Here is a 450414-nt window from a genome sequence, read left to right as displayed (position 1 = left end):
CGCGTCGGGGACTCGGCGACGCACCCGCCCGCCCGCCGAGTCTCGATAGTCCCAGTCCTCGAGCATGACGATCAGCTCGACCGAGTCCGGGTCTTCGTCATCGATCAGCTCGCGAAGCAGCACCTCGTGGCGTCGGACGATCTCGCGCGACTCCTCCGGGGTATCCGCATACTGCTTCGATCCGGGCAGGCTGTGCAGGCGCAGATGCCTGCTGCGATATCGCTCCTCCCAGGGCTTCCAGTCGCCGGCGGCGAGCGGGGCGCAGCCCGACCATGCCTGCTCCCAGCGAGCCGCCAGAAGCAGCGCATCGACGTCGGGACTCGTGCGGAACTCTCCGCCCTGACGCCGGACCCGACGCAGCGTCGAGTGCACGAGCCAGCGCCCGTTCACCCACCACAGCGGGGCCATCTCTCTCCTTTCGGTGCGGCCTGCGGGCCCGGCATGAACCGGACCCGCAGACGGCAGGCGACGTCAGTCGCCCTTCACGTTGACGATCTGCCGCAGCGTGTGGACGATCCGCACCAGGTCGGCGGCATCCGCCATGACCTGATCGATGTCCTTGTACGCGGCCGGGATCTCGTCGAGGAAGGCGTCCGTGTCGCGGAACTCGATGCCCTCCATCGCCTCACGCAGCTGCTCGTGCGTGAAGGTGCGGCGGGCGGCGCTGCGCGAGTAGTTCCGCCCCGCGCCGTGCGGCGACGACTGCAGCGCCACCGGGTTGCCGAGTCCCTCCACGACGTACGACGCGGTTCCCATCGAGCCGGGGATCAGCCCCATCTCGCCGGCCCGCGCCGAGATGGCGCCCTTGCGGGAGAGCCAGACGTCCTTACCGAAGTGGTTCTCGAGCTGCGTGAAGTTGTGGTGGCAGTTCACCCGCTCGAGCTCGACGACCGGCTCGCCCATCCACTCGCTGAGCTGGCGCACGACCCGATCCATCATCTCCTCCCGGTTGAGCAGCGCGAAGTGCTGCGCCCAGCGCAGCTCCTCGATGTAGCGGTGGAAAGCGGATGTGCCCTCGACCAGGTAGGCGAGGTCCGGATCCGGCAGCGTGATCCACCAGCGCTCCATCTCGGCCTTGGCGACCGCGATGTGGTGCTGGGCGATCTTGTTGCCGACGCCCCGGCTGCCCGAGTGCAGGAACAGCCACACGGCATCCGCCTCGTCGAGGCTGACCTCGATGAAGTGGTTGCCGCTGCCGAGCGTGCCCAGCTGCAGCCTCCAGTTGCCCGCGTAGCCGGACGGGTCGAACCCGGCGCGCTCGGCCTTCGCCTCGAGCTCGGCGATGCGCGGCTCGGCGGTCGCCACGACCTTGCGGTTGTAGGCGCCGGCGGAGGTCGGCACGGCCCGCTCGATCTGCTCACGCAGCTGCTTGAGCGGAGTGTCGGCCGCGACGCGATCGATATCGGCCTTCGTGAACGTCGTCTTCACGGCGATCATGCCGCAGCCGATGTCGACGCCCACCGCGGCCGGCATCACGGCGCGCAGGGTCGGGATGACCGACCCGACGGTGGCGCCGAGGCCGAGGTGCGCATCCGGCATCAGGGCCAGGTGCGGGTAGATGAACGGCATGGTCGCGGTGGTGCGAGCCTGGTCCTCGGTCTTCTGCTCGAGGATGCTCGCCCAGCTGAACAGCCGCTTCCTGATCTTTCTCATCGTCCTTTCGATTCTCTTCAGAGGGTGGTGCGGATGTGCGCTCGGGGCGGGCGCATCCGCCGACTCTGCAGCGTCGGACGAAGGCAGTCGTGGAATGCACGACGGAAGGCCCCGAGCCTCGGACAGGCGCGGGGCGTCGGGATCGACGTCGCGTGCCTACGCGAGGGGCTGGAGGTGGCGCTGCTCGCGCTTCACGTAGCTGTTGCTCGTGGGCATGCGGCACTCCTCTCCAGGTATCGGGGTGCGAGCCGTCTCTCGGCTCAGCCTTGCGACCATAGCGGCGGAGGCGAGCGGATGTCCACTCCCGCAGGCCCGACATTGACGGCGGCGAGACCGGGTGAGAGCGTCAGGGCACGCGCTCAGCGAGGAGGCGACCATGCCGAACCCCATCGTGCACGCCGAGATCATCGGACGAGATCCGGGACGACTGCGCCGCTTCTACGGCGAGCTGTTCGGCTGGGATGCGCCACCCGGCTCCCCCGTGGCGGCCGCGATCTCCGATGGCGACTCCTACGCCCTCAACGCTACGCCGGCCACGGCGACGCCGGTTCCGATCGGGATCGGCGGGGGTGGCGAGCATCCGGCCCAGGTGATCTTCTACGTCGGCGTGGAGGACGTCGCCGCCGTCCTCGCCCGGGCGGTCGAGCTCGGCGGCGCCGTGCACGTGCCGCCGCGCGCCCGCCCCGACGGCGCCCTGCTCGTCGCGCAGTTCCACGACCCGGAGGGGAATCTCGTCGGCCTCGCCGGCCCCGCGGGTTAGAGTGAGCCACGCTCAGGTGAGCGGTGGATCGGAGAAGCCATGTCGCGTCGGGTCGCCATCGGGATCGCGGGCGCAGTCGCCGTCGTCGCGCTGCTCACCGGATGCGTCGGCGCCGACGCGGAGAGGGACGACGCGGGGTCGCCGTCGCCCTCGATCTCAGCGACACCCGCGGAGATGCCGACGCTCGCGAGTGACCCGTCCGCGACTGGATCCGCCGACGGCGCGCCGTCGGGCCAGGGGACGGTCCCGCCGGCGCCGAACGCCGACTCCACCGGCGCCGCCGGCGTCGTTCCCGGCGAGCGGATCGGATCGTATGCGGTGCGGATCCCGGTCGACGGCGGTTCGCGCGAGTACGCCACCGGCGCGGTCTCGTACGCTCCCGACGGCACTCCGGCGGCATACCGCGCCGCCAGCGGCGACCTGATCGACTACGTCGCGGAGCGCTTCGGATTCCCTGACTTCGCGTACCTCAACATGATCAACCAGGTGCGTCGCGGCGGGTATCCGTGGCCGCTCTACGCCGGCGACACCCTCAATCTCTCCGCGTACCACGTCACCTCGGTCGGCGACATCCTCGGCCAGGTCAAGAACGAGGCCCCGCCGTCGCCGATGCCGGCGCAGCGCTGAGGTCGCGCCGGGTCGCGGTCAGGCGCCGACGTAGCGCGCCAGGTGTTCGCCGGTGAGTGTCGAGCGCTGCGCGACGAGGTCGGCGGGCGTTCCCTCGAAGACGATGCGGCCGCCGTCGTGGCCGGCGCCCGGGCCGAGGTCGATGACCCAGTCGGCGTGGGCCATGACGGCCTGGTGGTGCTCGATCACAATGACCGTCTTGCCCGAGTCGACGAGGCGGTCGAGCAGGCCGAGCAGCTGCTCGACGTCGGCGAGGTGCAGACCCGTGGTCGGCTCGTCGAGCACGTAGACGCTGCCCTTCTCGCCCATGTGCACCGCGAGCTTGAGCCGCTGACGCTCGCCGCCGGAGAGTGTCGTGAGCGGCTGCCCGAGCGTGAGGTAGCCAAGACCGACGTCGGCGAGGCGGTCGAGGATCGCGTGCGCGGCCGGGATTCGCGACTCGCCCTCGGCGAAGAACTCGAGCGCCTCGGCCACGGGCATCGCCAGCACCTCGCTGATGTCGCGCCCGCCGAGCTTGTATTCGAGCACCGCCTGCGAGAAGCGCTTGCCGCCGCACTCCTCGCACACGGTCGAGACCGTCGCCATGACGCCGAGGTCGGTGAAGATGAGACCGGCGCCGTTGCAGACCGGGCAGGCGCCCTCGGAGTTGGCGCTGAACAGCGCCGGCTTGACGCCGTTGACCTTCGCGAAGGCCTTGCGGATGGGCTCGAGCATGCCGGTGTAGGTCGCCGGGTTGCTGCGGCGGGAACCACGGATGCCGGTCTGATCGATCGTGACGACGCCCTCGCGCGGCGAGACCGAGCCGTGGATGAGCGAGCTCTTGCCCGAGCCGGCCACGCCGGTCACGACCGTGAGCACGCCGAGCGGCACGTCGACATCCACGCCCTGGAGGTTGTGCGAGGTCGCGCCGCGCACCTCGAGCGCGCCGGTCGACGGGCGCAGCGACGACTTGAGCGACGCGCGGTCGTCGAGGTGACGGCCGGTGAGGGTGTCGCTCTTGCGCAGCGCCTCGACGGTGCCCTCGAAGACGATCTCGCCGCCCGCCGTGCCCGCGCGCGGGCCCAGGTCGACCACATGGTCGGCGATCGCGATCGCCTCGGGCTTGTGCTCGACGACGAGCACCGTGTTGCCCTTGTCGCGCAGCTGCAGCAGCAGGCGGTTCATGCTCTGGATGTCGTGCGGGTGCAACCCGATGGTGGGCTCGTCGAAGACGTAGGTGATGTCGGTGAGCGACGAGCCGAGGTGGCGGATCATCTTCGTGCGCTGCGCCTCGCCGCCGGAGAGCGTGCCAGCCGGGCGCTCGAGCGAGAGGTAGCCGAGGCCGATCTCGACGAAGGAGTCGAGGATCTGCCGCAGCCCCGCGAGCAGCGGCGTGACCGAGGGCTCGTCCAGATCGCGCACCCACGCAGCGAGGTCGCTGATCTGCATGCGGCACGCATCCGCGATGCTGATGCCGGCGATCTTCGACGAGCGCGCTCCCTCGCTCAGTCGCGTGCCATCGCACTCGGGGCAGACCGCGAAGGTCGCGACGCGCTCGACGAAGGCGCGGATGTGCGGCTGCAGCGCGTCGACGTCCTTCGACAGGAACGACTTCTGCACCTTCGGCACGAGCCCGTCGTAGGTCATGTTGACGCTGTCGAGCTTGACCTTGCGGGTGGCGCCGTAGAGGAACTCCCGACGCTGCTTGGCGGTGAAGTCCTTCACCGGCACGTCCATCGGCACGACCGCGCCGAAGATCTTCACGTACCAGCCGTCGCCGGTGTAGCCGGGCACGAGGATGGCGCCCTCCTTGAGCGACTTCGACTCGTCGACCAGCTGGCTCAGGTCGATGTCGCTGACGTTGCCCATGCCCTCGCAGCGCGCGCACTGCCCGCCCGTGATGCTGAACTCGCGCCGCTCTTTCACGGTCTGCCCGTTCTTCTCCAGGGCGACGGCGCCGGCGCCCGAGATCGAGGCGACGTTGAACGAGAACGCCTGCGATGAGCCGATGTGCGGCTCGCCCAGGCGGCTGAAGAGGATGCGCAGCATCGCGTTCGCGTCGGTCGCCGTGCCGACGGTCGAGCGCACGTTGGCGCCCATGCGCTCCTGGTCGACGATGATCGCCGTGGTGAGACCCTCGAGCAGGTCGACGTCGGGGCGGTCGAGCTGCGGCATGAATCCCTGCACGAAGGCGCTGTAGGTCTCGTTGATCATGCGCTGCGACTCGGCGGCGATCGTGCCGAAGACGAGCGAGCTCTTGCCCGAGCCGGAGACGCCGGTGAACACGGTCAGCCGCCGCTTCGGCAGGTCGACGCTGACGTCTTTGAGGTTGTTCTCGCGGGCGCCCTGCACCCGGATCAGGTCGTGACGGTCGGCGGCGTGGCTGGCGTCGGCCATGGCGGTCTCCTCGCTCGGCGGGGCGGCGTCCCCGTGGCACCGATCGTAGGGGCGGCCGCCGACGCGGGGCTTCTCGGATCGTGCCCGATCCGGCGGACCGACTGCGCCCGGCACGGATCGACTCAGCCCAGCTCCTCCCCGTCCCCGTCCCCGTCGGAGGCGTGCGCCTGATCCATCCACCACTCGGTGAAGGATGCGGCCCGCCCGCCGTCGGCGAAGCGGATGACCCAGAGGTTGCTGTAGGTGGTCGCGAGCTCGGCGTAGCAGGTCTCCCCCTGCACGAACGCCGTCGCGGTGCCGGCGTCGACGCCGACGACGTGCCACGAGAAGGTCCAGTCGCCGGGTGCGTCGGCGCGCTCGACCCAGCGCCGCACGATCTCGTCGCGACCCCGCCACGGCGGGGTCCACGGTTCCGTGAAGTACTCCGCGTCGTCGGTGAACAGCGTGCCGATATCGTCGCCGTCGTTGCTGCGCCAGGCCGTCTCGTAGCCGCGCATCCACGTCTCGATGTCCATGTCCGGCACGGTACGCCGCGCCCCGGACACCGCGACGGACGCGGCCGGGTTCAGCTCACGGCGTCGAGCGCGGCCGCGAGGTCGGCGATGAGGTCGTCGGGATCCTCGAGGCCGATCGAGAAGCGCAGGTGCCCGAGCCGGCGGAAGGGCTCGGGGTAGACGGCGACGCGGGCGCCCTCGGTTCCGACGTGCACGATCAGCGACTCGTCGTGACCGAGCGACACCGCCGAGGTGACCAGGCGCAGCGCCGCGACGAAGCGGTTCTGCAGCTCGGGCGGGCCGTCGAGCGCGAAGGCGATCATCGCGCCGAAGCCGCGGCCGTCGAACTGGCGCGCGGCGATCTCGTGCTGCGGATGCGACGCGAGCCCCGGGTAGGCGACGTACGCGACACGCGGATCGGCCTCGAGGAACTCGGCCACACGCTGGGCCGAATCGAGATGCTGCCGCAGACGCAGCGGCAGAGTCACCGACCCGCGGGTGATCAGCCAGGCGTTGAACGGCGAGATGACGCCGCCGACGTCGACCATCGCCTCCTGCTTGATGCGCTGGATGAGCTCACGCGACCCGACGACGGCGCCGCCCATCGCATCCCCGTGGCCGTTGATGTACTTCGTCAGCGAGTGCACGACGAGGTCGGCGCCGAGCTCCACGGGCCGCAGCAGCGGCGGCGGCGTGAAGGTGGAGTCGACCGAGAGCAGCGCGCCGACCGCGTGCGCGATCTCGGCGATCGCGGCGATGTCGGTGACCCGGGTCGTCGGGTTCGCGATGGCCTCCACGTGCACGAGGCGCGTGTCGGGGCGCACGGCCGCACGCACCGCATCCAGGTCGCTCGTGTCGACGAAGGTCGCCTCGATGCCGTACTTCACCGGCAGCAGCTCGGTGAAAAGCTTGAACGTCGCCTCGTAGGTCACGTCGGCGATCACGACGTGGTCGCCCGACTTGAGGAAGGTGAAGAACACCGCGTGCAGCGCCGCGACGCCCGAGGCGAGCGCGACCGCATCCTCGGCGCGCTCGAGCGCCGCGAGCCGCTGCTGCAGCCCGAGCTGGTTGACGCCCGAGTTGCGCGTATAGAGCGGCACATCGGTACCCGACCAGCTCAACTGCGAGGGGTCGCCGGGCAGTCCGTAGGAGTTCGCCATCGCGATGGGGGTGCGGATGGGATGCCCGGCTCCGTCGACGAGGTTGCCGGCGTGCACCGCCTGGCTCAGCAGCGACAGCGTGGCGGGGTCGTGTCGATCGGGGCGGGTCATGCGCCTCACGCTACGGGGCGGCGCCGACGTGGTCGCCGACCGGGCGCCGCGGGCTCGTCACACGGCGCAACATCCACGTCATCGCGCGCCACGACGCCCCGGATACGCCGAACGGCGCCCATCCCGCAGGAGAGACGCCGTCCGATCGGTCCGCCGCAGCGGGCCGCAGATCAGGCCTTGGGGGCCGGACGCGAGGCGAAGGTCTCGAAGGCCACGCGCGGCTCGTCACGCGCCGGGATGGCGGTGAGGTCGCGGCCGAAGAGGAACTGCACGATCCAGTTGCCGAAGACGCGGAACTTGCGCTCCCACATCGGCATCGCGAGACCGTGGTAGCCGCGGTGCATGATCCAGGCCGGGAAGCCGGTGATGCCGAGCTTGCCCTTCTGGAACGCGCCGATGCCGAGGCCGAGACCGGCGACGGCGCCCGCGGGCTTGTGGAAGTAGTCCTTCGGAGCCTCGTCGCGCAGCACGGCGACCAGGTTCTTCGCGAGGCGCTTTCCCTGACGCACGGCGTGCTGGGCGTTCGGCACGCACGACTTGTCGGGCAGCGGGCTGCCGCCGGAGATGTCGGGCACGGCCGCCGCGTCGCCGGCGCCCCAGAGGCCCTCGACGACGTTGCCGTCGGCGTCGACACCGCGCAGGTCGGCCTTCACGGTCAGGCGACCGCGGGGCTCGAGCGGCAGGTCGGTGCCCTTGAGCGCCGGGTTGGCCATGACGCCCGCGGTCCAGATGATCAGGTCCGACTCGAACGACTCGCCCGTGGAGAGCTCGATCTTGCCGTCGACCGCGCTCTGCAGCTGCGTGTCGAGGTGGATCTCGGCGCCGCGCTCGGCGAGGTTCTTGATGACCCACTGGCTGGTGGGCAGCGAGACCTCGGGCATGATGCGGCCCATCGCCTCGATGAGGTGGAACTTGGTGTCCTCGAAGCTCAGCGACGAGTACTGGCCGACGAGGGCGCTGACGAAGCTGCGCAGCTCGGCGAAGATCTCGATGCCGGCGAAGCCGCCGCCGACGACGACGACGGTCAGCAGGCGGTCGCGCTCGGGACCCGCGGGCAGGTTGGACGCCTTGTCGACGTTCGCGATGATGCGGTCACGGATCGAGGTGGCCTCTTCGATCGTCTTGAGGCCGATGGCCTCATCGGCGACGCCCGGGATCGGGAAGGTGCGCGAGACGGCGCCGGCGGTGACGACGATCTGGTCGTACTCCTCCTGCCACGGCTCGCCGTCCTCCGGCGTGATGGTCGCGGTGCGGCTGGCGTGGTCGATGCCGGTCACCTTCGCGGTGATGACCCGCGTGTTCTTGAGGTGCTTGCGCAGCGGCACGATGGCGTGGCGCGGCTCGACGGATCCGGCGGCGACCTCAGGGAGGAAGGGCTGGTAGGTCATGTAGGGCAGGGGGTCGACGACCGTGACGGTCGCCTCACCGCGGCGCAGGTGCTTCTGCAGCTTGAAGGCGGTGTAGAACCCGGCGTAGCCGCCGCCGACGATCAGGATCTTGGGCACGAGGGTGGTCTCCTTATGGACAGTGCGCGCCTTAAGGCTATCGCGTTCGGCGGCTGCTCCTGACCGCGCGCACGCCACCCGCGATGAGAGTCACCCAGACCGCGACGAGACCCGCGAGCACAGCCGCGGGGAGCCCCCATCCGCTGAGCTTGCGCGGGTCGGGCAGCAGCGTTCCGACAGGGTTCCAGGGCACGGTCGGCACCGGCACGGCCGCGGGCGGGTTGCGATCGGCGCGCGCCGCAGGAGCGACCGCCCCGCCGTCGGCGCGGCGGTAGACGCGCACCCAGTCGGCCAGGTCGCCCATCGGGTTCTTCGTGACCGCGGCGACCTTGCCGCTGACGGCGACCGAGGCATCCACCAGGCCGTAGCCGTAGAGGAAGTCGATACCCGGGGTTCCCGCGTCGTGCGCGGTCTTGACGACCCGCTCGATCACGTTGGCGACGTCGAGGTCGGGGTGCGCGGCCTTCACCAGCGCGACGATGCCGGCGACGATCGGCGAGGCGCCGCTCGTGCCGCTCCAGATCGCGCGGCCGCCGCCCGGCGTCGCGCCGACGAGCTCCTCGCTGGGGGCGCTGACGCCGATCGTGATGCCCTGGGTCGAGGCGTCGAAGCTCGACTTGCCGCTGCGGTCGACTCCCCCGACCACGAGCACGCCCGGCATGGTCGCGGGCGCACCGACGGAGGTGATGCCCGAGCCGCGGTTGCCGGCCGCCGCGACGATGACGACGTCGTGCTCCATCGCGTAGAGGAAGGCCTTGTCCCAGCTCTCCGGCCAGTCGGGGGTGTTGCGGCTGAACGACATGTTGATCACGGTCGCGCCGTTGTCGACCGCCCAGGTCACGGCATCCGCGATCTGCTGATCGGAGTTGCGGGCTTGCGAGCCGAAGCCGATCGAGATGGCCAGGATCGACGCCTCCGGCGCGGCGCCGATGATGCCGCTGTCGGGGCCGTCGCCGCGGCCGGCCGCGAGCGAGGCGACCATCGTGCCGTGCTCGTTGTCGTCGCCCGCGGGCGGCTGGCCGGTCGGGCCACCGAAGCCGGAGAAGTCCTTGCCGCCGACCACGGCGCCGGCGAGGTCGGGATGCGTCGGGTCGACGCCGGAGTCGATCACCGCGATGGTCTGGCCCTTGCCCTTGGTGGTGTTCCAGGCCTGGGTGATGCCGTAGTCGTTCAGCCAGTACTCGCGGCTGCGGATGTCATCGGCCTGGGCCGCCACGGCGGGCACGAGGGCGGCGCCGAGCCCGAGGGCGAGCACCACGAGTGCGGAGGCGGCGCGTCGCAGGTGACGCGCGGGAGCCCCGGCGACGCTCAGGCGTCGGAACCGGGGACGGTGCTGGTGTCGGGAACGCATCGGCAGACCTCCGGGCTCCAGTCTGCCCGCTCGAGCGCGCGGTCGCCGATCTTATTCACACCAGGGCCCGCGGCCAGGGCGTGGGCGACGAGCGCGTGCAGGCATTTCACGCGGGTGGGCATGCCGCCGGCGGAGATGCCGTCGATCTCGTCGACGTGGGCGACGCTCTCGCGATCGGCGAGGTAGGCCTCATGCGCGGCGAGGTAGGAGGCCGCTTCGTCGGCGTCATCCAGCAGGGCGGCCAGCTCGACCATCACCCCGGTCGCCTCGAGGGTCGACACCGAGGAGTTCGCCGCCGGGTGGCACAGGTAGTAGAAGGTCGGGAACGGCGTGCCGTCGTCGAGGCGCGGCGCTGTCGCGACGACGGTCGGGTTGCCGCACACGCAGCGGGCGGCGATGCCGACCACGCCGCGCGCGGGCCGGCCGAGCTGACGGGTGACCGCGGCGATGTCGGCGTCGGTCGGGGCGGGGTAGGGCGGAGTGGTCACTGCTGGTTCTTCGTCGGGTCGTCGATCGCGGGGCTGCCGAGCTTGCTCGCCGGGGCCTGGGTGGTGCCGGCCGTGTACAGCGAGCTGAGCAGGCTCGACACCCAGTCGATCTGGGTGGTCTGGATCTCGTCGCTGATCGGCTGCGAGTCGGTCGCCGCGGGGGCGTCCGTCGTGCCGGTGACGAGGTAGGTCACGTCGCCGGGGATCACGTAGTAGAGCCGGCCGCGCGCCTGCGCCTCGATGTAGGCGGGGTCGCTCCAGCGGTCCACCTCGCCGTTCAGGTCATCGACCTGGGTCTGCGCGTCGTCCACCTGCTTCTGCAGGGCGGCGATCTGGGTGCGCTGCTCGACGAAGGTCTTGAGCCCGGGCGCGAGCACCACGAGCGCGGCGACGATGAGCAGCAGAACGGAGAGGGCGAAGCCGGAGAGGCGGAAGCTGCGCAGCCAGGCCGCCGCGCGGGTCTCCCCCTCCATGGCGACGGGCACGCGGATGATGCGCGGTCGTCGAGTCACGACGACGATCGTAAGCGCAGAGACGGCGAGAGCACGGAGCCCGGCCCGCGGGGGCCGAGATCCGTGCTCTCGATCGTGCTGAAGTGCTTACGCGGTGAAGCGCGGGAAGGCGCTGCGACCGGCGTAGACCGCGGCCTCGCCCAGCTCCTCCTCGATGCGCAGCAGCTGGTTGTACTTCGCGACGCGCTCGCTGCGAGCGGGGGCGCCGGTCTTGATCTGGCCCGCGTCGGTGGCGACGGCGAGGTCGGCGATCGTCGTGTCCTCGGTCTCGCCCGAGCGGTGCGAGAGCACGGCGGTATAGCCGTGGCGCTGGGCCAGCGACACCGCATCCAGGGTCTCGGTCAGGGTGCCGATCTGGTTGACCTTGACGAGGATGCTGTTCGCGACCTTCTTGTCGAGGCCGGTCTGCAGGCGGGTCGGGTTGGTGACGAAGAGGTCGTCGCCGACGAGCTGCACCTTCGAGCCGAGCTGCTCGGTGAGGGTGACGTAGGCGTCCCAGTCGTCCTCGGCGAGCGCGTCCTCGATGGTGATGAGCGGGTAGTCGTTCACGAGGCCCTCGTAGACGGCGATCATGTCCGACGCGCTGAGCTGCTTGCCCTCGTAGCTGTAGACGCCGTTCTCGAAGAACTCGGTCGAGGCGACATCCATGCCGAGCGCGATGTCGTGACCGACCTTGTAGCCGGCCTTCTCGATCGAGGCGACGATGAAGTCGAGCGCCTCGCGCGAGGTCGACAGGTCGGGGGCGAAGCCGCCCTCGTCGCCGAGGCCGGTCGCGAGACCCTTGGCCTTCAGCTCGCCCTTGAGAGCGTGGTAGACCTCGGCGCCCCAGCGCAGGGCCTCCTTGAAGGTCGGCGCGCCGATCGGCAGGATCATGAACTCCTGCGCGTCGATGCCGTTGTCGGCGTGGGCGCCGCCGTTGATGATGTTCATCATCGGCACGGGCAGGGTGTGGGCGTTGGGTCCGCCGAGGTAGCGGAACAGCGGCAGGTCGGCCGACTCGGCGGCGGCCTTCGCGACGGCGAGCGAGACGCCGAGGATGGCGTTGGCGCCGAGCTTCGACTTGTTGTCGGTGCCGTCGGCGGCGATCAGCTCGGCGTCGACGAGACGCTGGTCGTCGGCCTCGAAGCCCTCGATGGCCGGGCCGAGCTCGTCGATGACCGCATCCACGGCCTTCTCGACGCCCTTGCCGAGGTAGCGGCTCTTGTCGCCGTCACGCAGCTCGTAGGCCTCGAAGGCTCCGGTGGAGGCGCCGGAGGGGACGGCGGCGCGAGAGACGGTGCCGTCTTCGAGCAGCACCTCGACCTCGACGGTGGGGTTGCCGCGCGAGTCGAGGATCTCGCGGGCGTTGACGGCCTCGATAGCAGACACGATGAACACTCCTGGGGGTTCAAGTGGGTGGAACTAGATGGTGGTGGTTTCAGCCTAGCGACGCCGGGTGACGCGCAGACCAACGGGCGGGACCTCAGTCGAGCGGACGGAGACCCAGGTTGTCGGGGCCGGTCGCCGCATCCACGAAGGCGAAGCGGGTGAAGCCGTCGGCCTTGAGGGCGCCGAGCAGGTTCGCGACGTTCTTGGTGCGGCGCACGAGGCGGACGCGGGCGTGGGTCTCGATCACGGCGGCTTTGAGCGCGACGAGCGCGGCGGGGTCGAGGTCGGCGTCGTGCACGAGCGCCACTCCCCCGTCGGCGTCGTCGGCGGCCGGCTCGACCAGGTCGACGAGGCGCTCGAAGCCGAGGGAGAAGCCGGCGGCGGGCACGTCGCTGCCGAGGAAGCGCCCGATCATGCCGTCGTAACGCCCGCCACCGCCGAGCGAGTAGCTCACCGAGGGGTGCGCGACCTCGAAGATCGGGCCGGTGTAGTAGCCCATGCCGCGCACGAGGAAGGGGTCGAAGGTCAGCGGGATGTCGGGCTGGGCGGGGATGTCCCGCGCCGTGTCGGGGTCGACCTCCCCCGTCTGAGCACGACGGGCGGCCGTGGCGGCCGCGCGGGCGGCGGCGACCGCGGCTCCGATGCCGGCGAGTTCGGCGACGACCGTGTCGTCGGCGCCCGCGGGCAGGAACTTGCGGATGGCCTTCTCGCCGAAGGGCAGGAACTCCATCGTGCGCGGCGTGCGGAAGTAGCCCTGCAGGGCCTCGACGGCGCTCGGGGTGACGCCCTTGCTCGTCAGCTCGGCGATCACACCGTCCTGCCCGACCTTGTCGAGCTTGTCGATCGTGATGAGCACCGAGTCGTGCTCCTCGGGCGTGAAGCCGAAGCCGGTCAGCATGCCGACGAGCAGGCGGCGGTCGTTGATGCGGATGCTCGCACCCTCGAGTCCGAGCGCATCGAGCGTCGACAGGGTCGCCGTGATGAGCTCGGCCTCGGCCAGTGTCGACGCCTCGCCGAGGATGTCGATGTCGCACTGCACGAACTGGCGGTAGCGGCCCTTCTGCGGGCGCTCGGCGCGCCAGACCGGGGCGATCTGGATCGCGCGGAACACAGCCGGCAGCTCGGCGCGGTGGCTCGCGTAGAAGCGGGCGAGCGGCACGGTCAGGTCGAAGCGGAGTCCGAGGTCGGCCAGTTCGAGCGGCGAGGTCGCCGCCTGCAGCTCCTCGGTCGTGACGCCGCGGCGCAGCACCGCGAAGCTCAGCTTCTCGTTGTCGCCGCCGAGCCCCGAATTGAGACGCGCCCAGTCCTCGACGACCGGCGTCTCGATCTCGTCGAAGCCGTGCGAGCGGTAGCTGCCGCGGATGACGCCGAGCACGCGCTCACGACGCGCCTTGTCGGCGGGGAGGAAGTCGCGCATCCCGCGCGGCGGATTCACCTGACTGGCCACGGGCATCCATTATCCCGGGTCAGACGGGCGCGATCGGCATCCCCGTCCCGGAATCCGCCGACTCCGCGGGCGCATCCGGAGCACGCGGCGGCTCGGGCCGGATGAGCGCGACGCCGCCGAGGATCAGCACGGCGCCGACGATCTGGATCGCGCCGAGCGACTCGCCCAGCACGATCCAGCTGATGACGACTCCGGCGATCACCTCGATCAGGCCGAAGAACGACGCCTGACGCGAACCGAGGCGCGCCGCGGCGACGATGCCCGTGAAGTAGGCCAGCGCGGTGGAGATGAGGGCGACCGCGGCGACGAGCACGAACCACGGCACCTCGGCGCCGAGGAATCGCACCTCGACCGCGGGGCTGGCCCAGGGCAGCACGTGCAGAGCCGCGGCGAGGCCGAGGATGAGTGCGCCGATGGACAGCGTCGTCGCGGCGAAGGCGAGTGCCGGCACGCCGTCGTCGGCGACCGCGCCGAGCACGAAGTAGAGCGCGAGGCCGACCGCGGCGATGCCGGCGTAGAGGATGCCGATCGGGTCGAGCCGCACCGAGCCGTCGATGCCGATCACGAGCGCCAGGCCGACGAGCGCGAGCGCGGCGCCGAGCAGCACCCCGAGCCCGGGGCGCCGTCGGGTGCGCGCCCACATGAAGAGCAGGAGCCCGATCGGCGCCAGATACTCGATGAGCAGGGCGAGGCCGACGGGGATGCGCTGGATCGCCTGGAAGTAGCAGAGCTGTGTGCCGGCGACGGCGAAGACGCCGTAGAGCAGCACGCGCACGCGCGCAGCCCAGATCAGCCGCACCCCGGCTCCGATGCCCGGCCCGCGGTGCAGCGCGACGAAGGCCGGGATCAGCAGCGCGATCGCCGCCCCGAGGATGCGCAGGAACACGACGGCCGTCGGCGTCCAGCCCGCCTCGATCAGCGGCTTCGCGATCGTGCCGCTCGTACCGAAGGTCAGCGCCGAGACGAGGGCGATGCCGAGCGCGACCGGGCCGCCGCGGCGCGGGAGCGCGGCAGCGCCGGTCGCGGCAGGACCGTTCGCGGCCGCGCCTCCCGCGCTCGAGCTCATCCGGCGAGCGCCAGCGGGCGGGTCGGCGGGTTGCGGCCGCTCGTCTCGTCGTGATCGAGGTGCTCACTGCCGCGCTCGGCCGACGGGGCGCCGTAGGCGGCTTCGAACGCGGCGAGGTCGAAGTCCTCGACGCTGGTCTCCTCTTCGGCGACCCCGTCCTCAACCGGCGCCGGGTCCGGCTCCGCCAGCATCCCGTTCTCGATCGGCTCGAAGCCGCCCTCGTCGGCCGCGATCTGCGCGGCCGCGACGATCGCGATCGCGGCGGTCGTGGCGGCGACGGGCTCCAGCACGGCCGGCAGCGGGATCGTGCCGGTGGTGAGCGGCACGCGCGAGACCGGCGCGACCGCATCCGGGTCGACCGGGAGGGTGACGACGGCCGGCGTCTCCTCGGGGCGGATCATGGCGACCCCGCCGAGCACGAGCGCGACGCCGATCATCTGCACCGGGGCGAGCGACTGGCCGAGGAAGATCCAGCTCAGGGTGACCGCGAAGACCACCTCGAGCAGACCGAGGAACGAGGCCGTGCGCGCGCCGAGACGCGAGCTGCCGATGATGCCGGCGACGTAGGCGTAGGCGGTGGCGAGGATCGCGATCGCCAGCACCGGCAGGAACCACGGCAGGTGACTGCCGAGCATCGTCACGTCGACCTTCGGCGCCGACCAGGGCAGCAGTCCGACGAACGCCGCGGCTCCGGTGACGAGACCGCCGATGAGGATGGTCGACGCGGCGAAGGCCACCGGCGGCACCCCGTCATCGGCGACCGCGCCCAGCACGTAGTAGATGGCCACGCCGATCGCGGCGGTGAGCGAGTAGAGCAGGCCGATCGGGTCGACGCCGCCGGATCCGCCGACGCCGATCACGAGCACGAGGCCGAGCACGGCGACACCCGAGCCGACGAGCACCATGGTCACGGGGCGACGGCGCGTGCGGGCCCACATGAACAGCAGCAGCCCGATCGGCGCGAGGTACTGGATGAGCAGCGCGAGCCCGACCGGGATGCGCTGGATCGCCGCGAAGTAGCAGAGCTGCGTGCCCGAGACCGCCAGCACCGCGTACAGCACGACACGCAGCCGCGCGCGGAACAGCGCCCGCAGCGCCCCCGGCGCGCGCAGCGCCAGGGCACCCGGGATCGCGAGCACGGCGGCGGCGATCAGCAGGCGGAACGTCGCGACCGCGGCCGGACTCCAGCCGGCATCGAGCAGCGGCGACGCGAGGGTGCCGATGGTCGAGAACGCCAGGGATGCCGAGACGGCGACAGCGAGGCCCATGGAGCTGCGGGCGCGGACAGCGGACACGATTCCTCCGAATCGACGGGAGTGGACGAGTGACGAGCAAAGATCAGACTGTAATGATCATCCGCGCGTTATGATCCTGACGATAAATGGCCGCCTCGTCAGGAGTCAAGATGCGTTTCACCGATGACACCGAAGATTCCCTCGCCTTCGTCGTCGCGCTCGTGAACACGGCCTCCGGAGCCTCAGCCTCGGGCGACGACGAGCTCTCGACGGTGGAGCAGCTGGAGTGGCTTCTCGACGAGCACGGCTACACCGGACGCCGCGACGGCGACGACGCCGAATTGGCGGCGGTGCAGAAGGCGCGCACGCTGCTGCGCCGCTTCTGGAGCCTGAATGCCGACAAGGCCGCGGCCCTCGTGAACGACATCCTCACCCGCCGCCGGGCAGTCGTTCAGCTCGCCCGCCACGACAATCTCGACTGGCACCTGCACGCCAGCGACCAGGAGGACGCCCTCGGCGAGCGCATCCAGGTGGATGCGGCCATGGCCTTCGTCGACGTGATCCGCGGCAGCGCCATGGACCAGCTGCGGCGCTGCGAGGCCGACGACTGCGAGGGCGTGTTCATCGACTTCTCGCGCAACGGCTCGAAGCGCTTCTGCAGCCTGCGCTGCGGCAACCGGATGAACGTCGCCGCCTACCGCGAACGGCAGAGCGAGCAGACCTCGGAATGAGCGCGCCGCCCGTCTAGGCTTCGGGTCATGACGACGGGGGCGACCGCAGGCGCGTCAGAAGCTGGATCGTCGGCGGCGAGCGCGGCAGCGACCGCGGAACCCGGCATCGTCGTCGATCGGGTCGCCCGACGCTTCGGCGCGGTGCAGGCTGTCGTCGACGCCTCCATGGTCGCGCCGATGGGCCAGGTCACCGGGCTGATCGGGCCGAACGGCTCGGGCAAGACGACCCTCATGCTCATGCTCGCCTCGCTGCTCGCGCCCGATCAGGGCAGCATCCGCGTCGCCGGCCACGACCCGGTCGCCGACCCGGCGAGCGCCCGGCGACTGCTCGGCTGGATGCCCGACCAGCTCGGCTCATGGGGCTCGCTCAGCGCGCGCACGACTCTGGTGCAGACCGGGCGGCTCTACGGCATGGACCGACTGGCCGCCGCTCACCGGGCGGCCGAGCTCATCCACCTCGTCGACCTCGGCGAACTCGCCGATCGGCCGAGCCGCGTGCTCTCGCGCGGACAGAAGCAGCGGCTGAGCCTCGCCCGCGCGCTCGTGCACGACCCCGCCGTGCTGCTGCTCGACGAGCCCGCCTCGGGCCTCGACCCGGCCGCGCGCGTCGCCCTGCGCCGCACGATGCGCCGGCTCGCCGGCGAGGGTCGGGCCGTGCTGGTCTCGAGCCACGTGCTCGCCGAGCTCGACGAGATGGCCGACAGCGCCGTCTACCTCGACCGCGGCGTGACCGCCGACGCGGCCCGCATCGCGGCGACCCGCATCTCGGAGCGGGCGTGGCGCATCCGCTCGACCGACCGGAGCCGGCTGCGCGACGCGCTGTTCCGCGCGGGGGTGCCCTGGGAGCGCATCGACGCCGACGCCGGCGGGCTGCTCGTGCCGATCGCGGGCGAGGATGCGGCGGCGGCCCTGCTGACCAGGCTCGTCGGCGGGGGGCTCGCCATCTCGGCGTTCGCCCCGGCCGTCGGCGAGCTCGAGCACACCTTCCTCGACCTGAGCGGCGAGCGGGCGGCCGGCGCCCCGACGCCGCCGATTACGACGAACCCGTCGCCGTACGGGACTTCTGCTCCGCCGCCCGCGCAGCAGCCCGCGTCGGCGCAGCCGCCGCCGTCGCCGTATCCACCCCACCCCGCCCCCCCGCAGCCCGGAAGCCCGCAGTGATCCCGTTCCTCACCGGCGTGCGCGTGATCGCCGGGATCGAGCTGCGTCAGCGGGTGCGCGGCGTCGCCTGGTACGTGCTCGTCGGCATCTTCGGCCTCGTGGTGCTGATCGTCACCGCGCTGCTCATCTGGGGCTTCCGTTCACTGAGCGGCGGCTACGACTCCGACCCGGCCGGCAACGCGATCTTCTCGACGATCGTCTATCTCGTGCTGCTGCTGGGCACGCTCGTCGCTCCCGCTTTCAGCGGCAATGCGATCAACGGCGACCGCGAGTCGGGCACGCTCGCGACCACACAGGTGACCCTCGTCAGCACGACGCAGCTGGTCATCGGCAAGTTCGTGGCCGCATGGATCAGCTCGCTCGCCTTTCTGGCGATCGCGGCGCCGTTCCTGGTCGTCAGTCTCGTCATCGGGGGCACGACCGTCGGCATGGTGCTCGTGTCGCTGCTCGTGCTCGCGCTCGAGCTCGCCGTGATCTCGGCGATCGGCGTGGGGCTCAGCGGACTGCTGCGACGCCCCCTGTTCTCGGTCGCCGTCACCTACCTCGTCGTCGCGGCGCTGAGCGTCGGCACGCTCATCTCCTTCGGCCTCGGCACGCTCGTCGCGCAGGAGCGCTACGAGTACCGGTCGGCCAGCTACGCCTACGACGACAGCACCGGCAACTCGGAGTGCATCGTCTCCGACACGACGAGCGAGGGCACACGGCCCCGCCCCGACTACGTGTGGTGGCTGCTCGCGGCCAACCCGTACGTCGTGATGGCGGATGCCGTGCCCACCCGGTACGGACGCGGCGACGCACCGAACGACCTGTTCGGCTGGATCAAGCTCGGCGTGCGCAGCCTGCAGCAGCCCCCGGACGCCTCGCTCGTCGACGACCCCTGCAACTACCGCTCCGACCGATCGCCCTCGCCGCACGAGATCATCGACCGCAGCGTGCCGAGCTGGTTCGTCGGACTCGCCATCCACCTCGCGCTCGCAGCGCTCGCGCTGGCCGGTGCGATCCGCGCGACGCGGGCGCCGGCGCGCCGCCTCGCCGCGGGCTCGCGCATCGCCTGACCCCGCGATTCCGTCTCCGCGAAAGTACGCGGATTGCGGTCCGCGAGCGGCGTGTCGCACCGCAGAGCACGTACTCTCGCGGAGACCCGGAGCGGGTCAGGCGAGGGCGCGCTGGGCGGCGAAGAGCGACGCCTGGATCTCGTCGATCGAGCGGGTCTCGTCGGCCGCGATCCACTGGGCGAAGGAGACGCGGAACACCGAGATCGCGGCGTCGGCGGCGAGCTCGGCGGTCGGGTCGCCGACGCCGCGGTCACGTAGCGCCGCGGTCAGCGCGCGCGCGAGCACGCCCATCTTGAGCGACTCGCGCTCGCGCAGACCGGTGTCGGAGTCGATCGCCGCCTGACGCCGACGCGACCACGGGCGGCGCTCGTCGGTGAAGAACGAGCCGGACGCGGCGACGGCGGCTTCGGCCAGGTCGCGCGGAGAGGCGCCCTCGGGACCGCCGACCACCCCGGCGACGAAGGCGTCGACGAGCAGGTCCTGCCCGTCGAAGATCACCTCGCGCTTGTCGGAGAAGTGACGGTAGAAGGTGCGCTCGGTGAGCTCGGCGCGACGGGCGATCTCGGCGACGGTGGTGGCCTCGAAGCCGTTCTCGATGAAGAGCTCCAGCGCGGCGAGCTGGAGTCGCTCGCGTGCCCCCGGTTCCCAGCGTCCCATGCGCCGATCCTACGTCATGTCACACACTGACATCACTCGTGCTACCATGATGTCACAACCTGACATCAACCCCCGCCGACCGCGACGGGGCGAAGGAGGAACCATGAAGGTCTTCGTCACCGGAGCATCCGGCTGGATCGGATCCGCCGTGACCGACGAGCTCGTCGCGAACGGTCACGAGGTCGTCGGCCTCGTGCGCTCCGACGCCGCCGCCGAGCGCGTGCGCACCGCCGGAGCCGAGCCGCTGCTCGGCGGACTCGACGACCTCGACTCGCTGCGCCGCGGCGCCGAGCAAGCCGAGGCGGTCGTGCACCTCGCCAACAAGCACGACTGGTCGAACCCGGCTGAGTCGAACCGCGCCGAGCGCGTCGCCGTCGAGACCCTCGTCGACGTGCTGGCCGGCAGCGACCGCCGCTTCGCGCTCGCCTCGGGCACCGCGTTCTGGCCCGGCAAGGTCGTCACCGAGAACGACGCCGTGCCGTTCTCCGGCCCCGAAGCCCCGCGCGGAGGGACCGAGGCGCTCGCCCTCGACGCCGTCGACCGCGGCGTGCACAGCATCGCGCTGCGCTTCGCCCCGACCGTGCACGGCGAGGGCGGAGAGCACGGCTTCATCCCGCAGATCGTCGCGGCCGCCCGGCGCAACGGCGTCGCCGGCTACGTGGGCGACGGATCGGCGCGCTGGTCAGCGGTGCACCGTCGTGACGCCGCCACGGCCGTGCGCCTCGCGCTCGGCGCCGCGCCCGCCGGCTTCCGCGCGCACGTCGTCGGCGAGCAGGAGGTCGCGACCCGCGACATCGCCGCGGCCATCGCCGAGTCGCTCGGTCTGCCCACGGCCTCCGTCGACCCGGACGACGCCGCCGAGCACTTCGGCTTCATCGGCGCCTTCTGGGCGATCGACATGCCGGCGTCGAACGCGATCACGCGCGAGACCCTCGGCTGGACGCCGACGAGCCCGACGCTGATCGAGGACATCGCCGCCGGGCACTACCTGCACGAGGCCTGAGCCTCACGAACCGCCCGGACCGAAGGCCGGCATCCGCTTCATTCGAGGGATGTCGGCCTTCAGCTCGTGAGCAACGCATCGCTCAGTGCGCGGCGGCCGCTTTCGAAACGCCGGATCCCGAGGCGGCGTCGCGACCTGCGCGCGCGGCACGATGCGCCTCGATCCGCGCGCGGAACTGGTCGAGAGCGGCCGCGAAGTTCTCGTTGACCCGCTCGGTGTCGCCGGTCAGCACCGCATCGAGCTGCATGCCGTAGACGAGCGCCACCATCACGCCGGCCTCGCGCCGCGCATCCTCGTCGCTCAGTCCGAGCGTCACGAGCGATTCGGTCGCCGCTGCGCGGTACGACTCGTTGGCGGCGCGGATGATCGGGATCGAGTCGGGGTCGAGCGCCTCGATCATGGCCGCCTCGATCTCGAGTCGACGCAGCTGACGGTTGCGTTCGCTCTGCGACTGCCGCCAGTACGAGGCGAAGCCCTCGAGGTAGCTCTCGAGCGAGGCGGTCGCCGGCGGATGCGCGTCCAGCAGCTCCTGCTGGCGCCCGGTGATCGCGCGCACGATCTCCTGCACCAGCTCGGCGCGGGTGCCGAAGTGGTACACGAGCGAGTAGGTGCTCACCCCCAGGGCGTCCGCGAGCGTGCGGAAGGTCATGCCGGCGAGAGAGCTGCCGAGCAGATACTCGATGATCTGCCCCAGCAGCTCCTGCTTGCGATTCGGGTCGGGTCGTCTCGGCATCGGCGTCTCCCTCGCGTGCTCAGACAGGCTCAGCCTATTGCCAGAACGAGCGTTTTGATTACGACCGTTATGCGAATACACTGACGGCGGTCGTCGTGCGTCCCCACGGCAGAGCCCGGACCGGTCCCGGCCGGGCCATCTCCCCACGCCGTGCGCGTACACGACCATCGCGGCACGCGCAGGGGCGCGTCCGCGGGAGCATCGGAGTCGTCGAGGGCCCCGATGTCTGTGTCACGGCGCTGCCGGGTTCCCTATTTCGGGTGGGTACCCGGCCACTGTGAGCGGCGCACCGGGGGTGTGCCGTGCTGAGGCGCAGGGTCCGCCACGCTTCGCGCTGGCGGACCGTCCCGGCCGTGCGCGCTGCGCTGCGTTGCGGCCGTGTCCTCGCCGTCTCGGCCGACTGCCGCGTTTACACCGAGGATGTCGGGGGTTCGCCGCCGGCTTCGACCGCGCGGATGTCGGCCTTGAGTCGGCGGATCGCGCCGCGCAGGGCGCGCTCGGCATCCAGCCCGCTCCCCCGCGCCACCGTCACGAGCTCGAGCAGGCGACGCCCGAGCTCCTCCTCGTCGGCGGGCGCATCGGCGGCGAGCGCCGTCGGCACCTCGACCACGTGTCCGACCTTGTCGGCGCGGCCGAGCAGCTTCTCGGCCAGAGCGAGCGAGGGCATCGCATCGGGAACGCCGTCGAGCACGCTCGTGCGCTCCGGCTTCTCCTGCGCCTTCCACGCATCCCAGTTGCTCGCGACCGCGTCGGCCGTGTCGGCGACGACCTCGCCGTCGCCGAAGACGTGCGGATGCCGGCCGACCATCTTCGCGGTCATGTGCGCCGCGACGTCCTCGATCGTGAAGCGACCTTCCTCCGCCGCGATGTCCGCGTGGAAGACGACCTGGTAGAGCACATCGCCGAGCTCTTCGACCATCTCGGCGTCGTCGCCCGACTCGATCGCCTCGACCAGCTCGGCGCTCTCCTCGACGAGGTAGCGCACCAGGCTCGCATGGGTCTGGTCGCGATCCCAGGCGCATCCGCCCGGCGCCCGCAGCCGCTCGAGCACGGCGATCAGCTCATCGAGACGAGGATGCGCGGTCACGGCCGCCACGAGCTCCGACATGCCTCCATCCTGCCGCGTGGTGGATGCGCGCGTCCGCCGTGGTCATCGCGCCGGCGCGGCGACTGCCACGATGAGCGCATGACACGACGACTCATCTCCAGCGGCTCCGACTTCGAGGCGCAGATCGGCTACTCGCGTGCGGTCGTCGACGGCGACTGGGTGTTCGTCTCGGGCACGACCGGGTACGACTACTCCACCGGTGCGATCTCGAGCGACCTCGGCGAGCAGACGGCGCAGACGCTGCGCAACATCGGCGCCGCGCTGACCGAGGCCGGTGCGTCCTTCGCCGACGTCGTGCGGGTGCACTACCTGCTGACCGACGGCTCGCGCTTCAGCGAGTGCTGGCCCGCCCTGCGCGAGGTGTTCGGCGAGGTGCGACCGGCCGCGACGATGATGCAGGTTCCGCTCATGGAGCCGGAGATGCTCATCGAGATCGAGGTCACCGCGCGCATCCGCTCGTAGCGGCGATCCAGCCGAGACAGCGGTCAGGCGGGCTGCTCGGCCTCGCCGGCGCCGGCTCCGGGTGCGCCCGCCGCGGGCGCTTCGCGCTGCGCGACCGGCGTGCGCGGCATCGCGACCGCGGCGGCGAGCGCCAGCAGTGCGACCACGACGACCGCGACGAACACCGCCGACGATCCGGCGACGACCGACGACGCCACCTGCTCGCCGCCGGCGCCCGTGCGGATGAGCGCGTTCGCGATCGCACCGAACACGGCGACGCCGACAGCGCTGCCGACGCTGCGCGCGAACATGTTGAGTCCGGTGACGACGCCGCGCTCGCCCCAGCTCGCCGTCGACTGCGCCGCGAGCAGCGAGGGCGTCGCGATGAGCCCGCAGCCGAGTCCGGTGACGAAGGCGGTGATCGCGACCGTGACGACACTCGGGGTGCCGGCGGTCGCGACGAGCGCGAGCGTGCCGATCATCAGGAACACCATGCCGGTGAGCACCGTGCGCTTGAACCCGAAGCGCAGATAGAGCCGACCCGACAGCGTCGCCGCGATGGGCCAGCCGAGCGTGAGCGCGGCGAGCGCGAGCCCGGCCAGCAGCGGCGCGGTGCCGATCGAGCCCTCGAGATACGTCGGCACGTACGAGGTGAGCCCGAGCACGACGGCGCCGATCGCGAGCGAGATCAGGTTGGTCGTGACGAGCAGCCGACTGCGCAGCATCCGCAGCGGCAGGATCGGCTCGGCTGCGCGGCTCTCGACGATCAGCGCCGCGACGAGCAGCAGCGCCCCGACGCCGAAGACGACGAAGCTGGGTGTCGATGCCCAGGCCCACGCCTGTCCGCCCTCGAGCACCCCGAGGATCAGCAGTGCGAGCGCTCCGGTCAGCAGCGCGGCGCCGAGGTAGTCGATGCGGTGCTTCCGCTTCTCGACGCTCTCGTGGAAGTTGCGCAGCAGCAGCGCGGCCGCGATCAGGCAGAGCGGCACGTTGATGAAGAAGATCCAGCGCCACGCATCCAGCTGGGCGAAGACGCCGCCGAGCGTCGGCCCGACGACCGACGAGATCGCCCAGACGCTGGCCATGTAGCCCTGCGTCTTCGCGCGCTCGGCGAGCGTGTAGATGTCGCCCGCGATCGTCATCGCGAGCGGCTGGATGGCGCCGGCACCGAGGCCCTGCACGGCGCGGAAGGCGATGAGCGAGGGCATGTCCCAGGCGACCCCGCAGAGGATCGACCCGAGCAGGAACAGCGCGATGCCCGCGAGCATGACCGGCTTGCGGCCGAGGGTGTCGGCGAGCTTCGAGTAGACCGGCACAGCCACGGCCTGCGCGAGCAGGTAGATCGAGAACAGCCACGGGAACTGCGCGAAGCCGCCGAGCTCGCGCGTGATCGTCGGCACCGCGGTTGCGAGGATCGTCGAGTCGATCGCGATGAGGCCCGTCGAGAGCATGAGCGCCAGCAGGATGGGCCCGCGCTCCGAGCGGAGGCCGACGCCGGCGACCGGGGCGGCGCCGCTCACAGCCGCGCTCCCGGGTTCGAGATGCCGGCGAGCGGGCTCGGGGTGCGTGTCGGAGACGCGAATGCGGGGGCGGCGAGGGTGCGGGTCATCACCGTGATGCAATGCGGAGCCCGCCTCCGGCATTCCCCGGCGACCTCGCATCCGACCCTCCGCCGGTTCTCTCGGCCGCGACCCGGCAAGATGAACCCGATGGATGCCGTCTTCGCCGCCCGGCTCGCGCTGCTGCTGCTCGTGACCGCCGTGCTGATCTGGCGCGGCGTGCTCAAGGACCGCGAGCAGTACGCGCGCTTCCGCCGCCTCACCTCGACGTGGGCGCGGCAGCGCGTCTACCGACGTTGGCTGATCGAGGGCTTCACCGTCTTCGCGGGGCTGACCGTCGTCATCCTGCTCGCCGTCGCCGGCGACGTCGGGCGGATGCTCGCCGAGCTGCGCGCCTGGGGTCCGTTCGGGCTGCTGCTGCCGGGGCTCGACGGCGGTCGCGGCACGACGATCGGGATCGCGCTCGGGGTGCTGTTCCTGGTCGCGCTCGCGCTGCCCGCGATCCTGCTGAGAGGGAAGGTCGATGAGATCCCCGCGGTCGGCGACGTGCGCGCGCTGCTGCCGCGCAACCGGCGAGAACTCGCGTACGGCGCGGGGATGTCACTCAACGCGGGCGTGATGGAGGAGCTGCTGTTCCGCCTGGCTGTGCCGACGCTGATCTTCAGCGTGCTCGGCGCGATCCCCGCTATCGGTGCGGCCGCTGCGCCCCTCGCCGCCCTGCTCGCGATCCTGCTGTTCGGCTCGCTGCACGCCTATCAGGGCTGGCGCGGAATGCTGACCGCGACGGTGCTCGGGCTGATCTTCTTCGCGCTGTATGTCGCGACCGGCATGATCTGGGTGCCGATCGCCGTGCACGCCCTGTTCGACCTGCGCTCGATGGTGCTGCTGCCGATCGCGCTGGCCGGGGCCTGGCGCGAGCGCGCGTAGTTAGACGCTCAGCCCGTCAGGGCTCGAGCGGATGCGCCGGCTCGCGCACGATGCGCACGCCTGTCTCGCGGTATCCGCCGCGGGCGAAGGTGCGACGCATGGGCGTGTTGTCGGCATCCGTGAGGGCCGTGATCTCCGGCTCGTCCGCCCGGGCGTGCACACGCGTGATCTCGTCGAGCAAGTCGAGACCGTAGCCGCGACCGCGAGCTTCGGGCACGACGCCGAGGTAGCTGACGCTCGCGGAGTAGGCGGAGCGCGAGGGGATGATCACGCCGATCACGTCGTCGATGGAGCCTTCGTCGACGGAGCCGGCTCCGCCGACCCCGCGGTCGAACGCGAGGCGCCAGTCACCACGCCGACCGGGCAGCCCGGCATAGAAGGCGAACTCGTCGCGGGCGTGCTGCTCGGCTCCGACCGCGGCGATCTCGCGGTGCGTCGTGGCGTCGAGCGAGCCGCGCGCGACCCGGGTCAGTGTCGCGATGAAGGCCTCATCGGATGCCGGGCGGAATCCGACCCGCGTCGGCGCCGCCGGCACCGGGTCGCCCCGCCGCCAGAGCAGCTTCACGCGCTCGAGCCGTTGGCCGAGCCCGGCCCGCTCGGCCACTCGCTCCCGCCAGCCGACGGCCGCGGCGAGGTCGGAGCGATCGCGCCAGTCGGCCAGTGCCTCGATATCGAAGCCCGGCATCCGCTCGACGCCCGAGGCGCGGAGCGCCGCATGACCGGCCTCGAGCAGTGCGAGTCCGACCTCCTCGGCATCGACGACGGCGTCGGGTGCCACCCACAGCTCGTCGAGGGCGACCGGATGCTGCTCCCCCGGCGGACCCCACCACAGCGCCCGGCCCACGATGCGCCCATCGAGCTCGGCGATCCAGATCGTGTCGAGGCGGAGTCCCCCGGTATCCAGGTCGCCCCGCAGACGGTCGGCGTCGATGAAACGGGTGCCGTCCGCCGGCTCCAGTGCAAGCAGCCGGGGAACGTCCTCGGCTGTCGCGCTGCGCAGTCGCGGGGTCAGGACTTCGGCCACCAGGCGGGCTGGATGACGTCGAGGATGCCGATGAACACGTCGGGGTCGCGCGGCTCGGGCAGGTCGAGCCAGACCGCGATCGCGCCGACGGCGCCGTCGGCGTGGTGACGGTCGACGCTGGCCTGCACGTAGACGCTGTCGGCGCCCGCGGGTACGGGGGCATCGGGGACGCGCCCCTGCTCGCGCAGCAGGTCGATCGAGGTGAGGAAGTGGTCGCCGAGCATCCGGTGCAGGCTGCCGCCGCCGCTGTCGGGGCCGAGTCCGCGGCGGTAGACGGCGGCGTGGTGGTCGATGTGCTCGATCACGGCGCGCGACACGGCGACGATGGCCTCGACCGGCGCCGCGGCGGTATCGGTGAGGGTGCGCTCGCGGGCCTCGTCGATCTCGGCGCCCAGCGCATCCAGCAGCAGGTCGACCGGCGACGCGGCGTGCTGGTAGAAGGTCGTGCGGTGCACCCCCGCGGCCGCGGCGATGTCGGTGGCGGTGACCTCGGCGATCGACCGTTCGGCGGCGAGCTCGAGCACGGCGGCGCGGAGGGCGGCGCGGCTGCGGCGTTGACGTGCATCCATCATGCCGAACGTTAGTGGACGAGCGTCGTTTTAGACCCTTTGTCCGAACATCTCGACTGGGCGCGTCGCGATGGCCGCGCCGGCCGGGCGGCGAGCGGATGCGGTGAGCCGCGGTTCGAGTCAACACGAACATCCATGCGTAAGCATACACTGCGGAACGGGTGTAGTTTTTCCTGCGGCGACAGACCCGCCGCCGTCACGAAAGCCGACGCCTCCCGGCCACCGCCCTGCTCGCGTCAGCGCATCCCAGGAGGTTCAGCACCATGGCCCAGTACGACGTCTCCGGACGCTCCGCTCTCGTCACCGGAGGCGGATCCGGCATCGGCCGCGCCGTCGCGCACACCCTCGCTGCGAGCGGCGCCAGCGTGCTCGTCGCCGACCTGCGCGCCGAATCGGCCGAGGCCGTCGTCGCCGAGATCGCGGCCGCCGGCGGCACCGCCCAGGCCTTCGTCGGCGACATCTCCGACCCGGCCGTCGCCGAGAAGTCGGTCGCCGCGGCCGCCGCGCTCGCCCCCTTCGGCATCGCCGTCAACAACGCCGGCATCGGCGGCGCCGCGGCTCCGGTCGGCGAGTACCCGATCGACAGCTGGCAGAAGGTCGTCGCGGTCAACCTCAACGCGGTCTTCTACGGCCTGCGCTTCCAGATTCCCGAGCTCGTCAAGAACGGCGGCGGCTCGATCATCAACATGGCCTCGGTGCTCGGCTCGGTCGGCATCCCGATGTCGTCGGCCTACGTCACGACCAAGCACGGCGTGATCGGACTCACCAAGAACGCCGCACTCGAGTACGGCGCCGCCAAGGTGCGCGTCAACGCGGTCGGCCCCGGCTTCATCCACACCCCGCTCGTGGACGCCAACCTCACCGCCGAGGCGCAGAAGGCGCTCGCCGACCAGCACGCCCTCGGCCGCCTCGGTCAGCCCGACGAGGTCGCGTCGCTCGTCGCGTTCCTCGCTTCCGACGCCGCCTCGTTCATCACGGGCAGCTACCACCTCGTCGATGGCGGCTACGCCGCGCACTGACGTTCGACGTCGCCACTCGGGCCCGGTCCGCGCACGCGGATCGGGCCCGAGTCGTCTCCGGACGGCGCCGCCGGCTCCCGCCGCGCGCGCGACGTCAGGTCGTGGGGATCGTCGTCAGGGCGAACAGCAGGATGAAGATCGTCCAGAGCACGCCCGAGATGATCGAGATCGCCCGCAGCATTCCACGGCTCGACTCGGGGGCGATCAGGCGCCGGCCCTTGCCGTCGCTGAGCACATCCCACGACAGCAGGATGAGGTCCATGATCGCCCAGACGCCGATGCCGCCGGCGGTGATCAGCTTGAGCACGCCCGAGACAGGGCGGCCGACGTAGAAGCGGTCGGCGCCGACCACGCCCAGCAGCCAGGAGAGCAGCCAGACGGCGAAGTAGGAGCGGGGCTCACCGGACGGATCGGCGGCGCTCGCGCCGTGCGCGGCACCCGGGTTCGTCGGCGCGGCCGGCGCGTTCGTGAAGCGGTGGACGGTGGCGTCGCCTCCGTCGAACTCGTTCGCGGCATTCGCGGGCGCCGGGCCCTGCGGCGGCATCGGGGTCGAGAACGACTGGGGAGCGAAGCTCTGAGACATCGGGGCCTGCGAGATCGGCGCCGACGACGGGGGCGCCGAGGGGCCGGCGAGGGGTCCGTTGACGAAGGTCGCGGGATGCTGGGTCGCCGTGTTCATCGGAGCGGCGGCTCCGGGGGCGACGGGCTGCGGCGGCGCGAAGCCGGCCGGCGGCGGCACCGGAGCTCCCGGCGTTCCGAGCAGCGGAGCCGGGACGACCGGCGGCATCGAGGCGGCATCGGGCACTGGGTTCCACCCCGCGCCCGGCGTCGCACCAGCGGGGCCGGAGCCGCCGCCGACGGGGGCATTCGCACCGGATCCGCCGGTTCCGCCGGATCCCGGGTTGCTCGCGCCGAGGCCGTCGACGCTCGGGCTGTTCGTTCCATGCCCGGTGATGCCCGCATCCGGGCCGCCCGACGGCGCACCCGTGCCGAAGCCGCCCGTCGCCGGACCGCCCGTTCCCGTGCCGGATCCCCCAGCGGTTCCGGGATCCGCACTCGCCGACCCCGCTCCGCCGAAGCCGGACGCTCCCGGATGCTGCGCGGGCGCCCCGAACGATCCGGGCGCCGACCCGGTGCCGGGGTTCGACGAGAACGAGCCCGATCCCAGCGAGCCCGGCTGGTGCGACCCGGGGCCGTTCGAGGGCCCGCCGCCGGAGTTCGACGAGAAGGAGCCCGACTGCAGCGATCCGGGCTGGTGCGAACCGGGCTGCAGCGATCCCGGGGCGAAGGATCCGACCGAGGCCGGACCGGCGGGCTGGCTCGGGGCGGACGGCGCTCCGGGCGTGCTCGCCGCGCCGTGCAGCACGGCGCCGGGCGCCGCTCCCCCGGGCTGCGCCGGGAAGGCGGGATGACCGCCGAGGTTGGTCGCGGCGGTGCCGAAGGCGGCGCGGCGGTGCGCTTCGCGCTGCTCGGCCACGAACTCGAGGGCCTGCTCGGCGCTGGGACGCTTGCTCGGGTCCACCGAGAGCATCGGGGTGAGCAGCTGCACCTGCTGGGCGTCGAGGCCGGTGAGGTACGGCGGATCGGTCGTCAGGGTGCGGTGCAGCGCGGCGCCGAGCTCGCGGGCGCTGACCTTGGGCACGCGCCACGGCGAGCGTCCGATGCCGGCGAAGGTCAGGGTGCAGGCCGCGGCGAAGAGATCGGCGGCGTAGTGCAGATCCGCTCCGTCGATGCGGCCGTCGACCTGCTCGGGCGAGCAGTAGCCGGGCGTGCCGCCGCCCACATCCCCCGGATCGGAGACGGCGACGAAGGAGGCGATGCCGAAGTCGACGAGCACCGAGCGGCCGGGCTGACGCATGACGTTGGCGGGCTTGACGTCGAGGTGCACGAGGCCGACCTGGTGGGTGGCGTCGAGGGCCGAGAGCAGGTCGTGGGCGAGCGTCCACCACTCGTCACGGGTCAGTGGGCCGCCCTTGCGCACCTCGTCGCGCAGGTCCTGTCCGCGCACGAGCTCGGTCGCGATCCAGAGCAGAGCGGTGTCGTCGTCGTTCTCCTCGATGCCGCTGTCGAGCACCTTGACGACGTAGGGGCTGTCGATGCCCTTCATGACCTTGAACTCGTGGGCGAGGTCGAGAACCATGTCGGGGTCCTGCTGCATGACCTTCATCGCCGCTTCGACACGCGTGCCGTCGACGCGCAGCCGGCTCGCCTCGACGACGTAGCCGAAGGCCCCCTCGCCGAGCTTCTGCCCGAGTCGCCAGCCGGCGATGCGGGCGGGCATCGCGGGGCGGGGGCGGGACGGCATGTGCGGGGCTCCTCGGCGGTGTCGTCGCGGATCCGCGCCGGCGGGCGCGGGTGGCGGGCGTCGTGGTGGTGCGGCTGCGGTCGGCGTTCGCGGGGCGCGACGCGGGCAGACTGAGGGAAGTTTAGCGGTGCGGGTGGATGCGGTGGCAGGTCGGGCGCATCGGGTCATTCACTCGGTGGACAGCCCCGCAGCCGGCGATCAGGACTCCGCGGTGGCGGCCTTCGCATCCAGCTCGACCGCCGCATCCGCCTCACCATCTGCTTCGGCCGCACGACGCGAGCGCCGGTCGAGCACCCAGGCGCGGATGCCGGCGACGATCGAGATGGCGATCACGACGCCCGCGACCGCGTAGGCGATCGGGCGCACGGTCGGGTTGACGGCGGCGAAGTAGCCGATGACGGTGATGAGCACGCCCCAGCTGAGCGCGCCGACGATGTTCGCGGTGAGGAAGCGCCAGTACTTCATGCCGCTGATGCCGGCGATCGGCGGGATGAAGACGCGACCCCACGGGATGTAGCGGCTGATGACGACCGACCACCATCCGAAGAGCTCGTAGAAGCGCTCGGCGCGGCGGATGCCGCCCTTCACCCATCGCCCGTTTCGCTTGGTCAGGTACGGACGCCCGAACCGCCGTCCGAGCCAGAACCCGACCTGGTCGCCGAGCACGGCGGCGATGCCGACGCCGGGGGCGAGGATCCAGATCGACAGGTCGTCGTGCGTACCGGTGAGGATGCCGGCGCCGAACAGCAGCGAGTCCCCCGTGATGAACGGGATGAACACGCCCACGAACAGCGCGGTGCCCGCAAACACGAGCCCCCACACCACGAGGTAGAACACGATCGGCCCCACGTCGCCGAGCAGATTCGCGAGGTCGTGGGCCATGTGCTCCAGGCTACCGCCGCGAACTTAGGGTGCGCTTACCTGATGCTCGTCGACCGCACGCTATACATGACCCATGCCATTGCCGCGTGACGAGCAGGACCGGCTCCGCGCGGACCTATTCGCCGCCTGCACCGCGTTCGTCGAGCGCCGAGGCGGCTTCGTCAGCCGGGACGAGCTCGTCAACTTCGAGCTGCGCGGCCAGCGCATCGGCTTGATCGACCGGAATCGCGGAATCCGGAACCCGGCCGAACTCGACGAGACACTCTCGATCGTGAGTTCTCCCGAGGGCCCTTACTCCGACGAAGTCGCCCTCGACGGGGTACTCCACTACGACTTCGCGCCGGGCCCGCTCCGAGCCGGCGATAACCGCAAGATGCTTGCCGCGTTCGAGGCTCGCACGCCGCTCATCCTCTTCCAGAAGCCCATGCCGAATGTGTACTTGCCGACACTCCCGGTGTACGTGATCAACATCGTTGAGGAACGCCGGAAGTTCATCATCGCGACCTCGGGAGAAGTCCGGAGCCGAGGCGAACTACTCCAAGCGGACGACTTCGAACGTCGGTACCGCGAACAGCTCGTCAGACAGCGGGTTCACCAGCCTGCATTCCGAGCTCGCGTCCTGGTCGCGTACCAGCGCTCCTGTGCGGTCTGCCGGCTCAACCATCCGGAGCTTCTCGATGCCGCCCATATCGTCCCCGATGCTCATGAGCAGGGAATCGCGTCGGTGACCAATGGGCTCGCTCTCTGCAAGATCCACCATTCGGCGTACGACCAGAACTTGATCGGCGTCGATGCCGATTACACGATGCACGTCAACCAGGCCCTGCTTGAGGAACGCGACGGGCCGATGCTGCTGCACGGATTCCAAGAGCTGGACAGAAGTGAGATCCAAGTCCCGCGACAGCGCGGGCTGAGACCGAGTCGCGACGGGCTTGCCTTCCGCTTCGAGCAGTTCCTCTCGGCCTAGCAATTAGCTGTCTCACCCAGCCGCACGTGCGCCTGGAGATCCGAGCACGGCATTTCCTGTCGGTCGGTGCTGACATCGTTGAGGCATGACGGAGACGACGACACGCGAGGCCGCACTCGACGCGCTGCGGGAGCTGGTGCAGCGGGATGACGCCGACTTCCACGAAGGGCAGTTCGAGGCGATCTCGGCGCTCGTCGATGATCGGCGGCGGGCGCTCGTCGTGCAGCGCACCGGGTGGGGCAAGTCGGCCGTGTACTTCGTGTCGACGCTGCTGCTGCGACGGCGCGGGGCCGGGCCGACCATCCTCGTCTCCCCTCTTCTGGCGCTGATGCGCGACCAGGTCGCGGCGGCGGCTCGGGCGGGGGTGCGGGCCGCATCCATCGACTCCAGCAATCAGCACGAGTGGGACGACGTGCGCGCGCGGCTCGCGGCCGACGACATCGACGTGCTGCTGGTGTCGCCCGAGCGGCTCAACAACCCGCAGTTCCGCGAAGAGCAGCTGCCGCAGCTGATCGAGCGCACCGGACTGCTCGTGATCGACGAAGCGCACTGCATCTCCGACTGGGGGCACGACTTCCGGCCCGACTACCGCCGGCTGCGCGAGCTGATCGCCGAGCTGCCCGCATCCATCCCCGTGCTCGCGACCACCGCGACCGCGAACTCGCGCGTCGTCACCGACGTCGTCGAGCAGCTGGGCGGGACGGATGACGTGCTCACCATCCGCGGACCGCTCGCGCGCCGCTCGCTGCGGCTCGGCGTGCTCGAGCTGCCCGACCAGGCCACCCGGCTCGGCTGGCTGCTCGAGCACCTCGGCGACCTGCCCGGCTCGGGCATCATCTACACGCTCACCGTCTCCGCCGCCGAAGACACCGCGCGGCTGCTGCGCCAGGCCGGGCACGAGGTGCTCGCCTACACCGGGCAGACCGAGACCGCCGAGCGGCAGCAGGCCGAAGCCGCGCTCAAGGGCAACCAGGTGAAGGCGCTCGTCGCCACCAGCGCGCTCGGCATGGGCTTCGACAAGCCCGACCTCGGTTTCGTGCTGCACCTCGGCGCGCCCAGCTCGCCCGTCGCCTACTACCAGCAGGTCGGACGCGCCGGCCGCGCCACCGACTCCGCCGACGTGCTGCTGCTGCCGGGCAGCGAAGACCGCGCGATCTGGGAGTACTTCGCCACCACGAGCATGCCCACCCGCGAGCGCGCCGAAGCCGTGCTCGCCGAACTTCGCCCCGACGAGCCGACCTCCACGCCCGCGCTCGAGGCGCTCGTCGACGTGAAGCGCAGCCGACTCGAACTGCTGCTCAAGGTGCTCGACGTGGATGGCGCCGTGCGGCGCGTGCGCGGCGGATGGGTGTCGACCGGCTCGCCGTGGGTCTACGACGAGGAGCGCTACCGGCGCATCGCCGAAGCCCGGCAGGCCGAGCAGAACAGCATGCTGACCTACGAGTCGCGGGGCGTGAGCGAGCAGATCCGCTGCCGCATGGAGTTCCTGCAGAACGCCCTCGACGACGACAGCGCGACGCCCTGCGGACGCTGCGACCTCTGCGCCGGTGCCTGGTACCCGGCCGAGGTCGCCGGCGACGGACGATCGACCGCCGACGCCGCGCTGCGCCGCGCCGGCGTCGCGCTCGAACCGCGCAAGCAGTGGCCCGTCGGCGCGAGCGAACGCGGCATCCCCGTGCGCGGCAACATCGCCCCGGCGGAGCGCCCCGAAGAAGGACGCGCGGTCGCCCGGCTCACCGACCTCGGCTGGGGCGGTCCGCTGCGCGAGCTCTTCGCGCCCGGACACGAGGATGCGCCGGTGCCGCCCGCCCTGCTCGACGCTGCGGTGTCAGTGCTCGCGGAGTGGGGATGGGCCACCCGCCCGGTCGGGATCGTCACGATGCCGAGCCGCTCGCGTCCGCAACTCATCCGCTCGCTGGCGGAAGGACTGTCGCGCGTCGGACGGCTTCCGATCCTGGGCGAGCTCGACGCCCTGCCCGACGCGCCGCCGAGCGGCGCCGGCGGGGCCAGCGCGTTCCGACTCGCCGGCGTGTGGTCGTCTTTCCAGATCGGGCCGGCGCTCAGCGAGCAGCTCGAGGCGCATCCGGGGCCGGTGCTGCTCGTCGACGACGTCGCCGACTCGCGCTGGACGTTCACCGTCGCCGCGCGACTGCTGCGGCAGGCCGGCGCCGGGGCGGTGCTGCCGTTCGCGCTCGCGCTGCGCGGCTGAGCGAGCGGGTGCGAGAGCGACCGACTACCCGGCTGACGGCTATCGCGCGATCCGCTACGCGTCGTCTCCCGACTTCGGCGGGAAGATCGCGCCGAGCAGCGAGCCGACCCAGGTGACGAGGTCGCCATCCACCGTGTCCGCCGGCATCGGCACCGAGACCGCGTGCTGCGCCGCGAAGAGGCGGGCGCCCGGGTACATGCGCTGCAGGCGCACCTGCAGCGAGTCGGGCAGATCGGCGGGCGCGATGCGCAGGTTGCCGCCCATCGCGACGACATCCGACAGTCCGGCCTTCTGGGCGGCGCGGCGCAGGCGCGACACCGCGACGAGCGTCTGCACGACCGCGGGCGGCTCGCCGTAGCGGTCGGTCAGCTCCTCGACGACCGTGTCGAGCGCGTCATCCGGTGAGGCCGGCGCCGACGCGGTCGACAGCTTCTGGTACGCCTCGAGGCGCAGGCGCTCGCTCTCGACGTAGGTCTCGGGGATGTGCGCATCCACCGGCAGCTCGAGGCGCAGCTCGGTCTGGCCCTCGGCGACGTCGCCGCGGAAGGTCGACACCGCCTCGCCGATCATGCGCAGATACAGGTCGAAGCCGACGCCCGCGATGTGACCCGACTGCTCGCCGCCGAGCAGGTTGCCGGCGCCGCGCATCTCGAGGTCCTTGAGGGCGATCTGCATGCCGCCGCCGAGCTCGTTGTTCGCGGCGATCGTCTCGAGGCGATCCTGCGCGGTCTCGCTGAGCGGCTTCGTCTCGTCGTAGAGGAAGTAGGCGTAGGCGCGCTCGCGACCGCGGCCGACGCGACCGCGGATCTGGTGCAGCTGCGACAGGCCGTACTTGTCGGCCTTGTCGATGATCAGGGTGTTCGCGTTGGCGATGTCGATGCCGGTCTCGATGATCGTCGTCGTGACGAGCACGTCGTACTTGCGCTCCCAGAAGTCGACGATGACCTGCTCGAGCTGGCTCTCGCTCATCTGCCCGTGGGCGACGCCGATGCGCGCCTCGGGCACGAGCTCGGCGATCTTCGCCGCCTGCCCGGTGATCGACTTCACGCGGTTGTGAACGTAGAAGACCTGGCCCTCGCGCAGCATCTCGCGGCGGATCGCGGCCGCGACCTGCTTGTCGCTGTAGGCGCCGACGTAGGTGAGGATCGGGTGCCGGTCCTCCGGCGGCGTCGCGAGTGTCGACATCTCGCGGATGCCGGTGACCGCCATCTCGAGCGTGCGCGGGATGGGCGTGGCGCTCATCGCGAGGATGTCGACGTTCGTCTTGAGCTTCTTCAGCGCATCCTTGTGCTCGACGCCGAAGCGCTGCTCCTCGTCGATGATGACGAGCCCGACATCCTTGAACTTGACGCTGTCGCTGAGGATGCGGTGGGTTCCGATGACGATGTCGACCTCGCCGGTCAGCAGGCCGTCGATCGTCTCCTTCGTCTCCTTGTCGCTCTGAAAGCGGCTCAGCGCGCGCAGGTGCACGGGGAAGCCGGCGAAGCGCTCGGCGAAGGTCTCCATGTGCTGGCGCACGAGCAGCGTGGTCGGCACGAGCATCGCGACCTGCTTGCCGTCTTGCACGGCCTTGAACGCGGCTCGGATCGCGATCTCGGTCTTGCCGTAGCCGACGTCGCCCGAGATGAGGCGGTCCATCGGGATCTCACGGCGCATGTCGGCCTTGACCTCGTCGATCACGGTCAGCTGATCGGGCGTCTCCATGTAGGGGAACGCCTCCTCCAGCTCGTGCTGCCACGGGGTGTCGGGGCCGAAGGCGTGACCCTTGGATGCCATGCGGGCGCTGTAGAGCTTGACCAGCTCGACGGCGATGTCGCGCACCGCCTTGCGCGCCTTGCCCTTGGCGGCGGCCCAGTCGGATCCGCCCATCTTGCTCAGCGCGGGCGCCTCGCCGCCGACGTAGCGGGTGAGCTGGTCGAGCTGATCGGTGGGCACGCTGAGTCGGTCGCCGGGATGGCCGCGCTTCGACGGCGCGTACTCGATCACCAGGTACTCGCGCTTGACCTTCGCGTTGGTGACGCTCGTGCCGAGCGGACCGCGCGGGGTGCGCACGCCGCTCGCGACCTCGCGCTGGATGAGCTCGACGAATCGGCCGATGCCGTGGGTCTCGTGCACGACGTAGTCGCCGGGCTTGAGCTGCAGCGGGTCGACGACGGCCTTGCGGCGGGCGGCGAGCTTGCGCGGGCGGCCGGAGTCGATTCCGACGGCGCGACCGTAGAACTCGGCCTCGCCGATCACCGCGAACTTGGCGTCGGGCAGCTGGAAGCCCGACTCGACCGAGCCGCGCACGAGCTGCGCGACGCCGGCCTCGATCTCCGGGTCGACGGCGTCGAGGATGCGCGCGGCAGCGCCCGTCTCGCCGAGCACGTCGGCGGCGCGCTCGAGCAGGCCCTGCCCGCCCGCGACGACCACGACACGCCAGCCGTCGCGCAGCAGGCCGGCGACGTGGTCGACGGCGCCGGTCGCCTGTCCGGCGAAGCTCGGCACCGCATCCGCCGCGATGCGCACCACGTCGTCGTCGTTCGCATCGAAGGGACTGATCGTCAGCCACTGGCGGCCGGCGCCGGCGGCTTCGCGCAGGCCCTTCACGCTGAGGAAGCTGCCCGCGGCGAGGTCGTCGCGGAAGGCGCGACCGAGGTCGATCGGGGCGTCGGCACCCGCAGTCGCGGCGCTCCACGCGGCGTCGAGGAACTCGCGGTCGGTGTCGACGAGGTCCTTCGCGCGGCTCGCGATGCGCTCGGGCGAGAGCACGGCGACCGTCGCCTCCGCCGGCAGGTAGTCGGTGAGCGGCAGCAGCTTCGGCAGCAGCACCGGCGCGAGCGCCTCCATGCCCTCGGCGGGGATGCCCTCCCCCAGCTTCGACAGGATCGGCGCGAGGGTCGGGAACTCGTGCTCGAGCTCGCGCGCCCGCTGACGCACGTCCTGCGTGAGCAGCAGCTCGCGGCCGGCGCCGAGCTCGACGCGCTCGACCTTCTCGGCGAGCGAGCGCTGGTCGGCGACCGAGAACCGGCGCAGCTGCTCGACCTCGTCGCCGAAGAACTCCGCGCGCAGCGGGTGGTCGGCATCCGGCGGGAAGACGTCGAGGATGCCGCCGCGCACCGCGAACTCGCCGCGACGGGTGACCATGTCGACCCGGCTGTAGGCGAGCTCGACGAGCTGCGCCGAGAGCCGGTTGAGCTCGAAGCCGCGGGCACCGGGCTCGAGCACGATCGGCTCGAGCACGTCGAGGCCCGGGGCGAGCGGCTGCAGCGCGGCGCGCACGCTCGCGACGAGGATCAGGTGCTGCGAGCGATCCCAGCGGTGGATGCGGCGCAGCGACGCGAGACGGGTCCCGACAGTCTCGGCGCTCGGGCTGAGGCGCTCGTGCGGCAGCGTCTCCCAGGCCGGGAACGGCAGGATCTCGGCGTCGGGCAGGTAGCTGGCGAGCGCGGCACGCAGCTGCTCGGACTCGCGGCTCGTCGCCGTGATCGCGAGGAGCGCTCGGCCCTGCCCCGCAGCACCCGACTTGCCGCCGGCCTCCGCCGCCAGCTGGTCGAGGATGCCGCCGAGCACCGGAGCTCGCAGCCCGTCGACGAGCGAGAGATCCGCATCCGAAACCGGATACGCCGAACCACGGGCGCGCTGAAGCGCCGGAATCACACCGTGCAGACCCACTCGTTCGAGTTTAGGCGGCACCGCCGACACGCGCCGACGCCAGTGAGCCCGCGCTCAGGCGCGCGGCGCGTGCCAGCGCTGCTGCGCGGCGAGGAGGCCGTCATCGACGAGCTGCTCGGTCGCATCCACCGCGTCCGTCAGCAGCGACGGCAGGGATGCGCGCTCGGTCGACGCGAAGGGCTTCAGCACGAAGTCGGCGGAGTCCTGGCGGCCGGGCGGGCGGCCGATGCCGATGCGCACGCGCAGGAACTCCGGGGTGCCGAGCGCGCTGATGATGTCGCGCAGGCCGTTGTGCCCGCCGTGACCGCCGCCCTGCTTGAGGCGCACGGTGTCGAACGGCAGATCGAGCTCGTCGTGCAGCACGACGACGCGCTCGGCGGGCAGCGAATAGAACTTCGCCAGCTGCGAGACCGGCCCGCCCGAGTTGTTCATGAAGCTCAGCGGCTTGGCCACGATGAGCTTGGCCGCGCCGGGACGGATCCATCCCTCGGCGACGACGCTGTTGGTCTTGTGGCGCGAGAACCTCGCGCCGATGCGGTCGGCGAGGTCGTCGACCGCCATCTGCCCCACATTGTGACGCGTGGCCGCGTAGGCGGGCCCGGGGTTGCCGAGCCCGACCACGAGCCACGCGTCACTCATGCGGAACTGTTTCGCGATTCGCGAGAACGAGAAGAGGCGCGAGCCTCTTACTCGGCGTCGCCCTCGGCGGCCTCGGCGGCGTCGCCCTCAGCGACCTCGCCCTCAGCGGCGTCGCCCTCAGCGGCCTCGCCCTCCTCGGGCAGGTCGACGACGGCCGGGGTGGTGATGTTGACCACGAGCACCTCGGGGTCGGTGAGCAGCGTGGCGCCCTTCGGCAGCTCGACGTCCTTCGCGAGGATCTGCGTGCCCTCCTCGAGGCCCTCGGCACTGACGTGCAGGTTCTCGGGGATGTGCGTGGCCTCGACCTCGACCGACAGCGTGGTCGCGTCGAGCGCGATGATCGTGCCGGGGGCCGACTCGCCGTCGACGTGCACGGGCACATCCACGGTGACCTTCTCGCCACGGCGCACGACGATGAGGTCGATGTGCTCGACGAGCTGGCGCACCGGGTCCTTCTGCACGTCCTTGACGAGGGCGAGCTGGCTCTCGCCGTTGATGTCGAGGTCGAGGATGGCGTTCGCCTTGCGCAGGATCAGCGCCGTCTCGTGACCGGGCAGGTTGATGTGGCGCGGCTCGGTGCCGTGGCCGTAGATCACGGCGGGGATCTTGTGGGCGGCGCGGATGCGGCGGGCAGCGCCCTTGCCGAACTCGGTGCGCTCTTCGGCGACCAGCTTGTTGTCGTCAGCCATGGCTGTTGTTCTCCTTGCCGGGCTCTCGCCCGAATCGTGTGCGGTTTCAACTCGAACGCAGGACAGCGTGAGGAAGAACACAGCGGGTCGCGCCCGGGGCCTTGCTCACCGCGTCGATCACGGATGCGGGCAGATGCGCGCATCCCTCGCCGAGGTCTCGCAGGAGTCTAGCCGGGGGTAGGCGCCGAGCGCGAACCGGCAGCGCAGATGCCACCGCGAGCGTCAGCGCCCGCGCGGGGCTCCGTTGCCGCCGTCCCAGGATCCGGGCGCGTTCGGCGGCGAGTACAGAACCGCTCCGTCGCGCGACGCGCCCTCGCCCGGCAGGATGATCGCGGTCGGCGCATCCCCGTCGACGGACGGCCGAGCGGCCACGAAGCTGCTGCGGCGCGCACCGACCCGACCGGCCAGCCGCCCGGCGATGCCGGCGCCGATCAGCACGCAGCCGAGGATGAGGAACGAGCCCGACCAGGCGAAGGTCTGCACGCCGCTGAGCGCATCGCGCAGTCCCCGCTGCGCGGCGATCGGAGCGACGGCGCTCGCCGGCACGAAGAGGTAGAAGATGCTCGCCACGATCAGCACGAATCCGCCGAGCAGAGCGGCGAGCGAGCTCCACCGCACCGCCAGCACGAAGATCAGGAAGAGCACGGCGCCGAGCAGCAGCAGGGCGATCCCCCACGGGCTCGGGCCGCGCAGCGCCTCGGTGGTCTGCACGTAGTTCGCGAAGCCTCCCGCCGCGATCAGGCCGGCGGCCGGCAGCGCGACGAACAGGGCGACGAGCAGCCCGACGATCCGGGCGACCGCGGGCGAGGCGACGGTGCCGCGCCGGCGACGCACAGCGACGACACCGAGCAGGATGTTGGCGAGGCCGATCACGAGCACGAGCCCGGTCGGCAGGGCGAGATAGAGGCCGGTTCCGAGGTCGGGCAGCACGTCGTAGATCCAGCCGACCGCGACCTGCACCGGACTCGCGGGACCGTCGATGCCGCCGAACCGCGCGGGCAGCACGACCGCCGCGAGGCCGACGACCGTCTGCACCGCGCCGACGACGATCACCCCGAGCGACGACCATCCGGCGGTCGCGGAGGCGACGAGGTGCAGCAGCGCCCCGACCGCGACGAGCGTGAGCGCGATCGCGAGCACGCCGACCGACTGCGCGTTGCCGAGCCCGCCGAACGACGAGACGAGCGTGCGGTACACGACCCCGCCCTGACTCAGCGCGAGGGCGCCGCCGCCGAGCGAGGCGACGACGGCGATGAGCAGCGACAGCGATCGGGCCATGATCAGCAACCTCTCCAGCGGTGGACGAGCATGCGCCTACTGTGCCGCATGTGCCCCATTCGGGGGTGGAATCTGTCACGATGAATCAGAACCGCGCAGTTCTGAAACTGATCCTGGCTTTTCGGACAGGTTTTTGAAACTATGATCGCGCGGTGTCGAGGGCGAGACCGCGCGAGAGTCGACCCCCCGATCCCGCTCGCCGCCCCGTCGCCGCATCGCACTCGACGACGAGGGAGATCGCAGTGAGACGCACCAACAACCGGAGAGGACCGGGCGCTCGAGCGCTCGGCGCACTCGTGACCGCCGGCATCGCCATCGGACTGGCCGGGCTTCCGGCCATCGCCGCCGACGCCGCCCCGCCCAAGACCTGGAGCGGCATCACCCCGCCGCTCAGCACGCCGTGGACCGACAAGGTGTCGCCCACGAACGCGCTGCCCGACTACCCGCGACCGCAGCTCGCGCGCCCCACGGCCGCGAACCCGGAGTGGGTCAACCTCAACGGCCTGTGGCAGTACGCCGGAACCGACGGCTACAGCGCCCCGCCCATCGGCAAGGACCTGACCGGGCAGATCCTCGTGCCGTACCCGACCGAGTCGGCGCTCTCGGGCGTGCAGAAGCACTCCGAGTTCATGTTCTACCGCCGCACCGTCGAGGTTCCGAATAACCTCACCAGCGGCGGCAAGCACGTCAACATCAACTTCGGCGCCGTCAACTACGACGCCACCGTCTACGTCAACGGCCGCCAGGTCGGTCGCCACCTCGGCGGCTACGACGCCTTCAGCATCGACATCACCAGCGCGCTGAAGAAGTCGGGACCGCAGGAGATCGTGGTCGCCGTCCACTCCCCTGTCGACGCGGCCAACATCCCCGTCGGCAAGCAGCGCAACGAGCCCGGCGGCATCTTCTACACCGCCGCATCCGGCATCTGGCAGACCGTCTGGCTCGAATCGGTCCAGCCGGCCAGCATCGCCAGCTTCACCGCCACCCCCGACGTCGACACCGCGTCGTTCGCCATCTCGGCGGGCTTCAACGGCGACGCCGCCGGCGGCACGCTGAAGGTGGATGTGCTCGCCGACGGCAAGAAGGTCGCCAGCGCGACCGGCGCCGCGGGCGGAGCCATGACGATCTCGGTGCCCAAGCCGCGCCTCTGGTCGCCGGAGGACCCGTTCCTCTACACCTTCCAGGCGAAGCTCACCGTGAACGGCAAGACCGACAAGGTCGAGAGCTACGCGGGCCTGCGCGAGATCGCGGTCGAGAACGTCAACGGCAAGCAGCGCATCACCCTCAACCACAAGGCGACGTTCCTGCTGTCGACGCTCGACCAGGGCTACTGGCCCGACGGCATCTACACGGCGCCGACCGATGACGCGCTGAAGTTCGACATCCAGAAGACCAAGGACCTCGGCTTCAACACGATCCGCAAGCACATCAAGGTCGAGCCGGCCCGCTGGTACTACTGGGCCGACAAGCTCGGGCTCATGGTCTGGCAGGACTCGCCGGCGCTGCCGACGGGACGCAACGCGAACCTCAGCGACGGCGACAAGGCGAACTTCCGTGCCGAGACCTCGCGCATGGTGAGCCAGCTCTCGAACGTCACCTCGATCATCGGCTGGATTCCCTTCAACGAGGGATGGGGCCAGTGGAGCGTGCAGGCGGCCTCGGAGGTCGGCGCGCAGGTGAAGGCGCAGGATCCGTCGCGACTGGTCAACGACCGCTCCGGCTCGAACTGCTGCGACACCCCCGGTGACCCGGGCACGGGTGACGTCATCGACTGGCACCAGTACCAGGGACCTGCCCTGCCGGCGCCGGATGCGACACGTGCGTCCATCGACGGCGAGCACGGCGGTCTGACGCTGACCATCGAGGGCCACACCTGGCCGGGCGCGCCGATCAACCCCTACGGCTCGGTGAAGGACAAGAAGGAGCTCAACGACAAGTACGTCGCCAACACGAAGGTGCTGCGCGACCAGGGAGCCCCCTACGGTCTGTCAGGCGCCGTCTACACCCAGATCACGGATGTCGAGGGCGAGCAGAACGGCTTCTTCACCTACGACCGCAAGGTCGAGAAGGTCAACGAGCAGCGCGTTCGCGAGATCAACCAGGCCGTGATCGCAGCGGGCGACAAGACCCCGCCCGCTCCCCCGGCCGGCACGCCCGGACTCGCCGGCGTCGGCGCCTGGGGCTTCGACGAGGCCTCCGGCACGACCGCGGAGGACGCCGTCGGCAAGAACCCGCTGACGATCCACGGCGACGCGGCGCGGGTTCCGGCTCGTGACGGCGCCGAGGGCAGCGCCCTGCAGCTCGACGGATCGACCCAGTGGGCCGACACCGCCAAGACCGTGCTGAAGACGACCGATCGCAACTACTCCGTCTCGGCGTGGGTCAAGTTCGACCAGGTCGGCGATGCCTTCCAGACGGTCGTGAGCGAAGACGGCGACAACGTCAGCTCGTTCTTCCTGCAGTACTCCGGTGCTGACAAGAAGCTCGCGTTCTCGTTCGTGGGCGCCCGCGCGCTGGCGAACGACGTCACCGTCGAGCCGAACCGCTGGTACCACCTGGTCGGCGTGCGCGACATCACCACCTCGAGCCTGACGATCTACGTCGACGGCGCGAAGGCCGGTTCGGTGTCGGTGCTCGGCAACGGCGAGACCGCGACCGGCGGCCTCCAGATCGGTCGCGGCAAGTACGACGGCAAGCCCGTCGACTTCCTCGACGGCGCCGTGGACGGCGTGCGGGTCTTCGACCGCACGCTGTCGGCGGACGAGGTGGCGCAGCTCGCGAAGGGCTGACTCAGCTGGGATGCGCGGGGCTCTTCGGGTGGCCCCGCGCATCCCGAGCACCGCGGCGGGGCCGCGACCGAGTTCCTCCGGTCGCGGCCCCGCCGTTCTGTGCGCGCCGGCGTGCGGCGCCGGTGGATCAGTAGAACTCGTGCGTGTTGACGACGTTGAGCAGGGGCTCGCCGTCGAGCAGGCGGCGGGCGTTCTCGGCGAAGAGCTCGGTGATCAGGCGAGGCTCGTTCTCGTTGATCGCGGCGGTGTGCGGGGCGATCACGACGTTCTCGAGATCCCAGAGGGGGCTGGATGCGGGCAGCGGCTCGATCGCGGTCACATCCAGCACCGCGGCGCCGACGTTGCCGCCCTCGCCCAGGTGATCGATGAGCGCCGGCTCGTCGACCGTCGTGCCGCGGCCGACGTTGACGACGATCAGACCCGGCCTCGCGGCGTCGAGCGCGGCGCGGCTCAGCATCCCCGACGTCTGCTCGGTGCCGGGCAGGGCGAGCACGACGGCATCCACCTCGGCGAGCACCGCGGCCAGGTTCTCGACCGGCTCGATGCGGCTCACACCGGGCGCGTCGACCTCTCGGCGGTGCACGCCGATCACGGTCATGCCGAGGCCCGCGAGCAGCTCGGCCGTGCGGCGTCCGATCGAGCCGAGGCCGACGACCGCGACCGTCGTCTCGGAGTTCAGGCGCATCGCCTCGCGGCCGGTCCACTCGTGGCGGCTCTGCGCGGCGCGCAGCCGACCGAGCTGCTTCGTGCCGGCCAGCACGCCGAACAGCGCGAACTCGGCGAGCGGCTGCGCGTGCACGCCGGCCGAGGTCGTGAAGGTCAGCCGCTCGAGCGTCGCCTCATCGAGCTTCGCCGCCTTGATCTGCGCGCCGCCGCCCGCCGGGATCGTGTGCACCCAGCGCAGGCCCGGGTTGCGCTCGATCGCCGCGTTCAGGGCCGTGCCCGACTGGTCGGGCACGCCGAAGAACGCCTCCCCCGAGTCGAGGTAGTCGTCGTACTCCTTCTCCTGCGCGGCGTCGCGGTCGAGGCGCACCATCCAGTCGGCCGTCGCCGGCGCCATCAGCTCGGGACGGTGCACGATCTCGAGACGCGGCTCGAGACGACGCAGCAGGGCGACGTTCTCGTCGCTGAGCGGGGTGGCGATGACGACGCGGAGGCTCTGGGTCACGCCCTCGATCCTGTCAGGTCGCTCCGGGCATCCACCGGCGGCGGAAGGGAGGCCGTCAGCGATAACCTGAGAGCAACCCCCTCGTCGAACACAGGAGAAGCACGTGTCGGACAGCCCCCAGGCCAACATCGGAGTCGTCGGGATGGCGGTGATGGGATCGAACCTCGCCCGCAACCTGGCCAGCCGCGAGGGCAACACCGTCGCGATCTTCAACCGCTCGTACGAGAAGACGCAGACCGTGCTCGACGAGCACCCCGAGGCCGGCTTCGTTCCCGCCTCCAACTACGAGGAGTTCGCCGCGTCGCTGCAGAAGCCGCGCGCCGCGATCATCATGGTGCAGGCCGGTCGCGGCACCGACGCCGTGATCGACGAGCTCGTCAAGGTCTTCGAGCCGGGCGACATCATCGTCGACGGCGGCAATGCGCTCTTCACCGACACCATCCGTCGTGAGAAGGCCGTGCGCGAGACCGGCATCAACTTCGTCGGCGCCGGCATCTCCGGCGGCGAGGAGGGCGCCCTCAACGGCCCCTCGATCATGCCCGGCGGTTCGGACGAGTCGTGGGTCACCCTCGGCCCGATCCTCGAGTCGATCGCCGCGGTCGCCGAGGGCGAGCCCTGCGTCACCCACGTCGGCCACGACGGCGCCGGCCACTTCGTCAAGATGATCCACAACGGCATCGAGTACGTCGACATGCAGCTCATCGGCGAGGCCTACGACCTCATCCGCCGCGGCACCGGCAAGAGCCCGGCCGAGATCGCCGACATCTTCGCCGAGTGGAACACGGGCGAGCTCGAGTCGTACCTCATCGAGATCACCGCCGAGGTGCTGCGCCAGAACGACGCCGAGACCGGCAAGCCCCTCGTCGACGTCATCCTCGACGCCGCCGGAGCCAAGGGCACCGGCGCCTGGACCGTGCAGACCGCACTCGATCTGGGCATCCCCGTCTCGGGCATCGCCGAGGCCGTGTTCGCCCGCTCGCTGTCGTCGAAGCCCGCGCAGCGCGCCGGTGCGTCGTCGCTGCCGGGTCCGTCGACGACCGTGTCGGTGGATGACGAGGCCGCCTTCATCGAGGATGTGCGCCGCGCGCTCTACGCCTCGAAGATCATCGCCTACAGCCAGGGCTTCGACGCGATCGTCGCCGGCGCCGAGCAGTACGGCTGGGACATCAAGAAGGGCGACATCGCGAAGATCTGGCGTGCGGGCTGCATCATCCGCGCGCAGTTCCTCAACCGCATCTCGGACGCCTACGAGGAGGACTCCTCGCTCGTCGCGCTCGTGCTCGCGCCGTACTTCCGCGACGCGGTCGAGGGCGCCCAGGAGGCCTGGCGTCGCGTCGTCGTGCACGCCGTGCAGGCGGGCATCCCGACGCCGGCGTTCTCGTCGTCGCTCGCCTACTACGACGGCATCCGCGCCGACCGACTGCCGGCCGCGCTGATCCAGGGCCAGCGCGACTTCTTCGGTGCGCACACCTACAAGCGCATCGACAAGGACGGCACCTTCCACACGCTGTGGTCGGGCGACCGCAGCGAGATCTCGGCGGTCGACACGCACTGATCGCTCGCGCACCCGCGCACTGAAGGCCGCGGCATCCTCGGGGATGCCGCGGCCTTTCGCGTCTCGCCACCGCGTATTCCGCGTGGCGGATTCCCCGAGTTGCCCACTTCCGCGGTGTGCCGCCTGTGACACACCGCGGAAGTGGGCAACTCGAACACCCCCGGACCCCCGCACACCCGCACACGCGTGGCGAGAATCAGAACGGTACGGATCAGGCGCGGAGGCGGAAGCGCTCGGGGGCGGGGATGCCGCGCGTCAGGTCGGCGAGCACCCGGCCGATCGCGGGCGTGAACTTGAAGCCGTGCCCCGAGAACCCGGCGCCGAGCGTGACGGCGCCGCGGCGGTCGAGCACGAAGTCCTCGCTGGGCGTGGTCGTGTAGGTGCAGCTGATCGCGACGAGGTCGTCGGGGTCGGCGCCCGGGATCCACTCGCTGACGTAGCGACGCAGCGCATCCAGCTGCACCGGCTCGGCGAGGAAGTCGCGGCGGTCGGGATCGACCACGGCGCCGACGCCGTGCCAGCCGACCTTGATGCCCTCGCCCGGCGTCTGCATGCCGTAGATCGGCGAGCACCAGAAGGCGTCGCGCTCGCCCGGCTGCGGCTGCTGCATGAAGCTCGGCCAGACGGCATCGGCGAAGTCGGCGCGCACGGCGAAGTGGGCGGGCTGCTCCTGCGTGACGCGCAGTCGCGGCAGGGCGTCGGCCAGTGCGGCGGGCACGATCTTCGTCGTCCAGGCGCCGGCGGTGACGACGACCTGCTCGGGGCGGAGGGTCTCGGCGTCGGTGTGGATGACCGGGGCTCCGGTCGTGTCGAGCTCGAGCGCCCGCACCGGGGTGTCGTAGCGGAACTCGGCGCCGAGCGCCTCGGCCTGCTCGCGCAGCACGCGCAGGGCTTCGGCCGCACGCACGCGCCCGGCGTCGAGGGTGTGCAGCACGGGGCTCGTGAAGCGCAGTCCGCGCCAGCGCGCCGCAGCCTCGTCGGGCGCGAGGATCTCGCTGCGCACGCCGTTGGCGTGCTGCACGTCGCGCAGCTCGATCAGCTCGGCCTCGGCGACGCCGTGCTGCACGACGCCGACCCAGTCGATCAGCTGCGTGCCCGACTGCTGCTCGAGCTCGGTCCAGAGGGCGCGGGTCTCGGTGAGCAGGGCCTGGTAGTCGGCCTGCGGGTAGGCGGCGCTGATGTTGCGGGTCGCGCCGTGGGAGGCGCCGAGGGTGTGGCCGACGGGGTGCTGCTCGAGCACGATCAGCGAGCGGCCGGACCTGGCGAGGTTCCACGCGGTCGCGGACCCCATCGCCCCGGCACCGATCACGACGACATCCACCTGGCTCACGCTGGCGCGCTCCTTCCGCATGCGCTCGGGTCGCGCATCCCGTTCAACCGTAGAGGTGGATGCGCTGGTGATTCTTCGCGCCGCCGTCGTGCCGGGGCGCGGGTGGCCGCGGATGCTCGCCCGAGGCGGCGCGGGTCAGGCGGCGGCGAGGTGCGGCCGGGCGCCCGCATCGGCCGACGACCACAGGGTGGTCGGGAAGCGGTCGCGCAGCGCCGGGATCACCTCGGTCGCAAAGCGCTCGAGGATCTCGAGCTGCTGCGGGAACACGACCGTGGTCGGGATGCTGACCGACTGCAGGTCGTGCCGGTACAGCTCGTGGAAGCGCGCGATCTTGTCGACGACCTGCTGCGGGCTGCCGACGAGCGCGGGACCCTCGGCGATCGCGTGGTCGATGTCGCGGAACGGCGTCGTGTTGCCGGGCACGTTGGTCGCGGCGACGATCGCCTCGTAGACCGGTCCGTAGAGGTCGCGCGCCTGCTGGGTCGTGTCGGCGATGAACAGCGCACCGGCCCCGGCCCCGACGTAGGCGCCGGCCGGATCGTGCCCGTGGCGCGCGAGCTCGCTGCGGTAGTGCTCGATCAGCACGGCGTAGTTGCGCAGCGGCTGGATCGCGTTGGCGCTGAACAGCGGGTCGCCGTGCTTCGCGGCGAGGGCGGCCGAGAACAGGGTCGTCGCCGAGCCGTGCCAGATGCGCGGGGCGCCGGCGTAGGGGCGCGGCAGCGTGGTGACGTCACGCAGCTCGCGCACGAACTCGCCGGCGGGGATCGTCACGTCCTCCTCGCTCCAGAGCCGCTTCAGCACGGCGTACTTCTCGGCGAGCAGCTCCCACTGGTCGTCGATCTCGAGCCCGAACAGCGGGAACTGCTTCAGCTCGTTGCCCTTGCCGATCGTCAGCTCGAGGCGGCCGCGGCTGAGCTGGTCGATGGTGGCGTAGTCCTCGGCGACGCGCACCGGATCGAGCACCGGCAGCACGGTCACGCCGGTCTGCAGCCGGATGGTCGAGGTGGAGGCGGCGAGCGCGCCGAGCAGCACGGTCGGCGAGGAGGAGAGGAAGGGCCCGGCGTGCCGTTCCCCCACGGCGAAGGAGTCGAAGCCGAGCCGCTCGGCCGCGACGGCGACCTGCAGCGTCTCGTCGAGCCGGTCGGCGGGCGTCGACTGACGGCCCGTGATCGGGTCGGGGCGGTAGGGGACGATGTCGAGAACCTGGAAGCGCATGTCAGCCCCGCTCGGTCGGGGTCTTCTCGCCGGCTTCGACGCCGACGGGGATGCGATTGCCGGCGGGCGGCAGCGGACAGGTCGCGAAGTCGGTGTAGGCGCAGGGCAGGTTGACGGCGCGGTTGAAGTCGAGCAGCACGCGGCCTTCGGCGTCGGGCGCGGCGACCGTCAGCGCGCGGTTGGCGTCGTAGGTGGTGATGCCGCTCGTCGCATCCGTGAAGAGCACGAGCAGGGCGCCGGGCGCCTTGCCGTCGAAGGCGATGAGCCGGAAGGTCTCGCCCTGCAGCTCGAACTCGATCTCGCCGGGCGCGGCGTAGACGTGCTCGAGGCCCTCGACGGCGGCGCCGACCGTGACCTCGCGCGGGGCGTCATAGGCGACGAAGCGTCCGGCGGCGAGCCAGCGCGGGTTCGGCGGGTAGACGGGCGTGCCGGTGTGGTTCACGCGCAGCGGATACGCGGGGTCGCGCGGGCGCACGATGTCACTGCCGCCGCGGCGAGCGACCTCGATGACGATGTCGCCGTGCACGAGGTCGATGCCGGTGCGCTCGGCGAGCGGGCCGAGCTCGACGCGACCGCTGACGGTGGCGCCGTTGCGCTGCAGCGTCTCGCCGTCGGCGAGCTCGATCACGGGGCCGGCATCGGAGGTGCTCCAGAGTCCGGGGACGCCGTCGATGCCCTGCGGTTCGGCGCTGAGCCAATGCAGGCCCGTCACGGCGAGGAAGCCGTGCTCGCTCGCGCGCTGGGCCTCGTGAGCGGCGTGCCAGTCGGCCCATTCGCGGGCGAAGCCGGCGCGGTCGATCGCGCGCCGGTCGAAGGCGGCGGAGGTCGGCGTGGCAGGTGCGGCGCTGGCGGGCGCGGCGCTGGCGGGCGCGGCGCTGGCAGGTGCGGCGCTGGCGGGTGCGGCGCTGGCGGGCTCGGTGATGGTCATGCGGTGGCTCCGATCTCGTCGGTCAGGCGGTGGGGTGCCGGCAGCCCGAGGTTCTCGCGCAGGGTCGCGCCCTCGGGGTACTCGGTGCGGTAGACGCCGCGCTCCTGCAGCTCGGGGATGACGGCGTCGGTGAACTCGTCGAGTCCGTGCGGGGTGAGGTGCCCGACCACGACGAAGCCGTCGCTGGCGCGGTTCTGCACGTAGCGGTCGATCTCGCTCGCGATGTGCGCGGCGGTGCCGACGAAGCCGTGGCGGTTGGCGACGGCGATGACGAGCTGGCGGATGCTGAGGTTCTCGGCCTCGGCCTTGGCACGCCAGGCGCTGATCTTGGCCTGGTTCTCTTCGAAGGCGCGCGCCCATCCGCGGGTGATCTGCTCGCCGGGATCGGGGTCGACCTCGGGCAGCGGTCCGTCGGCGTCGTAGGCGCTGAGGTCGCGGTTCCAGACCTGCTCGAGGAAGGTGATCGCGGTCGGCTTGCTGATCTGCTGCAGCGAGATCTCGCAGGCCTTCTCCTCGGCATCCGCCGCGCTGTCGCCGAGCACGAACGACACGGCGGGCAGGATGAGCAGCGACCCCTCGCTGCGTCCGCGCCCGGCGAGGCGGCCCTTCACGTCGGAGTAGAACCGCCGCCCGTCGTCGAACTCGGCGTGCCGGGAGAAGATCACCTCGGCGTGCTCGGCGGCGAAGTCGCGGCCGTCGGGCGAGTCGCCGGCCTGCACGATGACCGGACGCCCTTGCGGGCTGCGCGGCACCGTCGGCCGCGCGTCGACGTCGAAGTGCTTGCCGCGGTGCCGCACGTCGTGCACGGCTCCCGCGCGCAGGAACTCGCCGGCCGCGGCGTCGCCGAGCACGGCGTCGTCATCCCAGCTGTCCCAGAGCTTCTTGGCGAGCGCGACGAACTCGCTCGCCCGCTCGTAGCGCTCGGGGTGCGGCAGGAAGCCGCCGCGGCGGAAGTTGCCGCCGTGGAAGGCGTCGGAGCTCGTGACGACGTTCCAGCCCGCGCGACCTCCGGAGAGGTGGTCGAGCGTCGCGAGCTGACGGGCGAGCTCGGCCGGCTCGTTGAAGGTCGAGCTGAGCGTGCCGACGACTCCGATGTGCCGGGTCACGGCCGCGACGGCGGCGAGGATGCCGAGCGTGTTCGGCCGGCCCACGACGTCGAGGTCGTGGATCTCGCCGCGGTGCTCGCGCAGCCGCAGGCCCTCGGCGAGGAACAGGTAGTCGAAGAACCCGCGCTCGGCGGTGCGGGCGAAGTGCTCGAACGACGAGAACTCGACCTGGCTCTGCGCGGTCGGGTCGCTCCACACGGTCGTCGAGTTGACGCCCGGGAAGTGGGCGGCGAGGTGCACCTGGCGGCGTTCGGCGGTCATGCGGAGAGCTCCTGGGTGCTGGTTGCGGGCGTGCTGGTGGCGAGTGCGCTGGGCGCGGGGGCGTCAGCCGTCTGGCCGACCGCATAACGGCTGTCGGGGCGCGGCAGGCCGAGCCGCCCGCGCAGGGTCGTGCTGTCGGGCCGGTCGAGCACGCCGGCGTCGCGCAGCAACGGCACGAGGTCGTCGGAGATGCGGTCGAGGTCGGCGGGCAGCCGGGCCGGCCGCAGGCGCACGCCGTCGTAGCCGAGCCGCTGCCAGGCGAGCAGCTGCTCGGCGAGGCTCTCGGCGGTTCCGGCGTGGATGAGCGCATCGGAGGCGAAGGCGGTGCCGTCGAGCTGCTCCAGCTCGGTCAGGGCGGCGCGGGCGGCGTCGACGCTGTCGTCGAGCAGCACCACCGCATCCGCCCACACCTCGAGCGGACGGGCGAGGTGGATGCGGTCGACGCGGCCGACCGCCCGCTCGGCCTCACGCACCTCGCCGAGGATGCGCACGGCATCCGCCTCGTCGTGCGGCGTGACGTAGACCACGTCGGCGCCGCCCGCGGCGAGCTCGTAGGGGATGCGGGCGTGCGCGAGCACGGTGACGAGCGGCTGCCCCTGCGGAGAGCGCGGCACGATCGACGCGCTCTCGACGCTGAAATGCTCACCCTCGAAGCCGATGCGGTGCACCCGGTCGCGGTCGATGAAGCGGCCGGTGGCGACGTCGCGGATGATCGCGTCGTCCTGCCAGCTGTCCCAGAGCTGCCGGCCGGCCTCGATCACCTCGGCCGCCTCGCCGAAGAGCTCGAGCAGCAACGGGTTCGTCGGGTCCTGGAAGCGGGCGACGTCGGGCGCGGGGATCTCGCGCCGGCCGAACTGGCGCGCCTCGCGCGGGTCGGCCGACACCTTGGGCCGCCAGCCGGCACGCCCTCGGCTGGCGTAGTCGAGGGTCTGCACGGCGGTGGCGAGGTGGAAGGGCTCGCTGTGGGTCGTGCTCAGCGTCGGCACGAGGCCGATCGACCGGGTCAACGGCGCGAGGAAGGAGGCGATGATGCCCGCGTCGAGTCGGCCGCGCACCTGATCGCGTCGGTCGTCGGGCGTGAACGGCGCCGCGGTCTGCTGCGCGAAGGCATCCTCGATCGTCAGCAGGTCGAGCCCGGCGTCGTCGGCGCGGCGGGCGAGGCGGGTCCAGTAGGCGGCGGTGAACAGCTCGCCGGCGGCCAGGCCGGCCGTGCGCCAGGCCTGCGGATGCCAGCCGGCGCCGTCGAGGGCGACGCCCAGGTGCAGTGGTCGGGGCATGTGTCGTCCTCGTGCTCTCGTGATTCGGCGGTCGGGCCTCTCACCCTGTCCCCGTCGCCGCGGCGCACCAAGCGGCCGCCGTAACAGTCGGTCAGAGAGCGTCAAACGACGACGCCGAACGTCACACGGCGTCGAACGGCGTCGAACGCGGTCACCCGTTCTGGGGCGCGGCGCGGTGCGGAACTACCGTGCCGCCATGACCACCGACCGGCCCTCCCTCCAGGCCCTGCACTTCCTCACCCCCGGCAACTTCGACGACGACCGGCCGCGTGAGGGATTGGAGGCGACGCTGCGCCTGTTCGAGTTCGGGGAGAGCCTCGGGCTCGACGGCGCGTGGATCCGGCAGCGTCACCTCGAGCACGGGGTCTCGAGCGCGGCCGTCTTCGTGGCCGCCGCGGGGCAGCGCACGCGCCGCATCCAGCTCGGCACCGCCGTCATCCCGCTCGGCTACGAGACCCCGTTCCGGCTGGCCGAGGATCTCGCGGTCGCCGACGTGCTCTCGGGCGGCCGCCTGCAGATCGGGGTGAGCGCGGGTCTGCCGCCGCACGCCGAGCTGATCGGCGACGAGGTCTTCGAGGGCGACTGGCGCAACTGGGACTTCTCCCACGGGCGGGCCGAGCGACTCATCCACCACCTCTCCGGCGCGTTCTTCGGCGACGCCGACACCGTGATCCACTCCCCCGGCAACGTGCAGCGGCCGCGCGTGCAGCCCTTCAGCCCGGGCCTCGCCGACCGCGTCTGGTACGGCGGCGGGTCGCTCGCGTCGATCGAGTGGGCGGCGCGCGCCGGGCGCAGCATCCTCATCGGCAACGTCATCAGCGGCGAGGGCACCGACGACTTCACCTCGGCCCAGACGACGCTGCTCGGCCGGTATCGCTCGGCGCTCGCCGTCGCCGTGGACGAGGGCGTGGTGGATGCGGCGACGGCCGCGTCGCGTCGCGTCGCGCTGGGGCGGGTGATCGTGCCGATCGACGGCGCCGACCGTGCGGCGCGCGAGCGCTACCGCGCCTACGCGCACGCCCGACTGCCGCGACTGGGCCGCGGGCACGGACCGAAGAACACGCTCTTCGCGCCCGACCTCGTCGGCTCGGCCGAGGAGATCGTGGCCCGGCTGCTCGCCGATCCGCTGCTCGCGCAGGTCGACGAGCTGCGGCTCGAGCTGCCCTACGAGTTCTCGCCGGGCGACTACGAGCAGATCCTCGCCGACGTCGTCGGCCTGGTCGCGCCGCGGCTCGGCTGGAACTCGCGCGTCGCCGCCGCCGACCCCTCGTTCGACGCCCGCGTCGTCGCGGCGAACTGAGCGACGGCGAGGGGGACGATCGTGACGCGCTATCTGCTGCGCCGGCTGCTGCAGGCGGTCGGGGTGCTCTGGGCCGCCTACACGGCGACCTTCCTGATCCTGTGGGCGCTGCCGGGCGACCCGGTGCGCATCCTCGCCGGGCCCGACGCGACCGATCTCAGCGACGCCCAGCTGGATGCGCTGCGGCACGAGCTCGGCCTCGACCGGCCGCTCTGGCTGCAGTACGTCGACGGCATCGGCCAGGTGCTGCGCGGCGATCTCGGCCGCTCGATCGGCTCGGGGCGGCCCGTCGCCGACCTCATCGCCGCGGCGCTGCCGTCGACGCTGCAGATCACCGCGCTCGGCATCGTGCTCGCGATCCTCGGCGGCACCGGCGTCGCGATCGCCGCGACCCTGACCCGCAGCAGGGTGCTCGCACGGGTGCTGCTGGCGCTGCCGCCGGTCGGCGTCGCGGTGCCCGGCTTCTGGTTCGGGCTGCTGCTCATCCAGTGGTTCTCGTTTCAGCTGCGCTGGCTGCCGGCGCTCGGCGACAAGACCTGGACGGCCGCGATCCTGCCGTCGATCGCGCTCGCCCTGCCGACCGGGGCCGCGATCGCGCAGCTGCTGTCGAAGAGCCTCGCGACGACACTGCGCGAGCCCTACGTGGATGCGGTGTGGGCGAAGGGCGCCGGGCGCGGCCGGGTGCACTTCGCGCACGCGCTCCGCAACGCCGCCCTGCCGGCGCTGACCTACACGGGCGTGATCGTGGGCGGACTGCTCTCGGGCACGGTCGTGACCGAGACGGTCTTCTCGCGGCCCGGGATCGGCCGGCTCACCGCGACCGCGGTGACGGCGCAGGACATCCCGATCGTGCAAGGCGTGGTGCTGTTCGCGGCGCTCGTCTTCGTGGTCGTCAGCCTCGTCGTCGATCTGCTGTACCCGCTGCTCGACCCGCGCATCCGTCTCGCTGGGCCCCGTGCGCGCGCGCGGGCCCGCGAAGCCTTCGCCGGTGCGGTCGACGCAGATGCTCCCGCCTCCGCCGCTGGGCTCTCGCCGACTCCGACATCCGCCACCGCGGCCGAGACGACGCCCGCGCACGCCGCGCATCCCCGCACCGAACTCGAGACGACGGGAGCCCGCTCGTGAGCACGCCCACCCTCGACCGCTCCGCCCGGACGGCGACGCCCGGCGACACCTTCGCCACCACCGCCGCCGACCGCTTCGCCGATGCCGAGGCGTCCCGCCGCGGTTCCGCCGGCCTCGGCGATCGTGCCCGGCGCCTGCTGCGCGCCCTGCCGCTCGATGCGATCCTCGCCGCCGTCTGGCTGCTGCTCGTGGTCGTCGGGGCCGTGCTGCCGCAGCTGATCGCCGCCGGAGATCCGCTCGCCGGGGTTCCGCGCGAGAAGCTGCAGGGCCCCAGCGCGGCGCACCTCTTCGGCACCGATCAGCTCGGCCGCGACCTGTTCACCCGGGTCGTGCACGGCACCGGGCTCACCCTGCGCTCGGCGGTGCTCGCGATCGGCATCGGGCTGGCGTCGGGCGCCGTGCTCGGACTCGTAGCCGGCTACGTCGGCCGCTGGGTCGACGACGTCGTCATGCGGGTGACGGATGTGCTGCTCGCGATCCCGAGCCTGCTGCTGTCGCTCGCGCTCATCACGGCCCTCGGCTTCGGCACCACGAACGTCGCGATCGCGGTCGGCCTGGCGAGCGCCGCCGGCATCGCCCGGGTGCTGCGGGCCGAGGTGGTGAAGGTGCGCACTTCGACCTACGTCGAGGCGGCGGTCGTCGCCGGCAACCATCCGCTGCGCGTGCTGCTGCGGCACGTGCTGCCGAACTCGACCGGGCCGGTCATCGCGCTCGCGACGCTCGAGCTCGGCACGGCCGTGCTGGCGATCTCGTCGCTGAGCTTCCTCGGCTACGGCGCGGTTCCGCCCACGCCGGAGTGGGGCTCGCTCGTGTCGACCGGGCGCGACTACCTGCAGGGCGCCTGGTGGCTGACGACGCTGCCCGGGCTCGTGATCGCACTGACCGTGCTGGCAGCCAACCGGCTCGCCCGCGCGGTCGACGCCGAAGGACGGAGGACGCGATGAGCGTCACGACGCAGAACACCACCGGAGGCTCGAGCGTCTCGGATGCGGCCGTCGATCAGGCGGATGCCGAGACCGGTGCCGAGTCGGACGCCGCGGCGAGCGCCGCTGCGCCGCTGCTCGAGGTCGACCGCCTCGCCGTGCACTACCGCGGACGTGACGGCGGCGTGATCGAGGCGGTGCGCGAGGTCTCTCTGCGCATCGCTACGGGCGAGACCCTCGCGGTCGTCGGCGAGAGCGGATCTGGCAAGTCGACGACCGCGCAGGCGATCGTGCAGCTGCTCGCTCCCGGCGCCCGCATCGCCGCCGGATCCCTGCGCTTCCGCGGCGAGGACCTCGCGACGGCCTCGCGCCGCCGGCTGCGGCAGCTGCGCGGCGCCGGCATCGGCTTCGTGCCGCAGGACCCGACCGTGTCGCTCGACCCGGTCAAGCGGATCGGCGCGCAGGTCGCCGAGACCCTGCTCATCCACGGTCTCGCCGACCGCCGCAGCGCCCCCGCCCGCGCGGTCGAGGCGCTCGGCCGCGCCGGTCTGCCCGACCCCGAGCTGCAGGCGACCCGCTACCCGCACGAGCTCTCGGGCGGCATGCGCCAGCGCGTGCTCATCGCGATCGCGATCGCCGCCGAGCCGCCGCTCATGGTCGCCGACGAGCCCACGAGCGCCCTCGACGTCACGGTGCAGCGTCAGATCCTCGACCAGCTCGACCGGCTGCGGGCCGAGGGCACCGCGCTGCTGCTGATCACCCACGACCTGGGCGTCGCGGCGGATCGGGCCGACCGCATCCTCGTGCTCTCGGAGGGGCGCGTCGTCGAAGAGGGCTCGCCCGCGCAGATCCTCGGCTCCCCGCGCCACGAGTACACCCGCCGCCTCATCGCCGCCGCACCGAGCATCGCCGCGCAGCGCGGCAGCGGCCTCGAACGGCACCGGCTGCCGGCGCCGACGCTCGCCGCGCTGACCGCGGGCAGGGTCGGCGATCCCTTCGTCGAGCGCACGGTCGCGCAAGCGAGCGCGCGCCCCGGCGAGCCGCGCCACGAGGCCGCCCCCGGTGCGGATGCCGCAGCCGGCAGCGACGACATCCTGCGCCTCGAGGGCGTCACCAAGGCGTTCCCGCTGCCGCGTTCGCTCGGCGGCGGCGAGCAGCTCGCGGTCGACGACGTCACCCTCGCGGTGCCGCGCGGCGGCACCCTCGCGATCGTCGGCGAGAGCGGGTCGGGCAAATCCACGACCGCGCGCATCGCCCTCCGGCTCGAGCAGACGGATGCCGGGCGGCTGCTGCTCGACGGCGTCGACGTGAGCGCCGTGCAGGGCGCCGAGCTGCGCCGGCTGCGCCGGCGCGTGCAGCTCGTGCACCAGAACCCCTACGCCGCACTCAACCCGCGCTGGAGCGTCGAGACGATCGTGACCGATCCGCTCGCCGCCCACGGTCTCGGCACCCGCCGTCAGCGCCGCGACCGGGCGGCGGCGCTGCTCGACGCCGTCGCCCTGCCGAGCCGCGCGCTCACCCGGCGAGCCTCCGAGCTGTCGGGCGGGCAGCGCCAGCGCGTCGCGATCGCCCGCGCCCTCGCGCTCGGCCCCGAGCTGCTCGTGCTCGACGAACCCGTCTCGGCGCTCGACGTGTCGATCCAGGCGCAGGTGCTCGCCCTGCTCGCCGACCTGCAGGCCGAGCTCGGCATCAGCTACCTGTTCATCTCGCACGATCTCGCCGTCGTGCGGCAGATCGCCGACACGGTCGCCGTGCTGCAGCGCGGGCGCCTCGTCGAGCAGGGCGATGTCGACACCGTCTTCAGCTCGCCCGCGGCCGAGTACACGCGCGAGCTGCTCGCCGCGATCCCGGGCACTCGTCTGCACCGCACCCGACCTCCCGGCAGCGTCGCCGACGACTCCAGCCCTTCCGGCACCAGTCCTTCCGGCACGAGCCACTCCGGCACAACCCCCGCCGACGCCACCCCGGCGTCCGTCACCCCAGGAGCATCCCGATGACCGCAGCCCGACCCCCGCGCCCCGCGCGCGGCCGCCTCCGACTCCCCCGCCTGGCCGGGGCCCTCGCCGTCACGGCCGCCGTCAGCCTCGCGCTCAGCGCCTGCGCCGGCGGCGCTGCCGCCGGCGGCGGCACCGGCGACGCGACGAAGCCGGTCGACGGCGGCGACCTCAGCTTCGCGATCGCCAACGACCCGATCTCGCTCAACCCCTCCGGCACCGGATCGGGCAACGACACCCTGTACGTCACCCGTCAGCTCTTCGACTCGCTGCTGTACCAGAGCCCGAAGGACGGCTCGCTGAAGCCCTGGCTCGCCTCGAGCTGGGAGGCGAATGACGACGCGACCCGCTACACCTTCCACCTGCGCGACGATGTGACCTTCAGCGACGGCACGGCCCTGACGTCGGCCGAGGTCAAGGGCACCTTCGACGACATCGTCGCCGCCGGGGCCAAGAGCACCGTGGTCAGCGCGTTCCTCGGCTACAGCGGCACCGAGACGCCGGACGAGCACACGGCCGTCGTCACCTTCTCGACGCCGAACGCCGCCTTCCCCAACTCGACCTCGCAGGTCGGCCTCGGCATCGTCTCCGCCGCCGGGCTGAAGATCCCCTACTCCGACCGCGCCACCGGCGACGGTCTCTACGGCAGTGGCCCCTTCGTGCTGAAGAAGTACACGAAGGATGTCGAGACCGTGCTCGAGAAGCGCGACGACTATGCGTGGGGCCCCGCATCGCTCAACAAGGGCGAGGCCGCGCACCTCGACAGCGTCACCTTCCAGGTCGTGCCCGAGGCGAGCGTGCGCACGGGCAGCCTCAGCTCGGATCAGGTGGATGTCATCGGCGGCGTGCAGCCGAACGACGTGCAGGTGCTGAAGACCTCCGACCTGCCGGTCGTCTCGCGCGCCAACCCCGGCGTCGCCTTCGGACTCGGCTTCAACGAGCAGAGCCCGAAGCTCGGCGATGTGCGGGTGCGCGAGGCCGTCGCGCGCGCCGTCGACAGCGTCGAGGTGCGCGACACCGCCCTCAACGACCTCTTCGCGGTCGGCACGAGCGCGCTCGCGAAGACGACGCCCGGCTACAAGGACGAGAGCGGCCGCTTCACGCACGATGCCAAGAAGGCGGCGAAGCTGCTCGACGAGGCCGGCTGGAAGCTCGGCTCCGACGGCGTGCGTGAGAAGGACGGCGAGCCGCTCGAGCTGAAGCTCATCTGGATCTCGAACTTCGGACCCAACCAGACCTCGCTCGAGCTCATCCAGCAGCAGCTCAAGAAGGTCGGCGTGAAGCTGACCCTCGACGGCGGCGCCGTGGTGCCCGACTTCCTCGCAAAGCAGCAGTCAGGCGACTTCGACATCACCTGGGGCAACCAGTCGCGCGCCGACGGCGACATCCTGCGCACCGCGTTCTCGAGCGCCGGCACGAACTACTACCGCATCGACGACGCCGAGCTCGAGACGCTGCTGCAGCAGCAGCTGGCGACCGGCGACGCGGATGCGCGTGACAAGATCCTGGGGCAGGTGCAGGACCAGCTGGCGACGCAGTACTACCACGTGCCGATCCACGAACTGACGAGCATCCTCGGCACCCAGCAGAGCGTGCACGGGGTGAGCTTCGGCGCGGATTCGCGACTGGATCTGCTCACGGCAGCCTGGAAGGACGGCGAGTAGATGACGGCGACCTCGGCCTCGGCAGCGTCCCCGACAGCAGCGTCGGAGTCGGCGCCTGAGGAGTCGGCGCCTGAGGAGTCGGCAGCCTCGGCGCCGACGCCCGTCACCGCTCCCGCGGTGCTCTCCGAGGCCGCGATCGCGCTGCTCGAGCGCGAGGCGCTCGACATCACCCGGCAGCTCGTGCGCATCGACTCGAGCAACACGGGCGAGCCCGACATCGGCGACGGCGAGACCCGGGCGGCGCTGCTCATCCGCGAGCTGCTGGCCGAGGTCGGCATCGCGGGCGAGTTCGCCGAGTCGCGCCCCGGGCGCGGCAACCTGGTCGCCCGCATCCCCGGCACCGATCCCGCCGCACCGGCTCTGCTCGTGCACGGACACCTGGATGTCGTGCCGGCCGACGCGGACGACTGGACGCATCCGCCCTTCGCCGCCGAGATCGCCGACGGGCTGCTCTATGGTCGCGGCGTCGTCGACATGAAGAGCTACCTCGGCATCGCCGTCGCCGTGGCCCGCTCCTTCGCCCGCGAGGGCGTGCGCCCGCGACGCGACCTCGTGCTGGCGTTCTTCGCCGACGAGGAGGCGGGCGGCGTCTGGGGCGCGCGCTGGGTCGTGGCCGAGCATCCCGAGTGGCTCGCGGGGGCGACCGAGGCGCTCGGCGAGGTCGGCGGCTTCTCGCTGCCGCTCGCCCCGCCGACGGCCGACGCGGACGGCACGCCCGGCGCCCACCGCGCCTACCTCGTATCGACCGCGGAGAAAGGCGTCAGCTCGATCTCGCTGGCCGCGCGCGGGCCGGCCGGACACGGCTCGCGCCCCAGCGCCGACAACGCCGTCACGCGCCTGGCCCGAGCCGTCGCCCGCATCGCCGACCACCGTTTCCCCGTGGTGCGCACGCCGTCGGTCGAGGCGCTGCTGACGACCATCGGCGCGGCGCTCGACGACGACCTGACCGCCCTGGACGACGACGCACTCGAGACCCGGCTCGCCGAGCTCGGGCTGCTCGGCACGGTCGTCGCACCCTCGCTGCGGCACACCGCGTCGCCGACGATCCTGCAGGCCGGCTACAAGAGCAACGTCATCCCGGGCGAGGCGACCGCGCGCATCGACTGTCGGATCCTGCCCGGGCACGAGGAGGCCTTCTTCGCCGAGCTCGACCGCCTCGCCGGGCCCGGCGTCGAGATCGACAAGGCCAGTTGGATCCCGCCGATCGACTCCCCCGCCGACAGCCCGCTGCTGGCCGTGCTGCAGCGGTCGATCCGCGCCGAGGACCCGGACGGCACGGTCGTGCCGTACCTGATGCCCGCCTCCACCGACAACAAGCACGTGGCCGCGCTCGGCATCCGCGGCTACGGCTTCACGCCGCTGCGGGTGCCCGCCGACGTGGATGTGCTAGGCCTCTTCCACGCGGCCGACGAGCGGGTGCCGGTCGACGCGATCGCGTTCGGGGCGCGGGTCGTCGCCGATGTGCTGAGCCGCGCATGAGCGGGGCGGCTGCGGCCGCCGACGACGTGACGACGCACCCCTCGGCGCAGGTCGTGCTCGTCATCGCGCTCGGCGCCGGACTCGCGACACTCATCGACTCAGCCGTCGTCAACTACACGGCGCCCGCGGTGACGCGCGAGCTCGGCGCCGACACGGCCGCGATCCAGTGGTTCCTGGCCTCCTACTCGCTGACCTTCGGGCTCGGGCTCGTGCCCGCGGGGCGGCTCGGGGATGCGCTGGGGCGCCGTGGTCCGCTCGTCGTCGGCCTGGCGCTGTTCCTGCTCGGCGCGCTCGCCTCCGCTCTCGCCCCCATCGTCGCGGCGGCGGTCGGCGGACGGGTCGTGCAGGGTCTGGGCGCCGGCCTGATCAGCGCGCAGGTGCTGGGGCTCATCCAGGACGGCTTCCACGGCCCCGCCCGGGTGCGCGCCTTCGCGGCTTACACGGCGGCCGGGGCGACGGCGGCCGTGCTCGGCCCGGCGGTCGCCGCCGGACTGCTGACGCTGCTGCCGGAGTGGCTGGGATGGCGCGCGGTGCTCGGCATCAGCGCGCCGTTCTCGCTCGCGACGCTCATCGTGGCGCTGCGGAGGCTACCGGTCCCGTCACGCTCGCCGCGGCCGCACGACCGGGCCCGATCCGGGCACCGCGGCCGTCTCTCGCTCGACCTCCCGGGCGTCGCCCTGCTCGGCACGCTCGTGCTGCTCGCGACCCTGCCGGTGATCGACCCGGGCGTCGCCAGCTCGGGCGTGCCCGCCGTGGTCGCCGGCGGCGTGCTGATCATCGCCGCGCTCGTGCTGTGGGAGACGCGGGAGGCGCGGCGGCGTCGGGTGCCGCTGTTCGCCCCGGCGCTCATCCGCTCGGCCGGCTTCGTGAGCGGCAACGCCGTCGCCGCGCTCTGGTTCGGATCGGTGCTCGCGCACTCCTCGGCCATCACCCTGTTCCTGCTGCAGGGGGCGGCGCTCGGCGCGCCGCTGACCGCGTTGCTGCTCGTGCCGGCGTCGCTCGTGCGCATCGCCGCCTCGCTGCTCAGCGCCCGCACGCACGCCCGCGTCGGCGGCTCGATCGTCGCGCTGGGCCTCGGGCTGCAGATCGTCGCGAGCATCGGCATCCTGATCGTGCTCGGGGTCGACGCTCCCCTGCTGAGCCTGCTCGTCGTGATCGTCGTCGCCGAGGCCGTGAGCGGTGTCGCGACCGGTCTGCTCGAACCGCCGCTGCGCGCGATCACGCTCGGCTTCGCGCCCGCCGCGCTGCACGGCTCGGCGGCCTCGTTCCTGCAGCTGACGCAGCGCCTCTCGGCGACCTTCTGCGTCGCCCTGGTCAGCGGGCTGCTGCTCGCCGGGTCGGACGGAGCGGGCGTCACGACGGTCTCGCGCGCGGGGCTGGCGGCAGCGCTCGCGGTCTGCACGGGGCTGCTCGGCGGTGCGCTCGCGATCGCGCTGCTGCCGGTGCTGCGGCGCGGCACGGTCGCCGCACCGGCCTCCTCGGCAGCCGACGTGGACTCAGCTGCGGGCCTGGCGGCGGATCGGGCGACGGGTCAGGCGGCCGAGACCGACGAGGCTCCCGCGAGCGGATATCCGAAGGCGTAGATCTCGATGAACCGACCGGGTGCGACCTCGATCGGACCCTCGCGCTCGCTCAGCCGCGTGAAGCCGAGTTTGGCGTAGAGGGCGTGAGCGCCGAGCATCTCGGGCCCGCTGTTCATGACGACCTGGCTGACGCCGCGCTCGCGGCCGAGGCGCAGCACGTGACGCGTGAGCGCCGCGCCGACGCCGAGACCGCGGGCGTCCGGGTCGACGGCGAGCAGGCGGAAGTCGAGCTCGCCGGGCCGGGCGACGGCGGAGATGGTCTGGCCCTCGCGCGGAGTCCAGACGGTGCCGACCAGCGCGCCGTCCGCGCGGCGCTCGGCGACCCAGACCTCGTCGCGGGATGCTCGACCGGCGACATCGATGAGCGAGGCGAGGTAGTCGGCGGGAAGGTCGGGGTAGTCGCTCGTGTAGGCGGCGGCGGTGAGCCGGCCAACGGTCTCGAGCTCGTCGTGGTGCACGAGGCGGATCAGCAGCGCGTCCGCGTCGGCGCCGAATCCGAAACGGTAGACGTGGATGCCGCCGATGCCCGGCTCGTCGTGCTCCCGCTCGGTCGCGCGCTGGAACCCGGCACGGCGGTACAGCCGCTGGGCGCGCTCGTTGCGGGCGCCGGTGTCGAGCACGAGGGAGCCGACGCCCCACCCGCGAGCCGTCTCGAGCGAGGCCGCGACGAGCGCATCCGAGACTCCGATCGCCCGCGTCTCGGGGTCGACCACGATGAGGCGCAGCTCGGCCTCATCGGATCCCTCCGCGGCGAGGCGGGCGTAGGGCGTGCCGGCGCGCAGGACGCTCGCGGTGCCGACCAGTCGATCGTCGCCGTCGACCGCGACGAGCAGGGCGCCGTCGCGGGCGCGACCCGCGGCATCCCGCTCGAGCGCGAGCCGGGACTCGCTGCGTGGCAGATGGCCGTAGGGGCCGGCCAGGAAGCCGCGGACCGTCAGCTCGCCGACCTCGTCGAACTCCTCGGGGCGTGCTTCGCGGATCTCGACGCTCACGCGGCGACCTCGGCGCCTCGGACGGCGGCGGCGCCGTCACCCGTCGATGCCGTGCCGGTGGACGCCGTGCCCGACGCCGCCCAGGCGTCGGCGAGCAGCTCATAGGAGCGCAGCCGGTCGGCGTGATCGTGCACCGCGGTCGTGATCAGCAGCTCGTCGGCGCCGGTCGCGCGGCGCAGGGTCTCGAGGCGCTCGACGACGGTCTCCGGCGAGCCGACGAACTGGGTGTCGAGGCGGTCTTGCACGACGGTCAGCTGCTCGGGGGTCAGCGGGTTCGCGGCGGCGTCGGCGGGGGTGGGGAACGGAATCGCTCCACGCGATTCCCGGATGCTCAGCACCCAGGCACCGTATCCCGCCGCGAGCTCGCGCGCTTGCGCGTCGGTGTCGGCGACGACGACGTCGGCCGAGACGATCACGTGCGGGCGGTCGCGCTCGGCGTTCGGCACGAAGGCGGCGCGGTACTCGGCGACGGCGTCGAGCACGAAGGACGGGAGCACGTGGTAGTTGCTGCCGAAGGGCAGGCCGAGCTGTCCGGCGAGGCGGGCGCTCGGACCGGCGCTCGAACCGTGGATCCAGACCTCGACGTCCGTCCCGGCCGCGGGTGCGGCCTCGAACGGCAGCCCCTCGGGCGAGACGTAGTCGCCGGCGAGGAAGGCGCGGATGTCGGCGACGTCCTGCTCGAAGGAGTCGGCATCCCCCGGCGTGCGGCCGAGCAGCCCCGACTGCAGGCGGAAGCGCTCGCCCGCGACGAAGCGATGCGGCGGCGGGATGACGAGACCGTCGACGACACGGTTGTCGCGCGGCCCCGCGACGGCGCCCGGGTCGGGGCCGACGATCTCGGGGCCGGTGTCACCGGGCTTCCGGCGCGGGGCGCCGGAGCGGCCGATGCCGAGGTCGACGCGACCGGGGTGCAGCGCGGCGACGGTGCCGATCGACTCGGCGACCTGAAGTGGGGTCGAGTTGCCGATGATCGTCGCGGCCGTGCCGAGCCGGATCGTCGACGTCTGCGCGGCGATCGCGGCGAGCAGCACGTGCGGCGCCGAGCCCGCGATGCCCGGGTTGCCGTGATGCTCGGCCAACCAGTGCCGCGCGAAGCCCCAGCTCTCGGCGTGCCGCGCGAGGTCGATCGTCTCGAGCAGCCCGTCGCGGGCGGTGCGACCCGATCCGAAGGGGGCGAGGTCGAGGACTGAGAGGGGGACGCGCGGGCTCATGGTTCTCCGATCACGGGACGTGCTGGTCGAGCGGGGATGCTGCGGCGCTCCGGCGCTGCGGCGCCGGGAACGCCGAGACGACCCCGGCGAGAGGAATGGGTCTCGCCGGGGTCGCCGCGGGGTCAGGACTTGGGCAGTCCGGGAGGGTTGATCTCCGACTTCTGGATGCCCTCGCTCTCGAGGCCCCACTCCTTCAGGAGCTTGTCGTAGGTGCCGTCGTCGATGAGCTTGTTGAGCACGATGTTGACGGGCTCGATCAGGCCGTTGCCCTTCTTGGTGCCGGCCGCGATCTGCGCCGTCAGCGGCCATCCGCCCGAGAGGGTGCCGACGAGCTTGGTGTCGCCGGTCTCCTTCGCCGACCAGGCGGCGGTCGCGTTCGGCCCGAGCGTCGCATCCGCACGGCCCGACTGGATGGCGAGCACGCCCGCGGCGTTGTCGTCGTAGTAGACGAGCTCGGCCGGCTTCTCGCCGGCCTCCTCGAGCTCCTTGTTCCAGGCGAGCAGCACCGACTCCTGGTTGGTTCCGGAGCCGACGATGATCTTCAGTCCCGAGATGTCGGCGGACGATTTGATCGAGGTGATCTTGCTGTCCTTCTTCACGTAGAAGCCGAGCAGGTCGTTGCGGTAGCTCGCGAAGTCGTAGAGCTCCTTGCGCTCCTCGGTCACCGTCACGTTCGAGGTGATGAGGTCGTACTTGCCCGACTGGATGCCGAGAGGCCAGTCGGCCCAGGCGACGACCTTCGGGTTGTACTCGAGGCCGAGTCCGTCGGCGATGAGCTTGCCGAAGTTCGGCTCGGTGCCCGCGGGCTCCTTCGCGCCCTCAGGCTGGTACCCGAGCGGCGGCAGGTAGACGCTCGTGGCGACCGTCAACTTGCCGGGCTCGACGGGCGTGAAGCCGCTGGCCTTGAGCGCGGCGATCGCCTCGGGCACCTCGCCGTGCGTCACGACCGGCAGGATCTTCTCGGCCGAGGCGTTCTTGGTCTTGTCGGTGGATGCGGCATCCGCGCCCTTGGGCTGGTTCAGCACGACGCCGGCGATCACGCCGCCGACGATGGCGACGACCGCCACGCCCGCGACGATCACCCCCACCTGCTTCTTGCTCACTGCCATGTTCTGCCTCTTTCGGTCTCGGTCTGCGCCCCGGAGGGCGAGTGCTGTGTCGGGTCGTGCTGTGTCGGGTCGTGCGGTGTCGGGCCGTCGCGGTGACGGCCCTGACGGGTCTCACTCAGGCGAGAACCTTCGCCAGGAACTCCTGGGTGCGCGGGTGATGCGGATTCACGAGCACCTCGCTCGGCGGCCCCTGCTCGAGCAGCTCGCCCTCGTCGAGGAAGACGACGCGGTCGGCGACCTCGCGGGCGAAGCCGATCTCGTGGGTGACGATCACGAGGGTGCGGCCCGAGTCGGCCAGGTCGCGGATGACGCCGAGCACCTCGCCGACGAGCTCGGGGTCGAGCGCGCTGGTCGGCTCATCGAAGAGCAGCACCTGCGGGTCGAGGGCGAGCGCGCGGGCGATCGCGACGCGCTGCTGCTGGCCGCCGGAGAGCTGGCGCGGGTAGCGGCCGCCCTTGTCGCCGAGGCCGACGCGCTCGAGCAGCGCCTTGGCCTGCTCGCGAGCTTCGGCCTTCGTCGCGCGGCGCAGCGCGACGGGGGCCTCGGTGATGTTCTCGAGCGCGGTCAGGTGCGGGAACAGGTTGAAGTTCTGGAAGACCACGCCGACGCCGGTGCGGCGCTTCAGCACCTCGCTCTCGCGCAGCTCGTGCAGGCGGCCGCCGCGGCGGGCGTAGCCGATGAACTCGCCGTCGACCGTGACCGAGCCGCGATCGATCGTCTCGAGGTGGTTGATCGTGCGCAACAGGGTCGACTTGCCCGAGCCGGAGGGCCCGAGGATCGCGACGATCTCGCCGGGCTCGATGTCGAGGCTCACGCCGCGCAGCACCGGCACGCCGGCGTAGCTCTTCCAGACGTCGTGGATCTCGACGCGACCCGGCCGGTCGGCGGGCGATGCCACATCCGCCTGCTCGGTGGCATCCGGGCGCTCCAGGGTGATGCTCATCGTGCTCTCCTGTCGGTCGATCGAGTGAGTTCGGGGATCGCGGTCGGGTCGCCGTCGCCGAGGCGCGCCCACTGGATCCGCGCCCAGTGGCGTGCCCGCTGCAGCGGCGTCGGCGGCAGCACGCGCACGCTGCCCTTGGCGTAGTGCCGCTCGAGGTAGTACTGGCCGATGCTCAGCAGGGTGACGACGATCGTGTACCAGACGACGGCGACGATGAGCAGCGGGATGACGCGGCTGTTGCGGTTGTAGATGACCTGCACGGCGTAGAACAGCTCGGGCAGCGCGATCACGAAGACGACCGAGGCGCCCTTGACGAGGCTGATGACCTCGTTCGCCGCGTTGGGGACGATCGAGCGAGCGGCCTGCGGCAGCACGATGCGGAAGAAGCGCACCCGCCGCGGGAGCCCGAGCGCGCCGGCGGCCTCGAGCTGGCCGGAGTCGACCGAGAGCAGTCCGCCGCGGATGATCTCGGCCGAGTAGGCGGCCTGGTGCAGACCGAGGCCGAGGAAGGCGGCTGCCATCTGGCTGATCAGGGTGACGGTGTCGACCCGGACGATCCAGAAGTCGTAGGTGAACGGGGTGCCGAGTCCGATCTGCGGGAAGAGGTAGCCGAGGTTGTACCAGACGACCAGCTGCACCACGAGCGGAACCGAGCGGAAGAACCAGATGTAGGCCCACGAGGCCGAGCTGAGGATCCACGACTTCGACAGCCGCCCGGCGGCGAGCAGGATGCCGAGGCCGAAGCCGATCACGGTCGCCCCGACGGTGAGCTGAAGGGTCAGCACGAGACCGTTCACGACCGTCTCCGAGAAGAAGTACTGGCCGAAGGTGCCCCAGTCGTACTTGTCGTTCGTGAACAGCGTCCAGATCAGCTGCGCGACGACGAACAGGACGACGGCGCCGAAGACCCAGCGGAACCAGTGCCGGGTCGGCACGACCTTGACGGCGCTGAGGTCGACCCGGTTGCGGTTCGCGGCGGGCGCGGTGGATGCCGTGGATGCGGTCGCGCCCGGGTCGGCGCCCGCGCCGCCGTCGGCGGGCCGGGTGGCGGTGTCGTCGGCGACGCTCATGCGCGGGTCTCCAGATTCTTCTCGAAGGAGTGGATGCCGACGGTCTCGGGGTCGGCATCCACGTCGAACAGCGGGGTGTAGCCGAGGCCCAGGTAGAGGCGCACGGCCTCGGGCTGGCGCGGGCCGGTGCTGAGCACGACGCGGCGGTGGCCGCGGCGCTCGGCCTCGGCCTCGAGTTCGCGCATGACGACGCGGGCGAGGCCGCGACCGCGGTGGTCGGCGTGGGTCCAGATGCGCTTGAGCTCGACCGTCTCGGCGTCGAGGCGCTTGAAGGCGCCGGCCGAGATGGCGGTGCCGCCGGCGTCGGAGTCCCCGTCGAGCAGCAGCAGGAAGGTGCCGTGCGGAGCGCTGAACTCGCTCGCCGGGTAGCGGTTGATCTCGGTCGACGCCGGCTGGTTGTCGGGGAAGTAGCCGCGGTAGCGGGTGTCGTACTCGCGCTCGAGGTCGGCGAGCACCGGCTGCGAGCGCGGGTCGTCGGGCGTCGTGTGCACGAGCAAGGCCGACGTCTCGGATGCGGTGATCGACATCGTTTCTCCCAGCGGCTCGGGTGTCGGTGCGACGCCCGGGGCGGGCGCCGTGAGCCGAAACTAGGAGCCGCGTCGAGCACCGTCCAGCGGGCCCGTCGCGGGCCGTCGTGAGGCGTCACACGACCGTCTCAGGGCGTCACATCCGGTCGCGGGATGTCATGCGGCGTCACGCGGAGACGGATGGGGTCACGAACTCCAGCGCGCGGAATGCCGGCCCAGCGGCCCCGCCTCGACCGGCCAGTCGAAGGTCACGCCGTCGATCTCGAGCGGCGGCGCCACGCGGCGGGCGGGACCCCAGCCGGTCGCGACGGAGGTGTTCGGCAGATCGGCGGAGGCGACACCGGATGCGGCGCTCGATGCGGATGCGGCGCTCGATGCGGATGCCGACGCGGACGCGGATGCCGACACGGACGCTGATTCCGACGCGGGAGCAGCAGTCCGCATCCTCTCGAGTTCGTGAGCGGTGCGCGCGAGCGAGAGACGACGCAGGGAGCCCGCGTTCGACGGCTCGCTCGCGTGCCGGCCCTCGGATGCGCGCGCCCGATCGGCGAGACCGGCGAGCGCGGCCGCGGCGGCGAGGTAGCCGGTCGCGAAGTCGAGCGCCTGCACCGGCAGCGGCACCGGACGCTCGGCGTCGGCGTCGCGCATCCCGGTGTCGGCGATGCCGGTCGACAGCTGCACGAGGCTGTCGAAGCCGCGCCGCCCGGCCCACGGACCGGTGAAGCCGTAGGCGTCGAGCTGCACCTCGACGAGCCCGGGCCGGAGACGGTGCCGGGTCACGAGATCGAGTCCGAGACCGTCGAGGGCGCCGGGCCGAAGCCCGTGCACGAGCACGTCGGCGCCGGCGAGCAGCTCGCGCAGCCGGGCGGCGCCGGTCGGCGTGCGCGCGTCGAGCCGGGCCGTGCGCTTGCCCGACATGACGATCGGCAGCACACCCGGCTCATCCCAGTCGGGCGGATCGAGACGCAGAACCTCGGCGCCGAGGCCCGCGAGCAGCTGCGTCGCCGTGGGACCTGCCAGCACGCGCGTGAGGTCGAGCACGCGCAGTCCGGCGAGCGGGCGTGCGGGGGTCGGCACCCAGCGCGATGCGGTCGACGACGGCGGGCTCGATCCGGGCGGCGGTGCGTCGAGGCGCGCGACGAGCGGCTCCCCCGCGACCGCGATCCCCTGCGGATGGGCGGCCCACTCCGCCGCGGTGCGCAGCTCGGCGGCGGCGCCGCCCTCGGCGACGACGGCCGACTCGGTCGCGCCGGCATCCCTCGCCGCGACCCGGCGCTCGACCTCGGCGCGCAGCGCGGACTCGACGGCGCCCTCGCCGTCGCGATCAGCCGCGGGCTCGCCGAGCCCGAGCGCCCGCAGCGCCGCGGCCCGGTGATGCGGCGCATTCGTGTGCAGCCGCAGCCAGCCGTCGCGGGCACGGTAGTCGCCGGCGAGCGCATCCCAGGCGGGAGGCGGCGTCCAGCCTTCGGGCACGATCGCACTGCGGAACCAGGCCTCGGCGAGCTCGCGGCGCACGGTGACGCGCGGCTCGACGTGCCCCAGCGCCACGAGCAGCTCGGCGACGGCAGCTCCCGAGGCCCCGACGGAGCGCGCGGCGAGCTCCGTCACCGGGTAGGCGGAGGCGAGCCCGACCGAGCCGGTGACCTCGGGCGTCGCGACCGACAGCCCCAGCGCGTTCACCGCATCCATGTCGCGAAGCTAGCCCTCTGCGCCCGTCGCAGGGAAGCTCAGCGCACGCACCGCGCCCCGGCCGATGCCGAGATCCGGGCACATCTTCAGGCCCCCGGATGCGACGATAGAGCCGTGTCGAGTGACGAGTTCCACCCGGAGCTGGCCGAGTACGTGCCGAACGACCGCCCCCTGCGCGGGCCGCGCTACGGGCGCACGCTGCGCATCGTGGTGATCGTCGCCGTGCTCGCGCTCATCGTGCCCGGGGCCGCCGGCACGATCCTGACGCAGGCTCGCACGGCCGAGTTCACCTGCGCGAGCATCGTCGAGCGCGCCGCCGGCGAGTACACCGGCGTCGTGAAGTTCGAACTCGGATCCGAGGGCCCCGGCTGGTACTGCTATGCCGAGGGCTTCGACGGCCGCCAGGGGCTCTACGCGGCGCTCGGCCTCATCCCCTACGCCCGCACGCGCTAGACGCCGAAGCCGGCTGCCGCGCACGCCGACGCACGCCGGTTCGCGAGGTCGGCGGCGTTCAGGTCGCCTCGGCCAGGGCCGTCGCCTGCCGCACCAGCGACGCGCGGAGCGCCGCGTGATCGGCGCGGGCGACGCCAGTCGCCGCGGCGAGCTGCGGCAGCGTCCACGATCCGTTCACGAGCACGAGGATGCTCAGCAGCAGCCGTGCGGCCCGCTCGCGGTCGAGGTCGGGCAGGGCCGAGAGGATGCCGTCGATGCGATCGGCGCAGATCGCGACCCGCTCGTCGTCGGGCACCAGAGGCGCCTCGAGCCCTTCCCAGGCGAGCAGACGCGGGAGGTGCGGAGCCGCGACGTAGCAGTCGACGAGTTCGCCGGCGAAGCGGCCGATAGCCTCCGCGCCGCGCCCCTCGATGCGCGCCTCGTGAACCCAGTCGCCGAGGCTGTCGAGCAGCGCCGCGCGGAACAGGCCCGCCTTGCCGCCGAAGTACGGATAGATGCGTTCCTTGTTGACGCCCGCCTCGGTCGAGATCCGGTCGATCCGGGCGCCGGCGAAGCCATGGGCGCTGAACTCGACGACGGCGGCGGCGAGCAGCGCGCGTCGCGTCTTCTCGGTGTCCCAGGCCACGTGCCGACTCTAGCTCGAACTCCAACCGAACGTTTGCAATTGACCCTGCTCGGCTCTAGCGTCGTCTCCAACTGAACGTTTGGAGTTCTCGTGAAGATCCTGCTGCTCGGCGCCCGGGGCGCTGTCGGCCACCGCATCCGCTCGCTGCTCGCCGAGCGCGGTCACACCGTCATCGCCGTCGGCCGCGCCGCGCCCGAGGCGGGCACGGCGCTCGACGCGGTCCGCGAGATCGACGCCTATCGCGAGCTCGCCGCCGGCTGCGAAGCCGTCGTGAATGCCGCGGGACTCGAGGATGTCCGCCTCGCCGACATCGACTCGGCGTACCTGGACATCTCTGCGTCGGCGACGCACCTGAACGAGGTGCTCGCGGTCGGCGGTGCGCATCCGCGCGTGATCGGCGTCGGGCTCGCACCCGGACTCAGCACTCTGCTCGCCGCCTCGGTCGGGCGCTCGCCCGGCGACGAGATCGACGTCGGCGTCGTGCTCGGCTCCGGCGAGACGCACGGCGCCGCAGCGGTCGAATGGACGATCGGACTGCTCGGCCAGGACTGGACCGACGCCGCCGGCGACCGGCACCGCGGCCTCGCCGAGCCCCGCATCCTCGTCGACGCCGACGGACGCCGGCGGCGGATGCTGCGCGCCGACTTCCCCGACGATCTGCTGCTCGACGACGACGGCGCGCGCACCCGCACCCACCTGGCCGTCAGCTCGCGGCTCGAGACCCGCGCTCTCGGCTGGCTCAGCGCCCATCCTCGATTCGGCGGCCTCGTGCGTCACGTGCCGCCTTCGGGCAGCGATCGCTGGCAGCTGATCGCCCGCAATCGGCGCACCGGGATGACGTCGACGGCGAGTGGCCGGTCGCAGTCGGCTGCGACGGCACTGCTCACCGCCTTGACCCTCGACCGGCTGGATCGGGCGCCGGCCGGCGGCGTCTCGGCGCAGAGGCTGCTCGATCTCGAGCTGGTGCGCGAAGCCGGGATCGACGTGCGCGAGTCGATTCAGACCGCGTAGGGGTTGCGGGGTCGACGCCCGCGGCCGCCGCCTGCGCCACCGCCCCCGGATCGTCCGCCCCCGGATCCGCCGCGGCGGCGGGGCGGCCTCGGCGGCAGCGGGTCTCCGGGCGACCAGCGACGACGCAGTGCGTTGCGGTGACGGACTCCGGCGATGTGCCCCGCCGTGATGCCGACGACACCTGCGGCCGCGCCTCCCAGCGCGATCCCCAGCAGCAGGCGCGCGACACCGACATGCTCCGCCCCCGCGCCGACACGGTCGAGCTCGATCAGAGCGCTGACCGAGGGGATGGCGACGATCGCGGCGGCCGCGACGAGACCCATCCCGAGCAGCAGGCTCGTCGAGAAGGCGCCGAGATCAGCGGCGAGCTCGCCCGGCCGGACTCGCGCCGTCGCATCGCGGGCGACACGGGTGAGGTCGACACGACGGAGGATGCGACGCACCAGCCAGGCGACGAGAGCGACCGCCTCGACGGCCGCCGCCACGACCGCGATCGCGCCGGCCGCCGTCACGACCACATCGATGAACGACTCGATCGGCGCGTTCCAGGCGCGCTGGCTGCACGTGCGGCACGGCTGTCGCAGGTAGACCCCGGCGAGGAACAGCATCCCCGCCACCGCGAAGGTGATCGCACCGACGCGGTTCACCCGGGCGAGCACGGCACCCAGCCGACGATGCCTCGCGGAATCCAGTCGCGTCGCCCGCTGCGGCCCGCCCGCGAGCGTCGCCGCCCGCGCGACCGTGCGCTCGCGCGCCATCCGCTCGGCCGCCTCGACCGCGTCGAGGTGCTCGCGAGTCCAGCCCGGCTCGAGTCGAGCTCGCAGCGCACGCCAGGCACGCAGTCCCTCGCCGCGGAACGGCCGGGCGCCGAGGAACGTGACGACCGCGCCGCCGATCATGACGAGCAGGACGACCCCGACGACCTCGGGATCGTCGTCCGGATCGATGAGGAAGACGATCACCGTCACGAGGATCATGAGCGCGAACAGGCCGAACATGAGCCAGATGAAGCCGATCAGCCCGTCGAAGGCCTTCGACTTCCCCAGCCGCGTGCGCTCGCGCCGGGGAGACAGCAGGCCGGGCCGGGCGTCACGGCGACGGATCTCAGCGCGCGCGAGCAGCATCGCCTCGACGGGACCGGCCACCAGCCGCAGCAGCATCCCGGCCAGGAAGATCGGGACGCTGACGACGACGCCGCCGCCCAGCACCTGCAGCGCGAAGCGGGCGACCGGAACGGAGGGCGCGGCCTCGGACACGATGAGGCCGAACGCGACCGAGGCGAGGAAGCCGAGCACGGCGCCGTAGATGAGCGCGAGGCCCGCGTCCCAGAGCACCAGCGCGAGCAGGCGGGCTCCGCGGGGCTCGTTCTCCGCGAAGCGAAGCGATCCGTCGTCCACGACATCAGCCGCCGGGGTCGGCGTCGACGAGCTCACGCGACGGATCCCGACACGCGCTCGTCAGGCACCGGGGTGAGACGGCCGGTGCGGTTCAGGCGGCGCCGTCGAACATGCTCGTGACCGAGCCGTCGTCGAAGACCTCGTGGATCGCGCGGGCGATCAGCGGGGCGATCGGCAGCACCTCGAGGCGGTCCCAGCGCTTCTCCTCGGGCACCGGCAGGGTGCCGGTCACGACGACGGAATCGATGAAGTCGCTCTGCAGGATCTCGACGGCCGGGTCGCTGAACACGGCGTGCGTCGCCGCGACGACGACGCCGAGCGCGCCCTGCGCCTTGAGCGCCTCGGCGGCCTTGACGATCGTGCGGCCGGTGTCGATCAGATCGTCGACGAGCAGGCAGACGCGGCCCTCGACCTGACCGACGATCTCGTGCACCGTCACCTGGTTGGCGACCTTCGGGTCGCGGCGCTTGTGGATGATCGCGAGCGGCACGCCGAGCTTGTCGCTCCAGATGTCGGCGACGCGCACGCGGCCCATGTCGGGGCTGACGACCGTGAGGGTCGAGGGGTCGAGCTTCGCCTGGAAGTGCTCGAGCAGCACCGGCATCGCGAAGAGGTGGTCGACGGGGCCGTCGAAGAAGCCCTGGATCTGCGCGGCGTGCAGGTCGACGCTCATGATGCGGTCGGCGCCGGCGGCCTTGAACAGGTCGGCGACCAGGCGGGCCGAGATCGGCTCGCGGCCGCGGCCCTTCTTGTCCTGGCGCGAGTAGGGATAGAAGGGGGCGACGACCGTGATGCGCTTGGCGCTCGCGCGCTTCGCCGCATCCACCATGATCAGCTGCTCCATGAGCCACTCGTTGATCGGGCTCGTGTGCGACTGGATGACGAACATGTCCGCACCGCGCACGCTCTCGTCGAAGCGCGAGTAGATCTCGCCGTTGGCGAAGGTGCGCGAGTCGGTCTCGACCAGCTCCGATCCGAGCTCGTCGGCGATGTCCTTCGCCAGCTGCGGATGAGCACGCCCCGTGACGAGGACGAGCTTCTTCTCACCGGTGATCTTGATCGCGGCCACGATCTCGCTTCCTGCCCTCAGGCGGTCGGCTCGTCGGGCGTCTGACCGTCGGATTCCGCTGCGGCCTGCGCCGACGCGGACCCCGGTCGCTTCTGCTCGACCCAGCCCTCGATGTTGCGTTGCGGAGCGACGGTGAGGGCCAGCGATCCCGCGGGGACGTCCTTGCGGACCACGGCGCCGGCTCCCGTGTACGCGCCGTCCCCGATCCTAACGGGGGCGACGAGCACCGTGTGCGAGGCGATCCTCACGTTCCGGCCGATCGTCGTGCGGTGCTTGTTCACGCCGTCGTAGTTCGAGGTGATCGTGCCGGCGCCGAGGTTCGACTCCTCGCCGACCTCCGTGTCGCCGACGTAGCTGAGGTGCGGCACCTTCGTGCCCCGGCCGATCTGCGCGTTCTTCGTCTCGACGAAGGCGCCGATCTTGCCGCCGCCGCCGAGCTCGGTGTTGGGTCGGATGTAGGAGAACGGCCCGACGGTGGAGAACGCCTTGAACACGGCGAGCTCGGCCTGGCTGCGCACGACGGAGGCGCCCTCGCCGACCTCGGTGTCGATGAGCGTCGTGTCGGGGCCGATCACGGCATCCCGGTCGATCGTGGTGGCGCCGAGCAGGCGGCTGCCGGGCAGGATCTCGGTGTCTTCGCCGATCGTGACGGCCAGGTCGATCCAGGTGGTCGCCGGGTCGGTGATCGTGACGCCGGCGAGCTGCCAGCCGCGCACGATCATCGCGTTGAGGCGGCGGGCCTGCTCGGCGAGCTGGGCGCGATCGTTGACGCCGCCGACGATCCAGGGCTCGGCGACCGGCACGGCCGCGATCGGCTGACCGGCGGCGCGCAGCAGGCCGACGACCTCGGTGAGGTACTTCTCCCCCGCCGCGTTCTCGGTCGTGAGCGTCGGCAGGTGGGTGCGCAGCGCGGCGGCGCTGAAGACGTAGCTGCCGGAGTTGATCTCGGCGATCGCGCGCTCGGCGTCGCTCGCATCCTTGTGCTCGACGATGCGGTCGACGCCGCCGTCGGCGTCGCGCACGATGCGGCCGTAGCCGGTGGCGTCGTCGAGCACGGCGCTGAGCAGGGTGGCCTCGGCGCCGGCGCCGCGGTGCGCGGCGACGAGGCCGGCGAGGGTCGCCGCGTCGAGCAGGGGCACGTCGCCGGAGACGACGACGACGTCGCCCTCGAAGTCTGCGGGCAGCGCCGCGACGGCCTGCTCGACCGCACGGCCGGTTCCGGGCACCTCGTCCTGGTCGACGACGATCGCGTCGGGGCTGAGCTCCGCGATCGCGGCGGCGACCGCATCGCGCTGGTGCCGCACGACGGTGAGGACGTGCGCCGGGTCGAGCTCGCGCGCCGTGGCGAGCACGTGGCCGATCATCGGCACGCCGGCGATGGGATGCAGCACCTTCGCCTTCTTCGACCGCATCCGGGTGCCAGCCCCGGCTGCGAGGACGACGACGGCCAGACGCGAATCGCTCATGGCTCCATTGTGGTGGATGCGCTGCGACGCCCGCGCTGCGATCCGTGCGCCGCACGGCGATCCGCGCGCCGCACTGCGCCCCCGACTCGGGCGAGCCTCAGACGAGGGTGAGGTGCGGGCTGCGCTCCCGCTCGAGCAGCCGCCCGAGGAAGCGCGCGATGCTGCGCGGCCCCGAGACCGGCGCGCTCGCCTCGACGATCGGGTTGTAGTTCGTGTTGGTGTTGATGTCGTAGGTGACGCTTCGGCCGTCGACGGTCTCGATGAACTCGATCCCCGCGATGTCGACGCCGGCCGAGCGCAGCAGCTGGCCGTAGGCGACGATCAGCGGGTGCTCGGCGGTGACCTCCCCGCGCACCTGGAACGGCTCCGCCGCGCCGGGCACGACCTCGCACGCATCCGCCGGGCACAGCTCGAAGCTGCCGGCGCTGGTGTCGACGCGCACCGCGTAGACGAACTCGCCGCCGACGAACTCGGCACGGGTGATGAAGGGCTCGCGGGCGACGAGCAGCTCCTGCACGAGGGTGATGCCGTCGACCGGCTCCTCGAACTCGGAGCCCGCGACGTAGGCCGCGAAGTCGTCATGGCTGTCGAAGCGGCGCACGCCGAGCCCCTTGCCGCCCTGGTTGTGCTTGACGATGAACGGCGCCGGGAAGTCACGCGCCGCGGCGGGGAGCCCCTCGCGGCCGAAGACGGCGATCGTGCGCGGCACATCGAAGCCGGCACGGCGCAGCAGCGCGTGCTGGCGCACCTTGCTCACCTCGAGCTCGATCACGTTCGAGCCGCCGATGACCGTGCGGCCCCAGCCCTCGAGCCAGCCGAGCACGGCGCGCGTGTAGTCCTTCGAGTGCGTGTTGCCGCGGGTGTGTGCCGAGGCGCTCATGCGCGACCACCAGACGCCCGGCGCCGGCTCGGCATCCAGGTCGATGGTGCCGGCGGTGAGCAGCACCTCCTCGACGGGGACGCCCTCCGCGTCGAAGGCCGCCAGGAAGGGCGGGAACCACTCCGGGTTCTCGTGGATCACATGCACGCGGGGTTCGGTCGTCACGCCGCCAGGGTAGGTGGGGCGCGCGGTGGCCCGCCGGGTCGCGACGTCGTGTTGCCTCGCATGACGCGGCGACCAGGCCGCCTGGCGACCCGCGACGCCGACGATCAGCTCAGCAGCTCGCGCAGCTTCTCGAGGTCGGCCCGCACGGCCGCGACATCCGCCTCGAACTGCTCGTCGCTCTGCCCCTCGCGACGCAGCACCGTGAAGACGATCTCGCTGCCCGAGCCCTCGTCGTCCGCGATCACCCGCAGCGGGTTGAGGTTCTCGGTGCCGTCGGGGAAGACGACGACGTGATCGAGCACGCCGGGTTCCTCGGAGACGAAGCGCACCTCGATCGTCCCCATCGGGGAGTCGGCGACCCAGCGCTCGCCCTCGCGCCGGATCCCCGTCGCCAGCCCGGCCGCCCAGCGCGGCAGCTTCGCCGGGTCCCCGGCGAACGCCGACACCTCGTCGGCGGGACGGTCGATGCGGACACTGACGCGGCGGTCGGCGGTTTCGCTCATGCGGGCATCCTGACGTGCGCCCCCGACATGCCGGTGAACGCGCGGGTGATCGTCGGCGATCAGGCGCCAGGGACGATGACCGCGCGGCCGCGCACCTGGCCGGCGTGCAGGCGGTCGTAGGCCTCGGTCGCGTTCTCGAGCGAGAACTCCTCGACGTGGATCGAGATCGCACCGCGCTTGGCCAGCTCGACGACCTCCATGAGCTCAGTGCGCGAGCCCCAGTTGATCGCCCGGCCCGTGACGTCGAGCGGAACGGTCGTCTGGCCGATCGGCACCGCACCGGTCGCGACGCCGACCACGACGACGTGCCCGGCCGTGCGGATCATGCCCGCGGCGAGGTCGGCGGTGGGCTGGATGCCGACGAAGTCGAACACGACATCCGCGCCGTGGCCGCCGGTCAGCTCCTTGACGGCGGGGATCGCGTCGGGGTTCGAGAGGAAGGCATGGTCGGCGCCGACCTCGCGCGCGAAGTCGAGGCGGTCGTCGGCGACGTCGAGCACGACGACGGCCGACTGGGTCAGGGCCTTGAGCAGCTGGATGGCGACATGGCCGAGTCCGCCCGAGCCGATCACGACGGCGGTGGTGCCGGGCACGAGCGTCGGCAGCGCCGACTTGACGGCCCGGTACGGGGTGAGACCCGCGTCCGTCAGCGACACGTTCTTCACCGGGTCGAGGTCGCCCAGCGGCACGAGGTGGCGCGCGTCGTCGACGATCATGTACTCGGCCATGCCGCCGTCGCTGAAGATGCCGGGCGCGCGCATCCCCTTCTCGCAGTTGTTCTCCTGACCCTGCGCGCACTGGTAGCAGCGGCCGCAGCCCCACGGTCCGTAGACGAGCACCGACTCGCCGACCTCGACGTCGTGCACACCCTCGCCGATCTGCTCGACGACGCCGGCGACCTCGTGGCCGAGGGTGAGCGGCAGGGGCTTGAAGTAGTAGTCCTCGGCCGAGGCGCCCATGATGAACTCGTCGGAGTGGCAGGCGCCGGCGGCGGTCACCCGCAGCAGGATCTCGCTCGGCCCCGGCGTGGGCTTCTCGATCTCGACGAGCTCGGGGCGGGATCCGATGGTGCGGTACTGCAGGGCCTTCACGGCGGACTTCTTCCTCCGGGCGCTCCGCCCGGGTGTCGGGTTCGGGCGCCCGTGGGCGTCCGAACCGACTGTACGCCTATTCGACAGGCGTCGAGTACGGTCGTGCCGGCCCGACGTTCGACACCCGGCGCCCGGCGCCCGCTCAGTCGGCCGCGCGCAGCGAGTCCGGCCCGAGCTCGGCGATCGTCGCGTGCCCGGCGAGGCCGAGCGTGATGTCGAGCTCGGCGAGCAGGTTGCGCACGACCTCGGCGACGCCGCGCTCCCCCGCGACAGCGAGACCGTAGGCGTAGGGCCGCCCGATCGCGACGGCGGTCGCGCCGAGCGCGAGGGCGATCGCGACATCCGAGCCCTGCCGCACGCCCGAGTCGACGACGATCGGAATGCGCCCCGCGACGCGCGCCGCGACATCGGGCAGCACGGCGAGCGTCGGAACCGACTGATCGACCTGGCGGCCGCCGTGGTTCGAGACCCAGATGCCGTCGAGCCCGGCATCCACCGCCCGCTCCGCGTCGTCGGGATGCACGACCCCCTTGAGCAGGATCGGCAGGCTCGTCCAGTCGCGGGCCTTCGCGAGCGCGGCCCAGGTGAGTGCCGGGGTCGAGAACACGTCGAGGAAGGTCTCGACGGCGGCGCGCGGCAGCGGCGAGCGCAGGCTGTCGCGCAGTCCGGCGCCCGTCAGCGGGGCTCCCTTGCGCGCGATCGAGACGCCGGCGGCGACGGTCTTCGGGGTGACGCGAACGCGCGACGCGGCATCGCCGGCGTCCGCACCGGCCGGGGTCGCCGATCCCGCGCCTGCCGCGCCGACTCGCTCCCGCACGAGCTGCTGGAAGACCGGGTCGCTCGTGTACTGGGCGATGCCGAGTCCGCGGGTGAACGGCAGGAAGCCGAGGTCGAGATCGCGCGTGCGCCAGCCGAGCAGGTGCGTGTCGAGCGTGATGACGATCGCCTCAGCGCCGGCCGCCTCGGCGCGGCGCAGCAGCGAGGCGTTGAGCTCATCCGAGGCCGACCAGTACAGCTGGAACAGCCGGGCCCCGGCCGGCGCCGCCGCGACGACCTCCTCCATGGCGACCGAGGCCTGGTTCGAGAGCACGTACGGGATGCCGGTGGATGCGGCCGCCCGAGCGACGGCCCGGTCGGCATCGCGATGCGCGAGCTCCATCACCCCCAGCGGCGCGAGCAGTAGCGGCGTCGGCCGCCGCGCCCCGAGGAAGTCGATCGACAGGTCGCGCGTGCTCACGTCGCGCAGCGGACGCGGCCAGAGCTGCCAGCGGCCGAACGCGGCGCGATTCGCCGCCATCGTGCGCTCGGCGCCGGCGCCGCCCGCGAGGTAGGCGAAGGCCTCGGCGGTGAGGCGTCGGCGCGCCGCCCGTTCCAGGGCATCCGCGTCCACCGGCACGGCCGGGCGCGATCCGCTGATGCCGGCCCGGAAGATCGCGGACTGCGCCCGGCGCCCGATGCCGCGCGCGGCAGCCGGATCGTCGGGAGCGCCGCTGCGCGATGCTCCGATTCTCGGTGCCATAACTGCCTCCTGCCGCGAGACGAGCCGACCGGCGGCGTCATAGGGCGGTTGCCCGACGCTACGCCGCCCGCCCGTGTGACGACCTTGATCGTCCGCCGGGAGTCAGGCAGTATCCGCCCCTCGCCCGTGAAGTCTCTCGACGAACTCAGGAGGGACGCGGTAACTCAACACCCGCGACCCGTTTCGGTAGTGGACGTCGAGCGGGTAGAGCGCCGTCGCCGGCAACGAGAACTCACCCACCATCTCGTCGCGGATTCGGTCCGTCGGTCGCGTGAATCCACGCAGGGTGCGATCGGGAGAGAACTCCGCGATCGAGTACACATCGTCGCGCGACACCGTCCCCCCGAGCTCAGCCGCGCGACGGATGACGCGTTCGAGCACGTGATGGTCCCGATGAAGTCTGTCCAGGAGCGAGTCGATCGCCTCTCGGGGCCAGACGTGGGGCATGAGTGGGTGCCCCGCGGCGGCGAAGTCGTCGAGGGGACGACCCTCGAGGTGCTCACGGAGCATGGAGTCGCCAACAGGCGACGGCTCGGCTGGTGTGCGGTCATATCTGAGACGCACCGCCCGTCCGTTTCGATAAACCGTGATCGTCGAGAGAAGAGAGCGCTTGGCTCGCTGTGCCGCCCGGCGTTGTCGTTCCGGATCTTCCGCGAGCACGATCTGCTCGATTGCTTCGGGAATCGGGAACGATAGGGCAAACGCGTCAGGATCATCGATCGGACGGATCACCCAATCGCCTCCCGTTGGGCTCCTGCGCCCGAACCGGATCGACACTGCGAAGTCGTCGCCGAAGAGCTTCGCATGCTCATCGAAGCGATCGATGTCTTCCGGCTTCAGGGCCAGCACGAACGGCGCGTCGACGAACCCGAGCAGGAGATCGTTCTTGCCAGTCTTCCCGCGCAGAACGTTCTCGGCGCAATCACGAGCCCACCGACCAACCGAGTACCTCGAGATGGACTGCATCGCTTCGGCCCCGGGCGCAAGGTCTTGATCATCTTCGTACTCGACCGAATCGGTCGATCGAAGCGACTCGCGGAGAGCGCGGCGCACGGTCGCGACGTTGCCTTCTTCGCCGAGGTTCAGGCGAAGCGCAGCGGACGCGGCATCGAGAAGCGACTTGGCGAGCCCGGACCACACAGAGCTGGAGAGATCGATCAGTGAGATCTGGTGCGCAACCGCGAAGCTCTGGGCGTCTTTCGTGAACCCGCCTGTCGAGAACACCGAGTACCGGTACTGCACCTGACGGAGAGTCCGCGAAGTGGCGATGCTCGAATGCGTGAACTCGTTGACGTCGTGGACCACTCCGTGCGCATTGCGCACAACACCGATCGGGGTCGGTCTGGCCACGCATTTCGCTTCGACGAAGAGGCGGATGGGCAACGAGAACGGCACCGCTATGTCGAGGTCTCCCAAAGCCTCCGCCTGGTGCTCCGCACCTCGGCCGCGGACACACAATCCGTTGCTCCGAGACACCAGGGACGCAGGGTCGTCCGCTTCCGAGACGAGGCGATAGCCACTCGATTCGAGAAGGTACCCGAGCACCTCCTCGAGCAGATAGCCAGCGAGCTGCTCCTTCTTCACGAGACCTCCCCGTCAGCGTCGGTGACTTGACACCATCATCTCGACTCGCGCCGAAATCGCGCAGAGAGCCCGTGAGCAGTTCGCTTCACGCCTCGGCCGCAGCGTGAAGCGCGCAGTCTGTCGAAGCTCTCAGACCGGGAGCTCGCCGTTCCGGGCACTCCCCCGGATGCGCGCTCGACACTGCCGACATGGACGCCCTCGACCCCGCCATCCTCGACCCGGCCGCCGCCCTGATCATCCTCGCGATCGTGCTCGCGCTGGGCGCGGTCGCCTGGTGTGTGCGACTCGCCCTCGTCGCGCTCGCCGAGCTGGACGAGCGGATGGAGTTCAGTGAAGACGACGAACTGGGGTGGCGCTGAGCAGACCCGGTCCGCCGTCTTGCATGATGGGAAAGTGAGCAGAGATCCGGACGCCGGCGACGGCGTGGAGACGTCGACCGAACCGGATCAGTCCGAGGTGCCGACGCAGGTGCGCATCCCGGGCATCGCCGAGCCGGAGCCCGCAAGGCCGAAGCCCGAATCCGAACCCGCTGGGCCGCAGGGCGCCCCGCCTCAGCAGATCACGCCGCCGCTGCCGGTGGGGTATCCCCCTGGCGCGTCGACCTCCATACCGCCACCGCAGGGATACGCGCCGCCTTCCCCGGGGTACGGCTATCCGGCGCCGGCACCCCAGGGGTACGCACCACCGCAGGGATACGCGCCACCCCAGGAGTTCGCACCGCCCCAGGGGTACGCACCGCCGCAGAACTATGCCCCGCCGCAGTCACCCCCGGTCGCGCCGCCTCCGGCCGCCCCGCTGCCCGCCTATGTCCCTCCCCAGCCGACACCGCCGGCATCCGCTGCCGCCCAGCCGGGAGCGGGCTCCTGGCCGGCGCCGTTCGCCGGTCAGAACGGACCGCCGCCCCTCAACCCGCTGCAGTGGGAGCCGTTCGATGCGACCGAGCGGTGGCTGTTCAGCCCGGGCGCCCGCTTCGTCGTCGTCGCCGACAGCCGCTGGATCCACGCCACGGTCTGCGCGATCGCGCGGAACCTGGGCGCCCATTTCAACTTCGGCTCTGACCGGTACAAGCCCCGCAGCATCCAGAAGGTCAGCATCAAGCTGGGTTCGGTGTTCGGCAACGTGCTCGATCCGACCGGCGGATTCCTGGCGGGCAACGGGGCGGTCACCGTCGGCTGGAATCTGACGCCGAACGGCTACACGGCGGTGCGCGCGAGCCTGCTCACGGGCGACTTCGGCTCAGGGAACAGATACGCGATGGGGTTCCTGCCCGACTTCGCGCTCGCGCTGTACCAGGCGTTCTACGACGCGCGCGTGCTGGTGTGGGCGGGCGAGCTGAGCGCACAGTGGGACAACGATCTCGCGCTGTGGCGCACAGCTCCGGGCTCGCCGACGCCGTATCCGCCGCAGGACACGACGGATGCGGGACGCTGGGCCGCCACGGAGGCGGGCTGGCAGAAGCCGGTCATCTGATCATCCGCGCTCCGGGTCCCCGGCGCTGCGCTCGGCGCCCGGATGCCGGCCCGACAGGGGGACGGACCGGTAACAGCCGGAACCGGCGGCGTCGCAGCCTAGGCGGATCCACCGCCCGCGTCCGCGTCGTCGCGGACCGCCACCCAGAGTCCCGTCGTCGGCGGGAACCACGCGCCGTCCGGCTCGTCGGCCGACCAGCCCGCCGCATCCAGATGCTCTCGATAGCCGGGCTGCGTCGTCGCCTCGCGGTGGATGACGCGCAGCCCCGCCCGCTCGAGCAGGTCTGCGTAGCCGTCGAGGGTCGCGAGCTGGAAGCGCTCGAGCGCCTCGCGGGGAAGCGAGGCCGCACCCCAGGTGAGGGTGCAGAGCGCTTCGGAGACGGCGTGCCGCGTTCCCGCCCAGACGCCCGGACGCATCCGCCCGAGTCGCGTCTCGGCGAACGACGAGAGCGCCAGGTACTGCTCGACGAGGGTGTCGTCGCGTCCGCGCAGCTCGGCCGGCTCGCCGGGCCGTTCGGGCATGACCCCGTCACGGATGATGACGACGCCGCCGGGCGCGAGCGTCGCCCGCGCCTGCGCGAGCGCGCGCTCGTGCGCCGCCCACGGCTCCGCCGCGTAGGAGTAGACCTCGTGCAGCACAGCACTGAACACGATGGTGGATGCGGGCCGCGCCGTCAGCGGCTCGCGATCGTCGCCGAGCTCGCGCTGCTCGACCGCGAAGCGCCCGTCTTCGCGCAGGCGCGCGAGCGACTCCTCGGCGAGGTCGAGCGCGGTGACGTCGACGCCGGGCAGCGTGGCGAGCATCCCCGCCAGCTCTCCCCCGCCGGCTCCGGCGTCGATCACGTGCCCCGGTCGCACATGCTCGAGCACGCGCGCCTTGTCGCCGAGCGCCGCCGCCATGCGGGCGAAGTACCGCGGCTCGAGCGCCGGATGCGGTGTCGTCATCGTGCTGCTTTCTGGAGACGGCAGGCGTGCGCGTCCACGATCCCACAGCGCTGCGTCATGAAGGATCTCGCCGTTATGAGGACGGGATCCAGCCGAGATCCTGCCGTGATCCGCGTCCGTCAACCGATCGCTAACGTGACGCCATGAGAGCCGCTCGTGTCCCTGCCGCGCTCGGCCTGCTCGGGGTCGCGGCCGCCGCGCTCAGCGGCTGCAGCCTGGAGGAATCGCTCGCCTACCACGTCGACGGCGACACGATCGACATCGCGTTCTGCGAGGAGTTCTCCGCCGACTCGGTCACGATCGAGTTCGGGGATTACCGCCGCATCCTGACGACCACCGCGACCCGGGTCTACTCGGGCCCCAGCGCGATGTTCGGCAGGGGCGTGCCGATCTCGACGTCGATGCAGGGCTGGTCGCTCGCACCCGACGGCGATCCCGTGCCGCAGCACTGGGATCGCATCGACTTCTCGTTCTACGAGCACAGCCCCACCGCCTCCCTCATCCCGGACGACGGCGTCAGCGCCGATGTGTCGACGCCGGCCGGCAGTGAGTACGTCTCCGGCGAGTACCTCTTTCACGACGAGGTGCGGTCGACCGCGTGGGCGTGGCGTCGAGGGCGGGGAATCAAGCTACCCGACTGCACGCTCGACCTCGGCTGACCGAATCCGCCGGCGCGCTCACTCGACAGAACATCAGCCGGCGGCGCGCTTCACGAGGTCGAGCAGGCGCTTCTCGTCGGCGGTCGACAGATTCTGGATCGCGTAGGAGCTCGGCCACATGTCCCCGTCGCGCACGCGGGTCGCGTCGTCGAATCCGAAGATGGACGATGCCGTCTTGTACTTCGACGCGGCCATGAAGAAGCAGAGCACCGTGCCGTCGAGGTAGTACGCCGGCTGGCCGTAGCGGAGCTTCGGCTGCAGCTGCGGCACCTGTTCCAGGATCGCCTCGTGGATGCGCAGGGCGATGGCCTGCTCCTCGTCGGTCATCACGTCGATGATCTTGCGTACCTCGGCGTCGCCGTTCTCGCGCTTCTTCAGCTCGGCGGCACGGGTCTTCATCGCCTTGCGCTCGTCGGCGGAGAAGGTCTCGGTCTGATCCGGCATGGTCTTCCCTTCGCGTGGTGGACAACGCACTCAGGGTAGGCAGGCACCGTCGACGAGCGCTTCTCGGATCCTGCTCGACTCGCTCCGCCGCCAGGATTCGAACCTGAACCTCACGGCTCCAAAGGCCGTCGTGCTGCCGTTACACCACGGCGGAACGCGCCGCGTGCGGCGCAGGACGAGTCTGCCAGAGGATGCGGCGCCGTCAGCCGACGGGGCGCAGGCCGTCCATCGCGAGACCGATGAGGCGGTCGCGCTGGGCGTCGTCGTCGACGACCACGCCGGCGACGCCGGAGATGAGACGCACGACATCCGAGATGCTGACGTCGCCGCGCACCGCGCCGGCGGTCTGCGCGCGCTGGAGCACGGGCTCACCCGAGCCGTACATGACGCTGCGGCACTGAGCGAAGACGGTCGACTCGCGATTGTTGAGGCCCTCGAGGAGAGCGCGCTTCGTGCCGACGTACTCGAGGAAGCGCTCGAGCCAGGCGCCGAGCGCCTTGTCGGAGGGCAGGGTCTCGGTCGCCTGAGCAGCGAGCACCAGCGACTGCACCTCTTCGACGTAGACGGCCTCGATCAGCTCGTCGCGGGTCGGGAAGTTGCGGTACAGCGTGCCGATGCCGACTCCCGCGCTGCGGGCGATCTCCTCGAGCGAGGCGCCGGATCCGTCGCGGGCGAAGATGTCGCGCGCCGCGGCGACGAGCGCGTCGTAGTTGCGGGCGGCATCCGCGCGCTTCGGGCGCTGCACGACGCTGGAGAGCTGGGCGAGCAGCTCGGCGGCGGCCGTCGAGGCGGCAGCGGCCGGGGCGGTCGAACCAGCGGCGGGTGCGGTGCCGGATGCGGCGGTCGCGACGGCAGCCGAGGCCGTGCTCGCAGACGTGCTCACGGAAGAACTCCAATCGAGGCTTGCGAAGCGGAGGCACCCTCCGCTAATGTCATCTAAGCGGAGGCTCCCTCCGATCGGAGCCAGCCTCCAGTCTACGCCGCCTCGTCGCCGAAAGCACGCCGCCCGGCCCGCACCGCCCGACGCGCCTCTCCGACCCCGGCACCTCACGACAGAACCGTCAGAACCACCGGAACCATCAGAAGGAAGAAGGCCTCGTGCCTCGTTCACCGTTCACCGTGTTCCTCGCGCTCGCCCTCGGCGTCGCGAGCCTCAGCTCACTGCAGTCCCTCGTCATCCCCGTGCTGCCCGAGATGCAGCGCGACCTCGCCACGACCCCGGCCGGCGTCAACTGGACGCTCACCGCCTGGCTCATCGCCGCCGCCGTGGCCACTCCCCTGATCGGGCGCGTCGGCGACCTGTTCGGCCGCCGTCGCACCCTGCTCGCCGTCGTCGCGATCGTCGCGGCCGGCGACCTGATCGCCTTCGCCTCGCCCGACCTCAGCGTGCTGCTCATCGGCCGCGTGCTGCAGGGCGTCGGCGCCTCGCTGTTCCCGCTCGCCTTCGGACTGCTGCGCGAGACCTTCCCGCGCGAGCGCATCGCCTCGGCCATCGGCGCCATGTCGGCGGTCATCGCGATCGGGTCCGGACTCGGCACCGTCATCGCGGGTCCCCTCGCGGAAGCGCTCACCTGGCGCGGGCTGTTCCTGCTGCCCCTCGCGCTCGTCGTGGCCAGCGGCATCCTCGCCATGCTCGTGATCCCGCGCTCGACCGAGCGCGAGCACGGCCGCATCAACGTGCCCGCCGGCATCCTGCTCTCGGGCTGGCTCGTCGCCCTGCTCCTGCCGCTGAGCAACGGCGCCGCCTGGGGCTGGACCTCACCGCTCGTGCTCGGCCTCTTCGCCCTCGCCGTCGTGCTGATGGCGGCCTGGGTCGCCGTCGAGCTGCGCTCGGTCGAGCCCCTGGTCGACCTGCGGCTCATGCGGGCCCCGGCGATCTGGAGCACCAACCTCGCCAGCCTGCTGCTCGGCGGCGCGATGTTCGCCGTGTTCGCCTTCTTCGCTCGCTTCGTGCAGACGCCGACCTCGACCGGATACGGCCTCGGCGCCTCCATCGCCCAGTCGGGCCTGCTCATGCTGCCGATGCTCGTCACCATGGCGGCCGCGGGCTTCCTCAGCGGGCCGATCGGCAAGGTCGTGAGCTTCCGGGTGCAGTTCGGCGGCGGCGCCGCCCTGCTCGCGCTGTCGGCGATCGGGATGGCGCTGCTGCACTCGCAGCCGTGGCTCGTCGCGACGGAGGCGGGTCTCTTCGGCCTCGGTCTCGGCATCTCCTACGCGGCCATGACCAGCCTCATCGTGCAGAGCGTGCCGTCGACCCAGACCGGCATCGCGACCGGCGTCAACGCGAACCTGCGCACGATCGGCGGAGCGATCGCGAGCTCGGTCGTGACCGTGATCGTGTTCGCGAACACGGATGCGACAGGCCTGCCTCTCGAGGCCGGCTACACCGAGGCGTTCCTGACGGCGGCAGCCCTCGCGGGCGTCGCGGCCGGAATCGCCTTCGCCGTGCGAGCGCGCCGCGTGCGCCGGGCGAGCGAGCGCGAGCTCGCCGTGCTGACCTCGCCGCTCACGCTCGAGACGGAGGCCGAGGCGGCCTGATGATGCGAAGGGAGTCGGTCGTCGGAGAGCGACGACCGGCTCCCGGCGCAGGGTGCCATGATGGGCGGATGCTCGCCTCCGACGAAGTCGATCGCATCGTCGATGCGTGGTCACGCGAGCGCGGCGATCTCGACTTCACTCCCCTGCAGGTGCTCTCGCGCGTCTCGCGCCTCGCCAAGCACCTCGACCGCGAGCGCAAGGCGGCCTTCGCCGCGAGCGACCTCGAGCCGTGGGAGTTCGACGTGCTGTCGGCGCTGCGGCGGGCCGGCGAGCCGTACCAGCTGAGCCCGAAGGCGCTGCTGCAGCAGACCCTCGTCTCGAGCGGCACCATGACGAACCGCATCGACCGGCTCGTCGCGCGCACGGTCGTCGAGCGCCGCACCGATCCGCACGACGGCCGCGGCATCCTCGTGGTCATGACCGCACTGGGGCGCGAGCGCGTCGACCGGGCGATCAGCCTGCTGCTGGATGCCGAGCGCGAGCTGCTGTCGGGACTGAGCGCCGCCGATCAGGAGCGGCTGTCGGGCCTGCTGCGCAAGCTGAGCCTCGACTTCGACGCCGAGGGCTAGTTCCGATCGGGCGAGTCGGGCTCCGGCGAGTCGGGCTCGGGCGAGTCGGGCTCCGGCGAGGGAGTCCCCGACGAGTCGGGCTCCGGCGCCGCGGCCCGTGCGGATGCTGACGTCGACGCTCCCAGAGGGCTGTACCGCCGCCGCGCCGCCCCGACGACGATCGCCGATGCGGGGGCCGTGAGGATCCAGAAGTACATCGCCCAGCTCGCCGAGACGAAGGCGATCGCGATCGAGAGGCCGAAGATCACCGGCATCGCGAGCAGGTTGGCGATCACGTAGCGGTACACGCCCGCATCAACCGAGTCCGACATCAGTCCGCGGCGGCGAGCGTGCACCCAGATCCAGGCCTGCGCGAGGTTGAGGGCGGCGACGGTGGCCGCGTAGAGCACCACGACCGGTGTCACCGCGCCGTAGTCGGAGAGCGCGCTGGTCGGGAACGGCAGGAAGGCGACGAGGGCGAGAAGCGTGAAGTTCGCGACGAGCAGACCGGAGTCCCAGCGCTCGATCACGCGGAACTTGCGGTGGTGGTTGACCCAGTTGATCGCGATGACGACGAAGCTCAGCAGGTAGCCGAAGAACTGCGGCCACAGCTCGACGAGGGCGCTCGTGACGCGCGCGGCATCGGGGTGCTCGCCGAGGTCGGCGGGCAGGCGGATGTCGAGCACGAGCAGCGTCATCGCGATCGCGAACACCGCATCGCTGAAGAACTGGATGCGGTCGGTGCCGTCGCCCATCTGGAACAGGCGGGCCGAACGGTCGCGAACATCGCTCATGGCGTCGACCCTAGTGAGCCGGATGCGCCGGTGGTGAGCTCGCTCGGATCTACCAGTCGTCGGCTCCGTCGAGCGTCGTGGGTGTCGGGTGGAAGCCGAGACGGTCGCGGGCGGCGCTGAGGTCGAAGGTGCGCTCGAGCCCGATGAGCTTGACCGTGTGCCGCGTGATGAGCGGGCGCCGTCGGGCGGCGCGGGCCGCGAACTCGAGGGTTCCGACGGCGCGGGCGGCCGCATCCACGTCGACGTCGACGACGCGCACGTCGAGTCCGCGGCGCGACAGCAGCTCGGTGGCGACGCCGCCGAGCTCGACCGGGGTCGCGTCGCCGATGTTGTAGGTGCCGCGCGGCGTCTCGGGCCGCAGGGCGCGTTCGACGGCGTGCACGACATTGCCGATCGAGGTGAGACGGTGACGCACGCGCCCGCCGCCGGGCAGCGGCAGCCGGGCACCGCGCGCTGCACGCGCGCCGCGGCTGAGCACGCCGATCAGCGGCGAGCCGGGCCCGTAGATCAGGTGGGGTCGCAGCAGCACGGCGTCCGCGCCGGCGAGCTCACGCTCGGCCGCCAGCTTGGATGCGGAGTAGCCGCTGAGGAAGCGGCGCGCGGGCGGCGTCGACTCGGGCAGGTCGACGCTCGGCACCATGAGGTCGTAGACCGCCGTGCTCGAGAGGTGCACGACGCGCGAGCCGACGAAGCTGCGCACGACGTTGCGGGTGCCGAACTGGTTGACCCGCATGGACTCCTCGCGGGAGGCGCCCGGGTCGACGAGGGCGGCGGCGTGCACGACCGCGTCGAAGTCCTGGTCGCTGACCATCTGGCCGGCCGTGATATCCCACACGCGGTAGCGCCCGCGGGGATGCGTCCAGCGCCGCGGCGTGCGCCCGAAGCCGACGACCTCGTCGCCGCGATCGGCGAGCGCCGTCGCGATCGCACCGCCGACGAAGCCGCTCGCTCCGGTGACCGCGATCCTCATCCCCTCGATGCTCTCACGCGCGCGCCGTGAAGTCCGACGCCGACGTCACCGCCCGCCCCGGTCGGCATCGGAGGCTCGAGCAGGGGATGACGTCCGACGGGATGCGGTCGGGAAGCAGCTCAGTTCGCGCGAGCGGCGAGCCGGTAGACGAGCGCGCCTTGCACCGCCACGAGGAGGGCGAGCGCGAAGACCCCGAGCCCGGCGGAGATCGCGCCGCCCGAGCCGCTGACGAGGCCGAACAGGATCCCGAGCCCGGCGCCCGCGACACCGAGCACGAAGGCGAGGATCGTGAACAGGGTGAGTGGTCCGGTCTGCGCACGGACTCCGGCGCCGCCGCGGCCTACCCGGAAGGCGATGACGGCGATGAGCACCGCGACGAGCGCCGCCACGATGGCCGATCCGGCGGGGCCGACGAGCGACCCGTCGTCACCGCTCCGGGACAGCGAGTACACCGCGAGGACGAGCAGGGCCGCGGCGAGCACCAGGGCGAACACGCCGAAGACCCGGGAGCGACGTGCGCTCACCGGGCCCTCGGCTCTGTCGAGATCGGTCACGTGGCCGCGAGCTTGGGCCAGGTGCTGATGCCGGCGCCGGTCGAGGCGATGGTCGACTTCGCGCTGCCCGCGGCGACGTACAGGATGGCGACGCCGCCACCGGCCGCGACGAGGAACGCGACGATGCCGAGCACGATCAGCACCGGGGCTGCCGGGAGGCCGATGATGGTCCCGGCCGCGGTCGCGGCGCCCGCGAGGGCCGAGAGCAGCGCGATGATCGCAGCCACGATCGCCACCCAGAAGGCGATGATCGCGTTCGCCATGCCCGTCATCGCCCCGGCCACGTTCTCGGCGTAGTCGGAGAGGATCGATGTGTTGGCGCGGCGCTGGGGCTCGAGGATCTGCTTGTACTGATCCGCCGCGCGGCCGGTCCACTCGTCGTCGACGGCCAGGTTGAAGTCCTGGATCGTGTCGTTGATGCGCGAGACGCGGGTGCCCATCTGCTTCCAGCCGTCTGCGGCGCCGTTGAGCTTGAACGGATCGCCGACGTAGCTGAGCTTGTCGGTGAACCAGTCCCAGAACTCGGCCAGCTTGGCGAGCATCTGGTTCCAGCCCTCCTTCACGCGGTCGATGATGTAGCTCATCACTGCGGGAACGATCTTGAGCATCGCGTTGACGATCGCGGTGATGCGATCGATGATCTGCTGCACCCGGCGCAGCATCTGGATGATCCGCTCGATCACCTGGTTGATCGGATTCACTTCTCGTAGCCTTTCGCTCGCCGGCTCAGTGGTCGTTCGGCTGCCACAGCGCGTACAGCGCCGCGCGGGTGACGTCTTCGTTGTTCTCGAAATCGGCGCGGACGGCGCGCAGCTGCGTCGCGATGCCCCCGACCGCCTCCGTGCCCTGGTCGAGCAGGCGCATTACCGTGGTGTGCACCTCGAGATAGGTGTCGGCGACGTCCATCGCGGCGAACGAGAACGCTCCGCGGTTGACCTCGATGCCCTGGAGCGAGCGGTGTGCGGCGGTGAGGGTCTCACCTGCCGCGTTCCAGACGGTGGCGTCGTTCGACAGCGCGTCGAACTGCACCTTGAGTTCCGGATGTGCGAACGGCATCTCTTACTCCTGTCCTCGCACGTAGCGCGCGAAAGCCTCGGGGTCGTCGGCGAACTTCTGGTACTTCTCGAGCGGGGTGCCGGTGAACGACCCGGCTCCGCTCGACGCCGCATCGGCGTGCGCCTGGGCGAGGGCGGCGGTGAGCTCACGCGAGATCTGCGCGCCCGACGAGCGGCTCAGCCAGTCCTCGTCGAGCTGGAGGGAGCGGACATCGCCACCGGCGGTGACCTCGACCGAGACGTTCCGGGTCTCCGTCGACGCGGCACCGGTGCGTGCGCCGCGCTGGGAGACGATGTCGAACGTCGAGTCCAGGTTGGCCTCGACGTCTTCGAGGAAGCCCAGCAGGTTCTCGAGGATGCGCTCCGTCTCGCGCGCGCTGTCGAGGTCGCCGTCGAGCGAGGCCTTGACCTGGCTCGCGAGAGTGTCGTCGAGCGGCGGGATGGGGGTGTTGCGCCGCTCTTCGTCGAGCGCGCTGTCGAGATTGCTCGCCCAGCCCTCGACGCGGGCGAGACCGAAGGCCTGCAGGGTCTGCACGACGCCCTCCGCCAGCTCACCGGGTTCGTAGGCCGAGTTCCAGCCGTCGCCGATCGTCACGACATAGGCACCGTCGGTGTCGATGTTGACGCCGATGCTGCCCGACTCGTCACTGACGGCCTCGGGAAGAGGCCGTGACGCCGCATCCTCGTAGGCCTGGCCGGTGCGCGAGACCTCGTCTCGCAGCTCGTAGATGCGCTCAGTGTCGTCTGACAACCGGATCCCCATTCGTGGTCAGTGCGCGGGCTCGAGGCCCGCTCGCATACCCGATCACCTTATCGAGAATCCGTCACTCGGAAAGGGGGTGCTCGCCGAAGTTCGGGTTAACCCGCCGACTTCGCGCGGAGCGGCGCGTCGGCGGCCGATGACCCGCTGGTCGCCTCTGCCGCGGCTGCCGTCAGCCCTCGAGCTGCTCGCTCAGCTCGAGCCAGCGCTCCTCGAGCTCGGCGGCTTCCGACTCGAGGGTCGCGAGCTGCGCCTGCAGCGTGCCGAGTCCTTCGTAGTCGCTCTGGTCGTGCTCGGCGAAGGCGGTGTGCTGGGCGCGCACGAGCTCGTCGACCTTCGCCAGCCGGCGCGTGATCGCCGAGAGCTCCTTCTCGGCGGCGCGGCGCTCGGCACCGGCGAGTGCGGTCGCGGCGACGGCTCCGGCGACGCCGCCCGACGACGGCGAGCCCGGCCCGGAGCCTGCGCCGGTCGCGCCAGAACCCGATCCCGAACTCGATCCGCTCTGCTGGTCGCGGCGGATCTTGAGGTACTCCTCGACGCCGCCCGGCAGGTGCCGCAGGCGTGCGTCGAGCACGGCGAACTGCTGGTCGGTGACGCGCTCGAGCAGGTAGCGGTCGTGCGAGACGACGAGCAGGGTGCCCGGCCAGGAGTCGAGCAGATCCTCCATCGCGGCGAGCATGTCGGTGTCGAGGTCGTTGGTGGGCTCGTCGAGGATGAGCACGTTCGGCTCGTCGAGCAGCACGAGCAGCAGCTGCAGGCGGCGCTTCTGGCCGCCGCTGAGGTCGCGCACGGGTGTCGACAGCTGGGCCGTCGGGAAGCCGAGCCGCTCGAGCAGCTGGCCGGGCGACAGATCCTGGTCGCCGACGCGATACGCCGTGCGATAGCGGCCGATGACCTCGCGCACCTTGTCGCCGCTGATCGCCTCGAGCTCGGCGAGGCGCTGGTCGAGCACGCCGATCTTGACCGTCTTGCCGAATTTCACGCGACCGCTGGTCGGCTGCACGGCACCCGAGACGAGTCCGAGCAGGGTCGACTTGCCGGCGCCGTTGACGCCGAGGATGCCGGTGCGCTCGCCCGGGGCGATGCGCCACTCGATGTCGCGCAGGATGACGCGCTCACCGCCGACGGCGCCGGCCGCCGCGCCGGCGCCGACGGGCACCGGGTAGGTGACGCCGGCATCCAGCAGGTCGACGACGTCCTTGCCCAGTCGGGAGACCGCCATGCGCTGCAGCGACACCGCGTCGCGCACGGGAGGCTCGTTCTCGATGAGCTCGTTGGCCGCGTCGATGCGGAACTTCGGCTTGCTCGTGCGGGCGGGCGCGCCGCGGCGCAGCCAGGCGAGCTCTTTGCGCATGAGGTTCTGGCGCTTCGACTCGATCGCGGCGGCCTGCCGGTCGCGCTCGACGCGCTGCAGCACGTAGGCCGCGTAGCCGCCCTCGAAGGGCTCGATGATGCGGTCGTGCACCTCCCAGGTGCTCGACGACACCTCGTCGAGGAACCACCGGTCGTGGGTGACGACGACGAGGCCGCCCGAGTTGGGCGACCAGCGGCGCTTGAGGTGCTCGGCCAGCCAGGCCACGCCCTCGACGTCGAGGTGGTTGGTGGGCTCGTCGAGCAGCACCAGGTCCCAGTCGCGGCTGAGCAGCGCGGCGAGGGAGACGCGGCGGCGCTGTCCGCCCGAGAGCGAGCCGATCGTGGCATCGAAGTCGAGGTCGCCGAGGAGTCCGGCGAGCACGTCGCGGATGCGCGCATCCCCCGCCCACTCGTGCTCGGCGCGGTCGCCGACGACGGCCTCGCGGATCGTCTGCTGGCTCGGCAGCTCGTCGCTCTGGTCGAGCATGCCGAGGGTGGTGCCGCGTCGCATCGTGACCTGGCCGGAGTCGGGCTCCTGACGCCCGGCGAGGATGCGCAGCAGGCTCGACTTGCCGTCGCCGTTGCGGCCGACGACGCCGATGCGGTCGCCTTCGCCGATGCCGACGGTGACGTCGTCGAAGATCACGCGGGTCGGGTATTCGAGGCGGATGCGCTCAGCGCCGAGGAGATGTGCCATGTCCTCCCCAGGGTAGGGCCGCGGCGGCAGTCGTGCCGCCGCCGCGGCCCGGGCGCGGGGTGGCGGATGCGGCGGCCTCCGCTTCGCGGTCGCGTCGAGCAGGCAGCCGTCAGCCGTCAGCCGTGCACTGCGCGACTGCTCGATCAGAACGGTGCGACGTCGCACTCCCGTTCGTGTCGGTGCGAAGAGACTCCGGAGGCGTCGGGCACCCCTGACATGTCGACTGAAACGTCGAGCGGATCGGGTGGATCGTCGAGATCAGGCGGTCGAATCCGGGAGAGGTGGCGAATCGGGTGCCCGAGCGGCACGAAGGCGACCGCCGGTGCAGGAGCGTCTTCGCGGTAGGTGCGACCGGTCGGGGAGGTCCATTCGAGGATCCCACCGGGGTGTTGTCTCACTCGCCAGGCGGTGAACTGCTTCATCGAGTGATGCCGCTGGCACAGATGGGCGAGGTTGGTCAGCGCGGTGGGGCCGCCGAGGGCGTGGTCGATGGTGTGGTCGAGTTCGCAGCGGATCGCCGCCATCCGGCATCCCGGGAAGCGGCAGTGCAGGTCACGGGCGCGCAGGTGACGGCGCTGCTCGAGCGAGGGCCGGTACCGGTCGACCGCGACCGTCGTGCCATCGACCGGGTCCGTCCGGATGCGCGTCCACGACGGGGCGTCGCCCGCGAGGTAGCGGGCCGTGCCCGCATCGATGGGCGAACGCCCGATCAGGTCGGCGGGGTTCTCGTCGTCGCCGAGGAGCGTCAGCGCGGACACAGTGACCTGCACCTGGGCGCGAATCGCCCCCAGCACGCCAGGCGCATCCCCATTCGTGGTCGGGTCGAGTGCCGGGGAGCCGGCGAGGAGCAGGTCCGCGAAGACGTCAGCGCGGATCTGATCGACCGTCCGCCGATCCGCTTCCCCGGCGACGGCCGAGGAAGTGTCCTGGACCGTATGCGCCATGCGGGTCAGGCGGTCGAGGATGCCGTCGCCGATCACCGTCGGAACGGTCGCGATCACGTCGCACATCCCATCCCTGCCCGGGATCAGACGAACCGCCCGCCCACGGGCGGCGTCCTCGTGGCGTTCGGTGAAGGTGCGCTCGGTGAGCTTCTCCGCGTAGAGCTCCAACCCCGCCCGCACCCGGTTCGGCGTATCCAGGAGGCTGCGTTCGATCGCCTCCCGCTCGAACTCACCCCGACGCTCCACCGGAACCACCCGGCCCGCATCGACGATCACGGACACGTGCCCGCGGGTGATGAACCCGTGCTCCCACGCCGAGAGCGCCGCGGGATAGAACTCGACGATCTCCCGCGCCTCGCCGATGCGGCGCTGGATGGTGCGGTCCGGGGAGCGGAACACTCCGCCGATCTCGGCCGCGATCGACCGGAGCGCCATGTCGTGGGCGCGCACATTCGCGGGTGCTCCGTCCGCTTCGGCTTCGGCGAGCTGCCCGGCGCGGGCGAGCATCCGCACCTCCGCCACCTGCCCCGCCGTCAGGGCCGCGAGCGCGACCTCCGCCTCGCCGACCAACCCGGTCAGCGTCACTGCACCGCCGACGCCACCATCAGCGGCCGGCGCATCGCCGTCGCTTCCCGGTGTCGTCGTGGGCTTCTCCATAACTGCACAGTGACATCCACCACCGACATCCGACGGACCCCCCGCGATACAGAACGGCAGATCAGATGCACATTCCACCGACACTCGCGAAGGCCCGAGATCGAGCCGCCGCCACGCCGACGGCGCCGACAGCGCCGACAGCGCCGATCCAGCGAGAACACGAGACGGGCGGCAGGCGACTCGAAGCCGCTCACCGCCCGTCAGATCACTCTCGGATCACGTCACGCCCGGATCAGATCACCCCGAGCGCGAGCATCGCGTCGGCGACGCGGGTGAAGCCGGCGATGTTCGCGCCGGCCACGTAGTCGCCGGGCGTGCCGTACTCGTCGGCCGTCTCGAGGCAGCGGTCGTGGATCGAGCGCATGATCTCGGCGAGGCGCTGCTCGGTGTGCTCGAAGGTCCACGAGTCGCGCGAGGCGTTCTGCTGCATCTCGAGGGCACTCGTGGCGACCCCGCCCGCGTTGACGGCCTTGCCGGGCGCGAAGGTCACGCCGGCGGCGGTCAGAGCGCGCACGGCCTCGGGGGTCGTGGGCATGTTGGCGCCCTCGGCGACCACCTGCACTCCCCCGCGGATGAGCGCGGCGGCCCCGTCGGCATCCAGCTCGTTCTGGGTGGCGCACGGCAGCGCGATGTCGGCGCGCACGTCCCAGATGGATCCGCCGGTCACGTAGTCGACGCCGCGCGTTGTCGCGTAGGCGCTGAGACGGGCGCGATCGACCTCCTTCACCTGCTTCAGCAGGTCGAGGTCGATCCCGCTCTCGTCGACGACGCAGCCGCCCGAGTCGCTGACGGCGACGACCGTTCCGCCGAGCTGGTGCACCTTCTCGACCGCGTAGATCGCGACGTTGCCCGAGCCGGAGACGACGACGCGCTTGCCGTCGAGCGACTCGCCGCGCGACCGCAGGATCTCGTCGACGAAGAAGACCGTGCCGTAGCCGGTCGCCTCCGTGCGCACGAGCGACCCGCCCCAGGTGACGCCCTTGCCGGTCAGCACGCCCGCCTCCCAGCGGTTGGTGATGCGCTTGTACTGCCCGAAGAGGTAGCCGATCTCACGTCCGCCGACGCCGATGTCGCCGGCCGGAACGTCGGTGTGCTCGCCGATGTGCCGGTGCAGCTCGGTCATGAACGACTGGCAGAACCGCATGATCTCGGCATCCGAGCGGCCCTTGGGGTCGAAGTCGGAGCCGCCCTTGCCGCCGCCGATCGGCAGCCCGGTCAGCGAGTTCTTGAAGATCTGCTCGAAGCCGAGGAACTTCACGATGCCGAGGTAGACGCTCGGGTGCAGCCGCAGGCCGCCCTTGTACGGCCCGAGCGCCGAATTGAACTCGACGCGGAAGCCGCGGTTGAGCTGCACGCGCCCGGCATCGTCGACCCACGGCACCCGGAAGATGATCTGCCGCTCGGGCTCGCACAGACGCCGGATGATCTCGGCGTCGGCGTAGCGGGGGTGCTTCGCCACGACCGGTCCGAGACTCTCGAGCACCTCCCTGACGGCCTGGTGGAACTCGAGCTCACCGGGGTTGCGGCGGACGACCTCGTCGAGAACGGGACTCAGTCGTTCGTGAAGAGCGGGCACGTGGATCTCCCTTCGTCCCGGGTGTCGATGGAGTGTTGACATCCGGGAGGCACTGCTGTTGTGTTTTAGGTAAGCCTCACCTAACCACAAGGATCGCTGCTCGCTCATGCTCGACGACCCCCTCGTCCCCCTGTACACCGCGACCCGCGTGCTCTTCGTCGGCGACAGCGCCGACCTGCCGGCGCTGCGACGCATCCTCGCCGACCTGCCCGGCGACGCCTACGGCCAGGTGTTCATCGAGATCGCGTCGCGCATCCAGATCGAGCCGCTGCTGGTGCCCGACGCCGTGACCGTCAGCTGGCTGCGCCGCGACCTGCGCAGCAGCCGCATCGACGGGCTCGCCCCGCGCGGGGCCCTCGCCGCCCGCGCCCTCACCGCCTGGGCGAGCGAGTGGATGCCCGACGACGTCGACAGCGACGGCGCCGACTTCACGCTCTGGGTCGGCTGCGCCACGAGCCCGCGCGTGGATGCCGCCTTCCGCCGCCTGCACGCGAGCCTGCACGAGCGCGACGCGCACTGATCCGATCCGATCCGCCCCGCCCCGCCCCGCCGCCCGGCCTCCTGCCACCCCGGACGACACCCGACCCGACATCCGGAAAGGCACCATGAACCCCCGCACCACCTCCTCGAACCCGCGACTCGCGGAGCGCCGCCTGTCAACCGCCGTGCTCGTGATCGGCTCCGGCGGCTCGGGACTGCGCGCCGCGATCGAGCTGGCCGAGGCCGGCACGGATGTGCTCGTGCTCGGCAAGCGCCCCAAGAACGACGCGCACACCTCGCTCGCCGCCGGCGGCATCAACGCCGCACTGGGCACGATGGATGCCGAGGACAGCTGGCAGCAGCACGCCGCGGACACGCTCACCGAGAGCTACCTGCTCGCCGATCCGCGCGTGGTGCAGACCGTGACCGAGGGGGCAGCGCACGGCATCGACGACCTGGAGCGCTACGGCATGCCCTTCGCCCGCGAGGACGACGGCCGCATCTCGCAGCGCTTCTTCGGCGCGCACCGCTGGCGCCGCACCGCCTTCGCCGGCGACTACACGGGGCTCGAGATCCAGCGCACCCTCGTGAACCGCGCCGCGCAGCTGCAGATCCCGATCCTCGACAGCGTCTACGTCACGCGCCTCCTCGTGAACGACGAGGGAGCCGTGTTCGGGGCCTACGGCTTCGACCAGGTCGACGGCACCCGGCTGCTCATCCACGCCGACGCCGTGATCCTGGCGGCCGGCGGCCACAACCGTATCTGGCGTCGCACCTCGTCGCGCCGCGACGAGAACACCGGCGACTCGTTCCGACTCGCGGCGCTCGCGGGCGCCCGGCTGCGCGATCCGGAGCTGGTGCAGTTCCACCCGAGCGGCATCCTCGAGCCCGAGAGCGCCGCCGGCACGCTCATCTCCGAGGCGGCGCGGGGCGAGGGCGGCATCCTCACGAACGCCCTCGGCGAGCGCTTCATGCCGCGCTACGACCCCGAGCGTCTCGAGCTGAGCACCCGCGACCGGGTCGCGCTCGCCGCGTACACCGAGATCGCCGAGGGCCGCGGCACCGCGAACGGCGGGGTCTGGCTGGATGTCTCACATCTACCGCGCGAGACGATCATGCGCCGCCTGCCGCGGGTCTACCAGACGATGCTCGAGCTGCAGATGCTCGACATCACGCAGAGCCCCATCGAGATCGCGCCGACCGCGCACTACTCGATGGGCGGCGTCTGGGTCGATCATGCCGACCACCAGACCGACGTTCCCGGGCTCTACGCGATCGGCGAGGCGTCGAGCGGACTGCACGGCGCGAACCGGCTCGGCGGCAACTCGCTCATCGAGCTGCTCGTCTACGGCCGCATCGTCGGGCAGGCGGCCGCCGCGCACTCGGCGGGTCTCGCGTCGCAGAAGCGCAGCGCCGATGCGGTCGCCGAGGCCCGCGGCGAGGTGGATGCGCTGCTCGCCGCCGACGGCGAGCAGAACGTGCGCGCCCTGCAGCGGTCCGTGCGCGACACGATGACCGAGCACGCCGGCGTCGTGCGCGACGAGGCCGGGCTCACGACGGGCCTGGAGAAGATCGACGAGATCGAGGCGCGCATCCCCGACCTGGGCGTGCACCCCGACATCGCCGGGTTCCAGGATCTGGCGCACGCCTTCGACCTGAAGGCCTCCGTGCTCGCCGCCCGCGCGACCCTCGCGACCGCCCGCGAGCGCCGCGAGACCCGCGGCTGCCACAACCGCAGCGACTTCCCCCAGCTCGACCCCGCTCTGCAGGTCAACTTCGTCTGGTCTCTCGACGGCACGATCGAGCGTGAGGCCACCGCACCCATCCCCGCCGAGATCGGCGCGCTCATGACCGAGGTCTCCACGGTCGGAAAGCTCGTCGAGTGACGTGACGGGATGCGCGCGTCGGCACCGGACGGCCGGCGCGCACGAGCGGGGAGCGCGACTGCGGAGGTCGCGCTCCCCGCTTCTTCGTCCCCGCGGCGTCCCGGCGCCGACGACGTCGGCGATCGCACCGCGTCGCGCGACAGGTGCACCACTGTTACGCCGGGTGTCTCGCCGGTTGGCTCCGGGCCCGAAGTCTTGTCACAGTAGGCGCTCCGGCGTCCCCGAGGCCCGGAACCACAGCACCCACCCGCGACGTCGCGCTGGCGTCGTCCGACGGCGCCGCCCCGTCCTGCACAGCAACTCGAGGCCCCACATGTCTGCACCCACCCTGCCCGACCGCCCGAAGCGGAAGACCGGACTCGTCGTCGGCGTCATCGTCGCGATCGTCGCCGTGATCGCGATCGTCGCCGGCATCGTCGTCGCCACGAACGCGAACTCCGGTTCGAAGGATGCCGCCGCCGGCTCGGGCGAGTACGCGGGCAAGACCGTGAACATCGGCGTCGCCGACGCCTCGCAGGCCTACTGGAAGACTTACATCGCCCTCGCGAAGAAGGAGCTCGGCGTCGACGTCAAGCTCACCAACTTCAGCGACTACAGCCAGCCCAACCCGGCGCTGAGCCAGAAGCAGGTCGACCTCAATCAGTTCCAGCACATCCAGTACCTGGCGAACTACAACGTCACCAACGACGACGACCTGCAGCCGATCGGCGCCACGGCCGTGTACCCGCTGCCGCTCTACTCGACGAAGTTCAGCGACGTGAAGGACGTCACCAAGGGCGCGAAGGTCGCGATCCCGAACGACGCCATCAACCAGGCCCGCGGCCTGCTGGTGCTGCAGGACGCCGGGCTGCTGAAGCTCAAGAACGGCGGCAGCGCCTTCTCGTCGACCAAGGACATCGAGTCGGCCGACGTCGAGGTCACCCCGCTCGACGCCTCGCAGACCGCCGGCGCCCTGCAGAGCGGCTCGGTCGACGCCGCGATCGTCAACAAGAACTACGCCACCGACGCGGGTCTCAAGACCGAGAACGCGATCTACCAGGACGACCCCTCGAGCGAGGCGGCCGCGCCGTACGTCAACATCTTCGCCGCGCGCAAGGGCGACGTGAAGAACGACCTCTACCTCAAGCTCGCCGCGCTCTACCACGACAAGACCGTCGAGAAGGGCGTGCAGGAGGCCAACGGCGGCACCGCCGTCTTCCGTGAGACCTCGGCCGCCGACCTGCAGAAGAGCCTCGCCAAGGTCGAGCAGGACGCGCGCGACGCGTCGAGCAAGTAAGACCGGTACGCGAGACTGATCATCGACCGCGTGACGGATGCCGTCGTCCCCGTGAACGGGACGGCGGCATCCGCCGTGTTCGTGACGACGCCCGCCGCGACGACGCCCACCGCGACGTCGCCCCGGGCGACGTCCCCCCTCCCTGCACACCCCGAACACCCCCGGAGCAGCCGATGAGCGCCTTCGTGCGACTCGAGAACGTCAGCCGCCACTACGACACCCCCTCGGGCCGCGTGACTGCGGTCGACGACGTCAGCCTCGAGGTCGAGGAGGGCGAGATCCTCGGCGTGATCGGCTACTCGGGCGCCGGCAAGTCGACGCTCGTGCGGCTCATCAACGCCCTCGAGCTGCCCAGCTCGGGCCGGGTGATCGTCGGCGACGACGAGCTGACCGCTCTGCCGGAGCGGGAGCTGCGCCGGGTGCGCGGCCAGATCGGCATGATCTTCCAGCAGTTCAACCTGTTCCACTCGCGCACCGTGGCGGGCAACGTCGCCTATCCGCTGCGCGTGGCGGGCGTCGGCGCCGCCGAGCGCGACCGCCGCGTCGCCGAGCTGCTCGACTTCGTCGGCCTGCTCGACAAGGCGCACGCCCACCCCGAGCAGCTCTCGGGCGGGCAGAAGCAGCGCGTCGGCATCGCCCGCGCGCTCGCGACGCAGCCGCGACTGCTGCTCGCCGACGAGGCCACGAGCGCTCTCGATCCCGAGACCACGGCGGATGTGCTGGCGCTGCTCAAGCGCGTCAACCAGGAGTTCGGCCTCACCATCGTCGTCATCACTCACGAGATGGAGGCGATCCGCGCGATCGCCGACCGCGTCGCCGTCATGGACTCCGGCCGCGTGGTCGAGCACGGCGACGTCTACGACGTCTTCGCGAACCCGTCGACCGCCGCCGCGTCGCGCTTCGTGCGCACCGTGCTGCACGACCGCCCCTCGGCCTCGACCCTCGAGCGGCTGCGCGCCGCGCATCCCGGCCGGCTGGTCACGATCCCCGTGCAGGACCGCCCCGCCTTCACCACGCTCGTCGCCCGCACCTTCGAGCAGCACCGCGTCGGCGACACGATCGTGTTCGGCGGCATCAGCGAGCTGCAGAACCGCGCCATCGGCGCCCTCACCTACGAGCTCACCGGAGCCGAGTCCGACATCGACGCCGCCCTCGCCGCCCTGGCCGCCGACGGCGTCGTCACGATCACCGAGGACGCCGCCTGATGGATGCCTTCATCGCCAACATCGACGTCTTCTGGAAGGCGATCGGCGAGACCCTCTTCATCGTCTTCGTCTCGCTCGTCGCGAGCGGCATCCTCGGCATCGTGCTCGGGGTCGCGCTGACGGTCACCCGACCCGGCCACCTGCTGGCGAACCGCGTCGTCTTCACGATCATCAACGTCGTCGTCAACATCGTGCGCCCGATCCCGTTCGTGATCTTCATCGCGGCGATCGGCCCGCTGACGATCGGCGTGGTCGGCACGACGATCGGGCCTCAGGCGGCCGCCTTCGCGCTGTCGCTGGCCGCCGCCTTCGCCGTCGCCCGCATCGTGGAGCAGAACCTCGTCGCCGTCGATCACGGCGTGCTCGAGGCGGCACGCTCGATGGGCGCGCACCCGCTGCGCATCATCGTGACCGTGCTGATCCCCGAGGGCCTGGGGCCGCTCATCCTCGGCTTCTCGTTCATCTTCGTCGGCCTCGTCGACATGTCGGCGCAGGCCGGCCTGATCGGCGGCGGCGGCCTCGGCGACTTCGCGATCACGTACGGCTCGCAGCGCTACAACTGGCCGATCGTCTACATCACCGTCGCGGTGATCATCGTGCTCGTGCAGGTCGGCCAGTTCGCCGGCAACGCGCTGGCGCGCAAGGCGCTGCGGCGCTAATAGGTGGCGGCCCGGCCCTACCGCGCCGCCCAGGGCGCGAGTCGATCACGCCGTCGGGTCGCGTAAATGCGGCGTCGCGCGAGTGCGGGTGCGCGCGGGCGCGGGAGAGACGGGGCGGGTCAGGTGATCTGGCGCAGCACCGCCTCCTCGTCGGAGCGGGTGAGACCGGAGCGACGCGGACGATCGACCCCGCGGAGGCGCTCGTCGGCGAGGACGTCGGCCACGGTGTCGTCGATCGGCCGCGTCACGCCGCCCGCCGCCCGGAACGCCCGGGAGCTGCGCTGCGCGAAGCCGACCGCGGCGGCGGGCAGCCACAGCGGGAGCGAGCGAGGCCCCGCCCAGTAGTTCACGTCCTCAGCCAGCAGCGTCTCGTCATCGGCCTCGACGAGCCCCGCTTCCGATCCCGCCGCCTCGGCGGCGCACCGCAGGAGATCCCCCAATGGAACCGGGTCGCCGACGGCGTTCACGATGCCGCTGTGCTCTGACGGCGCGGCCCTGCCGATCCATCGGGCGAGATCGTCCACATCGATGACCTGCGCGAAGCGGCCATCGGTCGTCGGCGCGAGCGCGGGCCCGCTCTCTAGCCGGCTGAATCGTGCCGGCCAGTAGCCGAAGCGGTCGCTCGGGTCGCCGACGCCGACGATGAGTCCGGGACGCACGATCGAGAGTCGATCGCCGAGACGCTCAGCGCTGCGGCGCTCGGCCATCACCTTCGCGTCGGCGTACCGGGTCAGGTCGACAGGCTCCACGAGCGTCGCGGACTCGTCGGCTCCGGGCTCGTCGTCGCGGGCGTACACCGACACGGTGGAGACGAGAGTCCAGTGGGCCGCCCGATCAGCCAGGGCCGCGAGGGCCGGCTCGACCAGGTCCGGTGCCGACGAGAGCTCGATGACCTCATCCCAGTCCGCCCCGAGATCCCCGTCCGCCCCGACGGCGTCGTAGACAGCAGGCTCGCGACGATCGGCGGCGACGAGCCGCGCCCCCGACGGCGCGTCACCCGACTCGCCGCGCGCGAGGCAGGTGACCTCCGCACCGGACTCGAGCAGGCGCGCGACGATCGCGCGGCCGAGCCATCCCGTTCCACCCAGCACGAGCGCTCGCATCCTCATCCCCGTCCGTGCGGCCTACTCGGAGAGGATGCGGGCGCCGTGCACCGGGCCCGAGGCGCGCACGACGTTGAGCCGGGCCGCGCTCAGCGCGACCTGCAGCTCGAGCGCGGAGTCGCGATCGGCGGCGAGGAAGGCCACCGTCGGACCGGATCCGGAGACGATGCCCGCGAGCGCGCCGTTGCTCTCCCCCAGCTCGAGCACGCGGCCGAGCGAGGGCTCGAGGTGCAGCGCGGCGGCCTGCAGGTCGTTGTGCAGCACCTCGGCGAGCATGTGCGGGTCGCCGGCGCGCAGCGCCTGCAGCACGTCGGAGTCGACGCTGGGGCGCGGGTCGGCGGGGCGGATCTCGCCGGCGTGCTGCTCGCGGTGGCGGTCGAGCTCGGCGTAGACGGCCGGCGTCGAGAGACCGAAGTCGGCGAGGGCGAGCACCCACTCGTAGCCGCCCTTCGCGAGGGCGGGCGAGAGCTCATCCCCGCGGCCGGTGCCGATCGCGGTGCCGCCGGTGAGCGCGAAGGGGACGTCGGCGCCGAGCTGGCGTGCCAGCGCGAACAGGTCGTCGCGCGAGATCTCGGTGCCCCAGAGGGCGTCGCAGGCGATCAGCGTCGCGGCGGCGTCGGCGGAGCCGCCGCCCATCCCGCCCGTCACCGGCACGTGCTTGTCGATGTCGATCGCGACGCCGCCGGTGTAGCCGGTGTGCTCGGCCAGCAGCTTCGCGGCCTTCACGGCGATGTTGCTCTCGTCGATGGGAACCCGCCCCAGCTCGACGGTGCCGCTCACGCTGACGCGGAAGTCGTCAGCATGGCGCACCCGCACCTCGTCGCTCAGCGAGAGGGCCTGATAGGCGATCGCGACGTCGTGGTAGCCGTCGTCCTGGATCGCGCCGACACGCAGGAAGACGTTGACCTTTCCCGGCGCCTTGGCCCGTACCACGGGCGACGAGGTCGGGCTCATGCGACAACACTACTTAAGCCCGAGGGCGACTCAGACCATGCGGTCTACGGGCGTTATCCGCCGTCGGAGACCTGCGCGGGAGCAAGGATGCGGCGGCTCAGGCCGGCGTCAGCAGGTGCGACAGCGGGCTCGCCGTGAGGATCGCGAAGACGACGACGTTGATCACGACGCTGACCCAGAACATCGTGCGGAACGCCGCCTTGCGGGTCTTGTGGCGGAACAGCTGCTGCGCGATCACCGCGCCCGGCCAGCCGCCGACGAGCCCGAGCAGGATGAGCGTCGACTCGCGCACCCGCCAGCGGCCCCGCACGGCGCTGATCTTGTCGACCGCGTAGATCACGAAGCAGCCGATGCTCGCGGCGATGTAGAGCGACGGCACCCACGGCGGCAGCCCGAACACGACGCTGACCACGAACACCAGCACGACGAAGGCGACGACGGAGAGGATGGCGAGCACGCCCGCGAAGTCGATGCGCAACCGCAGGCGCTCGCGCGGACCGGAGTGCTCGACGACGCCGCTGTGGCCGCCGGACGCCAGCGGACGCGCCCCGTCGGCGAAGCGCACGAAGGCGGCCCGGCTGCGTCCGTCGGGCATCGGCTCGACGACGAAGCTCAGTTCGTCACCGAGCGCCGGGCGGTGCTCGTCGGCCGGGAACGCCGAGATGTGCACGAAGATGTCGCGACCGGATGCGCGGCTGATGAAGCCGAAGCCGCGGGCGTCATCCCAGGTCGAGAGGCGCCCGGTGACGCGGACCTGCGGAGTTGCCATCGGGTCGATCGTAACCCGCGGCAGGAGACCGACCTGACGGGCGGCTCAGCCTGCGGCGGGGTGGATCAGTCGTCGGACGAGGCGGCGGCGCGGGCGATGCTCAGGAAGTCGGCGACGGTCAGCGCCTCGCCGCGGGCCGTCGGGTCGACGCCGGCCGATTCGAGGACGCCGGTCGCCGCAGCCGAGCTGCCGAGCACCTCGGAGAGCGACTGGCGCAGCATCTTACGGCGCTGGCCGAAGGCCGCATCCACCAGCGCGAAGGTGCGCACGCGCTCCTCCTCGGTGCCGGGCGCCTCACCCACCTCGAAGCCGACGAGGATCGAGTCGACGTTCGGCACCGGCCAGAACACCTGCCGGCTCACCTGCCCCGCCGTGAACCAGCGTCCGTACCAGGCCGCCTTGACCGAGGGCGAGCCGTAGACCTTCGAGCCGGGCTTCGCGGCGAGCCGCTCCCCCACCTCCGACTGCACCATGACGAGTCCGCCACGCAGTGACGGGAAGTGCTCGAGCAGGTGCAGCAGCACTGGCACCGACACGTTGTAGGGCAGATTCGCGACCAGTCGCGCCGGGTCGGCGGGCAGCGTGGTCACGCGCAGCGCATCCTGGGTGACGACGGTCAGGTCGGCGTCGGGAGCGAGCTGCTGGACGGTCAGCGGCAGCTGCGCGGCGAGGCGCTTGTCGATCTCGACGGCGGTGAGCGGCGCGCCGGTCTCGAGGATGCCGAGCGTCAGCGAGCCGAGCCCCGGCCCGACCTCGAGCACCTGCTCGCCGGCCTCGATGCCGGCGGCGCGCACGATGCGGCGCACCGTGTTCGCGTCGTGCACGAAGTTCTGGCCGAGCTTCTTGGTCGGCTGGATGTCGAGCAGCTCGGCGAGGTCGCGGATCTCGGCCGGGCCCAGCAGCTGCACGGCGGCGGTCACGGTCCGGCCGTCCCCTCGGGGTGGGCATCGAACGGTCCGGGCGGGGTCACGACGGGCATGTCGTCCCAGTGGCCGTAGACCAGCTCGGTGTTCGACGAGATCTGCGCCGCCAGCATCGAGGCGTCGGTGCCGAGCTCGGCCGCCATGAAGCGCAGCGTGTGCGGGATCAGGTAGCTGCTGTTCGGTCGGCCGCGGAACGGCGTCGGCGTCAGGTACGGCGCATCCGTCTCGATGAGGATGCGGCTGCGCGGGATCACGGCGAGCGCGTCGCGCAGGTTCTGCGCGTTCTTGAACGTGACGGTGCCGGCGAAGGAGAGATACCAGCCGCGGTCGGCGACGAGCTTCGCGAACTCGGCGTCGCCGCTGAAGCAGTGGAACACCGTGCGCTCGGGGGCGCCGACCCGGTCGAGCGTCTCGACGACCTCGGCGTGGGCGTCGCGGTCGTGGATCTGCAGTGCCAGGTCGTGCTGCTTGGCGAGGGCGATGTGCGCCTCGAAGCTGCGCCGCTGCGCCTCCTGCCCGACCGACGACGGGGTGCGGAAGAAGTCGAGACCGGTCTCGCCGATCGCCCGCACGCGTGGCTGGCCCGCGAGCTCGGCGATGCCGTCGAGGTGCTCGTCGAGCTGCCCTGCCTCGGCCAGCTCGGCGGCGTCGTTCGGGTGCAGCGCGACGGCCGCGAGCACGCGCGGCTCGCGCGCGGCGACCTCCGCGCTCCAGCGCGAGCTCGCCAGGTCGGTGCCGACCTGCACGACGCCGCGCACGCCCACACTCGAGGCGCGATCGAGCTGCTCGAGATAGCCCAGGCCGCCGTCGTCGCCGACCCGCTCGGGGTCGAACGACGGCTCGAGGTGCGTGTGGTTGTCGTAGACCGGCACCACAAGCGCCTCGGGAAGCGGCGGGTAGTCGCTCATGCCGCGGGCGCTCCTCGCGCGGGGCCGCCCGGCGCCGAGGCCGCCTCGACCTCGATGCGCGGGAACAGCGGCGACTCCAGCGGAGTCACCTGCCCGCTGCCGCGCCAGTTCACCGCGTCGCGCACATCCGCATCCTGCACTGCGCCCTCGCCGCCGAGCGTCGCCCACAGCTTCGCGCTCGCCTTCGGCGTGAAGGGCGAGAGCAGCACCGCGAGCGCGCCGACGCCGCGCGCCGAGGTCGCGAGCACCGCATCCAGCCGGCCGGCGTTCGCCTCGTCCTTCGCGAGAGCCCACGGCTCCTGCTCGGTGATGTAGCCGTTGAGCTCGTCGACGAGCTCCCAGATCGCGGCCAGCGCCTCGCCGAGCGCGAGCCGGTCGATCGCCGCGTCGGCGCCCGCGTTGGCGCGCTCGATCGTCGCGAGGATGCCGCGGTCGGCATCCGTCAGCTCGACCGCGTGGATCGCCGGGATGGCGCCGTCGCGGTAGCGGGTGATCATCGCGGTGACGCGGGAGGCCAGGTTGCCGAAGCCGTTCGCGAGCTCGGCCTGGTAGCGGGCCGACAGGTCCTCCCAGCTGAAGGAGCCGTCCTGACCGAAGGTGATCGCGCGCAGGAAGTAGTAGCGGAACGCGTCCGATCCGAAGGTGTCGGTGATCTGGTGCGGCGCGATGCCGGTCAGCTTCGACTTCGACATCTTCTCGCCGCCCACGAGCAGCCAGCCGTGGCCGAAGACGCGCTTCGGCACGGGCAGCCCGGCGGCCATGAGCATGGCCGGCCAGATGACCGCGTGGAAGCGGGCGATGTCCTTGCCGACGAGCTGCACGGCAGGCCAGCGACGCTGGAACTCCGCGTCTTCGGCGCTGCCGGGCTCGGCGCCGTAGCCGATCGCCGAGATGTAGTTGAGCAGCGCATCCACCCACACGTAGATGACGTGCGACTCGTCCCACGGAACCCGGATGCCCCAGTCGAAGCTCGACCGCGAGATGCTCAGGTCGCTCAGGCCCTGGCGCACGAACGACACGATCTCGTTGCGCACGCTCTCGGGCTGGATGAAGTCGGCCTGCTCGTAGAGCGCCAGCAGGCGGTCCTGGAAGGCGCTCATGCGGAAGAAGTAGTTCTTCTCCTTGAGGATCTCGACCGGACGCGAGTGGATGGCGCAGACCAGTTGCCCGGCGAACTCGCCCTCGGTCGCCTCGACCAGCTCGTCCTTCTGCTTGTACTCCTCGCAGCCGACGCAGTAGTAGCCCTCGTACTCGCCCGCGTAGATGTGGCCGTCGTCGTAGAGCTTCTGGATGAAGCGGGTCACCGCGACCTCGTGACGCTCGTCGGTGGTGCGGATGAAGTCGTCGTTGGCGATGTCGACCGTCTCGAGCAGCGGCGTCCACGCCGACTCGACGAGCTTGTCGGTCCACTCCTTCGGCGTGACGCCGTTGGCGCGGGCGGTGCGCAGGATCTTCTCGCCGTGCTCGTCGGTGCCGGTCAGCAGCCAGGTGTCGTCGCCGCCCTGGCGGTGCCATCGAGCGAGGGCGTCGGCGCTGACCTCGGTGTACGCGTGGCCGATGTGCGGCACGTCGTTGACGTAGAAGATCGGCGTCGCGATGTAGAACGGGTCGCGAGCAGGCATGCGGGCCAGTCTAGTGAGCGGGTCGTCGCGTTACCGACGGCGGTGGATGCGGCATCCGCGGCTCAGATGTCGGTCTGGGCGATGCGCAGCACGACCTTGCCGAGGCCGTGCCGGGTGGCCACATCGGCATAGGCCTCGCGCACCAGGTCGAGGGGGTAGCGGCGCCGGATCGGCACGATCAGCTCGCCCGCGGCGATGCGCTCGCCGAGCTCGTGCAGCACCGGACCGACGTCTTTCACGATCGACATGCCGTCGCCGTGCACCCCGGTGCGCTCGACGTTCGCGAAGTCGATGATCGTGTCGATCCGCTCGGGCGCGACCCCCAGGGCGAGCGCGATGTCGATGTTGCCCGAGCCGTAGCAGTCGATGTAGGCGTCGACCCCGTCGGGGGCGAGCGCACGGATGTCCTGCTCCTGCCGCTCGCCGTACTGCACCGGCTCGACGCCGATCTCGCGCAGCGGGTCGAAGTTGGCCTCGCTCGCGGTTCCGATCACCCGGGCGCCTGTCGCCCGCGCGAGCTGCGCCGCCAGGTGGCCCACGCCGCCGGCCGCACCGGCGACGACCACCGTGTCGCCCGACCGCACCCCGACGGAGCGCTGCGTCGCGACCGCTGTGGTGCCGATCACGTAGAGCGCGCCCGCCACATCCCAGTCGAGTCCGGCCGGCTTCGCGACGACGTGGTCGGCCGCGATCACGACCTGCTCGGCGTGCGAGCTGCGCTCGTCGCTGAAGCCGATCACGTGGTCGCCGACGGCGACTCCGGTGACACCGGGGCCGACGATCTCGACGACGCCGGCGAAGTCGCTGCCCTGCCCCGAGGGGAACTCGGTCGGCCAGGTCTTCGCGAAGACCCCCTCGCGGATGTTGATCTCGCCCGGGTTGATGCCGGCGCTGACGACGCTGACGCTCACCTCGCCCGGCCCGGGTGCGCGATCGGCGACCTCACGCACCTCGAGCACCTCGGTGCCGCCGTAGCGATCGAATCGGACTGCCTTCATCGTCGTCCTCCGCATCCGCGCGAGTGTCGCGCTCGGTCGGGATCGACTCTTCCCCGGCCGGCGCGTCCGCGCTCGCCGGACCGGCGCACCCTCAGCCGACTCGGAGCGACGGGGACGGTCGAGGTTCGGTCGGGGCCCGGGCGTCTCAGCGCCGGCGCAGCGCCGCCTCGTAGAGATCGCGGCGCGAGAGGCCCGTCGCGGCGGCGACCTGCGCGGCCGCGTCCTTGAGTCGGATGCCGTCGGCGGCCAGGGCGACCACCTCATCCACCGCGCTCTCCGGGTCGACGGCGACGGGATCCGCTCCCCCGACCACGACGACGATCTCGCCGCGCGCCCCCTCGGCGAAGCGCTCGGCCAGCTCGGCGAGGGTTCCGCGGGCGATCTCCTCGTGCAGCTTCGTCAGCTCGCGGCAGACCGCGGCCGGGCGCTCGGCGCCGAAGGCGGTGGCGAGGTCGGCGAGCGAGGCGCCGAGGCGGTGCGGCGACTCGAAGAAGACGAGCGTGCGCTGCTCGCCCGCGAGCGGCGTCAGTGCGGCCACGCGGCCCTTGCGCGGCAGGAAGCCCTCGAAGGCGAAGCGATCGGTCGGCAGCCCGCTCAGCGCGAGCGCCGTCAGCACCGCCGAAGGCCCCGGCAGCGCCGTCACGGTCACGTCGGCGGCGATCGCGGCCGTCACGATCGCGAAGCCGGGGTCGCTGATCGCCGGCATGCCCGCATCCGTCAGCACCAGCAGGTCGCTCTCGCGGGCGTGCTCGACGAGCTCGGCCGAGCGTTCGACCTCGTTGTGCTCGTGCAGCGCCACGAGCCGCGGCCGGTTGTCGACGCCGAGCGCGCGCATGAGCTGCACGGCCGTGCGCGTGTCCTCGGCGGCGATCGTCTCGGCGTTCTCGAGCGCCTCGACCAGGCGACGGCTCGCGTCGCCGAGGTTGCCGATCGGGGTCGCCGCGAGGATGATCACGCGGCCCATCCTCCCAGGCTCGGCGGCAGGGGGCCGCGGCTACGCTGTCGGGGTGACGGACGCCCGCGACGAGACCGACGCGCGCGCCGCATCCGCCGAAGACGTGCCGACGCCCGCGAGCACGCCGGGCTCCGCGAGCACGCCCGGCGCCGACAGCGCCGACGCCGAGTTCTCCCGCATCGCCCTCGGTTACCCCGACGAGCCGCTGCGCCTGCCGCCGACGCGGAAGCCCGCCGGGCCCGGCACCCGCCTCGACGCCTGGTGGCAGCAGCGCCGCCTCGACCCGCGCTGGCACCGCCTCGCGACCTGGGGCGCGCCCGCGATCGTGCTGCTCGTCGCGATCATCACGCGGCTCGTGAACCTCAGCTCGCCGCACGCGCTCGTCTTCGACGAGACCTACTACGCCAAAGACGCGTGGAGCCAGCTGCACCTCGGTTACGAGGGCAGCTGGACCGACGGCGACGACGCGAAGTTCCTCGCCGGCGACACCGACGTCTACAGCCCGACCGCGAGCTTCGTCGCGCATCCACCGCTCGGCAAGTGGGTGATCGCGCTCGGGATGATGGCCTTCGGCGTGCAGGACGCGCTCGGCTGGCGCATCAGCGTCGCGATCGTCGGCATCCTGCTCGTCGTGCTGACGATGGCGATCGCGCACGGCCTGTTCCGCTCGCGCATCATCACGGCGCTGTCGGGCGGCCTGCTCGCGATCGACGGCAACGCGATCGTGATGAGCCGCGTCGCGCTGCTCGACGTCATCCTCGCCCTGTTCTGCCTGCTCGGCGTGGGCGCGATGCTGCTCGACCGCGCCTGGGCGAAGCGGCGCATCGAGGCCTGGGTCGTGCAGCGCGAACTCGGGCACAAGCCCACCGACTGGGGCAGGCCGATCTGGTGGCGCCCGTGGATGCTCGCCGCGGCCGTCGCGTTCGGCGCGGCAAGCGCGGTCAAATGGAGCGGCATCTGGTTCCTCGCGATCTTCGCGATCCTGTCGATCGTCATGGAGGCGATCGACCGCCGCCGCGCCGGCATCGCGTTCTGGCCGACGAGCGCCGTGCTCGTGCAGGGCCCGGTCAGCTTCTTGCTGCTGGTGCCGCTCGCGGCCGCCGTGCACCTGGCGAGCTGGACCGGCTGGTTCGTCAGCGACGACGGCTACGACCGGCACTGGATCGAGTCGGGCGGCGGCACGGCCTGGACCGGCGGCCTCGCCTGGGTGCCCACCGCGTTCCAGAACTGGTACCACTACCAGGCGTCGATGTACGGCTTCCACGTCGGCGAGAGCACCCCGCACAGCTACCAGGCGAACCCGCTGACCTGGCTCTTCCTGGTGCGGCCGACGAGCATGTACTACCAGGAGTCGGATGGCGGGGCGAGCGCCGCGGCGATCACCGAGATCGCGAATCCGCTGATCTGGTGGGCCTGCACGGCCGCGCTCGTGTTCCTGATCTACCGCTTCATCCGCACCCGCCAGTACGGCGTCGGGGTGCTGCTGGTCGGCATCGCGGCCGGGTATCTGCCCTGGATGGGCTACCTGCAGCGCACGGTGTTCCAGTTCTACACGATCGTCTTCGAGCCCTTCCTCGTGATCGGGCTGGCCGTCGCGCTCGCCCATCTGCTGGGGCGCTGGAACGACCCGCCGAGCCGACGACTGACCGGCCTCGCGACCGTCGGCGGCTTCCTGATCCTCGCGATCGCGCTCAGCATCTACTGGTTCCCGATGTGGATCGGCCTGCCGATGCCGCACGACTTCATCTACTCGCACTACTGGCTGCGCAGCTGGCTGTAGCGCCGTCGCCATCCGTCCTGCCGCCGCGCGCGTCGTCATCGAGCGTCATCTGGATGCGCGCGCGGCGGAAGAGCGTCGGCGCCGCTCGGTAGCCTGGGCGCATGCCCGAGAGCCACGAGACCGACCGCGACTGGGGCTTCCGCACCCGCGCCATCCACGCCGGCAACATCCCCGACCCCGTGACCGGGGCGCGCGCCCTGCCGATCTACCAGTCGAGCGCCTTCGTGTTCGACGACACGGCGGATGCGGCGGCCCGCTTCGCTCTTCAGAAGTACGGCAACATCTACAGCCGCCTCGCGAACCCGACGGTCGCGAGCTTCGAGGAGCGCATCGCCTCGCTCGAGGGCGGCCTCGGCGCCGTCGCCACCGCCTCCGGCCTCAGCGCCGAGTTCATCACCTTCGCCTCGCTGGCCGGGGCCGGCGACCACATCGTCGCCTCCGCGTCGCTCTACGGCGGAACCGTCACGCAGCTCGACGTGACCCTGCGCCGCTTCGGTGTCGAGACCACCTTCGTGAGCTCCTCCGACCCGGCCGACTACGCGGCCGCGATCACCGAGAAGACGAAGCTGATCTTCGTCGAGACGATCGCGAACCCCTCCGGCGAGATCGCCGACCTCGAGGGCCTCGCGGAGGTCGCGCACGCGCACCACCTGCCGCTGATCGTCGACTCGACGATCGCGACCCCCTACCTGAACCGGCCGATCGAGTGGGGCGCCGACGTCGTCATCCACTCGGCCACCAAGTTCCTCGGCGGGCACGGCACGACTCTCGGCGGCGTCGTCGTCGAGTCGGGTCGCTTCCACTGGGCGAACGAGCGCTTCCCGCTCTTCGACCAGCCGGTGCCGAGCTACGGCGGGCTCAACTGGCACGGCAACTTCGGCGAGTACGCCTTCCTCACCCGCCTGCGCGCCGAGCAGCTGCGCGACATCGGCCCCTCGCTCGCGCCGCACTCGGCCTTCCTGCTCGCGCAGGGCGTCGAGACGCTGCCGTTCCGCCTGCAGGCGCACGTCGACAACGCGCGCGCCGTCGCCGAGTGGCTCGAGGCCGACGACCGCGTCGAGTACGTCAACTGGGCGGGCCTCGCCTCGCACCCGCACCACGACCGCGCCGCGAAGTACCTGCCGAAGGGGCCGGGATCGGTGTTCAGCTTCGGCGTCAAGGGCACCGCGACGCAGTCGAGCCGCGCGATCGGGCAGAAGACGATCGAGAGCGTCGAACTCGCCTCGCACCTGGCGAACATCGGCGACGCGAAGACGCTGATCATCCACCCCGGCTCGACCACGCACGCGCAGCTCACCGAGCAGCAGCTGGCCGAGGCCGGCGTCGACGGCGGCCTGATCCGACTCAGCGTCGGCATCGAAGACCCCGACGACATCATCTTCGACCTCGACCAGGCGCTGAGCGCCGCCGTGAAGGGATGATGGGCGCATGACCGACACCGCCTCCTCCGAGCTCCAGACCACGCAGCTCTCGAACGGTCTCACCTGCGAGCTGCCCGCCTCCTCGCCGCTCGCGAAGCTGCTCAAGTCGCAGCGCACCTGGGTGGGCCCGACCGCGAAGGAGCGCCTCGGCATCCTGCGTCGCGCGAAGAGCGTCGCGATCGTCGGCGCCTCGCCGAACCCGGCGCGCTCAAGCTACTTCGTGTCGACCTACCTGCAGCAGTCGAGCGACTACGACCTCTACTTCGTCAACCCGAACGCCGACGAGATCCTCGGCCAGCCGGTCTACAAGTCACTCGCCGATCTGCCCGTCGTGCCCGACATCGTGGACGTGTTCCGCAAGGGCAGCGACATCCCCGCCGTCATCGACGACGTCGTCGCGATCGGCGCGAAGACCATCTGGGTGCAGCTCGGCATCTGGAACGAGGAGGCCGCCTACTACGGCGAGTCGAAGGGCCTCACGGTCGTCATGGACCGCTGCATCAAGGTCGAGCACGCCCGCTTCCACGGCGGACTGCACCTGCTCGGCTTCGACACCGGCCAGATCAGCTCGCGCAAGCAGCTGCGCTGACCCGCATCAGCGACCGACCCTGATCGACGCATTCTGGACGACCACGACGGCGGCACCGCGCCCGGGCTCGCGCTCGAGCGGGTGTCGCCGTCGTCCGTCGTCGAGCTGACCGCATTCCTGCGCGAGGCCGACCTGACGCTCAGCGCGCTCGACGACCCGACGGTGCGGCTCTGGGTCGTGCGGGGCGGAGTGGATGACGTGGTCGGCTCCGCGGGCACGGGCACGGGCACGGGCACGGGCTCGGGCTCGGACTCGGACTCGGGCTCGGGCTCGGCGATCGTCGGCAGCACCGGCTACGAGCTGAGCGCGGATCGACGCCACGCTCTGGTGCGCAGCGTCGCCGTGCATCCGGCAGCTCGGCGCGGCGGGCTCGGCCGGCAGCTCGCGCTCGCGGCCCTCGACGCCGCCGCGGTCGAGGGCGCGACCGACGCCTGGCTGTTCAGCCGTCGTTCGGGGCCGTTCTGGCAGTCGCTCGGATTCCAGCCGGCCGAGCGGGGTGCGCTCGCCGCTGCGCTCCCCGACGCCCACCAGGTGCGGCTGTTCCGCGAGAGCGGCCAGCTCGCCCGGGAGGTCGCGTGGCACCGCCCGCTCCCGACCCCGCGTACCTGAGCGCGCTCACCTCGCATCCACGTCGCCCGAGCGCGACCTGAGCGCCGCCTCCGAGCGTCGGACCCGCCTGCCGGGGCACGCGTACCGTCACAGGCCGACCCCGTGCGCAGTCGCGTGCGGCTGTGAAGGGAGCACCCCATGATCGTCGGCGGAGTCGTCCTGTTCGTGATCGGCGCGATCCTCGCGTTCGCTGTCTCGTTCGCCGTGCCCGGAGTGAGCCTGCCCATCATCGGCGGCATCCTCATGGTCGCCGGAGCCGTGCTGTTCATCATCGGACTCGTCGTCACCCTGCGCGGCCGCGTGACCACCGAGCACCGCTCGGTCGACCCGGCCGGCAACGCGAGCGTGCGCCAGCGCACGACCGACGGCGACCCGCGCTGATGCTCTGATCCGGCTCCGCACGACCGCATCCACCCGCCGGCGGTGTGCGGTCGGCGGGTAGCGTGACCGGATGCTGCCCGAGCCGACCGCACGCCTGCGCTTTCGCGAGATGCACGCCGACGATCTGGATGCGATGGCCGGCCTGCTCGGCGATCCGGACGTGATGCGGCACTACCCGGCGGCGAAGACCCGCGCCGAGGCCGACGACTGGATCGCCTGGAACGAGCGCAACTACGCCGAGCACGGCTTCGGACTCTGGGTCGTCGAGACTCCCGACGGCGTCTTCCTCGGCGACTGCGGCCTGACCTGGCAGGTCGTCGACGACGCGCGCGAACTCGAGGTCGGCTACCACCTGCTGCCGCGTCACCAGGGGCACGGCTATGCGACCGAGGCGGCACTCGCCTGCCGCGCCCTCGCCGAGCGCGAGCACCTGGCCGAACGGCTGGTCGCGATCATCGCGCCCGACAACATCCCCTCGCAGCGCGTCGCGGAGCGGATCAGGCTCCCATTCGACCGGGCGACGGTCTCGCGCTCGGGAACGCCGGTGGTCGTCCACTCGGCGCAGCTGGGCTGAGCCGAACGACCTCGACCGGATCGCTGCCGCGTCCCTCGGCGGGTGGGGTGACCATCGCTCCCGCCCGGGAGGGACGACTCAGGCGACGGCGTCGATCGGGCGCGCGCCGCGCGGGAAGGCGAGCATGATCGCCGCCGAGACGAGCCAGGTGCCGCCGATCAGCGCGAGCAGCACGCCGGCCGGAGCGCCGCCGAGCTGACCGACGAGGGCGGCGCCGAGCGCGGCCGCCGCCGTGCGCAGCCCCGAGCCGATCGTGAACACTTGCGAGCGCACCCGCGGGCGGCTCTGCTGCTTGCGCAGCAGCAGCATCGCCGAGGCGCTCGGCGCGACCACGACACCCGACAGGCCGACCACGACGAGGGTGAACGGCATGCCGAGATCGACGACGGCCACGAGCGTGAGCAGCCCCACGACCGCGAAGCCGCCGCCCATGATCGCCTCGGGGCGCATCCGCACCGGCAGCAGCGCGTAGGCGATGCCGCCGGCGAGCGCGCCGAGCGCGAAGGCCGTCACGATCCAGCCGCCGAGGTCGGCGCTGCCGGCGCGCTCGTGCGCGAGGGCGATCGCGGCGATCGGAAGGGCGCCCTGGCCCACCTGGCTGAGGGTTCCGGATGCGGTGACGGCGGCGAGCGGACGGTGCCGGGTGAGCGCTCGCGCGGCCGCGAGCAGGTCGCGCCCCAGGTGCAGGTCGTCGTGCAGCGGACGCGGGGTGAAGTGCAGCGCGAGCATCCCCACGGCGCCGACCACGGCGACGCCGGCCGTCACCAGGGCGGCGAGGCGGGCATCGGCGAGGGCCACGACGAGCGCGGCGAGCGCCGGTCCGCCGACCGAGGCGATGTTGTACGAGACGCCGTCATCGGCGTAGGCCCGGCGCTCGTCGGCGATGACGTCGGTCACGAAGCTCGACATGCCGCCGAGGTAGAAGGGGCTGGCGATCCCGCCGAGCACGAGCAGCGCGACGATGAACGGCAGCGGCACGAGGCCGAGGCCCGCCACACTGACCAGGGCGACGGCCTGCACGATCGCGGCCGTCATCATCCACCGACGCGGATGCCGGGTGCGGTCGAGCAGCGCGCCCACCAGCGGCGCCGCGACGACGCTCGGGGCGAGCGAGGCGGCGACGAGGGCACCGCCGAGCGCGCCCCCGGTCACGATGTCACCCGTGTGCTGCACCGCGAGCAGCGGCAGCACGACGGTCGAGGCGGCGTTCGCGAGACGCAGCGGAACCGACGCCGTCAGATACCCGAGCTCGCTCACCCTCCGATCCTCGTGGATGCGCGAGCGCGGCGCCGACCACACGCAATTCAGGATCCACGGCTTCGCAATTCAGGATCGAAGCTCCGATCGGCACGATCGGAGGCCCGAATCGGCGCGCGATCCTGAATTGCGTCGTCCCCGATCCTGAATTGCGTCACGGTCGATCGTGCGCCTCCGGTTCGGGACGGGCGCGCCGCTACGCTCGTGCCGTGAGCATCCCTCCGCCGACGCGCCCGCGCGTGCTGCTGGTCGACGACGAGAGCGGCATCCGCGATGCGCTCGCCCCTTTCCTCTCCCGCTCGGGATTCGAGGTCTACACCGCCGAGGACGGCGGCGAGGGGCTGGCGGCGATCGAGCGGAACTCCCCCGCGCTCGTCGTGCTCGACGTGATGATGCCGGTGCTCGACGGCCGCGAGGTGCTGCGCCGGCTGCGCCGCGAGGGCAGCCAGCTGCCGGTCATCCTGCTGACCCAGGTGGGCGAGTCGTTCGAGCGCGCGGCGGCGCTCGAGGAGGGCGCCGACGACTACCTCAACAAGCCCTTCGACCCGCAGGAGCTGGTGGCCCGCATCCGCGCGATCCTGCGCCGCGTGAACGCCGGGCAGCCCGCGCTCGGCGGCTCGGCGGGGCTCACCGCGGGCGCGGTGCGCATCGATCGCGTCGCCCGCCGCGTCTGGCTCGACGGCCGCGAGGTCACGCTGACGCCGCGCGCCTTCAGCCTGCTCGACTACCTCATGACCCATCCGGATGAGGTGCTCACCCGCGAACGTCTGCTCGCCGCCGTCTGGGGCTTCGACCAGCCCGTCGCGAGCCGCGCCGTCGACCACCGCATCGCCGAGCTGCGCAAAGTGCTCGCCGACGACAGCGGAACCCCGCTCTATGTCGACACGGTGCAGGGCGTCGGCTACCGCTTCCTGCACCCGGTCGCGCGCAGCGCGGGCGGTCCGGGCGGAGCCGGCGGCGGTCCGGGCGGAGCCGGCGCATGAGGCGCTGGTGGATCGCGCTCATCCCCCTCGCCCTCGGCCTGATCGGCACGGTCATCGGCGTCGCCGCGGGCGACCGGCGCCGCATCGTCGTGACCTGGCAGCTCGAGTGGATCTGGGTGCAGCTCGGGCTGCTCGCCACCGTCGTGCTGCTGCTCGTGATCGCGGTGCGGGCGGCGCTGCGCCGTCGTGAGCTGCGCAGCCGCGAGGATGCGGTCACGCGCGAGCGCGCCGAGCGCCGCCGCTTCGTCGACCGGCTTGACCACGAGCTCAAGAACCCGGTCACCGCGATCCGTCTCGGGCTCTCGAACCTGCCCGAGACGGAGGTCGCCGCGGGGCTCGACGCGCAGGCGCAGCGCCTGACCCGACTGCTCGCCGACCTGCGCAAGCTCGGCGAGCTCGAGAACGCGCAGCTCGAGATCGCTCCCGTCGACCTCGAAGCACTGGGACGCGAGGTGGTGGATGCGGTGGGCGAGCTCCCCCAGTCGTCCGACCGCTCGCTCGCGGTCAGCTTCCCGCGCGCGCCGCGCCCGCTGCCGCCCGTGCGCGGCGACGTCGACCTGCTGTTCCTCGCCGTCTACAACCTCGTCGCCAACGCGCTGAAGTTCTCGCAGCCGGGCGACCGGATCGAGCTGCGCGGCGCCGAGGACGAGGGCGGCGTGACGCTCGAGGTCGCCGACACCGGCCGCGGCATCCCCGCTGAGGAGCAGGGACTCGTCTGGGAGGAGCTGGCCCGCGGCAGCCACACCCGCGACGTCGCCGGCAGCGGACTCGGACTGCCCTTCGTGCGCACGATCGTCGAGCGCCACGGCGGCAGCGTCGCGCTGCGCTCGCGCCTCGGCGAGGGCACCTCGGTGCGGCTGCGCCTGCCGCTCTGACCTCGACCGCACCTGCGCCCCGCTCCCCCACACGCGTCACGCCGCTCCGCTCCGCGCCCCGAGCCCGCGCAGAGATCCGTGAGGGGTCGAAAAAGCCCCTTCCTGCGGCGGAATCGACCGCAGGAAGGGGCTTTCGCGACCCGTCAGAGCATCGCCGGGCGGGGCGGGATCACCGATGTGATCGTCAGCGGATGAAGGTGTTGCCCACGCCGGTGTCGCTGCTCGCGCCCGTGGCTCCGGAGTCCCAGTTGACCGTGTTGTAGCTGCCGCTCACGGTGAGGGCCCCGATGCGGGTGCCGAGCACGGTCGCGGTGTCGCCGGAGATGGCGACGCTCTCGTACTCCGAGCCGTTGACGCTGTTGCCGCTGCCGCCGATCTGCGCGGCGCCGATCGGCCCGTTCGTGATCACCGTGGTGTTGTCGCCGGTGAGCGTCAGCGACGTCGCCCCGTCGAAGTTCAGCGAGACGCCGTCGCCGCTGATCACGACATCGCCGCAGGCTCCGTCCAGCACGAGCACCGCGTCGTCTTCGGTGACCTCGAACGACTTGCCGGCGCACGGCCCGTTCGAGATGCCGGCCGAGCCGAGAGTGCCGGATGCGCCGCCGGACTTCGTGTCGTCGGCGCGGTCCGCGTCGTCGTCTGAGGCCTTCGACGGGCTCGGGGTCGACTTCGAGGTCGAGCCGGTGGCGTCGTCGTCGGGTCCGGAGATGCCGATGCTGCAGCCGGTGAGGGCGACGGTCGCGGCGGCGAGGAGGGCGAGGGTGGCGAGCTTGGTTCGGATCATGTTCTTCACGCTAGAGATCGGATGTCCCCTCATCATCGCGGGTCTGTCGCAGCTCTGCGACACGGGTTCTCAGACCCGCGTCGGCGACCAGGACCTCAGCGCCCGAGCAGCGCATCCAGCTCGGCGGCCGTCGTGACCGGCAGCGCGCAGGCGAAGTGCTCGCAGAGGTACGCGGTCGCGCGGCCGTCGCGCAGCGCGCGGGCGGCGAACAGCTCGAAGCCCAGCTCTGCCAGGCGCGCGACATCGTGCTCCGCGACGACGACGAGCGCTCCCCCGCGTGACCGCCAGCGTCGGGCGCTCGCGAGCAGTGCGCGATCGTCGTCGCTCGGCGCGGCCGGCAGCACGATCACGAGCTGCGCGAGCGGGCGGCTGAGTCGGTCGAGCGCGTGCAGCGCCGCACCGAAGCTGATCGGACCCTCGAGCGCCGGGCGCACGGCGGGCGCCAGCGCCGACTCGGCCAGGCGAGCGTGCTCGGCTTCGCCCGTGAGCGCGTAGAGCCGGAGCACGGCATCGGCCACGGCCGAGCGGCCCGAGGGCGCGGCGCCCTCGCCCAGGTCGAGCGCCAGGTCGAGACCGCGCTCGGCGAGCACCGGATCGGCGCCGTAGGGCGGCACGATCACACCGTCGCGCACGCAGCGCGCGAGCTCCTCGCGGGCGCGGGCCAGGTAGCGGGCGGGATCAGCGGCGGATGCGGCGCCCGCTCCGGTGTCGGTTTCGGCTTCGGCGTCGAGAGCGGGCACCGCGGCGAGCGCGCCCGCGAGTCGCAGCAGTCCCCCGGCCAGCAACCCGGCGTCCTCGAGCGTCGCCACCGCATCCGACACCGTCGCGCCGGCCGCCGCTCGGCGCAGCACCCCGCGCTCGTCGGTCGCTCCCCGCAGCACCGCGTCGGCGGCCTCGCGGGCGGCGCGGATCCACTCCGGTCGCCCCAGCCGCAGCCCGGCCTCGGCGAGCGCGCCGATCGCGAGCCCGTTCCAGCCGGTCACGGCCTTGTCGTCGATCGCGGGCGGGACCAGCAGCGCGCGCCCCGCCGCGTCGCGGGAGTAGTAGCCGCCCTCCGAGCGCACGCCGTCGACGTCGCTCTCGCTGTCCTGGGCCGCGCCGAAGCGGCCGTCAGGTCGCCGCAGCACGTCGAGCAGGAACCCCGCGACGCCCTCGGCGACCTCGCGGGCGACGGAGTCCTCGGCACCGACTCCGCCTTCGCCTCCGCCTCCGTCGACGGCCAGACGCGCCGCCAGGTCGAGCAGCAGCGCGTTGTCGGTGAGCATCCGCTCGTAGTGCGGCTCGCTCCAGTCGCGCTGCACCGCGTAGCGGAAGAAGCCGCCCTCGATCGGATCGCGCAGCGGGGAGGCGGCCATCGCGTGCAGCGCGCGGCGGGCGAGCTCGACGGCCGCGGTGTCGCCGGCATCCGCTCGGCCGTCGAGGAAGAGAAGCACCGGAGCGACCGGGAACTTGGGAGCACCGCCGAAGCCGCCGAACGCGGTGTCCTCGTGGGCGGCGAGCGCGGCGGCCGCGGCGGCGAGCTGGGATCCGTCGGCCGTCCCGGCCGTCTCCGGCACCGAGGCGCGCACGGCCTCGGCGACCGCCGCCGCGCTCGTCTCGACCTCGGCGCGCCGCTCGCGGAAGGCCTCCGCCACCGCCCCGAGCACCTGGCGGAACGCCGGCACCCCCGACCGCGGTTCCGGCGGGAAGTAGGTGCCCGCGTAGAACACCCGCCCGCGCGGCGTCGTGAACACGGTCAGCGGCCAGCCGAGCTGCGGGGTGAAGGCGCTCGCGGCGGCCAGGTAGGTCGCATCCACCTCGGGATGTTCTTCGCGGTCGACCTTGATCGCCACGAAGCTGTCGCGCAGCACGGCCGCGACCTCGGGATCGGAGAAGCTCTCGCGGGCCATGACGTGGCACCAGTGGCAGGTCGAGTAGCCGATCGAGACGAGCACAGGCACATCGCGGCGCTCGGCCTCGGCGAAGGCCTCCTCACCCCACGGCCACCAGTCGACCGGGTTGGCGGCGTGGGCGCGCAGGTAGGGGCTGAGGGCGTCGGCGAGGCGGTCTCCGGCCATCTGCCCAGGCTAGGCGCTGGGCGCGGCGACGCGTCGGCATCCGCTCTGATCCCGTTCTCGAGGTGCCTTCAGGAGCGGCACAGGAACGACCTCGGAACGGCATAGCGCGGTGGGATGCGATGAGGGTCCCGATGGAAGGAGACCCCATGGACGCGCGAGACCCTCGAGACGGCCGAGACGCCCGGCGGGGCGGATGGCTGCGCACCCGGATCGCGACGGCGATCGTGGTGGTCGCGAGCGCGCTGGGCCTCGTGGTCGGCACGACGGCGATCGGCGCCGCGGCATCGGACGCGAACAGCTCGAGCGGCTCCAGCACGACCGACACGTCCACCGACTCGAGCGGCTCCAGCACGACCGACACGTCCACCGACTCGAGCGGCGACTCCTCAAGCGGCACCTCGTCGGACGACGCCGGCACCACGGATTCCGCCACGAGCACCGACGACGGGTCGTCGACCGACTCCGACAGCTCGAGCTCGAGCTCGAGCAGCACCGACTCGTCGGCCGATTCCTCCTCCTCATCCTCCTCCGACTCCCCCGTCTCGTCCGGCTCCGGCCAGGACTCGCAGGCCACCACGAGCGGGTCCTGAGATGTCGACGACCACGCTCCCCACCCCCGTCTTCGCCTCCCGCGACTGGCCGCTCTGGTCGACCACCGCGCGCATCGTCGTCGACGACCCCGCGAAGCTGCCGGCCGCGATCGCGATCGCCGACCGGCTGACCGTCGCCGTGGATCACGCCGCGAGCCGGTTCCGCCACGACTCCGAGGTCAATCGCGTGGCCGCCGAGCTGGCGACGGGGGCCCGCATCAGCCCCCTCCTCTCCCGCCTGGTGCGCGCCGCGATCGCCGCGGCCGAACGCAGCGACGGCGACGTCGATCCGACGCTCGGCCAGGCGCTGGCCGCCGTCGGCTACGACCGCGACATCCGCCTCGTCGCCGACGACGACGGCCGCCTGGTGCGCGCCGTCGCGACCGTGCGCCCGGGCTGGCGCAGCCTCGTGCTCGAGGGCGACCGGCTGCGGCTGCCCGGTCACCTCGCTCTCGATCTGGGGGCGACCGCCAAGGCGCTGACCGCCGACGACGTCGCGGGCGAGGTCCATCGCACGCTGGGATGCTCGGTGCTCGTCGCGCTCGGCGGCGACATCGCGACGGCCGGGCGCGGCCCGGTCGGGGGCTGGCAGGTTCGAGCGCAGGATCGCCCCGGCGACCCGGCGACGACCGTGAGCCTGCGCGGCGGCTGGGCCGTGGCGACGTCGAGCACCCAGCACCGCTCCTGGACGCGGAGCGGAGAGCGGATGCACCACATCCTCGACCCGCGCACCGGGCTGCCGGCCGAGGCGGTCTGGCGCAGCGTCTCGGTGGCGGCGCGCAGCTGCGTCGAGGCGAACATGCTGAGCACCGCGGCGATCGTGCGCGGCATGGCCGCGCTGCCCTGGCTCGCGGCGATCGGACTTCCGGCCCGCCTGGTGGATGCGGAGGGCCGCGTGCTCGTGCTCGGCGGCTGGCCGCTCGAGGTTGCCGACGACCCGACGGGAGACTGACATGGATGAGGCGCTCTGGGCCCTCGGCCGCGCGACCGGTGCAATCGGACTGCTGCTCATGACCGGGTCGGTCGTGCTCGGCATCCTCACCCGCTCCGGGCGCCCCGCGATCGGGCTGCCCCGCTTCGGCGTCGCGACGCTGCACCGCAACGTGGGCATCCTGGCGACGGCGTTCATCGCCATCCACGTCGTGTCGCTGCTCTTCGACCCCTACGCGCAGCTGAAGCTCGTCGATCTGGTGGTGCCCTTCCTCGGCGAGTACCGGCCGTTCTGGCTCGGGCTCGGCACGGTCGCGATCGACCTGATGCTCGCGGTCACGATCACGGCTCTGCTGCGGCGGCGCATCGGCGCCCGCGCCTTCCGGGCCGTGCACCTGTCGACCTACGCGCTCTGGCCGATCGCGCTCGCGCACGGCCTCGGCACGGGGACGGATGCGCTCACTCCGTGGATGATCGCGCTCACCGTCGTCTGCGTCGGCGCCGTCGTCGCGGCGCTGGTCTGGCGCCTCAGCGCGCGGTTCCGGCGGCCGGCGGGCGCGATCGCGATGAGCACTCCGCCGAGCGCGGCCCCCGCGTCGTCCGCACCCGCTGCGCTCGCACCCGGCGCGCTCGGGTCGGCATCTCCCGCATCCGCTCCCCGCATCCCCGCCGCTCCGATCGGAGGCCCCCGATGACCCTGCTCGACCGGGCTCCCACCTCGCCCTTCGTCGCCCCGACCGAGAGCGGCACGCCCCGTGTCGACACGCGGCATCCGGGCTCCCCCGTGCCGGCTCCGCACGGCGTGCGCCGGCTGCTGGCCGCGGGCCTCGCCGACGCCGGCGAGCATGTGGCGACCTTCGGGCCGCTGCCCGACATCGCCCCCGATCGCCTGCTCGCCGAGCTCGAGCTCGCCGGTCTCACCGGCCGCGGCGGCGCCGGCTTCCCCGTGCACCGCAAGCTCCGCTCGGCGCGGGATGCCGCGCACGCCGGCCGCTCCGGGCGTCCGGTCGTCGTCGGCAACGGCAGCGAAGGCGAGCCGCTCAGCGCGAAGGACCGCCTGCTGCTGCGATCCGCGCCGGATCTCGTGATCGACGGGCTGCTGCTCGCGGCTCGCGCGGTGGATGCCGCCGAAGTTCGTCTTGTCGCCGACGTCGAGCTGCACCCCGCTCTGCAGACCGTGCTCGCGCGCCGTGCCGATGCCGACACCGGCGGCGCCCGCATTCAGCTCGTCGCGGCCCGCGGCGAGTTCGTCGGCGGCGAGGCCTCGGCCGTCGTCGCGAACCTCGAGGGCAAGCGTCCGGTTCCGCGCGACCACCCCGTCCGGCTCACGATCGCGGGCTACCGTCGCCGCCCGACGCTCGTGCAGAACGTCGAGACCCTCGCGCACCTCGCGCTCGTGGCACGCTTCGGCGGCGCCTGGTTCCGCTCGCGCGGCACCGCGGACGACCCGGGCACGCGGCTCGTGACGGTCAGCGCGCCGGGAACGCCGCTCACGGTGCTCGAGATCGCCGGCGGAACGCGGCTCGGCACGATCCTGACGGCGGCCGGGTTCGGCGACGCGGGGCTTCAGCCCGCCGGGCTCGGAGCCGGGGTGCGCGCCGTGCTCGTCGGCGGCTACCACGGCAGCTGGGTTCCCGGGTCGGCGCTCGACGCTCCGCTTGATCGCGCCGGACTCGCCCCCTGGGGCGCGGCACCCGGGGCCGGCATCCTGCACGTGCTGCCGCACGGCCGCTGCGGCCTGCGAACGGCCGCCGGCATCGCCGGGATGCTCGCCGCCGAGTCCTCCGGGCAGTGCGGGCCCTGCGTCAACGGCCTGCCGCGCATCGCCGGACTGCTCGACCGTCTCGCCCGCCGCGAGCGGCACCCGGGCCTGCCCGCCGAGATCGCGCGGGTGGGCGCCCTCGTCGACGGTCGCGGCGCCTGCCACCACCCCGACGGCACCGTGCGTCTCGTCGCCTCGACGCTGCGCGAGTTCGCGAGCGACGTGGATGCGCACCTCGCCGGAGCCTGCGAGGCGGAGCGATGAGCACGCGCGTCCCGCTCGGCGTGCCGGCCTCGCCCGCCGCACCGGTCGCATCCGCCCGGCGTCCGCGCACCGCCGGCGCGCGCGCCGCCACCCCACCGGCCGCCACCCCACCGGCCGCCACCCTGCACGTCGACTGGACCGCCTGCGCGGCCCGCGGGCTCTGCGCCGAGCTGCTGCCGGGTCTGCTCGAACTCGACGAATGGGGCTACCCGCGCGCGCTCGGCTACGGCTCCGACATCCCGGTCGAGCCGATCGAGCTCGCCGACGCCCGGGTCGCCGTGAGCCTGTGCCCGCGCCAGGCGCTGTCGCTGCGGTGATGACTCCGACCACGCCGAGCGCACATCCAGCCGGTTCCCGGCGGGGCGACCGCGGAGCGCCCTAGGCTCGGGCCATGTCGACGACGGCTGTGACCTACATCGGCGGACCGACGGTGCTCCTGGAGTGGGCCGGTCTGCGCATCGTGACCGATCCGACCTTCGATCCCCCGCAGACCTACACCGGCGACGCGGGGACGGCGACGCTCGTGAAGACCCACGGACCGGGGCTCACCCGCGCTCAGGTCGGCCCCGTCGACCTGGTGCTGCTCTCGCATCACGCGCACAAGGACAACCTCGACTGGGAGGGCCTCGAGCTCATCGCCTCCGGGCCGCTCACGATCAGCACCCGCGCGGCGGCGAGCGACCTCTGGGGCGGCTCGGTCGTCGGCTACGACGACTGGGAGAAGCACCAGCTCGGCGACGTGACCATCACGATCGTGCCGGCCCAGCACCGGCCGGGCGCGGCTGAGCAGGTACCCGTCGTCGGCTTCGTGCTGCAAAAGAGCGGCGAGCCGACCGTCTACGTCAGCGGCGACAACCTGTCGCTCGGACTCGTGAAGCAGATCAGCGAGAACTTCCCCGACATCCGCCTCGCCGTGCTCAACGCAGGCGCCGCGCGCGTCCCCGCGATCGACGGCAACCTCACCCTGACGTCGACGGATGCGGCCGAGGCGGCCGGCGTGCTCGGCGCCGACGCGGTCGTGGGCGTGCACTGCGAGGACTGGCAGCACTTCAGCGAGAGCCGCGCCGATCTCGAGGCGGCCTTCGCCTCGGCGGGTCGGGCCGAGCTGCTCGCGACCACGCCCCGCGGCGAGCGCGTCGAGCTGGCGCTCTAACCCGCCCCGCCCGTCACACCCAAAGGGGTGCGCCGCCCGACCGGGCAGCGCACCCCTTCGCTGTCGGGGTGACGTCAGTTCACGTCGTCCGGGTGCGAGCCGACGCGGTTGTTCTCGTCGAGCAGGGTGATCGCGGCCACCTCGCCCTCGGTCAGCTCGAAGCCGAACACGTCGAAGTTCTGCGCGATGCGCTCCTTCGCGTTCGACTTCGGGAAGACGATGTTGCCGATCTGCAGGTGCCAGCGGATCACGACCTGCGCGGGGGTGACGCCGTGCGCTTCGGCCGCCGCGACGACCGCGCCGCGCGAGAGCAGGTCGTACTTGCCCTGACCGAGCGGGCCCCAGGCCTCGGTGTGGATGCCGAGCTTCTGGTGGTGGGTGCGCAGCTCGAGCTGCGAGAAGCCGGGGTGCAGCTCGATCTGGTTGACGCTCGGGGTCACGCCGGTCGCGGCGATGATCTCGTCGAGCTGCGCCACCTGGTGGTTCGAGACGCCGATCGAGCGGGTCTTGCCCAGCTCCTTGATCTCGATGAGCGCCTGCCACGCCTCGACGTAGTCGTTCTTCGCCGGCGTCGGCCAGTGCACCAGGTAGAGGTCGACGTGCTCGAGGCCGAGCTTGGCGAGGCTCTCGTCGATCGCGGCGTGAGCGGAGTCCTTCTGGTGACGGTCGTTCCAGAGCTTCGTGGTCACGAAGAGCTCGTCGCGGGCGATGCCCGACTTCGCGATCGCGGCGCCGACGCCCTCCTCGTTGCCGTAGATGGCGGCGGTGTCGATGTGGCGGTAGCCGGCCTCGAGCGCGTCGGTGACGATGCGCTCGGTCTCGGCCGGGTCGACCTTGAAGACGCCGAAGCCGAGCTGCGGGATCTGGATGCCGTCGTTGAGTTCGATGGTGGGGACGGAGAAAGTCATGATCCCCACGCTAGGGGGCGAGGCTCCGGCCTCGCCGGCACGGGCGTCACACTCCGACGCGACGCTAAGATGGAAGGCTGCCCATGACCTCCTCGCCTGACTCCCCCGCCACCGCGCATCCCGCGGCATCCGCGCCGGCTGCGCCTGTCCCCTACGTGATCGCGTACCCGCCCGAGCTGCCCGTGAGCGCGCGCCGCGACGATCTGCTGAAGGCCGTGCGCGAGAACCAGGTCGTGATCGTCGCCGGCGAGACCGGCTCGGGCAAGACGACGCAGCTGCCGAAGATCCTGCTCGAGGCCGGCTGCGAGCACATCGGCCACACCCAGCCGCGCCGCATCGCCGCGCGCAGCATCGCCGAGCGGCTGAGCGAGGAGCTCGGCGTCGAGCTCGGCACCGTCGTCGGCTACCAGGTGCGCTTCACCGACCAGACTTCGACCAGCACGCGCGTCAAGCTGATGACCGACGGCGTGCTGCTGGCCGAGATCAACCGCGACCGCGACCTGAAGCGCTATGACGCGATCATCATCGACGAAGCGCACGAGCGCAGCCTCACGATCGACTTCCTGCTCGGCTACCTCACCCGACTGCTGCCCCGACGCCCCGACCTCAAGGTCGTCATCACGAGCGCGACGATCGACCCGGAGAGCTTCGCGAAGCACTTCGCGGATGCGCAGGGCGAGCCCGCCCCGATCGTCGAGGTCTCGGGGCGCACCTTCCCGGTCGAGGTCCGCTACCGGCCGCTCGTCGCCGACGCCGCGGCGACCGGCGGCGATGAAGAGGACGACGCGGACGAGGTCGGGCCCGGCGCCGCCGGCGGCCGCGACCAGCCCGACGGCATCCTCGACGCCCTCGCCGAGCTCGACCGCGAGAGCGCCGGCGACGTGCTCGTCTTCCTCAGCGGCGAGGCCGAGATCCGCGACGCCGAGGATGCCGTGCGCGGCCGCTATCGCGAGTCGTCGGGCACCGAAGTGCTGCCGCTCTACGGACGACTCAGCGCCGCCGACCAGCACCGCGTCTTCGGCGCGCGCCCGGCCGGCGTGCGCCGTCGCGTCGTGCTCTCGACCAACGTCGCCGAGACGAGCCTCACGGTTCCCGGCATCAAGTACGTGATCGACGCCGGAACCGCCCGCATCAGCCGCTACTCGCCGCGTGCGAAGGTGCAGCGGCTGCCGATCGAGGCGATCAGCCAGGCCAGCGCCAATCAACGCGCGGGCCGCGCCGGCCGTACGAGCGATGGCATCGCGATCCGCCTCTATTCGGAAGAGGACTTCGCCCGCCGCCCCGAGTTCACCGACCCCGAGATCCTGCGCACCGGGCTCGCCGCGGTTATCCTGCAGATGATCTCGCTCGACCTCGGCGAGATCGACGCCTTCCCCTTCCTGCAGCCGCCGGACTCGCGCGGCATCGCCGACGGCCTCGATCTGCTCGCCGAGCTCGGCGCCGTGCATCCCAGCCGTGACGGCGGGGCCCGTCAGATCACCCGCATCGGGCGAGAGCTGTCGCGCCTGCCCGTCGACCCGCGCTTCGGCCGCATGCTCGTCGAGGGCCGCCGCCTCGGCGTCGCCCGCGAGGTGACGGCGATCGTCGCGGGGCTGAGCATCCAGGACGTGCGCGAGCGCCCGCTCGAGAAGCGCCCGCAAGCCGATCAGCTGCACGCGCGCTTCCGCGACCCGTCGAGCGACTTCGTGTCGATGCTCAACCTCTGGAACCACCTGCAGCGCGAGCAGAAGGACCGCAGCGGCAACGCCTTCCGGCGCATGTGCCGCGACGAGTTCCTCAATTACCTGCGCGTGCGCGAATGGCAGGACCTCAACCGCCAGATCCTGCGCGCCCTCGACCTCAAGGGCAGCGAGGGCAGCCGGGCCGGCGGCGGCCGCGGGCGCGGGGCGCGTGACGAGCAGGGGCCGGATGCGCGCGGGCGCGGACGAGGACGTGGTCGCGGGCGGGGCCAGAACTCCGAGGGCGCCGCCGCGGGAGCCGAGTCCACCGGCACCACGGTCGCCGAGCGGAGCGGCGCCGCGAAGACCGGCACCGCGGACTCCGACGGCACGACCGGCTCCGACGCCGACGCCATCCACAAGGCGCTGCTCGCGGGCCTGCTCAGCCGCATCGGCATCCGCGACGACCGGACGACCGGCTCGAACGCCGGAGGCAAGGCGGCCCGCGAGGACTCCCGCGACGAGAACGGCCGCAATCGCCGCGGTCGCGAGTTCCTCGGCGCGCGCGGTCAGAAGTTCACCGTGTTCCCCGGCTCGGCGCTGTCGTCGCGCCCGCCGGCCGCCGTCATGGCCGCCGAGCTCGTGGAGACCAGCCGCCTGTTCGCCCGCACGGTCGCCGCGATCGACCCCGCCTGGGCCGAGGCGCTCGCGGGCGACCTCGTGAAACGCAGCCACGCCGATCCGCATTGGGAGAAGCGGCAGGGCGCCGCGGTCGTCAACGAGCGCGTCACGCTCTACGGCGTCGTGATCGTGCCGCGCCGGCGTGTGCAGCTCGCCCGCATCGACCGGGCGTACGCGCGCGAGCTGCTCATCCGCCACGCCTTCGTCGCCGGCGAGTGGCCCAACGAGATCGCCCGCGACCGCGCTTTCGACTTCGACCGCGACAACCGCCGCCTGCGCCGCGAGCTCGCCGAGGTCGAGGAGCGCACGCGTCGCCGCGACATCCTGCTCGACGACGAGGCCGTCGTCGACTTCTACGACGGCCGGCTGCCACGCGAGGTCGCGACCGTGCGCGAGTTCGAGAGCTGGTGGCGCACGACCCGCCAGGAGCAGCCCGAGCTGCTCACGATGACGCGGGCCGACCTGCTGCCGGACGATGAACCGGACGTGGATGAGTCGCTCTATCCGAGCGAGTGGCGCAGCGACGACCAGCGCCTCGCCCTGCGCTACCGCTTCGAGCCCGGTGCGGCGGATGACGGCGTGACGGTGGATGTGCCGCTCGCCCTGCTGCCGGGTGTGCAGTCCGACGGCTTCGACTGGCTCGTGCCGGGCATGCGCGAGGAGCTCGTGACGGCGTTGATCAAGACGCTGCCGAAGGCGATCCGCCGCAACGTCGTGCCCGCCGGCGACTGGGCGCGCCGTCTCGTCGCCGAGCTGCCGTCGACGCCCGACGGACGCCTGACCGAGCGTCTGGCGGAGCTCATCCGCCGACTCGCCCACACTCCCGTCTCCCCCGACGACTTCGATGCGAGCCGACTGCCCGAGCACCTGCGCGTCAGCTACTCCGCGGTGGATGAGCGCGGCCGTCGCGTGCGCCGCTCGAAGGACCTCGACGAGCTGAAGACGAGCCTCGGCGAGCGCGCGCGCACGAGCGTGGCCAAGGCGGCGACGACGCCGCGGAGCGATCTCGAGCGCACCGGGCTCACGAGCTTCGACCTCGACGCGCTGCCGGCCGTGCTCGACACCAAGCAGGGCGGCAACACGATCCGCGCCTACCCCGCACTCGTCGACGAGGGCTCGACCGCAGCCATCAAGCTCTTCGGCACCGAGAGCGAAGCGACCGGCGCGCACGCCGCCGGCATCCGCCGTCTGCTCGCCCTCGCGCTGCCGAGCCCGCTCTCCTACGTGCAGGAGCACCTGACCGGCCCCGAGAAGATGGCGCTCGCCACGAGCCCCTACCGCTCGACCGGTGCTCTGCTCGACGACGCCCTCGCCGCCGCGATCGACGAGCGCGTCGGCACCCGTGCCCCGCGCACCCGTGTGGAGTTCGAGGCGCTGCGCGACGAGATCTCGGCCGGGCTGCTGGATGCGGTCTTCGGCGTCGTCGCGACCGCCGCGGCCGTTCTCGACGCGGCCCGCGCCGCCGACAAGGCGATCTCGAAGAACTCGAGCCTCGCGTTCATGTCGCCGCTCGCCGACGCGCGCACCCAGCTCGAGGCGCTCGTGCATCCCGGCTTCATCGGCGCGACCGGTGCGACCCAGCTGCGCCGCGTGCCCGTCTACCTGCGCGGCATCGCCGTGCGGGTCGAGGCGCTCGTGCAGAATCCCGGCCGCGACCGGGTCTGGCAGAACGAGGTCGAGAGCGCGACGGCGCTCTACCGCGAGGCCGGCGGTGCACTGCCGCTCACGCCGGCCGTGCCCGAGCGCCTGCGCGCCGTGCGCTGGATGCTCGAGGAGCTGCGCGTCTCGCTGTTCGCCCAGCAGCTCGGCGCAGCCGGTCCGATCTCGATCCAGCGCATCCGCAAGGCCCTCGCCGGCTGACGCCGGGTCAGCTCGGCTGATCGGGTCCGAGGGTGTGCTGCGCCAGGAACTGGTCGATCTGCCGGTACTGCGGGTGATCGGTTCCGATCGTGAGGTTGCCGCCCGCCACCGGAAAATAGAGATCGATCGCGCCGTTGCGCTTGCGTTTGACCCCGGCGACGACTGCGAGGTTCCAGAGGATGCCGTACTTGCCTTCGATGAACACGACTCCATCTCACACCACTCGGGCAGCCCGGGTCGCGTCACGTGGGGTCACACCGCACGCGCGTCGGCGGCAGGTGCGGTGGGATGAAGTGGCGAATCCGCCCGCGCCCCGAACACCTGAGGAGACCCTGCCGATGACCGAGTTCTACGACCGCGAAGGCGACCGCGCCTACACCGCCGACTACAAGACGTCGACGCCCGACATCCTCAAGGCCTTCAGCGACTTCGACAACGCCGTCTTCGCGAAGGAGGGCCGCGCGATCCCGCTGAAGTACCGCGAGCTCATCGCCCTCGCCGTCGGCATCACGACGCAGTGCGTCTACTGCATCGACGCGCACTCGCAGAAGGCCGTCGCCGCGGGCGCCACGCAGGACGAGCTGGCCGAGGCCGGATGGGTCGCGACCGCGATCCGCGCCGGCGGCGGCTTCGCGCACGCCCGCCTCGCGTTCAAGCTCTCGGGCATCCACGACCACGACGGCGACGTGCAGCAGGCCTGAGACACGGCCCCTGCGCGCCGACGACGACGAATGCCCCGACCTCCCGGTCGGGGCCTTCGTCGTTCCGGCTGCGCGTCGCGACGCTCAGCCGGGCGCGATCACTCGCTCTTCGACGCGACGGTCGCCGAGGCGTTCGACTCGTACGAGGTGTTCGTCGACTCGAAGAAGTTGACGAGCTGCAGCGTGTCGTTCGCCGCCGCCATCCACTTCGCCGGGTTCGACACGTTGTACTCGGGCTCGAAGCCGAGCTCCTCGAGGCGACGGTCAGCCAGGTACTTCACGTACTGGTTGATGTAGTTCGCGTTGAGGCCGAGGATGCCGTTCGGCAGGAGGTCGCGGTTGTACTCCTCCTCCATCGACACGGCGTCGACGATCATCTGCTTGATCTCGGCGGCGAACTCCTCCGTCTGCAGGTCGGGGTTCTCCTCCAGCACCGTGAGGATCAGGTTGATGCCGAACTTCAGGTGCAGGCTCTCGTCGCGCACGATCCAGTCCATGAGCGAGCCGAAGTTGCGCAGCAGGTTCCGCTGACGGAACGACAGCGCCACCATGAAGCCCGAGTAGAACCAGATGCCCTCGAGGATGATGTTGTACGCCACGAGGTTGCGGATGAAGTCCTGCTTGCCCTCGGTGGTGGTGATGTCGAGGGTCTCCTCCGTCATGCGGCGGATGAAGTTGACCTCGAACTCCTCCTTCTTCGCCATCGACGGCACGTCGACGTGCGAGTTGTAGGCCTCGTTGCGGTCGATCGGGAAGGTCTCGAGCACGTACTCGAACGACATGCAGTGGTTCGCCTCCTCCCACATCTGCTTCGCGAGGTAGAGGTGCGCCTCGGGAGCGTTGACGTAGGGGTAGACGCCGAAGGCCAGGGCCTTGTTGACCAGCAGCTCGTTCGGGTTGAAGTACGACATGAGGAACGTGATCGCGTGACGCTCTTCGTCGGTCATCTTCTTGAAGTCGGCGATGTCCTCGCCGAGCTGGATCTCGTTCGGGAACCAGGTGTTCGCGACCGCCTGGTCGTAGAGGTCCATCGCCCACTTGTAGGTGACGGGCTTGAGCAGCAGCCCTTCCTTGATTCCGGTGCCGAGGATGGCCATGTCAGGAGTCTTCTTTCTCGCGTGTGGTGATTCGGGTCGGAGCGGACGCGCCTACTGGCAGCTCTCGCACTGCAGCTCGTCCATGGGGTCGACGGGCACCTCGTAGTCCCAGGTGCCGGTCGATCCGCCGACGGCGTCGAACGTCGCGGTGTCGTTCATCGCGCTCACTTGCCCAGTCCACCGAATCCGCGGCGGGCCGGGGCCGCACTCGGAGCAGCCTCGGAGGAGGCGCCCGCGGTCGCCGGCGCGGCGGCGCCGAAGCCGCGCTTGGCGGTCTTCTGCGCATCCAGGTCCTCGGTCTTGTTGACCTTGACCGTCGACTGCTCGGCGGTGTGACGCGGCTTCACGTGCAGGTAGTACGTGGTCTTGACGCCGCGCTCCCAGGCTCCGTAGTAGATGTCCATCATGTCGCCGAGGTCGCGCGTCTCGAGGTACATGTTGCGGCTGATCGCCTGGTCGACCCACTTCTGGGCGCGCGCGGCGACGTCGAGGAAGGCGTACGGCGAGAGCTGGAAGCTCGTCTTGAAGACGTTCTTGATCTCGTCGGGGATCGCCTCGATGCTCTGGATGTCGCCCTGGCTGCGCAGGATGCGCTCGCGCACCTGCTCCCAGATGCCCGCCTCGCGCAGCGCGTTGACCAGGTTGTGGTTGATCTCGAGGAACTTGCCGTTGCTGGTCGCGCGGCTGAAGATCTGCGAGAACTGCGGGTCGAGGCCGGGCGTGGTGCCGGCGACGAGGCCGATGGATGCGGTCGGCGCGATCGCCATGAGCGTCGCGTTGCGCATGCCGCCCTTGACCTTGGCGCGCAGCGCGTCCCAGTCGAGGCGCGTGGTGCGGTCGACCTTGATCTCCATGCCGCGGTCGGCCTCGGTGAGGGCGATCGAGTCGAAGGGCACGAGACCCTCCGACCAGCGCGAGCCGGCGAAGTTCGGGTACGAGCCGCGCTCTTCGGCGAGCTTGACGCTCTCCTCGATGGCCGCGTAGGAGACGTGCTCCATGATCTCGTCGATGAGGTCGTAGGCCTCCTCCGACTCGTACGAGATGCCGAGGCGCTCGACGATGTCGGTGAAGCCCATGACGCCCAGGCCGATGGCGCGGTTCTGCTGGTTCGAGAAGTCGGCCTCGGCCACGCTCGACAGGGTGATGTCGAGCAGGTTGTCGAGCTGGCGCACGGCCAGGCGGGCCGACTCGGCGATCAGGTCCCAGTCGAAGCCGAGCTGACCGTCCTCGCCGCGCACGAGGTGGCGCGGCAGGTTGATCGACGCCAGGTTGCAGACCGAGACGTTGTCGACGTCCTGCGGCAGGCAGACCTCGGTGCAGAGGTTCGAGAGGTGGATCGTGCCCGTGTTGTTGTTGAGGGCGCGGTTGTTGATCGTGTCCTTCCAGGTCAGCCACGGGTGGCTGGTGGTCTGGAGCGAGATCAGGATCGCCTTGAACTGCTCGCGGGCGCGGATCTTCTTGAACATGTTGAGCTCGCCGGCCTCGGCCTTGGCGGCGTACTCGGCGTAGCGCTCCGAGAAGGCCTTGCCATAGAGCTCGCCCAGGTCGCTGACCTCGAGCGGGTCGAAGAGGTACCAGTCCTCGTCGTTCTGCACGCGCTTCATGAACTCGTCCGAGATCCAGACGGCCGTGTTGGCGGTGCGGGTGCGGCGGTAGGGGTCGCCGGAGTTCTGACGCAGGTCGAGGAACTCGGGGAAGTCGAGGTGCCAGTTCTCCATGTAGAAGCAGAGGGCGCCGAACTTCTTGCCTCCGCGGCTGACCGCACGCAGCACCGAGTCGATCGTGTGCATGAACGGGATCGGGCCGGTGCTCGTCGTGTTGTTCGAGCGGATGGGCGAGCCCTGGGCGCGCAGCTTCGACACGGAGAGGCCGATGCCGCCGGTGCCCTTGGTGAGCCACATGACGTCGCGCACGCTCTTGGCGATGTGCTCGATGTCGTCCTGCATCTCCATGACGAAGCAGTTGGAGAGCTGCGGGTAGGAGGTTCCCGCGTTGACGAGGGTCGAGCCGGCCGCGAGGTACTCGAGCTTCGACATCTTGTCGTAGAAGGCGATCGCGTGGCTGGTGGCGTCGGGCTCGTTGAGCGAGAGGCCCATCGCGATGCGCATCCAGAAGTACTGGGGAACCTCGAGCGGCTCGTTGTCGCGGGCCTTGATGCCGTAGCGGTTGTTGAGCGTGACGGCGCCGATGTACTTGAGCAGCTTGTCGCGCTCGGGCTCGAGGGCGGCCGCGAGGCGGTCGAGGTCGAAGATGCCGGTCGTGAAGCGCGAGTCGAGCAGCAGCTCGTCGACGCCCTGGTTGACGTAGGCGACGAAGTGCTCGGCGTGCAGCGCCTTGAGCTCGGCGTCGGTGTCGTAGTCGCCGAGCACGCGCTTGTAGATGGTCTTGAGCAGCAGGCGGGCGGCCACGGTGTCGAACTGCGGGTCGTCCTTGACGTTCTGCAGGGCGACCTGGATCACGGCCTCGTCGAGCTGCTGGGTCGTGATGCCGTCGAAGAGCGTGAGCTCGAGTTCGCTGGCGATCTGGGTGACCCAGGTGATGCTGTCGTCGAGACCGCGGCTCGCGTGCTCGATGGCCAGGTTGATCTTGTTCGCGTCGTAGGGCTCGCGCTCTCCGTTGCGCTTGACGACGGTGATGGCCATCTCGTTCTCCTTCTGCGTCGTGAGACGCGTCCCCAGTGGCTGGTGCTCGTGGCGGTGCTCTGCAGTTGAGCTGTGATGCGAAAAGTGCTGATCGGGTGGCGCTGATCCTGCTGTGCGGATGCTGCCGCGCTGACCCGTTCTTCGGTGGTTCGAAAGCCGCTCGCGAGCCTGGATCCCCTGCCTGCGGCCCGGCGGCTCGACCACTATATATCGGGGTCCATTCCAGTTCGACCCCAATATCTTGTGGGCGTGTCGTCCACAGATGTGAATAAGTTGTCGGCGTTTCTCCACACCCTGTGAGTGGTTAAGCGCTAGTGCTGCGCACGCTACGCACCGCCTCCGACACCGCGGGCGAAGCCGGCCGAGCGGTCGCTTCGCACTCCACGGGCAGTACGGGTGGATGTCGGTGGTGGCTGTCATCGTGTGGGTATGAAGAAGCCCGCGACGACAGCCCGAGGCGGTGACTGCGCCGGCGATGACGTCGGGCCCGCGGTCACGCTCGAGGGTCTCGTCGTGCGCGCCGAGACCGTGTCAGCGCGGGTGTGCGCGGCGCAGGTCGCGGAGGTGCGGATGCTCGCCGACGCCGGCTTCTTCGCCGAACGCGAGGCGACCGGGGCGCGGGCGAGCGTGAAGGCCCACGACATGGCGCTGCGTGCGGTCGCGGCCGAGCTCGGCGGAGTGCTGCGGCTCTCCGACCGCACCGTGCAGGCGAGGATCGGCGACGCCCGCGAGATGGTCGAGCACTACCCGACCGCAGTGGATGCGTGGGAAGCCGGACTCATCACCCGCACCCACATGAACGTCATCGTCACCGCCGGACGCGCCGTGCCGGTCGAGCGGCGGGCCGAGTTCGAGACCGAAGCCCTCGAACGCAGCCTCACCGACACCCCGAACCGGGTGCGGGCTGGGCTCGAGATCTACGCCGAGCAACTCGCGGAGCGCACTCTCACCGAACGCCACGAGGAGGCCGCGCGGGAGCGGTGCGTGCGCGTGTTCCCGGGGCGGGACGGGATGTGCGACGTCGTCGCGACCGTGCCGATGGTGATCGGCGACGCGATCCTCGACCGCCTCACCCGCATGGGACAGACCGTGAACGACGTCTCCCCCGGTGACGATGAGCGGGGGATCGATCAGGTCCGTGCTGACGTGTTCGCCGATCTGCTCCTCGCCGGGACGCCCGCGCTCGATCCCACCCGCCACGGCGACCGCGAGGGCGCGCTCGGGGCGATCCGCGCCCAGGTGCAGGTCGTGATCCCCGCCCTCGCGCTGGTCGGCCATGACGAATCGTCCGCGGATCTGGTCGGACGATCGCCGATCGACGCGGACACCGCCCGACGGCTCGCCCGCAACGCACCCTCGCTCACCCGGATGCTCACCGACCCCGTCACCGGAACCGTCACCGCCGTCGACAACTACCGGCCCAGCTGGGCGCAGCGCCGACACCTGCGCGCCCGCGACCAGCACTGCCGCTTCCCCGGATGCCGGCAGGCCGCCATCCGCTGCGAACTGGATCACACCCTCGACCACGCCCTCGGCGGTGCCACCGCGCTGAGCAACCTCGCTCACCTCTGCCAGCGGCACCACTCCATGAAGCAGTTCACCGGATGGGCGGTTCGGCAACTGCCCGGCGGCGTGCTCGAGTGGACCTCCGAGACCGGACGGAGCTACCGCGAGAACGCACCGACCCCCGCGGTCGCATTCACCCCCGCGACGATGGCCACCACACGGACACCACCCGACCAGCCGATCCCAGCCAACCCGCGGGTCCCACCCGACCCGCCGATCCCACCCGACGTCGCGGGTGACCTGCACATCCCGATCGACCCCGACCCCGACGCGATCGACCGATTCTTCGAGCTGCTCGAGATCCAACTCGACCGTGCACTCGACCCCGCACCCTTCTGACGAGCACGCGATGCGCGGCTCCCCCGCTTCGTGACTCCGCGGGGACACAACCCGAGCGGCGGCGTGCCGCGGCATGCCCGCACATCTCCGGGGAAGCAGGTCAGCCCTGCCGATCACTAGAGTCGGGAGCACCGTGAAGAGCTATCTCGACCTGCTGCGAACCTCGGGCGTGGGGCGCATCATCGCCGCCCAGCTGACCGCCCGATTCCCCTCCGGCATGCTCTCGCTGGCCTACCTGCTGCACATCGAGCACCTCTTCCACAGCTACGGCGCAGCCGGCCTCGTGCTCGCGACCACCAGCATCGGGCAGGCGGTCTCCGGTCCGCTCACCAGTCGGTGGATGGGCCGCTGGGCGATGCGCCCGGTGCTGATCCTCACGACGCTCGTCTGCAGCACGACGATGATCGTCGTCGCGCTGCTGCCCCCGGGGGTCCCACTGCCGGTCTACATGGCCGTCGGACTGCTCGGCGGCCTCGCCTTCCCGCCCGTGCAGCCGGCCGTGCGCACGATCTACCCGAAGATGGTCACCGCCCGCCAGCTCACCCCGCTGTTCTCGCTGGACGCGTCGGCGCAGGAGATCATCTGGGTCGCCGGACCCGTCGTCACCACCTTCATCGCGACGCAGATCTCGACCGTGCTGGCGATCCTCATCGCCGCCGGCTTCTGCCTCGGCGGCGGAGCGTGGTTCATCTTCTCGCCCGAGGTCGGGCGCGTGCGCATCCCCCGCTCCAAGCGCGCCTTCGGGAAGGTGCTCACCCGGCCGACCGTGCTCGTGGTCACCGTCGTCGGCTTCGTGCTGATCGGCGCCTGCGCCGCGATCGAGGCCAGCGTGGTCGCGTCGTTCGGCGAGGGCAGCGTCGAGTCGGGCGCCGTGCTGGCCGTCTTCGCGCTCGGCTCGCTCGTCGGCGGTCTCGCCTTCGGCCACGCCCCCGTGGGCCGCTGGAGCCTCGCCCGGCGCATGATCGTGTTCGTCGTCGGCGCCGTCGCGTCGGTCATCGCCTGGGAGTTCTGGTCGCTCACCGCCGCGGTGCTCATCGCCGGACTCGCGGTCGCCCCGGCCCTCGCGGTCATGTTCGCCGCCGTGTCGTCGAGCGTGAAGTTCAGCGACACCGCCGAGGCCTACGGCTGGGTCGGCACCGGTCAGCTGATCGGCGCCGCAGCCGGCTCGGCGATCGCCGGGGTGATGATCGACCACTTCGACGCCCGGGGCGGCCTCGCCGCCGCGGCGGGCTTCGCCGTGTTCGCCCTGCTCGTACCGCTGATCTTCGCGCGGGCCCTGCCCGATCTGCGCGGCCGCGACGCCTCGCCGATCCCCGACACCGAGCCCGTGCAGACGCTGCGGCCCTGAGCCGCGCCGCGCCGCGGCGCTCCGACGAGCGCCACTCTGCACATCCTCTCGGCCGGGATCTCGCGGCCCGCCGCTAGCGTGGGAGCGTGACCACCCCGTACCTCGATTTCGCCGACGGCCACCGCATCCCGCAGCTCGGTCTGGGGGTGTACAAGGTCGACACCGGCATCGCCGAGCAGCTCGTCGACGGCGCCCTGCGCCTCGGCTACCGCCACGTCGACACCGCCAAGCTCTACGCCAACGAGGCCGAGGTCGGCCGCGGAGTCCGCTCCTCGGGCGTGCCGCGCGACGACGTCTTCGTCACCACGAAGGTGTGGGATGACGACCAGGGCTTCGACGCGACCCTGCGCGCCGCCGAGCGCAGCCTCGCCGAGCTGGACCTCGGCTACATCGACCTCTACCTGATCCACTGGCCCTGCCCCGCGCAGGACCTCTACGTCGACACCTGGCGCGCCCTGCAGCGGCTACGCGACGAGGGCGTCGTGAAGTCGATCGGGGTCAGCAACTTCCACCCGCACCACATCGAGCGCCTGATCGCCGAGACCGGCGAGAAGCCCGTCATCAACCAGGTCGAGCTGCACCCGCGGCTTCCGCAGCACACGACCCGCGCCTTCGACAGCGAGCACGGCATCCTCACCGAGTCGTGGGCGCCGCTCGGTCGCGGCACAGTGCTCGACGAGCCGGTGCTCGCCGAGATCGCGGCGCGCTACGGCCGCTCGCCCGCGCAGGTCGTCATCCGCTGGCACCTGCAGCAGGGCCTCGTCGTGATCCCGAAGTCGAACTCGATCGACCGCATCCGCCAGAACCTCGAGGTCTCCGACTTCGAGCTCGACGCGCACGACCTCGCCGCGATCGCCACTCTCGAGACGGGCGAGCGCACGGGCATGGACCCCGATCTGCACGAGCCGAAGTAGAGGGGGCCTGCCCCCGGAGACGACGATGCCCGCCGCGACCTCAGGGTCGGGCGGGCATCGCGGCGCCGGAGTGATCGGCGACAGGGTGCGCCTCAGTCGCGCAACCCCTCCTTGAAGTCGTTCTTCGCCTTGACGCGGTCGCGCTCGGCTTCGGCCTGCTTCACCTTCGCGTCGGCCTGGCGCTCCTCGGCGGCATCCGAGATGCGCTCCTTGGTGTCCTCGACGGTGCGGCTGACCTTCTCGCCGGCGGCCTGCGCGGCGTCTTTCGCGTCATCCAGAAGTCCCATGGGCGTCCTCCTCGCTCGAGCGGTGCGACGGCACGGGGCGACCGTCGTGCCTCCACGGTAGGAAGCGGATGTCGTCAGCGCTCCGATCCGCACGCGCCTGCCAGAGCCTGCCCAGCGTCCGTCCAGGGCGCTCGGGGCCGGCGTCGAGATACCGCCCGCTGGCGGCGGGGCGCTCGCCATCCGCGGTCCGGTCGAGCGGTCGGAGCTCCCCGGCGGATGCGGCTGCGATAACGACGCGGACACGGCGCGATCACGACTCGGCCACGACGCATAACAAGCCGAAAACGTTGGCTGGCGGCGGGGCGGATCCGGCTCCATCATCACGACATGAGGCGTATTCCCCTTCTTCTCGGCACCGCGGCGCTCATCGTCGCCCTGGCCGGCTGCACCTCCGCATCCGGAGGCTCCCGCGCGGACCAGTCGGGCACCTCCGGCGGGCGCGGATCCGACTCCTCGACCCAGGATTCGGCCGTCGACGGCTCGGCTCAGAGCCGCGGTGACGCGGACTCCGCGACGTCCGATCCCGCCGCGCTGCCCGCCACCGTCGATCCGAGCCGATCGGTCGTGACGACCGGCAGCATCACCCTCACGGTCGACGACCCCGGGAAGTCCGCCGACGCGGCGGTCACGCTGACGACCGACGCCGGCGGACGCATCGACGGCCGCCAGGAGCAGGCCGCGAGCGGCGACTCCCCCGCCACGGCTCAGCTGACCCTGCGCATCCCCGCCGACGCGCTCGACGCCACGCTGCCGAAGCTCAAGAAGCTCGGCCACCTCGAGTCGGTGCAGCTGACGAGCGACGACGTGACCGCGACCGTGCGCGACACGGATGCGCGCATCACCGCGCTGCAGACCTCGGTCGACCGGCTGACCGCGCTGCTCGCGAAGTCGGGCACGACCGCCGACCTCGTCGCCCTCGAGAGCGCCCTGAGCCAGCGGCAGGCGGAGCTCGAGTCGCTGCAGGCGCAGAAGCGGGGGCTCGACGACCAGGTTGAGCTGTCGACGATCACGCTCGACCTGCTCTCCCCCGCAGCGGCCCCCACGCCGAAGCCGCAGAGCTTCCTCGACGGGCTCGCGGCCGGCTGGGGCGCGTTCCTCGCCTTCTGGGCGGGATTCCTCGTCGTGCTCGGCGCCCTGACCCCGTGGCTCATCGCCCTCGCGATCATCGGCGGGGTGGTGCTGCTGATCGTGCGGCGTCGACGCCGGTCGCGGCCGGTCGGCCGCCCCGGCACGGGCCGATTCGGCGGACCGGCCTTCGCGGGCGCCGGAGCCCACCCGGGCGCCCCGGCTCCGCTCGGGGACGACCGCGGCGCGGGCGGCGCGGGCGGGTATCCGGGCGGGACGGCCGCCGATCACGGCCCGGGCTCCGGACGGGACACCGCGTCGAGCGAGGGCTCGCACGAGCGTTCCGGCGATGGGTCCGACGCCGGCTCGGTGCCGCCGAGCTGACGCCGAGCTGACGACCGGGGCGCTGCTCGGCTGACCGCGCGCGCCGAGGTCGTGGATGTGCGCGCGCAGGCCCGGCGTCGGTGCGCTGCCGTGAGGCGGCGTCGGGCAGGATGGGCGCGTGCCGAAGAAGGTCGACCATGATGCGCGACGCGGCGAGATCGCCGACGCGTTCCTGCGGGTGACCGCGCGTGAGGGCTACGAGGCGGCGACGAGTCGCGCGGTCGCGCAGGAGCTCGGCGTCGCGATCGGGGCGCTCTGGCACTACTTCTCGGGCTTCGATGCGGTCATCGACGCGGCGATGGATGCCGTCGTCGCGCGCACGAACCAGCGCATCACCGCGACCGCCGAGGGACTGCGCGGCCTGGCGGCGGTCGACGCGATCGTGACCGAGATGCTGCCCTTGACCAAGGAGACGCGCGACGAGGCGCACGTCGTCGTCGGATTCTGGGGCCGGCTCTCGGCTCGGGGCGCCACCGCGCCCGACTGGTCGGGCGACGACGACTGGCTCGCGGCGTTGCGGCGCCATCTCGACGAGGCGAAGCAGCTCGGCGAGCTGCGGCCCGACGCCGACCCGGAGCAGCTGACGACGCTGCTCGAGGCCGTGTTCTGGGGCCGGCAGATCGTCGAGGTGATCTCGAGCGCACCGGTCGACGCCGCGCAGCATCGCGCCGCGGCCGCGACCGCGCTGCTGCCGTGGATCGTGACGGGTGCCGCGGACGGACTCGCCGCCGACCGCTCCGACCGCATCCACACCGCCCACGGCCAAACCCCCGCACCACGAGCGTCAACAACCTGACGACTCAGTGCATCTAGCCGGCGGCGCGGATGAGCGCGAGCAGCGCTCGACCGTAGGCCTCGGCCGCATCCTGTGCGACGAAGTCACGGCGGGCGCCCGCGAGCTCGATCGTGACGCGGTACTCGGTGGCCGCGACGCCATCCGCGACGCCGTCGGCGACGTTCATCGGCGCGACACGGCGCTCCAGCGCGAGGAAGGCGCCGCGCAGCAGCTCGCGCAGCTGGTCCTCGCGGGGCAGCCAGAGTGCATCCTCGAGGGCGACCGAGTCGAGCGCCCACTCGGTCGTGCCGTTGAAGCCGAGCACCGTGCCGGTGTCGTAGCGGTGCGGTTCGATCGTCATGTCGCTGACGGTGAAGACATCGCCCTCGAACTCGCCGCCCGCGATCTGGAAGGCGTCGCCCGAGATCGGATCCCAGCGCAGCCCGGCGTCGCGCAGCTCTCCGGCCAGCCGCGTCGAGATCATCGCCCCAGTATCGTCGCGCCCCGGCATCTGCCGCACCGCCGATCATCCGCCCGACTCGACCGATCCTCCCGGATCCCGACCATCGAGACCGGCGCGGGTAGCGTGAGCCGGGTGACCCTTCCCTCGCGCGACACCCTCGTCACCTATCCGGCCGGATCCATCGAGGAGACGGCGGCCGTGCTGCACACCCAGCCGCACGGCGATCGGCTCGCGGTGCTCGTCGACCGCACGCCCGTGCACCCGGTCGACGCGGGCTGGCCCGACCAGGGCCCCGACCGCGCGGCCTTCGTCGTCGGCGGCGAGGCGCTCGAGGTGCTCGACTGCGTGGTCGGCGCGAGCGACGGCGCCGAGCTGTTCGTCGGCTCCGACATCCCCGTGCGCAAGGGCACCGAGGGCTGGGCCTTCGTCGCGGTGCATCTGCTGGCGGCGGATGCGGCGGTCGCCGAGGGCGACACCGCCCTGATCGCGGTCGAGAGCGATCACCGGCAGGCGCTCAGCGTGGGCCACACCGCCTGCCACCTGGCCTCGCTCGCTCTGAACCGCGCGCTCGCCGGCGCCTGGCGCAAGGAGGTGCGCACGGATGCGCTCGGCTCGCCCGACTTCGACGGCACCGCGATCGAGACCTCGACGATCACCGAGGGCGGCTCGGTCGACGAGTACCGCGTCGGCAAGAGCGTGCGCAAGGCCGGCTTCGATCCGGAGTCGCTCGACGATCTGGCGGCGCTCGGGGACGAGGTCGACCGAATCCTCGCCGGCTGGACGACGAGCGGAGCGCACATCCGCATCGACCGCGACGGCGACGGGCTCACCGACCGCCGCTGGTGGGTGGCCGAGCTGCCCGACGGCGAGGCGCGCATCCCCTGCGGCGGCACGCACGTGCGCTCGGTCGCCGAACTCGGCGCCGTGACGGTGACGCTCACGCGGCGCGAACTCGAGGGCGCCGTCGGCGTGACGATGGTGTCGCGAGCAGGCGCCTGAGCGCCGCGCCAGGATCAGTGCGCGCTCAGCACCACGACGGGTCGAAACCGGGCAGGCCGCGCGCGACGGCGCCCGACGACACATCGACGATGTTCGTCGAGATCGCCGTGAACGCGGGCCTCTGCGGGTAGTCGTCGCTGCGCCCCTCGGGCGAGACGATCTCGACGGCGAGGTACTGCGCGTTCGGCGAGAGGCAGGCCTGCCGGATGCGCGAGCCGTCATCGGCGGGCCGGTACAGCACCTTGCCGCCGTCCGGCCCGGCGAGCACCACCCGGTAGTCGGTCGCGCCCCGCGTGAAGTCGGGCGAGGAGACGACCTCGACGTAGCGGCCGGCGCGGTCGAGCACCGTGACCTCGCCGCGGTAGTCCCCGGCGGGCTGGCCGTCGGCGGGCACCGCGAGCGGCGTGGTCTCGCCGGTCGTCAGGTCGATCGTCGAGCCCCCGTCGGGGTCGGCGACCACGAGGGTCGCCGTGTTCGGCAGGAAGCCGCGCAGCTCGCCGTGCGCGCCGAGCGGAACCGGCTTCGCGGTCGTCGTCGGGTCGATCAGCAGCAGCGACTGATCGGTGGCCTGCGCGACGAGCGAGGTCGTGCCCGGCACCCAGACGTAGTCGAGCACCGAGAGGGGCTCGCCGTCGAGCCCGACGACGGCGGTGCCGATGCCGGATGAGCTGGTCGGGTCGTAGAACTCGAGCACGTGGTCGAGCGCCGGCTCGACGCCGGGCGGCGTCGTCAGCGTGTAGCCGAGCAGCCCGCTCGGTCCGGAGCTCTTCAGCAGATCGACCGACGCGTGCTGCGCGGTCGTGATCGTGTCGCTCGATCCCTCGGGCAGGGTCACGAGCTGCAGCGTCGTGTCGCCCGACTCGTCGAGGGTGGTCACCGCCAGCTGCGAGGGCAGAACCGCATACTGCGCGATGCGCGGGGCCGAGAACGCGACCTTCGTCGCTCCCCCGTCGACCGAGCGCGACAGGATCTGATCGACATCCGGGTCGGGCGCGTCGCGCAGCAGGGTGGAGATGTTCGGCCAGGCGGTGCGGAGGCGCTGCTCGACCGTCGCCGCGGCTCCGCCGTTCCCGTCGGGCACCCGCAGGCTCACGCGGTATTCGGTGCCGTAGCGCAGTCGGTCGGGGAAGGTGAGCGTGACGGCGGCGCCGGAGCGCTGGATGCTGAAGCGCGCCGCCGGGCTGACGGTCACATCCTTCTTCGCCAGACGATCGACCGCACGGTCGAGGTGCAGCACGACGCGGGCGCCCTGCTGCTCGATGAGCGCGGCGCCGTCGTAGTCGGCGCGCACGATGCCGGGCGGGCGGATCGCATTGCCGAGCGCGAGGCCGGCGACGAGCACGAGCAGCGCGGCGAGGGCGATCGCGAGCGTGCCCCGCCAGCCGAGCGGACGCCGCTCGGGCCCGAGGTCGAGGTGGTACTCCTCGGCGTCGCGGGCGGCGGGCGCCGGGATGGCGCCGTCGGGCGGATGACCCGACGCGGGATGCTCGGCGCTCATCAGTAGACGTAGGGCTGGTCGGGCTCGGCGATGCCCGCGAACTCGCTCGGCACGATCACGACCGGCACGGCTCCGGACCCGCTCGGGTTCTGCTGGAATCTGCCGGTCAGCTTCACCCAGCTGTTCGCCTTGTGATCCTTCTTCCAGTCGGGCAGGTACACCGGCACGCCCACCGGCTGCGCGTCGACGGCGCAGCAGGTGACCATGAGACGGGCGACGTAGACCACATCCGCATCGCCGTTGTCGAGCAGGTAGCCGCTGATCTGCACGGTCTGACCGGCGACGGCGCTCTCGCCGCCGGAGCGCAGCAGCGATGCCCAGTCCTTGACCGTGAACTTCGACGTGTCGGTGCCGACGAGGTTCGCGGCCGGGGCCTGCAGCGCGTCGGCGGAGGTCGCGAGGGCGCGGTTCTGGGCCGTGGCCGAGGTCAGGGCGGCCGGCGGCAGGATCAGCAGCGCGACGAGGGCGCCCGCGATGATCAGCACGCGCCCGACGGTGAGCGAGCGCAGCAGGCGGGGGCGGGCGAGGAGGCCGGGGCCGATCTCGTCGTGGTCGTGATCGTGATCGTGGTCGGCGTGATCGTGATCGTGATCGTCGTCGGCGTGATCGTCGTCGGCGTGCTCGTGCGCCGCCGCGCGCGCATCCTTCGCGTCCTTGCGCAGCAGGAAGAACGATCCGACCAGCACGGCGACACCGCCGATCGCCGCCATGACGATCGCGAACACGGTGTAGCGCGGGTGGATGTAGAGCGCGAGCTTGCCGGTCGCGGCGAGCCACAGCGTGGCGACGATGGCGACGAGGGCGAGCAGCGGTCCGATCCAGCGGGCCACGAGACGGTCAGCGCGCAAGGTTCAACCCCAATCCGAGGGCGGCGACGGCGAGGGCGACGACGACCGTGACGATGACGAGCGTGCGGGCCGTGAAGGTCGTGCGCATGAGCGCGAGCATCTTGACGTCGATCATCGGGCCGAAGACGAGGAAGGCGACGATCGCGCCCGGCGAGAACGTCGAGCCGAGCGACAGCACGAAGAAGGCGTCGACGTTCGAGCACATCGCCACCACGAAGGCGAGCGTCATGAGCGCGAGCACGCTGAGCACCGGATCGCCGCCGAGCGCGACGAGCGCCTCGCGCGAGATCGCGACCTGGATGAGACCGGCGAGCGCCGAGCCGACGAACAGCGCCGGCAGCACCGCGCTCATCTCCGCGGTGACCATGCGGGCTCCGCGGCTGAAGCGGCGGGCGCGGTCGTCGACGTCGTGGGCGTGCGCCGCGCAGGCCGCGCGGAAGTCGGGCGTGAGCAGCGAGTCGGGGTCGGGGTGGCGGGTGAGCAGCCAGCCGACGAAGTTCGCGATGAGGAAGCCGCCGAGCACGCGCCAGACGACGATCCCGTCGCTCCAGCCGAAGGCCTGGATGGTCGTGATGATCGTGATCGGGTTGAGGATGGGCGCCGCGAGCAGGAATGTCATCGCCTCGGGCACGCTGAGTCCGCGCACGACGAGGCCGCGGGCGAGCGGCACGTTGCCGCATTCGCACACCGGCAGCAGCACGCCGAGCAGCGAGAGCACGCCGCGGCGCAGCAGGCCGTTGCGCGGCAGCACCGCGAAGAACCAGCGGTCGGGTACCCAGAGCTGCACGACGGTCGAGATGAGCACGCCGAGGATCACGAAGGGCAGCGACTCGATCACGACGCTGAGCGAGAGCGTGACGAAGTCCTGCGCGATGTCGGCCAGGCTGATGCCGCTGCCGGGCGTCGCGATGCGCACGCCGAGCATTACGACCAGGATGCCGGCGAGGATGCCGAGCGCACGCCACGGGGTGCGCCGACGCGAGGGCGCGATCGTCGGCTCGCGCGTCAGGACCACCCGTGAAGGGTACGTGCTCGACCTGACGGATCTGAGGTAGACAGGCCGCTGGAATAGGGCATCGTCCCGATGCCGGACCCCTGCCTCAGAGCGGATCGTGGTCGTCATGAGCATCGTGACCGAGTTCTCCTTCTCCCACCTCCGTGAGCACCACGAGCACGAGCTGGAGCTCGCGGCGGAGCGCGCCCGCATCGCCCGCGAGCGAGCCGTTCCGACTCGGCGCCACCGTGACCGCCGGCACCTCCTGTCCGGCGGCGTGGCGACGCTGCGCTCGCTGCTCGCGCCGACGCACCGGACGCCCGCCCCGCGGGCGGCGTCGGAGTGCAGCCGACACGTGGTGCACGGCTGAGCGCCGGGCATCGCGGCGCCCGGGGCGCCGGCGACGACCAGCGGGGCGGGGATGCGCGGCAGCGTGCATCTCCGCCCCGCACCGCTGTGCCGAGGGGCCCCGGCGATGTCGGCGGCGCGTGGCACCATGAGCAGGTGAATCGCGCCGCGCCCCGCATGATCGGCCGGGAGGCCGAGCTGGCGCGCCTGGATGCGCTGGTCGCCGAGTCGCGGGCGGGATCGACGCGCATCGCGCTCGTCGCGGGCGAGGCCGGCATCGGCAAGTCGCGGCTGATCGCCGAGACGCGGCACCGCTCGGCGGCGGCCGCCCGCGCCGTCGGCGCTCCTGCGCCGGTGATCGCGACCGGGCACTGCGTCGATCTGGCTGCCGAGTCGGCGCCCTACGCGCCCCTGCCCGAGCTGCTGCGCTGCCTCGCGCTCGAATTCGGCGCGGAGGCCGTGCTCGAGGCGGCGGGACCGGGGGCTCCCTTCATCCGCGCCTTCCTCGAGGGCGACCGGCTCGACGAGGAGGGGCGCGCGGCGACCGGGGCGGTGCGTGGCGTCAACGTTCTCGGCGACGTCATCATCCGGCTGTTCGCGACCCTCGCCGAGCATCGGCCGCTGCTGCTCGTGATCGAAGACGTGCACTGGGCCGACCCCGGCACCCTCGACCTGCTGCGGCTGATCGCACGGGTGCTCGACGACGTGCCGCTGCTGCTCGTGCTCAGCTTCCGCGACGACGAGCTCTGGTCGCGGGATGCGCTGCGCTCGCTCGTGGCCGAGTTCGAGCGCAGCCGCCGGGTCGAGCGCCTCACGATCGGCCGGCTGAGCCGCGCCGAGGTGCGCGAGCAGGCCGCCCAGGTGCTCGGTCGGGTGCCCACCCCGTCGGCGCTCGCCGAGCTGCACCGCCGCAGCGAGGGCATCCCCTTCTATGTGGAGGAGCTCGCGACGACCGAGGTCGCCGCCGCCGAGGTGCCCGATCCGCTGCGCGCCGTGCTGCTCGCGCGCTACGGCACGCTCGACGAGACCTCCCGCTCGCTCGTGCGGCTGCTCGCCGTCGGCGGCACGCGCGTCGATCACGCGCTGGCCGAGGCCGTGTCGCCGCTCGAGGGCGACGCCTTCGACGAGGCGATCCGCCGCGCCCGCGACGTCGGCGTGCTGCGTGTCGACGGCGCCACCTACGTCTTCCGCCACGCGCTCGTGCGCGACGCCGTGCTCGAGGAGGTGCTGCCGGGAGCGCTGCTGCGCGCGCACGCGGCCTACGCGGATGCGCTCGAGCGCCTCAAGGAGGTCGGCGGAGCGACGGCCGCGCGCGTGGTCAGCATCGCCGAGCACCGCATCGCCGCCGGCGACGACGAGCGCGCCTTCGCCGACGCGATCGAAGCCATGACCTGCAGTCGCGAGACGGGCGCCTACGCGACCGCCGCCCGCATCGGCGAGCGTGCCGTCGACCTCTGGCCGCGTGTCACCGACCCGGCCGCGACCGCCGGAGCCGACCTCGCGACGCTGCTCAGCTGGGTCGCCTCCGCCTGGCGCAGCTCGGGCGCGACCGCCCCGGCCCTCGACGCGATCGACCGCGCGCTCGCCGTGCCCGGCGACGATCCGTTGCTGCGCGCTCGGCTGCTGCGCATCCGCGGCACCGTGCTGACCCACGATCATCGTGCCGGCTCGCTCGAGGTCTACCGCGCGGCGCTGGCCGAGATCGAGCGCCTGCCCGCCGGCACGGATGCGCGGCTCGAGGCCTCGATCCGCGTCGAGCTCGCCGCCGAGACGATGATCACCGGCGACGCGCACGCGGCGATCGACCTGGCCGGGTCGGCGCTCGAGGTCGCGCCCGAGGACGCGACGCGGGTGCGCTCGATCGCGGCGACGATCCTCGGCGGCACCCGGGCGCTGCACGGCGAGTTCGCGCAGGCCGAGCGCGACTTCGAGCTCGCCCGGTCGATCGCGGCGACCGACCCCTCGGCACGCCTGCGCTACTACACGAACTGGTCGGATGCGCTCTATGTGCACGGCCGATTCGCCGAGGCGCTCGCCGTCGCCGAGGAGGGGCATCGGGTGGCCCGCGACCTCGGCGTCGAGCGCTCGACCGGGGCGATCCTCGCCGTCAACGCGGCCGAGCCGCTCTACGCGCTCGGCGAGTGGGACCGCGCCGATGCGCTCGCCTCGGCCGCGCTCGACCAGGATCCGCCGAGCCAGTTCGCGGCGTACCTGCGGCGCGAGCTGCTGCGCTCCGCCGTCAACCGCGGCGACCTGGTCGAGGCCGCGCGGCTGGCCGACGACATCCCGCCGACCGACAACTCGAATCTGCAGGAGCGGCTCGCACTCGCCGCCGACCTCGCCGAGCTGCACCTCGCGCTCGAGGCCCCGGAGGCGGCGCTGACCGCGCTCGCCCCGCTGTTCGCGACCGAGCGAGAGCGCATCGCCGGCTGGGCACTGCCCGCCGATCTGGCGGCGGCCCGGGCGATCTCGGCGCTGCGGCGTCGCGACGGCGGACTCATCGGCGCAAGCGACCCCGACTCCGCCCACGGCGCTGTGGAGCAGGAAGCCGCGCTGCACCGTCGCCTGCGCCTCGACGCCTACGGGGCGAACGCCGCGGTCTGGATCGCCGCCGCCGAGGCATGGCTGGGCGGCGACTCGGGAGCCGGCGACGACCTCGCCCTCTGGACGACGGCCCTCGCGGCGACCGCGGACCCGGACTGCGGCGCGCCGATCGCGGTCGTGCTGCGCATCCGACTCGGAGCGGCCGAAGCGCGACTGCGCACCGGCTCCGCCGACGAGCGCGACCGTGCGGTGGCCGCGCTGCTCGGGCTGCTCGCCGAGGCGCGGGCACTCGACGCGGGGGCGATCGGCGGTGCGGCCGTCGAACTGCTGCGGGCCGCGGGCGTGACGGTCGAGGCGTTCCCGCGTCGTGCCGCGCCGGGCGACGAAGGCGACGGCGACGGCGACGGCGACCGACGGGAGCAGGCGTCGGCGACGAGCCGCGCGCGCGGTGCGCGATCCGCGGGCGCGACGACGGCGTCGGCCACCGCCCGCGGCGCCGAGGCGGAGCACGGAACGCCGCCCCGCTCGACGGGTCACGTCGGCACGGCCGGCACCGGCATCGGCACCGGCGAGCACCTGACCGAGCGCGAGACCGAGGTGCTCGGCCTCGTCGCCGAGGGGCTGAGCAACGGCCAGATCGCCGAGCGGCTCTTCATCAGCCGCAAGACCGTGAGCGTGCACGTCTCGGCGATCCTGCGCAAGCTCGGCGCCGCCAACCGCACCGAGGCGGCGCGGCACGTCGGCGCGGCCGACGACGTCGGCCGGATCGCCTCGCGCGTCCGGCCGCTCGATCCGGCCCGGCGCTGATCGGGCGTCGCCGGTGACCGCGGAGGGCGGGCGGGATGACGCTCCGCGATCGTCGGCTCCGAGCGACGCCGAGCTCGGCACGACGGCGGCGACGGCTCGCGACCCGTCCATCGCCGGCCGGTCTCTCGCGCCGGCGCGAGAGGAATCCGCGTCGACGACCTCACATCCGCGTCGCCGCCGACGACTACCGGGTGTGGGAATGACGACAGAGCCCTTCGAGGCGATCGTGCAGCGGCACGGAGCGACCGTGCTGCGGCTGTGCCGCGCCCTCGTCGGCGCGGACGACGCCGACGACGCGTGGAGCGAGACCTTCCTCTCGGCGCTGCGCGGCTACGACGACCTGCCCGCCGACGCGAACGTCGAGGCGTGGCTCGTGACGATCTCGCACCGCCGCTCGGTCGACCTGATCCGGGCCCGCGCCCGGCGGGCCGTGCCGGCGGAGGAGATCGCCGAGCGTCCGGCGCCGCCGCAGCGCGGCCCGCTCGGCGACCTCGATCTGCTGCGCGCCGTCGCGGCGCTGCCCGACCGTCAGCGCCAGGCGGTGGCCTATCACCACCTGGTCGGACTCCCCCACGAGGAGGTCGCGCGCGCGATCGGCGGAACGTCCGCCGCCGCGCGCAAGGCGGCCTCCGACGGAGTGAAGGCTCTGCGCGAGCGCCTCGGCGGCGCCGCGGACGAGTCGACTCCGCTCACGGGAACGAACGGAGAGACACGATGACCGAGAACGACACGAACCGGGACCAGACGGCCGGCACGACCGAGACCGGCACCGAGCCCGACAGCGGCACGGACGCGGCGGTGACGACGGCACTGCGCTCGCCCGCATCCGCCTCCCCCGGCGACGCGGAACGCCTCGCCGCGCTGCACGCCCGGCTCGAGCGCGCCGCCGCCGACGAGGGGCTCGACGAGATCGCCTACCGCGAGATCGACTCGCCCTACGGCTCGCTGCTGCTCGCGGCGACCGCCGCGGGGCTCGTGCGGGTCGCGTTCGCCCTCGAAGACCACGACCGGGTGCTGGCGACGCTGGCCGAGAAGATCGGACCGCGCATCCTGCGCAGCCCCGCCCGCACGGATGCCGTGGCGCGCCAGCTCGACGAGTACTTCGCCGGTCGCCGGCAGCGCTTCGAGCTGCCGCTCGATCTGCGGCTGACGGCGGGATTCCGGCGCTCGGTCGTCGAGCACCTGCCGCACATCCCCTTCGGCCGCACCGAGAGCTACGCCGAGGTCGCGACGGCGACCGGCAGCCCGAAGGCGGTGCGCGCGGTGGGAACCGCCTGCGCGACGAACCCGCTGCCGATCGTGGTGCCCTGCCATCGCGTGGTGCGCACCGACGGCACGATCGGCCAGTACCTCGGCGGAACCGACGCGAAGCTCGCCCTGCTCGAGTTCGAGGGCGCCCGGCCGCGCGCCTGAGGCCGTCGCGCGCCTGAACCCGCCGGGTCGCGACCCGCGAAGACGGGTGGATGCGGCGGGCCGACGAGCGCATCCGCGTCGGTCGCGGCGACTAGCCTGGTCTCCTGCATGGCCGCAGGGTCGAGAGGAGTGACGATGGCCTGGTTCCGCCGCCGCCGTCGCGCCGACCTCGGCACCTTCGAGCCGCCGGCTCCGCTGCCGCCGACGCCGATCGACCAGGTGCTCGCCGACGGCCTGCTGCTCGCGCGCTCGGCCGTGCGCATGGCCGTCAAGAACCTGCTGATCGTCGCCGCGCTGCGCGACCGTCGCGACTACGACCTCGACGTGCTGCGGCTCGGCGCCCGCGAGGAGTACCTGCTGCTCGCCCGCCACAACGTCGACCAGGCGAAGCGCATCGAAGCCGATCGCGCGCCGCGGAGAGCACCGGGAGCCGAGGCGCCGGCGCGGCGCCGCTTCCCCGGCGGCAAGCTCGTCGAGGAGGACGAGCTGCACCGTCGCGGCCCGCAGCAGCTGCGTCTGCTGGCGAACGCGCTCGCGATCGTCGCCGATGACGCCGAGGCGATCGACGCGGTGATCGAGGAGGCGCGCTCCGAGGCCTGGACGGAGGTGTCGCAGGCGCTCGATCGGCGACTCGCCGAGGTGCCGACCTCGTCGGACGCCGAGTACTTGCGCGACCGCGAGGCCCGCATCCGCGCCCTCGTCGAGGTCGACCTCAGCGAGCTCGACATCCAGGCGGCCGAGGCGCGCGTGATGGCCGAGTGGAGCGAAGACCCCGAGGCGACCGCCTGATCGCGGGCCGTCGGGCCTCCGCGCGTCCCGAGGCGCGGCGCGTCGCCGATGCCCTGCCGGTGGCCGCGGCCCCGCCGTCGCCCGGTAACCTGAACCCGACGCCGCGCACCCGGTCGCGGCCCCGCGCTTCCCGGAGGTCTCCCGCATGGTCCACGTCCTGATCATCATCATCGGCGTCGCCACGCTCCTCACCGCCATCGGCGGCATCCGCGCGATGATCGCCCTCGCCCGCAACGGCTACTGAGCCGCGACCCTGCCGACCGACGACACGAGGACGACGGGATGAGCTCCGCGTCGTCCTCCGCCGAGCCGGCCGCGACACCGCCCGGCGGCTCCGCTGACGGCGCGGCGAGCGCCGCAGCCGGCGTGGGATCGCAGACGCTGTCGCGCGGCATCCGCGCCCTCGAGGTGCTGGCCGACGAGCCCGGCCTGACGATCGCCGAGCTGGCCGCCCGGCTCGGCGTGCACCGCTCGATCGCCTATCGCATCCTGCGCACCCTCGAAGAGCACGGGCTGGTCGTGCGGGATGCGGCGGGTCGCGTCGCCCTCGGCGCCCGCCTCGCGGCGCTCGCCCGCGGCGTCGAGCACGACCTGCAGGCCGCCGCACTCCCCGAGCTGACGACGCTCGCTCGCGAGCTCGGCATGACCGCCTTCCTCGTGGTGCTCGACCACCGCGAGTGCGTGACGCTCGTCAGCGTCGAACCGCCGCACTCGGTCGCGGCCGTCGCGCAGCGCCCGGGAACCCGCCATTCGCTGACCGCGGGCGCACCCGGCCTCGCGATCGGGTCGCGGCTCGGCGCCGCGCAGCTCGCGGCCGCGGGCGTCGTGCTGCCCGACCGCCCGGAGCTCGCCGCGGCGCGCGAGCGGGGCTTCGCCACCAGCTCGGGCGAGGTCATCGCCGGGCTCAGCTCGGTCGCCGCGCCCCTGCTCGTGCCCGGCTCCGCGCCGGCCGCCGTCGCCGTGGTCTACGTCGGCGAGCAGGATGTCGTGGCGCTCGGCGAGCGCCTGCGTCGCGCCGCCGACGCGGTCGCCGCCGAGCTCTAGCCCTCGGCCTCGGGGCGCCGGAGCGAGCCGACCCCGCTTGGCCTCGAGCGCACCTGCCTTGTCGCTGCGCGCACGCCCGCGCCGCCGACTCCGTCACCCGGATCGGGGGCCGCGGCCGACGCGCGGCACGGCGTTATCATCCTCTGAACGGAGCGCGACGCCGCGGTCGCCCTCCTCTTCGCGGACGGAGACGACAGCGATGAACCCGACATCCCCGGTGGCGCCCACGGCGCCGCGCGAGCTCGACTACGAATCCTTCCGCTCGACGGCGGTCGACCAGTTCGTGCCGCTGCAGGTCACCTCCGATCGCCCCGGCGCCTTCCACGGCCGGATGCTCGGCTCGGTGCTCGACGACGTGCACGTCGTCGACATCGGCGCGACCGCGCACACCGTCGAGCGCACCCCCGACCTGATCGCCCGCGGCGGAGCCGACCGCTACAAGGTGACGATGCAGCTCGCGGGCCGCGGTCTGCTCGTGCAGGACGGACGCGAGGCGGTGCTCGAGCCGGGCGACCTCGCCATCTACGACACCGGCCGGCCCTACTCGCTGATCTTCGACGAGGCCACGCGCATCCTCGTCTTCATGTTCCCGCGCCGGCTGGTCGACCTGCCCGTCGACAGCGTGGGCGAGCTGACCTCGGTGCGCTTCCCCGGAGACCGCGGCGTCGGCGCGATCGTCGGGCCGCTGCTGCGGCGCACCGCCGACCCGACGCAGCAGCGCAGCCGCGCGACGGCGAGTCGGCTCACCTACGGGGCCCTCGACTTCGTCACGACCCTGCTCAGCGACGAGCTCGACCAGCGCAGCGACCCGCGCGACCCGCACGCGGCCCTCGTGCGCCGCATCCGCGCCTACATCGACGACCACCTCGGCGACGCGGATCTCGACCCCGGACAGATCGCCTCGGCGCACTTCATCTCGACGCGGCACCTGCACGGCCTCTTCCAGGGCCAGGGCACGACGGTCGCGGCGTGGATCCGCAGCCAGCGGCTCGAACGCTGCCGCCGCGATCTGCTCGACCCCGTGTTCGCGGATCGCCCGGTCGGCGCCGTCGCGGCGCGCTGGGGTCTGCACGATGCAGCGCACTTCTCGCGCATCTTCAAGGCGACCTTCGGCGTCGCGCCGAGCGAGCACCGCCAGAGCGCGCGCCGCTGACGCGGACGAACGCCGCACGACACGCGGAGGCGGTCGCCGGGATGCGCTCCCGACGACCGCCTCCGATCGTGTCACGTGTGAACGTCGCGGCCTCGCGCGACGCGCGCGCCCTCAGCTGAGCAGGTTGGCCGCCGTCGCGTCGGGCACCGGCGCCGACTCCGACGCCACGCCGCGGCCGATCCGCGCGTACAGCGCCGGGTTCACGCGGCGGATGATGAGCCCGGCGATCACGCCGGCGATGCCCGGCACGAGGATGAGCGCCGGCAGCAGGAACGTCGTCGCGTCGGGCTCGCTCTGGCCGAGCAGCACCGTGAAGTTCGCGAGGATCAGCACGAACACGGCGCCGAGCAGCAGCACCGCGGCCACCGGCGCGACGAGCCGAGTGAGCACGCCGACGCCCCGCGCATCCCGCCGGAAGTAGCCGACGACCGCCGCCGACACGAGCGTCATGAGCAGCACGAGCCCCATGGCCCCGGCGTTCGGGAACCAGGAGAAGAGCGTGAGCACCGGGAAGGCCTCGCCGTAGGCCGAGCCGATGCCGGCGACCGCGAAGATCATGATCACGACGACCGCGGTGACCGTCTGCGTCAGCGAGCCCGCCCACGGAGCACCCGAGCGGCGGGTCTGCGCGAGGCCGGCGGGCAGCACGCCCTCGCGGGCCAGCGCGAAGGTGTAGCGCGCGACCGCGTTGTGGAAGCTGACGAGCGCGGCGAACACGCTCGTGATGAACAGCACGCTCATGATGTCGACCCAGATCGTGCCGAGGTGCTGGGCCACGTAGCCGAAGAACAGCGGCGGCCCGGCCTCGTCGGCCGCGATGCCGTTCGGGTCGACGATCTTCGGCACCCCGATCGCGAGTGCGAGCGCCCACGACGAGAGGGCGTAGAAGCCGCCGATCACGATCAGGGCGATGAAGGTGGCGCGCGGGATGGTGCGCTTCGGGTCCTTCGACTCCTCGCTGTAGAGAGCGGCCGACTCGAAGCCCATGAACGCCGCGATGCCGAAGGAGAACGCGGCGCCGACGGCGGGCACGAAGAGCTCGGTCGGGCTGAGCGGCGCGGCCGTGACGGCGCCGCCGGTCGGCTGCGCGAACGACACGACGTCGAAGACGATGACCACGACGAACTCGAGCGCGACCAGCACGCCGAGCACCTTCGCCGAGAAGTCGACCCGGTTGACGCCCATGATGCCGATCAGCACGATGCCGACCAGCACGCTCGCCCACCAGGGCACATGCGCGCCGGTCTTCTCCGCGATGAACGACGAGACCTGGAAGCCGAAGATGCCGTAGATGCCGATCTGCATGGCGTTGTACGAGACGAGCGCCACGAACGAGGACCCGAGGCCGACCGGGCGGCCGAGCCCCTGGGCGATGTAGCTGTAGAAGGCGCCCGCGTTCGTGATGAAGCGCGACATGGCGGCGTAGCCGATCGCGAAGACGCCGAGCGCGACCGCGAGCACGATGTAGCCGAGCGGCACGCCCGCGACGTGCGTGACGCTGTAGGTCGTGGTGGCGCCGCCGGCGATGACGGTGAGCGGCGCGGAGGCCGCGACGATGAGGAAGGTGACGGCGGGGACGCCGAGGCGCCGCTTGCCGGGCGAGGTCGGGCCGCCCTGCTCCGTTGCGGTGGTCATATCGGACACTCTCCCGCGCGGCGTCCGCCGGCGATGTGGGCACAGTGAACGGGAGTTGTCGTTCGCGGCACATCGAGCGCCCGCTCAACGACGCCCCGGGCGTAGCATGGGCGCGTCAGGCACCCCCTCGCGGCGGTGCCGGCGCTCGGAAAATGGGCGATGAGCCGACCCGCGGGTCGCGCGAGACACAGAAGGCCATTTCAGCGTTCTCGTCTCCCGGAGGTCCTCCGTGTCATCGTCATCCCTGTCCGCCTCCCCGCGTGCCGTCGTCGCCGAACCCGGCGACTCCCCCGCCGTGACCGTCTCGGGTCTCGTCGCCGCCGAGCTGGCACGCCACGCGAGCGACGTCTTCGGCGTCATGGGCAACGGCAACGCCCACTTCCTCGATGCGGTCGAGCGCGGCGGCCTGCTGCGCTTCACGGCCGTGCGGCACGAAGCGGGAGGCGTCGCCGCGGCGGATGCCTTCCACCGCGCCAGCGGACGCCTCGCGATCGCGACGACGACCTACGGCGCCGGCTTCAGCAACGCGGTCACACCGCTGGCCGAGGCCCGTCGCGCCCGGGTGCCGCTCGTGCTCGTCACCGGCGACCAGCCGACCGGCGGCGCCCGCCCGTGGGACATCGACCAGATCGGCGTGGCCACGGCCATCGACGTGCCGACCGTCGTGGTCGGTCTCGGCAATGCGACCCGCCGTGCCGCCGAGGCGGTCGCGCTGGCCGTGCACGGGCGCACGCCGGTCGTGCTCGCGATCCCCTACGACCTCGCGGGGCGAGCCGCCGCGGCGGAGCCCGCCGGCGGCGGCACCGCAACGGATGACGACACGGCCGTCGGTCTCGAGTTCCAGCCCGACGCCCCCGCGCAGCAGCTCGACGCCGACGCGATCCAGCATCTCGCCGACGAGCTGCTCGCCGCCCGCCGCCCGCTCCTCCTCGCCGGACTCGGCGCGGTGGATGCGCAGGCCGGCCCCGTGATCGCCGACCTCGCCGCGAGCGTCGGCGCGCTCACCGCGACCACCGCACCCGCGCGCGGCCTGCTCGACGGCGTCGCCGCAGACCTCGGCGTGGCGGGCGGCTTCGCCTCCGAGCGCAGCGCCGCCGCGATCGCCGCGGCCGACCTCGTCGTCGTGATCGGCGCCGGACTCAACCAGTTCACGATGCGATTCGGCACCGCCTTCGGCGAGGGCGCGACCGTGGTGCAGCTCGACGTCGAGCCGGTGGCGACGCATCCGCGGGTCGACCGGCTGATCGTCGGTGACGCGCGGGCGGTCAGCGCCGCCGTGGCCGAGGCGGTGCGCGAGCGCCGCACCGCCGGCGCGACGCCGGCCGCGAGCTGGCCCGCCGGAACCGCCGACGGCGCCTGGGCCGCCCGCCCCGACGGCGACCCCCTCGCGGCCGACGGCCGCCTCGACCCGCGTAGCCTCTTCCGCCGGCTGGATGCGCTGCTGCCCGCCGACCGCCTGATCGCCCAGGACGGCGGCCACTTCATCGGCTGGGCGCCGTCGTATCTGCGTGTGCCCTCGGCCCGGCGGCTTACTCTCGTCGGCACGGCGTACCAGTCGATCGGCCTCGGATTCCCGAGCGCGATCGGCGCCGCCGCGGCCGCACCCGACGCATTCACGGTGCTCGTGACGGGCGACGGCGGCGGGCTCATGGCGCTCGCCGACCTGCAGAGCGCCGTCGCGAGCATCCGCCGCGGGGCGATCGTGGTCGTGCACGACGAGGTCTACGGCGCCGAGGTGCATCAGTACGGCGCCGCGAGCCTCGGCCTCGCCGAGGAGCCGATGCGCATCGGCGAGGTCGACTTCGCCGGGCTCGGGCGCGCGGTCGGCGCGACCGCATCCACGATCCGCACCCTCGACGACCTCGTCGAGTTCGAGGGCTGGCTCGCGCGGGGTGTCGACGGCGTGCATCTGCTCGACTGCCGCGTCTCGCCGACGGTCGTGCACCCGTATATGCGCGAGCAGCTCGCGCTCACCCGCTGACGCCGAAGGCGCCGATCCACCACCGGATCGGGGCCTTCGATCTCACGCGCTCAGGCGCGCGAGCTCCAGATGAACGGGTTCTTCGCCTGCTCGGCCTCGTTGTCGGGGCCGAGGTCGATGCCGCGACGATCGCGGATGAGCAGGGTCGCCACGAGCGCGATGACCGTCAGCCCCGCCAGGTAGACGCCCACCGAGTAGACGGTGCCCGTCGCGCCGACGAGAGCCGTCGCGATCGTCGGGGCGAAGGCGCCGCCGAGGATCGCGCCGATCGCGTAGCTGATCGAGACCCCCGAGAAGCGGATCGAGGCCGGGAACATCTCGGAGAAGAACGCGGCCTGCGGACCGTAGGTGAGCCCGTTGCCGATCGTGAACAGCGCGAGACCGACGGCGAGCAGCGCGATGTCGCCCGTCATGACGAGCGCGAACATGGGGAACACGGTCGCGAGCTGCAGGATCCAGCCGATGATGTAAGTGGTGCGCCGGCCGATCCGATCGCTGATGCTGCCGCCGAACCAGGTGAAGACGAGCCAGGCGACGGCCGAGATCGCGACGGCGATCTGCACGGGCGGCAGGGCGAGGCGGATCGGCCCTTCGGGGTTCGTGGCGAGGTTCTGGATGTAGCCGCCCGTGGTCATGTACCCGGCCGCGTTGTTGCCGGCGAAGGTCAGCGCGGCGAGCAGCACGAGCGGAGTGTGGTGGCGCAGCAGCTGCAGGATCGGCACCCGGGTGCGCGCGCCGCGCTCGGCGATCTGCTTGAACACGGGGCTCTCATCCACGCCGCGGCGCACGAGGTAGCCGACGATGATCAGCACGAAGCTCACCAGGAAGGGGATGCGCCAGCCCCACTCGGTCCACGCGTCGCCGGGGGCGATGACGCCGCTGACGAGCGCGATCATGCCCGAGGCGATCAGCAGGCCGAGCGGCACGCCGATCTGCGGGAACGCGCCGAAACGGCCGCGACGCCCGGCGGGCGCGTTCTCGACGGCCATGAGCACGGCGCCGCCCCACTCGCCGCCGGCCGAGAGACCCTGCAGGATGCGCAGCAGCACGAGCAGGATCGGCGCGACGATGCCGGCGGTCGCGTAGGTCGGCAGCAGGCCGATCAGCGTCGTCGCCGCGCCCATGCCGAACAGCGTGAGCACGAGGATGCGCTTGCGGCCGACGCGGTCGCCGAAGTGGCCGGCGAGGAAGGCGCCGAGCGGGCGGAACAGGAAGCTCACGCCGACGGTGCCGAAGGAGATGAGGGTGCCGAGCTGGGGGCCGGCCGGCGCGAAGAACAGGGTGTTGAACACGAGCCCCGCGACGTTCGCGTAGATGAAGAAGTCGTACCACTCGACGGTGGTGCCGATCACGGTCGCGACGGCGACCCTGCGCCGTTCGCGGGCGGATCGTCCGTCGCCGCCGGGGGCGGTGGTCGGGGGTGACGTCGCTGTCATGGTCGACTCCTTCGTCGCATCGTGCACGAAATCATATACGAATTCGCATTCAATGTGGAGACGCCTCCCTCGCTACACGATCACGGCGTCGCGGCGTCGCGGGCGCGCAGCAGCATCCACAGCTCCGCGCGTGCGTCGAAGCGGGCGAGGTCGACGCCGAGCCGATGCTCGAGCTTCGTCATGCGGTCGCGCAGGCTGTGCCGGTGGATGCCGAGCTCGCGCGCCGCGGCATCCCACGCCCCGTTGTTCTGCAGCCAGACGCGCGCGCAGCGCAGCAGCTCGGCCGAGGCCGGGTCGTCCTCGAGCGGACCGAGCCGCGCCGCCGCGAGTTCGCGCAGTCCGCCGGCGCCGAGGGCGAGTCCCAGCGGCTCGTCGGGCAGCGCCGCCCAGTCGGCGATCTCCCCCGGCGCGGCACGGCGTGCCGCGGTGCCGGCGCGGGCGACGCCCGCCTCGAGCGCGTCGACGCCGAGCTGCGCGGCCGTGCCGACCGCCGCCCCGAGCGCCGTGAGCCGCGGTGCCAGCGCCGCGGCCCGCGGGGTCTCGGCGACGAGCACGAGGCGACCGTCGAGCTCGGCCGCGAGCGCGTCGCCGAGCACGGCGAGGGCCCGGTCGGCGGCGACCTCGTCGAGCCTCGCGACCACGACCGTCACGGCTCCGTTGGGCACGGACGCGCCGAGCTCGGCGAGCAGGCCGACCGCGTCGTCGCGGCGCCCGGCCAGCAGAGCGACGAGGGCGCGACGACGCAGCGCCCGCGCCAGGCGCACGGCCTCGCGGGCCGCTCCGGCGGCGACCTCGGTCAGGGCGACGGCCCCGGCGACCACGGCGCGCGCCGGCCGGTCGGGTGCGGTCGAGCCGGTCGCCGCGACCCCCGCGATCACGCCGTCGAGCCGCCCGCCCGAGCCGAGAGTCTGGAACCAGACGTGCGCGCCATCCACCTCGAGCTCGCTGCCGGCGCGCCGACCCGCCGACAGCAGGCGGGCGGCCTCGGCGGCGATGCGCGCATCGACGTCGCCGTCGCGGCGGATCGCCGAGCGCGGATGCGCCGACCGCACGGCCCCGCTCTCGCCGAAGAGCAGCACGCGGGCGTCGAGGCGCCGAGCGAGCTCGTCGAGCACGGCAGCGACTCCCCCGGCGCCGAGCGCGGCGGCCGAGATCGCGCGCTGCGCCGCGAGCGCCCACTCGTCGCGGGCGCGCGCCTCGCGCTCGAGCCGCGCGGCGAGCCAGCGACTGATCGCCAGGAACGGCGTGCGGTACGGCACCTCGAGCAGCGTCAGCCCGTGACGACGGCAGGCCTCGACCAGCTCGTCCGGGGTGCCGGCGCGCACCACCTCGGTGCCGAAGCCGACGCCGACGACGCCGATCGCGGCCAGCCGCGCGACGTAGGCGTCGATCACCGCGCCGAGCTCGGAGCCCGGCTCGGCCGCGGCGAACTGACTGCCGGTCGTGAGCACCAGCTGCCGCTCGGCGAGGAAGGGCGTCGGGTCGGCGAGGTCCGAGCTGGATGCCCACACCAGCCCGGCGTCCGGCTCGGCGCCGCGCACCAGGGCGGTGAGGGCGAACTCGCGTTCGCGCAGGAGATCGTCGACGGTGACCGGCATGGGCACACCCTAGCCACACCCTGCCGTTTCGGCAGAGGTGCTGGTGAATCTGCCGAGTCGTCCATCGCATCCCTCGTGCGCCGGGCCTAGCGTGAACAGCGACCGCCGCTCCGCGACCACCACCGCCATCACCACGAGGAAGGCCAGCGCATGACGCTCGTCGACAGCACCGCATCCACCGTCGGAGGCCCCGGGCTCCCCCAGGAGCGCCGCCTCGTCACCGAGATCCCCGGCCCGCGCTCGCGCGAGATCCACGCCCGCAAGCAGAGCGCCGTCGCGAACGGCGTCGGCATCACCCTGCCCGTCTACATCACCGCGGCCGGCGGCGGCGTCGTCGTCGACGTCGACGGCAACTCGCTCATCGACCTCGGCTCGGGCATCGCCGTCACCACGGTCGGCAACGCCGCCCCCGAGGTCGCCGCCGCCGTCACCGCGCAGGTCAACGCCTTCACGCACACCTGCTTCACCATCACCGGCTACGAGGGCTACGTCGAGGTCGCCGAGGCGCTCAACCGCCTCACCCCCGGCGACCACGCCAAGCGCAGCGCGCTCTTCAACTCGGGCGCCGAAGCCGTCGAGAACGCGATCAAGGTCGCCCGCTCGTACACCGGCAAGCAGGCCGTCGTCGCCTTCGATCACGCCTACCACGGCCGCACGAACCTCACGATGGCGCTCACCGCCAAGTCGATGCCCTACAAGAGCGGATTCGGCCCCTTCGCCCCCGAGGTCTACCGCGCCCCGCTCAGCTACCCGCTGCGCGACGGCGGCCTGTCGGGAGCCGAGGCCGCGAAGATCGCGATCACCCAGATCGAGAAGCAGATCGGCGCCGCCAACCTGGCCGCGATCATCATCGAGCCCATCCAGGGCGAGGGCGGCTTCATCGTCCCGGCCGAGGGCTTCCTGCCCGCGCTCGTCGACTGGGCCAAGGCCAACGACGTCGTCTTCATCGCCGACGAGGTGCAGTCGGGCTTCGGTCGCACCGGCGACATGTTCGCCAGCGAGCACGAGGGCATCGTGCCCGACCTCGTCGTCACCGCGAAGGGCATCGCCGGCGGTCTGCCGCTCTCGGCGGTCACCGGCCGCGCCGAGATCATGGACGCGCCGCACGCGGGCGGACTCGGCGGCACCTACACCGGCAACCCGCTCGCCTGCGCCGCGGCCCTCGCCGCGATCGAGCTCTACGAGCAGGGCGACCTGCTGCGTCGCGCCCGCGAGATCGAGCAGGCCATCCGCGCCAAGCTCATCGGCGCCGACCCGCGCATCGCCGAGGTGCGCGGCCGCGGCGCCATGATGGCGATCGAGCTGGTCGACGCAGGCACGGGCGAGCCGGATGCGGCGCTCACCGGCAAGGTCGCCGCGGCCGCCCACGCGGCCGGCGTCGTGCTGCTGACCTGCGGCACCTACGGCAACGTCGTGCGCTTCCTGCCCCCGCTCGCCATCAGCGACGAGCTGCTCGACGAGGCGCTCGACGTCGTCGTCGAGGCCCTGCGCGCCAACTAGACACCACCCGGGAGCCCGCCGACGGCGGGCTCCCGTCATCCCCGCCGGGCCTCGACGCCCACCCCGCGAAGGAGACATCGCACGTGACCGACACGACCACGACCCTCACCGCCCGCGAGCGCGAGCTCATCGACAGCGTGCCCACCGGCCTCCTCATCGGCGGCGAGTGGGTCGACAGCAGCGAGGGACGCACTTTCGACGTGCGCGACCCCGCGACCAACCAGGTGCTCGCGACGCTGCAGGCGGCGAGCCCGGAAGACGGCATCCGCGCCCTCGACGCCGCCGTCGCCGCGCAGGACGCCTGGGCCGCGACCGCCCCGCGCAAGCGCGGCGAGATCCTGCGGAAGGCGTGGGAGCTGCTGCAGGAGCGCCGCGCCGACTTCGCCCTGCTGATGACGCTCGAGATGGGCAAGCCGCTGGCCGAGGCCGACGGCGAGGTCACCTACGGCGGCGAGTTCCTGCGCTGGTTCAGCGAGGAGGCCGTGCGCATCACCGGCCGCTACGGGCTCAACCCCGAGGGCACCGGCACGACCGTCGTGTCGCACCGCCCGGTCGGCCCCGCGTTCCTCATCACCCCGTGGAACTTCCCGCTCGCGATGGCGACCCGCAAGATCGGCCCCGCCCTCGCCGCCGGCTGCACGGTCGTCATCAAGCCGGCCGCGCTCACCCCGCTGACCACGCAGTTCTTCGCGAAGCTGCTCATCGACGCGGGCGTGCCCGCGGGCGTCGTCAACGTCATCTCGAGCGACCGCTCGCGCGAGATCTCGGCCCCGATCATCGCCGACCCGCGCCTGCGCAAGCTCAGCTTCACGGGCTCGACCCCGGTCGGCGTCCAGCTGCTCAAGCAGGCCGCCGACAACGTGCTGCGCACCTCGATGGAGCTCGGCGGCAACGCCCCGTTCCTGGTGTTCGAGGATGCCGACCTCGACAAGGCCGTGGAGGGCGCCCTGCTGGCGAAGTTCCGCAACATCGGCCAGGCCTGCACCGCGGCGAACCGCTTCATCGTGCACGAGGACGTCGCCGAGGAGTTCGGCAACCGTCTGCGGGACCGCGTCGCCGCCTTCAAGGTCGGCCGCGGCACCGAAGAGGGCGTCAACATCGGCCCGCTGATCGACGACAAGGCCGTGAAGAACAGCGCCGCACTCATCGAGGACGCCGTCGCCAAGGGAGCCACCGTGCTCACCGGCGGCAAGGCGATCGAGGGCGACGGCACCTTCTTCGAGCCGACCGTCGTCACCGGCCTGCCGAAGGACGCGCGCATGCTGACCGAGGAGATCTTCGCCCCGCTGCTCGGCATCGTCACCTTCCGCGACGAGGAGGAGGCCGTGCGCCTCGCCAACAGCACCGAATACGGCCTCGTCGGCTACGCCTTCACCGAGAACGTCGCGCGCGGGCACCGCCTCATCGCCAGCGTCGACACCGGGATGATGGGCCTCAACACGGGCATCGTGTCGAACGCCTCGGCTCCCTTCGGCGGCGTGAAGCAGTCGGGCATGGGCCGCGAGGGCGGCGCCGAGGGCATCCACGAGTACCTCGAAGTCAAGTACACCCTCATCCCCGCATCCTGAACGACCTTCGAACACCACCAGCGCAAGGAGAGAACGTGACCGGATTCACCGTCGTCGACCCCTTCACCGGGCAGACCGGCACCCAGGTGCCCTTCGCCAGCGACCAGGAGGTGCAGGCCGCCATCGCCCAGGTGGATGACGCCTGGTCGACCTGGGCGCGCACCAGCACCGTCGCCGAGCGCGCCGCCGCGATCGCGAAGGTGGCCGAGATCCACCTCGCCCGCGTCGACGAGCTCGCCGCGATCATCACCCGCGAGATGGGCAAGCCCCGCGCCCAGGCCGTGGGCGAGGTCGAGTTCGCCGCGGCGATCTACCAGTACTACGCCGACAACGCCGAGGCGCTGCTGGCCGACGAGCCGATCGCGGTCGAGGGCGGTCGCGCCCTGCTGCGCAAGGCCGCGCTCGGCCCGCTGCTCGGCATCATGCCGTGGAACTTCCCCTACTACCAGGTCGCCCGCTTCGCCGGACCGAACCTGATCGTGGGCAACCCGATCCTGCTCAAGCACGCTCCGCAGTGCCCTGACTCGGCTCGCGTGCAGGAGGAGATCTTCCACGAGGCCGGCATCCCGGTGAACGCCTACGTGAACCTGTTCGCGTCGACGGAGCAGATCGAGCCGATCATCGCCGACCGTCGCATCCGCGGCGTCTCCCTCACCGGCTCGGAGCGCGCGGGCGCCGCCGTCGCCGAGATCGCGGGCCGCCACCTGAAGAAGGTCGCACTCGAGCTGGGCGGGTCCGACCCGTTCATCGTGCTCGGCAGCGACGACCTGGATGCCACGGTCGAGGCCGCGGTCGCCGGTCGCCTCGACAACGGCGGCCAGTCGTGCAATGCCGCGAAGCGCTTCATCGTGATCGACGACCTCTACGACGCCTTCGCGGAGAAGTTCACCGCCGCGATCGCGCAGGTCGCCCCGGCCGACCCGACCTCGGACGACACCGAGCTCGGACCGCTGTCGTCGGAGGCCGCCGCCGAGCGCCTCGACGGCCAGGTCAAGCGCGCGCTCGAGAACGGCGCCACGGCGCTGCTCGCCCCGCAGCCGCGCGAGGGCACGAAGTTCTTCCCGGGTGTGCTCGCCGACATCGACCGCGCCAACCCCGCCTTCGGCGAGGAGTTCTTCGGACCGGTCGCGTCGCTCTACCGCGTGCACTCGGAGGACGAGGCGATCGAGATCGCCAACGCCACCGACTTCGGCCTCGGCTCCTACGTGTTCACGCCCGACGAGCAGCAGGCGCTGCGCGTGGCCGACCGCATCGAGGCCGGCATGGTCTTCATCAACGTGGTCGGCGCCGAGGCGGCCGAGCTGCCCTTCGGCGGCGTGAAGCAGTCGGGAACCGGACGCGAGCTGGGTGCCGTCGGCATCGGCGAGTTCCTCAACCGCAAGATGATCCGCCTGCCCGAGTGAGCAGGGTGAGCGGTCTGCCCGAGTGAGTTGAGGCCGCATCCGCGGAACGAAGGCCGCCACGCACCCGGTGTGGCGGCCTTCGTCGTGCTCGGCACCTCTCCCCGAAACGATCTCAAGGAGTTGCTGTCACTCGTGTGACGCGTGAGCAACACCAGCCCCACCAGTTGCAGCAACTCCTTGAGATGGTCGATCCCCGGCGGGTTCGGGGCGCTGGGGAAGGCGGATGCCGGCGGCGGCAGCGGCGGGCTCAGGCCCGCGCGCGGCGCAGGGTCACGAGCGCGAGCGTCGCCGCGACCACCATGAGCGCGGCGCCGGCGTAGGCGGTCGAGACCACGCCGAGGTCGAAGGCCGAGCGCGCGGCCTCGCGCAGCGCATCCCCCAGCTCGGCCGGCAGGCCCTCGGCGACGTGGATGGCCCCGCCCAGCGTCTCGCGCGCCGACCCCGCCTGCGCGGCGCTCAGGCCGTCGGGTAGGTGCAGCTCGGCGCGGTAGAGCGCCGTCACGAGCCCGCCGAGGATCGTCGTGCCGAGCACGGCGCCGAGCTCGTAGGCCGTCTCGGAGACGCCCGCCGCGGCGCCGGCCTTGTCGGCGGGCGCGTTGGCGATCACGAGGTCGTTCGACAGCGTCTCGGCCGCGCCGATGCCGGCGCCGACGAGCACGAAGGCGATGAGGATCTGCGTCACGCTGACGCCCGATCCGCCGAGCCCGAGCGTGAGATAGCCGAGGCCCGCCGCGAGCACCGAGCCGGCGATCACGTAGCCGGGGCGCACGCGCTTCACGAGCCGCACAGCGACGAAGCTGAACACGATCAGCGCGAGCACGCCCGGTCCGAGCACGAGCGCCGAGCTGAAGGCGTCGAGGCCGACCACGAGCTGCAGGTGCTGCGTGACGAAGAAGATCAGGCCGACGAGGGCGATGACCGACGCCAGGTTGATGAGGATCGCCCCCGAGAACGCTCCGCGACGGAAGAGCCGCACGTCGAGCATCGGCGTCGGGCTGCGCAGCAGTCGGCGCACGAGCAGCACGCCGCTGACGACGCCGACCGCCACGAGCACGGCGACGAGCCAGAGCTCTCCCCCGGTCGCGAGCGTCTTCACGGCGCCGACGATCGGCGCGACGGTGAGCACCGAGAGCACGATGGCGAGCACATCCACCGGGCCCGGCTTCGGGTCGCGGCTCTCGGGCACGAGGATCGGCGCGAGCACGAGCAGCGGCAGCAGCACCGGCACGGCGATGAGGAACACCGAGCCCCAGAAGAAGTGCTGCAGCAGCAGCCCGCCGACCATCGGGCCGATGGCCGAGCCGAGCGAGAAGCCGGTCGCCCAGATCGCGATGGCGAGGCGGCGCTGAGCGCGGTGCAGGAAGATCGAGCGCAGCAGCGACAGGGTCGAGGGCATGATCATGGCGCCGAAGAAGCCCATGAGCACCCGGCCGGCGATCAGCAGCTCGGCGTTGGGCGCGAAGGCGGCGAGCACCGAGATGACGGCGAAGCCGCTCGAGCCGATCAGCAGCATGCGCCGCCGGCCGACGCGGTCGCCGAAGTTGCCCATCGCGACGAGCAGGCCGGCGAGCACGAGCGGGTAGGCGTCGACGATCCAGAGCTGGGCCTGGGCGCTCGGCTCGAGGTCGCGGGCGATGGTCGGCAGGGCGAAACTCAGCACGGTGTTGTCGATCGAGATGAGCAGCGTCGGCAGCATGAGCACGACGAGCGCCGCCCAGCCGCGGCGTCCGGCGCGGGGTGCGTCGTCGGTCAGCGGGGTGGATGCGGTGTCGGTCGTGGAGCTCATGACCGAAACTGTACCGTCTGGTCGGTATAGTTTGCCAGCGTAGACTGAGCGGGTGCCCCGCGATTCCCACCGCGACGACCTGATCGACGCCGCCGTCGCCCTCCTGCTCGAATCCGGCGAGAGCGGCTTCACGCTCGACGCCGTCGCCCGCCGCGCCGGGATGTCGAAAGGTGGGCTGCTGCACCACTTCTCCGGCAAGGCCGCCCTGGTGGATGCGCTGGGCGAGCACCTCGACCGGCTCGCCGCCGACGACATCCGCGATCTCGAATCCGACCCCCAGCGCACGATCGAGCGCTTCCTGCGCGGCTCGATCGAGACCGACAAGGAGCTCGACCGGGTCATGGTCGCCCTCGCCCGTCTCGGCGGCGACTCGGCGACCGCCGCGCTGCGCCGAGCCGAGCAGGGCTGGCACGACCTCGTGACGCGCGTCGTGCCCGATCCGGTGCAGGCCGAGATCATCCTGCTGGTCAGCGACGGGCTGTATTTCGGCGCGCTGCGCGGAGCCGGCTTCGCCCGGGTCGACGCCCCCATGCTCGACGCGCTCGTGGAGCGCCTCGCATGACCATCCAGCGCCGCGGCGAGCTGCAGACCGCCTACCCGCTACACGACGGCGGCGTGCCCGTCGGCGTCGACTGGTACTTCCCCGACACGAACCGCCTCGGTCCCTCGGTGCAGCTCTGGCGCTTCGAGCCGGGCGCCTCGGAGGGCGAGCACCGCCACGACGACTCGACCGACCGCGACCTCGACGAGCTCTACCTCGTGATCTCGGGCCGGCTCGAGGTCGACATCGACGGCGTCGGCCACGACCTGGGCGCGGGCGACGCCGCCTACGTTCCCGCCGGCGTGCCCCACTCGGCGCACAACCCTGGCGAGGTGACGGCCGAGGTCGTGCTGATGTTCGGCGAGCCGGGAACCGTGCCGCGGCATAACCAGGCGGGCTTCCGGGCGCGCCTCGCGGCGCAGGACTGACGGCTCGCGCGCGAGACCGGCCGCGAGTGCGCCAGCGCGTCCCCGGTGCCGCTGACGCCAGCCCGCCTTCGGGGGTGACGCCGTCGGGGTCGTCACTGACGATCCGTCGGGACAGCCCTGAATGTCCGCCCGCGCAGGCCGAATCGGGCGAGTCGGCGCCCCGCGCATCCCTACACTCCGGATCATGACGCCCAGCTGGAGCGACGACGCGGTGCGTCGCCTTCTCGATGCGACTCTCTGCCCTCGCTGCTCGGCGCCGATCCGGGCGGATGACGGCGTCGTCGTCTGCAGCACCTGCGGCGCGCGGGTGGCCGGCGAGGATGCGCTGGCGCTCTGGCAGGCCTCGGTCGACGCCTCCGACGCGCTGCAGCGGCGTCAGCTGCTCGTCGATGCGCTGCCCTCCGATCCGACGATCTCGGCGGCCGAGGTCGGCGGGGTCGGCGGCGTCACCGAGGCGTCCCCGACGGGTCCCCCGGTCGCCGGCATCGGGTACGTCGCCGGCGAGCCCGCCCCCGGGTGGGCCGGGCCCCGCGTCTCGGGCCCGGCATCCCGCCCGGCGCACTGGGGCGCACCGCCCTCGCGGTCCGGGGCCGAGCTGCTCGGCCCCGCCATCCCGCTCGCCCCGTCGAGCGCCCCGGCATCCGACCCGGCGGTCGCCGCGTCGATCGCCGGCGCGCCGCCGCAGCACCTCGGCTCGCCGAACCCGGTCGCCGCCGCGCCGCGACCCGATCACGCATCTCAGCTCAGCGTGCAGTCGGTGCTCGCCGTCGCGGGCGCCGGGCTCTTCGCGGTCGCCGCCCTCGTGTTCAGCTTCTTCAACCCCGACCTGACGGATGCGGGCGCGCGCACCGCGATCGTCGGCACCGTCACCGTGATCTTCCTCGTCGGCGCCTGGCTGCTGCGTCGCCGCGATCTGGTCTTCTCGGGCGAGGCGATCGGCGGACTCGGGGTCGTGTTCATCGGGCTGGACGTCGTGGGCATCGCCCAGCAGCTCGCCGTCGTCGGCCCCGACCCGTGGGTGCTCGCCGCGATCGGCAGCGGTGTCGGCGGGGCCCTGCTCGCGACGCTGGGCACGGTCGTGCGGCTGCGCACCTGGGTGTGGACGGGCATGGTCGCGATCGTGACGGTGCCGGTGCTGCTCACGCCCGTTCCCGGCTCGGTCTTCGGCGCCGAGCTGCTGCTACTCGCCTCGGTCGCGCTCGCGATCGCGTGGCCGCTCGTCGTGCTCGCCCGACTGGAGGCGCGCCTCGGCACGATGCGGGTCGACCGGGTGACCGCGACCTCGGCGCAGATCGCGCTGGGCAGCGTCGTCATCTGCCTGCTGCCGCTGCTCTCGTGGCGACCGGACGGCGACCCGATCCTGCTCGGCGCGCTCGTCACCGTGCTGCTCGCGGCGCTCTGCGCGGTCGCCGCGCGAGGGCAGCTGCCCGGCTTCTTCAGCTTCGCGACGGGCCTGCTCGCGACCGGCGCCGCTCTCGCCGCTCCGCTCGCCATCCGCTTCGCCGACTCGGCCTGGTACGTCGCTGTCGTCCCTGCCGCCGCGGTGCTCGCGATGATCGTGCTCGCCGCTCTTCCCGCACGCCTTCTGCCGCAGCCGCGGATGCTCGACGGCGGCGCACTGACCGCGCTGATCGCCGTGGCGTTCCCGGTCGCCGCGGGCGTCGCGCTGGTGCTCACCGCACCGCTCACGGGTCCGCTGCGCGGCCTCGGGCAGCGGGATTCCGGCGGCGAAGGCGACATCGCCCCGGGTGCCGCGCTCGCGACCATGCCGCCCTCGGCCGCAGCCGCGCTCGTGGTCGGCCTCCTCGCCGTCGCCGCCGGCTTCGCGATCGCGCCGCGTCTGTCGGCGCGACGCGGATCGGGCACCGTCGCCGGGGTGCGCACCGGCGCCCGCGTCGCACTGTGGCTCGGCGCCGCCGCCGTGCTGGGCGCCGCGCTCTGGCCCGGGATGCCGCTCGTCGCTCAGGTGAGCGCCCTCCTCGCGGTCGCCGTCGCGACCGCGCTCGCCCTCCGCTTCGTTCCGCGCCTGCGGCGGGTGCGGCCCGGCACCCGTGCGCCCCTCGCGGTGCTCGCGCACCTCGCCGCCCTCGCCGGCGTGCTCGCCTCGTGGGCCGACTCGTCCATCGTCGTCATCGCCGGGATCGGCGGACTCGTCGCCGTCGCCTTCGCCGCTGCGACGGTGCCGCGGCGGATGCGGTTCTGGCACGTCGGCGTCGGCACCGGCTGGGCGCTCTTCGTGCTCGCGACCGCGCTCGACCTGGCCGGGGTCGAGCAGATCGTGCTGCTCAGCATCGTCACCTCCGCGGCGGCGCTGCTGGCGCTCGTCGCGACGCTCGTGCCGCGCATCCCGGCCCGCTGGTGGCTGGCCGTGCTCATCGTCGCCGTCGTGCCGTTCTCGATCGGCGTCATCTCGGTGCTGTTCGAGCGCTCGGGCTGGACGGCGCTGTCGACCACGCTGATCGGCGCGGTCGCGTTCACGCTGCTGGTGATCCGGAGCCGTGCGATCGGCGTCGCCGTGCGCACGATCGCGGCGTCGATCGTGGTGCCCTCGCTCGCGGTGGCGATCATCTCGCTCGGCGCGCAGCTGCTCTCGGGCAGCGCCTCGCCGGTGACGCTGCCGATCATCGCCGTGGTCGTGGCCGCGATGCTCGGCGCGCTCGGCGCGATCGAGAGCCGACTCGCCGACCGGCTCCCGGCCGTGCAGGTGCGCACCGCCGTCATCGCGATCGAGGCCTCGACCTACGTCACGGGCGCGATCGCGGTGCTGCTCGCGCTGGTGCGCGAGGCCTCGGGGCTCGGCACGACCTGCCTCGTGCTCCTCATCGCCGGCATCGGGGCCGCCGCCTCGGCCGTGTTCGCGCGCCGTCGCTCGGGATGGTGGCTCGCGGCGGCCTGCTGGACGGGGGCGCTCTGGTGCGTCTGGGCGCTGGCGGGCGTCGGCGTGCCCGAGCCCTATCTGCTGCCGCCGACCCTCGGCGCGGCGATCGTCGGCGTCGTGCTGCTGCTGCGTCGCGGCGCCGGACTCGGGCTCGCCTCGGTCGGCCTCGCCGCCGCCGTCGCGCCGACGCTCGCGCTGCTCGCGGTGGTCGGCAACGGCGAGGGCGCCGTGCTGCCGTGGCGCACGATCGGGTTGCTGGCCGCATCCCTCGTCCTGCTGCTCGCGGGGGCCCTGGTGCGTCCGGGATCGGGGCTGCGCGGACGCCTCGTCGGCCTGCAACTGCCGCTCGTCACGATCTCGGCCGTCGCCGCCACGGCGACGCTCGCACAGGGGATCCGCCTGGGCGCGCGGTCGGATGCGACGCCGCTCGGCGATCGCGCCGTCATGGCGCCGGCGCTGCTTCTCGCCGTCGGCGGTGCGCTGCTCGTGCTCGGCGCCGCCGTGGTCGCCGTCCGCAGCTCGCGGGCGCTGACCGAGCGGTCGCCGCTGCGCGCGGGGATCGCCCGCTCGCGCTGGGTGCTCGTCACGCCGGTCGCCCTGCTCGCGCTGACCCCGCTGACGGCGATCCGCCACGAGTGGTTCGCGATCTGGGCGATGTGGACGCTCATGATGGCCCTGCTCGCCCTCGTCGTCGTCATCGCCCGCGCGACCCTGCACGGCGCGACCGCGCTGCCGCCGGCCTGGATCGTCTACACGCTCGCCTGGATCGTCGGAGTCGCCGGCTGGAGCCAGCGCGAGCTGCGGGTCGAGGTGTTCTCCCTGCCGCTCGGCCTCGCCGTGCTCGCGGCGGGCGCCGTGCACTTCGTCGCCGAGCTGCGACCCGGAGCGCGCGAGCGCTGGACGACGGAGGCGACCCTCGACTCCTGGCCCGCCGGCTTCCGCGGCTCGCGTCAGCTGCTCGCGCCCGGGCTCGTGCTGACCCTGCTGCCCTCGGTCGTCGCGACCGGCACCGACCCGCAGACGTGGCGCGCCATCCTCGTCATCGCCGTCGCACTCGTCGCGATCCTCGGCGGCGTCACCCTGCGACTGCACGCGCCCTTCGTGATCGGCATCGCGGCGCTGCCGATCGAGAACGTCGTCGTCTTCGCCTCGCAGCTGGGCCGCGGCATCCAGTCGCTGCCGTGGTGGATCACGCTCGCGACCGCCGGCGCCGTGCTGCTCGCGATCGCGGTCGGCTCGGAGCGGCGCACGAACCGCTCCGGCGGCGTCGCGGCGCGACTGCGCGAACTGCGCTGACGTCGGAGGTTCATCCCGAGTTAACGCCCCGGGCGTACCGTCGCGCCGTCCCCCGAACGGGGGCCGAGAGGAGGGCGCGGATGGACCCGCTCGTCATCGTGATCCTGGTCATCGTGCTGGCGCTGGCCTTCGACTTCACGAACGGATTCCACGACACCGCCAACGCGATGGCGACCTCGGTCGCCACCGGGGCGCTGACACCCCGGATAGCCGTCGCGATCTCGGCGGTGCTCAATCTGGTCGGCGCATTCCTGTCGACCGAGGTGGCGTCGACCATCTCGAACGGCATCATCCGCGAAGACGGCGACAGCTCGGTCGGGCCGGTGCTGATCTTCGCGGGACTCGTCGGCGCGGTGCTCTGGAACCTGCTCACCTGGCTGCTCGGCCTGCCCTCGAGCTCCTCGCACGCGCTCTTCGGCGGACTCATCGGCGCCGCCCTCATCGGCGTCGGCACCGGCGCGATCGACTGGGGTGTGCTGATCTCCAAGGTCGTGCTGCCGGCGCTCGCCTCCCCCTTCGTCGCCGGCATCGTCGCGCTGATCGCGACGTACGCCGCCTACCGCATCACGAAGCAGGCGACCGTTCCCGGAGCGAAGCGCGGCTACCGCATCGGGCAGACCGTCTCCGCCTCGCTCGTCTCGCTCGCCCACGGCACGAACGACGCGCAGAAGACGATGGGCGTCATCACCCTGACCCTCGTCGCCGCCGGCTACCAGAAGAGCGGCTCGACCCCGCAGCTCTGGGTCATCGCCGCGTGCGGCCTGGCGATCGCGCTCGGCACCTACCTCGGCGGCTGGCGGATCATGAAGACCGTCGGCACGAAGATCACCCAGATCGAGACGCCGCAGGGCTTCGCGGCCGAGACCAGTTCGGCCGCGACCATCCTCGCCTCCAGCCACCTCGGCTTCGCCCTCTCGACCACGCAGGTCACCTCGGGTGCCGTGATCGGCGCCGGCCTCGGCCGCAAGCTCGCCGCCGTGCGCTGGGGTGTGGTCGGCCGCATCGCGACGGGATGGGTGTTCACGCTGCCGGCCGCGGGCCTGGTCGGCGCACTGGCCGCGCTGCTCGCCGGAGTGGGCACGGTCGGCGTCATCATCGTCGCGGTGCTCGCGATCGGCGCGACGCTCGGCTTCGTCGCCCTGTCGCGTCGCACTCCGGTGAAGCCGGATGACGTGCGCGACGAGAACCCGGAGCCGGCGCTGGCCGGCAGCGAGGGAGGACGGGCATGATCCGCGCCGACGCCATCGACCACCTCGTCCGAGCCGCCGACTCCGGTGCAGCGTCGGGCGGCATCCAGATCGATTTCGGCGCTCTCGGCTCGGTGTTCGTGGTGGCGCTCGTGGCCTCGGTCGTGCTCGTCGTGCTGTTCTCGATCGGGGTGCGGCTGCTGTCGATCGCGAACAGCGCGCCTGCTGCCGGGTCGACGGGCACGGGGACGGCGACCGCGGATGCCGCTCCCCCGGTCGCCGGCGCCGAACGCGCGCTCCTTCCCCGACTCGGAGCCGTGCTGTGCTTCGCGCTGTGCGCCGCCGGGGTGCTCTTCGGCGTCTGGCTGATCGTCCCCTTCTTCCACTGAGCGGCACGGTCGAGCGCTTTCCCGGCTCGCGTCCAGCGGACTACTCCCCGCGGATGACGCCCCGCACAGGGCGGCGTCGAAGACTGGAGTCATGTCCCCCGATCGACCCGTCGATACCGCTGTCCGCATCCTGATCGTCGACGAGGAGGAGCCGATCACCCACGTGCTGCGACTCGGTCTCGAGCTCGAGGGCTGGCAGGTCGAGATCGCGCATCGCGGAGCCGACGCGATCGACCGGGCCCGCGAGGTCGACGTGGTGCTGCTCGACATGATGCTGCCCGACCGGCTCGGCACGGAGGTGGTGGCGGGGATGCGCGCGGCCGGCAGCGACGCGCATGTGATCTTCCTGACCGGACGCGACGAGCACCAGACCCGCATGGCCGCCTATGCGGCGGGCGCGGACGACTACGTCACGAAGCCCTTCGGCGTCGAGGAGGTCGTGGAGCGGGTCGCGGCCGCCGCCCGGCGGCGCGGCCTCACCGCCGGCAGTCTGCGCGTCGACGATCTCGTGCTCGACACCCGCTCGGGCCTCGCCTGGCGCGGTGACGTGCTGCTCGACCTCGACCCGGCGCAGTTCGAGCTCATCCGCCAGCTCGCCGAGCAGCGCGGAACCCGCCTCGACACCGCCTCGCTCGTCACGGCCGCGCGCCAGCACGACGTGCGCATCCCGGCGGCCATGGTCGGCGAGCTGCTCGACAGCGCCGGGTCGGCGGTCAACGCCGCCGGCGACCCGCTGCTGCTCGTCGACGATCGCGGGTGGATGCTGCGCTGACGCCGCCGGGGGCGCGCCCGCCGATAGTGACGACACGCGTCGCTCAGTGCCGCCCGGTCACGACATCCGCCGCCGTGGCGATCGGCGAGGTCGTCGCCCGGCCGCGAGACTCGCTGCGATCGGCCATGCCGTAGGCGGCATACAGACCGTGCGTGGCGATCCAGCGCAGAGGCTCGGGCTCCCAGAGCCGCACGCGGTGGTCGACCCACGGCAGACCCGAGAGCGGCCCGTCGCCGCCGAGGATCAGCTCGGTGAGCGTGCGGCCGGAGAGGTTCGTCGTCGCGACCCCAGTGCCGACGTAACCGCCGGCCCAGCCGATGCCGCTCGCGCGATCCAGGCCGACCGTCGCCGTCCAGTCGCGCGGAACCCCGAGCACGCCCGACCAGGTGTGGTCGATCTGCGTGCCCGCCGTCTCGGGCAGCAGTCGGCGCAGCACCCTCCGCAGGTGCACGACGGTCTCGCGGGCGGTCTCGCCGCTGACGTCGGTGCGCGATCCCCAGCGGTAGGGCACGCCGCGCCCGCCGATCGCGATGCGGTCGTCGGCCGTGCGCTGCGCGTAGATGTAGACGTGGGCGAAGTCGCCGACGACCTCGCGGCCCTGCCAGCCGACCGCATCCCAGAACTCCGCCGGCAGCGGCTCGGTGACGATCATCGACGAGTTCATCGGCAGCCACAGCCGCCGCAGCCCCTTCAGCCCCGCCGTGTAGCCCTCGGTCGCGCGCACGACGAACTCGGCCCGCAGGTCGCCGCGGTCGGTGATGACCCGGTGCGGGCGGATCTCGAGCGCGCGCGTTCCCTCGTAGATCTCGACGCCGAGCCGCTCGACCGCCTCGGCGAGCCCGCGCACGAGCTTGGCGGGATGGATGCGAGCGGCGTGCGGGTGCCAGGTCGCCGCCCGCGTGCCCTCGAGGCGCAGCCGGCCGAGCGCCTCCTCGCGCTCGAGCAGCCGCACGTCGGTGTGCGTCCAGGCGCTCTCGGAGGCGGCTTCCGCTCGGGCCCGCGCCTCCTGTGCCGGGGTATAGGCGACGTTGTACTCGCCGCCCTTGACGATGTCGGCGTCGATGCCCTCGTCGGCGGCGACCCGGATGACCTCGTCGATCGTGTCGTTCATGGCGAGCTGGAAGCGCTCGGCCTCGCCGCGCCCGTGACTATCCGCGAACTGCGCGCGGCCGCCCGTGATCGAGTTGGTCAGCCATCCGCCGTTGCGCCCCGAGGCGCCGTAGCCGACGTGCTGCGCCTCGAGCACCACCACCCGCAGGGTCGGCTTCGCCTTCTTCAGGTAGTACGCCGTCCACAGCCCGGTGTAGCCGGCGCCGACGATCGCGACGTCGGTCTCGGTCGTGCCCGGCAGCGGCGCGCGCCGGTCGGGGCCGCCGGTCGAACGCCACCAGTGAGAGATCTGTCCGTTGATCACTGCCGTGCTCCGTCTCTCACCGGGGTGCTCACTGCAGGCAGAACTCGTTGCCCTCGGGGTCGCGCATCATGATCGCGTACTCCTCGTAGGGGCCCCAGAAGCCGAGCAGCTCCTTCTCGACGCTCGCGCCGAGCGCCACGAGCCGATCGCGCTCGAGGGCGAGCTCGTCCCGCGTGGCGCGACGGTCGTCGAAAGGGGTCACGTCGATGTGCATCCGATTGCGCTGGCGCCGCTCACGCGAGTACCGGGTGAAGTAGAAGCGCTGATGCGCCCGGTCGCCGTCCCAGGCCTCGGCCCGGGCGGTGATGTCGTCGTCGCTGAGCCCCGCGGCTCTCAGCTCGGCGATCTCCTCCTCGGGCCAGCCCGTCGGCTCGGGGTACCCCATGACGGCGGCCCAGAACCGGGCCAGCTCGGTGGGGTTCTCGGCGTGGATGGTGACGTTCGCGATGCGCGCGGTCATCCCCCGAGGCTACGGGCGCGGGTCACTCGGGCGGAAGGGGCTCGCGCTCGCCGCGGCCGCGCGGCTTGAGCTCGCTCACGAGGATGCCCGCGACGATCAGCGCCGCCCCGATCAGCGCCGTGGGCGCGAGCCGGTCGCCGGCGAGGCGGCCGAACGCGCCACCCCAAACGGGTTCGCCCGCGTAGATGATGGTCGCGCGCGTCGGCGAGACGGTGCGCTGAGCCCAGTTCATCGTGAGCTGGATGAGGCAGGTCGCGGCGCCGAGTCCGACCGCCGCCGCCAGCCAGATCCACGAGAAGGCGGGTACGCGCTCACCGAGCAGCGGCATGGTCGCGAAGGAGAGCAGGCCGCAGACGAGCAGCTGCACGATCGTGACGCGGCGCGCATCCACCTTCGCCGCGAAGAAGCCGATGAGGATGATCTCGGCCGCGATCGCCGCCGTGCTGACGAGCGTCGCGATCTGGCCCGGGCCGAGACCGATCTGCAGCGCCCCGGGGCCGGCGAGCAGCAGCAGCCCGACGAAGGCGAGGGCGACGCCGACGAGCACGAGCGGCTTCGGCGCCGTGCGGAAGACGGCCCATTGCAGCAGCGGCACCAGCGGCACGTAGAAGGCCGTGATGAAGGCCGACTCGGTACTCGACACGGTCTGCAGCCCGATCGTCTGCAGACCGTAGCCGGCGCACAGCGCGACGCCGATCGCGGCGCCCGCGATGAGCTCGATGCGACGGAAGCCGGCGAGCGAGCGGTGGAACACGATCGCGCTGATCACGCCGGCGGTGAGGAAGCGCAGGCCGACGAAGAACATCGGCCCGGAGTGCTCCATCGCGACGTGCACGATGAGGAACGTCGAGCCCCAGACGACGGTGATGGCGAGCAGCGCCAGCTCCTGGCGCGTGATGCGGAGTCGGCGCGCGGGTGCGCGGCGCGCCTCGATCAGCGGGCGCCGCGGACGGCCGCGATGCGGCGACGCGCGACCAGCAGCACCGCTCCGGCGGCGATGAGCAGGGCGCCGGCCGACATCCCGCCGACCGGCAGATCGGATCCGGTCGCGGCGAGAGCGGCGGGCGTGCCCGATCCGGACGGCGTGGCCGCGGCCGGGTCGACGACGACCGTCACCGCCGAGGTGCTCGCAGCGAGCACGCCGTCGACGAGCGTCTGCACCGGGAAGGCGCCGGCGCGCTGGCCGGCCGGCACCGTGAAGGTGACGGTCGCGGCGCCGTCCGCGTCACTGGTTCCGCTGGCGACGATCGCGCCGTCGAGCACCTCGTCGAAGGCGACGTTCGCGGGCAGACCGGTGACGTCGACCGTGACGGAATCGCCCGGGTGCACGGTCGTGGAGCCCGTGGATGCGGCCGGCGAGAACGACCAGGTGAAGGTGACCGAGCCGGGGCCCGCGTTGGGCTCGCCGGCGGTCGCCGTGAGGCCCGCGGCGAGGAAGCCGGAGCCGCCGCCACCCGGGGCGACGAGGTCGTCGATGATGTCGTCGCCGGCGTCCACCTGCGTGACGGCACCGCCGCCACCGCCCGCGTATCCCCCGCCGCCGGCTCCGCCGGTGTGGGTGACGGGGGCGCCGCTGACGACGATGTCGCGCGATCCGCCGGCGCCGCCGGGCACCGAGCCGATGCCGTTCGACGGTGATCCCGCCGAGCCGGGCGCGAGTCCGATGCCGCCGGCGCCGGGCGCGGCCGTGGCGCCCTGCCCGTTGGCGGGGTTCGCGCCGAAGGCGGTCGCGGTCGCGCCGGGGGTGACGCCGACGGTGGTCGGCGAGCCCCCGGCACCGCCGGGGTAGGTGCCGAAGATCTGGCCGGGCAGGTCGAGTCGGCCGACGTAGCCGCCGCCTCCGCCTCCGCCCGCGAGCACGAGCAGGTCGCCGTCGGTCGAGACCGAGCTGCCCGCGCCGGTGGCGCCGACGCCGAGGTCGAACGTGACGCCCGCCCCGTCGACGCCGAGGTCGACGGTGGCGCTGCCGCCCGCGCCGCCGAGAGCGGTCGAGTCGTTCGTGATGGCCTGCGACGCCGGAGCGCCGGCCGCGCCGTTCACCGTCACGGTCAGCGACGTCGCGGCCGCCGGGGCCGTGAAGCTGTGCGCGCCCGCCGTGTCGAAGACCGCCGTGCAGTCGCTCAGGCAGGTGTTCGGCGACACGCTGTCGGCGACGGCCGGCGCGCCGACGGCGGCGACCGCGGCGAGACCGACCACGAGGGCGGAGGAGGAGAGCAGCAGACGGCGCATGGCAGGGCTTCCGGACGACGGGACGCAGGGGCGAGCGTCAGCCTAGCGGCGCGCCGACCCCGCGCCGATCAGTCGCGCGGGCGCAGCCGCACCGGCGGCAGCACGGGCGCCGGGAGGGGCGCACGATCGTCGACGATCGTGTCGTATCGGGTCGCGGCGCCGTCGAGCCGCGCCAGCCAGTCGGCGCGCGCCTGCGCGATCTCGTCGTGATCGCGGCCGACGAAGTTCCACCACATGACGAGCTGCTCGCCGAAAGGCGCGCCGCCGAGCAGCAGCAGGCGCGCATCCGCCTCCCCCGCCGTCAGCTCGAGCGCATCGCCGCCGGGCGCCCGGAAGGCGAGCTCGCGCGGTGCGACCGACGTGCCGTCGACGCGCAGTTCACCGGCGTCGACCAGCACACCCAGCTCGAAGGCGGCATCGACGGGGATGCGCACGGTCTCCCCCGCCGGCAGCAGCACCTCAGCTCCGACGAGTGGCGAGAACACGGTCGCCGGGGCGCGGCGGCCGTCGAGCTCGCCGATGAAGAGACTCACGCGCGCGGCTCCGATCTCGAAGCGCACCGCATCCGTCGCCTCGAAGGCCGGCTCGCGACGCCGCTCGCCGCCGGGCAGCGCGAGCCAGAGCTGCGCGCCGTGCAGCACCGTCGTGTCGGGCGTCGAGTACTCGGAGTGCTGGATGCCGCGGCCGGCCGTCATGAGGTTGAGCGAGCCCGGTCTGACGGTCGCGCGCGAGCCGACCGAGTCGCGGTGCTCGACCTCGCCCTCGAACAGCCAGCTGACCGTCTGCAGTCCGATGTGCGGATGCGGCGGCACGACCATGCCGCCCGACTGCTCGACATCGGCGGGCCCGTAGTGGTCGACGAAGCACCACGCGCCGATGAGGCTGCGCGAGCGCTGCGGCAGGGTGCGGTTCACCGTCATCGCACGAGGGCCGCCGAGCGGCACGGCGCGGGGCTCGAGGATCTCGATGCCGCTCGCGGGCGGGCACTCGAGCAGCACCTCGCCGGGCTCGTGCTCGAGGTTGCTCATGCTCGGATCCTAGGTCGCGGGATGCGGGATGCGGGATGCGGGTCGCGCGCTGCGCCGTCGGCCGCGCGCCGGCTCAGCCGCGCCGCGTGCGCGCCGTCACCGCTTCCCCGTGGGCGGGCAGCCCCTCGGCGTCGGCGAAGGTCGTGACGACGTCGCCGATCTCGCGCAGCGCCGCCTCGTCGTAGTCGATGACCTGCACGGGGCGCAGGAAGGGCTGCACCGAGAGCCCCGACGAGAAGCGCGAGGTGCCGGAGGTCGGCAGCACGTGATTCGAGCCGGCCGCGTAGTCGCCGAGCGACACCGGCGAGAAGTGCCCGAGGAAGATCGCGCCCGCGTTCGTGATGCGCTCGAGCGTCGCGCGCGGGTCGGCCGTGACGAGCTCGAGGTGCTCGGCGCCGTAGCGGTTCGCGAGCGCGATGCCGGCGTCGAGGTCGGCGACGAGCACGATCATCGACTGCTCGCCGTCGAGGGCCTCGCGGGCGCGCTCGCCGTTCGCGGTCACGGCCGCGCGCGCATCCAGTCGCTCGGTCACGGCGGCGGCGAGCTCGGCGGAGTCGGTGACGAGAACCGAGGCGGCGTTCGGGTCGTGCTCGGCCTGGCTGAGCAGGTCGGCGGCGACGAGGTCGGCATCGGCGGTGGCGTCGGCGAGCACGAGGATCTCGGTGGGCCCCGCGATCGAGTCGATGCCGACGATGTCGCGCACGAGGCTCTTCGCGGCGGCGACGAAGACGTTGCCGGGGCCGGTGATCACGTCGACCGGACGCAGCGGCGCACCCGCACCGGCATCCGGCAGACCGTAGGCGAGGGCGGCGACGGCCTGCGCCCCGCCGACGGCGTAGACCTCGGTCACGCCGAGTGCGGCGCAGGCGGCGAGCACCTGGATGGGCGGCAGCCCGGTCTCGCGGCTCGGCGGTGAGACGACGGCGATCGACGGCACCCCGGCGACCTGCGCCGGCACGACGTTCATGATCACGCTCGAGGCGTAGGCGGCGAGGCCGCCGGGAGCGTAGAGGCCGACGCGCTGCACTGGCAGGTACCGCTGCTCGACGACCGCGCCGGGGGCGAACTCGGTGCGTCGCGGCTCGGGCAGCTGGGCCGCGTGACCGGCGCGCACGCGCTCGATCGAGCGGGTGATGGCGTCGCGCAGCTCGGGGGTCGTCGCCTGCCATGCGGCGCTGATCGCCTCCGCCGGCACGGCGATCGAGTCGAGCTCGACGCCGTCGAAGCGCGCCGTGACCTCGCGCACCGCATCCAGCCCGCGCGCCCGCACGTCGTCGATGATGTGCTGCGCCGCCGCGGTCGCCGAGCCGAAGCTCGTCGCCGCCCGCGGGAACTCGAAGCCGTCGATGCCGGCCGTGCGCAGGTCGAGGGTGCGGATGGTCATGCCTCTAGTCTCCCGTGCTTTCGCCGGCGACTCGCACGCCGTCGCCGAGAGACCACGAGGGCGGGGCGGCGCATCCGCCGTCCCGCCCTCGACTGATCGGGTCGGATCAGGCCGCGCCGCGCACCTCGGCAAGCGTCGGGTAATCCGTGTAGCCCTCGCCCGTCACGCCGTAGAAGTGCTCGGGGCGCGGCTCGTTGAGCTCCTCGTCGTGCTCCCAGCGGTGCACGAGGTCGGGGTTGGCGATGACCGCGCGGCCGACGGCGACCGCGTCGCCGTGCTCGGCGTCGAGCAGCGCGAGCGCCGACTCGCGGGTCGTGACCGACGAGAATCCGGTGTTCACGATGAGCGGCGCGCCGGCAGTCGTGCGGATGGTCTGCACGAGATCGGACGCGATGTCGGCCTGCAGCACGTCGACGAAGGCGACGCCGAGCGGCGCGATGCCCGCGGCCACCGCGGTGTAGGTCGCGAGCGCATCCGCGTCGTCCTCTTCGAGGGCGCCCTGGATGTTGTGCTGCGGCGAGAGGCGGATGCCGACGCGGTCGGCGCCGATCGCCGCGGCGACCGCGGTGACGACCTCGATCGCGAAGCGGGCGCGGTTCTCGGGCGAGCCGCCGTACTCGTCGCTGCGCTGGTTCGAGGCCGGCGAGAGGAACTGGTGGACGAGGTAGCCGTTGGCTCCGTGCACCTCGACGCCGTCGAGGCCGGCGGCGATCGCGTTGCGGGCGGCCTGCACGTGCTGCGCCACGGCCTGCTTCACCTCGTCGTGGGTGAGCTCGTGCGGAACCGGCATCGCGACCTTGCCCTCGGGGGCGTGCGCCTCACCCGGGGCGGCGAGCGCCGACGGCCCGACGATGCGCGGCGTGGCCGAGATCGAGGTGTGCGAGACGCGGCCGCCGTGCATCAGCTGCATGACGATCGTGCCGCCCTCGGCGTGCACCGCGTCAGTCACGCGGCGCCATCCGGCGATCTGCTCCTCGGTCTCGATGCCGGGCTGGCCGAGGTACGAGCGTCCCTCCTGCACGGGCCAGGTCCCCTCCGTGATGACGAGGCCGACGGACGCGCGCTGGCGGTAGTACTCGACCAGCAGGTCGTTGGGGATGCCGTGCTCGCCCGCGCGGGTGCGCGTGAGCGGGGCCATGACGATGCGGTTGCGGAGGTTGAGTGCGCCGAGTTCGGCGGTTTCGAAGAGCTTCACGCGGATCCCCAACCGCCCGGCCCGGTCGCCGTATTCCGCGACCCCGGCGACACGCCTGACACCCCGGGCGCCCCGACGCATCCGATCCTCAGTCGGCGCCGAGCACCTCGCGCGCGACGCCGAGCGAGGTCATGGCCTTCGGCCAGCCCGCATAGAAGGCGAGGTGGGTGATCGCCTCGATCAGCTCGGTGCGGCTGACGCCGTTCTCGACCGCGCGACCGAGGTGGAAGCGCAGCTGCGCCGCATCCCCTCCGGCGACGAGCGCCGCGACGGTCACGAGGCTGCGGTCGCGTGCGCCCAGCCCGGCGCGATTCCCGACGTCGGCGAACAGCACCTCGTCGGTCAGCTCGGCGAGCTTCGGCGCGATGTCGCCGACACCGGCGCGGCCTCCGCCGACCTGCAGCGGCTGACCGGAGACCTCGGGGTGTTCCGGACCACTCATCGTGCTCCGCCCTCGAACTCGGCATCCGTCACGTGCTCGGCCCACACGGTCGTCGTCGCGGGATCGTCGGCGAGCTCGAGCAGAGCGAGGTGCTCCATGAAGGTGCCCTGCGCGGAGGCGTGCCAATGCTCCTGGCCCGGCGGCGTGTACAAGGTCTGCCCCGGGTGCAGCTCGACGATCTCGCCGTCGCGCGTGCCGAAGCGGGCGACGCCGGCCGTCACGTGCAGAAACTGCCCGCGGGCGTGCGAGTGCCAGGCAGTGCGGGCGCCGGGCGCGAACCGCACCCGGGCGAGCGTGGCGCGCTGGTCGCCGTCGTGGGGAGCGACGATCGGGTCGACCCAGACGTCGCCGGCGAACTGCTCCGGCGGGTTCTTCGTGGTGGGGCGAGCGGGTTCGATGTTCATGGATGCTCCTTCCGCGGCGCACGCTACGCCGTCGCGGCCCGCGCAGAGAGGTTCCATCGGTACACCTCTCAGCAGAACCTCCCTCATCGCGCCGCGGCGCGGTGTGATGTATCCATGCACACACGCACTCTCGGACAGGGCCTCGAGGTCTCGGCGATCGGACTCGGCGCGATGGGGATGTCGCAGAGCTACGGCCCGAATCCCGGCGATCGCGACGACATGATCGCCGTGCTGCGCGGCGCTCTCGACGTCGGCGTCGACTTCATCGACACGGCCGAGGTCTACGGCCCCTTCGTGAACGAGGAGCTGGTCGGCGAGGCGCTCGAGCCGATCCGCGACCGGGTCGTGATCGCGACGAAGTTCGGCTGGCGCCTCGAGCACGGCCGCTCGGTGGGTCTCGACAGCCGCCCCGCGCAGATCCGGGCCGTCGCAGAAGCATCACTGCGGCGCCTCCGCACCGACCGGATCGACCTCTTCTACCAGCACCGTGTCGACCCCGACGTGCCGATCGAGGAGGTCGCAGGCACCGTGGGCGAGCTGATCGCCGAGGGCAAGGTGCTCCACTTCGGGCTGTCGGAGGCGTCCGCCGCGACCATCCGCCGGGCGCACGCGGTGCATCCCGTCACGGCCCTGCAGAGCGAGTACTCGCTGTGGACGCGCGACCCCGAGGGCGAGGTGCTGCGCACCCTCGGCGAGCTCGGCATCGGCCTCGTGCCGTTCAGTCCGCTCGGCAAGGGATTCCTCACCGGATCCGTCGATGCGTCGACCGGCTTCGGCGAGGGCGACATCCGCGCCACGATCCCGCGGTTCTCCGCCGAGAACCGGACGGCGAACCAGGTCATCGTCGACGAGGTGCGCGCCCTCGCGGTCGGGCACGACTGCTCGCCCGGCCAGATCGCCCTCGCCTGGCTGCTCACGCAGCGCCCGTGGTTCGCGCCCATCCCGGGCACGCGCCGCCGGGAGCGTCTCGCCGAGAACGCCGCCGCGACCGAGGTCGCCCTCTCGGTCGACGAGATCGCGCGACTGGATACGCTGGCCGGAAACCTGGGCGTCGCCGGCGACCGCTACAACGCGGCCCAAATGAGCTTCGTCGACCGCTGACGCGACGCGACCCGGAACACAGAAGAGCCCCGCCGAAGCGGGGCTCTTCTGTGTTGTTCTCGGTGTTTCCGATGGTGGGGGATGTGCGGTTTTACTGCGATGCCAAGCGGGACAGGGTCTCTCGTGGCGTCAGTGAACGGGTGGCCCCGTCCTAATCCCATCGGCTATCGCGACGAATCCCATGACCCAGAGAGCTCACCCCCAACCATGGAACGTAAACGTCGCTATCGCTTGCCCAGAGTCGAGATCATCGCGTTGTGGAGGGCGTTGAGCTCGTCGGCCGCCCCGTCCGCGAGGACGAGCCGCTTCGCATCGCTGATGAGCTGCGATGCGACGACCGTCTTCCCTGGCACCTTGGCCCCAGCTTCGAGGCCCCACATCTCTACGGCCTTGGCAACAGATACGCCGGTGGCCAGATCCGACGCGGTGATCTGTGGCGCCCCCTTCTTCGTGGCGAGCAGTGCGTTGACCATGTCGACGTAGATCGCCCGGTCCACGAAGTCCTCGACCGCCTTCGGGGCGGCGTATTGGAAGATGCGATCCTCGCGCACGCCGCTTTCGAGCAGCTGAGTTCGACGGATGTCTCCACCGTCGTCTCCGTCGAGCAACCACACGACCCTCGCTGCAGCGTCTTCCAGTTCGAGCCCGTCGGCGCGACTCTCGGCGATTCCCGGCACAACCTGGAAGTCGAGTTCGTGCAGTCCCGTGGCGAGCCGTAGAAGGCTCGGGAGCAGGATCATGTCGGCGGGGCCTTCAGCAAGCACTGCCTTGCGGAAGGAGGAGAACGCTGCGGCACCGGCCCCCATGGCGAAGAGAAGTGGAGTGAATCCGCGCGCGTCGGCGGTCCAGAAGTCATTGCGGAGCGTGCTCATGTCGGAACGCTTCGCGTCCGGGGCCACGAGCCGAACTCCTGTCCCTAGGTCGCGAGGCAAGCAGCCGGGAGAGTGCGTCGTGTAGAACACCTGCGAGGCCGCAACGTCGTTGGTGAGCACCTCAACGAGATCGGCCTGCGCGTCGTAGTGGAGATGCGTCTCTGCTTCGTCCACCAGGAGGACCGGCGGCACGGGAAAGTCTTGGCGTGCGAGGAACGCGACCAACGCGATGAAGGTTAGGAGGCCGTCGCTCCTCTCGCGAACTGGGGTGTTCGATCCATCGGGCGCATGTTCGACGACGAGCACTTCCAGCTCGGAGCCGCTGAGATTGAACTCGACGTCGATGCCCTTCTGGCTCCATCGGGGCCCGAGAGTCGCCCGCAGTCGCTCGTTCGCGCGACGTTCCAGAGTCCGCGCAGTCCGTACGTCGCCCTCTGATGTCGCCGCCCATAGCTCGGACAAGTCCAGGCCAGCAACCCAGGCCAGGTTCGCAAGCGCGCTCGGCGGCGCGGCTCGCAGCGCCTCGTCGGCAAGGTTGTACGACGACTGGAGGTTGCGATCCGCTTCGGTGAACATCACGAACCCGGGCGCGCGCTGCCGCAATACGTCTTGGATCGCGTCGTTCGGGTGCGTCGCTTCGAGCAGCTGCCGCGCTTGGCCGAGCTGGGCGGCAATGGCTTTCCCTGCGTCGGTTTGAGCGAGGACCGCCATGAAGTTGTCCCAGTCGGCGGTCCATTCCGGGTTCCAGCCTGCATCAACGTTCGACAGCACTTCGGAGACCAACGGCTCAGCCTCGTCGATCTGAACTGCATAGTCGATCGACTCGTCGTCACGGTCGGTGAAGTGACCTTCTGGCGCCTCCAGCGCGGCGGCGAACGAGGCTCGCGCCTCCTCGAACGGCGTCGACACCCGGTGCACCTCTGGGTTGATCGACGACCTCCACGTCCCGTCCGAGTCTCGGGTCCGCGTGAACGTAGAGGGATCCCCGATTCGGCCGATATGAGCCAACGCCGCGACGTCCTCGGCCGCCAGCCAGTATGTGACTTCCACTACGGGCGAGGTACCTTCCGGCGGATTGAGCCGGTTCCTAGAAGTGGGTGGAAGCGGCGCCGCTCCTGACGAGAACCATTCGAGCGCGCGGAGGACCGTCGTCTTCCCCGCCTCGTTCGGCCCTAGGAAGGCGATCAGCTTGCCGTCGGTATTGCACGCAGTGTTGACCAGTCGCTGGTAGCCACGGAACTGGATGCGGATTACGCGCACCGGTCCTCCTCGCAATCAGGTAGTTCTAGCTGAGCTTGCCGCAGCTTCGCGGTGCGCGTACAGAGCCACGCCGCCTCGCAAGTAGCGGCTGTCCGGCAGTTCGCCGCATGGCCGGTCGGACCACCAAGCTGGGTGGCATGACCCGAGCTCAACGCGTGTACACGGTTGTCAGTGACTTCGTTCCGATCGTCGGCGCTCTGGTGATGCTTGTGGCGTTCACGTCGACTCTCGCGTCGACGTGGGGCAGCGCCGTGGTCGCGGTGGTGGTCGGGGTGGTCACCGTCGGGCTTGCGGGTTGGGCCGCGCCGGCGCTGATCGTGCTGTGGATGTCCCCACCTCCGCGCCCGCTGGTGCAGCGGAGCGCTCTCGTCGCCCGTGCGGCGTGGTTCGGCCGGACGGTCTTCGCTGTGTCGGTGTTCGGGTTCTCGATCATCGCCGGCTCTGTGGCCGGCGTGATCGCGTCGAAGGTCGCCGACGCCGCGTCGCCGGAGCACGCCATCGACGCAGCGTGGGGCGCGATCACCGGAATCGCGCTCCCCGCCCTCGGCGCGGTCTTCGGGGCCTTGTATGTCTATGTGGGTGTGCGCTGGCTGATGGACCTCGGCACGTTGCTCGCCGAGGAGCGAGCGAAACGGGTCATCGACCGCCTGATTCTTCGGTGGGCTGGCGACACGGAACCGAGCCGCCGGCGCCATGGAATCGTCACGTTCGCCGAACTAGCCGTCGACGGCGGAAGGCTCCCGCTCGGGTTGCTCATGGTCCTTGTGCTCGTTGACGTGTCTGCGGCCGTAGTCGACCTGCGAGCTGGTTGAAGCGTTCTCTCGTCAGCGTGGGATTCGGTCGAGGCGACCTATGCGAAGACGCTCGGCGACGGAGTCGAGCGGATGACAAGCTCGCGATTCAGACGGACGCCTACGAAGCGAGTCGCCTCGCTCCGCCCGCCATGCCCAGACCTGTATGCCGTCAGGTTCGAAGAAGCCGCCCTCGCTCGCGCTGACGAACGACGAGAAGTCCCTCATCGATGCTGCCAACCTCCGGAATGAGCGTCCGGACAACTGCTCTACTGAACTCGTGCAGAACTCATCCTGGGCCGATGCGCCGTCCGAAGCCGCCGATCTACCCGGACGGAGCACGTTCGCGCAGTCACTCGCCGACCGTATTGACCAGACCCCTCACGGCCACCCCAGCACGGTGTTCGGTCTAGTCGGCGCCTGGGGAAGCGGAAAGACAAGCGTGCTCGGGCAGCTCCGACGCGACCTGAATGACTGGACAGTCCTGGACTTCGCCCCTTGGGCAGCGCCCGACACAGAGTCGATCGCCGCCGAGTTCGTTCGTACACTCGCGCAGGCGTTCCCACCGACTCCTGGCTCCCGATGGCGGAGGCGGGCACAAGGCCTTGCGACGGGGGCTCCGGCGTTGCTGTCGTTGGTGCCATACGCGGGAACTGCGGCGAGTGGACTTGCCCGTCTCGGCGTCGACGCTCTGCTGGCGACCCCACCCTGGCCCGAGGCTTTCAAGAAGCTCAGCGACTCGACATCCAAGCTGGACAAGCGGGTGTTGATCGTTGTGGACGACGTTGATCGCCTCGACAGTGACGAGCTACGCAGCCTACTGAAGGTGGTGCGTCTACTCGGTCGGTTCACGAACGTGCACTACCTACTCGCGTACGACCAAGCAACCGTCGAGGGCCTTCTCTCTCGTCATGGCTACGACGCGCGACGAGGCTCCTTCATGGAGAAGATCGTCCAGTATCCCTTGGAGCTCCCGCCGCTCTCGGAGGTCAGCCGACGACGACTGATCACGGACGCCGTATCAGAACTAGTCGATTCCCAGGCAGAGACCGCGAGCAGGGAGGAGGCGGAGCGCGGAAGCGAGCTCATCGATTTCCTCACAAGACGTCTTCAGACGCCGCGCGCTATCGCGCGGTACGGCGAGCAGCTGCGCACAACGCTTCCGCTCGCTCGCCGGGCCGAGCTCAACCTCATCGACTTCGCCGCGCTCACATGGCTGCGTATCGCAGAGCACGACGTCTGGGCCGCTCTTGCGGCGAGCCGCGTCCACGTCCTGGGAGGGGCAGAGTTGTGGGCGAACGGCAAGGACAAGTCGGACCCAGTCGAGCTGCTCCGGGCCAGTCTCTCGGAAGTTGACGTCACGCTCTCGTCGCACGCACTGAAGTTGCTGTCGCTGGTGTTTCCGCGCCTTGACGGACGGGGTTCCGGACAGCAGCGCCCCCACTCGGCCTCCGATCCCCAATATTTCCAGCGCTACTTTCTCCTGGATCTTCCCGAAGACGATGTCAGCGACCTGATGGTCGAACTCGCCATCAACCAGATACTGACCGGTGCGACTGGCCGCGAGGCCGACGATCTCACCGTCATCCTCGACGGGACGGACTCGGCACGAGCCTCACTCGCCTTCGAGAAGGTGATCCGGCTGCGGGGCAACGCTTCGCCGGCGAATCGCCGCATGCTCGACTATGTCCGATCACGTCTCAGCGCGAGAGAAGCCGATCGACGGGACCTCGGCTCGCCGGTCACATACCTGGAGCGGTGGATGCCGCGCGAACTTCTGGCATGCCTTGATGCCGAGCTGGCCACTGTCGACGACGCGGTCGAGTGGTTCGGCCTCCTCGAAACCACTCGATTGGCCTACATGATGAAGCGAAATGACCGCTCCCGAGACGCCGAAATCAAAGCTCACTTCCGGGGCCTGGCGGAGACGGTGCGCGACGAGCTCGCCGCTCACACGCCTGACGACAAGACACTCGTCTGGCGCATCAGCTTCGCGGAATGGGCGCTTGGCGGAGCAACCCTGAGCGGCTTGATGTCAGCTTCGATCACGAGCCCCGACGCGTTGTTGAAGCTGGCAGTGAAGTTCGTCAGCATCCGTGAGTGGGTGGGCTTCGGCACGAGCTACGAACTCGACTTCAACCTGACTGAACTCGAACTTGTCGTGACCGCCGAGAAGATCGCCGAGTTCGGGACTCAGCTCCGAGCCCCAGCGTCGCTGAGCTTCGAGCTCGATGACCGCGCGACCCCCGAAGTCTCACGGCAGGAAGCCGAGGAGTTCGCTGCGACCCGACTTGTGATACGCGCGAACGAGCTGGGCAACCAAGCGTGACGTGCAGAAGAATGGGAGGGGAAAAGCTGAAGGCCGCGATCTCTCGCGGCCTTCAGATTCCCGGAAACAGTGGACCCAGGGGGATTCGAACCCCCGACCTTCTCATTGCGAACGAGACGCGCTACCAACTGCGCCATGGGCCCGGAACTCGAAAAGCCTAGCATCCCGATCGGGTGCCGCCGACCATCCGGAACCCGCAGACCGCCCCCTCAGACGGACCCGTCAGACCGACGCCGGAGACAGACCGATCACACCACTTCCCGGTCGAGCGCCGGCTCGAGCTTGAAGATGCGCAGCTCGCGCTGGGCAGTGCGCTCGTAGCCGCGGTAGCCGGGCCAGTTCGCCTCCAGCTCGGTCCAGACGTCCTCGCGTCGATCGTCGGGCACGAGCGAGGCGCGCACCGGGACGGTGACGAGGTTGATCGTGACCGCGGCGTCGGGGTGGGCGAGCAGGTTCGCCGTCCAGCCCGGATGCCGCTCGCGGGCGAAGTTGCTGCCCGTCACGTACCAGCCGCCGCGCGTCGGGCAGCACATGAGCTTGACCGAGCGGAGTTCCCCGCTGCGAGCCCCGGTCGTGTGCAGCTCGAGCGAGGGGACGATGAGTCCGCTCGAGATCACGCGGCCGCCGGTCGCGACGGTGAGCGCCTTCTCGAAGCCGGGCATGACGCTCGGACCGACCGTGCGGAACAGCTTCGTGCGCGAGAACCAGGCGACGGCGGGACGGAGAGCGCGAGGGAGCATGCCGTCATCCTCCCCCGCGCGCCGCGCCGACCACAGTCCCGCCGACTACAGCCTCTGCTGTCGCGAGAGCACCGTCTGGATGATCACGACCACGGCGAGGAAGCCGCCCGAGACGATCGACTGCACCGACGAGGTCAGCGATCCGACCTGGTTGATGATGTTCTGGATCACGCCGAGAAGCAGCACTCCGGCGAGCGTTCCGATGAGCGAGCCCTTGCCGCCGGTCAGCAGCGTGCCGCCGATGACGACGGCCGAGATCGCCGACAGCTCCATCCCGACGCCGACGACCGGCACGCCCGATGAGGTGTAGGCCGCGTTGAGCGCTCCGGCGAGCGCCGCCATGATGCCGCTCAGCACGTAGACCGACATCTTCACGCGCGCGACGGGAAGGCCCATCAGCGTGGATGCGTTCTCCGACCCGCCGACGGCGACCACGCCCTGGCCGGTGCGCGAGCGGGTGAGCAGCACGATCCCGATCACGAGCAGCACGAGGCCGATGATCACCGGCCACTCGATGCCGGCGATGCCGCCCTGGCCGATGCCCTTGAGCACGGGGTCGGTGATGAGCGGCGTCGTCGATCCGCCGTTCGTGATCGCGAGCACGACGCCGCGCACGGCCAGCAGACCGGCGAGAGTCACGATGAACGGCGCCATGCCTCCCCAGGCGACGAGCGCGCCCTGGATCGCCCCGATGAGGGCGCCGACGACGAGCGGCACGACCAGTGCCGCCACCCATCCCCATTGCGAGGCGTAGGCGGCCAGCACGCCGCCGAGGGCGAAGACCGAGCCGACCGAGAGGTCGATCCCGCCGGTCACGATCACGAAGGTCATGCCGATGCCGACGATCAGCAGGAACGACGACTGCAGCAGGATGTTGGTCAGGTTCGTCGCGGTGAAGAACGTCGGGAACGACAGCGACGCCACGACCACGACGATCACCAGCACGATCGGCGCGCCGAAGGACTGCACCGCGCCGACGGCGCGCTCGCGGGCGAGCTGCGACGACGACGCGGGGCCCGCGCTGGGCTCGATGGCGGTCATTTCGTGAAGACCTTTCCACGCTGGATGTAGACAGCGACGATGATGATCGCGGCCTGGATGATCTGCGAGTACGCGTCGGGCACGTTGTGCTTCACGAGCGTCGCCGTGATGATCTGCAGCAGCAGGGCTCCCGCCACGGTGCCGGCGATCTTGACCTGGCCGCCGCTCAGCGGCGTGCCGCCGACGACGACCGCCGTGATCGCCGACAGCTCGATCAGGTTGCCGATCGTCGACGGCACCGAGGCCGCGAGACGTGCGGTGCCGATGATGCCGGCGACCGCGGCGAGCACGGCGCAGACGAGGTAGATGACGAGCAGGATGCGCTTCACCGGCAGACCCGCGAGCTCGGCGGCGCGGCGGTTGCCGCCGACGGCGACGAGCTGCTTGCCGAAGGTGGTGCGGTTCACGAGCACCGCGATGATCGCGACGAGCGCGGCCGCGATGAGCACCGCCCAGGGAACCCCGAAGACGGTGCCGCGGCCGAGCGCGAGCACGGTCGGATCGATCACGGGGCGCAGCTGCTCCCCCGCGACGAGCAGTGCGAGACCGCGGCCGGCGACCATGAGCGACAGCGTCGCCACGATCGGCTGCACCCCGACGAAGGCGACGAGCACGCCGTTCGTGAGGCCGATCACGAGCGCCGCGACGAGAGCGATGATGAGCGCCGGCACGAAGCCGTAGCCGATGTAGAGCGGCAGCACCGCCGCGGCCATCGCCATCGCTGCGCCGACCGAGAGGTCGATGCCCTCGGTGCCGATCACGAGCGCCATGCCGAGCGCGACGATGAGCACCGGCACCACCTGCACGAGCTGGGTGCGCAGGTTGTCGATCGTGAAGAAGTTCGGCGTGACGATGAGGTTCGCCACGAGGATGAGCACGATCGCCAGGTAGACGCCGTACTTCTGCAGCAGAGCCAGGCCCGCGCCCTGACGGGGCAGCCGGATGGTCACCGAGCTCATGCGCGCTCCTCCTTGCTCGTGGTGGTGATCGGGGCGTCCGCGCCCACGACCGAGGCGGCACCGTCGCCGGCGATCGCATCCAGCAGGTGCTTCTCGTCGACCTGGTCGCCGGTCAGCTCGGTCACGACCTGACCGTCGCGCAGCACGACCACGCGGTCGGCGCCCTCGACGACCTCCTCGAGCTCGCTCGAGACCAGCACGATCGCGAGTCCTTCCCTGGCGAGCTCGTCGATGAGCGCCTGCACCTCGGCCTTCGCGCCGACGTCGATGCCGCGGGTGGGCTCGTCGAGCAGCAGCACCTTGGGGCTCATGGCGAGCCAGCGGGCGATCATGACCTTCTGCTGATTGCCTCCGGAGAGCTCGGAGACGGGCTGATCGGGGCTCGAGGCCTTGATGCGCAGCCGCTTCATGAAGACGTCGACGACGGCGTCCTGGTTCTTGCGCGAGCTGAAGCCGGCCTTCGACAGGCGCGGCAGGGCGGCGAGCACGATGTTGTCGCGCACCGACAGTCCGGGGATGATGCCCTCGGCCTTGCGGTCCTCGGGCAGCATGACGATGCCGGCGCGGATCGCGGCGGGCACCGAGCCCGATCGCACGGTCTGCCCGTCGATCACGACCGAGCCGCGATCGAGCTGCATGACGCCCGAGATGCCTTTGAGGGTCTCCGAGCGGCCCGCGCCGAGCAGTCCGCCGAGGCCGACGACCTCGCCGGGGCGGATGGTGAGTCCGACGCCGTCGATCTGGTGCCGTCGGCTGAGGTCGGTCGCGGTGAGCACCGGCGTCGCCTCGCTCACGTGCGAGTCCTCGCTGAACGAGGTCGCGCCGCCCTTCGCGACGGCGTCGACGCTGCGGCCGAGCATCTTCGACACGAGCTCGACGCGCGGCAGGTCCGTGAGGTCGCCGACGTGCACGACCTTGCCGTCGCGCAGCACGGTGACCTTCTCGCAGACGCGGTAGATCTCGTCCATGCGGTGGCTGACGTAGACGACCGCGATGCCCTGCGCCCGCAGCATGCCGATGACCCGGAACAGGGTCTCGACCTCGGCGGTCTCGAGCGAGGAGGTCGGCTCGTCCATGATCACGACGCGGGCGTTGATGCTCACCGCGCGGGCGAGCGCGACCATCTGCTGCACGCCGAGGGCCAGGCTGCGCAGCGGACGCCGCACATCCACCTGGATGCCGTAGGTGCCGAGAAGCTCGCGCGCATCCGCGTACATGCGGCGGTGGTCGATGAGCCCCAGGAGGCCGCGGGGCTCGCGGCCGAGGAAGATGTTCTGCGCCACCGACATCAGGGGGATCAGGTTGACCTCCTGGTAGATGGTCGACACCCCCGACTTCTGCGCATCGAGCGGGCGGGCGAAGCGCACCGGCTCGCCGTGCAGGGCGAGCTCGCCGTCGTCGGGCTGGTAGACGCCGGTGAGCACCTTGATCAGGGTCGACTTGCCGGCGCCGTTCTCGCCCATGAGGGCGTGCGCCTCGCCGGGCAGCACCGTGAAGTCGATGCCGTCGAGCGCGGTCACACCCGAGAAGCGCTTCGAGACGCCGCGCGCCTGCAGCACCGGGGCGTCGGCGGATCCGCTGCCGGAGCCGGGGGCGACGCCGACGGCCGCGCCGGTCGGGGCCGCGCCGGTCGGGTTCGAGGTGGACGACTCCGTCACGACCTCACCTTTCTTCCTCGGGTCGAGCCGCTCGCGGGCGGGCGGCTCGGGTTGGGGTGCGGTTCGGGCGACGTGCAGGGATGCCCGAGCCGACCGCGCACGGGAGCCGGCCCGCCGCATCCGCCTCGCCCGGTGCCGTCGGAACGACGAGGCAAGAGGATGCGACGAGCCGGCTGGGGCTCAGTAGGCCCCGTCGACCTTGGTGGCCGCGTTGTCGGCGTCGTACTCGCCGTCTTCGATGATGACGTCCTGGCCGACCGGGTCGCCCGCGAGGAACGACTTCAGGGTCGTGAAGGCGAGAGGACCGAAGCGGGGGTTCGACTCGATGACGCCGTTGTACTGCCCGGCGACGATCTGCGACACGGCGTTCTTGGTGCCGTCGATCGAGTAGATCTGGATGTCCTTGCCCGGGGTCTTGCCGGCGGCGATGATCGCGGCCTGGGCGCCGAGGCCCATCTCGTCGTTCTCGGCGTAGATCGCGGTGATCTCCGGGTTCGACTGCAGCAGCTGCTCGGTCACCGACTGGCCCTTGTCGCGGGCGAACTCACCGGTCTGCTGGGCGACGATCTCGATGCCCGATCCCTTGGCCTTGATCTCATCGACGAAGCCCTTGGTGCGGTCGGTGGTCACGCCGTTGCCCGAGCTGCCGAGCAGGATCGCGACCTTGCCCTTGCCGCCGGTGCCCTTGATGAGCTGGTCGGCGGCGCGCTTGCCCTGCTCGACGAAATCCGATCCGAGGAACGAGACGTAGTCCTTGCAGGCCTCGGCGTTGAGCTTGCGGTCGATCGTGATGACCGGGATGTTCTTCTCCCGGGCCGCCGACAGGGCCGGCTCGAGGCCGTCGCTGTTCAGCGGGGCGACGATGAGCACGTCGGCGCCCTGCGAGATCAGGTCCTGGATGTCGCTGATCTGCTTCGAGAGCGTCGACTGCGCGTTGGTCGCGATGAACTTCTTGACGCCCGCCTTGGCGGCCTCGTCCTTGATCGACTGCGTCTCGGCGATGCGGAAGGGGTTGTCCTCCTTCTCCGACTGCGAGAAGCCGACGACGGCGTCCTTGAGGTCGATCTTCTCGCCCTTGTAGGTGGCGAGGTCGCAGGTGGGGCCGTCGCTCTCCTTGACCTTCTGCTCGCTCGAGCCGGAGGAGGTGTTCGAGCCGGTGCCGGTGTTGGTGCAACCGGTGAGGATCAGTCCGACCGCTGCCGCGAGGCCGACGGCGGCGACCAGGCCGCGCGAGGTGCGCTGGAGTGCCATGGGAACCAACTTCCTTGTTGATGTGACTGCCGGGTTGGCGTGAGCGGCGTGGATGCCGATCCGCTCAGAAAGGAACATGAACTCTCAGAAGAGAACGCGTCCCGGGCGATTGTTCCAAAACCGTGTTCATAAGTCCAGCACGGACGATCGCCGTTGCCGTTTCGCAACCGAAGCGGCGCGGAGCGGCCTGCTCGCGGCCGCCCATCAGGGCACCACCGTCACGTCGATGCCCGCCGCGGAGAGCGCCGCGGTCGCCTCGAGCGGCGCCGCCTGATCGGTGATCAGCCGGTTGATCGCGCTCGGCGGCAGGGTCTGGATCGCGGCGCGCTCGCCGAACTTCGTGTGGTCGAGCAGCGCGACGACCTGGTGCCCGGCGGCCGCCATCGCGCGGTCCGACTCGGCCACGGTGAGGTTCGGCGTCGACACCCCGAACTCCGGATCGATGCCGTTGCCCGAGAGGAAGGTGAAGTCGGCGTGCAGCCCCCGCAGCATCCGCGTCGTGCCGTCGCCGACGAGGGCGCGGATGCCGGCGCGCAGCGTGCCGCCGGTCACGACGACCTCGTTGCCGGGCGAGTCGACCAGGATGTCGGCCACGAGCAGCGAGTTGGTGAAGACGGTCAGCCCCGCTCGGCCCGCCAGCGCGCGCGCCAGCTCGGCGGTGGTCGTGCCGGGACCGATGACGACGACGTCGCCCTCCCCCACGAGCTCGGCGGCCGCGCGGCCGATCGCCGCCTTCGCCTCGGCGGCCTGACCGACCTTCTCCGACCACGGGGATTCGCGCAGCGGCTGCCCGCTGACGGCGCCGCCGTGCGAACGGGTGAGCCGGCCGATCGAGTCGAGGTAGTCGAGGTCGCGGCGGATGGTGACCGCAGAGGTGTCGAGCAGCTCGGCGAGCGCGCGGATCGAGACGGCACCGTCCCGGTGCACCGTCTCGAGGATGAGCTGTCGTCGCTGCGCTGCGATCACGGAGACAGAGTACACAAACCTGTCCGAAACAGATCACTTCTGATCATTTCGGTCCGGACGGGCGCGCGCGAACGCGGACGGACGCCGATCAGTCGAGATGCACGCCCGGGCGTGTCGCGGGTCAGTCGGTGGCGAGCGAATCGCTGCCGTCGAGGTTCGGCGCGGAGAAGCGCACCGTCAGCTCGCGGCGCTCCTCGGCATCCCGACCCGCTCCGGCCGTCTCGAGCACGCGGTAGACGGTCGCCCGCGAGGTGCCCATCTCCTGCGCGATCTCGCGCACGGTGGCCCCCTGCTCCTTCATCATGATCACGCGCTCGACGTTCGTCGACGAGAGGGCGCGGGGGCGGCCGCCGACGCGACCGCGGGCGCGGGCTGCGTAGACCCCCGCCATCGTGCGCTCGCGGGTGAGGCAGCGGTCGAGCTGGGTGAAAGCGGCGATCGTCGCGAGCAGCGCCTCGCCGCCGTCGCCTGAGGTGTCGAGCCCCTCGGCGATCGTCGCGACGCCGACCCGGCGCTTGCCCAGCAGCTCGAGCAGGGCGAGCACCGACGACATGGTCGACCCGAGCCGGTCGAGTCGCCAGACGACGAGCGTGTCGCCGGGGCCGACCTCCTCGAGCGCCGAGGTCAGCTCGCCGCGGATCGGGGTGGAGGTGTGCGCGCTCACGTCCTCGAAGACGCGGTCGACCTGCTTGGTGCGCAGCAGGTCGCGCTGGAAGTCGGCGTTGTGCTCGAGAGGGCCGACCCAGATGTATCCGACGCGCGTCATGGGGGCGACAGTAGCACCGCCGACTCGGCGATTCCGAGGGGTTTGCCGCCCCGTGTTTCCGGGGCAGAACGGGGTGTGATCAATCTCGATCATGAGGGATCGGAAGTGATCGCGGCACCGGCGCCCGACGCTCCGCCGCGGGTCGATCAGGGCTGTCGCCGCAGCAGCCGCCACTCCCCCGTGGGCGCCGCCTCGACATCCGGCAGATCGCGCTCGAACACGAGACGGTCGTGCAGACGCGAGGGCCGCCCCTGCCAGAACTCGACCGAGCGGGGCACGACGAACCAGGCGCCCCAGTGCGGCGGACGCGGCACGTCATCCACGTCGCCGAAGCGCCGCTCGGCCTCGGCGACGGCCCGCTCGAGCTCGGCGCGGTCGGCAGCCGGCTGCGACTGCCGGCTGGCCCAGCCGCCGATCTGCGAGCCGCGCGGCCGGGTCGCCCAGTAGGCGTCGCTCAGCTCGGCCGGGGCCGGATGGGCGACGCCGTCGACGATCACCTGACGGCGCAGCGCGTACCAGGGGAAGACCAGACTGACTCGCGGCTCGAGAGCGAGAGCGCGTCCCTTGCGGGAGAGCCCGTTGGTCACGAACTCGAGAGCGGGGCCGTCGGGCCCGTCGAGCCCCTTCAGCAGCACGGTGCGGCTGCTCGGGGCGCCATCCGAGTCGACGGTGCCGAGCACCATCGCGTTCGGGTCGGGCAGCTCGGCCGCCTCCGCGTCGGCGAGCCAGCGGCGCAGCTGCGCGATGGGATCGCCCGCCACCGTCGACTCGTCGAACGGCGGTCCGTCGTAGTCGTCGTGACGGGCGAGCGAGTCGGTCATCAGCCCGCGGCGCGCCGACGGCGCAGCACCTCGTCGAGGTCGAGACCCGAGCCGTCGACGTCGCCGACGACGCCCATCTTCGCCCAGCGGCTCGGCGGGGTGCTCGGGGCGCCGGCCGCGTTCGGCTCCGCGGCGGCGGGAGCGGCGCCGGGACGCTCGACCCGGGCGGCGGGGGTCTGCTCGACCGTGCGGGCCGGGAACGCGACGACCTCGGGCTCGGAGTGCGCCGCCCGCAGTCGGCGTTCGGCCTCGGCGGCCGCCGCGCGCATCCGCCGCTGGGCGTCGACGCTCGGCTCGGCGCGCTGGCGCTGCGGGGTGCCGATGTAGAGCGGCTTGGGCACGGGGACGGGAGTCCAGCCGGAGGCGACGCGGGGCGCGGCGCTCTGCTCCAGGGCGAAGTCGCGCAGCTGCTGTCGCGTCGGCGCCGTCGCGGAGGCGACGCGCGGCGCGGCCACGCGGCGACGGGCCAGGGTGCGCAGGGTGCCGACCGAGGTCACGGCGACGAGACCCGAGACCACGAGCACGGTCCATCCCGCCGCGTTGGCGCCGGCGGTGACGATGAGCGCGCCCTGGACGGCGGCGACGACGAAGCCGGCGAGCATGCCGGTCGCGCTGATCAGGCGCACGCGACGCAGACGACCGCGGCTGCGTCGGGCGGTGACGATCTGCGGTGACTCCTTGCGACGCTCGGCGGCCAGCTCGGCCTCCTCGCGGGCGACGCGCTGACGATCCTGCTCGCGCAGCATCCGGGCCTGGTGTGCGACGTCGCGCGCCGTCGCCTCGAGCCGCACCTCCTCCGGGGCCTCGGCCGACTCGGCCATCACGCGGATCGCCTGCTGCAGCCGGGCGGCGTTGCGCTCGGTGGCGAGATACTCGCGGCGGCGGGTCCAGGTGGGGATGAGGTACGCGAACCAGAGCAGCGCGGCGACGGCCACCATGAGCGCGGTGCCGAGGCCGGTGAGTTCCATGACGGGAGAGTACGGGCGCCCGGCTGCGCGGGCGGTGAGGCGCGCGGGGTTCAAGTTGAGGTTGAGGGATACCCCCGTTCAGGGGGCGCGAGACCTCGCGGTCGCGGAACCGGCGAGCCGAAGCCGGGTCGGGCGGAGCCGAGCCGCTCGACGCGGAGCGTGCTCAGCCGAAGCGCAGCGGACGCTGCGCCGCGAGCCGGTCCTCGTCGGGCACCCGTCCGGCCGACGCCGGCACTCGACCCTCGCGCCAGCGTCGCAGCACGCCCTGCGGAAGTTCCTCCACCGTGAGCGCGAAGCAGAAGTGGTCGCGCCAGTCGCCGTTGATGTGGATGAAGCGGCGCCGCAGCCCCTCGTAACGGAAGCCGAGCTTCTCGACCACGCGCAGGCTCGGCGCGTTCTCCGGCCGGATGCAGATCTCCATGCGGTGCAGGCCCAGCCCGAAGAAGCAGTGATCCGTCGCCAGCGCGACCGCGGTCGGGGTCACCCCGCGCCCCGCCGCGCGCTCGGCGACCCAGTAGCCGATCGACGCCGACGAGAGCGAGCCGTAGGTGATGCCCGAGACGTTGAGCTGACCGACGAACTGGTCGTCGACGTCGATCGCGAAGGGGATGCCCCCGCCCGCCCGCGCATTGGCGAGCAGCGAGCGGATGCTCGATCGCGTGTCGACCGTCGCCGGACCGAGCGGGTTCGTCGCCTCCCACTGCCGCAGCCACGATCGGTTGCCGATCAGCTCCGCCTCGAGGGCCCGCGCGTCGCGCAGGCGCAGCGGCCTGATCGTGACAGCGCCGTCACGCAGTGTCGGTATCGCCATGTCGTCGCCGGCGTTCTCAGTCCTCGAGACCCTGCGCGAAGTCGCGCAGCCACGGTCGCAGCTCGGAGCCGAGGTCCTCGCGCTCCGAGGCGAGCTGGATGATCGCCTTGATGTAGTCGAGCTTGTCGCCGGTGTCGTAGCGGCGGCCGCGGAACACCACGCCGTACACGCCGCCGGCCCAGGACGGCCCCTGGGCCATGGCCTGCAGCGCATCCGTCAGCTGGATCTCGCCGCCCTTGCCCGGGGGCGTCTGCTCGAGGATGTCGAAGACCTCGGGCCGCAGCACGTAGCGCCCGATGATCGCCAGGTTCGAGGGCGCCTCGCCGGGGGCGGGCTTCTCGACGAGCCCCGTGATCTTCACCACGTCGCTCTCGTCGGTCGGCTCGACGGTCGCGATGCCGTAGAGGTGCGTCTGCGAGGGGTCCACCTCGAGCAGCGCGATGACGGTGGTGCTGCGCTGCTGCTGCACGTCGAGCATGCGGGTGAGCAGCGGGTCGCGCTCGTCGATGATGTCGTCGCCGAGCAGCACCGCGAAGGGCTCGTGGCCGACGTGCATCTTGGCGCGCAGCACCGCATGGCCGAGGCCCTTGGGGTCGCCCTGGCGCACGTAGTGCACATCGGCGAGGTCGGTCGAGTGCTTGACCTTCTCGAGCTTGTCGATGTCGCCCTTGGCGGTCAGCACCTGCTCGAGCTCGCCGACGCGGTCGAAGTGGTTCTCGAGCGCCGTCTTGTTGCGGCCGGTGACCATGAGCACATCGTGCAGCCCGGCCCCGACGGCCTCCTCCACCACGTACTGGATCGCGGGGCGGTCGACGACGGGGAGCATCTCCTTCGGCATCGCCTTGGTCGCGGGCAGGAAGCGCGTCCCGAGTCCGGCGACGGGGATGACGGCTTTCGTGATGGCCATTCGCCGATGCTAGCGGGCCGGAGGTGTCATCCCGCAGAAGCGCGGGCCACGAGCCGACTTACAATCAGGATGTGCCCGACGACATCGACCTGGCCAAGCGCGCCCTGCGCGCCGAGCTGCGCGAGCGCCGCCGCATCCGCACCTCGACCGAGCGGACGCAGGACGAGACCGCGCTGACCGCGAACCTGACCGAGCTGCTGCACCGCACCGGGGCGCGCTCGATCGCGGCCTACCTCTCCACCCCCGACGAGCCCGCGACCCGCGGCTTCCTGCGCGAGGCCGATGCGGAGGGTGTGCGCATCCTGCTGCCCATCTCCCGCGCCGACGGACTGCTCGACTGGGCGACCTACGACGGCGCCGAGGAGGACGAGGACGTGCTCGGCATGCCGACCCCGACGAGCGAGCTGCTCAGCCCGCTCGCGATCAACGAGGTCGACCTGATCCTGGTGCCGGCGGCGAGCGTCGACCGACAGGGCATGCGGATGGGATGGGGGCGCGGCTACTTCGACAAGACCCTCGGATCGGTCGAGGGCTGCCCGCCCGTCTATGCTGTGATCTTCGACGACGAGCTCGTCGACACCGTGCCGAGCGAACGGCACGACGTGCCCGTCGACGGGGTCGTGACCCCGGGCGGCATCACCGAGCTCCGCCGTTCCTGATCGTTCACGCTCCGCTTCCGTCGCTTCCCGAGGTCTTCCGTGCCCACGTACTCCTACCGCTGCACCGAGTGCGGCAACGCCTTCGACATCCAGCAGGCGTTCACCGATGACTCGCTGACGGTGTGCCCGACGTGCGGCGGCAAGCTGCGCAAGCTGTTCAGCGCCGTCGGCGTCACGTTCAACGGCTCGGGTTTCTACCGCACCGACAGCCGCAGTAGCGTGAAGTCGGGCAGCAGCTCGTCGTCGTCCTCGACCTCGTCGTCCTCCGGGTCGTCGTCGGGGTCGTCGAGCTCCTCGTCCTCGTCGTCGTCGGGCGGCTCGTCCTCCGGGTCGAGCGGATCGTCGTCGTCGGGTTCCTCCTCCAGCTGATCCGGTCGCGGCCGGGTCACCCTCCCCCCGTGGAAAGGTCCGGCATGCTCAAGGGATTCAAGGACTTCGTCCTTCGCGGCAACGTGATCGACCTCGCCGTCGGTGTGGTCATCGGATCGGCGTTCACCGCGATCGTCACCGCCCTGGTGAACGGCATCTTCAACCCCGTCATCACGCTGCTCTTCAACGCGGACGACCTGAACAGCGCGGGCATCACGCTGCGCGAGAAGGCCGGCGACGTGCCGGCCGTCGTGCTGTCGTGGGGCTCGGTGCTCGCGGCCGTGATCCAGTTCCTGCTGATCGCGATCGTCGTCTACTTCGCGCTGATCACGCCGATGAACTACCTCAAGAAGGTCTCCTTCACGAAGAAGAAGGAAGAGGAGGCGCCGCCGGCCGACGAGCCGCCGAGCGAGATCGACCTGCTCGTGCAGATCCGCGATCTGCTGTCGTCGCAGAACTCCGCGCAGCGCGGAGCCGACGACCACCCGCCGTACGACAGCGGCGCGCCCGAGGCGAAGCCGGGTGGTTGAACACCGCCGCGAAGCCGGCGAGCTGACGCCGACGGCGGCACGTCAGTACGACGGCCCGGGAGCTGATGCTCTCGGGCCTTCGTGCTGTCCGGCGCGGATCCGTCGTGCCGGGGGCGGAGGTCAGTAGTGCGGCGGCTTCTCGGCGCGCATGCGGGCGTCGTTGTCGGTTCCGCTGCCGCGCGGCGGCTCGGGGGCGGGATGCGGGTCGCTGCCGGCCGGCGGCGCTGTCGTCACGCGTCGGCGGCGGCGAGGGCGCTCGGACGACGACGCGTCGGCGGAGTCGGCTTCGCCGGCCGGCTGCGCATCCCCGTCAGGAGAGTCAGCCAACGACCGGGATCTCCTCGGTGATCGGCCCGCCGGTCTCGACGCCGGCGAGGCGGGCGACGCGGTCGGCGACGCCGTCCGGGTCGGCGAAGAGCTCGAAAGCGTGCACGCGGGCGTAGTGCCAGCCGAGGCGACGCAGCACCTCGGGGCGCAGGCGCAGCGACTCGCGCAGGCTGCGGCCGAGCAGCGCGGCGTCGGTGTCGACGACGACGCAGGTGCCGCCGTTCGCGGCGACGAGGCCGAGCTTGCTGCGGTGACCGAGCGAGACGCGCAGGCCGCGCTCGGCGAGACGGCGGGCCAGGTCGACGAGCATGGGGTCGCTCGCATCCACCTGCGGCGGGTCGTCGCGACGGTCGGCGATCTCGTCGAGGATCTCGGCCAGCGCGATCGCGCCGTGCTGCATCCGCCCCTCCTCGACGTCAGCCGGCCGGAAGCAGGTGACGATGACGAGCGAACGGCGCGCGCGGGTCATCGCGACGGCGAGCAGCCGCTCACCGCCGGGACGACCGAGGGCGCCGAAATCGCTCAGCACGCGGCCGTGCGGGGTGCGGCCGTAGCCGAGCGAGAAGATCACCCGGTCGCGGCTCTGGGCGAGCGCGCGATCGATCGTCGTGACGGCGAAGGGCTCGGGGCGGTCGCCGAGCAGCGCATCCGTCAGCTCCGGGCGGGCCGCGACGGCGGCCAGCACGGCCTGCTGCACGCGCACGGCGTGGCGCTCGTTGGCGGTGACGACCATGAGCGACTCGCGCGGGCGGCCCGTCACGTGGTCGATCACCAGGTCGACGACGCGGTTGACCTCGGCGTCGACGCTCTCGACGGCGCCCGTGACGGTGTCGGGCAGGCCCGTGCCGTTCTCGACGTAGTCGAGTGCGAGCGAGTTGTGGCCGAGGAACGAACCGGCCCAGGGCAGCGAGTCGATGCGCCCGCCGTAGAACTTGCGGTTGACGAGCTCGGCGAGGTCGTCGCCGCCGGCGCGGTAGCTGCGCGTCAGCGACAGCACCGGCAGCAGCTCCGAGAGCTGCGCGAGCGCCGAGCGGCCGTGCAGCTCGTCGACGTCGAAGGGCGCGGTGCGCGCCGGGTCGTCGGGCTGCAGCACCGCGGTCGTGAACGGCGAGGGCGTCTGGGTGACGGGGTCGCCGACGGCCACGATCTGCTTGGCCCGGCGGATCGCGCCGAGCGTCTCGGCGAGCGTCACGGCACCGGCATCCACCAGCACCACGGCGTCGAAGGAGAGCTCGTCGCTGATGCCGGGCACCTCGTAGGGCGAGGCGAGCCAGACCGGGGCGACGACGCGTGCCAGGTGCGGCGCCGCGCGGTTGAGGGTGGATGCCGAGATCGCTCCGCCGCGCAGCGTGCGCTTCAGCGCATCCGCCTCCTCCGGCCAGTCGAGCAGTCCGATCTTCCAGTCCTCGGCGAGCTGCCACGCCAGCAGTTGCGCGCTGCCGGAGGCATGCGCCTCGTCGACCAGGCGGAAGTCGGCCTCGAGTCGCTCGAGAACGCCGGTGTTGGCGCCGAGCAGGGCGCGCTCCGACTCGAGCAGGCCGTCGAGCGCCGAACGCCACCAGGCCAGTTCCAGCTCGGCCGCGACCCGCCCCTCGGGAACGTGACGCTGGGCGAGGTCGCCGAGGAAGCCGTCGAGCTCGAGGTGACGCAGGGTCGAGAGCAGCTCGCTGCGCTCGGTGATGCTCTCGAGCACGTCCGACTCGGCGGCGAGACCCTCGACGAGGGCTCCGAGCTCGTCGATCGGCAGGGCCGCGAGACGCGTGTCGCCCGAGCGGTCGAGCGGCAGATCGAGCTCCGCGAGATCCTGCGAGACCTGCTGCCAGGCGACCTGCACATCGGCGATGCCGACCGGCACCTCGGGCGTGACGCCAGCGGCGACGTAGCGCTGCCACAGCATCCGCTGCTGCTGCACGCGGGTGAGCGCGTCGTGCAGGTCTCCGACGTGCATGCCGGGGCGCACGTACTCGCGGGCGAGCGACTTGAGGCGGCGGCGGTTGCCGCTCGACATGGTCGGCGACTCACGGCGCGGCGCCGTCGCGGCGATCAGCTCGCTCAGCGAGCGGTCGAACACCGAGGGCTGGAAGCGATCGAGGGTGTCGCGCAGATCGGTCAGCAGCTTCAGGTAGGTGCCGAGCTCGGCGACCGACTCGAAGGGGCGCATGCGCGTCGAGCCGATGAGCTCGCCGGCGCGCACCAGCAGGCGCGGCAGCTCCTCGTCGTGCAGGCGCTTCGCGACCGAATGCGCGCGCTGCGCCGCCTCGCCGTCGGCGAAGCTCGCGCCGTACCAGGGCGAGTCGTCGGGGCCGTAGCGGAACTCGCCGAGGCGTGCCGCATCCACCATCGTCTGCGCGACGGTGGTCCGGTCGACGGCCAGCGCCTCGACCGTCGAGCGCGGCAGGCGGGCGGTCGTCGACGGCGGATCGGGCAGCAGCGCCAGGCGCGACAGCTCGGTCACGCAGTCGAGCACCGAGACGCCGAGCACGCCGTCAGGCCGCCCGAGGGCACCGCGGTAGTCGATGAGCACGCCGCGCAGGCGCACGAGCGCCTCGTCGATGTCGCTGAGGCCGGGCTTCTGCGCCTTCTCGTTGCGGGTGATCGCCGTGACGACGTCGCGGCGCAGCGAGCGCGGGGTGACCGTGAGCCCCTTGAGACCGACCTCGGCGACGCGGTCGGCGATGCCGTGCAGCGTCGCGCGACGCGGGCTGACGACGAGCACGCGCTTGTTCTGGCGCACGAGAGCGCCGATCGCGTTGACGATCGTCTGCGTGCCGCCGGTGCCGGGCATGGTCTTCACGACGAGCGAGTTGCCGGCTTCGATCTGCGCGATCACCTGCTCCTGCTCGGCGTCGGCGTCGAGCAGCAGGGTGTCGGTCGAGGGGTCGCGCCGGTCGGGGTCGCTCGGCTCGACGGCCGCGTTCGCCTCGCCCAGCGCGTACTTCGCGCTCGCGTTGCCGCCGAGCGCGTCGAGCACCGGATGGGTCAGGTCGACCGCGTCGGCGAGGAGACGGTGGGAGACGTCGGCGAAGGTCGAGACGACGAGTCGCGGGGCGACGGAGAAGTCGCCGAGGTGACCGGTGAGGCCGCGCAGCTGGTCGATGACCGCGTTCGGCTTGAAGGTGCCGGCCGCGTCGGTCAGCGCGACGAAGGCCGCCGCATCCAGCGAGATGCCGAACTGCTGCTCGAGAGCGCGGGCGAACGCCGGGTTGAGTGCGGGCCCGCCACGCAGCTTGAGCTCGAAGTCGCGGCCGGCGCGGCGGATCGCGAGCGGACGCAGCAGGATCGGGCCGCCGTACTCGACTCCCCCGTTGGTCCAGCGGGCGATGCCGATGCCGAGGCACACGGCGTCGATGCCGCGGGTCGTCGAGAGCTCGAGGCCCTTCGCGGCGATCTGATCGGCGGCGACGCGGGCCGAGCGCAGGGCCATGTCGTCGCGGATGAGGTTCGAGAGCAGCGTCGGGGCTCCCGTGATGAAGCGCGCGAGGCCGCCGGGATGCGTCGTGCTCAGCTCGATGCGCGTCGAGCGCGCATCGACGAAGTGCAGCAGGGGCGAGCGTCCGCCGACCTCGGCGAGCTCCTCGCGCCAGAGCGTCCAGCTCGGCTGCGCGACGTTGCCCGAGGCCCAGTCCTCTCCCCCGACGCCGAGGGCGTGGGGAGCCGTCAGCTGGGGCTCGGCGCGCACGTCGCCGTCGTCGTCCGCCACGAGAGCACCTCGTCGATCAGCTGGCCACACACGGGTCACGATAGGGCGACTCACCCGCGAATCCGGGGATCCGGGGCCGCAAGTCGCGATTCGCGATGTGCTTCGACCCTATCCCCGGCGTCACCGGATCTCCTGGACGGCGCGCAGACGCCGACGGCGCCGCACCCCGGGAGATCGGGATGCGACGCCGTCGGCATCGTCGCGCTGAGCGCTGCGGCGATCAGCCCTGCTGGGCGATCGCGAACTGCACGGCGCCGGCGTCGTCGACGCTGGCATCCAGCACCTTGTCGTCGAGAACCATCACGGCGCTCTCGCCGAGGAACACCTTCGCGCCGTCGGACTCGACGACCGAGTCGGTGGGCTCGGGCACCTCGGTGATCGAGACGGCGAAGTCGACGCCATCGGCGCCGCCGGCGTCGATGCGCAGGCCGCCGTCCTCGACCTCGGGGTTCTGGGCGATGAGGGTCTTGACCACGGTGCTGGCCGCGGGAGTCATGGTGAGCATGGTCACTCCATTCGGTTCCGTATGGATCGTGCGTTGCGTATCGGATCGGCGCGCATCCGCCGTCCTCGTCCGCGAGCGCGGAGTCGGCGGACGGGAACGCGTCGTCGAGTCGGCCACGATTCCGAACCGACCCGACGCGGGTCAACGCGATGGAGGTCTCTCCCAGGGGGCTCGCACGGGACGCTGACGCGCGGGCCGCGGGACTGGATGCGACGGGTCCGACCTCTGCGCGTTGTCTGTGCGGGCGGCACCGCAGCCGTCGTTGGCTAGACAAACTAGCGACCGGCGGATTGAATGCCAGACGATGACAGGCGGACACGTGGAGCGGATCTCGGGCTACTGGTACGGCGAGCAGGATGCGCCGACCAGCGTCGACGTGCTCAACGCCCTGCGTCGATACCGCTCGGCCGAGGTCGCGATGCGTCGCCGCACGCGTGCGTCGATGGGCATGGGCGAGACGGATCTGCTCGCGCTGCGCTACCTGCTCGAGGCCGGCCGCCGGGGCGAGATCGTCACCCCGAAGGAGCTGGCGGCCCGCCTCGACATCTCCTCCGCCTCGACCACCGTGCTCATCGATCGCCTCGTCAAGAGCGGCCATGTACGGCGTGACCCGCATCCCCGCGACCGGCGTTCGATCATCGTGGTCGCCACCCCGTCGAGCGACGACGAGGTGCGTCACACCCTCGGCCGCATGCACGAGCGGATGCTCGAGGTCGCCGAGTCGCTGACCCCGCAGCAGTCCGAGGCGGTCGTCGAGTTCCTGACTCGGATGCGCGAGGCCGTCGAGGCGATCGACGCCGAGTAGCCGGCACTCAGTGCCGTCACGGCTTCGTGCACGGAGCGTCGCGGCGCGTATTTCCGGGCTGTTCACCGATGTGTCGGCGCACCCACTTGCGAACTCGCTCGCCTAGTTACTAGTTTCTCTAGTAAATAGTTCGTGGAGCGGTCATCCCGCTCCAGCCGCCGAGGAGGTCTCTTCATGAGCGTCGCAGAACTCACCCGCCATGCCGCGGGGACACCGCTGGCCGAGGCCTTCGTCGACGACACCGCGCACACCGCGGCCGACGAGCGCCCCGCCCGCTGGACCGCCGAGCCGGGCGTCATCGCCGGCGTGATCACCGGAGCGCTCGCCCTCGTCGCGGCCGTCGCCGGAGTCTGGAGTCTCATCTCATGACCGACATGATGGTCCGCCCCGCCGGTGGACGATACGGCGCCGGCTTCAACACCGCGGCCCTCGACGAGGTGCAGCACCGCGTGCTCGCCTTCGAGACCGAGAATCCGATCGCCGGCGGCGAGAAGAACGGCCGCATCGTGGCCGAGTTCAAGATGTCGGTGCGCCAGTACCTGCACCTGCTCGAGCGCACGATCGAGATGCCCATCGCGCTCGAGGAGTACCCCGAGGCCGTGACCCGCCTACTGCGCGAACCTCGCCTGCACAGCACCGAGACCCTCTGGCGTCGCGTCAACTGAGACGCCGCAGCGCCAGGATCCCGCGATCGGGGGATCGCAGCGACGGCCGTCGTCCGACTCCGGACGACGGCCATCGGTATGTCCGCGGCGAGCTGCCGGCGATTCAGGCCGGCAGGGCGTCCCCGTCGGGCCCGGTCTCGATCCCGGCCTCGCGCTCCACGCGCTCGAGCACCGCATCCCTCAGCACCTGGGGCACGACATCGCCCGGTTCGCCGCCGAGCAGGATCTCGTGCTCCTCGACCAGCATCGCCTCGACTCGACCGCGCGGAACCGAGGGGAAGCGCACGAGCAGCTCGTCGAGAAGAACCGTGACCGACAGCGCCGAGCCGTCGAAGGACGAAGAAGACATCGGAAGATCCTGACCCGTCTCGGATCCGGCTGTCGAGGGGGTGGACAGCGGGGTCGGCGACGGCTATCACGCGGGAGCACGGGCGCGCGTAGCGCCGGAATCCGAGCGTCTGCCGCGGGACTACGCTCGTCAGGTCGAGCCCACCGTCTCGGCCCGCTCCGCCTCTCCCCCGAGTCACGAACCCCGGAGGTCCGTCATCGCCAGGTCAGCCACCGCCTCAGGATTCGGCCGTCGCGTCGACGGCTTCTTCGAGATCACGAAGCGGGGGTCGACGATCCCGCGCGAGATCCGCGGCGGTCTCGTCACCTTCTTCGCGATGGCCTACATCGTCATCCTGAACCCGCTGATCATCGGCGGCTTCAGCGCCGACCGCGCCGCGACCGACGTGCTGGGCGGATGGCTGCCCAACAGTCAGGTCGCCGCCGCGACGGCCTTGGCCGCCGGCCTGCTGACCCTCGCCTTCGGCGCGATCGCCCGTCTGCCCTTCGCGCTCGCGGCCGGGCTCGGCATGAACTCCTTCCTCGCGGTCAACGTGGTGGGCCAGGTCACCTGGCCCGAGGCGATGGGGCTCGTGCTCATCAACGGCGTGATCATCGTGATCCTCGCCGCCACGGGGCTGCGCGCGATGATCTTCGCCGCGGTGCCGCAGGAGCTCAAGGTCGCGATCACGGTCGGAATCGGCCTGTTCATCGCCTTCATCGGCCTCGTCGACTCCGGCTTCGTGCGCTCGAGCGGCGCGAACTCGCCGCCCGTGCAGCTCGGGCAGGCGGGCTCGATCGCGACACTGCCGACCGTGACCTTCCTCATCGGACTCGTCGTCATGGGCGTGCTCGTCGCCCGGAAGGTCAAGGGCGCCCTGCTGATCGGCATCGTCGGCACGACCGTGCTCGCCGTCATCCTCGAGGCGATCTTCCACGTCGGCTCGAGTGTCACCAACAAGACCGGCGGCTGGAACCTCACGGTGCCGCAGCTGCCCTCGAGCGTCGTCTCGCTGCCCGACTTCGGGCTCGTCGGCCACGTCAGCTTCGGCGCCTTCGAGCGCATCGGGCCGCTGTCGGCGATCATGCTCGTCTTCACCCTGCTCTTCCTCAACTTCTTCGACGCGATGGGCACGATGACGGGCCTCGCGAAGGGCGCCGGACTGTCGGATGCGAAGGGCGACTTCCCGCGACTGCGCTCGGCCCTGATCGTCGAGGGCGTCGGCGCGATCGTCGGCGGCGGCGCCTCCACCTCGTCGAACACCGTCTTCGTCGACTCGGCCGCCGGCATCGGCGAGGGCGCCCGCACCGGGCTGGCCTCGATCGTGACGGGCCTGCTGTTCCTGGCGGCGATGTTCCTCACACCGCTCACGAGCGTCGTGCCGCTCGAGGTCGCGGCCGCCGCGCTCGTCGTCGTGGGAACGCTCATGGTCGCGCAGATCCGCGAGCTGACGTGGGACGACTTCAGCAAGTCGCTGCCGGTGTTCCTGACGATCATCGTGATGCCGATGACCTACTCGATCGCCAACGGCATCGGGGTCGGCTTCGTGAGCTGGGTGCTCATCCGCACCTTCACGGGCCGGGCGAAGGAGATCTCGCCGCTGCTCTGGATCGTCGCGGCCGGCTTCGTGCTGTTCTTCGCGCGCGGCCCGCTCGAGGCGCTCATCGGCGCCTGACCCGCGCGGCCCATCCCGCCGCTCGCTTCAGCGAGTGCCACGATCGCGTGTCAAGAATTCTTGACATCAGGATGCGCGCGGGGCTAGCTTGCGTGTCAAAGATTCTTGACATCGAGGATCGTGACACGAGAGCGGGATCGTCATGGCATTCCATGAGAAGCGGGCGTGGATGGCGCTCGTCGTCAGCATCGTCGTCGCGATGGGCTATCTGATCCTCATCGCCGGGCGACTCGGCGACGCCGGGCACGACGCGAGCGCGGTCGACTACGTGCCCGCGATGCTGATCTCGATCGGCGTCGGGATCGTGGCGACGATCGTCGGGCAGATCGTGCTCAGCGCGCTCAACCCCCGCGACACCCCGAAGCTCGACGTGCGCGACCGCGAGATCGAGCGGCTCGGCTCGCGGGTGGGCCAGGCGTTCCTCGTGATCGGCGGACTCGCCGGACTCGGCCTCGCGATGCTGCGCGTCGATCCGTTCTGGATCGCGCACGCGCTCTACCTCGGATTCCTGCTCTCCAGCCTGCTCGACTGCGTCACCCGCGTCGTCGTTTACCGCCGCGGGGTGCCCGCATGGTGAAGCCGACGCGCGTGACCAACAGCATCCGCGACCTCCGCGGCAAGCGCGGCATCACCCAGCAGGAGCTCGCCGACCGCATCGGCGTCAGCCGGCAGACGGTCATCGCGATCGAGCAGGAGCGCTACTCCCCCAGCCTCGAGCTCGCCTTCCAGATCGCCCGGGCGCTCGCGCTGCCGCTGGACGCGGTGTTCCAGTACCCGGAGCAGGGCTGATGGCGGGCGCGAGCCGTGGACCCGCCGCCGTCCCGCCGCTGCCGGCGCTGATGCGCGCGGTCGCCCAGGAGCGCTACGGGGGCCCCGAGGTGCTGCGGGTGATCGATGCGCCGCTGCCCGAGGCCGGTCCCGGCGAGGTGCTGGTGCGGGTGATCGCGGCGGGCGTCGACCGCGGCGTCTGGCATCTGATGACCGGGACGCCGGTCGGGGTGCGTCTCGGGATCGGGCTGCGGGCTCCGCGCGAACGGGTGCGCGGTCGGGAGGTCGCCGGCGAGGTGGTCGCCGTCGGACCGGGCGTCACCGCGTTCGCGATCGGCGACCGCGTGTTCGGCGCCGGACACGCGTCGTTCGCCGAGTTCACCCGCGCCCGGGTCGACCGGCTCGCCGGCATCCCGGCCGGGGTGGCATGGGAGCAGGCCGCGGCGAGCGCGACCTCGGGAACGACGGCGCTGCAGGCCGTCCGGCTGCTCGGGCTGACGGCTGCGGGAGATCCGGCGGACTCGGTGCCCGCGGCGGCGTCGAAGTCGCTCCTGCCGGACGCGGCGGGCCGTCGCGTGCTCGTGACCGGTGCAGCCGGCGGCGTCGGCAGCCTCGCCGTTCACCTGCTCCGGTCGGCGGGCGCCCACGTCATCGGCGCCGCCAGCCCGGCCCGTCTCGAGTTCGCGCGAACGCTCTGCGACGAGGTCGTCGAGACCGGCGGCGAGTACGGGGAAGCACGACTGCGCGCGCTCGCGCCGGTCGATGGCCTCGTGTCGACGTCGGGCATCCGCTCGTACCGGATGCTGTGCTCCCTGCTCGCGGACGGCGGCACCGCCGTGCTCGTCGGCGCCGAGGGCGGGCGCGGCCTGCTCGGCGGATTCGAACGTCAGCTGCTGGCGCCACTGCTCGGCTCCCGCGACGGGCGCCGACTGCGGGCCCTCACCTCGGTCGAGACGCCCGAGCTGCTCGCCGATCTCGGGCGTCTGCTCGCCGACGGCCGGCTGCGGGTGCCCATCCACGGGGAGTACGCCCTCGATGCGACCGCGGATGCCCTGCGCGATCTGCAGGAGGGTCGGGTGACGGGCAAGGCGATCATCCGGATCGGCGCAGAGGCGGATGCCGCGGATCGGAGCCCGCGCGCCTGACGGCGGACGTCGCGCCGTCACCCTCGCTCGGGGCTCGGTTAGAGCGTGACCGTGCCGCGGATGACCGTCGTGCTCGGCCCGCCGACCCAGATCTGGCGGGCGCCGTCGCGGGCGACGGTCGTGGTCACGTCGACCAGGCCGTAGCGGCCGATCACCGTGCCCTGCGTCGCGCGGTAGTTCTCGGGTAACGCCCCCGCGCCGATGAGCCACTGCGCGATGCCCGCGTTCAGGCTGCCCGTCACCGGGTCCTCGGTGACGCCGATCGGCCCGCAGAACGCGCGCACCTCGATCGCGGCACCGCTGCGCGCCGCCGCGGAGTCCTCCGCGTGAGGGCCGACGACGCCGATCATGTGCGAGCGGAACGCGATGAGGTCGGGGCGGATCGCGAGCACCTCGTCGGCGGAGTCGAGCAGCACCGCCACCCAGCCCGGGCCGTTGTCGACCCAGGCGGCATCGCGGATGCGGTCGGGGCCGATCCTCAGCGCGGCGGCGATCTGCGCCAGATCGTCGTCGCCGACGGCACCGGAGCGCCGCAGCGGCGGGGCGGCGAAGGCGAGGCCGGACCGGGCCTCGGGCGCGTCGTCCCACGATTCCCCGATCGTGAGGCCGCTGCTCGTCGGCCGCACGGTCACCAGACCCGCACCGCACTCCTGCACGATCGTGCCATCGCCGGCCGCATCCAGCGGCACTCCGCCGCTCTCGAGCCACGCGTGCGCCGAGCCGAGCGTGGGATGTCCGGCGAAGGGCAGCTCGCCGCCCGGCGTGAAGATGCGCAACCGGTAGTCGGCGCCCGCCGCGCGCCCCTGCGGCGTGGGCGGCAGCACGAACGTCGTCTCGCTGAGGTTCGTCCAGCGGGCGAAGCGGGCGAGCTCGTCGTCGTGCAGGCCGGTCGCGTCGAGCACGACGGCGACGGGATTGCCGAGGCCGGGATCGCTCGCGAAGACATCGACCTGGGCGAAGGGGCGCGCGTGAGCCATGCTCCGATCCTCCCGCACGATCGGGAGGTTCGTGCCCCGGCGTCGGAATGCGTCATCCATTCCGATGCGAAGGCACGAACCTCCGGCTGTTCAGCGGACGAGGGTCGAGCTCAGCGCGCCGCGAAGGCGACGAGCGCTCGACTCACCTCATCGGCGTGCGTCGTGAGCAGCCCGTGCGGGGCGCCCTCGATCTCGATGTAGTCGGCCTCGGGCAAGGCCGCGTGGAAGCGCCGCGCGGTCGCGTCGATCGGCAGGATGTTGTCGGCCGTGCCGTGCAGGATCAGCGCCGGCACCGTGATCGCCGCGAGGTCGTCGCGGAAGTCGGTGCCCCAGGTCGGGATCGCCGCCCAGGCCGCGACCTCGCCGCTCTTGCGGGCGGAGGCGAGCGCCGCATCCAGCTGCTCCTGGCTGATGCGCTCGCCGAGATTCTCGTCGAGGTTGAAGAAGTCGGCGAAGAAGCCCTGGAACCACGTCTCGCGGTCCTTCTTCACCTGGGCGATCGAGTCGTCGATGAAGGCCTGGTCGATCGCGCCGTCGGCGTTGTCGTCGCTCTTCTTCAGCGCCGGCTCGAGCGAGCCGAGGAAGGCGACCTTCGCGATCCTGTCCGTGCCGTAGCGCGCGAGGTAACGGGCAACCTCGCCGGTGCCCATCGAGAAGCCGACCAGGATCGCGTCCTTCACTTCGAGCTGCGTCAGCACCGCGTCGAGGTCGGCCGCGAAGGTGTCGTAGTCGTAGCCGCCGGCCGTCTTCGTCGAGCGGCCGAAGCCACGGCGGTCGTAGGTGATGACGCGGTGACCGGCCTCGAGCAGAGCGCGCTGCTGCGCCGACCACGAGCCGCCGTCGAGCGGGTAGCCGTGGATGAGCACGACCGGCTGACCCGATCCGTGCTCCTCGACGTGGATCTCGACGGGCTCGCCGCCGTCGGTGCCGGCGCTGATGTAGGCCATGGGATGCTCCTCTCGTCGGCGCCGCCATCGGGGACCGTTCGGGATCATGCGGCGACGCCATCTCAGATTCCGTCACGCCGACGAAGGACCGTCGGCTCTTCAGGCGACATGCAGGGCGCCTTTGGCAGGCGACCAGAGACGAGCGATCGTCCGCCGCCGCACGTGCGCTGGGAGTCGTCGGAGCACCCGGCGACCGGGCGTCGCGCATCCCTACCGTCGGAGCATGCCCACCATCGCGGATTCGATCGTCGACACCCTCGCTCTCTCCGGCGTGCGCCGGGTCTACGGCCTGCCGGGCGACTCGCTCAACGGCTTCACGGATGCGATCCGCACCCGCGACGAGATCGACTGGGTGCACGTGCGCCACGAGGAGGCGGCGGCGTTCGCGGCGGGCGCCGAGGCCGCGCTGACCGGCGAGCTGGCGGTCTGCGCGGGCAGCTGCGGCCCCGGCAACCTGCACCTCATCAACGGGCTGTTCGACGCGAATCGCAGCCGGGTGCCGGTGCTCGCGATCGCCGCGCAGATCCCCGGCAGCGAGATCGGCACCACCTACTTCCAGGAGACGCACCCGCAGGAGCTGTTCCGCGAATGCAGTGTCTACGTCGAGCTCGTCTCGACAGCCGAGCAGCTGCCGCGCGTGCTCGAGATCGCGATGCGCACCGCGCTCGAACGCCGCGGCGTCGCGGTGGTCGTCGTGCCGGGCGAGATCCTGCTGGCCGAGGCCTCGAAGCGCCGCCCCTCGGCGCCGATCGTGACGACACCGCGGATGACGCGCCCGACCGACGCGCAGCTCGCCGAGGCCGCGACGATCCTCAACAAAGCCAAGAAGGTCACGATCCTCGCCGGCGCCGGGGTCGAGGGCGCGCACGACGAGCTCATCCAACTGGCCGAGGCGCTGCAGGCGCCGATCGTGCACGCGATGCGCGGCAAGGAGTTCGTCGAGTACGACAACCCCTACGACGTCGGCATGACAGGGCTGCTCGGGTTCTCGTCGGGCTATCGGGCGATGGAGGACTGCGACGCCCTGCTCATGCTCGGCACCGACTTCCCGTACCCGCAGTTCTTCCCGTCGAAGGCGACGGTGATCCAGCTGGATGCGCGCGGCGAGCAGATCGGTCGCCGCACCCCCGTCGATCTGGGCCTGGTCGGGCGGGTCGGCGACACGATCCCCGCGCTGCTCCCGCTGCTGACCGGGAAACGCTCGTCGCACCACCTGGACGCGTCGACGAAGCACTACCGCAAGGCCCGCGAGAGCCTCGACGAACTGGCCTCCGACGACGGCCGCACCCCCATCCACCCGCAATACCTGACGCGACTGATCAGCGAGCTCGCCGATGAGGATGCGGTGTTCCTGCCCGATGTCGGCTCTCCTGTGGTCTGGGCCTCGCGCTATCTGCGGATGAACGGACGCCGCCGGCTGATCGGCTCGTTCGCGCACGGGTCGATGGCGAACGCGCTGCCGCAGGCGATCGGCGCTCAGGCCGCGTTCCCCGGGCGACAGGTCGTCGCGCTGGCCGGCGACGGCGGACTCGCGATGCTGCTCGGCGAGCTGCTGACCCTGCGGCAGAACAAGCTGCCGGTCAAGGTGATCGTCTTCGACAACTCCTCCCTCAACTTCGTCGAGGTCGAGATGAAGGCCGCCGGCTTCGTCAACTTCGGCACCGAGCTCGACAACCCCGACTTCGCCGCCGTCGCCGCCGCGATCGGGCTGCACGCCGAGCGCGTCGAGAACCCGGCCGACCTGCCCGGCGCGCTGCGGGCGGCGTTCGAGCACGACGGGCCGGCGCTCGTGAACGTGGTGACGGCACGGCAGGAGCTCTCGATCCCGCCGACCATCACCGCCGCGCAGGCGAAGGGCTTCGCGCTGTACGCGCTGCGCACGGTGATGTCGGGGCGCGGCGACGAGCTCGTCGACCTCGCCGACACGAACGTGCTGCGGCGGCTGTTCCACTGAGACGCGCGGCGGGAGATCGGCGGAGTGGGAGATCGGCGGAGTATGAGATCGGCGGAGTGTGCTGAGGTAGCCCCATGACGGAACGCGGGCCCGGCGGCATGCCGACGATGGGATCGTTCGCGGATCGCACGGAGCGATCGGGCGACGAGCACTCCGGCGGCGCTCGGCGCGGCGACGGCGGCGCGCTCAGCACGGGCCGCCGCTTCGCGGAGCTCGTGCGCATCGCCCGTCGCAACGGACTGCTGCCGCTGCGACGCCTCGACTTCGGCCGGTCGCCCGCCGGATCGGAGCGACGCTCGGTGCAGGCCGAGGGCCTGCGCCGCGCGCTCGAGGAGGCCGGCGGCGCCTTCGTGAAGATGGGCCAGCTGTTCTCCACGCGCGACGACCTGCTGCCGCTGGAATGGACGCACGCACTCGCCCATCTGCAGCGCGAGGTCGCCCCGGCGCCGCCCGCCGAGGTCCGCGCCCTGCTCGAGCGCGAGCTCGCCGCACCGCTCGAGCACGTGTTCCGCGAGTTCGACGCCGAGCCGGTCGCGGCCGCATCCATCGCCCAGGTGCATCGCGCCGTGCTGCCCGACGGCTCCGTCGTCGCGGTGAAGATCCAGCGCCCGGGCATCGAGCCCGCCGTGCGCCGCGACGTGGCGATCGCGCTGCGCGTGGCCCGCACGCTCGTGCGCGGCTCGACCGTCGCCCGCGACCTGGGCATGGATCGCGTCGCTGAGCAGTACGCGGCCGACCTGCTGCGCCAGATCGACTTCCGTCTCGAGGCCTCGAACCTGACCGCGCTGCGGGCGACCTCGCTCGTCGGCCCGCACGCCGACGAGGTCGCGCTGCCCGAGCTGCACGCCGAGCTCTCGACGCGGCGCGCGCTCGTGATGCAGTACCTCGACGGCGAGACGGTGGGACACCGCATCCACGCCGCTCGCTCGGCCTCATCGGCGGGCGGCGGCGCGGACGGCGGCGCCGACGACCCGACCCTCGACACCGCGATGCGGCAGGTGCTGCGCGCCTTCGTGCGGCAGGTCGTGATCGACGGCGTCTACCACTCCGATCTGCACCCGGGCAACGTGATGGTGCTGCCCGACGGCCGCCCCGCGCTCGTCGACTTCGGCGCCGTCGGCCGCCTCGACCGGCGGCTGCGCGAGACGGCGCAGGAGATCGTGATCGCCTACCTGCAGTCCGATTCGCAGGCCTTCGCGGATGCGCTGCTCTCGCTCGTCGAGCTCGGCCCGCGCGCCGACGAGCGTGAGTTCCGGCGCGAGCTGGCGACGTTCCTCAGCTACGAGCTCGGACCGGGCGCGCGCATCGACGTGCGCACGGCGGATGCGCTGGTCGAGATCCTGGCCCGACACGGGCTCAATGTGCCGCCCGACCTCATCGCCGCCGGCCGCGGCTTCGCGATCCTCGACGGCACCCTGCGCACGACCGTGCCCGAGTTCGACGTGCTCGCCGAGGCTCGCACGCTCGCGAACGAGATGATCCGCGATCAGATGCGCCCCGAGTCGCTGCGCGCGACGCTCGCGACGGAGGCGCTCGGCATCGTCCCCGCCGTGCGCCGGCTGCCGCGCCGCGTCGAGCGGATCAGCCGTGACCTCGAAGACGGACGGCTGACGGTCAACTTCCGCCTGCTCTCCGGCGCCGGCGATCGGCGGCTCGTGACCGGGCTCGTTCAGCAGGCGCTGCTCGTGCTGGTCGGGGTGGTGACGGGCATCGTCGCGCTCGGCTACCTGACCGCGGCGCCGCCGGCCTCCGGCGCAGCCCAGGGTCTGCTCGCCCCGGGCGCGGTCGGCGTGGGGGCGGCGATCGTCTCGGCGGTGCTGTTCCTGACGGCAGCGGTGGATGCGGTGCGCTCGCGGCGTCGGTAGCTCTCGCACCGTCGGCGGCCGGCACCGCGCCGCTAGCCGACCGAGCGCCCGAGCGTCACGCGCGCCCCGCCCAGCGCAGAGCCCGCAGCGCGCGGAACGTGTTCCACCGGCTCGGGGCTCCGCCGCCCGCCTCCATCGGCGTCTGGTACTCGTCTTCTTCGCCGAAATGGCGCACGGCATCCGCCTCAGCACTGCCGGAACCGCCGTCGCCCGGCGCGATTCCGAGGGCCCAGCGCCCGTCGACGCCGCGACGCCGCTCGACCAGGTCGAGTGCCGGCGCGAGTCGCGCATCCACCTCGCCACCGCCCGCGTCGTGGCCGTCGTCGCGGCCGCCGACCGTCGCCGCCCCGCCCGGGTACGCCTGCGCGAAGTGGTCGAGGCCGCGCAGCACGTCGTAGCGCCAGCGGTAGGGGAACTCGAAATGCGTCATCGCGGCGTCGATGACCTCGCCCGAGCGGAGCCCGAGGAACAGCCGACGTTCGAGCAGGTACTCCTCGGCGCGGTGCCGGGCGGCGATCGCGTCGGCCGCCTGCACTCCCCCGGCGCGCTCGTATTCGAGCAGGCCGTCGAGCACGCAGATCGTGCTGTGGAACGAGCTGACCGCGCTGCCGTCGGGGGCTTCGCAGTTCCAGCCGCCGTCGGGCAGCTGCTCGCCGAGCAGCCGCGCGGCGAGGGGCTCGCTCATCGTGCCCTCGATGATGGGCAGGGCGTCAGCGCTCTCGCTGGCGCCCGAGAAGTACGCGCCGATCGCGAGGGCGTTGCCGTTGATGCAGGGCTCTGTCTCGCCCGAGAAGAACGGGCTCTCGGCGTGCCACGGGCCCCAGGTCACGCGATCGCGCACGAGCTCGATCGCCGAGCGGATGCGCGCATCCGCCGGGTCGGGCCGCAGCAGTCGCAGCTGGATGAGCGAGTAGAGATCGAAGCGCCACCGCTCGCCCTCGTCGCCGACACCGCCGAAGTCACCGGAGACCTCCTGGCGCGCGAGCAGCGCATCGCCCCAGCCCTCGATCGGCACCCGCGCACGCACTCCGCCGACCTCGACCGGGTCCGCGTCGGTCAGGTCGGCCAGCGCCTGCCAGCGCACGGCGGGGTCGGCGGAGTCGGGGCCGTCGCCGGCGAGGAGCCAGGCGAGCGCGTCGGGGCCCGTGGCGGGTGCCGCCGTCGGTGCGTCCTCCGCTGCCGGAGCGTCCTCCGCCGCGGGGCTGTCGGCGCGCGCGCGGACGTCGTCGGAAGGTGCGTCGGTCATCCGGTCCTCCTCGGCGCGGCCGGACGCCGGTGCGGGAGCACCCGCGACGCGACACCGCGACGCCCCCGACGTTAGGCATCCGGGTCGGCGCGGTCAAGGATGGAGGCATGGCCTTCGAGATGCTGCTGCTCGCTCCGGGCATCCCGTCGCTGCGGGCGGCGCGGACAGCGCAGCCCGAGGGGACGGGGCCGCGCGCGATCGAGGCCGAGGCCCCGCGGGCGCTGCGGCGGGCGCGCGCCGCCGGGCTGCGGCTCATCGAGGAGGCGCGCTTCAACGACGCCATCCGCCTCGAGTTCGAGGTGGATGCGGCGACGCCGGCCGACGCCGAACCGGGCGACGGCGCGGCTCGGTTCCGGCTCGAGTTCTCGCCCGACGGGACCGTCTTCGTGCAGCTCTGGTGGGCCGGCGACGACCCCGCCGCCGAGGCGCGCTGCCGCGATCTCGTCGCCCGCATCCTTCCGACGAGCGAGGCGATCGGGTCGAACCCGGGATGGGAGCCGCCGCGCGAGAGGTCGGCGGGCGCGGCGCTCACGACGCCCGCGCAGGACGACGGGACGGCGCCGGCGACGCCCTCAGCGGATCCGCTCTCGGAATAATCACCGCGGCGGGGGCGCTCCCCTCCCTATGACGATCACCGTGGATGGACCCGTCACCCCGACCCTGGCGCAGCGCGCCCCGGCCGTCACGCCCGTCGCCACGGCGAGGGCGTCCGCCCTGGCCGACCCGGCATCCGCCGACGACGCCGCCCAGCGCGCCGAGGCCCTGGATCGCGCGCTCGCCTCGCTCGAGTGGAACGTCATCGAGTCGGCGCACGAGTCGCTCGCGAGCGGATCCGTGCTCTCCGGCGGCGAGGCCGGCTTCATCTACCTGCGCGAGGGCAGCGCGGTGCTCGAGGTCGCCGAGGCGACACCGCTCGAGCTGACGGCGGGCGACATCGTGTTCTTCGCGCACCCCCGGCTGCGCACCCTGCGCGCCCACACCCCGACGCAGCTCGTCGAGGTGGGCGTGACACCGGCGGGCGACCGCCGCTCGGCCGCACTCGACGCCCTGCCCGACCTGCTGCTGGTGCGCGACTTCGACATCCACGAGCGTCCGATCGTCGGCCTCATCGAGAGCATGTGCGCGACCCGCTCGAAGCCGATCGGCTCACTGCGCGGCGGCGACGCGATCATCTGCGGACGCATCGTCACGACGATCGCCTCAGTCGCGGTGCGACGCTGGGCCGAGTCGGGCTGCGCACCCGCGCACTGGCTGACCGGCAGCGTGGATGCGCACATCGGCCGTGCGCTCAGCGCCGTGCACACCCAGCTCGACCGGGCCTGGACCGTCGAAGAGCTCGCCCGCATCGCGGCGATGTCGCGCTCGGCCTTCGCCGCACGCTTCCGCGACGTCGTCGGCAGCTCGCCGGCGGGGTACCTCGCCTCGGCGCGGATGGATGCGGCGCTCGACCTCCTCCCCCGGCGCGAGCTGACCGTGACCGAGGTCGCGCGCCGTCTCGGCTACGAGTCGGAAGCGGGCTTCAGCCGCGCGTTCCGTCGTCACGTGGGCGCCTCGCCCGCGGAGTGGCGCGAGTCGCGGCAGCGTCCCGCCGCCTGACGCGGCAGCGGGGGCGCTCAGCCGGGCGGGTCCTTCTCCCCATCGTCCGGGTGCGGTGGATGCGCCAAGATGGAGTTGATGAATGTTCGCTCCGGTGGCCCCGTGTCGGGCACGCGCTTCTCGAGCGCCGGGCGCTCCGGGCGTCACCGCTTCCGCTCGCGCAGCCCCCGCGAGCGGGCGACCTCGACCATCATCGCGATCGTCATCATCGTGCTCGTCGTCGGCGGCGCGATCACCCAGAACGTCTGGCAGCGCCAGCACGCCGCCGACATCATCGCCAAGGGCACCAGCGTCGAGGGCACGTCGCTCAGCTGCGAGCGCACCGGCGGCCGACGCAACCGCAGCTCCTGCCAGCTGCGCTGGGAGTACGTCGTCGACGGGCAGCGCTACACCTTCCGCGACAATCAGCACACCTATCGCCGCTGGCAGACCGGGCTCGAGGGCCAGCGCGCAGAGATCTTCTACGACCCCGAGCGTCCCGACCAGGCGGCCCGCGGCGACCTGATCGTCGACTGACCGGACCGACGACGCCAGTCGCCCGGTGCTCGACTCGACCGGCACCAGCGAGCACCGGCGAACACAGACGGATGCGGTGCCCGACCTCGCCGGTCGGGCACCGCATCCATCCGCTCTCCCGCGGTGTCGCGCGGGCCGAGCCTCAGCCGCGCTCGCTCGCCGGCGCGTGGATCTTCGTGCGGGCCGTGCCGAAGAGCACGAGCCCGACGAGGGCCGAGACCGCGCCGAGGATGAACGCCGCCGTGACGCCGATGCTGTCGACGAGGATGCCGCCGATGCCTGCGCCGAGGGTGATCGCCAGCTGGAATCCGGCGACGAGCAGCCCGCCGCCGGCCTCCATGCGCTCGGGGACGACACGGCCGAGCCAGGTCGTGATGACCGTCAGCCAGGCTCCGAAGCCGAACCCCCAGACGACGACCGCGACGCCGATCACGGGGAGCTGGTTCGGGAACAGCGCGATCGCGGCGACGCCGATCACCGTCAGCGACGGCACCAGGAAGCGCATGAGGCGCAGGTGCTTGTCGACGATGAGTCCGATCACGATGTTGCCGACGAGACCGCCGACGCCGAACAACGCGAGCAGGGTGGCGACGCCGCCCGCATCCAGCTCGGGGGTGCGCGCGAAGGCGCCGCGCACGTAGGTGAAGGCGGCGAAGTGGCCCATGACGACGAGCACGTGGCCGACGAGCGCCCAGGCGATGCCGGGGGTCGCGAGGGTCTGGCCGAGCATGCGGATGCCGACGCCCGCCGCCGGGGCGACCGACGGCAGCACGAAGCGCAGCGCGGCTGCGACGACGATGCTGATGGCGGCGATCACGACGAAGACGACGCGCCAGTTGGTGAGGGTTCCGAGGAAGAGGCCGAGCGGCACGCCCGCGACGGTCGCCATGGTCGTGCCCGTGTTGATGAGCATGACCGCGCGGCCCATGTGCCGCGGCGCGCTGAGCTTCGCCGCGACGGCGAGCGACATGGCCCAGAAGCCGCCGAGCGCGGCGCCGAGCAGCAGGCGCGCGATGAGCAGCAGCACGAGGTTGCCCGAGATCGCGACGACGATGTTCGACACGGTCGCCGCGAGCGCGAGGCCGGCGAGCAGGGCGCGGCGGTCGAGGCGCGGGAACAGGATGCCCATGCCCGGCCCGGCGAGGAATCCGGCGAGCGCCGTGATCGTCACCGCCTGCCCGGCCTGCCCCTCGCTGACGTTCAGCGACGCCGCCATCTGCGGCAGCAGACTCGGCGGCAGGAACTCGGCGACGACGAGCGTGAAGCTCGTCGCCATCATGACGAGCACGCTCGCCCAGGCGGTGTGGGTGCGGGTGGTGCCGGCGTTCGCGGCGCTGGGCGCGGTCGCGGCGCCGGCTTCGTTCGGGGATGCGGCGGCTTCGGGGGTGGTGCAGGATCCCGTCGTCGGCTCGGCGCGCGTCAGGTCGTGCGGCCGGGTGGCGGGAGAGAGGTCGGTTGACATGCTTCGATCCTGGCGGTGATCGGCGACGCGGAGGTGATCGTGCGTCCAGGAGGGGTGATCGCGCGTCCACGGCGCTGCTCGCGACAGCGTGTCAGGGCGTGCGGGTGCGGGCGCCGGTGCGGGCGCGCATGGGCATGCCTGCCCGTCGCCGATCTCAGTCGGGATGCTCGACGATAGCCCTGATGGATGTTCGACTTCGCTGGGCGGGGATCACCGCCGGCGGGCACCTGCAGGGGGCTCGCGTCGCCGGCCCCGCCGCTCCCGGAGCCGTCATCCCGCCACCCGCTCCGCCCGGGCGGTCGCGTCCGCCGGCGATCGTGATCGTCTTCGCGGCCCTGATCGCGGTGGGTCTCGTGCTCGGCATCGCCATCCGCGTCGGCCCGTTCATCGAAGCCGAGCGCATCAAGGCCCTCGAGACCTCGACCACGGGAACGGTCGTCGACTGCGACCGCGCCTCGTCGGGTCGCCGCTCCTTCGGCGGCCGGTACCGGGCCGTCTGGTCGTACGAGGTCGACGGCACGCAGCACACCCTGCGCGACGTGGTCAATCGGATGAGCAGCTCGGACTGCACCGCACTGCTGAACCGCGCGGCGCAGGCGGAGATCTTCTACGACCCGGACGACCACGACCGCGCGGCCCGCGGCGATCTCGTCTAGTCAGTGCCCTCGCCGTCGGGCACCGATCCCCGGGCAGGAGACCCCGGCGCCCGTCGCGCCCGTCGCGCCCGTTGCGCCCGCTAGCGTCGTCCACGAGAACCGCTCGTCTGCACCGCGCGAGCGCTACCCGCCGCCGATGATCCAGGACGACCAGATGAGCTCCCTTCCTTACCCGCCGCCCGACCAGCACACCGGCACGGCTCCGGTCGCTCCACCTCGCCGCAGTCCCGTCATGGGCGTGCTGGCGCTGATCTTCGGCATCGTGTCGCTCGTGCTCTGCTGGCTGCCGATCGTCGACTACTTCACCCTCGTGCTCGGCATCGCCGCGATCGTGCTCGGCGTGCTCTCCGGCCCACGCCGCTCGGGCACGAAACTCGGCTACTGGGGCTTCTGGCTCGGCCTCTTCGGCGCGACCCTCTCCTTCGCCCTCGGCACGATCTGGACGATCATCCTCGTCGCGACGGGGTGGTGAACTGACTCACGCCGCCGCCGGAATAATCGCAGGGTGAGCCAACAATCCCTCGCCGTGTCCTACTGGTCGCGATTCCCGAGCCTCCTCGTGATCAAGCAGTATGCCGAGGTGCTCGGTGTCACCACCCGAACGGCCACCCAGCAGCTCGACGACGGCCTCGTTCGAGCAACCAAATGGGGCACGACCTGGTACATCGACCGTGCCGATCTGATCGGATTTCTCGCGCAGGATCCGCGCGGCCAGAAGTATCCGCGTGCCCGAATCGTCGCGACCCCGGAGGTCGCGCCGGAACGAGATGAGGATTTCCTCACCGGGTTCGGAACTGAGGTCGACAGCGCGAGTCTTCTCCGACTTCTGGGTGTGACTTCTCCCACGCTTGACCGTTGGATTCGCGAAGAGGAGTTCCCGGAATTCGACAGAGCCGGTGGAAACGCAACCGCGGTGGCGAACCTCAGAGAGTCGTTCTTACAGAAGTCCAATCACGGACCGCGATACCGCTAGTCGCGTTCTCGGAGCCAATTTCTGCTCAGTTCAAATACCCAGCTCCTCCAGCACCGCCATCGCCGCGTTGTGGCCGCCGAGACCGCTGACCGCGCCCCCGCGGCGTGCGCCCGATCCGCAGAGCAGGATCCGCTCGTGCGTCGTCGCGACGCCCCAGCGCCGCGCGGGCGTGTCGAGCGGCTCGTCGTCTTCTGCGAAGGGCCACGACAGCGGCCCGTGGAAGATGTTGCCGCCGGGCATGCCGAGCGCATCCTCGATGTCGCGGGTGGTCTTCGTCTCGATGCAGGGGCGGCCGTGCGCATCCACCATCAGCAGCGGCTCGATCGGCTCGCCGAGCACCGAGTTCAGGGACGCGAGCACCGCATCCTGCAGCTGCGTGCGCACCTCGTCATGGGCGGCGGGGTCGTCGAGGTCGCGCACGATCCGGTCCGGCACGTGCAGCCCGAACACCGTGAGCGTGTGCGCGCCGCTCTCGGCGAGCGGGCGCCCGAGAATCGACGGGTCCGCCAGCGTGTGGCAGTAGATCTCGGCCGGCAACGGGTTCGGGATGCGCCCCTCGGCTGCCGCCGCGCGCGCCGCCTCGAGCTGGCTGGCGGTCTCGTTGATGTGGAAGGTGCCGCCGAACGCGGCCTCGGGCGCGACGCTGGCATCCTTCAGGCGCGGCAGCCGCTTCAGCAGCATGTTGACCTTGACCTGCGCGCCCTCGGGCCGGTCGGCGCCGACCGCCGGCGTCGCATCCGCCGCGCCGAGCAGCCGGTCGAGCACGTGCGGAGCGACCCCGCTCAGGATGCGCGCCGCCCCCACGACATGCTCGGTGCCTCCACGTCGGTAGCGCACCTCGCCGTCGGGGCTGACGCTCACGACCTCGGCCCCGGTGCGGATGTCGGCGCCGGCCTCGCGCGCGACCCGCTCGAGCTCGCCGGTGACCGCGCCCATGCCGCCGATGGGAACATCCCAGTCACCGGTTCCGCCGCCGATCACGTGATAGACGAAGCAGCGGTTCTGGTCGAGGCTCGCGTCGTGCAGGCCGGCGAAGGTGCCGATGAGCGCGTCGGTCGCGACGACGCCGCGCACCAGATCGCTCGCGAAGCGCTGCTCGATGAGTTCGCCGATCGGACGCTCGAACACCGCATCCCACAGCGCATCGTCGCCGAGCGCGGCGCGGGCCTCGCTGCGCGTCGGCAGCGGGCCGGTGACGCTCGGCCAGACCACCTCGGCGACGCGAGCGAGATCATCGCCGAGTGCGGCGTACGCGTCACTGTCGGCCGCCGCGTCGATCTCGGCGAAGGATGCGCGGGTCACCTCGGCGTCGCGCCGGTCGACGAGCAGACCCCGCCCCTCCGAATCGCCCGGAACCGGCGTGTACGACGAGTACCGCCGCCGCGCCAGCCGGATGCCGAGCCCCAGATCGTTGATGATCGCGCGCGGCAGCAGGCTCACGAGATACGAGTAGCGCGAGAGGCGCGCATCCACCCCGTCGAACGCTCGCGCGCTGACCGCGGCCCCGCCGACGTGCTCGAGTCGCTCGAGCAGCACGACGCCAAGCCCCGCCTTCGCGAGGTACGCGGCGGCGGTCAGGGCGTTGTGCCCGCCGCCGAGGATGACGACGTCAGGACGGTCGTCAGATGGTTCGCTAGTTTCCCGAAGTTGCACCAGGTCGCCTCACACCCGGGGGCGGAGTGACTCCGCTTCCGGATCGCGGTGGGTTCTTCGGCGTCGAACCCGTCGAACGAGGCTGTCCAGCCTTTCCGCCCTCGGCGACTCGCTGCGTCCAGACGGCTGACGGTCGTGCACTGAACTGCCCGTTCTCACTCGATCGATTCGCGAAGTTCGTCATCGCTGTCCTCCTGGTCGTAGAGCCATTCGACCACGTAGTCATCCTTGATAGCCAGCCACACCCCTTGACTGCCAGCGACCGGGGATTGGAACTCACCCGCAGGTCCGAGATTCCACGGGGTGGAGATAAAGAGGTCGCGAGCTTCCGGGTACGTAGAGAAACGCGCGTCATCTCCGAAGACACCACCGACCCAAACGCCTTCGGCAATGCGGACGCGGACCCATCCGCCTACGACGGTCTTGTTTCCGTAGTCCCACGCCGTCGGCGCGTCGCTGACCTGCTGCGAGTGCGAGAGCTTCGGGCGGACGATTTCTCGCCAGAGTTGTGATGGCCGATCAAGCACTGGTATCTGGCCGTAGACGAGCCACGCAACGACGAATGGGACCCCGACACCGCCCACGAGGAACACCACCATCGTCGCGCTGACGTTCTGTGCGACATAGCCACGGACATCGCCCAGTGCAACCGCCACCTGGTCATGAAGGACTAGGGCGTACACCGAGTCGAAGATCGCGCTCGCTACGACGGCTTCGAGTATTCGAGCGGCAACCGAGCGATCGGCCGCGCGTGGTCCTCGCAGACGAACACGCGAACCGGCGAACCGGCGAACACCACGCCCGGCACCAGCAACGCAAGGTAGAAGATCAACTGGAAAGACGTCGTGGGGATGGTCATCGCGTGGCCGGCTCCGAGGTCATGGGCAGGGGCAGGGGCAGCTGAAAACTACTCGGCCCCACGGACATCCCACGGTCACGCGACCAGGCCGCCGCTGATCAGCCGACCGGCGCTAGCAGGGCCGGAGCCGCTCTCGCAGATCCGGCCCCTCCGTCACGACGTGACGTCGCTCCTCAGTACTTCGCCGACTGCCCGCCGTCGATTGGCACGACGGCCGCGTTGATGTAGGAGGCGTCGTCGGAGAGCAGAAACGCGACGACCGCGGCGATCTCGGGGGCCTCGCCGTAGCGCTTCGCCGGGTTGACCTGGATGAACTCCTCCGCGGCCTTGCGCGGGTTCTCCGGGTCGATCTGCTTCATCGAGTTCTCGACCATCGGCGTCCAGATCGCACCCGGCGCGATCGCGTTGATGCGGATGCCGTACTGGCCGTACTCGACCGCCGAGTTGCGGGTCAGGCCGACGACGCCGTGCTTCGCGGCCGCATAGCCCGACTGGTTGCCGACGCCGCGGATGCCGCCGACGCTCGCCGTGTTGACGACCATCCCGCTGCCCTGCTCGCGCATGACCGCGAGCACCTTCTCGAGCCCGAGGAACACGCCGCGCAGGTTGATCGACACGACCTTGTCGAACTCGTCGGCGGTGAACGACTCGGTCGGGTTCTGCTTGCCCTCGATGCCGGCGTTGTTGAAGAAGCCGTCGATGCGGCCGAACTTCTCGATCGTCGCGGCGACGTAGGCGTCGACATCCGCCTCCTTCGACACGTCCGCGATCGCGGTCAGCACTTCCGCCTCGGGCGCGACCTCGCGCACGGCATCGACACTGGCCTGCAGTCCGGGCTCGGAGATGTCGACGAGCGCGAGCTTCGCGCCTTCGCCCGCCAGTCGCACCGCAGTCGCACGGCCCAGTCCGGAGCCTCCGCCGGTGATGAGGATGACGCGGTCGGCGAAACGGGCAGTGGACATGGGGACCCTCCAGCAGGTCTTCGACGGTGAAGGGCTCAGAGGACGGCGGGGATGCGTCGTCGCAGCGAGTCCGTTCGATGCTTTCGCATGCACGTCAAAACTACACCCGTCGGGCAGGCAGCGCTGGCCCCGCGGCGTCAGCGCAGGCGGGCCCCGGCGCGCGCCGCGATCACCCCGCGCCACGGCTCACCCGAGCTGCGGGTACATCGCCTCCAGCGACCCCGACAGCTTCGCGCGCACGTCGCGGCTGACCTGATCGACCAGCACCTCCCGCTCCCCCGCCGCGACGGCATCCCAGATCGCCGCGACCACGTCGGCCGGCGCGTTCTTCTCGGTGTCGAGGTGCTCGATCATCGGGGTGTCGGTGTAGCCGAGGTGCGCGCCGAGCACCTGCGTGCCCTGCGGCGCGAGCTCGACGCGCAGCGAATTCGTGATCGACCAGAACGCCGCCTTGGATGCCGAATATCCGCCGGCGAGCGCGATCCAGCTCAGCACCGAGTGCAGGTCGACGAGCGCGCCGCCGCCGTTCGCTGCGAGCACCGGCGCGAAGGACTTCGCCACACGAAGGGCGCCGAAGACGTTCGTCGCGAACAACGCCTCGACGTCCTCGACGGACGCCGCGAGCAGCGATGCCGCCCCGCCGACGCCGGCGTTGTTGACGACGATCGTGACGTCGCTCGCGGCGGTGACGGCCGCATCCACGCTCGCCTGGTCGGTCACATCGAGCTCGAGCGGCACCACCCGCTCGTCGGCCCAGTCGCGCGGACGCCGCGCCGTCGCGTAGACGCGGCTCGCGCCGCGGTCGAGCGCCTGGGTCACGAACTCGGCTCCGAGTCCGCCGTTGGCGCCGGTCACGAGCACGACGGCTCCGCTGAGGTCGGCCATGGTCTCTCCTGTCGAATCGAGGATGCGGCGCGTCCAGACGGCCACCCGCGAGCGATCACGTTACACCTGGATCTGTTTTTCAAACCCAACTAGGATGAAGCCATGCTCGGCATCCTCGGCGGCGACGACCGCTGCCCCATCGCCCGCTCGCTCGACGTGCTCGGCGAGAAGTGGACGATCATGATCGTGCGTGACGCCCTCGCCGGCCTCACCCGGTTCGGCGATTTCCAGAGCTCGCTCGGCATCCCCCGCGACGTGCTCGCCGCGCGCCTGACCTCGCTCGTCGAGGGCGGCATGCTCGAGCGGCGCGATTACAAGCCCGAAGGCGGGCGACGCCGTGAGGAGTACGTGCTGACCAACGCCGGGCGCGAGCTCGCGCTCATCCTGCTGGCGCTCGGAAACTGGGCCGACCGGCATCGGCCCTCGCCCCGCAGCTCCCGGATGCGCTTCCTCGACAGCGAGACCGGCGCGACTGCGCAGGCCGTCGCGATCGCCGACGGCGCCGTCATCCCGAGCGAGCGCATCGTGACGCGGATCGAGGATGCTTGAGCCGGCCGCAATGCGACTCGACGCCGCGGTGTCCCCGGTGCGCCCGAGTCGCTCGAGCACGATCCCGTTTCGCCCGGTGCGGGCGAGGCAGGTGGCCAGCCCGTCGCCGACGATGACGGCATCGGCCCGGTCGAGGGCGTCGGGTTCGCCCATAGAGTCATCGCGCCGCCCCGCCCCGAGCGGCAAACAGTGCTCACCCGCTCGGGTGAATTGATTGCGAATGCGGTGCGCTCGGTGCATGGGCCGACTTCTGCCCGTTGTTTGCGGCAGCTTGGAAAGCGGCGAACGTGCCTTCTGCCACGAAAATCAGAACCGCGGCGACGGTGAGGAGGAGCACGACATTGGTGTAGGTCGCCAAACATGCTCCGGGCCGCTTCGCTCTCTTCACGAGGCGGATCTGAGGAGCGGACACGCTCGCTGCGAGACGGCGTTCCAGAACCGCGAGCGCCGCTTCGCCGTGTCGCACAAGCTCGCGATTGCGCAGGTCGAGAAGCCGGAAGCACGCGACCATCACAATTGCTCCACACAGATCGCCACCGCCACGATGAAGTTCCGCGCCTGAAACGCCAGACCGTACCCGGCGAGTGAAAACGTGATGCTCACCAGCATCATGTTGATCGACTGCATCCGCTGGCCCGCGTGTTGATTGAACCAGTCCCAGGCGTGGCCCAACGCGATCTCGTCCTCGCGTGAGAACTCGGCAGACTCTGTCATCGCGCGACCTGCTCCAGCGACCCCGCGAAGCTGGGCAGCGTCGGATCGAAGACCGCACAGACCTCGCCGCGGTCCCCCTGCACCCACCCTTCGGCGGTCGGCACGAAGAACTGCCGCCCCAGGGTGCTCTGCGTCGGAGGAAGCCCGACGTAATCCGCGAACGCGCGAGCGCAGCGGGCGTCGGCATCCTGCGTGAGCCAGTCGTCGCCCGGGTACGCCGTGAGACCGTCGCGCCCGGGCGTCGTGCCGACGAAGACCACCTCGCCCCAGTGCGGTTCGGCGCAGTCGACGCGCGGCAGGTCGGCAGCTTCGATCGGAGCGGCCGGATCCGCGGGCTGGGTGATGCAGTCGCCCACGATCAGCCCTGACCGCTCGAGCCGGGTGAGGTCGGCTGAACCCGCGCCGCCCGGTCGCAGGGTGATCGCGACCGCGCCGACCACGACGATGCTCACGATCGAGAGGGCGATGGATGCCGCACGGGCGCCGCCCGACGGTCGAGCCCGACGCGCCATCGCCAGCGGCGGGATCAGGCCGATCGCGGCCAGCGCGAATCCGGCCGCGACCTCGGGCCAGATCACCGACATCTTGTGCGCGAATCCGGCGACCTCCCACGACCAGAACGCGGGATCCGGCAGCGCCGTCCGCGCGATGTGCAGCGCCGAGCCGGGCGCGGCGACGTAGGCGCGCGCGTCGTCGTAGAGCACTGCGCTGCCCAGGGCCAGCAGCACGGTCAGGGATACGACCAGCACGAGCGCGCCGATCCCGCGCCGCGAGATCACCCCGCCGGAGCCCCAGCGGAACAGCAGCACAGCCAGCGCGCCCACCATCCAGCCCACCGCAGCCGAGACGACGCCGAACTGCCACAGCAGCAGCCAGGCGACGATGCCCAGCGGGATCACCAGCAGCGACGACAGCACTCCGCGGCGGAAGGTGCCGCCCCGGTGCGGACCGCGGGCACGGCCGCCCGAACCGTATCCCTGCGCCGGAAGTACGGGGAGCACCGGAACGGGAGTCGGAACGTACCCGGGAATCCGCTCGCCGTACTCCGGCGGCGACCAGTCCCGCGGACCGCTCTGCCCGTTGATGTTCACGCCGGCTCCCCACGCCCCGCGGCCGGCCGTCTCGGGTAGACGGCACGGAGCACACAGAGGTCTCGGCTATCGAGTCGGCTCCGCGAGTCCGATCGATGAACGCCGCGTGAAGGCGCACTGTCGACGAGCGATGTTCAGTCGCGCCGACGACCCGTGCTCACTGTCCGCGCCCGTCGCACTCGCGCTCACCCGGCCGCGGCAGCCGCATCCAGGTCGGCGACGATGATCTTCTGCATGCGCATCATCGCCGCGTTCACGCGCGCGGCGAGCGCGCGGTCGGGATCGGCCTGGTAGCGCATGAGCGCCGCCGGAACGATCTGCCACGACAGCCCGAAGGGGTCCTTGAGCCAGCCGCACTGCGACTCGGCGCCGCCGTCGGCGGTGAGCGCGTCCCAGTAGAAGTCGACCTCCTCCTGCGTCTCGACCGAGACGAAGAAGGAGAACGACTCGTTCTTCACGAAGTGCGGTCCGCCGTTGAGCGCCATCACCCTCTGCCCGGCGATGCGGAACGTCGCATAGAAGAGCGCGCCGTCGGGCGTGCGGTTCTCCTCGAGCACTACGGCGTCGGGGAACACCTTCGTGTAGAGCTGGATGGCCTGCTCGGCGTCGTCGTCGAACCAGATGAACGGGGTGACGGAGGTCATGTGGACAGTGTTCACCTGAGCCCCGCCGAGGTCAACGGATTGTCACGCGCGCCGCCGCACCGGGTTGGGTCTCGGCCAGCGTCAGGCCCGGCTTCGGCTGCTTGCGCAGCTGACCGGTCGCGAGCAGCACCACGATCGTCAGCCCCAGCACGATCCAGCCTGACCAGCCGAGGATCGACCCCCAGGTGCTCGTCGCCACGCTGTCGCGGTCGACGAAGATCATGTAGATGTTCGTCGTCGCGTTGAGCGCCGCGTGCGCGAACACGGCCGGCCACACCGAGGCCGAGCGCAGCCGCATCCAGCCGACGACGACGCCGAGCAGCACACACCACCCGGTCATCAGCAGCACGCCGAGCGCATCGGTGCGCTGGTAGTTGTAGCCGAGCAGGATGATCGGCGCGTGCCAGACGCCCCAGATCGCGCCGCTCAGCCCGAGCGCGGGCAGGGTCCCGAGCGGACGCAGGTTCGGCAGCAGCCAACCGCGCCAGCCGAGCTCCTCGCCGAAGGTCGCGAACGCGTCGATCACGATGATCAGCGGGATCAGCGCGAGCTGCATCACGACAGCCCGCGACACGTCCTCGGGCGAGTGCGGCTGGCCGGCCGCCTCGAGCGTCGCGGCGAGCGCGCTGAAGTGCGCCAGATCGAGCTTCACGAGTCCCATCGCGCTTCCCAGGAACAGGGCCGCGAGCGGCAGCACACTGAGCAGCACCGAGGCGAGCAGCACCATCCCGAGCGTGCGCTTCACCGGGCGCAGCGGCCCGAGTCCGAGCAGGCGCGGGATGCTCGGCGGGCGATTCACGAACAGCACCACCACGAACGCGGCGAGAGTCGGCGTGAACATCATCGCGCTCGTCAGCACCCCGAACAGCGGACTCGTCAGCCCCTCGCCCGACAGCCACACCGGCAGCATCACGAGCCACGCGCCGCCGAGCGCGACCAGCAGGAACACGAGCACCGCGCGCCACGGCACGGTCGCCGGGAAGAGCGGACCGCGTTCGGGATGCGCGGCGTTGCGTTCGCGCTGACGATCGGCCGGGTCGAGCGACGCGGGCGCGGGCGCGGAGTCCACCGCGGCGTCGCCCGCGCCAGCCGGGCCGGCGGGAGACGAGGATGCGGTGGGCGCCGTGGCTGCTACGGGGCGCGAATCGACGGGGTTCGGATCCATGCCCCCATCCCACTCCGCCGGCGACGCGCGCGACTCCCCCGCCCGAGGGAACCCTCGACTCCGCCCCGCGACGGAGTCGAGCGCCTCGCGCCCGCCTCGACGCATCCCGAGCTCCCCGTTACGCTTCGGGGATTGCTCGATTTCGACGAGGGGGGACGCCGTGCGGTACGCCCAAGCCGGCCTCATGATCTTCGGCGCTCTGCTCTGGATCGGCATCATCTTGGCGTTCTTCAACGGCCTCATCGATCGAGAGCACTCGCAGGCTGTCGTCTACGGCACCGTGATCGGCTGGAACATCCTGCTGTTCGTGGCCACGGTGCTCGTGATCGTGGATGCGGTGGTCAAGATCCGCGGGCGTCGCACCGACCAGCTGAGCGGCGGCGTGATGCTGGTGAAGCTCGCCGCGATCCCGTTCTTCATCATCAACTTCATCGTGCTCGCACTGGTCTCGATCGGCACCGTGGTGTTCGTCGGCACCGGCATCATCGTCGCCGCCGTGACCACTCCGATGACCTACGTCGCGATGCTGTCGACGTCGGTGTACGGCTGGGCGGCGCTGATCGCCCAGTTCCGCGACCGGCGCATCGCCGGCGGGCGGCTCGCGTTCTACGTCGTGATGCTCTTCGTCTTCGTGTTCGACATCGTCGCGGGCATCCTCATCTACGGGCAGGCCCGGCGGAGTCGCGTGCTCGCGCCGACCGCCGGGCTTGCTAGTGCTCCTGCGCACGAGTCGATCGCGGCGACGCACATAGCTCCGCCCCACTGACCAGCTCGGCGCCGAGAACGGCACCACCCAGACTGGGACGTCACAGGTGCCGGAACATCGAGCTAGCGTCAAGTTCGCCATGACGATTCGCACCTCACTCACGCCCTCTGCTCGCCACCTCGGCCTGGCGGCCGCCGCCGTCACCGCCGCGCTGCTTCTCTCCGCCTGCTCGACATCGACCGCCGATTCGACCGAAAAGACGAAGGCCGGCTCCGCCGAGAGTGCGAGACCGTCGGCATCCCCGACGCCTGAGAAGCCGGCCGACCTGGTCGGAACGTGGAAGCAGTCCAACTCCTCGAGCCCCGACACGTATCAGGAGGCCACGATCACAGCCGACGCCATCGAGATCAACTGGGTCAGCGATGGCGGCGACACCAAGTCGCTCTACTGGGCCGGAACCTTCTCCGCGCCGACCGCAGCGGGCAAGTACACCTGGACCTCCGCCAACGACACGGCGAAGACCGACTCGGCGATCCTCGCCTCGTCGGATCCGACGAAGGACTTCACATTTGAGGGTGACGAGATCTCGTACTCGGTCTCGGCACTCGGCACGACGACGACCGTCCGACTCACCCGGGTCGGCTGACGCTGTAGATCCGACTGCGGGATCGCGCCTGAGATCGGCGGGACCCCGCAGTTGGAGCACACCTCACGGCGCACTCGACCGCTCTGTTCGGTGATCAGAGCCCGAACGCGGCGCCCTGCTTCGCCGGGGCGGCAGCCGATGCAGCGGCGGGTGCGGGTACGGCCGCATCCGACTCCGGCGACGCACCCGTCAACACGTCCTCGCCCTCGACGTGATCCGAGCCGGCCGTTCCGGTGGCCCGCGCCGCGGCGACGCGCTCGGCGCGGCTGGGCGGGTTGCTCGGCACATCCGCCGGGCGGCCGACCTCGTTGATCTTGCGCAGCTCCGGCACGATGTCCTCGGCGAGGAAGTCGATCTGCTCGAGCACCGTCTTGAGCGGCAGGCCGGCGTGATCGATGAGGAACAGCTGGCGCTGGTAGTGACCGACCGCATCCTTCATCGCGCCGTAGCGGTCGATGACCTGCTGCGGCGAGCCGACCGTGAGCGGGGTCTGCTGCGTGAAGTCCTCCATCGACGGGCCGTGGCCGTAGACGGGGGCGTTGTCGAAGTAGGGGCGGAACTCGTTCCAGGCGTCCTGCGAGTTCTTGCGCACGAACATCTGCCCGCCGAGTCCGACGATCGCCTGGTCGGCGCGGCCGTGCCCGTAGTGCTCGAAGCGGCGGCGGTAGAGGTCGACCATCTGCTGGGTGTGCTGGATGGGCCAGAAGATGTTGTTGTGGAAGAAGCCGTCGCCGTAATAGGCGGCCTGCTCGGCGATCTCGGGCGTGCGGATCGAGCCGTGCCAGACGAACGGCGGCACCCCGTCCAGCGGACGCGGCGTCGAGGTGAAGCCCTGCAGCGGGGTGCGGAACTGACCCGACCAGTCGACGACCTCGTTCTCCCACAGTTGCCGCACGAGCGCGTAGTTCTCGACCGCGAGCGGAACGCCCTGACGGATGTCCTGCCCGAACCACGGGTACACCGGGCCGGTGTTGCCGCGCCCCATCATGAGATCGGCGCGGCCATTGCTGATGACCTGCAGCATCGCGTACTCCTCGGCGATGCGAACCGGGTCGTTCGTGGTGATGAGCGTCGTCGAGGTCGACAGCGTGATGTTCTTCGTCACGCCGGCGAGGTAGCTGAGGATGGCGACGGGCGAGGATGCGACGAACGGCGGGTTGTGGTGCTCCCCCGTCGCGAAGACGTCGAGCCCGGCCTCATCGGCATGCTGCGCGATGGTCAGCAGCGAGCGGACCCGCTCGGTGTCGTCGGGCGTGCGGCCCGTCGTGGGGTCGGTCGTGACGTCGCTGACAGTGAAGATGCCGAACTGCATGATGTCCTCCAAATTCGATGCGTTTGCATGAACCTGTTCAGGCTAGCGGACATTCCCGCCGCGACGGATCAGTCTCCGACGTCGTCCGACCACGCCGCGATGTCGACGCCGTGGTTGTCTGGCGAGGCGAGCGACCACCACGCCGGCGCGTGCGAGTCGTCGGCGAGACGGCCACCGGCCGCGAGCGCCGCATCCACCCGCACCCGAGCCTGGTCAGCCGGAACCGAGACGTCGAAGTGGGTCCGGCCGCGGCGCGGCACATCGCCCGAGATCGGGTTGAACGCCAGCTGCGGACCGCGGCGCAGCGGGTCGACCGCGTCGCCGACACCGAGATCCTCGTACCCCAGCGCCGCGGCGAAGAACGGCCGCGCATCGGTCGCCGAATGCTGCGCGACATAGATGCCGACCGACTGGATGCGCGCCGGATCCGGCTCGAGCCCCAGCCGCGCGGCGGCCGTCGAGACGGCTGCCGCGAACTCGATCGCGGCAGCGGGGATCCCTCCGAAGTCTCGATCGGGCACGTACACGACGACACCCTCAGGTCGAACGTCGATGTCGGCGAGGATGCCCAACCGATCGGCCGCCTCGACGACCGGCTCCACGAGCGAGGCCGCCTGTGCGAGCGCCTCCGCCCGGAAGACCGCCTGCGGCCCGGTCGCCGTCACCCGCCACGCGACGGTGCCCGCATCACTCCGGAACTCGGCCGCGGTGATCCTCGCCTCGTTCGCCGATCCGTCCATGAGGTGCTCCCTTCGGTTGCCGTGCCTGCTGGGGGTGGCGCCGATCGCTCAGGTCGGGTCGATCGCCGCGGCGACCTGCCGCGCCATGCTCTCGCGGATGAGGTGGTCGTTGCCCGGAACGACCCGGGTCGTGACGTTCGAGAGCCGAGCGAGCCCATCGAGGCTCCCCGGCACGTGGAACTCGTCGAGCGCCCCGACGAGGATGTCGACGGGCGCCGGGGTGTTGACCAGGTCGGTGACGGTCGTCTGCGACTCGATGCAATGCTCCAACGACTTGACGAACGGCACCCAGGTCTCGACGTCGATGTCCATCGCCTTGGGAATCGGCAGCATCCGCTCGACCAGACGGGCGTTGCGCAGGGTGAACGCCTGGTTCTCGCGCACGAACTTGTAGAGCTGGAGATAGACGCTCACCCGGGCGCGCAGCAGAGGATCGCCGAGCTGCGCCGGGTCGACGTACAGTGGCGGCGAGACCATCACGAGATGCCGCACGCGCCGTGGATGCGTGGCCGCGTAGCGTGCGCCGAGGATCGTGCCGAGCGAGTGCCCGACGAGCGTGAACGGGGCGCGCAAGTGCAGCCGGTCGATGGCACGGGCGATCGCGTCGACGTGCTCGGCGATTGTGTACTCGGCGTCGGCGGGAGCCGGGGAGCGACCGAATCCGAGCAGATCGATCGCGATCACCCGGTGATTCGGGCTCAGCAGCGGCACCAGGTTCTGGAACGTCACCGGCGACGAGGCGATCCCGTGAACGAGCACGACGACCGGACCGCGTCCCTCGTCGATCGACACGGCCAGCTGGCGCTCATCCCGTCTGCCGAGCATGCCCGCCCTCCGTCCGTCACGACCTGATCGCACGAAGCCGTGGTGCCCCTGGAGGGACTCGAACCCCCAACCCTCTCCTTAGGACGGAGCTGCTCTTCCATTGAGCTACAGAGGCCGGCGCATCCACTCTACCGAGACGACGGAGGGCGCCCGCCGCAGTGAGCGCCCTCCGAGGTGGAGCCGGATGCCGGTCCGATCAGGCCTGACCGGGCGCGTTGATGTTCACGAGCCAGCTCGTGCCGAACTTGTCGTCCAGCATGCCGAAGATGCCACCCCAGGGGGCCTCGCCGAGCGGCATCGAGACGGTCGCGCCCTCGGAGAGCTTGTCCCAGTAACCGCGCAGCAGCTCCTCCTCGTCACCGCTGAGCGAGACGCTGAACGCGCTCGCCGGGGCGTACTGCATGTACGCCGGGGTGTCGGAGGCCATGAGCGTGAAGCCGGCCGGGGTGTTGTCGATCTGCGAGTGCATGACCTTGTCGTACTCCGACTCCTCGATGCCGGGCATCTGGAGCTCGCCGAAGGTCGTGATGGTCAGATCGCCGCCGAAGATCGAGTGGTAGAACTCGATCGCCTGGCGCGCGTTGTCGCGGAAGTTCAGATACGGATTCAGGACGGCCACGATGCACTCTCTTCCCGGCACCGTACGGCGCCACGGAAGTCAGCATCCCACCGACCGGTGACGCGCGGAAGTCGCGTCAGTGAACCGATCAGGCGGGCGGCGCGTAGAGGAAGAGCGGGATCTCGCTGACCTGCACGACGCGCTGGCCGTACTGGTGCTTGCCGCCCATGTTGTACTCCTCGAGCAACACCGAGCCGTCGGCGAGGATGCCGCTGACGTAGGCGACGTGGTTGTAGTTGAACCACGCCACGGCACCGACCTCGGGGGTGTTGCCGGTGGGCCAGCCGTGGTTGATCCACGCCGACTTCCACTGGCTCGCGTTGCCGCCGTTCGGGGTCAGGTTCGACCAGTCCCACTTCCACGGCGCCTGGGTGACACCCTGGTCGCGGTTGAGGCGCCAGGCGACGAAGTCGACGCACTCGCGGTAGTAGTAGCGGAACGGCGAGAGCCCGCCGCCCTCGTTGCGCGTGAGGTCGGTGGCGTAGGGGTAGTCGTCACCCTGCGCCTTCGCGCCGGAGGCGAGGTAGGCCTGGAGGTTCTTCTGACGCAGCGCGTTCGAGTAGAGCGCGCGCAGGTCGGCGGCCTTGGTGACGCCGTAGGCGTCGCGGGCGACGGCACCCTGTGCCACATCGCCGGCGACCGAGAGCTTCTGGGTGTCGCCCTCGAGCGCGGCCTGCGTGGCGGCGGTCGGCTTGCCCTCGTCGTCGAAGGCGTAGGCGGGCAGAGCGAGCGAGGCGAAGAGCCCGCCGACGAGCAGCATCGTGCCGGTGGCGGTGATGCGCTGGCGGAGTCCGCGCTTCGCGGGCTTGCGGAACGACGAGCCCGCGGCGGTGCTCGACGACGGACGAGCCCCGGTCGTGCGGGCGACGCCCTGGGTGCGCTTGACGCGACGGTCGCGCACGGCGGGGGCGGTCGAGGCGACGACGGCCGGCGTGACGATCTCGATGGATGCGGTGGCCGGGGCCGAGGCGATCGGGTCGATGCCCGTGGATGCCACGACGGGCGCGGCCTGCTCGACGTGCGTGGGCTGGGCGACCGGGATGGCCGACTCGGCGTGCGCGCGCACCTCGGCGGGGGCGACGGGGACGGCGGGTGCCGCGGCGATCTCGGTCGCGGTGGGCTGGTCTCCCATGATCTGGGCGAGCACCGCCTCCGCCGACTGGGCGGGAGTCGGAGCGATCTCGGCCGGGGCGGCGACGCTCGGGGCTGGGGTCACGACGGGCGCGGCGGCCTCGGCGGCGACCGGAGCGTCGACGAGCCCGGCAGCGGCAGCGCGCTCGGCGGCCTCGCGCTGCGCACGCAGCTCACGACGCGACGGGAAGGGTCGCTCAGCGGCTGCGGCAGCGCTCTCAGATGCGAGCGCGTCCGGCGTGGTCTTGTTCTTCTCGGTTCCGGCACCTGACTCAGTCAGGTCACCGAAGAGAAACCCCAGCGAATCGGGGATCTCGGGTTCCGTCACAGCACAGCCTCCGGGTAAGCGACCTTTCGAGGGTAGACGACCATCCACCGATTGTCACGCCGAGGTAACGAAAACGTTAGACCCCACTGCGGGGGCGGCCATCTGATCACGGATTCGCACGCTGAACAGCCGAAAACCGTCGATATCGCGATGGATGCTCAGCAAACACGAACGGATGCGTCCCCACACAAGCGGACAGCGCACACGCCACGGCGGCACCTTCACGGGAGCACGCCGACGCCCCGCGGCAGTGCCGCGAGACGAGCCGGAGCCTCACGCCGCGTCGGCGAGGAACGGGCTCCACTCACTCTGCGGGCGCTCGACGCCCCGCACCATCCACGCCGAGCCGTGCGGCGCCCGCGGCTGGTGCCGCAGCGTCCACCCCATCTCCTGCGGGGTGCGGTCGCCCTTCACGTTGTTGCACTTCAGGCAGCACGCGACGAGGTTCTCCCAGCTGTCCGCTCCCCCGCGCGACCGCGGCATGACGTGGTCGATCGTCGACGCCGACAGGCCGCAGTAGCCGCAGCGCTGCGAGTCGCGCCGCAGCACGCCGCGTCGCGAGACGGGCACGCTGCGCCCGTGCGGCAGCCGCACATAGCGGGTGAGCAGGATGACCGCCGGCCGATCCCACTCCCCCGACCGCGAGAGCACCGGGTGCCCGTCGTCGCGGGCCAGGATGGCCGCCTTGCCGCTCATCACGAGCACGAGGGCTCGCTTGAACGACACGACCGCCAGGGGCTCGTATCCGGCATTGAGTACCAGGGTGCGCATGGGCGTCCTCTCGAGTCGACCCGCATGGAGTGCAGGTGATCCAGCCACGCGATCAGCGGGGAGGAGAGGTGCCCGAAGACGAGAAAAGGCGCCGTCGCGAACGACAGCGCCTTACAGCTCACGAGCGTGACAGGGCACACTCGGACGGACGGTGTGCCGTATGCGGAACACGGCGCGGGCATCCACGGTTTGGATGCTGCCCCGAGCGCACATGCGGCCCTCCTCTTTCCTTCCTCACGGAACGCGAGGACTTCAGAGTACGCGCGACACGCCCGGAATGCCGGGATTGCGCGTCACGACGCGACACACGTCACCGGATGGCCACCCGGCGTTCGCCGGAGGGCCGCGCGATCTGAGCGGTCAGAGCTCGCCGCGGCGAGGACGCGCTGTCGGCGGCTTACGCCGCGACGTAGACGTGGATCGCGACCTCGTTCGGCAGCTCGAGCCCGTCGCCGTAGCCGTCGACCTGGATGCTGACGTACGAGCCCTCGGAGGCGATCGTCGCGGTGGCACCCGGCACGACACCGGCGCCGAGCAGTTGCTGCAGCAGCTCCGGCTCGAACTGCACGGGCTCGCCGAGGCGACGGATGGTGCCGGTCACGGCATCCTTCTCGTCGCGCACGCGCTCGACGATGTTGACGACGCCCTCGAGGAACGGCTTCGACTTCGTGCCGCCGATCTCCTCGAGCGCGGGGATCGGGTTGCCGTAGGGCGACTCGGTCGGGTGGTCGAGGATCTCGAGCAGGCGGCGCTCGACCTGCTCGCTCATGACGTGCTCCCAGCGGCAGGCCTCGTCGTGCACGTAGGCCCAGTCGAGGCCGATCACGTCGGCGAGCAGGCGCTCGGCGAGACGGTGCTTGCGCATGACGTGCAGGGCGCGGCTGCGGCCGTCGGCGGTCAGCTCGAGGTGGCGGTCGCCCTCGACGCGCACGAGGCCATCGCGCTCCATGCGGCCCACGGTCTGCGAGACGGTGGGGCCGGAGTGGCCGAGGCGCTCGGAGATGCGCGCGCGCAGCGGGATGATCCCCTCCTCTTCGAGGTCGAGGATCGTGCGGAGGTACATCTCCGTGGTGTCGACGAGGTCGGTCATCGCTGTCCCTTTGAGCCGGTGTCCGTCGCATCCGCGGAACGGGATCGACGGATGCTGAAATCGGTTCTCACCCTACCGGTCACCGGCGACAGAAAACCGGCACCGCGTCGGGGCTCCCACCGATGCGGGCGGCGCGAGGACGGCGGGACAGCGGCGGGACCGCGGCGGGACCGCGACGCACCGCGGCCTAGGATCGAGAGCATGTCGAGCATCGAGATCCCCGCCGAGCTCCTCCCCGCCGACGGCCGCTTCGGATGCGGCCCGGCGAAGGTGCGCCCCGAGCAGCTGGACCATCTGGTCGCGAACGCGTCCGTGCTCGGCACCTCCCACCGTCAGGCTCCGGTCAAGGAGCTGGTGGGTCGCGTGCGCGCCGGCCTCGCCGAGCTCTTCGACATCCCCGAGGGCTACGAGGTCCTGCTCGCCAACGGCGGCTCGACCGCCTTCTGGGACGCCGCCGCGTTCGGCCTCATCGAGAAGCGCAGCGCCCACCTCAACTTCGGCGAGTTCGGCGGCAAGTTCGTCAAGGCCGCCTCGGCCCCGTGGCTCGACAAGCCCTGGTCGGCGGATGCCCCGGGCGGTTCACGCAGCGACTTCGAGGCCGACATCGAGGCCGACGTCTTCGCCTACCCGCACAACGAGACCTCGACCGGCGTCATGGCGCCCGTGCGTCGTGTGACCGGCGGCGTCGACGGCGCGCTGACGGTGGTGGATGCGACCAGCGCCGCCGGCGGCGTCGCGGTCGACCTGAGCGAGACCGATGTCTACTACTTCGCGCCGCAGAAGAACTTCGCGAGCGACGGCGGCATCTGGTTCGCCGTGGTCTCGCCGGCCGCGATCGAGCGCATCGAGCGCATCGCCGCATCCGACCGCTACATCCCCGAGTTCCTCAGCCTGAAGAACGCGGTCGACAACTCCCGCCTCGAGCAGACGCTCAACACCCCGGCGCTGTCGACGCTGCTGCTCATGGAGTCGCAGATCGACTGGCTGAACGCGGGAGGAGGCCTGTCGTTCGCGGATGCCCGCACCCGCGAGTCGTCGCAGCACCTCTACTCCTGGGCCGAGGCCTCGTCGGTCGCGACGCCCTTCGTGGTCGACCCGGCGCACCGCTCGCAGGTCGTCGCGACGATCGACTTCGACGACAGCATCGACGCGACGAAGATCGCCAAGACGCTGCGCGCCAACGGCGTCGTCGACACCGAGCCGTACCGCAAGCTGGGCCGCAACCAGCTGCGCATCGCGACCTTCGCGGCGATCGACCCCGACGACGTGCGGGCGCTGACCGCGACGATCGACTGGGTGCTCGAGAACGCTCCCGTCGGGCGCGACTGACGCGACGGCCGGGCATCGCCCGGTCGTGAGGGCGCCACGGCGTCAGGAGGGTGAGGATGCGCTTCTACGTTCCGAGCGCCGAGCGCAAGCCCGACCCCGCTCCCCTGAAGACGGACGACCGCGCCGCGATCCTCGTCGGGCTGGCCCTGTGGATCCTGGCGCTCTGCGGGCTGCTGATCGGACTGCGCCCGCTCGTCGCCGGCGGGTACGAGGGCTGGCTGTGGACGAGCGTCGTCGGCATCACGCTCGGGCTCGGCGGGCTCGTCTACACGCAGCTGCGGCGCGGGCGGCTGCGGCGCCGCGATGCGGAAGCCGCCGGGCGGCCGGGCGACGCCGCCACCGCTGCCGGATCGAATCCGGATTCGGGCGACTGACGCGAACAGGGCCGGGGATGCGCATCCCCGGCCCTGTCGTCTGTCCCGCGGTCAGTCCGCGGAGACGGGGTCATTCCTCGTCGTCGTGCCCCGCGGCGCGATCGTCGTGAGCGTCGTCGTCGGCGGCGCTGTCGTCATCCGCGCTGTCGCCGTCGACGCCGTGGTGGCCGGCCGCCGCCTCGGGATCGAGGCCGTCGTAGACATCGTCGCCGAAGTCCTCGCCGTGCTCGTCGTCGTGATCGTCGAAGTCGTCGTCGTCCGACTCGTCGTCGGCGTCCGACTCCTCGTCGTCGTCATCGAACTCGTCGTCGTCATCGTCGTGCTCGTCGTCGTCATCCGACTCGCCCGCCGCCTTGCGTGCGGCAGCCTCTGCCGCCTGCGCGGCCTTGTACTCCTCGAGTCGCACCGACCACGGCACCCAGTCGGGCGCGATGAGGGCTCCGTCGCCGGGCAGCAGCTCGGCTTCGAGCACGGTCGGCTCCTCGCCCTCGAGCTGGGCGACGCTGACGGTCCAGTGCCAGCCGGGGTAGCCGAGCATCGTCGCCGCGAAGGTGAGCGTGGTCACGCCCTCGTCATCGGTCGTCTCGCTCGTCAGGTCGCCGACCTGCGACTCGGGCGTGATCTCGCTCAGGGCGGCGCGCGCCACATCCACTCGGCTGGTCATCGTCGCGGCCTCAGGCATCGAGATCGTCGGCGACGCGGCGCAGCACGGCCGCGAGCTTGCCGCCGTGGCTCTTGTCGGGGTACCGGCCGCGACGCAGACCCTCGCCGATGCCGTCGAGCAGCTTCACGAGGTCCTCGATGACGACGGCCATGTCCTCGGCCGAGCGACGGTTCATCTTCGAGAGCGGGATTGGCGTGTCGAGCATGCGCACCGAGAGCGCCTGAGCGCCCTTGCGGCCGTCGGCGATGCCGAACTCGAGGCGGGTGCCGGCGCGCACGGTGGTGACGCCGCTCGGCAGAGCCGACGCGTGCAGGAAGACCTCCTGGCCGTCATCGGCGGCGATGAAGCCGAAGCCCTTCTCCTCGTCGTAGAACTTGACCTTGCCGGTGGGCATCGCGGCAGCCTCTCGATGTGGGGGAAGTAGGGCGGCCCGAGCGGGCCTATCCTGGTGGGATGCCGAACGACACCCCGGTGCGCTCCAATCGTATCGAACGCGCGCTCGGCGTCATGGCCGCCACCGTGCTCGGAGTGGCGATCGTCGACATCGTCGTGATCCTGATCCTCGCGCTGACCAAGGTCTCGCTCTCGAGCGGAGCCGGTCAGTTCGCCCGCTGGCTGCCGCTGCCCGCTCTCGCGATCGGCCTCGTGCTGCTGATCGCCTTCATCTTCGTCTCGGGACTGCGCCGCCGCCGCGAATCGCAGCAGGATGCCCGCCGCTAGCAGTTCGGCTCTCGCGCTCGCGGCTCGGCTGCGCGCGCTCGACGACGACGCTCTGCTGCGTCTGCTGCGCGAGCGCGAGGTGCGCTCTGCCGGGCTGCGCGACTGGTTCGACCTCGCCGAGGCCCTGCTCGACCGTCCGAGCGTGCAGCGCGCGCTCGAGGGCCTCGACCGTCATGCGCTCGCGGTGCTCGCCGGCGCCGCCGAGCTCTCCGCCGCGGGCCGCGCGCCGACCGTCGAGCAGCTCGCCGAGCGCATCGGCAGCGCCTCGACCGAGGTGCGTCGCCGTGCGGCCGTGCTCGCCGAGCTCGGGCTCGCGGCCGTGGAGTCCGACCGGGTCGCCCCCTGGGACGGCGTCGCCGAGCAGCTCGCGGCCTGGCCGTCGTTCGACCTGCCGAGCGCCGACGAGCTCATCTGGACGCCCGCGCCCGGCGCGCTCGTGCCGGTGAGCGACGCCGATCGGGACGCCGTCGACCGCCTCGCCGGCGAGCGCGCCTTCGCCGCCACCGGCCGGGTCACCGAGCTCGTCGCCGAGCTGCAGCGCGAGCCGGCGCGACGCCTCGCGAAAGGCGGGATCGCGCTGCCCGAGACGCGGCGTCTCGCTGCCTCGATCGGCGCCGAGCAAGACGATCTGACCCCCCTGCTCGACCTGGCCGAGCGTGCCGAGCTCGTCGGCGACGACGGCGCCGCGCTCGCGGTCACCGCCGCCGGAGCCGAATGGCTCGGGCTCGACGACGCCGAACGCTGGTCGACGCTCGCCGCGGCATGGATCGCGCGGCTCGCCCCTGACGTGCGCCGCCTGCTCGAGGAGCGCGCCGCCGCCGAGTGGGACGACGGCCTGCTGCAGTACCTGGCCTGGTTCTACCCGGGCTCGGCCGAGCGGATGCTGCGCCGAGTCGAGTCGGCCCGCGCGCACGCCCGCCTGCTGGGCATCACGATCGACGCGACCCCCTCGGGTCCGGGGCGCGCGCTGCTGATCGACGGCGTCGCCGCCGCTCGCGAGCGCGTCGCCGCGCTGTTCCCCGCGCATGTCGAGCAGGTCTACCTGCAGCACGACCTGACGATCATCGCGCCCGGCCCGCTGCGCGCCGATCTCGACGGCCGCCTGCGCTCGATGGCCGACGTCGAGGCGCGCGGCCTCGCCTCCACCTACCGCATCACCGCCGCGTCGCTCGGGCGCGCACTCGCGCGGGGCGAGACCGACGAGACGATCCGCGACTTCCTCGCCGGCATCTCGCTCACCGGGGTTCCGCAGCCGCTCGACTACCTCATCCGCGACACCGCCGAGCGCTTCGGCGCGCTGCGGGTCGGCGCGATCGCGGAGGCCGACCGCGGTGCGGATGCGGGCGCCCGCAGCTACGTGCGCAGCGACGACCCGGCGCTGCTGCGTCAGCTCACGGTCGACTCCGCCCTCGGCTCGCTCGCGCTGATCCACTCGGGCGAGCACCGCGCGGTCAGCCGGGTCGAGGCGAGTGTGCTGTTCTGGTCGATCGTGGATGCGCGCTATCCGGCCGTGCTCGAAGACGCCACGGGCGTCATCCAGCCGGTGTCGCGTCGCACCACCGTCGCGCCGGCCGCGGGCGGAGCGCGGCGCGATCCTGCCGTCGAGCTCGTGAAACGCCTGCGCGAATCGGGTGCCGCGACCTCGGGAGCGACCGGCTCCGACGACGAGACGGGCGGGGCGGCGTGGATCGCCCGGCAGCTCGAGCTCGCCGCGAAGGGGCGCACCCCGGTCGTCGTGACCGTGCGGATGCCCGACGGCTCCGACGTCGAGCTGCGCCTCGAGCCCGCCTCGGTCGCGGGCGGACGCCTGCGCGCCCGCGACGCCCGCGCCGACCTCGAGCGCACCCTGCCGCTCAGTTCGATCACGTCGGTCGTGCCGCTCGACTGAGCCGCGCTGGCCGCGCTCGTGCCACTCACGTTCGCGAGTTGCCCGCTTCCGCTGCTTCACCGCCGCGACACGCCGCGGAACGGGGCGACTCGGCGGTCGGTCAGTCGCGCACGGCGGCGACCGCCTCGACCTCGACGAGCTGGTCGTCGTAGCCGAGCACCGTCACGCCGAGCAACGTGCTCGGCACGGCGTGCTCGCCGAAGGCGTCGCGCACGACCTCCCATGCGGCGACCAGATCGGCCTGCTGCGAGGAGGCGACGAGCACGCGGGTGCTGAGCACATCCGTCAGCGCCGCGCCGCAGTCGTCGAGCGCGATCCGTAGATTCGCCACGCACTGCGCCGCCTGCCCCGCGTAGTCCCCGACCGCGACCGTCGCACCGTCGGCATCCAGCGGGCACGAACCGGCGAGGTGGATGAGGCGGGTCCCCGCCGGCACGGTCGCGGCGTACGCGTACTCGGCGACCTCGCTGAGCCGAGTCGAGCGGAGGAGGGTCACGGCGCTGTCGTTCTCGCTCACGCGCCCACCCTCGCACTCCGGGTTCGTGAGTCGCCCGCTTCCGCGGCATCCCGAGGGCGACACGCCGCGGAAGCGGGCAAGTCGCGATCCCCGCAGCGGGTCGGGCGCGCCGGTCGAGCATCACCGGCGCTCCCAGCGCAGGAACCCCGCACGCGACTAATCTGGGAGGTCATGTCCGGACCCCTGATCGTGCAGAGCGACCGCACCGTGCTGCTCGAGGTCGCGCATCCCGACGCCGAGGATGCCCGCCACGAGCTCGCCGTCTTCGCGGAGCTCGAACGCGCCCCCGAGCACATCCACACCTACCGCATCACGCGCCTCGGACTCTGGAACGCGCGCGCCGCCGGTCACACGGCCGAGCAGATGCTCGACACGCTGAACCGCTACGCGAAGTTCCCGGTGCCGCAGACGGTGTCGATCGACATCGACGAGACCGTCGCGCGCTACGGCCGGCTCGTCATCTCGCGCGACCCCGAGGTCGAGCAGGCGAACCCCGACGGCACGACGACCACGATCCCGGGCGAGCTGATCCTCAGTTCCAGCGACCCGGCCGTGATGAGCGAGATCACCCGCAACGCGAAGGTCGGCCCGCTGCTCGGCGTGCGCCGCACCCCGAGCGAGTGGACGCTGCAGCCGTGGGCGCGCGGCCAGATCAAGCAGGAGCTGCTCAAGCTCGGCTGGCCCGCCGAGGACAACGCCGGCTACACGCCGGGCACCCCGCACGAGATCGAGCTGGACGAGTCGGGCTGGCACCTGCGCGACTACCAGCGGAAGGCGGTCGACAACTTCTTCGACGGCGGCTCCGGCGTCGTCGTGCTGCCCTGCGGCGCCGGCAAGACGCTCGTCGGCGCCGGGGCGATGGCCGCCGCCGGCACGACCACGCTCATCCTCGTCACCAACACCGTCAGCGCACGGCAGTGGCGGGCCGAGCTGCTCAAGCGCACGAGCCTGACCGAGGAGGAGATCGGCGAGTACTCGGGGCAGGTGAAGGAGATCAAGCCGGTCACGATCGCGACCTACCAGATCCTCACCGCGCGACGGAAGGGCGAGTACGCGCACCTGGCGCTGCTCGACGCCCTCGACTGGGGCCTCATCGTCTACGACGAGGTGCACCTGCTGCCCGCGCCGGTCTTCAAGCTCACCGCCGACCTGCAGGCGCGTCGCCGCCTGGGCCTCACCGCGACCCTCGTGCGCGAGGACGGCCGCGAGTCGGACGTCTTCTCGCTCATCGGCCCGAAGCGCTTCGACGCTCCGTGGAAGGAGATCGAGGCCCAGGGCTACATCTCCCCCGCCAGCTGCTACGAGGTGCGCATCGACCTGCCGCAGGACGAGCGTCTCGAGTACGCGGCGAGCGCCGACGACGAGCGCTACCGTCTCGCGGCGACCGCCCCGGCGAAGCTGCAGGTCGTCAAGGACCTCGTGGCCAAGCACGCGGGCGAGCGCATCCTCGTGATCGGTCAGTACCTCGACCAGATCGACGAGCTCGCCGCGGCTCTCGACGCCCCGCAGCTCACCGGCTCGACGCCGATCGACGAGCGCGAGCGGCTGTTCCAGGACTTCCGCGACGGCAGGCTCACCGTGCTCGTCGTCTCGAAGGTCGCGAACTTCTCCGTCGACCTGCCCGAGGCGACCGTCGCCATCCAGGTCTCCGGCTCCTTCGGCTCGCGCCAGGAGGAGGCCCAGCGTCTCGGTCGCCTGCTGCGCCCGAAGGAGAGCGGACTGCCCGCGAACTTCTACACCCTCGTCGCCCGCGACACCATCGACCAGGACTACGCGCAGAACCGCCAGCGCTTCCTCGCCGAGCAGGGCTACTCGTACACGATCCTCGACGCAGGGGACCTCGCCACCGCCGCCTAGTCGTACCTAGTCGCGCAGCGCCGCCTCGGCCTGCTCGGCGGCCTGACGGGCGAGCTCGGTCGGGCGCGGTTCGACAGCCGCGAGAGCACGGAGCGCGATCGCCGTGATCGACGATCCGCGCGAGCGTGCGGCGAGCGCCGGCGGAATCGGCACGACGACGCCGTAGCGCTCGGCGAGCTGCGCTGTGAGCTCGATGAGGGCGGATGCGCCGGTGACGCCTGACAGATGCGGCAGGACCGCGCCCAGCAGCTGCAGAGCCCTCCATCCGGCGAGGGCGGAGATGCGGGCGGAATCAGCGAGCGCGCTCGCGACGCGGGCCCCCTTCACCCTCTTGAGCTCGAGGGCTCGTACCAGCTCGGCGCCCAGCTCGATCGGGTCGAGCATCCCGCTCCGCGCACAGCCGTCGAAGGCCTCGGCGGCCCGCGCCCGCGCGATCGCCTCGTTCGCCGAGAGCGCCAGGACGAGCGCCGTGCGCGACGGCGGGCCGAGCGGTGACCTGGCATCGCGGAGAGCGTCGGTCGCGGGCGTCGTGTCGACGTTGGGCACATCCACCGCGACGGTGAGGGCGGGGAGCGCATGAGCGGCGAAGTGCTCCGGAGCGTCGATGAGCACGATCCGGAGCCAGTCGAGCAGAGTGACCGCGTCGCGGCTCGACCGTGCGTCCGCTCCCAGTCCGGCGAAGGTCCGCAGTGCGGGCCGCAGATCGAACAGGCCGGCAGCGAGGTCGCCCTCTCGGGGCGGATCGGCGGCGTCGTCCATCCACACGATCCACGGCGGGGTCGGTCCTGCGGGCGTGTGGTAGCCGGCCATGAACTCGGGATCGCCTTCGAGCCGCTCGTGCCGCGTCCAGCGCGCTCGGGCCGCGGCTGCCGCCGCGTCGGCGCGCGCCGTATCCAGCCACCGACCACGGTCGCCGGAGGGGCCCATCGCGGCGAGGGATGTCGCGATCCAATCGACGAAGACCTGCTGCGGCGAGGTCATGCGTCGATACCCGCTCACCTGCTCCGGCTGCGCCCGGGCAGGTGCCTCCTCGGCGGGCCTCGGACTCCACGAGGGGTAACTGAGCCCCGAGGGGACACCCGCGGCGCCGCCGATTGTGAAGTGCCCCTGGAATCCGCCCCAGCGCCAGAGCCGAGTCGGCTCGTCCACCCAGGCCGCGACGACCGCGCGCAGGTACGCGCGCGGGTCGAGGTGCGGAGTCAGGCCCGCCGTCCCTCCCCCGTCCTGGTCGTTCCAGTCCCGGATTCGTCGCCGCAGCACGTCCGCCGCCAGCGGCGACCGCCCGCTGAAGCGGATCACGGCGTCGACGCCGCGCAGCAGCTCTGCGCCGCTCGCAGGACGCTCGAGCAGTTCGACGAAGAGGTCGGCGAGCTCGTCGGGGTCTTCAATCGCGGCGAGCAGCGGATCAGGTGCCGAGTCGGTGCGCCGGGGAGTCGTGCGCGGGCCGGCGACGACCACCGTCGCACTGGTGCCCTCCGGCGCTGAGCCGCCGACCACGCCGGTCGGAGCGTCCGAGGTCGCGTGCCGTTCCGATCCGGGGCCCGGCCGCAGCCGCGACAGCACGCGGGACGCGCGGGCCGCGACGTCGGCGGCGCCGTGGTCGGCACCGGCGATGAGCTCGGCGAGTCCCGCCGCATCGACCTCACGAGGATGCGCCGACGCCAGCTTCTCGACCAGAGCCAGCTGCGCCATCCGCGACTTCTTGTCGCTGCGCGCCAACACGGCAGCGGTCATCGGCGCGAGCGCCGTCAGCGCGCCCGACGGGATCGTCTCGGCTCGCGCGAGGACGCCGAGGTGCTGCTGCGCGAGCGCGACCGAGACACCCGGCGTCGCGGCGAGCACGGCGAGATAGCGGGCCGCGCGCGCGGCCACCTCGGCGGCGTCCGGGTCGAGCGCACGCAGAACCTGCAGGTACCAGCCGACGTCGTGAGCCGAGAAATCGGACAGCAGCCCGCTCAGAGCGGCGTCGATCAGTCGTCCCCGCAGCTTCGGATGATCGGCCACGAGATCGAGGAACGCCGCCATGACCGGGGCGAGCTGGGCGACGCCGGCACCCTCGACGCGGAACATCGCCCAGAGCTCGCGCTCCAGGAACCGCTGCCGATCCGCGCGGATCTCACTCTCGACCGGCTCGCGCGTCCCGCGATACGGGGACGTCGGGACGCCGATGGCGCGGTGCAGCATCTGGCGCAGGTATTCGGGCTGCTCGCACTCCGCGAATCCCGAGCGCACGAGGTCGAGCGCAGCGTCGAGGCGGTCATCGCCGCCGATCCCGAACACCCCGTCGAGGAATGTCACGTCGACGAACTCGCGCCGGATGGACGCCGAGCGCGTCACCAGTGCCTCGACGATCACCTCACGCACCCCGGGGCGCCCCTCCATCCAGAACAGCTCACGCCCCAGCGTGGAAACCGCATGCTCACGGCAGGAGGCGGCGAGATCCTCGAGTGTCGCGTTCTCGTCGCGGATGACTCGCGTCGGGCTCACGAGAGTCCCCCGCTCGCCGCATCGCGCACCAGGCGTGCTGCGAGCACATGGCGGCACTCGCCGCGCGCGCCGCGATGCCGGCCGAACCACGGGCACGTGCAGCGATCCACGTCGGCGGTTCCCAGGGCGGCGAGGCGGACGACGTGTCGCGCACCGGCCTCCCCGTCCGAGCCCGCACCGACCGTGAAGACCCCGCTCGACGACAGCTCCACAGCTCCCACGGCGACGAGATGCCGGGCGTCGGAGAGCCTCGGGTTGAGCTCCGTCATCGCGCGCGCCGAGAAGGGAAGAGGGCGGAGGAACCAGGATGCGCGATGCAGATCCCAGCCGAGGAGTCCCGACATCGCGATCCCGGTCAGCGCAGCCTCGACACGGTCAGCGGGGATGCCGCTGGCGCGGACGAGGACGGGAAGATCCAGCAGGTCTCCCGGGTCGGCGGTCGTCGCGAGCAGCTCCCGCAGCGACTCCGCATCCTCGACGGCATGGGGCGTCGCGAGGTCGGAGAGCACGGCTCCCTCACCCGAGAATCCTCGCGATTTCTCCGCGCTCACCACCAGGGTCACCCGAGCGCCCGGAAGCTCGAGCACCCAGGCGCTCGCCTGAGGCTCGCTCGAGGCGGTCTCGGGGGCGAAGGCGCGCAGTCCGCCGGCGAACCTCAGCAGCGGAGCGAGCACGCCGAGCCGCTCGGCGCCGGCGAGCGCGACAGCGCCGGGCGAGCGGCTGCCGGCGAGCCGCGCCCCGCCGTCGGGAGTCGGAGCGACCCACGACAGCGAGCGCGTCGGCGTGCTCGTCGGAAGCGCGGCGAGAAGCCCACGAGCGGCCTCGTGCTCGACCCCGATCCGTTCGACCATGCGGCGCTGGATGACCTGGGTCTCCGCGAAACCGCGAAGCCAGCGCGTCGGCAGAGCGACTCGCTCCTCGACGACGCGGGCGTCGAGTGTCGCCACGGCGAGCGCGTCGTCGGCGACCTCGAGCTGCAGCGGCTCATCGGCGAGCAGGCCCGCGAGCGCCTGGCGCAGATCGGGATTGACGTCGACGTTGGTCACACCGGGGCGCAGGCGCTCCGCCTCGAGTGCTGCCGCATCCACGTCGAGACGCACGGCCACACCGCAGCAGACGCTGAACGCCTCGAAGCGCAGCCCGTCTCGGGACGCGGTGATGACGGGGTCCGCGGCGCGCAGCCTCGCCGCGAGCATGCCCGGCGGCACGTAGAACCGGGTACGAGCGACCCGTGCGACCACCAGCAGCGCGGCGGCGACGACCGCCGGATGCTGCACGAATCCGCGGAAGAAGGGCTCCGCCGTCGCGCCCGCGATGCCGGCTCCGGCCACGCGATCGACGGCGTCCGTCCCCGAGATCGTCGCGCCGTGTCCGCTGCGCGAGGTCGCGAGTGCGATCCTCGCGGCGTCGACCCGCGATCGGCCCGGATACGCGTAGATCTGTTCCAGGTTCGACGCCACAGCCGGAGTCTAAGCAAGGCTCGCTTCCGCGACGAGGGCGCGGACGTACCGAGTTCGGGTGACGCTCGTGGTCGAGTCGGCCATGTCGTCCCTCCGCGGGGGCGGCATCCGACGGGTGCCGAAGCCGCACGTGCGCGCTAGCCTCGCGGCATGGCAGCCCCGGTGCACGCGACCATGTCCCTCTCGCTCGACGGCTACGGCGCCGGCAGCGGGCAGACGCTCGAGCAGCCGATGGGCGACCTGCCCGGCCCGGCGCTGCACCGGTGGATGTTCGAGACGCCCGACGAGAACGCCGAGGAGCAGGCGCACATCGTCGGGGCTTCGGCGTACATCATGGGCCGCAACATGTTCGGGCCCGTGCGCGGCGAGTGGCCCGTCGACGGCGAGCCGTGGACCGGATGGTGGGGCCCCGAGCCGCCGTACCACGCGCCCGTGTTCGTGCTCACCCACCACGAGCGCGAGCCGCTCGAGATGGCGGGCGGCACGACCTTCCACTTCGTGACCGACGGCATCCACGCGGCTTTCGAGCGGGCGCAGGCGGTGGCGGGCGACGGGCGCATCCACACCGCGGGCGGCGTCTCGACGATCAACCAGTACCTCGCCGCCGGGCTCATCGACGAGCTGCACCTGCAGATCTCGCCCGTGATCCTCGGGCACGGCGAGCGGCTCTTCGAGGGGCTCGGCCACATCCCGCTCGAGCAGGTGTCGATCACGCCGAAGTCGCTCGTGACGCACGTCGTCTACCGGGTGCTCAAGCCCGCAGCCGCTGCCGGGTCCTCGGCCGGTTCCACGCCGGACGCCGTGAGCTGAGGGACGCCGCGATGAGCGCCGAGACCGTCGTCCGTGCCGAGGGATTCGACGAGGAGGTCTTCCGCTCGGCGCTGGCCGCCGCGACCGTGGACGCTCCCGGCGCGCCCCTCGGTCCCGCCGTCGCCGCCGCGGTGCGCGTCGCAGGCGTCTGGCACAGTGCCGCCCTCGGTACGCTCGACTTCGGTGATGCGCACCCCGTGACGACCGAGACGCCGTTCCGCGTCGCCTCGCTGTCGAAGCCGCTCTCGGCCGTGCTCGCCGGACGCCTGGTCGACGCGGGTGCGATCGACCTCGACGAGCCCGTCAGCCGGTGGATGCCCGAGCTCGCGTCGCCGCGGGTGCTCGACCGACCCGACGGACCGCTCGACGCCGCGCATCCCGCCACGACCCCGATCACGCTGCGACACCTGCTCACGCAGTGCGTCGGCAGCGGTGTCGAGTTCGTCGAGACCCCGCTCGGGCGCGAACTGAGCGCCTTCGGCTACGGCCCCAAGCCGCCGGCGATGACGCCCGACGAGTTCCTCGCCCGCTTCGCCGCGCTGCCGCTCGGCCACGAGCCCGGCAGCCACTGGGACTACCACACGAGCACCGAGGTGCTCTCGGTGCTGCTCGCCCGCGTCGCCGGCCGACCGCTCGATCGGCTGCTGCACGACGAGATCGTCGAGCCGCTCGGCCTCGCCGTGACCGGCTTCTCGACGACCGAGCCGCTCCCCCGCCAGTACCGCCCGACCGCCGACGGCATCGAGCCCTGGGACGACTACGCCGATCTGTTCGCCGCGCCGCCCGCGTTCCCGAGCCTCGCCGGCGGACTCGTCGCGAGCCTCGACGACCTCATGTGCTTCTGGGGCGCCCTCGCCGACGGCGAGCTGCTGCCGCCGGGCCTGCACGCGCGCATGACGAGCGACCAGCTCAGCCGCGAGCAGCACGAGGGCATGGCCGGCTTCGGCGGCGACGCCGCGGGCTACGGCTGGCAGGTCGGCGTCACCACGACGGATGCCGACCCGAACGTCGCGCGCGGCGCCTACGGCTGGTCGGGCGGCACCGGCACGACCGCCGCCGTCGACCCGCAGCGCGGCGTCGTCGGCATCGCCCTCAGCCAGCGCTTCGTCTCCGGACCCGACGACGACTACGCCTGGTTCTGGCGACCGCTGCACGCGGCGCTGCGCTGACTGCCGCACGCCGGCTCCGGCGCGTGACACCCGCATCCGTCCCCTCGACACCGCTCTCGCTCGCCAGCCCGCGCTCACCCGCGCTCACTCGTGCTCGGGGAGCACCGGCGTCGACCAGCCAGCGTCGCGGCCGACCTGGGTTCCGCGCGAGACCGAGGCCGCGCCGAAACGGTCGCGCACCGCGTCGAGCACCGCGTCGAGTCGTGATCCGTCATCCCAGTCGATGGGCAGCTCGGGATGCTGCTCGCTCGCGCGACCGAGTTGCGCGAGCGAGAGCCCGATGAGGGTGAGCCCGCGCGCGGCGATCTCGGGGGAGGCTTCGGCCAGCAGGCGACGCGCGACGGCGAGGATGACGCCGGTGCGGTCGGTGGCCGGCCCGAGGCTCTGCGAGCGGGTCGCCTTCGCGTAGTCGCCGAAGCGCAGCCGGAGCACGACCGTGCGGCACACCCGGTCGCCATCGCGCAGCCGCCGGGCGAGCCGATCGACGATCTGGCTGAGGATCGTGTCGAGCTCCTCCGGCGAGCGCCGCCGCGCCGCCCCGAGCGCGCGCTGCGACCCGATCGACGAGCGGCGTCGTGCCGTCTCGACCGGGCGCGGGTCGCGCAGCCGGGCGAGCGCGTGCAGGTGCGCCCCGGCCGCGCGCCCGAGCAGCCGCTCGGCGCTCGCCTCCTCCAGCTCGGCGAGCTGCCCGACCGTGCGGATGCCGAGCCGGTGCAGCTTGTCGGCGGTCACCGCGCCGACACCCCAGAGCCGCTCCACCGGCAGCGGCAGAAGGAACTCGCGTTCGCGGTCGGGCGGCACGACGAGCAGCCCGTCGGGTTTGCCGACCGCGCTCGCGACCTTCGCCAGGAACTTCGTGCGGGCGACCCCGACCGAGATCGCGAGGCCGGCTTCGGCGCGCACCCGCTCGCGCAGCCGGGCGGCGATCTGCTCGGGCTCTCCCGCCAGCCGTCGCAGACCGCCCACCTCGAGGAAGGCCTCGTCGATCGACAGCCCCTCGACGAGCGGGGTCGTGTCGCGGAAGATCTCGAAGACCTGCCGACTCGCGGCGGCGTACGCATCCATCCGCGGAGGGACGACGATCGCCTGGGGGCACAGCTCGCGCGCCTGACGCCCGCCCATCGCGGTGCGGATGCCGAAGGCCTTCGCCTCGTAGCTCGCCGCGAGCACGACCCCGCCGCCGACGATCACCGGCCGGCCGCGCAACCCCGGAGCATCGCGCTGCTCGACCGAGGCGTAGAAGGCGTCCAGGTCGGCGTGCAGCACGGTCGCCTCGCCCCGCATGCCGCCTCCTGCCGCCGATCGGATGCGGGGATGCTCGCACGCGCCGACGACATCGGCGGGAGCGGGGCGGCACGCGCCGCTCCGCACGATGGGCGTGCATCGAACGTCCGGCAGAGCCTGTCAGCGCTCCCAGGAATGCTCCAGGCAACGGTCAGATACTGAACCCATGACCGACGGACCCAAGATCCTCATCGTCGATGACGAGCCCAACATCCGCGACCTGCTCACCACCTCGCTCCGTTTCGCCGGTTTCGCCGTGCGCGCGGTCGGCAACGGCGCCCAGGCCATCTCGGCGGTGCTGGAGGAGGAGCCCGACCTCATCATCCTCGACGTGATGCTCCCCGACATGAACGGCTTCGGGGTCACCAAGCGCCTCCGCGCCTCGGGCTACACGGCGCCGATCCTCTTCCTCACCGCGAAGGACGACACCGAGGACAAGATCACCGGTCTCACCGTCGGCGGCGACGACTACGTCACCAAGCCCTTCTCGCTCGACGAGATCGTCGCCCGCATCAAGGCCATCCTGCGCCGCACCATGCACGACGAAGACGACGCCATCATCCGCACCGGCGAGCTCTCGATGGATCAGGACACCCACGAGGTCACCGTCGGCGACGTCGCGGTCGAGCTCTCCCCCACCGAGTTCAAGCTGCTGCGCTACCTCATGCTCAACCCCAACCGCGTGCTGTCGAAGGCGCAGATCCTCGACCACGTGTGGGAGTACGACTTCAACGGCGACGCCGGCATCGTCGAGAGCTACATCTCCTACCTGCGCCGCAAGCTCGACCAGCACTCGAGCGAGCCGATGATCCAGACCAAGCGCGGCTTCGGCTACATGCTCAAGGCCTCCAAGGTCTGAGCCGGTCCGCCCGCCGATCCGCCTGATCCTCATCAGCGCTCCACGGCTGCGCCCCTGCTTCCTCACGGTCGCGGGGGCGTAGCCTTGCCCGCAGTGTCCACCGTCGCGTCGCCCGCCGCGCATCCCCCGAGAGAGGTCTGAACCGTGGCCTCGATGCACGCCTCCTTCGATCACTGGTGGAACGGCATCTCGCTGCGCACCAAGATCACCGGCGTCACCGTGCTGCTGCTGACCTTCGGTCTCGCGGTCGCCGGCGTCGGCACGGCGAACGTGCTGCGCACCTACCTCTTCGAGCAGGCCGACACCCAGCTCGACAACGTCTACAACGACACCCGCAACAAGCAGCTCGGGCCGTCGGGCAGCCAGCCGTACCTCTCCGACTCGTCGCCGTATTACATCCGCATCGTCGACTCGAGCGGCACGACGCAGTGGATCAACATCGCGACCGGTCAGGCGGATGCGGGCCCCGACCTCGAGGGCGTGAACCTCAAGACCATCGCCGATCGCCACGAGGGCATCAACGTCTTCAGCGTCGACCACAAGAGCCAGTGGCGGGTGAAGGCCTACAGCGGCCAGTTCAACACCGGCTCGACCTCGACGCCCGGAACCCTGCTCATCGCGGTCAGCGTGGCCTCGACGGATGCGACGGTCGGCCGCTACGCCGTCATCTTCTTCGCCTTCGCGATCGCCGTCATCGCGCTCGGCTGGGCGCTCAGCCAGCTGCTCGTCACGAGCACCTTCGCACCGCTGCGCGACGTCGAGCGAACAGCCGCCCGCTTCGCCGCGGGCGACTACAGCCAGCGCCTCGGCGGCGCCACCCCGAACACCGAGGTCGGCCGCCTCAACCGCTCGCTCAACACGATGCTCGCGCGCATCGACTCGGCCTTCGCCGACCGCGCCCGCACGATCGAGCAGATGCGCCGCTTCGTCGGCGACGCGAGCCACGAGCTGCGCACGCCGCTCGTCTCGCTGCGCGGCTATGCGGAGCTGTACCGGATGGGCGCCATCCAGAAGCCCGACGACGTCGCGCAGGCGATGGACCGCATCGAGCGCGAGGCGATCCGCATGAGCGCGCTCGTGAGCGATCTGCTCGAGCTGGCCCGACTCGACGAGTCGCGCGAGCCGCAGCTCGCCGAGGTCGACCTGCTGCCGCTCGCGCAGGACGCCGCCCTCGACGCCAGCGCCTCGAACCCGAACCGCAAGATCACGGTCGTCGTGCCCGACCACACCCTCGACCAGCTGCTGATCCTGCCGCCCAGCATCCCCGCGGTCGCCGCAGGCGCGCTCGAGGCCGGGCAGCCGGCGACCGTGACGAGCCCGATCGCCCTCGCCGGCACCGCGCTCGCGCGACTGCGCCGTCGCCGCGGGCAGGTGCGCACGAACGCGACCGCCGAGATCCCGCCGCTGCAGGTGCCGCCGGTGCCACTGCCCGCGGTCGGTCCGATCGTGCTCGCCGAGGGCGACAAGATCCGCCAGGTCATCACGAACCTCATGGGCAACGCGATGCGCTTCACGGCCGATGACAGCCCGATCGAGCTCGTCGTCGACGTGGATGCGGCCGGCGGCTACGGGTCGATCTCGATCGTCGACCACGGCGAGGGCATCCCGCCGCAGCTGCGGGAGAAGATCTTCCAGCGCTTCTGGCGGGCCGACTCCTCGCGCACTCGCGACACCGGCGGCAGCGGCCTCGGGCTCGCGATCGTGGCGGGCATCGTCGCGAACCACAACGGTCACGTCGAGGTGCTCGAGACGCCGGGAGGCGGCGCGACCTTCCGCGTGAGCCTGCCTCTCCTCCCCCGCGCCGCCGACGACGAGAAGTCCACCGATGCGACCCCGCCCCCGGGATCAGGTGCGCCGTCGGCCTAGCTTCGAGCCATGGCAAGTTACACGGTTGACAGTGATCAGGTTCTTCAGACGGCGACTGCCGTCCGCTCGGCGATCGAACGCATCCGCGGCGACGTCGACTCCCTCAACTCGCGCGTGACCGAGCTCCAGCGCACCTGGACCGGAGCGGCCTCGTCGTCGTTCGCGGCCGCCACACAGGACTGGCATAAGGCCCAGACCGGCGTGCAGAACTCTCTGCAGCAGCTCAGTCAGGCGCTCGACGTCGCCGGGCAGAGCTACGAGGAGGCGGAGTCGGCGACGCAGCGCATGTTCCGCTGACCGTCGGGCGTCTCGACCCGAAAGAGACGCCATCAGACGATCTCCTGCCGATCTCGGCGGCGTGGCCCCGCAGCGGAGGCGCGGCGTCGCGGGCGGCGTCAGGATGAGCGCATGGACCCCGCCGTGCGCCCACATCTCGACGTCGCTCGCTTCTCGCTGCCGGCCCCGCCCGACACCCCCGCCGTGCGGGCGGCCGTCGAGGTGCTCGACCGCTACGCGTCGCCCGCGATCCGGGCGCACTCGTGGCGGTCGTGGCACTGGGCGCTCGGCTTCGGCGAGCAGCTCGGTCTCCCGCCCGTCGACGCCGAGCTGCTCTGCGTCGCCGCGCTGCTGCACGACATCGGCCTCGCCCGCGCCTTCGACGCCGCCGAGCCCTCGTACGAGGAGGCCGGCGGTCACGTGGCCTGGGCGGTCGCCGCCGGGGCCGGCTGGCCGGCGGTGCGACGCGACCGGCTCGCCGAGGTGATCGTGCGGCACAACTGGCCCGAGGTGCCGGTCGACGATCCCGACGGCCACCTGCTCGAGATCGCGACCGGGCTCGACATCAGCGGCGCGCGCCCCGACGCGCTGCCGACGGAGCTGGTGGATGCGGTGCTCGCCCGGTTCCCCCGCGGCGAGCTGGGCACCGAGTTCGGCGCCCTCGTCACCGCGCAAGCGCAGCGGAAGCCGAGCACGCAGGCCCGCCGTCTCGTCGAGAGCGGCCTCGTCGGCAAGCTGGCCGCGCATCCGCACGAGCACCGGGCGACGGGCCCGGATCACCACGACACGTAGGTCGTTCCGCCCCGCTCGGGCGCCTCGCCGACGACGCCGCCCCACCGGATCGCCCCGCCACGGACGTCATGCCGCCCCGCTAGAGTGCGCGCGTGATTCCCGCTCAGGTTCCCCCGGCCTCCTACCCGACCCCTGCGGTGCCGCCGCTGCGCTCCGGCAGCCCCGGAAAGGCGTCGCTGATCATCGCGATCGTGCTGCTCGTGCTCGGCATGACGGTGCAGGTGCTCGCGTTCAGCACGCCGATGATCATCCGCTCCTTCGCCGTCTCCCCGGCTGAGACCTCCGCGGTGTTCGCCTGATCGGGCTCGCGACGACGGTCACGGCGATCGTCGGCGTCGTGCTCGGCGCGATCGGCATCCAGCCGGGACGCGAGCGGCGACTGGTCGCCGTGGCGGGCTTCGCGGTCTGCCTGGCCGACACGATCGGCGGAGTGTTCGCGCTGGTCATGCCCCCGCTGGTCGGACTGCTCTACGCCTGAGCCGACGCCCGGGAACGACGAAGCGGGCGGCTCCCCGAGGGGAACCGCCCGCTCCCGAGCAGTGCGAGCCGAGGCTCAGACCGTCTGATCAGACGATCAGAAGTCCATGCCGCCGGTCGGGTCGCCGGCCGGGGCCGCGACCTTCTCCGGCTTGTCGGCGACGACGGCCTCGGTGGTGAGGAAGAGACCGGCGATCGAGGCCGCGTTGAGCAGCGCCGAGCGGGTCACCTTCACCGGGTCGTTGATGCCCGAGGCGAGCATGTCGACGTACTCGCCGGTCGCGGCGTTGAGGCCGTGTCCGACGGGCAGGTTGCGCACCTTGTCGACGACGACGCCGGGCTCGAGGCCCGCGTTGAGGGCGATCTGCTTGAGCGGGGCGTCGATCGCGACGCGCACGATCTTGGCGCCGGTCGCCTCGTCACCCGAGACCTCGAGCTTGTCGAAGGCGAGCTTGCCGGCCTGGATGAGGGCGACGCCACCACCGGCGACGATGCCCTCCTCGACGGCGGCCTTCGCGTTGCGCACGGCGTCCTCGATGCGGTGCTTGCGCTCCTTGAGCTCGACCTCGGTGGCCGCGCCCGCCTTGATGACGGCGACGCCGCCGGCGAGCTTGGCGAGGCGCTCCTGCAGCTTCTCGCGGTCGTAGTCGGAGTCGGTGTTGTCGATCTCCTGGCGGATCTGCTTCACGCGGCCCGCGATGGCGTCGGCCGATCCGGCACCCTCCACGATCGTGGTCTCGTCCTTGGTGACGATGACCTTGCGGGCCTGACCGAGCAGCTCGAGGGTCGCGTTCTCGAGCTTGAGGCCGACCTCCTCGCTGATGACCTGGCCGCCGGTGAGGATCGCGATGTCCTGCAGCTGGGCCTTGCGGCGGTCGCCGAAGCCGGGGGCCTTGACGGCGACCGACTTGAAGATGCCGCGGATCTTGTTCACGACGAGAGTCGCGAGCGCCTCGCCGTCGACGTCCTCGGCGATGATGAGCAGCTGCTTGCCGCTCTGGATCACCTTGTCGACGACCGGGAGCAGGTCCTTGATGTTCGAGATCTTCGAGTTGACGATCAGGATGTACGGGTCTTCGAAGACCGCCTCCTGACGCTCCGGGTCGGTGACGAAGTACTGCGACAGGTAGCCCTTGTCGAAGCGCATGCCCTCGGTGAGCTCGAGCGTGGTGCCGAAGGTGTTCGACTCCTCGACGGTGACGACGCCCTCCTTGCCGACCTTGTCGATCGCCTCGGCGATGAGCTCGCCGATCTCGCTGTCGGCGGCGGAGATGCTCGCGGTGGCGGCGATCTCGTCCTTGGTCTCGATCTCCTTGGCGGTGGCGACGAGCTCGGCCTCGACGGCCTTGACGGCCTTCTCGATGCCGCGCTTGAGGCTGATCGGGTCGGCGCCGGCCGCGACGTTGCGCAGCCCCTCGCGCACGAGCGCCTGGGCGAGCACGACCGAGGTGGTGGTGCCGTCACCGGCGACGTCGTCGGTCTTCTTGGCGACCTCCTTGACGAGCTCCGCGCCGATCTTCTCGTACGGGTCGTCGAGCTCGATCTCCTTGGCGATGGAGACGCCGTCGTTGGTGATGGTGGGGGCGCCCCACTTCTTCTCCAGAACGACGTTGCGGCCGCGCGGTCCGAGCGTGACCTTCACGGCGTCGGCCAGCGTGTTGAGGCCGCGCTCGAGGCCGCGGCGGGCCTCCTCGTCGAATGCGATGATCTTCGCCATGTAGTTCTCGTCCCTCCCGGACGTCGGCCTGCTGAGCACGGATGCGCACGGAGCCGTGAGCACGGTCGTGACCGGCAGCAGTGGTTCATGGGTTAGCACTCCGAACGAGGGAGTGCCAGGAGTCATTCTGGCACTCGCCCTGAGGGAGTGCAAGCCACCGCGACGCGGGATGACGGGCCCGGATCCGCCCGGGGCGGACACGAAAGCGGGCGGCGCCGCAGCACCGCCCGCTCGCGACTCCCGGTCAGGCCGGCCGCACGGCTTCGGCCTGGGGCCCCTTCGCCCCGGTGCCGAGCTCGAAGACGACCTTCTGCCCCTCCTCGAGCACCTTGTAGCCGCTCATGTCGATCGCGGAGTAGTGGACGAACACATCCTGTCCGCCCTCGTCCACGGTGATGAAGCCGTAGCCCTTCTCCGCGTTGAACCATTTGACGGTCCCGTTGGCCATCGCCTCTCCTCGCTGTGCTGTGCGCGCAGGACGGCGGTGGTGCGCAGTGCTGTAAGGCCGTCCGTGCGCCGATGCTAGCCCCGGGAAAGCGCCGATCACGAGGGGAATCGGGCGAAAGGGGGCCGGAGCGGACGATCGGCATCCAGATTAAACACTCGCGTAACACGAGCGCCCGTCAGCGGGCGATCCGGCCTCAGCCGACGGGGGTGAAGTCGTCGCCGAGCACGATGGTGACGGGCGCGCCGGGGAAGGCCGAGGAGAGCCGGATGGAGCCGGTGCCGAGGATCTGCACCATGCCCTTGGCGACGCCCTCGTACTCCTTGCCCGAGTAGTAGACGACCGTCGCCTTGCTCGTGCGCTCGTCGGCGTCGGCGGTTCCGGAGATGTTCCAGCCCGCATCCTTCAGCTTGGTCGCGATCCCGTCTTCGGCGTCGTCGTTCTTGCTCGCGTTGAGGATCGAGATGCGCAGCGCATCGGCGATCGCCGGGTCGACCGAGCCGGGCTCGGTGATCGCCGGGCTCTCGTCGGCCGCGCTCTGGCTGGCGGCGGGGCCGGCGGCGGAATCGCTCGAGCCGAAGGGCAGCTCGATCGAGAAGCGGGAGTCGACGCGCGAGAGCGTGAACAGGCCGACGGCCACGAGCACGCCCGTCGCGAGCGCCGCCCAGGCGAAGACGACCCAGCCGCGACCGCGCGGAGCGGGTCCGCGGTGCGCGCCGACGCGCGTGAGGTCGTGCGGGACGTCGTCGAAGCGGTCGCGGGGTGCGGTGCTCATCGGTGCGGGGTGGTCCTCAGCTGTCGGTGGGATCGATCCGGAACGTGCGTGCGGCACGGGCCCGGGTGCGGGCGGTGCGGAGCCGCTGCAGCCGACGCACGAGAAGCGGATCGGCGGCGAGCGCATCGGGGCGATCGATCGCGGAGTGGAGCAGCTGATGGTAGCGAGCCGAGGTGAGTCCCAGCTCCGAGCGGATCGCCGCCTCCTTCGCCCCGCCGCGCCCGATCCAGTCGCGCTCGAAGTCGAGCACGCGGCGTTCGGCGTCGGTCAGACCCATCACGGCGGCGCCGGCCGGAGCGGTCGCCCTGGTCGACTCGGCCGCAGCCGCCCCCGCCGCGTCCGACGGCGATGCCGCGGGCTCGGGGCTCGGCGAGGGGATCATCCGGTCAGGCTAGTGCGGGCGATGCGGGTCGCCCGACAGCCCCGCCGCGGTGTCGCGAACGCGCGACTCAGCCGATCCAGCGCAGCTGATCGCCGTGCGGACTCGTGCGGGCGAGCGGCTCGCCGTCGAGCGCGAGCACGGATCCGAGGGGATGCGCGGCCTCGCGTCCGGCGAGACGCTCGGCCACCTCGGGCAGCGCCGCGGCGCCCTCGAGCGTGATCGACCGGGCGCCGATCGAGCGCACGGCGTCGAGGAATCCAGCCCGCACCTCGCGACGCAGGTAGACGAGCGTGCCGAGCGACACGATCACGAGTTCGGCGCCCGCGGGCACGGCCGGCGACAGTTCGCGCAGGCGCGTCGGGTCGGCGATGAGCTGGGCCGCGTCGCCCTCCACGACCTCGATCGGATGCGAGCGCACCGCGACGAGCGCGGCCCGCAGTCGGGCACGCCGGTCGGGCCGGTCGACCGGGGTCAGCGCCTCGAGCCAGCGCGCATCGGCCGGATCGGCCGAGTCGAGCGGAGCGAGGTCGACCCCGCGGCGGGCGAGGATGCGCGGCAGGCGCGTCGGCAGCGCACCCGGCCCCGACACCGCGCAGCGCACGAGGGGGTCGCCGGCGCCGAGTTCCGACACCGCCTCGGCGACGGGCGCCGCATGCGCGCCGTCGCGGGCGTCCGCGCCGCCCGCCTCGCCGCCATCCCGCTCGAACCGGATCGTCCAGCGGTCGAGCGCGAGGCACAGCCCCGCGGCGGCGCCCAGCTCGAGCAGCACGACCGGGCCCTCGATACGCGCGAGCGCGGCGGCGAGCGGCGCGGTGCGGCCGACCTCGTTCGTCTGGGTGCGGCGCCCGCGCGCGGCGACGGCGAGCGTCTCGGCGTGCGTCAGCATCCACTCGCGCAATCCCGCGTACTCCCTCGCCGGCGCGCCGAGCAGGTCGGCGACGGCGAAGACGAGCGAGGGATGCCGCTCGCCCGGCGGGAGCCTCTCGATGACCGCGAGCACCTCGGGGTCATCGGCGATCGCCGCCGCCCACTCGCCGTGCCGTGCACTGTGCGGCCCGAGCTCGCGCGCCGCGCGCGAGAACCAGGCGGCGGTCGACTCGGATGCGGTGTCGGGCATGCCCCCATCCTGCCGCCCGCTCCGAACCGCATCCACGCCGTCTCGGCGCCGCCTCCGTGCCGCGTGCACATGGGAACAGCGCGCCCCGACACGCGGTTGAATGTGTCGTACGTCCGACGAAAGGGAACGACATGGCCTACGAGGTCGAGAAGACCGACGCCGAGTGGCAGGAGTCGCTGAGCGCCGACCGCTACAAGGTGCTGCGCGAGGCCGCCACCGAGCGGGCCTGGACCGGAGAGCTGCTCGACGAGCACCGCGCCGGCCTCTACACCTGCGGCGCCTGCGGCGCCGAGCTGTTCAAGAGCGGCACCAAGTTCGATTCCGGATGCGGCTGGCCGAGCTTCTACGACTCGGTCAACCCCGAGGCCGTCGAGCTGCTGGAAGATCGCAGCCTGCCGGGCGCGGTGCGCACCGAGGTGCGCTGCGCGAACTGCGGTTCGCACCTGGGCCACGTCTTCGACGACGGCTTCGGCACGCCGACCGGTCTGCGTTACTGCATGAACTCCCTCGCGCTGGGCTTCCAGGAGGAGGGCGCCGAGGCTCCCGCCGCCGAGGCCGACGCCCCGGTCGCGACTCCCGCCGAGTCCGCGAAGTGACCGCCTTCGAGGCGCTCCTCGCCCGCCGCTCGTATTCGTCGGTGGGCGAGGACGCCCCGAAGCGCAAGGAGCTGCTGCGACTGGTGGATGCCGCATCCACCGTCGCCGATCACAAGTCGCTGCGGCCGTGGCGGCTCATCGAGCTGCGCGGCGCCGACCGCGACCTGATCGGCTTCGGACTCGCGAAGGCCGAGGGCAAGAAGGGGCACGATGTCGAGAAGTACGTGCGCAAGGCGCACCGCTCTCCCCTCGTGATCGCCGTCGTGAGCTCGCCGCGCAAGGGCAAGCTGCCGGAGTGGGAGCAGGAGGCCGTGGCCTCGGGCATCGCCCACAACCTCACTCTGCTGCTCGACGAGGCCGGGTGGGGCGTCTTCTGGCGCACCGGATCGCACACCCGCAGCAAGGCCGTGGCGAAGGCGCACGGCCTGGCCGAGGGCGAGAAGCTGCTCGGCTGGCTGCACGTCGGCGCGAAGCCGGCACGACGGCGGATGGGGCGGCGCAAGCCGATCGACCCGAAGAAGTTCCTCACCCGACCGTGACCCCGGCAATATACCCCAACGGGGTATAGCTGGCAGAAGGCTGGGATGCGCGGCCCGCGCGTGCACGCACGTCGCGGGTCGCGCATACTTGTCGTCGACGGATACCCCTACCCCGTATTGGTATGGGTACCTCGATCGGCCACACGAGGATCGGAGACGCGGATGAGCGCAGCACCCCCGGCGGACGCCGCCGAGAACACCGGCCACGCCGCACACGGGCACGGGTCCCCCGGCTACGTGGACGTCAAGGACGCGCTGCTCAAGCGCCTGCGTCGCGCCGAGGGTCAGGTGCGCGGCATCGCGCGCATGGTCGAGGACGACGTGTACTGCATCGACATCCTCACCCAGGTCTCCGCTGCCACGAAGGCGCTCGAGACCGTCGCGCTCGCGCTGCTCGATGACCACCTCAGCCACTGCGTCGCCGAGGCCACGGCCGAAGGCGGACCGGTCGCCGAGGAGAAGATCCGCGAGGCCAGCGCGGCCATCGCGCGGCTCGTGCGCTCGTAGAGCGCAGCAGAGAGCACAGCCGCTCGTAGCGTCCCCCTGTACCCGAAAGGACTCGACCATGTCGACCATCACCAGCACCGTCCTCGTCGAGGGCATGACCTGCGCGCACTGCGTCGCGAGCGTCTCCGAGGAGATCGGCGAGATCGCCGAGGTCTCGACGGTCGACGTCGAGCTCGTCGTCGGCGGAGCCTCGCGTGTGACCGTCGCGAGCTCGGCGCCGATCGCGGCCGAGCGCATCCGGGCCGCCGTCGAGGAGGCGGGCTACGCCCTCGCCGATGACGTGACCGGCGCCGCAGGCGAGGCCACGGAGGGCGGCGAGCGCGCATGACCGCCGTCGAGCACCGTCTCGACATCACCGGCATGACCTGCGCTTCGTGCGCGAACCGCATCGAGCGCAAGCTCAACAGGCTGCCCGGCGTCGAGGCGACCGTGAACTACGCCCTGTCGACGGCCCATGTCGTGAGCGACGGCAGCGACGAGTCGGTGGATGCGGGGCGTCTGCTGCAGACGGTCGAGGCGGCCGGGTACCGGGCGACGATCCCCGCGCCGGAGCCCGCCCCGGCCTCGGTGACGCGGCACCCCGCCGATCCGGCGTCGCAGGACGAGCGCCCGGAGCACGACCAGCACGGCAGCTCCGCCGGCCACCAGCACGACCCCGGCGACGCCGGCGCCCTGCTGCGCCGCCTGGTGATCAGCGCCGCGCTCGGTGTGCCGGTGGCGCTGCTGTCGATGATCCCCGCGCTCCAGTTCGAGAACTGGCAGTGGCTCGCCCTCGCGCTCGCCGGGCCGGTCGTCGTCTGGGGCGCCTGGCCCTTCCACCGTGCCGCGGCCGTGAACCTGCGTCACGGCGGCGTGACGATGGACACGCTCATCAGCCTCGGCATCCTCGCGGCGTTCGGCTGGTCGCTCTACGCCCTCGTCTTCGGCGGCGCGGGCATGGCCGGCATGCACATGAGCTTCACGCTCATCGGCCGTCCCGAGGGCGGAGCCGACGAGATCTATCTCGAGGTCGCCGCGCTCGTGACGGTGCTGCTGCTGCTCGGGCGCTGGATCGAGGCGCGCGCCGGCGTCTCGTCACGTGCCGCACTGCAGGCGCTGCTCGAGCTCGGAGCGAAAGACGCGGCCCTGCTGCGCGACGGCGTCGAGACGCGGGTGCCGGTGGCGCAGCTCGCGATCGGCGACCGAGTCGTGGTGCGCCCGGGCGAGAAGGTGCCCTCCGACGGCGTCGTGGTCGAGGGCGCCTCGGCGATCGACGCCAGCATGCTCACGGGCGAGTCGGTTCCGGTCGAGGTGACGGCCGGCGATCGTGTCGTCGGCGGAACGATCTCCTCGGGCGGGCGCCTCGTCGTCGAGATCCGCCGCGTCGGCGCCGACACCGAGCTGGCCCGCATCCGCGCTCTCATGATCGACGCGCAGACCGGCAAAGCGCAGGTGCAGTGGCTCGCCGATCGGGTGTCGAGCGTGTTCGTGCCGGTCGTGATCGGACTGGCCATCGTGGCCTTCGCCGGGTGGATGCTGTCGGGCGCCTCGATCGAGATCGCCTTCACCGCCGCCGTGACGACGCTGATCATCGCCTGCCCGTGCGCGCTCGGCCTCGCCACGCCGACCGCGATCCTCGTCGGCACCGGCCGCGGCTCGCAGCTGGGCATCCTCATCCGCGGACCACAGGTTCTCGAGCAGACCCGCAAGGTCGACACGATCGTGCTCGACAAGACCGGCACCGTGACCGAGGGAAGGATGCGGGTCGCGGCCGTCGTGCCGGCGGACGGCGTCGAGGGCGCCGAGCTGCTGCGTCTCGCGGCGGCCGCCGAGGCCGGGTCGGAGCACCCGATCGGCCGGGCCATCGCCGAGGCGGACGCCGCGCATCCGATCGCCGCCGACTTCGCCGCGCACGCCGGCTTCGGCGTGCAAGCGGTCGTCGACGGGCGGCTCGTGCTCGCGGGGCGGCTGGGCTGGCTCGCGGACGAGTGGTCGATCGACACGGCCCCGCTGGCAGCGAGAGCCTCCCGGCACGAGGCCACGGGCTCGACCGTCGTGGCAGTCGCCGCCGACGGGCGCCTGCTCGGCATCGTCGCCGTCGCCGACACCGTCAAGCCGACCAGTGCCGCCGCCGTCGCCGCGCTGAAGCGGCTCGGGCTCACCCCGGTGCTGCTGACCGGCGACAACGAGGGTGCCGCGCGGGCCGTCGCGGCCGAGGTCGGCATCGCCGACGTGCGCGCCGGCGTCACGCCGGCGGGAAAGCTCGATGCGGTGCGCGAGCTGCAGGCGCAGGGCCGCGTCGTCGCGATGGTCGGCGACGGGGTCAACGACGCCGCCGCCCTCGCCGCCGCCGATCTCGGACTCGCGATGGGCGGCGGCACGGATGCGGCGATCACCGCGAGCGATGTGACGATCGTCTCCGGCGACCTGCTCGCGGTCGCCGACGCCGTCCGTCTCGCCCGCAGCACGCTGGGCACGATCCGGGGCAACCTGTTCTGGGCCTTCGCCTACAACGTCGCCGCGATCCCGCTGGCGATGCTCGCGCTGCTGAACCCGATCCTCGCCGGCGCCGCGATGGCGTTCTCGTCGGTGTTCGTCGTGCTCAACAGCCTGCGACTGCGTCGTTTCCGCCCGCTCCCCCGCTGAGCGGATCCGCGCGGCGCCGTGTCCCACGCCGGTCCCACGCCGGTCCCACGCGCGGCCGGAACAGAGCGAAGGCCCGGTCGGAACACGAGTTCCGCCGGGCCTTTTCGCAGAGCCCCCTGTCGGGTTCGAACCGACGACCCCCGCTTTACAAGAGCGGTGCTCTGGCCAACTGAGCTAAGGAGGCGACGCCGCCGATCCTACCGGCGGCCGGCGAGCGCGAGCGGCCGTGTTCAGCCCGCGGCGGGAGCCGAGGCGGCGTCCGACGGCGACGCCGACGGCGACGGGCTCGCCGACTCGTCCTGGGTGAAGTCACCGCCGTTGGCCTGCACGAACGCCCGCGCCAGGTCCTGCGAGTTCGAGTAGCTGCTCGGCACGAACTGGGTCGCCCCCAGCAGCACGAGCGGGGTCGCCGAGACCGCCTTGACCTTCGTGCCCGGCAGCGGTCCGTTGACGGCGCGGTTGCTGGCCGCCTGCACCCACTTGCCGAAGCGACGCGATTCGACGCAGCTGGTCACATCTGACATCGACTGCACCTTCGCGTCCTTCGCGACGGCGAGGATGCGCGCATCCGACATGCCCCCGCTCTCCTGCGACGGCTGCGCCGCGAGGAGGGCGACGTGGAAGTCGAGGAAGCTGTCGGGAGCGAACTCCGCCACGCATCCGGCCGCGTTCGCGGCGCGCAGCGCGTACTGGTCGGAGCCCGACTTGCTGCTCAGGGCGATCGGATGGATCTCCAGCGTCGCGGCGCCGTCGCTCACCCAGCTGCGCAGCTGCTTCGCGTTCGCCTTCGCGAACTTCGCCGAATCGGGCTGGAAGTAGTCGACGTAGATGCGGATCGGGATCGCGCCGTCCTGGTTGCGCGACTCGGTCGGCGCCTCTCCCGGCCCGAGCGAGCCGGTGCGCAGCGCCTTGAGGTCAGTGCCGATGCGGATGCCGTCGCTGAGCATGTTGCGCGGGCCGCGCTGCGAGGGGCTCGCGAAGCTGATGATGACGAAGGTGACGACCACGACGACGGCGACGATGCCGGTCACGAGGCCGCCGCGCAGCAGCCAGGTGCGGCGGCGGTCGCTCTTGCGCTGCTGCGTGCGGATCTCACTCGCGCGCTCCCGGGCGGCGGTGCGCGCGGCGGTCTGGATCGCAGCCGTATCGAGCGGCGGCTCGGCGGGCGTGCGCGGCTCGACGGCGGTGGCGGCGTCGGCGTCCGTGGCGTCAGACGTCGTGCCCTTGGAAGCCGCGCCCTCGGCAGCCGTCGCGGCGTCGTCCGGCTGCGCGGGCGCGCTGTCGTTCTCGCGGTCGGCGGGCTCGTGCGGGTCGGTCATCGTTCCTCGTAGATGCCGCAGTGCGGCGGACGGCGATTCACGCGGCGGAAGGCGCACGCGCGACGCGGAGATCGTAGGCACCCGACCCTGGGAGCACTCCCGGTTCCGACTGCGCTGCGAGCCTAGCGGCGCAGACGGGTAGACCGTCTCGTCCAGGGCGCGCGCGACGCGACTGCGCACCCGTGGCGTCCGCGACATCCGTGCTTTAGGGTGAACGCCAGGTGACCACTGACGTTCGCCGACGTGGGCACCACCATTCCATTCACTCGGATCGTCCGGCACGTACCTGCCGGTGAAGGAGATACACCCATGGCATCTGTGACCTTCGACAAGGCCACCCGTCTCTACCCGGGCGGCACCCGTCCCGCGGTCGACGCGATCGATCTCGAGGTCGCCGACGGCGAGTTCCTCGTTCTCGTCGGCCCCTCCGGCTGCGGCAAGTCGACCACCCTGCGCATGCTCGCGGGCCTCGAAGAGGTCAACGACGGCCGCATCCTTATCGGCGACCGCGACGTCACCGATGTGCCGCCGAAGGACCGCGACATCGCGATGGTCTTCCAGAACTACGCGCTGTACCCGCACATGACCGTCGCCGAGAACATGGGCTTCGCGCTCAAGATCGCCGGCGTCAGCAAGCAGGAGCGCGCCGACCGCGTGCTCGAGGCGGCGAAGCTGCTCGACCTCGAGCCCTACCTCGGCCGCAAGCCGAAGGCCCTCTCGGGTGGTCAGCGTCAGCGCGTCGCGATGGGCCGCGCGATCGTGCGCCAGCCGCAGGTGTTCCTCATGGACGAGCCGCTGTCGAACCTCGACGCGAAGCTGCGCGTGCAGACCCGCACCCAGATCGCCTCGCTGCAGCGCCGCCTCGGCGTCACGACGGTCTACGTCACGCACGACCAGACCGAGGCGCTCACGATGGGCGACCGCATCGCGGTGCTCAAGGACGGCATCCTGCAGCAGGTCGGCTCGCCGCGCGACCTCTACGAGAAGCCGAACAACGTGTTCGTCGCCGGCTTCATCGGCAGCCCGGCCATGAACCTGTTCACCGCCGACATCGTCGACGGCGGCATCCAGTTCGGCTCGAGCGTCGCCGCGATCGAGCGCGACGTGCTCACCTCGGCCAGCGGCAAGCAGGTCACCGTCGGCATCCGCCCCGAAGACCTCACGATCTCGACCTCGGGCAGCGGCCTGCAGGTCGAGGTGGATGTGGTCGAAGAGCTCGGCGCCGACGGCTACCTCTACGGTCACGCCGACATCGACGGCAAGCGCGTCGACATCGTGACCCGCGTCGACGGCCGCTCGCACCCGAACGCCGGCGACAAGATCGTGCTGACGCCGGTTCCGCAGCACCTGCACGCCTTCGACGCCGAGTCGGGTGAGCGCCTCAACGCGCCCGTCGCCGCGTCGACGTCGGCGGCACCCGCCGCCGCTCCGGCTGCTCCCGCGGCGCCGACCGCCTGATCGAGCGAGATCCCGCGACGGCCGCGGTCCCACGCGGGGCCGCGGCCGTCGTCGTCTCGGCCTCGCCCCTGTCGCGTCCGACCGTCGCGCTCGCCGTCGTCTCGACCGCCATCGTCACGCTCGCCGTCGCGTCACCGCCGATCCGCGCATCCCGGAGCCTCCGCATGAACAGTCCCGCCCTCTCCATCACCTCGGCCGTGCCCGATCCGGCCCTGCTCGACCTGCCCTGGAACCTGCCGCTCGCCGACTGGCCGACCGAGCACATCGCCGCGCTGCCGAAGGGCATCTCGCGCCACCTGGTGCGCTTCGTGCACCTCGCCGGCCACGTCATCGCCGTCAAGGAGACGACCAGCGAGCTGGCGCGGCAGGAGTACGACATGCTGCGCACCCTGCAGCGCCTCGACGTGCCCTGCGTCGAGCCGGTCGCCGTGATCTCGAACCGCACCGACGCCGGTGGCGAGCCACTCGCGCCCGTGCTCATCACCCGGCACCTGCGCTTCTCGCTGCCCTACCGCGCGCTCTACTCGCAGACGCTGCGCGCCGAGACCGGCACGCGGCTCGTCGACGCTCTCGCCGTGCTGCTCGTGCGCCTGCACATCGCCGGCTTCTTCTGGGGCGACGTCTCGCTGTCGAACACGCTGTTCCGGCGCGATGCGGGCGCCTTCGCCGCCTACCTGGTGGATGCCGAGACCGGCAAGCTCTACGACGGCGGCCTGTCGAACGGCCAGCGTGAGAACGACCTCGAGATCGCCCGCGTCAACATCGCCGGCGAGCTGCTCGACCTGCAGACCGGCGGGCGGCTCGGCGAGGATCTCGATCCCGTCGAGGTCGCCGACGGCATCGTCGCGGCCTACCGCACGCTGTGGGCCGAGCTGACCGGCGCCGAGTCATTCCCCTCGTCGGAGCGCTGGCGCATCAGCGAGCGCGTCGAGCGCCTCAACGCGCTGGGCTTCGACATCGAGGAGCTGTCGATCCAGCAGGACGACACCGGCGACGGCACCCGCGTGCGCATCCAGCCGAAAGTCGTGGATGCCGGGCACCACTCCCGCCGCCTGCTGCGCCTGACGGGTCTCGACGCGGGCGAGAACCAGGCTCGCCGGCTGCTCAACGACCTCGACGCCTACCGGGCGATCGGCGACCGCGCGCAGCAGGACGAGGAGATGATCGCCCACGAGTGGCTTGTCAAAGTCTTCGAGCCGATCGTGCGGGCGATCCCCCGCGAGCTGCGCGGCAAACTCGAGCCGGCGGAGGTCTTCCACCAGCTGCTCGAGCACCGCTGGCATCTCTCGGAGGAGACCGGCCGCCCCGTTCCCGTCGCCGAGGCGCTCACCGACTACATCGACACCGTGCTGCGCCACCGTCGCGACGAGGTGACCGTGGTGGGTCCGCCGACCGCGATGCTCACGGCTCCCCTCGCTCTCGGCGAGGAGGAGCAGGAGGAGGACTGGCGCAAGAACGTCTGAGCGCCGCCCGCGACCTCAGCCCGGTGCGTCGCCCGGCGCGACTGCGGGCACAGCCCGCGGGCGCACCAGCTCGATGAAGCGGCTCAGCTCGGCGACGCCCTCGGGCTTCCACGGCAGGTGGTCGATGAGCTTCGGCGAGTAGACGAGACGTGCCGCCCACTGCGCGCGCGAGATCGCGACATTGAGGCGATTGCGCGAGAGCAGGAAGTCGAGTCCGCGCGGGGCGTCGTCGGGGCTGGATGCCGCGAGCGAGACGAGTGCGACGACCGCCTCCTGCCCCTGGAACTTGTCGACAGTGCCGACACGCACCCGCTCGAGCCCCGCCGCGTCGAGCGTCGCCCGGATCAGCTCGACCTGCGCGTTGTAGGGCGAGACGACGATCACGTCGTGCTCGGCGAGCGGATCGTCGGCGCGACCGCTCTGCTCGTCGGTCCAGCGCGCGCCGAGGTGCTCGCGCACGAGTCGGAGGATCTCGTCCGCCTCCTCGACGCTCGCCGTCGCGTTGCCGGCGTGCTCGACCGGGAGTGCGGCGAAGCCCGCCTCGATGCCGTCGAGGTGACGATCCGCGGTCGACGGATGCGAGCGCAGCTTCCCCGCGTAGGCGAGGCGCGACACCGGGGCGGTGACCGCCGCATCCATGCGCCGGCTCGCGGCGAGGAAGTAGCCGAAGCGGTCGGGCAGCACTTCGGCGCCGGCGCTGATCGCACCGAGAGCGGAGGCGTCGATCGGGGCCGGGTGGATGCCCTGGCTCACCTGCGGCAGCTGCTGCGGGTCGCCGAGCAGCAGCAGGCTGCGGGCCGACTGCGCCACGGCGATCGTGTTGGCGAGCGAGAACTGACCCGCCTCGTCGATCACGAGCAGATCGAGCTCGCGGCGGCCGACGCGGGTCGGGTTGACCAGGTCCCACGCCGTGCCGCCGAGCACGGCGCCACGGCGGGCGGCCCGATGCTCGGCGAGGAACGCGGCCTGCGCTCCCGTCGCGCTGAGCGCTGTGAACGAGAGCTCGCCGGCGGGCGCTCCCGACTGCGGCTTCTTGCCGACCTGCGCGGGATCGACCCCGGCCCGCACGACGCCGTCGAGCACGTTCTCGACCACGCGGTGCGACTGCGCCACGACGCCGACCAGCCAGCCGCGGCCGACGAGATCGGCGATGGCGTGGGCGGCCAGATAGGTCTTGCCGGTGCCGGGAGGGCCCTGCACGGCGAGGTAGGAGTCGTCGAGACCGAGCAGCGAGGCGACGAGCGCGCGCGGACCGTCATCGTCGTCGTTCATCGGCTCGCGCGCGCTTCCGTCCCGGAATCGGGGTGGACGCCGCAGCAGCACGTCGCTCGCCGCATCCGCCGGCCAGTCGTCGCCCTCGGCGACGACGGCGGATCCCCATTCCTCGATCGCGGCCCGGTGTCCCTCGGTGGTCGGCGGCCGGCCCGGCGCGAGCGCGATCGGCAGGGCATCCCACGGCGTCGCATCCACGGGCAGCAGCTCGGTGACGACGACCGAGCCGTCGTCGTCGAGGCTCTCGATGCGCACGTCGCGATCGAGGGCGTGCCGCGGATCGCGGTCGGGTCGGCTCAGCACGGCGGGGCGGTAGATCGCGAACGACTCCCCCGGCCGCGGCGTGCTGCCCGGAGCCCAGACGCCGTGCAGTCGCAGCATCCGCCGGGCGGATCGCTGGCGGCCGGCCGGCTCGGTCCAGTCCTGCTCGACCACGCTGCGATCCGGATCGACCTCGAAGACGTCACGTGTGCCCATCCAGTCGGCGGGGTCGCTCTCGAGACGGGCGAAGTGCGCCCACCAGAAGCTCTTGGCCTCACGCCGGTGGTAGTCGACCGCAGCGGCGGCGAGGCGGTTGGCCGCGGCGCCCCCGGCATCGTCGGCCTCGACGCGGCGTTCGGCGCGGTCGAGCAGCGCCGGGGTCAGCGGGTCGACGCGAAAGGTGCGCTCGGAGTCGGGCAGCTCGCGCGCACCTCCCGTGCCCGGCTCGTAGCCGAGCTCACGCGCCTGGGCGATGAGCCAGTCGCGCAGCCGCCGGGTCGAGACGCAGTCGTAGCGGTTGTAGTCGAGGATGTCGGCGAGGATGCGGTCGGCCTCGACCTCGTCGCCGTCCTCGGCGGCCGCGCGGCTCAGCGCGTACTGGATGACCGAGTCGCCCGCATTCGTGACGCCGTCGTCGCGGCGCAGCTCGTCGCCCATGTACAGCGGCTCGAGCTTCTTGATCGAGTACGAGCGGCTCGCGACGCGCACCGACCGCTTCACGACCGGGTACAGGTCGACGAGCACGCCGTCGCGCAGCAGCTCGTCGACGATCGCCTCGCCCTCGCCGTGGCGCGCCGCGATCGCCGCGAGGTGGGTGCGCTCATAGCTGGCGTAGTGGTAGATGTGCAGGCCGGGATTCGCCTGTCGCCGCAGCTGCACGTCGGCGAGGAAGTCGCGCAGCGCGAGCCGCTCCTGTTCGAGATCGTGCGCGAGGTAGCTCGTGAACTGCTCGCTCTCGTCGATGTAGCCGAAGAGGTAGTCGAGACCCCAGACAGAGCTCGCGCCGTCGGGCGCGAGCTGCTGGAACATCGGGTCACCCTCGAAGTCGAAGTAGATGTCGCCCGGATCGGGCCGCGGCAGCTCGGCGACCGCCTGCGGAGCGAACATGCGGAACGCGGGAACGGCATGCGGATCGGCGTCGGCCGGCACGGCCGCCTGCAGTGCGGCCTGCGCCTGCAGCGCACGGTAGGTGCCGGTCGGCACGGTGCCGCCGGCGGGCTGCTCCGCCGCGGCGGCCAGCTCGTCGATCGTGCGGATGCCGACGTCGTTGAGCTTCGTGCGCTGCGTCGCGCGCAGCCCGGCGACGAGGAACAGATCGCGGTGCGCTTCGACCTCGGCGGCGCACACGGCGCAGCGCCCCTCGGCGGCGTAGCGCGCATCTCCCCACTCGACGACGCCGGCCTCGGCGCGGTGCTCGCGGATCAGATGGTGCAGCCGCTCGCGCCGCAGCTCGAAGACGGGGCGGATGTCGTCGATGCGGTGCACGCTGGAGCGCCCGTCGCCGAGGATCAGCTCGACTTCGTCGTCGACGGGGATGCCGAGCCGCTCGAGCTGCTCGTGGTAGGCGGCGAGCTGCAGCAGGGCCGTGACCTTCGCCGACCGGGCGAGCTTCGAGTCCTGCACGCGGTAGCGGCCGTCGCTCTGCCGCGCGAGGAAGTCGGCGAAGCCGAGGAAGGGCAGGGCGGGATCGGTCTCGTCGAAGAACACGGCCTGATAGACGAAGCCGCGCCCCTCCCGCAGCGCCGCGGTAGTCGCCTCCGCGAGTCGACGCAGCTCGTCGGGGTCGCGCGCGTCCGTCGGGCGCGGCAGGGTGACGACGTCCGAACCGGGCGCCGCGCGCAGCTGCTCGACGATCCGCTCCTCGTGGCGGTCGCCGAGCCGGGCGGCGCGCTCGAGCATCGCATCCTCGACGACCTCGATCCCGTCGAGCCGGCCGAGCTTGAGATCGAGGGTGCGCAGGAAGGCGAACTCGCACTCGCTCGCGAGTTTGAGATCGCTGGCGCTCGTGACGAGCGCGTCGTTCAGGAGGTACACGGCGCCTTCCGGTTCGGGATGCCGCTCACGCTACGACGCGCCGCCGACATGAGGCGTGCTCGTCTCGCCGCCGCGGCCATCACCGCCGCCATCGGGCTCATCCGCGGTGCCGTCCGACCCCTCCCCCGCGAACGGCGGAATGCTCGGGCACTCGCGCCGGAAGGAGTCGGCATCGATCAGTGCGGTCAGGGTGTCAGCGCGATCCTCGACCTGCGACCAGGCCCACGGCGAGCGCTGCCAGCGCACCGCCTTCCACCAGAAGCAGTCCGCATCGAGGGCGCCGACCTCGTGGGCGAACCAGCCGACCAGGAACATCATCGACCCCGAGGCCTGCACCCGGTACTCGACCGCGGCCCTCTCGACCGCCGCTGTCTCATCCGACACCATCACGACCACCGCCCGTGGCCGGCGAGCGTCTCGAGCGCGCGGACGAAGTCCGACGAGACCCGCGACCCGGGCAGCACCCGCTCGATCTGGGCGAGCGCCGTGCGCGCGTCGAGTCGATCGATCGGATCCCCCGCGCCCATGCCGAGCCGCATCGAGTACGCGGCCGCGACAGCGACCGTGCGGCTGCGCGCCTCGACGCAGTGCACAGCCACGGTGCGTCCCTCGGCGCGCAGCGCTGCGATGGTGTCGGCGGCATCCGCCAGCGTGAACACCGTGTTGAGATTCGCGCCGTCACGATCGATCAGCCAGAACTCCACGGTGGGATGCGCGGTCTCCGCCCGACCGACCCGGCTGAGCGAGACGACCGCATCCACGGTGCCGGGCAGGTGACTCAGCCCCGCCTGCGAAGCCAGCCACACGCCGGGATCGTGCGGGTGCCACGCCCCGACGTCGCGGTACCCGTCGACCGGAACGCGGTCAGCGAGGGGCCAGCCGACGCCGTCGACCTCGCCGCCGCGACTCGCGAGCACCGCGAGCTCGACCAGATCGCGCACACGCAGGCCCGGCCAGCCGTTGAGCCGGCGTCGCCACTCGGCCGGGAACGCCGACGCTCCGTGCACCGCTCCGATGAGCTGCCCGGCGATCGCCGCGACCGTGTCGGTGTCGCGGCCTCCGCGCACCGCCCGCTCGAGCGCATCCACCGCGTCGCTGCCGTGGTGGATCGCCGACCACGCCGCCTGCAGCGCCTGCACGACCCAGCCGTTCTGCTCGAAGTCGCGCGGCTGCCGTGTCTCGGCTTCGGCGATCAGATCGAGCCATCGAGCCCGCCGCCCTGCGGGGAGCTGGTCGAGGCCGACCCGGACGTCGGCCTCACCGGTGAGCACGGCATGACGGATGGCGGCGGTCCAGAGCACGCAGGCGTCGCCGGCGTCGTGCTCCCAGTGGGTGAGCTCGCTGACCCGGCGCGCCGCGACCGCGAGCGCCGCATCCTCGCCGGCGGCGCCGGAGAGGAAGGCGAGCGCGACGGGCCCGGTGCGCATGAGCGAGCCGTTGCCGCCCGAGCGTCCCCGCCGACGGTGCAGCTCTTCGGCGGCGGAACGCGCCGCGGCCTCGGTCGGGTGCGGGGTGTCGGCGAGAACCGCGCGGATCTGGATGCCCACGTCACGCGCGGTGCGAGCCCAGGTGCGCCACTGGCCGACGATCTCGTCGAGGGTTCGGGCATCGTCGAAGCGTCGGCCGGATGCGGCGGCCTGCAGCAGCGGGATCGCCATGGCGGTGTCGTCGGTCCACTCCCCGACCGCCCACCCCATCGAGTTCGGGCCGCTGCCCATCCGCACCTCGGCCGCGTCGTCGAGCGGGGGCCCGAACTCGTAGCCGGCGCCGAGCGCGTCGCCGCAGGCCTGGCCGACGATCACGCCGACAGCGCGATCCGTCCCACCGCGCTCGGCGATGCGGCGCGGCAGCCGGGCGGGTGGCGCCGGCTCGACCGCAGCCGAGCCGCCGTCCGCGCTGACGCTTCCGCCATCGCCGCCGATCCCCAGCGCCGCGCGCGCCGCCGTGTACTTCGCGGCGAGCCGCTCCCGCGTGGCCGGATCGAGTCGGGCGACACGGTCGGGCGCCGTGTTGTCGTCGATGTCGGCGAGCTTCACGGCTCGCGCGATCGGATGCTGACGGATGCGGGCGTAGTACTCGTCGGGCGTCGTGCCCGCGTCGCGCGTCAGCAGCAGCACCGCGGCGATCGTCTCCCGGCGGATGCCGGCGTCGCGCAGCAGCGCCGGCGTCCACGCGCTGTCTTCGATCACATCGTGCAGCAGCGCGGCGACGTGCTCGGTCGACTGCGCGATCGGATCGAAGCGCGCCGCGACCCGCGTCGGATGCGCGATGTAGGGCTCGCCGAGCTTGTCCGTCTGACCCGCGTGCGCCTGCCGGGCGATCGCCTCGGCCCAGGCCTTCTGCTGGCGCGCGAGCCGACGCGCGGCCGCCGTGCCGGGTGCGGGCGCCGACGGCTCGTCGATCGGGGCGGTCGCGTGCGCCGTGTCGACGCCACCGGGCGCGTCGTCCCAGGGCGCCATCCCGCCGCACGTCCGCGGCCGGGCCAGGGCGCGCGCCTCCTTCCACGCGAGGTCGCTGTCACCCTGCTCGCGGGCCCAGTCCTCGAAGTCGTCGTGGTGGAAACCGCTCTCGTCGTCGGCCGGCGGGGTGAAGATCCGAGGCCGGATGCGCACCTCCAGCCGCTCGGGCAGGTAGACGAAGCCGATCAGCTCGTCGCCGGGCTCCGGAAGTCCGGGCAGCGCCTCGAGCGCCTGCGTCCGCGTCCAGATGACGTGCTTGCCCGTCGCAGGGCGGCGCAGCGCCTCCCAGTCGTCGTCGACGTCGGCCCAGTCCGAGCCCGTCCAGCGGAGCACGCCGTCTCCCTCACCCCTGCGCGACCAGACCCCGAGCAGCAGCTCCGCGTCGGTCGTCGCCTGCACCAGGTATTCGCTTCTCATGCGGCACCCCTTCCCTTTTGCGCGCTATCGCGCAAATACAGGATGACACGAGCCGCCGACATTTGCGCGCACCCGCGTAAACTCCAGGCATGGTGTACCGAGATCACGCGAACAACACGCTGGAGGACTACCCGCGCCCCTCCGTCGCGGTCGACACCGCGGTGCTCACCCTCGACGACGCCGGCGAGCTCGCGGTTCTCCTCGTGCGCGACTCCCACGACCAGGGGCTGCGGCTTCCCGGCACCTTCCTGCACCCGGGCGAGACCCTGTCCGACGCCGTGCAGCGCTCCCTCGTGATCAAGACCGGGCTCTCGCCCACGGCGGCCCGCCACATCGCCCCACGCCAGCTGCGCGTCTTCGACGCCCCCGACCGCGACCCGCGCGGCTGGGTGCTCTCGGTCGCGCATCTCGCCGCCGCGCCCCGTGCGGAGCTCGAGGTGGATGCGGACCGCGTCGCGATCACGCCGGTCACCGAGGTCGGCGATCCGCTCTATCAGCACCGGGCCATCATCGACCTCGCCGTCGCCGAGCTGCGCGAGCGCTACCGCGAGGCGCCCGACCCGGTCGGCTTCGCGCCCGCGATCACGACGCTGAGGGCTCTGCACGCGGTCCACTCCGCGATCGCCGGCATCGCTCTCCCCCGCGACGCCTTCCGCCGAACGATGGAGCCGCTGCTCGCGTCGACCGGCGAGCTCGAGCGCGGCGGCGTCGGCAAGCCCGCACGCCTCTTCCGCCGCACCTGACGAGCGCCGTCACTCCGGACCAGCGCTACTCCACCTCGAGAACGCCGCCGCGCCCCGAATGAGGGCTGCCCGATCCGACAGCCGTCGCGCAGACTCGATCCGGTGAGCGATCTTCAGCAGCGCGTGCCCGGTCAGTCCCTGATCGAGAAGCTGCTGAGCGAATGGGATGCGGGGCGCATCCGCCTCGATCCGACCACCGGTCGCGTCGAGATCGCGGACGCCTCGATCAGCTGGTTCCAGGGTGTGCTCGGCGAGCGCGTGTCGGGCCGGCTGCTGAATCAGATCGCCGTGCACCCCGGGGTCACGGTGCTGCACTCCGTCCCGTTCGGAAGCCGCAGCTCCGACATCGACCACGTCGTCATCACGGCAGCCGGGGTGTTCGTGATCAACACGAAGCACCACGAAGGCGCCTCGGTGTGGGCGGGCGGCTGGGGTGTCAAGGTCAACAACTACTCGCAGAAGTCGTACATCCCGAGCCTCGTCGACCACGCGCGCCGAACGGAAGAGCGACTGTCACGGGCGGCCGGGTTCGCCGTGCCCGTCATCGGCGTGCTCTGCCTGGTCGGCGTCCACCCCGCGGAGTTCCGCCAGACGGCGGCGCCGGGCGATGCGACGACTCCCCCGCTGGCGGTGACGACGGTCGAACGGCTGCTGCACGACATCACCGCCCGCCGCCGCGAGATGAGCGATGAGCAGCTGGATCGCGTCACCCAGGCCGCCTTGCTGCCGGAGACCTGGCATGACGCCCCGTCGGCCTCGCGCCCGGGCGCTCACCTCGGCGCCGAGTTCGACGCGCTCTACGCCGAGATCGGCGGAGCCGTGCTGATCCGGCGCGCCGAGCTGAAGCAGGAAGGTCGCGAGCGCGCGGCGGTCGCGCGCGAGACCGCCCGCGTTGGCGCGGGACGGGGCGGCTCGCGGCCTCCGGCTCGGAGCGGGCCGCCGCCTCGACGCGCTTCAGAGCGCGGGATTCCGCGCCCCGAGCCGGCCACCGCCGCCGTCCCGCTCACCCCCGAGACCACCTGGACGCAGGGTGCCGCGGGTCTCGCCCTCTGGCCGCTGCTGTTCGTCGCGGCGCGAGGCATCACCAGCGCGGTGGAGGCGATCGGAGTCGACTCGGTCATCTCGACGCTGGGGTTGGTCGCCCTCTGGCTGCTGCTCGCCGCGAGCCCGGTCCTGTTCGCCGTCGCGGATCTCCGCCAGCTGAGGGATCGGGGCATCGATCTCCGCAGCGGCGCGAACGCCCTCGTGCTGCTCGGCCCGCTCGCCCACCTGATCTCGCGTCACGTGCGACTGCACCGACGAGGTCGCACCGGCGCCGGCGCGCTGATCGCTCACCTCGTAGGCGGGGTCGTCGCCGTGCCGATCCTGCTCGGCATGTGGATGGCGAGCACGTTCGCGTTCTGACCGTGCGCCGACGTGCGGCGTCCGATCCGATGCGCTCGACGATCGCCGAGCGCATCGAATCCGCTCAGCGCTCCGCGCGCAGCTTCGCGATCTCGTAGAGGGTGACCGAGGTGGCGATGCCCGCGTTGAGCGACTCGGTGGCTGCGCTGATCGGGATCGACACGATCGCGTCGCACTTCTCGGTGATGAGACGCGAGAGGCCTTTGCCCTCGCTGCCGGTCACGACGAGCAGCGGACGGTTCGCGAGCTCGAGCCCGGGCAGCGACACGTCGCCGTCGCCGTCGAGGCCGATCACGAAGACACCGCGGTCCTTGATGGAGTCGATCGTCTGCGCCAGGTTCGAGGCGAGGGCGACGGGGATGCGCGCCGCGGCCCCGGCGGAGGTCTTCCACGCCGAGGCGGTCACGCCGACGCTGCGGCGCTGCGGCACGATGACGCCCTGACCGCCGAACGCGGCGACCGAGCGGATGATCGCACCGAGGTTGCGCGGGTCGGTCACGCCGTCGAGGGCGACGAACAGCGGGTTCTTGTCGCTCTCGATGACGTCGTCGACGAGGTCGAGCGGGTGCGCGTACTGGTACGGCGGCACGGCGAGCGCGATGCCCTGGTGCACGGCGTCGTGGCCGGCCTTGCGGTCGAGCTCGGGTCGCATGACCTCGACGAGGGGGATGCCGCGCTTGGTGGCGAGCGCGATCGACTCCTTGACCCGGTCATCCATCTCGATGCGGGTCGCGATGTAGAGCGTCGTCGCCGGCACCTTGGTGCGCAGCGCCTCCAGCACCGAGTTGCGCCCGGTCAGCAGCTCGCTGTCGTCGTCGCGCTTCGGCGTGCGGCGGCGGGCCGGCGCTGCGGCGTCGCCCGTCTTGCCGCCCTTGCCGTGCCGCGCGCGGGCTGCCTCGAGGCGGTCCTGCGCGAGCTTGCGCTTGCCGGCGACGTGCCAGCTGCGGTCCTCGGCTTTCGGCGTCGGCCCCTTGCCCTCGAGGGCTCGGCGCCCGTTGCCGCCGGTACCCGCGGTGGGGCCCTTCTTGCCGCCCTTGCGTGCGCCGCCCGGGCGCCCCGGCTTTCCGCTCATGTGATGCTCCACTGCGCCCCGTCGGGCGTGTCCTCGATGGTGATGCCGGCCGCGGTGAGCTCCTCGCGGATGCGGTCGGCGGTGGCGTAGTCCTTGGCCGCTCGTGCAGCGGCGCGGTCGCCGAGAAGTCGTTCGACCAGCGCGCCGAGCGCGGTGTCGCCGCCGCCCGTCGCCTCCGGCCACTGGCTGGGGTGCACTCCGAGCACCTCGGTCATCGCGGTGACCTCGCCGTGGATGCGCGCGACGGCATCCACGTCATCGGCGTCAAGGGCGATGTTGCCGGCGCGCACGCGCTCGTGCAGCACGCCGAGCGCCTGCGGCACGCCGAGGTCGTCGTCCATCGCGGCTGCGAACTCCTCGGGCACGATGCCGACGCCCGAGCCCGCCCAGCGGGTGCCGGCGGTGCGGCGCTCGGCGCGCTCGAGGAAGGTCTCGATGCGGTCGACCGCGGCCTCGGCCTCGGCCAGGGAGCCGTCGTGGTAGTCGATCGTCGAGCGGTAGTGCGCGCTCGCCAGGTAGTAGCGGATCGCGATGCCGCGCGCCGATCCGAGGAACTCGGCGGCGTAGATCGAGTTGCCGAGCGACTTCGACATCTTCTGGCCCTCGATCGCGACGAGCCCGTTGTGCACCCAGTAGCTCGCGAAGGCGTCGCCCGCGGCGGTCGACTGGGCGAGCTCGTTCTCGTGGTGCGGGAAGCGCAGGTCGAGCCCGCCGCCGTGGATGTCGAAGGCGGTTCCGAGGTAGCGGCGCGACATGGCCGAGCACTCGATGTGCCAGCCGGGCCGCCCGTCACCCCAGGGCGAGGCCCAGGATGCCGACGCCGGCTCCTCGGCCTTGCGGCCCTTCCAGAGCGCGAAGTCGCGGGCGTCGCGCTTGCCGCGCGTCTCCGCATCCGCCGACTCGCTCATGTCGTCGATGCTCTGGCGGGTCAGCGCGCCGTAGCCGCTCCAGCTGCGCACGTCGAAGTAGACGTCGCCCGAGTCGTCGTCGGCCGGGTAGGCGTGACCGCGCTCGATCAGCTCGTCGATGAGCTGCTGCATGCCGGGGATGCTCGCGGTCGCCCGCGGCTCGTAGGTCGGGGGCAGGATGCCGAGAGCCGAGTACGCGGCCGTGAACTCGAGCTCGATGCGGTACGCCAGCGCCCACCACGGCTCGTGCTCGGTCGCGCCCGCGAGCACCTTGTCGTCGATGTCGGTGACGTTGCGCACCAGGGTCACCGCGTAGCCGCGGTAGCTGAGCCAGCGCCGCCACAGGTCGTAGACGAGAGCGCTGCGCAGGTGACCGACGTGCGGCGACGACTGCACGGTGGGGCCGCAGACGTACATGCCGACCTCACCGTCGCGGAGCGGCACGAAGTCGCGCACAGCCTGGGCCCGGCTGTCGTAGAGGCGCACTGTCACCCGGGGAGTCTACCGGCGGGGATGCGCGCGCCCGGGCGCGTGACGCGACGGCGGGCGCCGCGGTGGGCGCTGGCGGTCAGCTGCTCAGCAGCGCCGTCGCGATGCAGGCGATCCCCTCGCCGCGGCCGGTCATGCCGAGGCCGTCGGCGGTCGTCGCCGAGACGCTCACCGGCGCGCCGACCAGTTCGCCGATGCGCCGCTCGAGCTCGCCCCGGCGCGCGCCGATGCGGGGCCGGTTCGCGGTGATCTGCAGCGCGACGTTGATGACGGAGAAGCCCGCGCCGGTCACCAGAGCGAGCGTCTCGCGCACGAAGACCTCGCTGCGCGCATCCCGGAACCGCTCGTCAGCCGCGCCGAAGCGCGTGCCGAGATCGCCGAGCCCCGCCGCCGAGAGCAGGGCGTCGCAGACCGCGTGCAGCGCCGCATCCCCGTCGCTGTGGCCCTTCAGCCCCGGCTCGTCGGGCCAGTAGAGGCCGCCGAACCAGAGCGGCGACTCCTCGTCGTAGGCGTGCACGTCGAGGCCGATGCCGGTGCGGATGCCGCGGCTCACGCCGAGCACGTTCTCGGCCCGGCGCAGATCCCAGGGGGTCGTGATCTTGAAGGCGCGCGCGTCGCCTTCGACCGTGACGACCTCGCCGCCGTCGGCCGAGAAGAGGGCGGCGTCGTCGGTGTGCTCGGCTGCGGCGACCGCGTAGGCGTGGTCGAGCGCGGCGCGCGGGAAGCCCTGCGGCGTCTGCACGTGCACGAGATCGCTGCGATCGACCGTGCCGGCGACGACGCCGTCGGCGACCCGCTTGACCGTGTCGGTGACCGGCAGGGCCGGGATGACGCCGCGACCGGTCGAGCGCACCTGGCGCACGACCCGGTCGAACAGCTCGGCCGGCGCGAGTGCGCGCGCGGCGTCGTGCACGAGCACGGTGTCGACGCCGGGGAGCACGACCGCGAGGCCCGCCGCGACCGACGACTGACGACTCGCGCCGCCCTCGACGATCGTGACCGATCCGGCGGCCGGCCCGGCGGCGCGCAGCGCGATCGACTTCGCCGAGGCGAGCTTCGCGGCCGGGGCGACGACGATCACCTGCGCCGGGGTCGAGGAGTCGAAGACGGCATCGAGACTGCGCTCGAGGATGGTCACCCCGCGCACCTCGACGAAAGCCTTCGGCTCGGCCTGGCCGAGGCGGGTGCCGGATCCGGCGGCGACGACGATGACGGCGAGGGTGGGCTGATCGGTCACGGGGTCTCCCTCAGGGGATCTCGGGCGCGATGGATGGTGACATGACGATGCGGTGGGCGGATCTCATCCGCCCACCGCATCCATCACGATTCAGGCTGTTCTGGCGAACCAGAGCGAGCTCAGGAGGCGAGCACCTCGTCGAGCACCGTCGAGGCCTTCTCCTCGTCGGTCTTCTCGGCGAGCGCGAGCTCGGAGACGAGGATCTGGCGCGCCTTCGCGAGCATGCGCTTCTCGCCGGCCGAGAGGCCGCGATCCTGGTCGCGACGCCACAGGTCGCGCACGACCTCGGAGACCTTGATCACATCGCCCGAGGCGAGCTTCTCGAGGTTGGCCTTGTAGCGACGGCTCCAGTTGGTGGGCTCTTCGGTGAACGGCGCACGCAGCACCTCGAACACCTTGTCGAGCCCCTCCTTGCCGATCACGTCGCGAACGCCGACCAGGTCGACGTTCTCGGCCGGGACCTCGATCGTGAGGTCGCCCTGCGTGACGTTGAGCTTCAGATAGAGCTTCTCTTCGCCACGGACCTTCCTGGTCTTCACTTCGGTGATGGTTGCAGCGCCGTGATGGGGGTAAACGACAGTCTCGCCGACCTCGAAGAGCATGGAGTTTTTCCTTCCGCAGACTGGCTATCCTAACACAGCTGCCCCTCAGTTAGGGGTGCCTAACCCCGGGCCCCTCGAGGGCCCCGATATGCTGTCTCTCGCCCCGTCGAGCGACATCTGGAGAGTTCTGTTGAAGGCACGCGCGCTGGCATCCATCGCCCTCCTCGGAGGCCTCGCCGTCGGCCTCGCCGGCTGCAACTTCGTGACGCCCCAGGCGACCACGAACCACTACGACCCGTCGGATGGCGTGAGCGGCAACGTCGGCCAGGTCGACCTGCGCAACGCGGTCGCGATCGTGAACGACGAGGGCGACGCGAACCTCGTGCTCACCGCCGTCAACCGCTCCGACGACGACATCGACCTGCGCGTGCAGTACGAGTCGGACGGCGACAAGCAGAACGTCACGGTCAAGCTCAAGCCGGGCGCGAACAACGTCGGCTACGGCAAGAAGGGCCAGAAGCTGCTCGAGGACTTCGATCCGAAGGCCGGCGCGCTCGCCCAGCTCTACTTCGTCTACGGCAACCAGGAGGGCCTGCAGCTCGGCGTCCCCGTGCTCGACACGACCTTCGCCGAGTACGCCGAGCACGGCCCCACCGCGAAGCCGAGCCCCTCGGTCTCGCCCAGCGGCACCCCGTCGGGCACCCCCTCGGGCGAGGCGTCGACCCCGGCCGACGGCACCGAGCCGAGCGGCACCCCCAGCGGCGAGGCGTCGCAGCCCGCCACGAACGGCTGAGCCCCGCCGCCCGCGGCCACAGACACGCGAAGGGCCGGACATCCGCGAGGATGTCCGGCCCTTCGTCGTTCCGGCTGCGATCCCGGGTCCGACGCCGCAGCGTCGGACCCGGAGACCGGCCTACGCCTCGAAGCGGTAGCCGAGACCGCGCACCGTCACGAGCAGCGTGGGCTGCGACGGGTCCTGCTCGATCTTCGAGCGGATGCGCTTCACGTGCACGTCGAGCGTCTTGGTGTCGCCGTAGTAGTCGGCGCCCCAGACGCGATCGATCAGCTGGCCGCGGGTGAGCACGCGTCCCGCGTTGCGCATGAGCAGCTCGAGCAGCTCGAACTCCTTCAGCGGCATCGCGACCTCGTTGCCGTCGACCGTCACGACGTGACGCTCGACATCCATGCGCACCGGGCCCGACTCGAGAACGGCGTCATCCACGTCGACGGCCTCGACGCGGCGACGCAGCACGGCGCGGATGCGGGCCAGCAGCTCGCGCGAGGAGTACGGCTTGGTGACGTAGTCGTCGGCGCCGAGCTCGAGCCCCACCACGATGTCGACCTCGGAGTCCTTGGCCGTCAGCATGATGATCGGCACGTTCGAGGTCGTGCGCAGCTCACGGCAGACCTCCGTGCCGGGCAGGCCCGGCAGCATGAGATCGAGCAGCACGAGGTCGGCGCCACCGCGCTCGAACAGCTGCAGGGCCGAGCGCCCGTCGGCCGCCACAGCGGTCTCGTAGCCTTCGCGGCGCAGCAGGTAATCGAGGGGCTCGCTGAGCGATTCCTCGTCTTCGACGATCAGGATGCGGGTCATCCCGTAGCTCCCGTGGGGACGGCGGAGGCCTCGACGGCCTCCGGCAGGCGGATGGTGAAAGTCGAGCCGTTGCCCGGCTGCGACCAGAGACGCACGTCGCCGCCATGGTTCTGGGCGACGTGCTTGACGATGGAGAGGCCGAGGCCCGTGCCGCCGGTGTTGCGGGCGCGGGCGGCGTCGACGCGGTAGAAGCGCTCGAAGACGCGGTCGCGATCGGCGGCCGGGATGCCGACACCCTGATCGGTCACGGCGATCTCGATGACACCGTCGGTCAGCGTGACGCCGATGCCGACGCGCGAGTGCTCGGGCGAGTACTGGATGGCGTTCGCGACGAGGTTGTTCAGCGCGGTCGACAGCATGGCCGAGTCGCCGAGCACGAGCGCGTGGCGGCGCTTGCCGGCCACCAGCTCGATGTCCTTCGCCTCCGCGGCGACGCGGTGGTGATCGATCGACTGGCGCACGAGGTGGTCGACATCCACCAGCTCCGCCTTCTCGAGGGCATCGCCCGACTGGAGCCGGCTGAGCTGGATGATCTCGGACGTGATCTTCGCCAGACGCTCGGCCTCGGCGCTGAGCCGGGCGGCGAAGCGGCGCACGGCATCCGGTTCGTCGGCGGCCGACTCGAGCGCTTCGGCCAGCAGGCCGACGGCGCCGATCGGCGTCTTCAGCTCGTGACTGACGTTCGCGAGGAAGTCGCGGCGCACCTCCTCGAGGCGGTGCGCCTCGGTGCGGTCGTCGCCGAGCAGCAGCACATAGCGGGCGCCGAGGCGCGAGACGCGCACGATGAGGTGCAGCGACTGCTCCCCCAGGCGGCTGCGCGTGAGATGCAGCTCGTCGCTCGCGGGGAGCCCGTCGCGGCGCACCTTGTCGACGATGTCGAGCAGCTCGGGGTGCACGAGGTGGTCGTTGAAGACGAGGTTCGTGGCGAGGGCTCGCGGCGAGGCCGACACGACGTTGTTGCTCGGGTCGACGACGATGCCGACCGAGTCGAGCGACTCGATGAGCGCATCCACCCCGTCGGGCACCCGCGGGGTGAGCACCTCGCGCGCCCGGTCGCCGCGGCGGGCAGCCAGCACGAGCAGAGTCGTCGCGCCGACGCCGATGACCACGCCGAACCCGAGGGCGGCGGGCACGAGCCAGGCCGCGTCCATAGCCCCTACATTAGGCTGGCCGCCAGCTGTTCCCCGCAGCGCATCCCGACGTTCCGGGGTCGTTCACCCCGAAGTTCAGGGGATCGTCACCGGTCGTTAACCTGACAGCGCGACCGTAGTGCCGCGGCGGGGATCGGTCTGCCGTGACAACGAGAGGACGCAGCAGATGCGTGAGGTTTTCCAGCAGGAACTGCGTGATGTGCAGGACCGTCTGGTCGAGATCGCCGGCCTCGTCGCCGAGGCGATCGACAACGCGACGACCGCGTTCAACGAGTCGAACGTCGCCCTGGCCGAGTCGGTCATCGCCGATGACAGCAAGATCGACGCCGCCGCCAACGAGCTCGACGAGCTCGCGATCGAGATCCTGGCGCGCCAGAACCCGGTCGCCCGCGACCTGCGCATCGTCGTGAGCGCGCTGCGCATCAGCGCCTCGCTCGAGCGCATGGGCGACATCGCCCGCCACATCGCGCAGCTCGCGCGCTACCGCTTCCCCGAGAAGGTGGTTCCGAAGAGCCTGCGCCCGACCTTCAAGAGCATGGGCGAGCTCGACGTGCAGATCGCCCGCAAGCTCACCGAGCTGCTCGAGACGCAGGACGTGGACATCGCGGAGCACATCCGCAACGAGGACGACAAGGTCGACGAGCTGCACCTCAGCGTCTTCGACCAGGTTCTCGCCGAGACCTGGAGCGGCGGCGCGTCCGACACCGTCGACGCCACGCTGGCCTCGCGCTACCACGAGCGCTTCGCCGACCACGCGGTCTCGATCGCCAAGAAGGTGCAGTACCTGGCGACCGGCGACTGGACTCCGGCCGACGAGGACTGAGTCCTCCCCCGGCGCCGCACGGCGCCCGACGCTCACGAGGGCGGTCATCCTGCGGGATGGCCGCCCTCGGTCGTTCGCGGCGCGGTCGCCGGCGCGGATGCGTTCGTGCTCGCTGGCCCTGGCGCTGTCGCGGACGCCGGTGCGACCTAGGCTGAGCAGATGGCCTCGGTCGCGATCCTCGTCAACGGACTCCCCGGCTCGGGCAAGTCGTCGCTCGCCCGTCAGCTCGGCGGCATCCTCGGAGCCCCGGTGCTGGCGAAGGACGCGCTGAAGGAGAGCTTCGGCGAGCTGCTGCCCGACGGCGACTCCGCGCGACTGGGCGGCATCGCGATGGACACGCTCTGGCGGCTCGCCGCCGAGACCGAGGGCGGCGTCATCGTCGATGCGGTGCTCGACCGCAGCCGCGATCTCGAGTTCGCCCGCCGCGGTCTCGAGGTCGCCGGCTCGCCGCGCACGGTCGAGCTGTGGTGCGAGGTGCCCGTCGAGGTCGCCCGCGAGCGCTTCGCGGCACGTCAGCCGTCGCGAGCGGGCGTGCACCGCGACTGGGATGCGGCTTTCGAGGCGTTCCAGCCGCTCGCCCTCGGTCCGGTCGTGCGCGTCGACACGAGCGGCCCCGTGGAGTTCGAGGCGCTCGTGCTGGAGCTCGGCTCGCACTTCCTGTGACGCGCATCCCGTGACGCTGCCGCGGTCGGACCGATCCCGTCCGCGCGCCTAGGCTCGATCCCATGGCTGCCGGCGCGACGATCCACACCTTCGATCTCACGATCTCCGACGTGGATCGGGGCGTCTACGAGTCGGTCAGCCTGCGCGCCGCACGCCACCCCTCGGAGACCGAGCAGTTCCTCGTGACACGAGTGCTCGCCTACGCGCTCGAGTACGTCGAGGGCATCGCCTTCAGCGAGGGCATCTCGACCACGAAGAACGAGCCGGCGGTGCTCGTGCGCGACGCGACCGGCTCGATCACCGGGTGGATCGAGATCGGCGGCCCGGATGCGGAGCGCCTTCACTTCGGCAGCAAGCTCGCCGACCGCACCGTCGTCTACACGCACCGCGATCCGGCGAAGGTCGCCGCGCTCTGGGCGGGCAAGAAGATCCACCGCGGCGAGGAGATCGAGCTGCGCAGCTTCGACCCCGGCTTCGTCGACGACGTCGCGGGCGCGCTCGGCCGCCGCAGCGAGCTGACGGTGTCGCTGATCGAGTCGCGCGTCTACGTCGAGCTCGACGGCCGGAGCTTCTCGAGCGAGCTGCACTCGCAGCCCGCGCTGTAGCCGAGCGGCGATCCGGGTCAGATCAGCGGGAACTGCGCGATCAGGCGCCAGACGGGCCCGCCGTCGGCGTGCGGGTCGCGCTCGAGCAGCGCCACCGCATCCAGCTCGACCCGCTCGCCGCGATCGAGACGATCTCCGTCGACCGCGGTGACGTGCGGTCGGAAGCCGGCGCCGGCGTGCCGGGCGTCGACGAGCGACACCCCGAGCGGACGCAGCTGCTGGATGAGCGCCCGGTGCACCGCATCCAGCTCGCCGGTCTCATCGTCGAGCAGGGTCACCTCGACGTCGTGCGCGTCGCCGAAGAGCTCGTCGTCGCCGGCCTCGACCTCGAGCGGCGCGAAGGCGGCGAGGGCCGCCTCGATGCCGGCCTCGAGCTGGCCCTGGTCGGCGTGGGTGTCGCCGGGCCCGAGCAGGGTCACGTGCAGCGGCAGCGTGCCCGGCTCGAACTCGGCGTCGAGGGCGACGTCGTCGAGGAAGGCCGCGACGAGGAATCGCATGGAGTCGTGTCGCTCCGGCTTACTTCTTGCCCTGGTTGGCGACCGCGGCGGCACCGGCGGCCGCGGCCTCCGGGTCGAGGTAGCGGCCCGGGCCCGTGGGGCGGAAGTCGTCGTCGAGCTCGTAGACGAGCGGGATGCCGGTCGGGATGTTGAGCTCGGCGATCTCGGCGTCGCTCACGCCGTCGAGGTGCTTGACGAGCGCACGCAGGCTGTTGCCGTGGGCGGTGACGAGCACCGTCTTGCCCTCGCCGAGGTCCTTCGTGATGTCGCTCTCCCAGTAGGGCAGCAGGCGGTCGATCACGAGCTTGAGGCTCTCGGTGCGGGGCAGCTCGCTGTCGGCGAGGTCGGCGTAGCGCTCGTCGCCCACCTGCGACCACTCGGCGTCATCGGCGAGCGCCGGCGGCGGGGTGTCGAAGCTGCGGCGCCAGATCTGGAACTGCTCGGGGCCGTACTTCTCGAGGGTCTCGGCCTTGTCGAGGCCCTGCAGCGCACCGTAGTGGCGCTCGTTGAGGCGCCAGTCGCGCTTGACCGGGATCCACAGGCGGTCGGCGACCTCGAGGGCGAGGTTCGCGGTCTGGATCGCGCGGGTCAGCAGGCTCGTGTAGAGCACCTGCGGCTTCAGGCCCGACTCGGCGAGCAGCTCGCCCGCGCGCTTGGCCTCGGCGATGCCCTGCTCGCTGAGCCGCACATCCACCCACCCGGTGAACAGGTTCTTCTGGTTCCAGTCGGAGTTGCCGTGGCGCAGGAGGATGAGCGTGCTCGTCATGGTGCTCAGCCTAGCGACGGGCGGTGACGACGGAGGACGTCGCATCGGCTGCCGCACGCCTCCGCGGCCCGCCGCCGGTACTGTGCTCGGGTGGCGAGCGGAGCGCGGGGCGAACGCGTCGAGGGACGCGTGACGCGCGGCACCACGAACACGAACCGCCTGCGCCGCATCGATCGCTGGATCGCCGTGCAGCCGGTGCTGCGGCAGACAGCGGATCCGCTCGTGGTCGACCTCGGCTACGGTGCCTCGGCCACGACTCCCCTCGAGCTGCACGAGCGGCTGACCCGCGTGCGCCCCGACGTCGAGGTGGTCGGCGTCGAGATCGAGCCCGAGCGCGTGCGCATCGCGAGCGAGCGAGCTCGCCCGGGCGTGAGCTTCCGGCTGGGCGGCTTCGAGACGCCCACGCCGGGCGGACGCCCCGCGGCCGTCATCCGCGCCTTCAACGTGCTGCGGCAGTACGACGAGCACGAGGTGCCGGCGGCGTGGGGGCGGATGCTCGCGCGCCTGCAGCCCGACGGACTGCTGGTCGAGGGCACCTGCGACGAGATCGGGCGGGTGTGCAGCTGGGTCGCGCTCGGACCGGAGGGTCCGCGCACGCTGACGGTGTCGCTGCGACTCGCCGAGCTCGAGGAGCCGTCGATCGTGGCGGAGCGGCTGCCGAAGGCGCTCATCCACCGCAACGTCGCCGGCGAGCGCGTGCACGACTTCGTGGCCGCGCTCGATCGGGAGTGGGCCCGCGCGGCGCCGCTGTCGGCCTATGGTCCGAGTCAGCGCTGGATCGCCGTCGCCGAGGGGATGCGCGCCGTCGGCTGGCCGGTTCGCGACGGTCGCGCGCGCTGGCGGCTGGGTGAGCTCACGGTCGACTGGGATGCGGTCGCGCCCGGCGAGGGCCCGGGGACGAGGGCGCGCTGAGCTGTCCGGTCGAGCGTCGACGACGCGCGACGGCCGGCGTCAGCTCTTCGCGGCGAGCCCGTCGCGGCGCACTCGCTGAGCTAAGTTCGGCTCTATGGAGTTGCTGTTCCAGCTGGTGATCTCGCTGCCGTTCATCATGATCCTGCTGTGGGTGCTCTACCTCGTGATCCGCGGCGCGATCCGGGTGGCGCTGCGGGAGCACCGCGCCGCGATCGCGGCCGAGCGTGACGCCCTGCTGGCGGGCCGGGAGGCCCAGCTGCGGGCGACCGAGGCGCGACTCGCGGGGCTAGAGGCCCGCCTCGCCGCCGGCGGGGCGGCGGCGGCTCCGGCTCCCGCTCCAGCGGCTCCGGCGGCTCCGCCTGCGAGCGCAGCCGCCCCGCCTATCCCCGGCGAGATTCACCCCGATGTCACCGGCCGGGGCGAGGATGCCCGCATGAGCGGATACGACGTCGACTTCCTGGCCCAGCCCGTCCCCCTCCCGACCCCGGCCGAGGGCCGCGAGCTGACGCCGCTCGACTCGACGCACTTCTCGATCGGCTTCGACACCCACCGCAAGCTGGCGGCGTTCACGGCGGTCAACATCGACGGGGCGAAGCTCGTCGACCTGGGGCGCGGCGACGACTGGCACCTCGACGGCCGCATCCCCGACGATCAGCAGACCGGGCCCGAGGTCTACGCCCGCAACGACCTCGACCGGGGTCATCTCGTGCGCCGCCGCGACCCGGTGTGGGGTGACGCGGCGGCCGCGAAGAAGGCGAACGTCGACACCTTCGCCTACACGAACGCGGCACCGCAGTCGTCAGCCTTCAACCAGAAGCCCGAGCTGTGGCTCGGCCTCGAGGACTACGTGCTCGAGGCGACCGAGGGCAGCGACGCGCGGGTGAGCGTGTTCACCGGCCCCGTCTTCGCCTCCGACGATCCGCTCTATCGCGGCACGCACATCCCCCAGCGGTTCTGGAAGGTCGCGGCCTGGGTCGTCGACGGCGAACTGCGCGCGACCGGGTACGTGCTCGACCAGACGGCGCTCGTCGCGAAGTACCGCCGTGGCGACGACGCCCGCGAGGTCGCGGCCGGCGACCCGGACCTCGGCGCCTTCCGCACGTTCCAGGTGCCGATCGACGACGTCGCGAGCCTCACGGCGCTGGGGTTCGGCCCGCTGATCGCGGCCGACCGGATGACCCGCGCGACGCTCGGCCCGGAGGACCGCTGGCTCGAGCTCGACTCCCCCGCCGCGCTGCGGTTCTGACGCCACGCCGGGCGCGCGGCGCGCCGAACGACAGGCGAGCTCAGATCTCCGGCAGCAGGGCGCGCGCGTCATCCGCCGAGGTCCCGGCCCCGGTGAGCAGATCGACGACGAGCGGCCGCAGCAGGATGACGATGGTCGCCTCCGGCGCCGTCGCATTCGTCGACACGACGGCCGGGTCCAGTCGGCCGGCGAGAGTCGCGAGGCGGTTCCGGGTCGCGTCGAGGTCGGGAGCGCCCGCGGTTCCGCCGGCCGTTCCGCCGGCCGTTCCGCCGGCGCGCGGGTCGAGGCCGCGACCCAGATCGCCGAGAACCGACTGCACCTCGGCGACGAGCTCCGCGAGCTCCGGGCGGGCGACTCCGTCACGACTCAGATACTCGGTGCGGCGGGCGATCACCCGCAGGTGACGGGCGGCGAGGTCGGCGGTGCGATGCGCGGTCTGCTGCCGACGCAGCTCGGGCAGGTGCCGGCGCAGCAGCGGGGCGATGCGCGCGACCGCGATCGCGCTCTCGAGCGAGCTCGCCCACGCATCCACCATCGGCTGGGTGCGGCGCAGCCGCGTCAGCGCCAGCGACGCCGCCGCCGCGTCGCCCTCGGCGAGCGAGCCCGCGATCGATCCGCTCGACTCGCTGAGCACGGCGTAGAGCACCCGCCCCTCGCGGCGGGCCGCACCACGCGGGTCACGGGGCACGAGCGCGGTCACGAGCAGCGCCATCGCGGCGCCGATCAGCGCGTCGAGCGTGCGGGTGAAGGGCCCGCCGACCGGGGCGGGCAGCAGCATGACGAGGGCCGATTGGATGGCGGCGGCGATCGCGAACCCCGGCGAGGGCGACGCGGCGCGCGCCACGAACAGCGTCACCGTGAGCACGACCACCAGCTGCCAGAGCCCGCGCCCCGCGATCAGCACGAGCAGATCGGCGAGCGCGATGCCGATGAGCATGCCGACGATCGTCTCGACGAGCAGGCGCGGCCGGGCGTCACGCGCGAGCCCGAGTGCGCTCAGCGTGAAGGTGACCGAGAGCAGCGGCGTCACGTGGCCGATCGCGAAGTGCGCGATCGCGTAGGCGGCGGTGACGGCGGCGACGATCTGCAGGATCGCGGGCGCCGAGTCGGTGACGCGCCGCCCGACCGCGAGCACGTCGAGGCGGCGGCGCAGGCGGCGCTCGATCGCGGCGGTCGCGCGGGATCGGGCCGTCGCCACCGCGGATCCGTCATCCGGTGCTGTCGCTGGTGACACCGTGCTGCGCCGTCGGTCGCTGCGGGTCGGGATCGCCGGGCCGCGGCCTAGCGGCGCACCGCGCCGAGACGAGGCAGCCGGGGCACGTCGGCGACAGCGCCGGCGTCGACGGGCACGATGACCTCCTGCGCGGCGGCGACCTCGCCGTCCTCGGCGAGCACGACCACGTCCCCCTCCGGAGCGGAGCGCTTGAGCACGGCGAGTGCGATCGGCCCGAGCTCGTGGTGCTGGGCGGACGCGGTGACACGGCCGACGACCGTCTCGGCGTCGCGCACCACCGCGCGCACCTCGTCGCCGGGGGTGACGACCACGTTCTGCGAGCCATCGAGGTGCAGCAGCACCAGGCGACGCGGCGGGTGACCGAGGTTGTGCACCTTGGCGACCGTCTCCTGACCGCGGTAGCAGCCCTTCGTGAGGTGCACGGCGCTGCGCAGCCAGTCGAGCTCGTGCGGCAGGGTCGTCGCGTCGAGCTCGGTCGCCGCACGCGGCCGCCAGACCTCGATGCGCAGCGCCTCGAGCGCGAGCGTGCCGGCGGCGGGCAGCTCGTCCAGCTCGGCGAGCGCGGCGCGCGGGATCACGGTCTCGCTGTAGTCCCAGCCGGATGCGGGATGCGCGCCCTGCGCGTACTGGTGCCCGCCCCGGGTGATCTCGGCCCAGGGGTCGCGCCACACCGCGACCGGGGAGCCGAGGCCGCGCAGCGGGTCGGCGCCGAAGCCGCCGAGCGTCGCGAAGTCGTCGGAGCGGTCGGCGACCTCGACCCGCAGCATGAAGCGCATCCGGTCGAGGAACGCCGCGAGCGCGGCACCCGACTCGCGGGTGTCGAGCAGCAGCCAGACGGTCTCGCCGTCGTCGACCACACGGGCGGCGTGCTCGACGCGTCCGCTCGGGTCGAGCAGCAGCGTCTCGGTGGACTCCCCCGGCGCGAGCGCCTTCAGGCTCTGCGAGGTCAGGGAGTCGAGCCACGACAGACGGTCGGGACCCGTGATCGTCAGCACCGCGCGGTCGGAGAGGTCGACGATCGCGTCGCCGGCGCGCAGCGGGCGCTGCTCGGCGATGGGGTTGCCATAGTGCTGCGGCGGGGCGCCGACGGCGCCGGGTCGCGCGGCGAAGGGGTCGACGTCAGTCAACGCGCGCCAGCCGTCCCGAGGCGTGGGTGCGCAGATCCTGGCCGAGCGCCGCGATGTCCCAGGCCCAGAGCAAGTGCCCGTCGACGAGACCGTAGAGGCGCGTCGCGGCGGCGTAGTCCTTGGCACCGGAGGTGCGCATGACCGCATCCGTCGCCAGGTCGATGCGCGGCCCCGCGATGGTGCCGAGGTAGACCTCGCTCACCCCACCGGGCTGCACGAGCGAGACCTCGATGTCGAACGACCCCTGTGCGTTGCGCAGCGTCTCGACCGACTCGGCCGACGTGAACGGCCGCTCGCCGATGCCCGGCAGCATGCCCGGCCCGACGTCCCCGTCGGTGCGGTCGCGCGCGAGACGCCAGTAGCCCGACTCGGTGTAGAGCGGCTGCGGCGCCGCATCCTCACCCTCGCCAGGAAGCCACACGTAGGAGGAGTAGTTCAGAACCGGCAGGCCGTCGTGCGTGAAGGCCACCCGCTGGCCGAACTCGTGCTCGCGCACCTCGTCGCCCACCTTGTAGGCGATGACCCCGGTGCCCTCCCAGACGCCGAGCAGCCACGAGAGAGGGCCGAGCTCGGCGGGGACGCCGGCGTCGATGTCGAACACGCTCAGCGCTGGCCGCGGAAGAGGTTGTAGAGCACGGTCACGGCGGTGAATCCGATGCCGAGGGTGGCCAGCGCCAGAAGCCCGATGTAGAAGAGTTCGAGAGCCAGCATGCGGTCAGTCTAACCGGGTGCCCGCACCCGCGCCGAGCCGTGCGGGCGGTGCGTCGCCGGGATCGACGGCCGCCGCACTCAGACCGAGAAGGTCAGCGAGACGGGATGCACGATCGCGAGCGCCCCGCTGATCGCGACCAGCACGATCAACACGCCGACGACGCTCACGCCGAGCCGGGTGACGAGCCCCTCGCGACGCCCCACTGCGAGCTGGATCGCGAAGGCGACCAGCAGGCTGAGGGCCGCGACGACGGGGATCCAGGTGAGCCACGCGGCCCCCGAGACGAGGGCGACCGCGAGGCCCGCGCCGAGCGCGACGACCCAGACGGGCACGGCGCTGACGAGGACGCGGGACATGAGGCCATCGTAGGGGGCAATAGAATCGGCACCCTGGCGGAACCCGGAGGACGCGTGGCGCAGCTGTTGATCCTGACCCCGACCATCGACGGCGATGTCCTGCCCGCACTCGGGCTGCTGTCGCACCGCGTGCGGCAGATCCCCGCCGACCCCGCCGCGCTCGTGACGGCTCCCGATGCCGAGGTGCTGTTCGTCGACGCGCGTCGCGACCTCGCCGCGGCCAAGGCGCTGTGCAAGGTGCTCGACCAGGCCGGAGCCGGGGCGCCCGTGATCCTCGTGCTGACCGAAGGCGGCCTGACCGCGGTCTCGGTCGACTGGGGCGTCGACGACGTCGTGCTCGCCGACGCCGGGCCGGCCGAGGTGGATGCGCGCATCCGCCTCGCCATCGGCCGCGCCGCACAGGAGTCGACCGGCTCGAAGATCCACGCCTCGGGCGTCGTGATCGACGAGGCCAGCTACTCGGCGAAGGTGCACGGCAAACCACTCGACCTCACCTTCAAGGAGTTCGAGCTGCTGCGCTTCCTCGCGACGCACCCCTCGCGCGTCTTCACCCGCGAGCAGCTGCTCAGCGAGGTCTGGGGTTACGACTACTTCGGCGGAACGCGCACGGTCGACGTGCACGTGCGGCGCCTGCGCGCGAAGCTCGGCGACCTCGACTCGCTCATCGGCACCGTGCGCAACGTCGGCTACCGCTTCAACTTCGACGAGGACGACGCCGCCGCCGCCGCCGCGCGCGCCGGCGTCGACACCGACGAGAGCTCCCCCGCCGCGAACGGCGTCTGACCGGTTCACCTCCCGTTAACGCGGCCCGGTGGCAGGATTGCCCCATGGACAGCGACAGCCCCTACGGCGACGCCACGGTCGCGGCGGACCTCCTCGACGACTATGAGCCCGAGCCCGAGATCATCGACGACGGCACCCTGCCCGGTGACCGCTTCCTCGACCGGGAGCTGAGCTGGCTCGCCTTCAACCAGCGCGTGCTCGAGCTCGCCGAAGACGACACGCTGCCGCTGCTCGAGCGCGCCAACTTCCTCGCGATCTTCGCCTCGAACCTCGACGAGTTCTTCATGGTGCGCGTCGCCGGCCTGAAGCGCCGCATCGCCACCGGCCTCGCCGTGCCCACCAACGTCGGCCGCTCCCCCTCCGACGTGCTCGCCGACATCGGCCGCCTCGCACACGAGCTGCAGGAGCGCCACGCCCGCACCTTCCGCGAGTCGGTCAAGCCCGCGCTCGACGACGCCGGCATCCACGTCGAGAACTGGAACGACCTCGACGAGGCCGACCGCATCCGCGTCGACGAGCTCTTCGCGGCCCAGATCTTCCCGGTGCTCATGCCGCTCGCGGTCGACCCGGCCCACCCCTTCCCCTACATCTCGGGGCTCTCGCTCAACCTGTCGGTGCGCGTGCGCAACCCGAAGACCTCGCGCATCGAGTTCGCCCGCGTCAAGGTGCCGCCGAACCTGCCGCGCTTCGTGCAGCTGCCCGACGACGAGAGCGGCCGCCTGCGCTACATCCCCCTCGAAGACCTCATCTCCAACCACCTGGACCACCTGTTCCCGGGCATGGAGATCCTCGAGCACCACGAGTTCCGCGTCACGCGCAACGAGGACGTGCAGATCGAGGAGGACGAGACCGAGTCGATCATCCAGGCGCTCGAGAAGGAGCTGCTGCGTCGTCGCTTCGGCCCGCCCATCCGCCTCGAGGTCACCGACGACATGGACGACGTGACCCTGTCGCTGCTCATGTCGGAGCTCGACATCACCGAGCAGGAGGTCTACCGCCTGCCCGCGCCGCTCGACCTCGGCGGCCTCTTCGAGCTGCAGAAGATCGCTCGCCCCGACCTGAAGTACCCGAAGCAGGTGCCGACGACCGCCGCCGCGCTGCTGCCGAGCGAGCCGACCGACAAGCCCGACATCTTCGCCTCGATGCGCCGCGGCGACATCCTGCTGCACCACCCCTACGAGTCGTTCTCGACGAGCGTGCAGGCCTTCCTCGAGCAGGCCGCCGCCGACCCGAACGTGCTCGCCATCAAGCAGACGCTCTACCGCACGAGCGGCGACAGCCCCATCGTCGAGGCGCTCATCGACGCCGCCGAGGCCGGCAAAGCCGTGCTCGCGCTGGTCGAGATCAAGGCCCGCTTCGACGAGCAGGCGAACATCGGATGGGCGCGCAAGCTCGAGAAGGCCGGCGTGCACGTCGTCTACGGCCTGGTCGGGCTGAAGACGCACTCGAAGCTCGCCCTCGTCATCCGCCAGGAGCGCGGCGGGCTGCGCCACTACAGCCACATCGGCACCGGCAACTACAACCCGAAGACCTCGCGCATCTACGAGGACCTCGGCCTGCTGACGACCGACGACACCGTCGGCAAGGACATCACGCGCCTGTTCAACGAGCTCTCGGGCTACGCGATCGAGAAGAAGTTCCGTCGCCTGCTGGTCGCCCCCATGCACCTGCGCAAGGGGCTGCTCAAGCGCATCGACGCCGAGGCCGCGAACGCCCGCGCCGGCAAGTCCGCCGGCATCCGCATCAAGGTCAACTCGATGGTCGACGAGGCCATCATCGACGCGCTCTACCGCGCCAGCCAGGCCGGCGTGCCGGTGGATGTGTGGGTGCGCGGCATCTGCTCGCTGAAGCCCGGCGTGCCGGGCCTGAGCGAGAACATCCGCGTGCGCTCGATCCTCGGCCGGTACCTCGAGCACTCGCGCATCTTCAGCTTCGCGAACGACGGCGACCGCCAGCTCTTCATCGGCAGCGCCGACATGATGCACCGCAACCTCGACCGTCGCGTCGAGGCGCTCGTGCGTCTCACCTCGCCGGCTCACATCGAGGAGCTCGAGACCCTCTTCGAGGAGGCCATGAGCGACGAGACGAGCACGTGGTGGCTCGGGCCCGAGGGCGGCTGGGAGCGGCACAGCCGCGCCGCCGACGGCACCCCGCTGGTCGATCTGCAGTCGAAGCTGATGACCGAGATCGCCGCGCGGAAGCGCAGCAGCCGGTGACGGTCGCTCCCCCGCCCGTCCTGGCGGCCGGAGCGGTCGTCTGGCGCGAGAAGAACGGCGAGCCGCGCGTGCTCGTCGTGCACAGGACCCAGCACAAGGACGTCTCGCTGCCGAAGGGCAAGCTCGATCCGGGTGAGACGCTGCCCGAGACTGCGGTGCGCGAGATCGCCGAGGAGACCGGGCTGCTCGTCGGACTCGGCGCGCCGGTCGGCGTCGTCGAGTACCCGCTGCCGAACGGCCGGCCGAAGATCGTGCACTACTGGCTCGCCGAGGTGGGCGACGATGCGATCGCCGCATCCACCTTCCAGGCGAACGACGAGATCGCCGAGCTCGACTGGGTATCGATCGACAAGGCCCGCAAGGTGCTCGACTACGAGCACGACATCGAGCTCGTCGACCGCTTCGCCGAGCTCTGGAGTCAGGGACGCGCCCGCAGCTTCGCCGTCATCGCCCTGCGGCACGGCAAGGCCGTGAGCCCGAGCGAGTGGGGCGGGCCGGATGCGACGCGCCCGCTGCAGGAGCGCGGCGCCGCCCAGGCGACCAGCGTCGCCCAGGGCATCGCCGCCTACCGCCCGCGCAAGCTCATCACCTCGACCGCGGTGCGCTGCGTCGCGACGATCGAGCCGACCGCGCGTCTCACCGGACGCGCCGTCGCGCAGACGGACGAGATCAGCCAGGACGCCTACGCCGACGGAACCGACGACGTCGGGTCGGTCGTGCAGCGCCGGCTCGACAAGCGCAAGACGGCCGTTCTGTGCAGCCACGGTCCGGTGCTGCCCGAGATCCTCGCCGAGATCGGCCGTCGCGCCGGCGCCGCGCGACCCGACGAGCTGCGCCGCGCGTCCGGCCTCGGCACCGCCGAATACGCCGTCGTGCACCTTCCGCTCGACCCGGCCCAGAGCGGCGTCATCGCCGTGGAGGTGCACGGGCCCGCAGCCTGAGCCGCGCCAGTCCGAACCGGTCATCCCGAGCCGTTCACCGCTCGTGAAGGCCCGTCACCGCTCCCGCGGCGGCGGGCCTTTCGCCGTCGTCGGAGCGGGTTGACGGGACCTGTCCAGGGCCGAGGCGCCCGTTGACCTTCCGTTAACCTCCCGTTCACCGACGCCCCCAAATGTGTCCACATCGGCTTCTTACCGTGAGCAACCGAGTGCCCTGCACTCAGTCCTCAACCCGCATTCCGAAGGGAATACAGTGAAGCTCACGCGCTCTGGCAGCATCGCCGCCATCGCTCTCGTCGGCGCCGTCGCACTCGCAGGCTGCGCCACGTCCGGTGGCTCCGACGAGTCCGCCGCCCCCTCGAAGTCGGCTGAGGCGGCCGACTACTCGAAGCTCGCCGGCACCATCACCGCCGGTGGCTCCTCCGCTCAGGCCAACGCCGAGCAGGCCTGGACCACCGCCATCACCGCTCAGGCCAAGGGCCTGACCGTCAACTACGACAAGTCGCAGGGCTCGGGCGGCGGCGTCACCAACTTCACCGCCGGCTCGTACGACTTCGCGGGCTCCGACTCGCCGCTGAAGCCCGAGCAGACCACGGCCGCCGAGGCCGTCTGCGGCGCCGACGGCGCCGTGAACCTGCCGATCTACCTCGACGGCGTCGCGGTGATCTACAACGTCGAGGGCGCCTCGAGCCTGAAGCTCTCGGGCGAGACCGTCGCCAAGATCTTCAACCTGCAGATCACCGACTGGTCTGACGCGGCCATCACGAAGGACAACGGCGGAAAGGCCCTCGCGGCCGGCCCGATCACCACCGTCGCCCGCGGCGACGGCTCGGGCACCACCCAGACCTTCACCAACTACCTCGTCGCGACCCAGAAGGCCAACTGGCCCTACGACGCGTCGAACGCCTGGCCCGTCGCCGGCAACGTGTCGAAGCAGCAGGGTGGCTCGGGTGTCGTGAACACCGTCAAGGCGACCGCCGGCTCGATCGGCTACGCCGACCACAGCGCCATCGGCGACGTCAAGGCCGCCGCGATCGGCGTCGGCGACAAGTTCGTCGAGTTCTCGGGCAAGGGCGCTTCCAAGGCCTTCGAGACCGCCGCCGAGCTCAAGTCGAACGGCGTCGAGGGCGACCTCTCGCAGACCATCGACTACGCGAAGATCACCACGGCTGACGCCTACCCGATCCCGCTGGTCTCCTACGCGATCACCTGCAAGACGTTCAAGGACGCCAAGCAGGCCGAGCTCGTCAAGGGCTACCTCGGCTTCGTCGCCTCGGACCTCGGCCAGAAGGTCGCCGAGAAGAACGCCGGTTCGGCCCCGCTGCCGACGTCGATCCTCGACGAGATCAACAAGACGCTGAGCTCCATCAAGTAATTCAGCTGAATCACCGCACCCGAGACGCAGAGACCAGGAGAACATCCCCGTGACCGACAGCACGACCGTCACGAACGCCTCCGCGCCGCAGGGTGCACCCGGCTCGGCCCCCCGCCAGGGGGGCCGGGCCCTCACCGGCAAAGGCTCCGGCCGCGCCGGCGACAAGGTCTTCCTCGGCCTCAGCTCCGGCTCCGCCTGGCTGATCATGGTCATCCTCGCGGGCGTCGCGATCTTCCTGATCATCCGCTCGCTCCCCGGCATCACCGCCAACTGGGAGACCAACGCCGAGCTCAACGACGGCCCCACCGCCAACTTCACCAGCTTCTGGGCCTACGTCGGGCCGCTGCTCTGGGGCACGATCTGGGCCGCGTTCATCGCGCTCATCCTCGGCACCCCGGTCGCGATCGGCATCGCCCTCTTCATCTCGCACTACGCACCGCGCCGCCTGGCTGGAGCGCTCGGCTACCTGGTCGACCTGCTCGCCGCGGTCCCGTCCGTCGTGTTCGGCCTCTGGGGCATCATCGTCATCCGCCCCTTCCTCCTCCCGCTCGAGGAGTTCCTCAACACCTACCTCGGCTGGATCCCGCTGTTCAGCGGCACCGTCTCGCGCAGTGGATCGACGATCCTCGCGGGCGGCGTCGTGCTCGCGGTCATGATCCTGCCGATCATCACCTCCATCACCCGCGAGATCTTCCTGCAGACCCCGCGCCTGCACGAAGAGGCCGCGCTCGCCCTCGGCGCCACGCGCTGGGAGATGGTCAAGCTCTCCGTCTTCCCCTACGCCCGCTCGGGCATGGTCAGCGCCACGCTGCTCGGCCTCGGCCGCGCGCTCGGCGAGACGATGGCGATCGCGCTGATCATCTCGCCGTCGATCCTGTTCTCGCTCACGGTCGTCACCGAGGGGCAGAACTCGCAGACGATCGCCGCGAACATCGCCACCAACTTCCCGATCGCCACCGACCTGCAGCGCTCCGCCCTCACCGGAACCGGACTCATGCTGTTCGTCGTGTCGTTCGCCGTGAACTTCATCGCCCGCGCCATCGTCGCCCGCACGGGCCCCGGCGCCACCCGCAAGAGCCGCACCCGCACCCCGAAGGCGAAGACCGCATGACCTCCCCGGCCATCGACCCGAACCGCCCGGCCACGGGCATCACCAACTCGCTCGCCTCCGGCCAGCTCCCCCGACTGATCAACGTCTGGGTCACCGTCGGCGCGCTCGTCGTGTCGGCCGGCGTGGTCGCGCTGCTCGGCGGGTACAGCAACCCCACCAACGGCGTCACCGGCACCCTCGTGCTGACCGGTCTGCTCTACCTGATCGTCATCACGATCGCGTCGGCGCTCGTCGAGAACGGCCGCAAGGCGGTCGACCGCCTCGTGCGCGGACTCGTCACGGTCGCGTTCCTCCTCGCGCTCATCCCGCTCGTGTCGACCCTCTGGACGGTCGTCTCGAAGGGCATCGGCCAGCTCAACTGGAGCTTCATCAGCCAGACCGGCGGATCGAGCTTCGACCCCGAGACGCTCGAGGTCACCCAGCGCGTCGGCGCCTGGCAGGCCATCGTCGGAACCCTCGAGATCACCGGCATCGCGACCCTGATCTCGGTTCCGATCGGCATCCTCACCGCGATCTACCTCGTCGAGTACGCGCAGCCCAGCAACCTGCTGCGCCGCGTCGTGACCTTCCTGGTCGACGTCATGACCGGCATCCCGTCGATCGTCGCCGGTCTGTTCGCCTTCGCGCTCTTCACGCTGATCGTCGGACCCAAGGCGTTCTCGGGCTTCTCGGCCTCCGTCGCCCTGTGCGTGCTGATGATCCCGATCGTCGTGCGCTCCACCGAGGAGATGCTGCGCCTGGTGCCGATGGATCTGCGCGAAGCCTCGTACGCGCTCGGCGTGAACCGCTCGCTCACGATCATCAAGGTCGTGCTGCGCACCGCCGTCTCGGGCATCATCACCGGCGTCATGCTGGCCATCGCCCGCGTCATCGGCGAGACCGCGCCGATCTTCATCGCCGCGAGCTTCACCGACAATTTCAACGCGAACCCGTTCAACGGCCCCATGCAGACCCTGCCGGTGCTCGCCTACTCGGGCATCAAGTTCCCCGGCCAGGACATCGAGGCGTCGAACGACGCCGCCTGGGGAGCCGCGCTGCTGCTCGTGCTGCTCGTGGTCGTGTTCAACCTCATCGCCCGTATCGTCGCCGTCGTCTTCTCTCCGAAGTCCGGCCGCTAAGACCCGACCACCGCATCCCGGAAGGCCCAGCGTGTCCAAGCGCATCGAAGTCAACGATCTCAACGTCTACTACAGCGACTTCCTCGCCGTCGAAGGCGTCAGCATGCAGATCGAGCCCCGCACCGTCACCGCGTTCATCGGCCCGTCCGGCTGCGGCAAGTCGACCTTCCTGCGCACGCTGAACCGCATGCACGAGGTCATCCCCGGCGCCCACGTCAAGGGCGAGGTGCGCATCGACGGCAACGATCTCTACGGTCAGGGCGTCGACCCGGTGCTCGTGCGCCGTCAGGTCGGCATGGTGTTCCAGCGCCCGAACCCGTTCCCCACGATGTCGATCCGCGAGAACGTGCTCGCCGGCGTGCGCCTCAACAACCGCCGCATCTCGAAGACCGACGCCGACGACCTCGTCGAGAAGTCGCTGCAGGGCGCGAACCTCTGGAACGAAGTCAAGGACCGCCTCGACAAGCCCGGCTCGGGTCTCTCGGGTGGTCAGCAGCAGCGTCTCTGCATCGCGCGCACCATCGCCGTGTCGCCCGACGTCGTGCTGATGGACGAGCCCTGCTCGGCGCTCGACCCGATCTCGACCCTCGCCATCGAGGACCTGATCGAGGAGCTCAAGACCGAGTACACGATCGTGATCGTGACCCACAACATGCAGCAGGCCTCGCGCGTCAGCGACAAGACCGCGTTCTTCAACATCGCCGGCACCGGCAAGCCGGGCAAGCTGATCGAGTACGACGAGACCTCGACGATCTTCTCGAACCCGAACGTTCAGGCCACCGAGGACTACGTCTCGGGCAAGTTCGGATGATCGGATGCCGGTCGCGCTGCGCGTGACCGGATCGCATCTCGCGCAGGGCGTCGGGCTTCGGCTCGGCGCCCTGCGGCGTTGCCGGGACCGCTCCACCGGTCGCGACCCCGCCGCGCGGCTCGCGCTACGGGCGGAAGGACTCGAGCTGGCGGGACGCCGCGCTGACGGTCGCGGCGCTCTTGGCGAAGGTGAAGCGCAGCAGCGACGCGAAGTCGGCGCGGTGCTCGGGCACGGTGAAGGCCGAGATCGGGATGCCGACCACGCCGACTTCGTCGACGAGGCGGCGCGCGGTCACGACGCCATCGTGCAGGCCGATCGGGGCGCCGTCGGCGACGAGGAAGTACGAGCCGCCGGGTCGGTTGACCGAGAAGCCGACCGACTCGAGCGCCGCCGTCAGCTCATCGCGGCGCGCACGCAGCTTCTCGGCCTCGCCGCGGAAGTACGCCTCCGGCAGCCCGAGACCGACGGCGACCGCGGGCTGGAACGGCGCGCCGCCCACGTAGGTGAGGAACTGCTTGACGGCGAGCACCGCATCCACCAGCTCGGGCGCGGCCGTGATCCAGCCGATCTTCCAGCCGGTGACGCTGAAGGTCTTCGCCGCGCTCGACACCGTGATCGCACGCCCGCGCGCACCGGGGAACTCGCCGATGCTGCGGTGCCGGCGCTCGAACACCAGGTGCTCGTAGACCTCGTCGCTGACGATCACGGCGTCGTGCTTCTCGGCGAGCTCGACGATGAGCTGCAGCGTCGCGTCGGGCAGGATCGTGCCGGTCGGGTTGTGCGGCGTGTTGATGAGGATGACGGCGGTGCGATCGGTCACCGCGGCGCGCAGCTCGTCGGGGTCGGGCAGGAAATCGGGGGCGCGGGCCGGCACCGGCACGAGACGCCCGCCGGCGAGCCCGACCAGCGCCGCGTAGCTGTCGTAGAAGGGCTCGATCACGACCACGTCGTCGCCCCGGTCGACGAAGGCGAGCAGCGACGCCGAGAGCGCCTCGGTCGCGCCGGCGGTGACGAGCACCTCGCGGTCGGCATCCCAGTCGAGACCCCGGAAGCGCTTCTGGTGATCGGAGATCGCCTGGCGCAGCACCGGGATGCCGCGACCCGGCGGGTACTGATTGACGCCGTCGCTGATCGCCTGCCGGGCCGCCTCGAGCACCTCGGCGGGGCCGTCTTCATCGGGGAAGCCCTGTCCCAGGTTGAGGGCGTCGCGCTCGGCGGCGAGCGCCGACATCTCGGCGAAGATCGTCGGCCGGGCGACGCCGTCGGCTCCGAGCAGCCCCGCGGCCCGAGCGGTGCGCTGCCAGGGCAGCTCGGCCGAGCTCGAAGCCGAGCTCGAAGCCGCGATCGAGGCGGGGTCGGATGCGGTGCTCGAGGCGTCGGGGAGGCTCACTCCCCCAGCCTAGGGACGCGGCCTGCCGTCGCCTTCCGCGGCGTCGCGGTGTGACGCCGCGACACGCGATCGAGCCCGCGACGCCGAGGGCGGTCGCGCACGGCCCACCGGGTCACCTGGACGAGTGCCTCGGCGACGATCGACGAGCTCATCTTCGACCGGCCCGCGGTGCGCTGGCGGAACACGATCGGCACCTCGGCGATGTCGGCCTGCGCGCGCACCGCCCGGCGCAGCAGGTCGATCTGGAAGCAGTAGCCGCGGCTGGTCACCGACCCCAACTCGACCCGGTGCAGCACCGACGCCGTGAAGGCCCGGTAGCCGCCGGTGACGTCGCGCACGGGCAGTCCGAGCAGTAGACGCGCATAGGCGCTCCCCGCGCGGCTCAGCAGTCGGCGCGCCAGCGGCCAGTTCTCGACACGGCCACCCGGCACCCACCGGGACCCCACCGCGAGATCGTGCCCCGCGTCGAGCTCGTCGAGCAGGCGCGGGAGATCGGCGGGGCGGTGCGATCCGTCGGCGTCCATCTGGACGAGACGGTCGTAGCCGCGATCCAGTCCCCAGCCGAAGCCGGCGACGTAGGCCGCACCGAGACCGCGCCGCGCACCGTGGTGCAGCACGTGGATGCGCGACGAGTCGGTCGCGTGCCGCTCAGCGAGTGCGCCGGTGCCGTCGGGCGAGTCGTCGTCGACGACGAGGATGTCGAACTCGCGGTCGAGCTTCAGCAGCTGCCGGAGCGTGACCGGCAGACTCTCCCGCTCGTCGTAGGTCGGCACGATCACCAGGGTCCGGGACATGTGATGCCTCTCTGAATGCGGAAAAGCCCGCCGTGCGGGTGCACGGCGGGCTCTACCGGGATGCGGTCCGACGTTCGTCGGTTCCGCTGTCGTTACTTGGTGGCGACGGTGATCTTGGCGACGCCGACGAGCATCTGCGCCTTGACCGCGTCGGTGCCGAAGGTCTGGTTCAGCAGGTCGGCGGCGTCGGGCGAGATGTGCACGGTCGTGCCCTCGAGCACGCCGTTGTCACCCTCCATCTGCAGCGGCTTCAGGGTGCCTCCGTGCAGGTCGAAGAGGAAGGCGTCAGGCGCGGCGACGGTTCCGTCGACGGTGACCTTGCCGTGCAGCTCCGAGGTGCCGGGGTTGATCTTGAAGTCGGTGAGCTCGACGACCTTGCCGCCGCCGGTCAGGCTGATGCCCGAGCCGTCGTGGTCGATCTCGCCCTGCACGTAGGGGCGGTACGACTTGGCCGGGTCGTAGTAGTCGACGTTGCCGCCCGTGATCGGGAAGGCGAAGACGCCGTCGGTGAAGGTCGCGGTGCCCACGACGCCGGGCGTCAGGCTGAGGCTGGTCAGCGCATCGACGAAGCTCTGGTCGACGGTGACCTGGGTGTCGACGCCCTTGGAGAGGTCGGGCAGCGAGACGACGGGCTCCGGCTTGCTCTCGGACGACTTCGTGGTCTCCTTGCTGGGCGAGGAGCCGCTGTTGCTGCTCGTCGAGCAGGCCGCGAGCGAGAAGGCGAGGGCGCCGACGGCGATGATGCCGAGGCCGCTCTTGATGATCGAGTTCTTGGAGGTGGAGCGCATGTATCCGTTCCCTTGGTCGGTGTTTCCCGGTTGGTGACATGGGTTCGGGAGCAGGATCGAAAGGGATCGGTCCGTGACCTTTTCGTGACATTGCGTACAGGCGGCGCACAGCATCCGATGGATGACGACATCGCGTTCGCCCGCCGCCTACGGTGGGCACATGGTCGCTCTGACACTGGGGATGCCGCGGGTGCGCCGCGCGGGCTCCCCCGCCGCCGGCGACGAACGGCCCGCGACGCCGGACCTGGTCGACAGCTTCGGCCGCGTGGCCCGCGATCTGCGCATCTCACTGACGGAGAAGTGCTCGCTGCGCTGCGTCTACTGCATGCCGGCTGAGGGGCTCCCCGCGATCCCGCGTGAGCGGCTGCTGACCCCGCCCGAGATCGCCCGGCTCGTCGGCATCGGGGTGCGCGAGCTGGGCATCCGCGACATCCGCTTCACCGGCGGCGAGCCGCTGCTGCGCGCCGATCTCGCCGAGATCATCCGGCGCAGCGCCCACGAGGCCGACGGCGTCCCGCTCTCGCTCACGACCAACGGCATCGGCCTCGACAAGCGCGTCCGCGCCCTGCGCGACGCGGGACTCACCCGCATCAACATCTCGCTCGACACGATCGATCGCGAGCACTTCGCCCGCCTGACACGACGCGACCGGCTGCCCGCCGTTCTCGCCGGCATCCGCGCCGCGCACGAGGCGGGACTCACCCCGCTGAAGATCAACGCCGTGCTGCTGCGCGACACCCTCGCCGGGGCGGGCGATCTGCTCGCCTGGGCGCTCTCGACCGGATCGAGGCTGCGCTTCATCGAGCAGATGCCGCTCGACGCCGACGGCACCTGGAGCCGCGACGAGCTCGTGAGCGCGCAGGACCTCCTCGAGGTGCTCGGCCGTCGGTTCGATCTGGTGCCGGTCGGTCGACACGACCCGTCCGCACCCGCCGAGGAGTGGGCCGTGCGCGGCTACGAGGTGGATGGCGCCCCCGCGACCGTCGGCATCATCGCCTCGGTCACGCGCCCGTTCTGCGCCGATTGCGACCGCACACGGGTGACCGCGGAGGGCTCGGTTCGCTCGTGCCTGTTCGGTGACGACGAGACCGACCTGCGCGAGCTGCTGCGCGAGGGCGCCGACGACGAGGCGATCGCCGACCGCTGGCGCGCCGCGATGTGGGTGAAGCAGCCGGGCCACGGAATGGATCGCGCCGACTTCGTGCGTCCGCTGACGAGCATGGGCGCGATCGGTGGCTGAGCCCGGGGTGCGGGTGCGCTTCTTCGCTGCCGCGGCGGAGGCAGCAGGCCGTCGCGACGAGACCATCGCCGGGGTGACGACGGCGGGCGAGCTGCGTCGGGAGCTGGAACGGCGTCACGGCGCCGCGATGGAGCGCGTGCTCGCGAACGGCTCGCTGCTGATCGACGGCGTCGTCAGCCGGGATGACGCTCGCGAGCTCGGGGCGACGGCCGACGTGCTGCCGCCCTTCGCCGGCGGCTGAGACGCCCGCGGCTGACACAGCGGTGGCTGAGACAGCGGGGCGCGCCAACGTGCCCCACAATCGAGTCATGAGCGCAGCAGCGACGATCGGCATCATCGGCGGCTCCGGCCTCTACGACCTCCTCGACGAGGGCGCCGAGCTGCGCGAGGTCGACACCCCCTACGGGCGGCCGTCGTCACCGGTGTCGATCGGGGAGTTCGCGGGTCGCACCGTCGCGTTCCTGCCGCGACACGGCGCCGGCCACTCGGTGGCCCCGCACCTGATCAACGCGCGGGCGAACATCTGGGCGCTCGCGTCGCTCGGCGTCACCGCGCTGGTCTCGACGGCCGCCGTCGGCTCCATCCGTGCCGAGTACCCGCCTCGCGCCCTCGCCGTGCTCGACCAGATCGTCGATTACACGCACGGCCGCGCCGGCACGTTCTATGACCAGGGCGACGTGCAGCACCTGCCGTTCTCCGACCCCTTCGATCCGGTGCTGCGGCGGATCATGCTCGAGGTCGCACCGGAGGCCCGGCCGACGGCGACGATCGGGGTCATCCCCGGCCCGCGCTTCTCGACGCGCGCCGAGTCGACGCGGTACCGCGGCGACGGCGTCGACCTGCTGAACATGACGCTTGCGCCCGAGGTCGCGCTGGCGGCCGAGTTGGGGATCGGAGCGGTCACGCTCGCGATCGTCACCGACACGGACGCGGGCGACTCGGCCGACGACCCGGATGCGGTCAGCGCCGAGCTGGTGTTCCGGCGTCTGAGCGAGGCGCTGCCCCGCATCCGCGAGATCATCGCCGGGGTCGTCGCCGGCGTGCCCGGCGACTTCGCCCCGCGTGAGCTCATCGCCGCCGACTCCGTTCGGCGGGTGCTCGAGCGTCCGGTCGCGAGCGCGACCGGCGGCGAGGCGGCCTGATGCGCCTACTCATCACCGGCGGAGCCGGGTTCATCGGCTCGCACATCGTCGCGGCCGCTCTCGACCGCGGTATCGAGGTGCGGGTGCTCGATTCGCTGCGCAGCGACGTGCATCAGGGGCCGGCCGCGGTGCCGGACGGCGTCGAGCTGATCGTCGGCGACGTCGGGGATGCGAGCACCCTCGATCGCGCCCTGCGCGGAATCGACGCGGTCTGCCATCAGGCGGCGAAGGTCGGGCTCGGCAAGGAGATCGGCGACGCGCCCGACTACGTGGGCTCGAACGATCTGGCGACCGCCGAGCTGCTCGCCGCGCTCGCGCGTGCCGGGGTCGGCCGCCTGGTGCTCGCCTCGTCGATGGTCGTCTACGGCGAAGGGGCCTATTCCGGGTCGACCGGCATCGTGCGGCCGGCGCCGCGCCGGGTCGCCGACCTCGAGGCCGGCCAGTTCGACCCCCGCCACCCCGAGACCGGAGAGGTGCTCGCCCCGGAGCTGCTCGACGAGGACGCGGCTCTCGACCCCCGCAACGTCTACGCCGCCACGAAGCTCGCCCAGGAGCACCTCAGCGCCGCCTGGGCGCGCGAGACCGGCGGACGGGTCGCCGCCCTGCGGTATCACAACGTCTACGGGCCGCGGATGCCGAAGAACACCCCCTACGCCGGCGTCGCCTCGCTCTTCCGCTCGGCGATCGCGCGCGGCGAGACCCCGCGCGTGTTCGAAGACGGCGGGCAGCGTCGCGACTTCGTCCACGTCGCCGACGTCGCCGACGCGAACCTCGCCGCACTCGACTGGACCGAGGCGCAGCAGCCGACCGCCGTGCGGGCCTTCAACGTCGGGAGCGGCCGGGTCACGACGATCCTCGAGATGGCCCAGGCGCTCGCGCGTCACGCCGGCGGCGACGCCCCGATCGTGACCGGGGAGTTCCGCCTCGGCGACGTGCGGCACGTCACCGCGTCGTCCGAGCGCGCCGCCCGCGAGCTCGGCTGGCGTGCCCGGCGCGACCTCGACGAGGGCATGCGCGAGTTCGCGATGGCGCCGTTGCGCGGCGAGTGACGGTGATCGAGCCCTGATCCGGGCGCCGGCGATCAGGCCGCCGACAGGCCCGCGCCCGGCAGCGCCCCGCCACCGGGCAGGCTCAACTCGAATCGGCATCCGCCCGGCACGTTGCTGACGCTGATCTCACCGTGATGCGCTCGCGCGATGCCGCGCACGATGGCGAGGCCGAGACCGGCTCCCCCGGTCTGCGCGCCGACGCCGACCGGCGACGGCTCCGCGGCGGGACCGCGCCACCCGGCCTCGAAGACGCGGGCGATCTCCGACTCGGGGATCCCCTGCCCCGCGTCGACGACCGAGATCACGGGCCGACCGTCGAGCACGGCCGCGCTGACCGTGACCGGGGCGCCCGCTGGGCTGTGCTGGATCGCGTTGAGCAGCAGGTTCGACACGGCGCGCTCGAGCTCGCGCTCGTCACCCATCGCCACCACGTCGCCGCCCTCGGGCACCCGCAGACGGATCTCGCGATCGAGGTGGCGCGATCGGTGATCCATGACCGCATTGCTGACCACCTCCACCAGCGACACCGGCGCGAGGGCGATCCCCAGCGAACCGGACTCGATCTTGCTGAGTTCGAACAGGTCGTCGACCATGCCCGAGAGTTGCAGACCCAGATCGTGGATGCGCCCATGAAAGCGCTGCGGATCGTCAGCGACGCCGTCGACGAGCGACTCGCTCATCGCGACGATCCCGCTCAGCGGGGTGCGCAGGTCGTGCGCGATGAACGCAGCGAGCTCACGCCGCGACGCGGCGACACGCTCTTCGCGGGCGCGCTCGTCGCGTTCGCGCCGCAGCTGCTGGCCGAGGCGGGCGATGTCGGCGGCGGCCGCCGCCTGCGCGGTTCGTGCGCGCCGAGCGATCACCGCAGCGGTGACCGCGGCGAGGACGGCAAGTGCCACCAGGAGCACGGCGGCGGCGATCCACTCAGTCGGTCCCACGCGATTCCTCCGGATGCTCGAAGCGGTAGCCAACGCCCCAGACGGTGGCCAGATGCCGAGCGGAATCCGGATCCGGTTCGATCTTCTCCCGCAGCCGCCGCACGTGCACGGTGACCGTGGAGAGATCGCCGTGAGTCCATCCCCAGACGACGCGAAGGAGTTCGTCACGCCGGAAGACCTGGTTCGGTCGCTTGAGGAAGAAGGCGAGCAGGTCGAACTCGCGCGTGGTCAGCTCGAGCGGCTCACCATCCAGTCGGGCCGTGCGCGCCGTGGGATCGAGCTGGAACCGGCCGAGGGTGATCGGCGCCTCCGGTGCGAACTCGGAGACCGTGCGGCGCAGGATCGCCTGCACTCGCAGCACCAGCTCGCGCGGCGAGTACGGCTTCGTCAGGTAGTCGTCGGCGCCGGCCTCGAGCCCGTCGATGCGCGCCTGCTCGTCGCTCATCGCGGTCAGCAGCAGCACCGGCAGCTCCGCCGTCGCCGGATCGGCGCGCAGGCGTCGGCACACCTCCAGCCCGTCGATGCCCGGCATCACCCGGTCGAGCACGACCAGATCGGGGCGGATGCGCGCCACCGCCGCGAGCGCCGAGAACCCGTCGGGTGCGTGGTCGACGAGCAGACCCGCCGCCCGCAGGTAGCCGACGGCGACCTCCGCGAGCTCGCGCTGGTCTTCGACGAGCAGCACCCGTCGATCGCGCCGTCGCGGGATATCGGCGGCGGGGCGGTCGGTGCTCACGGGCTCAGGCTAAGGCCAGAGGGCCGTCGCCTCGGTGGCGCACTCAGCGCGCGCACGGGCTGCGTCGCGCGCGCTGCGTTCCCCCTGCGCGCGATCGGCGGGGGCGAGTGCACCGCAGGCCGTTCGCGTTCCGTAACACTTCTCGCCCGCCTCACGGCGTCGACGCGAATACGGTCGGAGCGTGAGCGGTGCCGAGGTCGATGTGGTGTTCCCGTGCCTCGACGAGGAGCGGGCGCTGCCCGGTGTGCTCGCGCGACTGCCCGAGGGCTACCGCGCGATCGTCGTCGACAACGGCTCGAGCGACCGCTCGGCGGAGGTGGCGGAGGCCGCCGGGGCTCTCGTGATCAGTGAGCCGCGTCGCGGCTTCGGCAGCGCCGCCCACGCGGGACTGCTGGCGGCGACCGCCCCGCTCGTCGCGTTCTGCGATGCTGACGCCTCACTCGACCCGGCCGAGCTCCCTCCGATGGCCGAACTGCTCGACGCCGGCGAAGCCGATCTGGTGCTCGGCCACCGTTCGCGCGCACGCCGGGGCGACTGGCCGCTGCATGTGCGGATGGCGAACCGCTTCCTCGCGCGGCGGCTCTCGCGCATCACGGGCACGCGCATCCACGACCTGGGTCCGATGCGGATGGCCCGCACCCGCGAGCTGCAGCAGCTCGGCCTGCTCGATCGCCGCAGCGGTTACCCGCTCGAGATGGTGCTGCGGGCTCATGCAGCCGGCTGGCGCATCGCCGAGACCGAGGTCGGCTACACGGCCCGCGTCGGCCGATCCAAGGTGACCGGCACGGTGCGCGGCACCGCGACCGCGATCCTCGACATGTCGCGACTGCTGGCGGAGGTGTCACGATGACGACCGTCGCCCTCATCGCCAAGGAATGCCGGCCGGGACGGGTCAAGACGCGGCTGCATCCGCCGTTGACGCTCGACGAGGCGGCGGAGGTCGCGGCGGCGAGCCTCGCCGACACGATCGCCGTCGTGCGGGAGCTGCCGGCCACGCGCCGGGTTCTGTTCTTCGACGGCGAGGCACCCGCCGATCTCGCAGCCGGCTTCGACGTGCTCCCCCAGCCGGAGGGCGGGCTCGACGCGCGCCTCGGCACCCTGTTCGATGCCATCGACGGGGCGCTGCTGCTCGTCGGGATGGACACTCCGCAGCTCGCCGCCGCGGACATGTCGGTCTTCTTCGGCGAGGTGGAGGCGGCCGAGGCGGGCGCGGGCGATCATCCCGCCGCCTGGTTCGGTCCCGCCCTGGACGGCGGGTTCTGGGCGCTCGGCATGACATCGGTCGACGGAACCCGCGGCGACCTGATCCGCGGAGTGCCGATGTCGCGCGACGACACCGGCGCCATGCAGCGGCGACGGCTGGTGGGTGCGGGGTTGAGCGTGCGCGACCTTCCGCCGCTGCGCGATCTCGACACGGTCGACGACCTGCGGGCGATCACGGCCGAGCATCCTCGACTGCGCACCGCGCGCGTCTTCGCCGGACTCCGCGAGGGGTCGCGCCGATGAGCGGCACCTTCGGCACCGGCGGCGACGAGCCGTACCGCGGGCTGCTCGGCGCCGAGCAGAGCGGGCCGCTCGTGCTGCGCCGCATCGATGGCGACGGCGACGAGATCAGCATCGATGCGGCCCGCTGGCTCGGTCTGGCGACCGACGCCGACCTCTCGGTGCTCGACCATGCCGCGGCCCCGCTCCTCGACATCGGCTGCGGGCCGGGCCGCATGGTGCGCGCCGCGGCGGATCGCGCGGTCGCCGCCCTGGGCATCGACGTCTCCGACGACGCCGTCGCCATGACCTCCGCCGACGGCACGCCGGCGCTGCGGCGCTCGGTGTTCGAGCGGCTTCCGCTCGAAGGCGCCTGGGGCACGATCCTGCTCATGGACGGCAACGTCGGCATCGGCGGCGACCCTCTCGCGCTCATGCGGCGCTGCCACGACCTGCTCGCCGCCGGCGGCTCGGTCATCGTCGAGGCGGACGCCGACGCCTGGCTGCACGAGACCGCGGTCTTCATCGCGGTGGGCGACGACGGCAGTGAGAGCGGCCCGTTCCCCTGGGCCCGGGTCGGGCACTCGGCGCTGCGCGACCTGCTCGGCGAGGCCGGGTTGCGCCTCGAGTCGGAATGGCAGGACGGCGGGCGCTATTTCCTGCGCGCACGCCGTTCGATCGCCCGCGGAAGCACGAGCGCCGCCGCGATGACCACCGCAGCGGCAACCCAGACGACGGCGACCGAGAGCAGGTAGGGCGTCGTCGCGATCGTCATGTTGGCGCTGCCGCGACGGTTGGCCAGCAGTCCCGGCACGCCGATCGCGGTCAGGACACCCGCGACGACCAGAGCCCCCTGCACGATCGTCGCGGCGAGCCGGCCGATGCGAAGCCGTTCGCGCACACGCAGGAACGCCAGCCCGGCGGCGACGAGCACGGGCGCGAGCACCGCATCGTGCAGGACGACCGCCACGATCAGCCACGTCGCGAGGCCCACGAAGCGCTTCGGTGCGACATCGTTGAGCAGGATGACGCCCCCGACCACGCCGATCGCGACGCCGATCACGATCAGCACGATCCGAGCGACGCGATAGGGCTCGGTCGACGGCGACACCGCGAAGACCGGCATCGCGCGGACGCGGCCGAGCAGGCCGATCCGCGGGGCGCTCACGACACCACCTCGATGCGCGCGAGCCACTTCGTCTGGAGCGCGCCGGGACGACCTGGCGCGATGACCCGCGCCGGATAGCCGTGGTCGATGTCGAGCACCTCGCCGTTCAGCTCCAGGGCGACCAGCGTCATCGGGTCGGCGCTGAACCCGGCCGGCATCTCCATCCTGCTGGTCACGCCGTTGCGCTGCAGGCTGCGCACCTTCAGATCGCTCTCCGCGGCCGCACCCGCCGCCTCGAGCAGATCGCGCATCCGCACGCCCTTCCAGCGCGCCATCTGGCTCCAGCCCTCGACGCAGGCGATCGGCAGGTCGACCGTGGTCTGCGGCAGCGCCCTCAGCGCGGTGAGATCGAAGCGGGTCGTCGCCCCGCCGGCGACGACCTCGAGGGCCCACTCCGGCGACTTGGCGACGGCGATGACACCGGCCTGCATCGCCGTCTTGTTGACCGGCAGGCCCTGCGGGCCGATGTTCTGCTTGCGCGGACCGAGGATGTTGAACGGCTTCAGCGCATCGATCGTCTGACCCGCCGTCGTCACCGTGACGGCGCCCACCATGACCCCGACGATGCCGACGAGCCCCCGGCGGCTGACCACGGCTCCGGCCCGCGGACGGTCGCGCGCACCCGAGCGCCAGTAGCGGGCGATGAGCGGCAGCTTCACGGCGATGTGCACGATCAGGCTGCCGAACACGACCCAGCCGAGCGCGTAGTGCGTCTGCCGGAACGGGAACGGGAACACGTAGACCTGGAAGATGTTGAGCAGCCCGATCGCGACCTCGACGAGCGAGGCGGTCACGAGCACCGCGATCGACAGCCGCTCGAGCACCCCGGCGAGCGAGCGGATCGGAGGCCACTCGAACAGCCGCGGGAAGACGGTCCACAGCTTCGCGAGCAGGAGCGGGATCGAGGCGATCCCGCTGATCACGTGCAGGCCCTGCGTGACGCGGTAGAGGCTGACCGGCCGCGGGAGCACGATCCAGCTCGGATAGTCCTGCAGCACGTGGCTGAAGACGCCGGTCGCGAAGCAGATCGTGAACGCGGCGCCGAGCAGGCGGCCGATGACGACGGCGGTGCGGGTCGACTTCACCGGGTCGGAGCTGGTGCGACGCAGGCGGGCGAAGACCGGCTCGAGCCGGTCGGCGACGCGCGACGTCAGATCCGCCATGTTCCCAGTGCACCACGGACCCGGCGCCGAGGGCGGCGCGAAACATTACGGTTCGCAGACAGAGGCCGTCCCCCGACCGGATGCGCCGGGCCGAGGGGTCAGGATCGAGAGGTGAGGACTGCGGTGGCCGTCGTGCTCGCCGCGGCCACGGCCGCGGCGATCGGCTGGTCGACCCTCAACTTCACCTCGCTGCGGTCGGGCGAACGACCGTCGATCGCCCTCTGGACCGGGATCGCCTGGGGGCTCTTCGCCCTCGCGGTGCTGGCACTGCGCCGCGTTCCCGCGCGCCGGGTGACGGCGGTCGTGCTGGGCGGCGCACTGCTGATCGGCGGCGCCGCGCTGCTCGCCCCGCCGACCACGAGCACCGACTCGGCGCGCTATGCCTGGGACGGCATCGTGCAGAAGGCGGGCATCTCGCCCTACGACCACGTGCCGGCCTCCGACGCCCTCGACGACCTGCGCCCCGCCTGGCTCTTCGGAGCACCCGAGGTCGAGGCCGACGGCGGCTTCAGCTGCCCCGGCATCCGCCAGGAGAAGGTGCGCAGCGTCGACGACGGCGATCCCCTGTGCACGGCCATCAACCGCCCGAAGGTGCTCACGATCTACCCTCCTGTCGCCGAGGCCTACTTCGCGACGGTGCGGCTGTTCGTGCCGCCCGAGGCCGAGTACCTGCCGCTGCAGATCGGCGGCCTCGTGATCGCCCTCGCCCTGACCGCCGGCCTGCTCGCGGCGCTCCGCCGCCGTCAGCTCGACCCGCGCTGGGCGGCGCTCTGGGGCTGGTGTCCGCTGATCGCGATCGAGGCGGTCAACAACGCCCACGTGGATGTGCTCGGCGCGGCGCTCGCCCTCGTCGCGACCCTGCTCATCAGCCGCGGCCGGCGCATCTGGGGCGGCATCGCCCTCGGTGCAGCGATCGCGACCAAGCTCATCCCCGTCATCGTCGCTCCCCCGCTGATCCGTCGGCGCCCGGTCGCGGTCATCGTCGCCGCCGTGCTCACCTTCGCCGCCGTCTACGTGCCGGCGGTCATCGCCTCGGGACCCCGCGTGCTCGGATACCTGCCCGGCTACCTCAAGGAGGAGGGCTACGACGACGGCTCGCGCTTCGCGCTGCTCACGGTCGTGCTGCCCGGATCGGCGGCGCTGCCGGTCGCGGCCGTGCTGCTCGCCGTCATCGCGGCGCTGTGCGTGTGGCGCACCGACCCGACGCAGCCCTGGATGACGCAGGTCGTGCTCGTCGGGACGACGCTGCTGCTCGTCAGCCCGCGGTACGTCTGGTACGCCCTGCTGCTTGTGCCGTTCATCGTGCTCAGCCGCCGCTGGGAGTGGTTCGCGGTGGTGCTCGCCCTCACGGCGCGCTCGCTGATCCCCTCGTTGACGGTCAGCCGCATCGCCCTGGCGATCGCGCTCGTGGTCCTCATCGTGGCGTGGCTGCTGCGGCGGCGCGCGGCGCGCATCGACCGAGGCGCGGCGACGCCCTCATCGGCGCTGGCATCGGCCTCGACCTCGGCCTCGGCCTCGGCCTCGGCGTCGGACTCGAGCTCCGAGGCGGCGACGTGACCGCGCCGGTCGTCGTGATCGACGCGGACGCGGTCGCGACCTCGCTCCCCGAGTCGTCCCCCGCCGCATCCACGACGGCGGATCCGTCGCGCGACCGGCGCACCCGTCGCCGCCCCTGGCGCTCCGCTCTCGTGCTCGGACTGATCGCCTCGATCGTCTCCGGCGCCTTCGCCTGGGTTCCGTCGCTCTGGTACGACGAGGGGGCGAGCGTCACCGCCGCGACCCGCGACGTCGAGGCGCTCGGCGTGCTCGTGCGCCAGGTCGACGCGGTGCACGCCCTCTACTACTGGCTGCTGCACCAGTGGTTCGAGCTCGTCGGCTATTCGGCGTTCGCGCTGCGGGTGCCGAGCATCGTGGCCGCCGGCGTGACGGTCACCGTGACGGTGCTTCTGGTCGAGCGGCTGGCATCCCGTCGGCTCGCTCTGATCACCGGGGTCGTGCTGCTCGTGCTGCCGCGGTTCACCTGGGCCGGCGGCGAGGGCCGCAGCTACGCGCTCAGCCTCTTGCTCGTGACGCTCGCCTCGCTGCTGCTGGTGTGCGCGCTGCAGTACCGCGGCGACGCGTCGCCGCGTCGGCGGCGGCTCTACTGGGTGGCGTACGCGGTCGTGACCGGGCTGTCGATCGTGCTCTACCTCTACGTGGCGCTGGCGCTGGTCGCCCACGCGGCCGTCGTCGCGGTGCTGCTGATCGCCCGCCGACTGCGCTGGCGGGAGGCCGTGCCGTTCGCGATCACCGCGGCGGCCGCCGTGCTGTCGACCTGGCCGCTGACCGTGCTCGCGGAGCGGCAGAAGGGTCAGGTGAGCTGGATCCACCCGCTCGACGCGACCACGCCGCACGCGGTGCTCGTGACCCAGTACTTCCCGAAGGCGGCGCCGTTCGCGCTCGTCGCCTGGCTGATGATCGCCCTCGGCGGGGCGCTGCTGGTGCGGGGCTTCGCGCGCCGACCTCTGCTCGCGACGCTGACGATCGCCCTGCTGACCGTGCCCACGCTCGGGCTGCTCGCCGCCTCGGTCGCCCTGACCCCGCTCTACTCGCCCCGCTACCTCACCTTCTGCCTCCCGGCGGTGGCGATCGCGATGGCGGTCGTCGTCGACGCCTTGCCGCGGCGGGCGCTGAGGATCGTCGGGGTCGCGCTGATCGTGGCGCTCGCGGTGCCGTCGTACGTGGGCCAGCGGATGCCCGAGGCGAAGCAGCACAGCGACTGGAACCAGGTCGCTGACCATCTCGCCGCCCGCACCGCCGAGCTCGGTCTCATCGAGACCGGATCCGGCGCGCCGGGCGCCGCGCCGTCCACCACCGCCGGCATCGTCTGGGGCGGGCTGCGCGGGCATCCCACGGTCACCTCCCGGGTCATCGCGCAGAGCTATCCGCAGGCCGTCGCCGGGCTCGGCGACGTCAACGCCTCGTCGCCGCCGCGCGGGCTCTGGGAGCGGAACACGGCGCTCGATCCGGCTCTGCTGAGCGGCTACGACGACGTCTGGTACGTCGTCAGCAACCACTCCGAGACGCAGGACGAGAAGTTCGCCGTGTTCCGGGACGCGGGCTTCGAGCTGCGCGAGACGACCCGGTTCTCGCGCACCGACGTCTACCTGTTCGAACGCGGCTGAGTCAGAGCCCGACCCACTCGGATGCGCCGTCGTCGAAGGTCTGGCGCTTCCAGATCGGCACGGTCTGCTTGATCAGGTCGACCAGCTCGCCGCAGGCCCGGAACGCCTCGGCCCGATGGGCGGAGGCCGCGCAGGCGACCAGGGCGACGTCGCCGACGGTCAGGGCGCCGACCCGGTGCACCGCGGCGACCTGCACGCCGGAGCGCTGCGCGATCGTGTCGCAGGCCTGCTGCAGGAACCGCGCCGCCTCGGGATGGGCCTCGTACTCCAGGGCGGACACGGCGCGCCCGCCATCGTGGTCGCGCACGACGCCGCGGAAGGTCACGAGCGCGCCGGCGGAGCGCGCGGCCACGCGTGCCTCGACGGCCTCGACGTCGAGGGGCCGCGTGACGATGAGGTCGAGGTCGGCAGACGCCGCGGGTTCAGCCATGGTCGGCGTCCCCCGCGAGCTGATGCACGAGATGGTCGAGCAGGCCGTCGAGCACGGTGATGCCGTCGCGCACCGCCCCGGTCGATCCCGGCAGGGTGACGACGATCGTGCCGCCGGCGGTCACGCCCGCGACACCCCGAGAGAGCGCCGCCGTCGGCGTGCTGAGCAGACCGCGGGCGCGCACCGCCTCGATCACGCCGGGCAGCTCCCGCTGCAGCCGGGGGCCGACCGCATCGGGCGTCTGGTCGCCGGGGCCGAGTCCGGTTCCGCCCGTCGTGATGACCACCTGCGGCCGCGCCGCGAGCACCGTGTCGAGGGTGCCGGCCACATCGGCGTCGGCCACGACGAGGGGCGCGTCGATCGCGAACCCGCGCTCGCGCAGCCAATCGGCGAGCACCGGGCCGGTGCGGTCGTCGGACTCCCCCGCCGCCGCGCGGGTCGAGGCCACGATCACTGCCGCGGTGCGATCGACGGGGCGCGCCGCGGCAGGTACGTCGGCGGAGGATGCGGTGGCGGAGCGTTCATCAGGGGTGGCCGCGACGGACGCACCGGCGTCGGCATCCCGGATCCACTCGCCGTGACGCCCGCCCGTCTTGTGCTCGAGCCGCACCTCGGTCAGCGTCGCGGCTGGATCGGCGGCCTTGACCATGTCGTGCAGGGTGAGTCCGGCGACCGTCACCGCCGTCAGCGCCTCCATCTCGACGCCGGTGCGCGCCGTGACCCGGGCGGTCGCCGTGATGAGGATGCTCGCCGTGTCGCCCGACTGCGGCGGCTCCTCGAACGCGAAGTCGATCGACACCGAGTCGAGCGGCAGCGGGTGGCACAGCGGGATGAGGTCGCTCGTGCGCTTCGCCCCGCCGATGCCGGCCAGTCGCGCGGTCGCGAGCACGTCCGCCTTGGGCAGGCCGTCGCGCCGCACCAGATCGAGCACCTCGGTCGTCGTCACGAAGCGCGCCGACGCCGTCGCGGCGCGAGCGGTCACCTGCTTCGACCCGACGTCGACCATGCGCGCGCGCCCGTCGGCATCCAGATGGCTCAATTCGCTCACAGTCCCCAGACCTCCACCTCGGCCGCCGCCGGCAGCTCCGTCGTCTCCGCCGGCACGACGATCACCGCATCCGCTGCCGCCAGCGCCGCCACCAGGTGCGAGCCCGGCCCCGAGACCGGTTCGACCTCGTCGTCACCCACGAATCGGGCGCGCAGCAGCTGCTGACGCCTGGCCGGCGAGACGATCGATCGTCGCAGTCGGCGTCGCGCCCGCAGCGCCGTCGGCAGACCGGCATGCTCGCGCAGCAGCGGCGCCACGAAGGCCTCGAACGAGAGCTGCGTGCTCACCGGATTGCCGGGGAAGCCGATCACCGGCACCCCGTCGATCAGGGCCAGCGCCTGCGGGCCGCCCGGCTGCATCGCGATCGTGCCGACCCATCCGCCGCGCGGCAGCAGCGATTCGCGCACCACCTCGAAGTCGCCCTGCGAGATGCCGCCCGAGGTGATGACCAGGTCGGCGCCGCGCACCGCGTCGGCGAGCAGCTCGTCGAACACCGCGCGGTCGTCGCGAGCCCGACCCCGCACCGCGACGACGCCTCCGCACTCGACCACCGCCGCCGCGACGGCGACGGCGTTCGCGTCGTGGATCTCACCGGGGCGGGGAACCGCGCCGACATCGACGAGCTCACTGCCGGTCGTGAGGACGGCGACACGGATGCGCGGGCGGACGGCCACCTCGTCGATGCCGGCCGCAGCCAGCGCTGCGAGGTGACGCGATGCGAGACGACGCTCCGCCGGAATCAGCTGGTCGCCGGCGCGGAGATCGCTGCCGCGCTCGCGCACGAACACGCCCGCAGCGACCGGTACGGCGAACGCGACCGCCTCGGCGCGCATCTCGACCTGCTCGATCGGCACGATCGCATCCGCCCCCTGCGGCACGGGAGCGCCCGTCATGATGCGGATCGCGGTGCCTGGGGCCAGCACGGGAGGCTCCCCGGCGGCCGCGGCGACGACCGCCGCCACCGGCAGGGTGACCGGCGCCGCGGCGAGGTCGGCGGCACGCACGGCGAAGCCGTCCATCTGCGAGTTGCGGAACAGCGGCAGGTCGACCGGCGACAGCACGGGTTCGGCGGTGACGCGCCCCAGAGCCTCGTCGAGCGGCACGAGCTCGGAGCCGCCGGGCAGGGCGCTCCCCACCAGCGACGCGATGACGGCCTTGTGCTCGGCGACCGTGGGACGCGCGGCGACGTGGAAGTGCTCGGGACGGGAGAAGCGTCGTTCGCTCATCAGTACCTGCGCATCTCGGGGTCCACGTCCGCCGCCCAGGCGTCGATGCCGCCCGCCAGCTCGCGCACCCGGGTGAACCCGAGCGCCCGCAGCGTCGACGCGGCCGAGCGCGAGCGCACGCCGTGGTGGCAGAGCACGACGATGTCCTCGTCGAGCGCGAGCGGCGTGGCCATGACCGCGGTCGCCGTCGCAGCCGCCTCGAGCCGCGGGAGAGGGATCAGCGTCGCCCCCGCCAGCGTCGCCAGCGCGACCTCGTCCGGCTCGCGCACATCCACCAGTCGCGGCGGCGTCGCGCCGCGCAGCTCGTCGCGCAGGGCGCGGGGCGTGACGAGTTCGTCCGCCGCCGGGAGCCCGCAGAAGGCGTCGTAGTCGATCAGTCCGGTGATCGGCGCACGATCCGGGTCGCGCGCGAAACGCACCTCATCGGCGGTGCCGGCAAGCGCATCCACGAGCGCCACCCGCCCGACGAGCGGGGTGCCCAGACCGCCGATCAACTTCACGACCTCGCCGACGAGGATTCCGCCCACGATCGCGCAGACGGCCGGGAAGACGCCGCCGTCGGCGCAGCTGGGCACGGCGCCCGGGGCGGGCGGCACCGGGAAGAGATCGCGGTAGTCGGGCGAGCCGGGGAGGACGCACCCGGCCTGGCCCGAGAACTGCGACACGGCGCCCCACACCAGCGGGATGCCGAGCAGCGCGGCGACGTCGTTCGCGAGGTAGCGGGTGGCGAAGTTGTCGCTGCCGTCGACGAGCAGGTCGTAGCCCCCGGCGATCTCGAGCGCGTTGCCGGAGTCGAGCCGAACGGGATGCTCGATGACCTCGGTCGTCGGAGCGAGCGACCGCAGCGTCGCGGCCGCGGAGGCGACCTTGGCGCGGCCCACATCGGTGGGGGCATGCAGGGTCTGTCGATGCAGGTTGCTCGTCTCCACGCGGTCGTCGTCGACGACGCCGATGACGCCGACGCCCATGCTCGCCAGCATCGGCAGCACGGCGCTGCCGAGACCGCCCGCGCCGATGACGAGCACTCGGGCAGCGGCGAGCCGGGCCTGCGTCGCGGCGTCGAATCCGGGCAGCGCGAGCTGGCGGGAGAACCGGTCGTCGTCGCCCCCGGAGACGGGGTCGGGGCTTCCGGTCGGCCGCATCCGGCAATTCTTACAGGCCGGGGACGAACCGCGTCGATCTCCGCATCCGCGGATAGTTTGAGACGACCACGACGAGAATGCGGAGATCCGATGGTGACGACGACGTTCCGAGTCAGCGAGGCGGCGGCTCTGCTCGCCGTCAGCGATGACACGATCCGACGCTGGGCCGAATCCGGCCGACTCACGCTCGAGCGCGATGGCTCCGGGCCGCAGCACATCGCCGGAACGGAGCTCGCCCGCGTCGCGCAGGAGATCGGCGAGGCCTCGACGCTCGGGGCAGCGTTCCCGACAGCCAAGGCGTCGACCCGCAACCGCGTCACGGGGATCGTCACCCGGGTCGTGCGCGACACGGTCATGGCGCAGGTCGAGCTGCAGGCCGGGCCGTTCCGCATGGTGTCGCTCATCAGCCGCGAGGCCGCCGACGAGCTCGAGCTCCAGCCGGGCTCGCTCGCCGTCGCCACCGTGAAGGCGACCAACGTCGCCATCGAGCTGCCCGACTCCGCCCGCCGGAGCGAGTCGTGAGCGCCCGCCGGCCCCTGCGCTGGACTCTCGCCGCCGGTCTCGCCACTGTCGCGCTCGCTCTCGCCGGCTGCGCTGCCGGTTCGAGCGACGCCGGCTCCGGAGCCGATGCTGCGTCGCCGAGCACCGAGCCGAAGCTCAGCGGAACCGTGACGATCTTCGCCGCGGCATCGCTGACCGAGGTCTTCGGCGAGGCGAAGACGGTCTTCGAGAAGCAGCACCCCGGTGTCGAGGTGGTGCTCAACTTCGGCGGCAGCTCGGCCCTCGCCGAGCAGATCCTCAGCGGAGCCCCCGCCGACGTCTTCGCGGCCGCCAGCCCGGCGACGATGACGACCGTGACCGACGGCGGCGCCGCGGCGGGCGCGCCGAAGACCTTCGCGACGAACACGCTCGAGATCGCCGTGCCGAAAGACAACCCCGGCAAGGTCACGAAGCTCGCCGACTTCGCCGACGCCTCCCGCACGATCGCGATCTGCGCGCCCGAGGTGCCGTGCGGCGCCGCTGCGGTGAAGGTCTTCCAGGCGGCCGGTATCACGGCCGCCCCCGACACCCTGGAACAGGATGTGAAGGGGGTGCTCACCAAGGTCAGCCTGGGCGAGGCGGATGCCGGCCTGGTCTATCGCACCGACGTGCTGGCGGCGGGCGCCGACGTGAAGGGCATCCCGTTCGACGAAGCCGCCGACGCCGTCAACGACTACCCGATCGCCGTGCTGAAGGATGCGCCCTCCCCCGACGCCGCGAAGGCCTTCGTCGACTGGGTGCTCTCGGACGCCGGACAGAAGCTGCTCGCGAAGGCCGGGTTTGGCGCGGCCTGAGCGAGCATCCCGGCCTCGCCCGGTACGCGCGGCGAGTGCCGGGGTCGTCTGGATCCCGGCACTCGTCGCGCTGGCGGTGCTCGTGCTGCCGCTCGTCGCCCTCGTCGTGCGCGCCCCCTGGAGCGAGCTCGGCTCGGTGGTCGCGCAGGCGAGCGTCGTGCAGGCGCTCGGACTCTCGCTCACGACCGCGGCGGCGTCGACGGTCATCAGCCTGCTGCTCGGGGTGCCGCTCGCGCTCGCGCTGGGGCGCACCCGGAAATGGCCCTCGATTCCTCGACGTCTGCTGCGCGCCCTGGTGACGGTGCCGCTCGTGCTGCCGCCGGTCGTCGGCGGTGTGGCGCTGCTGCTGCTGCTGGGGCGACGCGGGGTGCTCGGATCGCTGCTCGACTCGTGGTTCGGCATCACCATCCCGTTCACGACGGCGGCCGCCGTCATCGCGCAGGTCTTCGTGTCGATGCCGTTCCTCGTGCTGGCGGTCGAGGGCGCCCTCGGTGCCTCCGACCGCCGCTTCGAGGTCGCCGCGGCGACGCTCGGAGCGAGCCGGTGGACGATCCTGCGCCGGGTGACGCTCCCCCTCATCTGGCCAGGACTCAGCGCCGGCGCCCTGCTGTGCTTCACCCGGGCGTTGGGCGAGTTCGGGGCGACCGTGACCTTCGCCGGCAGCTTCCCCGGCATCACGCAGACGCTGCCGCTCGCGACCTACCTCCAGCTGCAGACCGATCCGGATGCCGCGATCGCTCTGGCCCTCGTCCTCATGGCGGTGTCGCTGGTCGTGCTGGTCAGTCTGCGCGACCGGTGGATCCCGGGGCTCGCATCGTGACAGCGCTCGAGGCGCAGGTCGGAGCCCGCCGGGGTGGCTTCGATATCGACGTGCGCCTGACCGTGGAGCCGGGCCAGACCCTGGCCGTCGTCGGACCGAATGGCGCGGGCAAATCGACGCTGCTGCAGGCGCTCGCCGGCATCGTGCCGCTCGCCGACGGCCGCATCCAGCTGGGCGCTCGGACTCTCGCCGACACCTCAAGCGGCAGGGAGCTGCCGACCGCCGACCGGCGCATCGGCTACGTCTTCCAGGACTACCTGCTGTTCCCGCACCTCACGCTGCTCGACAACGTGGCCTTCGGGCCGCGGGCGCGCGGGGCGACGCGCGTGGATGCGCGCGGCATCGCCCGTGAATGGCTCGATCGCGTCGGGCTCGCGAGCGCACAGGGTCGCCGGCCGCACGAGATCTCGGGCGGACAGGCTCAGCGGGTCGCGCTCGCGCGCGCTCTCGCGAGCGATCCGGAGCTGCTGCTGCTCGACGAGCCTCTCGCAGCCCTCGATGCGGAGACCCGGGTGGCGATGCGCGACGAGCTGACCGACCACCTCACCCGTTTCGCCGGGCCGGCGATCGTGATCACGCACAGCCGCGCCGACGTCACGCAGCTGGCTTCGCGCCTGATGGTGATGGAGGTGGGCCGGGTCGTTCAGTCGGCGCCGGTCGCGGACGCGCTCGGAACGCCGGCGAGCGGATTCGCCGAGCGCTTCGCGGCCGGCGACTTCGGCTGAGCCGCGTCGCCGCTGTCATCGGATGCCGACACGGGCGCCCGGAACACGATCAGCTGATAGCACGCGAACCGGAACGCCGTGCCGAGCGCCACCCCGATCAGATTGCCCGCGACGTTGTCGGCCACGACGCTGCGCAGCCCGAGCAGGTCGTGCGAGACCCAGAGGCAGCCGGCGGCGATGAGCAGGCCGCCCAGGTTCGCCAGCACGAACATGCCGAGCTCCCGGCCGAGCGACTGCTCCCGACGACGGCGGAACACGAGCGTGCGATGCCCGATCCACGCCACCGCGATCGACACCGTGGCGGCGAGGACCTTCGCGATCACGACCTCCTCGGCGAGCACGGTGGCGCGCAGCAGGTTGAAGAGTCCCGCATCCACCACGAAGGCGATCGCGCCGACGATGCCGAAGGCGGTCAGACGACGCAGTGCCGCCCGCCAGCGCGCCACGCGACCTCCGTGCGCAGGCGCAGCCGTGCGCACGGAGGTCGATGACATCCGAACCGCCTCAGGCGGTCGTGATGGCGACGATCGGAGCCGTCGTCGGCTGCTTCGATCCGCCCTTGGGCTCGACCGTCACGCCGATCGTGTCGCCCTTGGCGTAGTCGCCGCTGAGCGGCGTCGTCGCAGAGTCGTGACCGGCGCGGAAAGTGCCGGCCGAGGTCGCGGCGCCCTTCCCGTCGATGTACCAGAGCTGGTAGACCTCATCAGCGCTGAGCCCGTCGAGATCACGGGTCGTGAGCACCGAGCGCTCCAGCGACGGCGACCAGGCGAGCTCGGCGCTGCCGCCGCCGGCGACGTCGGCCGAGGCGCGCTGCACATCCGAGGCGGACGTGACGGCGCTGATCTCCTGGTTCTGCTGAAGCACAGGCAGGCCGACGGCACCGCCCACGACGGCACCGACCACGACGAGACCGGCGGCGACCGAGACCAGAGCCGCACGGGCGCCCGACCAGCGCGACCGCGCCTTGAGTTCGGCGGGCGTCGGCTGAGCCGGCGCTTCCGTCGAGATGCGGCTCGGAGCGACAGGCTCCTGCTCGGGGAGCGCGGGCACGATCGACACCGGCGCGACAGCAGGAGCATTCTGCTGAGGCAGGTCGACGATGGCATCCAGGATGCTCGCCCGCAGCTCGGCGGAGGGCTTCTCCGGCTCGACGGCCAGGCCCAGGTAGACGGCGGTATCGGCGAACTCGGTGGCCTCGGCGCGTACCTCATCGGCGTCGGCGAGGAAGCTCTCGAACTCGGCGCGCTCGGCGTCGCTCAACGCATCCAGAGCCCAGGCTCCGGTCAGCGCGGCGAGTTCGTCACGGCGACGGTCGTCGGCGGTCACGAGGTCACTCCCATCTCATCGCGCAGACGGATCATGCCGTCGCGCAGTCGGGTCTTCACGGTTCCGATCGGGATGTGCAGCATCTCCGACACCTCGCGGTGAGAATAGCCGCCGTAGTAGGCGAGCACGACGGCTTGGCGCTGCAGGTCAGTGAGCCGGCCGAGTGCGACCTTGACGCGCTCGTTCTCGACGCGCACCTCGACGTTCTCGGAGACGACGTCGACGTCGGGCTCCCAGTCGCGGATTCCGATGCGGGTGTCGCGGTCACGGCTGGCCTGCGAAGCGCGGATGCGGTCGACCGCGCGGCGGTGGGTCATCGTGAGGATCCACGAGATCGCGCCGCCCTTGGTGTGGTCGTAGTTCGAGGCGCCCTGCCAGATCTCGAGGAAGATCTCCTGCGTGACCTCCTCCGACTGGGAGTGGTCGCGCAGCAAGCGCTTCACGAGTCCGAAGACGCGCGCCGAGAGCCGGTCGTAGAGCTGGGCGAATGCGGTGCGGTCGCCGCCGGCGATCTGCTCGAGCAGCTCCTCCGAACTCGTCTCGGGCTGAGGGGTTGGGTCGGCGCCCGTCTCGGGGATCGCGTCGTCGGCCATGCCGATCAGCTTCGCACGCTCCGATGCGTGAACGTCGGATGCGGAGCGCGACACCAGAATCGAGGTCATCGCCAGCTCCTTCCCGCCTCGTGAGGCGCTCGTCCGACGGGGTGGATCGGTGGGGGCGTCGACTGGGACGTCCGCCCCCACCGGGTACGTGGGCACCGGCGTCGGGCGAGCCGGTGACATGAAGGTGTTCGGGGTGCGGAGCGGACGGGTTTGGTGCGGACTTCTCGAATCCGCACCCCCGATCGGGTGGGATGCGGCGCCCACCGCGCGCGACGAGTCGCGGGATCCGGGGATGACACGCCCGGGCCGTTGCCGGGACGCGCTCGATCAGCGAGCTCGCTCGCACTCTCGTTACACTGGCTCGGCCGGGCCGCAGTAACCCCGGGCTCCAAATTCAGCCGCTTCGAGCGGCCTTGCGCCGAGAGGCGTTCTGCGGCCCGGTTCTTCTGTGTCCGGGTCCGGCGTCGATTGCTCGCACCGCGAGCCGACTCCGAGTCGACGCCGTCCAGCCGGTCTCAGGTCAGCTGATCGCGCCGCTCGAGCCGAGCGGCCTGATCGAGGTCGTCGCCGAAGCTGTCGAAGCGCGCCGCGCGGGCCGTGAGCGCGGTGGCGTGCTCGGGATCGGCCGGGTCGCGCGCATCCGCCAGCTCGGCCCAGCCGACGGCGCAGATGCGGCAGTAGGCGGATGCGCGCTCGAGCGCCGAGCCGAGGTCGCCCTGGAAGACGCCGCGCAGGATCTCATCGGCCAGCGCGCTGATCTGCTCGGGGCCGGTCGGCTCGGACGCCCCGGCGACGACCGGGTCGATCGTGCTCAGCGCGGCGGCGCCGGTGCGATAGGCGAGCGCCGCGCCGTTCGGGTCGTCGCGCACGGCCGTGCGCAGCAGATAGAGGCGCCAGAGCGCTCCCGGCAGCGTGTGCGGTCCGGCGGCCGCCCACAGCTGCGCGACCAGGTCGAGACCGTGCTCGTCAGTGTGCGTCAGCAGTCGGTCGACGACGCCCTCGTCGGTGGTCTGCCGCGCGCGGGCGAGCAGCGCGGCCGCCGACTCGTGCGCGCGCCGCAGGGTGACCGCCGGATCCTCGCCGCCCACGTGGTATTCGAAGTGGTCGTTGGGGATGCGCGCCGGCTTGTGGAACCGTTCCGCCATCCCTCCAGCGTACGACCGGCGGCGAGCGCACCGCCGGTCGCACGGCGACCGTCGAATCGTCAGTATCCTGGGGAGCGATCGGGCCTGTAGCTCAGTTGGCAGAGCATCGGACTTTTAATCCGCGGGTCGTGGGTTCGAGCCCCACCGGGCCCACCCTTCCTTCTCGCGCCGGCCGACGCTGGCGAACTCTCCCGCGGCCCGTTCGGCTCAGGCGCCCGCTCCCCCGTCGACGGGCACGATCGCGCCCGTGACGATCGAAGCGCGGTCGCTGAGCAGGAACGCGGCGACCTGGGCGACCTCGACGGGCTCGGCCATGCGACCCATCGGGATCGAGGCGTTGATCTGCGCGGTCACGCCGGGCGTCGACGACTCCCACTGGGCGATCATGTCGGTCGCGGTGCCGCCAGGGTGCAGCCCGTTGACGCGGATGCCGGCCGGCGCCCAGGTCACGGCGGCCGACTCGGTGATGCTGTCGAGGGCGCGCTTCATGGCGCCATAGGCCGGCAGCGTGGGGTTGGCGCGACGCGCGCCGATGCTCGAGGTGTTGACGATCGCGCCGCCTCCCGAACGGCGCATGAGCTCTGCCTCGGCGTTCATGGCGACCCAGTGCGCACGGAAGTTGACCGCGAACTGCTGCTGGATGTCGTCGTCGCTCGTCTGATCGAGCGGGCCGGGGTGCTGAACGACGGCGGCGTTGTTGAAGGCGCCGTCGAGGCGGCCGTGCAGTTCGTCGACGCGGGCGAGGGCCGCGCGGATGCTGGCGTCGTCAGCGAGGTCGAGGGCCACCGCATCCGCCGTGCCGCCGTGCTCGCGGATGTCGGCGACGACGCCGTCGAGCGCATCGGCTCCGCGGGCGCCGAGCACGACCGACGCGCCCTCGGCGGCGAAGAGCCGGGCCGCGGCGGCGCCGATCCCGCGGCTCGCGCCGCTGATGAAGATGACCTTGCCGGCGAGCAGGCCGGCGGGCTGGATGTCGTGATTCGTCATGCCTCCGAGCGTCGTCGCGGCCGCGCATCCCATTCAGGTACAGGCGGTACCAGGCTGCAGCGGGCGCGGGAGCGCACACTGGGGGCGTGGACAGACAGGAGCTCGCCGCCTTCCTGCGCGGCCGTCGCGAGCGGCGGAGCCCCGAGGATGTCGGTCTGCCGGCCGGGCCGCGTCGCCGCACGCCGGGTCTGCGCCGCGAGGAGGTCGCGGTGCTCGCCCACATCTCGACCGAGTACTACGTGCGCCTCGAGCAGGGTCGCGCGCCGCGTCCGTCGGCCGAGGTGCTCGCCGGGATCGCCGGCGCGCTGCGGCTGACGCCCGAGGAGTCGGACCACTTGCACACGCTCGCCGGCACCGCCCCGATCCGCTCGCAGCAGCTGCGGCGCGACGTGCGGCCGAGCATCCTCGTGCTGCTCGAGCGGCTGCCCGACACGGCCGGCTTCGTGATGTCGGCCGCGTTCGAGGTGCTCGCCTGGAACGACCTCACCGCCCTGCTCATGGAGGACTTCGGCGCTCTCGCGCCGCGCGAGCGCAACCTGGCGCGGCGCGCGTTCCTCGACCCGGATCCGGAGACGAGCCCGCTCTACGGCATCTCCGACGGCGCGGAGTTCCGTCACCACGCGGTGTCCGAACTGCGGCAGACGCTGGCCCGCTACCCCGACGACGAGTCGGTCGCGGAGCTGATCGACGAGCTGCGCACCGGCAGCGCGGCCTTCGCCCGGCTCTGGGAGCAGCACGACGTGCGGTCGGCGCCGATGCTGACGAAGACGTTCCAGCATCCCGTCGTCGGACCCATCACGGTCGACTGCGACTCGCTCGCCCTCGCCGAACGCGACCAGCACCTCGTGCTCTACAGCGCCCCGGTCGGCTCGCCCGACGCGGATGCGCTGGCGCTGCTGGGCGTGCTCGGCGCGGATCAGCGGTCGCTCAGCTCGTGAGGAGCGGTCGCCGCTGAGGATGCGGCCCGGCCCGCCGCCTTCGGGCAGCGTCGGGCCGGACACGGGTGAGCGCGGCCGGGCGAGGGACGAGCGCGCCCGGACGTGGCGATCAGGACGCTCGATCCGACTCGTCGAAGATCCGTCGCAGCAGAGCGGCTCGCGGAACCTCGAGCCACGCGGCGATGAGATCGACGTCGCTCAATGACAGCGCGACCACGCCGTCGTGCAGCGCGACAGCGTCGCGGACGTTCTCCATGCCGAGGATCGCGGCGAGCTCGGAGATCGGTCTGCCCTGGTTTCGCATCTCCATCCGGACCCGAGCCGCGACCTGCTCGGCGTAGGGAATCGGAGAGTTCACGAGCCTCAAGCATTCCTTATTTAGATGGCTTGTCAACCTATATAGGGACATTGGGATGAAACGGGGCCTCTAGCGCCGCCGTCCGGATGGGTTCGGATACCGTCGGGGCTGTGCCGAGAAGAGCCGAGCCCGCCCCGAGCCCCTTCGCGGTCGCAGCTGCCCGTGCGGTCATCCGTCGCATCGATGAGGTCGACATGTCTCGTGCCGCCGTCGCCCGCGTGGCCGGACTCAGCGACAGCTACCTCAGCGAACGATTGATGCTGCGCAAGAGCTTCACCCTGTCCGACATCGAGGCCCTGGGACGAGCGCTCCACTTCGAACCGTCCGATTTCCTAGCCGGGATCGACACCGACATCCAACCCACGCCGGCATCCCATCACGATGTCGGCGCCATCGGAGACCATCGGCACGAGGAGCGATTCGCCGCCGACCGCGGCGACGAGGCGGTGACTCCCGAGGAGGCCGGAGACTGATGATCGATCCGTGGGATGCCGCTCGGCGGATGGGCATCCGCGTCGAGACCTCCGCGATCCCGGAGGCGGGGCGCTGGTACGACGATCATCGCCTGATCCTTCTGCGATCGGGGCTCGGACCCGTGGCCGAGCGCTGCACACTCGCTCACGAACTCGGTCACGCGGCGCTGGGTCACAGCACGTCGACACCGCGAAATGAGCGCACCGCCGATCAGTGGGCAGCGCTGCGACTCATCGACCACGGTCAGCTCGTCCGACTCGCTGCCGCGTACCCAGCGCAGCCGACCCGCTGGGCCTATGAGCTCGACGTCACGAAGAAGCTCATGCTCGCGTATCTGTCGGGCGCCGCCGACAGCCGATCCGCCGTGCGAGCAGCACCCCCGCGCGACTCGCGACTCAGCGCACCCAGCGCAGGTCGCGGCAGGTGAAGCCGCCGTCGGGGAGGGCGGCGCGGATGCGGTCGTCGTCGAAGCGGCGGTGCGGGCGGATGTCGGCGGGCGGCTCGGGCGCGCGCGGCAGCGCCTCGCTCACGCCCTCGCCGAGCATCACGGCCTGGGCCTTGGCGACGAGCGGCACCTTCATCGTCCACTCGGTCAGCTGCGCCAGCACCCGGATCGCCCACACCGGCAGCGGCACGTAGAGCACGCGGCCTCCGGCGACGCGGGCGATGCGGCGCACGGCGTCGCCGAGTGGCAGCTCCTCAGCGCCCATGACCGCGACCGTCGGCTCGGCGATGCGCCCCTCGAGAGCCGCGAGCAGCACATCCACCTCGTCGTCGACCGGCACCGGACGCACCGTGCGCTCGCGGAAGCCGACCGTGCCGAACACCGGCAGGGTGCGCACCGCCTTCGTGACGTGGTCGACCATGTGGTCGCCGCGTCCGTAGACCATGCCCGACTTGAGGATCGTGTAGTCGAGACCCGAGGCCCGCACGAGCTGCTCGGCCGCCCATTTGCTCTCGTGGTACGGCGAGCCGCAGTCGGGGCGGGCGCGCAGGAAGCTGAGCAGCACGATGCGCTTCACCCCCGCGCGGCGAGCCGCCTCGATCACGGCGCGGGTGCCGTCGACGTGCACGCGCTGGAACGTCTGGTCGCCGATCTCGCGGTTGATGCCGGCGCAGTGGGCGACGGCGTCGCAGCCCGCGAAGGCCGCGGCGAGCGCATCCACGTCGTCGATCTCGACGCCGGTGCGGCGCGACACGATGACGGTGTCGGAGGGGTCGAGCCGGGCGGCGAGGTGGCGTCCGACGAATCCGGTGCCTCCGGTGATGGCGATGCGCATGATCGACTCCTGAGCTATTTCGCTAAATGGCTAACTTGCTCGGTTATATCTAGCTTCAGTGCTAAATTGCAAACATGGCAGACACCGCGAGCGACATCTTCGCCGCGCTCGCGCACCCCACGCGGCGCCAGATCCTGCAGGATCTGAAAGACGGCGAGCTGCCGGCCGGCGAGATCGCCGCCAAGTTCAGCGCCTCGGGCCCGACCATCTCGCGGCACCTCGGCGTGCTGCGCCAGGCCGGACTCGTGAGCGAGCGTCGGGATGCGAACCGCATCCTCTACTCCCTCGTCGCCGACAACCTCGCCCTCTCGGTCGGCGACTTCCTCAGCACCGTCTGCCCCGAGCAGATCGTGCTGCGCGAGGTGCGCAAGAAGCGCGCGCCGAAGGCCGCGAGTGCGACTGCGCCCCCTGCGAACGGCTGACCCGCGGGCCATGGAATTGCGAGACGGCACAAGTGGAGACGTGGTCGTCATCAGACCTGTCGACTACGAATTCCCCTCGACGGTCGACCATGACGACCTCAACTGGCTGATCATCGAGGGTCACGTCCGGGCCGGCGATGAGGAATGGGGCTTCCGCGATCCGGCGCTCCAGGTCGACGACGCACGCGCGCTCGGCACCTGGCTCGCGGAGGTGCTTCGCGACGAGGTCGAAACGACCGTCGACGGCTTGTTCGACGGCGAACCTCAGTTCTCGGCCCTTGAGCCCAACATCGGCTTCGGGTTCATCGCCCGCACGACGACGTCCGTCACATTGCGCGTCTTCCTCCGCGCAGAATCGGCTCCCCCATCGCGACGAAGCGACTCCGCAGGCCGGCAGGCCGAGTTCTTCGTCGACCTGAGCTTGGATGCCGACGACCTCCGCCTCGCCATCTCGATCTGGCGCGAAGAGTGCGCCCTCTTCCCCGATCGATTCCCTCAGTGATTCACAACCGCGGATCCACCGGCTCGGACTCCATCGCCAGCACCGCGAAGACGGCCTGGTGGATGCGCCACAGCGGCTCCCCGCGCACGAGACGATCGAGCGATTCGAGGCCGAGCGAGTACTCGCGCAGCGCGAGCGAGCGCTTGTGCGCGACGTTGCGGTCGCGCAGGCGGGCGAGGTTCTCAGGCTCGGTGTAGTCGGGGCCGTAGATGATGCGCAGGTACTCGCGGCCGCGCACCTTGACGCCCGGCTGCACGAGCCCCTTGCCGAGACGGGTGAGGTTGGCCATCGGCTTGACGACCATGCCCTCTCCCCCGTCGGCGGTGAGCGCATCCCACCACTCGATGGCCGCCGCGACCGACGCGTCGTCGCCGAGGTCGACCGCGAGCGAGCGGGTCTGCCGGATGAGTTCGGCATCCGCCGCCGCGAGTCGCGCGGCCACGTCGAGGTGCCAGGAGTGCGGACGCGTCGCGAAGGTCGCGCCCTCGGCCGCGAGCACCTGGAACGGCGCCAGCTGGACGCCCGCGAGCCCCTCGGTCTGCGCGCTGTAGCGGCGGTAGGCGTCGACGTAGAGCGACGCGTCGTCGGCGCGAGCGCGGGTCCGCGCGAGCAGGTCGCCGACGTCGACACCGCGCTCGGCGGCCGCGGCGAGCGCTGCGACGGCATGCGGCAGTGCTCCGGTCGCGGCGGCGCCGACCGCCGCGTACTGGTCGCGGATCATGTCGCCGGCCTTGAGCGACCAGGGCAGCAGCTCGGCGTCGAGCAGCAGCCAGTCGCTCTGCAGCTCCTGCCAGAGTCCCGCCGACTCGACCGCAGCATCCAGCCGGCGCAGGAACTCGTCGTTCGTCGCGTCGTCGAAGAACGCGCGACCCGTGCGGGTGTGCACCACGCCGCGCCAGCCGGCTGGTGCGTCGAAGCGCGCCGGGTTGCGAGTCAGCAGCACGACCGCGCGCGATCCCATGTGCTTCTCCTCGCACACGAGCTCGGTGACGCCCTCGGATCGGTAGTACGCGAAGGCCTCGTCGGGGTGCTCGAGCAGATCCGCGCGCTTCGAGGTGGCCGGCGGGCTCATGGTCGGCGGCAGGTACATGAGGTGGCGCGGGTCGATGGCCCAGCGGCTCATCACCTCGAGAGCGCCCGCGGCGTGGTCTTCGCGCACGGTGATGCGGCCGTGCGTGCCGGTCTCGACGACCTGCTTGCCCAGCACATCCTCGATCGACAGCGAGCCCGCGGCGCGCTGCTCGGCCACGGGGACGACCGGCGCGAGCGGCTTCACCGGCTCGTACCAGACCTGCTCGGCCGGCACCGAGACGACCTCGCGCTCGGGGTAGCGCAGCGCCGACAGCTTGCCGCCGAAGACGCAGCCCGTGTCGAGGCACATCGTGTTGTTGACCCACTCGGCGTCGAGCGTCGGCGTGTGACCGTAGAGCACGGTGGCCGAGCCGCGGTAGTCGTCGGCCCACGGCAGACGCACCGGCAGACCGTACTCGTCGGTCTCGCCGGTCGTGTCGCCGTAGAGCGCGAAGGAGCGCACGCGGCCGGATGCGCGCCCCTGATACGCCTCGATGAGTCCGGCGTGCGCGACCACGAGACGCCCCTCGTCGAGCACGAGGTGGCCGACCAGCGAGTGGGCGAAGCGCTCGACCTCGGCACGGAACTCGGGCGTCTCGGCGGCGAGCTGCGTCAGCGTCTCGGCGAGACCGTGGCTCGTCTGCACGCGCTTGCCCTGCAGGGAGCGCACCAGCTTGGCTTCGTGGTTGCCGGGCACGGCGAGCGCGTGGCCGCTGCGCACCATCCCCATCGCCAGGCGCAGCACGCCAGGGGTGTCGGGCCCGCGGTCGACGAGGTCGCCGAGGAAGATCGCGCGGCGCCCCTCGGGGTGCACCGCATCCACCGGACGTCCGAGCTCGTCGCGCTGCAGCACGTAGCCGAGCTCGCCCAGCAGCGCCTCGAGCTCGGAGCGGCAGCCGTGCACGTCGCCGATCGCGTCGAAGGGACCCGTCTCGTGGCGGAGGTCGTTGAGCAGCGGCTCGCGCACGATCTCGGCGGCGGCGATCGCGTCGACGCCGTCGAGGGTGTGCACGCGGCGGAAGCCCTCCTTGCCGAGCGACCGCATACTGCGACGCAGCTCGTCGTGCTGGCGCTTGATCACGCGCGCACCGAAGTCGCGGTCGCTGCGAGCGGCGTTGCGCTCGATGCAGACGCGCTCCGGAACGTCGAGCACGATCGCGACGGGCAGCACGTCATGATCGCGAGCCAGCTGCACGAGCGAGCGACGGTCTTCCGACCGCACGTTCGTCGCGTCGATCACGGTGAGCAACCCGGCCTTGAGTCGCTGGCCGGCGACGAAGCGCAGCGCCTCGAACGCCGCGCCGGTCGCCGCCTGGCTGTTCTCGTCGTTCGACACGAGGCCGCGGAAGAAGTCGCTCGACAGCGTCTCGAAGGGCGCGAACTTCTCGCGCGCGAAGGTCGACTTGCCCGAGCCGCTGGTGCCGACGAGCACCACGAGCGACATGTCGGGCACGGTGAGGGCGGCCATCAGATCCTCCGGAACAGGGCGAGCTGGGTGGGCGAGCCGGCCGCCGCGTCCACCTCGCCGATCGTGCGGTGCTCGACGACGTAGCCGTGCGTCGCGCCGACGGTCGCGGCCCAGTCGGCGAACTCGGCGCGCGTCCACTCGAAACGGTGGTCGGGATGCCGGAACCGCCCGGCAGGCAGCGCCGGGTAGAGCGGGTTGTAGTCGGCGTTCGGCGTCGTGACGATCACGGCGCCCGGCTTCGCGTCGCCGAAGATCGAGCCGACCAGCGCGGGCAGCCGCTCGGGCTCGAGGTGCTCGACGACCTCCATGAGCACGATCGCGTCCTGATCGCGCAGTCGCGGGTCGTGATAGGTCGCGGACGACTGGATGAGTCGGATGCGCTCACGTTGCCGGTCGCTGAGCTCGCGCAGGTTCAGCGCCTCCTCCGCCTTCGCGAGCTCACGCGCTGCGACATCGGATCCGGTGATCTGCGTGAAGACGGGGTCGACGAGCAGGCGGCGCAGCAGCGCCCCCTCACCGCAGCCGACGTCGGCGACGCGGCGCGCGCCGACATCCTTCAGCGCCGTCATGACGGCCTCGGCGCGCAACTGGTAGAGCGGCGCCGCCGTGTTCACCTCGGGGGTCTCGACCGCGACGTCGTCGCCGGACTCGACGAGCCGGGCCGTCGCATCCACCACCATCGACCGCTGGTGCGCCAGGTACCGCCGCGTGATCAGCTCGCGCTCGGGGTGCACGGCGAGCCAGCCCTCGCCGGCGCGCAGCAGCTTGCCGACCTCGTCGTCGCTGACCCAGTAGTGCTTCGTGTCGTCGAGCACCGGCAGCAGCACGTAGATCTGCCGCAGCGCGGCGCCGAGCAGCAGCTCGCCCGCGAGCCGCACCGTCGAGTACGGCGAATCGCCCCAGGCCGGGAACGACGCGTCGAGCGGCGTCGGGGTCACCTCGACGCTCCAGCCGAGCGGCGCGAACAGCCGGCGCACGAGGTCGTCGCCGCCGCGGACCGGCACCGACGTCAGCTCGACCTCGAGCGCCAGCGGCGTCGCCGCGAGCTCGGGTCGGGCATCGCAGCGCCCGGTCATCGCCGTGCGGAAGACCTGGCCGATCGCGACGGCGAGCATCGACGACGAGGCGTACGGCCGGTCGTTGACGTAGTGGCCGAGGCTGAAGGCGTCGCTCGCCTTGAGGCGCTTGCTGCGCACCAGGTCGATCGCATCCACCTCGAGCATCAGGGCGGCCGTGCACCGGTCGTCGTCGGCCTGCGGGTAGAAGACGTGCGCGCGCCCCACGCTCAAGGAGAAGGACTGGTGGCGATCGGGATGCTTGTGCAGCAGGTAGCCGAGGTCGGTGGCGTTCGGGGCGGAGTAGCTGAGAGTGAGGAGCACGGTGCTTCCGGTGGGCTTGTCGGTGTTCCGCTCAGGTTAGACCGCGCCGCGGACGCCGCGGTAAGCCCCGCGGGGCGCCGTTTCATGGCGGCACAGCGGTGTCGGCTGTGGCGGCGCAGGCTGCCGCGGCTACACGCCCGGCGTACTGGATCCGGACGGCGGGATCGTGATCCGGTCGAGCTCGTCGCGCTCGGCCGGCCAGCGGTGAGCGTCGGCGCGCTCCGGTTCGAGGAACACCACCAGGCTCTCGTCGGGCCAGCGGAAGCTCACGCCGTCGGCCGGCGGCGCGGGAACCTCGGGGTACTCCGCCGCCATGAGCAGCATCCGCCGGCCGGACACGGTCAGCAGCAGCTCGACCGGATGGTCTCCGCCCCGGCGGTCGGGCCGGCCGATCTGGTTCGCCGGATCCTCGTAGCGACGCAGCGCGAGCTCGACACCCTCGACGTCGCCGACCGGGAACCCGCTCAGATCGGCAGGCCGGTGGATCGACCCGGGCTCGGGTGGCAGGGATTGGTGGATGACCGGATAGTCGGCCTCCTCCAGCACGAGCGGACCCTCGTCGCCCGCCTGGATGCGCAGCCAGCCGCCGTCACCGAGGCGCACACCGAGCCGGAGGTGCTGCCGCGCACCGGTGTCGACGACGGGTGCCCAGTCGTAGTCGTCGCCCACGAGGATCGCTTCCTCGGTACCCAGCCATTCGATGATCCGCGCCCCGCGCAGCCGATGCCACAGCGCAAGCTGGCCCGCGTTCCACGCTCGGGCGCGGGCGATCGTGAACCAGCCGGGGGAGAGCTCATCGAAGACCAGCGCTTCGACCGTCGTGCCGAGCAGTTCCGCGGCCAGCACTGTCACTCGACGGTAGATCTCGTTGAAGATCGGGCGCACCCGCTCGAGCGGCTGGCCGGCCGGGTCGTCGAGCGCCCAGTCCTCGTAGCGTTTGCCGGGGAAGACGGGGCAGGCGTCGCCGCATCCCATCGTGATGACGACGTCGCTCGCGCGCACGTCGTCGACGGCGAGGATGCGCGGGGTCGTCTCGCCGAGATCGATGCCGATCTCGGCGAGCGCCGCGACGGCGACCGGGTTGACCTGGTCGGCCGGCTCGCTGCCGGCGGAGAGCACCTCGATGCGGTCGCCCGCGACCTCGCGCAGCAGCGCGGCGGCCATCTGCGAGCGGCCGGCGTTGTGCACGCAGACGAAGAGGACGGTCGGGCGCGCCGGCGACGGCTCGCGCTCCGGCTCGACGCCGCTCACGAGCCCGACACCTCGGCGAAGCGATCGGTCGCCGCCCGCAGCGCCCGCGCGATCCCCGGCTCCGATGCGGCGTGGCCGGCGTCGTCGACGACCGTGAACTCGGCCTCGGGCCACGCCCGGTGCAGATCCCACGCGGTCGCCATCGGCGTGCAGGCGTCGTAGCGGCCCTGCACGATCACGGCGGGGATGTGGCGGATGCGGTCGACGTGCGCGATCAGCTGCCCCTCCTCCATCCACCCGCCGTTGACGAAGAAGTGGTTCTCGATGCGCGCGAAGGCGGTGGCCTCGCGCGGCTCGGCCGCCTCGGCGATCTTCTCCGCGTCGGGGCGGAGGGTGATCGTCGACGACTCCCAGATCGTCCACGCGACGGCCGGCGGCACGTGCACCGCCGGGTCGGGGTCGACGAGCCGGCGGTGATAGGCCTGGATGAGCCCTCCCGGCGTCCTCTCCTCGACGGGGATCGGCGCGAGGAAGCCCTCCCACAGGTCGGGGAACAACGCCGCCGCTCCGCCCTCGTAGAACCAGTCGAGCTCGCTGCGGCGCAGCGTGAAGATGCCGCGCAGCACGAGCTCGGTCACCGCCTCGGGGTGCGCCTGCGCGTAGGCGAGCGCGAGGGCGCTGCCCCACGATCCGCCGAAAACCTGCCAGCGGTCGACGCCGAGGTGGATGCGCAGGGTCTCGATGTCGGCGACCAGGTGCTGCGTCGTCACCGCGCTGAGGTCGGTCTCCGGGTCGCCGGCGTGCGGCGTGCTGCGGCCGCAGGCGCGCTGATCGAACAGCACGATGCGATAGCGCTCCGGGTCGAAGAAGCGACGCTGCCAGGGCGCGGTGCCGGCGCCGGGGCCGCCGTGCAGGAAGACGACCGGCTTGCCGTCGGGGTTGCCGCTCACCTCCCAGTAGAGGCGGTGGCCGTCGCCGACCTCCAGCTCACCGGAGTCGTGCGGTTCGATCGGCGGGTACAGCGCGTCCGTTTCCATCGGGATGAGCCTGGCACGAGTCGGCGCGGCGTGGCACAGCCGAGGCCGGGGTCAGGACGACGCCGGCGTCGCCGCCGCGCCCGCCGCCGCGCCCGGCGCCGGCTGCAGCGTCCGACGACGCCGCACGCGCCAGCGCAGCAGCACCGCGGCGAGCACGATCGACACCCCCGAGCCGACGAGCACGGCCAGCGTTCCTTCGTCGGCGACGGTCCGATCGGCCGCGAACGCGAGCTGGTTCATGAGCAGCGACACCGTGAATCCGATGCCGCCGAGCGCGCCGACGGCGAGCGCGTCGCCCAGATCGGGTCGGGCGCGCGACGCCTTCGGCACGAAACCGGCCGAGAGGATCGCGCCGAGCGAGATGCCGATGATCTTGCCGAGCGGCAGCGCCAGGGCGATGCCCCAGAACACCGGCGACAGCTCGGACGGGGCGACGGCGGGAATCACGACCAGCGCAGCCGAGAAGGCGAACAGCGGCAGCACGGTCGCATTCGAGATCGGCTCGAGCCGGTGGCGCAGCCGCCCCGCAGGCGGAGCGCTCATCGCGAGTCCGAGCGCGACCCCGGCGATGGTGGCGTGGATGCCCGACCGCAGCACGAGCACCCAGGCGGCGAGACCGAGCACTCCCATGACGACGCCGATGAGCACGCGCAGCGGTCGCGCGGTGATGCTGTCGCGGCGCAGCAGCACGCTGAGCAGCCCGAACGCCACGACGGCGATCAGCGCACCGGCGAGCATCAGCAGATCGGGCGTGTGCGCGAAGACGAGCGCGATGATCACGATCGCGATGATGTCGTCGAGGATCGCGAGGGCCAGCAGGAACGACCGGACCCGCGACGGCATCCCCCGGCCGAAGACGGCGAGCACCCCGAGCGCGAAGGCGATGTCGGTCGCGGTGGGAACCGGCCAGCCGCGCAGCAGTTCGACCCCGCCGCCGGACGCGCCGACCACGACGAGGAAGATCACGATCGGCACGACGACGCCGCCGACCGCCGCCACCGCCGGGCGCAGCGCCCGCGTCGGCGAATTCAGCTCGCCGGTGGTCAGCTCGTGCTTGAGCTCGATCGCCGCGAGCAGGAAGAACACGGCGAGCAGGCCGTCGCTGATCCAGTGCCCGACCGAGAGGTCGATGCCGAGAAGCGGAATGCCGAGGTGCGCCTCCTGCAGCTCGCGGGCGCCCGAGCCGAGCGGCGAGTTCGCGACGACGAGGCCGAGCAGGGCCGCTACGAGGAGGAGGACTGCGCCGACGCGCTCAGAACGGAGAAGAGACATGCAGACCCGACGACGAAGGGCGACCGCCGTCACGACGTGACGCGCGGGCCGACCAGACTTCCCGGCACTCCGCCGAGCAGTCTACCGGCGGGAGACGCCGGCCGGTGTCAGGGACGGTCGCTGATCGCCGTGCGCGGGTCGGCGACGACGTGCGGCTGCTGCAGGCAGAACCAGGCGTAGAGCGAACCGGAGCGGCGCGCGGTGTCGTAACGGTAGACGACGCCGGAACCGCAGGTCGGGCAGTGGGACATGGCGCGAGGGTAGGTCGCCGACGTGACGCCGCGGCGGCGATCCGGTGAACGGATGCGCAGCCCCGTCTCGGAATCGTGCGGGCGCGCCGCGGTCGGGAGATTGGACGGGCGCCCTGCGTCCGCACTGACGCGGGCGCCCTACTCTCGTGCGCGCGGGGGATGAACGCGTGCTCGGGCGGGCGGAGATCTGAGGGCCGCGTCGCCCCGGGAGCGCGCTTAATTTACGCCGCGCATCCGAACACGGACAGGGGTTGTCAGGCGCGGCGGGATGTGCAGTCGCCGCGCACCGGTCACGCTGCCGGACCCGGTGCCACCACCCGGCGATCACGCACGACAGAAGCTCGAAAGCACCGCGACAGTCGTCGCGGATCCGAGGGTCCGCGCGTAGGATCCTCAGCGTGACGGACGCCGCCGAGACCTTCGAGCAACTCGTCAACCGTCTCGCCGCGACGCACCCGCGCGTCTTCCCCGGCCGCATCGCCGGCATCCTCTTCGAGGAGCACGACCTGCTCGTCGGCACCCCGGCGGGCGACATCATCGGTCCGACCGTGGTCGACGCGGTCGCCGAGCGCGTCGCCCGCGAGCAGAGTCGTGTCGAGCGCCGCCGAGGCCGTGCTGCCGGAGATCATCCCGCCGCCGATCAGGACTGACGTTGCACGTCCGTGCGGAATCGCTACGTGGACTGAACGTTCTAGTTATTCGCTCACGTTTATTCGACTACTCTTCGAGACCGGCGGCTGGTTACCGCCTCACCCGAACGAGCACGGCCGTCTCCCTGATCGCGGCCGAACGCTTCTACCGGTCTTCGATGCCCGGAGCGCCCGAATCGCTCCGGGCATCGTCGTGTCCGGGGCACGGTGAGATCCGGCTCAATGCGCTCGAGCCCGGTCCGATCGGGCTCAGTGCGACCGGCGCGAGCGCTCCGGCGGCCGCTCGCCGAGCGTCTTGCCGGTGCGCGCCATCCGCACCGCGGTGTTGACGACCGATACGGCCGCCATGATCACGACCAGCACGATCCACAGCCAGATCGGCCAGTGGTAGTGCTCCACGAGCTCCCACGTCTCCTTGAGCGCGATGAGCGCCGCTCCCCCGGCGACGAACAGCCAGCCGGTCGCCTTGTTGACGAAGCCGAGGAACTGACGCCGGGTCTCGATCGGCATCGCCTCGAACACCACCCGCTGATACTCGTCGCGGTCGCGTCGGATCTTGAGGTACGCGACCGGCGGCAGCAGCCACCACCAGGGCGAGATGCGTCGCGGTTCCGGCACGCTCTCGTGGGCACGGGCGATCGCCTCGCGGTCGATCTCCTCCTCGCGCAGCTCGAGCGCGGCCTGGTAGATCGGACCGGCGACGAGCAGCCAGCCACCCAGGAAGCCGATCCAGAGGATGATCGTGTGCACGGCATCCACGCTAGAACCTGACCGCGCCGGCCCGGAAGTCGTGCCCCGAGGACGCCCTGCAGGCGTGAGCCGGATCAGATGCCGGCGGCCCCGAACAGCAGGCCGAGCAGGTAGGTCGCGGCCGCCGCGCCGAAGCCGATGCCGAGCTGCCGCAGCGCGCGCAGCAGCGGCGAGGCGCCGGAGAGCAGACCGACCACGGCGCCCGTGCCGAGCAGGGCGATGCCGACGAGCACGGCCGCGATCACGACCGCGAGCAGCCCGGTCGCGCCGAACAGGTACGGCAGCACCGGGATGATGGCGCCGCTCGCGAAGAACAGGAAGCTCGACGTCGCCGCCCGCCACGGCGAGCCGACGGCCTCGTGCTGGTCTCCGACCGTCTCGATGCTGCCGGTCGCGAGCGCCGGATCGGAGGCCGCGAGCCGGGCGAAGGTGCGCCGCGCGTGCGCCGCGGCCTCCTCGGGCGTCTCACCCCGCGCCCGGTAGACCAGCGCGAGCTCGTTCGCGTCGACGTCGAGGTGCGGCAGCGCGGCATCCGCCTCGGGGTCGGGGTGGGATGCGGCGAGCAGCTCGCGCTGCGAGCGCACCGACACGAACTCGCCCGCCCCCATCGAGAGTGCGCCGGCGAGCAGCCCGGCGACGCCGGTGAACAGCACCGTCTTCGGGTCGACGCCGGTCGCCCCGACGCCGAGCACGAGCGCGAGGTTCGAGACGAGGCCGTCGTTCGCGCCGAACACCGCCGCGCGGAACGTGCCGGAGAGCCGCTCGCGCCCTCGCGCCGCGAGACCGCGCAGCACCTCGCCGTGGATGCGCTCGTCGGCCGCCATCTGCTCGGTGGCATCCGCGTCATCGTCGTAGGGGCTGCGCGCCTCGGCGCGCTGGGCCAGCGCGAGCACGAACACCGAGCCGAAGCGACGGGCGAGCAGCACGAGCAGACGCGTGCGCAGACTGCCGGCGCGGGGACGCCCGACGCGATCGCCGAGCAGCTCGAGCCAGTGCTCCTCGTGCCGCTTCTCGGCGTCAGCGAGGCCGAGCAGGATCTCGCGCTCCTCCCCCGTCTTGCGCTGGGCGAGCTGCAGGTAGAGCGCGGCCTCGACGCGTTCGTCGGCGAGATAGCCGCGCCAGCGGCGCAGCTGTCGCTCGGTCGGCGCAGGCGCGACGCCGCTCATCAGGCCTGATCGCCCGCGGCCGCGTCGGCCGGCGCCGGCGTGTAGCGCAGCGCCCACGAGCCCGACCATTCGGCGCCCGGCTGCAGGTGGATGAGCCCCTCGCCCGAGTTGAGCGCGTCCGGCGGCGCGGTCATCGGCTCGATCGCGATCGCGTCGCCCAGCGGACCGCCGAGGTAGCCGCTGCCCTCGAGGTCCGGACCGGAGGTCGCCGGGTCGACGGCGGTCCAGCCGCCGGCCGGGAAGATCGACGTGGTGAACACCTGCACCCAGCGCCAGTCCGGGTCCTGCAGCAGCGTCAGACGGGATCCGTCGGGCGCCTCGATCCACGCCGTCGCACCGTCGACGGGGTCGAGGTCGGCGTAGGCGGTGTCGAGGTCGAGGTCGCTGAACAGGCGGCCGGCCCGCAGGTCGACGGGGGTGCCGTCGACCGGCTTCACGCCGGTCGGGTTGAGGCGGTCGTCCACCTCGATGCAGCTCGCCGCCGGCACGGTGACGCGCAGCTCGCGCACCGGCACATCGCCGAGGCGCAGGTAGGGGTGCACGCCCGTCGCATAGGGCGCGGTGACGCCCGAGAGGTTGCGAACGCCGTGGGTCGCGCGCAGTCCGCCGGGCACGAGCTCGTAGCGCACCCAGCTGTCGAGCGTGAAGGGCCAGCCGTGCTGGGCCGGGATGAGCGCGCCGAGCGTCACCGAGGTCGCCGTCTGCTCGCGGATCTCGTGGTCGGTGAACTGCAGCAGGCCGTGCAGCGCGTTGTTCCGGTCGCGTTCGGTCACGTCGAGCTGCTGGACCGCGCCGTCGTGCGTCCAGCGGCCGTCGCGCACGCGGTTCGGCCACGGCGCCAGGAAGATGCCGTTGCAGTAGGCCGGCCAGGCGTTCTCGGCGATCGGCTCGGTCAGCTGCACGCCGTCGACGCGCAGCGAGGCGAGGGTCGCGGCGACCGTGCCGATCACGGCCTCGACGCCGCCGCCGGAGAGGTGGATGCGGCGGCCGATCGGCGTGCGCTCGCTCGACGCCGGCGCGGGCGCGGGATCGGCGGGCGTGGTGGCTGCGGTCGTGGGGATGCGGGTGGTGGCTCCGTCGCTCGTCACGGCGCCCACTCTAGGGGTGCCGCTTCTCGGCGCCCGCGATGCGGCGGATGCCCCACGAGGCCGACCAGCTCGCGCCCGGCTCGAGCCAGAGAAGGCCCTCGCCGGAGTTGAGCGCGTCCGCCGGGGCGGTCATCGGCTCGAGCGCGACGGCCTTCCCAGTCGGCTCGTGGCCGCCGAGCGGGCGGGGGAAGTCGCTGGGCGTGAACACCTGCACCCAGAGGAACGCCGGGTCGCCCCAGAGCTGCGTCGCGGCGCCGCCCGGCGCGGTGAGGCGGGCGATCTCGCGGGCGCCGTCGGCGTCGACGGCGTCGACGGCGTCGTCCGCACTCGAGTGGGGCGCCGCATTCACCACGAACGCCGTGTTGAGCTCGAGGTCGCCGACCCGACTCCCGGCTCGCAGGTCTTCGTCGTCGCCGACGGGGTGGGCTCCGACGGGGATGAGCGTCGCATCCACCTCGAGCGCCACCCCGGCGGGCACCCGCAGCTCGAGATCGGCTGCGGGCGTGTCGCCCACACGCAGGTAGGGATGCGCGCCGACCGCCCACGGCGCCCGCGTCGCCCCGACGTTGCTCACGTGATGGGTCACGACGAGGCCGTCGGGCTCGAGCGCGTAGCGCACCCGGGTCTCGAGCTCGAAGGGCCAGCCGTGCTGCGGCGGGATAAGCGCCGCGAGCTCGACGGTCGAGGGCGTGTGGTCGACGAGCCGGTAGGCGGTGTTGCGCAGCAGGCCGTGCGAGGCGGCGTTCCACTTCGGGTCGGTCAGGTCGAGCTCGAGCTCGGCGTCGGCTGCGGCGCCGCTGTCGGCGGCTCGCAGAGTCCAGCGCGCGCCGCGCACCCGGTTCGGCCAGGGCGCGAGCACGATGCCGCAGCCCTGCGGCGGGAGGCTGTCGACCGGCACCGTCTCGGTCAGTGCGTGCCCGTCGACCTCGAGTTCGCAGAGCACCGCGGCGACCGAGCCGATCACGGCGCGCGCGTCGCCGCTGCGCAGCTCGAAACGCGGTCCGCTCACCGGCGCGGGCGCGCCGAGAGCGGCGACCGGCGAGGTGCCGACGAGCGCGGAGGTGGCCGCGGCGGCGGCCGGCACGGCGGAGTCGGGATGCGGAGACGGCACGCGGGCGTCGGTCATGCCGTCAGGCTACGACCCGCCGTCAGCCGCGCGCATCCACCGCCAGCAGACGGCATCCGGCCTCGCGCACCGCGTCGAGCACCGCCGCATCGGCGACCTCGCCGCCGGTCACGACCGCCTCGAAGTCGGCGAGCGCGCCGACGCGCCCGAGGTGGGTCACGCCGAGCTTCGAGCCGTCGGCGACGAGCACAGCCCGATCGGCGGCGCCGAGCATCGCGCGCTTGACCTCGGCCTCGGGCAGGTTCACGTTCGTGACGCGCCCGGCACGGTCGACGCCGGTGCAGCCGATGATCGCGAGGTCGGCGTGCAGGCCCTCGAGCGTGGAGGCGGCGACGGGGTTCACGAGCGAGTGCTGCAGCGGACGCAGCGTGCCGCCGGTGACGATCACGTCGAAGCGCGGGATCGCCCGCTCGAGCGCGAGGGCGACCGAGAGCCCGTTCGTGATGACGACGACATCCGCCAGCTCGGTGCGCTCGACGAGCGCCTCGGCGACCGCCAGCGTGGTGGAGCCGACGTCGAGCAGCACGCTCGTACCCGGGGCGACGAGAGCCGCGGCACGACGCGCGATGGCCCGCTTCACGGCGCTCTGCCGTTCGCTCGAGAGCTCCATCGACGACTCGCGGTGCTCGGGAACCGGCGGCATCGCTCCGCCGTGCACGCGCCGCAGCAGCCCGTCCGCGGCGAGCGCCTCGAGGTCGCCGCGCAGCGTCACGGTGCTCACGCCGAGCTCGTCGGCGGCATCGGCCACGCGCACGAAGCCGCGCTCGGCGACGAGGGCGGTGAGCTGTTCGCGCCGCGCCGTCACCGGGCGCGCGGCGGGGTCGATCCGATCGTTACCGGCCATGTCCGTCCCTTCGATGCCGGATGCGGTGAGCGACGACCGCTTTCGATACCTGTCGAAAACGAAAGTCGCGCTTTCGATATCGTAATGCGGTGACCGCTGCCGGCATCGCCATCCACCCCACGCGTCTCGCCGACGGCCGCGAGCTCATCTACTTCGACGACGCCGACACGACCCTCGGGCCCGAGCGCCGCCTCGACACCCGCACGCTCGATGCGCGCCCCGAGACGGCCACCATGCGTCTCGACGTGCTGACCGGCGAGTGGGTGTCGATCGCGGCGGCCCGGCAGAACCGGGTCGTCAACCCGAGCGCCGCGCTCGACCCGCTCGCCCCGCAGAGCGACGACAACCCCAGCGAGATCCCCGATCTCTACGACGTCGCCGTGTTCGAGAACCGCTCCCCCTCCTTCGGCCCCGCGCTCGCGGGCGCCTCGACGGATCCGGTGGATGCGCCGGTCGCCGCCGACGCGCCCCAGGGTCTCGCCGACCTCGCGACGCTCGGCTACGGCCGCACCCGCACCTCGGTCGGCCGCTGCGAGGTCGTCTGCTTCAGCCCCGAGGCCGAGGGTTCGTTCGGAACCCAGACGCCCAGCCGCGCCCGCACCGTGATCGAGGCCTGGGCGCACCGCACCGCCGCGCTCTCCGCCCTGCCCGGCGTCGAGCAGGTGTTCCCCTTCGAGAATCGCGGCGCAGCGATCGGCGTCACGCTCCCGCACCCGCACGGGCAGATCTACTCCTACCCCTACATCACGCCGCGCACCCAGCGGCTGCTCGCCTCGCTCGACGAGCTCGGGCCCGACATGTTCGACCGCATCCTCGACAGCGAGCGCGACTCCTCGCGCGTGCTGCTCGCCGGCGAGCACTGGACCGCCTTCGTGCCCTTCGCCGCGCGCTGGCCCCTCGAGATCCACCTCGTGCCGCATCGCCACGTGCCCGACTTCGCCGCGACGAGCGACGCCGAGCGCGACGAGCTCGCGCAGGTCTACCTGCGGCTGCTGCGGGGCGTGGATGCGATCTACGGCGACCCGACGCCCTACATCGCCGCCTGGCACCAGGCCCCCGTCAACGTCGCCCGCGACTCCGCGCGCCTGCATCTGCAGCTCACCTCGCCGCGCCGCGGCCGCGACAAGCTCAAGTACACGGCGGGATCGGAAGCCGCTATGGGAGCCTGGATCGGCGACATCCGCCCCGAGGCCGCCGCCGAGACCATCCGCGCGGCGATCCCCGCCGGCGTCTGACCGCCTCTCCCGCCTCATCCCTGCTTCACGCACCCGTTCGAAACGCGAGACCACCGCATGACCGACATCCGCGACGACGTCGCCGACGCCTTCTTCGCCTTCACCGGCCGCGAGCCCGACGGCATCTGGTCGGCGCCGGGCCGCGTGAACCTCATCGGCGAGCACACCGACTACAACGAGGGCTTCGTCTTCCCCTTCGCGATCGACCGCCGCACCGTGATCGCCCTCGGCGCGCGCGACGACCGCAAGCTGCGCATCGCCTCCGCCTTCAGCGAGGAGCTCGCCGAGCACGACCTCGACGACCTGACGCCGGATGCGCTGAGCGGCTGGTCGGCTTACCCGCTCGGCGTCGCGTGGGCGCTCGGTCAGTTCGGCGCCGACCTCGCGGCCGTGCCGGGCGTCGACATCTTCATCGAGTCGGATGTGCCGGTCGGCGCCGGCCTCTCCTCCTCGGCCGCGATCGAGTCGGCTGTCGCCGTCGCCCTCAACGATGTGTGGCAGGTCGGCCTCGACTTGGAGACGCTGGCGAAGGTCGGCCAGAAGGCGGAGAACGACGCCGTCGGCGCTCCCACCGGGATCATGGACCAGTCGGCCTCGCTGCTCGGCCAGACCGACTCGGGCGTCTTCCTCGACTGCCGCAGCCTCGATGCGCAGGTCATCCGCCTGGGCTTCGCCGAGGCCGGCCTCGCGGTGGTCGTGATCGACACGCACGTCGAGCACGAGCACGCTTCGGGCGGCTACCGCGAGCGCCGCGCCTCGTGCGAGAAGGGCGCCCGCGAGCTGGGCGTCAGCTCGCTGCGGGATCTCGACGAGGATGACCTGCCCCGTGCCCAGCAGACCCTCGATGACGAGACCTTCCGCCGCGTGCGCCACATCATCACCGAGAACCAGCGGGTGCTCGACACCGTGCGCACCCTGCGCGAGCTCGGCCCGCGCGCGATCGGCGACCTGCTCGACGCCTCGCACCGCTCGATGCGCGACGACTTCGAGATCTCGGTACCCGAGCTCGATCTCGCCGTCGAGGTCGCCCAGTCGAACGGCGCTCTGGGGGCACGGATGACCGGTGGCGGCTTCGGCGGATCGGCCATCGCCCTCGTGCCGCTCGAGTCGGTCTCGCTGCTGCAGGTCGCGATCGACGGCGCCTTCGCCGAGCACGGCTTCACGGCGCCGACGACCTTCGTCGTGCGGCCGTCGATCGGAGCCCAGCGCGACCGCTGAGGCGACGAGGCTCGCCCAGCCGAGGCGCCCTCAGCCCGGAAGCACCAGCGGCAGCGGCAGCGGCTCGGTGAGCGGAGGCGGATCGCTCGCGAGCCGCGCGTGCGTCTCGACGTCGAAGCGCGCCTCGCCGTAGCGGAGCTTCTGCCTCTCGATTCCCTCGGGCTCGAATCCCGCCCTCGTCGCGACCCGACAGGACGCCGGGTTGTTGACGCGGTGACCGAGCTCGAGCCGGAACAGTCCGTCGTCGAAAGCGTGCGCGGCGACGCTCGCCAGCGCGCGAACGGCCAGCCCTTTCCCGCGTGCCGACGCGGCAAGCCAGTAGTGCGCCCACGCGGTGCCATGACGACGCTCGATCGCGCTCACTCCGATGTTGCCCACCGCGACGCCCTGAACCGTGATCGCCCAGTTGCGGGCGTGTTCGCTGAAACCGAGCGCCCCGACGAGGTGCTGCTCGGCCGCTCCCGCGTCGTCGAGATCCCAGCCGAACTGCGAGTCGAGGTCGGCGGCGGATGCGCGGGCCGACCGGAGCGCTTCGAGGTCACCCGACGACCACGGCCGAAGAATCGCATCCACGATGTCCACGTTATCCGCGCGCGACGAGCGAGCGCGGGGTCCCGTTCCCGCGGCGGGGTGACGACACCCCGCGCTCGGAACGGAACCCCGCGCTCGGCGGTTCTCGGCTCGGCTGTGGCGGCGGCTAGGCCAGGCCGGCGGCGCGCTCGGCCGCCAGCACCACGTTCTGCATCAGCATCGCGCGGGTCATCGGGCCCACCCCGCCCGGGTTGGGCGACAGCCAGCCCGCGACCTCGGCGACGCCCGGGTCGATGTCGCCCGCCAGCTTCGCCTTGCCCGACTCCGTGACGCCGACGCGGGTGACGCCCACATCCAGCACCGCGGCGCCCGGCTTGATCCAGTCGGCCTTCACCAGGTGCGGCTGGCCGACGGCCGCGACCACGACATCCGCCCGCCGAACCTCGGCGGCCAGGTCGGCCGTGCGCGAGTGCGTGAGCGTGACGGTCGCGTCGACGCCCTTGCGGGTGAGCAGCAGCCCGAGCGGGCGGCCGACCGTGAGTCCGCGGCCGATCACGACCACGTGCCGGCCCGAGAGCGGCACCTCGTGGCGGAGCAGCAGCTCGACCACGCCGGCCGGGGTGCACGGCAGCGGCGTCGTCAGCTCGCCCTCGACGCCCAGCACGAGCTCGCCGAGGTTCGCCGGGTGCAGCCCGTCGACGTCTTTGGCGGGGTCGACGGCGGTGATCGCCGCGTGCTCGTCCATGCCCTTCGGCAGCGGCAGCTGCACGAGGTAGCCGGTGACGGCCGGGTCGGCGTTGAGGCGCTGGATCTCGGCGTGCACCTCGGCCTCGGTCGCATCGGCGGGCAGGTCGACGCGGATCGACTCGATGCCGATCTCGGCCGAGTCGCGGTGCTTGCCGCCGACGTAGCTGACGGAGGCGCCGTCCGCGCCCACGAGGAGCGTGCCGAGGCCCGGCACGACTCCTCGCTCGCGCAGCACGTCGACGCGCTGCTTCAGCTCGGACTTGATCGCCGCCGCGGTGGCGACACCATCCAGACGGATCGCGGTCATGCGCTCAGGCCCAGGTCGTCGGGGAGGTGAGGCCCGGGTACAGCGGGAACCTCCCCGCCAGCTCGGCCACGCGCGCGCGCAGCGCCGGGATGTCGGCGTCCTTCTGCAGCGCGAGCGCGATGATGTCGGCCACCTCGGTGAACTCGGCGTCGCCGAAGCCGCGGGTCGCGAGCGCCGGGGTGCCGATGCGCACACCCGAGGTCACCATCGGCGGGCGCGGGTCGTTCGGCACGGAGTTCTTGTTGACCGTGATGCCGGCCTCGTGCAGGCGGTTCTCGGCCTCCTGGCCCGAGAACTCGGAGGTGCGCAGGTCGACGAGCACGAGGTGCACGTCGGTGCCGCCGGTCAGCACGTCGATGCCGGCCGCCTTCGCGTCGGGCTGGGTGAGGCGCTCGGCGAGGATCGCGGCGCCGCGCACGGTGCGCTCTTGGCGTTCCTTGAACTCGGGCTCGGCCGCCAGCTTGAACGCGGTCGCCTTCGCGGCGATGACGTGCATGAGCGGGCCGCCCTGCTGCCCCGGGAAGACGTTGGAGTTCATCTTCTTCGCGATGTCGGCGTCGTTGGTCAGGATGAAGCCTGAGCGCGGACCGCCGATCGTCTTGTGCACGGTCGACGAGACGATGTGGGCGTGCGGCACCGGCGACGGGTGCAGCCCCGCGGCCACGAGGCCGGCGAAGTGCGCCATGTCGACCCAGAGCTTCGCGCCGACCTCGTCGGCGATGGCGCGGAAGGCGGCGAAGTCGAGCTGACGGCTGTACGCCGACCAGCCGGCGATGATGACCTGCGGCTTCACCTCGAGCGCGCGCTGGCGCACCACATCCATGTCGATGCGCTCAGTCTCGGGATCGAGGCCGTAGGCGTGCGCCTCGTAGAGCTTGCCCGAGAAGTTGAGCTTCATGCCGTGGGTCAGGTGGCCGCCGTGGGCCAGCTCGAGACCGAGGATGCGGTCGCCGGGCTGCGCGATCGCCGACAGCACGGCGACGTTCGCGGAGGCGCCCGAGTGGGGCTGCACGTTGGCGAACTCGGCGCCGAAGAGCGCCTTGGCACGATCGATGGCGAGCTGCTCGACGATGTCGACGAACTCGCACCCGCCGTAGTAGCGACGGCCGGGGTAGCCCTCGGCGTACTTGTTGGTCAGCACCGAGCCCTGCGCCTCGAGCACCGCGCGGGGAACGAAGTTCTCGCTCGCGATCATCTCGAGGGTGGTGCGCTGGCGGTCGAGCTCCAGCTCGAGCGCGCGGGCGACCTCGGGGTCGACGTCGGACAGGGGGGCGTTGAACGTGTCGGACACGGGGCTCCTCAACTGAAACGGGGTGTCGGTCACGGCCCAGGCGTACGGCCGTTCTGCTCGCCTGAGCGGCAGATCCCTTGAGTCAGTCGCTCCCTGATGGTGAGCCCATCCGAACGCCAGTCGCGACGCCGCGAGTCTACCGCCAGCGCCCGACTCCTCAACCCCGCGCGAGCCGCCCGGCGACGACTGGACCGCCCTCTCCCGACCGCCCCGATGGGACCGGCGGATGAGCGGGGATCAGCCGAGCGGATGACGCCGTTCAGACCCCGCGCCGACGTGCCCGCGCGGGGCGACGGCTGTGATGGATCCATGACCCCGCACAGCCCCCGCCCGTCCCGCACCGACCGCCGCGTCGGAGTCGGCAGCGGCATCCGACACCGTGCCGGCCGTCGCGCCGCGCTCGTCACCGGCGCGGCCGCGCTGGCCGCCGCATCCCTTCTGCTGGCCGGCTGCTCAACCCTCATGGACAGCATGCACAAGGTGCACAGCGAGTCGTTCGACGATCACGTCGAGGCGGCGAAGGGCTGGATCGGGGTGCAGCTGCCCGAGTGGATCCCCGCCTCGGCCACCGACATCCGCAACGTCGCGACCGACGACGAGACGAACGCCGTGATCGCGGCGAAGGGCGGCGACCTGCCGTCGTGGTGCCTCGAGATGCCGCGCCAGGGACTCCCCTTCGACACGCGCTTCGGCAAGATCGGCCTGCCCGATCGTGTGCAGCGCTGCGGCGACTACGAGATCGTCGACCAGGACGGCGAGTGGATCGGCTGGTACAGCGCCCGAGAGCCCGGCGCCAAGCCCTCCGCCGGCGCCGTGCCGGTGAGCCACCTGTCGGGATCGCCGTCGCCGAGCGGCTCCGCCGGCGGCAGCTTCAGCGGCGATGCGCCGAGCGGATCGGCGTCGCCCGAGACCGCGAACGGCTGACCGCGAACGACGACCCCCACCTCCGGAGAGGAGAACCGAGATGACCCGCTTCCTCGCGCAGCTGCGCCGCGCCGACCTGCAGAACTCGCCCGAGGCGATGCTCGTGCCGCTGGCGCTCGGCATCGTCGTGATCGTGGCGACCGCGCTCGCCCACGTGATCGGCGGCTGAGCGCCCGGTCTCTGCGACAACTGTCGCGTGCATCTCATATCTGAGAATGAAATCTGAGTGCAGACCCGGAAAGCAAGCGGATGGGCCGGTCGATATCTCACATGCGAGTTACGATCGCGCTGTGACCGACACCACCACGCTCACCCCGTCCGACTCCCCCGCCCTCGATCCCACTCCCACCGGGTCGATCGCCGTCACCCCCAGCGCCCCGCTGCGCGAGGTCGGCGCCCTCATCCGCGGAGCCCGTCAGGGCCGCGGTCTCACGCAAGCCCAGCTCGCCGAGCGCGTCGGCACCAGCCAGAGCGCCGTCAACCGCATCGAGCAGGGCGGCCAGAACCTCAGCCTCGAGCTGCTCGCCCGCATCAGCGGCGCGCTCGACCAGCAGCTCGTCTCGATCGGCGGCGCCCCGCAGCGCTCGCACCTGCGCGTGCAGGGCGGCCGCAAGCTCAGCGGATCGATCGCGGTCAACTCGAGCAAGAACGGCGCCGTCGCCCTGCTCTGCGCCGCACTGCTCAACCGCGGCGTCACCCGCCTGCACAAGGTCGCGCGCATCGTCGAGGTCGACCGCATCATCGACGTGCTACGCAGCCTCGGCGCGAGCGTCACCTGGAGCGCCGACGGCGAGACCCTCGAGATCATCGCCCCCGCCGAGCTGCGCCTCGACGCGATCGACGCCGACGCCGCCCGCCGCACCCGCAGCGTGCTCATGTTCCTCGGGCCGCTCTCGGGCCGCTTCGACAGCTTCCGCCTGCCCTACGCCGGCGGCTGCGACCTCGGCACCCGCACAGTCGAGCCGCACCTCATCGCGCTGCGCCCCTTCGGCGTCGGCGTGGATGCGCAGGCCGGCTGGTACGACGTGAAGGTCGCCCGCGACGGCCGCACCACCCGCTCGATCGTGCTCACCGAGCGCGGCGACACCGTGACCGAGAACGCGATCCTCGCCGCCGCGGCGCACGACGGCGAGACCGTCATCCGCAACGCCAGCCCGAACTACATGGTGCAGGACCTCTGCTTCTACCTGGAGCTGCTCGGAATCCGCATCGAGGGGATCGGCACGACGACCCTGCGCGTCACCGGGCAGAGCGAGATCCGCGCGGATGTCGACTACTGGCCGAGCGAGGACCCGGTGGAGGCGATGAGCCTGCTCACCGCCGGCATCGTCACCGAGTCGACGCTGACCGTCACGCACGCGCCGATCGAGTTCCTCGAGATCGAGCTCGCCACGCTCGCCGAGATGGGCCTCGTCTTCGACGTGAGCGAGGAGTACCCGGCGGCGAACGGCCGCACCCGCCTCGTCGACATCACGGTGCACCCCTCGAAGCTGCGCGCGCCGATCGACAAGATCCACGCGATGCCGTTCCCCGGCCTCAACATCGACAACCTGCCGTTCTTCGTGATCATCGCCGCGATGGCCGAGGGCACGACGCTCGTGCACGACTGGGTCTACGAGGGCCGAGCGATCCACCTGCTCGACCTCACCCGCCTCGGTGCAAGCGTCACGCTGCGCGATCCGCACCGGCTCGACGTCAGCGGGCCGGCGCACCTCTCCGGCGCCGAGGTCAGCTGCCCGCCGGCGCTGCGCCCCGCTGTCGTGATCCTGCTCGCGATGCTCGCGGCGAAGGGCGAGAGCGTGCTGCGCAACGTCGACATCATCGCCCGCGGCTACGAGGGGCTGCAGGAGCGCCTCGTGTCGCTCGGCGCCTCGATCGACACCTTCCGCGACTGACGCGGGCTCGACCCGAGTGACGAGGGGGATGCACGCGGGCCGGCCGCGCACATCCCCCTCCGTCGTGCCACCTCCGTCGAGCCTCGACGACTAGACACGCCGGTCGTCCCCCGTTCGGGGGTGACAGCGCTGTCAATCTGTGATCTGATGACCGAGTTCTCGTTCGCCACCTTCGATGGAGCAGGTCGTGCCAGCACCCACCACGTCATCCCCCGCCACCCGCGTCACGCGCACCGCGCTCGCCGGTGGTCTCGCCCTCGCGATGGCCGCCGCCGGAGCGCTCGCCACGGTCCCCGCACCCGCCGAGGCCGCGACGACGCTGATCACCAACCCGGCCGCGACCGTCGACCCGTTCATCGGCACGGCGAACGCCGGCAACACCTTCCCCGGCGCGGTCGCCCCCTTCGGCATGCTCGGCTGGAGTCCCGACCAGAGCACCAAGCGCAGCGACGGCACCATGCGCACCCCGAGCCCGAGCGGCTACGAGTACGGCGCGAACACCGTGCGCGGCTTCTCGCTCACCCACGTCTCCGGCGCCGGCTGCGCCGGGCTCAGCGGCGACATCCCCTTCCTGCCGATCACCCAGCAGGTCACGACCTCGCCGTCGGCCGCCGACGCCGCCGGCACGCCGATGACGACGACGTTCTCGCACGCTCGCGAGAGCGCCTCGCCCGGCAGCTACGCGGTCGACCTCGACAACGGCGTCGGCGTGAAGCTCGCCGCCACCACCCGCACCGGATCCGGCACCTTCAGCTACCCGAAGGGCTCGCCCGCGACGATGCTCGTGCGCACCTCCGACTCGCTCGTCGGATCGAGCGATGCCGACATCCAGATCGACGCGAAGCACCGCCGCATCACGGGCTCGGTCACGAGCGGCAACTTCTGCGGCGGCTTCACCGGCGACGGAATCCTGCAGAAGAGCTACTACACCGTGCACTTCGTGGCCGAGTTCGACACCGACTTCACCACGACCGGAACCTGGCAGGATGCGGCGCTCACCCCCGGCTCGACGAGCGCCCAGGGCGGCACCACCTACCCCGGCGGCTACCCGCCGGCCGGCAAGGGCTCGGGCGGCTACGTCAGCTTCGACACGTCGAAGAGCCGCAGCGTGAACATGCGCGTCGGCATCAGCTACGTCGACCTCGCGGGCGCGAAGAAGAACCTCGCGACCGAGAACCCGGTCGGCACCACGCGCGCCCAGGTCGCGAAGCAGACCAAGGCCGCCTGGAACACCGAGCTCAACCGCATCCGCACCGGCGGCGGCACCGCAGCCGAGCGCACGACCTTCTACACGGCGCTGTACCACTCGCTGCTGCACCCCTCGATCGCCAACGACGTGACCGGCGAGTACACCGGCATGGACCTCGCGACGCACAAGCTGACCAAGGGCCAGCAGGCGCAGTACCAGACCTTCTCGGGCTGGGACGTCTACCGCTCGCAGGTGCAGCTCGTCACGCTGCTCGACGCGAAGCGCGGCAGCGACGTCGCCCAGTCGCTGAAGAACCAGGCCGACCAGAACGGCGGCGTCTGGGATCGCTGGACCCACAACTCCGGCACGACCCACGTCATGGTCGGCGACCCCTCGGCCGCGGCCCTCGCCGGCATCGTCGCCTTCGGCGGCACCGACTTCGACGTGAAGGGCTCCTACGCCTCGCTCGCGCAGGCCGCCCGGGTTCCCACGGAGGACGACCTCTCGCGCGCCGGCTGGAACATCGCCGTCGTCGGGCAGCGCCCCTCGCTCGACCAGTTCCTGAAGTACGGCTACTACCCCGAGGGCTGCAACGCCTGGGGATGCCCGAACGAGACCCTCGAGATGGGCGCCGCCGACGCCGGCCTCGCCCAGCTCGCGCAGCACCTCGGCCTGACGAAGGACTACACCGAGTTCACGACGCGCTCGCAGTCGTGGCAGAACCAGTTCAACCCGCAGGCGACCGACCACGGCGGCTACATCCAGGGCCGCAACGCCGACGGATCGTGGAAGTCGGGCTTCGACCCGGCCTCGAGCGACGGCTTCGTCGAGGGCACCGCGGCGCAGTACACGTGGATGGTGCAGCACGACCCGGCCGGTCTGTTCGCCGCGATGGGCGGCAAGGAGGCGGCGGCGAAGCGTCTCGACGCCTTCTTCCACGAGGTCGGCGACGAGAACGGCAACGGCGTGCCGAACGAGTGGACGCTCGCGGGCGGCTCGTGGGACACCAACCTGCATGCCAACGTCGACAACGAGCCGTCGATCGGCACGCCCTGGCTCTACGACTACGCGGGTCAGCCGTGGAAGACGCAGGAGACGGTGCGCGAGACGATCCGCCAGCTCTGGATCGACACGGAGGACGGCCAGCCGAACGGCCCCGACGGCATCCCCGGCAATGACGACCTCGGTCAGATGTCGTCGTGGCTCGTGTTCGCCGCGATGGGCATCTACCCGCAGAACCCCTCGCGGGCCGAGCTCGCGACCGCGACGCCGCTGTTCCCCGAGATCGTGCTGCACCGCGCGAGCGGCCCCGTGCTGCACCTCTCCTCGCCCGGTGCGGGTCTTGACAAGCCCTACATCCAGTCGATGAAGGTCGACGGCACGAAGACCTCGAAGGTCTACCTGGATGCGGCGGCCATCACCCGCGACACCCAGATCGACTACACGCTGTCGGCGACGCCGAACACGACGCGCGGCACCGCCGAGTCCGACGCCCCGCCGTCGGTGCGCGACGGCGAGCGCTCGCACCTCGCGTCGATCGTGCCGTCGAACCTCTCGGCGGCGCCGGGCGGCACGACCGATCCGGTGAAGGTGCACGTGCAGCGCATCGACCAGGCCGACTCGTCGCCCGTCACCTGGACGGTCGAGGGCGCCGAGGGCATCAGCGCGAGCCCCGCATCCGGCACCATCGCCCTCGACGGCACGGGAGCCGGGGATGCCGCGGTCACGCTGCGCGCCGCCGCCGACACCGCGATCGGCGACCACACGGTCACCGTCACGGTGAAGGCCGGCACGCAGACGCTCGCGACGCAGAAGGTGACGGTCACGGTCGCGGCGCAGGTGAGCGACCTCGCCGGCAGCGGCTTCGAGGCGGGGCAGCCGCAGGCGCCGGCCAGCCAGGTCGTGACGAACGACGGCGTGGGCGGCTACTGCTGCGGTCTGACCGGTCCGGAGAGCAAGGTTCAGACCGGCGACCCGCACAGCGGCACGGCCTCGGTCGTCTACTCGGGCCGCGGCACGAAGGAGGGCGCGACGGCGTCGAACGTGCTGCTCGACCTCTCGGCCTCGAAGACCGCCGTGCAGAAGGGCGACACGCTCTCCTACTGGGTGCGTCCGCAACAGGACGGCGGACCGTTCGGCGACTATGTGCAGGATGCGAGCGCCGACGTCGCGGTCGACGTGCGCTTCACCGACGGCACGCTGCTCAGCGCCGACGCCCCGACGGCCTCCAACGGCGCGGCCCTGACCGCGGCCGCCCAGGGGAAGGCGCTCAAGGTCGACACCTGGAACCGCGTCACCGCCGAGCTGCCCGACTCCGTCGTCGGCAAGACGGTGGATGCGCTGCTGCTGTCGTTCGCGCCGCACACCCACGGCGGCGACGCCGACAAGGTCGGCTACCTGCGCGGCTGGGTCGACGATGTCGCCCTGCAGCGCCCGGTGCCGCCGGTCACCGCGACCCCGGCGACGGGTATCGCGGCGACCGCCGGCGCGGTGTTCGAGGGCGTGCTCGCGACGGTCGCGCACGGTGACGCGTCGGCGGCCTCGTCGTACACGGCCACGATCGACTGGGGCGACGGCTCCACGCAGGTCGCCGGAACCGTCGCGCCGCTCGGCGTCGGCGACGACGGAGCCCCCACCTACGGTGTCTCGGGGTCGCACACCTTCGTGAAGCCCGGCGTCGTGACGGCGACGATCACGGTCGAGGATGCGGACGGCGTGCGCGCCAGCACCACGGTGCCGATCAGCGTCACCGCGCCGGCCGCCGCGCGCTCGACCACGCGAGCCGGCGTGCAGAGCTGATCGGAGGGGTGCGGAGCCAGCGCATCCCGTCGATCATCGGCCGCGGTCCGACGTGACGTCCCAGTCGCACGTCGGGCCGCGGCCGATTCCGTGCCGGTGCTCCGTCAGCGCGTCAGCTGATGACGCGCGCGCCCTCGCCGATGCCGACGAGCGCCAGATTGCGCAGCGATTCGCCGCCCACCGTGAAGTAGTCGTTGTGGCTGACGGCGGCCGTGAGGTCGGATTCCGTGATCGGGTCGTGCGCGCCGTCGACGCCGAGCTTCGTCGCCCCGAACGACGCCTGGCGCGGCTGGTTGCCGAACACGCCCGCATCGCCGATCGGATCCCACGGCGCCGCGCCGACCCAGACGCCGTCGCGCACGGCGAGGTCGCGCACGTTGGCGACCGGCCCGCCGGGCGAGCCGACCATCGCGAGCGAGTCGACGGTCACATCGTCTTCGGAGAGGGAGAGCATCGCGGCCGTCGTGCCGTAGCTGTGCGCGAGCACCGACACATAGGGGTGGTCGTCGCGGGCGGCCGCGAGCCCACGCAGCGAGGCGGTAAGCGCCTTCTGACCGGCGCGCGCGTTGTCCATCGCGGCGACGTTGACGAGGGTCGGGGTCTCGTAGCCGATCCACGAGACGACCGCGCTCGTCTCATCGCCGCGGCCGAGCCGCTTCAGCCACTCGCCCTGCTGCTTCTGCAGGTCGGCGGCCGTCGTCGTCCACGGCACGATGCGCGCATCCACGCCGTAGAACATGCCCGGCACCAGGAAGCTGACATCGTCGGCGGTCTGCAGGTCGCCCACCACGATGACGGCCGTGCCGTCGCCGCGCGGGTCGAGCGAGACGAGCTGGCGCTGCGCTCCCCCGTCGGCGGGCGTGAGCGCCTCGCGCACCTGCTCGAGCATGTGCAGGCGGGTCGTCAGCTCCGAGGCCTTCGCGCGGCCGACGCCGTTCTGCAGGCGGGTGCGGATGTCGCCGGTCACCTCGTCGAGGTAGCGCTTGTTCGCCGTGCTGCGCTGCGTGTACGGGATGCCCTCGAGTGCTCCGACCAGCTGCGGCGCCTCGGCGATGAGCGAGCGGCGCGCGTCGGTGCTCGAGTCGCGCCACCAGGTCGCGACCGCGGCGGCCGGCGGCGGCGAGCTGAGCAGTCGGGGAACGAGCTTCGGGTTGTCGCCGAGCACCGTCGCGAGATCGTCGCGCTGCAGCAGCGAGAGCTGAGCGAGCAGCGTCGTGCCGCGCAGGGTCGGGATGCGCTCGAGCGCATCCTGCGCGAGCTTCTGGGCGGGCTGCGGGCCGATGAAGGGCGCGGGGCCGAGCGCGGCGGGCAGCGCGGCCGGGTCGACGGCGGACGCGAGGGAGGTCGCCGCGCGTGCGGTGGCCGGGGATGCGGCGGCGCGGTCGGGGACTGCGGCGCCGCGGTCGAGGGGCGCGACGGCGACGACGGCGGTCGGGGTCACGGGCACGCCAGAGACCTCGACGACGGATCCCAGCGTCGTCGAGGTGACGAGTACCGCTGTGACGTCGAACAGCACGGCAGGGGTGTCCCCTCGGGTAAGCACCGCCGGAGATCGGTCCCAGTCACCCCGGCGGCGAGGCCTTCAGGATACGCATCTGTCCGCCCCCATCAGGGGGGAGTTCACGAAAAAGTAACGCGCGAGAGGCTTTGAAACGCAAAATCACCCCCGTCCGGGGGTCGACAACGCAAGGATCGTGACGTGCACGGGGGTCAATGGCACGGCGCGTCGCGCTTTCGCACTCGTTAACGGACGCGAAGGACCCATCGGATTACTCGGCCGCGGCGTCCCCCGCCGGGGTCTCGGCGGCACTCGACGGGTCCGCGTCGCCGCCCGCGACCGGGTCGCCGATCGCGGCGGGCCCGCCCTCGACGAGCAGCGCGAACTGCGCCGCGTCGATGATGCGCACGCCGAGGTCTTCGGCCTTCTGCAGCTTCGAGCCGGCGCCGGGGCCGGCCGCGACGTAGTCGGTCTTCTTGCTCACGCTGGACGCGGCCTTGCCGCCGGCCTGGATGATCGCCTCCTGCGCGCCCTCCCGGGTGAAGCCCTCGAGCGATCCGGTCGCGACGACCGTGAGACCCGAGAGCGGTCCGCCCTCGGCGGCTGCCGCCCCGGGACCGGGGTGTCCGGGCGTCGCCCACTGCACGCCGTCGGCGGCCCAGGTCTCGACGATCTCGCGGTGCCAGTCGACCTCGAACCAGTCGAGCAGGGCGTCGGCGATGATGCCGCCCACGCCATCCACCGCCGCGAGCTCCTCGCGCGTCGCCGAGCGGATCGCGCCGAGCGAGCCGAAGTACTGCGCGAGCGCGCGGGCCGCGACCGGGCCCACGTGCCGGATGCTCAGGCTGACCAGCAGACGCCAGAGCTCTTTCGTCTTCGCCTTCTCGAGCTCGGCGAGCAGGGTGTTCGCCACCTCGGAGGGGTGGATGACGCGGAAGTCCTTCTTGAGGCCGGCCTTGCGACGCTCGGCCGCATCCAGCCCCTCTGCCTCGGGCGGGTACTCGAGACTTACCTTCTGGAAGGGAGTGCGCGTGCGCAGCGTGCCGTCGTCTTCGGTCTTCTGCAGCCCGGTCTCGGCATCGCGCACGATGACCTGGATGCCGATGATGTCGTCGATCGTCAGCCCGAACAGCCGGGCCTCGGTCACGAGCGGGGGCACCTCGGGCACGTCCGGCTGGGTGAGCGCGGCGGCGCCGACCTCGCCGAGTCCTTCGATGTCGAGCGCGCCGCGCGAGCCGATGTGCTCGACCCGGCCGCGCACCTGCGCCGGGCAGGCCTTCGCGTTGGGGCAGCGCAGGTCGACGTCGCCCTCCTTGGCGGGGGCGAGCTTCGTGCCGCACTCGGGGCAGTTCTCGGGCATGACGAACTCGCGCTCGCTGCCGTCACGCAGCTCGGCCACCGGCCCGAGCACCTCGGGGATCACGTCACCGGCCTTGCGCAGCACGACGGTGTCGCCGATCAGCACGCCCTTGACCTTCACGACGTCCTGGTTGTGCAGGGTCGCCTGGCGCACCTCGCTGCCGGCGACGCGCACCTTCTGCATCACCGCGTAGGGGGTGGCGCGGCCGGTGCGGCCGACGCTGACGACGATGTCGAGCAGCTTGGTGTTGACCTCCTCGGGCGGGTACTTGTACGCGATCGCCCACCGCGGGGCGCGGCTGGTGGCGCCGAGCTCCTCGTGCAGGGCGAGCTCGTCGACCTTGACGACGACGCCGTCGATCTCGTGCTCGACGCTGTGCCGGTTCTCGCCGAAGCGGCGGATGTAGGCGGCGGCGCCCGCGGCATCCTGCGTGACCTCGAAGTAGGGGCTCGTCGGCAGGCCCCATCCCTTCAGCAGCCCGTAGACCTCGGACTGCGCGGCCACGGGCGGGTTCGGCCAGGCGCCGATGCCGTGCACATAGAGCGAGAGCTCGTGGATGCGGGCGAGCCCGGCCTCGAGCTCCATGCCGTCTTTCTTGTCGAGCTGCTGGCGCAGGCCGCCGCTCGCGGCGTTGCGCGGGTTGGCGAGCGCCGGGAAGCGGCGGGCCGCGGCGAGCGTCGTCTTCTCCTCGTCGAACGCGGAGCCCTGCTTCGCTCGGGCGTCGTCGACGACGCGGTCGCGCAGGCTCGCGAGCAGGACGTTGAGGCGCTCGAAGGCCTCGACGGCGAGGAAGATCTCGCCGCGCACCTCGACGAGCTCGGGATGCCCCTCCCCCTCGAGCCGCTGCGGGACGCCGGGGATGCGCAGCACGGTCGGCGTCACATCCTCGCCGGTCACGCCGTCGCCGCGGGTGGCCGCGCTGACCAGACGACCGCGCTCGTAGCGCAGGTTGATCGCGAGGCCGTCGATCTTGAGCTCGCAGAGGAAGTCGACGCGGCGGCCGGCGTCGCGCTCGACCTTGGCCGCCCACTCCAGGAACTCCTGCTCGCTGAAGACGTTGTCGAGGCTCAGCATGCGCTCGGCGTGCACGACCGGGTCGAAGAGCGACGAGACGCGCCCGCCGACGGTCTGCGTCGGGCTGTCCTGGCTCTGCAGCTCGGGGAAGAGCCGCTCGAGCTCTTCGAGGCGGTGGATGAGGCGGTCGTACTCCTCGTCGCTCGCCTCGGGCGTATCGCGCTGGTAGTACGCCTCGCGCAGCTCGACGATGCGGTTCGTCAGCTCGTCGGCCTCGCGCTTGGCGGCGCTGAGATCGGCCCGCGTCGCCGCGGGCACCTGCTCGGGGGAAGAGTCATTCGCGCTGCGTCCTCGTGCCACGGGGTCAGCCTAGGGCGCACCACCGACGCCGCCGGGGATGCTCGGCGGGCGCCCGGACGAGCGACGGATGCGCGAGCGTCGAGACCTGGGTGCATTAAATGTGCAACTCATGGGTTGCATTATTCGCAGAGCACGCGCATCCTTCTTTTGCAATCATTCGGTTGCACTTCATAATCGGAAGGACCAGGATCATGAGCATGACCGCCAACGAGCCCGCCGCGATCGACCACGACTCCTTCGCGGTGCGACGCAGCATCCGCATCGCCGCGAGCCCGGCGAAGGTCTGGGCCGCCGTGACCGAGCCCGAGCACATCAGCCGCTGGTTCAGTGAGAGCACCGAGCTCGACCGGCTCGAGGTCGGCGGCGCCGGCCGACTCGTCTGGAAGGACTACGGCGGCTTCCCCTTCGAGATCGTCGAGCTGGATGCGCCGCGCGCGATCGCCTACCGCTGGAGCAACGAGCCCGCGCTGCTCGACACCGCGCGGCCGGATCCGGTGCGCTCGACCGTATTCCGTTTCACGATCGAGCCCGACGGCGACGGAGCCGACGCGGGCACGGTGCTCACGGTCGTCGAGACGGGATTCGCGGCGCTGAGCGATCCCGCCGCGGCGCTGGAGAGCAACCGGGGCGGATGGACGCACGAGCTCGACGAGCTGGTCGCCTACCTCGAGGGCGGCGACGGCGCCGAGAGCGGCCCGGCCGCCGCGGAACACGCATGACCGAGCGGCTCGTGGCCGTCTTCGCCGCGCTCGGCGACGACACCCGCTGGAGCATCCTGCTCGCGCTCGGCGAGGGCGACGCCTCGGCGTCCGCGCTCGCCGAGCGGCTGCCGGTGACCCGGCAGGCGATCGCGAAGCACCTCGCCGTGCTCGAGCAGGTCGGCGTGGTCGAGTCGCACCGCGTCGGCCGTGAGCTGCGCTGGAGCGTGCTCGGCTCACGGCTCGGCGACACGGCGCGCGAGCTCGACCGCATCGGCGCCGAGTGGGATCGCCGCCTGGCCGCGATCAAGCGGATCGCCGAGGGCCTGTAGCCGTGTCGGCGGCGTCGGCGAGACTGGCCGCATGAGCGCAGCCGAGAGGGTCCGCGACCGCTTCGTGACCGCCGTCGATGCCGACCGGCTCGGCGCCTACGGAGTGCACATCCTGCTCGGCGCCGATGACGCGGCCGGGCACCGGTGGCGCAGCGACGATCGGGTCAACCTCTATTCCGTGTCGAAGGGCGTCAGCGCGCTCGCCGCCGGCATCGCCGCCGACGAGGGACTGCTGACACTCGACACCCGCGTGCCGGAGCTGCTGGGAGGCCTCGAGCTCGGCGCCGGCGTCGAGGGCGTCACCCTGCGCCACCTGCTGACGATGACGAGCGGTATCGACTTCGAGTGGTTCGGCGATCAGCCCGTGCCCGGCGCCGATCTCGCCCAGGCGATGCTCGGCCGCCCCAGCCGCGGTGCCGGCACCGTCTTCCAGTACTCGGACGCCAGCACCTATGTCGCGATGCGAATGCTCGGCGCGGCCGTCGGCGACGTGCGCGACTGGCTGCTCCCCCGGCTGTTCGAGCCGCTCGGGATCGACAATCCGCAGTGGCACCGCTGCCCGCTCGGCTGGATCGTCGCCGGCTCCGGGCTTGAGCTGCGCACCGAGGAGCTCGCGCGCGTCGGCCGGGTGCTGCGCGACGGCGGGCTCTGGCACGACCGGCGGATCGTGTCGAGCACCTGGATCGACGGGATGCATTCCGGCTGGGTGCCGACCGGCGCCGACGCCCCGTTCGCGCGCTACGCGATCGCCGGCTGGGAGGAGCGCGACTCGATCTGGCGACTCGACGCCCGCTACGGGCAATACGTGATCGTCGATTCCGAGAGGGATGCGGTCGTCACGATCACGGCACACGAGGAGACCGACGACCATCGGCTCGTCGACGCCGCACTCGACGCGCTGGACGCGGAGATCGGCGGCCCGGCCTGACGCCGGAAGCCGCGACGGGTCGGACTCAGGCGGGAACCGGGACCGGGTCGACGGCCGGCGCCGCGCTCACGGTCCGGTCGATCGTGACCTGACCGAGCACACGCGTGCCGACGTAGACGACGGCGCTCTGACCGGGCGCGACGCCGTCGAGGGCTGCCTCGGGACGGATGACCAGCTCGCGGGCCTCGTCCGCCGCGCCGTCCGCCGCATCCATGACCCGCGCGGTCGCCGGGACGGGCTCGCCGTGCGCGCGCACCTGCACGTGGCAGGCGAAGCCGGCCTCGGCATCCGCGGGCGGCCGCCCGGCCCAGCTGAAGCGCGAGCCCGCCAGCTCGGCGACGGCGAGCGCCTCCTTCGGGCCGACCACGACCTGGTTCGTCACCGGACGCACCTCGAGCACGAAACGCGGGCGACCATCGGGCGCCGGAACACCGAGGTTGAGCCCCTTGCGCTGACCGACCGTGAAGGCGTGGGCGCCGGCGTGCGTGCCGACCTTGGCCCCCGACTGGTCGAGGATCTCGCCTGGCTCGGCACCCATCTTGTCGGCCAGCCAGCCGCGGGTGTCGCCGTCGGGGATGAAGCAGATGTCGTAGCTGTCGGGCTTCGCCGCGACCGTGAGCCCGCGGGCGGCGGCTTCGGCGCGCACCTCGTCCTTCGACGGTGTCGCACCGAGCGGGAAGACCGCGTGCTCCAGCTGCTCGGCCGTCAGCACGCCGAGCACGTAGCTCTGGTCCTTCGCCCACGCGGCCGCGCGGTGCAGCTCGCGGTGCCCGTCGGCATCTTCGCGGATCTCGGCGTAGTGCCCGGTCGCAACGGCGTCGAAGCCGAGCGCGAGCGCCTTCTCGAGCACGGCGGCGAACTTGATGCGCTCATTGCAGCGCAGGCAGGGGTTCGGGGTTCGGCCGGCCGCGTACTCGCTGATGAAGTCGTCGACCACGTCGTCGGCGAAGCGCTCGCTGAAGTCCCAGACGTAGAAGGGGATGCCGAGCAGGTTCGCGGCGCGACGCGCGTCGAGCGCGTCTTCGACCGTGCAGCAGCCGCGGCTGCCGGTGCGCAGGGTTCCGCGGTTGCGGCTGAGGGCGAGGTGCACGCCGACGACGTCGTGCCCGGCCTCGACGAGGCGCGCGGCCGCCACGGCGCTGTCGACGCCGCCGCTCATCGCCGCGAGGATCCTCATGCCTCCAGGGTAAGCGTGACCCGACCGGACCGCTGGCCGCTCAGCGGCCGAGCGAGGGGATGCGCTGCGCCAGCCCGGCGGACCGGGCGCGGTCGACGACGCCCGGCAGCACCGCGAGCAGCGCGTCGATGTCGTCGGCGGTTGAGTCGGGGCCGAGGGTGAAGCGCAGCGCGCCGCGCGCGGTCGCGGGGTCGACGCCCATGCCGAGCAGCACGTGCGAGGGCTCGGGCACCCCGGCCTGGCACGCCGACCCGGTCGACACGGAGAAGCCCTCGAGGTCGAGCAGCATGAGCAGCGAGTCGCCCTCGCAGCCGTCGAAGGTGAAGTGGACGTTGCCGGGCAGGCGGGTAGCGGTTGCAGACCCGGATCCGGCTGCGGACGCGGCAGGCGCCGGCCCGCGCAGCACCGCACCCGGAACGGTCGCGATGACGCCGTCGATCAGCCGGTCGCGCAGTTCCGCGAGCTGCACGGCGTGCGCGCCGAGGATCTCTGCGGCGACCGCCGCCGCCGTGCCGAAGCCGGCCGCGCCGGCCGCATCCTGCGTGCCGGAGCGCCCACGCTGCTGGCCGCCGCCGTGCAGCAGCGCCTCGACATCCCAGCCGCGGGAGAGCACGAGCGCGCCGACGCCGACGGGTCCGCCGATCTTGTGCGCCGAGACGCTGATCGCGGCGGCGCCGGTGCGGTGCGCATCCACCTCGACCTGGCCGTAGGCGGCGATCGCGTCGAGGTGCACGGGCACGCCGACCGCGGCCGCGAGCGCGACGATCTCGTCGACCGGCTGCAGGGTTCCGACCTCGTTGTTGGCCCACAGCGCGGTGACGAGCGCGACGTCCGTGCCGTCGCCGAGCGCGCGCTCGAGGTCGTCGAGGCGGATGTGCCCCTCCGCGTCGAGCTCGACCCACGAGAGCTCGGCGCCCTCGTGCCGTTCGAGCCACTCGACCGAGTCGATCGTCGCGTGGTGCTCGCCGCGCGGCACGACGATGCGCGGCCGCGGCAGCACTGCGGCACGACCCGAGCCCGCGACCGCGCCGGTGCCGGTGCCGGTGCCGGCGCCCGCGTTCCGCGCCCAGAACAGCCCCTTGATGCCGAGGTTGACCGCCTCGGTGCCGCCCGAGGTGAAGACGATCTCCATCGGATCCGCGCCGAGCGACGCGGCGACCTGCTCGCGTCCCTCCTCGAGCACCTCGCGGGCGCGCTGCCCGTCGGCGTGGATCGACGAGGGGTTGCCGACCGTGCGCAGGGCGTGCGTGTAGGCCTCGAGAACCACCGGCCGCAACGGCGAGGTCGCGGCGTGGTCGAGGTAGACCGTCATGCCGTCCTCCGTACTGGGGCCTCGCGCATCCCGTTCTGGGGACGGCCCACGTCAGGGAGGCCGCTCGCACCGCTTTATCGTAGATCGCATGCCCTCCCCCGATCTGCTCCGCGATCTCGGCGTGCGCAGCGGGCCCGACGGCGGCACTCTACGCGTGTGGAGCGCCCACGCCACCGGCATGGATCTGCTGCTCTTCGACGAGCGCGACCCCGCATGGACGACCGCGACCGTCAAGATGACGCGCGACGCCGACGGCGAGGGCGGCGACGTCTGGAGCGCCAGCAGCCCCGAGCTGCGCCCCGGCGCCCGCTACGGCCTGCGCGTGCGCGGACCGAAGGGCCAGCGCTTCTCGCCCGAGACCGTGCTGATCGATCCCTATGCCCGCGGCCTCGCCCGCACCGGAACGGGCGAGTGGCGCGGCTATGTGCAAGACGACGCCTTCGACTGGGGCGGCGTCGCCAAGCCGCGCATCCCCCTCGACCACACCGTCATCTACGAAGCCCACGTCAAGGGACTCACCAAGCTCAACCCCGCGATCCCCGAGCACCTGCGCGGCACCTACGCCGGCCTCGCGCATCCCTCGACGATCGACTACCTCAAGGATCTCGGCGTCACGACCGTCGAGCTGCTGCCGGTGCACCAGTTCGTCAGCGAGCAGCGGCTCACGAAGATGGGCCTCGCGAACTACTGGGGCTACAACACCCTCAACTTCTTCACCCCGCACGCCGCCTACGCCTCGCGCGAGGCGCAGCACGGCGGCACCGGCGCGGTGCTGCGCGAGTTCAAGGGCATGGTGCGGCTGCTGCACGAAGCCGGTCTCGAGGTGGTGCTGGATGTGGTCTACAACCACACCGCCGAAGAGGGCCCCCAGGGTCCGGTCACGAGCCTGCGCGGCATCGACGACCGCAGCTACTACCGCCAGACCGCCGAGGGCCACTACATCGACACGACCGGATGCGGCAACACGGTCGACTACTCGAAGCCGGCCGCCCAGCGCCTGGTACTCGACTCGCTGCGCTACTGGAGCCAGGAGGTGCAGGTCGACGGCTTCCGCTTCGACCTGATGGCGACGCTCGGGCGCGACGAGAACGCCGAGTTCCAGCGCGAGCATCCGCTGCTGCGCGCGATCCTCGACGATCCCGACCTGCAGGGACAGAAGATGATCGCCGAGCCGTGGGATGTCGGAATGGGCGGCTGGCAGGTCGGCAACTTCCCCGACGGCTACTCGGAGTGGAACGACGGCTACCGCGACCGCATCCGCAAGTTCTGGCTCACGGATGTCGCGCACGCCCGCGCGCACGGCACCGCCCAGCACGGGATCGGCTCGCTCGCCGGCCGCGTCTCCGGTTCGAACCACGTCTTCTCGACCGAGCGCGGCCCGCTCGCCTCGATCGATTTCGTCACCGCCCACGACGGCTTCACGCTCGCCGACGTCGTCGCCTTCGACACGAAGCACAACCTCGGCAACGGCGAGGAGAACCGCGACGGCTCGAGCGACAACCACTCCTTCAACCACGGCGTCGAGGGTCCGACCCGCGACCGCGGGGTGCTCGCCGCCCGCCGCAAGACCATGCGCAACCTGCTCGGCACCCTGCTGCTCAGCTCGGGCGTGCCGATGATCACCGCGGGCGACGAGTGGGGCCGCAGCCAGAACGGCAACAACAACGCCTACTGCCACGACGGGCCGCTGACCTGGATGCACTGGGAGCGCGACGACTGGCAGGAGGAGCTGCTGCAGGTCAGCCGCACCCTCACCCGGCTGCGGCGCGAGAACCCGGCGCTGCGCCCGGTGCGCTACGGCCGGTTCGGCGAGACCGTGCCGAGCGCGACGCAGATGGACTGGTACAACGTCGCCGGCTCCGCGATGTCGCCCGAGAACTGGGACGACCCGAGCCAGCGGACGCTGCAGTACCTGGCGGCGTCGACGCCCGAGTTCGAGGAGTTCAACCGCATCCTGCTGATCGTGCACGGCGTCGAGTCGCCGGTCGAGGTGACCCTGCCCGCGCACGAGGGTGTCGGCGGCTACACGCTGCTCTGGGACTCGTCGCACGACGACATCTCGGGCCTCGCCGCCGAGCACGTGCCGGGCGAGCAGCTCACGGTGGGACCGACCTCGATGCTGCTGCTGCGCGCGCATCCGCCGATCGCCTGAGCCCTCGGCCCGGCGCGGCCGCGCTTGTAGGCTCGCCGCATGCCCGAGCGTGAGCTGCCCGAGTCGAACGGCACCGCTGTCGTCGGACTCGTCCTCGCGCTGGTGAGCATCCCGATCTGGATCATCGCGCCGGTCGCCCTCCTGGTCTCGCTGCGCGGACTGAAGCGCGCGAACGCGCTCGTCGCCGAAGGTCGCGCCGCTATCGCCCGACGCGGTCTCGCGATCAGCGGCGTCGCCCTCGCCGGGTGCCTGAGCGGGCTGCTGGTACTGATCCTGCTGGCCGCGGGGCTGACGGCGGCACTGACGGCGGGCAGCTCAGCGGGCGGGTGATCCCGCGGCTGCCCGAGCGGATGCGGGAGCTGCCTGGCCGGAGCGGCCGGGCCCGAACCGAGCTCTAGTCTGTCGTCATGCCCGACAGCTCCGACTCCCCCGGCTGGTACCCGGATCCCGAGCACCGGGGTGGTCAGCGCTGGTGGAACGGCGCCGGCTGGTCGGATGCGCGCCGCGATGCCCCGACGGCCGGCCCGGCGACGGGGTTCCGGCCGACGACGGCTCCCCCGGCGATCCCGAGTTCCTCGCCCGGGCCGCCGACGCTGGGCGCCGCCCCATCCGTGCCGCCCGCAGCGCCGCCGGGATACCCGCCGACGACCGCGGCGGGCGGCACGCCGGGGTGGACCTCGGGCGGCGCCGTCACGGGCTACGGAGCGTACGGCGCGCCGCCGACGCCGCCTCCGCCGCCCGGAGCCCGTCTGAACGCCGGTCTCACGGCGGCCGGCGGCGCACCGCACCCCGTCAACCCCTACGAGCCGAATCCGTACGCCTCGGCGCCCTCCGCGGGAGCGGCGCCCGGGTCGCCCGCCCCGGTGCAGTACTACGGCGCTGCGAACGCGCGTCGCCGCACCAATGGCTACGCGATCGCCGGCTTCGTCGTCAGCGTGCTCGGACTCTCGAGCGGATTCGGCGGCGTCATCGGCTTCGCCCTCTCGATCGCGGCGCTGCGGAGGGCGGATCGGATGATCCGCGAGAACGGTCCGGCTGGCGCCTACCGCGGGCTCGCGATCGCCGGCGTCGTCATCGGCTCGATCGGCGTCGTGATCGCGGTCGGCACCCTCGTGGCCCGAATCGTCACCGCAGTGGACGGCGGATGAGCACGCCCGCGATCCGTGCGCTCACCGCGGCGGGCATCCCCTTCACCGAGCGCGCCTACGAACACGACCCGCGCGCGGCGTCGTTCGGCCGGGAGGCCGCCGACGCGCTCGGCGTCGAGCCGGAGCGCGTGTTCAAGACCCTGCTGGCGGAGGTCGACGGGCGGCTCGTGGTCGGCATCGTGCCGGTCAGCACGAAGCTCGATCTCAAGGCGCTGGCCGCTGCGGTGGGCGGGCGGAAGGCCGCGATGGCCGATCCCGAGCTCGCGCAGAAGCGCACCGGCTACGTCGTCGGCGGCATCTCGCCGATCGGCCAGAAGAACCGCCACGACACCGTGCTCGACGACAGCGCCGAGCTCTGGGAGACCGTGCTCGTCAGCGGCGGCCGTCGCGGCCTCGACCTCGAGCTCGCCCCCGCCGATCTGCTGACCATCACGGGCGGCGCGCTCGCCGACATCGCCCGCTGACCGGCACCCGCACGATGCCGACCTCCTCCGACTCGCCCGGCTGGTACGCCGACCCCGAGCGGGCTGGAACCCAGCGCTGGTGGAACGGCGCCGCCTGGTCGGATGCGCGCCGCGGCATGTCGGGCGCCCCGAGCCGCTCGGTCGACGCGCCGCAGTCGGCGTGGGCGCCCGACGCCGGCTCCGCTGAGCGTTCGAGCGGGAACCCGCCCGCGATGATCGGCCTGATCCTCGGAGTCTTCGGGCTCGCGCTGCTGCCGTTCGCGATCGCGGGACTCGTGCTGTCGATCATCGGGCTCCGCCGGGCGAATCGGATGGTCGTCGCCGGCACCCCGTACGCGTCGCGGCCCGCCGCGATCGCCGGGCTCGTGATCTCGCTGCTGGCGATCGTCGGTACGCTGCTGCTCGTCGGCCTCATCCTCGCGCTGGCGCTCGCCGGCGTCGACGCACCGGAGTCCTGAGCCCGAGCGCGCTCAGGCGACCGCGACGAGCCCCAGCTCCGCCGGCGAGGCGAGCAGCGCGTGCCGCGGCACGACCCGAACCGTGTAGCCGAACGATCCCGCCCGGGTGAACCGGACCGTGCCCGTGTAGGTCGCCGGCGAGCCGAGCTCGTGCGCGACGAACTCGAGCGGCACCCGCTCGACGTCGCCGAGCTGGTCGCCCTCTCGGGCCCGGCCGTGCACGAGTTCGACCGCCACGTCGTCGGCGGTCAGCTCGCCGAGCTCGACGAAGGCGCGCACCTGCAGTTCCTCGCCGACCTGGGGCGTCGCATCCACCCCGCCCGACTCGACGTGGGCGACGTGCACCTGCGGCCACGCCTCGGTGACGCGCGCGGTCCAGGCGGCGAGCTCGCGCGCCGGTCGGTAGCGGGTGTCGGCGATCGTGCGCTCGGCACGCGCGGCCGGAAGGTAGAGCCCCTCGACGTACTGCCGCAGCATCCGATCGGCCGAGAGCTCGGGCGACAGGGTCGCGAGGGTGTGGCGGATGTCGGAGACCCACTTCTGCGGGACCCCGGCGCCGTCGCGCTCGTAGAAGCGCGGGGCGATCTGGTGCTCGATCAGGTCGTACATCGCGGCGGCCTCGAGGGCGTCGCGCTCGGCCGCATCCCCCGCGCTGTCGGCGGAGGGGATCGCCCAGCCGTTGCGGTCGTCGTAGTACTCGTTCCACCAGCCGTCGAGGATCGACAGGTTGAGCGAGCCGTTGAGCGCCGCCTTCATGCCCGAGGTGCCGCACGCCTCGAGCGGGCGCAGCGGGTTGTTCAGCCAGATGTCGGTGCCCGGGTAGAGCTTCTGCGCCATCGCGATGTCGTAGTTCGGCAGGAACACGATCCGCTCGCGCACATCGGCCTCGCGGCTGAAGTCGACGAGACGCTGGATGAGGCGCTTGCCCTCGTCGTCGGCGGGATGCGACTTGCCGGCGATGACCAGCTGCACGGGACGCTCGGGGTGCGTGAGCAGCGCGCGCAGGCGCTCCGGGTCGTGGAGCATGAGCGTGAGGCGCTTGTAGGTGGGCACGCGGCGGGCGAAGCCGATCGTGAGCACGTCGGGGTCGAGCAGCGAGCGGTGCCAGACCGGCCGGCCGATGCCCGGGTTCTCCTCGTCCCAGGCGGCGCCGACCCGTGCGCGGGCGTCGTCGACGAGCTGCTCGCGCAGGTCACGCCGCAGGTTCCAGATCGCGGCGCCGCCGAGTCGCTGCTCGTCGCTCCAGTCGACGCGGGTGCTGTCGTCGTCGCCGAAGGTCTCGGCGGCGAGGTCGCGCACGCGCTGGTCGGTCCAGGTGGGGGCGTGCACGCCGTTCGTGACCGAGCCGATCGGCACGTCATCCGCGTCGAATCCCGGCCAGAGCGCGCCGAACATCCCCCGCGACACCTCGCCGTGCAGCTTCGAGACGCCGTTGGCGCGCTGAGCGAGACGCAGGCCCATGACGGCCATGTTGAAGGTGTCGGCGGTGCCGCCGGCATAGTCCTCGGCGCCGAGCGCGAGCACATCGGCGACGTCGACGCCGGGCAGCAGATCGGTGGAGAAGTACCGCGCGACGAGGCCCGCCTCGAAGCGGTCGATGCCGGCCGGAACCGGCGTGTGGGTCGTGAACACGGTGCCCGCGCGCACGGCGCGCAGCGCCTCGGAGAAGGCGAGGCCCTGCGACACGAGGTCGTTGATGCGGTCGAGACCCTGGAATCCAGCGTGGCCCTCGTTGGTGTGGAACACCTCGGCCGGGGCGCGCCCGGTCAGCCCGGTGAAGAGCTTGACGGCCCGCGAGCCGCCGATGCCGAGCAGCAGCTCCTGCAGCAGACGGTGCTCGCCGCCGCCGCCGTAGAGGCGGTCGGTGACGCCGCGCAGGCTCTCGTCGTTGTCGGGGATGTCGGTGTCGAGCAGCAGCAGGGGAACGCGGCCGACGTCGAGCTTCCAGATGCGGGCCACCAGCGCGCGGCCCTCGGGCAGCGCGAGCGTGACCTGCGCGGCCGAGCCGTCGGGGTTGCGCAGCACGCGCATCGGCAGCCCGTCGGGGTCGAGCACCGGGTACGACTCCTGCTGCCAGCCGTCGCGCGAGATCGACTGACGGAAGTAGCCGGCGCGGTAAAAGAGCCCGACGCCGACGATCGGCACGCCGAGGTCGGAGGCGCTCTTGAGGTGGTCGCCGGCGAGGATGCCGAGACCGCCCGAGTACTGCGGCAGCGCGGCGGCGATGCCGAACTCGGGCGAGAAGTAGGCGATCGTGTCGGGCGTCGCGCCCTCGAGCGACTGGTACCAGCGCGGCTCGCCCAGGTAACGGCGCAGATCGTCGCGCAGCGCCTCGGCGCGGGCGGTGAACTCGCCGTCGGAGGCCAGCTCGTCGAGCCGTTCGGGTGCGACCTCGCCGAGCAGGGCGATGGGGTCGTGGCCCTGACTGTCGCGGTGCTGACGATCCCAGAGCTGAGGCGCGATGTCGCGGAACAGCCGTTGCGTGGGCTCGTGCCACGACCACCGCAGGTTGGCGGCGAGCTCGTCGAGAGCGGAGAGCTGAGCGGGGAGGACGGCGCGGACGGTGAATCGACGGATGGCCTTCACCCGCGACAGCCTAGGGGCAGGCGGTTGCGTGCCTCCGACGCGGGGGCGACCGGGGAGCGCGATTCCGCTCGAGCCGCCGGTGCGGCTCAGGCCTGCCCGGCCTGGGCCTCGCGACGACGACGGCGACGGTCGAGCACCGAGCCCACGAACATCCACCCGGCGTAGCCGAAGAGCACGACGGCGGCGATCGGGATGATGACGGCGCGGGTGCCGCCGTTGATCACGTTGTTGACCCAGCCGATCAGCGGCACGGCGTACCAGAGCTCACCGCGCACCTGCACCTCGCGCACGGGCGCGGCGTCGGCGATGTCATTGTTGTCGCCCTTCGTGGTGAAGGTGCGCTCGCCGCCGATCGGGTTGTCGATCGCGATCACGCGGTGCGTCACGACCTCGGGCTCGCCCGAGTGCAGCTGGTAGGTGATCACGTCGCCGACCTGCACGTTCTCGGCGGCGACGGGCTTGATCACGACGAGCGTGCCGGCGGGGTACTTCGGCTCCATCGACGAGGTCAGCACCGTGTACGGCGTCGACCCGGTCGCCGCGGGGATCGCGACGACGAGCAGGGCGACGATCGCCACGAACAGCAGCAGGGCGGCGCTGATGGTCACGCCGACATAGTGCAGCGGGCCGCGGCGCTTCTCGGGTTTGGCGGCAACGGCGCGAGTCGGCTTCGAGGCCAGGTCGCCGAGACCGGCGGATGCGGTGGTGCTGGCGATGGCGCTCATGACGCTGCTCCGTTCTCGGGGGTTCCCGAGGTCGTGGTGGTGGCCGAAGAAGAGGTGCGGCGGAGTCGGTCGCGGCCGAGCACCGCGAGTCCGCCGAGGAGGGCGGCGCCGATCCAGAGGAGGACGATCCACCACTGGTCGAGGTCGGCCGAGTTCCAGGCCGCGGCGAGAAGGTGGTCCTCGTCGTCGGAGCTGGATCCGCCGGCGATCGGCACGCTGTCGCTCGGGGTCACCGCGGCGGGGACGTCGGCGCCGCCGGTCGCCACGAGGTCGCCCTGGCCGGCCGAGCGGGTGCCGCCCGCGGTGGTGCGGGAGCCGGTGTAGAAGCCGGGCACCTCGCCGCTGTCGGCGAGGCAGGCGTAGCGGTCGCCGCCGGCGAGGTTGACGCTCGACAGGTTGACGAGCATCCGGAAGTCCGCCGATCCTCCCTGGCCGGCCTGGCCCTGCAGGTCGCCGAGCGCGGCGACGGCCGAGACGCGCAGCGTGCCGCCGCTCGGGATCACCTGCCCCTCGGTCAGCACGGCGCAGGGCGCGGCCTCGGAGATCGCGACGCGGCTGCCGCTGTCGCCACTGGTGCTGGCCGAGACGGTCAGCGCGTTCGCGAGGTCGACGTCGGTGCTGTGGACGTTCGCGATCGACACCCGCAGGTAGGCGGGAGCGCCCGAGGCGTTGCGCACCCAGAACGAGTTCGACTGCGAGCTGCCGGGGATCATCGCCGCCGACGGGTCGAACAGCGGCGTCGTGAGGGTGCGGGCGAAGTAGGTTCCGTCGGTGCTCAGCTCGATGCCGCTGCTCTCCGCGTACGCGGGAGACACGGCGGCTGCGACTCCCCCCAGGGCCGCAGCCGCCGCGAGCAGGGAGGCGACGACGGTCGCCAGGACCGGTCGTCGTGCGGCGATCACGAGGCGACCGCCGCTTGCGCGGTGCAGCTGCTGAATCCGCCGTTGTTGACGACGACCGTGCCGGTGGCGACGACGACGTCGGTGCCGTCGAGGATCCGGAAGGCGTAGGTGCCGTTCGGGTAGCTGCGGTTGGGCACCGTGAGCTGGGTCGCGTTGGCGTTGCTGGAGCTGTCGGCGGTGTACCACATCGAGCCGGTCCAGCCCTGGATCGTGTACGGACCGGTGCCGGCCTCGCTCCAGGCGAAGACGAGCGACTGACGGCCGGTGGGGATCGAGCAGGTCGGCGTCGGGAACTGCACGCGCGTCAGCTGCGTGATCGCGAAGGTCTGGGTGGCGCCGCCGGCGCACGGAGCCTGGGTCATCTGGCCGCCCGAGCCGCCGGGGGCGGTCAGGCACATGCCGCTGTACTTGCTGACGATCTGGTAGCTCGAGCCGCCGTTGACGACCTGCACCTGCCACAGCTGACGATCGGCGGCGACCGAGCCGTCGGTAGTCACGGTGACGCCCGTTCCGGAGGTCAGGGTGCCGTTGTTGTCGATGCGCAGAGCGGTCGCGTTGCGCGGCTTGATCTCCACGTAGCCCGGGTTGGTGCTGTCGGGGATGAACTGCCACTGCTGGTTCGTGCCGCCATGGCAGTCGCTCCACGGGATGACTGCGGTGCCGCTGCCGGTGCCGCTGTTCGAGACGTCGAGGCACATCGAGTTGACGACGACCTTCTGCCAGTAGGAGTTGCTGATCGACGTGGCAGTCGGGTAGATGCGCGTCGTGCTGCCGGTGCTGGTGGCGGTCGTGGTCACCGTGAAAGCGCTGCCCGCGGTCAGCGTGGCGGCGGCGCGCGGGGTGAAGCTGAGCGCGCCGTTCGCGGCCGTGGCGCTGGCGCGGTCGACGGTGGTGCGGATGCAGTAGAAAGCGCTGACCCCGGCGTCGAGATCGGATGCGGTGACGGTCACACCGGCAGCCCAGGTCGCCGAAGCGGTGCCGGCGGGGACGGCGGTGGCGGTCGTGCAGGCGGCCAGCGAGGCGACCGGCCAGGCGCGCACCACCGCGGCTGCGGCGAGACCGCTGGTCTCGCTCGACGAGAAGCGCACGCTCAGCGGCATCGCCTGGACGCTCGAGGTCACCGTGTCGTTCTTGATCTGCACCGAGCTGGTCTGCACGAGGCTGGTCGATCCGGCGGCGCTCACGTTCTCGTTTCCCAGCGAGATCGTGCCGAAGCCAGTCGGCGTGACGACGAGCTTCGCGATGGTCGGCGTGCTCGTCGCCGTGGCCGAGACGCTCCAGTAGGCGTAACTGGCGCCGGTGCCGGCGGCGAGCAGGGCGACGACCAGCCCGGCGACGATGCCGTGCTTGAGCGGTCGACCTCCGTGGGCGCGCAGCGCGCCGACGAGTCGGGTGCGGATCATGATGCGGCCTGCGCGGCGTCGATGGTGAGGGTGAAGACGTTGGCGGCCGCCTGGGTGCTCGACGCGGCATTGGCGGGCACGGTCACGACGACGCACGCGGTGACGGAGCCGCCGTTCTTCGCGAGCGAGGCGGCGCTCAGCGAGGCCGAGGTCGCCCCGAGAGTGATCGGCGTGGCGGTGGAGGCGCAGGTCGCGTTGTAGATGACGCCGACCGTGTAGGGCGTCGCGCCCGCGACCTTGGCGGAGAGCTTCATGGGCGCGTCGCCCGTGTTGCTGATGGTGATGGCCTGCCGTCCGCTGTCACCGGGGAGGAGGTTGGTCCAGGTGCTCGCCGGGATGACGTTCGTCCCGGTCGATCCGGTGACCTTGAGGGCGGGAGCCCCGGCGGTGATCGTCAGCCCGTTCGACGCCGGCGCCTGGGCGTTGATGAAGGCGTAGGTGCCGCCGACTCCGGTCGAGACGGCGACGACGGCGACGCCGATGGCCGCGGCCGAGGCGAGCACTCCGCGGATCGAGGTTCGCGCCGCAGCGCGCGCTGCTCCCCGAGCGCCGCGTCGGCCGAGCGCGAGAGCGCGCACAGCAAGCGGCGACGCCGCGGAATCGCGCAGCGTGGCGAGCCCGACCGGACGTGCGGAGGCCGTGCCTCGCAGTCGAATCGGCGTCGCCGGCTGCGCCGTCGTGGTGCGACGGACTGTGGCGACGCCGATTCCGAGTCCGGCGCCCAGCAGCACGACCGCGAGCAGAGTCGCGTTGCGGCGCGAGCGCGACGCGGACGTCGTGCTGCGGCGCAGGGCGCGAGACATGCTGCTCATGGCTTCCTCGTTCGGGTCGAGTGTGCTGTGGGCGGGAACCGACCGGTTCGGGTTCCGGTCGGTGGATGCCGGGTCGAGCCCGGCGGGAGGGCGCGGGTCCGCGACGACGAGGCGCGCGGACCCGCGAGGTGTTACGCGACCTGAGTGACGTTCAGCGCGTAGTTGGCGAGCTTGACGCCGCCGAGCTGAGCGTTGTTGTCGGCCGTGACGTTGGCCGAGGTGAGGGCGTCGTTGAAGCTGTTCGTCCAGGTGATCGTGACCGAGACCGCGACGGTCGTGCTGCCGGCGGTCGCGACCTTGTAGGTGTCGGTCGTGCCGCTGACGAGCGTGACGTTCGAGCCGGAGACGGTGAACGCCGCCGCCTTCTGCAGACGGCCGACGAGGTTGCTGCTCGCGGTGCTGTTGGCGTTGGCCGTGTCGGCGGTGATGGCGCCGTTGGCGAGCGACACCTGGAACTTCAGGTTGCTGCCGGAGGCGTCGACCGTGACGTTCTGCGAGTAGGTGAGCTGGTCGCCGGGGACGATCTTGTACGCGGCCGGGACGGCAGCGTTGTTGACGAGCCAGGTGCCGGTGGTTCCGGCGGCGGCCTTGAGCTGGCCGGCGGTGATCGTCTGGGCGTTGCCGAGGTCGGCGGTGCCGGTCCAGTAGGCGAGCGAGCCCGCGCCGCCCATGAGGAGGACGATGCCGGCGGCGCCGGCGATGGCGCCCTTGGTGAGCTTGTTCATTGTCGTGTCCTTCCGTGGCGGATTCGGGCCGCCGACGAGCACGCGGGCACGACGGAGAAGCGACGGTTCGGGCCGTCGCCGAGGTCGGGCGCCTCGTGAGATTCGGGTGTGGAGAGATTCGGGTCTTCGAGTTCGGAGGCAGTGCGTCGTCCGGTCCCCCCGGTGCGGCGCGCGGATCATTGCCTCCGTGAAACAAACAGTAGACAGTCCCCTCTAATGCGGACAAGCTCGCGGCTGTCCCCAGTAGAGGGGCGGGGTATCGCCGGATGGGGTACAAACCCCGACGACGGGATCTGATCGGGGTTTTACGTGAAACTGACGACTTCTCGCACGAAATCAGTTGCGATTTCGGGTTACAACACAACCGGGCACATGCGGGCTGACCTGCAGTTCGGGGTACGAATCCGTGTACCCCACGCGTACCCCGCGCCGACAGATCGTCCCCCATCCACTCGGCTCCTGGCTGTGCTCTGAGTCCCCCGCGACAGCGACGCACCTGCGCGCTACGGTCGGAACGTGGCGACCACCCCGCGAAACCAGCGCCCCTCGACCGCGACGCCGAGCTCCGCCCCGGCGCCTGATCCCGCACCGCCCGCAGCTGCGCCCGTGAGCGCTCCGGCCTCTCCCGCATTCGCCGACGCCCTGCCGTCGCGCGCCGCGCGCATCGGCCGCATCCCCATCCGCGACCTCTCCCCGGCGCAGCCCGAGGGCCGCTGGGATGCGAAGGCCTTCGCCGGCGAGGTGGTCCCGTTCGCGGCGACCGTCTTCCGCGAGGGGCACGGCCTGCTCAGGGTCGACCTCGTGCTCACCGCGCCCGACGGCACGACCACGACCCGCCCCCTGGCACTCGGAGCCGCCGGCAGCGACCGCTGGAGCGCCGAGGCGCAGCTCGACCAGCTCGGCGACTGGACCTGGCGCGTGCGCGCCTCCAGCGACGACTGGGCCACCTGGCTGCACACCGCCGACATCAAGGTCGAGGTCGATCAGGATGTCGATCTCGTCTTCGCGATGGGCGCCCAGCTGCTCGAGGGCCGCAAGGGCAAGGTCTACAAGGAGGCGCGCGCCGCCTTCCTCGACACCTCCTCCCCCGGCGAGACGCGGCTCAAGGTCGCGCACGACCCGCGGCTGAGCCGCGAGATCGACGCCGAACCGGTTGCCTCGCTCACCACCGAGAGCGCGACGCTCACCCTGCGCGTCGAGCGCGAACGCGCCGGCGTCGGCAGCTGGTACGAGTTCTTCCCCCGCTCCGAGGGCGCGAAGCAGCGCAAAGACGGCTCGTGGCAGAGCGGCACGTTCCGCACCGCCGCCCGCCGCCTGCCGGCGATCGCGGCCATGGGCTTCGACGTCGTCTACCTGCCGCCCATCCACCCCATCGGACGCGTCTTCCGCAAGGGTCCGAACAATTCCACCGTCGCCGGGCCGCACGACCCGGGCAGCCCCTGGGCGATCGGGGCCGCCGAGGGCGGGCACGACGCCGTGCACCCCGACCTCGGCACGCTCGCCGACTTCCGCTGGTTCCTCGGCCAGGCGAAGAAGAACGGCCTCGAGCTCGCGATCGACCTGGCCCTGCAGGCGGCGCCCGACCACCCGTGGGTCGAGGCGCATCCCGAGTGGTTCACCACGCGTCCCGACGGCTCGATCGCCTACGCCGAGAACCCGCCGAAGAAGTACCAGGACATCTACCCGGTCAACTTCGACAACGATCCGGAGGGCATCCGCGCCGAGGTGCTGCGCATCGTCGAGCACTGGATCGAGCAGGGCGTCACGATCTTCCGCGTCGACAACCCGCACACGAAGCCGCTCGACTTCTGGGAGTGGCTGCTCGGCGTCATCTACGAGCGCCACCCCGAGGTCGTGTTCCTCGCCGAGGCGTTCACCCGCCCGGCGATGATGCGCTCGCTGGCCGGCGCCGGATTCCAGCAGAGCTACAGCTACTTCACCTGGCGCAACACGAAGGAGGAGCTCGAGGAGTTCCTCGGCTCGGTCTCGACCGAGACGAGCGCGTGGATGCGGCCGAACCTCTTCGTCAACACCCCGGACATCCTCACCGAGTACCTGCAGTTCGGCGGGCCGGCCGCGTACAAGATCCGCGCCGCGCTGGCCGCCACGGGCGGGCCGCTCTGGGGCGTCTACTCGGGCTACGAGCTGTTCGAGGATGTCGCCCGCCCGGGCAGCGAAGAGAACATCGACAACGAGAAGTACGAGTACAAGCCCCGCGACTGGGCCGCCGCCGAGCGCGAGAACCGCTCGCTGGCGCCGTACCTCACGCTGCTCAACCAGGCGCGCCGCGAGCACCCGGCGCTGCGTCAGCTGCGCAACCTGCGCGTGCACTGGTCGAGCGACGACGCGCTGCTGGTCTACAGCAAGACGATCGAGTCCGAGTTCGTGCGCTCCGGTCGCCGCGACGGCGTCATCGTGGTCGCGAACGTCGACCCGCACTCGGTGCGCGAGGGCATGGTCTACCTCGACCTCGCGGCCCTCGGGCTCGACGAGGATGCGGAGTTCGGCGTGCGCGACCTCGTCACGGGCCAGCGCTGGACGTGGGGCGCGGAGAACTACGTGCGACTGGATGCGTTCACGGAACCCGTGCACATCCTCGCGATCGAGTACCCGAGAGGCGTCTGATGACCGAGCACGACGACACACCGACCATCCCGAGCGCCGCCACCGGTCACGCCGCACCCGAGCCGGTGTCGGCGCCGCCGACCGCGGCGGGCGCTCTGCCCGAGCTGCACCCCGATCACATCCTGTCGCTCGTCGAGGGCCGGCACCCGCACCCGCACGACGCCCTCGGGGCGCACCGGGTCGAGGGCGGGTGGGTCATCCGCGTCATCCGCCCGCTCGCGCAGGCCGTGACGGTCGTGCGCGCCGACGGCAGCGAGGTGCCGCTGGGCCACGTGCAGGACGGCCTCTGGCACGGCTTCGCTCTCGGCGAGGGGCAGGCGTACGAGGTGCGCGCCGACTACGCCGACGGGCCCTCGTGGACGAGCGGCGACCCCTACCGCTTCGTGCCGAGCGTCGGCGAGATCGACCTCTACCTCTTCGGCGAGGGCCGCAGCGAGCAGCTCTGGCACTGGCTCGGCGCCCACCACCGCCCGCACGAGGGCGTCGACGGCACCTCGTTCTCGGTCTGGGCGCCGCACGCGCAGGCCGTGCGCGTCGTCGGCGACTTCAACCGCTGGGTCGGCGCCGGCCACACGCTGCGCCGACTGAGCGACCAGGGCGTCTGGGAGCTCTTCGTGCCCGGTCTCGGCGCCGGCGACAACTACAAGTTCGAGATCCTCACGCCCGACGGCCACTGGGTCACCCGCGCCGATCCGATGGCGCGCTACACCGAGGTGCCGCCGTCGACCGCGTCGAAGATCGGCGACACCATCTACGCCTGGCAGGACGACGCCTGGATGCGCACCCGCGCCGCGACCGACCCGCACCAGGGCGCGATGAGCATCTACGAGGTGCATCTCGGCTCCTGGCGCCCCGGCCTCGACTACCGCGCCGCCGCGGTCGAGCTGGTCGAATACGTGCGCGAGACCGGCTTCACGCACGTCGAGTTCCTGCCGCTCGCCGAGCATCCCTTCGGCGGCTCGTGGGGCTACCAGGTCACCGGCTACTACGCCCCGACCTCGCGCTTCGGGCATCCCGACGACCTGAAGCACCTCATCGACGCCCTGCACCAGGCCGGCATCGGCGTGATCATGGACTGGGTGCCCGGCCACTTCCCGAAAGACGAGTGGGCGCTCGCGAACTTCGACGGGCGCTCGGTCTACGAGCACCCCGATCCCCGGCTCGGCGAGCACATGGACTGGGGCACGCTGATCTTCAACTACGGCGACTCGCAGGTGCGCAACTTCCTGGTCGCCAACGCGCTCTACTGGCTGGAGGAGTTCCACGTCGACGGGCTGCGGGTGGATGCGGTCGCGAGCATGCTCTACCTCGACTACTCCCGCGAGGAGGGTCAGTGGCTGCCGAACCGCCACGGCGGGCGCGAGAACCTCGAGGCGATCAGCTTCCTGCAGGAGGTCAACGCGACCGCCTACAAGCGCAACCCGGGCATCGTGATGATCGCCGAGGAGTCGACCTCGTATCCGGGCGTCACGCGTCCCAGCGATCAGGGCGGCCTCGGCTTCGGGCTGAAGTGGAACATGGGCTGGATGCACGACACGCTGTCGTACATCGGCGAGAACCCGATGTGGCGCTCGCACCACCACGGCGAGATCACCTTCAGCTTCGTCTACGCCTTCAGCGAGAACTTCCTGCTGCCGATCAGCCATGACGAGGTCGTGCACGGCAAGGGCTCGCTGCTGGGGCGGATGCCGGGCGATCAGTGGCAGAAGCTCGCGAACGTGCGCGCGTACCTCGCGTTCATGTGGTCGCATCCGGGCAAGCAGCTGCTCTTCATGGGCTCGGAGTTCGGTCAGCCGAGCGAGTGGAGCGAGCAGCGCGGGCTCGACTGGTGGATCCTCGACCAGCCGGTGCACCAGGGGCTGCTGAAGCTCGTGGGGCAGCTCAACCGGGTCTACGCCGAGACGCCGGCGCTGTGGCAGCAGGACTCCTCCCCCGACGGCCTCGACTGGATCACGTCGTCGCCGGAGGCGAATGTGCTCGGCTTCCTGCGCACCGCTCGCGACGGCTCGCAGCTCGCCTGTCTGGTGAACTTCGGCGGCAACCCGGCGGGCTCCTACCGGGTGGGACTGCCGCAGGCGGGCCGCTGGGTCGAGGTGCTCAACACGGATGCCGAGGAGTTCGGCGGGTCGGGCGTCGGCAACTTCGGCGCCGTCACCGCGGTCGCCGAGCCGTGGGACGGCAAGCCGGCGTCGGCCGAGCTGACGATCCCGCCGCTCGCCGGCCTCTGGCTGCGTTTCGAGCCGGACGAGGCCGAGGGCGTGGCGGCGATCGATGACGCGGCGGGTGCCTCCGACGCCGCCGGCCCGGCGGATGCAGGCAGCCCGCAGGCCACCCCGATCGCCCCGGCGCGGCCCGCCGAGTCCGAGCCGGCAGCGGCTCCCCTCGAGGATCCCGCGGCGGCGACGCCGACGGCGTCATCGAGCGCCCCGGTCGCCAGTCCGCAGTTCGGAGTGGGCGGAGCGCGCGAGCTGAGCTGAGCGAACAGCGCCCGCGCGACAGCGCTGAGACGACGGAGGCCGGCATCCCGCGGGATGCCGGCCTCGATCGTGTGCGCGAGCAGCGAGCGCGGCGAGCGCGCTCGCTGCGCTCAGTAGAGCAGCGAGGTGAGCCGCGCGCGCACCCGGGCGACGCGCGCGTCGTCGGGGCCGGCGATCTCGAAGTACTCCAGCAGTCGGGCGCGGATGCGGTCGCGGCCCGCCTGGTCCTGGTCGAGGAAGAGGTCGAGCAGTCGGTCCGCGGCATCGTCGAGGTGGCCGCCGCTGACATCCAGGTCGGCGACGGCGAGCTGCGCGTCGAGATCGGCGGGCGCGTCGGCGGCGGCCGATCGCAGCTGCTGCGCATCCGCCCCCTGCAGCCGATCGAGCAGCGACACCTGCGCGAGCCCGGCGACGGCCTGTGCGTCGCGCGGGTTCTGCGTGATGGCCTTCTCGTAGGCGGCGATCGCTCGGGCGTAGTCGCCCTCGCCGATCGCGTCGTAGGCCTCCTGGTGCAGTGGCGGCAGCGGCTCCTCGACCGGCTCGGCCGGCTCGTCGCCCTCCTCGCCGGCGCCGGCGTCGAGGCGGCCGGTCACGCCGGCCTGCGTCGCCGCCTGCAGCACCTGGTCGAGCACCTGGCGCGCATCCGCATCGCTCACGCCGCCCACGTAGAGGCCGAGCGGGCGGCCGGCGACGAGCGCGCCGACCGTCGGCACCTGCTGCGCCTGGAACGCCTGCGCGATGCCGGGGCTGCGGTTGCCGTCGACCACGGCGAGGGCGAGGCGCCCGCCGTAGCTGCGCACGAGCGCGGGCAGCGCCGGCTCGAGCCCCGAGGCGACGATCTCGATGATCACCGGCACGGTGTTCGACAGCTGCAGCACCTGCTCGAAGGCGGTGTCGTCGGTCTCGAACACGATCTGCGAGCCGTCGGCGGCCGCGGCGGCGCTGGCGGCGCCCTCCGGGTCGGCGGCGCGGTTCACCAGCGAGCTCAGGTCGACGGCGCCACGGAGGTTGGCTCCGGCGGCGAGACGGGGGTCGGTCATGGCAGCTCCTTCGCGTCAGACAGCACCTGCGAGAAGCCGAGGAGCTTGATCTTCGCCTGGGGGTCGGTATCGGAGGCGAGCGGCACGTAGAAGAGCAGCTGCACGTCGTAGGTCGACTGGATGCCCTTCGTGGTCTGCGAGACGCCCGACAGCAGCTTCACGCGACCGTCGGGGTTGATCGCCGCGCCCTGCTCGGCGGGCTTGACCGTCTCGATGTCGTTGAGGTCGACGGTGACGATCGCGCCCGAGTCGTTGGTGCCGAACACGATCGTGTCGCCCGCGCCCTGGGCGTGGGTGAAGTCGATCGTCGCCGAGGGCGGCAGGCTCGCCTTGCGCTGCGCCTTGTAGCTCGCCCCGAGGGCGGTGCGCAGCCCGTCGCCGTCGGCGTCGAACAGGTCGTAGTCCGGCGCCGCGTTGTCCTGCAGCAGGATGGCGGCGTAGGCGTCGACGAGCTTGCCGGGTTCGAGCTTCAGGTACTTCACGTCCGACTTGACGCGCGAGGCGCCGACGTCGGCGGGCGCGAGGTCGGGCACCTTGGCATTCGCCTCGAGCGGGATGACGTACTCGGCCTTGTACTGGCTGCGCGCCGACTCCTGCACGAGCATGAGCGACATGGGCGCCACGGTCGGCTGCTCGGGATCGGCGACCACCGCGAACACGGTGCGCGGCCACGAGGCGTTCTGCTGCGGCAGGTCGACCCGCACCTTCGATGCGGGGATCGCCGGCTCGGCCGTCTGGTTGGCGTCCGCCTTGCGGATCTTGTAGCTCGCGGTGCGCGTCGTCAGCGCCGGGCCGGTGAGCCGGTCGCCCGCGAGGGTGTCGTCGAGGGCGGCGTCGGCGCGGCCGACGGAGTCGCTGACCCTGGCCACGATCTTGTCGAGCTGCGCGGGCAGCACGGCGACCGGCTTGGTCGGCGCGGCCGCCGCGCCCGAGGCCGAGCTGCTCGGCGACGGCGAGGAGGACGAGCCGGCGCTGCCGCCGGTGAGGCCGTTGATGGTCGTGCAGCCCGTGAGAGCCAGGGCGCCGACCAGCAGGCCGGGAACGACGACGAAGCCGCGGCGGCGGCCGCCGCGCGGGGCGCTCGGCCCGGCGGGCAGCGCTCGCGACGAGCGCGCGGTGATCGCCTTCGGACGCGGGGCGCGCGGCAGCTTCGGCTGCTTGCGGCGGGGTCCGCGGCGACGACGCGCGTGCACCAGAGCCCAGATGAAGGCGAGCAGGCCCGCGATGAGGAGCGCGATGCCGATGAGGATCAGCAGGCCCGAGTAGGGCGCGGAGTTGTCGAGCGGCCAGCGGATGCTGACATCGGCGGGCGCCGCCGCGTCCTTCGCCCCGGTCACGATGACCGAGTAGTCGCTCGAGAGCTTGAGCGGCCAGTCGACGCTCGACTCGCCGCGCTTCTCGTCGAGCCAGAGGTCGCTGCCGACTGCCGAGGGGATCGCATCCGAGTCGGAGCCGTCGACCGTCTTGCCTGCGAGGGTCTTCTTCTCGGCGTTGAACGACACGGTGTTGTAGGAGCTCTCGCCGACCCACGCCATGACGTCGGCGGTGCGGCCGTAGGCGAGGTTGACCTCGTCACCGCCGCTCACGGTCAGCTGCTGCGCACCGCCCACCGAGCTCAGCGTCTTGCCGCTGATGACGGTGATCGGCGCGTCGGAGCGCACCTCGGCTTTCACGGTCAGCTGATCGGGACCGGCGAGCACGGTGCGCTGCGCGATCCCATAGCCAGCCGACGCGAGCGCGCACACGAACAGCACGATCGCGAGGACGAATCTCACGGATGAACTCCTCTCGTGCTGCGGGGCGGCTCGTGGCCCGCCCCTCTCCCGACGGGTTCGCCGGCGGTCCGGCGGAGGGAGATCCGCGCGCTGAGCGCGGCGAAGCAGCAGACAAAGACAACCCAGGATACCGGTCGCCTAGCCCTGAGCCCAAGATCGGGCTGACAGAGACGTGGGAGAAGCCTCCATACGCCCGCCGGCCCCGTGCGCGGACTCGCCGCGCCGGTCGTCTCGGATGCGAGGAGAACCCAGCTGCGCCGTCTCACTAGACTTTCACGGTCCGATCGACTTTCGGCTCGCCGGACAGCGGCCGACGACAGGAGAGCTGACAGTGGCGGCAGACGACACCGGATTCGGCACCGAGCTGCGCGGATACCGCAAAGACGAGGTCGACAAGGCGGTCGGAACACTCCGACGCGACCTGATCAAGGCGAACACCGACAAGACGGAGTCCGCCAAGGAGGTCAAGCGCCTGCAGGCGGTCGTCGAAGACCTCCAGGCCGAGATCGACGAGGTCGGCAGCCCCACCTACAGCGGCCTCGGCACGAAGCTCGAGTCGACGCTGCGCACGGCCGAGGAGCAGGCGACGCGCCTGATCAGCCAGGCCGACATCGACGCCGAGAAGCTGCGCTCCAGCGTCGGCGCCGAGGTGCAGAAGCTGCGCGACGACAGCGCGGCCCTCGCCACCCGCACGGTCGCCGAGGCCGAGCAGCGCGCCACCCGTCTGCTCGACGACGCCCAGGAAGAGGCCGAGCAGCTGCGCACCTCGGCCCGGGTCGCCGCCGAGTCGGCCACGCAGGATGCCATCCGCGAGGCCGCATCCATCCGCGGCGCCGTCGCGACCGAGTCGGCGGATGCCCGCGCCGCCGCCAAGCGCGAGGCCTCGGCCCTGCGCGCCGAGGCCGAGCGCGAGATCGCCGAGCTGCGCGTCGTCGCCCAGCGCGAGACCGCCGAGGCCCGCGACGCCGCGGCCGCCCTCGCCCGCGACACCGAGCGCGAGCGCACGTCGTTCGCGGCCGAGAGCGAGCAGGCCCGCACCGCCCTCGCCCACGAGATCGAGCAGGGCCGCACCGACCACGAGCGCACGCTCGCCGACGACCGCGCGGCGCTCGAGAACGAGTCGACCGCCAAGTGGGCCGCGCTCGACGCCGAGACCGCGAAGCAGCGCGCCGCGCTCGAGCAGGAGACGACGACGGCCCGCGCCGCTCTCGCCAGCGACACGGCCGCAGCCCGCGAGGCGCTCGACGCCGAGCGGCGCACGGCCCGCGCCGACCTCGCCGAAGAGCTGCGCGCCGCCCGCGCCGAGGTCGCCGACGAGATCGCCCAGGTGCGCGAGGCCTTCGACTCCGAGCTCGGCCAGCGCCGCGCCGAGCTCGAGGGCGAGCTCGCCCAGGCGCGCGCCGACCACGACGCCGCCATCGCGAGCGAGCGCGCCGCACACGACTCGCACCTCGGCTCGACCCGGGCGCAGCTCGACACCGATGTGACCCGGCGCACGGCCGAGGTCGAGACTCTCGAGAAGGAGACCCGCGCCACCCTCGACGCCGAGATCGCCGAGCGCCGTGCGGCGATCGACGCCGAGGTGGCCGAGAAGACCGCGGCGATCGAGGCGCGCGTCGCGCAGGACACGAACGAGACCGACGCCTACGTCGCCCGCGAGCGCGCGGCGATCGACGACCACGTCACCCGCGCCCGCGCCGAGCTCGAGACCGAGATCGACACGCGCCGCACGGCCCTCGAGAACGAGATCTCGGCCCGCTCGGCCGAGCTCGCGAACCAGCTCGAGATCACCCGCATCCAGCTCGAGAACGAGGTCGTCACGACCCGCGCGGCCCTCGAGGCCGACGTGACGAGCGCCCGCACCGAGCTCGAGAACGAGGTCACCACGACGCAGGCCGCGCTCGCGACCGAGGTGTCGACCACGCAGTCGAGCCTCGCGACCGAGGTCGACACGACCCGCGCGGCCCTCGCCGACGAGGTCGAGAAGGCGCGCCGCGAGCTGAGCGACGAGGTCGAGCGCACGCGCAGCGAGCTCGTCACCGAGGTGAAGACCGCGCGCGCCGAGCTGGAGACCGAGCTGCGCGCTGCCCGCGCCGAGCTCGAGACCGAGCTGCGCGCTGCCCGCGCCGAGCTCGCCACCGAGCTCACGACCGCCCGATCCGAGCTCGCCGACGAGCTCAGCGAGGCCCGCACCACGCAGGAGACGGAGCTCAAGCAGGCGCGCACCGAGCACGACAACCACATCGCCACGACGCGGTCGGCGCACGACAAGCACCTCGCCGAGACGCAGGCGAAGCACGACCGCCACCTCGCCGAGAGCACGGCCGCGCACGAGAAGCTCATCGCCGAGAGCACGGCCGCGCACGACGAGCACGTCACCACGACCGGCGCCGAGCTCGAGGCGCGGGTCGCCCGCGTCACCGCGCAGCTCGAGAAGGACGACGCCGAGGGCCGTGCCGCCCTCGACCGCGAGGTCACCGAGACCCGGGCCGCCCTCGAGAAGGAGGTCGGGGATGCCCGCGCCGCCCTCGAGAAGGAGCTCACGAGCGGCCGCGCCAAGCTCAAGGGCGAGGACACCCGCACCCGCCGCAAGCTCGAGGCCGACGTCGCCACCGGCCGCGCCGAGCTCGAAGCCGAGCAGGAGCGCGCCCGCGCGGCGCTCGAGGCCGAGCAGGCCGAGACCCGCTCCGCGCTCGAGACCGAGGTCGCCGACGCCCGTGCCGCGCTCACCGCCGACGTCGATCGCGAGCGCGCCACGCTCGAGGCCGAGACCACGCAGGCCCGCAGCACCCTCGACGCCGAGCTGACGCACGCACGCACCGAGCTCGAGCGCGAGCTCGCGTCGCAGCGCGCCGCCGTGGAGTCGGAGCTCGCGACCGCCCGCGAGAAGCACGACGCCGCCCTCTCGACCGAACGCGCCGCCTACGACGCCGAGGCCGCCGCCGCCCGCGAGACCCTCGAGGCGGAGATCGCCGGCCGCCGCGCCGAGCTGGAGTCCGAGATCGCCGCCGGCCGTGCCGAGATCGACCACGACCTCGCCGATGTGCGCACCAAGCTGGAGTCGGACATCGCCAAGGAGCGGGCCGACCTCGACCGCGACACCGCGCGCCAGCGCGAGCAGCTCGCCGCCGAGAGCGCCACGACGCGAGCCCAGGTCGAGCACGAGGCCGACGAGCAGCGCGGACTCCTCGCCCGCGAGGCCGAGCAGGCCCGCGCCGACCTCGAGGTCGAGCTGACCGCCCGCCGCGACGAGGCCGAGAAGGAGTACCAGACGGCCCATCAGACGGCCGCGGCCGCGACCAAGACCTACCTCGACGAGGCGAACGCGCAGATGGCCGAGGCCGCCGAGCGTGCGACCGCCGCCCGCGCCGACGCCGAGAAGGTCACGGCCGACTCGACCCGCGAGTCGAAGAAGCGTCTCGACGAATCGCGCGCGACCGCATCCGAGATCCTCGCGAACGCCGAGAAGCGCAGCGCCGCGATCGTCGCCGAGGCGGAGGCGCGCTCGGCCGAGCTGCTCGCCGACGCCGAGGAGCGCCTCGAGAAGATCCGCATCGAGCGCGACGCGGTCGCCGGCTACTTCGAGAACCTGCGCGGGATGCTGGGCCAGGCTGAGAGGATCGGAAGCGCGGACTGAAGCTGAACCCCCGCCGAAAGGCGGGGTCTGCGCCTCATCCGCGCTGACAAGCTCGATCCGCTGATCGCCACGGCGACCGACTCGCCCGCCCCGAAGGAGTGCCCATGAAGATCCAGAACGCCTTCCGTTTCGGTCTCTTCGGCGGGCTCGGCGTGCTGCTCGCGCTGCTCATCGGAGCATCGATCTCGTCGCTCGCGACGATCATCACCTACATCGGTGCGGCGCTGTTCCTGGCTCTCGGCATCGACCCCGCGGTCTCGTTCCTCGAGCGACGCAAGCTGCCGCGCTGGCTGGCGATCCTCATCGTGCTGATCGTGATCCTCGGCATCTTCGCCGGTCTCGTCTTCGCGATCATCCCGGTCGTCAGCGATCAGATCGGCACCCTGATCGATCAGATCCCGTCGATCGTGAAGGCCTTCGAGAACAACGAGTTCCAGAAGTGGTTCGAGGCCACCCTCCCCTGGCTGAGCTACGAAGACACGCTCACTACGGTGCAGAACGAGCTCACCAAGAACCTCGGCGGCATCACCGGCGCCGCGTTCAGCACCATCTTCACGATCGCGAACGGCGCCTTCGGCGGACTGATCGTGCTGATCCTGACCCTCTACTTCGTCGCCTCGCTCGCCAGCATCAAGCGCGGCCTCTACCAGCTGGTGCCGGCCACGAAGCGCGAGCGCTTCATCGACATCTCCGAGCAGATCACCGCCTCGGTCGGCCGCTACGTGGTCGGCCAGGTAGCGCTGGGCCTCTGCAACGGCATCCTCAGCTTCGTCTTCCTGACCTTCATCGTCGGCGCGAAGTACTCGGCGCTGCTCGCCTTCATCGCGTTCCTGTTCTCGCTGATCCCGCTCGTCGGAACGATCTCGGGCTCGGTCGTGATCACGCTCGCGGTGTGGCTGTTCAACGGCTCGCCGTCGGTGATCGCGGTGGCGATCTACTACGTGATCTACATGCAGGTCGAGGCCTACGTGCTCAGCCCGAACATCATGAACCGCGCCGTGAAGGTGCCGGGTGCGGTGGTCGTGATCGCGGCGCTGGCGGGCGGATCGCTGCTCGGCATCCTCGGGGCGCTCATCGCGATCCCCGTGGCGGCGTCGGCCCTGCTGATCGTCAAGCAGGTCATCATCCCGCGCCAGAACGAGCTCTAGCGCGGCTCCGACAGGCCGTCGCCATCGGTTCCCGACGGAACCGCCGGCTTCAGGCGGAGGCGCCCGACTCGGTCGGCAGGCCGGCGGCGACCCAGGCGTCGGTTCCGCCCTCGACGTTGACGACGTCGTAGCCCTGCTGCTCGAGGTAGGCGGCCACGCGGCCGCTGCGACCGCCCGACTTGCAGATCAGGTGGATGGTGCCCTCGGGCAGTTCGTCGAGCCGCTCGGGCACCGTCTGCATCGGGATCGGGATCACCCCGACGGCGTGCACGGCGGCGTACTCGTCGGGCTCGCGCACATCGACGACGCTCGGGGCGTCGAGCTCGGACAGCTGCTGCACGGTGATGCTGCGCACGGGGTTCTCCTCTTCGGTCACGGGGTCGGGGTGGCGGGATGCGGCGGCTCAGACGACCGCGCGGCGGCTCAGGCCGCGGCCGGCGGCCATTCGGTCGGCAGCGGCAGCGCCGCCGGGTTCACGCGCTGCACGATCTCGCTCAGCACGCGGGAGGTCTGCTTCTCGCCCACCCAGAGGTGCTTCGCCGCCTCGACGGCGACCAGCTCGAGGTTCGGCACGATCGCGAAGCGACCGGCCGCCTCAGCGGGCCCCAGGAAGTCGTCGTGCTCGGGCACGAGAGCGACGAGGGGATGCGGGAAGTCGCGCCAGCGGGCCAGCTCGGCGTCGCTCGTGCGGTGCAGCGGCGGCGACAGCAGGATCGCGCCCGCGATGTCGGCATCCCGGCCGTGTTTGAGCAGCACCTCGGTGCCGAACGACCAGCCGACGAGCCACGGCGTCGGCAGGCCGCGCCCGGCGACGAGGCGCAGCGCCGCGGCGAGGTCGTGCCGTTCGTCGACGCCGTCGCCGAAGGAGCCCTGCGAGGTGCCGCGCGGCGAGCTGACCCCGCGGAAGTTGAAGCGCAGCACCGCGAGGTCGGCGAGCGCCGGCAGACGACCCGACGCCTTGCGCACGATGTGCGAGTCCATGAAGCCGCCGGCGGTCGGCAGCGGGTGCAAGAAGAGCAGCGTGCCGACCGGCGCGGCCGATGCCGGCAGCGCCAGCTCGCCGACGAGCTCGAGGCCGTCGTCGGTGCGCAGCACCACATCCTCGCGCCGGGCGGGCAGGTCGACGCTGCCGCGGATCTCGATCCGCTCCCCCGCGCTCGAAACGGCGGGTGCGGCGCCCTCTCCTGCCGCAGCGGCGGGAGCAGTGGGAGCGGTGGTCGGGTCGGTCATGCGCGGATCCTCCAGCAGCGGCTGTGCCAGTGCCGGCGGGCAGCCAGGTCGTCGGCTTCGCCCATGATGCCGTCGGCGCGCCAGGCGACCAGGTGGGCGATGCCCTCGGCGATGTCGCCGCCGCAGCCGGGGCAGGTGTAGATCTTCACGGCGGCGCCGGCGGACTGCGGCTGCACGTTCCACTCGCCATCGCGCTTCGTCTCGACGCGACGCAATCCGCCGAGCACGCGATTCATGTCGAGCGGCTTGCTCTCCTCCGCGCGACGCTGGCGCGGACGGTTCGAGCGGGGCATGCGATCGAGTCTACGCAGACGCACCCGGCAGGTGCCCGGCGGCGATCAGGGATACGGTCAGTACCAGCCGGAGGCCTGGCTCTTGCCCCACGCGCCGCAGGGGGTGCCGTAGCGCCCCGTGATGTACTCCAGTCCCCAGGCGATCTGGGTCGCCGGGTTGGTCTCCCAGTCGGCGCCGAACTTCGCCATCTTCGACCCGGGAAGCGCCTGCGGGATGCCGTAGGCCCCGCTGCCCTTGTTGTGGGCGTAGACGTTCCAGTGCGATTCCTTGTTCCACAGCGAGACGAGGCAGTCGTATTCGCCCTCGCCCCATCCACGCGCCATGACCATGTCGTGTCCGATGGCCTTGGCGCTGCCCGGATCGGGCGTGCCCGCTGCGGGAGCGGCGCCGCCGCCCTTCGCGGCGGACGGGGGCGGGGCGACCGGCTGCGGCTTGATCACCTGGTAGCTGTCACGCTGCGTCGACGACGCGGCGGCCGTGCCCGCCTGGTAGGTCTGGAGCCGACTGTCGTGGCCGGGCGCGACCGTGGCCGAGGCGTAGGCCCCGCTGTAGGGATCGACGATCGAGACGAGGACGAAGGCGAGCGTCGCGAGACCCGCGAACAGCGGCAGCGAGTGGCGGCGACGGATGTGCCGCGGGATGGCCACCGAGGTGTCGAAGCGGGGTCGGGTAGCGAGCGCGCCGGGCGCAGAGGTACTCCGGGAACTGCTCACGATCCAACGACCTTACCCGAGCACCCCTGCCCGCGCCCAGCCCGGTTCAGGGGTTCGCCAGGTTGAGGAGCGCTCAGCGCACCGCGAGGATCACGTCGACCATCGCATCCAGCACGACGTCGACCTGGGTCTCGTCGTAGCCGCCGCGGCGCGGACGGAACGCGACCTCGCGGATCTCATCCGCCGTCACGGCCTCGCCGCCCTGCAGATAGGCGGCGACGCGATCGACGAAGGCGTCGACGTCGACGGCGGAGTAGCCGACCGTGAACAGGCTCACGCGGCGGAAGCGGTGATGCCGGGGGCGCACGAGGCGGTCGAGGATCTCCTGCGCGCGGTCGCGGGCCGTGACCAGATGCCCCTCGCCGTCGGAAGCGAGCGCCTTCTGCTTCTCGCGCCCCGCGAAGGCGTCTTCGAGACGGGCGAGCGCCGCATCCACGTGCTCGGTCGCGTAGCCGCCCTTGCGCAGCGTGAAGCCGGTCGTGCGGATGTCGTCGGAGTTCAGCTCACGCGACCCCGGCTCGCCGAGGTAGGAGCTGCGGGCGTCGCCGAGGAACTGCTCCACCTCGTCGACGTCGTAGCCGAGACGCGACCGGCGGGCGTGCGGGAAGGTCGAGCTCACCCGCACAGTCTAGGGCGGAGGCGTCGCGCAGCCTGGGAGCATGCGTCGACGACCGGAGCGGTGCTGACGGATCAGCCGGCGAGCCCCAGCTTCGTCACGACCAGGAAGGCGCCGTAGGCGATCGCCGCCGACGGCAGGATCGAGTCGAGCCGGTCGAGGAATCCGCCGTGGCCGGGCAGCCAGCTCGAGATGTCCTTGATGCCGAGGTCGCGCTTGATCAGCGACTCGACCAGGTCGCCGCCGGTGCCGGTGAGCAGCAGCAGCACGCCGAGCGGGATACCCACCCAGAACGGCACGCCGAGCATCAGCCAGGCGAGCAGCATCGCCGCGACGACCGAGAACAGCGCCGCGCCGGCGAAGCCCTCCCAGGTCTTCTTCGGGCTGATCTTCGGCGCCATGAGGTGCTTGCCCCACAGCACGCCGAACAGGTACGCGCCGATGTCGGCGCCGACGACCACGATGATCGACGTCAGCGTCCAGAACTCGCCGTGCTGCTCGTGCGTCAGCACCACCAGGAAGCCGGCGAGGAACGTCACGTAGAGCTGGATGAACGCGCCCGCGACCAGGTCCTGGATGACGGCCCGGGCCGGAACCCTCCCCCGACCGGTCGCGACCTCGACCAGCCGGTAGAGGCTCACGAGCGCGATCGCGGCGAGCGTCGCGAGCCACAGCCCCTCGACGCCGAAGAAGAACGCCACCGGCATGACCGCGACGCCGACCACGATCGAGGCGACGCGCGGAACATCCCGTCCCGCATGCCGCAGCCCCGTGCCGAGCTCGAAGATCGCGAAGGCCACCAGCACCGCCGCGAAGACGATGAACAGCCACTTGAGGATGATCAGGCTGACGATGAGCAGCCCGCCGAGCAGGATGCCCACGCCGATCGCGAAGGGCAGGTTGCGCCCCGCGCGCGCCTCGATGCGGGCGTTCGCCTCTTCGAACTGCGCGCGCGTCGCCCGCACCTGCGCCTCGAACTCGGCGACGTTCGCCCGCGCCTTCGCCTCGAACTCGGCGCGCGAGTGGCGCTTCGGCTCGCCGGAGTGGTCCGGGGCGGAGTGGTCGTCGTCGGACATGCTCAGACCTCGAGCAGTTCGGCTTCCTTGCGCTTCAGGGCCTCGTCGATCGCGTCGATGTGGGTCTTCGTGATCGCCTCCAGCTCCTTCTCCGCGCGGGCCACCTCGTCGTCGCCGACCTCGCTCTTCAGCGCATCGAGGTCGTCCTTGCTCTTGCGGCGCAGGTTGCGCACGACGACCTTCGCGTCCTCGCCCTTCGCTCGGGCGAGCTTCACGTACTCCTTGCGACGCTCTTCGGTGAGCTCCGGCATGGTGACGCGGATGATGTTGCCGTCGTTCGACGGAGCGGCGCCGAGGTTCGGGAACGCGACGATGGCCTTCTCGATGTCCTTGAGGGCCGTCTTGTCGTAGGGCGTGATGATGATGGTGCGCGCCTCGGGGTTCTGCAGGCTCGCGAGCTGCTGCAGCGGCGTCGGGGTGCCGTAGTACTCCACGTTGATGCGCTCGAACAGCGCGGGGTTCGCGCGGCCCGTCCGCACCGTCGAGAAGTCGTCCTTGGCGACCTCGACGGCCTTGAGCATCTTGTCCTTGGCCTCGGCCAGTACGTCGCTGATCACGGGTGCACTCCTTCGCAGATACCGTCGGTCAAGCCTAGTGGTCGTGTCACGAGAGAACCCCGGTCTGCGCCGCCCACCACACCGTGCCGACCGATCCGGTCACGAGCGAGACGATCAGCGAGATCAGCGCCACGCGCCAGGCGCGCTGACGGCGAACGGCGCGGATCAGCACGAGCAGCGAGCCGATAGCCCAGCTCAGCGCCGGGCCGACCACGGTGAGCGCGATCGCCACCAGCAGAGTCGGCGACTGCGCATCCGCCGTTCCGCTGGTCAGCGCGGCCTCGACGAGCGCCAGCGCGATCGCGATGCCCACGCCGGCCGCGCCGATGACGACGAGCAGGATCGACAGGGCCACGTCGCCGTGCAGCAGCGGGCCGCGCTCGCGACGCTCCTTCTCGGGGTCGTGGGTGGCCTTGAACGGGAAGACCTCGTCGCGGCGTGCCACGGCGGGGATCGACTCAGGCCGTGACGAGCGTGCCGAGACGCTCGCCGCGCACCGCCGCGGTGACGTTGCCGGCCGGCTCCATGCCGAAGACGTGCATCGGCATCCGGTTGTCCATGCAGAGACTGAAGGCGGTCGAGTCGACGACCTTGAGGCCCTTCTGCAGCGCCTCCTGGTAGCTGATCGCGTCGATCTTGGTCGCCGTCGGGTCGATGCGCGGATCGGCCGTGTAGACGCCGTCGACGCCGTTCTTCGCCACGAGCACCTCGTCGGCGCCGATCTCGAGCGCGCGCTGCGCCGAGACGGTGTCGGTCGAGAAGTAGGGCAGTCCCGCTCCGGCGCCGAAGATCACGACGCGGCCCTTCTCGAGGTGGCGCTCGGCGCGCAGCGGGATGTACGGCTCGGCGACCTGGGTCATCTGGATGGCCGACTGCACGCGCGTCGCGGCGCCCGCCTGCTCGAGGAAGTCCTGCAGGGCGAGGGCGTTCATGACGGTGCCCAGCATGCCCATGTAGTCGGCGCGGCCGCGGTCCATGCCGCGCTGGCTCAGCTCCGCGCCGCGGAAGAAGTTGCCGCCGCCGACGACCACGGCGACCTCGACGCGCTTCGACTCGTCGGGGTCGGTCGTCGCCGCAGCGATCTCCTTCGCGATGGCCGAGACCACATCCGGGTTCACCCCGAGGGAACCACCGCCGAACGCCTCTCCGGAGAGCTTGAGCAGCACGCGGCGTCGGCGATCGGTCATCGCGGGGGTTCCTTCCGTCAGGGGTCGGTCCAGGCTACCCGACCGCGCCCGTGCACCCGGCGCTCACGGGTCCGACCGCGGTCCGCGAGCGGGCTCAGGCGGAGGCGGGCGCCGGCCCTGGAACGGCGGTGCCGTTGAGCCGCGCGATGCGGCCCAGCTGATCGAACTCGACCGTGATCACGCCATCCGGCAGCGTCAGCCGGAATCCGTCGAAGGGGATTCCGCGCAGCGTCGTGTAGCTGGCCAGCGCGCGGCGGTGATCGCCGACCGTCGTCGTGCCGAGCCCCTCCCCGATCACCCGCAGCACCCGCGGCGCCGAGGGCAGATCGAAGGCCAGACCCTCGAGCAGCATCCACACGCGCGTGCCGCCCTCGACCCGCCCGCTGTAGCCGAACCAGACCCCGCTCGCCACGCGCGCCGCGATCGAGAGGTCCCAGCCGAGCTGGTAGCCGGGCTCGGGCTCCCCCGCCGGGGCGGGGTCGTCGAACATCACCTCGCCGGAGACCAGCTCGGGGATGCGGAAGCGCTCGCCCAGCTGCCGCGCAGCGGTCGCCGCGCCCACGATCGCGGGCGAGTAGCCCGACGGGTTCGCCCAGCCCCACAGCCAGCTGCGCGGGCCGGGGGCGGCTGACCCGAGCAGCTGCAGCGACAGGGTCGCCGGCGTCGGGCCGGTGAAGCGGAACTGCCGGGTCGCGAGGTCGACATCCCAGTGCTCGTGGTCGCCGAAGCGGTCGACGATCTGCAGCTGCGCCTCGTGCGCGAGGAACACGCCATCGGCGATGAGTGCGGAGAGAGCAGCGGAGCGCGTCATGGCGCCACCCTAGAGCGCGTCGGCGGACGAGGGCTGGGATGCACCCGGCCGGGATGCGCCTGCGACTCAGCCGTTCGGGCCTGCGTTCCCGTCATACGAGAACGTGCTGCCGTTCGGGCGCGTGATGGTGACCTTCGTGCCGAGCGCCTCCCCCGCGAGGAAGCGTCGCTCGAGTTCGGTGAGATCGGCGTCGTCGGCGGCGATCATCGCGTCCAGCACGGCCGGGTCGTCGTCGGTCGTGATGCCGGTGGCCGCGAAGAGGGTCGCGCCCTCCTTGTCGGTGAGGATGTAGACGAAGGCGGTCGCGTAGTCGTCGCCGGCCTGCGTCGCCGGCACCCACTGGTGGATGCTGCCGTCGGCGCGCGCATCGGAGTACTTCTTCGTCATCTCCTTCACGCGGGTGACGTAGGCGGCGTAGGCCGGCCGCTCGACGAGGTCGTAGGCGCCCGTGCTGGAATCGGAGGTCGGCGCGGCTGCGGGACGACTCGTCTCGCCCTGGATCACCCCGGCGATGACGATCGCGACGAGCACCACGCCGGCGACGAGCAGGAGCCCGACGGAGCCGAAGACGATCGCCAGCACGCCGCCCGTGGAGAGACCGCGACGACGTGGTGCGGGTCTCGGATAGTAGCCGGGTGCCGCCGCCGGCGACCACGCCTGCGCTCCGGCGACGTGCGGCGGGGGCCCGCCGTATCCGTAGCCGCCGTTCGGATCCTGCGCCGGCACCTCATGCGGGTTCCGCTGCGCTGGGCCGTGCGGATCCTGCTGCGACGCTCCCCGGTACGGGTCCTGCGGAGACTGCTGACGCGGATAGCCGAAACCGGACTGAGGGTCGCTCACCGATCCAGGCTAACCCGTCGCATCCTCGTCGTCGCGCTGTCGTCGCGCCCGTGGCCTGGAAATGCAGAGGGCCCGGATGCCGAAGCATCCGGGCCCTCTGAGGCGGCTAGCTCAGGCGCCGACCTTGAAACGGGCGAAGCCGTTCACGGTCAGGCCCGCGTCTTCCGCGACCTTCTTGACCGAGAGCTTGTTGTCGCGGGCGTAGTCCTGCTCGAGCAGGGCGACCTGCTTGAAGTAGGCGCCGAGGCGACCCTCCACGATCTTCGGCAGGGCGGCCTCCGGCTTGCCCTCCTCGCGGCTGATCTGCTCGACGATGCGACGCTCGTTGGCGACGTCGGCCTCCGGCACCTCGTCCTTGGAGAGGTAGGTCGGAGCGGCGAACGAGATGTGCTGGGCGATGCTGCGCGCGGTCTCCGCGTCGTCACCCGTGTAGGAGACGACGACGCCGATCTGCGGCGGCAGGTCCTTCGAGGTGCGGTGCAGGTAGACGGCGAACTTGTCACCGGCGATGCGAGCGACCTGACGCAGCTCGATCTTCTCGCCGATGGTCGCGGCCTGCTCCTCGATGAGGCTGCCGACGGTGCCACCCTCCGCGGGCACCGCGAGAGCGGCATCCACGGTCTCGGCGCCCGAGTCGGCGAGCGCGGCGACGACCTTCTCGGCCAGCGCACCGAACTTGTCGTTCTTGGCGACGAAGTCGGTCTCGCAGGCGAGCTCGATCAGGGTGACGGCGGTCGCGCTCTCGACGACGGCGATGAGGCCCTCGCTGGTGGAGCGGTCAGCGCGCTTGGCGTTGCCCTTCGCACCCTTGAGGCGGAGGATCTCCACCGCCTTCTCGATGTCGCCCTCGGCCTCGACCAGGGCGTTCTTGGTGTCGACCATGCCGGTGCCGAGGCGCTCGCGCAGGATCTTGACGTCTTCCAGGCTGAAGTTGGCCATGGACTATTCCTTACTCAGTCGTGATGAACAGGCGGATAACGCCCGGACTACTTCTTCGCGGCCGGCTTCTTCTCGGCCTCGGTCGCCTCGGCCTCGATGCGGGCCTCGGCGGCCTCGTCCGACTCCGGAGCGTGCTCGGCGACGACGGTCTCGTCGGCCTGAGCGGCGAGGTCGGCCTCGGCAGCGGCGTCGGCGTCGTTCTCGGCGACGGGAGCCTCGGCCTCGACGACCTCGGCGACCTTCTCGGCGGCGTCGGCGCCCTGGTCGACGGCCTCGATCTTCTCAGCGGTCGACGCGGGGGTCTCGCTGGCGGCGAGCAGCTCCTGCTCCCACTCGGCGAGCGGCTCGACGGCCGAGACGTTGCCCTCGGCCGCGGGAGCCTGGTGGCGCTGCACGAGACCCTCGGCGGCGGCGTCGGCGATGATGCGGGTGAGCAGGCCCACCGAGCGGATCGCGTCGTCGTTGCCCGGGATCGGGTACTGCAGCTCGTCGGGGTCGGCGTTGGTGTCGAGGATGCCGATCACCGGGATGCCGAGCTTCGTCGCCTCGTCGATCGCGAGGTGCTCGCGCTTCGAGTCGACGACCCAGATCGCGCTGGGGGTCTTGGTGAGGTTGCGGATACCACCGAGCGTCTTGTGGAGCTTGTCCAGCTCACGCTTCTTGATCAGGAGCTCCTTCTTGGTGAAGCCCTTGGTGGTGTCGTCGAAGTCGATCTCCTCGAGCTCCTTCATGCGCGCGAGGCGCTTGGAGACCGTCTGGAAGTTGGTGAGCAGACCGCCGAGCCAGCGCTGGTTGACGTAGGGCTGGCCCACGCGGGTCGCCTGCTCGGCGATGGACTCCTGCGCCTGCTTCTTCGTGCCGACGAAGAGCACGGTGCCGCCGTGGGCGACCGTCTCCTTGACGAAGTCGTAGGCCTTGTCGATGTAGCCGAGCGACTTCTGCAGGTCGATGATGTGGATGCCCGAGCGCTCGGTGAGGATGAAGCGCTTCACCTTCGGGTTCCAGCGGCGGGTCTGGTGTCCGAAGTGCACGCCGCTGTCGAGCAGCTGGCGGATGGTGACGACGGCCATGGCCGTTCTCCTTCTCTGGCGGGCACGGCCCAGGGCCGCGCTCGCGCGTTCTCAGTTGTCGATCGAGCCGACGGCTCGATCCCTGGCGCCCGGCGCGCATCCGCTTCCGACGGATCGGAGACTGATGGATGCGATGCCGCACCGCTGCTCGCGGCTCTGCTCGGACGGAGACCGTCGAGAGGGAGCCGGTGCCGCGGCGCTCTGGGCGCGCGAAGTCACCCCGAAGTCGGGATGCAGGGGTCAGCATAGCATCGCGGACGCGCGCCGGCCGACCGGGAACGGGCCGCGGCTCTCCTCCCCAACCCCTGGTCAGGGGGCGTTCTGCACGGATGCTCGCGGCGGCTCCGAGCGCGGTGCCCGAGCGACGCATTCTGTGCGCATGAGCATCCTCGCGCGTCGTGCGTTCTCGAGCGTCATCGGATCGCGCCCGGCGGCGACGGCGACGGCGCGCGGCGTCGGGCGCCTGTTGCGCGCCCTCGCCGCCGTCGCCGTGACGGGCGCGTGGCTATGGCCGGTGGCTGCGCCGCATCCGGTCGTCGAGCCGTTCCAGGCACCGCCGACGCCCTACTCGGCGGGGCACCGCGGCATCGACATCGGCGCGCCCGCCGGCTCGCCCGTGCTGGCGCCGGCCGACGGCATCGTGCACTTCGCCGGGGTGGTCGTCGATCGGCCGCTCGTGTCGATCGATCACGGCGGCGGGGTGCTCAGCAGCATGGAGCCGGTCGAGCCGGCCGTCGCGGCCGGCGACACCGTGACGCGCGGTCAGGTGATCGGAACCCTCCAGCCGGGGCACTGCTCCCCCGGCGCCTGCGTGCATCTCGGCGTGCGGGTCGACGGCGAGTACGTGTCGCCGCTGCTGTGGCTGGGCGGCGTTCCGCGGGCGGTACTGCTGCCGATGGGCGGCGGATGACGGGTGTTCGGTGACCGCGGCGGCGTCATGGACATCGGCGCGAGCTCGACGGCATCGGCCGTCTCGAGGCGGGCGCTCGACGGCGATGGGTCAGGCGCGCGGGTGCGCCTGCGCGTAGACCTGGCGGAGCCGCTCGGCCGAGACGTGCGTGTAGATCTGAGTGGTGCCGAGGCTGGCGTGCCCGAGCATCTCCTGCACGGCGCGCAGATCGGCTCCGCCGTCGAGCAGGTGCGTCGCGGCGGTGTGCCGCAGCGCATGCGGACCGGCAGGGCCCGACCCCGGCACTTCGGCCAGCAGCCCGGATACGAGCTCGTAGACGGCGCGCACGCCGAGTCGGCGGCCACGCGAGCCGAGGAAGACGGCGCGCTCGGCGTCGGCGCCGGCGCTCTCGCTCGCTGAGGCGAGGACGCGCTCACGCCCGTCGTCTCGCCAGGTGGTCAGCGCGCGGAGAGCGGGCAGGCCGACGGGCACGACGCGCTCCTTCGCGCCCTTGCCGAGCACGCGCACGGTCTGCCGCTCGAGATCGAGGTCGCCGAGATCGAGCCCGGTGAGCTCGCTGACGCGGAGGGCGGAGGCGTACAGCAGCTCGACGACGGCCAGATCCCGCTGGGCGGCCGGGTCGCCGTCCGCGGCGCGCACGGCCAGGCCGGCGAGCAGGCGATCCATCTGCTCCCGTCCGAGCACGCGCGGGAGGCGACTGTCGCGGCGCGGCGACTTCAGCCGTGCGCCCGGATCGACGGGGAGCGCTCCGGTGATGTGGAGCCAGCGGGTGAGTCCGCGAGCGGATGCGGCACGGCGGGCGAGCGTCGACTTGGCGAGCCCGGCCTGCGTCGAGGCCCAGAGCCAGTCGCGCAGCAGCTCGAGGTCGAGGTGCTCGACCTCGTCGGCCGCGCGCTGCTCGGCGTGCGCTGCCAGGGCGCGCAGGTCGGCCCCGTAGCCGGCGATCGTGTGGTCGCTGTAGGCGCGCTCGGCGGCGAGGTGCCGCAAGTAGGCGTCGATCGCCGGGTCGAGTCGCATGGGGACATGCTGACGCGCACCGCTGTCACGGCGCGAGTGCCTCGCCGCGCGAGGCGCAGCAGCGGGCGCAGCAGAAGGCTGCACCCGTGCCGCGGCGGTGAGCGCTCAGTTCTCGGGCGGCAGCTTCCAGACGGACTTCTTGTTCGAGAAGGCCTCGCGCCGCTCCTCGGGGGTGAGCGCGGCGAGACGCTCGAGCACACGATCGCCGAAGCCGGAGACCTGCGGCGGCGAGCCGATCGGCACGATCGAGTGCACGACGCGGTCGTCGTAGACCTGGGTGAGGTGCACCGACTGCCCGCCGTCGACGCCGCTGAGGGACCCGACGGGAGCCAGCACATCCATCGTGTAGCAGGTGGCCGCGGCGACGGCGACGGGGATGCCCGCGAAGGTGGAGTGGGTCGAATAGTGCAGGTGGCCGCCGAGGATGCCGATGACGTCGGTGCCGCGCAGCACCTCGGCGAGCGCCGGCTGGTCCTGCAGCTCGAGGATCGCCATGAGCTCGACCGGCGACGGGATCGGCGGGTGGTGAAGTGCGAGCAGCGTTCCGTGCGGCGCGGGTTCGGCGAGCACGCCGCGCAGCCAGTCGAGCTGCTCGGCGCTGATCTCGCCGTGGTGGTAGCCGGGCACGGTGGAGTCGAGCGCGATGATGCGCAGCCCGCCGATGTCGTAGACGGCGTCCTGCGGGGCCGTGCTCGGCTCGGCGTCGAGCATGTGCCGGGCGAAGGGCTCGCGCTCGTCGTGGTTGCCCATGACCCAGACGATCTGGGCGCCGAGCCTCTCGGCGACCGGATCGACGATCGAGCGCAGCCGCTGGTACGCGTCGCTCTCGCCGAGGTCGGCGAGGTCACCGGTGAAGACGATCGCCTCGATGTCGAGGCCCGAGCCCTCGAGCTGATCCAGCGCGCGCTGCAGTGTCGTCTCCGAACTGAGCGCGCCGTAGAGCGGGCGAGCTCCGTCGAGGAAGTGCGTGTCGCTGATGTGCGCGATCGTGTGCCGCGGTGCCGGATGCTGGCCGAGTCGGACCACGAGTCCTCCTGCGTCGAGTGCCGGACGCGGTTCGGCCGGCGACGCCGCCACCCTAGCGACGGCCGCTGACGCGCACCCATCCGCTTCCCGCCTGCCGCACGTCGCCCTCCAGTTCGAGCAGCCCGAGCACGGCTCGCACCCGGTCGGGCGCGAGCCCGCTCGCGGTCGCGAGCTGCAGCACCGTCCGGGCCGCGCGTGGCGCCAAGGCGTCGACGACGCGCAGGGTCGCCCCGTCGGGATCGGGCGAACGCCGCGCGGCGGATGGGCCTTCGGTGCGCGGTCGTGCCGGCTGCTCGCATCCGTCGCCAGCGCTCGGGTCGGCCGCATCCGCCTGCTTCCCCGCGCCGGAGTGCGGGGCGAGCTCGGCCATCTCGTCGGCGTTCGTCACGCAGGTGGCGCCGTAGTCGCGCAGCAGCCGATGGCATCCCGCCGAGGCGGTGCTCGTGACCGGCCCCGGCACCGCGCCGAGGGGGCGACCGAGCTCAGCCGCATGGCCCGCGGTGTTCAGCGATCCCGACCGGCGCCCCGCCTCGACGATCACCGTCGCGGCGCTGAGCGCCGCGATCAACCTGTTGCGCTGCAAGAACCTCCACTTGGTCGGCGCGGAGCCGGCTGGGACCTCGGCGATGACCACCCCGCGTTCGACGATCCGCTGCAGCAGCGCCTCGTGCCCGGAGGGGTAGAAGCGGTCGAGACCACCAGCGAGGACGGCGACAGTGTCGCCGCCGGAGGCGAGCGCGGCCCGATGCGCGACGCCGTCGATGCCGTAGGCCGCACCGGAGACGACGGCGTAGCCGCGGTCGACCAGGCCGGCGGAGGCCTCGGCGGTCACGTGCTCGCCGTAGCCGGTCGCCGCGCGGGCGCCGACGAGCGCGATCGAATCGTCGAGGCGCGTGAGCACCCCGCGATCCCCGCGGGCCCAGAGCGCGACCGGGCCGTGCGGGCCGAGATCGTCGAGGCGCGCCGGCCAGTCCGGGTCTCCCGGCACGACCAGCTGAGTGCCGAAGCGCTCGGCCTGCCGGAACGCGATCTCGACCGGGCGCGTCGCGAAACGCGGGCGCCAGCGCTCCGCCGCCGCCGCGAGCTCGGACGCGAGCCGGACCGAGGCGGCGCCGGAACTCCCCTCGGACGGCCTGTCCTCGTCGGTCTCCTGCGCGAGCAGCGCTGTCGCGGCGCCAGTCGGGTCATCGGTCGAGTCCGCCCGGTCGGCGAGCAGCCGTATCCAGCCGTCGGCCCCGCTTTCATCGATGAGCGGTCGCAGCGCCGTCGGCGCACCGAGCGCGGCGATCAGCATCCCCGCGACCCGGTCGCCCGGTTCGACGAGGCAGCTCCACACCCCGCGGGCGAAACGCTCCTCGAGGGCCGACCACTCCGTGCGGTCGGCGTGATCGGCTTCGTCGCTTCTCGCGCGACGCGTGCCGGCCTCCACGGCGTCTGCGAGCACCCGCTCGTCGACGACGCCGCGCACGAGCTGGGCGATCGCGGCCTTCGAGATGCCGAGCGCGCTCATGCGGCGGCCTGCCGCAGGTGGAGCGCACGGCCGATCTGGTCGGCACCGGGTCGTTCGACGCCGTCGAGGTCGGCGATCGTCCAGGCCAGCAACTGCATAGAGTCAGGGCGTAGGTCGCAAGCCCGCTTCGCTCTGCTCGCTCGTGGCGATTGCCACGGCGCCGGTGTACAGCAGGTCGAGGGCGACCCGAACGCCTCTCGTGAGGAATTCCGTCGCACTTTCCAGGTTGATCCCCTGGCCGGCGCGATTCTCGGCGATGAACACCGCACGCACCGGCATTGGTGTGTCCTCCGCGGACGCGATCGGCCGATCCGATACGACCTTCATCAGCACTGCGCCGTCCTCGAGAGGGGGCAACACAATCGGGTGCATCTGTTCGAGCACCTGACCAGCTTCGAGCGCGAGCACCGTCTGCATTTCCGCTTCGATCGGCGCCATCCGCGCGGCGATCGCGGTCCGATGCTTGTCGGTGATGTCGAGTTCATGCAGAAACGGCAGCAACGAAATCGCGTCGGGGTCGGACTCATTGTGCGGCTGGAGATTGCCGATTCGAGCGCGCATCACGTCCGGGATGGTCGGCGTCTGCTTCGTCCAGTTCTTGAAGTCGGCGAGGGTCTTGGTCACGGGGAACTTCACGAGCGTCTCGCGCTCCGGCACGGCACCATCGAGCGTCGCCATCTCCCATGCCACCGCGTCGAAGGCGGCGCGAAAGTTGTGCACCGCGTCGCCCAAGATCAGCGCCAGCTCGCCGATCGGCGGGGGCGTTCTGATTCGCAGGCGGGTTTCGAGTGCCATTCTGTCCGGCGTTAGTTCGGAGTGCGCCCACAGGGGCTGCCCAGCGTGGTACTCCTCAACCCGTCTCGCCAACTCCGACAGATGCTCCAAGCCGCGCGTGTACTTGCGCTCTGACCAATCGCCGATGTTCGTGCCAGGAACCAATTGACGGGGGTACGTCGACATTTGAGCATCGTACGAGTTCTAGGCTTGCACAGCTCCGCAGTCCGGGCACTGCCACGACCAGGCGCCGTCGTCGGGCTCCATCGGCATGAGGCACCGCTGGCAATTCGGCGCGGCCGAGTCGGCGAACAGGTCGACCGGGTTGTGCGGGTCGTCGTCGCTCATGCGCCCATCATGCCGAAGGCCCCCGCTGGATAGGCGAGGGCCTTCGCCGACCGGATGCCGGCCGGGGTCTCGGGGCGCGTGGGCTGGACGGGCTAGACACGCGCCCCGAGGGTCTACAAACGCACGTTCCCGGACGCGACGCGGTTGATGCGCCGGTCGAGCTCGCGCACGACGGCCAGGAGGGCGACGACCAGCTGCGAGTACTCGACGCCCTCGACCTCGCCGTCGCCGTTGCGCAGCACCGCGAACTCGAGGCCCGCGGCGGCGACGGCCTCGGCCATGACGCCGACCTCGATCGCGGCGGCGTCGCCCACCTCGGTGACCTGCTCGCGGTATCGCCACGACGACGGCTCGATCGCGAGCACGGCGCCGACGTCGATCGCGGCCGGCGCGATGTCCTGCTTCACGCGCTCGGACGACGGCGAGTAGCCCAGGCGACCCGTCGCATCCTCGAGCCACGCTGTGCGCCGCGCTCCCGTGATGTTGAAGGCGACGGCATCCGGCGCCCGAAGCTGACCGCCGACGACCACGTCGCCCGATGCCGTCACGGTGGTCGGCGCGATGGCGCCGGGGCTGGCGATCCGCGCGTCGATCTGCGCGTTGGTGTAGCGCGCGGCGTTGTAGGCGTCCAGCTGCGCCTGGATGTTCGAGACGAGTTGCGTGAGCTTGGCGACGGTCTGATAGACGCTCGTGCCGGTCGGGGCCTCGAGCAGGTCGAGCCGGCGCTTGATCGCCGCGAGCTCGGTCGCCATGCGATTGGTCGGGTCGACCGGCGTGCGCGGGTCTACGACGCGGCTCATGCTTCCCCCTCGGGATTGATCACGGGGCGGATGCCGCGGTGTGCGTGGAGCTGCCGCTCCGTCGTCGTCCACTCGGCCTCGGGCTTGTACTCCGGTTCGGCCGGGCGCCCGTTGATGCCGCGGGCGGCGTCGATCTGGCGCTCAGTGTCGGAGCGAGCGTCGCGACGGGAGCGCAGCTCCGCCTCGAGCTGACGGGCGCGGGCCTTGAGGTTCTTCGTCATGGTGTCTCCTTCTTCGGTGCGGGGGTCGTGAACTTCTCGGGTTGCCCGTAGACGGGCGGGGAGTAGTGCTCAGCGCAGCGAACTCGACTGCGAGGCTTGTCGACCGGCGCCGAGCATCCGGGCTCGCAGCACGTCGTGAGGCGCCATGGCGCGGTCGGGGTGTCCATCACCCGATCCGGTCGCCGTGGCGGTTGTAGACGGCGACGATCCCCGCCCGCCGGCGACGGCGGGGCTGGTCGGGCTCGGGAGCCAGGTCGCCGAACTCGCGCTCGAGACGGCCCGGCGACGCGGCGGTCGATCGCGCCTCCGGCTCGTCGTCCGGGCGACTGCGCGCCGCCCAATACGCTTCGTCTTCCGCCCGCTTCTTCGCGAGCTGCCGCTCTTCCTTGCGCTCGCGCTTCGCCTCACCCTTCTTGCCGCCGCGGACCACGAACACGACGTACTCGGCTTCGTCGCGCCAGCGAGCGCGCCATGCCGGTTCACTCGACCGGCGTGCCCACTTCGCCGTGGCCTTCGCATAGCGTCTCGAGGTCCGGTTCGCGATGTGCCGACGCCGCAGCTCGGCCTCCTCGGTCGGGTCACCGGCGGCGGTGTGCTCGAGCGCCAACATCTGGGTCAGCGCCTCGGCGACCTCGCGGTCGTGGCGGGTGACGGGCTTGGCCTTGGCCTTGCGCTCTACGGGCATGGCGGCCTCCTTCTTCTCGGCCTTCTCGAATCGGCGGATGCGGGCGATCTGGTCGTCGGGGTGCCGGCGCTGGATCCAGCCGAGCAGCGCCGCGTAGTAGTCCCCGAGCAGGTCGAAGTCGGACCGGCGCGGCCGGCGCTCACTCATCGCCGGTGCCGGCCTTCGGCAGGTCGAGTCCGAGCAGCTGAGCTCGTCGCCCCTCAATGGCGAGGATCGTCCGGTAGAGCGCCGTTCGAGCGCTCTGGGAGTCGGCGAACCTGAGATCGAGGTGCGCGCGGCGCAGCAGGCCGTTGAGCCTGTCCTCGACCTCGATGCGCAGCTCGTCGGCGGTCTGCGCGGCGAGCCGGCCGTACCCGACGCGGGTGATCTCCGCGGCCTCGGCCTCGCTGATGCGCAGCTCCGTCGCGATGTCGGCGTAGTCGGCGCCCTCGCGTCGCATCATGACCGCGCGCACGGCCTGCTCGACCCGAATGCGCGGGTCGACGACCTCGGCGCCCTTACGCTTCCCCATCGCTGATCTCCTCGACCTCGTCGCGGGTGGGTCCGGTGCCGCGTCGCGCGACCTCGAGGTCGAGGTTGGCGAAGCCGACCGCCTTGCCCATCTGCGTCAGCGCTTCATCGGTCGAGATCTTCCGCTGCGACTTCGGCAGCTCGGCGAGGATCGGCTGCAGTCCGTCGATGCGGCCCCGGTAGAACATGCCGAGGAGGCCGTAGCTGAGTTCGGCCTCGCGTGCGGCGGAAGAGAACGCTTCGCGCGCCGCGGCCATGCGCTGCAGCGACTGCTCGCCTTTCTCACGCGCGGCCGTGGCGAGCGCGTCCTCGTTGGCCTCGATGTGCGCGACCAGGCGAGTCCAGGACGTGCGAACCATCTCGGCGAGCGCGTCGACGCGCAGCTGCCCCTCCTCGGCGGCCTCCTTCGCGGTCTTCACACCCTTGCGAATGTCTTTCGGGAGCTCGCCCTTCTTGAGGCCGTATTCGGCGGCCTGTGCGACGAGGCGATCCTTGGCCCCGGCGACGTCCTTGAGCGCAGCGTCGCGGGCGCGCTTCGCCTCCTTGTATCGCGCGTCGATCGCGCGGTGCTCGGTGGCGGCCTTGTCGACGGCCTCGATGCCGGTGGTGTCGATGAAGTCGACCGAGTAGCGGTCGCCCTCGAATCGGTTGGAAGTGCGGAAGCGGGTCATGGTGCGGTCCTTTCGTGGGTGGTCAGTCATCGGACTCGGTGCCCGACAGGGGGAAGGTGTACGGGCCGGCTCCCTGGCGCTCCTTGGCGGCCTTGAGAGCGGCGCTCGCGCGCTCATTGCTCCATGCCTTGCCGTCCGAGCTGGCGTCGCGCACGGCGCCCTGTAGCGCGGCTCGAGAGGCGGGGAAAGAATCGAGGGCGAGCACGAAAGCGACGTCGGCGGAGAGCTGGTCGGCGCTGCGCTCATCGGCAGAGCGACCGGGATAGAACTCCCACGTCCATGCATCGCTGCGGCTGTCGAGGCGAAACACGGCGGCGGTCTCGCCGGGCGTCTTCGCTCGCACGCCGCCGTGACGGTCCTTGAGGATCGTGAATGCCGATGCGCCGCCTTCGCCGGGTCGGAACGGCTCGACGAGCTTGACGCCGTAGTAGGCGCCATCCATCGCGCGCTTCTTCGCGCCGGTTCCGGAGGCGTAGCCGGTCGAGAGGGCGGTCTTCGCGAGATGGTCGATGACGAGCACGGCCGCGCCGGTCGCGGCGAGGCGGGCGAAGACCTCGCGGTGCACGCGGGTGTAGTCGTCTGCGCTGTTCGAGTCACCGCCGAACATCGGGACGATCTCGCCGACGCTGTCGATCACGACCATGGTGGGCGACCAGCCGGCTGCATCCTCGATCGCGGAGAGCACGGCGGCGCGCGACTCGGGCACGACCAGCCGGAAGCGAGAAGGGTCGCGCAGCACGCCCGGGGCGACACCGGCGGCGACGAACCGGGCGACGGTCGCCGCTGCGCCGTTGTGATCGAGGTCGATCCACCCTGCGGAGCCGTCGCGGCTGAGCTCGTCAGCGACCATGCACGTCGCCGCGATGCTCTTCGCGACCTCGCTCTCACCGACGAGACCGTTGACGGTGCCTGAGTAGAGCAGGCGCACACCGTCTGAGCGGATCCCGCCGGCATCGGGCTCGATGGCCTGGAAGCCCGCGTCGAGAAGCGCGGCGACGTCGACGTAGGTCGGTGCATCCGTCGCTCCACGCTCGGCGTCGAGCAGCGACTGCTCGGCAGCCCTCTGCCCGAGCTTGCGCTCGATCGCGTCGCGCCGGTAGTACTCGACCCGACTGTGGTCGATGGCTGCGAGCTCGGGCGGTTCGTCCGAGTCCGCCGCCATGCCCGCGCCCTTCGCCACGTTGCGGTCGAAGCGGGTCAGGAACGCGTCGCGCTGGGCGCTCGGCGTCTCTTCGTCGATACCGGCCGCCGCGAGCGCCTCGATGCGAAATCGGCGACGCGTGCGCTCCGCGGTGCCGTCGACAGGGCTCACCTGAGCCGAGTAGCCCAGGAGGCGGCCCGCGCCGGTCGCGGCCTTGCGGCGCTTCTTGTCGCTCGCGTCCCGCGCCTCGGCCAGCATGACGAGGGCGTCGTCATGGAAGGTCGCCGCCATCGCCGCGTCGCTGACCGATGTCACTTGTCGTCCTTGAGCGCCTTGAGCGTCGACTCGGCGATCGCGCGACGGATGCGCAGCGAGGCGTCGCGCATGAGCGCTTCCTGACTGAGGGCGGGGAGGCCGGCCGTCTCCCGCTCGACCTGGATCTCGGCCATCAGCGGCAAGAGATCCCTGAGCGGCGCCATCGGCCGATCCCGGCGGCTGTCGCGACGGCGCGGCTTGACGACCTCGCCTCGAGCCTCGAGCTCCTTGCGCCTGGCCTCGTCCTTCTCGGCCTTCTTGTCGCGCATCATCTGCATGTGCTCGGCGCGCTGCTCGGGGGTCTTCGTCGCCCAGCGCGAGAGTCCGGCGAGGGAGCGCTGCAGGTCCTTCTCGGCGGCCATCAGCGCTCACCCCGGAACGCGGCGCGGGCGGCCTCGGCGAAGCCGTCAGGCTGGCGCAGGAGGGCGCTGAGGCGCGAGCGGGTGGATTCGGTGAGCGGCGGCGCCTGGTCGACGACACGGGCGATGACGGCGCGCTCGTCGGCGGTGAGCGGCGTCGGGGCGGGGATGGCGACGGACATGACGAGTTCCCTCGATTGAGGTGGAACCCGACGTTCACAGTCGGCTGCGCCCGATACCCGTTGCCCTCGATGCGCTCTCTGCTTCGATGCAGATTCGGCGGTTTCCCGCGGCCCATCCGCAACGACTCACGGGTAGGGCGAGACCAGGTTTAGCACGGGGTCGTTAAGTCGCGCCACTCTTTCCGGATATTTCTCATTTCCTAGTTGCTGGCAACTACGTCTGAGAGGGTCCTCCCCTGGTATCTCGGGCAGGCGGAGGACGGTGCGCCGATCGCGGATTGATACGCGCCGTTCCGTGACCCTGACCGGTGGCGCCGCGAGCGCGCATCGCTCCCCTCGCAGATCGTGGCCCCGCCGGCCTGTCCTCTGTCCTGGGATATAGACCCCAGGACAGGACGGACAGACGACACGGCTGTCCCGGGACACCTGTCCTCTGTCCGGGACAATCGTTAAGGCCGCCCGATGCGTCGCACTAACGCGCTCTGAGGGCAGCGAGTTACGCCCACCGAATGCAGCGTTCCCGATGCGTCGTGCTACGTAACTCGGGCCGATAGGTTCGGGCCATGACCGCGCGCATGACCGTCGCAATCACGCTGCTGACGATCGGGCTCGCCGTGGCCGCGCTCGCCGGCATCCCGGCCCTGGTCGACAACCGCAGCGTCGGCGACGTCGTGGTGATCTGCGGCCTCGCGCTCGCGGCCGGCGGCGTCGCGGTCGGACTCACCGCGATCCCCGGCGTGCGCCGCGCCCGCGTCGCCGTCGAGCGGAATCGCAGGGCGGACGTCGATGATCTGACGGCCAAGCGGCAGCGCATCCAGGCTCAGATGCTCGGCGTGCAGGAAGAGATCCGGAAGGCCGACGCGTCGCTGATGATCTCTTCTCTGCACGCGATGACACTCCGGGCAAGCGGCACCGCGCCTCGTGAGCACCTCGACGCCGAGGCAGATCGCCGAGCGCTGCGGGTCGAGCTGATCAACCTGCGCGCCGAGCTACACATGAACGAGAACGACTTCGCGCGGCTGGGCGCGGAGGTGCCGGACGCCTAGTGCCAGGTGATCCCGACCGTCGCCGCCGTGTGCGCGAGGCGGGCGGCGCCGTCGCGGGGTGCGCGTGAGCCCTTCCCCGGCGAGCGCAGCTCGAGCGTCATGAGCGCCTTGACGACGGCGCGCTGACGGTCGCTGTCGAGCGCCTGCCAGACCGTGCGCACGTCGCCCGCCGACACGAGCGGCCCGAGCACGTCCACCTTCCCCGCGTCGCTCATCGCCGCCTCGAGCTCGCCGATCCGCTTGCGCACGTCGCGCAGTGACGCCTCGGCCGCGCGCATCGACGTCAGCCCGCGCGCGACCATGCTGAGCACGTTCGCCTCGCCCTGCTGCGCCTCGCGGAGGTCGCGCCGGAGCGCATCCACGTCGGGCGCATCCCGGCTCGTGAGCAGGTCCGCGGCATCCGGGCGGCTCAGGCGCTCGATGACGACCTCGGTGACGTAGTGGTCGGCGTCGGCGCGCTTGCGTGCGAGGTGGGGCGACGCGCCGCACCGGTAGACGAGGATGTTGCGCACCATGCCCGCCTTCATCGGGGCGCCGCAGACGCCACAGACGGCGATCCCGGACAGAAGCGACTTCGGCATCCCGCCTGGGTTGCTGCGTCGCCCTGGGTCGCTCAGGAGGTCGCGCGCCGCCGCCCACGTCTCGGGGCTCACGAGCGGTTCCCACGACCCGACAGGCAGATCGGCGAGGCCGAGGTTGTGAGCGGCGGACTGCCCGCCCGTCGCGGCCCGGGGCGGGGTGACGAGCGCGGCGTAGCGAGGGCTCGCCAGCACCCCGCGCACGGCGTAGGGCTCCCACGCGTGTCCGACCGTCGTCGCCAGCCCAGCGTCGTTCCATGCCCGCGCGATCGAGCGCAGCGTCGCCCCGGCGAGCAGGAGGTCGTAGCCCTGCCTCACGGCGCTCGCCTCGGGCTCGAGCGGCTCGTGACCGTAGGCGGGGAACTCGCGCCCGTCCGCGCCCTGTCGCGTCGCCGTGACCGTCGCCGCTCCGCTCTCGAGGCGGGTGTACCCGAACGCGCGCCGCCCGCCGGCGGGGATGCCGAGGCCGCGGCGGTGGCCGTTCGCGCGACGCTGGCGCTCGGCCTTGCGTCGCACCTCGAATCGAGCGATACCCGCCAGCATCGTCGCCCTGAACTCGCCGTCCGCGGTGGTGAGGTCGATCTCGCCGTCGACCGTGACCACCTTGCGGCCGGTGCCGATGATCGTGGTGAGGTCGGCGACGGTGCGCAGCAGTCGGTCGAGGTCGACGGCGACGAGCGGGCGCGGCTCCGCGTCGAGCATCCGGCCCCAGGCGGTCTTCGGGCCGCGCACCTTGCTCGCGCTCGTGTCGTTGTCGCGGTAGATCTCGCCGACCGTGCCGCCGCGGGCCTCGATGAGCTGGGTGCATCGCTCGATCTGCCGAGTGATGCCCTCTTTGACGTCGAGGGACTGGCGCGCGTAGATGTCGAAGATGGGCATAACTAAGTATGTCCTGATGCAATCCATTTGAGGCGCAGCACGCGGTCGTAGCCGCGCATGCTCAGCACGCCGCGCTCGAGCGCACGGTCGAGCGGCGCGGTCGCGCCGGCGGCGGGAGCGCCGTCGCCGGAACGCAGCCAGGTGCCCGGCAGTTCGACGTTGCGACGCCACGGGGTTCTCGCGAGTCGGTGATGTGCGCGGTCGCGCGCCTGGAGGACCGCGTCGCGCGCGACAGCGGTCGAGACGGTCGGCTCGTCGACGGCGAGGCGCAGCTGCGCGGCCGTGACCCGGTGCACGCGCAGGCGGATGTCGACACGATCGAGCAGCGGGCCGCTGAGTCGCTGCAGATAGCGCCGCCGTGCCATCGGCGAGCAGACGCAGTCGGCGTCCGGCGATCCGGCCTGCCCGCAGGGGCACGGGTTCGCGGCCAGCACGAGCTGGAATGCGGCCGGGAAGTGCGCGGTCGCCGAGGCCCGATGCACGGTCAGCCGGCCGGACTCGAGCGGCTGCCGCAGCGCATCCAGGGTCGCCGGTGAGAACTCGGGCGCCTCGTCGAGGAACAGCACGCCGTGAGAGGCGCGCGCCGCGGCGCCGGGGCGGATCGTGCGCGAACCTCCACCGACGATCGCGGCAGTCGTCGCCGTGTGGTGCGGCGACTCGAGCGGAGGCCGATGCGACAGCTGAGCGCCGAGCGGGAGACCCGAGAGCGAACGGAGCGATCCGACCTCGAGCGCCTGCTCGGTGCTGAGATCGGGCAGCAGTCCGGGGAGTCGTGAGACGAGCATCGTCTTGCCGGCGCCGGGAGGCCCGAGCAGCATCAGGTGGTGTCCGCCCGCCGCCGCGATGCGCAGCGCCTCCACCGCCTCGGCGTTGCCCGCGACGTCGCGCAGGTCGAGGGCCTCGACGGCGCGCTCGGGCTCGTCGGCCGACCCCGGTGCCGCGCGCAGGATCGGATCGACCGGCTCGCTCTCGATCTCGGCCCCGTGGAAGATCAGTGCCTCGCGCAGGCTCGGCATCCCGATGACGCGGATGCCCGGAACGAGCGAGGCCTCGGACTCGTCGCCGCTCGGCACGATGATCGTCTCGACCCCGGCCCGCGCCGCGGCGAGGACCGCCGGCAGCACCCCCGGCACCGGACGCAGTCGCCCGTCGAGTCCGAGCTCGCCGAGGTGCACGACCCGCTCGACCGACTCGGCCGAGACGACGCCTTCGGCGGCGAGCGCGGCCATCGCGATCGCGAGATCGAAAGCGGAGCCGTGCTTCGGCAGCGAGGCGGGCGAGAGGTTGATGGTCATCCGGCGGGGCGACAGCGGATGCCCCGAGTTGGCCGCCGCGGCGCGCACCCGCTCGCGCGCCTCGCCGAGCGAGGTGTCGGGCAGTCCGATGAGCGAGAAGCCGGGCAGCGCACCCTGCTGGAGGTCGGCCTCGACCTCGACGAGGGCGCCCTCGATGCCGAGCAGGGCGATCGCCTGCGTGCGCGCGACGCTCATCGGTAGACCCCCTGCAGGTGCTCGACGACCGGAGCCGTGTCGCGGGCGGCGACGATGCCGATCGCGTCGATCCGCACGGCGCCGCGCACCTCGGGATGGGCGGCGCACCACGCGCCCGCCAGCCGTCGCAGACGTGCGAGCTTGACCGGCGTGATCGCCTCGAGCGGATGTCCGTAGCCGATGCCGCGCCGCGTCTTCACCTCGACGAAGACGACGTCGTCGCCGTCACGGGCCACCAGGTCGATCTCGCCGATCGAGCACCGCCAGTTGCGGTCGACGACGCGGATGCCGCTGCGGATCAGGTGCTCTTCGGCGATGCGCTCGCCGCGCCGGCCGAGTTCGTCTTTCGCTGCCATGGGCCCAGGCTCACGGGGGCGGCGGGGCCGTGGGGCGACGTGGTCGCGAATGCGGCGAAGTCCGCGAGAACGGCGCCTGGGGAGGGATGGCGAACGCCGCACCCGACCGAGCCGAGCCGAGCCCACGTCGACTCGCCGCTGTCGGCGGCATCCGCCATGATCGAGACGGAGGCCGCACGGCCCCGGCGCCGTCGGCGCACCGACAGCCCACCCGCACCGAGGATCCCCATGCGACGCCGCCGCTCACGCCTGCCCCTGCTGCTGGGCGTCGCGATCGCCGTGGTCGTCATCGGCATGCTCACCGGCGTCATCAAGCTCGATGATCTCGGCCGGTTCGGCATCCCCGACCACGGCGACGTCGACGCACCGGCCTCGGCTGTCCCGGCGACCGCGGCGCCCTCGACCGCGGGGCCCGTCATCGGCGCCTCCGCCGTCATCCCCGCGACAGCCGCGGCCGCCACGATCGTGCGCGTCGTCGACGGCGACACGGTCGTCGTGCGTCGCGACGGCCGCGGTGGCCAGGAGACCGTGCGCCTCGCCGGGATCGACACCCCGGAGACGGTCAAGCCGAACTCGCCGGTCGAGTGCTGGGGCCCGGAGGCCAGCGCGCACACGACGGAGCTGCTGCCGGCGGGCACCGCCGTGCGCCTCGAACCCGACCCGACGCAGGGAGACGCGGATCGCTACGGGCGGCTGCTGCGCTACCTCTGGGTTCCCGCGTCGACGAACGACGGCACCGGATCCCTCGTCAACCTCACGCTCGTGCGCGAGGGCTTCGCCGAGGCATACCGCGATCGGCACGCCCGCTGGCAGGAGTTCCAGGATGCGCAGTCGGCGGCTCGATCCGAGAACGCCGGGCTGTGGGGAGCCTGCTGACGCGGAGCAGCACAGCGTCCGGAACGCCGCCGACGAGCGACGGCGACGAGGCCACCCGACCCGGAGATCGACTACTCGTCGATCGCCAGCTCCTTGGGCAGCTCGAGCTCCCGCTCGCCGAGCATCTCGACGTTGACGTCTTTGAAGGTGAGCACGCGCACGCTCTTCACGAAGCGGTCGGCGCGGTAGACATCCCACACCCACACGTCGGTCATCGCGAGCTCGAAGTAGAAGTCGTGCTCGGTGTCCTTGCGCTCGAGCGTGACCTCGTTGGCGAGGTAGAACCGCCGCTCCGTCTCGACCACGTACTTGAACTGGCCCACCACATCGCGGTACTCGCGGTACAGGGCGAGCTCGACCTCACGGTCGTAGTCGTCGAGATCCTCGTCATCCATCCGCGCCAGTCTAGATCCGAGCGCGGGTCGCCGCCGACGCGCGACCGCGATCGGTGGATGAGCGGCCGAGATCGCCGCTGTGGAGGGACGCGCTGTGGAGGGACGCGTCGCGGAGGGACGCGTCGCGGAGGGACGCGCTGCGGAGGGAGAGCCCGCTCAGAGATCGAGCAGCGTCGGCTGTCGCAGCCACGACCAGCGATGCAGGTCGCTCGCGCCGATCCGCTCGATCGCGGCGTAGTGGTCGGCCGAGGCGTAGCCCTTGTTCGACACCCAGTTGTACTCGGGCAGCCGCTCATGCGACGCGATCATGAAGCGGTCGCGCTGCACCTTCGCCAGCACGGATGCCGCGGCCACGCTCGCGCACGTCATATCGGCCTTCACGCGGGTCGTCACGGTCATCCCCGCGAAGCCGCCGGCAGCCTGACCCACGCCAGCGCCAGCGCCAGCGCCGACGCCGGCACCGGCACCCGCCGAGCGCAGCGCCGGCGTCAGCCAGTCGTGCGAGCCGTCGAGGATCACCCGGGCCGCGCCGAGCGCGACGCCCTCGGCGAGCACGGCCGTCAGAGCGCGCGTGCCGGCGAGTCCGAGCGCGGCGATGATGCCGAGCCGATCGACCTCCTCGTTCGAGGCCACCCCGACCGCCTGGTGCCGCGCCCAGCGCTGCACCTTCGGGTGCAGCTCCTCGCGGCGCCTCTCGCTGAGCAGCTTCGAATCGCGCAGGCCGACGGGGATGCGCGCGACCGCCGCATCCACGACGCTCACGCCGACCGCCACCGGACCGGCGATGGCCCCGCGACCGACCTCGTCCACGCCGATCACGAGCTCCGCGCCCTCGCGCAGCAGCCGCTTCTCGAAGCGGAGGTCGGGATCGACGACGGTCATCCGCCCAGCGGCTTCGCCGACGCCGATCTGTCGGGAACGCCGTCGAAGGTGAGCGGGTAGTCGTCGAGCCAGGTCCAGCGGCTCGTCGGCCAGCTGATCACGAACGCGCGTCCGACCACGTCGTCGTAGGGCACGAAGCCCTTGCCCGGGTTCTGCTGGTTGTAGCGCGAATCCTTGGAGTTGTAGCGGTTGTCGCCCATGACCCAGATCGCGTCCTGGGGAACCGTGACCTCGAAGTCGTCGGCCGAGACGCGCTTCGTGCCCTCAGGCAGCTGCGCGTAGGGCTCGTCGAGCGGAACGTCGTTGACGGTCATCTGGCCGAGGCTGTTGCAGCACTTGACGGTGTCGCCCGGCAGCCCGATGACGCGCTTGATGAGGTGGTCGTCGCTGTCGGGCGCGGTGAGGCCGATCACGCCGAGCGCCTCGTTGAAGAAGCCGGCCAGTCCGGTCGGCTGCTCGGTCTTGGCGGTGCCGTCGAGCCAGCCGCCCGGATCCTTGAACACGACGACGTCGCCGCGCTCGAGGCCGAACACCTTCGGCTGCAGCTCGTTGACGATCACCCGGTCGTTGACGATGAGCGTCTGCTCCATCGACTCCGAGGGGATGTAGAACGACCGGATCAGGAAGGTCTTGATGAGGAAGGAGATGATCACCGCGGCGACGATGATGACCACCAGGTCGCGCAGGAACAGCTTCCAGCCGCGCGGCTTGCGCGCCTCGACGACGGCGCGCCGCTCGGTGCCACGGCGGCGCGGCAGCTCGGCGGCATCCGCCTCGACGCTGTCGTCGGCCTCGTCGCGTGCGTGCGCGTTCTCGTCCGCCGTGGTCATCCGCTCCCCTGGTCTCCTGGCCTGATGCCCCTGTGGGCGCTGATGCCCCTGTGGGCGCTGAGGCCCGCGGACCTCGCGGCCCGGGGCAAGCATAGGCCGAGCATCCGGTTAAACGATCGCGCCCACACCCGGTGGGGGTGTGGGCGCGAATCGGATCAGCGCTGCGACTTACGCGTCGCGCTTCTCCTTGATCTTGGCCTTCTTGCCGCGCAGCTCACGCAGGTAATAGAGCTTCGCGCGACGCACGTCACCGCGGGTCACGATCTCGATGTGATCGATGACCGGCGAGTGCACCGGGAAGGTGCGCTCGACGCCCACCTGGAAGCTGACCTTGCGGACCGTGAAGGTCTCGCGGACGCCCTCGCCCGAGCGGCCGATGACGGCGCCCTGGAAGACCTGGATACGCGAGCGCGAGCCCTCGATGATGTTCACGTGCACCTTGACGGTGTCACCGGGGCGGAAGTCGGGGATGTCCGAGCGCAGCGATGCTGCATCGACGACGTCGAGAATGTGGGACATGTTCGTTCGCTCTCTGCGCTCGCCGACAGGTCGCACGCGGTAGAAGAATAGGAAAGTGAGTGCGTGCTCCGGTGATCCGGGCTCCCCTGTGGCAGAGCCGCGCCGGGCACAAGCGATCAGTTTGCCAGATGACGGGGCATTTCACCAAAGCAGGCAGTGCAGCGGACCGGCCACGACACCCGCCGACGGCTAGGCTCGACGGGTGATCGAACTGCGCACCCCCGCCGAGATCGAGCAGATGCGCCCGGCCGGCGCCTTCGTCGCCAGCGTGCTCGAGGCCACCCGCGACGCCGCCGCGGTCGGCGTCAACCTGCTGGAGCTGGATGCGCTCGCGCACGACATGATCCGCGCCGCCGGAGCCGAGAGCTGCTACATCGACTACCACCCGTCGTTCGGCGCCTCGCCCTTCGGCAAGGTCATCTGCACCTCGGTCAACGACGCGGTGCTGCACGGACTCCCCCACGACTACACGCTGCGCGACGGCGACCTGCTGAGCCTCGACTTCGCGGCGAGCGTCGACGGCTGGGTCTCCGACTCCGCCGTGTCGCTCATCGTCGGCACCCCGCGCGAGGAGGACGAGCGCCTCATCCAGGTCACCGCTGAGGCGCTGGACGCGGGCGTCGCCCAGGCGGTCGTCGGCAAGCGCATCGGCGACATCTCGGCCGCGATCGGCGACGTCGCCGCGGATGCGGGCCTCGAGGTCAACCTCGACTTCGGCGGCCACGGCGTCGGCCGGGTGATGCACGGCGACCCGCACGTGCCGAACGACGGTCGCCGCAAGCGCGGTGTGCCGCTGCGCCCGGGACTCGTGTTCGCGATCGAGCCGTGGTTCCTGCACACGACCGACGAGATCTTCACCGACCCCGACGGCTGGACGCTGCGCAGCGCCGACGGATCGCGCGGCGCCCACTGGGAGCACACGGTCGCGATCACCGAAGACGGTCCGATCGTCCTCACCGCGCGCTCGAGCTGACGGTCTGACCGGCTGGGACGCACTCCGGCCCGGACCCGCGTCGCCGCAGCCTCAGTCGACCTCGCGCAGCTCCTCCGGCAGCAGCTCGGGTCGAACTCGCCGCGTGCGCTCGATCTGCTGCTCGCGACGCCACGCGGCGATCTGCGCGTGGTGTCCGCTGAGCAGGATCGGCGGCACCTCGCGGCCGCGCCACTCGGCGGGCTTCGTGTAGCTCGGATACTCGAGCAGGCCATCCTCGTGGCTCTCCTCGGTGAGGCTCTCCGGGTTGCCGACGACGCCGGGGATCAGCCGCCCGACCGCCTCGACGACGGCCATGGTGGCGACCTCGCCGCCGTTGAGCACGTAGTCGCCGAGGCTGAGCTCGATGACCTCCGCGCGACTCGCGGCGTCGTCGATCACGCGCTGGTCGATGCCCTCGTAGCGCCCGCAGGCGAAGACGAGGTGCTCGCGCGTGCTCAGGTCGCGGGCGCGGCGCTGGGTGAAGACCTCGCCGGCCGGGCTCGGGAAGATCACGGTGGATGCGGGCGTCACAACGGAGTCGAGCGCCTGCCCCCAGGGCTCCGGCTTCATGACCATGCCGGCGCCGCCGCCGTAGGGCGTGTCGTCGACGCTGCGGTGCCGGTCGGTCGCGAAGCCGCGCAGGTCGTGCACGCCGAGGTCGAGCAGTCCGCTGGTGCGGGCCTTGCCGAGCAGCGAGACGTCGAGCACGGAGAAGAACTCCGGGAAGATCGTGAAGATGTCGACGCGCACCGGCCCAGCGTAGCCGCGGCGCGACGCCGGGCCGGCGCCGTCGAGCCTTTCGGCCACCTGCACAGTGTCGGCTCAGTCGAGCCGTCGCTCGACTATGCGAAACCACCTCGCGCCCCGCCCGACACCGTGCACCGCGCGATGGGCCGAGATCTGCGGTCCGATTCCTCCACAGGGTGATTGATCCGCGAGTTGTCGACCGATGACGGTTGTCGTTCCGAGCGCGTCTCGATGAGACGACATCCTCGGGCGCGTGACCCGGATACTCAGCTACAGGATGCTCCGTGACGAGGGCGCGACGCGCCACGACATCGAGCGCGCGCTCGCGACGGGCGAGGCGCGTCGTGTTCGGCGAGGGTGGTACGCGGTGGGCATCGTCGATCCTCTCGTCGAGCACGCGGTTGCCTGCGGCGGGACGGTCACCTGCTCGGGAGCTCTGCGCCGACACGGGATCTGGGTGCTCCGTGCATCGGAGCACGTGCGGATCGACGGCCACGCTCGCCAGCACCGTGCGCACCGGACGCGAGTTCACCGTCTCAGCGGTTCTGCGCGCGACGGAGTGGATGACCCGATGACCGCGCTCGTCGTCGCGGCGACCTGCCTGACCCACGAAGAGCTCGTATGCGCGATCGACTCCGCGATGAACCGCGGTGTCATCGGCGAACTTCCACCGTCTCAGCCCGACCGTCGACTCGTCCGAGCGATCGCTGCGCACGACCCGCGCAGCGAGTCAGGCATCGAGACCCTGGCGCGACTCCGCCTGATCGCTGCCGGCATTCGCCCGCGACTGCAGGTCACGATCCACGGCGTCGGTCGAGTGGATCTGCTGATCGGAGATCGGCTCGTCGTCGAACTTGACGGCGACGAATGGCATTCCACCGCGGAAGCTCGAGAACGCGATCGCCGTCGGGACTCTGCTCTCACGGCGCTCGGCTATCTGCGCATCCGCGCCGGCTACCACCGCGTCGTCAGTGAGTGGCCGCAGGTGCTGGCCGAGATCCTCGCGGTCGTCCGCCGCCACGAGCACAAGTGGGGTGCTCGGCGGCGACGAGAGCACAGCGTCGGTTGAGATGCCCGATGACAACGCATGATGTCGCCGTGTACCCCCTGAGCCGACGTCGTGCCCGGAGCTGCCTACTGGGCGTCGGTCTCCGAAGCCTCGGCGTCGTCGGACCCGGCGGGCTCCGCGACGTCGGCCGTGTCGTCAGCAGACGGCTTCTCGGCGCCGCCGGCCGCGGCCGGGCGACGACGCGAGGTGCGGCGCGGCACCGGCGGGCGACGGCTGCCGCCGTCGCCGGATCCCGACTCGCGCTCGGCGGCATCGGCGGCATCCGCGTCGGGGATGTCCTCGAAGAGACCGACCGGCGGGGTCAGCGTGACGATGCCGGCCTCGACGTCGACGCTCGGCACGATCGCCTTGACGAACGGCACGAGCACCTCGCCGGCGTCGGTCGCGACGACGAGCAGATCCTGCGCGGGCAGGTGCTCGACGCGGGCGATCTGGCCGACGGTCTGCCCGTCGCGCACCGCGGAGAGGCCGACGAGCTGGTGGTCGAACCACGCATCCTCTTCGTCGGTGACCTCGTCGAGATCCTGATCGATCCAGAGCACCGCCTTCACGAGCGTCTCGGCCGCGGTGCGGTCGTCGACGCCGACGAAGAAGGCGACGGGGCTGCCGTTGTAGAAGCGCAGCTCAGCCAGCTCGAGCGACTTGCCGTGCCACGACGACGAGGTCGGCACCTGCAGCGCGAAGGTCGCGCCGGGCGTGAAGCGACGATCGGGATCGTCGGTGTACAGCTCGAGCTTGAGGGCGCCCTTGAGGCCGTGGGCCTTCACCAGGCGAGCGACCCGCAGCTGAGTGCGGGGCGTGCGGGGCGGCTTGCGAGGACTCACGCCTCGTCGGTGTCGACCACGTCGACGCGCACGCGGCGGCCGTCGGCGAGCGCCGTGACGAGGGTGCGGAGGGCCTTGGCCGTGCGTCCCGAACGGCCGATCACGCGGCCGAGGTCCTCGGGGTGCACGCGCACCTCGAGGACCTCGCCGCGCGAGGAGTCGATCGAAGCCACGCGGACGTCATCGGGGTGATCGACGATCCCCTTGACGAGGTGTTCCAGCGCGGGTGCGAGCACGTCGATCAGGCCTGGTCGCCGTCGGTCGCGGTCTCGTCGGCAGCGGCCTCCTCGGCCGGCGCCTCATCAGCCGGGGCCTCCGCAGCGGCGGGGGCCTCCTCGGCCTTCTTCTCGGCCTTGGGCTTCAGCACGGTCTTCTTCTTCTCGTCGACCGTGAACTCGACCTTGCCCTCGGGGGCCTTGACGGTGCTGACGGCGTTCTTGTCACCCTTGAAGGTGCCCCAATCGCCGGTCAGCTTGAGGATCGCGAGAACCTGCTCGGTCGGCTGGGCGCCGACGCTGAGCCAGTACTGCGCGCGGTCGCTCTGGACCTCGATGAACGACGGGTTCTCCGTCGGGTGGTACTTGCCGATCTCCTCGATCACACGACCGTCGCGCTTGGTGCGCGAGTCGGCGACGACGATGCGGTAGTACGGCGCGAACTTCTTTCCAAGCCGCTTGAGGCGGATCTTGACAGCCACGTTTCTCCTGAATGGTGAGTGTTGAAAGTCGAACAGCGGCCGTGCTCGTGGGGTGCACGCTCGGACGCGAAGCTCTGAAGGATGCCTCGGGCGCGTCGGATAGAGGGTCGGACGGCCCAGGCTCGACTGCCTATTCTGACAGATCTTGCGGCCGTGCTCCAACCGCGACCGGGAGGAGCAGCTCATCGAGGGCGAACAGCACGCCGTCGACCCACCACGCGTAGTCGTGACCGCCCGCGACGAGGCGCGAGCTGAGCTCGATCCCAGTGTCGCGCGCGATGGCGACGAAGTCGCGGGCGAGGCGGTGCAGGTCGGGTTCCTCGGTTCCGACCTGCACGACGAGCCGACCGGCGAGCGACCGGCCGCGCATCCGCTCGATCAGGTCTCCTGGCCGCTCCGCCGGAGGATGGTCGGCTGCCGCCGCACGGAAGTGGAACGAGCCCGACTGCACGATCCCCGTCCGCGCGACGCGGGGATGCAGCGCGACGAGAGCCGCGGCCGCCAGCCCGCCGTAGCTCTGCCCGGCGACGACGATCTGATCGGGGCGGTGCCGCATCCCGAGCGCGAACGCGATCGCGGGCAGCACCTCGTCGCCGAGCACGCGGGCGATGACGTCGGGATGCGGCAGCTCGGCCGACCGCGCCTCGAGCGAGATCGACGACACGACCGCGACCGCGACCGGCGGGCCGGGACGGGCGGCGAGCAGCGCCGGAACGTCGGCGTCCATCCACGTGTCGCCGTCGAACAGCACCAGGAGCGTGTCGGGCACGGGCCCGGCGACCGGGGTGATGACCCACACCGAGCGCTCACCCCGCGCCCCGGGCACGCGCAGTTCGCGCGTCGCCAGGTCGTGCTCCGGCGCGGCGCCCGCGGCGAGCCGTTCACGAGCGGGGTGCGCCCGCCAGCCCGGCATCCGCAGCAGCGACGACGCCCCGCCGAGCGGGGTTCGGATGCCGTGCGGGTTGCGCGGATCGGGGCGACCCGCACGGTGCACCCGCATCCATCCTTCGCGGGTGGAACCGGCGTCGCCCGGCAGATCCGGGACAGTGGCGAGCCGATACGACGCGGTCAGTCCCTCGGGGAGGAGATAGGCGAGCGCACGCAGTTCACGGCCGGGGATCGGCTGCAGCAGCGCGGGGCGCACGTCGCGGCGGTGCGCGTCGGTGATGCCGTTGAGGTGCACGAGCGCTGGGTCGCCGGTGTCGTCGGCCACGAAGGTCACCTCGCGCAGGCGGACGCCCTCGCGTTCGACGGCCGGCCCGATGACGGGCCACTCCCCCGCATGATGTCCCGCCGCGGCGATCTCGGCGAGCGGCACGCCCGCCCGCAGAGCCCGGAGCGCTGCGCTCTCGATGCGCAGGGGGCCCCGGTCGGCGGCGCGTGGAGTCGCGGCGGCGCGCAGCGCGGTGCCGATCACGACGTCCTCGCGTCAGCGTCCGGACGGTGCCCTGAGCCGGCAACCACCTCCGCGCCGCTGCCGCCGCCGCTGGCGGCACTGCCGCCGCCGCCCGGCAGCGGGATCACGAGCGGCGCACCGGTGACCGGGTCGGCGATCACCCGCACCGGCAGACCGAAGACGCGCTCGACGAGCTCCGCGTCGAGCAGGTCGGCGGGGCGGCCTTCGGCGACGATCTCGCCCGCCGCCATGACCACGAGATGGTCGGCGTAGCGCGCCGCCTGGTTGAGATCGTGCAGCACCGCCACGACCGTGTCGCCGCGCTCGCGGTTGAGTCGTCGGCACAGCTCGAGCACCTCGTACTGGTGGGCGAGGTCGAGGAAGGTGGTGGGCTCGTCGAGCAGCAGCAGTCCGCTCTGCTGCGCCAGGACCATCGCCAGCAGCACGCGCTGCCGCTGCCCGCCCGACAGCTCGCCGACGCCGCGATCGGCGAGCTCGTCGACGCCGGTCGCCGCCATCGCCGCGCGCACGGCGACCTCGTCGTCACGGGACCACTGCCGCAGCAGACGCTGGTGCGCGAAACGGCCGCGCGCGACGAGGTCGAGCACCGAGATGCCGTCGGGGACCTCGACCGACTGGGGCAGCAGAGCGAGACGGCGCGCGACCTCCTTCGTGCGGTAGGAGCGCACGTCGTCGCCGTCGAGCAGCACCGTTCCCGCCGACGGCGCGAGCAGGCGGGCGAGCGAGCGCAGCAGCGTCGACTTGCCGCAGGCGTTCGGCCCGACGATCACGGTCACGCGTCCGTCGGGGATCGCGACGCTGAGCCCCTCGGCGACGACACGCTGGTCGTAGGCGAGCGTCACATCGCGGGCTTCGAGGCGAGTGGATGCGGTGGTCATGTGGTCTCCTCGGGGGCCGTCGGCGGGGGCGCTCATCGGCGCCTCCGACCGAGCAGCCAGATCAGGTAGACGCCGCCGAGCAGCCCGGTCATGAGCCCGACGGGCACCGCGACCGGCAGGGGCAGCGTGGTCGAGAGGACGTCGGCTCCGACCAGCAGCGCCGAGCCGAGCAGCGCCGAGCCGACGATCGACGGGCCGCCGCTGCCGTTCAGCCGCTTCACGATCTGCGGGGCGGCGAGCGCGACGAACGACACCGGCCCCGACGCGGCGACCGCGAGGGCGGCCAGACCGATGCCGACGGCGAGGGTGCCGATGCGCACGGCCTCGACGCGCATCCCCGACTGGGTGGCGACGTCGTCGCCGAGCTCCAGTGCCGAGAGTCCGCGCGCGAGCGCCACCGCGGGCACGACGAGAACCACCACGGCGATCAGCACGGGAAGCGCATGCACCCAGGTGCGGGCGTTGAGCGTCCCCGTGAGCCAGAGCTGTGCGACGATCGCGTTCTCGGCCGCGGACCGGGTCATGAGCAGGTCGTTGAGCGCGCCGAGCAGAGCTCCCGCTCCGATGCCGACGAGCACGAGCCGATATCCGCCCGTCGCGCCGCGGCGGAACGACAGCACGTAGACGAGCGCCGAGGTGACGACCCCGCCGATCACGGCCGCCGCCGCGATGCCCAGCGGAGGGGCGCCCAGCACGAGGATCGCCACGATCGCGCCGCTCGCGGCGCCGGTGAGGAAGCCGACGATGTCGGGCGAGCCGAGCGGGTTGCGCGACAGCGACTGGAACAGGGCGCCGCTGATGCCGAGAGCCGCTCCGACCGCGATGCCGGTCACCAGACGGGGCGCGCGGATCAGCTGCAGCACCCGCACATCCGCCCGCTCGCCGTGCCCGAAGAGTGCGGGCAGCACGTCGCCGAGCTCGATGCGCAGCGTGCCGGTCGTCAGCACGACGGCACCGAGCGGCACGAGCAGCACGGCGATCACGAGCGCCACCACGAGGGCGCGCGGGCGCCAGCGCCACGACAGCGCGTCGCCGGGCGAGCGCCAGGCGCGCCAGGACCGCGACGTCGCGCCGCTCACAGCCGCACTAGCCGGCGACGACGCACGACCGCGATGAACACGGGCGCGCCGATGAGCGCCATGAGGATGGCGGTGCGGGTCTCGGCGGGCGGTGTGACGATGCGCGCCACCACGTCGGCCGCGGTGAGCAGTGCCGCCGCGCCGATCATCGACAGCGGCACGATCCAGCGGTAATCGGGGCCGGCGAGCTGCCGGGCCGCGAGTGGCGCGACGAGGCCGAGGAATCCGATCGGACCGGCTGCGGCGGTCGCGGCGCCGCAGAGGACGATGACGATCACGGCCGACACGATCCACGTGCGACGCAGGTCGGCGCCGAGCGCGCGACCCAGATCAGAGCCCAGTGCCGCGGCGTTGAGCGAGCGGGTGAGCAGCAGCGCGACGAGCAGCGCCGGGATGATGACGGCCGCGGCGGCCGGGACGAGCTCCCAGTCGCGCCCCTGCAGCGAGCCGACGACCCAGAAGCGGAAGTCCTCAAACACGGTGGGGTAGTTGATGAGCAGAGCCTGCGTGTAGGCGCCGAGCACGACGCTCAGCGCAGCGCCCGAGAGCGTGAGGCGCACCGGGTCCGTTCCGCCGCCGAAGGCCCCGCCGAGCGCCGCGACCAGTACTGCGGCGATCGCGGCGCCGGCGAAGGCGAACAGCACGTGGCCGAACGCCCCGACCGTGAAGCCCAGCCCGATGCCGGTCGCCGCCGCCGCGCCGGCCCCCGCGTTGATGCCCAGCAGTCCGGGCTCGGCGAGCGGGTTGCGGGTCAGCGCCTGCATGATCGCCCCGGCGGCGCCGAGCGCGGCGCCCACGAGCATCGCGAGCAACGTGCGGGGCACGCGCAGTTCGCGCACGATCAGCTGTGCGTCGTCGCCGGGATCGAAGGCGGTGAGCGCCTGCCAGGCTGTGCCCGGGTCGATGATGCGCGAGCCGATCAGGATGCCGGCGCAGCCCAGCAGGGCCAGCACCGGCATCCCGATCAGGAGGAGGAGACCTCGTCTCACCCGAACTGCTTCTCGACCGCGTCGACGATCTGCAGACCGCTGTAGTAGTCGATGCGGAACGAGGTGTCGCCGAGCGGGTGCAGCGATCCCGACGCGACGGCGGGGGCGTTCGCCATCACCGGGACGCTCTTCAGGTCGTCGACCTTGGCATCGCCGCCGCTGATCAGGAACACCGTCTCGCCGGTGAGTGCGCCGACCGCGTTCTCGATCGACACGAAGGCGAAGTCCTTCCGGGTCTGCGTGCTGGTGTCGAGGCTGTCGTCGGCGCCGCGGATGTCGAAGCCGAGCGCCGTCAGCAGCTTGCCGTGCGAGCCCTCGGGCTTGGCGAACGCCGTGTCGTTCTCGGTGCCGTTCCAGACGATCGCGTTGGCGGTGCCGGCGGGCACGGTGATGTCGGCGGCGACCTTCGCGACCTTCGCGTCGAAGTCGGCCACCGTCTTCTTCGCCTCGGCCTCGTGGCCGGTCGCCTCGCCGAGCTGCTCGGCGAGCTCCTGCCAGGTGTGCGATCCGTAGTCGAGCACGATCGTCGGCGCGATCGCGCTGAGCTGGTCGTACTGCTCAGCGGTCGAGTCGGCGCCCGACGCCGACACCACGATCAGGTCGGGGGCCGCGGCGATCACGGCCTCCTCGTCGAAGGTCAGGTCGGGGTAGAGCTCGGCGACGTCGCGCTTCTTCGCGACGTCGGCCCACTGCGCGAAGTAGCCGTCGTCATCCGTGATCTCGCTCGGCGTGGTGGTCGCGGTCGCGGTGACGGGCGCATCGATCGCGAGCAGCGTGCCGGTGAGGGTGATCGATGTCGAGACGATGTTCTGCGGCTTCGCCGGGATCTCGGTGCTGCCGTTCTCGTGCTCGATCGTGCGCGGCCACGAGCCGCTGTCGGCGGAGTCGCCGGCGTCGGCGCTGTCGGCTGCGCAGCCGGTCAGCACGAGCGCGGCGGCGGCGGCGAGTGCGACGAGCGCGGTGCGCAGGCGGGGTCGGGCGTGGGTCATGGGTACCTCGGTTCTGTGGGGTGGTGCGGATGCGGGCGCCCACGATCGCGGCACGGCGGGGAGCCGGGGCCGCCGGAGTCGGCGCGGAGGCGGGAAGTGTCCGGTCGGGCAGCTGACGGGCCGGGCGGCGAGATGCCCGGCCCGACGTCAGGACGCGCTCAGTCGTCGTCCTCGACGTGGTGGTCGAGGTTGGCGACGCCGACGCGCCAGTAGCCGTCGATGTCGCGACGGCCGCGGTCGACGCCGGCGTCGCGCAGCGTCCGTCGCAGCGGGGCGATCGTTCCGGCCTCGCCCGCGATCCACCAGAAGGTGTCGGGATGCGCGGGATCGAGCTGCGTCACGGCGGCGGCGAGCGCGTGTGCTCGCTCGTGCTGAGGCGCACCGACGACCTGGATCCGGCGACGCTGACCGAGCGGCGGGGACGGCAGCTCGGGCACGTCGTCGGCGCTCGCGACGACGACGACCGCGTGCACCTCGGCATCGGCGAGCGGTGCGGCGAGCCAGCGGGCGAGCGCCGGGATCGCCGTCTCGTCCGCGATCAGGACGTAACGGGCGTGCCCGTCGGGGTAGACGTGCGAGCCGCGGGGCCCGAGCACGCCGATCTCGTCGCCGGGTCGCGCAGCGATCGCCCAGCGCCCGGCCGGACCGTGGTCGTGCCGCACGAAGTCGATCGTGAGCGTCCCTGCGGCGGGATCGGCGTCGCGAACGGTGTAGTCGCGGAAGATGGCGCGCGTGCGGTCGAGATGAGCCGGTCGGTCATCGACGACCTCGGGCAGGTGCAGCTCGCCCTGCGCGTCCGGGAAGAACAGCTTGACGTGGTCGACGGGCGCGAACGGCGCGAGGGTCGTCTCATCCACCGTCTCGCCGGCCAGCACGACCCGCACCAGGCTCGCGCTGATGTCGCGGACGTCGACGACGGTCAGCACGCGGCGGCGCAGCGGCCGGGTCACGGTGCGGATGCCGGTGGGGCTCGGCGCGAGGTCGAGGGCCGACAGCGAGGTCGAGGGCAGGGTCACAGAGCATCTCCCGGGGTCGAGATCAGGTTAGGCTCGCCTAAGAACTCGGAGCTCGGCTGTCTGGACGCGACCCTCCGCTGACTGGACGAAACTCGGCCGACGACGCCCAGAGACCGACGGACGAACCGCGCCGACGAGGCGGAGGAGGCAGGATGCTGGCGACGACGCTCACGGTGCACGACGGCGACGAGCTGACCTGGGTCGCGAGCGGCAGCAGCGCGATCCGCATCGACGGCGTCACCTGGAGCGTCGACACCGACACCGCGCTCTGGATCCCGGCCGGGGTCGAGCACGAGGTGCTCCCCCGCGAGGACAGCCTCGTGTTCCCCATCCCGATCGGGATCGTCGAGGCGCCCGACCTGATGCGCCGCACCGCCCCCGTGCGTCGTACGGCCGAGCTCGACCGGCTCTGCCGCGAGCTGCTGCAGCCCGGCCTCAGCGAGCACCGCGACCCCGAGCCGGTGCGGGAGCAGGTGCGCGAGCTGCTTCCGAGCCTGATCACGGCAGCGGCGGCGCTGTGCCTGCCGCACGACGACCGCGCCCGTCAGGTCGCCGAGGCGCTGCTGACCGAGCCGCATTCCGCGCGCAGCCTCGAGGAGTGGGCGGCACTGGTGCACACGAGCGCCAAGACGCTGCAGCGCAGCTTCCGCGCCGAGACCGGGATGACCTTCCCGCAGTGGCGCAGTGCGGCGCGGCTGAGCGCGGCGCTGCCGCTGCTCGAGCGCGGGGTGCCGGTCACGAGCGTCGCCGCCCGCGTCGGCTACTCCGCGCCGACCGCGTTCATCGACGCGTTCCGGCGTCGCTACGGGCACTCGCCCGCGCGGCACCGGCGTCGCGTGCTGCGCTGAGCGACGCGGCGGAGATGGCCGCGCGAGCCCGGGATCAACGCCCGGGCGACGCCTCGGAGACCGGCGCCTGCTCGGACACGACGACCGCGGGTCGGGAGCGGCGACGGCTGAGGGCCACGCCGGCGAGGCAGACGACCCCGCCGACGAGCGCGAGCGGAGCCGGCACCTCGCCGAACGCGGCCCAGCCGAGCAGCACCGCGATCGGCGGAACCACATAGGTGCTGATGCCGAGCCGGCTCGCCGGAACGCGGCCGAGCGCATACGCCCAGGTCGTGAAGGCGAGCGCCGTCGGCACGACGCCGAGGTAGACGATGCCCAGCACGACGGGGCTCAGCGAGTGCGGGGTGTCGTGAGCCACCCGGCCGAGATCGCCGACCAGCTGCGGTGCGAAGGGCGTGGTGACCACCGCGCCGATGAGCGCGCCGAACAGGGTCACCTGGATGCCGGGCAGCCGGCGCAGTGTCGGCTTCTGCGTGAGCACACCGGCGGCGTAGGTGACGGCCGCGACCAGGCACCACAGCATCCCGCCGAGGTCGCCGAAATGGGCGCCGCTCGCGACACCGATCAGCACGATGCCGGCGAAGGCGACCACGAAGCCGATCGCGAGCCAGCGCGAGATGCCCTCGTGGAAGATCAGCCCGCCGCCGAGCGCGATGAGGATGGGGCCGACGTTGACGATCATCGCGGTCGTGCCGGCGTCGAGCGTGGTCTCGGCGGTGTTGAGCGCGACGTTGTAGAGGCCGAACCAGAGCACGCCGTAGCCGAGCAGCAGCATCCACTCGCGCGCCGTCGGCGTCACCCAGCGACGGGAGATCGCGAACAGCACGATGAGCGCGAGCGCGCCGACGATGAGCCGGCCGAAGGCGAGGCCGCCCGGCGCGAGGTGCGGGGCGACTCCGCGGATGACCAGGAAGGCGCTCGCCCAGGCGAGCACCGTGAACACGATCGCCCCGGCGAGCAGCAGGGTCTCTCGGCGCGACGGCGGCGTCGCGGAGGACGACGGGATACCCGACGGTGCGGGGACGTTCTGCGTGCTCACAGCAGAACGCTAGGGCGAACCGACGACATCCGAAGACACGAATCCGCCATGCCACCGCGCGCGCCTGCCAGACTCGGGCGCATGGGCCTCAGCTTCGCCGGATCGCCGCGCTCGAGCGTCGGCATCGAGTGGGAGCTGCAGTGCGTCGACAGCGCAACGGGCGACCTCTCCCCCGCCGCCCCGCAGATCCTCGCCGACCTCGCGAGCGACGACAGCGCATTCCCGCACGCGACCGGCGAGTTCCTGACGAACACGGTCGAGCTGGTCAGCGCGCCCCACGACCGGGTGGCGGATGCCGTGGCCGATCTCGCTCGCGAGTCGCGCGCCGCCGCCGACGCCGCCCGCGGCCACGGCGTCGACCTCATGTGCGCCGGCACGCATCCCTTCGCCCTCTGGCAGCACCAGGAGGTCACGCCCGACAAGGAGCGTTACCAGACGCTGCTCGACCGCACGCAGTACTGGGGACGCCAGCTGCTGATCTGGGGCGTGCACATGCACGTCGGCATCGACCGGCGCGAGCGCGTCCTGCCGATCCTCAACTCGCTGCTGACCTACTACCCGCACTTCCAGGCGCTGTCGGCGTCCAGCCCGTTCTGGACCGGCATCGACACCGGCTACGCCTCGAACCGCGCGCTCATGTTCCAGCAGCTGCCGACCGCCGGCCTGCCGCCGCAGCTCGGCGCCTGGGAGGAGTATGAGCGCATCGTCGACGACCTGCTTCACGTCGGGGTGATCGACCACTTCTCCGAGCTGCGCTGGGATCTGCGTCCCTCGCCGAAGTGGGGCACGATCGAGATCCGCTTCTGCGACGGACTGTCGACGCTGCGCGAGGTCGGCGCGCTGACCGCGTTGGCGCAGTGCCTCATCGAGGAGGCCGAGCAGACGCTCGATGCGGGCGGCGAGGTCGACAACATGCAGCCCTGGTTCGTGCGCGAGAACAAGTGGCGCGGCGCCCGCTACGGGCTGGACGCGATCGTGATCGTCAACCGCGCCGGCGACGAGCGTCTGGTCACCGAGCATCTCGCCGAGACCCTCGAACGGCTGAAGCCGATCGCCGAGCGGCTCGACTGCGCCGGGGAGCTCGCGGACGTGCAGCTCATCCTCGACCGCGGTGCCAGCTACCAGCGCCAGCGGCGCATCGCCGAGGCGCACGGCGGCGACACCCGCGCGGTCGTCGCGGGACTGGCCGCCGAGTTCGCGACCGGCGAGCCCTCGACGATCTGACGAGGTCGGCGCCGCGCGCCGTCGCGAACCCGCGAGGGTCAGCCGTTGATCTCGTCGCGCCAGCGGATCCAGTCGCGCACCTGCTCGAGCGGGTAGTCGGGGCCGCTGAGGCCGATCGTGAAGAGCGTGACGCCGGTCGCGTGCAGCTCGTCAGCGAGCTTGAGGTCCTTCTGGCGCTGCTCGTTCGAGAGCTCGATCTCAGTGAAATCGCGGTTCTCCTTCTCGCACCAGTCCTTGAGCACCGAGATCTTGTGCTTCAGCGTCTCCGGGTCGGCGAAGCTGTGCCAGATGTCGGCGTGCTTGGCGACGAGCCGCAGCGTCTTGCGCTCCCCGCCGCCGCCGATCAGCACCGGGATCTCGCGCGTCGGGGCCGGATTGAGCTTCGCCCATCGGGCCTCGATGCGCGGCAGCGATTCGCCGAGCGCGTCGAGGCGCGAGCCGACCGTGCCGAACTCGTAGCCGTAGGCGTCGTAGTCCTTCTCGAACCACCCCGAGCCGGTGCCGAAGATGAAGCGGCCGGTGCCGCCCTTCGCACTGATGTGATCGATCGTGCGGGCCATGTCGGCCTGCAGGTCGGCGTTGCGATACGAGTTGCAGTTGACGAGGGCGCCGAGCTCGACGCGCTCGGTCTGCTCGGCGATGGCGGCGAGCATCGTCCACGACTCGTAGTGCAGCCCCTCGGGCTCGCCGCTGAGCGGGAAGAAGTGGTCCCAGTTGAAGACGACGTCGACGCCGAGGTCTTCGAGAGCGCGCACGGTGTCGCGGATGTCGGTGTAGAGCGCGTGCTGCGGCTGAACCTGCACGCCGATGCGGACGGGGCGGTTGGTGGTCATGCGCTCACGCTAGCGAGGGGATGCGGCACGCCGCTGGGCGGTGCCGCATCCCCTCGGATGCTCTGGCGCGCTGGCCCGGATCAGGCGGTGACGATGTGCATGAGCGTCACGATCGGGCCGGAGAACTTGTCGCCGAAGCCGGCGGCGAGCGGGTTGCTGGTGTCGCCCTTGGCGATGATCCAGCTCTCCTTGTCCTTCGTGTAGAAGCCGCCCTTCTCGTCGGCGGTGAGCGAGGTGAACCCGGCGGCCTCGACGGCGGCGGTGATCTGCGCGGCCTTGTCGGCGTCGCCCGGCACGAAGGCCATGACGGTGTCGCCCTGGCCCGCGGTCGTGGCCTTGACGACGAGCACGCAGGCGTCGGCGAGCAGGGCCGCGTCGCCCGGGAACGCGAGGTCGGCGACGGTGCCCTCCGAGGCGTCCATGGTGGTGTTCTGCTTGAGCGCGGCGGTGATGCTGGCGGGGCAGCCGCCCTTCGCGCTGTCGTCCGCGGCGGGCGAGGCGTCATCCTTCGACGACGAGTCGGACTTCGACGAGCTGTCGCCGCCGATTCCCGGGAGCGAGCATCCGGCGAGGCCGATGGCCGCGGCGAGGAGGACGGGGACGAGGAGGAGACGCGTGGAGCTGCGCACGGAAGGGCTCGCTTTCGAGGCGGAGGGATGCGGTGAGTCGCCGGATGAGCACCCGGCTCCGTGAGACTAACTCAGCACGACCACCCGCAGATCCAGGTCACCCCGGATCTCCGGCTCCTCGTCCATCGCGCCCGTCGCGCACCGGCGCGCGGTGGACGAGCGGTGTCAGCGGTTCAGGAACTTGCCCAGCGCCGCCAGCTCCTCCTCGCTCGGCTGGCCCGAGCCGGCTCCGGAACCCGCGCCCCCGCCGAGGCCGAAGCCCGAGCCGCCGGCGTTCGAGCCGCCGACCGGCTTGCCCTCGGCGATCGCGCGGTTCTCGGCGGCGCGCTTGGCGGGGTTGCCGCTCTTCGAGCCGCCCTTCTTCTTCGCCTGCGCTGCCGCCTTCTTCGCCGCGGCGCGGCCGCCGCCCATGCCGGGCACCGGTCCCATGCCCGGAACCTGCGGCATCCCGCCCTTGGCGACGGTCTTCATCATCTTCGACGCCTGCTCGAAGCGCTGCATCAGCGAGTTGACCTCGGTCACCGTGGTGCCCGATCCCTTCGCGATGCGCAGGCGGCGCGAGCCGTTGAGCAGCTTCGGCTGGCTGCGCTCCTGCATCGTCATCGACTGGATGATCGCCTCGGTGCGGGTGATCTCCTTCTCGTCGAAGTTGTCGAGCTGCTCGCGCATGCCGCGGGCGCCGGGCAGCATGCTCAGCATCCCCTTGATGGAGCCCATGTTCTTGAGCTGCTGCATCTGCTTGAGGAAGTCGTCGAGCGTGAAGCTGTCGGTCGCGAACTTCTCGGCGACCTTGCGCGCCTCCTCCTCGTCGAAAGCCTCCTGGGCCTGCTCGATGAGGCTGAGGATGTCACCGAGGTCGAGGATGCGGCTCGCCATGCGGTCGGGGTAGAACGGCTCGAAGTCGTCGAGGTTCTCGCCCGTGGAGGCGAACATGATGGGGCGGCCGGTCACGCTGGCGACCGAGAGAGCGGCACCACCGCGGGCGTCGCCATCGAGCTTCGAGAGCACGACGCCGGTGAAGTCGACGCCTTCCTGGAAGGCGCGGGCGGTCGTGACCGCGTCCTGGCCGATCATCGCGTCGATGACGAAGAGCACCTCGTCGGGGTCGACGGCCTTGCGGATGTCGGAGGCCTGCTTCATCAGCTCGGCGTCGATGCCGAGGCGGCCGGCGGTGTCGACGATGACGGTGTCGAACTGCTTGCGCTTCGCCTCGGCGACGCCGTCGCGGGCGACGCGCACCGGGTCGCCGACGCCGTTGCCCGGTTCGGGCGCCCAGACCGGGACGCCGGCCTGCTCGCCGACGACCTGCAGCTGGGTGACCGCGTTGGGGCGCTGGAGGTCGCTCGCCACGAGCAGCGGCGTGTGCCCCTCCTTCTTGAGGTGCTTCGCGAGCTTGCCGGCGAGGGTCGTCTTTCCGGCGCCCTGGAGGCCGGCGAGCATGATGACGGTCGGCGGCTGCTTCGCGAACTCGAGGCGGCGCTGCTGCCCGCCGAGCACCGCGATGAGCTCTTCGTTGACGATCTGGACGACCTGCTGGGCCGGGTTGAGCGCCTTGTTGACCTCGTCGCTGAGGGCGCGCTCGCGCACGGTGCTGGTGAACTGCTTCACGACCTCGAGGGCGACGTCGGCGTCGAGCAGCGCCCGGCGGATCTCGCGCACGGTGCCGTCGACGTCGGCGGGCGTGAGCTTGCCCTTGGTGCGGAGGTTGCGGAAGGTCGCGGTGAGGCGATCGGAGAGTGAGGCGAAAGCGGCCATGGTCCGGCGATTCTACGCGGGAGTGATCAGACGGGCTCGCCAGAGGACGCCGACCGGAGCCGCCCTAGGCTGACGACATGGCGCTCATCCTGCCGTTCGACGGCGACTTCCCCGAGATCCACCCGACCGCGTTCATCGCCCCGAACGCCACGATCATCGGCCGCGTGCGCATCGCCGCGGAGGCGAGCGTCTGGTATGGCACAGTGCTGCGCGGCGACCTCGAATGGATCGACCTCGGCGAGGGCAGCAACATCCAGGACAACTCGGTCGTGCACACCGACCTCGGCAACCCGACCGTGATCGGCGCGGGCGTCGGCATCGGCCACGCGGCGATCATCCACGGCACGACGATCGGCGACGGCGCCCTGGTCGGCATGGGCTCGCGGCTGCTGAGCGGTTCGAAGCTCGGCGCGCGCGCCCTGCTGGCCGCCGGCGCGGTGCTGCTCGAGGGGCACGAGGTGCCCGACGGTCACATCGCGGCGGGCGTTCCGGCGAAGGTGCGCGGCGAGATCACCGACGAAGGGATGCGCGACCGCATCGCCCGCAATGCGGTGCAGTACCGGGAGCTCGCGCGCGCGCACCGCGGGCTCGAGCCGCGCGAGGCCTGACACGGCGGATGCCCCGCCCCGCGTGAGCGGGACGGGGCGTCCGTGTGCTGGGTCGGGATCCGCGTCAGGCGCGGGCCGGGGTGAGGGTGCGGCGCTGACGACGCGACCGCACGACGCCGCCGAGGGCGGCATCCACCGCGAAGCGTCCGGGTCCGGCGACCGCGATCGCGGCGCCGACGACGGCCAGCACGAGCACGTACTCGAAGCCGCCGTCCTGCGCGAAGAAACCCGAGCCGGCGTGCACGAGGCCCCAGGCGACGATCATGTCGACGGCGAGCAGGGCGCCGAGGATGCGACTGGCGAGACCGAGGATCAGCAGGGCTCCCCCGCCGATCTCGAGGGCGATGATCGCGGGCGCGGCGATCTCGGGAAGCGGCACGCCCATCTGGCCGAAGCCCTGGGCGGTTCCGGCGATTCCGCCCTGGGCCAGCTTCTGCAGACCGTGGGCGATGAAGACCACGCCGAGGACGACGCGGAGCAGCAGCAGGGCGATCGAGGTGGGTGCTCTCATGCCCTCGACGCTGACACTCCATGCGCGCGCATGGACCCGCCGCGGGAGGCTTCGCCGCTCCCTCCCGGGCCCTTGCCAGCCCCGGGTGGGCGTTTCGCCCCACCCACTGTACCCCGTTCGGGGGTGGGCCGAGTCTGCCTCGCAGGCGGATCACGCCGCGTGACAGGGCCCGGGGTGGACAGATCGGTCGGCAGGATGCGCGACACGAGGGCTGACACCGAGGTCGCGTGCGGTGTGCGGTGCCTATGATCCGATGCCGGCTGCGGGTTCTCGAGCCGGTTCGATCACGCGAACGGACCACCGCAGTGCCCCACGACGACCTCGATCGCCTCGCCTGGATCATGCGCACGAGCGATGCGGCCGAGTCGCGACGCCGAGCTGATCCGGCCGCTGAGGCGGCGGAGCGCGCCCGCGACCGGCGCCGCCGGCGGCGCAGCACGATCGCTGCGATCGTGACGGTCGTGGTGATCGCGGCGCTGGCGGGCGGCTACGTCTTCGCGACGCTCACCGCGCCCGTCGGGATGCCGTCGGGCACCGCGAAGGCGCCGGTCGTCGACTCCTCCCCCGCCGTCGCGTTCCCGACTCCGGCGGGCGAGTTCGCGGTGAGCGTCGCGGGCGCTGACGAGTTCCTCGGCGCCGGCGCCTCGGGCATCCTGACGGCGTCGGGCGGCGACGCGGCCAAGCCGATGGCCAGCATCAGCAAGCTCGTGACCGCGCTCGTCGTGCTCGACCGCAAGCCGCTCGGCGACGGCGGCACCGGGCCCACGATCACCTTCGACAAGGCCGCTCACGACCTCTACGACAAGTACTACGTGCTGAACGCGACGATCGCGGCGATGCCCGAGGGCACGCGGATGAGCGAGCGCGACGCGATCGCGACGATGCTCGTCGCCTCCGCTTCGAACTACGCCGAGGCGGTGTCGACCTGGGCCTTCGGCTCGCAGCCGGCGTTCGTGTCGGCGGCGCGCAGCTGGCTGAAGAAGCACGGCCTCACCAGCACGACCTTCGCCGAGCCGACCGGACTCGACTCGCGCAACACGAGCACCCCCGCCGATCTGCTCGCACTCGGCAAGCTCGTGATGGCCGATCCCGCGCTCGCGCAGATCGTCGGGCTGCACAGCCTCGAGGTCGCCGGGCTTCCGACGCTCTCGACGACGAATCCGGCGCTCGGCATCGACGGGGTGAACGGCATCAAGACCGGCACGCTCGACGACGTCGGAGTGAATCTGCTGTTCTCCGCGAACGTGAAGGTCGCGGGCATCGACGCCCCGCTGCAGGTCGTCGGCGTGATCCTCGGCAGCGGCCGCGAACAGATCGTCACGGATGTGCGCGCCTGGCTCGACGCCCTGCGGGCCGGGTTCAGCGACACGATCGTCGGCGAGGTCGGCACGGAGGTCGGCACCTACCGCACCGCGTGGGGTTCGACGGCGACGATGACTCTCGGCGACACCGCGCGACTGGTGACCTGGTCGGACGCGAAGGTCACCGCGAAGATGACGACGACCGCACTGAAGACAGGCCGCGACGGCGAGCGGATCGGCACCGTCGTCTACACGGCGGGTTCGCGGTCGGCGAGCGTGCCGGTCGTGCTCAAGGGGACGATCACGAAGCCGACGACCGAGTGGCGGCTGACACATCCGGCCGAGGTGCTGCGCTGGTAGGCCGGCGGCAGTCGGCCTCGGCGCACGGCTGACGGCGCACGGCTGGCATTGCGGCTCGGCTCCTAGGGTCGCTGGCATGACGCGCATCCTCGGCGACACCGGACCCGCCATCCTGCTGCTCCCCGGCGGCGCCGAAGCCGTCGAGGGCTTCTTCCCGGGACTGCCCGAGGCGCTCGCCACCCACGGGTTCCGGGTGATCCTGCACGACCGGCCCGGTTCCGGTTCGTCGACCGAGCCGGCATCGCTCGCCGGGCTGAGCGACGCCCTGCACGCGACGATCGCCGGCCTCGGCGTCGGCCCCGTCGTCGCGATCGGGCAGAGTCTCGGGGCCGCCGCGGCGCTGCTGCTCGCCCGCGACCATCCCGCCGACGTGGCAGGGCTCGTGCTGCTCGACGCCTCGCCGATCACCGACCCGCCGCTCGCCCTGCAGCTCGAGAAGACCGCCGCCGCCGGGGTGCGGCTGCAGCGCGTCCCCGTGCTCGGAAGCCTGCTGCGCGCACTGCTGCGTTCGACGACCGCGCGCTCGGCGCGGCGCCACGGGATGGCCGCACCCGAGCGGGCGGCCGCGCTGAAGATGACCGACGCCGACTTCGTCCAGCTCGGTCGGGCGGTCGTCGGATTCGCCGAGGAGGCGCTGAGCTTCGACCCGACGCGGCTGCCGCGCGTGCCGGCCGCCGTGGTGACAGCCGATCGCCGGCCCGACCACCCGATCCACCGCGCGCACGCCCGGGTGGCGACCGCGCTCGACGCGCCGCTCATCAGCTGGCCGGGGGCCGAGCACATGGTGCACCTGACGCATTCGAGCGAGGTGCTCGAGGTCATCCTCGAGGTGCTGACGCGGGTGCGGGAGCGCGCCTGAGCCCGCTCCCGCGCTGAGCCCGCGCTGATGCCGGCTCAGGCCTCGGGGATGACCCGGTCGAACAGGTCGGTGCGGGCGCTGTCGGGATCGGGGCCGCTGCGACGGCCGGTGTCGAGCGCGTCGATCGTGGCCAGCTCGTCGGCCGAGAGCGCGAAGTCGAACACCGCGAGGTTCTCGGCGATGCGCGCCGGGTTGGTCGACTTCGGGATCACCGAGCGTCCCTGTTGCATCCCCCAGCGCAGCATGACCTGAGCCGGGCTCTTGCCGTGCGCCGCCGCGATCTCGGCGATCGTCGGGTCGGCGAGAACGCTGCGCCGGTCGTCGCCCCAGGGGCCCGGGTAGAACGTGATGCCGCCGATCGGCGACCAGGCCTGGGTGAGGATGCCGTGGCGCGCATCCGCCGCCTGCACCTCCGGCTGGGCGAAGTAGGGGTGCAGCTCGACCTGGTTGAGCTGCGGGACGACATCCACCTCGGCGAGCAGCCGGTCGAGGTGCTGCGGCATGAAGTTGCTCACCCCGATCGCGCGCACGGCGCCGTCGGCGAGCAGCTGCTGCAGGACCAGGTACGCGGCGACCGTGCGGTCGAAGCCGGCGGGCGCGGGCTGGTGCAGGATCAGCACGTCGATGCGGTCGACGCCGAGCTTCGCCGCCGCCTTGTCGAAGGCGTGCCGGGTCTCGTCGCGCCCGTAGTCGCTCGGCCAGACCTTCGTCTCGATGATGATGTCGTCGCGCGCGACGCCCGAGGCGCGGATGCCCTCGCCCACCTCACGCTCGTTCGCGTACGCCGCAGCCGTGTCGACGTGGCGGTAGCCGAGCTCGAGCGCGGTGGCGACCGCGGCACTGGTCTCGGCGGGCGGGCTCTGGAACACGCCGAGCCCGATCGGGGGCAGCGTGACGCCGTTGTTGAGGATGAGGTCGTCGATCGTCGTGGTCGGCATCGGGGACTCCTGTCGTGTGGTCTTCGGCATCCAGTGCACTCTCTCGCAGCGCACGGCGGGAGGGCCGGTCGTTCGGGGTATCGCCAGCACCCCCTTCGGCGCCGCGGCGCGGACTAGCGTGACGGCATGGACCTGCGCGGCGAGATCTCCGAGTTCCTGCGGTCGCGGCGCTCACGGATCACGCCCGAGAGCGCGGGACTCAGCGCCGGCGGCAACCGGCGGGTTCCCGGACTGCGGCGCGAGGAGGTCGCGGTGCTCGCGGCGATCTCGGTCGACTGGTACGTGCGCATCGAGCGCGGCAATCTCTCCGGCGTCTCCGACGAGGTGCTGCACGCCCTCGCCGACGCCCTGCAGCTCGACGACGCCGAGCGGCAGCACCTGTTCGATCTCGCGCGCGCCTCCGCCGGACCGGGTCGACGCGGCGCCGCAGGTAGTCGGTTCGCGACGACGACGACCGTGAGCGCCGGCCTGATCGCGATGCTCGAGTCGATGACCGGGATGCCGGCCTGGGTGCGCAACCACCGCTTCGAGGTGCTCGCCGCGAATCCCCTCGCCCGTGCGCTCTACAGCCCGCTGTTCGGCAGCGAGATCGCGCAGGGCAACAATGCGCTCTTCACGTTCCTCGATCCGCTCGCGCGCGAGTTCTTCGTCGACTGGGAGCGCAACGCCGACGACATCGTGGCGGTGCTGCGCGGGTATGCCGGCGCGCATCCGGACGACCGCGAGCTGTCGACGTTGATCGGCCAGCTCGCGACGCAGAGCCCGGAGTTCTCGCACCGCTGGGCCGCGCACGACGTGAAGCACCACCGCACGGGGCGCAAGCTCCTGCATCACCCGATCGTCGGCGACCTCGAACTCGGCTTCGAGGCGCTGACCGTGCCCGCGGATGCGTCGTTGCATGTCTTCGTGTACCACCCGCTCGACGCGTCGAGCCGCGAGGCGCTGCAGCTGCTGGCCAGCTGGGACGCGACCGAGCGCGCCGAAGGAGACGAGCGCGCCGAAGACTCGGAGCGTGCCGGGGACGCCGACGGTGCCGAGGTCAGTCCGCCGGCCCGGTGAACTGACTCAGCGTGAACTCGGCGCCCCAGGGGTCGCGGATGCGCGCGGTCGCCGCCCAGACGCCCTCGGCCCGGGCGAGCACGAGGCCGCCGAGCCGTTCGGCCTCGGCCGCGCTCGCGTCACGATCGGCGACCGAGAAGGTCACGTGCCAGTTCGGGCTCTCGCCGTCGGCCGCCTCCACTGCCCCGCCGATGACGTCGGCGAAGCCCGGAGGGGCGTCTGCCTGCCGCACGCGGATGTCGGGATCGACCGTCGACTCGAGGTGGTCGCCGTAGCCCGGAACGCCGATCATCGCGCCGGCATCCGGGCCCATGTCAGTGACGGTCCAGCCGAAGAGGTCGCGATAGAAGCCGAGAGCGGCAGCGACGTCGGGGACGTGGAGGTCGCTGAAGTTCCAGCTGCCGGGGGTGTTGTTGATCTGCGAGCCGATCCGCCGGCGCGCCTGCCAGAGCCGGAACACGGCGCCCGAGGGGTCGCGCACGGTCGCGTAGCGCCCGCCCGGTCCGGCATCCTGCGGCGGCTCGAGCAGGGCTCCGCCGAGCTCCTCGGCGCGGGCGGCCATCGCGTCGACGTCGTCGACCGCGATGTAGGTCACCCACTCGGCGGAGGCGCCGCCGGTCGCGGCATCGGCCAGCGGCGCGATCGCGGCCGCATCCTTGCCGTTCCGCTGCGCGATCAGGTAGCTGCCGGGCGCGCCCGGCGGCATCGCCTCGTGGAAGCTCCAGCCGAGCAGCTCGCCGTAGAAGCGGCTCGCCGCCGGCGGATCCGGCTGGGCGGTGTCGATCCAGCAGGGCACGCCCTGCGGATAGGTGTGCGGGTTCGTCGCGGTTCCCTCGGCCATGCCCGCAGGCTAGGCCGGGCCGCCGACACGGGCGCAGGCTCGGAGCCGGATGTCAGCCGACGAGCTGCTGAGCGAACACGTGCGGCGTGAATCCGGTCAGGTCGCCGATGCCCTCGCCCTGGCCGATGAGCTTGATCGGGATGCCCGTCTTCTCCTGCACGGCGAGCACGAAGCCGCCCTTCGCCGAGCCGTCGAGCTTGGTGAGCACGAGCCCGGTGACCCCGGCGTGCTCGATGAACGCCTCCGCCTGGGCGAGTCCGTTCTGACCGGTGGTCGCATCCAGCACGAGCAGCACCTCGCTGATCGGCGCCTGCTTCTCGATCACGCGGCGCACCTTCGACAGCTCGTCCATGAGGCCGCTCTTGGTCTGCAGGCGGCCGGCGGTGTCGACGAGCACCATCTCGATGCCCTGGTTCTTCGCGAGCTCGATGGTCTGGAAGGCGACGGATGCCGGGTCCTGCCCCGCCTGCTGCGGACGCACGACGGTCGCCCCGGCGCGCTCGGCCCAGGTGGCGAGCTGCTCGACGGCGGCGGCGCGGAAGGTGTCGGCCGCGCCGACGACGACGGTGCGGCCGTTGTTGACGAGGAAGCGGGCGAACTTGCCGATCGTGGTCGTCTTGCCGACGCCGTTGACACCGACCACGAGCACCACCGCGGGGCGCTCGCTGAGCTTGAGGGTCGGGTCGAGGCGGGCGAGACGCTCTTCGATGGTCTCGCACAGCATCCGCTGCAGGTCCTTCGGATCGGTCGTGCGGTAGCGGTCGACCTTCGCGCGCAGCTCGTCGACGATCTGCTCGGTCAGGTCGGGGCCGAAGTCGGCGCCGATCAGGGCGTCCTCGAGGTCCTCCCACGTGGAGTCGTCGATCGTGCGCTTGGCGAACATGCCGCGCAGTGCGCCGCCGAGGGACCAGGAAGCCATGCGCCCAGCCTAGGCCGCGGGGCCGGGCGGGCCCGCCGTGGCTGGGGACTGACGTGCCGCGTAGCGTGGGCGCATGACATCCGACGAGGCCCGTGCCGCGCGACGGGTCGGCACGGCGCCGCTGCCGCGCCGCGTCACGCAGGTCGTGGATGCGGCCGAGCGGCAGTCGGGGCAGTCGGAGGACGCGCTCGCCGCGATCCGTACGCTGCATCGCGGGCTCGGTCTACGCCGTGTGCTGCTCGGCGCTCTCGCGCTCGCGACCGCCGTCCTCGGGCTGCTGGTCGGGCTCGAGGGCGTCGTCGACGGAGGCGACTCGGGGGCGCTGACCGGCGGGATCATCGCCCAGCTCGTCGGCGCCCTGCTCATGGTGCTCGTCGGCTGGTCGAACGCGCGCATGATCCGCGCCCTCGGATGGTGGATGCGGCTGCACGGCTCGCTGCGCGGGCTCGGCGCCGACGACCCCGACGCCGCGCGGCTCTTCGCCTTCGAGCCCTTCGTGTTCTGGCGCGGCGTCGGCGCCGCGCTCTGCCTCGTGCTCGGGCTGACCGGTGCGGCGAGCGCCGCCGTCATCGTGCGCGACCTGCACTCCGGGCTCGCGTTCGCGATCTTCGGCGTCACGCTGCTCGTGGCGGGGGTGCTGCAGTTCCGGGCGCTGAGCCGGATCGTCGCCGCGCGCCTCGCGCTCGGCCGTCGCGGCTGAGGCTCGCGAAGAGCGAGGTGCGACGCTCCCGGGCGCTGTTCACCGCGCATCCGGGAGAATGGGGTCGACCTAAGGAGCAACCCCGCGTGATCGCACTCGTCCGCCACGGAGAGACCGACTGGAACGCCGCCCACCTGATGCAGGGCTCGAGCGACATCCCCCTCAACGACACCGGGCGGCAGCAGGCCCGCGACGCCGGCGACAAGCTGGCCGCCGAGCGCGACGCCGGCGAGCACGCCTGGTCGGCCGTCGTCAGCTCGAGCGCGATCCGCGCCCGCGAGACGGGTGAGCTCATCGCCGAGAAGCTCGGGGTGCCGTTCATCCGCGTCTACCCGCAGTGGTTCGAGCAGCACTTCGGCGACGCCGAGGGCGTTCCGGTCGAGGAGGCCATGCGCCGCTGGCCGAACCGCGACCCCGAGGGCTTCGAGAACGACGAGCAGGCCCGTCTGCGCGCGCTGGGCGCCCTCGAGCAGGTCGCGAAGGACTTCGACGGCCGCGACGTGATCGTCGTCGCGCACGGCACGATCATCCGCTCGGCGCTCATGAGCCTCACCGGCCGCGAGCTCGGCTTCCTCGGCAACGCGACCGCGTCGCGTCTCAGCCAGGGCGCCGAGGGCTGGACGGTGCACACCTTCGGCGGCGAGACGCTCGAGGACGAGCTCGGCGAGCCCGCCGCCGAGATCGTCGCGGAGGTCGAGCCGGCGTGACCACGCTCGCGCTCATCCGCCACGGCCAGACCGACTGGAACCTGCAGGGTCTGCTGCAGGGTTCGAGCGACACCCCGCTCAACGCGACCGGACGTCAGCAGGCGCACGACGCGATCCCCGTGCTGCGCGAGGCCGGCATCCCGTGGACCGTCGTGGTGAGCTCGCCGCTCGCCCGCGCCCGCGTGACCGCCGAGATCGTGGCCGAGGGGCTCGGCATCCCGTTCGCCGGCGCCTACGACGACCTGATCGAGCGCGACTACAGCGTGCTCGAGGGCCGCAGCGAGGCCGAGGTCGAGCGGCTCTGGCCGGGCAAGAGCGAGCCGAGCGTCGAGACCCTCGACTCGGTCGTGGTGCGCGGTCACCGCGCCCTCGCGCAGATCGCCGCCGATCACCCGGGTGAGGATGTGGTGGTCGTCTGCCACGGCACGATCATCCGCTACACGCTGAGCGACCTGGTCGGCTTCAAGGTCGACACGATCGAGAACGCGACGGTGTCGCTGCTCGAGAGCGCGGAGGCGGCGGCTGACGACGTGATCGGCTCCGCTTCCGTCGCCTGGCGGGTGCGCACGGTCAACGGCATCGAGCTCGCGCCGAGCTCCGCCGCGGCCGACCCGGAGGGCGGCGCGGCGGCATGAGCGGCGCGGCGGCCGACCGTTCCGCGGAGAGCGGCGTCACCGATGCCGGTGTCGGTGCCGTCGGCAGCTTGACGGCGGGTCGACTGCCGCGGTCGCACCCGGCCGCGCTGGGCGTCGACCCGGCCGCGATCGAGCGGCTCGCCGCATCCCTCACCCGCATCGGCGGCGTGCACAGCCTCATGGTCGTGCGCCGCGGGCAGGTCGTGGGCGAGGGCTGGTGGGCGCCGTACCGCGCCGAGCTGCCGCACACCCTCAACTCGGTCAGCAAGAGCGTCACCTCGCTCGCCGTCGGCATCGCGATCGACGAGGGACTGCTCGGCCTCGACGACCGGGTGATCGACCTGCTGCCCGAGCACGCGCCCGCCCAGCCGAGCGAGCGGCTGCAGCGGCTCACGGTGCGGCACCTGCTGACGATGAGCCGCGGCTGCTCCGAACCCGACTTCGACGGGGTGCGCTCGCGCGCGACGGCCGAGGCCGTGCGCTTCGTGCTGAACGAGCCGCTCGATCACAAGCCCGGCG

General features: G+C 71.9%; 433 protein-coding genes, 5 tRNA genes, 2 pseudogenes and 1 riboswitch (2 of these 441 only partly in view). Of the genes and pseudogenes, 183 read left to right on the top strand and 257 right to left on the bottom strand.

Annotation, left to right across the window (positions count from 1 at the left end; genetic code table 11):
- Positions 1-372: the 5' portion of a DUF3885 domain-containing protein gene (locus BJ979_RS10210; protein WP_179567585.1), read on the bottom strand. The gene continues 255 nt to the left of window position 1, outside the view; the window shows 372 of its 627 coding nt (coding positions 1-372); its start codon is at positions 370-372; its stop codon lies beyond the left edge, outside the window.
- Between the two features lie 99 nt (positions 373-471).
- Complete coding sequence (locus BJ979_RS10205; protein WP_179567583.1) at positions 472-1653, bottom strand: RtcB family protein; 1182 nt, start codon at positions 1651-1653, stop codon at positions 472-474.
- Positions 1654-2029: 376 nt separating this feature from the next.
- Between BJ979_RS10205 and BJ979_RS10200 the strand changes: the two genes are divergently transcribed.
- Both BJ979_RS10200 and BJ979_RS10195 read left to right on the top strand, forming a co-directional pair.
- Positions 2030-2413: a VOC family protein gene (locus BJ979_RS10200; RefSeq protein ID WP_179567581.1), complete on the top strand. Its 384-nt coding sequence runs from the start codon at positions 2030-2032 to the stop codon at positions 2411-2413.
- 39 nt (positions 2414-2452) lie between these two features.
- Positions 2453-3040 carry a hypothetical protein gene (locus tag BJ979_RS10195; RefSeq protein WP_179567579.1) on the top strand — a complete coding sequence of 196 codons (588 nt, stop codon included), beginning with the start codon at positions 2453-2455 and terminating at the stop codon, positions 3038-3040.
- 18 nt (positions 3041-3058) lie between these two features.
- Here BJ979_RS10195 and BJ979_RS10190 read toward each other — a convergent pair whose 3' ends face one another.
- The 11 genes from BJ979_RS10190 to BJ979_RS10140 all read right to left on the bottom strand — a co-directional run bounded on the left by BJ979_RS10190 (position 3059) and on the right by BJ979_RS10140 (position 16213).
- Complete coding sequence (locus tag BJ979_RS10190; protein WP_179567577.1) at positions 3059-5416, bottom strand: ATP-binding cassette domain-containing protein; 2358 nt, start codon at positions 5414-5416, stop codon at positions 3059-3061.
- Between the two features lie 122 nt (positions 5417-5538).
- Positions 5539-5931: a YybH family protein gene (locus tag BJ979_RS10185; RefSeq protein ID WP_179567575.1), complete on the bottom strand. Its 393-nt coding sequence runs from the start codon at positions 5929-5931 to the stop codon at positions 5539-5541.
- Between the two features lie 50 nt (positions 5932-5981).
- A complete protein-coding gene (locus tag BJ979_RS10180) occupies positions 5982-7181 on the bottom strand; it encodes a trans-sulfuration enzyme family protein (RefSeq protein ID WP_179567573.1) in 1200 nt (399 codons plus the stop codon).
- A 170-nt stretch (positions 7182-7351) separates the two neighbouring features.
- Entirely contained in the window at positions 7352-8686 is a 1335-nt protein-coding gene (locus BJ979_RS10175) for an NAD(P)/FAD-dependent oxidoreductase (protein WP_179567571.1), read from the bottom strand.
- A gap of 37 nt (positions 8687-8723) precedes the next feature.
- Complete coding sequence (locus BJ979_RS10170) at positions 8724-10037, bottom strand: S8 family peptidase (protein ID WP_179567569.1); 1314 nt, start codon at positions 10035-10037, stop codon at positions 8724-8726.
- Positions 9995-10525: a DUF501 domain-containing protein gene (locus BJ979_RS10165; protein WP_179567567.1), complete on the bottom strand. Its 531-nt coding sequence runs from the start codon at positions 10523-10525 to the stop codon at positions 9995-9997. Before BJ979_RS10165 ends, BJ979_RS10170 begins: the two co-directional genes overlap by 43 nt.
- The gene (locus tag BJ979_RS10160) at positions 10522-11037 is read right to left on the bottom strand and encodes an FtsB family cell division protein (RefSeq protein WP_343046660.1); all 516 of its coding nucleotides are present in this window, start codon (positions 11035-11037) and stop codon (positions 10522-10524) included. The genes BJ979_RS10165 and BJ979_RS10160 overlap by 4 nt, the downstream gene beginning before the upstream one ends.
- A gap of 87 nt (positions 11038-11124) precedes the next feature.
- Entirely contained in the window at positions 11125-12405 is a 1281-nt protein-coding gene (gene eno / locus BJ979_RS10155; protein WP_179567565.1) for a phosphopyruvate hydratase, read from the bottom strand.
- Positions 12406-12499: 94 nt separating this feature from the next.
- Positions 12500-13822 carry a histidine--tRNA ligase gene (locus BJ979_RS10150; protein WP_179570224.1) on the bottom strand — a complete coding sequence of 441 codons (1323 nt, stop codon included), beginning with the start codon at positions 13820-13822 and terminating at the stop codon, positions 12500-12502.
- A 49-nt stretch (positions 13823-13871) separates the two neighbouring features.
- Positions 13872-14918, bottom strand: a complete 1047-nt coding sequence (locus BJ979_RS10145) for an EamA family transporter (protein WP_179567563.1) — start codon at positions 14916-14918, stop codon at positions 13872-13874.
- On the bottom strand, positions 14915-16213 hold the full coding sequence (locus BJ979_RS10140; RefSeq protein WP_218853478.1) for an EamA family transporter: 1299 nt from the start codon (positions 16211-16213) through the stop codon (positions 14915-14917). Before BJ979_RS10140 ends, BJ979_RS10145 begins: the two co-directional genes overlap by 4 nt.
- Before the next feature lie 110 nt (positions 16214-16323).
- Here BJ979_RS10140 and BJ979_RS10135 point away from each other — a divergent pair, with 110 nt between their 5' ends.
- The 3 genes from BJ979_RS10135 to BJ979_RS10125 are packed head-to-tail and all read left to right on the top strand — an operon-like array spanning position 16324 to position 19100.
- Positions 16324-16884 (top strand): CGNR zinc finger domain-containing protein, encoded by a 561-nt coding sequence (locus BJ979_RS10135; protein ID WP_179567561.1) that lies wholly within the window; start codon positions 16324-16326, stop codon positions 16882-16884.
- 27 nt (positions 16885-16911) lie between these two features.
- A complete protein-coding gene (locus BJ979_RS10130) occupies positions 16912-18045 on the top strand; it encodes an ABC transporter ATP-binding protein (protein ID WP_179567559.1) in 1134 nt (377 codons plus the stop codon).
- Positions 18042-19100, top strand: coding sequence for an ABC transporter permease (locus tag BJ979_RS10125; RefSeq protein WP_343046659.1), 1059 nt, complete (start codon positions 18042-18044; stop codon positions 19098-19100). The genes BJ979_RS10130 and BJ979_RS10125 overlap by 4 nt, the downstream gene beginning before the upstream one ends.
- Before the next feature lie 96 nt (positions 19101-19196).
- On the opposite strand, the gene BJ979_RS10120 is transcribed toward BJ979_RS10125, so the two are convergent.
- Positions 19197-19757 (bottom strand): TetR/AcrR family transcriptional regulator, encoded by a 561-nt coding sequence (locus BJ979_RS10120; RefSeq protein WP_179567558.1) that lies wholly within the window; start codon positions 19755-19757, stop codon positions 19197-19199.
- A 103-nt stretch (positions 19758-19860) separates the two neighbouring features.
- Between BJ979_RS10120 and BJ979_RS10115 the strand changes: the two genes are divergently transcribed.
- Positions 19861-20760 carry an SDR family oxidoreductase gene (locus tag BJ979_RS10115; protein ID WP_179567557.1) on the top strand — a complete coding sequence of 300 codons (900 nt, stop codon included), beginning with the start codon at positions 19861-19863 and terminating at the stop codon, positions 20758-20760.
- A gap of 82 nt (positions 20761-20842) precedes the next feature.
- Here the strand turns inward: BJ979_RS10115 and BJ979_RS10110 are convergent, their stop codons facing one another.
- Together BJ979_RS10110 and mazG are read right to left on the bottom strand one after the other, a co-directional pair.
- Complete coding sequence (locus BJ979_RS10110) at positions 20843-21493, bottom strand: TetR/AcrR family transcriptional regulator (protein WP_179567556.1); 651 nt, start codon at positions 21491-21493, stop codon at positions 20843-20845.
- A gap of 409 nt (positions 21494-21902) precedes the next feature.
- On the bottom strand, positions 21903-22601 hold the full coding sequence (gene mazG / locus BJ979_RS10105; RefSeq protein WP_179567555.1) for a nucleoside triphosphate pyrophosphohydrolase: 699 nt from the start codon (positions 22599-22601) through the stop codon (positions 21903-21905).
- A gap of 78 nt (positions 22602-22679) precedes the next feature.
- Between mazG and BJ979_RS10100 the strand changes: the two genes are divergently transcribed.
- A complete protein-coding gene (locus BJ979_RS10100) occupies positions 22680-23063 on the top strand; it encodes a RidA family protein (RefSeq protein ID WP_179567554.1) in 384 nt (127 codons plus the stop codon).
- 23 nt (positions 23064-23086) lie between these two features.
- Here the strand turns inward: BJ979_RS10100 and BJ979_RS10095 are convergent, their stop codons facing one another.
- Positions 23087-24493, bottom strand: coding sequence for an MFS transporter (locus BJ979_RS10095; RefSeq protein ID WP_246287092.1), 1407 nt, complete (start codon positions 24491-24493; stop codon positions 23087-23089).
- A 258-nt stretch (positions 24494-24751) separates the two neighbouring features.
- On the opposite strand from BJ979_RS10095, the gene BJ979_RS10090 reads away from it, so the two are divergent.
- Positions 24752-25528 carry a CPBP family intramembrane glutamic endopeptidase gene (locus tag BJ979_RS10090; RefSeq protein ID WP_179567553.1) on the top strand — a complete coding sequence of 259 codons (777 nt, stop codon included), beginning with the start codon at positions 24752-24754 and terminating at the stop codon, positions 25526-25528.
- Between the two features lie 16 nt (positions 25529-25544).
- Here the strand turns inward: BJ979_RS10090 and BJ979_RS10085 are convergent, their stop codons facing one another.
- Together BJ979_RS10085 and BJ979_RS10080 are read right to left on the bottom strand one after the other, a co-directional pair.
- Positions 25545-26552, bottom strand: coding sequence for a GNAT family N-acetyltransferase (locus BJ979_RS10085; RefSeq protein ID WP_179567552.1), 1008 nt, complete (start codon positions 26550-26552; stop codon positions 25545-25547).
- Positions 26537-27121 carry a TetR/AcrR family transcriptional regulator gene (locus BJ979_RS10080; RefSeq protein WP_179567550.1) on the bottom strand — a complete coding sequence of 195 codons (585 nt, stop codon included), beginning with the start codon at positions 27119-27121 and terminating at the stop codon, positions 26537-26539. Before BJ979_RS10080 ends, BJ979_RS10085 begins: the two co-directional genes overlap by 16 nt.
- 263 nt (positions 27122-27384) lie before the next feature.
- On the opposite strand from BJ979_RS10080, the gene BJ979_RS10075 reads away from it, so the two are divergent.
- Positions 27385-28140: an SDR family NAD(P)-dependent oxidoreductase gene (locus tag BJ979_RS10075; RefSeq protein ID WP_179567548.1), complete on the top strand. Its 756-nt coding sequence runs from the start codon at positions 27385-27387 to the stop codon at positions 28138-28140.
- A 94-nt stretch (positions 28141-28234) separates the two neighbouring features.
- Here BJ979_RS10075 and BJ979_RS10070 read toward each other — a convergent pair whose 3' ends face one another.
- Positions 28235-30445 carry a protein kinase domain-containing protein gene (locus BJ979_RS10070; RefSeq protein ID WP_179567546.1) on the bottom strand — a complete coding sequence of 737 codons (2211 nt, stop codon included), beginning with the start codon at positions 30443-30445 and terminating at the stop codon, positions 28235-28237.
- Between the two features lie 198 nt (positions 30446-30643).
- Complete coding sequence (locus BJ979_RS10065; RefSeq protein WP_179567544.1) at positions 30644-31327, bottom strand: DedA family protein; 684 nt, start codon at positions 31325-31327, stop codon at positions 30644-30646.
- Positions 31328-31400: 73 nt separating this feature from the next.
- Between BJ979_RS10065 and BJ979_RS10060 the strand changes: the two genes are divergently transcribed.
- Positions 31401-32294, top strand: coding sequence for an HNH endonuclease (locus BJ979_RS10060; RefSeq protein WP_179567542.1), 894 nt, complete (start codon positions 31401-31403; stop codon positions 32292-32294).
- Positions 32295-32379: 85 nt separating this feature from the next.
- The gene (locus BJ979_RS10055; RefSeq protein ID WP_179567540.1) at positions 32380-34503 is read left to right on the top strand and encodes a RecQ family ATP-dependent DNA helicase; all 2124 of its coding nucleotides are present in this window, start codon (positions 32380-32382) and stop codon (positions 34501-34503) included.
- Between the two features lie 54 nt (positions 34504-34557).
- Here BJ979_RS10055 and mfd read toward each other — a convergent pair whose 3' ends face one another.
- From mfd to BJ979_RS10035, 4 genes are all read right to left on the bottom strand, one after another.
- Complete coding sequence (gene mfd / locus BJ979_RS10050) at positions 34558-38157, bottom strand: transcription-repair coupling factor (RefSeq protein ID WP_179567538.1); 3600 nt, start codon at positions 38155-38157, stop codon at positions 34558-34560.
- A 54-nt stretch (positions 38158-38211) separates the two neighbouring features.
- Positions 38212-38796: an aminoacyl-tRNA hydrolase gene (gene pth, locus BJ979_RS10045; RefSeq protein WP_179567536.1), complete on the bottom strand. Its 585-nt coding sequence runs from the start codon at positions 38794-38796 to the stop codon at positions 38212-38214.
- A 47-nt stretch (positions 38797-38843) separates the two neighbouring features.
- Positions 38844-39485, bottom strand: coding sequence for a 50S ribosomal protein L25/general stress protein Ctc (locus tag BJ979_RS10040; RefSeq protein ID WP_179567534.1), 642 nt, complete (start codon positions 39483-39485; stop codon positions 38844-38846).
- A 222-nt stretch (positions 39486-39707) separates the two neighbouring features.
- Positions 39708-40763, bottom strand: a complete 1056-nt coding sequence (locus BJ979_RS10035) for a hypothetical protein (protein ID WP_179567532.1) — start codon at positions 40761-40763, stop codon at positions 39708-39710.
- A gap of 242 nt (positions 40764-41005) precedes the next feature.
- Here BJ979_RS10035 and BJ979_RS10030 point away from each other — a divergent pair, with 242 nt between their 5' ends.
- Positions 41006-43552 carry a LamG-like jellyroll fold domain-containing protein gene (locus BJ979_RS10030; protein ID WP_343046658.1) on the top strand — a complete coding sequence of 849 codons (2547 nt, stop codon included), beginning with the start codon at positions 41006-41008 and terminating at the stop codon, positions 43550-43552.
- 127 nt (positions 43553-43679) lie between these two features.
- Here the strand turns inward: BJ979_RS10030 and BJ979_RS10025 are convergent, their stop codons facing one another.
- A complete protein-coding gene (locus BJ979_RS10025) occupies positions 43680-44720 on the bottom strand; it encodes a D-2-hydroxyacid dehydrogenase (RefSeq protein ID WP_343046657.1) in 1041 nt (346 codons plus the stop codon).
- A 103-nt stretch (positions 44721-44823) separates the two neighbouring features.
- Between BJ979_RS10025 and gndA the strand changes: the two genes are divergently transcribed.
- Positions 44824-46275, top strand: coding sequence for an NADP-dependent phosphogluconate dehydrogenase (gndA, locus tag BJ979_RS10020; protein ID WP_179567528.1), 1452 nt, complete (start codon positions 44824-44826; stop codon positions 46273-46275).
- Positions 46276-46486: 211 nt separating this feature from the next.
- Here the strand turns inward: gndA and BJ979_RS10015 are convergent, their stop codons facing one another.
- The 5 genes from BJ979_RS10015 to BJ979_RS09995 form a co-directional block, all read right to left on the bottom strand.
- On the bottom strand, positions 46487-47605 hold the full coding sequence (locus BJ979_RS10015; protein WP_343046656.1) for an FAD-dependent oxidoreductase: 1119 nt from the start codon (positions 47603-47605) through the stop codon (positions 46487-46489).
- 135 nt (positions 47606-47740) lie between these two features.
- A complete protein-coding gene (locus tag BJ979_RS10010; RefSeq protein WP_179567521.1) occupies positions 47741-48820 on the bottom strand; it encodes an LLM class flavin-dependent oxidoreductase in 1080 nt (359 codons plus the stop codon).
- A 1-nt stretch (position 48821) separates the two neighbouring features.
- Positions 48822-49748, bottom strand: a complete 927-nt coding sequence (locus tag BJ979_RS10005; protein WP_179567519.1) for a DUF1684 domain-containing protein — start codon at positions 49746-49748, stop codon at positions 48822-48824.
- Positions 49745-51115 (bottom strand): NtaA/DmoA family FMN-dependent monooxygenase, encoded by a 1371-nt coding sequence (locus tag BJ979_RS10000; RefSeq protein WP_179567517.1) that lies wholly within the window; start codon positions 51113-51115, stop codon positions 49745-49747. Before BJ979_RS10000 ends, BJ979_RS10005 begins: the two co-directional genes overlap by 4 nt.
- On the bottom strand, positions 51112-52392 hold the full coding sequence (locus BJ979_RS09995) for an LLM class flavin-dependent oxidoreductase (protein ID WP_179567515.1): 1281 nt from the start codon (positions 52390-52392) through the stop codon (positions 51112-51114). Before BJ979_RS09995 ends, BJ979_RS10000 begins: the two co-directional genes overlap by 4 nt.
- Before the next feature lie 196 nt (positions 52393-52588).
- On the opposite strand from BJ979_RS09995, the gene BJ979_RS09990 reads away from it, so the two are divergent.
- From BJ979_RS09990 to BJ979_RS09960, 7 genes are read left to right on the top strand one after another with little or no spacing between them, the layout of a single operon-like run.
- Positions 52589-53692, top strand: coding sequence for an LLM class flavin-dependent oxidoreductase (locus BJ979_RS09990; RefSeq protein ID WP_179567513.1), 1104 nt, complete (start codon positions 52589-52591; stop codon positions 53690-53692).
- A 21-nt stretch (positions 53693-53713) separates the two neighbouring features.
- A complete protein-coding gene (locus tag BJ979_RS09985; RefSeq protein WP_179567511.1) occupies positions 53714-54817 on the top strand; it encodes an ABC transporter permease in 1104 nt (367 codons plus the stop codon).
- Positions 54814-55761 (top strand): ABC transporter permease subunit, encoded by a 948-nt coding sequence (locus BJ979_RS09980; protein ID WP_179567510.1) that lies wholly within the window; start codon positions 54814-54816, stop codon positions 55759-55761. The genes BJ979_RS09985 and BJ979_RS09980 overlap by 4 nt, the downstream gene beginning before the upstream one ends.
- On the top strand, positions 55758-57737 hold the full coding sequence (locus BJ979_RS09975) for a dipeptide ABC transporter ATP-binding protein (protein ID WP_179567509.1): 1980 nt from the start codon (positions 55758-55760) through the stop codon (positions 57735-57737). The genes BJ979_RS09980 and BJ979_RS09975 overlap by 4 nt, the downstream gene beginning before the upstream one ends.
- On the top strand, positions 57734-59398 hold the full coding sequence (locus BJ979_RS09970) for an ABC transporter substrate-binding protein (protein ID WP_179567508.1): 1665 nt from the start codon (positions 57734-57736) through the stop codon (positions 59396-59398). Before BJ979_RS09975 ends, BJ979_RS09970 begins: the two co-directional genes overlap by 4 nt.
- Positions 59399-60877 (top strand): M20/M25/M40 family metallo-hydrolase, encoded by a 1479-nt coding sequence (locus tag BJ979_RS09965; RefSeq protein ID WP_179567507.1) that lies wholly within the window; start codon positions 59399-59401, stop codon positions 60875-60877.
- Entirely contained in the window at positions 60874-62460 is a 1587-nt protein-coding gene (locus tag BJ979_RS09960) for an MFS transporter (RefSeq protein WP_179567506.1), read from the top strand. The genes BJ979_RS09965 and BJ979_RS09960 overlap by 4 nt, the downstream gene beginning before the upstream one ends.
- On the opposite strand, the gene BJ979_RS09955 is transcribed toward BJ979_RS09960, so the two are convergent.
- The 7 genes from BJ979_RS09955 to BJ979_RS09925 all read right to left on the bottom strand — a co-directional run bounded on the left by BJ979_RS09955 (position 62409) and on the right by BJ979_RS09925 (position 70001).
- The gene (locus tag BJ979_RS09955) at positions 62409-63452 is read right to left on the bottom strand and encodes a GNAT family N-acetyltransferase (protein WP_179567505.1); all 1044 of its coding nucleotides are present in this window, start codon (positions 63450-63452) and stop codon (positions 62409-62411) included. The two genes, BJ979_RS09960 and BJ979_RS09955, sit on opposite strands and share 52 nt — an antisense overlap.
- Positions 63449-64663 carry an LLM class flavin-dependent oxidoreductase gene (locus BJ979_RS09950; protein WP_179567503.1) on the bottom strand — a complete coding sequence of 405 codons (1215 nt, stop codon included), beginning with the start codon at positions 64661-64663 and terminating at the stop codon, positions 63449-63451. The genes BJ979_RS09955 and BJ979_RS09950 overlap by 4 nt, the downstream gene beginning before the upstream one ends.
- Positions 64664-64785: 122 nt before the next feature.
- A complete protein-coding gene (locus BJ979_RS09945; RefSeq protein ID WP_179567501.1) occupies positions 64786-65772 on the bottom strand; it encodes an ABC transporter substrate-binding protein in 987 nt (328 codons plus the stop codon).
- Positions 65773-65887: 115 nt separating this feature from the next.
- A complete protein-coding gene (locus BJ979_RS09940; protein ID WP_179567499.1) occupies positions 65888-66715 on the bottom strand; it encodes an amino acid ABC transporter ATP-binding protein in 828 nt (275 codons plus the stop codon).
- Complete coding sequence (locus BJ979_RS09935; RefSeq protein ID WP_179567497.1) at positions 66712-67785, bottom strand: amino acid ABC transporter permease; 1074 nt, start codon at positions 67783-67785, stop codon at positions 66712-66714. The genes BJ979_RS09940 and BJ979_RS09935 overlap by 4 nt, the downstream gene beginning before the upstream one ends.
- Entirely contained in the window at positions 67782-68312 is a 531-nt protein-coding gene (locus tag BJ979_RS09930; RefSeq protein ID WP_179567495.1) for a GNAT family N-acetyltransferase, read from the bottom strand. The genes BJ979_RS09935 and BJ979_RS09930 overlap by 4 nt, the downstream gene beginning before the upstream one ends.
- A 186-nt stretch (positions 68313-68498) precedes the next feature.
- Complete coding sequence (locus BJ979_RS09925; RefSeq protein ID WP_179567493.1) at positions 68499-70001, bottom strand: CoA transferase; 1503 nt, start codon at positions 69999-70001, stop codon at positions 68499-68501.
- A gap of 114 nt (positions 70002-70115) precedes the next feature.
- On the opposite strand from BJ979_RS09925, the gene BJ979_RS09920 reads away from it, so the two are divergent.
- A complete protein-coding gene (locus BJ979_RS09920) occupies positions 70116-70454 on the top strand; it encodes a hypothetical protein (protein WP_179567491.1) in 339 nt (112 codons plus the stop codon).
- Between the two features lie 58 nt (positions 70455-70512).
- Here BJ979_RS09920 and BJ979_RS09915 read toward each other — a convergent pair whose 3' ends face one another.
- Positions 70513-71079, bottom strand: coding sequence for a TetR/AcrR family transcriptional regulator (locus tag BJ979_RS09915; RefSeq protein WP_179567489.1), 567 nt, complete (start codon positions 71077-71079; stop codon positions 70513-70515).
- Positions 71080-71169: 90 nt separating this feature from the next.
- On the opposite strand from BJ979_RS09915, the gene BJ979_RS09910 reads away from it, so the two are divergent.
- A complete protein-coding gene (locus BJ979_RS09910; RefSeq protein ID WP_179567487.1) occupies positions 71170-72090 on the top strand; it encodes an NAD-dependent epimerase/dehydratase family protein in 921 nt (306 codons plus the stop codon).
- Here BJ979_RS09910 and BJ979_RS09905 read toward each other — a convergent pair.
- The 8 genes from BJ979_RS09905 to BJ979_RS09870 form a co-directional block, all read right to left on the bottom strand.
- The gene (locus tag BJ979_RS09905; protein WP_179567485.1) at positions 72078-73523 is read right to left on the bottom strand and encodes a hypothetical protein; all 1446 of its coding nucleotides are present in this window, start codon (positions 73521-73523) and stop codon (positions 72078-72080) included. The genes BJ979_RS09910 and BJ979_RS09905 overlap by 13 nt on opposite strands.
- A 55-nt stretch (positions 73524-73578) precedes the next feature.
- Complete coding sequence (locus BJ979_RS09900) at positions 73579-74556, bottom strand: ribose-phosphate diphosphokinase (RefSeq protein WP_179567483.1); 978 nt, start codon at positions 74554-74556, stop codon at positions 73579-73581.
- 17 nt (positions 74557-74573) lie between these two features.
- Complete coding sequence (gene glmU / locus BJ979_RS09895; RefSeq protein ID WP_179567481.1) at positions 74574-76022, bottom strand: bifunctional UDP-N-acetylglucosamine diphosphorylase/glucosamine-1-phosphate N-acetyltransferase GlmU; 1449 nt, start codon at positions 76020-76022, stop codon at positions 74574-74576.
- 97 nt (positions 76023-76119) lie between these two features.
- Complete coding sequence (locus BJ979_RS09890) at positions 76120-77067, bottom strand: ATP-grasp domain-containing protein (protein WP_179567479.1); 948 nt, start codon at positions 77065-77067, stop codon at positions 76120-76122.
- Between the two features lie 104 nt (positions 77068-77171).
- Complete coding sequence (locus BJ979_RS09885; protein WP_179567477.1) at positions 77172-77570, bottom strand: SRPBCC family protein; 399 nt, start codon at positions 77568-77570, stop codon at positions 77172-77174.
- Between the two features lie 59 nt (positions 77571-77629).
- Positions 77630-78661 carry an NAD(P)-dependent alcohol dehydrogenase gene (locus tag BJ979_RS09880; RefSeq protein WP_179567475.1) on the bottom strand — a complete coding sequence of 344 codons (1032 nt, stop codon included), beginning with the start codon at positions 78659-78661 and terminating at the stop codon, positions 77630-77632.
- A gap of 142 nt (positions 78662-78803) precedes the next feature.
- Positions 78804-80180: an alpha-hydroxy-acid oxidizing protein gene (locus tag BJ979_RS09875; protein ID WP_179567473.1), complete on the bottom strand. Its 1377-nt coding sequence runs from the start codon at positions 80178-80180 to the stop codon at positions 78804-78806.
- Positions 80181-80282: 102 nt separating this feature from the next.
- A complete protein-coding gene (locus tag BJ979_RS09870; RefSeq protein WP_179567471.1) occupies positions 80283-81764 on the bottom strand; it encodes a PDDEXK family nuclease in 1482 nt (493 codons plus the stop codon).
- 188 nt (positions 81765-81952) lie between these two features.
- Between BJ979_RS09870 and BJ979_RS09865 the strand changes: the two genes are divergently transcribed.
- Complete coding sequence (locus tag BJ979_RS09865; protein WP_179567469.1) at positions 81953-82123, top strand: hypothetical protein; 171 nt, start codon at positions 81953-81955, stop codon at positions 82121-82123.
- The gene (locus BJ979_RS09860; RefSeq protein WP_179563970.1) at positions 82095-83234 is read left to right on the top strand and encodes a hypothetical protein; all 1140 of its coding nucleotides are present in this window, start codon (positions 82095-82097) and stop codon (positions 83232-83234) included. Before BJ979_RS09865 ends, BJ979_RS09860 begins: the two co-directional genes overlap by 29 nt.
- Positions 83235-83332: 98 nt before the next feature.
- Here BJ979_RS09860 and BJ979_RS09855 read toward each other — a convergent pair whose 3' ends face one another.
- Positions 83333-84178, bottom strand: a complete 846-nt coding sequence (locus BJ979_RS09855) for a methyltransferase domain-containing protein (RefSeq protein ID WP_179567467.1) — start codon at positions 84176-84178, stop codon at positions 83333-83335.
- A gap of 143 nt (positions 84179-84321) precedes the next feature.
- On the opposite strand from BJ979_RS09855, the gene BJ979_RS09850 reads away from it, so the two are divergent.
- Positions 84322-84837: a hypothetical protein gene (locus BJ979_RS09850; protein WP_179567465.1), complete on the top strand. Its 516-nt coding sequence runs from the start codon at positions 84322-84324 to the stop codon at positions 84835-84837.
- 33 nt (positions 84838-84870) lie between these two features.
- On the opposite strand, the gene BJ979_RS09845 is transcribed toward BJ979_RS09850, so the two are convergent.
- The 3 genes from BJ979_RS09845 to BJ979_RS09835 all read right to left on the bottom strand — a co-directional run bounded on the left by BJ979_RS09845 (position 84871) and on the right by BJ979_RS09835 (position 86164).
- Entirely contained in the window at positions 84871-85281 is a 411-nt protein-coding gene (locus BJ979_RS09845; RefSeq protein ID WP_179567462.1) for a DUF1801 domain-containing protein, read from the bottom strand.
- Positions 85282-85363: 82 nt separating this feature from the next.
- Positions 85364-85435: transfer RNA gene (locus BJ979_RS09840), tRNA-Gln, on the bottom strand.
- Between the two features lie 48 nt (positions 85436-85483).
- Positions 85484-86164 (bottom strand): TetR/AcrR family transcriptional regulator, encoded by a 681-nt coding sequence (locus tag BJ979_RS09835; RefSeq protein ID WP_343046655.1) that lies wholly within the window; start codon positions 86162-86164, stop codon positions 85484-85486.
- Positions 86165-86379: 215 nt separating this feature from the next.
- Between BJ979_RS09835 and BJ979_RS09830 the strand changes: the two genes are divergently transcribed.
- Together BJ979_RS09830 and BJ979_RS09825 are read left to right on the top strand one after the other, a co-directional pair.
- Entirely contained in the window at positions 86380-87819 is a 1440-nt protein-coding gene (locus BJ979_RS09830; RefSeq protein WP_179567460.1) for an MFS transporter, read from the top strand.
- A 68-nt stretch (positions 87820-87887) separates the two neighbouring features.
- A complete protein-coding gene (locus BJ979_RS09825) occupies positions 87888-88388 on the top strand; it encodes a MarR family winged helix-turn-helix transcriptional regulator (RefSeq protein ID WP_179567458.1) in 501 nt (166 codons plus the stop codon).
- Here BJ979_RS09825 and BJ979_RS09820 read toward each other — a convergent pair.
- From BJ979_RS09820 to gdhA, 9 genes are all read right to left on the bottom strand, one after another.
- Positions 88385-89161 (bottom strand): TMEM175 family protein, encoded by a 777-nt coding sequence (locus BJ979_RS09820; protein WP_246286742.1) that lies wholly within the window; start codon positions 89159-89161, stop codon positions 88385-88387. The two genes, BJ979_RS09825 and BJ979_RS09820, sit on opposite strands and share 4 nt — an antisense overlap.
- A gap of 49 nt (positions 89162-89210) precedes the next feature.
- Positions 89211-90131, bottom strand: coding sequence for an NAD-dependent epimerase/dehydratase family protein (locus BJ979_RS09815; protein WP_179567456.1), 921 nt, complete (start codon positions 90129-90131; stop codon positions 89211-89213).
- 119 nt (positions 90132-90250) lie between these two features.
- On the bottom strand, positions 90251-90655 hold the full coding sequence (locus BJ979_RS09810; protein WP_179567454.1) for a hypothetical protein: 405 nt from the start codon (positions 90653-90655) through the stop codon (positions 90251-90253).
- A gap of 26 nt (positions 90656-90681) precedes the next feature.
- Positions 90682-91386, bottom strand: a complete 705-nt coding sequence (locus tag BJ979_RS09805) for a hypothetical protein (protein ID WP_179567452.1) — start codon at positions 91384-91386, stop codon at positions 90682-90684.
- 25 nt (positions 91387-91411) lie between these two features.
- Positions 91412-91741, bottom strand: a complete 330-nt coding sequence (locus BJ979_RS09800; RefSeq protein WP_179567450.1) for a hypothetical protein — start codon at positions 91739-91741, stop codon at positions 91412-91414.
- A gap of 3 nt (positions 91742-91744) precedes the next feature.
- Positions 91745-92491, bottom strand: a complete 747-nt coding sequence (locus BJ979_RS09795; RefSeq protein ID WP_179567449.1) for a hypothetical protein — start codon at positions 92489-92491, stop codon at positions 91745-91747.
- A 181-nt stretch (positions 92492-92672) separates the two neighbouring features.
- Complete coding sequence (locus BJ979_RS09790; RefSeq protein ID WP_179567448.1) at positions 92673-94550, bottom strand: ABC-F family ATP-binding cassette domain-containing protein; 1878 nt, start codon at positions 94548-94550, stop codon at positions 92673-92675.
- Positions 94551-94693: 143 nt separating this feature from the next.
- Entirely contained in the window at positions 94694-96151 is a 1458-nt protein-coding gene (locus BJ979_RS09785) for an HNH endonuclease signature motif containing protein (protein WP_179567446.1), read from the bottom strand.
- Between the two features lie 232 nt (positions 96152-96383).
- Positions 96384-97769, bottom strand: a complete 1386-nt coding sequence (gdhA, locus tag BJ979_RS09780; protein ID WP_218853477.1) for an NADP-specific glutamate dehydrogenase — start codon at positions 97767-97769, stop codon at positions 96384-96386.
- Between the two features lie 64 nt (positions 97770-97833).
- Between gdhA and BJ979_RS09775 the strand changes: the two genes are divergently transcribed.
- The 5 genes from BJ979_RS09775 (at position 97834) to BJ979_RS09755 (ending at position 103233) form a co-directional block, all read left to right on the top strand.
- On the top strand, positions 97834-98247 hold the full coding sequence (locus BJ979_RS09775; protein WP_179567442.1) for an SIP domain-containing protein: 414 nt from the start codon (positions 97834-97836) through the stop codon (positions 98245-98247).
- 85 nt (positions 98248-98332) lie between these two features.
- Positions 98333-100093 (top strand): L-aspartate oxidase, encoded by a 1761-nt coding sequence (locus BJ979_RS09770; RefSeq protein ID WP_179567440.1) that lies wholly within the window; start codon positions 98333-98335, stop codon positions 100091-100093.
- A 313-nt stretch (positions 100094-100406) separates the two neighbouring features.
- Entirely contained in the window at positions 100407-101369 is a 963-nt protein-coding gene (locus BJ979_RS09765) for a MetQ/NlpA family ABC transporter substrate-binding protein (protein ID WP_179567438.1), read from the top strand.
- A gap of 173 nt (positions 101370-101542) precedes the next feature.
- The gene (locus BJ979_RS09760; protein ID WP_179567436.1) at positions 101543-102574 is read left to right on the top strand and encodes a methionine ABC transporter ATP-binding protein; all 1032 of its coding nucleotides are present in this window, start codon (positions 101543-101545) and stop codon (positions 102572-102574) included.
- Positions 102574-103233 carry a methionine ABC transporter permease gene (locus BJ979_RS09755; protein WP_179567434.1) on the top strand — a complete coding sequence of 220 codons (660 nt, stop codon included), beginning with the start codon at positions 102574-102576 and terminating at the stop codon, positions 103231-103233. Before BJ979_RS09760 ends, BJ979_RS09755 begins: the two co-directional genes overlap by 1 nt.
- Before the next feature lie 119 nt (positions 103234-103352).
- Here the strand turns inward: BJ979_RS09755 and BJ979_RS09750 are convergent, their stop codons facing one another.
- The 8 genes from BJ979_RS09750 to rsmI form a co-directional block, all read right to left on the bottom strand.
- Entirely contained in the window at positions 103353-104336 is a 984-nt protein-coding gene (locus tag BJ979_RS09750; RefSeq protein WP_343046654.1) for an NAD-dependent epimerase/dehydratase family protein, read from the bottom strand.
- A 21-nt stretch (positions 104337-104357) separates the two neighbouring features.
- Entirely contained in the window at positions 104358-105290 is a 933-nt protein-coding gene (locus BJ979_RS09745; protein ID WP_179567430.1) for a 4-(cytidine 5'-diphospho)-2-C-methyl-D-erythritol kinase, read from the bottom strand.
- A 97-nt stretch (positions 105291-105387) separates the two neighbouring features.
- Entirely contained in the window at positions 105388-106059 is a 672-nt protein-coding gene (locus BJ979_RS09740; protein WP_179567428.1) for a DUF1294 domain-containing protein, read from the bottom strand.
- A 65-nt stretch (positions 106060-106124) separates the two neighbouring features.
- Complete coding sequence (gene rsmA / locus BJ979_RS09735) at positions 106125-106979, bottom strand: 16S rRNA (adenine(1518)-N(6)/adenine(1519)-N(6))-dimethyltransferase RsmA (protein ID WP_179567426.1); 855 nt, start codon at positions 106977-106979, stop codon at positions 106125-106127.
- Complete coding sequence (locus tag BJ979_RS09730; RefSeq protein WP_179567424.1) at positions 106976-107890, bottom strand: TatD family hydrolase; 915 nt, start codon at positions 107888-107890, stop codon at positions 106976-106978. The genes rsmA and BJ979_RS09730 overlap by 4 nt, the downstream gene beginning before the upstream one ends.
- Positions 107887-109512 carry a methionine--tRNA ligase gene (gene metG / locus BJ979_RS09725; protein ID WP_179567422.1) on the bottom strand — a complete coding sequence of 542 codons (1626 nt, stop codon included), beginning with the start codon at positions 109510-109512 and terminating at the stop codon, positions 107887-107889. Before metG ends, BJ979_RS09730 begins: the two co-directional genes overlap by 4 nt.
- Before the next feature lie 62 nt (positions 109513-109574).
- Entirely contained in the window at positions 109575-110510 is a 936-nt protein-coding gene (locus BJ979_RS09720; protein ID WP_179567420.1) for an NADP-dependent oxidoreductase, read from the bottom strand.
- Positions 110511-110655: 145 nt separating this feature from the next.
- Positions 110656-111465 (bottom strand): 16S rRNA (cytidine(1402)-2'-O)-methyltransferase, encoded by an 810-nt coding sequence (gene rsmI, locus BJ979_RS09715; RefSeq protein WP_179567418.1) that lies wholly within the window; start codon positions 111463-111465, stop codon positions 110656-110658.
- 52 nt (positions 111466-111517) lie between these two features.
- Between rsmI and BJ979_RS09710 the strand changes: the two genes are divergently transcribed.
- The 6 genes from BJ979_RS09710 (at position 111518) to BJ979_RS09685 (ending at position 116819) form a co-directional block, all read left to right on the top strand.
- Complete coding sequence (locus BJ979_RS09710; protein ID WP_343046653.1) at positions 111518-113245, top strand: dolichyl-phosphate-mannose--protein mannosyltransferase; 1728 nt, start codon at positions 111518-111520, stop codon at positions 113243-113245.
- 101 nt (positions 113246-113346) lie between these two features.
- Positions 113347-114666, top strand: a complete 1320-nt coding sequence (locus BJ979_RS09705) for an O-acetylhomoserine aminocarboxypropyltransferase/cysteine synthase family protein (RefSeq protein ID WP_179567414.1) — start codon at positions 113347-113349, stop codon at positions 114664-114666.
- 7 nt (positions 114667-114673) lie between these two features.
- A complete protein-coding gene (locus BJ979_RS09700) occupies positions 114674-115255 on the top strand; it encodes a CoA-binding protein (RefSeq protein ID WP_179567412.1) in 582 nt (193 codons plus the stop codon).
- Positions 115256-115336: 81 nt separating this feature from the next.
- Positions 115337-115864: a GNAT family N-acetyltransferase gene (locus BJ979_RS09695; RefSeq protein WP_179567410.1), complete on the top strand. Its 528-nt coding sequence runs from the start codon at positions 115337-115339 to the stop codon at positions 115862-115864.
- Positions 115865-116002: 138 nt separating this feature from the next.
- Complete coding sequence (locus tag BJ979_RS09690) at positions 116003-116245, top strand: DUF6458 family protein (RefSeq protein WP_179567408.1); 243 nt, start codon at positions 116003-116005, stop codon at positions 116243-116245.
- 70 nt (positions 116246-116315) lie between these two features.
- Positions 116316-116819, top strand: coding sequence for a GNAT family N-acetyltransferase (locus BJ979_RS09685; protein ID WP_179567406.1), 504 nt, complete (start codon positions 116316-116318; stop codon positions 116817-116819).
- 78 nt (positions 116820-116897) lie between these two features.
- Here BJ979_RS09685 and BJ979_RS09680 read toward each other — a convergent pair whose 3' ends face one another.
- Positions 116898-118076, bottom strand: coding sequence for an MFS transporter (locus BJ979_RS09680; RefSeq protein ID WP_179567404.1), 1179 nt, complete (start codon positions 118074-118076; stop codon positions 116898-116900).
- 215 nt (positions 118077-118291) lie between these two features.
- Between BJ979_RS09680 and BJ979_RS09675 the strand changes: the two genes are divergently transcribed.
- Entirely contained in the window at positions 118292-119059 is a 768-nt protein-coding gene (locus tag BJ979_RS09675; RefSeq protein ID WP_179570210.1) for a response regulator transcription factor, read from the top strand.
- Positions 119056-119934: a sensor histidine kinase gene (locus BJ979_RS09670; RefSeq protein ID WP_179567402.1), complete on the top strand. Its 879-nt coding sequence runs from the start codon at positions 119056-119058 to the stop codon at positions 119932-119934. Before BJ979_RS09675 ends, BJ979_RS09670 begins: the two co-directional genes overlap by 4 nt.
- Positions 119935-120118: 184 nt before the next feature.
- Here BJ979_RS09670 and BJ979_RS09665 read toward each other — a convergent pair whose 3' ends face one another.
- Both BJ979_RS09665 and BJ979_RS09660 read right to left on the bottom strand, forming a co-directional pair.
- Positions 120119-120718, bottom strand: a complete 600-nt coding sequence (locus tag BJ979_RS09665) for a DUF3060 domain-containing protein (protein ID WP_179567400.1) — start codon at positions 120716-120718, stop codon at positions 120119-120121.
- Between the two features lie 95 nt (positions 120719-120813).
- Entirely contained in the window at positions 120814-122775 is a 1962-nt protein-coding gene (locus BJ979_RS09660) for a thioredoxin domain-containing protein (protein ID WP_179567398.1), read from the bottom strand.
- A gap of 146 nt (positions 122776-122921) precedes the next feature.
- On the opposite strand from BJ979_RS09660, the gene BJ979_RS09655 reads away from it, so the two are divergent.
- The 6 genes from BJ979_RS09655 to BJ979_RS09630 all read left to right on the top strand — a co-directional run bounded on the left by BJ979_RS09655 (position 122922) and on the right by BJ979_RS09630 (position 127474).
- Entirely contained in the window at positions 122922-123365 is a 444-nt protein-coding gene (locus tag BJ979_RS09655; RefSeq protein WP_179567396.1) for a hypothetical protein, read from the top strand.
- A gap of 1 nt (position 123366) precedes the next feature.
- Positions 123367-124317 carry an FAD:protein FMN transferase gene (locus tag BJ979_RS09650; protein ID WP_179567394.1) on the top strand — a complete coding sequence of 317 codons (951 nt, stop codon included), beginning with the start codon at positions 123367-123369 and terminating at the stop codon, positions 124315-124317.
- A gap of 1 nt (position 124318) precedes the next feature.
- Entirely contained in the window at positions 124319-124990 is a 672-nt protein-coding gene (locus BJ979_RS09645) for a ferric reductase-like transmembrane domain-containing protein (RefSeq protein ID WP_179567392.1), read from the top strand.
- Entirely contained in the window at positions 124987-126321 is a 1335-nt protein-coding gene (locus BJ979_RS09640) for an NADH-ubiquinone oxidoreductase-F iron-sulfur binding region domain-containing protein (protein ID WP_179567390.1), read from the top strand. Before BJ979_RS09645 ends, BJ979_RS09640 begins: the two co-directional genes overlap by 4 nt.
- Positions 126318-126638: a ferredoxin gene (locus BJ979_RS09635; RefSeq protein ID WP_179567388.1), complete on the top strand. Its 321-nt coding sequence runs from the start codon at positions 126318-126320 to the stop codon at positions 126636-126638. Before BJ979_RS09640 ends, BJ979_RS09635 begins: the two co-directional genes overlap by 4 nt.
- Positions 126639-126712: 74 nt before the next feature.
- A complete protein-coding gene (locus BJ979_RS09630; RefSeq protein WP_179567386.1) occupies positions 126713-127474 on the top strand; it encodes an MBL fold metallo-hydrolase in 762 nt (253 codons plus the stop codon).
- A gap of 74 nt (positions 127475-127548) precedes the next feature.
- Here the strand turns inward: BJ979_RS09630 and BJ979_RS09625 are convergent, their stop codons facing one another.
- A complete protein-coding gene (locus BJ979_RS09625; RefSeq protein ID WP_179567384.1) occupies positions 127549-128382 on the bottom strand; it encodes an aldo/keto reductase in 834 nt (277 codons plus the stop codon).
- Between the two features lie 83 nt (positions 128383-128465).
- Here BJ979_RS09625 and hrpA point away from each other — a divergent pair, with 83 nt between their 5' ends.
- Positions 128466-132581 carry an ATP-dependent RNA helicase HrpA gene (gene hrpA / locus BJ979_RS09620; protein ID WP_179567382.1) on the top strand — a complete coding sequence of 1372 codons (4116 nt, stop codon included), beginning with the start codon at positions 128466-128468 and terminating at the stop codon, positions 132579-132581.
- A gap of 7 nt (positions 132582-132588) precedes the next feature.
- Here the strand turns inward: hrpA and BJ979_RS09615 are convergent, their stop codons facing one another.
- Positions 132589-132786, bottom strand: a complete 198-nt coding sequence (locus BJ979_RS09615) for a hypothetical protein (protein ID WP_179567380.1) — start codon at positions 132784-132786, stop codon at positions 132589-132591.
- Positions 132787-132919: 133 nt separating this feature from the next.
- Between BJ979_RS09615 and BJ979_RS09610 the strand changes: the two genes are divergently transcribed.
- On the top strand, positions 132920-133282 hold the full coding sequence (locus BJ979_RS09610; protein ID WP_179567378.1) for a carboxymuconolactone decarboxylase family protein: 363 nt from the start codon (positions 132920-132922) through the stop codon (positions 133280-133282).
- 98 nt (positions 133283-133380) lie between these two features.
- On the opposite strand, the gene BJ979_RS09605 is transcribed toward BJ979_RS09610, so the two are convergent.
- Together BJ979_RS09605 and BJ979_RS09600 are read right to left on the bottom strand one after the other, a co-directional pair.
- Positions 133381-134379, bottom strand: coding sequence for a ribonucleotide-diphosphate reductase subunit beta (locus BJ979_RS09605; RefSeq protein ID WP_179567376.1), 999 nt, complete (start codon positions 134377-134379; stop codon positions 133381-133383).
- A 164-nt stretch (positions 134380-134543) separates the two neighbouring features.
- A complete protein-coding gene (locus tag BJ979_RS09600) occupies positions 134544-137021 on the bottom strand; it encodes a ribonucleoside-diphosphate reductase subunit alpha (protein ID WP_179567374.1) in 2478 nt (825 codons plus the stop codon).
- Between the two features lie 429 nt (positions 137022-137450).
- Between BJ979_RS09600 and BJ979_RS09595 the strand changes: the two genes are divergently transcribed.
- The 3 genes from BJ979_RS09595 to BJ979_RS09585 all read left to right on the top strand — a co-directional run bounded on the left by BJ979_RS09595 (position 137451) and on the right by BJ979_RS09585 (position 141188).
- Positions 137451-138926 carry an HNH endonuclease signature motif containing protein gene (locus tag BJ979_RS09595; RefSeq protein ID WP_179567372.1) on the top strand — a complete coding sequence of 492 codons (1476 nt, stop codon included), beginning with the start codon at positions 137451-137453 and terminating at the stop codon, positions 138924-138926.
- A 133-nt stretch (positions 138927-139059) separates the two neighbouring features.
- Complete coding sequence (locus BJ979_RS09590) at positions 139060-140274, top strand: MFS transporter (protein WP_179567370.1); 1215 nt, start codon at positions 139060-139062, stop codon at positions 140272-140274.
- An 86-nt stretch (positions 140275-140360) separates the two neighbouring features.
- Positions 140361-141188: an aldo/keto reductase gene (locus tag BJ979_RS09585; protein WP_179567368.1), complete on the top strand. Its 828-nt coding sequence runs from the start codon at positions 140361-140363 to the stop codon at positions 141186-141188.
- A gap of 92 nt (positions 141189-141280) precedes the next feature.
- Here BJ979_RS09585 and BJ979_RS09580 read toward each other — a convergent pair whose 3' ends face one another.
- Complete coding sequence (locus tag BJ979_RS09580; protein ID WP_179567366.1) at positions 141281-141475, bottom strand: hypothetical protein; 195 nt, start codon at positions 141473-141475, stop codon at positions 141281-141283.
- A gap of 327 nt (positions 141476-141802) precedes the next feature.
- Between BJ979_RS09580 and BJ979_RS09575 the strand changes: the two genes are divergently transcribed.
- Together BJ979_RS09575 and BJ979_RS09570 are read left to right on the top strand one after the other, a co-directional pair.
- Positions 141803-142924 carry a DUF4349 domain-containing protein gene (locus tag BJ979_RS09575; protein ID WP_179567364.1) on the top strand — a complete coding sequence of 374 codons (1122 nt, stop codon included), beginning with the start codon at positions 141803-141805 and terminating at the stop codon, positions 142922-142924.
- A 118-nt stretch (positions 142925-143042) separates the two neighbouring features.
- Entirely contained in the window at positions 143043-143720 is a 678-nt protein-coding gene (locus tag BJ979_RS09570; protein ID WP_179567362.1) for a TetR/AcrR family transcriptional regulator, read from the top strand.
- 13 nt (positions 143721-143733) lie between these two features.
- Here the strand turns inward: BJ979_RS09570 and BJ979_RS09565 are convergent, their stop codons facing one another.
- On the bottom strand, positions 143734-144183 hold the full coding sequence (locus tag BJ979_RS09565; protein ID WP_179567360.1) for a pilus assembly protein CpaE: 450 nt from the start codon (positions 144181-144183) through the stop codon (positions 143734-143736).
- A 111-nt stretch (positions 144184-144294) separates the two neighbouring features.
- On the opposite strand from BJ979_RS09565, the gene BJ979_RS09560 reads away from it, so the two are divergent.
- Positions 144295-145161 carry an alanyl-tRNA editing protein gene (locus BJ979_RS09560; protein ID WP_179567358.1) on the top strand — a complete coding sequence of 289 codons (867 nt, stop codon included), beginning with the start codon at positions 144295-144297 and terminating at the stop codon, positions 145159-145161.
- A gap of 25 nt (positions 145162-145186) precedes the next feature.
- On the opposite strand, the gene BJ979_RS09555 is transcribed toward BJ979_RS09560, so the two are convergent.
- Genes BJ979_RS09555 through BJ979_RS09545 form a run of 3 tightly spaced genes read right to left on the bottom strand, consistent with a single transcriptional unit; the run spans position 145187 to position 148522 of the window.
- Complete coding sequence (locus BJ979_RS09555) at positions 145187-146659, bottom strand: WD40 repeat domain-containing protein (RefSeq protein ID WP_179567356.1); 1473 nt, start codon at positions 146657-146659, stop codon at positions 145187-145189.
- A complete protein-coding gene (locus tag BJ979_RS09550) occupies positions 146659-147507 on the bottom strand; it encodes a TIGR03943 family putative permease subunit (RefSeq protein ID WP_179567354.1) in 849 nt (282 codons plus the stop codon). The genes BJ979_RS09555 and BJ979_RS09550 overlap by 1 nt, the downstream gene beginning before the upstream one ends.
- Positions 147497-148522 carry a permease gene (locus tag BJ979_RS09545; RefSeq protein ID WP_425502476.1) on the bottom strand — a complete coding sequence of 342 codons (1026 nt, stop codon included), beginning with the start codon at positions 148520-148522 and terminating at the stop codon, positions 147497-147499. The genes BJ979_RS09550 and BJ979_RS09545 overlap by 11 nt, the downstream gene beginning before the upstream one ends.
- A 106-nt stretch (positions 148523-148628) precedes the next feature.
- Between BJ979_RS09545 and BJ979_RS09540 the strand changes: the two genes are divergently transcribed.
- The 7 genes from BJ979_RS09540 to BJ979_RS09510 all read left to right on the top strand — a co-directional run bounded on the left by BJ979_RS09540 (position 148629) and on the right by BJ979_RS09510 (position 156599).
- On the top strand, positions 148629-148871 hold the full coding sequence (locus tag BJ979_RS09540) for a hypothetical protein (protein ID WP_179567352.1): 243 nt from the start codon (positions 148629-148631) through the stop codon (positions 148869-148871).
- Between the two features lie 134 nt (positions 148872-149005).
- Positions 149006-152200 carry an AAA family ATPase gene (locus BJ979_RS09535; protein WP_179567350.1) on the top strand — a complete coding sequence of 1065 codons (3195 nt, stop codon included), beginning with the start codon at positions 149006-149008 and terminating at the stop codon, positions 152198-152200.
- Positions 152201-152399: 199 nt separating this feature from the next.
- Positions 152400-152918, top strand: a complete 519-nt coding sequence (locus BJ979_RS09530; RefSeq protein ID WP_179567348.1) for an RNA polymerase sigma factor — start codon at positions 152400-152402, stop codon at positions 152916-152918.
- Positions 152915-153613, top strand: coding sequence for a methylated-DNA--[protein]-cysteine S-methyltransferase (locus tag BJ979_RS09525; RefSeq protein WP_179567346.1), 699 nt, complete (start codon positions 152915-152917; stop codon positions 153611-153613). The genes BJ979_RS09530 and BJ979_RS09525 overlap by 4 nt, the downstream gene beginning before the upstream one ends.
- Positions 153614-153748: 135 nt before the next feature.
- The gene (locus tag BJ979_RS09520) at positions 153749-154402 is read left to right on the top strand and encodes a hypothetical protein (protein ID WP_179567344.1); all 654 of its coding nucleotides are present in this window, start codon (positions 153749-153751) and stop codon (positions 154400-154402) included.
- A gap of 282 nt (positions 154403-154684) precedes the next feature.
- Positions 154685-155446, top strand: a complete 762-nt coding sequence (locus tag BJ979_RS09515) for an IclR family transcriptional regulator (RefSeq protein ID WP_179567342.1) — start codon at positions 154685-154687, stop codon at positions 155444-155446.
- Between the two features lie 199 nt (positions 155447-155645).
- Entirely contained in the window at positions 155646-156599 is a 954-nt protein-coding gene (locus tag BJ979_RS09510) for an AraC-like ligand-binding domain-containing protein (protein WP_179567340.1), read from the top strand.
- Positions 156600-156710: 111 nt separating this feature from the next.
- On the opposite strand, the gene BJ979_RS09505 is transcribed toward BJ979_RS09510, so the two are convergent.
- Positions 156711-158234: an APC family permease gene (locus BJ979_RS09505; protein WP_179567338.1), complete on the bottom strand. Its 1524-nt coding sequence runs from the start codon at positions 158232-158234 to the stop codon at positions 156711-156713.
- Positions 158235-158463: 229 nt separating this feature from the next.
- On the opposite strand from BJ979_RS09505, the gene BJ979_RS09500 reads away from it, so the two are divergent.
- Complete coding sequence (locus tag BJ979_RS09500; protein ID WP_343046652.1) at positions 158464-160215, top strand: thiamine pyrophosphate-binding protein; 1752 nt, start codon at positions 158464-158466, stop codon at positions 160213-160215.
- Between the two features lie 50 nt (positions 160216-160265).
- Here the strand turns inward: BJ979_RS09500 and BJ979_RS09495 are convergent, their stop codons facing one another.
- A complete protein-coding gene (locus BJ979_RS09495) occupies positions 160266-161651 on the bottom strand; it encodes an MFS transporter (RefSeq protein WP_179567336.1) in 1386 nt (461 codons plus the stop codon).
- Positions 161652-161731: 80 nt separating this feature from the next.
- Positions 161732-163249, bottom strand: coding sequence for a PucR family transcriptional regulator (locus tag BJ979_RS09490; RefSeq protein ID WP_179567334.1), 1518 nt, complete (start codon positions 163247-163249; stop codon positions 161732-161734).
- A 150-nt stretch (positions 163250-163399) separates the two neighbouring features.
- Here BJ979_RS09490 and gabT point away from each other — a divergent pair, with 150 nt between their 5' ends.
- The 3 genes from gabT to BJ979_RS09475 all read left to right on the top strand — a co-directional run bounded on the left by gabT (position 163400) and on the right by BJ979_RS09475 (position 167720).
- On the top strand, positions 163400-164749 hold the full coding sequence (gene gabT / locus BJ979_RS09485; protein WP_179567332.1) for a 4-aminobutyrate--2-oxoglutarate transaminase: 1350 nt from the start codon (positions 163400-163402) through the stop codon (positions 164747-164749).
- 83 nt (positions 164750-164832) lie between these two features.
- A complete protein-coding gene (locus BJ979_RS09480; RefSeq protein WP_179567330.1) occupies positions 164833-166317 on the top strand; it encodes an NAD-dependent succinate-semialdehyde dehydrogenase in 1485 nt (494 codons plus the stop codon).
- A gap of 35 nt (positions 166318-166352) precedes the next feature.
- Positions 166353-167720 carry an NAD-dependent succinate-semialdehyde dehydrogenase gene (locus tag BJ979_RS09475; protein WP_179567328.1) on the top strand — a complete coding sequence of 456 codons (1368 nt, stop codon included), beginning with the start codon at positions 166353-166355 and terminating at the stop codon, positions 167718-167720.
- A gap of 247 nt (positions 167721-167967) precedes the next feature.
- Here the strand turns inward: BJ979_RS09475 and BJ979_RS09470 are convergent, their stop codons facing one another.
- Complete coding sequence (locus BJ979_RS09470) at positions 167968-169506, bottom strand: MFS transporter (RefSeq protein ID WP_179567326.1); 1539 nt, start codon at positions 169504-169506, stop codon at positions 167968-167970.
- A 52-nt stretch (positions 169507-169558) separates the two neighbouring features.
- Here BJ979_RS09470 and BJ979_RS09465 point away from each other — a divergent pair, with 52 nt between their 5' ends.
- The 6 genes from BJ979_RS09465 to BJ979_RS09440 all read left to right on the top strand — a co-directional run bounded on the left by BJ979_RS09465 (position 169559) and on the right by BJ979_RS09440 (position 176997).
- Positions 169559-170068: a TetR/AcrR family transcriptional regulator gene (locus tag BJ979_RS09465; RefSeq protein WP_179567324.1), complete on the top strand. Its 510-nt coding sequence runs from the start codon at positions 169559-169561 to the stop codon at positions 170066-170068.
- Positions 170065-170475, top strand: a complete 411-nt coding sequence (locus BJ979_RS09460) for a cupin domain-containing protein (protein WP_179567322.1) — start codon at positions 170065-170067, stop codon at positions 170473-170475. Before BJ979_RS09465 ends, BJ979_RS09460 begins: the two co-directional genes overlap by 4 nt.
- A gap of 184 nt (positions 170476-170659) precedes the next feature.
- The gene (locus BJ979_RS09455; RefSeq protein WP_179567320.1) at positions 170660-174649 is read left to right on the top strand and encodes an SCO7613 C-terminal domain-containing membrane protein; all 3990 of its coding nucleotides are present in this window, start codon (positions 170660-170662) and stop codon (positions 174647-174649) included.
- A gap of 80 nt (positions 174650-174729) precedes the next feature.
- Positions 174730-175878 carry an inorganic phosphate transporter gene (locus tag BJ979_RS09450; protein WP_179567318.1) on the top strand — a complete coding sequence of 383 codons (1149 nt, stop codon included), beginning with the start codon at positions 174730-174732 and terminating at the stop codon, positions 175876-175878.
- Complete coding sequence (locus BJ979_RS09445) at positions 175875-176225, top strand: hypothetical protein (protein WP_218853473.1); 351 nt, start codon at positions 175875-175877, stop codon at positions 176223-176225. The genes BJ979_RS09450 and BJ979_RS09445 overlap by 4 nt, the downstream gene beginning before the upstream one ends.
- Before the next feature lie 91 nt (positions 176226-176316).
- Positions 176317-176997, top strand: coding sequence for a response regulator (locus BJ979_RS09440; RefSeq protein ID WP_179567316.1), 681 nt, complete (start codon positions 176317-176319; stop codon positions 176995-176997).
- 43 nt (positions 176998-177040) lie between these two features.
- Here the strand turns inward: BJ979_RS09440 and BJ979_RS09435 are convergent, their stop codons facing one another.
- The 9 genes from BJ979_RS09435 to BJ979_RS09395 form a co-directional block, all read right to left on the bottom strand.
- Entirely contained in the window at positions 177041-178411 is a 1371-nt protein-coding gene (locus tag BJ979_RS09435; protein ID WP_179567314.1) for an NAD(P)/FAD-dependent oxidoreductase, read from the bottom strand.
- Positions 178412-178439: 28 nt separating this feature from the next.
- A complete protein-coding gene (locus BJ979_RS09430; RefSeq protein ID WP_179567312.1) occupies positions 178440-178871 on the bottom strand; it encodes a VOC family protein in 432 nt (143 codons plus the stop codon).
- A gap of 22 nt (positions 178872-178893) precedes the next feature.
- Entirely contained in the window at positions 178894-179706 is an 813-nt protein-coding gene (locus BJ979_RS09425) for a DMT family transporter (RefSeq protein WP_425502475.1), read from the bottom strand.
- Between the two features lie 98 nt (positions 179707-179804).
- Positions 179805-181100: a hypothetical protein gene (locus tag BJ979_RS09420; RefSeq protein ID WP_179567310.1), complete on the bottom strand. Its 1296-nt coding sequence runs from the start codon at positions 181098-181100 to the stop codon at positions 179805-179807.
- 68 nt (positions 181101-181168) lie between these two features.
- Positions 181169-182128, bottom strand: a complete 960-nt coding sequence (locus tag BJ979_RS09415; RefSeq protein WP_179567308.1) for a pirin family protein — start codon at positions 182126-182128, stop codon at positions 181169-181171.
- A 73-nt stretch (positions 182129-182201) separates the two neighbouring features.
- Positions 182202-183512: a histidinol dehydrogenase gene (gene hisD, locus BJ979_RS09410; protein WP_179567306.1), complete on the bottom strand. Its 1311-nt coding sequence runs from the start codon at positions 183510-183512 to the stop codon at positions 182202-182204.
- A gap of 106 nt (positions 183513-183618) precedes the next feature.
- The gene (locus BJ979_RS09405) at positions 183619-184707 is read right to left on the bottom strand and encodes an alkene reductase (protein WP_343046651.1); all 1089 of its coding nucleotides are present in this window, start codon (positions 184705-184707) and stop codon (positions 183619-183621) included.
- An 88-nt stretch (positions 184708-184795) separates the two neighbouring features.
- The gene (locus BJ979_RS09400; RefSeq protein WP_179567302.1) at positions 184796-185149 is read right to left on the bottom strand and encodes a carboxymuconolactone decarboxylase family protein; all 354 of its coding nucleotides are present in this window, start codon (positions 185147-185149) and stop codon (positions 184796-184798) included.
- Positions 185146-185553 (bottom strand): (R)-mandelonitrile lyase, encoded by a 408-nt coding sequence (locus BJ979_RS09395; protein WP_179567300.1) that lies wholly within the window; start codon positions 185551-185553, stop codon positions 185146-185148. Before BJ979_RS09395 ends, BJ979_RS09400 begins: the two co-directional genes overlap by 4 nt.
- Before the next feature lie 114 nt (positions 185554-185667).
- On the opposite strand from BJ979_RS09395, the gene BJ979_RS09390 reads away from it, so the two are divergent.
- Entirely contained in the window at positions 185668-186654 is a 987-nt protein-coding gene (locus tag BJ979_RS09390; protein WP_179567298.1) for an aldo/keto reductase, read from the top strand.
- A 224-nt stretch (positions 186655-186878) separates the two neighbouring features.
- On the opposite strand, the gene BJ979_RS09385 is transcribed toward BJ979_RS09390, so the two are convergent.
- Positions 186879-188786 carry an AAA family ATPase gene (locus BJ979_RS09385; RefSeq protein ID WP_179567296.1) on the bottom strand — a complete coding sequence of 636 codons (1908 nt, stop codon included), beginning with the start codon at positions 188784-188786 and terminating at the stop codon, positions 186879-186881.
- A 137-nt stretch (positions 188787-188923) separates the two neighbouring features.
- Between BJ979_RS09385 and BJ979_RS09380 the strand changes: the two genes are divergently transcribed.
- Positions 188924-189598, top strand: coding sequence for a hypothetical protein (locus tag BJ979_RS09380; RefSeq protein WP_179567294.1), 675 nt, complete (start codon positions 188924-188926; stop codon positions 189596-189598).
- Positions 189599-189857: 259 nt separating this feature from the next.
- On the top strand, positions 189858-191906 hold the full coding sequence (locus BJ979_RS09375) for a P-loop NTPase fold protein (RefSeq protein WP_179567292.1): 2049 nt from the start codon (positions 189858-189860) through the stop codon (positions 191904-191906).
- A 70-nt stretch (positions 191907-191976) separates the two neighbouring features.
- Here the strand turns inward: BJ979_RS09375 and BJ979_RS09370 are convergent.
- The 12 genes from BJ979_RS09370 to galU form a co-directional block, all read right to left on the bottom strand.
- A tRNA-Ala gene (locus tag BJ979_RS09370) sits at positions 191977-192049 on the bottom strand.
- Positions 192050-192154: 105 nt separating this feature from the next.
- The gene (locus BJ979_RS09365) at positions 192155-192646 is read right to left on the bottom strand and encodes a nitroreductase family deazaflavin-dependent oxidoreductase (protein ID WP_179567290.1); all 492 of its coding nucleotides are present in this window, start codon (positions 192644-192646) and stop codon (positions 192155-192157) included.
- Positions 192647-192691: 45 nt separating this feature from the next.
- On the bottom strand, positions 192692-193687 hold the full coding sequence (locus tag BJ979_RS09360) for an ABC transporter permease (RefSeq protein WP_179567288.1): 996 nt from the start codon (positions 193685-193687) through the stop codon (positions 192692-192694).
- Positions 193684-194646: an ABC transporter permease gene (locus tag BJ979_RS09355; protein ID WP_179567286.1), complete on the bottom strand. Its 963-nt coding sequence runs from the start codon at positions 194644-194646 to the stop codon at positions 193684-193686. Before BJ979_RS09355 ends, BJ979_RS09360 begins: the two co-directional genes overlap by 4 nt.
- Positions 194643-196304: a sugar ABC transporter ATP-binding protein gene (locus tag BJ979_RS09350; RefSeq protein ID WP_343046650.1), complete on the bottom strand. Its 1662-nt coding sequence runs from the start codon at positions 196302-196304 to the stop codon at positions 194643-194645. The genes BJ979_RS09355 and BJ979_RS09350 overlap by 4 nt, the downstream gene beginning before the upstream one ends.
- 180 nt (positions 196305-196484) lie before the next feature.
- Positions 196485-197555 carry an ABC transporter substrate-binding protein gene (locus BJ979_RS09345; RefSeq protein WP_179567282.1) on the bottom strand — a complete coding sequence of 357 codons (1071 nt, stop codon included), beginning with the start codon at positions 197553-197555 and terminating at the stop codon, positions 196485-196487.
- A gap of 204 nt (positions 197556-197759) precedes the next feature.
- Positions 197760-198521 (bottom strand): DeoR family transcriptional regulator, encoded by a 762-nt coding sequence (locus BJ979_RS09340; protein ID WP_179567280.1) that lies wholly within the window; start codon positions 198519-198521, stop codon positions 197760-197762.
- Positions 198522-198642: 121 nt separating this feature from the next.
- Entirely contained in the window at positions 198643-199287 is a 645-nt protein-coding gene (locus tag BJ979_RS09335; protein ID WP_179567279.1) for a recombinase family protein, read from the bottom strand.
- Positions 199288-199433: 146 nt separating this feature from the next.
- Positions 199434-200108: a pyridoxamine 5'-phosphate oxidase gene (gene pdxH, locus BJ979_RS09330; protein WP_179567278.1), complete on the bottom strand. Its 675-nt coding sequence runs from the start codon at positions 200106-200108 to the stop codon at positions 199434-199436.
- Positions 200108-201076 carry a hypothetical protein gene (locus BJ979_RS09325; protein WP_179567277.1) on the bottom strand — a complete coding sequence of 323 codons (969 nt, stop codon included), beginning with the start codon at positions 201074-201076 and terminating at the stop codon, positions 200108-200110. Before BJ979_RS09325 ends, pdxH begins: the two co-directional genes overlap by 1 nt.
- A 163-nt stretch (positions 201077-201239) precedes the next feature.
- Complete coding sequence (locus BJ979_RS09320) at positions 201240-201887, bottom strand: GNAT family N-acetyltransferase (protein ID WP_179567276.1); 648 nt, start codon at positions 201885-201887, stop codon at positions 201240-201242.
- 16 nt (positions 201888-201903) lie between these two features.
- On the bottom strand, positions 201904-202794 hold the full coding sequence (gene galU, locus BJ979_RS09315) for a UTP--glucose-1-phosphate uridylyltransferase GalU (protein ID WP_179567275.1): 891 nt from the start codon (positions 202792-202794) through the stop codon (positions 201904-201906).
- 71 nt (positions 202795-202865) lie between these two features.
- On the opposite strand from galU, the gene BJ979_RS09310 reads away from it, so the two are divergent.
- Together BJ979_RS09310 and BJ979_RS18160 are read left to right on the top strand one after the other, a co-directional pair.
- Positions 202866-203453, top strand: a complete 588-nt coding sequence (locus BJ979_RS09310; protein ID WP_179567274.1) for a 5-formyltetrahydrofolate cyclo-ligase — start codon at positions 202866-202868, stop codon at positions 203451-203453.
- Between the two features lie 39 nt (positions 203454-203492).
- Positions 203493-203585 (top strand): annotated as a pseudogene (locus BJ979_RS18160) (FmdB family zinc ribbon protein); the annotation flags it as partial.
- Between the two features lie 62 nt (positions 203586-203647).
- Here BJ979_RS18160 and BJ979_RS18155 read toward each other — a convergent pair.
- Complete coding sequence (locus tag BJ979_RS18155; protein WP_343046794.1) at positions 203648-203842, bottom strand: hypothetical protein; 195 nt, start codon at positions 203840-203842, stop codon at positions 203648-203650.
- A gap of 9 nt (positions 203843-203851) precedes the next feature.
- Between BJ979_RS18155 and mscL the strand changes: the two genes are divergently transcribed.
- Entirely contained in the window at positions 203852-204352 is a 501-nt protein-coding gene (mscL, locus tag BJ979_RS09300) for a large conductance mechanosensitive channel protein MscL (RefSeq protein ID WP_343046649.1), read from the top strand.
- Between the two features lie 120 nt (positions 204353-204472).
- On the opposite strand, the gene BJ979_RS09295 is transcribed toward mscL, so the two are convergent.
- The 3 genes from BJ979_RS09295 to BJ979_RS09285 form a co-directional block, all read right to left on the bottom strand.
- Positions 204473-204679 carry a transcriptional regulator gene (locus tag BJ979_RS09295; protein ID WP_179567271.1) on the bottom strand — a complete coding sequence of 69 codons (207 nt, stop codon included), beginning with the start codon at positions 204677-204679 and terminating at the stop codon, positions 204473-204475.
- Positions 204672-208379: an AAA family ATPase gene (locus tag BJ979_RS09290; RefSeq protein ID WP_218853472.1), complete on the bottom strand. Its 3708-nt coding sequence runs from the start codon at positions 208377-208379 to the stop codon at positions 204672-204674. Before BJ979_RS09290 ends, BJ979_RS09295 begins: the two co-directional genes overlap by 8 nt.
- A 220-nt stretch (positions 208380-208599) precedes the next feature.
- Entirely contained in the window at positions 208600-208875 is a 276-nt protein-coding gene (locus BJ979_RS09285) for a Fe-S cluster assembly protein HesB (RefSeq protein WP_246286739.1), read from the bottom strand.
- Positions 208876-209188: 313 nt separating this feature from the next.
- On the opposite strand from BJ979_RS09285, the gene BJ979_RS09280 reads away from it, so the two are divergent.
- From BJ979_RS09280 to BJ979_RS09270, 3 genes are all read left to right on the top strand, one after another.
- Positions 209189-209689 carry a MarR family winged helix-turn-helix transcriptional regulator gene (locus BJ979_RS09280; protein ID WP_179567267.1) on the top strand — a complete coding sequence of 167 codons (501 nt, stop codon included), beginning with the start codon at positions 209189-209191 and terminating at the stop codon, positions 209687-209689.
- Positions 209690-209863: 174 nt separating this feature from the next.
- Entirely contained in the window at positions 209864-210058 is a 195-nt protein-coding gene (locus BJ979_RS09275; RefSeq protein WP_179567265.1) for a hypothetical protein, read from the top strand.
- On the top strand, positions 210055-210354 hold the full coding sequence (locus tag BJ979_RS09270) for a DUF3263 domain-containing protein (RefSeq protein WP_179567263.1): 300 nt from the start codon (positions 210055-210057) through the stop codon (positions 210352-210354). The genes BJ979_RS09275 and BJ979_RS09270 overlap by 4 nt, the downstream gene beginning before the upstream one ends.
- A gap of 103 nt (positions 210355-210457) precedes the next feature.
- On the opposite strand, the gene BJ979_RS09265 is transcribed toward BJ979_RS09270, so the two are convergent.
- On the bottom strand, positions 210458-210703 hold the full coding sequence (locus tag BJ979_RS09265) for a hypothetical protein (RefSeq protein ID WP_179567261.1): 246 nt from the start codon (positions 210701-210703) through the stop codon (positions 210458-210460).
- A gap of 196 nt (positions 210704-210899) precedes the next feature.
- Between BJ979_RS09265 and BJ979_RS09260 the strand changes: the two genes are divergently transcribed.
- From BJ979_RS09260 to BJ979_RS09245, 4 genes are all read left to right on the top strand, one after another.
- A complete protein-coding gene (locus BJ979_RS09260) occupies positions 210900-212357 on the top strand; it encodes an NCS2 family permease (RefSeq protein ID WP_343046781.1) in 1458 nt (485 codons plus the stop codon).
- Positions 212358-212499: 142 nt separating this feature from the next.
- Positions 212500-212934 carry a hypothetical protein gene (locus BJ979_RS09255; protein ID WP_179567259.1) on the top strand — a complete coding sequence of 145 codons (435 nt, stop codon included), beginning with the start codon at positions 212500-212502 and terminating at the stop codon, positions 212932-212934.
- Positions 212928-213146: a helix-turn-helix transcriptional regulator gene (locus BJ979_RS09250; protein ID WP_179567257.1), complete on the top strand. Its 219-nt coding sequence runs from the start codon at positions 212928-212930 to the stop codon at positions 213144-213146. Before BJ979_RS09255 ends, BJ979_RS09250 begins: the two co-directional genes overlap by 7 nt.
- Positions 213146-214270, top strand: a complete 1125-nt coding sequence (locus BJ979_RS09245) for an NAD(P)-dependent alcohol dehydrogenase (protein ID WP_179567255.1) — start codon at positions 213146-213148, stop codon at positions 214268-214270. Before BJ979_RS09250 ends, BJ979_RS09245 begins: the two co-directional genes overlap by 1 nt.
- A gap of 38 nt (positions 214271-214308) precedes the next feature.
- Here BJ979_RS09245 and BJ979_RS09240 read toward each other — a convergent pair whose 3' ends face one another.
- Positions 214309-215247: a PhzF family phenazine biosynthesis protein gene (locus BJ979_RS09240; RefSeq protein WP_179567253.1), complete on the bottom strand. Its 939-nt coding sequence runs from the start codon at positions 215245-215247 to the stop codon at positions 214309-214311.
- Positions 215248-215357: 110 nt separating this feature from the next.
- Complete coding sequence (locus tag BJ979_RS09235; protein WP_179567251.1) at positions 215358-216194, bottom strand: alpha/beta fold hydrolase; 837 nt, start codon at positions 216192-216194, stop codon at positions 215358-215360.
- Between the two features lie 223 nt (positions 216195-216417).
- On the opposite strand from BJ979_RS09235, the gene poxB reads away from it, so the two are divergent.
- Both poxB and BJ979_RS09225 read left to right on the top strand, forming a co-directional pair.
- Positions 216418-218148 carry a ubiquinone-dependent pyruvate dehydrogenase gene (gene poxB / locus BJ979_RS09230; RefSeq protein WP_179567249.1) on the top strand — a complete coding sequence of 577 codons (1731 nt, stop codon included), beginning with the start codon at positions 216418-216420 and terminating at the stop codon, positions 218146-218148.
- 74 nt (positions 218149-218222) lie between these two features.
- Positions 218223-220013, top strand: a complete 1791-nt coding sequence (locus BJ979_RS09225) for an ABC1 kinase family protein (protein WP_179567247.1) — start codon at positions 218223-218225, stop codon at positions 220011-220013.
- A 55-nt stretch (positions 220014-220068) separates the two neighbouring features.
- Here BJ979_RS09225 and BJ979_RS09220 read toward each other — a convergent pair whose 3' ends face one another.
- Positions 220069-221259 carry a hypothetical protein gene (locus tag BJ979_RS09220; RefSeq protein ID WP_246286737.1) on the bottom strand — a complete coding sequence of 397 codons (1191 nt, stop codon included), beginning with the start codon at positions 221257-221259 and terminating at the stop codon, positions 220069-220071.
- 107 nt (positions 221260-221366) lie between these two features.
- On the opposite strand from BJ979_RS09220, the gene BJ979_RS09215 reads away from it, so the two are divergent.
- The 3 genes from BJ979_RS09215 (at position 221367) to BJ979_RS09205 (ending at position 223371) form a co-directional block, all read left to right on the top strand.
- Entirely contained in the window at positions 221367-221855 is a 489-nt protein-coding gene (locus BJ979_RS09215) for a hypothetical protein (protein ID WP_179567245.1), read from the top strand.
- Positions 221856-221895: 40 nt separating this feature from the next.
- Complete coding sequence (locus BJ979_RS18150) at positions 221896-222855, top strand: helix-turn-helix domain-containing protein (protein ID WP_218853470.1); 960 nt, start codon at positions 221896-221898, stop codon at positions 222853-222855.
- A gap of 78 nt (positions 222856-222933) precedes the next feature.
- Positions 222934-223371 (top strand): DUF3592 domain-containing protein, encoded by a 438-nt coding sequence (locus tag BJ979_RS09205; protein WP_179567243.1) that lies wholly within the window; start codon positions 222934-222936, stop codon positions 223369-223371.
- A gap of 142 nt (positions 223372-223513) precedes the next feature.
- Here BJ979_RS09205 and BJ979_RS09200 read toward each other — a convergent pair whose 3' ends face one another.
- A complete protein-coding gene (locus tag BJ979_RS09200; protein WP_179567241.1) occupies positions 223514-224833 on the bottom strand; it encodes an MFS transporter in 1320 nt (439 codons plus the stop codon).
- A 182-nt stretch (positions 224834-225015) separates the two neighbouring features.
- Here BJ979_RS09200 and BJ979_RS09195 point away from each other — a divergent pair, with 182 nt between their 5' ends.
- The 3 genes from BJ979_RS09195 to BJ979_RS09185 all read left to right on the top strand — a co-directional run bounded on the left by BJ979_RS09195 (position 225016) and on the right by BJ979_RS09185 (position 226462).
- The gene (locus BJ979_RS09195) at positions 225016-225489 is read left to right on the top strand and encodes a DUF3592 domain-containing protein (protein ID WP_179567239.1); all 474 of its coding nucleotides are present in this window, start codon (positions 225016-225018) and stop codon (positions 225487-225489) included.
- Positions 225490-225643: 154 nt separating this feature from the next.
- Positions 225644-225961: a hypothetical protein gene (locus tag BJ979_RS09190; RefSeq protein WP_179567237.1), complete on the top strand. Its 318-nt coding sequence runs from the start codon at positions 225644-225646 to the stop codon at positions 225959-225961.
- Positions 225962-225994: 33 nt separating this feature from the next.
- Positions 225995-226462, top strand: a complete 468-nt coding sequence (locus BJ979_RS09185; RefSeq protein WP_179567235.1) for a MerR family transcriptional regulator — start codon at positions 225995-225997, stop codon at positions 226460-226462.
- A gap of 30 nt (positions 226463-226492) precedes the next feature.
- Here BJ979_RS09185 and BJ979_RS09180 read toward each other — a convergent pair whose 3' ends face one another.
- The 5 genes from BJ979_RS09180 to BJ979_RS09160 all read right to left on the bottom strand — a co-directional run bounded on the left by BJ979_RS09180 (position 226493) and on the right by BJ979_RS09160 (position 230821).
- Positions 226493-228115: an NAD(P)-binding protein gene (locus BJ979_RS09180; RefSeq protein ID WP_179567233.1), complete on the bottom strand. Its 1623-nt coding sequence runs from the start codon at positions 228113-228115 to the stop codon at positions 226493-226495.
- Between the two features lie 155 nt (positions 228116-228270).
- Positions 228271-228837, bottom strand: a complete 567-nt coding sequence (locus BJ979_RS09175; protein WP_343046780.1) for a DUF6338 family protein — start codon at positions 228835-228837, stop codon at positions 228271-228273.
- Positions 228819-228974, bottom strand: coding sequence for a hypothetical protein (locus BJ979_RS09170; RefSeq protein ID WP_179567229.1), 156 nt, complete (start codon positions 228972-228974; stop codon positions 228819-228821). Before BJ979_RS09170 ends, BJ979_RS09175 begins: the two co-directional genes overlap by 19 nt.
- Positions 228975-229147: 173 nt before the next feature.
- On the bottom strand, positions 229148-229936 hold the full coding sequence (locus BJ979_RS09165) for a glucose 1-dehydrogenase (protein ID WP_179567227.1): 789 nt from the start codon (positions 229934-229936) through the stop codon (positions 229148-229150).
- Positions 229937-230122: 186 nt separating this feature from the next.
- Positions 230123-230821: an SDR family oxidoreductase gene (locus tag BJ979_RS09160; RefSeq protein WP_179567225.1), complete on the bottom strand. Its 699-nt coding sequence runs from the start codon at positions 230819-230821 to the stop codon at positions 230123-230125.
- 102 nt (positions 230822-230923) lie between these two features.
- On the opposite strand from BJ979_RS09160, the gene BJ979_RS09155 reads away from it, so the two are divergent.
- On the top strand, positions 230924-231370 hold the full coding sequence (locus BJ979_RS09155) for a winged helix-turn-helix transcriptional regulator (protein ID WP_179567223.1): 447 nt from the start codon (positions 230924-230926) through the stop codon (positions 231368-231370).
- A gap of 193 nt (positions 231371-231563) precedes the next feature.
- Here the strand turns inward: BJ979_RS09155 and BJ979_RS09150 are convergent, their stop codons facing one another.
- The 5 genes from BJ979_RS09150 to BJ979_RS09130 all read right to left on the bottom strand — a co-directional run bounded on the left by BJ979_RS09150 (position 231564) and on the right by BJ979_RS09130 (position 234984).
- A complete protein-coding gene (locus BJ979_RS09150) occupies positions 231564-231881 on the bottom strand; it encodes a hypothetical protein (protein ID WP_179567221.1) in 318 nt (105 codons plus the stop codon).
- Complete coding sequence (locus BJ979_RS09145; RefSeq protein WP_179567219.1) at positions 231881-232084, bottom strand: hypothetical protein; 204 nt, start codon at positions 232082-232084, stop codon at positions 231881-231883. The genes BJ979_RS09150 and BJ979_RS09145 overlap by 1 nt, the downstream gene beginning before the upstream one ends.
- The gene (locus BJ979_RS18145) at positions 232081-233175 is read right to left on the bottom strand and encodes a septum formation family protein (RefSeq protein ID WP_179567217.1); all 1095 of its coding nucleotides are present in this window, start codon (positions 233173-233175) and stop codon (positions 232081-232083) included. The genes BJ979_RS09145 and BJ979_RS18145 overlap by 4 nt, the downstream gene beginning before the upstream one ends.
- 185 nt (positions 233176-233360) lie before the next feature.
- Positions 233361-233819, bottom strand: coding sequence for a VOC family protein (locus tag BJ979_RS09135; RefSeq protein ID WP_179567215.1), 459 nt, complete (start codon positions 233817-233819; stop codon positions 233361-233363).
- Positions 233820-233850: 31 nt separating this feature from the next.
- The gene (locus tag BJ979_RS09130) at positions 233851-234984 is read right to left on the bottom strand and encodes a CPBP family intramembrane glutamic endopeptidase (RefSeq protein WP_246286735.1); all 1134 of its coding nucleotides are present in this window, start codon (positions 234982-234984) and stop codon (positions 233851-233853) included.
- Between the two features lie 160 nt (positions 234985-235144).
- Between BJ979_RS09130 and BJ979_RS09125 the strand changes: the two genes are divergently transcribed.
- Entirely contained in the window at positions 235145-235750 is a 606-nt protein-coding gene (locus BJ979_RS09125; protein ID WP_179567213.1) for a DUF6652 family protein, read from the top strand.
- 79 nt (positions 235751-235829) lie between these two features.
- Positions 235830-236336 carry a hypothetical protein gene (locus BJ979_RS09120; protein ID WP_179567211.1) on the top strand — a complete coding sequence of 169 codons (507 nt, stop codon included), beginning with the start codon at positions 235830-235832 and terminating at the stop codon, positions 236334-236336.
- Between the two features lie 94 nt (positions 236337-236430).
- On the opposite strand, the gene BJ979_RS09115 is transcribed toward BJ979_RS09120, so the two are convergent.
- The 8 genes from BJ979_RS09115 to BJ979_RS09080 all read right to left on the bottom strand — a co-directional run bounded on the left by BJ979_RS09115 (position 236431) and on the right by BJ979_RS09080 (position 243152).
- Entirely contained in the window at positions 236431-237648 is a 1218-nt protein-coding gene (locus tag BJ979_RS09115) for a CE1758 family FMN-dependent luciferase-like monooxygenase (protein ID WP_179567209.1), read from the bottom strand.
- 68 nt (positions 237649-237716) lie between these two features.
- The gene (locus BJ979_RS09110) at positions 237717-238388 is read right to left on the bottom strand and encodes a VOC family protein (protein ID WP_179567207.1); all 672 of its coding nucleotides are present in this window, start codon (positions 238386-238388) and stop codon (positions 237717-237719) included.
- Between the two features lie 48 nt (positions 238389-238436).
- Positions 238437-239213 carry an alpha/beta fold hydrolase gene (locus tag BJ979_RS09105; RefSeq protein WP_179567205.1) on the bottom strand — a complete coding sequence of 259 codons (777 nt, stop codon included), beginning with the start codon at positions 239211-239213 and terminating at the stop codon, positions 238437-238439.
- A 40-nt stretch (positions 239214-239253) separates the two neighbouring features.
- Positions 239254-239328: transfer RNA gene (locus BJ979_RS09100), tRNA-Arg, on the bottom strand.
- A gap of 81 nt (positions 239329-239409) precedes the next feature.
- Entirely contained in the window at positions 239410-239832 is a 423-nt protein-coding gene (locus BJ979_RS09095; RefSeq protein WP_343046648.1) for a VOC family protein, read from the bottom strand.
- An 88-nt stretch (positions 239833-239920) separates the two neighbouring features.
- The gene (locus BJ979_RS18140; protein WP_179567203.1) at positions 239921-241291 is read right to left on the bottom strand and encodes a CHAP domain-containing protein; all 1371 of its coding nucleotides are present in this window, start codon (positions 241289-241291) and stop codon (positions 239921-239923) included.
- A gap of 273 nt (positions 241292-241564) precedes the next feature.
- Complete coding sequence (locus BJ979_RS09085) at positions 241565-242062, bottom strand: HNH endonuclease (protein ID WP_179567201.1); 498 nt, start codon at positions 242060-242062, stop codon at positions 241565-241567.
- 397 nt (positions 242063-242459) lie between these two features.
- Positions 242460-243152 carry an iron-dependent transcriptional repressor DtxR gene (locus BJ979_RS09080; RefSeq protein WP_179567199.1) on the bottom strand — a complete coding sequence of 231 codons (693 nt, stop codon included), beginning with the start codon at positions 243150-243152 and terminating at the stop codon, positions 242460-242462.
- 201 nt (positions 243153-243353) lie between these two features.
- Between BJ979_RS09080 and serC the strand changes: the two genes are divergently transcribed.
- Both serC and BJ979_RS09070 read left to right on the top strand, forming a co-directional pair.
- Entirely contained in the window at positions 243354-244481 is a 1128-nt protein-coding gene (serC, locus tag BJ979_RS09075; RefSeq protein WP_179567197.1) for a phosphoserine transaminase, read from the top strand.
- 56 nt (positions 244482-244537) lie between these two features.
- Positions 244538-244855: a DUF2530 domain-containing protein gene (locus BJ979_RS09070; protein ID WP_179567195.1), complete on the top strand. Its 318-nt coding sequence runs from the start codon at positions 244538-244540 to the stop codon at positions 244853-244855.
- Between the two features lie 70 nt (positions 244856-244925).
- Here BJ979_RS09070 and BJ979_RS09065 read toward each other — a convergent pair whose 3' ends face one another.
- Entirely contained in the window at positions 244926-245537 is a 612-nt protein-coding gene (locus BJ979_RS09065; protein WP_179567194.1) for a DUF3027 domain-containing protein, read from the bottom strand.
- Positions 245530-245913 (bottom strand): cold-shock protein, encoded by a 384-nt coding sequence (locus tag BJ979_RS09060; RefSeq protein WP_179567193.1) that lies wholly within the window; start codon positions 245911-245913, stop codon positions 245530-245532. Before BJ979_RS09060 ends, BJ979_RS09065 begins: the two co-directional genes overlap by 8 nt.
- Before the next feature lie 59 nt (positions 245914-245972).
- Here BJ979_RS09060 and BJ979_RS09055 point away from each other — a divergent pair, with 59 nt between their 5' ends.
- Both BJ979_RS09055 and BJ979_RS09050 read left to right on the top strand, forming a co-directional pair.
- Complete coding sequence (locus BJ979_RS09055) at positions 245973-246239, top strand: hypothetical protein (protein WP_179567192.1); 267 nt, start codon at positions 245973-245975, stop codon at positions 246237-246239.
- Positions 246226-248127, top strand: a complete 1902-nt coding sequence (locus tag BJ979_RS09050; RefSeq protein WP_179567191.1) for a helicase-associated domain-containing protein — start codon at positions 246226-246228, stop codon at positions 248125-248127. Before BJ979_RS09055 ends, BJ979_RS09050 begins: the two co-directional genes overlap by 14 nt.
- A 100-nt stretch (positions 248128-248227) precedes the next feature.
- On the opposite strand, the gene BJ979_RS09045 is transcribed toward BJ979_RS09050, so the two are convergent.
- Positions 248228-248644 carry a RidA family protein gene (locus tag BJ979_RS09045; protein WP_343046647.1) on the bottom strand — a complete coding sequence of 139 codons (417 nt, stop codon included), beginning with the start codon at positions 248642-248644 and terminating at the stop codon, positions 248228-248230.
- A gap of 171 nt (positions 248645-248815) precedes the next feature.
- Here BJ979_RS09045 and BJ979_RS09040 point away from each other — a divergent pair, with 171 nt between their 5' ends.
- Positions 248816-250501 carry a DNA repair helicase XPB gene (locus tag BJ979_RS09040; RefSeq protein WP_179567190.1) on the top strand — a complete coding sequence of 562 codons (1686 nt, stop codon included), beginning with the start codon at positions 248816-248818 and terminating at the stop codon, positions 250499-250501.
- A gap of 6 nt (positions 250502-250507) precedes the next feature.
- On the opposite strand, the gene BJ979_RS09035 is transcribed toward BJ979_RS09040, so the two are convergent.
- Positions 250508-252988, bottom strand: coding sequence for a DUF6493 family protein (locus BJ979_RS09035; protein ID WP_179567188.1), 2481 nt, complete (start codon positions 252986-252988; stop codon positions 250508-250510).
- Positions 252985-254448, bottom strand: a complete 1464-nt coding sequence (locus tag BJ979_RS09030) for a serine/threonine-protein kinase (RefSeq protein ID WP_218853469.1) — start codon at positions 254446-254448, stop codon at positions 252985-252987. Before BJ979_RS09030 ends, BJ979_RS09035 begins: the two co-directional genes overlap by 4 nt.
- 150 nt (positions 254449-254598) lie before the next feature.
- Between BJ979_RS09030 and BJ979_RS09025 the strand changes: the two genes are divergently transcribed.
- Together BJ979_RS09025 and BJ979_RS09020 are read left to right on the top strand one after the other, a co-directional pair.
- Positions 254599-255258 (top strand): dihydrofolate reductase family protein, encoded by a 660-nt coding sequence (locus BJ979_RS09025; RefSeq protein ID WP_179567187.1) that lies wholly within the window; start codon positions 254599-254601, stop codon positions 255256-255258.
- Between the two features lie 11 nt (positions 255259-255269).
- Positions 255270-256427 (top strand): serine hydrolase domain-containing protein, encoded by a 1158-nt coding sequence (locus BJ979_RS09020; protein WP_179567186.1) that lies wholly within the window; start codon positions 255270-255272, stop codon positions 256425-256427.
- A gap of 84 nt (positions 256428-256511) precedes the next feature.
- On the opposite strand, the gene dinB is transcribed toward BJ979_RS09020, so the two are convergent.
- The gene (gene dinB, locus BJ979_RS09015) at positions 256512-257711 is read right to left on the bottom strand and encodes a DNA polymerase IV (RefSeq protein WP_179567185.1); all 1200 of its coding nucleotides are present in this window, start codon (positions 257709-257711) and stop codon (positions 256512-256514) included.
- Between the two features lie 166 nt (positions 257712-257877).
- On the opposite strand from dinB, the gene BJ979_RS09010 reads away from it, so the two are divergent.
- The 6 genes from BJ979_RS09010 (at position 257878) to BJ979_RS08985 (ending at position 261982) form a co-directional block, all read left to right on the top strand.
- Positions 257878-258570, top strand: a complete 693-nt coding sequence (locus BJ979_RS09010) for a response regulator transcription factor (protein WP_179567184.1) — start codon at positions 257878-257880, stop codon at positions 258568-258570.
- Between the two features lie 153 nt (positions 258571-258723).
- A complete protein-coding gene (locus BJ979_RS09005; RefSeq protein WP_179570170.1) occupies positions 258724-260436 on the top strand; it encodes a sensor histidine kinase in 1713 nt (570 codons plus the stop codon).
- Positions 260437-260445: 9 nt separating this feature from the next.
- Positions 260446-260733 (top strand): WXG100 family type VII secretion target, encoded by a 288-nt coding sequence (locus tag BJ979_RS09000; protein WP_179567183.1) that lies wholly within the window; start codon positions 260446-260448, stop codon positions 260731-260733.
- Between the two features lie 111 nt (positions 260734-260844).
- Entirely contained in the window at positions 260845-261504 is a 660-nt protein-coding gene (locus BJ979_RS08995; RefSeq protein WP_179567181.1) for an HD domain-containing protein, read from the top strand.
- A gap of 92 nt (positions 261505-261596) precedes the next feature.
- Positions 261597-261803, top strand: coding sequence for a hypothetical protein (locus tag BJ979_RS08990; RefSeq protein ID WP_179567179.1), 207 nt, complete (start codon positions 261597-261599; stop codon positions 261801-261803).
- A 38-nt stretch (positions 261804-261841) separates the two neighbouring features.
- Positions 261842-261982 carry a hypothetical protein gene (locus BJ979_RS08985; protein WP_179567177.1) on the top strand — a complete coding sequence of 47 codons (141 nt, stop codon included), beginning with the start codon at positions 261842-261844 and terminating at the stop codon, positions 261980-261982.
- Between the two features lie 96 nt (positions 261983-262078).
- Here BJ979_RS08985 and groL read toward each other — a convergent pair whose 3' ends face one another.
- From groL to BJ979_RS08960, 5 genes are all read right to left on the bottom strand, one after another.
- The gene (gene groL, locus BJ979_RS08980; RefSeq protein WP_179567175.1) at positions 262079-263698 is read right to left on the bottom strand and encodes a chaperonin GroEL; all 1620 of its coding nucleotides are present in this window, start codon (positions 263696-263698) and stop codon (positions 262079-262081) included.
- A gap of 244 nt (positions 263699-263942) precedes the next feature.
- On the bottom strand, positions 263943-264146 hold the full coding sequence (locus BJ979_RS08975) for a cold-shock protein (protein ID WP_179567173.1): 204 nt from the start codon (positions 264144-264146) through the stop codon (positions 263943-263945).
- Between the two features lie 193 nt (positions 264147-264339).
- Positions 264340-264918 carry a LytR C-terminal domain-containing protein gene (locus BJ979_RS08970; RefSeq protein WP_179567171.1) on the bottom strand — a complete coding sequence of 193 codons (579 nt, stop codon included), beginning with the start codon at positions 264916-264918 and terminating at the stop codon, positions 264340-264342.
- A gap of 16 nt (positions 264919-264934) precedes the next feature.
- Positions 264935-265300 carry a DUF3263 domain-containing protein gene (locus BJ979_RS08965; protein ID WP_179567169.1) on the bottom strand — a complete coding sequence of 122 codons (366 nt, stop codon included), beginning with the start codon at positions 265298-265300 and terminating at the stop codon, positions 264935-264937.
- Positions 265301-265367: 67 nt separating this feature from the next.
- The gene (locus BJ979_RS08960; RefSeq protein WP_179567167.1) at positions 265368-266417 is read right to left on the bottom strand and encodes a DUF2332 family protein; all 1050 of its coding nucleotides are present in this window, start codon (positions 266415-266417) and stop codon (positions 265368-265370) included.
- A 131-nt stretch (positions 266418-266548) separates the two neighbouring features.
- Between BJ979_RS08960 and msrB the strand changes: the two genes are divergently transcribed.
- From msrB to BJ979_RS08935, 5 genes are all read left to right on the top strand, one after another.
- On the top strand, positions 266549-267013 hold the full coding sequence (msrB, locus tag BJ979_RS08955) for a peptide-methionine (R)-S-oxide reductase MsrB (protein ID WP_179567165.1): 465 nt from the start codon (positions 266549-266551) through the stop codon (positions 267011-267013).
- Positions 267010-267552 carry a nitroreductase family protein gene (locus tag BJ979_RS08950; protein ID WP_179567164.1) on the top strand — a complete coding sequence of 181 codons (543 nt, stop codon included), beginning with the start codon at positions 267010-267012 and terminating at the stop codon, positions 267550-267552. Before msrB ends, BJ979_RS08950 begins: the two co-directional genes overlap by 4 nt.
- Before the next feature lie 162 nt (positions 267553-267714).
- Positions 267715-268059 carry a metal-sensitive transcriptional regulator gene (locus BJ979_RS08945; RefSeq protein WP_179567163.1) on the top strand — a complete coding sequence of 115 codons (345 nt, stop codon included), beginning with the start codon at positions 267715-267717 and terminating at the stop codon, positions 268057-268059.
- Between the two features lie 58 nt (positions 268060-268117).
- Positions 268118-268387, top strand: coding sequence for a heavy-metal-associated domain-containing protein (locus BJ979_RS08940; RefSeq protein WP_179567162.1), 270 nt, complete (start codon positions 268118-268120; stop codon positions 268385-268387).
- Positions 268384-270684 carry a heavy metal translocating P-type ATPase gene (locus BJ979_RS08935; RefSeq protein WP_179567161.1) on the top strand — a complete coding sequence of 767 codons (2301 nt, stop codon included), beginning with the start codon at positions 268384-268386 and terminating at the stop codon, positions 270682-270684. Before BJ979_RS08940 ends, BJ979_RS08935 begins: the two co-directional genes overlap by 4 nt.
- A gap of 110 nt (positions 270685-270794) precedes the next feature.
- Here BJ979_RS08935 and BJ979_RS08930 read toward each other — a convergent pair.
- Together BJ979_RS08930 and BJ979_RS08925 are read right to left on the bottom strand one after the other, a co-directional pair.
- Positions 270795-270868: transfer RNA gene (locus tag BJ979_RS08930), tRNA-Thr, on the bottom strand.
- 46 nt (positions 270869-270914) lie between these two features.
- On the bottom strand, positions 270915-272003 hold the full coding sequence (locus BJ979_RS08925; RefSeq protein ID WP_179567160.1) for a DsbA family protein: 1089 nt from the start codon (positions 272001-272003) through the stop codon (positions 270915-270917).
- A 309-nt stretch (positions 272004-272312) separates the two neighbouring features.
- On the opposite strand from BJ979_RS08925, the gene BJ979_RS08920 reads away from it, so the two are divergent.
- Both BJ979_RS08920 and BJ979_RS08915 read left to right on the top strand, forming a co-directional pair.
- On the top strand, positions 272313-273461 hold the full coding sequence (locus BJ979_RS08920) for an ABC transporter ATP-binding protein (protein ID WP_179567159.1): 1149 nt from the start codon (positions 272313-272315) through the stop codon (positions 273459-273461).
- A gap of 164 nt (positions 273462-273625) precedes the next feature.
- Positions 273626-274924, top strand: coding sequence for a DUF4032 domain-containing protein (locus tag BJ979_RS08915; RefSeq protein ID WP_179567158.1), 1299 nt, complete (start codon positions 273626-273628; stop codon positions 274922-274924).
- Between the two features lie 15 nt (positions 274925-274939).
- On the opposite strand, the gene BJ979_RS08910 is transcribed toward BJ979_RS08915, so the two are convergent.
- The 3 genes from BJ979_RS08910 to BJ979_RS17615 are packed head-to-tail and all read right to left on the bottom strand — an operon-like array spanning position 274940 to position 281367.
- Positions 274940-278491, bottom strand: a complete 3552-nt coding sequence (locus tag BJ979_RS08910) for a TM0106 family RecB-like putative nuclease (RefSeq protein WP_179567156.1) — start codon at positions 278489-278491, stop codon at positions 274940-274942.
- A 30-nt stretch (positions 278492-278521) separates the two neighbouring features.
- Positions 278522-278878, bottom strand: a complete 357-nt coding sequence (locus BJ979_RS08905) for a hypothetical protein (protein ID WP_179567154.1) — start codon at positions 278876-278878, stop codon at positions 278522-278524.
- Positions 278878-281367, bottom strand: coding sequence for an ADP-ribosylglycohydrolase family protein (locus BJ979_RS17615; protein ID WP_246286734.1), 2490 nt, complete (start codon positions 281365-281367; stop codon positions 278878-278880). The genes BJ979_RS08905 and BJ979_RS17615 overlap by 1 nt, the downstream gene beginning before the upstream one ends.
- An 89-nt stretch (positions 281368-281456) precedes the next feature.
- Between BJ979_RS17615 and BJ979_RS08895 the strand changes: the two genes are divergently transcribed.
- Positions 281457-282110, top strand: a complete 654-nt coding sequence (locus BJ979_RS08895; protein ID WP_179567152.1) for an NUDIX hydrolase — start codon at positions 281457-281459, stop codon at positions 282108-282110.
- 102 nt (positions 282111-282212) lie between these two features.
- The gene (locus BJ979_RS08890) at positions 282213-283514 is read left to right on the top strand and encodes an NERD domain-containing protein (protein WP_179567150.1); all 1302 of its coding nucleotides are present in this window, start codon (positions 282213-282215) and stop codon (positions 283512-283514) included.
- Between the two features lie 64 nt (positions 283515-283578).
- Here the strand turns inward: BJ979_RS08890 and rlmB are convergent, their stop codons facing one another.
- The 4 genes from rlmB to BJ979_RS08870 form a co-directional block, all read right to left on the bottom strand.
- Positions 283579-284586, bottom strand: a complete 1008-nt coding sequence (gene rlmB, locus BJ979_RS08885; protein WP_179567148.1) for a 23S rRNA (guanosine(2251)-2'-O)-methyltransferase RlmB — start codon at positions 284584-284586, stop codon at positions 283579-283581.
- On the bottom strand, positions 284583-285986 hold the full coding sequence (cysS, locus tag BJ979_RS08880; protein WP_179567146.1) for a cysteine--tRNA ligase: 1404 nt from the start codon (positions 285984-285986) through the stop codon (positions 284583-284585). The genes rlmB and cysS overlap by 4 nt, the downstream gene beginning before the upstream one ends.
- Before the next feature lie 76 nt (positions 285987-286062).
- The gene (gene ispD, locus BJ979_RS08875; RefSeq protein WP_179567144.1) at positions 286063-287220 is read right to left on the bottom strand and encodes a 2-C-methyl-D-erythritol 4-phosphate cytidylyltransferase; all 1158 of its coding nucleotides are present in this window, start codon (positions 287218-287220) and stop codon (positions 286063-286065) included.
- Between the two features lie 119 nt (positions 287221-287339).
- The gene (locus BJ979_RS08870; protein WP_141162900.1) at positions 287340-287822 is read right to left on the bottom strand and encodes a CarD family transcriptional regulator; all 483 of its coding nucleotides are present in this window, start codon (positions 287820-287822) and stop codon (positions 287340-287342) included.
- An 88-nt stretch (positions 287823-287910) separates the two neighbouring features.
- Between BJ979_RS08870 and BJ979_RS08865 the strand changes: the two genes are divergently transcribed.
- Entirely contained in the window at positions 287911-288555 is a 645-nt protein-coding gene (locus BJ979_RS08865; protein WP_179567142.1) for a hypothetical protein, read from the top strand.
- Positions 288556-288675: 120 nt separating this feature from the next.
- On the opposite strand, the gene BJ979_RS08860 is transcribed toward BJ979_RS08865, so the two are convergent.
- The gene (locus BJ979_RS08860) at positions 288676-289356 is read right to left on the bottom strand and encodes a response regulator transcription factor (RefSeq protein ID WP_179567140.1); all 681 of its coding nucleotides are present in this window, start codon (positions 289354-289356) and stop codon (positions 288676-288678) included.
- Positions 289353-290507, bottom strand: coding sequence for a sensor histidine kinase (locus BJ979_RS08855; protein ID WP_179567138.1), 1155 nt, complete (start codon positions 290505-290507; stop codon positions 289353-289355). Before BJ979_RS08855 ends, BJ979_RS08860 begins: the two co-directional genes overlap by 4 nt.
- 166 nt (positions 290508-290673) lie before the next feature.
- Between BJ979_RS08855 and phoU the strand changes: the two genes are divergently transcribed.
- The 3 genes from phoU to BJ979_RS08840 all read left to right on the top strand — a co-directional run bounded on the left by phoU (position 290674) and on the right by BJ979_RS08840 (position 292598).
- Entirely contained in the window at positions 290674-291330 is a 657-nt protein-coding gene (gene phoU, locus BJ979_RS08850; protein WP_179567136.1) for a phosphate signaling complex protein PhoU, read from the top strand.
- A 159-nt stretch (positions 291331-291489) separates the two neighbouring features.
- On the top strand, positions 291490-291993 hold the full coding sequence (locus tag BJ979_RS08845; protein ID WP_179567134.1) for a P-loop nucleotide/nucleoside kinase family protein: 504 nt from the start codon (positions 291490-291492) through the stop codon (positions 291991-291993).
- Between the two features lie 62 nt (positions 291994-292055).
- Positions 292056-292598, top strand: a complete 543-nt coding sequence (locus BJ979_RS08840; RefSeq protein WP_179567132.1) for a YaeQ family protein — start codon at positions 292056-292058, stop codon at positions 292596-292598.
- Positions 292599-292615: 17 nt separating this feature from the next.
- On the opposite strand, the gene BJ979_RS08835 is transcribed toward BJ979_RS08840, so the two are convergent.
- Together BJ979_RS08835 and BJ979_RS08830 are read right to left on the bottom strand one after the other, a co-directional pair.
- Positions 292616-293095 (bottom strand): 2'-5' RNA ligase family protein, encoded by a 480-nt coding sequence (locus BJ979_RS08835; protein ID WP_179567130.1) that lies wholly within the window; start codon positions 293093-293095, stop codon positions 292616-292618.
- 19 nt (positions 293096-293114) lie between these two features.
- Entirely contained in the window at positions 293115-293861 is a 747-nt protein-coding gene (locus BJ979_RS08830) for a phosphoglyceromutase (protein ID WP_179567129.1), read from the bottom strand.
- A 90-nt stretch (positions 293862-293951) separates the two neighbouring features.
- On the opposite strand from BJ979_RS08830, the gene BJ979_RS08825 reads away from it, so the two are divergent.
- Both BJ979_RS08825 and BJ979_RS08820 read left to right on the top strand, forming a co-directional pair.
- On the top strand, positions 293952-294773 hold the full coding sequence (locus BJ979_RS08825) for a class I SAM-dependent methyltransferase (RefSeq protein WP_179567128.1): 822 nt from the start codon (positions 293952-293954) through the stop codon (positions 294771-294773).
- A gap of 94 nt (positions 294774-294867) precedes the next feature.
- On the top strand, positions 294868-296019 hold the full coding sequence (locus BJ979_RS08820) for a DNA/RNA non-specific endonuclease (RefSeq protein WP_246286732.1): 1152 nt from the start codon (positions 294868-294870) through the stop codon (positions 296017-296019).
- 40 nt (positions 296020-296059) lie between these two features.
- Here the strand turns inward: BJ979_RS08820 and BJ979_RS08815 are convergent, their stop codons facing one another.
- The 4 genes from BJ979_RS08815 to BJ979_RS08800 all read right to left on the bottom strand — a co-directional run bounded on the left by BJ979_RS08815 (position 296060) and on the right by BJ979_RS08800 (position 299448).
- Entirely contained in the window at positions 296060-297217 is a 1158-nt protein-coding gene (locus tag BJ979_RS08815) for an FUSC family protein (protein ID WP_179567127.1), read from the bottom strand.
- An 83-nt stretch (positions 297218-297300) separates the two neighbouring features.
- Positions 297301-298380, bottom strand: a complete 1080-nt coding sequence (ygfZ, locus tag BJ979_RS08810; RefSeq protein ID WP_179567126.1) for a CAF17-like 4Fe-4S cluster assembly/insertion protein YgfZ — start codon at positions 298378-298380, stop codon at positions 297301-297303.
- Positions 298373-298981, bottom strand: coding sequence for a heme-binding beta-barrel domain-containing protein (locus BJ979_RS08805; protein WP_141162887.1), 609 nt, complete (start codon positions 298979-298981; stop codon positions 298373-298375). The genes ygfZ and BJ979_RS08805 overlap by 8 nt, the downstream gene beginning before the upstream one ends.
- A gap of 188 nt (positions 298982-299169) precedes the next feature.
- Complete coding sequence (locus BJ979_RS08800; RefSeq protein WP_179567125.1) at positions 299170-299448, bottom strand: hypothetical protein; 279 nt, start codon at positions 299446-299448, stop codon at positions 299170-299172.
- Positions 299449-299502: 54 nt separating this feature from the next.
- On the opposite strand from BJ979_RS08800, the gene BJ979_RS08795 reads away from it, so the two are divergent.
- The 7 genes from BJ979_RS08795 (at position 299503) to pstB (ending at position 307800) form a co-directional block, all read left to right on the top strand.
- Positions 299503-300231, top strand: a complete 729-nt coding sequence (locus BJ979_RS08795; protein WP_179567124.1) for a response regulator transcription factor — start codon at positions 299503-299505, stop codon at positions 300229-300231.
- Between the two features lie 44 nt (positions 300232-300275).
- Positions 300276-302447, top strand: coding sequence for an RNA degradosome polyphosphate kinase (locus tag BJ979_RS08790; RefSeq protein ID WP_179567123.1), 2172 nt, complete (start codon positions 300276-300278; stop codon positions 302445-302447).
- Entirely contained in the window at positions 302444-303388 is a 945-nt protein-coding gene (locus tag BJ979_RS08785; RefSeq protein ID WP_179567121.1) for an NUDIX hydrolase, read from the top strand. Before BJ979_RS08790 ends, BJ979_RS08785 begins: the two co-directional genes overlap by 4 nt.
- Positions 303389-303638: 250 nt before the next feature.
- Positions 303639-304760, top strand: a complete 1122-nt coding sequence (locus BJ979_RS08780; RefSeq protein WP_179567119.1) for a phosphate ABC transporter substrate-binding protein PstS — start codon at positions 303639-303641, stop codon at positions 304758-304760.
- 49 nt (positions 304761-304809) lie between these two features.
- Positions 304810-305871 (top strand): phosphate ABC transporter permease subunit PstC, encoded by a 1062-nt coding sequence (pstC, locus tag BJ979_RS08775; protein WP_179567117.1) that lies wholly within the window; start codon positions 304810-304812, stop codon positions 305869-305871.
- Positions 305868-306989: a phosphate ABC transporter permease PstA gene (pstA, locus tag BJ979_RS08770; RefSeq protein WP_179567115.1), complete on the top strand. Its 1122-nt coding sequence runs from the start codon at positions 305868-305870 to the stop codon at positions 306987-306989. Before pstC ends, pstA begins: the two co-directional genes overlap by 4 nt.
- Before the next feature lie 31 nt (positions 306990-307020).
- Entirely contained in the window at positions 307021-307800 is a 780-nt protein-coding gene (pstB, locus tag BJ979_RS08765; protein ID WP_179567113.1) for a phosphate ABC transporter ATP-binding protein PstB, read from the top strand.
- Positions 307801-307924: 124 nt separating this feature from the next.
- Here pstB and BJ979_RS08760 read toward each other — a convergent pair whose 3' ends face one another.
- The 3 genes from BJ979_RS08760 to BJ979_RS08750 form a co-directional block, all read right to left on the bottom strand.
- Positions 307925-309145, bottom strand: coding sequence for an aminotransferase class I/II-fold pyridoxal phosphate-dependent enzyme (locus tag BJ979_RS08760; protein ID WP_343046779.1), 1221 nt, complete (start codon positions 309143-309145; stop codon positions 307925-307927).
- A 41-nt stretch (positions 309146-309186) separates the two neighbouring features.
- Positions 309187-309984, bottom strand: a complete 798-nt coding sequence (locus tag BJ979_RS08755) for a polyprenol monophosphomannose synthase (protein ID WP_179567111.1) — start codon at positions 309982-309984, stop codon at positions 309187-309189.
- Between the two features lie 92 nt (positions 309985-310076).
- Positions 310077-310772: a hypothetical protein gene (locus tag BJ979_RS08750; protein ID WP_179567109.1), complete on the bottom strand. Its 696-nt coding sequence runs from the start codon at positions 310770-310772 to the stop codon at positions 310077-310079.
- Between the two features lie 160 nt (positions 310773-310932).
- On the opposite strand from BJ979_RS08750, the gene moaA reads away from it, so the two are divergent.
- From moaA to BJ979_RS08730, 4 genes are all read left to right on the top strand, one after another.
- Complete coding sequence (gene moaA, locus BJ979_RS08745; RefSeq protein WP_179567107.1) at positions 310933-312012, top strand: GTP 3',8-cyclase MoaA; 1080 nt, start codon at positions 310933-310935, stop codon at positions 312010-312012.
- Entirely contained in the window at positions 312005-312253 is a 249-nt protein-coding gene (locus BJ979_RS08740) for a MoaD/ThiS family protein (protein ID WP_179567105.1), read from the top strand. Before moaA ends, BJ979_RS08740 begins: the two co-directional genes overlap by 8 nt.
- Before the next feature lie 67 nt (positions 312254-312320).
- A complete protein-coding gene (locus BJ979_RS08735) occupies positions 312321-313154 on the top strand; it encodes an MTAP family purine nucleoside phosphorylase (protein ID WP_179567103.1) in 834 nt (277 codons plus the stop codon).
- Complete coding sequence (locus BJ979_RS08730; protein ID WP_179567101.1) at positions 313154-314203, top strand: NAD-dependent epimerase/dehydratase family protein; 1050 nt, start codon at positions 313154-313156, stop codon at positions 314201-314203. Before BJ979_RS08735 ends, BJ979_RS08730 begins: the two co-directional genes overlap by 1 nt.
- A gap of 32 nt (positions 314204-314235) precedes the next feature.
- Here the strand turns inward: BJ979_RS08730 and BJ979_RS08725 are convergent, their stop codons facing one another.
- Both BJ979_RS08725 and BJ979_RS08720 read right to left on the bottom strand, forming a co-directional pair.
- On the bottom strand, positions 314236-315141 hold the full coding sequence (locus BJ979_RS08725) for an ATP-binding protein (protein WP_179567099.1): 906 nt from the start codon (positions 315139-315141) through the stop codon (positions 314236-314238).
- Entirely contained in the window at positions 315128-315877 is a 750-nt protein-coding gene (locus BJ979_RS08720) for a response regulator transcription factor (RefSeq protein WP_179567097.1), read from the bottom strand. The genes BJ979_RS08725 and BJ979_RS08720 overlap by 14 nt, the downstream gene beginning before the upstream one ends.
- Before the next feature lie 181 nt (positions 315878-316058).
- Between BJ979_RS08720 and BJ979_RS08715 the strand changes: the two genes are divergently transcribed.
- The 3 genes from BJ979_RS08715 to BJ979_RS08705 are packed head-to-tail and all read left to right on the top strand — an operon-like array spanning position 316059 to position 318114.
- A complete protein-coding gene (locus tag BJ979_RS08715; RefSeq protein WP_179567095.1) occupies positions 316059-316727 on the top strand; it encodes a glycosyltransferase in 669 nt (222 codons plus the stop codon).
- Positions 316724-317383 carry a TIGR04282 family arsenosugar biosynthesis glycosyltransferase gene (locus tag BJ979_RS08710; RefSeq protein ID WP_179567093.1) on the top strand — a complete coding sequence of 220 codons (660 nt, stop codon included), beginning with the start codon at positions 316724-316726 and terminating at the stop codon, positions 317381-317383. Before BJ979_RS08715 ends, BJ979_RS08710 begins: the two co-directional genes overlap by 4 nt.
- The gene (locus BJ979_RS08705; protein WP_179567091.1) at positions 317380-318114 is read left to right on the top strand and encodes a methyltransferase domain-containing protein; all 735 of its coding nucleotides are present in this window, start codon (positions 317380-317382) and stop codon (positions 318112-318114) included. The genes BJ979_RS08710 and BJ979_RS08705 overlap by 4 nt, the downstream gene beginning before the upstream one ends.
- On the opposite strand, the gene BJ979_RS08700 is transcribed toward BJ979_RS08705, so the two are convergent.
- Both BJ979_RS08700 and BJ979_RS08695 read right to left on the bottom strand, forming a co-directional pair.
- The gene (locus BJ979_RS08700; protein ID WP_179567089.1) at positions 318012-318527 is read right to left on the bottom strand and encodes a hypothetical protein; all 516 of its coding nucleotides are present in this window, start codon (positions 318525-318527) and stop codon (positions 318012-318014) included. The two genes, BJ979_RS08705 and BJ979_RS08700, sit on opposite strands and share 103 nt — an antisense overlap.
- Complete coding sequence (locus BJ979_RS08695; RefSeq protein WP_179567087.1) at positions 318524-319690, bottom strand: molybdopterin-dependent oxidoreductase; 1167 nt, start codon at positions 319688-319690, stop codon at positions 318524-318526. The genes BJ979_RS08700 and BJ979_RS08695 overlap by 4 nt, the downstream gene beginning before the upstream one ends.
- A gap of 111 nt (positions 319691-319801) precedes the next feature.
- Between BJ979_RS08695 and BJ979_RS17610 the strand changes: the two genes are divergently transcribed.
- Both BJ979_RS17610 and BJ979_RS08685 read left to right on the top strand, forming a co-directional pair.
- Positions 319802-321247, top strand: a complete 1446-nt coding sequence (locus BJ979_RS17610) for a glycosyltransferase 87 family protein (RefSeq protein WP_179567086.1) — start codon at positions 319802-319804, stop codon at positions 321245-321247.
- The gene (locus tag BJ979_RS08685; RefSeq protein ID WP_179567085.1) at positions 321244-322854 is read left to right on the top strand and encodes a glycosyltransferase family 39 protein; all 1611 of its coding nucleotides are present in this window, start codon (positions 321244-321246) and stop codon (positions 322852-322854) included. Before BJ979_RS17610 ends, BJ979_RS08685 begins: the two co-directional genes overlap by 4 nt.
- A gap of 1 nt (position 322855) precedes the next feature.
- Here BJ979_RS08685 and BJ979_RS08680 read toward each other — a convergent pair whose 3' ends face one another.
- From BJ979_RS08680 to BJ979_RS08665, 4 genes are read right to left on the bottom strand one after another with little or no spacing between them, the layout of a single operon-like run.
- Entirely contained in the window at positions 322856-323284 is a 429-nt protein-coding gene (locus tag BJ979_RS08680; RefSeq protein WP_179567084.1) for a molybdenum cofactor biosynthesis protein MoaE, read from the bottom strand.
- Positions 323277-324332 carry a bifunctional molybdenum cofactor biosynthesis protein MoaC/MoaB gene (gene moaCB / locus BJ979_RS08675; protein ID WP_179567083.1) on the bottom strand — a complete coding sequence of 352 codons (1056 nt, stop codon included), beginning with the start codon at positions 324330-324332 and terminating at the stop codon, positions 323277-323279. The genes BJ979_RS08680 and moaCB overlap by 8 nt, the downstream gene beginning before the upstream one ends.
- Positions 324329-325558 (bottom strand): molybdopterin molybdotransferase MoeA, encoded by a 1230-nt coding sequence (locus BJ979_RS08670; protein ID WP_179567082.1) that lies wholly within the window; start codon positions 325556-325558, stop codon positions 324329-324331. Before BJ979_RS08670 ends, moaCB begins: the two co-directional genes overlap by 4 nt.
- Entirely contained in the window at positions 325558-326700 is a 1143-nt protein-coding gene (locus BJ979_RS08665; protein ID WP_179567080.1) for a ThiF family adenylyltransferase, read from the bottom strand. Before BJ979_RS08665 ends, BJ979_RS08670 begins: the two co-directional genes overlap by 1 nt.
- Before the next feature lie 90 nt (positions 326701-326790).
- Here BJ979_RS08665 and BJ979_RS08660 point away from each other — a divergent pair, with 90 nt between their 5' ends.
- The 4 genes from BJ979_RS08660 to BJ979_RS08645 are packed head-to-tail and all read left to right on the top strand — an operon-like array spanning position 326791 to position 329579.
- Positions 326791-327222, top strand: coding sequence for a TOBE domain-containing protein (locus BJ979_RS08660; protein WP_179567078.1), 432 nt, complete (start codon positions 326791-326793; stop codon positions 327220-327222).
- Complete coding sequence (gene modA / locus BJ979_RS08655) at positions 327219-328034, top strand: molybdate ABC transporter substrate-binding protein (protein ID WP_179567076.1); 816 nt, start codon at positions 327219-327221, stop codon at positions 328032-328034. The genes BJ979_RS08660 and modA overlap by 4 nt, the downstream gene beginning before the upstream one ends.
- The gene (modB, locus tag BJ979_RS08650; RefSeq protein WP_246286728.1) at positions 328021-328854 is read left to right on the top strand and encodes a molybdate ABC transporter permease subunit; all 834 of its coding nucleotides are present in this window, start codon (positions 328021-328023) and stop codon (positions 328852-328854) included. The genes modA and modB overlap by 14 nt, the downstream gene beginning before the upstream one ends.
- Complete coding sequence (locus tag BJ979_RS08645) at positions 328851-329579, top strand: ATP-binding cassette domain-containing protein (RefSeq protein ID WP_179567072.1); 729 nt, start codon at positions 328851-328853, stop codon at positions 329577-329579. Before modB ends, BJ979_RS08645 begins: the two co-directional genes overlap by 4 nt.
- On the opposite strand, the gene BJ979_RS08640 is transcribed toward BJ979_RS08645, so the two are convergent.
- The 4 genes from BJ979_RS08640 to BJ979_RS08625 form a co-directional block, all read right to left on the bottom strand.
- The gene (locus BJ979_RS08640; RefSeq protein ID WP_179567070.1) at positions 329498-330073 is read right to left on the bottom strand and encodes a GtrA family protein; all 576 of its coding nucleotides are present in this window, start codon (positions 330071-330073) and stop codon (positions 329498-329500) included. The two genes, BJ979_RS08645 and BJ979_RS08640, sit on opposite strands and share 82 nt — an antisense overlap.
- A 10-nt stretch (positions 330074-330083) precedes the next feature.
- A complete protein-coding gene (locus BJ979_RS08635; RefSeq protein ID WP_179567068.1) occupies positions 330084-330905 on the bottom strand; it encodes an anti-sigma factor in 822 nt (273 codons plus the stop codon).
- Complete coding sequence (locus tag BJ979_RS08630) at positions 330902-331498, bottom strand: sigma-70 family RNA polymerase sigma factor (RefSeq protein WP_179570162.1); 597 nt, start codon at positions 331496-331498, stop codon at positions 330902-330904. Before BJ979_RS08630 ends, BJ979_RS08635 begins: the two co-directional genes overlap by 4 nt.
- 524 nt (positions 331499-332022) lie before the next feature.
- Positions 332023-332652, bottom strand: coding sequence for a DNA-directed RNA polymerase subunit beta (locus tag BJ979_RS08625; RefSeq protein ID WP_179567066.1), 630 nt, complete (start codon positions 332650-332652; stop codon positions 332023-332025).
- An 80-nt stretch (positions 332653-332732) separates the two neighbouring features.
- Between BJ979_RS08625 and BJ979_RS08620 the strand changes: the two genes are divergently transcribed.
- Positions 332733-332805 (top strand) — tRNA-Lys (locus BJ979_RS08620).
- Between the two features lie 54 nt (positions 332806-332859).
- Here BJ979_RS08620 and BJ979_RS08615 read toward each other — a convergent pair.
- Complete coding sequence (locus BJ979_RS08615; RefSeq protein WP_179567064.1) at positions 332860-333639, bottom strand: SDR family NAD(P)-dependent oxidoreductase; 780 nt, start codon at positions 333637-333639, stop codon at positions 332860-332862.
- 86 nt (positions 333640-333725) lie between these two features.
- Here BJ979_RS08615 and BJ979_RS08610 point away from each other — a divergent pair, with 86 nt between their 5' ends.
- A complete protein-coding gene (locus tag BJ979_RS08610; RefSeq protein ID WP_179567062.1) occupies positions 333726-334577 on the top strand; it encodes a helix-turn-helix transcriptional regulator in 852 nt (283 codons plus the stop codon).
- 109 nt (positions 334578-334686) lie between these two features.
- Here the strand turns inward: BJ979_RS08610 and BJ979_RS08605 are convergent, their stop codons facing one another.
- Positions 334687-334887 carry a hypothetical protein gene (locus BJ979_RS08605; protein WP_179567060.1) on the bottom strand — a complete coding sequence of 67 codons (201 nt, stop codon included), beginning with the start codon at positions 334885-334887 and terminating at the stop codon, positions 334687-334689.
- A gap of 242 nt (positions 334888-335129) precedes the next feature.
- On the opposite strand from BJ979_RS08605, the gene BJ979_RS08600 reads away from it, so the two are divergent.
- Positions 335130-335408, top strand: coding sequence for a hypothetical protein (locus BJ979_RS08600; protein ID WP_179567058.1), 279 nt, complete (start codon positions 335130-335132; stop codon positions 335406-335408).
- Positions 335408-335836, top strand: a complete 429-nt coding sequence (locus BJ979_RS08595; RefSeq protein ID WP_179567057.1) for an ImmA/IrrE family metallo-endopeptidase — start codon at positions 335408-335410, stop codon at positions 335834-335836. Before BJ979_RS08600 ends, BJ979_RS08595 begins: the two co-directional genes overlap by 1 nt.
- Here the strand turns inward: BJ979_RS08595 and BJ979_RS08590 are convergent.
- A complete protein-coding gene (locus BJ979_RS08590) occupies positions 335805-336689 on the bottom strand; it encodes an NAD(P)H-binding protein (protein WP_179567056.1) in 885 nt (294 codons plus the stop codon). The genes BJ979_RS08595 and BJ979_RS08590 overlap by 32 nt on opposite strands.
- A 74-nt stretch (positions 336690-336763) precedes the next feature.
- Between BJ979_RS08590 and BJ979_RS08585 the strand changes: the two genes are divergently transcribed.
- Positions 336764-337111, top strand: a complete 348-nt coding sequence (locus BJ979_RS08585) for a metalloregulator ArsR/SmtB family transcription factor (protein WP_179567055.1) — start codon at positions 336764-336766, stop codon at positions 337109-337111.
- Positions 337112-337121: 10 nt separating this feature from the next.
- Entirely contained in the window at positions 337122-337613 is a 492-nt protein-coding gene (locus BJ979_RS08580; protein WP_425502470.1) for a WapI family immunity protein, read from the top strand.
- A 1-nt stretch (position 337614) separates the two neighbouring features.
- Here the strand turns inward: BJ979_RS08580 and BJ979_RS08575 are convergent, their stop codons facing one another.
- The 6 genes and pseudogenes from BJ979_RS08575 to BJ979_RS08550 all read right to left on the bottom strand — a co-directional run bounded on the left by BJ979_RS08575 (position 337615) and on the right by BJ979_RS08550 (position 345282).
- The gene (locus BJ979_RS08575; protein WP_179567053.1) at positions 337615-340152 is read right to left on the bottom strand and encodes a polynucleotide kinase-phosphatase; all 2538 of its coding nucleotides are present in this window, start codon (positions 340150-340152) and stop codon (positions 337615-337617) included.
- The gene (locus BJ979_RS08570) at positions 340152-341531 is read right to left on the bottom strand and encodes a 3' terminal RNA ribose 2'-O-methyltransferase Hen1 (RefSeq protein WP_179567052.1); all 1380 of its coding nucleotides are present in this window, start codon (positions 341529-341531) and stop codon (positions 340152-340154) included. Before BJ979_RS08570 ends, BJ979_RS08575 begins: the two co-directional genes overlap by 1 nt.
- A gap of 825 nt (positions 341532-342356) precedes the next feature.
- A pseudogene (locus BJ979_RS17605) lies at positions 342357-342782 on the bottom strand (arsenate reductase ArsC); the annotation flags it as partial.
- Entirely contained in the window at positions 342779-343759 is a 981-nt protein-coding gene (pip, locus tag BJ979_RS08560) for a prolyl aminopeptidase (protein WP_179567050.1), read from the bottom strand. The gene pip and the pseudogene BJ979_RS17605, both read right to left, overlap by 4 nt.
- A gap of 51 nt (positions 343760-343810) precedes the next feature.
- Entirely contained in the window at positions 343811-345031 is a 1221-nt protein-coding gene (locus BJ979_RS08555; protein ID WP_179567048.1) for a Na+/H+ antiporter NhaA, read from the bottom strand.
- A 107-nt stretch (positions 345032-345138) separates the two neighbouring features.
- Entirely contained in the window at positions 345139-345282 is a 144-nt protein-coding gene (locus BJ979_RS08550; protein WP_179567046.1) for a hypothetical protein, read from the bottom strand.
- 398 nt (positions 345283-345680) lie between these two features.
- On the opposite strand from BJ979_RS08550, the gene BJ979_RS08545 reads away from it, so the two are divergent.
- Positions 345681-345932: a hypothetical protein gene (locus BJ979_RS08545; RefSeq protein WP_179567044.1), complete on the top strand. Its 252-nt coding sequence runs from the start codon at positions 345681-345683 to the stop codon at positions 345930-345932.
- Positions 345933-346181: 249 nt separating this feature from the next.
- Here BJ979_RS08545 and BJ979_RS08540 read toward each other — a convergent pair whose 3' ends face one another.
- The 5 genes from BJ979_RS08540 to BJ979_RS08520 form a co-directional block, all read right to left on the bottom strand.
- On the bottom strand, positions 346182-346682 hold the full coding sequence (locus BJ979_RS08540; RefSeq protein ID WP_179567042.1) for a hypothetical protein: 501 nt from the start codon (positions 346680-346682) through the stop codon (positions 346182-346184).
- Positions 346683-346756: 74 nt separating this feature from the next.
- A complete protein-coding gene (locus tag BJ979_RS08535) occupies positions 346757-347848 on the bottom strand; it encodes a VIT1/CCC1 transporter family protein (protein WP_179567040.1) in 1092 nt (363 codons plus the stop codon).
- A complete protein-coding gene (locus BJ979_RS08530) occupies positions 347848-348936 on the bottom strand; it encodes an aldose epimerase family protein (RefSeq protein ID WP_179567038.1) in 1089 nt (362 codons plus the stop codon). The genes BJ979_RS08535 and BJ979_RS08530 overlap by 1 nt, the downstream gene beginning before the upstream one ends.
- A 10-nt stretch (positions 348937-348946) precedes the next feature.
- Entirely contained in the window at positions 348947-350062 is a 1116-nt protein-coding gene (locus tag BJ979_RS08525; protein ID WP_179567036.1) for an aldose 1-epimerase family protein, read from the bottom strand.
- Between the two features lie 22 nt (positions 350063-350084).
- Positions 350085-350906, bottom strand: coding sequence for a DeoR/GlpR family DNA-binding transcription regulator (locus BJ979_RS08520; protein ID WP_179567034.1), 822 nt, complete (start codon positions 350904-350906; stop codon positions 350085-350087).
- Between the two features lie 89 nt (positions 350907-350995).
- Between BJ979_RS08520 and galT the strand changes: the two genes are divergently transcribed.
- Together galT and galK are read left to right on the top strand one after the other, a co-directional pair.
- The gene (gene galT, locus BJ979_RS08515) at positions 350996-352141 is read left to right on the top strand and encodes a galactose-1-phosphate uridylyltransferase (protein WP_343046645.1); all 1146 of its coding nucleotides are present in this window, start codon (positions 350996-350998) and stop codon (positions 352139-352141) included.
- A gap of 57 nt (positions 352142-352198) precedes the next feature.
- Entirely contained in the window at positions 352199-353359 is a 1161-nt protein-coding gene (gene galK, locus BJ979_RS08510) for a galactokinase (RefSeq protein ID WP_179567032.1), read from the top strand.
- A gap of 30 nt (positions 353360-353389) precedes the next feature.
- Here the strand turns inward: galK and BJ979_RS08505 are convergent, their stop codons facing one another.
- The 3 genes from BJ979_RS08505 to glyA all read right to left on the bottom strand — a co-directional run bounded on the left by BJ979_RS08505 (position 353390) and on the right by glyA (position 356235).
- Positions 353390-353932 (bottom strand): GNAT family N-acetyltransferase, encoded by a 543-nt coding sequence (locus tag BJ979_RS08505; protein ID WP_179567030.1) that lies wholly within the window; start codon positions 353930-353932, stop codon positions 353390-353392.
- A 124-nt stretch (positions 353933-354056) separates the two neighbouring features.
- Positions 354057-354944: a bifunctional methylenetetrahydrofolate dehydrogenase/methenyltetrahydrofolate cyclohydrolase gene (locus BJ979_RS08500; RefSeq protein WP_179567028.1), complete on the bottom strand. Its 888-nt coding sequence runs from the start codon at positions 354942-354944 to the stop codon at positions 354057-354059.
- 4 nt (positions 354945-354948) lie between these two features.
- Positions 354949-356235 carry a serine hydroxymethyltransferase gene (gene glyA / locus BJ979_RS08495; RefSeq protein ID WP_179567026.1) on the bottom strand — a complete coding sequence of 429 codons (1287 nt, stop codon included), beginning with the start codon at positions 356233-356235 and terminating at the stop codon, positions 354949-354951.
- A 27-nt stretch (positions 356236-356262) separates the two neighbouring features.
- Positions 356263-356369: riboswitch (ZMP/ZTP riboswitch) on the bottom strand.
- 175 nt (positions 356370-356544) lie between these two features.
- Here glyA and BJ979_RS08490 point away from each other — a divergent pair.
- The 4 genes from BJ979_RS08490 to BJ979_RS08480 all read left to right on the top strand — a co-directional run bounded on the left by BJ979_RS08490 (position 356545) and on the right by BJ979_RS08480 (position 363042).
- Positions 356545-357159: a hypothetical protein gene (locus tag BJ979_RS08490; protein WP_179567024.1), complete on the top strand. Its 615-nt coding sequence runs from the start codon at positions 356545-356547 to the stop codon at positions 357157-357159.
- Between the two features lie 40 nt (positions 357160-357199).
- Positions 357200-357328 carry a hypothetical protein gene (locus BJ979_RS17935; RefSeq protein WP_281360918.1) on the top strand — a complete coding sequence of 43 codons (129 nt, stop codon included), beginning with the start codon at positions 357200-357202 and terminating at the stop codon, positions 357326-357328.
- A gap of 121 nt (positions 357329-357449) precedes the next feature.
- On the top strand, positions 357450-359054 hold the full coding sequence (locus BJ979_RS08485) for a helix-turn-helix domain-containing protein (protein ID WP_425502468.1): 1605 nt from the start codon (positions 357450-357452) through the stop codon (positions 359052-359054).
- Between the two features lie 187 nt (positions 359055-359241).
- Positions 359242-363042, top strand: a complete 3801-nt coding sequence (locus BJ979_RS08480) for a GH92 family glycosyl hydrolase (RefSeq protein WP_179567020.1) — start codon at positions 359242-359244, stop codon at positions 363040-363042.
- 112 nt (positions 363043-363154) lie between these two features.
- Here BJ979_RS08480 and BJ979_RS08475 read toward each other — a convergent pair whose 3' ends face one another.
- The gene (locus tag BJ979_RS08475; RefSeq protein ID WP_179567018.1) at positions 363155-364558 is read right to left on the bottom strand and encodes an alpha/beta hydrolase; all 1404 of its coding nucleotides are present in this window, start codon (positions 364556-364558) and stop codon (positions 363155-363157) included.
- Positions 364559-364811: 253 nt separating this feature from the next.
- Complete coding sequence (gene ligA, locus BJ979_RS08470; protein ID WP_179567016.1) at positions 364812-367274, bottom strand: NAD-dependent DNA ligase LigA; 2463 nt, start codon at positions 367272-367274, stop codon at positions 364812-364814.
- Positions 367275-367471: 197 nt separating this feature from the next.
- On the opposite strand from ligA, the gene BJ979_RS08465 reads away from it, so the two are divergent.
- Genes BJ979_RS08465 through BJ979_RS08455 form a run of 3 tightly spaced genes read left to right on the top strand, consistent with a single transcriptional unit; the run spans position 367472 to position 369232 of the window.
- Positions 367472-367993: an SRPBCC domain-containing protein gene (locus tag BJ979_RS08465; protein ID WP_246286726.1), complete on the top strand. Its 522-nt coding sequence runs from the start codon at positions 367472-367474 to the stop codon at positions 367991-367993.
- Positions 367990-368304: an ArsR/SmtB family transcription factor gene (locus tag BJ979_RS08460; RefSeq protein ID WP_179567014.1), complete on the top strand. Its 315-nt coding sequence runs from the start codon at positions 367990-367992 to the stop codon at positions 368302-368304. The genes BJ979_RS08465 and BJ979_RS08460 overlap by 4 nt, the downstream gene beginning before the upstream one ends.
- Before the next feature lie 31 nt (positions 368305-368335).
- Positions 368336-369232, top strand: a complete 897-nt coding sequence (locus BJ979_RS08455; RefSeq protein WP_179567013.1) for a serine hydrolase domain-containing protein — start codon at positions 368336-368338, stop codon at positions 369230-369232.
- Positions 369233-369257: 25 nt separating this feature from the next.
- Here the strand turns inward: BJ979_RS08455 and mnmA are convergent, their stop codons facing one another.
- Entirely contained in the window at positions 369258-370409 is a 1152-nt protein-coding gene (gene mnmA, locus BJ979_RS08450; protein ID WP_179567012.1) for a tRNA 2-thiouridine(34) synthase MnmA, read from the bottom strand.
- Between the two features lie 40 nt (positions 370410-370449).
- Positions 370450-371721: a cysteine desulfurase family protein gene (locus tag BJ979_RS08445; RefSeq protein WP_179567011.1), complete on the bottom strand. Its 1272-nt coding sequence runs from the start codon at positions 371719-371721 to the stop codon at positions 370450-370452.
- A gap of 88 nt (positions 371722-371809) precedes the next feature.
- Between BJ979_RS08445 and glgX the strand changes: the two genes are divergently transcribed.
- The 5 genes from glgX (at position 371810) to BJ979_RS08420 (ending at position 375943) form a co-directional block, all read left to right on the top strand.
- Positions 371810-373873 (top strand): glycogen debranching protein GlgX, encoded by a 2064-nt coding sequence (glgX, locus tag BJ979_RS08440; protein WP_179567010.1) that lies wholly within the window; start codon positions 371810-371812, stop codon positions 373871-373873.
- Between the two features lie 39 nt (positions 373874-373912).
- Positions 373913-374203, top strand: coding sequence for a hypothetical protein (locus tag BJ979_RS08435; RefSeq protein WP_179567008.1), 291 nt, complete (start codon positions 373913-373915; stop codon positions 374201-374203).
- Positions 374204-374280: 77 nt separating this feature from the next.
- Positions 374281-375021, top strand: a complete 741-nt coding sequence (locus BJ979_RS08430) for a DUF2510 domain-containing protein (RefSeq protein ID WP_179567006.1) — start codon at positions 374281-374283, stop codon at positions 375019-375021.
- Complete coding sequence (ybaK, locus tag BJ979_RS08425) at positions 375018-375485, top strand: Cys-tRNA(Pro) deacylase (RefSeq protein ID WP_179566995.1); 468 nt, start codon at positions 375018-375020, stop codon at positions 375483-375485. Before BJ979_RS08430 ends, ybaK begins: the two co-directional genes overlap by 4 nt.
- A gap of 14 nt (positions 375486-375499) precedes the next feature.
- The gene (locus BJ979_RS08420) at positions 375500-375943 is read left to right on the top strand and encodes a DUF2510 domain-containing protein (protein WP_179566986.1); all 444 of its coding nucleotides are present in this window, start codon (positions 375500-375502) and stop codon (positions 375941-375943) included.
- Positions 375944-375955: 12 nt separating this feature from the next.
- On the opposite strand, the gene glgP is transcribed toward BJ979_RS08420, so the two are convergent.
- From glgP to BJ979_RS08390, 6 genes are all read right to left on the bottom strand, one after another.
- Entirely contained in the window at positions 375956-378529 is a 2574-nt protein-coding gene (glgP, locus tag BJ979_RS08415) for an alpha-glucan family phosphorylase (RefSeq protein ID WP_179566984.1), read from the bottom strand.
- A gap of 86 nt (positions 378530-378615) precedes the next feature.
- A complete protein-coding gene (locus tag BJ979_RS08410) occupies positions 378616-379254 on the bottom strand; it encodes a signal peptidase I (protein WP_179566983.1) in 639 nt (212 codons plus the stop codon).
- Positions 379251-380069, bottom strand: coding sequence for a hypothetical protein (locus tag BJ979_RS08405; protein ID WP_179566982.1), 819 nt, complete (start codon positions 380067-380069; stop codon positions 379251-379253). The genes BJ979_RS08410 and BJ979_RS08405 overlap by 4 nt, the downstream gene beginning before the upstream one ends.
- Before the next feature lie 83 nt (positions 380070-380152).
- Positions 380153-381559, bottom strand: coding sequence for an RICIN domain-containing protein (locus tag BJ979_RS08400; RefSeq protein WP_179566981.1), 1407 nt, complete (start codon positions 381557-381559; stop codon positions 380153-380155).
- Positions 381556-382371 (bottom strand): M73 family metallopeptidase, encoded by an 816-nt coding sequence (locus tag BJ979_RS08395; RefSeq protein WP_179566980.1) that lies wholly within the window; start codon positions 382369-382371, stop codon positions 381556-381558. The genes BJ979_RS08400 and BJ979_RS08395 overlap by 4 nt, the downstream gene beginning before the upstream one ends.
- Before the next feature lie 131 nt (positions 382372-382502).
- Positions 382503-383096 (bottom strand): alternate-type signal peptide domain-containing protein, encoded by a 594-nt coding sequence (locus BJ979_RS08390; protein ID WP_179566979.1) that lies wholly within the window; start codon positions 383094-383096, stop codon positions 382503-382505.
- 678 nt (positions 383097-383774) lie between these two features.
- On the opposite strand from BJ979_RS08390, the gene BJ979_RS08385 reads away from it, so the two are divergent.
- Positions 383775-385721 carry an alpha-1,4-glucan--maltose-1-phosphate maltosyltransferase gene (locus BJ979_RS08385; RefSeq protein WP_343046776.1) on the top strand — a complete coding sequence of 649 codons (1947 nt, stop codon included), beginning with the start codon at positions 383775-383777 and terminating at the stop codon, positions 385719-385721.
- A 65-nt stretch (positions 385722-385786) separates the two neighbouring features.
- Positions 385787-388198: a 1,4-alpha-glucan branching protein GlgB gene (gene glgB / locus BJ979_RS08380; RefSeq protein WP_425502506.1), complete on the top strand. Its 2412-nt coding sequence runs from the start codon at positions 385787-385789 to the stop codon at positions 388196-388198.
- Positions 388199-388308: 110 nt separating this feature from the next.
- On the opposite strand, the gene BJ979_RS08375 is transcribed toward glgB, so the two are convergent.
- Together BJ979_RS08375 and BJ979_RS08370 are read right to left on the bottom strand one after the other, a co-directional pair.
- Entirely contained in the window at positions 388309-389238 is a 930-nt protein-coding gene (locus tag BJ979_RS08375) for a co-chaperone YbbN (RefSeq protein WP_179566974.1), read from the bottom strand.
- Positions 389235-391013 (bottom strand): DUF8094 domain-containing protein, encoded by a 1779-nt coding sequence (locus BJ979_RS08370; protein WP_179566972.1) that lies wholly within the window; start codon positions 391011-391013, stop codon positions 389235-389237. Before BJ979_RS08370 ends, BJ979_RS08375 begins: the two co-directional genes overlap by 4 nt.
- A 331-nt stretch (positions 391014-391344) precedes the next feature.
- On the opposite strand from BJ979_RS08370, the gene BJ979_RS08365 reads away from it, so the two are divergent.
- Complete coding sequence (locus BJ979_RS08365; RefSeq protein WP_179566970.1) at positions 391345-394650, top strand: hypothetical protein; 3306 nt, start codon at positions 391345-391347, stop codon at positions 394648-394650.
- A gap of 104 nt (positions 394651-394754) precedes the next feature.
- A complete protein-coding gene (locus BJ979_RS08360) occupies positions 394755-395798 on the top strand; it encodes an AI-2E family transporter (RefSeq protein ID WP_179566968.1) in 1044 nt (347 codons plus the stop codon).
- Between the two features lie 49 nt (positions 395799-395847).
- Here the strand turns inward: BJ979_RS08360 and BJ979_RS08355 are convergent, their stop codons facing one another.
- The 13 genes from BJ979_RS08355 to rpsB all read right to left on the bottom strand — a co-directional run bounded on the left by BJ979_RS08355 (position 395848) and on the right by rpsB (position 405131).
- Entirely contained in the window at positions 395848-396153 is a 306-nt protein-coding gene (locus tag BJ979_RS08355; protein ID WP_179566966.1) for a rhodanese-like domain-containing protein, read from the bottom strand.
- 68 nt (positions 396154-396221) lie between these two features.
- On the bottom strand, positions 396222-396941 hold the full coding sequence (locus BJ979_RS08350) for an alpha/beta hydrolase (RefSeq protein ID WP_179570156.1): 720 nt from the start codon (positions 396939-396941) through the stop codon (positions 396222-396224).
- 83 nt (positions 396942-397024) lie between these two features.
- Positions 397025-397321, bottom strand: a complete 297-nt coding sequence (locus tag BJ979_RS08345) for a hypothetical protein (RefSeq protein WP_179566964.1) — start codon at positions 397319-397321, stop codon at positions 397025-397027.
- Positions 397322-397378: 57 nt separating this feature from the next.
- The gene (locus tag BJ979_RS17600) at positions 397379-398035 is read right to left on the bottom strand and encodes an aggregation-promoting factor C-terminal-like domain-containing protein (RefSeq protein WP_343046644.1); all 657 of its coding nucleotides are present in this window, start codon (positions 398033-398035) and stop codon (positions 397379-397381) included.
- 73 nt (positions 398036-398108) lie between these two features.
- Positions 398109-398654, bottom strand: coding sequence for a DivIVA domain-containing protein (locus tag BJ979_RS08335; RefSeq protein ID WP_179566962.1), 546 nt, complete (start codon positions 398652-398654; stop codon positions 398109-398111).
- Positions 398655-398725: 71 nt separating this feature from the next.
- Positions 398726-399727: a phosphatidate cytidylyltransferase gene (locus tag BJ979_RS08330; protein WP_179566960.1), complete on the bottom strand. Its 1002-nt coding sequence runs from the start codon at positions 399725-399727 to the stop codon at positions 398726-398728.
- Between the two features lie 2 nt (positions 399728-399729).
- Positions 399730-400284, bottom strand: a complete 555-nt coding sequence (gene frr, locus BJ979_RS08325) for a ribosome recycling factor (protein WP_179566958.1) — start codon at positions 400282-400284, stop codon at positions 399730-399732.
- Between the two features lie 46 nt (positions 400285-400330).
- Positions 400331-400729 carry a hypothetical protein gene (locus BJ979_RS08320; protein ID WP_179566956.1) on the bottom strand — a complete coding sequence of 133 codons (399 nt, stop codon included), beginning with the start codon at positions 400727-400729 and terminating at the stop codon, positions 400331-400333.
- 13 nt (positions 400730-400742) lie between these two features.
- On the bottom strand, positions 400743-401471 hold the full coding sequence (pyrH, locus tag BJ979_RS08315; RefSeq protein ID WP_179566954.1) for a UMP kinase: 729 nt from the start codon (positions 401469-401471) through the stop codon (positions 400743-400745).
- Positions 401472-401565: 94 nt separating this feature from the next.
- Positions 401566-402282, bottom strand: a complete 717-nt coding sequence (locus BJ979_RS08310; RefSeq protein WP_179566952.1) for a DUF6882 domain-containing protein — start codon at positions 402280-402282, stop codon at positions 401566-401568.
- A 66-nt stretch (positions 402283-402348) separates the two neighbouring features.
- The gene (locus BJ979_RS08305) at positions 402349-403122 is read right to left on the bottom strand and encodes a hypothetical protein (protein WP_179566950.1); all 774 of its coding nucleotides are present in this window, start codon (positions 403120-403122) and stop codon (positions 402349-402351) included.
- Between the two features lie 111 nt (positions 403123-403233).
- The gene (gene tsf / locus BJ979_RS08300; RefSeq protein ID WP_179566948.1) at positions 403234-404061 is read right to left on the bottom strand and encodes a translation elongation factor Ts; all 828 of its coding nucleotides are present in this window, start codon (positions 404059-404061) and stop codon (positions 403234-403236) included.
- A gap of 47 nt (positions 404062-404108) precedes the next feature.
- Positions 404109-405131 (bottom strand): 30S ribosomal protein S2, encoded by a 1023-nt coding sequence (rpsB, locus tag BJ979_RS08295; RefSeq protein ID WP_179566946.1) that lies wholly within the window; start codon positions 405129-405131, stop codon positions 404109-404111.
- Between the two features lie 379 nt (positions 405132-405510).
- Between rpsB and BJ979_RS08290 the strand changes: the two genes are divergently transcribed.
- Positions 405511-406041, top strand: coding sequence for a M23 family metallopeptidase (locus BJ979_RS08290; RefSeq protein WP_179566944.1), 531 nt, complete (start codon positions 405511-405513; stop codon positions 406039-406041).
- Positions 406042-406131: 90 nt separating this feature from the next.
- On the opposite strand, the gene BJ979_RS08285 is transcribed toward BJ979_RS08290, so the two are convergent.
- The 13 genes from BJ979_RS08285 to BJ979_RS08225 form a co-directional block, all read right to left on the bottom strand.
- On the bottom strand, positions 406132-407058 hold the full coding sequence (locus BJ979_RS08285) for a tyrosine recombinase XerC (protein WP_179566942.1): 927 nt from the start codon (positions 407056-407058) through the stop codon (positions 406132-406134).
- Positions 407059-407163: 105 nt separating this feature from the next.
- Positions 407164-408084 (bottom strand): metallophosphoesterase, encoded by a 921-nt coding sequence (locus BJ979_RS08280; protein WP_179566940.1) that lies wholly within the window; start codon positions 408082-408084, stop codon positions 407164-407166.
- A gap of 52 nt (positions 408085-408136) precedes the next feature.
- Positions 408137-409594: a DNA-processing protein DprA gene (gene dprA, locus BJ979_RS08275; protein WP_179566938.1), complete on the bottom strand. Its 1458-nt coding sequence runs from the start codon at positions 409592-409594 to the stop codon at positions 408137-408139.
- 102 nt (positions 409595-409696) lie between these two features.
- On the bottom strand, positions 409697-410554 hold the full coding sequence (locus BJ979_RS08270) for a hypothetical protein (RefSeq protein ID WP_179566930.1): 858 nt from the start codon (positions 410552-410554) through the stop codon (positions 409697-409699).
- 18 nt (positions 410555-410572) lie between these two features.
- Entirely contained in the window at positions 410573-410716 is a 144-nt protein-coding gene (locus BJ979_RS08265; RefSeq protein WP_179566928.1) for a hypothetical protein, read from the bottom strand.
- 113 nt (positions 410717-410829) lie between these two features.
- Positions 410830-411516 (bottom strand): tail fiber domain-containing protein, encoded by a 687-nt coding sequence (locus BJ979_RS08260; protein ID WP_179566926.1) that lies wholly within the window; start codon positions 411514-411516, stop codon positions 410830-410832.
- On the bottom strand, positions 411513-411737 hold the full coding sequence (locus BJ979_RS08255; RefSeq protein WP_179566924.1) for a hypothetical protein: 225 nt from the start codon (positions 411735-411737) through the stop codon (positions 411513-411515). The genes BJ979_RS08260 and BJ979_RS08255 overlap by 4 nt, the downstream gene beginning before the upstream one ends.
- 166 nt (positions 411738-411903) lie before the next feature.
- Positions 411904-412569 (bottom strand): hypothetical protein, encoded by a 666-nt coding sequence (locus BJ979_RS08250; RefSeq protein ID WP_179566923.1) that lies wholly within the window; start codon positions 412567-412569, stop codon positions 411904-411906.
- Entirely contained in the window at positions 412562-412933 is a 372-nt protein-coding gene (locus BJ979_RS08245) for a hypothetical protein (protein ID WP_179566922.1), read from the bottom strand. The genes BJ979_RS08250 and BJ979_RS08245 overlap by 8 nt, the downstream gene beginning before the upstream one ends.
- Positions 412920-413603 carry a hypothetical protein gene (locus BJ979_RS08240; RefSeq protein ID WP_179566921.1) on the bottom strand — a complete coding sequence of 228 codons (684 nt, stop codon included), beginning with the start codon at positions 413601-413603 and terminating at the stop codon, positions 412920-412922. Before BJ979_RS08240 ends, BJ979_RS08245 begins: the two co-directional genes overlap by 14 nt.
- Positions 413604-413625: 22 nt before the next feature.
- Positions 413626-415059: an AAA family ATPase gene (locus BJ979_RS18135; RefSeq protein WP_179566920.1), complete on the bottom strand. Its 1434-nt coding sequence runs from the start codon at positions 415057-415059 to the stop codon at positions 413626-413628.
- On the bottom strand, positions 415056-415421 hold the full coding sequence (locus BJ979_RS08230) for a hypothetical protein (RefSeq protein ID WP_179566919.1): 366 nt from the start codon (positions 415419-415421) through the stop codon (positions 415056-415058). The genes BJ979_RS18135 and BJ979_RS08230 overlap by 4 nt, the downstream gene beginning before the upstream one ends.
- Positions 415421-415600 (bottom strand): hypothetical protein, encoded by a 180-nt coding sequence (locus tag BJ979_RS08225; RefSeq protein WP_179566917.1) that lies wholly within the window; start codon positions 415598-415600, stop codon positions 415421-415423. The genes BJ979_RS08230 and BJ979_RS08225 overlap by 1 nt, the downstream gene beginning before the upstream one ends.
- Before the next feature lie 563 nt (positions 415601-416163).
- On the opposite strand from BJ979_RS08225, the gene BJ979_RS08220 reads away from it, so the two are divergent.
- Positions 416164-416646, top strand: coding sequence for a hypothetical protein (locus BJ979_RS08220; protein ID WP_179566915.1), 483 nt, complete (start codon positions 416164-416166; stop codon positions 416644-416646).
- Here BJ979_RS08220 and BJ979_RS08215 read toward each other — a convergent pair.
- Genes BJ979_RS08215 through BJ979_RS08205 form a run of 3 tightly spaced genes read right to left on the bottom strand, consistent with a single transcriptional unit; the run spans position 416643 to position 419949 of the window.
- Entirely contained in the window at positions 416643-418103 is a 1461-nt protein-coding gene (locus BJ979_RS08215; protein WP_179566913.1) for a recombinase family protein, read from the bottom strand. The two genes, BJ979_RS08220 and BJ979_RS08215, sit on opposite strands and share 4 nt — an antisense overlap.
- A 2-nt stretch (positions 418104-418105) precedes the next feature.
- Complete coding sequence (locus BJ979_RS08210; RefSeq protein ID WP_179566911.1) at positions 418106-419593, bottom strand: YifB family Mg chelatase-like AAA ATPase; 1488 nt, start codon at positions 419591-419593, stop codon at positions 418106-418108.
- Entirely contained in the window at positions 419590-419949 is a 360-nt protein-coding gene (locus BJ979_RS08205) for a YraN family protein (RefSeq protein WP_179566909.1), read from the bottom strand. The genes BJ979_RS08210 and BJ979_RS08205 overlap by 4 nt, the downstream gene beginning before the upstream one ends.
- A gap of 228 nt (positions 419950-420177) precedes the next feature.
- On the opposite strand from BJ979_RS08205, the gene BJ979_RS08200 reads away from it, so the two are divergent.
- Complete coding sequence (locus BJ979_RS08200; protein WP_179566907.1) at positions 420178-420825, top strand: thermonuclease family protein; 648 nt, start codon at positions 420178-420180, stop codon at positions 420823-420825.
- 71 nt (positions 420826-420896) lie between these two features.
- On the opposite strand, the gene BJ979_RS08195 is transcribed toward BJ979_RS08200, so the two are convergent.
- The 5 genes from BJ979_RS08195 to rplS all read right to left on the bottom strand — a co-directional run bounded on the left by BJ979_RS08195 (position 420897) and on the right by rplS (position 423451).
- Positions 420897-421220, bottom strand: coding sequence for a DUF2469 family protein (locus tag BJ979_RS08195; protein WP_141162794.1), 324 nt, complete (start codon positions 421218-421220; stop codon positions 420897-420899).
- Between the two features lie 10 nt (positions 421221-421230).
- On the bottom strand, positions 421231-421410 hold the full coding sequence (locus tag BJ979_RS18265) for a pentapeptide repeat-containing protein (RefSeq protein ID WP_179566905.1): 180 nt from the start codon (positions 421408-421410) through the stop codon (positions 421231-421233).
- Positions 421377-422102, bottom strand: a complete 726-nt coding sequence (locus tag BJ979_RS08185; RefSeq protein ID WP_179566903.1) for a ribonuclease HII — start codon at positions 422100-422102, stop codon at positions 421377-421379. The genes BJ979_RS18265 and BJ979_RS08185 overlap by 34 nt, the downstream gene beginning before the upstream one ends.
- On the bottom strand, positions 422099-422932 hold the full coding sequence (gene lepB / locus BJ979_RS08180; RefSeq protein ID WP_179566901.1) for a signal peptidase I: 834 nt from the start codon (positions 422930-422932) through the stop codon (positions 422099-422101). Before lepB ends, BJ979_RS08185 begins: the two co-directional genes overlap by 4 nt.
- A gap of 168 nt (positions 422933-423100) precedes the next feature.
- Entirely contained in the window at positions 423101-423451 is a 351-nt protein-coding gene (gene rplS / locus BJ979_RS08175) for a 50S ribosomal protein L19 (protein WP_141162791.1), read from the bottom strand.
- Between the two features lie 202 nt (positions 423452-423653).
- Between rplS and map the strand changes: the two genes are divergently transcribed.
- A complete protein-coding gene (gene map, locus BJ979_RS08170) occupies positions 423654-424424 on the top strand; it encodes a type I methionyl aminopeptidase (RefSeq protein WP_179566899.1) in 771 nt (256 codons plus the stop codon).
- 51 nt (positions 424425-424475) lie between these two features.
- On the opposite strand, the gene trmD is transcribed toward map, so the two are convergent.
- Complete coding sequence (gene trmD / locus BJ979_RS08165) at positions 424476-425174, bottom strand: tRNA (guanosine(37)-N1)-methyltransferase TrmD (protein ID WP_179570152.1); 699 nt, start codon at positions 425172-425174, stop codon at positions 424476-424478.
- 250 nt (positions 425175-425424) lie between these two features.
- On the opposite strand from trmD, the gene BJ979_RS18130 reads away from it, so the two are divergent.
- Complete coding sequence (locus BJ979_RS18130; protein WP_179566897.1) at positions 425425-426240, top strand: DUF559 domain-containing protein; 816 nt, start codon at positions 425425-425427, stop codon at positions 426238-426240.
- 65 nt (positions 426241-426305) lie between these two features.
- Here the strand turns inward: BJ979_RS18130 and rimM are convergent, their stop codons facing one another.
- The 9 genes from rimM to BJ979_RS08115 all read right to left on the bottom strand — a co-directional run bounded on the left by rimM (position 426306) and on the right by BJ979_RS08115 (position 434129).
- Positions 426306-427064: a ribosome maturation factor RimM gene (gene rimM, locus BJ979_RS08155; RefSeq protein WP_425502467.1), complete on the bottom strand. Its 759-nt coding sequence runs from the start codon at positions 427062-427064 to the stop codon at positions 426306-426308.
- A complete protein-coding gene (locus BJ979_RS08150; protein ID WP_141162788.1) occupies positions 427061-427300 on the bottom strand; it encodes an RNA-binding protein in 240 nt (79 codons plus the stop codon). Before BJ979_RS08150 ends, rimM begins: the two co-directional genes overlap by 4 nt.
- A gap of 5 nt (positions 427301-427305) precedes the next feature.
- Positions 427306-427761, bottom strand: coding sequence for a 30S ribosomal protein S16 (rpsP, locus tag BJ979_RS08145; protein ID WP_179566895.1), 456 nt, complete (start codon positions 427759-427761; stop codon positions 427306-427308).
- 130 nt (positions 427762-427891) lie between these two features.
- Positions 427892-429178, bottom strand: coding sequence for an enterochelin esterase domain-containing protein (locus BJ979_RS08140; RefSeq protein WP_179566893.1), 1287 nt, complete (start codon positions 429176-429178; stop codon positions 427892-427894).
- Positions 429175-430092 (bottom strand): ABC transporter ATP-binding protein, encoded by a 918-nt coding sequence (locus BJ979_RS08135; protein ID WP_218853467.1) that lies wholly within the window; start codon positions 430090-430092, stop codon positions 429175-429177. Before BJ979_RS08135 ends, BJ979_RS08140 begins: the two co-directional genes overlap by 4 nt.
- A complete protein-coding gene (locus tag BJ979_RS08130) occupies positions 430089-431135 on the bottom strand; it encodes a FecCD family ABC transporter permease (RefSeq protein WP_179566891.1) in 1047 nt (348 codons plus the stop codon). The genes BJ979_RS08135 and BJ979_RS08130 overlap by 4 nt, the downstream gene beginning before the upstream one ends.
- Entirely contained in the window at positions 431132-432124 is a 993-nt protein-coding gene (locus tag BJ979_RS08125; protein ID WP_218853466.1) for an iron chelate uptake ABC transporter family permease subunit, read from the bottom strand. Before BJ979_RS08125 ends, BJ979_RS08130 begins: the two co-directional genes overlap by 4 nt.
- Positions 432121-433113 (bottom strand): Fe2+-enterobactin ABC transporter substrate-binding protein, encoded by a 993-nt coding sequence (gene fepB, locus BJ979_RS08120; protein ID WP_179566889.1) that lies wholly within the window; start codon positions 433111-433113, stop codon positions 432121-432123. Before fepB ends, BJ979_RS08125 begins: the two co-directional genes overlap by 4 nt.
- Positions 433114-433271: 158 nt before the next feature.
- Positions 433272-434129, bottom strand: a complete 858-nt coding sequence (locus tag BJ979_RS08115) for a siderophore-interacting protein (protein ID WP_179566887.1) — start codon at positions 434127-434129, stop codon at positions 433272-433274.
- A 152-nt stretch (positions 434130-434281) separates the two neighbouring features.
- Between BJ979_RS08115 and BJ979_RS08110 the strand changes: the two genes are divergently transcribed.
- Entirely contained in the window at positions 434282-434977 is a 696-nt protein-coding gene (locus BJ979_RS08110; protein ID WP_179566885.1) for an AraC family transcriptional regulator, read from the top strand.
- A gap of 34 nt (positions 434978-435011) precedes the next feature.
- On the opposite strand, the gene BJ979_RS08105 is transcribed toward BJ979_RS08110, so the two are convergent.
- Entirely contained in the window at positions 435012-436016 is a 1005-nt protein-coding gene (locus tag BJ979_RS08105) for a DMT family transporter (protein ID WP_343046643.1), read from the bottom strand.
- An 81-nt stretch (positions 436017-436097) separates the two neighbouring features.
- Here BJ979_RS08105 and BJ979_RS08100 point away from each other — a divergent pair, with 81 nt between their 5' ends.
- Positions 436098-437240 carry a glutamate--cysteine ligase gene (locus tag BJ979_RS08100; protein ID WP_179566883.1) on the top strand — a complete coding sequence of 381 codons (1143 nt, stop codon included), beginning with the start codon at positions 436098-436100 and terminating at the stop codon, positions 437238-437240.
- Positions 437241-437278: 38 nt separating this feature from the next.
- Here the strand turns inward: BJ979_RS08100 and BJ979_RS08095 are convergent, their stop codons facing one another.
- The 3 genes from BJ979_RS08095 to ffh all read right to left on the bottom strand — a co-directional run bounded on the left by BJ979_RS08095 (position 437279) and on the right by ffh (position 440457).
- Positions 437279-438073, bottom strand: coding sequence for an LLM class F420-dependent oxidoreductase (locus tag BJ979_RS08095; protein WP_179566881.1), 795 nt, complete (start codon positions 438071-438073; stop codon positions 437279-437281).
- An 80-nt stretch (positions 438074-438153) separates the two neighbouring features.
- On the bottom strand, positions 438154-438702 hold the full coding sequence (locus BJ979_RS08090) for a hypothetical protein (RefSeq protein WP_179566879.1): 549 nt from the start codon (positions 438700-438702) through the stop codon (positions 438154-438156).
- A 165-nt stretch (positions 438703-438867) separates the two neighbouring features.
- Positions 438868-440457, bottom strand: coding sequence for a signal recognition particle protein (gene ffh / locus BJ979_RS08085; protein WP_179566877.1), 1590 nt, complete (start codon positions 440455-440457; stop codon positions 438868-438870).
- Positions 440458-440534: 77 nt separating this feature from the next.
- On the opposite strand from ffh, the gene BJ979_RS08080 reads away from it, so the two are divergent.
- Entirely contained in the window at positions 440535-441065 is a 531-nt protein-coding gene (locus BJ979_RS08080; RefSeq protein WP_179566875.1) for a gamma carbonic anhydrase family protein, read from the top strand.
- A 64-nt stretch (positions 441066-441129) separates the two neighbouring features.
- Here the strand turns inward: BJ979_RS08080 and BJ979_RS08075 are convergent, their stop codons facing one another.
- Positions 441130-441576, bottom strand: a complete 447-nt coding sequence (locus BJ979_RS08075) for a DoxX family protein (protein WP_179566873.1) — start codon at positions 441574-441576, stop codon at positions 441130-441132.
- A gap of 305 nt (positions 441577-441881) precedes the next feature.
- Between BJ979_RS08075 and BJ979_RS08070 the strand changes: the two genes are divergently transcribed.
- Together BJ979_RS08070 and BJ979_RS08065 are read left to right on the top strand one after the other, a co-directional pair.
- Positions 441882-443237, top strand: a complete 1356-nt coding sequence (locus BJ979_RS08070) for a D-alanyl-D-alanine carboxypeptidase family protein (protein WP_343046642.1) — start codon at positions 441882-441884, stop codon at positions 443235-443237.
- A 76-nt stretch (positions 443238-443313) separates the two neighbouring features.
- A complete protein-coding gene (locus tag BJ979_RS08065) occupies positions 443314-444096 on the top strand; it encodes an alpha/beta fold hydrolase (protein ID WP_179566871.1) in 783 nt (260 codons plus the stop codon).
- Between the two features lie 35 nt (positions 444097-444131).
- On the opposite strand, the gene BJ979_RS08060 is transcribed toward BJ979_RS08065, so the two are convergent.
- Positions 444132-445034 carry an aldo/keto reductase gene (locus BJ979_RS08060; protein WP_179566869.1) on the bottom strand — a complete coding sequence of 301 codons (903 nt, stop codon included), beginning with the start codon at positions 445032-445034 and terminating at the stop codon, positions 444132-444134.
- 126 nt (positions 445035-445160) lie between these two features.
- On the opposite strand from BJ979_RS08060, the gene BJ979_RS08055 reads away from it, so the two are divergent.
- Positions 445161-446093, top strand: coding sequence for a helix-turn-helix transcriptional regulator (locus BJ979_RS08055; protein ID WP_179566867.1), 933 nt, complete (start codon positions 445161-445163; stop codon positions 446091-446093).
- Here the strand turns inward: BJ979_RS08055 and BJ979_RS08050 are convergent.
- Both BJ979_RS08050 and ftsY read right to left on the bottom strand, forming a co-directional pair.
- Positions 446074-446934: a VOC family protein gene (locus BJ979_RS08050; protein WP_179566865.1), complete on the bottom strand. Its 861-nt coding sequence runs from the start codon at positions 446932-446934 to the stop codon at positions 446074-446076. The genes BJ979_RS08055 and BJ979_RS08050 overlap by 20 nt on opposite strands.
- 52 nt (positions 446935-446986) lie before the next feature.
- Entirely contained in the window at positions 446987-447853 is an 867-nt protein-coding gene (gene ftsY / locus BJ979_RS08045) for a signal recognition particle-docking protein FtsY (RefSeq protein WP_179566863.1), read from the bottom strand.
- Between the two features lie 73 nt (positions 447854-447926).
- Here ftsY and BJ979_RS08040 point away from each other — a divergent pair, with 73 nt between their 5' ends.
- The 4 genes from BJ979_RS08040 to BJ979_RS08025 all read left to right on the top strand — a co-directional run.
- Entirely contained in the window at positions 447927-448553 is a 627-nt protein-coding gene (locus BJ979_RS08040) for a hypothetical protein (RefSeq protein WP_179566861.1), read from the top strand.
- Positions 448554-448639: 86 nt separating this feature from the next.
- On the top strand, positions 448640-449260 hold the full coding sequence (locus BJ979_RS08035) for a histidine phosphatase family protein (RefSeq protein ID WP_179566860.1): 621 nt from the start codon (positions 448640-448642) through the stop codon (positions 449258-449260).
- Positions 449257-449895 (top strand): histidine phosphatase family protein, encoded by a 639-nt coding sequence (locus BJ979_RS08030; RefSeq protein WP_343046641.1) that lies wholly within the window; start codon positions 449257-449259, stop codon positions 449893-449895. The genes BJ979_RS08035 and BJ979_RS08030 overlap by 4 nt, the downstream gene beginning before the upstream one ends.
- A protein-coding gene (locus BJ979_RS08025; protein WP_179566859.1) for a serine hydrolase domain-containing protein crosses the window boundary here: on the top strand, positions 449892-450414 show its start. 1067 nt of this gene lie beyond the right edge of the window; 523 of the gene's 1590 nt are visible here — the first part of the coding sequence; the start codon lies at positions 449892-449894; the stop codon falls past the right edge of the window. The genes BJ979_RS08030 and BJ979_RS08025 overlap by 4 nt, the downstream gene beginning before the upstream one ends.

Origin of the sequence: Schumannella luteola (genome assembly GCF_013408685.1) — a bacterium.
Taxonomy (GTDB): Bacteria; Actinomycetota; Actinomycetes; order Actinomycetales; family Microbacteriaceae; genus Schumannella; species Schumannella luteola.
Note: the sequence above shows the minus strand (reverse complement) of the source record. Positions and strands in the feature narration are given on the sequence as shown.

Excerpts from the sequence above, each read along its gene's own strand:
- BJ979_RS10205 (WP_179567583.1), bottom strand. The coding sequence starts at position 1,653 with ATGAGAAAGATCAGGAAGCGGCTGTTCAGCTGGGCGAGCATCCTCGAG.
- BJ979_RS10200 (WP_179567581.1), top strand. The coding sequence starts at position 2,030 with ATGCCGAACCCCATCGTGCACGCCGAGATCATCGGACGAGATCCGGGA.
- BJ979_RS10195 (WP_179567579.1), top strand. The coding sequence starts at position 2,453 with ATGTCGCGTCGGGTCGCCATCGGGATCGCGGGCGCAGTCGCCGTCGTC.
- BJ979_RS10190 (WP_179567577.1), bottom strand. The coding sequence starts at position 5,416 with ATGGCCGACGCCAGCCACGCCGCCGACCGTCACGACCTGATCCGGGTG.
- BJ979_RS10185 (WP_179567575.1), bottom strand. The coding sequence starts at position 5,931 with ATGGACATCGAGACGTGGATGCGCGGCTACGAGACGGCCTGGCGCAGC.
- BJ979_RS10180 (WP_179567573.1), bottom strand. The coding sequence starts at position 7,181 with ATGACCCGCCCCGATCGACACGACCCCGCCACGCTGTCGCTGCTGAGC.
- BJ979_RS10170 (WP_179567569.1), bottom strand. The coding sequence starts at position 10,037 with ATGCGTTCCCGACACCAGCACCGTCCCCGGTTCCGACGCCTGAGCGTC.
- BJ979_RS10150 (WP_179570224.1), bottom strand. The coding sequence starts at position 13,822 with ATGCGCGACTTCCTCCCCGCCGACAAGGCGCGTCGTGAGCGCGTGCTC.
- BJ979_RS10145 (WP_179567563.1), bottom strand. The coding sequence starts at position 14,918 with ATGAGCTCGAGCGCGGGAGGCGCGGCCGCGAACGGTCCTGCCGCGACC.
- BJ979_RS10135 (WP_179567561.1), top strand. The coding sequence starts at position 16,324 with ATGCGTTTCACCGATGACACCGAAGATTCCCTCGCCTTCGTCGTCGCG.
- BJ979_RS10130 (WP_179567559.1), top strand. The coding sequence starts at position 16,912 with ATGACGACGGGGGCGACCGCAGGCGCGTCAGAAGCTGGATCGTCGGCG.
- BJ979_RS10120 (WP_179567558.1), bottom strand. The coding sequence starts at position 19,757 with ATGGGACGCTGGGAACCGGGGGCACGCGAGCGACTCCAGCTCGCCGCG.
- BJ979_RS10115 (WP_179567557.1), top strand. The coding sequence starts at position 19,861 with ATGAAGGTCTTCGTCACCGGAGCATCCGGCTGGATCGGATCCGCCGTG.
- BJ979_RS10110 (WP_179567556.1), bottom strand. The coding sequence starts at position 21,493 with ATGCCGAGACGACCCGACCCGAATCGCAAGCAGGAGCTGCTGGGGCAG.
- mazG (WP_179567555.1), bottom strand. The coding sequence starts at position 22,601 with ATGTCGGAGCTCGTGGCGGCCGTGACCGCGCATCCTCGTCTCGATGAG.
- BJ979_RS10100 (WP_179567554.1), top strand. The coding sequence starts at position 22,680 with ATGACACGACGACTCATCTCCAGCGGCTCCGACTTCGAGGCGCAGATC.
- BJ979_RS10095 (WP_246287092.1), bottom strand. The coding sequence starts at position 24,493 with ATGCTCTCGACGGGCCTCATCGCGATCGACTCGACGATCCTCGCAACC.
- BJ979_RS10090 (WP_179567553.1), top strand. The coding sequence starts at position 24,752 with ATGGATGCCGTCTTCGCCGCCCGGCTCGCGCTGCTGCTGCTCGTGACC.
- BJ979_RS10080 (WP_179567550.1), bottom strand. The coding sequence starts at position 27,121 with ATGGATGCACGTCAACGCCGCAGCCGCGCCGCCCTCCGCGCCGCCGTG.
- BJ979_RS10075 (WP_179567548.1), top strand. The coding sequence starts at position 27,385 with ATGGCCCAGTACGACGTCTCCGGACGCTCCGCTCTCGTCACCGGAGGC.
- BJ979_RS10070 (WP_179567546.1), bottom strand. The coding sequence starts at position 30,445 with ATGCCGTCCCGCCCCCGCCCCGCGATGCCCGCCCGCATCGCCGGCTGG.
- BJ979_RS10065 (WP_179567544.1), bottom strand. The coding sequence starts at position 31,327 with ATGGCCCACGACCTCGCGAATCTGCTCGGCGACGTGGGGCCGATCGTG.
- BJ979_RS10060 (WP_179567542.1), top strand. The coding sequence starts at position 31,401 with ATGCCATTGCCGCGTGACGAGCAGGACCGGCTCCGCGCGGACCTATTC.
- BJ979_RS10055 (WP_179567540.1), top strand. The coding sequence starts at position 32,380 with ATGACGGAGACGACGACACGCGAGGCCGCACTCGACGCGCTGCGGGAG.
- pth (WP_179567536.1), bottom strand. The coding sequence starts at position 38,796 with ATGAGTGACGCGTGGCTCGTGGTCGGGCTCGGCAACCCCGGGCCCGCC.
- BJ979_RS10040 (WP_179567534.1), bottom strand. The coding sequence starts at position 39,485 with ATGGCTGACGACAACAAGCTGGTCGCCGAAGAGCGCACCGAGTTCGGC.
- BJ979_RS10035 (WP_179567532.1), bottom strand. The coding sequence starts at position 40,763 with ATGGCCCGATCGCTGTCGCTGCTCATCGCCGTCGTCGCCTCGCTCGGC.
- BJ979_RS10010 (WP_179567521.1), bottom strand. The coding sequence starts at position 48,820 with ATGCGCTTCCAGGTTCTCGACATCGTCCCCTACCGCCCCGACCCGATC.
- BJ979_RS10005 (WP_179567519.1), bottom strand. The coding sequence starts at position 49,748 with ATGACCATCACCGAGCCCGCCAGCGCCGCACCCGCCAGCGCCGCACCT.
- BJ979_RS10000 (WP_179567517.1), bottom strand. The coding sequence starts at position 51,115 with ATGACCGCCGAACGCCGCCAGGTGCACCTCGCCGCCCACTTCCCGGGC.
- BJ979_RS09995 (WP_179567515.1), bottom strand. The coding sequence starts at position 52,392 with ATGCCCCGACCACTGCACCTGGGCGTCGCCCTCGACGGCGCCGGCTGG.
- BJ979_RS09990 (WP_179567513.1), top strand. The coding sequence starts at position 52,589 with ATGACCACCGACCGGCCCTCCCTCCAGGCCCTGCACTTCCTCACCCCC.
- BJ979_RS09975 (WP_179567509.1), top strand. The coding sequence starts at position 55,758 with ATGAGCGTCACGACGCAGAACACCACCGGAGGCTCGAGCGTCTCGGAT.
- BJ979_RS09970 (WP_179567508.1), top strand. The coding sequence starts at position 57,734 with ATGACCGCAGCCCGACCCCCGCGCCCCGCGCGCGGCCGCCTCCGACTC.
- BJ979_RS09965 (WP_179567507.1), top strand. The coding sequence starts at position 59,399 with ATGACGGCGACCTCGGCCTCGGCAGCGTCCCCGACAGCAGCGTCGGAG.
- BJ979_RS09960 (WP_179567506.1), top strand. The coding sequence starts at position 60,874 with ATGAGCGGGGCGGCTGCGGCCGCCGACGACGTGACGACGCACCCCTCG.
- BJ979_RS09950 (WP_179567503.1), bottom strand. The coding sequence starts at position 64,663 with ATGAGCCCGCGCGTCCCCCTCTCAGTCCTCGACCTCGCCCCCTTCGGA.
- BJ979_RS09945 (WP_179567501.1), bottom strand. The coding sequence starts at position 65,772 with ATGGCAGTGAGCAAGAAGCAGGTGGGGGTGATCGTCGCGGGCGTGGCG.
- BJ979_RS09940 (WP_179567499.1), bottom strand. The coding sequence starts at position 66,715 with ATGAGCATCACCCTGGAGCGCCCGGATGCCACCGAGCAGGCGGATGTG.
- BJ979_RS09935 (WP_179567497.1), bottom strand. The coding sequence starts at position 67,785 with ATGAGCGTCGCCGACGACACCGCCACCCGGCCCGCCGACGGCGGCGCG.
- BJ979_RS09930 (WP_179567495.1), bottom strand. The coding sequence starts at position 68,312 with ATGTCGATCACCGCATCCGAGACGTCGGCCTTGCTCGTGCACACGACG.
- BJ979_RS09925 (WP_179567493.1), bottom strand. The coding sequence starts at position 70,001 with ATGGATGCGGTGAACGCGCTGGGGCTGTCGGTCGCGACGCCCGAGGTC.
- glmU (WP_179567481.1), bottom strand. The coding sequence starts at position 76,022 with ATGAGCGATTCGCGTCTGGCCGTCGTCGTCCTCGCAGCCGGGGCTGGC.
- BJ979_RS09885 (WP_179567477.1), bottom strand. The coding sequence starts at position 77,570 with ATGAGCGAAACCGCCGACCGCCGCGTCAGTGTCCGCATCGACCGTCCC.
- BJ979_RS09875 (WP_179567473.1), bottom strand. The coding sequence starts at position 80,180 with ATGGCACCGAGAATCGGAGCATCGCGCAGCGGCGCTCCCGACGATCCG.
- BJ979_RS09865 (WP_179567469.1), top strand. The coding sequence starts at position 81,953 with ATGGACGCCCTCGACCCCGCCATCCTCGACCCGGCCGCCGCCCTGATC.
- BJ979_RS09855 (WP_179567467.1), bottom strand. The coding sequence starts at position 84,178 with ATGACGACACCGCATCCGGCGCTCGAGCCGCGGTACTTCGCCCGCATG.
- BJ979_RS09850 (WP_179567465.1), top strand. The coding sequence starts at position 84,322 with ATGAGAGCCGCTCGTGTCCCTGCCGCGCTCGGCCTGCTCGGGGTCGCG.
- BJ979_RS09845 (WP_179567462.1), bottom strand. The coding sequence starts at position 85,281 with ATGCCGGATCAGACCGAGACCTTCTCCGCCGACGAGCGCAAGGCGATG.
- BJ979_RS09825 (WP_179567458.1), top strand. The coding sequence starts at position 87,888 with ATGCTCGCCTCCGACGAAGTCGATCGCATCGTCGATGCGTGGTCACGC.
- BJ979_RS09820 (WP_246286742.1), bottom strand. The coding sequence starts at position 89,161 with ATGAGCGATGTTCGCGACCGTTCGGCCCGCCTGTTCCAGATGGGCGAC.
- BJ979_RS09815 (WP_179567456.1), bottom strand. The coding sequence starts at position 90,131 with ATGAGGATCGCGGTCACCGGAGCGAGCGGCTTCGTCGGCGGTGCGATC.
- BJ979_RS09800 (WP_179567450.1), bottom strand. The coding sequence starts at position 91,741 with ATGCCGTTCGCACATCCGGAACTCAAGGTGCAGTTCGACGCGCTGTCG.
- BJ979_RS09790 (WP_179567448.1), bottom strand. The coding sequence starts at position 94,550 with ATGGCACATCTCCTCGGCGCTGAGCGCATCCGCCTCGAATACCCGACC.
- BJ979_RS09785 (WP_179567446.1), bottom strand. The coding sequence starts at position 96,151 with ATGGAGAAGCCCACGACGACACCGGGAAGCGACGGCGATGCGCCGGCC.
- gdhA (WP_218853477.1), bottom strand. The coding sequence starts at position 97,769 with ATGTCAACACTCCATCGACACCCGGGACGAAGGGAGATCCACGTGCCC.
- BJ979_RS09775 (WP_179567442.1), top strand. The coding sequence starts at position 97,834 with ATGCTCGACGACCCCCTCGTCCCCCTGTACACCGCGACCCGCGTGCTC.
- BJ979_RS09770 (WP_179567440.1), top strand. The coding sequence starts at position 98,333 with ATGAACCCCCGCACCACCTCCTCGAACCCGCGACTCGCGGAGCGCCGC.
- BJ979_RS09765 (WP_179567438.1), top strand. The coding sequence starts at position 100,407 with ATGTCTGCACCCACCCTGCCCGACCGCCCGAAGCGGAAGACCGGACTC.
- BJ979_RS09760 (WP_179567436.1), top strand. The coding sequence starts at position 101,543 with ATGAGCGCCTTCGTGCGACTCGAGAACGTCAGCCGCCACTACGACACC.
- BJ979_RS09755 (WP_179567434.1), top strand. The coding sequence starts at position 102,574 with ATGGATGCCTTCATCGCCAACATCGACGTCTTCTGGAAGGCGATCGGC.
- BJ979_RS09750 (WP_343046654.1), bottom strand. The coding sequence starts at position 104,336 with ATGCGAGCGCTCGTGCTGGGTGGAACGGGATGGCTCGGCCGCGCGATC.
- BJ979_RS09745 (WP_179567430.1), bottom strand. The coding sequence starts at position 105,290 with ATGAGCCCGACCTCGTCGCCCGTGGTACGGGCCAAGGCGCCGGGAAAG.
- BJ979_RS09740 (WP_179567428.1), bottom strand. The coding sequence starts at position 106,059 with ATGGCAACTCCGCAGGTCCGCGTCACCGGGCGCCTCTCGACCTGGGAT.
- BJ979_RS09730 (WP_179567424.1), bottom strand. The coding sequence starts at position 107,890 with ATGAGCGACTACCCGCCGCTTCCCGAGGCGCTTGTGGTGCCGGTCTAC.
- metG (WP_179567422.1), bottom strand. The coding sequence starts at position 109,512 with ATGCCTGCTCGCGACCCGTTCTACATCGCGACGCCGATCTTCTACGTC.
- BJ979_RS09720 (WP_179567420.1), bottom strand. The coding sequence starts at position 110,510 with ATGAAGGCAGTCCGATTCGATCGCTACGGCGGCACCGAGGTGCTCGAG.
- BJ979_RS09705 (WP_179567414.1), top strand. The coding sequence starts at position 113,347 with ATGCCCGAGAGCCACGAGACCGACCGCGACTGGGGCTTCCGCACCCGC.
- BJ979_RS09700 (WP_179567412.1), top strand. The coding sequence starts at position 114,674 with ATGACCGACACCGCCTCCTCCGAGCTCCAGACCACGCAGCTCTCGAAC.
- BJ979_RS09690 (WP_179567408.1), top strand. The coding sequence starts at position 116,003 with ATGATCGTCGGCGGAGTCGTCCTGTTCGTGATCGGCGCGATCCTCGCG.
- BJ979_RS09685 (WP_179567406.1), top strand. The coding sequence starts at position 116,316 with ATGCTGCCCGAGCCGACCGCACGCCTGCGCTTTCGCGAGATGCACGCC.
- BJ979_RS09670 (WP_179567402.1), top strand. The coding sequence starts at position 119,056 with ATGAGGCGCTGGTGGATCGCGCTCATCCCCCTCGCCCTCGGCCTGATC.
- BJ979_RS09665 (WP_179567400.1), bottom strand. The coding sequence starts at position 120,718 with ATGATCCGAACCAAGCTCGCCACCCTCGCCCTCCTCGCCGCCGCGACC.
- BJ979_RS09660 (WP_179567398.1), bottom strand. The coding sequence starts at position 122,775 with ATGGCCGGAGACCGCCTCGCCGACGCCCTCAGCCCCTACCTGCGCGCC.
- BJ979_RS09655 (WP_179567396.1), top strand. The coding sequence starts at position 122,922 with ATGGACGCGCGAGACCCTCGAGACGGCCGAGACGCCCGGCGGGGCGGA.
- BJ979_RS09650 (WP_179567394.1), top strand. The coding sequence starts at position 123,367 with ATGTCGACGACCACGCTCCCCACCCCCGTCTTCGCCTCCCGCGACTGG.
- BJ979_RS09645 (WP_179567392.1), top strand. The coding sequence starts at position 124,319 with ATGGATGAGGCGCTCTGGGCCCTCGGCCGCGCGACCGGTGCAATCGGA.
- BJ979_RS09640 (WP_179567390.1), top strand. The coding sequence starts at position 124,987 with ATGACCCTGCTCGACCGGGCTCCCACCTCGCCCTTCGTCGCCCCGACC.
- BJ979_RS09635 (WP_179567388.1), top strand. The coding sequence starts at position 126,318 with ATGAGCACGCGCGTCCCGCTCGGCGTGCCGGCCTCGCCCGCCGCACCG.
- BJ979_RS09630 (WP_179567386.1), top strand. The coding sequence starts at position 126,713 with ATGTCGACGACGGCTGTGACCTACATCGGCGGACCGACGGTGCTCCTG.
- BJ979_RS09625 (WP_179567384.1), bottom strand. The coding sequence starts at position 128,382 with ATGACTTTCTCCGTCCCCACCATCGAACTCAACGACGGCATCCAGATC.
- hrpA (WP_179567382.1), top strand. The coding sequence starts at position 128,466 with ATGACCTCCTCGCCTGACTCCCCCGCCACCGCGCATCCCGCGGCATCC.
- BJ979_RS09610 (WP_179567378.1), top strand. The coding sequence starts at position 132,920 with ATGACCGAGTTCTACGACCGCGAAGGCGACCGCGCCTACACCGCCGAC.
- BJ979_RS09605 (WP_179567376.1), bottom strand. The coding sequence starts at position 134,379 with ATGGCCATCCTCGGCACCGGAATCAAGGAAGGGCTGCTGCTCAAGCCC.
- BJ979_RS09600 (WP_179567374.1), bottom strand. The coding sequence starts at position 137,021 with ATGGCCATCACCGTCGTCAAGCGCAACGGAGAGCGCGAGCCCTACGAC.
- BJ979_RS09595 (WP_179567372.1), top strand. The coding sequence starts at position 137,451 with ATGAAGAAGCCCGCGACGACAGCCCGAGGCGGTGACTGCGCCGGCGAT.
- BJ979_RS09580 (WP_179567366.1), bottom strand. The coding sequence starts at position 141,475 with ATGGGACTTCTGGATGACGCGAAAGACGCCGCGCAGGCCGCCGGCGAG.
- BJ979_RS09575 (WP_179567364.1), top strand. The coding sequence starts at position 141,803 with ATGAGGCGTATTCCCCTTCTTCTCGGCACCGCGGCGCTCATCGTCGCC.
- BJ979_RS09565 (WP_179567360.1), bottom strand. The coding sequence starts at position 144,183 with ATGATCTCGACGCGGCTGGCCGGAGAGCTGCGCGACGCCGGGCTGCGC.
- BJ979_RS09555 (WP_179567356.1), bottom strand. The coding sequence starts at position 146,659 with ATGAGCGCCGAGCATCCCGCGTCGGGTCATCCGCCCGACGGCGCCATC.
- BJ979_RS09540 (WP_179567352.1), top strand. The coding sequence starts at position 148,629 with ATGAGCATCGTGACCGAGTTCTCCTTCTCCCACCTCCGTGAGCACCAC.
- BJ979_RS09530 (WP_179567348.1), top strand. The coding sequence starts at position 152,400 with ATGACGACAGAGCCCTTCGAGGCGATCGTGCAGCGGCACGGAGCGACC.
- BJ979_RS09525 (WP_179567346.1), top strand. The coding sequence starts at position 152,915 with ATGACCGAGAACGACACGAACCGGGACCAGACGGCCGGCACGACCGAG.
- BJ979_RS09520 (WP_179567344.1), top strand. The coding sequence starts at position 153,749 with ATGGCCTGGTTCCGCCGCCGCCGTCGCGCCGACCTCGGCACCTTCGAG.
- BJ979_RS09515 (WP_179567342.1), top strand. The coding sequence starts at position 154,685 with ATGAGCTCCGCGTCGTCCTCCGCCGAGCCGGCCGCGACACCGCCCGGC.
- BJ979_RS09510 (WP_179567340.1), top strand. The coding sequence starts at position 155,646 with ATGAACCCGACATCCCCGGTGGCGCCCACGGCGCCGCGCGAGCTCGAC.
- BJ979_RS09505 (WP_179567338.1), bottom strand. The coding sequence starts at position 158,234 with ATGACCACCGCAACGGAGCAGGGCGGCCCGACCTCGCCCGGCAAGCGG.
- BJ979_RS09495 (WP_179567336.1), bottom strand. The coding sequence starts at position 161,651 with ATGACAGCGACGTCACCCCCGACCACCGCCCCCGGCGGCGACGGACGA.
- BJ979_RS09490 (WP_179567334.1), bottom strand. The coding sequence starts at position 163,249 with ATGCCGGTCACCGTCGACGATCTCCTGCGCGAACGCGAGTTCGCCCTC.
- gabT (WP_179567332.1), top strand. The coding sequence starts at position 163,400 with ATGACGCTCGTCGACAGCACCGCATCCACCGTCGGAGGCCCCGGGCTC.
- BJ979_RS09470 (WP_179567326.1), bottom strand. The coding sequence starts at position 169,506 with ATGAGCTCCACGACCGACACCGCATCCACCCCGCTGACCGACGACGCA.
- BJ979_RS09460 (WP_179567322.1), top strand. The coding sequence starts at position 170,065 with ATGACCATCCAGCGCCGCGGCGAGCTGCAGACCGCCTACCCGCTACAC.
- BJ979_RS09455 (WP_179567320.1), top strand. The coding sequence starts at position 170,660 with ATGACGCCCAGCTGGAGCGACGACGCGGTGCGTCGCCTTCTCGATGCG.
- BJ979_RS09450 (WP_179567318.1), top strand. The coding sequence starts at position 174,730 with ATGGACCCGCTCGTCATCGTGATCCTGGTCATCGTGCTGGCGCTGGCC.
- BJ979_RS09445 (WP_218853473.1), top strand. The coding sequence starts at position 175,875 with ATGATCCGCGCCGACGCCATCGACCACCTCGTCCGAGCCGCCGACTCC.
- BJ979_RS09440 (WP_179567316.1), top strand. The coding sequence starts at position 176,317 with ATGTCCCCCGATCGACCCGTCGATACCGCTGTCCGCATCCTGATCGTC.
- BJ979_RS09430 (WP_179567312.1), bottom strand. The coding sequence starts at position 178,871 with ATGACCGCGCGCATCGCGAACGTCACCATCCACGCCGAGAACCCCACC.
- BJ979_RS09420 (WP_179567310.1), bottom strand. The coding sequence starts at position 181,100 with ATGCGCCGTCTGCTGCTCTCCTCCTCCGCCCTCGTGGTCGGTCTCGCC.
- BJ979_RS09415 (WP_179567308.1), bottom strand. The coding sequence starts at position 182,128 with ATGAGCAACCTCGAGCACGAGCCCGGCGAGGTGCTGCTCGAGTGCCCG.
- hisD (WP_179567306.1), bottom strand. The coding sequence starts at position 183,512 with ATGACCATCCGCACCCTCGACCTGCGCACGGCCGGCATCGACGGCTTC.
- BJ979_RS09400 (WP_179567302.1), bottom strand. The coding sequence starts at position 185,149 with ATGAGTGGTCCGGAACACCCCGAGGTCTCCGGTCAGCCGCTGCAGGTC.
- BJ979_RS09395 (WP_179567300.1), bottom strand. The coding sequence starts at position 185,553 with ATGAACATCGAACCCGCTCGCCCCACCACGAAGAACCCGCCGGAGCAG.
- BJ979_RS09390 (WP_179567298.1), top strand. The coding sequence starts at position 185,668 with ATGCACACACGCACTCTCGGACAGGGCCTCGAGGTCTCGGCGATCGGA.
- BJ979_RS09380 (WP_179567294.1), top strand. The coding sequence starts at position 188,924 with ATGACCCGAGCTCAACGCGTGTACACGGTTGTCAGTGACTTCGTTCCG.
- BJ979_RS09365 (WP_179567290.1), bottom strand. The coding sequence starts at position 192,646 with ATGCTCCCTCGCGCTCTCCGTCCCGCCGTCGCCTGGTTCTCGCGCACG.
- BJ979_RS09360 (WP_179567288.1), bottom strand. The coding sequence starts at position 193,687 with ATGACCGCCATCGAGCCCAGCGCGGGCCCCGCGTCGTCGTCGCAGCTC.
- BJ979_RS09355 (WP_179567286.1), bottom strand. The coding sequence starts at position 194,646 with ATGAGCTCGGTGACCATCCGGCTGCCCCGTCAGGGCGCGGGCCTGGCT.
- BJ979_RS09345 (WP_179567282.1), bottom strand. The coding sequence starts at position 197,555 with ATGGCACTCCAGCGCACCTCGCGCGGCCTGGTCGCCGCCGTCGGCCTC.
- BJ979_RS09335 (WP_179567279.1), bottom strand. The coding sequence starts at position 199,287 with ATGACGCGCGTCGGATACATCTGGGTCGGCCCTCTCGAGCACAACGCC.
- pdxH (WP_179567278.1), bottom strand. The coding sequence starts at position 200,108 with ATGACCGACTCGCTCGCCCGTCACGACGACTACGACGGACCGCCGTTC.
- BJ979_RS09325 (WP_179567277.1), bottom strand. The coding sequence starts at position 201,076 with ATGGAACTCACCGGCCTCGGCACCGCGCTCATGGTGGCCGTCGCCGCG.
- BJ979_RS09320 (WP_179567276.1), bottom strand. The coding sequence starts at position 201,887 with ATGGCGATACCGACACTGCGTGACGGCGCTGTCACGATCAGGCCGCTG.
- galU (WP_179567275.1), bottom strand. The coding sequence starts at position 202,794 with ATGGCCATCACGAAAGCCGTCATCCCCGTCGCCGGACTCGGGACGCGC.
- BJ979_RS09285 (WP_246286739.1), bottom strand. The coding sequence starts at position 208,875 with ATGACTCCCGCGGCCAGCACCGTGGTCAAGACCCTCATCGCCCAGAAC.
- BJ979_RS09280 (WP_179567267.1), top strand. The coding sequence starts at position 209,189 with ATGACAGGCGGACACGTGGAGCGGATCTCGGGCTACTGGTACGGCGAG.
- BJ979_RS09275 (WP_179567265.1), top strand. The coding sequence starts at position 209,864 with ATGAGCGTCGCAGAACTCACCCGCCATGCCGCGGGGACACCGCTGGCC.
- BJ979_RS09270 (WP_179567263.1), top strand. The coding sequence starts at position 210,055 with ATGACCGACATGATGGTCCGCCCCGCCGGTGGACGATACGGCGCCGGC.
- BJ979_RS09265 (WP_179567261.1), bottom strand. The coding sequence starts at position 210,703 with ATGTCTTCTTCGTCCTTCGACGGCTCGGCGCTGTCGGTCACGGTTCTT.
- BJ979_RS09255 (WP_179567259.1), top strand. The coding sequence starts at position 212,500 with ATGGCATTCCATGAGAAGCGGGCGTGGATGGCGCTCGTCGTCAGCATC.
- BJ979_RS09250 (WP_179567257.1), top strand. The coding sequence starts at position 212,928 with ATGGTGAAGCCGACGCGCGTGACCAACAGCATCCGCGACCTCCGCGGC.
- BJ979_RS09245 (WP_179567255.1), top strand. The coding sequence starts at position 213,146 with ATGGCGGGCGCGAGCCGTGGACCCGCCGCCGTCCCGCCGCTGCCGGCG.
- BJ979_RS09240 (WP_179567253.1), bottom strand. The coding sequence starts at position 215,247 with ATGGCTCACGCGCGCCCCTTCGCCCAGGTCGATGTCTTCGCGAGCGAT.
- BJ979_RS09235 (WP_179567251.1), bottom strand. The coding sequence starts at position 216,194 with ATGGCCTACATCAGCGCCGGCACCGACGGCGGCGAGCCCGTCGAGATC.
- poxB (WP_179567249.1), top strand. The coding sequence starts at position 216,418 with ATGCCCACCATCGCGGATTCGATCGTCGACACCCTCGCTCTCTCCGGC.
- BJ979_RS09225 (WP_179567247.1), top strand. The coding sequence starts at position 218,223 with ATGACGGAACGCGGGCCCGGCGGCATGCCGACGATGGGATCGTTCGCG.
- BJ979_RS09220 (WP_246286737.1), bottom strand. The coding sequence starts at position 221,259 with ATGACCGACGCACCTTCCGACGACGTCCGCGCGCGCGCCGACAGCCCC.
- BJ979_RS09215 (WP_179567245.1), top strand. The coding sequence starts at position 221,367 with ATGGCCTTCGAGATGCTGCTGCTCGCTCCGGGCATCCCGTCGCTGCGG.
- BJ979_RS09205 (WP_179567243.1), top strand. The coding sequence starts at position 222,934 with ATGAATGTTCGCTCCGGTGGCCCCGTGTCGGGCACGCGCTTCTCGAGC.
- BJ979_RS09200 (WP_179567241.1), bottom strand. The coding sequence starts at position 224,833 with ATGTCAACCGACCTCTCTCCCGCCACCCGGCCGCACGACCTGACGCGC.
- BJ979_RS09195 (WP_179567239.1), top strand. The coding sequence starts at position 225,016 with ATGGATGTTCGACTTCGCTGGGCGGGGATCACCGCCGGCGGGCACCTG.
- BJ979_RS09190 (WP_179567237.1), top strand. The coding sequence starts at position 225,644 with ATGAGCTCCCTTCCTTACCCGCCGCCCGACCAGCACACCGGCACGGCT.
- BJ979_RS09170 (WP_179567229.1), bottom strand. The coding sequence starts at position 228,974 with ATGACCATCCCCACGACGTCTTTCCAGTTGATCTTCTACCTTGCGTTG.
- BJ979_RS09165 (WP_179567227.1), bottom strand. The coding sequence starts at position 229,936 with ATGTCCACTGCCCGTTTCGCCGACCGCGTCATCCTCATCACCGGCGGA.
- BJ979_RS09160 (WP_179567225.1), bottom strand. The coding sequence starts at position 230,821 with ATGGCCGACCTCAGCGGAGCCGTCGTGCTCGTGACCGGCGCCAACGGC.
- BJ979_RS09155 (WP_179567223.1), top strand. The coding sequence starts at position 230,924 with ATGCTCGGCATCCTCGGCGGCGACGACCGCTGCCCCATCGCCCGCTCG.
- BJ979_RS09150 (WP_179567221.1), bottom strand. The coding sequence starts at position 231,881 with ATGGTCGCGTGCTTCCGGCTTCTCGACCTGCGCAATCGCGAGCTTGTG.
- BJ979_RS09145 (WP_179567219.1), bottom strand. The coding sequence starts at position 232,084 with ATGACAGAGTCTGCCGAGTTCTCACGCGAGGACGAGATCGCGTTGGGC.
- BJ979_RS09135 (WP_179567215.1), bottom strand. The coding sequence starts at position 233,819 with ATGACCTCCGTCACCCCGTTCATCTGGTTCGACGACGACGCCGAGCAG.
- BJ979_RS09130 (WP_246286735.1), bottom strand. The coding sequence starts at position 234,984 with ATGGATCCGAACCCCGTCGATTCGCGCCCCGTAGCAGCCACGGCGCCC.
- BJ979_RS09120 (WP_179567211.1), top strand. The coding sequence starts at position 235,830 with ATGACGATTCGCACCTCACTCACGCCCTCTGCTCGCCACCTCGGCCTG.
- BJ979_RS09115 (WP_179567209.1), bottom strand. The coding sequence starts at position 237,648 with ATGCAGTTCGGCATCTTCACTGTCAGCGACGTCACGACCGACCCCACG.
- BJ979_RS09110 (WP_179567207.1), bottom strand. The coding sequence starts at position 238,388 with ATGGACGGATCGGCGAACGAGGCGAGGATCACCGCGGCCGAGTTCCGG.
- BJ979_RS09105 (WP_179567205.1), bottom strand. The coding sequence starts at position 239,213 with ATGCTCGGCAGACGGGATGAGCGCCAGCTGGCCGTGTCGATCGACGAG.
- BJ979_RS09085 (WP_179567201.1), bottom strand. The coding sequence starts at position 242,062 with ATGCGCACCCTGGTACTCAATGCCGGATACGAGCCCCTGGCGGTCGTG.
- BJ979_RS09080 (WP_179567199.1), bottom strand. The coding sequence starts at position 243,152 with ATGACCGACCTCGTCGACACCACGGAGATGTACCTCCGCACGATCCTC.
- serC (WP_179567197.1), top strand. The coding sequence starts at position 243,354 with ATGTCGAGCATCGAGATCCCCGCCGAGCTCCTCCCCGCCGACGGCCGC.
- BJ979_RS09070 (WP_179567195.1), top strand. The coding sequence starts at position 244,538 with ATGCGCTTCTACGTTCCGAGCGCCGAGCGCAAGCCCGACCCCGCTCCC.
- BJ979_RS09065 (WP_179567194.1), bottom strand. The coding sequence starts at position 245,537 with ATGCCTGAGGCCGCGACGATGACCAGCCGAGTGGATGTGGCGCGCGCC.
- BJ979_RS09060 (WP_179567193.1), bottom strand. The coding sequence starts at position 245,913 with ATGCCCACCGGCAAGGTCAAGTTCTACGACGAGGAGAAGGGCTTCGGC.
- BJ979_RS09055 (WP_179567192.1), top strand. The coding sequence starts at position 245,973 with ATGCCGAACGACACCCCGGTGCGCTCCAATCGTATCGAACGCGCGCTC.
- BJ979_RS09050 (WP_179567191.1), top strand. The coding sequence starts at position 246,226 with ATGCCCGCCGCTAGCAGTTCGGCTCTCGCGCTCGCGGCTCGGCTGCGC.
- BJ979_RS09040 (WP_179567190.1), top strand. The coding sequence starts at position 248,816 with ATGTCCGGACCCCTGATCGTGCAGAGCGACCGCACCGTGCTGCTCGAG.
- BJ979_RS09025 (WP_179567187.1), top strand. The coding sequence starts at position 254,599 with ATGGCAGCCCCGGTGCACGCGACCATGTCCCTCTCGCTCGACGGCTAC.
- BJ979_RS09020 (WP_179567186.1), top strand. The coding sequence starts at position 255,270 with ATGAGCGCCGAGACCGTCGTCCGTGCCGAGGGATTCGACGAGGAGGTC.
- dinB (WP_179567185.1), bottom strand. The coding sequence starts at position 257,711 with ATGCGGGGCGAGGCGACCGTGCTGCACGCCGACCTGGACGCCTTCTAC.
- BJ979_RS09010 (WP_179567184.1), top strand. The coding sequence starts at position 257,878 with ATGACCGACGGACCCAAGATCCTCATCGTCGATGACGAGCCCAACATC.
- BJ979_RS09005 (WP_179570170.1), top strand. The coding sequence starts at position 258,724 with ATGCACGCCTCCTTCGATCACTGGTGGAACGGCATCTCGCTGCGCACC.
- BJ979_RS09000 (WP_179567183.1), top strand. The coding sequence starts at position 260,446 with ATGGCAAGTTACACGGTTGACAGTGATCAGGTTCTTCAGACGGCGACT.
- BJ979_RS08995 (WP_179567181.1), top strand. The coding sequence starts at position 260,845 with ATGGACCCCGCCGTGCGCCCACATCTCGACGTCGCTCGCTTCTCGCTG.
- groL (WP_179567175.1), bottom strand. The coding sequence starts at position 263,698 with ATGGCGAAGATCATCGCATTCGACGAGGAGGCCCGCCGCGGCCTCGAG.
- BJ979_RS08975 (WP_179567173.1), bottom strand. The coding sequence starts at position 264,146 with ATGGCCAACGGGACCGTCAAATGGTTCAACGCGGAGAAGGGCTACGGC.
- BJ979_RS08970 (WP_179567171.1), bottom strand. The coding sequence starts at position 264,918 with ATGAGCACCGCACCCCGCGACCGCTTCGACGACGTCCCGCACGACCTC.
- BJ979_RS08965 (WP_179567169.1), bottom strand. The coding sequence starts at position 265,300 with ATGATCCCCTCGCCGAGCCCCGAGCCCGCGGCATCGCCGTCGGACGCG.
- BJ979_RS08960 (WP_179567167.1), bottom strand. The coding sequence starts at position 266,417 with ATGCCCGACACCGCATCCGAGTCGACCGCCGCCTGGTTCTCGCGCGCG.
- msrB (WP_179567165.1), top strand. The coding sequence starts at position 266,549 with ATGGCCTACGAGGTCGAGAAGACCGACGCCGAGTGGCAGGAGTCGCTG.
- BJ979_RS08945 (WP_179567163.1), top strand. The coding sequence starts at position 267,715 with ATGAGCGCAGCACCCCCGGCGGACGCCGCCGAGAACACCGGCCACGCC.
- BJ979_RS08940 (WP_179567162.1), top strand. The coding sequence starts at position 268,118 with ATGTCGACCATCACCAGCACCGTCCTCGTCGAGGGCATGACCTGCGCG.
- BJ979_RS08935 (WP_179567161.1), top strand. The coding sequence starts at position 268,384 with ATGACCGCCGTCGAGCACCGTCTCGACATCACCGGCATGACCTGCGCT.
- BJ979_RS08925 (WP_179567160.1), bottom strand. The coding sequence starts at position 272,003 with ATGACCGACCCGCACGAGCCCGCCGACCGCGAGAACGACAGCGCGCCC.
- BJ979_RS08920 (WP_179567159.1), top strand. The coding sequence starts at position 272,313 with ATGGCATCTGTGACCTTCGACAAGGCCACCCGTCTCTACCCGGGCGGC.
- BJ979_RS08915 (WP_179567158.1), top strand. The coding sequence starts at position 273,626 with ATGAACAGTCCCGCCCTCTCCATCACCTCGGCCGTGCCCGATCCGGCC.
- BJ979_RS08905 (WP_179567154.1), bottom strand. The coding sequence starts at position 278,878 with ATGGTGTCGGATGAGACAGCGGCGGTCGAGAGGGCCGCGGTCGAGTAC.
- BJ979_RS17615 (WP_246286734.1), bottom strand. The coding sequence starts at position 281,367 with ATGAGAAGCGAATACCTGGTGCAGGCGACGACCGACGCGGAGCTGCTG.
- BJ979_RS08895 (WP_179567152.1), top strand. The coding sequence starts at position 281,457 with ATGGTGTACCGAGATCACGCGAACAACACGCTGGAGGACTACCCGCGC.
- rlmB (WP_179567148.1), bottom strand. The coding sequence starts at position 284,586 with ATGAGCGGAAAGCCGGGGCGCCCGGGCGGCGCACGCAAGGGCGGCAAG.
- BJ979_RS08870 (WP_141162900.1), bottom strand. The coding sequence starts at position 287,822 with ATGCTCTTCGAGGTCGGCGAGACTGTCGTTTACCCCCATCACGGCGCT.
- BJ979_RS08865 (WP_179567142.1), top strand. The coding sequence starts at position 287,911 with ATGCTGTCTCTCGCCCCGTCGAGCGACATCTGGAGAGTTCTGTTGAAG.
- BJ979_RS08860 (WP_179567140.1), bottom strand. The coding sequence starts at position 289,356 with ATGACCCGCATCCTGATCGTCGAAGACGAGGAATCGCTCAGCGAGCCC.
- BJ979_RS08855 (WP_179567138.1), bottom strand. The coding sequence starts at position 290,507 with ATGGACGCGGCCTGGCTCGTGCCCGCCGCCCTCGGGTTCGGCGTGGTC.
- phoU (WP_179567136.1), top strand. The coding sequence starts at position 290,674 with ATGCGTGAGGTTTTCCAGCAGGAACTGCGTGATGTGCAGGACCGTCTG.
- BJ979_RS08845 (WP_179567134.1), top strand. The coding sequence starts at position 291,490 with ATGGCCTCGGTCGCGATCCTCGTCAACGGACTCCCCGGCTCGGGCAAG.
- BJ979_RS08840 (WP_179567132.1), top strand. The coding sequence starts at position 292,056 with ATGGCTGCCGGCGCGACGATCCACACCTTCGATCTCACGATCTCCGAC.
- BJ979_RS08835 (WP_179567130.1), bottom strand. The coding sequence starts at position 293,095 with ATGCGATTCCTCGTCGCGGCCTTCCTCGACGACGTCGCCCTCGACGCC.
- BJ979_RS08830 (WP_179567129.1), bottom strand. The coding sequence starts at position 293,861 with ATGACGAGCACGCTCATCCTCCTGCGCCACGGCAACTCCGACTGGAAC.
- BJ979_RS08820 (WP_246286732.1), top strand. The coding sequence starts at position 294,868 with ATGGAGTTGCTGTTCCAGCTGGTGATCTCGCTGCCGTTCATCATGATC.
- BJ979_RS08800 (WP_179567125.1), bottom strand. The coding sequence starts at position 299,448 with ATGTCCCGCGTCCTCGTCAGCGCCGTGCCCGTCTGGGTCGTCGCGCTC.
- BJ979_RS08790 (WP_179567123.1), top strand. The coding sequence starts at position 300,276 with ATGGACAGCGACAGCCCCTACGGCGACGCCACGGTCGCGGCGGACCTC.
- pstA (WP_179567115.1), top strand. The coding sequence starts at position 305,868 with ATGACCTCCCCGGCCATCGACCCGAACCGCCCGGCCACGGGCATCACC.
- BJ979_RS08755 (WP_179567111.1), bottom strand. The coding sequence starts at position 309,984 with ATGTCCCGGACCCTGGTGATCGTGCCGACCTACGACGAGCGGGAGAGT.
- BJ979_RS08750 (WP_179567109.1), bottom strand. The coding sequence starts at position 310,772 with ATGCGCTCCACCTCCAAGAACTCGATCATCAAGAGCGGCCTCGGCATC.
- moaA (WP_179567107.1), top strand. The coding sequence starts at position 310,933 with ATGGTCGCTCTGACACTGGGGATGCCGCGGGTGCGCCGCGCGGGCTCC.
- BJ979_RS08735 (WP_179567103.1), top strand. The coding sequence starts at position 312,321 with ATGAGCGCAGCAGCGACGATCGGCATCATCGGCGGCTCCGGCCTCTAC.
- BJ979_RS08730 (WP_179567101.1), top strand. The coding sequence starts at position 313,154 with ATGCGCCTACTCATCACCGGCGGAGCCGGGTTCATCGGCTCGCACATC.
- BJ979_RS08710 (WP_179567093.1), top strand. The coding sequence starts at position 316,724 with ATGACGACCGTCGCCCTCATCGCCAAGGAATGCCGGCCGGGACGGGTC.
- BJ979_RS08705 (WP_179567091.1), top strand. The coding sequence starts at position 317,380 with ATGAGCGGCACCTTCGGCACCGGCGGCGACGAGCCGTACCGCGGGCTG.
- BJ979_RS08695 (WP_179567087.1), bottom strand. The coding sequence starts at position 319,690 with ATGGCGGATCTGACGTCGCGCGTCGCCGACCGGCTCGAGCCGGTCTTC.
- BJ979_RS08680 (WP_179567084.1), bottom strand. The coding sequence starts at position 323,284 with ATGGCTGAACCCGCGGCGTCTGCCGACCTCGACCTCATCGTCACGCGG.
- BJ979_RS08670 (WP_179567082.1), bottom strand. The coding sequence starts at position 325,558 with ATGAGCGAACGACGCTTCTCCCGTCCCGAGCACTTCCACGTCGCCGCG.
- BJ979_RS08665 (WP_179567080.1), bottom strand. The coding sequence starts at position 326,700 with ATGCGGCCGACCGGAAGCCCCGACCCCGTCTCCGGGGGCGACGACGAC.
- BJ979_RS08660 (WP_179567078.1), top strand. The coding sequence starts at position 326,791 with ATGGTGACGACGACGTTCCGAGTCAGCGAGGCGGCGGCTCTGCTCGCC.
- BJ979_RS08640 (WP_179567070.1), bottom strand. The coding sequence starts at position 330,073 with ATGTCATCGACCTCCGTGCGCACGGCTGCGCCTGCGCACGGAGGTCGC.
- BJ979_RS08630 (WP_179570162.1), bottom strand. The coding sequence starts at position 331,498 with ATGGCCGACGACGCGATCCCCGAGACGGGCGCCGACCCAACCCCTCAG.
- BJ979_RS08625 (WP_179567066.1), bottom strand. The coding sequence starts at position 332,652 with ATGGCGGAACGGTTCCACAAGCCGGCGCGCATCCCCAACGACCACTTC.
- BJ979_RS08615 (WP_179567064.1), bottom strand. The coding sequence starts at position 333,639 with ATGACGAATCACGACATCCAGCCCGCCGGCCTGCTCGCCGGCAAGGTC.
- BJ979_RS08605 (WP_179567060.1), bottom strand. The coding sequence starts at position 334,887 with ATGGAGATGCGAAACCAGGGCAGACCGATCTCCGAGCTCGCCGCGATC.
- BJ979_RS08600 (WP_179567058.1), top strand. The coding sequence starts at position 335,130 with ATGTCTCGTGCCGCCGTCGCCCGCGTGGCCGGACTCAGCGACAGCTAC.
- BJ979_RS08595 (WP_179567057.1), top strand. The coding sequence starts at position 335,408 with ATGATCGATCCGTGGGATGCCGCTCGGCGGATGGGCATCCGCGTCGAG.
- BJ979_RS08590 (WP_179567056.1), bottom strand. The coding sequence starts at position 336,689 with ATGCGCATCGCCATCACCGGAGGCACCGGATTCGTCGGACGCCACCTC.
- BJ979_RS08585 (WP_179567055.1), top strand. The coding sequence starts at position 336,764 with ATGGCAGACACCGCGAGCGACATCTTCGCCGCGCTCGCGCACCCCACG.
- BJ979_RS08580 (WP_425502470.1), top strand. The coding sequence starts at position 337,122 with ATGGAATTGCGAGACGGCACAAGTGGAGACGTGGTCGTCATCAGACCT.
- BJ979_RS08575 (WP_179567053.1), bottom strand. The coding sequence starts at position 340,152 with ATGGCCGCCCTCACCGTGCCCGACATGTCGCTCGTGGTGCTCGTCGGC.
- pip (WP_179567050.1), bottom strand. The coding sequence starts at position 343,759 with ATGGAAACGGACGCGCTGTACCCGCCGATCGAACCGCACGACTCCGGT.
- BJ979_RS08555 (WP_179567048.1), bottom strand. The coding sequence starts at position 345,031 with ATGTCTCTTCTCCGTTCTGAGCGCGTCGGCGCAGTCCTCCTCCTCGTA.
- BJ979_RS08550 (WP_179567046.1), bottom strand. The coding sequence starts at position 345,282 with ATGTCCCACTGCCCGACCTGCGGTTCCGGCGTCGTCTACCGTTACGAC.
- BJ979_RS08535 (WP_179567040.1), bottom strand. The coding sequence starts at position 347,848 with ATGAGCGGCGTCGCGCCTGCGCCGACCGAGCGACAGCTGCGCCGCTGG.
- BJ979_RS08525 (WP_179567036.1), bottom strand. The coding sequence starts at position 350,062 with ATGACCGACGCCCGCGTGCCGTCTCCGCATCCCGACTCCGCCGTGCCG.
- BJ979_RS08520 (WP_179567034.1), bottom strand. The coding sequence starts at position 350,906 with ATGGCCGGTAACGATCGGATCGACCCCGCCGCGCGCCCGGTGACGGCG.
- galK (WP_179567032.1), top strand. The coding sequence starts at position 352,199 with ATGACCGACATCCGCGACGACGTCGCCGACGCCTTCTTCGCCTTCACC.
- BJ979_RS08500 (WP_179567028.1), bottom strand. The coding sequence starts at position 354,944 with ATGACCGCGATCCGTCTGGATGGTGTCGCCACCGCGGCGGCGATCAAG.
- BJ979_RS08490 (WP_179567024.1), top strand. The coding sequence starts at position 356,545 with ATGACCCCGCACAGCCCCCGCCCGTCCCGCACCGACCGCCGCGTCGGA.
- BJ979_RS17935 (WP_281360918.1), top strand. The coding sequence starts at position 357,200 with ATGACCCGCTTCCTCGCGCAGCTGCGCCGCGCCGACCTGCAGAACTCG.
- BJ979_RS08465 (WP_246286726.1), top strand. The coding sequence starts at position 367,472 with ATGACCGCCAACGAGCCCGCCGCGATCGACCACGACTCCTTCGCGGTG.
- BJ979_RS08460 (WP_179567014.1), top strand. The coding sequence starts at position 367,990 with ATGACCGAGCGGCTCGTGGCCGTCTTCGCCGCGCTCGGCGACGACACC.
- BJ979_RS08455 (WP_179567013.1), top strand. The coding sequence starts at position 368,336 with ATGAGCGCAGCCGAGAGGGTCCGCGACCGCTTCGTGACCGCCGTCGAT.
- mnmA (WP_179567012.1), bottom strand. The coding sequence starts at position 370,409 with ATGAGGATCCTCGCGGCGATGAGCGGCGGCGTCGACAGCGCCGTGGCG.
- BJ979_RS08445 (WP_179567011.1), bottom strand. The coding sequence starts at position 371,721 with ATGACGGTCTACCTCGACCACGCCGCGACCTCGCCGTTGCGGCCGGTG.
- glgX (WP_179567010.1), top strand. The coding sequence starts at position 371,810 with ATGCCCTCCCCCGATCTGCTCCGCGATCTCGGCGTGCGCAGCGGGCCC.
- BJ979_RS08435 (WP_179567008.1), top strand. The coding sequence starts at position 373,913 with ATGCCCGAGCGTGAGCTGCCCGAGTCGAACGGCACCGCTGTCGTCGGA.
- BJ979_RS08430 (WP_179567006.1), top strand. The coding sequence starts at position 374,281 with ATGCCCGACAGCTCCGACTCCCCCGGCTGGTACCCGGATCCCGAGCAC.
- ybaK (WP_179566995.1), top strand. The coding sequence starts at position 375,018 with ATGAGCACGCCCGCGATCCGTGCGCTCACCGCGGCGGGCATCCCCTTC.
- BJ979_RS08420 (WP_179566986.1), top strand. The coding sequence starts at position 375,500 with ATGCCGACCTCCTCCGACTCGCCCGGCTGGTACGCCGACCCCGAGCGG.
- BJ979_RS08410 (WP_179566983.1), bottom strand. The coding sequence starts at position 379,254 with ATGAGCGCCATCGCCAGCACCACCGCATCCGCCGGTCTCGGCGACCTG.
- BJ979_RS08400 (WP_179566981.1), bottom strand. The coding sequence starts at position 381,559 with ATGATCCGCACCCGACTCGTCGGCGCGCTGCGCGCCCACGGAGGTCGA.
- BJ979_RS08395 (WP_179566980.1), bottom strand. The coding sequence starts at position 382,371 with ATGAGCAGCATGTCTCGCGCCCTGCGCCGCAGCACGACGTCCGCGTCG.
- BJ979_RS08390 (WP_179566979.1), bottom strand. The coding sequence starts at position 383,096 with ATGAACAAGCTCACCAAGGGCGCCATCGCCGGCGCCGCCGGCATCGTC.
- BJ979_RS08375 (WP_179566974.1), bottom strand. The coding sequence starts at position 389,238 with ATGACCGACCCCCGTCTCGCCGCCGGAGCCAACCTCCGTGGCGCCGTC.
- BJ979_RS08360 (WP_179566968.1), top strand. The coding sequence starts at position 394,755 with ATGAAGATCCAGAACGCCTTCCGTTTCGGTCTCTTCGGCGGGCTCGGC.
- BJ979_RS08345 (WP_179566964.1), bottom strand. The coding sequence starts at position 397,321 with ATGCCCCGCTCGAACCGTCCGCGCCAGCGTCGCGCGGAGGAGAGCAAG.
- BJ979_RS08330 (WP_179566960.1), bottom strand. The coding sequence starts at position 399,727 with ATGTCCGACGACGACCACTCCGCCCCGGACCACTCCGGCGAGCCGAAG.
- pyrH (WP_179566954.1), bottom strand. The coding sequence starts at position 401,471 with ATGACCGATCGCCGACGCCGCGTGCTGCTCAAGCTCTCCGGAGAGGCG.
- BJ979_RS08310 (WP_179566952.1), bottom strand. The coding sequence starts at position 402,282 with ATGACGCGCTCCGCTGCTCTCTCCGCACTCATCGCCGATGGCGTGTTC.
- tsf (WP_179566948.1), bottom strand. The coding sequence starts at position 404,061 with ATGGCCAACTTCAGCCTGGAAGACGTCAAGATCCTGCGCGAGCGCCTC.
- rpsB (WP_179566946.1), bottom strand. The coding sequence starts at position 405,131 with ATGGCCGTCGTCACCATCCGCCAGCTGCTCGACAGCGGCGTGCACTTC.
- BJ979_RS08290 (WP_179566944.1), top strand. The coding sequence starts at position 405,511 with ATGAGCATCCTCGCGCGTCGTGCGTTCTCGAGCGTCATCGGATCGCGC.
- BJ979_RS08285 (WP_179566942.1), bottom strand. The coding sequence starts at position 407,058 with ATGCGACTCGACCCGGCGATCGACGCCTACTTGCGGCACCTCGCCGCC.
- dprA (WP_179566938.1), bottom strand. The coding sequence starts at position 409,594 with ATGAGCGCGCTCGGCATCTCGAAGGCCGCGATCGCCCAGCTCGTGCGC.
- BJ979_RS08270 (WP_179566930.1), bottom strand. The coding sequence starts at position 410,554 with ATGTCGACGTACCCCCGTCAATTGGTTCCTGGCACGAACATCGGCGAT.
- BJ979_RS08265 (WP_179566928.1), bottom strand. The coding sequence starts at position 410,716 with ATGAGCGACGACGACCCGCACAACCCGGTCGACCTGTTCGCCGACTCG.
- BJ979_RS08260 (WP_179566926.1), bottom strand. The coding sequence starts at position 411,516 with ATGAGCCGCGTCGTAGACCCGCGCACGCCGGTCGACCCGACCAATCGC.
- BJ979_RS08255 (WP_179566924.1), bottom strand. The coding sequence starts at position 411,737 with ATGACGAAGAACCTCAAGGCCCGCGCCCGTCAGCTCGAGGCGGAGCTG.
- BJ979_RS08250 (WP_179566923.1), bottom strand. The coding sequence starts at position 412,569 with ATGAGTGAGCGCCGGCCGCGCCGGTCCGACTTCGACCTGCTCGGGGAC.
- BJ979_RS08245 (WP_179566922.1), bottom strand. The coding sequence starts at position 412,933 with ATGGGGAAGCGTAAGGGCGCCGAGGTCGTCGACCCGCGCATTCGGGTC.
- BJ979_RS08240 (WP_179566921.1), bottom strand. The coding sequence starts at position 413,603 with ATGACCCGCTTCCGCACTTCCAACCGATTCGAGGGCGACCGCTACTCG.
- BJ979_RS08230 (WP_179566919.1), bottom strand. The coding sequence starts at position 415,421 with ATGGCCGCCGAGAAGGACCTGCAGCGCTCCCTCGCCGGACTCTCGCGC.
- BJ979_RS08225 (WP_179566917.1), bottom strand. The coding sequence starts at position 415,600 with ATGTCCGTCGCCATCCCCGCCCCGACGCCGCTCACCGCCGACGAGCGC.
- BJ979_RS08220 (WP_179566915.1), top strand. The coding sequence starts at position 416,164 with ATGACCGCGCGCATGACCGTCGCAATCACGCTGCTGACGATCGGGCTC.
- BJ979_RS08215 (WP_179566913.1), bottom strand. The coding sequence starts at position 418,103 with ATGCCCATCTTCGACATCTACGCGCGCCAGTCCCTCGACGTCAAAGAG.
- BJ979_RS08210 (WP_179566911.1), bottom strand. The coding sequence starts at position 419,593 with ATGAGCGTCGCGCGCACGCAGGCGATCGCCCTGCTCGGCATCGAGGGC.
- BJ979_RS08205 (WP_179566909.1), bottom strand. The coding sequence starts at position 419,949 with ATGGCAGCGAAAGACGAACTCGGCCGGCGCGGCGAGCGCATCGCCGAA.
- BJ979_RS08200 (WP_179566907.1), top strand. The coding sequence starts at position 420,178 with ATGCGACGCCGCCGCTCACGCCTGCCCCTGCTGCTGGGCGTCGCGATC.
- BJ979_RS08195 (WP_141162794.1), bottom strand. The coding sequence starts at position 421,220 with ATGGATGACGAGGATCTCGACGACTACGACCGTGAGGTCGAGCTCGCC.
- BJ979_RS08185 (WP_179566903.1), bottom strand. The coding sequence starts at position 422,102 with ATGACCGTCGTCGATCCCGACCTCCGCTTCGAGAAGCGGCTGCTGCGC.
- lepB (WP_179566901.1), bottom strand. The coding sequence starts at position 422,932 with ATGACCACGGCGGACGAGAACGCGCACGCACGCGACGAGGCCGACGAC.
- rplS (WP_141162791.1), bottom strand. The coding sequence starts at position 423,451 with ATGTCCCACATTCTCGACGTCGTCGATGCAGCATCGCTGCGCTCGGAC.
- BJ979_RS08135 (WP_218853467.1), bottom strand. The coding sequence starts at position 430,092 with ATGAGCGCCCCCGCCGACGGCCCCCGAGGAGACCACATGACCACCGCA.
- fepB (WP_179566889.1), bottom strand. The coding sequence starts at position 433,113 with ATGACCCACGCCCGACCCCGCCTGCGCACCGCGCTCGTCGCACTCGCC.
- BJ979_RS08110 (WP_179566885.1), top strand. The coding sequence starts at position 434,282 with ATGCTGGCGACGACGCTCACGGTGCACGACGGCGACGAGCTGACCTGG.
- BJ979_RS08100 (WP_179566883.1), top strand. The coding sequence starts at position 436,098 with ATGGGCCTCAGCTTCGCCGGATCGCCGCGCTCGAGCGTCGGCATCGAG.
- BJ979_RS08095 (WP_179566881.1), bottom strand. The coding sequence starts at position 438,073 with ATGACCACCAACCGCCCCGTCCGCATCGGCGTGCAGGTTCAGCCGCAG.
- ffh (WP_179566877.1), bottom strand. The coding sequence starts at position 440,457 with ATGGCCGCTTTCGCCTCACTCTCCGATCGCCTCACCGCGACCTTCCGC.
- BJ979_RS08080 (WP_179566875.1), top strand. The coding sequence starts at position 440,535 with ATGGCGCTCATCCTGCCGTTCGACGGCGACTTCCCCGAGATCCACCCG.
- BJ979_RS08075 (WP_179566873.1), bottom strand. The coding sequence starts at position 441,576 with ATGAGAGCACCCACCTCGATCGCCCTGCTGCTGCTCCGCGTCGTCCTC.
- BJ979_RS08065 (WP_179566871.1), top strand. The coding sequence starts at position 443,314 with ATGACGCGCATCCTCGGCGACACCGGACCCGCCATCCTGCTGCTCCCC.
- BJ979_RS08060 (WP_179566869.1), bottom strand. The coding sequence starts at position 445,034 with ATGCCGACCACGACGATCGACGACCTCATCCTCAACAACGGCGTCACG.
- BJ979_RS08055 (WP_179566867.1), top strand. The coding sequence starts at position 445,161 with ATGGACCTGCGCGGCGAGATCTCCGAGTTCCTGCGGTCGCGGCGCTCA.
- BJ979_RS08050 (WP_179566865.1), bottom strand. The coding sequence starts at position 446,934 with ATGGCCGAGGGAACCGCGACGAACCCGCACACCTATCCGCAGGGCGTG.
- ftsY (WP_179566863.1), bottom strand. The coding sequence starts at position 447,853 with ATGGCTTCCTGGTCCCTCGGCGGCGCACTGCGCGGCATGTTCGCCAAG.
- BJ979_RS08040 (WP_179566861.1), top strand. The coding sequence starts at position 447,927 with ATGACATCCGACGAGGCCCGTGCCGCGCGACGGGTCGGCACGGCGCCG.